The 461,373-nt window shown below is 70.4% G+C and carries 343 protein-coding genes, 12 tRNA genes and 2 pseudogenes (2 of these 357 running past the window's edge); 190 read left to right on the top strand and 167 right to left on the bottom strand.

Annotated features, from left to right (window positions below; genetic code table 11):
* Positions 1-156: the end of a (2Fe-2S)-binding protein gene (locus OWM54_RS10570; protein ID WP_223752053.1), read on the top strand. Its footprint begins 324 nt before the window's first position; the window shows 156 of its 480 coding nt (coding positions 325-480); its start codon lies off the left edge, out of view; the stop codon is at positions 154-156.
* A gap of 40 nt (positions 157-196) precedes the next feature.
* Here the strand turns inward: OWM54_RS10570 and OWM54_RS10575 are convergent, their stop codons facing one another.
* On the bottom strand, positions 197-622 hold the full coding sequence (locus OWM54_RS10575; RefSeq protein WP_267697406.1) for a DoxX family protein: 426 nt from the start codon (positions 620-622) through the stop codon (positions 197-199).
* Between the two features lie 217 nt (positions 623-839).
* Between OWM54_RS10575 and OWM54_RS10580 the strand changes: the two genes are divergently transcribed.
* Positions 840-4,079: a serine/threonine-protein kinase gene (locus tag OWM54_RS10580; RefSeq protein WP_267697407.1), complete on the top strand. Its 3,240-nt coding sequence runs from the start codon at positions 840-842 to the stop codon at positions 4,077-4,079.
* Positions 4,080-4,181: 102 nt separating this feature from the next.
* The gene (locus OWM54_RS10585; protein ID WP_248544176.1) at positions 4,182-4,793 is read left to right on the top strand and encodes an SMI1/KNR4 family protein; all 612 of its coding nucleotides are present in this window, start codon (positions 4,182-4,184) and stop codon (positions 4,791-4,793) included.
* 40 nt (positions 4,794-4,833) lie between these two features.
* Here OWM54_RS10585 and OWM54_RS10590 read toward each other — a convergent pair whose 3' ends face one another.
* The gene (locus tag OWM54_RS10590; protein WP_267697408.1) at positions 4,834-6,969 is read right to left on the bottom strand and encodes a M28 family peptidase; all 2,136 of its coding nucleotides are present in this window, start codon (positions 6,967-6,969) and stop codon (positions 4,834-4,836) included.
* A gap of 126 nt (positions 6,970-7,095) precedes the next feature.
* Between OWM54_RS10590 and OWM54_RS10595 the strand changes: the two genes are divergently transcribed.
* Together OWM54_RS10595 and OWM54_RS10600 are read left to right on the top strand one after the other, a co-directional pair.
* Complete coding sequence (locus OWM54_RS10595) at positions 7,096-8,553, top strand: cytochrome-c peroxidase (RefSeq protein ID WP_267697409.1); 1,458 nt, start codon at positions 7,096-7,098, stop codon at positions 8,551-8,553.
* Positions 8,554-8,751: 198 nt separating this feature from the next.
* Positions 8,752-10,380 (top strand): LVIVD repeat-containing protein, encoded by a 1,629-nt coding sequence (locus tag OWM54_RS10600; protein ID WP_267697410.1) that lies wholly within the window; start codon positions 8,752-8,754, stop codon positions 10,378-10,380.
* 1 nt (position 10,381) lies between these two features.
* On the opposite strand, the gene OWM54_RS10605 is transcribed toward OWM54_RS10600, so the two are convergent.
* Positions 10,382-10,759, bottom strand: coding sequence for a type II toxin-antitoxin system PemK/MazF family toxin (locus OWM54_RS10605; protein ID WP_141331646.1), 378 nt, complete (start codon positions 10,757-10,759; stop codon positions 10,382-10,384).
* Between the two features lie 130 nt (positions 10,760-10,889).
* Between OWM54_RS10605 and OWM54_RS10610 the strand changes: the two genes are divergently transcribed.
* Positions 10,890-11,660, top strand: coding sequence for a hypothetical protein (locus tag OWM54_RS10610; RefSeq protein WP_267697411.1), 771 nt, complete (start codon positions 10,890-10,892; stop codon positions 11,658-11,660).
* A 55-nt stretch (positions 11,661-11,715) separates the two neighbouring features.
* Here the strand turns inward: OWM54_RS10610 and OWM54_RS10615 are convergent, their stop codons facing one another.
* Positions 11,716-12,204 carry a hypothetical protein gene (locus tag OWM54_RS10615; RefSeq protein ID WP_267697412.1) on the bottom strand — a complete coding sequence of 163 codons (489 nt, stop codon included), beginning with the start codon at positions 12,202-12,204 and terminating at the stop codon, positions 11,716-11,718.
* Positions 12,205-12,282: 78 nt separating this feature from the next.
* Here OWM54_RS10615 and hrpA point away from each other — a divergent pair, with 78 nt between their 5' ends.
* From hrpA to OWM54_RS10635, 4 genes are all read left to right on the top strand, one after another.
* Positions 12,283-15,993, top strand: coding sequence for an ATP-dependent RNA helicase HrpA (gene hrpA / locus OWM54_RS10620; RefSeq protein ID WP_267697413.1), 3,711 nt, complete (start codon positions 12,283-12,285; stop codon positions 15,991-15,993).
* Between the two features lie 55 nt (positions 15,994-16,048).
* Positions 16,049-17,302, top strand: a complete 1,254-nt coding sequence (locus OWM54_RS10625; protein WP_267697414.1) for a hypothetical protein — start codon at positions 16,049-16,051, stop codon at positions 17,300-17,302.
* A 197-nt stretch (positions 17,303-17,499) separates the two neighbouring features.
* The gene (locus OWM54_RS10630; protein ID WP_267697415.1) at positions 17,500-18,306 is read left to right on the top strand and encodes an enoyl-CoA hydratase/isomerase family protein; all 807 of its coding nucleotides are present in this window, start codon (positions 17,500-17,502) and stop codon (positions 18,304-18,306) included.
* Positions 18,307-18,327: 21 nt separating this feature from the next.
* The gene (locus OWM54_RS10635; RefSeq protein ID WP_267697416.1) at positions 18,328-20,166 is read left to right on the top strand and encodes an AMP-binding protein; all 1,839 of its coding nucleotides are present in this window, start codon (positions 18,328-18,330) and stop codon (positions 20,164-20,166) included.
* A 54-nt stretch (positions 20,167-20,220) separates the two neighbouring features.
* On the opposite strand, the gene OWM54_RS10640 is transcribed toward OWM54_RS10635, so the two are convergent.
* From OWM54_RS10640 to OWM54_RS10670, 7 genes are all read right to left on the bottom strand, one after another.
* The gene (locus OWM54_RS10640) at positions 20,221-21,189 is read right to left on the bottom strand and encodes an alpha/beta fold hydrolase (protein ID WP_267697417.1); all 969 of its coding nucleotides are present in this window, start codon (positions 21,187-21,189) and stop codon (positions 20,221-20,223) included.
* On the bottom strand, positions 21,186-21,875 hold the full coding sequence (locus tag OWM54_RS10645) for a DUF2071 domain-containing protein (RefSeq protein ID WP_141332189.1): 690 nt from the start codon (positions 21,873-21,875) through the stop codon (positions 21,186-21,188). Before OWM54_RS10645 ends, OWM54_RS10640 begins: the two co-directional genes overlap by 4 nt.
* Positions 21,876-21,911: 36 nt before the next feature.
* On the bottom strand, positions 21,912-26,135 hold the full coding sequence (locus tag OWM54_RS10650; protein WP_267697418.1) for a type I polyketide synthase: 4,224 nt from the start codon (positions 26,133-26,135) through the stop codon (positions 21,912-21,914).
* Positions 26,136-26,146: 11 nt separating this feature from the next.
* Entirely contained in the window at positions 26,147-36,193 is a 10,047-nt protein-coding gene (locus tag OWM54_RS10655) for a type I polyketide synthase (protein WP_267697419.1), read from the bottom strand.
* Positions 36,190-44,211, bottom strand: a complete 8,022-nt coding sequence (locus tag OWM54_RS10660; protein ID WP_267697420.1) for a type I polyketide synthase — start codon at positions 44,209-44,211, stop codon at positions 36,190-36,192. The genes OWM54_RS10655 and OWM54_RS10660 overlap by 4 nt, the downstream gene beginning before the upstream one ends.
* 75 nt (positions 44,212-44,286) lie before the next feature.
* The gene (locus OWM54_RS10665; protein WP_267697421.1) at positions 44,287-47,613 is read right to left on the bottom strand and encodes a non-ribosomal peptide synthetase; all 3,327 of its coding nucleotides are present in this window, start codon (positions 47,611-47,613) and stop codon (positions 44,287-44,289) included.
* Between the two features lie 53 nt (positions 47,614-47,666).
* Positions 47,667-53,789, bottom strand: coding sequence for a type I polyketide synthase (locus OWM54_RS10670; RefSeq protein WP_267697422.1), 6,123 nt, complete (start codon positions 53,787-53,789; stop codon positions 47,667-47,669).
* A gap of 890 nt (positions 53,790-54,679) precedes the next feature.
* On the opposite strand from OWM54_RS10670, the gene OWM54_RS10675 reads away from it, so the two are divergent.
* Entirely contained in the window at positions 54,680-55,672 is a 993-nt protein-coding gene (locus tag OWM54_RS10675; protein WP_267697423.1) for a phosphotransferase enzyme family protein, read from the top strand.
* 1 nt (position 55,673) lies between these two features.
* Here OWM54_RS10675 and OWM54_RS10680 read toward each other — a convergent pair whose 3' ends face one another.
* Both OWM54_RS10680 and OWM54_RS10685 read right to left on the bottom strand, forming a co-directional pair.
* Positions 55,674-56,174, bottom strand: a complete 501-nt coding sequence (locus tag OWM54_RS10680) for a hypothetical protein (RefSeq protein WP_223784630.1) — start codon at positions 56,172-56,174, stop codon at positions 55,674-55,676.
* A gap of 22 nt (positions 56,175-56,196) precedes the next feature.
* Positions 56,197-57,009, bottom strand: a complete 813-nt coding sequence (locus OWM54_RS10685; RefSeq protein WP_267697424.1) for an aminoglycoside phosphotransferase family protein — start codon at positions 57,007-57,009, stop codon at positions 56,197-56,199.
* Between the two features lie 89 nt (positions 57,010-57,098).
* Here OWM54_RS10685 and OWM54_RS10690 point away from each other — a divergent pair, with 89 nt between their 5' ends.
* Positions 57,099-57,524, top strand: a complete 426-nt coding sequence (locus tag OWM54_RS10690; protein WP_223748021.1) for a PaaI family thioesterase — start codon at positions 57,099-57,101, stop codon at positions 57,522-57,524.
* On the opposite strand, the gene OWM54_RS10695 is transcribed toward OWM54_RS10690, so the two are convergent.
* Entirely contained in the window at positions 57,513-58,049 is a 537-nt protein-coding gene (locus OWM54_RS10695) for a GNAT family N-acetyltransferase (RefSeq protein WP_223748020.1), read from the bottom strand. The two genes, OWM54_RS10690 and OWM54_RS10695, sit on opposite strands and share 12 nt — an antisense overlap.
* 74 nt (positions 58,050-58,123) lie before the next feature.
* Between OWM54_RS10695 and OWM54_RS10700 the strand changes: the two genes are divergently transcribed.
* The gene (locus OWM54_RS10700) at positions 58,124-58,549 is read left to right on the top strand and encodes an ester cyclase (RefSeq protein WP_267697425.1); all 426 of its coding nucleotides are present in this window, start codon (positions 58,124-58,126) and stop codon (positions 58,547-58,549) included.
* 149 nt (positions 58,550-58,698) lie between these two features.
* Here OWM54_RS10700 and OWM54_RS10705 read toward each other — a convergent pair whose 3' ends face one another.
* The 3 genes from OWM54_RS10705 to OWM54_RS10715 form a co-directional block, all read right to left on the bottom strand.
* Positions 58,699-60,552, bottom strand: a complete 1,854-nt coding sequence (locus OWM54_RS10705) for a M48 family metallopeptidase (RefSeq protein ID WP_267697426.1) — start codon at positions 60,550-60,552, stop codon at positions 58,699-58,701.
* 110 nt (positions 60,553-60,662) lie between these two features.
* Positions 60,663-61,013 carry a nuclear transport factor 2 family protein gene (locus OWM54_RS10710; RefSeq protein WP_267697427.1) on the bottom strand — a complete coding sequence of 117 codons (351 nt, stop codon included), beginning with the start codon at positions 61,011-61,013 and terminating at the stop codon, positions 60,663-60,665.
* Positions 61,014-61,127: 114 nt separating this feature from the next.
* Positions 61,128-62,957 (bottom strand): S1C family serine protease, encoded by a 1,830-nt coding sequence (locus OWM54_RS10715; RefSeq protein WP_267697428.1) that lies wholly within the window; start codon positions 62,955-62,957, stop codon positions 61,128-61,130.
* Between the two features lie 323 nt (positions 62,958-63,280).
* Between OWM54_RS10715 and OWM54_RS10720 the strand changes: the two genes are divergently transcribed.
* On the top strand, positions 63,281-63,538 hold the full coding sequence (locus tag OWM54_RS10720) for a glyoxalase (protein ID WP_305070927.1): 258 nt from the start codon (positions 63,281-63,283) through the stop codon (positions 63,536-63,538).
* A gap of 13 nt (positions 63,539-63,551) precedes the next feature.
* On the opposite strand, the gene OWM54_RS10725 is transcribed toward OWM54_RS10720, so the two are convergent.
* Positions 63,552-63,857, bottom strand: coding sequence for a hypothetical protein (locus OWM54_RS10725; protein ID WP_223748013.1), 306 nt, complete (start codon positions 63,855-63,857; stop codon positions 63,552-63,554).
* A gap of 75 nt (positions 63,858-63,932) precedes the next feature.
* Between OWM54_RS10725 and OWM54_RS10730 the strand changes: the two genes are divergently transcribed.
* The 3 genes from OWM54_RS10730 (at position 63,933) to nhaA (ending at position 67,753) form a co-directional block, all read left to right on the top strand.
* A complete protein-coding gene (locus OWM54_RS10730) occupies positions 63,933-64,823 on the top strand; it encodes a sigma-70 family RNA polymerase sigma factor (protein ID WP_267697429.1) in 891 nt (296 codons plus the stop codon).
* Between the two features lie 640 nt (positions 64,824-65,463).
* Positions 65,464-66,192 carry a hypothetical protein gene (locus tag OWM54_RS10735; protein ID WP_267697430.1) on the top strand — a complete coding sequence of 243 codons (729 nt, stop codon included), beginning with the start codon at positions 65,464-65,466 and terminating at the stop codon, positions 66,190-66,192.
* Positions 66,193-66,343: 151 nt separating this feature from the next.
* On the top strand, positions 66,344-67,753 hold the full coding sequence (nhaA, locus tag OWM54_RS10740; RefSeq protein ID WP_267697431.1) for a Na+/H+ antiporter NhaA: 1,410 nt from the start codon (positions 66,344-66,346) through the stop codon (positions 67,751-67,753).
* 3 nt (positions 67,754-67,756) lie between these two features.
* Here the strand turns inward: nhaA and OWM54_RS10745 are convergent, their stop codons facing one another.
* From OWM54_RS10745 to OWM54_RS10765, 5 genes are all read right to left on the bottom strand, one after another.
* Positions 67,757-69,475, bottom strand: a complete 1,719-nt coding sequence (locus OWM54_RS10745; RefSeq protein ID WP_267697432.1) for a B12-binding domain-containing radical SAM protein — start codon at positions 69,473-69,475, stop codon at positions 67,757-67,759.
* 92 nt (positions 69,476-69,567) lie between these two features.
* Positions 69,568-70,026, bottom strand: coding sequence for a lipocalin-like domain-containing protein (locus OWM54_RS10750; RefSeq protein ID WP_223748008.1), 459 nt, complete (start codon positions 70,024-70,026; stop codon positions 69,568-69,570).
* A 43-nt stretch (positions 70,027-70,069) separates the two neighbouring features.
* Positions 70,070-70,903, bottom strand: coding sequence for a hypothetical protein (locus OWM54_RS10755; RefSeq protein WP_267697433.1), 834 nt, complete (start codon positions 70,901-70,903; stop codon positions 70,070-70,072).
* 517 nt (positions 70,904-71,420) lie between these two features.
* Positions 71,421-72,443, bottom strand: a complete 1,023-nt coding sequence (locus OWM54_RS10760; RefSeq protein WP_046711849.1) for a deoxyhypusine synthase family protein — start codon at positions 72,441-72,443, stop codon at positions 71,421-71,423.
* Between the two features lie 204 nt (positions 72,444-72,647).
* Positions 72,648-73,175 (bottom strand): TetR/AcrR family transcriptional regulator, encoded by a 528-nt coding sequence (locus tag OWM54_RS10765; protein WP_223748006.1) that lies wholly within the window; start codon positions 73,173-73,175, stop codon positions 72,648-72,650.
* A 171-nt stretch (positions 73,176-73,346) separates the two neighbouring features.
* On the opposite strand from OWM54_RS10765, the gene OWM54_RS10770 reads away from it, so the two are divergent.
* From OWM54_RS10770 to OWM54_RS10780, 3 genes are read left to right on the top strand one after another with little or no spacing between them, the layout of a single operon-like run.
* Positions 73,347-75,242, top strand: coding sequence for an FAD-binding oxidoreductase (locus tag OWM54_RS10770; RefSeq protein ID WP_223748005.1), 1,896 nt, complete (start codon positions 73,347-73,349; stop codon positions 75,240-75,242).
* A complete protein-coding gene (locus OWM54_RS10775) occupies positions 75,242-77,851 on the top strand; it encodes an SDR family oxidoreductase (RefSeq protein WP_267697434.1) in 2,610 nt (869 codons plus the stop codon). The genes OWM54_RS10770 and OWM54_RS10775 overlap by 1 nt, the downstream gene beginning before the upstream one ends.
* Positions 77,848-78,798, top strand: coding sequence for an NAD-dependent epimerase/dehydratase family protein (locus OWM54_RS10780; protein WP_267697435.1), 951 nt, complete (start codon positions 77,848-77,850; stop codon positions 78,796-78,798). The genes OWM54_RS10775 and OWM54_RS10780 overlap by 4 nt, the downstream gene beginning before the upstream one ends.
* 39 nt (positions 78,799-78,837) lie before the next feature.
* Here OWM54_RS10780 and OWM54_RS10785 read toward each other — a convergent pair whose 3' ends face one another.
* Positions 78,838-79,722 (bottom strand): FAM151A/B family protein, encoded by an 885-nt coding sequence (locus tag OWM54_RS10785; protein ID WP_267697436.1) that lies wholly within the window; start codon positions 79,720-79,722, stop codon positions 78,838-78,840.
* Between the two features lie 242 nt (positions 79,723-79,964).
* Here OWM54_RS10785 and OWM54_RS10790 point away from each other — a divergent pair, with 242 nt between their 5' ends.
* The 3 genes from OWM54_RS10790 (at position 79,965) to OWM54_RS10800 (ending at position 82,979) form a co-directional block, all read left to right on the top strand.
* Entirely contained in the window at positions 79,965-81,089 is a 1,125-nt protein-coding gene (locus OWM54_RS10790) for a pyridoxal phosphate-dependent aminotransferase (RefSeq protein ID WP_267697437.1), read from the top strand.
* A gap of 62 nt (positions 81,090-81,151) precedes the next feature.
* Positions 81,152-82,270, top strand: coding sequence for a sensor histidine kinase (locus OWM54_RS10795; RefSeq protein ID WP_267697438.1), 1,119 nt, complete (start codon positions 81,152-81,154; stop codon positions 82,268-82,270).
* Positions 82,236-82,979 (top strand): LytR/AlgR family response regulator transcription factor, encoded by a 744-nt coding sequence (locus tag OWM54_RS10800; protein ID WP_267697439.1) that lies wholly within the window; start codon positions 82,236-82,238, stop codon positions 82,977-82,979. Before OWM54_RS10795 ends, OWM54_RS10800 begins: the two co-directional genes overlap by 35 nt.
* A gap of 66 nt (positions 82,980-83,045) precedes the next feature.
* Here OWM54_RS10800 and OWM54_RS10805 read toward each other — a convergent pair whose 3' ends face one another.
* Both OWM54_RS10805 and OWM54_RS10810 read right to left on the bottom strand, forming a co-directional pair.
* The gene (locus tag OWM54_RS10805; RefSeq protein ID WP_267697440.1) at positions 83,046-84,464 is read right to left on the bottom strand and encodes an alpha/beta hydrolase; all 1,419 of its coding nucleotides are present in this window, start codon (positions 84,462-84,464) and stop codon (positions 83,046-83,048) included.
* A gap of 196 nt (positions 84,465-84,660) precedes the next feature.
* A complete protein-coding gene (locus OWM54_RS10810) occupies positions 84,661-85,731 on the bottom strand; it encodes a hypothetical protein (protein WP_267697441.1) in 1,071 nt (356 codons plus the stop codon).
* Between the two features lie 188 nt (positions 85,732-85,919).
* Between OWM54_RS10810 and OWM54_RS10815 the strand changes: the two genes are divergently transcribed.
* The 3 genes from OWM54_RS10815 (at position 85,920) to OWM54_RS10825 (ending at position 90,291) form a co-directional block, all read left to right on the top strand.
* Positions 85,920-87,953: a radical SAM protein gene (locus OWM54_RS10815; protein ID WP_267697442.1), complete on the top strand. Its 2,034-nt coding sequence runs from the start codon at positions 85,920-85,922 to the stop codon at positions 87,951-87,953.
* Between the two features lie 52 nt (positions 87,954-88,005).
* Positions 88,006-88,752, top strand: a complete 747-nt coding sequence (locus OWM54_RS10820) for a DUF2652 domain-containing protein (protein ID WP_223784610.1) — start codon at positions 88,006-88,008, stop codon at positions 88,750-88,752.
* Between the two features lie 252 nt (positions 88,753-89,004).
* Positions 89,005-90,291 carry a hypothetical protein gene (locus OWM54_RS10825; protein ID WP_267697443.1) on the top strand — a complete coding sequence of 429 codons (1,287 nt, stop codon included), beginning with the start codon at positions 89,005-89,007 and terminating at the stop codon, positions 90,289-90,291.
* Between the two features lie 12 nt (positions 90,292-90,303).
* Here the strand turns inward: OWM54_RS10825 and OWM54_RS10830 are convergent, their stop codons facing one another.
* Entirely contained in the window at positions 90,304-91,188 is an 885-nt protein-coding gene (locus OWM54_RS10830) for a sigma-70 family RNA polymerase sigma factor (RefSeq protein WP_267697444.1), read from the bottom strand.
* 130 nt (positions 91,189-91,318) lie between these two features.
* Here OWM54_RS10830 and OWM54_RS10835 point away from each other — a divergent pair, with 130 nt between their 5' ends.
* Together OWM54_RS10835 and OWM54_RS10840 are read left to right on the top strand one after the other, a co-directional pair.
* On the top strand, positions 91,319-91,780 hold the full coding sequence (locus OWM54_RS10835; protein ID WP_141323994.1) for a carboxymuconolactone decarboxylase family protein: 462 nt from the start codon (positions 91,319-91,321) through the stop codon (positions 91,778-91,780).
* A gap of 253 nt (positions 91,781-92,033) precedes the next feature.
* On the top strand, positions 92,034-93,383 hold the full coding sequence (locus tag OWM54_RS10840; RefSeq protein ID WP_267697445.1) for a hypothetical protein: 1,350 nt from the start codon (positions 92,034-92,036) through the stop codon (positions 93,381-93,383).
* Here the strand turns inward: OWM54_RS10840 and gcvA are convergent.
* Positions 93,373-94,275, bottom strand: a complete 903-nt coding sequence (gcvA, locus tag OWM54_RS10845; RefSeq protein WP_223784607.1) for a transcriptional regulator GcvA — start codon at positions 94,273-94,275, stop codon at positions 93,373-93,375. The two genes, OWM54_RS10840 and gcvA, sit on opposite strands and share 11 nt — an antisense overlap.
* Before the next feature lie 121 nt (positions 94,276-94,396).
* On the opposite strand from gcvA, the gene OWM54_RS10850 reads away from it, so the two are divergent.
* Positions 94,397-95,002, top strand: coding sequence for a LysE family translocator (locus OWM54_RS10850; RefSeq protein WP_267697446.1), 606 nt, complete (start codon positions 94,397-94,399; stop codon positions 95,000-95,002).
* 56 nt (positions 95,003-95,058) lie between these two features.
* On the opposite strand, the gene OWM54_RS10855 is transcribed toward OWM54_RS10850, so the two are convergent.
* Both OWM54_RS10855 and OWM54_RS10860 read right to left on the bottom strand, forming a co-directional pair.
* Positions 95,059-96,897 (bottom strand): OmpA family protein, encoded by a 1,839-nt coding sequence (locus OWM54_RS10855; protein WP_267697447.1) that lies wholly within the window; start codon positions 96,895-96,897, stop codon positions 95,059-95,061.
* A 47-nt stretch (positions 96,898-96,944) separates the two neighbouring features.
* Complete coding sequence (locus OWM54_RS10860) at positions 96,945-100,829, bottom strand: kelch repeat-containing protein (protein ID WP_267697448.1); 3,885 nt, start codon at positions 100,827-100,829, stop codon at positions 96,945-96,947.
* A 193-nt stretch (positions 100,830-101,022) separates the two neighbouring features.
* Between OWM54_RS10860 and OWM54_RS10865 the strand changes: the two genes are divergently transcribed.
* Both OWM54_RS10865 and OWM54_RS10870 read left to right on the top strand, forming a co-directional pair.
* The gene (locus OWM54_RS10865) at positions 101,023-101,415 is read left to right on the top strand and encodes a RidA family protein (RefSeq protein WP_074958353.1); all 393 of its coding nucleotides are present in this window, start codon (positions 101,023-101,025) and stop codon (positions 101,413-101,415) included.
* A 172-nt stretch (positions 101,416-101,587) separates the two neighbouring features.
* Positions 101,588-102,331: an NIPSNAP family protein gene (locus OWM54_RS10870; RefSeq protein WP_267697449.1), complete on the top strand. Its 744-nt coding sequence runs from the start codon at positions 101,588-101,590 to the stop codon at positions 102,329-102,331.
* Between the two features lie 24 nt (positions 102,332-102,355).
* Here the strand turns inward: OWM54_RS10870 and OWM54_RS10875 are convergent, their stop codons facing one another.
* The 6 genes from OWM54_RS10875 to OWM54_RS10900 form a co-directional block, all read right to left on the bottom strand.
* Entirely contained in the window at positions 102,356-103,102 is a 747-nt protein-coding gene (locus OWM54_RS10875; RefSeq protein WP_267697450.1) for a hypothetical protein, read from the bottom strand.
* A 94-nt stretch (positions 103,103-103,196) separates the two neighbouring features.
* Entirely contained in the window at positions 103,197-103,919 is a 723-nt protein-coding gene (locus OWM54_RS10880) for a hypothetical protein (protein ID WP_267697451.1), read from the bottom strand.
* Positions 103,920-104,249: 330 nt separating this feature from the next.
* On the bottom strand, positions 104,250-105,053 hold the full coding sequence (locus OWM54_RS10885) for a hypothetical protein (RefSeq protein WP_267697452.1): 804 nt from the start codon (positions 105,051-105,053) through the stop codon (positions 104,250-104,252).
* 4 nt (positions 105,054-105,057) lie between these two features.
* Complete coding sequence (locus OWM54_RS10890) at positions 105,058-105,558, bottom strand: hypothetical protein (protein ID WP_267697453.1); 501 nt, start codon at positions 105,556-105,558, stop codon at positions 105,058-105,060.
* Positions 105,559-105,606: 48 nt separating this feature from the next.
* On the bottom strand, positions 105,607-107,010 hold the full coding sequence (locus tag OWM54_RS10895) for a sigma-54-dependent Fis family transcriptional regulator (protein ID WP_267697454.1): 1,404 nt from the start codon (positions 107,008-107,010) through the stop codon (positions 105,607-105,609).
* 281 nt (positions 107,011-107,291) lie between these two features.
* Positions 107,292-110,585, bottom strand: coding sequence for a bifunctional serine/threonine-protein kinase/formylglycine-generating enzyme family protein (locus OWM54_RS10900; RefSeq protein ID WP_267697455.1), 3,294 nt, complete (start codon positions 110,583-110,585; stop codon positions 107,292-107,294).
* 402 nt (positions 110,586-110,987) lie between these two features.
* On the opposite strand from OWM54_RS10900, the gene OWM54_RS10905 reads away from it, so the two are divergent.
* The 8 genes from OWM54_RS10905 (at position 110,988) to OWM54_RS10940 (ending at position 120,991) form a co-directional block, all read left to right on the top strand.
* A complete protein-coding gene (locus OWM54_RS10905; RefSeq protein ID WP_223784600.1) occupies positions 110,988-112,856 on the top strand; it encodes a glycosyl hydrolase family 18 protein in 1,869 nt (622 codons plus the stop codon).
* Positions 112,857-113,153: 297 nt separating this feature from the next.
* Positions 113,154-113,681: a fruiting body spore coat protein U gene (gene pru, locus OWM54_RS10910; protein WP_223747979.1), complete on the top strand. Its 528-nt coding sequence runs from the start codon at positions 113,154-113,156 to the stop codon at positions 113,679-113,681.
* 15 nt (positions 113,682-113,696) lie between these two features.
* Complete coding sequence (locus tag OWM54_RS10915; RefSeq protein ID WP_223747978.1) at positions 113,697-114,476, top strand: molecular chaperone; 780 nt, start codon at positions 113,697-113,699, stop codon at positions 114,474-114,476.
* On the top strand, positions 114,473-116,782 hold the full coding sequence (locus OWM54_RS10920) for a fimbria/pilus outer membrane usher protein (protein ID WP_267697456.1): 2,310 nt from the start codon (positions 114,473-114,475) through the stop codon (positions 116,780-116,782). Before OWM54_RS10915 ends, OWM54_RS10920 begins: the two co-directional genes overlap by 4 nt.
* A complete protein-coding gene (locus OWM54_RS10925) occupies positions 116,766-117,239 on the top strand; it encodes a spore coat U domain-containing protein (RefSeq protein WP_267697457.1) in 474 nt (157 codons plus the stop codon). Before OWM54_RS10920 ends, OWM54_RS10925 begins: the two co-directional genes overlap by 17 nt.
* A gap of 112 nt (positions 117,240-117,351) precedes the next feature.
* Positions 117,352-117,831 (top strand): spore coat U domain-containing protein, encoded by a 480-nt coding sequence (locus tag OWM54_RS10930; protein ID WP_267697459.1) that lies wholly within the window; start codon positions 117,352-117,354, stop codon positions 117,829-117,831.
* 89 nt (positions 117,832-117,920) lie between these two features.
* Complete coding sequence (locus OWM54_RS10935) at positions 117,921-119,597, top strand: isovaleryl-CoA dehydrogenase (protein WP_223747974.1); 1,677 nt, start codon at positions 117,921-117,923, stop codon at positions 119,595-119,597.
* A gap of 179 nt (positions 119,598-119,776) precedes the next feature.
* Positions 119,777-120,991: a PAS domain-containing sensor histidine kinase gene (locus OWM54_RS10940; RefSeq protein WP_267697461.1), complete on the top strand. Its 1,215-nt coding sequence runs from the start codon at positions 119,777-119,779 to the stop codon at positions 120,989-120,991.
* 7 nt (positions 120,992-120,998) lie between these two features.
* Here OWM54_RS10940 and OWM54_RS10945 read toward each other — a convergent pair whose 3' ends face one another.
* The 5 genes from OWM54_RS10945 to OWM54_RS10965 all read right to left on the bottom strand — a co-directional run bounded on the left by OWM54_RS10945 (position 120,999) and on the right by OWM54_RS10965 (position 127,578).
* Positions 120,999-122,591 carry a M56 family metallopeptidase gene (locus OWM54_RS10945; RefSeq protein ID WP_267697462.1) on the bottom strand — a complete coding sequence of 531 codons (1,593 nt, stop codon included), beginning with the start codon at positions 122,589-122,591 and terminating at the stop codon, positions 120,999-121,001.
* Positions 122,588-122,977, bottom strand: coding sequence for a BlaI/MecI/CopY family transcriptional regulator (locus OWM54_RS10950; protein ID WP_267697463.1), 390 nt, complete (start codon positions 122,975-122,977; stop codon positions 122,588-122,590). Before OWM54_RS10950 ends, OWM54_RS10945 begins: the two co-directional genes overlap by 4 nt.
* A 63-nt stretch (positions 122,978-123,040) precedes the next feature.
* Positions 123,041-124,627: a fibronectin type III domain-containing protein gene (locus tag OWM54_RS10955; RefSeq protein ID WP_267697464.1), complete on the bottom strand. Its 1,587-nt coding sequence runs from the start codon at positions 124,625-124,627 to the stop codon at positions 123,041-123,043.
* 117 nt (positions 124,628-124,744) lie between these two features.
* Positions 124,745-126,817, bottom strand: a complete 2,073-nt coding sequence (locus OWM54_RS10960) for an alpha-amylase family glycosyl hydrolase (protein WP_267697465.1) — start codon at positions 126,815-126,817, stop codon at positions 124,745-124,747.
* 125 nt (positions 126,818-126,942) lie between these two features.
* Positions 126,943-127,578: an SRPBCC family protein gene (locus tag OWM54_RS10965; RefSeq protein ID WP_267697466.1), complete on the bottom strand. Its 636-nt coding sequence runs from the start codon at positions 127,576-127,578 to the stop codon at positions 126,943-126,945.
* Positions 127,579-127,807: 229 nt separating this feature from the next.
* Between OWM54_RS10965 and OWM54_RS10970 the strand changes: the two genes are divergently transcribed.
* The 3 genes from OWM54_RS10970 (at position 127,808) to OWM54_RS10980 (ending at position 132,244) form a co-directional block, all read left to right on the top strand.
* On the top strand, positions 127,808-129,280 hold the full coding sequence (locus tag OWM54_RS10970) for an MDR family MFS transporter (RefSeq protein WP_267697467.1): 1,473 nt from the start codon (positions 127,808-127,810) through the stop codon (positions 129,278-129,280).
* Positions 129,281-129,319: 39 nt separating this feature from the next.
* On the top strand, positions 129,320-131,332 hold the full coding sequence (locus OWM54_RS10975) for a hypothetical protein (protein ID WP_267697468.1): 2,013 nt from the start codon (positions 129,320-129,322) through the stop codon (positions 131,330-131,332).
* A gap of 72 nt (positions 131,333-131,404) precedes the next feature.
* Positions 131,405-132,244, top strand: a complete 840-nt coding sequence (locus tag OWM54_RS10980; protein WP_267697469.1) for an alpha/beta fold hydrolase — start codon at positions 131,405-131,407, stop codon at positions 132,242-132,244.
* Positions 132,245-132,307: 63 nt separating this feature from the next.
* On the opposite strand, the gene OWM54_RS10985 is transcribed toward OWM54_RS10980, so the two are convergent.
* Both OWM54_RS10985 and OWM54_RS10990 read right to left on the bottom strand, forming a co-directional pair.
* Entirely contained in the window at positions 132,308-133,699 is a 1,392-nt protein-coding gene (locus OWM54_RS10985) for a glutamate decarboxylase (protein ID WP_223747964.1), read from the bottom strand.
* Between the two features lie 231 nt (positions 133,700-133,930).
* Positions 133,931-135,772: a M4 family metallopeptidase gene (locus OWM54_RS10990; protein ID WP_267697470.1), complete on the bottom strand. Its 1,842-nt coding sequence runs from the start codon at positions 135,770-135,772 to the stop codon at positions 133,931-133,933.
* Positions 135,773-135,971: 199 nt separating this feature from the next.
* Here OWM54_RS10990 and OWM54_RS10995 point away from each other — a divergent pair, with 199 nt between their 5' ends.
* A complete protein-coding gene (locus OWM54_RS10995) occupies positions 135,972-136,601 on the top strand; it encodes a TetR/AcrR family transcriptional regulator (RefSeq protein WP_223747962.1) in 630 nt (209 codons plus the stop codon).
* A gap of 22 nt (positions 136,602-136,623) precedes the next feature.
* On the opposite strand, the gene OWM54_RS11000 is transcribed toward OWM54_RS10995, so the two are convergent.
* The 3 genes from OWM54_RS11000 to OWM54_RS11010 form a co-directional block, all read right to left on the bottom strand.
* Complete coding sequence (locus OWM54_RS11000) at positions 136,624-137,061, bottom strand: GFA family protein (RefSeq protein ID WP_223747961.1); 438 nt, start codon at positions 137,059-137,061, stop codon at positions 136,624-136,626.
* 66 nt (positions 137,062-137,127) lie between these two features.
* Positions 137,128-137,697 carry a hypothetical protein gene (locus OWM54_RS11005; RefSeq protein ID WP_267697471.1) on the bottom strand — a complete coding sequence of 190 codons (570 nt, stop codon included), beginning with the start codon at positions 137,695-137,697 and terminating at the stop codon, positions 137,128-137,130.
* A 44-nt stretch (positions 137,698-137,741) separates the two neighbouring features.
* Positions 137,742-138,551, bottom strand: coding sequence for an AraC family transcriptional regulator (locus OWM54_RS11010; protein WP_223784587.1), 810 nt, complete (start codon positions 138,549-138,551; stop codon positions 137,742-137,744).
* 169 nt (positions 138,552-138,720) lie between these two features.
* On the opposite strand from OWM54_RS11010, the gene OWM54_RS11015 reads away from it, so the two are divergent.
* The 4 genes from OWM54_RS11015 to OWM54_RS11030 all read left to right on the top strand — a co-directional run bounded on the left by OWM54_RS11015 (position 138,721) and on the right by OWM54_RS11030 (position 141,967).
* On the top strand, positions 138,721-139,467 hold the full coding sequence (locus OWM54_RS11015; protein ID WP_223784586.1) for an SDR family oxidoreductase: 747 nt from the start codon (positions 138,721-138,723) through the stop codon (positions 139,465-139,467).
* 30 nt (positions 139,468-139,497) lie between these two features.
* Positions 139,498-140,373: an NAD(P)-dependent oxidoreductase gene (locus tag OWM54_RS11020; RefSeq protein ID WP_141327527.1), complete on the top strand. Its 876-nt coding sequence runs from the start codon at positions 139,498-139,500 to the stop codon at positions 140,371-140,373.
* A gap of 139 nt (positions 140,374-140,512) precedes the next feature.
* Positions 140,513-140,752: a hypothetical protein gene (locus OWM54_RS11025; protein ID WP_223784584.1), complete on the top strand. Its 240-nt coding sequence runs from the start codon at positions 140,513-140,515 to the stop codon at positions 140,750-140,752.
* A gap of 72 nt (positions 140,753-140,824) precedes the next feature.
* A complete protein-coding gene (locus tag OWM54_RS11030; RefSeq protein WP_267697473.1) occupies positions 140,825-141,967 on the top strand; it encodes a leucine-rich repeat domain-containing protein in 1,143 nt (380 codons plus the stop codon).
* A 9-nt stretch (positions 141,968-141,976) separates the two neighbouring features.
* Here the strand turns inward: OWM54_RS11030 and OWM54_RS11035 are convergent, their stop codons facing one another.
* Both OWM54_RS11035 and OWM54_RS11040 read right to left on the bottom strand, forming a co-directional pair.
* Positions 141,977-142,639 (bottom strand): hypothetical protein, encoded by a 663-nt coding sequence (locus tag OWM54_RS11035; RefSeq protein WP_223784582.1) that lies wholly within the window; start codon positions 142,637-142,639, stop codon positions 141,977-141,979.
* Between the two features lie 62 nt (positions 142,640-142,701).
* Positions 142,702-143,220 (bottom strand): DUF3224 domain-containing protein, encoded by a 519-nt coding sequence (locus OWM54_RS11040; RefSeq protein WP_267697474.1) that lies wholly within the window; start codon positions 143,218-143,220, stop codon positions 142,702-142,704.
* 89 nt (positions 143,221-143,309) lie between these two features.
* Between OWM54_RS11040 and OWM54_RS11045 the strand changes: the two genes are divergently transcribed.
* A complete protein-coding gene (locus tag OWM54_RS11045) occupies positions 143,310-144,137 on the top strand; it encodes a helix-turn-helix transcriptional regulator (protein ID WP_267697475.1) in 828 nt (275 codons plus the stop codon).
* Between the two features lie 12 nt (positions 144,138-144,149).
* Here the strand turns inward: OWM54_RS11045 and OWM54_RS11050 are convergent, their stop codons facing one another.
* On the bottom strand, positions 144,150-144,620 hold the full coding sequence (locus OWM54_RS11050; protein WP_223784580.1) for an NUDIX hydrolase: 471 nt from the start codon (positions 144,618-144,620) through the stop codon (positions 144,150-144,152).
* Entirely contained in the window at positions 144,617-145,732 is a 1,116-nt protein-coding gene (locus OWM54_RS11055) for a DUF2380 domain-containing protein (RefSeq protein ID WP_324289064.1), read from the bottom strand. The genes OWM54_RS11050 and OWM54_RS11055 overlap by 4 nt, the downstream gene beginning before the upstream one ends.
* A 641-nt stretch (positions 145,733-146,373) precedes the next feature.
* Here OWM54_RS11055 and OWM54_RS11060 point away from each other — a divergent pair.
* Positions 146,374-147,168 carry a dioxygenase gene (locus tag OWM54_RS11060; RefSeq protein ID WP_267697477.1) on the top strand — a complete coding sequence of 265 codons (795 nt, stop codon included), beginning with the start codon at positions 146,374-146,376 and terminating at the stop codon, positions 147,166-147,168.
* 337 nt (positions 147,169-147,505) lie between these two features.
* Here the strand turns inward: OWM54_RS11060 and OWM54_RS11065 are convergent, their stop codons facing one another.
* From OWM54_RS11065 to OWM54_RS11075, 3 genes are all read right to left on the bottom strand, one after another.
* On the bottom strand, positions 147,506-148,480 hold the full coding sequence (locus OWM54_RS11065) for a TolB family protein (protein WP_267697478.1): 975 nt from the start codon (positions 148,478-148,480) through the stop codon (positions 147,506-147,508).
* 113 nt (positions 148,481-148,593) lie between these two features.
* On the bottom strand, positions 148,594-149,379 hold the full coding sequence (locus OWM54_RS11070; RefSeq protein ID WP_141327534.1) for a LytR/AlgR family response regulator transcription factor: 786 nt from the start codon (positions 149,377-149,379) through the stop codon (positions 148,594-148,596).
* On the bottom strand, positions 149,376-150,422 hold the full coding sequence (locus OWM54_RS11075; RefSeq protein WP_267697479.1) for a sensor histidine kinase: 1,047 nt from the start codon (positions 150,420-150,422) through the stop codon (positions 149,376-149,378). The genes OWM54_RS11070 and OWM54_RS11075 overlap by 4 nt, the downstream gene beginning before the upstream one ends.
* A gap of 129 nt (positions 150,423-150,551) precedes the next feature.
* Here OWM54_RS11075 and OWM54_RS11080 point away from each other — a divergent pair, with 129 nt between their 5' ends.
* The gene (locus OWM54_RS11080) at positions 150,552-151,997 is read left to right on the top strand and encodes an RCC1 domain-containing protein (protein WP_267697480.1); all 1,446 of its coding nucleotides are present in this window, start codon (positions 150,552-150,554) and stop codon (positions 151,995-151,997) included.
* A 7-nt stretch (positions 151,998-152,004) separates the two neighbouring features.
* Here the strand turns inward: OWM54_RS11080 and OWM54_RS11085 are convergent, their stop codons facing one another.
* From OWM54_RS11085 to OWM54_RS11095, 3 genes are all read right to left on the bottom strand, one after another.
* Positions 152,005-152,226, bottom strand: coding sequence for a WG repeat-containing protein (locus tag OWM54_RS11085; RefSeq protein WP_267697481.1), 222 nt, complete (start codon positions 152,224-152,226; stop codon positions 152,005-152,007).
* A gap of 39 nt (positions 152,227-152,265) precedes the next feature.
* A complete protein-coding gene (locus OWM54_RS11090; RefSeq protein WP_267697482.1) occupies positions 152,266-154,380 on the bottom strand; it encodes an endo-1,3-alpha-glucanase family glycosylhydrolase in 2,115 nt (704 codons plus the stop codon).
* A 139-nt stretch (positions 154,381-154,519) separates the two neighbouring features.
* Positions 154,520-155,128, bottom strand: coding sequence for a hypothetical protein (locus tag OWM54_RS11095; protein WP_267697483.1), 609 nt, complete (start codon positions 155,126-155,128; stop codon positions 154,520-154,522).
* A 135-nt stretch (positions 155,129-155,263) separates the two neighbouring features.
* Between OWM54_RS11095 and OWM54_RS11100 the strand changes: the two genes are divergently transcribed.
* Positions 155,264-156,283 carry a DUF6268 family outer membrane beta-barrel protein gene (locus tag OWM54_RS11100; RefSeq protein WP_267697484.1) on the top strand — a complete coding sequence of 340 codons (1,020 nt, stop codon included), beginning with the start codon at positions 155,264-155,266 and terminating at the stop codon, positions 156,281-156,283.
* On the opposite strand, the gene OWM54_RS11105 is transcribed toward OWM54_RS11100, so the two are convergent.
* From OWM54_RS11105 to OWM54_RS11125, 5 genes are all read right to left on the bottom strand, one after another.
* Complete coding sequence (locus tag OWM54_RS11105; protein ID WP_267697485.1) at positions 156,273-157,970, bottom strand: dihydroxyacetone kinase family protein; 1,698 nt, start codon at positions 157,968-157,970, stop codon at positions 156,273-156,275. The genes OWM54_RS11100 and OWM54_RS11105 overlap by 11 nt on opposite strands.
* 397 nt (positions 157,971-158,367) lie before the next feature.
* The gene (locus OWM54_RS11110; protein WP_267697486.1) at positions 158,368-158,769 is read right to left on the bottom strand and encodes a tetratricopeptide repeat protein; all 402 of its coding nucleotides are present in this window, start codon (positions 158,767-158,769) and stop codon (positions 158,368-158,370) included.
* 46 nt (positions 158,770-158,815) lie between these two features.
* The gene (locus tag OWM54_RS11115) at positions 158,816-159,310 is read right to left on the bottom strand and encodes a nuclear transport factor 2 family protein (protein ID WP_267697487.1); all 495 of its coding nucleotides are present in this window, start codon (positions 159,308-159,310) and stop codon (positions 158,816-158,818) included.
* A 63-nt stretch (positions 159,311-159,373) separates the two neighbouring features.
* Entirely contained in the window at positions 159,374-159,994 is a 621-nt protein-coding gene (locus OWM54_RS11120; protein ID WP_141327543.1) for a trimeric intracellular cation channel family protein, read from the bottom strand.
* Positions 159,995-160,134: 140 nt separating this feature from the next.
* On the bottom strand, positions 160,135-162,573 hold the full coding sequence (locus OWM54_RS11125) for a DNA polymerase domain-containing protein (protein ID WP_223747938.1): 2,439 nt from the start codon (positions 162,571-162,573) through the stop codon (positions 160,135-160,137).
* A 53-nt stretch (positions 162,574-162,626) separates the two neighbouring features.
* Between OWM54_RS11125 and OWM54_RS11130 the strand changes: the two genes are divergently transcribed.
* Together OWM54_RS11130 and OWM54_RS11135 are read left to right on the top strand one after the other, a co-directional pair.
* Positions 162,627-163,271 carry a helix-turn-helix transcriptional regulator gene (locus tag OWM54_RS11130; RefSeq protein ID WP_141332990.1) on the top strand — a complete coding sequence of 215 codons (645 nt, stop codon included), beginning with the start codon at positions 162,627-162,629 and terminating at the stop codon, positions 163,269-163,271.
* A gap of 146 nt (positions 163,272-163,417) precedes the next feature.
* Complete coding sequence (locus OWM54_RS11135) at positions 163,418-165,094, top strand: long-chain fatty acid--CoA ligase (RefSeq protein WP_267697488.1); 1,677 nt, start codon at positions 163,418-163,420, stop codon at positions 165,092-165,094.
* A gap of 68 nt (positions 165,095-165,162) precedes the next feature.
* On the opposite strand, the gene OWM54_RS11140 is transcribed toward OWM54_RS11135, so the two are convergent.
* The 6 genes from OWM54_RS11140 to OWM54_RS11165 all read right to left on the bottom strand — a co-directional run bounded on the left by OWM54_RS11140 (position 165,163) and on the right by OWM54_RS11165 (position 171,209).
* The gene (locus OWM54_RS11140) at positions 165,163-168,756 is read right to left on the bottom strand and encodes an ABC transporter permease/M1 family aminopeptidase (protein ID WP_267697489.1); all 3,594 of its coding nucleotides are present in this window, start codon (positions 168,754-168,756) and stop codon (positions 165,163-165,165) included.
* Positions 168,757-168,767: 11 nt separating this feature from the next.
* A complete protein-coding gene (locus OWM54_RS11145; RefSeq protein WP_324289065.1) occupies positions 168,768-169,679 on the bottom strand; it encodes an ABC transporter ATP-binding protein in 912 nt (303 codons plus the stop codon).
* Between the two features lie 54 nt (positions 169,680-169,733).
* Complete coding sequence (locus OWM54_RS11150) at positions 169,734-169,940, bottom strand: cold-shock protein (RefSeq protein ID WP_141332413.1); 207 nt, start codon at positions 169,938-169,940, stop codon at positions 169,734-169,736.
* 212 nt (positions 169,941-170,152) lie between these two features.
* Entirely contained in the window at positions 170,153-170,335 is a 183-nt protein-coding gene (locus OWM54_RS11155; protein WP_141332412.1) for a hypothetical protein, read from the bottom strand.
* A 73-nt stretch (positions 170,336-170,408) separates the two neighbouring features.
* Positions 170,409-170,612: a cold-shock protein gene (locus OWM54_RS11160; RefSeq protein WP_141332411.1), complete on the bottom strand. Its 204-nt coding sequence runs from the start codon at positions 170,610-170,612 to the stop codon at positions 170,409-170,411.
* A 324-nt stretch (positions 170,613-170,936) separates the two neighbouring features.
* Entirely contained in the window at positions 170,937-171,209 is a 273-nt protein-coding gene (locus OWM54_RS11165) for a helix-turn-helix domain-containing protein (protein WP_223747934.1), read from the bottom strand.
* A 159-nt stretch (positions 171,210-171,368) separates the two neighbouring features.
* Here OWM54_RS11165 and OWM54_RS11170 point away from each other — a divergent pair, with 159 nt between their 5' ends.
* From OWM54_RS11170 to OWM54_RS11185, 4 genes are all read left to right on the top strand, one after another.
* Positions 171,369-172,910: a PLP-dependent aminotransferase family protein gene (locus tag OWM54_RS11170; protein WP_267697490.1), complete on the top strand. Its 1,542-nt coding sequence runs from the start codon at positions 171,369-171,371 to the stop codon at positions 172,908-172,910.
* A 112-nt stretch (positions 172,911-173,022) separates the two neighbouring features.
* Positions 173,023-173,499, top strand: coding sequence for a carboxymuconolactone decarboxylase family protein (locus tag OWM54_RS11175; RefSeq protein WP_267697491.1), 477 nt, complete (start codon positions 173,023-173,025; stop codon positions 173,497-173,499).
* Between the two features lie 70 nt (positions 173,500-173,569).
* Positions 173,570-173,998 carry a 2TM domain-containing protein gene (locus OWM54_RS11180; RefSeq protein WP_141332409.1) on the top strand — a complete coding sequence of 143 codons (429 nt, stop codon included), beginning with the start codon at positions 173,570-173,572 and terminating at the stop codon, positions 173,996-173,998.
* 87 nt (positions 173,999-174,085) lie between these two features.
* Positions 174,086-175,303: a 50S ribosomal protein L11 methyltransferase gene (locus tag OWM54_RS11185; protein WP_267697492.1), complete on the top strand. Its 1,218-nt coding sequence runs from the start codon at positions 174,086-174,088 to the stop codon at positions 175,301-175,303.
* Positions 175,304-175,325: 22 nt separating this feature from the next.
* Here the strand turns inward: OWM54_RS11185 and OWM54_RS11190 are convergent, their stop codons facing one another.
* Entirely contained in the window at positions 175,326-175,970 is a 645-nt protein-coding gene (locus OWM54_RS11190) for a hypothetical protein (protein WP_141332407.1), read from the bottom strand.
* Between the two features lie 90 nt (positions 175,971-176,060).
* Positions 176,061-176,945 (bottom strand): pirin family protein, encoded by an 885-nt coding sequence (locus OWM54_RS11195; RefSeq protein ID WP_267697493.1) that lies wholly within the window; start codon positions 176,943-176,945, stop codon positions 176,061-176,063.
* 94 nt (positions 176,946-177,039) lie between these two features.
* On the opposite strand from OWM54_RS11195, the gene OWM54_RS11200 reads away from it, so the two are divergent.
* Complete coding sequence (locus OWM54_RS11200; RefSeq protein WP_267697494.1) at positions 177,040-178,407, top strand: cupin-like domain-containing protein; 1,368 nt, start codon at positions 177,040-177,042, stop codon at positions 178,405-178,407.
* A gap of 4 nt (positions 178,408-178,411) precedes the next feature.
* Here OWM54_RS11200 and OWM54_RS11205 read toward each other — a convergent pair whose 3' ends face one another.
* Positions 178,412-179,776, bottom strand: coding sequence for a metallopeptidase TldD-related protein (locus tag OWM54_RS11205; RefSeq protein ID WP_267697495.1), 1,365 nt, complete (start codon positions 179,774-179,776; stop codon positions 178,412-178,414).
* A 734-nt stretch (positions 179,777-180,510) separates the two neighbouring features.
* Between OWM54_RS11205 and OWM54_RS11210 the strand changes: the two genes are divergently transcribed.
* The gene (locus OWM54_RS11210; RefSeq protein ID WP_267697496.1) at positions 180,511-181,791 is read left to right on the top strand and encodes a TldD/PmbA family protein; all 1,281 of its coding nucleotides are present in this window, start codon (positions 180,511-180,513) and stop codon (positions 181,789-181,791) included.
* A 301-nt stretch (positions 181,792-182,092) separates the two neighbouring features.
* On the opposite strand, the gene OWM54_RS11215 is transcribed toward OWM54_RS11210, so the two are convergent.
* The 5 genes from OWM54_RS11215 to OWM54_RS11235 all read right to left on the bottom strand — a co-directional run bounded on the left by OWM54_RS11215 (position 182,093) and on the right by OWM54_RS11235 (position 187,472).
* Positions 182,093-183,238: a hypothetical protein gene (locus OWM54_RS11215; RefSeq protein ID WP_223747926.1), complete on the bottom strand. Its 1,146-nt coding sequence runs from the start codon at positions 183,236-183,238 to the stop codon at positions 182,093-182,095.
* Positions 183,239-183,255: 17 nt separating this feature from the next.
* Positions 183,256-185,169, bottom strand: a complete 1,914-nt coding sequence (locus OWM54_RS11220; RefSeq protein WP_267697497.1) for a hypothetical protein — start codon at positions 185,167-185,169, stop codon at positions 183,256-183,258.
* A gap of 98 nt (positions 185,170-185,267) precedes the next feature.
* A complete protein-coding gene (locus OWM54_RS11225) occupies positions 185,268-186,224 on the bottom strand; it encodes a c-type cytochrome (RefSeq protein ID WP_267697498.1) in 957 nt (318 codons plus the stop codon).
* 52 nt (positions 186,225-186,276) lie between these two features.
* The gene (locus OWM54_RS11230) at positions 186,277-187,293 is read right to left on the bottom strand and encodes an aromatic ring-hydroxylating oxygenase subunit alpha (protein WP_267697499.1); all 1,017 of its coding nucleotides are present in this window, start codon (positions 187,291-187,293) and stop codon (positions 186,277-186,279) included.
* Positions 187,290-187,472 carry a Xan family putative trans-acting RiPP leader peptide gene (locus OWM54_RS11235; RefSeq protein WP_046711779.1) on the bottom strand — a complete coding sequence of 61 codons (183 nt, stop codon included), beginning with the start codon at positions 187,470-187,472 and terminating at the stop codon, positions 187,290-187,292. Before OWM54_RS11235 ends, OWM54_RS11230 begins: the two co-directional genes overlap by 4 nt.
* A gap of 113 nt (positions 187,473-187,585) precedes the next feature.
* Between OWM54_RS11235 and OWM54_RS11240 the strand changes: the two genes are divergently transcribed.
* Together OWM54_RS11240 and OWM54_RS11245 are read left to right on the top strand one after the other, a co-directional pair.
* A complete protein-coding gene (locus OWM54_RS11240) occupies positions 187,586-189,622 on the top strand; it encodes a hypothetical protein (protein ID WP_223784551.1) in 2,037 nt (678 codons plus the stop codon).
* A gap of 127 nt (positions 189,623-189,749) precedes the next feature.
* A complete protein-coding gene (locus tag OWM54_RS11245; RefSeq protein WP_267697500.1) occupies positions 189,750-208,301 on the top strand; it encodes a non-ribosomal peptide synthetase in 18,552 nt (6,183 codons plus the stop codon).
* Positions 208,302-208,314: 13 nt separating this feature from the next.
* On the opposite strand, the gene OWM54_RS11250 is transcribed toward OWM54_RS11245, so the two are convergent.
* From OWM54_RS11250 to OWM54_RS11260, 3 genes are read right to left on the bottom strand one after another with little or no spacing between them, the layout of a single operon-like run.
* Positions 208,315-209,133, bottom strand: coding sequence for an outer membrane lipoprotein-sorting protein (locus OWM54_RS11250; protein ID WP_141324300.1), 819 nt, complete (start codon positions 209,131-209,133; stop codon positions 208,315-208,317).
* A complete protein-coding gene (locus OWM54_RS11255) occupies positions 209,133-210,437 on the bottom strand; it encodes an ABC transporter permease (protein ID WP_141324301.1) in 1,305 nt (434 codons plus the stop codon). Before OWM54_RS11255 ends, OWM54_RS11250 begins: the two co-directional genes overlap by 1 nt.
* Before the next feature lie 4 nt (positions 210,438-210,441).
* Positions 210,442-212,487, bottom strand: coding sequence for an FtsX-like permease family protein (locus OWM54_RS11260; protein ID WP_267697501.1), 2,046 nt, complete (start codon positions 212,485-212,487; stop codon positions 210,442-210,444).
* 166 nt (positions 212,488-212,653) lie between these two features.
* Here OWM54_RS11260 and OWM54_RS11265 point away from each other — a divergent pair, with 166 nt between their 5' ends.
* Together OWM54_RS11265 and OWM54_RS11270 are read left to right on the top strand one after the other, a co-directional pair.
* Positions 212,654-214,147, top strand: coding sequence for a class I SAM-dependent methyltransferase (locus OWM54_RS11265; RefSeq protein WP_267697502.1), 1,494 nt, complete (start codon positions 212,654-212,656; stop codon positions 214,145-214,147).
* Between the two features lie 114 nt (positions 214,148-214,261).
* Positions 214,262-215,230 carry a fatty acid desaturase gene (locus OWM54_RS11270; RefSeq protein ID WP_223747917.1) on the top strand — a complete coding sequence of 323 codons (969 nt, stop codon included), beginning with the start codon at positions 214,262-214,264 and terminating at the stop codon, positions 215,228-215,230.
* A gap of 137 nt (positions 215,231-215,367) precedes the next feature.
* Here the strand turns inward: OWM54_RS11270 and OWM54_RS11275 are convergent, their stop codons facing one another.
* The 5 genes from OWM54_RS11275 to OWM54_RS11295 form a co-directional block, all read right to left on the bottom strand.
* Complete coding sequence (locus OWM54_RS11275; protein ID WP_141324305.1) at positions 215,368-216,051, bottom strand: LysM peptidoglycan-binding domain-containing protein; 684 nt, start codon at positions 216,049-216,051, stop codon at positions 215,368-215,370.
* A 177-nt stretch (positions 216,052-216,228) separates the two neighbouring features.
* Positions 216,229-217,395, bottom strand: a complete 1,167-nt coding sequence (locus OWM54_RS11280; protein ID WP_267697503.1) for a pyridoxal phosphate-dependent aminotransferase — start codon at positions 217,393-217,395, stop codon at positions 216,229-216,231.
* A gap of 21 nt (positions 217,396-217,416) precedes the next feature.
* Entirely contained in the window at positions 217,417-218,904 is a 1,488-nt protein-coding gene (locus OWM54_RS11285; RefSeq protein ID WP_267697504.1) for a class I SAM-dependent methyltransferase, read from the bottom strand.
* A gap of 10 nt (positions 218,905-218,914) precedes the next feature.
* Positions 218,915-219,943, bottom strand: coding sequence for an ABC transporter permease (locus OWM54_RS11290; RefSeq protein WP_267701115.1), 1,029 nt, complete (start codon positions 219,941-219,943; stop codon positions 218,915-218,917).
* The gene (locus OWM54_RS11295) at positions 219,943-220,893 is read right to left on the bottom strand and encodes an ABC transporter ATP-binding protein (RefSeq protein ID WP_267697505.1); all 951 of its coding nucleotides are present in this window, start codon (positions 220,891-220,893) and stop codon (positions 219,943-219,945) included. Before OWM54_RS11295 ends, OWM54_RS11290 begins: the two co-directional genes overlap by 1 nt.
* A gap of 100 nt (positions 220,894-220,993) precedes the next feature.
* Between OWM54_RS11295 and OWM54_RS11300 the strand changes: the two genes are divergently transcribed.
* The 10 genes from OWM54_RS11300 to OWM54_RS11345 all read left to right on the top strand — a co-directional run bounded on the left by OWM54_RS11300 (position 220,994) and on the right by OWM54_RS11345 (position 233,678).
* Positions 220,994-221,815 (top strand): lysophospholipid acyltransferase family protein, encoded by an 822-nt coding sequence (locus OWM54_RS11300; RefSeq protein WP_141324309.1) that lies wholly within the window; start codon positions 220,994-220,996, stop codon positions 221,813-221,815.
* Positions 221,812-222,756, top strand: coding sequence for an SDR family oxidoreductase (locus tag OWM54_RS11305; RefSeq protein WP_223784543.1), 945 nt, complete (start codon positions 221,812-221,814; stop codon positions 222,754-222,756). The genes OWM54_RS11300 and OWM54_RS11305 overlap by 4 nt, the downstream gene beginning before the upstream one ends.
* A 63-nt stretch (positions 222,757-222,819) precedes the next feature.
* Positions 222,820-224,016 carry a cupin-like domain-containing protein gene (locus OWM54_RS11310; protein ID WP_267697506.1) on the top strand — a complete coding sequence of 399 codons (1,197 nt, stop codon included), beginning with the start codon at positions 222,820-222,822 and terminating at the stop codon, positions 224,014-224,016.
* Between the two features lie 207 nt (positions 224,017-224,223).
* The gene (locus OWM54_RS11315) at positions 224,224-225,474 is read left to right on the top strand and encodes an endonuclease domain-containing protein (protein WP_420715323.1); all 1,251 of its coding nucleotides are present in this window, start codon (positions 224,224-224,226) and stop codon (positions 225,472-225,474) included.
* Positions 225,461-226,579, top strand: coding sequence for a hypothetical protein (locus tag OWM54_RS11320; RefSeq protein WP_267697508.1), 1,119 nt, complete (start codon positions 225,461-225,463; stop codon positions 226,577-226,579). Before OWM54_RS11315 ends, OWM54_RS11320 begins: the two co-directional genes overlap by 14 nt.
* A gap of 21 nt (positions 226,580-226,600) precedes the next feature.
* Positions 226,601-230,179 (top strand): AAA family ATPase, encoded by a 3,579-nt coding sequence (locus OWM54_RS11325; protein ID WP_267697509.1) that lies wholly within the window; start codon positions 226,601-226,603, stop codon positions 230,177-230,179.
* Between the two features lie 49 nt (positions 230,180-230,228).
* Positions 230,229-231,680, top strand: coding sequence for an anthranilate synthase component I family protein (locus tag OWM54_RS11330; protein WP_267697510.1), 1,452 nt, complete (start codon positions 230,229-230,231; stop codon positions 231,678-231,680).
* A complete protein-coding gene (locus OWM54_RS11335; protein WP_223747907.1) occupies positions 231,677-232,246 on the top strand; it encodes an anthranilate synthase component II in 570 nt (189 codons plus the stop codon). Before OWM54_RS11330 ends, OWM54_RS11335 begins: the two co-directional genes overlap by 4 nt.
* 12 nt (positions 232,247-232,258) lie before the next feature.
* The gene (locus tag OWM54_RS11340; protein WP_267697511.1) at positions 232,259-233,083 is read left to right on the top strand and encodes an aminotransferase class IV; all 825 of its coding nucleotides are present in this window, start codon (positions 232,259-232,261) and stop codon (positions 233,081-233,083) included.
* A gap of 16 nt (positions 233,084-233,099) precedes the next feature.
* Positions 233,100-233,678, top strand: a complete 579-nt coding sequence (locus OWM54_RS11345) for an RBBP9/YdeN family alpha/beta hydrolase (RefSeq protein ID WP_223784539.1) — start codon at positions 233,100-233,102, stop codon at positions 233,676-233,678.
* Between the two features lie 12 nt (positions 233,679-233,690).
* On the opposite strand, the gene OWM54_RS11350 is transcribed toward OWM54_RS11345, so the two are convergent.
* Positions 233,691-234,542, bottom strand: coding sequence for a pseudouridine synthase (locus OWM54_RS11350; RefSeq protein ID WP_267697512.1), 852 nt, complete (start codon positions 234,540-234,542; stop codon positions 233,691-233,693).
* Between the two features lie 137 nt (positions 234,543-234,679).
* On the opposite strand from OWM54_RS11350, the gene OWM54_RS11355 reads away from it, so the two are divergent.
* Positions 234,680-235,939 (top strand): threonine/serine ThrE exporter family protein, encoded by a 1,260-nt coding sequence (locus OWM54_RS11355; RefSeq protein WP_144426625.1) that lies wholly within the window; start codon positions 234,680-234,682, stop codon positions 235,937-235,939.
* A gap of 10 nt (positions 235,940-235,949) precedes the next feature.
* On the opposite strand, the gene OWM54_RS11360 is transcribed toward OWM54_RS11355, so the two are convergent.
* Complete coding sequence (locus OWM54_RS11360) at positions 235,950-236,366, bottom strand: DoxX family protein (protein ID WP_267697513.1); 417 nt, start codon at positions 236,364-236,366, stop codon at positions 235,950-235,952.
* Between the two features lie 120 nt (positions 236,367-236,486).
* On the opposite strand from OWM54_RS11360, the gene OWM54_RS11365 reads away from it, so the two are divergent.
* The 4 genes from OWM54_RS11365 to OWM54_RS11380 all read left to right on the top strand — a co-directional run bounded on the left by OWM54_RS11365 (position 236,487) and on the right by OWM54_RS11380 (position 240,645).
* Positions 236,487-237,650 carry an AI-2E family transporter gene (locus OWM54_RS11365; protein WP_267697514.1) on the top strand — a complete coding sequence of 388 codons (1,164 nt, stop codon included), beginning with the start codon at positions 236,487-236,489 and terminating at the stop codon, positions 237,648-237,650.
* Between the two features lie 107 nt (positions 237,651-237,757).
* Positions 237,758-239,053 (top strand): sigma-70 family RNA polymerase sigma factor, encoded by a 1,296-nt coding sequence (locus tag OWM54_RS11370; protein ID WP_267697515.1) that lies wholly within the window; start codon positions 237,758-237,760, stop codon positions 239,051-239,053.
* 99 nt (positions 239,054-239,152) lie between these two features.
* Positions 239,153-240,079: a viperin family antiviral radical SAM protein gene (locus tag OWM54_RS11375; RefSeq protein ID WP_267701116.1), complete on the top strand. Its 927-nt coding sequence runs from the start codon at positions 239,153-239,155 to the stop codon at positions 240,077-240,079.
* Entirely contained in the window at positions 240,076-240,645 is a 570-nt protein-coding gene (locus tag OWM54_RS11380) for a hypothetical protein (protein WP_267697516.1), read from the top strand. The genes OWM54_RS11375 and OWM54_RS11380 overlap by 4 nt, the downstream gene beginning before the upstream one ends.
* A 77-nt stretch (positions 240,646-240,722) precedes the next feature.
* Here the strand turns inward: OWM54_RS11380 and OWM54_RS11385 are convergent, their stop codons facing one another.
* Positions 240,723-242,381 carry a lamin tail domain-containing protein gene (locus OWM54_RS11385; RefSeq protein ID WP_267701117.1) on the bottom strand — a complete coding sequence of 553 codons (1,659 nt, stop codon included), beginning with the start codon at positions 242,379-242,381 and terminating at the stop codon, positions 240,723-240,725.
* A gap of 219 nt (positions 242,382-242,600) precedes the next feature.
* Positions 242,601-243,071: a YqaA family protein gene (locus tag OWM54_RS11390; protein ID WP_223784534.1), complete on the bottom strand. Its 471-nt coding sequence runs from the start codon at positions 243,069-243,071 to the stop codon at positions 242,601-242,603.
* A 250-nt stretch (positions 243,072-243,321) separates the two neighbouring features.
* On the opposite strand from OWM54_RS11390, the gene OWM54_RS11395 reads away from it, so the two are divergent.
* Positions 243,322-244,473, top strand: coding sequence for a hypothetical protein (locus tag OWM54_RS11395; protein WP_223747897.1), 1,152 nt, complete (start codon positions 243,322-243,324; stop codon positions 244,471-244,473).
* 37 nt (positions 244,474-244,510) lie between these two features.
* Positions 244,511-245,593 (top strand): serine/threonine-protein kinase, encoded by a 1,083-nt coding sequence (locus OWM54_RS11400; RefSeq protein WP_267697517.1) that lies wholly within the window; start codon positions 244,511-244,513, stop codon positions 245,591-245,593.
* A gap of 3 nt (positions 245,594-245,596) precedes the next feature.
* Here OWM54_RS11400 and OWM54_RS11405 read toward each other — a convergent pair whose 3' ends face one another.
* Positions 245,597-246,961, bottom strand: a complete 1,365-nt coding sequence (locus tag OWM54_RS11405) for an MFS transporter (RefSeq protein WP_267697518.1) — start codon at positions 246,959-246,961, stop codon at positions 245,597-245,599.
* Between the two features lie 70 nt (positions 246,962-247,031).
* Between OWM54_RS11405 and OWM54_RS11410 the strand changes: the two genes are divergently transcribed.
* Genes OWM54_RS11410 through OWM54_RS11420 form a run of 3 tightly spaced genes read left to right on the top strand, consistent with a single transcriptional unit; the run spans position 247,032 to position 249,365 of the window.
* Positions 247,032-247,976, top strand: coding sequence for a LysR family transcriptional regulator (locus OWM54_RS11410; protein WP_267697519.1), 945 nt, complete (start codon positions 247,032-247,034; stop codon positions 247,974-247,976).
* 45 nt (positions 247,977-248,021) lie between these two features.
* Positions 248,022-248,810: an endonuclease/exonuclease/phosphatase family protein gene (locus OWM54_RS11415; RefSeq protein WP_223747893.1), complete on the top strand. Its 789-nt coding sequence runs from the start codon at positions 248,022-248,024 to the stop codon at positions 248,808-248,810.
* Positions 248,811-248,849: 39 nt separating this feature from the next.
* Positions 248,850-249,365 (top strand): TfoX/Sxy family protein, encoded by a 516-nt coding sequence (locus OWM54_RS11420; RefSeq protein WP_267701118.1) that lies wholly within the window; start codon positions 248,850-248,852, stop codon positions 249,363-249,365.
* A 13-nt stretch (positions 249,366-249,378) separates the two neighbouring features.
* Here the strand turns inward: OWM54_RS11420 and OWM54_RS11425 are convergent, their stop codons facing one another.
* Both OWM54_RS11425 and OWM54_RS11430 read right to left on the bottom strand, forming a co-directional pair.
* Positions 249,379-251,025: an AMP-binding protein gene (locus OWM54_RS11425; protein WP_267697520.1), complete on the bottom strand. Its 1,647-nt coding sequence runs from the start codon at positions 251,023-251,025 to the stop codon at positions 249,379-249,381.
* 123 nt (positions 251,026-251,148) lie between these two features.
* Positions 251,149-252,018: an Fpg/Nei family DNA glycosylase gene (locus OWM54_RS11430; protein ID WP_267697521.1), complete on the bottom strand. Its 870-nt coding sequence runs from the start codon at positions 252,016-252,018 to the stop codon at positions 251,149-251,151.
* Positions 252,019-252,181: 163 nt separating this feature from the next.
* On the opposite strand from OWM54_RS11430, the gene OWM54_RS11435 reads away from it, so the two are divergent.
* Positions 252,182-253,027: a serine O-acetyltransferase gene (locus tag OWM54_RS11435; protein WP_223747890.1), complete on the top strand. Its 846-nt coding sequence runs from the start codon at positions 252,182-252,184 to the stop codon at positions 253,025-253,027.
* 44 nt (positions 253,028-253,071) lie between these two features.
* Complete coding sequence (gene cysK / locus OWM54_RS11440; protein ID WP_223747889.1) at positions 253,072-253,995, top strand: cysteine synthase A; 924 nt, start codon at positions 253,072-253,074, stop codon at positions 253,993-253,995.
* Between the two features lie 8 nt (positions 253,996-254,003).
* Here the strand turns inward: cysK and OWM54_RS11445 are convergent, their stop codons facing one another.
* Positions 254,004-255,140, bottom strand: coding sequence for an aminotransferase class V-fold PLP-dependent enzyme (locus OWM54_RS11445; RefSeq protein WP_267697522.1), 1,137 nt, complete (start codon positions 255,138-255,140; stop codon positions 254,004-254,006).
* 153 nt (positions 255,141-255,293) lie between these two features.
* Here OWM54_RS11445 and OWM54_RS11450 point away from each other — a divergent pair, with 153 nt between their 5' ends.
* From OWM54_RS11450 to OWM54_RS11465, 4 genes are all read left to right on the top strand, one after another.
* Positions 255,294-256,829 (top strand): cytochrome c, encoded by a 1,536-nt coding sequence (locus OWM54_RS11450; RefSeq protein WP_267697523.1) that lies wholly within the window; start codon positions 255,294-255,296, stop codon positions 256,827-256,829.
* Positions 256,830-257,092: 263 nt separating this feature from the next.
* Complete coding sequence (locus tag OWM54_RS11455; protein ID WP_267697524.1) at positions 257,093-258,379, top strand: LamB/YcsF family protein; 1,287 nt, start codon at positions 257,093-257,095, stop codon at positions 258,377-258,379.
* Positions 258,379-259,251: a biotin-dependent carboxyltransferase family protein gene (locus OWM54_RS11460; RefSeq protein WP_267697525.1), complete on the top strand. Its 873-nt coding sequence runs from the start codon at positions 258,379-258,381 to the stop codon at positions 259,249-259,251. Before OWM54_RS11455 ends, OWM54_RS11460 begins: the two co-directional genes overlap by 1 nt.
* Position 259,252: 1 nt before the next feature.
* Positions 259,253-259,729, top strand: a complete 477-nt coding sequence (locus OWM54_RS11465; protein ID WP_223747884.1) for a GNAT family N-acetyltransferase — start codon at positions 259,253-259,255, stop codon at positions 259,727-259,729.
* On the opposite strand, the gene OWM54_RS11470 is transcribed toward OWM54_RS11465, so the two are convergent.
* The gene (locus OWM54_RS11470) at positions 259,708-260,961 is read right to left on the bottom strand and encodes a GAF domain-containing sensor histidine kinase (RefSeq protein ID WP_267697526.1); all 1,254 of its coding nucleotides are present in this window, start codon (positions 260,959-260,961) and stop codon (positions 259,708-259,710) included. The genes OWM54_RS11465 and OWM54_RS11470 overlap by 22 nt on opposite strands.
* Before the next feature lie 498 nt (positions 260,962-261,459).
* Here OWM54_RS11470 and OWM54_RS11475 point away from each other — a divergent pair, with 498 nt between their 5' ends.
* Genes OWM54_RS11475 through OWM54_RS11490 form a run of 4 tightly spaced genes read left to right on the top strand, consistent with a single transcriptional unit; the run spans position 261,460 to position 266,233 of the window.
* Positions 261,460-262,020, top strand: a complete 561-nt coding sequence (locus OWM54_RS11475) for an RNA polymerase sigma factor (RefSeq protein ID WP_267701119.1) — start codon at positions 261,460-261,462, stop codon at positions 262,018-262,020.
* Complete coding sequence (locus OWM54_RS11480) at positions 262,017-262,754, top strand: hypothetical protein (protein ID WP_223747882.1); 738 nt, start codon at positions 262,017-262,019, stop codon at positions 262,752-262,754. Before OWM54_RS11475 ends, OWM54_RS11480 begins: the two co-directional genes overlap by 4 nt.
* A gap of 34 nt (positions 262,755-262,788) precedes the next feature.
* Positions 262,789-263,331, top strand: coding sequence for a hypothetical protein (locus OWM54_RS11485; protein ID WP_223747881.1), 543 nt, complete (start codon positions 262,789-262,791; stop codon positions 263,329-263,331).
* A gap of 7 nt (positions 263,332-263,338) precedes the next feature.
* Positions 263,339-266,233, top strand: a complete 2,895-nt coding sequence (locus OWM54_RS11490) for a CHAT domain-containing protein (protein WP_267697527.1) — start codon at positions 263,339-263,341, stop codon at positions 266,231-266,233.
* Here OWM54_RS11490 and OWM54_RS11495 read toward each other — a convergent pair.
* Both OWM54_RS11495 and OWM54_RS11500 read right to left on the bottom strand, forming a co-directional pair.
* A complete protein-coding gene (locus OWM54_RS11495) occupies positions 266,224-266,958 on the bottom strand; it encodes an amino acid ABC transporter ATP-binding protein (protein WP_223747879.1) in 735 nt (244 codons plus the stop codon). The two genes, OWM54_RS11490 and OWM54_RS11495, sit on opposite strands and share 10 nt — an antisense overlap.
* A gap of 8 nt (positions 266,959-266,966) precedes the next feature.
* Positions 266,967-268,442, bottom strand: a complete 1,476-nt coding sequence (locus OWM54_RS11500) for an ABC transporter permease subunit (RefSeq protein WP_223784522.1) — start codon at positions 268,440-268,442, stop codon at positions 266,967-266,969.
* 119 nt (positions 268,443-268,561) lie between these two features.
* Here OWM54_RS11500 and OWM54_RS11505 point away from each other — a divergent pair, with 119 nt between their 5' ends.
* Positions 268,562-269,917 (top strand): hypothetical protein, encoded by a 1,356-nt coding sequence (locus OWM54_RS11505; protein WP_223747877.1) that lies wholly within the window; start codon positions 268,562-268,564, stop codon positions 269,915-269,917.
* Between the two features lie 4 nt (positions 269,918-269,921).
* Here the strand turns inward: OWM54_RS11505 and OWM54_RS11510 are convergent, their stop codons facing one another.
* Entirely contained in the window at positions 269,922-271,529 is a 1,608-nt protein-coding gene (locus OWM54_RS11510) for a sigma 54-interacting transcriptional regulator (protein WP_267697528.1), read from the bottom strand.
* A 214-nt stretch (positions 271,530-271,743) separates the two neighbouring features.
* Here OWM54_RS11510 and OWM54_RS11515 point away from each other — a divergent pair, with 214 nt between their 5' ends.
* From OWM54_RS11515 to OWM54_RS11525, 3 genes are all read left to right on the top strand, one after another.
* Positions 271,744-273,783, top strand: a complete 2,040-nt coding sequence (locus OWM54_RS11515) for a serine hydrolase (protein ID WP_267697529.1) — start codon at positions 271,744-271,746, stop codon at positions 273,781-273,783.
* Between the two features lie 129 nt (positions 273,784-273,912).
* Positions 273,913-275,661, top strand: a complete 1,749-nt coding sequence (locus OWM54_RS11520) for an eCIS core domain-containing protein (protein ID WP_267697530.1) — start codon at positions 273,913-273,915, stop codon at positions 275,659-275,661.
* Positions 275,658-276,368: a HEAT repeat domain-containing protein gene (locus tag OWM54_RS11525; protein WP_223747873.1), complete on the top strand. Its 711-nt coding sequence runs from the start codon at positions 275,658-275,660 to the stop codon at positions 276,366-276,368. The genes OWM54_RS11520 and OWM54_RS11525 overlap by 4 nt, the downstream gene beginning before the upstream one ends.
* Positions 276,369-276,374: 6 nt before the next feature.
* Here the strand turns inward: OWM54_RS11525 and OWM54_RS11530 are convergent, their stop codons facing one another.
* The 4 genes from OWM54_RS11530 to OWM54_RS11545 are packed head-to-tail and all read right to left on the bottom strand — an operon-like array spanning position 276,375 to position 279,436.
* Positions 276,375-276,920: a hypothetical protein gene (locus OWM54_RS11530; protein ID WP_267697531.1), complete on the bottom strand. Its 546-nt coding sequence runs from the start codon at positions 276,918-276,920 to the stop codon at positions 276,375-276,377.
* The gene (locus tag OWM54_RS11535) at positions 276,917-277,870 is read right to left on the bottom strand and encodes a FecR domain-containing protein (RefSeq protein ID WP_267697532.1); all 954 of its coding nucleotides are present in this window, start codon (positions 277,868-277,870) and stop codon (positions 276,917-276,919) included. The genes OWM54_RS11530 and OWM54_RS11535 overlap by 4 nt, the downstream gene beginning before the upstream one ends.
* Before the next feature lie 49 nt (positions 277,871-277,919).
* Positions 277,920-278,471, bottom strand: coding sequence for an RNA polymerase sigma factor (locus OWM54_RS11540; RefSeq protein ID WP_267697533.1), 552 nt, complete (start codon positions 278,469-278,471; stop codon positions 277,920-277,922).
* A 50-nt stretch (positions 278,472-278,521) separates the two neighbouring features.
* Positions 278,522-279,436 carry a hypothetical protein gene (locus OWM54_RS11545; protein WP_267697534.1) on the bottom strand — a complete coding sequence of 305 codons (915 nt, stop codon included), beginning with the start codon at positions 279,434-279,436 and terminating at the stop codon, positions 278,522-278,524.
* Positions 279,437-279,513: 77 nt separating this feature from the next.
* Between OWM54_RS11545 and OWM54_RS11550 the strand changes: the two genes are divergently transcribed.
* Positions 279,514-281,307, top strand: a complete 1,794-nt coding sequence (locus OWM54_RS11550; RefSeq protein WP_267697535.1) for a DUF1592 domain-containing protein — start codon at positions 279,514-279,516, stop codon at positions 281,305-281,307.
* Complete coding sequence (locus tag OWM54_RS11555) at positions 281,304-282,911, top strand: DUF1552 domain-containing protein (RefSeq protein WP_267697536.1); 1,608 nt, start codon at positions 281,304-281,306, stop codon at positions 282,909-282,911. Before OWM54_RS11550 ends, OWM54_RS11555 begins: the two co-directional genes overlap by 4 nt.
* Position 282,912: 1 nt before the next feature.
* On the opposite strand, the gene OWM54_RS11560 is transcribed toward OWM54_RS11555, so the two are convergent.
* The gene (locus tag OWM54_RS11560; RefSeq protein ID WP_267697537.1) at positions 282,913-285,168 is read right to left on the bottom strand and encodes a di-heme oxidoredictase family protein; all 2,256 of its coding nucleotides are present in this window, start codon (positions 285,166-285,168) and stop codon (positions 282,913-282,915) included.
* Positions 285,169-285,268: 100 nt separating this feature from the next.
* Entirely contained in the window at positions 285,269-285,559 is a 291-nt protein-coding gene (locus OWM54_RS11565) for an amidohydrolase family protein (protein WP_267697538.1), read from the bottom strand.
* A gap of 124 nt (positions 285,560-285,683) precedes the next feature.
* Here OWM54_RS11565 and OWM54_RS11570 point away from each other — a divergent pair, with 124 nt between their 5' ends.
* Positions 285,684-285,974 carry a hypothetical protein gene (locus OWM54_RS11570; RefSeq protein WP_267697539.1) on the top strand — a complete coding sequence of 97 codons (291 nt, stop codon included), beginning with the start codon at positions 285,684-285,686 and terminating at the stop codon, positions 285,972-285,974.
* Here OWM54_RS11570 and OWM54_RS11575 read toward each other — a convergent pair.
* Positions 285,950-286,570, bottom strand: coding sequence for a hypothetical protein (locus OWM54_RS11575; RefSeq protein WP_223784511.1), 621 nt, complete (start codon positions 286,568-286,570; stop codon positions 285,950-285,952). The genes OWM54_RS11570 and OWM54_RS11575 overlap by 25 nt on opposite strands.
* 247 nt (positions 286,571-286,817) lie before the next feature.
* On the opposite strand from OWM54_RS11575, the gene OWM54_RS11580 reads away from it, so the two are divergent.
* The 6 genes from OWM54_RS11580 (at position 286,818) to OWM54_RS11605 (ending at position 297,645) form a co-directional block, all read left to right on the top strand.
* On the top strand, positions 286,818-287,918 hold the full coding sequence (locus OWM54_RS11580; protein ID WP_267697540.1) for a M23 family metallopeptidase: 1,101 nt from the start codon (positions 286,818-286,820) through the stop codon (positions 287,916-287,918).
* Positions 287,919-288,286: 368 nt separating this feature from the next.
* Entirely contained in the window at positions 288,287-290,524 is a 2,238-nt protein-coding gene (locus tag OWM54_RS11585; RefSeq protein ID WP_267697541.1) for a glycoside hydrolase family 88 protein, read from the top strand.
* 128 nt (positions 290,525-290,652) lie between these two features.
* Complete coding sequence (locus OWM54_RS11590) at positions 290,653-291,708, top strand: zinc-binding dehydrogenase (protein ID WP_223747860.1); 1,056 nt, start codon at positions 290,653-290,655, stop codon at positions 291,706-291,708.
* 33 nt (positions 291,709-291,741) lie between these two features.
* Positions 291,742-293,175 (top strand): glycosyltransferase, encoded by a 1,434-nt coding sequence (locus tag OWM54_RS11595; RefSeq protein ID WP_223784509.1) that lies wholly within the window; start codon positions 291,742-291,744, stop codon positions 293,173-293,175.
* A 16-nt stretch (positions 293,176-293,191) separates the two neighbouring features.
* Positions 293,192-295,534 (top strand): phosphoenolpyruvate synthase, encoded by a 2,343-nt coding sequence (gene ppsA, locus OWM54_RS11600; RefSeq protein ID WP_267697542.1) that lies wholly within the window; start codon positions 293,192-293,194, stop codon positions 295,532-295,534.
* 8 nt (positions 295,535-295,542) lie between these two features.
* Positions 295,543-297,645 carry a PAS domain S-box protein gene (locus OWM54_RS11605; RefSeq protein WP_267697543.1) on the top strand — a complete coding sequence of 701 codons (2,103 nt, stop codon included), beginning with the start codon at positions 295,543-295,545 and terminating at the stop codon, positions 297,643-297,645.
* A 52-nt stretch (positions 297,646-297,697) separates the two neighbouring features.
* On the opposite strand, the gene OWM54_RS11610 is transcribed toward OWM54_RS11605, so the two are convergent.
* The 4 genes from OWM54_RS11610 to OWM54_RS11625 form a co-directional block, all read right to left on the bottom strand.
* Positions 297,698-300,217 (bottom strand): cation-translocating P-type ATPase, encoded by a 2,520-nt coding sequence (locus OWM54_RS11610; protein ID WP_267697544.1) that lies wholly within the window; start codon positions 300,215-300,217, stop codon positions 297,698-297,700.
* Positions 300,218-300,681: 464 nt separating this feature from the next.
* On the bottom strand, positions 300,682-300,867 hold the full coding sequence (locus OWM54_RS11615; protein WP_223784504.1) for a suppressor of fused domain protein: 186 nt from the start codon (positions 300,865-300,867) through the stop codon (positions 300,682-300,684).
* A gap of 210 nt (positions 300,868-301,077) precedes the next feature.
* A complete protein-coding gene (locus OWM54_RS11620) occupies positions 301,078-302,496 on the bottom strand; it encodes a hypothetical protein (RefSeq protein ID WP_267697545.1) in 1,419 nt (472 codons plus the stop codon).
* Positions 302,497-302,652: 156 nt separating this feature from the next.
* Positions 302,653-303,720 carry an alkene reductase gene (locus tag OWM54_RS11625; protein WP_267697546.1) on the bottom strand — a complete coding sequence of 356 codons (1,068 nt, stop codon included), beginning with the start codon at positions 303,718-303,720 and terminating at the stop codon, positions 302,653-302,655.
* 65 nt (positions 303,721-303,785) lie between these two features.
* On the opposite strand from OWM54_RS11625, the gene OWM54_RS11630 reads away from it, so the two are divergent.
* The gene (locus OWM54_RS11630) at positions 303,786-304,688 is read left to right on the top strand and encodes a LysR family transcriptional regulator (RefSeq protein WP_267697547.1); all 903 of its coding nucleotides are present in this window, start codon (positions 303,786-303,788) and stop codon (positions 304,686-304,688) included.
* Between the two features lie 59 nt (positions 304,689-304,747).
* Here the strand turns inward: OWM54_RS11630 and OWM54_RS11635 are convergent, their stop codons facing one another.
* Complete coding sequence (locus OWM54_RS11635) at positions 304,748-305,455, bottom strand: hypothetical protein (RefSeq protein WP_267697548.1); 708 nt, start codon at positions 305,453-305,455, stop codon at positions 304,748-304,750.
* A 39-nt stretch (positions 305,456-305,494) separates the two neighbouring features.
* Positions 305,495-306,424: a pirin family protein gene (locus OWM54_RS11640; RefSeq protein ID WP_267697549.1), complete on the bottom strand. Its 930-nt coding sequence runs from the start codon at positions 306,422-306,424 to the stop codon at positions 305,495-305,497.
* Here OWM54_RS11640 and OWM54_RS11645 point away from each other — a divergent pair.
* From OWM54_RS11645 to OWM54_RS11705, 13 genes are all read left to right on the top strand, one after another.
* Positions 306,423-307,253 (top strand): LysR family transcriptional regulator, encoded by an 831-nt coding sequence (locus tag OWM54_RS11645; RefSeq protein ID WP_267697550.1) that lies wholly within the window; start codon positions 306,423-306,425, stop codon positions 307,251-307,253. The two genes, OWM54_RS11640 and OWM54_RS11645, sit on opposite strands and share 2 nt — an antisense overlap.
* Positions 307,254-307,424: 171 nt before the next feature.
* Positions 307,425-308,189 (top strand): hypothetical protein, encoded by a 765-nt coding sequence (locus OWM54_RS11650; RefSeq protein WP_223747847.1) that lies wholly within the window; start codon positions 307,425-307,427, stop codon positions 308,187-308,189.
* A gap of 388 nt (positions 308,190-308,577) precedes the next feature.
* The gene (locus tag OWM54_RS11655; RefSeq protein ID WP_223747846.1) at positions 308,578-309,732 is read left to right on the top strand and encodes an EGF domain-containing protein; all 1,155 of its coding nucleotides are present in this window, start codon (positions 308,578-308,580) and stop codon (positions 309,730-309,732) included.
* Positions 309,733-309,792: 60 nt separating this feature from the next.
* Positions 309,793-310,431, top strand: coding sequence for a glutathione S-transferase family protein (locus tag OWM54_RS11660; protein WP_223747845.1), 639 nt, complete (start codon positions 309,793-309,795; stop codon positions 310,429-310,431).
* Positions 310,432-310,521: 90 nt separating this feature from the next.
* Entirely contained in the window at positions 310,522-311,625 is a 1,104-nt protein-coding gene (locus OWM54_RS11665) for an alpha/beta hydrolase family protein (RefSeq protein ID WP_267697551.1), read from the top strand.
* A 241-nt stretch (positions 311,626-311,866) separates the two neighbouring features.
* Positions 311,867-313,234, top strand: a complete 1,368-nt coding sequence (locus OWM54_RS11670; RefSeq protein WP_267697552.1) for a TolC family protein — start codon at positions 311,867-311,869, stop codon at positions 313,232-313,234.
* Between the two features lie 28 nt (positions 313,235-313,262).
* Positions 313,263-314,354, top strand: a complete 1,092-nt coding sequence (locus OWM54_RS11675; protein ID WP_267697553.1) for an efflux RND transporter periplasmic adaptor subunit — start codon at positions 313,263-313,265, stop codon at positions 314,352-314,354.
* Between the two features lies 1 nt (position 314,355).
* Positions 314,356-317,496 (top strand): efflux RND transporter permease subunit, encoded by a 3,141-nt coding sequence (locus tag OWM54_RS11680; RefSeq protein WP_267697554.1) that lies wholly within the window; start codon positions 314,356-314,358, stop codon positions 317,494-317,496.
* A gap of 379 nt (positions 317,497-317,875) precedes the next feature.
* Positions 317,876-318,430 (top strand): peroxiredoxin, encoded by a 555-nt coding sequence (locus tag OWM54_RS11685; RefSeq protein ID WP_141324803.1) that lies wholly within the window; start codon positions 317,876-317,878, stop codon positions 318,428-318,430.
* 6 nt (positions 318,431-318,436) lie between these two features.
* Positions 318,437-318,961 (top strand): carboxymuconolactone decarboxylase family protein, encoded by a 525-nt coding sequence (locus tag OWM54_RS11690; protein ID WP_223747840.1) that lies wholly within the window; start codon positions 318,437-318,439, stop codon positions 318,959-318,961.
* 129 nt (positions 318,962-319,090) lie between these two features.
* A complete protein-coding gene (gene dps, locus OWM54_RS11695) occupies positions 319,091-319,567 on the top strand; it encodes a DNA starvation/stationary phase protection protein Dps (protein ID WP_046711706.1) in 477 nt (158 codons plus the stop codon).
* Between the two features lie 179 nt (positions 319,568-319,746).
* The gene (locus OWM54_RS11700; RefSeq protein WP_267697555.1) at positions 319,747-320,553 is read left to right on the top strand and encodes a hypothetical protein; all 807 of its coding nucleotides are present in this window, start codon (positions 319,747-319,749) and stop codon (positions 320,551-320,553) included.
* A 47-nt stretch (positions 320,554-320,600) separates the two neighbouring features.
* The gene (locus tag OWM54_RS11705; RefSeq protein WP_223747838.1) at positions 320,601-321,863 is read left to right on the top strand and encodes a pyridoxal phosphate-dependent aminotransferase; all 1,263 of its coding nucleotides are present in this window, start codon (positions 320,601-320,603) and stop codon (positions 321,861-321,863) included.
* Between the two features lie 71 nt (positions 321,864-321,934).
* On the opposite strand, the gene OWM54_RS11710 is transcribed toward OWM54_RS11705, so the two are convergent.
* Entirely contained in the window at positions 321,935-322,339 is a 405-nt protein-coding gene (locus OWM54_RS11710) for a hypothetical protein (protein WP_267697556.1), read from the bottom strand.
* Positions 322,340-322,634: 295 nt separating this feature from the next.
* Between OWM54_RS11710 and OWM54_RS11715 the strand changes: the two genes are divergently transcribed.
* From OWM54_RS11715 to OWM54_RS11725, 3 genes are all read left to right on the top strand, one after another.
* Positions 322,635-323,951, top strand: a complete 1,317-nt coding sequence (locus OWM54_RS11715; RefSeq protein ID WP_267697557.1) for an MFS transporter — start codon at positions 322,635-322,637, stop codon at positions 323,949-323,951.
* 93 nt (positions 323,952-324,044) lie between these two features.
* On the top strand, positions 324,045-324,821 hold the full coding sequence (locus OWM54_RS11720; protein WP_267697558.1) for a hypothetical protein: 777 nt from the start codon (positions 324,045-324,047) through the stop codon (positions 324,819-324,821).
* Positions 324,822-324,976: 155 nt separating this feature from the next.
* Positions 324,977-325,756 carry a hypothetical protein gene (locus OWM54_RS11725; RefSeq protein ID WP_267697559.1) on the top strand — a complete coding sequence of 260 codons (780 nt, stop codon included), beginning with the start codon at positions 324,977-324,979 and terminating at the stop codon, positions 325,754-325,756.
* A gap of 3 nt (positions 325,757-325,759) precedes the next feature.
* Here OWM54_RS11725 and OWM54_RS11730 read toward each other — a convergent pair whose 3' ends face one another.
* The 6 genes from OWM54_RS11730 to OWM54_RS11755 all read right to left on the bottom strand — a co-directional run bounded on the left by OWM54_RS11730 (position 325,760) and on the right by OWM54_RS11755 (position 332,523).
* Entirely contained in the window at positions 325,760-327,964 is a 2,205-nt protein-coding gene (locus tag OWM54_RS11730; RefSeq protein WP_267697560.1) for a hypothetical protein, read from the bottom strand.
* A 94-nt stretch (positions 327,965-328,058) separates the two neighbouring features.
* Positions 328,059-328,451 carry a hypothetical protein gene (locus tag OWM54_RS11735; protein ID WP_267697561.1) on the bottom strand — a complete coding sequence of 131 codons (393 nt, stop codon included), beginning with the start codon at positions 328,449-328,451 and terminating at the stop codon, positions 328,059-328,061.
* 17 nt (positions 328,452-328,468) lie between these two features.
* Entirely contained in the window at positions 328,469-329,617 is a 1,149-nt protein-coding gene (locus tag OWM54_RS11740) for a zinc-dependent alcohol dehydrogenase (protein ID WP_046711697.1), read from the bottom strand.
* A gap of 113 nt (positions 329,618-329,730) precedes the next feature.
* On the bottom strand, positions 329,731-330,402 hold the full coding sequence (locus OWM54_RS11745; RefSeq protein ID WP_223747830.1) for a DNA-3-methyladenine glycosylase family protein: 672 nt from the start codon (positions 330,400-330,402) through the stop codon (positions 329,731-329,733).
* Between the two features lie 54 nt (positions 330,403-330,456).
* Positions 330,457-330,945, bottom strand: a complete 489-nt coding sequence (locus OWM54_RS11750; RefSeq protein ID WP_267697562.1) for a hemerythrin domain-containing protein — start codon at positions 330,943-330,945, stop codon at positions 330,457-330,459.
* A gap of 66 nt (positions 330,946-331,011) precedes the next feature.
* Positions 331,012-332,523 carry an FAD-dependent oxidoreductase gene (locus tag OWM54_RS11755; RefSeq protein WP_267697563.1) on the bottom strand — a complete coding sequence of 504 codons (1,512 nt, stop codon included), beginning with the start codon at positions 332,521-332,523 and terminating at the stop codon, positions 331,012-331,014.
* A 442-nt stretch (positions 332,524-332,965) separates the two neighbouring features.
* Here OWM54_RS11755 and OWM54_RS11760 point away from each other — a divergent pair, with 442 nt between their 5' ends.
* From OWM54_RS11760 to OWM54_RS11770, 3 genes are all read left to right on the top strand, one after another.
* Positions 332,966-335,080 (top strand): PAS domain-containing sensor histidine kinase, encoded by a 2,115-nt coding sequence (locus tag OWM54_RS11760; protein ID WP_370640353.1) that lies wholly within the window; start codon positions 332,966-332,968, stop codon positions 335,078-335,080.
* Positions 335,077-335,487: a response regulator gene (locus tag OWM54_RS11765; RefSeq protein WP_046711692.1), complete on the top strand. Its 411-nt coding sequence runs from the start codon at positions 335,077-335,079 to the stop codon at positions 335,485-335,487. The genes OWM54_RS11760 and OWM54_RS11765 overlap by 4 nt, the downstream gene beginning before the upstream one ends.
* 611 nt (positions 335,488-336,098) lie before the next feature.
* Complete coding sequence (locus tag OWM54_RS11770) at positions 336,099-336,911, top strand: GvpL/GvpF family gas vesicle protein (RefSeq protein WP_267697564.1); 813 nt, start codon at positions 336,099-336,101, stop codon at positions 336,909-336,911.
* Here the strand turns inward: OWM54_RS11770 and OWM54_RS11775 are convergent.
* Genes OWM54_RS11775 through OWM54_RS11795 form a run of 5 tightly spaced genes read right to left on the bottom strand, consistent with a single transcriptional unit; the run spans position 336,894 to position 342,972 of the window.
* Positions 336,894-337,988, bottom strand: coding sequence for a hypothetical protein (locus tag OWM54_RS11775; RefSeq protein ID WP_267697566.1), 1,095 nt, complete (start codon positions 337,986-337,988; stop codon positions 336,894-336,896). The genes OWM54_RS11770 and OWM54_RS11775 overlap by 18 nt on opposite strands.
* Positions 337,985-339,856: a Gldg family protein gene (locus OWM54_RS11780; protein WP_267697568.1), complete on the bottom strand. Its 1,872-nt coding sequence runs from the start codon at positions 339,854-339,856 to the stop codon at positions 337,985-337,987. The genes OWM54_RS11775 and OWM54_RS11780 overlap by 4 nt, the downstream gene beginning before the upstream one ends.
* A complete protein-coding gene (locus tag OWM54_RS11785; protein ID WP_141329342.1) occupies positions 339,853-340,575 on the bottom strand; it encodes an ABC transporter permease in 723 nt (240 codons plus the stop codon). Before OWM54_RS11785 ends, OWM54_RS11780 begins: the two co-directional genes overlap by 4 nt.
* Positions 340,572-341,501, bottom strand: a complete 930-nt coding sequence (locus OWM54_RS11790; protein WP_141329344.1) for an ABC transporter ATP-binding protein — start codon at positions 341,499-341,501, stop codon at positions 340,572-340,574. The genes OWM54_RS11785 and OWM54_RS11790 overlap by 4 nt, the downstream gene beginning before the upstream one ends.
* Before the next feature lie 52 nt (positions 341,502-341,553).
* Positions 341,554-342,972: a TIGR01777 family oxidoreductase gene (locus OWM54_RS11795; RefSeq protein WP_267697569.1), complete on the bottom strand. Its 1,419-nt coding sequence runs from the start codon at positions 342,970-342,972 to the stop codon at positions 341,554-341,556.
* Positions 342,973-343,003: 31 nt separating this feature from the next.
* Between OWM54_RS11795 and OWM54_RS11800 the strand changes: the two genes are divergently transcribed.
* From OWM54_RS11800 to OWM54_RS11810, 3 genes are all read left to right on the top strand, one after another.
* Positions 343,004-343,975, top strand: a complete 972-nt coding sequence (locus tag OWM54_RS11800; protein WP_267697570.1) for an L-threonylcarbamoyladenylate synthase — start codon at positions 343,004-343,006, stop codon at positions 343,973-343,975.
* 588 nt (positions 343,976-344,563) lie between these two features.
* A complete protein-coding gene (locus tag OWM54_RS11805) occupies positions 344,564-345,151 on the top strand; it encodes a hypothetical protein (protein WP_223784488.1) in 588 nt (195 codons plus the stop codon).
* Between the two features lie 182 nt (positions 345,152-345,333).
* Positions 345,334-346,356 (top strand): hypothetical protein, encoded by a 1,023-nt coding sequence (locus OWM54_RS11810; RefSeq protein WP_267697571.1) that lies wholly within the window; start codon positions 345,334-345,336, stop codon positions 346,354-346,356.
* Here the strand turns inward: OWM54_RS11810 and hemH are convergent.
* From hemH to OWM54_RS11840, 6 genes are all read right to left on the bottom strand, one after another.
* Entirely contained in the window at positions 346,304-347,395 is a 1,092-nt protein-coding gene (hemH, locus tag OWM54_RS11815; RefSeq protein ID WP_267697573.1) for a ferrochelatase, read from the bottom strand. The two genes, OWM54_RS11810 and hemH, sit on opposite strands and share 53 nt — an antisense overlap.
* Positions 347,395-347,781 (bottom strand): Co2+/Mg2+ efflux protein ApaG, encoded by a 387-nt coding sequence (apaG, locus tag OWM54_RS11820; protein WP_223747819.1) that lies wholly within the window; start codon positions 347,779-347,781, stop codon positions 347,395-347,397. Before apaG ends, hemH begins: the two co-directional genes overlap by 1 nt.
* A 67-nt stretch (positions 347,782-347,848) precedes the next feature.
* Positions 347,849-348,799, bottom strand: coding sequence for a TerC family protein (locus OWM54_RS11825; RefSeq protein ID WP_223747818.1), 951 nt, complete (start codon positions 348,797-348,799; stop codon positions 347,849-347,851).
* Between the two features lie 123 nt (positions 348,800-348,922).
* Positions 348,923-351,061, bottom strand: a complete 2,139-nt coding sequence (gene glgX / locus OWM54_RS11830) for a glycogen debranching protein GlgX (protein ID WP_223747817.1) — start codon at positions 351,059-351,061, stop codon at positions 348,923-348,925.
* Complete coding sequence (gene treY / locus OWM54_RS11835; protein WP_223747816.1) at positions 351,058-354,159, bottom strand: malto-oligosyltrehalose synthase; 3,102 nt, start codon at positions 354,157-354,159, stop codon at positions 351,058-351,060. The genes glgX and treY overlap by 4 nt, the downstream gene beginning before the upstream one ends.
* A gap of 178 nt (positions 354,160-354,337) precedes the next feature.
* Entirely contained in the window at positions 354,338-354,655 is a 318-nt protein-coding gene (locus OWM54_RS11840; protein ID WP_223747815.1) for an SWIB/MDM2 domain-containing protein, read from the bottom strand.
* 397 nt (positions 354,656-355,052) lie between these two features.
* Here OWM54_RS11840 and OWM54_RS11845 point away from each other — a divergent pair, with 397 nt between their 5' ends.
* The 5 genes from OWM54_RS11845 to OWM54_RS11865 all read left to right on the top strand — a co-directional run bounded on the left by OWM54_RS11845 (position 355,053) and on the right by OWM54_RS11865 (position 363,863).
* Positions 355,053-356,033, top strand: coding sequence for an NAD-dependent epimerase/dehydratase family protein (locus OWM54_RS11845; RefSeq protein ID WP_267701120.1), 981 nt, complete (start codon positions 355,053-355,055; stop codon positions 356,031-356,033).
* Between the two features lie 91 nt (positions 356,034-356,124).
* A complete protein-coding gene (locus OWM54_RS11850; protein WP_046711679.1) occupies positions 356,125-356,790 on the top strand; it encodes an HAD family hydrolase in 666 nt (221 codons plus the stop codon).
* Positions 356,791-356,803: 13 nt separating this feature from the next.
* A complete protein-coding gene (locus OWM54_RS11855; RefSeq protein ID WP_223747814.1) occupies positions 356,804-358,414 on the top strand; it encodes a lactate racemase domain-containing protein in 1,611 nt (536 codons plus the stop codon).
* Positions 358,415-358,422: 8 nt separating this feature from the next.
* Complete coding sequence (locus tag OWM54_RS11860; protein WP_267697574.1) at positions 358,423-362,838, top strand: AMP-binding protein; 4,416 nt, start codon at positions 358,423-358,425, stop codon at positions 362,836-362,838.
* Positions 362,835-363,863 carry an NAD-dependent epimerase/dehydratase family protein gene (locus OWM54_RS11865; protein WP_141326231.1) on the top strand — a complete coding sequence of 343 codons (1,029 nt, stop codon included), beginning with the start codon at positions 362,835-362,837 and terminating at the stop codon, positions 363,861-363,863. Before OWM54_RS11860 ends, OWM54_RS11865 begins: the two co-directional genes overlap by 4 nt.
* Positions 363,864-364,344: 481 nt before the next feature.
* On the opposite strand, the gene OWM54_RS11870 is transcribed toward OWM54_RS11865, so the two are convergent.
* The 3 genes from OWM54_RS11870 to OWM54_RS11880 all read right to left on the bottom strand — a co-directional run bounded on the left by OWM54_RS11870 (position 364,345) and on the right by OWM54_RS11880 (position 367,135).
* Positions 364,345-365,889, bottom strand: coding sequence for an MFS transporter (locus OWM54_RS11870; protein ID WP_267697575.1), 1,545 nt, complete (start codon positions 365,887-365,889; stop codon positions 364,345-364,347).
* Between the two features lie 206 nt (positions 365,890-366,095).
* Complete coding sequence (locus tag OWM54_RS11875; protein WP_267697576.1) at positions 366,096-366,251, bottom strand: hypothetical protein; 156 nt, start codon at positions 366,249-366,251, stop codon at positions 366,096-366,098.
* Between the two features lie 2 nt (positions 366,252-366,253).
* Positions 366,254-367,135: a GGDEF domain-containing protein gene (locus OWM54_RS11880; RefSeq protein WP_046711675.1), complete on the bottom strand. Its 882-nt coding sequence runs from the start codon at positions 367,133-367,135 to the stop codon at positions 366,254-366,256.
* Positions 367,136-367,361: 226 nt separating this feature from the next.
* On the opposite strand from OWM54_RS11880, the gene glgC reads away from it, so the two are divergent.
* Both glgC and OWM54_RS11890 read left to right on the top strand, forming a co-directional pair.
* On the top strand, positions 367,362-368,591 hold the full coding sequence (gene glgC, locus OWM54_RS11885) for a glucose-1-phosphate adenylyltransferase (RefSeq protein WP_141326230.1): 1,230 nt from the start codon (positions 367,362-367,364) through the stop codon (positions 368,589-368,591).
* A 7-nt stretch (positions 368,592-368,598) separates the two neighbouring features.
* A complete protein-coding gene (locus OWM54_RS11890; RefSeq protein ID WP_267697577.1) occupies positions 368,599-369,132 on the top strand; it encodes a GNAT family N-acetyltransferase in 534 nt (177 codons plus the stop codon).
* On the opposite strand, the gene OWM54_RS11895 is transcribed toward OWM54_RS11890, so the two are convergent.
* From OWM54_RS11895 to add, 4 genes are all read right to left on the bottom strand, one after another.
* Positions 369,125-369,592, bottom strand: coding sequence for a hypothetical protein (locus OWM54_RS11895; protein ID WP_223747808.1), 468 nt, complete (start codon positions 369,590-369,592; stop codon positions 369,125-369,127). The two genes, OWM54_RS11890 and OWM54_RS11895, sit on opposite strands and share 8 nt — an antisense overlap.
* 128 nt (positions 369,593-369,720) lie before the next feature.
* Positions 369,721-371,145, bottom strand: a complete 1,425-nt coding sequence (locus tag OWM54_RS11900) for an RtcB family protein (protein ID WP_267697578.1) — start codon at positions 371,143-371,145, stop codon at positions 369,721-369,723.
* A gap of 175 nt (positions 371,146-371,320) precedes the next feature.
* Complete coding sequence (locus OWM54_RS11905) at positions 371,321-372,100, bottom strand: SDR family NAD(P)-dependent oxidoreductase (protein ID WP_267697579.1); 780 nt, start codon at positions 372,098-372,100, stop codon at positions 371,321-371,323.
* A gap of 106 nt (positions 372,101-372,206) precedes the next feature.
* Positions 372,207-373,370 (bottom strand): adenosine deaminase, encoded by a 1,164-nt coding sequence (add, locus tag OWM54_RS11910; RefSeq protein WP_046711669.1) that lies wholly within the window; start codon positions 373,368-373,370, stop codon positions 372,207-372,209.
* A 92-nt stretch (positions 373,371-373,462) separates the two neighbouring features.
* Between add and OWM54_RS11915 the strand changes: the two genes are divergently transcribed.
* Positions 373,463-374,509 carry a PQQ-binding-like beta-propeller repeat protein gene (locus tag OWM54_RS11915; protein WP_324289066.1) on the top strand — a complete coding sequence of 349 codons (1,047 nt, stop codon included), beginning with the start codon at positions 373,463-373,465 and terminating at the stop codon, positions 374,507-374,509.
* Positions 374,510-374,723: 214 nt separating this feature from the next.
* Here OWM54_RS11915 and OWM54_RS11920 read toward each other — a convergent pair whose 3' ends face one another.
* Positions 374,724-377,036 (bottom strand): ATP-dependent helicase, encoded by a 2,313-nt coding sequence (locus OWM54_RS11920; protein WP_267697581.1) that lies wholly within the window; start codon positions 377,034-377,036, stop codon positions 374,724-374,726.
* A gap of 125 nt (positions 377,037-377,161) precedes the next feature.
* On the opposite strand from OWM54_RS11920, the gene OWM54_RS11925 reads away from it, so the two are divergent.
* The 4 genes from OWM54_RS11925 to OWM54_RS11940 all read left to right on the top strand — a co-directional run bounded on the left by OWM54_RS11925 (position 377,162) and on the right by OWM54_RS11940 (position 380,134).
* The gene (locus OWM54_RS11925; protein ID WP_141326223.1) at positions 377,162-377,647 is read left to right on the top strand and encodes a PaaI family thioesterase; all 486 of its coding nucleotides are present in this window, start codon (positions 377,162-377,164) and stop codon (positions 377,645-377,647) included.
* Between the two features lie 123 nt (positions 377,648-377,770).
* Entirely contained in the window at positions 377,771-378,415 is a 645-nt protein-coding gene (locus tag OWM54_RS11930; RefSeq protein ID WP_267697582.1) for an RNA polymerase sigma factor, read from the top strand.
* The gene (locus OWM54_RS11935) at positions 378,408-378,956 is read left to right on the top strand and encodes a zf-HC2 domain-containing protein (protein ID WP_223747802.1); all 549 of its coding nucleotides are present in this window, start codon (positions 378,408-378,410) and stop codon (positions 378,954-378,956) included. The genes OWM54_RS11930 and OWM54_RS11935 overlap by 8 nt, the downstream gene beginning before the upstream one ends.
* An 11-nt stretch (positions 378,957-378,967) precedes the next feature.
* Positions 378,968-380,134, top strand: a complete 1,167-nt coding sequence (locus OWM54_RS11940) for an AraC family transcriptional regulator (protein ID WP_267697583.1) — start codon at positions 378,968-378,970, stop codon at positions 380,132-380,134.
* 68 nt (positions 380,135-380,202) lie between these two features.
* Here OWM54_RS11940 and OWM54_RS11945 read toward each other — a convergent pair whose 3' ends face one another.
* Together OWM54_RS11945 and OWM54_RS11950 are read right to left on the bottom strand one after the other, a co-directional pair.
* Entirely contained in the window at positions 380,203-381,390 is a 1,188-nt protein-coding gene (locus OWM54_RS11945) for a hypothetical protein (RefSeq protein WP_223784479.1), read from the bottom strand.
* 46 nt (positions 381,391-381,436) lie between these two features.
* A complete protein-coding gene (locus OWM54_RS11950) occupies positions 381,437-382,108 on the bottom strand; it encodes an RNA polymerase sigma factor (protein ID WP_046711661.1) in 672 nt (223 codons plus the stop codon).
* Positions 382,109-382,427: 319 nt separating this feature from the next.
* On the opposite strand from OWM54_RS11950, the gene OWM54_RS11955 reads away from it, so the two are divergent.
* From OWM54_RS11955 to OWM54_RS11970, 4 genes are all read left to right on the top strand, one after another.
* The gene (locus OWM54_RS11955; protein WP_223747799.1) at positions 382,428-383,135 is read left to right on the top strand and encodes a metallophosphoesterase; all 708 of its coding nucleotides are present in this window, start codon (positions 382,428-382,430) and stop codon (positions 383,133-383,135) included.
* A gap of 332 nt (positions 383,136-383,467) precedes the next feature.
* Positions 383,468-385,231: a vWA domain-containing protein gene (locus OWM54_RS11960; RefSeq protein ID WP_223747798.1), complete on the top strand. Its 1,764-nt coding sequence runs from the start codon at positions 383,468-383,470 to the stop codon at positions 385,229-385,231.
* A 32-nt stretch (positions 385,232-385,263) separates the two neighbouring features.
* Positions 385,264-386,271 carry a hypothetical protein gene (locus OWM54_RS11965; RefSeq protein ID WP_267697584.1) on the top strand — a complete coding sequence of 336 codons (1,008 nt, stop codon included), beginning with the start codon at positions 385,264-385,266 and terminating at the stop codon, positions 386,269-386,271.
* 21 nt (positions 386,272-386,292) lie between these two features.
* A complete protein-coding gene (locus OWM54_RS11970; protein ID WP_223747796.1) occupies positions 386,293-386,664 on the top strand; it encodes a Mov34/MPN/PAD-1 family protein in 372 nt (123 codons plus the stop codon).
* A 2-nt stretch (positions 386,665-386,666) separates the two neighbouring features.
* Here OWM54_RS11970 and OWM54_RS11975 read toward each other — a convergent pair whose 3' ends face one another.
* From OWM54_RS11975 to nfi, 3 genes are all read right to left on the bottom strand, one after another.
* On the bottom strand, positions 386,667-387,173 hold the full coding sequence (locus OWM54_RS11975) for a DUF2267 domain-containing protein (RefSeq protein ID WP_267697585.1): 507 nt from the start codon (positions 387,171-387,173) through the stop codon (positions 386,667-386,669).
* A gap of 104 nt (positions 387,174-387,277) precedes the next feature.
* Positions 387,278-389,620 carry a GMC family oxidoreductase N-terminal domain-containing protein gene (locus OWM54_RS11980; RefSeq protein WP_267697586.1) on the bottom strand — a complete coding sequence of 781 codons (2,343 nt, stop codon included), beginning with the start codon at positions 389,618-389,620 and terminating at the stop codon, positions 387,278-387,280.
* A gap of 184 nt (positions 389,621-389,804) precedes the next feature.
* On the bottom strand, positions 389,805-390,506 hold the full coding sequence (nfi, locus tag OWM54_RS11985) for a deoxyribonuclease V (protein WP_267697587.1): 702 nt from the start codon (positions 390,504-390,506) through the stop codon (positions 389,805-389,807).
* Between the two features lie 299 nt (positions 390,507-390,805).
* Between nfi and OWM54_RS11990 the strand changes: the two genes are divergently transcribed.
* The 9 genes from OWM54_RS11990 to OWM54_RS12030 all read left to right on the top strand — a co-directional run bounded on the left by OWM54_RS11990 (position 390,806) and on the right by OWM54_RS12030 (position 398,110).
* Complete coding sequence (locus tag OWM54_RS11990; protein ID WP_223747793.1) at positions 390,806-391,837, top strand: hypothetical protein; 1,032 nt, start codon at positions 390,806-390,808, stop codon at positions 391,835-391,837.
* A gap of 37 nt (positions 391,838-391,874) precedes the next feature.
* Complete coding sequence (locus OWM54_RS11995; protein WP_267697588.1) at positions 391,875-393,230, top strand: hypothetical protein; 1,356 nt, start codon at positions 391,875-391,877, stop codon at positions 393,228-393,230.
* 105 nt (positions 393,231-393,335) lie between these two features.
* Complete coding sequence (locus OWM54_RS12000) at positions 393,336-394,421, top strand: hypothetical protein (protein ID WP_223784474.1); 1,086 nt, start codon at positions 393,336-393,338, stop codon at positions 394,419-394,421.
* Between the two features lie 139 nt (positions 394,422-394,560).
* Positions 394,561-395,862, top strand: a complete 1,302-nt coding sequence (locus tag OWM54_RS12005) for a S8 family peptidase (RefSeq protein WP_267697589.1) — start codon at positions 394,561-394,563, stop codon at positions 395,860-395,862.
* A gap of 190 nt (positions 395,863-396,052) precedes the next feature.
* Positions 396,053-396,301 (top strand): hypothetical protein, encoded by a 249-nt coding sequence (locus OWM54_RS12010; protein ID WP_046711652.1) that lies wholly within the window; start codon positions 396,053-396,055, stop codon positions 396,299-396,301.
* Between the two features lie 9 nt (positions 396,302-396,310).
* A complete protein-coding gene (locus OWM54_RS12015; protein ID WP_248545695.1) occupies positions 396,311-396,892 on the top strand; it encodes a ThiF family adenylyltransferase in 582 nt (193 codons plus the stop codon).
* Between the two features lie 84 nt (positions 396,893-396,976).
* A tRNA-Gly gene (locus tag OWM54_RS12020) sits at positions 396,977-397,047 on the top strand.
* A gap of 21 nt (positions 397,048-397,068) precedes the next feature.
* Positions 397,069-397,141 (top strand) — tRNA-Gln (locus OWM54_RS12025).
* A gap of 72 nt (positions 397,142-397,213) precedes the next feature.
* On the top strand, positions 397,214-398,110 hold the full coding sequence (locus tag OWM54_RS12030; RefSeq protein WP_141326621.1) for a LysR family transcriptional regulator: 897 nt from the start codon (positions 397,214-397,216) through the stop codon (positions 398,108-398,110).
* Between the two features lie 12 nt (positions 398,111-398,122).
* On the opposite strand, the gene OWM54_RS12035 is transcribed toward OWM54_RS12030, so the two are convergent.
* The 3 genes from OWM54_RS12035 to OWM54_RS12045 form a co-directional block, all read right to left on the bottom strand.
* Positions 398,123-398,446 (bottom strand): putative quinol monooxygenase, encoded by a 324-nt coding sequence (locus tag OWM54_RS12035; RefSeq protein WP_141326619.1) that lies wholly within the window; start codon positions 398,444-398,446, stop codon positions 398,123-398,125.
* Between the two features lie 205 nt (positions 398,447-398,651).
* Positions 398,652-399,668 carry a hypothetical protein gene (locus OWM54_RS12040; RefSeq protein WP_267697590.1) on the bottom strand — a complete coding sequence of 339 codons (1,017 nt, stop codon included), beginning with the start codon at positions 399,666-399,668 and terminating at the stop codon, positions 398,652-398,654.
* Between the two features lie 88 nt (positions 399,669-399,756).
* The gene (locus OWM54_RS12045; protein ID WP_141326615.1) at positions 399,757-400,419 is read right to left on the bottom strand and encodes a glutathione S-transferase family protein; all 663 of its coding nucleotides are present in this window, start codon (positions 400,417-400,419) and stop codon (positions 399,757-399,759) included.
* 104 nt (positions 400,420-400,523) lie between these two features.
* On the opposite strand from OWM54_RS12045, the gene OWM54_RS12050 reads away from it, so the two are divergent.
* From OWM54_RS12050 to OWM54_RS12070, 5 genes are all read left to right on the top strand, one after another.
* Positions 400,524-401,048 carry an RNA polymerase sigma factor gene (locus tag OWM54_RS12050; protein WP_267701121.1) on the top strand — a complete coding sequence of 175 codons (525 nt, stop codon included), beginning with the start codon at positions 400,524-400,526 and terminating at the stop codon, positions 401,046-401,048.
* A gap of 338 nt (positions 401,049-401,386) precedes the next feature.
* The gene (locus OWM54_RS12055; RefSeq protein ID WP_267697591.1) at positions 401,387-401,812 is read left to right on the top strand and encodes a hypothetical protein; all 426 of its coding nucleotides are present in this window, start codon (positions 401,387-401,389) and stop codon (positions 401,810-401,812) included.
* Positions 401,809-403,341 carry a caspase family protein gene (locus OWM54_RS12060; protein WP_267697592.1) on the top strand — a complete coding sequence of 511 codons (1,533 nt, stop codon included), beginning with the start codon at positions 401,809-401,811 and terminating at the stop codon, positions 403,339-403,341. The genes OWM54_RS12055 and OWM54_RS12060 overlap by 4 nt, the downstream gene beginning before the upstream one ends.
* Positions 403,342-403,406: 65 nt before the next feature.
* Positions 403,407-405,203 carry an Ig-like domain-containing protein gene (locus OWM54_RS12065; protein ID WP_267697593.1) on the top strand — a complete coding sequence of 599 codons (1,797 nt, stop codon included), beginning with the start codon at positions 403,407-403,409 and terminating at the stop codon, positions 405,201-405,203.
* A 52-nt stretch (positions 405,204-405,255) separates the two neighbouring features.
* Entirely contained in the window at positions 405,256-406,272 is a 1,017-nt protein-coding gene (locus OWM54_RS12070) for a hypothetical protein (RefSeq protein ID WP_267697594.1), read from the top strand.
* An 11-nt stretch (positions 406,273-406,283) separates the two neighbouring features.
* Here the strand turns inward: OWM54_RS12070 and OWM54_RS12075 are convergent, their stop codons facing one another.
* Positions 406,284-407,351, bottom strand: a complete 1,068-nt coding sequence (locus OWM54_RS12075; protein ID WP_267697595.1) for a serine/threonine protein kinase — start codon at positions 407,349-407,351, stop codon at positions 406,284-406,286.
* 108 nt (positions 407,352-407,459) lie between these two features.
* Positions 407,460-408,875, bottom strand: a complete 1,416-nt coding sequence (locus tag OWM54_RS12080; RefSeq protein ID WP_267697596.1) for an alpha/beta fold hydrolase — start codon at positions 408,873-408,875, stop codon at positions 407,460-407,462.
* Positions 408,876-409,009: 134 nt separating this feature from the next.
* Here OWM54_RS12080 and OWM54_RS12085 point away from each other — a divergent pair, with 134 nt between their 5' ends.
* The 3 genes from OWM54_RS12085 to OWM54_RS12095 all read left to right on the top strand — a co-directional run bounded on the left by OWM54_RS12085 (position 409,010) and on the right by OWM54_RS12095 (position 411,720).
* The gene (locus OWM54_RS12085) at positions 409,010-410,704 is read left to right on the top strand and encodes a histidine kinase (RefSeq protein ID WP_267697597.1); all 1,695 of its coding nucleotides are present in this window, start codon (positions 409,010-409,012) and stop codon (positions 410,702-410,704) included.
* On the top strand, positions 410,701-411,393 hold the full coding sequence (locus tag OWM54_RS12090; protein WP_267697598.1) for a LytR/AlgR family response regulator transcription factor: 693 nt from the start codon (positions 410,701-410,703) through the stop codon (positions 411,391-411,393). The genes OWM54_RS12085 and OWM54_RS12090 overlap by 4 nt, the downstream gene beginning before the upstream one ends.
* A gap of 69 nt (positions 411,394-411,462) precedes the next feature.
* Positions 411,463-411,720 carry a hypothetical protein gene (locus OWM54_RS12095; RefSeq protein WP_267697599.1) on the top strand — a complete coding sequence of 86 codons (258 nt, stop codon included), beginning with the start codon at positions 411,463-411,465 and terminating at the stop codon, positions 411,718-411,720.
* 94 nt (positions 411,721-411,814) lie between these two features.
* On the opposite strand, the gene OWM54_RS12100 is transcribed toward OWM54_RS12095, so the two are convergent.
* The gene (locus tag OWM54_RS12100; protein WP_267697600.1) at positions 411,815-412,102 is read right to left on the bottom strand and encodes a hypothetical protein; all 288 of its coding nucleotides are present in this window, start codon (positions 412,100-412,102) and stop codon (positions 411,815-411,817) included.
* 304 nt (positions 412,103-412,406) lie between these two features.
* On the opposite strand from OWM54_RS12100, the gene OWM54_RS12105 reads away from it, so the two are divergent.
* From OWM54_RS12105 to OWM54_RS12150, 10 genes are all read left to right on the top strand, one after another.
* On the top strand, positions 412,407-412,739 hold the full coding sequence (locus tag OWM54_RS12105) for a hypothetical protein (protein WP_267697601.1): 333 nt from the start codon (positions 412,407-412,409) through the stop codon (positions 412,737-412,739).
* A gap of 28 nt (positions 412,740-412,767) precedes the next feature.
* Positions 412,768-413,274, top strand: a complete 507-nt coding sequence (locus OWM54_RS12110; protein ID WP_324289183.1) for an amidohydrolase family protein — start codon at positions 412,768-412,770, stop codon at positions 413,272-413,274.
* Between the two features lie 103 nt (positions 413,275-413,377).
* On the top strand, positions 413,378-413,536 hold the full coding sequence (locus OWM54_RS12115) for a hypothetical protein (RefSeq protein ID WP_267697602.1): 159 nt from the start codon (positions 413,378-413,380) through the stop codon (positions 413,534-413,536).
* A gap of 93 nt (positions 413,537-413,629) precedes the next feature.
* Positions 413,630-413,715, top strand: a tRNA-Tyr gene (locus OWM54_RS12120).
* Between the two features lie 52 nt (positions 413,716-413,767).
* A tRNA-Ile gene (locus OWM54_RS12125) sits at positions 413,768-413,838 on the top strand.
* A 7-nt stretch (positions 413,839-413,845) separates the two neighbouring features.
* Positions 413,846-413,916: transfer RNA gene (locus OWM54_RS12130), tRNA-His, on the top strand.
* Between the two features lie 618 nt (positions 413,917-414,534).
* A complete protein-coding gene (locus tag OWM54_RS12135) occupies positions 414,535-415,266 on the top strand; it encodes a hypothetical protein (protein ID WP_267697603.1) in 732 nt (243 codons plus the stop codon).
* Positions 415,266-415,952: a carboxypeptidase regulatory-like domain-containing protein gene (locus tag OWM54_RS12140; protein WP_267697604.1), complete on the top strand. Its 687-nt coding sequence runs from the start codon at positions 415,266-415,268 to the stop codon at positions 415,950-415,952. The genes OWM54_RS12135 and OWM54_RS12140 overlap by 1 nt, the downstream gene beginning before the upstream one ends.
* Before the next feature lie 4 nt (positions 415,953-415,956).
* Positions 415,957-417,975 carry an adenylate/guanylate cyclase domain-containing protein gene (locus OWM54_RS12145; RefSeq protein ID WP_267697605.1) on the top strand — a complete coding sequence of 673 codons (2,019 nt, stop codon included), beginning with the start codon at positions 415,957-415,959 and terminating at the stop codon, positions 417,973-417,975.
* Between the two features lie 198 nt (positions 417,976-418,173).
* Entirely contained in the window at positions 418,174-419,799 is a 1,626-nt protein-coding gene (locus tag OWM54_RS12150; RefSeq protein ID WP_267697606.1) for a phospholipase D-like domain-containing protein, read from the top strand.
* Between the two features lie 127 nt (positions 419,800-419,926).
* On the opposite strand, the gene OWM54_RS12155 is transcribed toward OWM54_RS12150, so the two are convergent.
* The 3 genes from OWM54_RS12155 to OWM54_RS12165 are packed head-to-tail and all read right to left on the bottom strand — an operon-like array spanning position 419,927 to position 425,069.
* Positions 419,927-421,057 (bottom strand): M43 family zinc metalloprotease, encoded by a 1,131-nt coding sequence (locus tag OWM54_RS12155; RefSeq protein WP_267697607.1) that lies wholly within the window; start codon positions 421,055-421,057, stop codon positions 419,927-419,929.
* Positions 421,054-422,934, bottom strand: coding sequence for a HEAT repeat domain-containing protein (locus OWM54_RS12160; protein ID WP_267697608.1), 1,881 nt, complete (start codon positions 422,932-422,934; stop codon positions 421,054-421,056). Before OWM54_RS12160 ends, OWM54_RS12155 begins: the two co-directional genes overlap by 4 nt.
* Positions 422,931-425,069: a hypothetical protein gene (locus OWM54_RS12165; protein WP_267697609.1), complete on the bottom strand. Its 2,139-nt coding sequence runs from the start codon at positions 425,067-425,069 to the stop codon at positions 422,931-422,933. Before OWM54_RS12165 ends, OWM54_RS12160 begins: the two co-directional genes overlap by 4 nt.
* A 172-nt stretch (positions 425,070-425,241) precedes the next feature.
* On the opposite strand from OWM54_RS12165, the gene OWM54_RS12170 reads away from it, so the two are divergent.
* Entirely contained in the window at positions 425,242-426,570 is a 1,329-nt protein-coding gene (locus tag OWM54_RS12170) for a sigma 54-interacting transcriptional regulator (protein WP_267697610.1), read from the top strand.
* A 3-nt stretch (positions 426,571-426,573) separates the two neighbouring features.
* On the opposite strand, the gene OWM54_RS12175 is transcribed toward OWM54_RS12170, so the two are convergent.
* Together OWM54_RS12175 and OWM54_RS12180 are read right to left on the bottom strand one after the other, a co-directional pair.
* Entirely contained in the window at positions 426,574-427,218 is a 645-nt protein-coding gene (locus OWM54_RS12175) for a hypothetical protein (RefSeq protein ID WP_267697611.1), read from the bottom strand.
* The gene (locus tag OWM54_RS12180) at positions 427,215-428,348 is read right to left on the bottom strand and encodes a PEGA domain-containing protein (RefSeq protein WP_267697612.1); all 1,134 of its coding nucleotides are present in this window, start codon (positions 428,346-428,348) and stop codon (positions 427,215-427,217) included. The genes OWM54_RS12175 and OWM54_RS12180 overlap by 4 nt, the downstream gene beginning before the upstream one ends.
* 103 nt (positions 428,349-428,451) lie before the next feature.
* Between OWM54_RS12180 and OWM54_RS12185 the strand changes: the two genes are divergently transcribed.
* From OWM54_RS12185 to OWM54_RS12205, 5 genes are all read left to right on the top strand, one after another.
* Positions 428,452-430,008 (top strand): serine/threonine-protein kinase, encoded by a 1,557-nt coding sequence (locus tag OWM54_RS12185; protein WP_248545686.1) that lies wholly within the window; start codon positions 428,452-428,454, stop codon positions 430,006-430,008.
* 71 nt (positions 430,009-430,079) lie between these two features.
* Entirely contained in the window at positions 430,080-431,486 is a 1,407-nt protein-coding gene (locus tag OWM54_RS12190; RefSeq protein WP_223747776.1) for a TrkH family potassium uptake protein, read from the top strand.
* 9 nt (positions 431,487-431,495) lie between these two features.
* Positions 431,496-432,152: a potassium channel family protein gene (locus OWM54_RS12195; RefSeq protein ID WP_267697613.1), complete on the top strand. Its 657-nt coding sequence runs from the start codon at positions 431,496-431,498 to the stop codon at positions 432,150-432,152.
* A 58-nt stretch (positions 432,153-432,210) separates the two neighbouring features.
* Positions 432,211-433,224 (top strand): calcium/sodium antiporter, encoded by a 1,014-nt coding sequence (locus tag OWM54_RS12200; RefSeq protein WP_267697614.1) that lies wholly within the window; start codon positions 432,211-432,213, stop codon positions 433,222-433,224.
* A 178-nt stretch (positions 433,225-433,402) separates the two neighbouring features.
* Entirely contained in the window at positions 433,403-434,668 is a 1,266-nt protein-coding gene (locus tag OWM54_RS12205; protein WP_267697615.1) for a glycosyltransferase, read from the top strand.
* 101 nt (positions 434,669-434,769) lie between these two features.
* Here OWM54_RS12205 and OWM54_RS12210 read toward each other — a convergent pair.
* Positions 434,770-434,946 (bottom strand): annotated as a pseudogene (locus OWM54_RS12210) (IS3 family transposase); the annotation flags it as partial.
* A 229-nt stretch (positions 434,947-435,175) separates the two neighbouring features.
* Between OWM54_RS12210 and OWM54_RS12215 the strand changes: the two are divergent.
* The gene (locus OWM54_RS12215; RefSeq protein ID WP_267697616.1) at positions 435,176-435,625 is read left to right on the top strand and encodes a hypothetical protein; all 450 of its coding nucleotides are present in this window, start codon (positions 435,176-435,178) and stop codon (positions 435,623-435,625) included.
* Between the two features lie 212 nt (positions 435,626-435,837).
* Here the strand turns inward: OWM54_RS12215 and OWM54_RS12220 are convergent, their stop codons facing one another.
* The 5 genes from OWM54_RS12220 to OWM54_RS12240 form a co-directional block, all read right to left on the bottom strand.
* Complete coding sequence (locus tag OWM54_RS12220) at positions 435,838-435,978, bottom strand: hypothetical protein (protein WP_267697617.1); 141 nt, start codon at positions 435,976-435,978, stop codon at positions 435,838-435,840.
* Positions 435,979-436,242: 264 nt separating this feature from the next.
* Entirely contained in the window at positions 436,243-437,409 is a 1,167-nt protein-coding gene (locus tag OWM54_RS12225; RefSeq protein ID WP_267697618.1) for a metallophosphoesterase, read from the bottom strand.
* Between the two features lie 91 nt (positions 437,410-437,500).
* Positions 437,501-438,058: an HAAS signaling domain-containing protein gene (locus tag OWM54_RS12230; RefSeq protein ID WP_267697619.1), complete on the bottom strand. Its 558-nt coding sequence runs from the start codon at positions 438,056-438,058 to the stop codon at positions 437,501-437,503.
* A gap of 1 nt (position 438,059) precedes the next feature.
* Entirely contained in the window at positions 438,060-438,434 is a 375-nt protein-coding gene (locus tag OWM54_RS12235; RefSeq protein WP_267697620.1) for a PadR family transcriptional regulator, read from the bottom strand.
* 696 nt (positions 438,435-439,130) lie between these two features.
* Positions 439,131-440,492, bottom strand: coding sequence for a GON domain-containing protein (locus OWM54_RS12240; RefSeq protein WP_267697621.1), 1,362 nt, complete (start codon positions 440,490-440,492; stop codon positions 439,131-439,133).
* 283 nt (positions 440,493-440,775) lie between these two features.
* Between OWM54_RS12240 and OWM54_RS12245 the strand changes: the two genes are divergently transcribed.
* Both OWM54_RS12245 and OWM54_RS12250 read left to right on the top strand, forming a co-directional pair.
* Complete coding sequence (locus OWM54_RS12245; protein ID WP_267697622.1) at positions 440,776-442,371, top strand: sigma 54-interacting transcriptional regulator; 1,596 nt, start codon at positions 440,776-440,778, stop codon at positions 442,369-442,371.
* 54 nt (positions 442,372-442,425) lie between these two features.
* Positions 442,426-443,004 carry a hypothetical protein gene (locus tag OWM54_RS12250; RefSeq protein WP_267697623.1) on the top strand — a complete coding sequence of 193 codons (579 nt, stop codon included), beginning with the start codon at positions 442,426-442,428 and terminating at the stop codon, positions 443,002-443,004.
* Positions 443,005-443,009: 5 nt separating this feature from the next.
* Here OWM54_RS12250 and OWM54_RS12255 read toward each other — a convergent pair whose 3' ends face one another.
* On the bottom strand, positions 443,010-446,618 hold the full coding sequence (locus tag OWM54_RS12255; protein WP_267697624.1) for a serine/threonine-protein kinase: 3,609 nt from the start codon (positions 446,616-446,618) through the stop codon (positions 443,010-443,012).
* Positions 446,619-446,940: 322 nt separating this feature from the next.
* Between OWM54_RS12255 and OWM54_RS12260 the strand changes: the two genes are divergently transcribed.
* Positions 446,941-448,527: an IS1182 family transposase gene (locus OWM54_RS12260; protein ID WP_267697625.1), complete on the top strand. Its 1,587-nt coding sequence runs from the start codon at positions 446,941-446,943 to the stop codon at positions 448,525-448,527.
* A gap of 513 nt (positions 448,528-449,040) precedes the next feature.
* Here the strand turns inward: OWM54_RS12260 and OWM54_RS12265 are convergent.
* From OWM54_RS12265 to OWM54_RS12275, 4 genes and pseudogenes are all read right to left on the bottom strand, one after another.
* The gene (locus OWM54_RS12265; protein WP_267697626.1) at positions 449,041-450,288 is read right to left on the bottom strand and encodes a hypothetical protein; all 1,248 of its coding nucleotides are present in this window, start codon (positions 450,286-450,288) and stop codon (positions 449,041-449,043) included.
* A gap of 240 nt (positions 450,289-450,528) precedes the next feature.
* Positions 450,529-450,750 (bottom strand): transposase, encoded by a 222-nt coding sequence (locus OWM54_RS43370; protein ID WP_420715324.1) that lies wholly within the window; start codon positions 450,748-450,750, stop codon positions 450,529-450,531.
* Entirely contained in the window at positions 450,751-451,431 is a 681-nt protein-coding gene (locus OWM54_RS12270) for a hypothetical protein (protein WP_267697627.1), read from the bottom strand.
* 553 nt (positions 451,432-451,984) lie between these two features.
* Positions 451,985-453,102, bottom strand: a pseudogene (locus OWM54_RS12275) (IS256 family transposase).
* Between the two features lie 676 nt (positions 453,103-453,778).
* Here OWM54_RS12275 and OWM54_RS12280 point away from each other — a divergent pair.
* From OWM54_RS12280 to OWM54_RS12310, 7 genes are all read left to right on the top strand, one after another.
* Positions 453,779-453,849, top strand: a tRNA-Lys gene (locus OWM54_RS12280).
* Between the two features lie 272 nt (positions 453,850-454,121).
* Positions 454,122-454,194, top strand: a tRNA-Phe gene (locus OWM54_RS12285).
* A 101-nt stretch (positions 454,195-454,295) separates the two neighbouring features.
* Positions 454,296-454,369: transfer RNA gene (locus OWM54_RS12290), tRNA-Thr, on the top strand.
* Positions 454,370-454,390: 21 nt separating this feature from the next.
* Positions 454,391-454,461, top strand: a tRNA-Ala gene (locus OWM54_RS12295).
* A gap of 6 nt (positions 454,462-454,467) precedes the next feature.
* A tRNA-Arg gene (locus tag OWM54_RS12300) sits at positions 454,468-454,541 on the top strand.
* A 16-nt stretch (positions 454,542-454,557) separates the two neighbouring features.
* Positions 454,558-454,632, top strand: a tRNA-Arg gene (locus tag OWM54_RS12305).
* Positions 454,633-454,734: 102 nt separating this feature from the next.
* Positions 454,735-454,807 (top strand) — tRNA-Val (locus OWM54_RS12310).
* A gap of 16 nt (positions 454,808-454,823) precedes the next feature.
* On the opposite strand, the gene OWM54_RS12315 is transcribed toward OWM54_RS12310, so the two are convergent.
* From OWM54_RS12315 to OWM54_RS12335, 5 genes are all read right to left on the bottom strand, one after another.
* On the bottom strand, positions 454,824-456,044 hold the full coding sequence (locus tag OWM54_RS12315; RefSeq protein WP_267697628.1) for a tyrosine-type recombinase/integrase: 1,221 nt from the start codon (positions 456,042-456,044) through the stop codon (positions 454,824-454,826).
* A complete protein-coding gene (locus OWM54_RS12320) occupies positions 456,041-456,241 on the bottom strand; it encodes a helix-turn-helix domain-containing protein (protein ID WP_267697629.1) in 201 nt (66 codons plus the stop codon). The genes OWM54_RS12315 and OWM54_RS12320 overlap by 4 nt, the downstream gene beginning before the upstream one ends.
* 5 nt (positions 456,242-456,246) lie before the next feature.
* Positions 456,247-456,816, bottom strand: a complete 570-nt coding sequence (locus OWM54_RS12325) for a hypothetical protein (protein ID WP_267697630.1) — start codon at positions 456,814-456,816, stop codon at positions 456,247-456,249.
* Between the two features lie 60 nt (positions 456,817-456,876).
* Positions 456,877-458,886, bottom strand: coding sequence for a DNA polymerase (locus tag OWM54_RS12330; RefSeq protein ID WP_267697631.1), 2,010 nt, complete (start codon positions 458,884-458,886; stop codon positions 456,877-456,879).
* An 83-nt stretch (positions 458,887-458,969) separates the two neighbouring features.
* Positions 458,970-459,500 carry a hypothetical protein gene (locus OWM54_RS12335; protein ID WP_267697632.1) on the bottom strand — a complete coding sequence of 177 codons (531 nt, stop codon included), beginning with the start codon at positions 459,498-459,500 and terminating at the stop codon, positions 458,970-458,972.
* A 341-nt stretch (positions 459,501-459,841) separates the two neighbouring features.
* Here OWM54_RS12335 and OWM54_RS12340 point away from each other — a divergent pair, with 341 nt between their 5' ends.
* A complete protein-coding gene (locus tag OWM54_RS12340; protein ID WP_267697633.1) occupies positions 459,842-461,176 on the top strand; it encodes a PIN domain-containing protein in 1,335 nt (444 codons plus the stop codon).
* Positions 461,177-461,257: 81 nt separating this feature from the next.
* Here OWM54_RS12340 and OWM54_RS12345 read toward each other — a convergent pair whose 3' ends face one another.
* Positions 461,258-461,373, bottom strand: the 3' end of a protein-coding gene (locus OWM54_RS12345; protein ID WP_324289083.1) for a helicase. It continues 1,798 nt past the right edge of the window; the window shows 116 of its 1,914 coding nt (coding positions 1,799-1,914); the start codon falls outside the window, past its right edge; it ends in the stop codon at positions 461,258-461,260.

Here is a 461,373-nt window from a genome sequence, read left to right on the forward strand (position 1 = left end):
GCCGTCGCGCTGCTGAAGAAGAACGCCCACCCGTCCGACGCGGACATCGACGCGGCGATGAGCGACAACGTCTGCCGGTGCGGCACCTATGTCCGCATCCGCGCCGCCATCAAGCGCGCCGCCCTGCTGCTGCGAAGCGGCGCGGGGGGCGGTTGAGGGGCGCCTGGCATGCGGGCGCCCCGAGCCTTGCCCGGACTCAGCCGAGCTTCTTGCGCAGCCAGGTGTCCAGGGCGAAGCGACCGGGACCCACGGTCATCAGCACCACCGCGATGACCAGGTAGAGCAGGGGCAGCTCATAGCTGCCGGCGTGGCCGACGAACGGGTCACCCTTCACCACGGCGTGCACGTGAGTCGCGACGGCCATGGTGAAGAAGAGGCCCAGGGACGCCAGGGGGACGAGCAGGCCCAGCACCCAGGCGAGCCCGCCGCCGAACTCGGAGAGCGCGGCGAGCGCCTGGAGGATGCCCGGCACGGGGGCCTCGGCGCCCATCCAGCCGAACGGGTTCTGGATCTTCGACCAGCCGTGGAACATGAACGCGATGCCAGCGACGAGGCGAAGCAGCAGCAGCCCGACGCTGGGCGCCGTCGGCAGGGGAGCAGGGAACAAGGAGGCGAGCTTCATGGCGAATCCTTCGAGGAGTCCGGGCTCTTCAGCTCGGGCGGGAGCGACGGGTGCGCTCCGGGTTTGACCTGACGCGAGACATAATCCAGGTCTTCCTCTGGTGGGAGGTCTCGCCAAGCGATTGGAATCATGTCCAGGCGATATCTCGTGGTGAAACCCGCGGGGCTGTCTTCACCACGGCTTGCGAGGTCCTCGCCCCATGCCCCATAAGGAACACATGCGGCCAGTGGACGGCGAGCGGACGTACCAGGAATGGGCCCTGTCCGCCGACTCGCGGCATCCTGGATGGACCGCCGTCGAGCGGTTCTTGACGAGCACCCTGCCCTCGTTGCGGCCCGCGGCGCTCGCCATCTTCGACTTCGACCCGCGCACGGGCACCTATCAACAGACCCGGGCTCCCGTCGTCGCGACAAGCGATGACCTCCAGCCTTCCGACATCCTGGCCGGCCTCCGGCGCGACGCGTACGTGGTGCTCCTCCTCCACGCCCCAGTGGAGATGAAGGACGTGTTCCCTGAATACGTGCTGAGCGCCGAGGGTGTCCTCGCGCCCCCCCGGAGCGAGCGCGTCTTCTACGCGCCTGTCACGGGGCTCGAAGAGACGCTGAAGCTGGGACGGCATGCCCTGGTGATGTCACACGATGGTGACCCGCTGTACTGGATTGCATCGCCTCCACCTCCCGGTGAGAGGCATCCCGACTCCGCCCTCACGCCTTCCGAGGATTGGGCTCCCGCGAAGGGCGCCACGGTCGGCCGCTATCTGCTGGTCGAGGTGTTGTCCGCCAGCGCCGTGAGCGTCGTGTACGACGCCTACGACCCGGAGCTGGAGCGCCGCGTCGCGCTGGAGCTCTTGCGCACCAGCAGCGCGCCAGGCACCGACGCCGAGCACGAGGAGCGCGCCCTCCTGCTGCGTGAGGCCCAGGCGCGGGCCCGCGTCTCCCATCCCAATGTCGTGGCCATCTACGACGTGGGCACGTTCGGGCCCCATGTCTTCCTCGCCATGGAGCGGGTGGAGCCCCAGACCCTCGCCGGCTGGCTGGCGGCTTCGCCGCGCACGTCGCGACAGGTGCTCGACGTCTTCATCGACGCGGGGCGAGGGCTCGCGGCGGCGCACGCGGTGGGCATCGCGCACGGAGGCTTCGGACCCGACCAACTGCGCGTCAGCGCGGAGGGACGCGTCCACGTGACCGGCTTCGGCCTGTCGAAGCGCAAGGCGCCGCTCCGGTGCTCGTACGCCGCGCCGGAGGTGCTCCAGGACGCCTCACTCACGAGTCCGGCGGCCGACCAGTTCTCCTTCTGCGTCGCGCTCCACGAGGCCCTCTACGGCGTCCAGCCCTTCACGGGCGGAGCGCCGCCCGGCGCCAGACAGCTCGCGCCCCTCCCTTCGGGCTCGCGCGTCCCCACATGGCCGCGCCGCGTGCTGTCGCGCGGGCTCGCCGACACGCCCTCGGAGCGCTTCCCCACCCTCACCGCGCTGCTGGACGCCCTGGGGCAGGACCCCACCGCGCGTCGACGACGCGGACTGTGGGTCGCGGGGGGCGGGGCGCTGCTGGCCCTGGCCGTGGGCCTCACCCATGTCCTCCACTCCCGCCGGGCCTGCGACGGCGCGAAGGAGGAGCTCACCCACGTCTGGGGCCCGGCGCAGCAGGCCAGCATCCAGGCCGCCTTCACGGCCACCGGCAGGCCCTACGCCCAGGTGGCCTGGGAGCGCGTCCGCCGCGAGCTGGACGCCTATACCTCCGCCTGGGAGCGGATGCGCACCGACACCTGTCGGGCCTCCCAGGTCCGCGAGGCGCCGACCGAGGCGGTGCTGGGGTGGCGCATGCGCTGCCTCGACAACCGGCTCGCGGAGGTCTCCGCGCTCACCACGCTCCTGTCCCAGGCGAACGCGAGGACGGTGGACGAGGCCCACCGCGCGGCGACGGGACTGGCGCCTGTCACGGCCTGCGCCGGACAACACGCCCCAGGCGCACCCCACGAGACGGCGGACGAGGGAGCCCCGGCGCACCGGTCGGCCCTGGCCCGGGGCCGAGCGCTCCTCGCCACCGGTCGCTACGAGGAGGGCCTCACGCTCGTGGAGCCGGCGGCGCGCGTCGCGAAGGAGGCCGGGCATCGACCCGCGCTCGCGGAGCTCTCGCTGCTCCTCGGCGAGCTGCGCGAGGGCGCCGGCCACTGGCGAGGCGCCGAGCGCGCGCTCTTCGAGGCCCTGGACGCCGCGGAGGCCACGCGCCAGGACGCCGTGGCGACCCGCGCATGGATACTCCTGGTCCGTGTGTCCTGCATCGGCCTGGACGAGTACGAGCTGGCCGCGCGATGGAAGGACCGCGCCGCCGCGGCGCTGGAGCGCCTGGGGGACGGACACCTCCTGGCGCGCATCCAGCTCCTCACCTACTCGGGGACCCTGCTGCGCATGCAGCGGCACTACCCCGAGGCCGCGGCCCAACAGGAGCAGGCCCTGCTGCTGGCGGAGCAGGCCTTCGGCGCCAACGGCCTCGAGGTGGCGGACGTCCTCCTGGAGCTCGGCGTCAGCCAGTGGCGCGACGCCCGGCTGGCCCAGGCCCGGGTGACACTGGAGCGCGCGGTGGACATCACCCGACGGACCCTCGGCGACGAGCACCCCGAGGTGGCTCGCGTGCGGCTGGCGCTCGTCCCCGTGCTGCGGGACGGCGCCTTCGTGCCCCAGCGCGCGAACGCGGAGCAGGACGCGCGCGACTTGGACCTGGCGGAGCAGACGGTCCGCGAGGCCCTGGCCATCCTGGAGCGCACGCTGGGCCCGGAGCACCCCCGCGTCTACGACGCGCTCAACGACCTGGGCTCGACGCTCGTGGTGCGGGAGCGCTTCCGGGACGCGCTCCCCATCTACGCGCGCGCCCTGGCCATCGCCGAGAAGACGGACGGCCCCAAGAGCCACGGCGCGGCCGTCATCCACGGCAACCTCGGGGTGCTCCGCCTCCAGCAAGGCGACTACCGGCTGTCCGAGGAGCACTTCCGCCAGCTGCTCGCCATCCGCGAGGAGCTCTTCGGGCCCCAGCACCCCATCCTCATCTCCACCCTGCGGCTGCTCGGGCGCGCGCTCATGCGACAGCAGCGCCATGAGGAGGTGCTGCCCTTCTTCCAACGGGCCGTCGACCTCCAGCTGGCGTTGCCGGACGACGCCGACGAGCGGTGGACCGCGTCCCTCCTGGACCTGGGGAGCGTCTACCTGTTGCTCCATCGCCCCGCGGAGGCCATCGCGCCCCTGGAGCGCGCCGTCGCGGGCTGGGAGCATGCGCGCCCTCTGCCGGGTCAGCGCACGGATGCGCGCTTCATGCTCGCGCGGGCCCTCTGGGAGTCGGGCAGGGACCGCGCTCGCGCGGCGCGGCTCGCCACCGAGGCGAAGCAGCTGGCCATCTTGGATGGCGCCCCACAGCCCTTGCGTGAACGCATCGACACGTGGCTCGCACAGCCGGCGAAGCGATGATTCACGCGCGCCTGGAGCCGTGATGTCCCGCGCCCGACGTCACGCGGCGCCCAGGCCGGACGTCGTTGGTTTCGCGCGGGTCGCGGGCTAGCGTCCGCGCACATGAAACAAGTCTCCCAGTCCATCGAGGCGTTGAAGCAGTCGAAGCTGCTGGAGCTGACCCTCTCCGAGCCCATCTCGGCCGACGCGCTGGTGAAGGCCGTGAAGCCGCACTTCGGCACCCTGCGCTGGACGCCGCCCCCCAGCTATCGCGAGGCGCTCGCACTGGGACTGTGCATCGCGGAGCGCAACCTCCAGGCGGACGGCCTGGACGTGGGCTTCTGGCTCTACGACGCGGAGGACATCGCCAGCGCGAACGAGGACCTGGTCCACCTGCCGGAGGGCGTCTCCATCGAGGAGGGCGTGGACCTCTCCACCAACCACCTGGTCGGCTTCGCGGAGGCGGGCGGCGAGGCCGTGTGGTGCTTCGACGTGAGCAAGCCGGGTCCGAATGGTGAGTACCCCATCTACTACCACCACCAGGACCAGCCGCGCGCCCGCGTGCTCGCGACCGGTGCGTGGCACAACCCCGAGGATGCCACGCCGGACTTCGAGTCCTTCCCGCAGTGGCTCGAGACGATGACCGCGGCCCTCACCGCCCCCAAGCCGCCGAGCTGGTTCAAGGACGTGGGCGCTCCCGGGATGACCTTCGCCGACAAGCGCCTGTCGCTGTAGTCCGGCGCCACGGCCCCCGAGTCGCGGGGGCCCTCGTGCCTCAGCGCGTGCTCGTCATGATGCCGCCCTGCTGGAGCAGCGCGAAGAGGTCCACGAGCGCCTCCACCGGGAAGACGTACCCGTACTCCGCGTAGGCCGCGTCGCGGATGTCCGCCACGGAGCGACGGCCGTCCGCGTAGCTCACGATGGCATCCGGCAGTTGGTAGAAGCGCAGCTCGCCCTCCCCCTGCGCCCGCAGCGCCGACGCGGCATCCCGGAACGCGGCCCGCACCGCGTCCACCCGGGGCTGGTCCGCTGGAGCCACCTTGCCCGCCAGCTCATCGAAGGAGGCCAGCTCCTTGCCCTTCACCCGTCGCGGGACGAAGGCACGGGCGCGGCGCTCCGCCTCCGTCACAGCGGGCTCCTTGAGCGAGACACCTCGCGCCTTGCCATCCGCCTCCACGCGCTCCAGGGCCTGCTCCTCGGCGCGGTCCAGTTGCTTCGTCAGCGTCTTCACCGACGCGGCCGGCGCGCCCAACGGCTGGCACGAGCGCAAGGCCTCGCGCTCCCGCGCGTAGGCGGCGCGCACCACCGCGCGCGCGAGCCGGTAGGTGCCCGCGACCTGCTCGGCGGGCGCCGCGGCCAGGTCCTTGCGCGCCCGGAACTCGTCCTCCGCCACGCGCCGGGCGCCGTGCACCGACACCAGCCGCGCCAGCTCCAGGGCCCCCGGGCCCTCCGCCCAGGCGGCCACGGTGATGGAGGCCAGCCCCGCGAACGCCGCGCGGTGCAGCTGCGTGGGGTCCACGTTCTCCGGCCGGTCCCCGCTCGTGTGATACGCGTCGTCCGGCCAGGTGGAGAACGCCACGCCGGGTATGCCGTGGTCATTGAAGAGCTGGTGGTCCGAGCCCCGGCCATAGCGCTCCAGGTGCATGTCCATCGGCTCGCGCGAGCCGGTGACGGAGCCGATGCGGAAGTCCTTGCGGGACGGATACGTCACCGCGTTGAAGCGGTTCATGAACGCCACCGTGGACTCCGTCACCGCGTTCACGAAGCTGCCCAGCCAGTCCGGCGTGTACGACGCGGAGAAGCGCGAGTGCACCTTCGTCAGGCTCGCGCCGAGCATGTCGAAGTTGTAGTGCGCCACCCGCCGCACCGGCTCGGCGCCGTGGCGCTCGAACCACTCGCGCGTCCCCTCGAACTCCGGCAGCCACAGCACCCGCACGGTGCGCACCGGAGGCGGCAGCACGCCGTCCCGGATGAGCGTGGTGTACGTGCGCACCATCTCCAGCACCGTGGCCGCGCCCGAGGCGTTGTCATTGGCCCCCGGCTTGTAATGGTCCAGGTGCGCGGTGAGGACAATCTCCTCGTCCGAGCGCTGGCCGGGGATGACGCCGCTGACGACGGAGTAGTGCCCCGGCTTCGTCTCGGTGGCGATGCTCACGTCCACCTTCATCGGGCCCGTCAGGAGCTGCGCTCGCAGCTCGCGCGCCTGGCGGTCGGTGAGCATGAACAGGAAGGGCGCCGGCTGCCCCTCCGGCCGAATCCCCGGCGGCACCACCGCCCAGCCAATCTGGTCGGGGAAGTCCCCATCCATGCGATGCGGCTGGTTCCAGGGCGGCGTCGAGTACGAGGAGAGCACGCCCACCGCGCCGAGTTTCCCGACCGCCCGGCGCAGGACCGCGACGGGGTGCCCCCGCGTGAGCACCACCTTGCCCTGGAAGTCCTTGCCCGCGTAGTCCGAGTCCTGGTTGCCCTGCCCCACGTCGACCAACTCCAGCGCCTTGCCCTCGAAGCTGCCGCTGCGCAGCGCCAGCGCCATGGGCTGGTCCGCGTGAGACGTCACCTTGTAGCGGTGCGGCCCGGACACCCACAGCTCGCCCCGGGTGGCGCGCCACTGGGGCTCCTCCTTCATCGGCTCCACGCGCACGTCCTGCAGCCCCGCGGCCTTCGCGCTCGCGGCGACCCACTCCGCCGCCTGCCCGTAGCCCTCCGCGTTGTCCCGGGCCAGCAGCGACAGTCGCTGCACACCGTCATGGATGCGGTCCCCGGAGCTCTCCGAGATGAGGGCGCGCACCACGTCGTCCCTCAGCACCAGGCCCGTCGTGGGCGACACCGGCCCCACGGGAGACACCGGAAGCTGGGCGAAGGCGGGGAGCGACACGAGCACGGCGACGGACAGGAGCAGGCGATGGCGCATGGAGGTCTCGGTGCAGGCAACTCAGCATCCCCCTTCGCTCGAGTCCAACATCCATTGCCTGCGGACCGACAGGTGACAGTTCGGGATGAACCCGGTGTTCCAGGGAGTCCACACCCTGGAGACTCCATGATTCCCACGCGCATCTTCCTGCGCATCGCCGGCGTGCTCGCGCTGGGCGGACTGACGCATTGCACCCCCGCCGAGCCGGAGCGGGACGTCCCCGAGGTCACCGCGGCGGAGCCCACCGCGACCGCCGAGGCGGCGCTGAGCAGCTCCGCTCCCGGCAAGCGACTGTTCACCCACGCCTTTCCGAACACGAACGGACGCTCGTGCGCGACCTGTCACGTGCTCGACGACAGCACCGCGCTCAAGCCCGCGCACGTCCAGGCGCTGCATGCCTCCAACCCGCGGGACGTGCTCTTCCATCCCATCGACGCGGACGACCCGAACGCGGCGGTGCCCACGTACGAGCACCTGAAGAAGGGACTGGTCCGCGTCGTCCTGCCCCTTCCCGACAACATGGATGTCATCGACGCCCAGGGGCAGGTCATCACCCCCGCGGACAGGAAGGTCTTCGTCTGGCGAGGCGTGCCGAGCATCCAGGACGTGGCCCTCACCGGCCCCTTCTTCCAGCTCGACGGGCGTGAATCCAACCTGGAGGACCAGGCCCAGGCCGCCATCACCAGCCACAGCCAGGGTGGCGCCGTCCCCCGCTCACAGCTGCGCCAGCTGGCGAGCTTCCAGCGCGATGCGTTCACCTCGTCCCGCCCGCGCTTCGTCGCGAGCCTGCTCGACGCGGGCGTCCCGCTCTCGCGCATCCCGTCGCCCGAGGACTTCCTCTGGCTCACGCCCGCCGAGACGCGCGGACGCGAGGTCTTCAAGGTCGGCTGCGAGCCGTGCCACGGCAGCCCCACGCTGAGCCACATCTCCCAGCCGGCGATGCTGGAGCTCGCCTCCGGCTTCCCGGTGACGAAGCCCGACGGCAACGTCGTCTTCACGAACGTCCCGGGCACGGGCCCCGTCCCCGTGCAGGGCCAACGCCAGACACCCGACATCCTGAACATCGCCGTCGGAGGCTTCACGTACCTGGGACAGATTGGCCAGTTCCCCACGCTGTACAACGCCTCGCTGGAGCTGCCGCGCTACCGGTTCCGCTTCTACACGGACGGCACCCGGACGCGGCAGGTGACGGACCTGCCCCCCATCCCCGTCACCGCGAGCGGAGACCCGTACGACCCGAACCCCGCCGTGGACGAGAACGGAGCGCCCATCGTCGGCCCCAACCTCTTTCCCCAGGCCTTCACCACGGACCCCGGTCGCGCGCTCGTCACCGGCAACCCGCTGGACTTCGAGGCCTTCGACATCCCCACGCTCCGAGGGGCCGCGCGGACGGCGCCGTACTTCCACGACAACAGCATCGAGACGCTGAAGGGCGTGGTCGACCTCTACAGCCAGTTCGTCATCCCCTTCACGTCCGCGCTCGAGCTGCCTCCCGTGCATCCCCCGGAGCTCCCCGGCGCACCGCCCGAGTCGCTCAGCCCCGCCCAGAAGCAGGACCTGCTGCGCTTCCTCGAGCGGCTCTGAAGACAGACGTGAAGGAGACCAACCCGCCAGCGTAGTCCGGCGGGCCTCGTCGACCAACCTGTCGTTGCCCCGTGGAGGATGCTCCTCGGGGCATGGTCGTTCTTCGCTTCGCGTGGCTTGTAATCCCGCCCGCGCCCGCTTCCCCACGGGCGCGGGCGTCCACCCCGGACGTCGCCTCTCGACAGGAGCCTCACCCTCATGGCCCTCGAGTCACCCGCCGTCCGCGCCATCTTCGTTGGACTCATGCTGCTGGGCTTCGCCTGCTCGGACGACAAACCCAGACAGCCCGAGCCACCTCCTCCGCCTCCGCCGGTGGACCCGTGGGACGGCACCTATACGCCGCTGGTGGACCCCACGGACTGGGAGGACCCGGGCGAGTACGCGCCCTGCACCGCCACCGTCGCCCGCGGCACGACGTTCGACTGTGATTCGCCCGCGCTGTTCGACGTGTCGAAGTGCGACACGGCCTCGCTCGCCACCCTGGACCCGCAGGGCATCTACATGGTGGACCTGCGCAACCAGGACGCGTACCCGGACTTCGTCAGCGTGAGGGTGCCCCGGGGCGGTGGGGCGGGGACGATGGACGAGCGGCCCCTCACCCGACAGGAGCTGACGGGCCGCTTCCACTTCACCAGCCGCTTCGAGCTCGCGAACGCCCAGCGGCAGGTGGCGCTCCTGGGCTGTCAGGTCTCCCGCCCCGGCTATGTGACGGGCTGCTATGCCCGCTGCACCAACGGCAAGGTGGGCGGCACCGGGACCTTCGAGGCCGCGCGGATGACGTGGGGGCGGGGTGAGGCCGAGTCCTCGGGCGGGCTGCGGCTGCTCTCCGAGACCTTCGTGACGCCCGGACAGCCGGTGGATGTCTACGTCGACGGGCACCACGCCTATGTCGTGTCCGTCCCCTGGGGCTCCCGGACGCCGGGGGGCCTCACCGTCTTCGACATCCGCGACCGCGCCCGCCCCGTGCTGACGAAGAAGATATCCCTCCCCGGAGACTCCTACTGGAACGCGGCCTGGACGCGCGGTGACGCGCTCTACGTCGCGAGCAAGGACACGGGCGTCCTCGTCTTCGACATCACCGAGCGCGCCAACCCCACCTTCGTGCGCAACGTGCCCGGCGGCCCGCCCCTCAACGTCCACACGCTCTTCGTCGAGGGAGACCGGCTGTACGCGGTGTCACCCGGTCCCTCGGCCCACGGGGAGACGCTGCTGTTCGACATCTCCCGGCCGCTCGAGCCGACCCTGCTCAACCGCATCGTCGTGTCCGACACGACGTCCTACCTGCCCTCGGCGCACGACAGCTTCGCCTATCAGGACCGGCTCTACGTCAACCACTTCAGCTCGGGCTATGTCGTCTTCGACGTGAAGGACGCGATGAACCCGAAGGAGCTGGGCGCGTACACCTTCGCGTCGGACAACAGCACGTCGATGAGCCACGCGGGCGCGGTGGGGACGTTCGGCGGGAGGACCATCGCGTTCGAGGGCGGCGAATACCAGGGCACCCACCTGCGCGTGCTGGACGTCACCGACCCCACGAACATCCCGCTCATCGGCCGGTACAAGCTGCGCAACCAGACGTCCATCCACAACATGGTCCTCAAGGACAAGCGTCTGTACATCGCCTACTACCACGAGGGCCTGCGCGTGCTGGACGTCTCCATTCCTCCCCAGCCGAAGCAGATCGCCCACTTCAACACCTTCCGCGAGGACGACCCGGAGCGCACCGACAACCTGCTCGAGGGCGCCATCGGCATCCGCGTGCCGGGCGACGGCCACGTCTACGTGGTGGACACCGCGCGCGGCCTGCTCATCTTCAACGAGCCCTGAGCTAGCGCCGGAAGAACGACGCCTGCTGGAAGCGCAGGCCGGCGAGGACCTGCTCCACCCTCGCCTCGGACAGCGCGCCGATGCGCGCTCCGAGGCGGGACTTCTCCACCGACTCGATCTGCGACACCACGACGACGCTCTGGCGGGGGAGGCCGCCCTCGCCGGGCTCCAGCAGGACGTTGCCGGGCTCGGCGGCGCGGTGCAGGTTGGAGGTGAGCGCGCAGACCACCACCGTGGTGATTCGCGAGTGGTTGAAGACGTCCTCCTGCACCACCACGTACGGATGCGAGTAGGCCGGCGCGGGGCCTCGCGAGTCATCGGGCGCGAGCCAGTACAGGTCGCCCCGGTCGATTCGCGACGTGTCGGGGATGGTCGTCATGGCGCAAGTATCTCCCGCGAAGCCCGGAGGCATGACCAGACAGGAGGGCCGCCTTCGTAGTCCCCCTGCCGCGCCGAGTGGGCGCGGCGGAACCCATCAGAAGGTCCCCCTCATGTCAGGAGAAAAATCCGTGCGTGTCACATCCTCCCTCGCCTGCATCACCCGCTGGCTCGTGTTGAGCCTGAGCCTCTTCGGAGCGAAGGCCTTCGCCGGCTACGTGGCCGCTCCGGATGGCACCGTCCTGCTCGGAATCGAGACCTCGAACCGCTACTACGTGGCGGGCGGGGCGCGCTTCTTCATCCCGCCGGCGCAGCACAGCCTCTACTCGGGCCGCTCGTTGGTGCCCCTGCCCCAGGCCACCATCGACTCGTACACCGAGCTCCCCATGGACGGCACCCTCTTCCGTCAGATTGGGACCGCACCCATCTACGTCGTCGTGGGTCAGCATTTCTGGTGGATTCCCAACCCCACGGAGCTGGACGTCTGGGATGACTGGAAGGAGGTCCACAACATCCCGAACAGCAACTGGAACGACCGCTTCATCGACTACACCTACGTCAAGAGCCTCCTGGTGCAGGAGCGCACGACGAGTCAGATCTACCTGTTCGTCGCCGGTGCCAAGTACCTGCTCACCGACCCCGCGGACATCGCGTACTTCGGTGGCTACGGCAGCGTGAAGACGGTTCCGCTCGGCACGCTGGCGAGCGTCTCGAACGAGCCGTTCTGCGGCGCCGTGCTGCGTGAGCGCTCCAGCAGCACCCTCTACGCGGTGGGCTACATCAACAGCAGCACCCCCGGCCTGCGCAAGCACGCCACCTCCCATCCGACGCACGGCGTGGTCCCGGATGGGGCCCTCTCCGCGTTCCCCACCATGTCCTCCGGGCTCTCCTGCATCTGGTAGGTGAAGACTCTCGCGGGAGGGCCTGTTGCACGGGCCCTCTCGCGGTCTGAGGTGTTCACCCTGGACCCGAAGCGGCGGGCCCGTCGAGCGTGTACGGGTCCGGGAACGCGGCGCGGATCGCCGCGACGAGCTTGGGCTCGAGGTCTGACCGCGTCGTTTCCTCCATCCACCGGAAGGAGCTGTTCAGCCGCTGGAAGAGCCGCATGAAATAGAACGGGGACTGACCGTTCGTCGGCACGGCGCCGCTGCTCCAGCGACGAATCACGTGTGCCAGCTCCCGCATGGGTTCGAAGAACGACAGCGCGGTCGCCAGCTCGAGGCACTTCTCTTTTTCGCGTTGGGGGTGCAGCGCGACGAGCAGGTGCAGCATCGCCACCGGGTCGTCGCTGGCCCGCCATGCGGCCATGACCGTCTCCGGCGCGACGCCAAGCTCCTGCACCGAGCCCCAATCGCGGGCTCGGCTGGACACCTCGGCCATCAGGTCGGTGAGGGTTCGCCCCGGGGTCATCCGACGACGATACGGGATGGCGCGGGCGGGATGCATCCTGGAGCGCCGGCCGAGCAGGCTCCCACACGATTCGTCAGGGGCACGGCGGGCGCTTCAGTGCTAGTCCATGGGGCCATGTCCGGCGAATCACCCGTTCCGCCCCCTGGCGGCCAGCCCACCCTGCGCTTCCCCCCCGAGCTCCCCATCTCGAGCCGGGTGGAGGACATCACGAAGGCCATCTCCGCCCATCAGGTGGTCATCGTCGCGGGGGCCACCGGCTCGGGGAAGACGACGCAGCTGCCGAAGATACTGCTCGCCATGGGGCGTGGCCGCCCTCGGCAGATCGCCGTCACCCAGCCCCGGCGCATCGCCGCGACCAGCGTGGCGGCGCGCGTGGCGCGCGAGCTCGGCACGGAGCTGGGCACGGACGTCGGCTACCAGATCCGCTTCGAGGACCGCTCGTCCCGGAGCACGGCCGTGAAGTTCATGACCGACGGCGTCCTGCTCGCGCAGATCCACAGCGACCCGCTCCTGCGCCGCTACGACACCATCGTGCTCGACGAGGCCCACGAGCGCAGCCTCACCATCGACTTCCTGCTCGGGTGGCTCAAGCGCCTCCTGCCCCGGCGCCCCGACCTCAAGGTGGTGGTGAGCTCGGCCACCATCGAGACCGAGCGCTTCTCGCAGTTCTTCGGCGGCGCTCCGGTCATCCAGGTGGAGGGCCGCACCTTCCCGGTGGACGTGCTCTACGAGCCGCCCCCCGAGGACGACGAGCTGGCGGACGCCGTCGCCGACTCGGTGGCGAACGTCCTCTCGCTCGACCCGGACGGGGACGTGCTCGTGTTCCTCCCGGGTGAGCGGGAGATTCGCGAGGCCGAGAGCGCGCTGAACGCGCGCAACCTCCGCGGCACGGTGGTGCAGCCCCTGTACTCGCGCCTGTCCGCCTCCGAGCAGTCGCGGGTCTTCGCCTCCATCCCCGAGCGCCGCGTCATCCTCGCCACCAACGTCGCGGAGACGTCCATCACCATCCCGGGAATCGTGTACGTCGTGGACACGGGGGTGGCGCGCCTGTCGCGCTACGACTCGCGCTCGGGCGTCACGCGGCTGCACATCGAGCCGGTCTCCCAGGCCAGCGCCGACCAGCGCAAGGGGCGCTGTGGCCGCGTGCGCGAGGGCATCTGCGTGCGCCTCTACGACGAGGCGAGCTTCACGTCGCGGCCCGCCTTCACCGACCCCGAAATCAAACGCACGGGACTGGCGGGGGTCATCCTGCGGATGAAGTCCCTGGGCCTGGGTGACGTCGAGGACTACCCCTTCCTCGACCCGCCCCAGCCGAAGGCCATCGCCGAGGGCTGGCGGGTGCTGGAGGAGCTCGGGGCCATCGAGGGCAAGGAGCGCGCGCTGACGCCCCTGGGGCACCAGCTCGCGCGCTTCCCGGTGGACCCGCGCATCGCGCGGATGATTCTCGCCGGCGCCGAGTACGGATGTCAGGACGAGGTGCTCATCGTCGCCGCGGCGCTCAACCTGCAGGACCCGCGTGAGCGGCCTCGGGAGCTGGCGCAGAAGGCGGACGCGCTGCACGCGCGCTTCCGTGACGAGCACTCGGACTTCACGGGGCTGCTCAAGCTGTGGGCCTTCATCCGCGAGGCGGACAGCCGCGGGACGTCCCATCTGCGGCGCGTGTGCCGGGACAACTTCCTGTCCTTCCTGCGGGTGCGCGAGTGGCGGGACGTCCAGCGTCAGCTGGAGGAGACGGTCCGCGACCTGCGCCTGCCGAAGAAGGGCAAGGGCGCGCCGGTGCGCGGGGACGTGCTGCACCAGGCGCTCCTCACCGGGCTCCTGTCGCGCATCGGCCAGTGGAATCCGGAGCAGCGACACTACACGGGCGCGAAGCAGACGCGCTTCATGGTGCACCCCTCGTCGGCGCTCGCGAAGAAGCCCCCGGCCTGGGTGATGGCGTTCGAGCTGGTGGAGACGTCCCAGCTGTTCGCGCGCACGGCGGCGAAGTTGGACCCGGAGTGGCTCTCGGAGGCGGCGCCGCACCTGCTCAAGCGCAGCTACTCCGAACCGCACTGGTCGGAGAAGTCCGCGCGCGCCGTCGTGAAGGAGAGCGCGACGCTGTTCGGGCTCCCGGTCTTCAAGGAGCGGCCCGTGGCCCTGGCGGGCATGGACCCCGAGCGGGCGCGCCTGATGTTCATCGAGCACGCCCTGGTGCGGGGCGAGTACCGCTCGCGAGGGGCGTTCCAGGAGAAGAACCGCCGGGTGCTCGAGCGCGTGGCGAGCCTGCGGGACAAGGCGCGCAAGAGCGAGCTGCTCGACAACGAGGCGCTGCTGACGTTCTTCGACAAGCGCCTGCCGGAGGATGTGACGGACGGCGCCGCCTTCGAGGTCTGGCGTCGCAAGGCAGAGGCGGCCGACCCTGACGTGCTCGTGCTCACGATGGAGGATGCACTCGCGTACGACCCGGGGCTGTCTCCGGCGAACTACCCGGATGCCATCAGTCTGCACGGCGCGTCCGTGCCGGTGACGTACACCTTCGACCCCTCGGCCGAGGACGATGGCATCACATTGAGTGTGCCGTTGCTGCTGCTCGCCCAGATGGTCCCGGGTGAACTGGACTGGACCATCCCTGGATGGCATCGGGAGAAGCTGACCGCCCTGCTCGAGCAGCTCCCCCGCGCCCAGCGCAAGCAGCTGGGGTCGTTGCCGGACCTGGTGGAACTGCTCGCGAAGGAGCTGGTGCCCTTCCGCGGGCCGTTGATTCCAGCGCTCTCTCGCGCGGTGTCCCGGCTGAGCGGCATGGACGTGCCCGAGGAGTCCTTCCGGGCGGAGGCCGTGTTGCCGTATCTGCGCCTGACGCTCCGGGTGATTGACGAGAAGGGGAAGGAACTCGCGCGGGGACGCGATGTCGACGCGCTGCTCAAGCAGTACGGAGGTCAAGCCCGGGCGGTGCTGCGCAGCACGGCGCCGACCTCGGATTGGGAGAAGAAGGGGCTGACGGCGTGGACGTTCGGGGAGCTGCCCTCCGTGGTCACCCGGCGGGTCGGTGGGCTCGAGGTCCGCAGCTATCCCGCGCTCGTCGACCGGGGGGCCACGGTGGACCTGGTGCTGCTGGAGACGTCCGCGGCCGCCGATGCGGCTTCGCGCACGGGGGTCCGGCGGCTCCTGATGCTCGCCGCGCGTGGGCACGTGGCCGTCAGCGCCTCGCGCATGCCGCAGCCCTTCCCGTCGCTGGACGGAGCACCGCCCGCGCGGGGCCAGGCCGAGGCGTTCAAGGCGCTCGTCCTCGCACGCGCAGTCGATGATGCGTTCAAGCTCGCGCCGGGCGCGCCGCTGCCTCGCACGAAGGCGGCGTTCGACACGCTGCTCCGGGAGGGCTCACCGCGCATCGAGCAGGAGGCACGGGACTGGGCGAACGCGGTCATCGTCACGTCTGGGGAGCTCGCGCAGACGCTCGCGGCGCTCAAGACGGCGTCCAAGGGGCCGAGCGGCGCGGCGGCCGTGCGGGACATCCGCTCGCAGCTCGCGCAGCTGTTCCCCGCGAAGCTCATCGAGTGGATCCCCTTCTCACGCTTGATGCACTACCCGCGCTATCTGCGCGCGGTGCAGGCGCGGCTGTCGCGTGCGGTGGCGAACCCGGGCAAGGACGCGGGGAAAGCCGCGCCGTTCACGCCCCTGTGGGAGACCTTCCTCACCAAGAGCGCCACCGTGCGCGACCAGGAGGCGGCGCAGGAGCTGCGGTGGGCGTTCGAGGAGCTCCGCGTGGCCATCTTCGCGCCGGAGGTGACGACGCCCGTGTCAGTGACAGTGGCGAAGGTCAGCGCGGCGCTCGCGGCGCTTCGATAGAACTGTTATAGGCCGCTCCGCTCGGCTGTATTCACCCGAGGGGGAAAACACCAAGATGTCGGAGCGGCATATTGAGATGTTCTGGCGTTGTTCGAGTTGCAACCACCGCAACCTCGGCCGCCACATGGTGTGCCAGCGCTGCAAGAACGCCAAGGACGGCAGCGAGCAGTACGAGATGCCGGAGGACACCGCCTCCGCCGTCACCGTGACGGACGAAGCGCTGCTCAGGATGGCCACCTCCGGCCCCAACTGGCGCTGCGCCTACTGCGAGAGCGACCAGCGCGCCCTCGACGGTGGCTGCAAGAACTGCGGCGCCTCCGCCGTCGATGGCACGAGCACCGCCGACTCCGTGCCGCCTCCTCCCGAGCTGCCCACCGGGAAGAGCAAGCCCCGCCGCATCGGCTGCTACATCCTCCTGGGCCTCGCGCTCTTCTGCTGCTGCCCCGCGATGATCGCCGGACAGAGCGGCTCGTCGTCCACGACGAAGGAAGCCGCCGCCGCCACCACCGCCGCCAAGGGCCCCGAGTGGACTCGCGCGCTCCAGGTCCAGGACGTCGCCTGGGAGCACACCGTGAGCGTGGAGCGCTACCGCCTGGTGGACGAGGAGGGCTTCGAGGAGGACCGACCGGAGGACGCCCTCCAGGTGAAGGCCCAGGGCAAGCGCCACCACCACGACGACCAGGTGCTCGACGGCTACCAGACCGTCTCCTACACGGAGCGCGTCCAGAAGGGCTTCACCACCGAGACCTACCGCGACAGGGAGGCCTGCGGCGAGGACTGCACCACCACGCCCGAGAAGTGCAAGGAGACCTGCACCAGCAACAAGAACGGCTTCGCCACCTGCAAGACGACCTGCACCGGCGGCGAGAAGCGCTGCAAGACGCGCTACTGCTCGGTGACGAAGACGCGCAAGGAGCCGCGCTACGTCGACGAGCGCCGCACGCGCAAGGAGCCGCGCTACCGCGGCGTGCCGCGCGACGCCACCTGGTTCACCTGGAAGGCGTGGCGTTGGACGCACGAGCGGGACGTGAAGGCCCAGGGCACCACCGTGCAGACGCGCTGGCCTACCGCCGCCGAGCTCAAGCCCGCCAAGGCCCTGTACTCTGGCGAGAAGGAGCGCGACACCCGCGAGGCGAAGTACACCGTGCGCTTCCACGGCGACGCCGGGCCCGCCATCACCTACGTCCCGGCCACGCTGGAGGAGTTCAAGCGCTACACACCGGGCAGCACGCACACCCTCCAGCAGGATGAGGGCAAGGTCTCCGTCGTCGCCCCGCCGACCCCCGCACCCGACGCCTCCACGAAGTAGCGATGCGGGGCTGCCCGGCACACCCCGGGCAGCCCTCGCCGCGAGGCCCTCGTCGGGGTCATCACCACCTCATGGCCCAATGCCTGTCACCGCACGCGCCTTGCCACGGCGCGCCATGAATTCGTGCGCTCATGCCGCACGACTTCACTGCGAGAGAAGCTAGTCTTCGGGACTCATCCTCGTGCAAGGAATCCCGAATGGCGACAGTCCGCTTCGACGTGCAAGGCCATGTGGCGCTCATCACCCTGGACAGGCCGGAGGCGCGCAACGCCATCGACGCGCAGATGGCCTATGAGCTGGCAGAGGCCTGGGAGCGGCTGCGTCGGGATGAACACCTGCGCGTGGGCATCGTCACCGGCGCGGGCGAGAAGGCCTTCAGCGCCGGCGCGGACCTGGTGAAGACCATTCCGCTGCTCTCCGGCGCGCGCAAGCCGCAGGACCGCTTCGAGGAGGCGCTCGTCGCAGACCGCAGCTTCGGGTGGAAGGCCATCCTGCGCGACTTCGACTGCGAGAAGCCCGTCATCGCAGCCATCAACGGCCACGCCGTGGCCGGCGGCATGGAGCTGGCCCAGGCCACCGACCTGCGCGTGGCCTGTCACGAGGCCTCGTTCGGCCTCCAGGAGGTGAAGTGGGGCCTGTTCCCCGCGGGCGGCTCCACGGTGCGGCTGCCCCGGCAGCTCCCCCAGGCCCACGCGATGGAGATGCTCCTCACCGGCGCGCTCATCCCCGCCTCCCGCGCCTTCGAGCTCGGCTTCCTCAACCGCGTCGTGTCGCGCGCGGAGCTGCTCCCCACCGCCTTCCAGCTCGCCGAGCAGATCGCCGCCAACGGCCCCGTCGCCGTGCGCCTCATCCGCCGCTCCGTGCGCGAGTGCCTGGGCCTGCCGCTCGAGGACGCCCTGCGCCGGGAGCTCGAAATCGCCGAGCCCATCTACCAGACGGAGGACGCCGTCGAGGGTCCCCGCGCCTTCCTGGAGAAGCGCCCCGCGCGCTTCGTCGGTCGCTGAGAGCCCCTGGAGCCCACACCCATGACAACGAACACTCCCTACCGTCCCCTCGCCATGCGCGGCCCCAGCGTGCGCGTCCAGTCCCGCCCGGATGGCTCGCTGCTGCTCGAGAGCGGCTACTCGTACACGGACGTCGAGCGCAGCATCGTCCACGTCCTCGCCCGACAGGCCCGCGCCATCCCCGACCGCGTCTTCCTGGCGCAGCGCGCGCCGGATGGCTCGTGGCGACAGCACACGTACGCGGACGTCCACCGGCAGGCGCGCGCCTTCGCCCAGGGCCTGCTCTCGCGCGCGCTGCCCGAGGGCCGCTCGGTGATGCTCCTCTCCGGCAGCTCCATCGAGTTCGCCGTGGTGATGCTCGGGGCCATGATGGCCCGCGTCCCCGTGGCCCCCATCAGCGTGCCCTTCTCGCTCTGGAGCGCGGACCACGGCAAGCTGCGCCACGCCTTCGCCGTGTGCCGGCCCGCAATCGTCTACACCGATGACGCGGACCGCTTCGCCAAGGCCCTCCAGTCCCTGGACCTCACCGATGTGGAGGTCGTCACCGCCACGGGCACTCCCACTGCGCCCCGTCACTCGCGGCTGTCCTCGTGGCTGGACACACAGCCCACGTCCGCCGTGGACGACTCCATCGAGCGCATCCACCACGACACCGTGGCCAAGTGGATGTTCACCTCCGGCTCCACCGCGCAGCCCCGCTGTGTGGCGCAGACTCAAGGGATGATGTGTCACCAGCTCGCGAGCTGGGCGGCGCTGGAGATGCCCGCCTCGGACCGCCCCGCGCCCGTCATCCTCGACTGGATGCCCTGGAGCCACGTGGGCGGCGGCAACATCGGCTTCAACCACAACCTCCTGCGCGGAGCCACCGTCTACCTCGACGAGGGCCGGCCCATGCCCGGCCTCTTCGAGAAGACCATCGCCAACATCAAGAGCGTGTCCCCCACGGAGTTCTCCTCCGTCCCCGTGGCGTTCCGCATGCTCGTGGACGCGCTGCGCACCGACGCCGAGCTGTGCCAGGCCTTCTTCCGCCGACTGGAGACGATGGCCTACGGCGGCGCCGCCCTGCCCACCCCCGTCGCCAACGAGCTGCAGGCGCTCGCGGTGAGGACGGTGGGCCACCGCATCCCCTTCACCACCATCTACGGCGCCACCGAGACCCAGTGCATCACCCAGGTGCACTGGACCACCGACGAGACGGGCCTGGTGGGCCTGCCCCTGCCCGGCGTGCAGCTCAAGCTGGTGCCCACCGATGACCGCCACGCCCTGCGCGTGAAGGGCCCCACGGTGACGCCGGGACACGACGCCGAGCCCACGGGACGACAGGGCTTCGACGAGGAGGGCTTCTACGAGCTGGGCGACGCGGTGCGCTTCCTGGACCCGGCGCGGCCCGAAGCGGGGCTCGTCTTCGCGGGCCGGCTGGCCGAGGACTTCAAGCTCAACACCGGCACCCGCGTGGCCGCGAGCGCCCTGAGGCAGCAGGTGCTGACCACCGCCGCGCCGCTGCTCTCCGACTGCGTCATCTGCGGGCTCGGGGAAGAGGCCGTCGGCGTCATGGCCTGGCTCAACCCCAACGCCATCACCGCCCTGCTCGGCCCCGCGCCGGCTGACACGCCGCCGCACGCGCGCGAGGACGTGCTGAACCGGCTGCGCGAGTCGCTCGAGGGCCACAACCGCGCCTTCCCGGGCTCGTCCCACGCCATCCGCCGGCTGCTGCTGGTGGCCGAGCCTCCGTCCTTCGACACGCACGAGCTGACGGACAAGGGCTCCATCAACCAGCGCGTCGTCCGGGAGAACCGCGCGGGCCTGGTGCGGGAGCTGTTCGCCTCCGAGCCCGGCGCTCGCGTGCTCGTCCTGGCGTGAGACACCGAGCCGGGGCCGGGTGCATACTCCCCCGGCCTCGGCCTCTCGCGGGCGTCAGCTGCCCACGGCCCTCGCGCCCAGGGGCAGGCCCTGGAGGAAGGTATCGAGCGGGGCGATGAGCGCCTTCATCCCCTCGGGCGACGTGGGCCAGTGGCCCTGCCCCGCCAGCTCCACGTACGCCTTGGGGATGTCCCCGAGCTGCTCGTACGTCTTGCGGCTGTACTTCATGGGGAACATCCGGTCCTGCCGGTCATGCATGACCAGGAACGGGAACCGCGCGGCGCCGAAGGGAACGCTCTTCCGGTAGTCGGACATCACGCTGACCATCGCCCTCAGCGTGCAGCTTCCCCCCACCAGTGGGTCCTTGCCGTACGCGTCGTTGAAGTCGGCCGAGTCCGACAGCCGCGAGTACTGGAGGAACGCCTTCACCGGCACGCGCACCTTCGGCATCAGCTTCGCGAGCCCCCGGAAGAGGCTCACCACCAGCGGCATGGCCTTGCCGGGGCTGAACTCCGTCTGGATGAACTCGCGGTCGCTCGGGTCCACGCAGGCGTACCAGGCCATGACGTCCACCGGCGTGCGCTCGGCGGCGAGATACGACGTCATGCCGCCGAAGCTCAGGCCGAAGGTGACGACGGGTCCCTTGAACTCCTGGCGCGCGCGCTGGATGACGTCCACCAGGTTCTTCACGTGCGCCTCGAGCGTGTAGTCGCCCAGGCCCTGACGGTCCAGGCCACAGCCCTCGAAGTCGAAGGTGATGACGTTGTAGCCCAGCTCGCGCAGCAGCAGCGCCGGGTAGGCGAAGAGCCGCCCGTAGGACACCGAGCCCGGCACCAGGATGATGACGGGCCGCTCGGGACTGGCTCCCGGGTAGATGTCCAGCGCGTGCGTGCGGTGCTGTCCGCGGTACGTGCTCTCGCGCACGTGCCGCGTCCACTGCCGCAGCGTCTCCTCGCCGCCGTACCAGCGCAGCAGGTAGTTCTTCCAGTACTCGGCCCCCGAATAGGGCAACGGGCCGCTCACGCCCGGGGCCTCGCGATGACCTCGAAGGGCTTCCAGATGTAGTCGATGACCTCCGTCACCTTGTAGCAAGCGCGCGGCTCGGCGGACTTGAAGAAGTTGGTCGCGAAGTCCTTGCAGGCCACCTGCTTGAGCGGCCAGCGGTAGCGCTCGATGACCACGCGGCGCACCACGCCGTCCGCGTTGACGGTGTAGGCGCGGTCCAGCGTGTTGGCGATGTCCTCGATTTCGGGGTCCACCGTCACCGGGGCGTGGTCATCCAGCTCGTAGCGCACGAAGCGGTCGCCGGTGCGCAGGTCCACGCGGTTGCCGGTGCGCGTGGTGACGCAGGACTCGATGACGATGTCGGTGAAGAGCTTCAGGCCCGTGCGCGCCATGAAGCTGGGCGAGCGCACCGCGGTGAAGTACAGGCCCTTGTCCTTCTTCTCCTCGTTGTACTCGGCGTCCTCCAGCAGCGTGCGGAAGAGGAACGCCTGATACGTGGGGCGCATGACGGGAGGCAGGAACTGGGGCCCCATGCGGTGCGGCGTCACGTTCACCAGGGACACGACGGACTTGCCGCCCACCGAGCGCACCTTCAACTGAGAGGGGATGTGCTGCTTCATCTCCTCCAGGTCCACGGTGAAGTGGACGATTTCGATGTCGTGCAGCTTGCCGGCGAGGGTGATGGGGAGGTCTTTGAGGCTCATGGTTTTTCCTTGGAGAGAGTGGAAGCGGGATGACGACTAGGACTTGAGCAGGGCCTGGAGCCGGGCATTGACCTCGTCCTCGGACATGGCGTCCACGTCCAGGGTGGGCTCGGCCGCGGTGGGCGAAGACTCGGCGGCGGGCGCGGCGCGCTTCACGCTCGCGAGCATCCGGTCCACGTGCGCGTCCAGGCTGAGGTCCTCGAAGAGCTGGGACATGGGCAGCGACACGCCCAGCTCCTTCTCGAGCACGTTCTTGAGCTGCAGGCCCGTGAAGGAGTCGAAGCCCAGCGAGATGAACGTCGAGTCGAACGCCACGGTGTCCTCCTTCGCGAGCTGGAGGACCTTGCGGATGCGCTCCTCGAGGAACGACTTGAGCTGCCCCCGGGCCTGCGCCGGGTCCGCGGACAGCGACAGGCCGCCCGTCGACTGCGTGGAGCGCACGGCGGCGGCGGTGCTGGCCGAGCGCGGCGCCTCGAGCGGGAAGCGGCCTTCCGCGTCCGCGTGGGCCACGATGTCCGCGTAGGCCTGCGGCGCGTCCAGGTAGCGCTGGTTCATGGAGAGCAGGACGTCGCGGCTGAGGAAGGGCTCCTTCTGGAGCGTGAGCACCAGGTACTGCGCGAGCCCCGTGCCCAGCAGCTTGCCCAGCATGTGCGGGCCCACGATGAAGGCGCTCTCGGCGGCGGTGATGTTCTGCTTGAGCCGCGCCATGGACGCGTCGTACTCGCGGTCATCGAAGAAGTTGCTGATTTCGCGGCTCAGGTCCACGCAGCCGATGATGCGCAGCCCCGCCTCGGCGAAGAGCTGCGCCCACTCCTTGCGCGGCAGCAGGTGCGCCTCGGACTCCTCGTGGCGCAGCGTCTCGTCCACCGTGGAGACGATGTCCGACGCGACCAACAGGCCTCCGTTGGCCAGGTGCCGCTGGATGTTGGCCAGCACGCCGCGCTTGTCCTCGATGTGATGGATGACCTGGAACGCCTGGATGAGCTCGTACTGGTCCGGGAACTCGTCCTTCGAGCTGTCGCGGTTGAACAGGCGCACGCGGTCCTGGAGGCCGCGCTCCTTCACCTTTTTGCCGCCCGCCTCCACCTGCGCGAGCGTGATGTTGTAGCCGTCCAGCTTGAGGTGGGCGTGGTTCTTCGCCAGGTCGATGAGGTCCGACGCGTAGCCGCACCCGATGTCGAGCACCCGCCGGATGGAGGAGAAGTCCACCGCGCGGTACGTGACGGAGCGCAGCTCGCGCAGCGCCTCGCCGTAGACGTGCTCGAAGTGGACGTGGTCGTCCTCGGGGAAGAGGTCGGGGTAGAAGACCTTGAGCCACGAGAAGCCCTTGGGCACCTCACGCAGCGGAGCCCAGTGCAGGTACAGCTCCTGGCCTCGCGTGTTGAAGCGCTCGAAGGAGCGGCCGAAGTCGGAGTACACGTCCGCCACGCCCACGCTGCCCAGCTCGCTCGAGGCCTGGAGCTGCGAGGCCACGCGGACCACGGACGACGAGGTGGACGGCGACGACACGCGCGGCTGGGGCACGGGCTCGGCGTGCCAGTGGCGACGCCGCTGGAACGGGTAGGTGGGCAGGGACACGGTGCGGCGCGCGTACGGCTTCTCGTACTCGCTCCACGCCACCTCCACCCCCTTCACGTACAGCGCCCCCAGCGCCTCCAGCGCCGTCTCCCACTCCCCCTTCCCCTTCCTCAAACTCGCCACCCACTCCAGCCCCTCCTCCTCCAGCGTCTGCCTCCCCATCCCCACCAACACCGGCGCAGGGCCCACCTCCAGGAAGATTCCCACCCCCTCCTTCCTCAGCGACTCCATCCCCTCCGCGAATCGCACCGCCTCCCTCACGTGCGTGCGCCAGTACTTCGCGCTCGCCACCTCTCCTCCCGCCTTCTTCCCGCTCACATTCGAAATCAGCACCCGCTTCGGCGCTTCCAGCTTCACCGCCCCCACCCGCGCCTCGAAGGCCTCCAGCATCGGCTCCATCTGCGGCGAGTGGAACGCGTGCGACACCTTCAGCTTCTTCGTCTTCGCGCCCTTCTCCCCCAGCCGACGCTCCGCCTCCTTCACTCCCTCCTTCAACCCCGCCACCACCCACTGCTTCGGCCCGTTTCGCGCCGCAATCGAGACGCTCTCCTCCAGCCCCTTCACCGCCTCCGCAATCCACTCCTCCGGTGCCTCCACCGCCACCATCTCCCCCTCCCCCCCCAGCGCCTGCATCAGCCGGCCTCGCTCCGCCACCAGCTTCAGCGCGTCCTCCATCCCCATCACTCCCGCCACCACCGCCGCCACGTACTCCCCCACGCTGTGCCCCAGCACCGCGTCCGCCTCCACTCCCCAACTCCTCCACATCCTCCACAGCGCGTACTCCACCGCGAACAGCGCCGGCTGCGTGTACCTCGTCTCGTCCAGCTCGCTGCCCTGGCCGAACATCACCTCCAGCAGCGGCTTCTCCAGCACCCCCTCCAGCACCTTCGCGCACTCCTCCAGCGCTTCCTTGAAGGCCGGCTGCGTCCGGTACAGCTCCTCTCCCATCCCCGCGTACTGGCTTCCCTGCCCCGTGAAGAGGAAGGCCACCTTCCTCTTCTCCTTCCCCACCGCCTGCCCCTTCACCACTCCGGCCACCGACTCTCCCGCCACGGTGCGTTCCAGCTTCGACTTCAGCTCCTCTGCTGAAGCGCCCACCACCGCGAGCCGCTGCTCCAGGTGCGTCCTTCCCACCGACGCCGTGAAGCACACGTCTCCCACCGCAGCCCCATCCAGCGCTCCCGCGTACTGCTTCGCCTGCTCCTCCAGCGCGCTCGGGCTTCGCGCGCTCAGCACCAACACGTGCTTCGGGCGCTCGACCACGTCCTGCTTCTGGACGGGCTCCGCCCTCGGGGGCGCCTCTTCCAGAATGACGTGCGCGTTCGTCCCGCTCAGACCGAAGGAGCTGACACCGGCGAGCCGGCGCGTCTGCTTGGGCTCCCACTGCGTCAGCTTCGTCGGTACCTCCACCGCCATCTGGTCCCAGCCGATGTGCGGGTTCGGCGTCTTGAAGTGCAGGTGCGGCGGCAACTGCTTGTTCTTCAGCGACAGCACCACCTTCATCACCGCCGCCACTCCCGCCGCCGACTCCAGGTGTCCCAGGTTCGTCTTCGCCGAGCCCAGCCACAGCGACTCTCCGCTCCGCCCCTCACCCAGCGCTCCCCACATCGCGTCCACTTCAATCGGGTCTCCCAGCGACGTCCCCGTCCCGTGCGCCTCCAGGTAGCTGACCTCCGTCGCCTTCACCCCTCCGTTCTCCAGCGCCTGGCGTATCACCGCCTGCTGCGCCATCCCGTTCGGCACCGTCAGCCCGCTGCTCGGACCGTCGTGGTTCACCGCCGTCCCGCGAATCACCGCCAGCACTTCGTTCCCGTCCGCAATCGCGTCCGACAGCCGCTTCAGCACCAGCACGCCGCAGCCCTCGCCGCGCGCATAACCATCCGCCGAGGCATCGAACGTCTTGCAGCGGCCCTCGGGAGACAGTGCGCCGCTGCTCGCCAGGTAGACGCTCACCTCCGGGGAGAGGATGAGGTTCACTCCGCCCGCGAGCGCCACGGGGCACTCGCCCAGGCGCAGGCTCTGGATGGCCAGGTGCATCGCCACCAGTGACGACGAGCACGCCGTGTCCACCGCCATGCTCGGGCCCTGGAAGCCCAGCGCGTACGACAGGCGGCCCGCGCTGAAGCACGCACCCTTCGCCGTGCCGAAGTACGGGTCCAGCTGCGACAGGTCCGCGTTCGCGAGCATGCGCTGGCTGTAGTCCGTGTTCATCACGCCCACGAAGACGCCCACGCGCTGCCGGCCCCGGCGCTCCACCGGATACCCCGCTCGCTCCAGCGCCTCCCAGCCGACCTCCAGCAACAGCCGCTGCTGCGGGTCCATCGCCGCCGCCTCGCGCGGGGAGATGCCGAAGAACTGGGCGTCGAACTGGTCCACGTCCTTCAGGAAGCCACCCCGGCGGGTGTTGATCTTCCCCGGCACCTGCGGCTTCGGGTCATAGAGCGCGTCCACGTCCCAGCGATTCGCCGGCACCTCCATCGTGGCGTCCACGCCGTCTCGCAACAGCTCCCAGTACGCCTCCGGCGTAGTGACGCCACCCGGGAAGCGGCACGCCATTCCGACGATGGCGATGGGCTCCGCTCGGGGCGTCGACTCGGCCTTCTCCAGCCGGGCCTCCAGCTTGCGAATCTTCACGAGCTGCTGCTGCACGATCTGCCGGTAGTTGATGTCCTCGGTCGTCATCTCGATATTCCTCAGGAATCCGTTGCCAGGTCCGCGAGCGCCAGACGGGCCAGCTCCGCGTCGGAGAGTGCGTCGAGGCTCACCTCGAGCTCGCCCTCGCCCGGCACCTCACGCGCCGGGGCGGGCTTCCTCTCGTCGTTGAACTTCAAGACAGCCTCGATGAGGTGGTCGGCGAGGAAGTCCACATTGGGGTGGTTCATCGCGATGGTCGAAGGCAGCGAGTGCCCCAGCCCGTCCTGCAGGGCGTTGCGCAGCTCGATGGCCATCAGCGAGTCCATGCCCAGGTCCGTGAAGCCCTGGCCCCAATCGACTCCTCCCGCCACGTCCAGGCGGAGCACGCGCCCCACCGCCTCCTGGAGCCTGCGGACGAGCACCTCCCGCCGCTCGTGTGGCAGCGCGCCCTGCAGCTCCGCCAACCACTGCTTCTTCGTCGTCGCCACGGCCGCGCGAGACTCTTCCTTCCGCGCCGGCGCCACCGCCGCGTAGAAGCCCGAGCGCCCCAGTCGTCCGAGGCCCTCCAGGTACGCCGGCCACCGGATGTGCATGAGCCCGAGCTGCGCCTGCGAGTGCCCCAGCGCCTTGCCCAACAGCTCCAGGCCCTGCGCCGTCGGCAGCGCGCGGATGCCCCGGCGCTCCAACGCCTTGGCCACCTGCGCGTCCGTGGCCATGCCCACCTCGGCCCACGGGCCCCAGTCCAGCGACAGCGCGGGCAACCCGCGGGAACGACGGACGTGCGCCAGCGCATCGAGGAAGGCGTTCGCCGCCGCGTAGCCACTCTGTCCCGGAGAGCCGAGCAGCGCCGCGGCCGACGAGAAGAGGACGAAGTGCTCCAGCGGCCGGGTCTCCGTGAGGCGGTGGAGGTTCCACGCACCCGCCACCTTGGGCGCCATCACCCGCTCGAAGCGCTGGGCGTCCTGCTGCACCAGTGCTCCGTCCTCGACGATGCCCGCCGCGTGGAAGATGCCGAGCAGCGGCACCGCCCCCGCGTCGATGCGCGCCAGCAGCGCCGCGACGTCCGCCTCACGCGCCACATCCGCCGAGGCCACCGTGACGCTCGCCCCCGCCTGCTCCAGCTCCGCGAGCACCGTGCGAGCCTCCGCCGTGGGCTCACGTCGTCCCACGAGGACCAGGTGACGCGCGCCGTGCTCCACCAGCCACCGCGCCATCGACAGACCGAGCGCGCCCAGTCCACCCGTAATCAGGTACGTGCCGTCCGCGCGGAAGGAGGTGACCTCCGCGCCACCCTTCGCCCGTTGGAGCTGGGGACGCAGGCGCCGCTCCCGACGGAGGGCCACCTCGACTCCCGGCGTGTCGCTGGAGCGCAGCAGCTCGGTGAGCAGCGAGGACACGCTGCCCTTCACGTCCCGAGGGTCCAGGTCGATGCGGCCGCAGCGCAGCTCACCGTGCTCCAGGTCGATGACCCGGCCCAGGCCCCACAGGGACGCCTGCACGGGCGAGGACACCGCCACGCCATCGGCGGGCTGCGCGCCCTGCGTGACGAGCCACAGCGGCGACTGCGTGCCGCTGGCCACGAGCGCCTGCGTCAGGTGCAGCGCTCCCGCCGTGGCCTGGAGCGTCGCCTGATGCAGGGCCTCGGCGGACCGAGTCTCCTCGGAGGAGGTCTGGTCCAGGCCCCACAGGTAGACAGCGCCCGCGCACGAGGCTCCATTCAGGGCCTCGCGCAGCAGTCGGGTGAAGTCGGCCGGAGCGCTCGCGTCGACCTCGAAGCGCTTCGGGGCCGTGTTCCGGAATCCAGCGCCAGGACGCACGCGGATGACGGAGGCTCCGCGCTCCTCCAGCCGCGTGGCCAGCTGCTCGCCGACGCCTTGCGCGTCCAGCAACAGCAGCCACGGGTGGGACTCGGCCTGGGGCAGCGGCGCGGGCGGCAGGGGCTCGGGGGTCCACGCCACCTCGTAGATGCGCTCCTCGGACTTCTTGTGCGTGCTGGCCTGGAGGACCTCACGGCTGGCGCGACGCGCGTGGAAGCCGAGAATCTCCGCCACCGGGCCGTGCTCGTCGAAGAGCTGCACGTCGCCGCTGAGGATTTCTTCCGTGATGGCCCGCTCGCCCGCGGTGGACTTCGCGTAGCACCACAGCGCGCCCTGCGGACGGCGGAAGAAGTTGAGCCTCGAGACACTGAACGGAATCGCCAGCGCGTCGGCCAGGCTCGTCGCGTCGCTCACCATCCAGTTGGCGAGCATCTGGAAGCACGAGTCGATGAGGCCCGGATACAGCTGGTAGTTGTCCGGGGAGTCCGGCAGCTCCGGCTGCTGCATCTGGCCGAACGCCTCGTCCTGGCTGCGCTGGAAGGGACCAATCCAGCGGAAGCTCGGGCCCAGCGTGTAGCCCATGGCTCGGAAGAACTTGTAGAAGTCGTCTCCCGAGCGCGACTCGGTGCAGCGCGCCAGCACGGCGTCACGCGCGGGCAGCGTCCTCGGCGTGGACACCTGGGACGGGTCCACTCGCAGCTCACCGGTGCCGTGCAGCACCCAGTCACCAGACTCGCCCTGGGTCATCAGCTTGAGGGAGTAGCCCTCCGCGTGCGGCGAGAAGATGAGCTGGAGCGGGCGCAGCTCGTCGTCCGCGAGCACCAGCGCCTGGTGGAAGGTGAGGTTCTCCAGCGTGCAGGCCTGGGGACCGAAGGTCTCCACGACGGCCGAGAGGACCATCGAGAGGTGAGAGGCCGCCGGCGTGACGACCGTGCCGTAGAGACGGTGGTCATCGAGGTACGCCGGACGGAACGCCCCGAGCGTCGTGCTGTAGATGATGTCGTCGAACGCGGGTGAGTACAGCCGGGTCCCGAGGTGCGGCTTGATGGTTCGAGCCTCACGCGGCGCGAGCAGCGCGCTCTGTCCCCGCGGCTCGCGGGTCCACCAGTAGCGCTGACGTTGGAACGGGTAGGTGGGCAGGGACACGGTGCGGCGCGCGTACGGCTTCTCGTACTCGCTCCACGCCACCTCCACTCCCTTCACGTACAGCGCCCCCAGCGCCTCCAGCGCCGTCTCCCACTCCCCCTTCCCCTTCCTCAGACTCGCCACCCACTCCAGCCCCTCCTCCTCCAGCGTCTGCCTCCCCATCCCCACCAACACCGGCGCGGGGCCTACCTCCAGGAAGATTCCCACCCCCTCCTTCCTCAGCGCCTCCATCCCCTCCGCGAAGCGCACCGCCTCCCTCACGTGCGTGCGCCAGTACTTCGCGCTCGCCACCTCCGCCCCCGCCTTCTTCCCGCTCACATTCGAAATCAGCACCCGCTTCGGTGCTTCCAGCTTCACCGCACCCACCCGCGCCTCGAAGGCGTCCAGCATCGGCTCCATCTGCGGCGAGTGGAACGCGTGCGACACCTTCAGCTTCTTCGTCTTCGCGCCCTTCTCCCCCAGCCGACGCTCCGCCTCCTTCACTCCCTCCTTCAACCCCGCCACCACCCACTGCTTCGGCCCGTTTCGCGCCGCAATCGAGACGCTCGCCTCCAGCCCCTTCACCGCCTCCGCAATCCACTCCTCCGGTGCCTCCACCGCCACCATCTCCCCTTCCCCGCCCAGCGCCTGCATCAGCCGGCCTCGCTCCGCCACCAGCTTCAGCGCGTCCTCCATCCCCATCACTCCCGCCACCACCGCCGCCACGTACTCACCCACGCTGTGCCCCAGCACCGCGTCCGCCTCCACTCCCCAACTCCTCCACATCCTCCACAGCGCGTACTCCACCGCGAACAGCGCCGGCTGCGTGTACCTCGTCTCGTCCAGCTCGCTGCCCTGGCCGAACATCACCTCCAGCAGCGGCTTCTCCAGCACCCCCTCCAGCACCTTCGCGCACTCTTCCAGCGCTTCCTTGAAGGCCGGCTGCGTCCGGTACAGCTCCTCTCCCATCCCCACGTACTGGCTTCCCTGGCCCGTGAAGAGGAAGGCCACCTTCCTCTTCTCCTTCCCCACCGCCTGGCCCTTCACCACTCCGGCCACGGCTTCGCCCGCCACCGTGCGTTCCAGCTTCGTCTTCAGCTCCTCCGCTGAAGCACCCACCACCGCGAGCCTCTGCTCCAGGTGCGTCCTTCCCACCGACGCCGTGAAGCACACGTCTCCCACCGCGGCCTCGCCCAGCGCTCCCGCGTACTGCTTCGCCTGCTCCTCCAGCGCGCTCGCGCTCCTCGCACTCAGCACCAGCACGTGCTTCGGGCGTTCCTGGAACGCGGGCAGCTCACGCGGAGCCGGAGCCTCCTCGAGGACCACGTGCGCGTTGGTTCCGCTGAAGCCGAACGAGCTGACACCGGCCAGACGGCGTCCCTGCTTCGGGTCCCACTGCGTCAGCTTCGTCGGCACCTCCACCGCCATCTGGTCCCAGCCGATGTGCGGGTTCGGCGTCTTGAAGTGCAGGTGCGGCGGCAACTGCTTGTTCTTCAGCGACAGCACCACCTTCATCACCGCCGCCACTCCCGCCGCCGACTCCAGGTGCCCCAGGTTCGTCTTCGCCGAGCCCAGCCACAGCGACTCCCCGCTCCGTCCCTCCCCCAGCGCTCCCCACATCGCGTCCACTTCAATCGGGTCTCCCAGCGACGTCCCTGTCCCGTGCGCCTCCAGGTAGCTGACCTCCGTCGCCTTCACCCCTCCGTTCTCCAGCGCCTGCCGAATCACCGCCTGCTGCGCCATCCCGTTCGGCACCGTCAGCCCGCTGCTCGGACCGTCGTGGTTCACCGCCGTCCCGCGAATCACCGCCAGCACTTCGTTCCCGTCCGCAATCGCGTCCGACAGCCGCTTCAGCACCAGCACGCCGCAGCCCTCGCCGCGCGCGAACCCGTCGGCCGAGGCGTCGAACGTCTTGCACCGACCCTCCGGCGAGAGCATGTGCGCCTTGCAGATGGACAGCGTGGCCTCGGGCGTGAGGATGAGGTTCACGCCGCCCGACAGCGCGAGCGTGGACTCACCGTTGCGCAGGCTCTGGCAGGCCAGGTGCAGCGCCACCAACGACGACGAGCACGCCGTGTCCACCGCCATGCTCGGACCGTGCAGCCCGAGCGCGAACGACAGGCGACCGGCGACCACGTTCAGCGAGGTGCCCGAGGCGAAGTACGCATCCACCGCCGCCGCATCCTGGTTGAGGATGACGCGCGAGTAGTCCGACGCGGTGACGCCCACGAAGACGCCCGTGTTCGTCTCTCGCAGAGAGTCCGCGTTGATGCCCGAGCGCTCCAGCGCCTCCCAGCCGACCTCCAGCAACAGTCGCTGCTGCGGGTCCATGCTCTCGGCCTCGCGCGGGGAGATGCCGAAGAACTGCGGCTCGAAGCCCGCCACGTCGCGCAGGAAGCCGCCCTTGCGCATGTACATCTTCCCCGGCGCCTCCGGGTCCAAGTCGAACAGCGCATCCACATCCCAGCGGTCCGCCGGCACCTCCATCGTCGCGTCCACGCCGTCGCGCAGCAGGCGCCAGTACGCCTCCGGCGTGTTCGCGTCCCCCGGGAAGCGGCAAGCCATGCCGATGATGGCGATGGGCTCGTCCGTGCGAGCGACGGCCTTGGGGGCCTCCGCGCGAGGCTTCTTCTCCTCCACGAGGCTCAGCAGGTGCTCGGTGAGCGCCTGCACATTGGGATGATTGAAGGCCAGCGTCGCCGGCAACGACTGCCCCACCACGCGCTGGAGCCGCTCCTTCAGCTCCACCGCCATCAGCGAGTCCATCCCCAGGTCCGCGAAGCCGCGTCCCGCGGGAATCGGCCGCTTCGGGTCCAGCCCGAGTACCCCCGCGACCTGCTGGCGCACCGCCGCCTCCAGCTCGTCCCGCCCCAGCATGGGCGCGGTGGGCGCCATCGGCGCGGCGGCGGTCTCCACGGCCTTCGTCCCCAGCGCCGCCAGGAACGGCCGAGGACCACGGGCTTCATAGATGGGCTTGAAGCGCTCCCACCGCACGCGCGCCACCGTGGCCTGCGTGACGTCCGCGCCGAGCAGCCGCTCGAACCACGCGACCCCCTCCTCGGTCTCCAGGGAGTCCACGCCCATGTTCGCGAGCCACCGCTGCGCATCCGGCGACGCCATGCCCCGGCCCGCCCACGGGCCCCAGTTGATGCTCGTCGCGACAAGCCCCTGTGCGCGCCGGTGCTGCGCGAGCGCATCCAGGAACGCGTTGCCCGCCGCGTAGTGTCCGGAGCCCACCGAGCCCCAGACCGCGGAGATGGACGAGAAGAGGACGAAGAAGTCCAGCGAGTCCCCTTGCGTCAGCACATGCAGATGCCACGCGCCCTCGACCTTCGGCGCCAGCACGGCATCGAGCGCGGAGGCATCCAGCTCCCGCAGCCGCGCGTGCGTGGAGACACCCGCCGCGTGGACCACGCCCTTGAGCGCGGGCATCGTCGCGCGCACGTTCTCCAGCAGCGCCACCATCTGCTCACGACGGGAGACGTCCGCGCGCGCGAGCACCACCGTCGCTCCCGCGGCCTCCATCTCCCTCACCGCCGCGATGCGCACGGCCACGTCACCACCACGAGCCTCCAGGGCCTCCCACTCGGAGCGCTCGGGGAAGGCGCTGCGCGCCGTGAGCACCAGGTGCCGCGCACCCTGCTTCACCATCCAGCGCGCCACCTGCAGGCCGAGCTCTCCCTGGCCGCCCGTGACGAGGTACGTCGCCGCCGAGGCCAGCGTCGTGGCCTTCGCCGCGGGGAGCGGCTTCGACTCCAGCCGGGGGACGAACCGACGCCCGTTCCGGAGCGCGACCTGCTCCTCGCCCTCACCCGCACCGCGCATGAGGACGTCCGCCAGCGGCTCGCCCTCCGCCTTCTCCACGTCCACCAGCCCGCCCCAGCGCTCCGGATGCTCCAGCGCCGCCACGCGGCCCAGGCCCCACAAGAGCGCCTGCGACGGGTCGACCTCCGAGGACTCCACCGCGCAGGCCCCGCGCGTCACCACCCACAGTCGGCCAGTCAGCTCCGACGAGGACTCGAGCGCCCGCAGCGCGGAGACCACGCTGATGCAGCGCTCCCGGGTGCTGGTCCTCAGCGCGCCCGGCGACTCCACGCCCGACGCATCCAGGCCCCACAAGTGCACCACGCCCGCGCGCGGCAGGTTCGCCGGGAAGGCCTCCTTCCACAGCTTCGCCAGCGCCACGCCGTCCGCGGGGTCCACGGCCAGGGCCCCCGGAGCGGAGGCGGCCCCCGCGTAGACCTTCACGTGCGGAACGCCCTGCTGCTCGAAGCGCGCGGCCAGCGCCTCACCCACGCCGCCCTGGTCGCACAGCAGCATCCAGGCACCCGGGACGCCCTGCCCGCTCGCCGTCGACTCCTCCCAACGCACCTGGAAGAGCGAGCCCGCGTCCAGCTCCGTCACCGCGCCGTGCACCGGGGCGCTTTCGGAGCGCCCCGTCGCGAGGCGAGGCGCCTCCGACGGCCAGTGACGCAGACGGCGCCACGGGTAGGTGGGCAGGGCCACCTTCTGTCGCGAGGGCTCCGCGTCCACCGCGCGCCAGTTCACATCCTGGCCCCGGAGGAACAGCCGTCCCAGCGCGCCGAGCAGCTGCTCCGCGTCGGGACGCCCCTTGCGCAGCGAGGCAATCCAAGCCGGCTGCTCTCCCAGACACGCGCGGCCCAGGCCCAGCAGCGTGGCCGTGGGCCCCACCTCGACGAACACGTCGATGCCCAGCTCGCGCAGCGACTCCATGCCCTCCTGGAAGCGCACGGCCTCACGCGCATGACGACGCCAGTACCCCGGCGCCCCCAGCTCGCCAGCGCCCACGGGCCGGCCCGTCACGTTCGACACGAGGGGAATCGTCCCCGGCAGCACCTTGACGCGAGCCGCCTGGGACTCCAGCGCCTCCAGCATCGGGTCCATCAGCGGCGAGTGGAACGCGTGCGAGACGACGAGCGCCTTGGTGCGCACGCCCTTCGCCTGGAGCTCCTGGTCCAGCCGCGCAATCACCTCTCCCGCGCCGGACAACACCACCTGGCCAGGAGCGTTCAGGCAGGCCAGCGACACCTGGCCCCGGTGCGGCTCCAGCAGCGGCTGCACCTGGGCCTCGGTGGCGAAGACGCTGAGCATCGCGCCTCCCGAGGGCAGCGCCTGCATCAGCCGGCCGCGCTCCGCGATGAGCGCGAGGCCATCCTCCAGGGACAGGTGGCCCGCGACGACGGCGGCGGCGAACTCGCCCACGCTGTGGCCCATCACCGCGTGCGGCACCACGCCCCAGCTCTTCCACACCTGCGCCAGCGCGTACTCCAGCGCGAACAGCGCCGGCTGGCTGTACTCCGTCTGGTCGATGGGCGACGTCGCGCCCTCCGCCGGGGAGAGCACCGACAGCAGCTCCATGCGGGGCTTCAGCAGCGCGGCGCACCGGTCCAGCGCCTCACGGAACACGGGCGACGTCGCGTACAGCTCGCGGCCCATGCCCACGTACTGGCTGCCCTGCCCCGTGAACAGGAAGGCCACCCGCGGGGCCTGGGGCGCGGCCTCCGCCGAGGCCACGGCGTCCGAGACGTCCCCCTTCGCGAAGCCCTGCAGCGCCTCCGCCAGCGCCTGCGTCGAGCCGCCCACCACCGCCAGACGGTGAGCAAAGCGTGCTCGCGTGGTGTTCGCGGTGAAGCACACGTCCGCCGCGTCCAGCTCCGGGTGCGCGGACAGGTGGCTCGCGTACTGACGGACCTGCTCGGCGAGCGCGTCCTCCGACTTCGCCGTCAGGAGCAGCAGGTTCGAGGGGGGCCGGCTCGGCGCCGCCGAAGGCACCGCGCGCACGGGCGCCTCCTCCAGCACGACGTGCGCGTTGGTCCCGCTCATGCCGAACGAGCTGACGCCCGCGAGCCTCGGCTTCTGCGAGCGGGCCCACGGCAGCGCGCTCTCCGCCGGGATGACGAAGGCCGTGCCGTCCATGCGGATGCGCGGGTTGAGCCGGGTGAAGTTCAGGTGCTTGGGGATGCGCTCGTTGCGCATCGACAGCACCACCTTCATCAGGCCCGCGATGCCCGCCGCGGACTCCAGGTGGCCCATGTTCGTCTTCACGGACGCCAGCGCGCACTGGCTCCCATCCGCCCTCGGCGCGCCCACCACGTCGGCCAGGGCCTCCACCTCGATGGGGTCACCCAGCGACGTGCCCGTGCCGTGCGCCTCGATGTAGCCGATGGCCGAGGGCTCCACGCGCGCGTTCGCCAGCGCCTGGCGCAGGAGCGCCTGCTGCGCGAGCACGTTCGGCGCCGTCAGCCCCGTCGAGCGGCCATCCTGGTTGATGGCCGAGCCCCGCACCACGGCGAGGATGGTGTCCCCGTCCGCCTGCGCGTCCGACAGGCGCTTGAGCACGATGACGCCGCAGCCCTCACCGCGCACGAAGCCGTTGGCCCACGCATCGAAGGTGCTGCACCGCCCGTTCGGAGACAGCGACTGCGTGCGGGCAATCATCTCCGTGCTGAGCGAGTCCAGGATGAGGTTGACGCCGCCCGCGAGCGCCAGGTTGCACTCGCCCAGCCGCAGGCTCTGACAGGCCAGATGCACCGCGACGAGCGACGACGAGCACGCCGTGTCCACCGCGAGGCTCGGCCCCTGGAGGCCCAGCACGTAGGAGATGCGACCGGGCGGGAAGCAGTGCCCGTTGCCCGTGATGTAGTACGCGTCGAGCTGGTCCGCGCCCATGGGCAGCACGCGCTCGTAGTCGTTGCCGGTGATGCCCACGAAGACGCCCGTGGACGAGCCCAGGAGCTTCTCCGGGTTCTGCCCCGCGTCCTCCAGCGCCTCCCAGCTCACCTCCAGCAGGAGCCGCTGCTGCGGGTCCAGGCTCGCCGCCTCGCGCGGGGAGATGCCGAAGAAGTCCGCGTCGAAGCCGTCCACCTCGTCCAGGTACCCGCCCCAGCGCGGCGTTCCCGTGTCGGCGCCCGTGCGGCGCGACGCCGGCTCACGGCGCACGGCGTCCCGGCCCTCATCGAGCAGCTTCCAGTAGGCCTCGGGCGAGTCCGCGCCCCCCGGGAAGCGGCACCCCATGCCGACGATGGCGATGGGCTCGGTGCGCGCCTTCTCGAGCGTGTCGAGCTTCGCCTGCACCTTCTGCATCGCGAGCACGGCGCGAGCCATGCGCTGCTTCAGTTCGTTCTCCTTGGTCGCGTCACTCACGATTCGTTCTCCAGCGCGGTCAGCGCATCGTCGAAGAGGTCCAGCAGGTGCTCATCCGAGAGGGCCGCGAGCTCCGCGGCGGACTCGTCGGGTGGACGCTCCTGGTTCGCCTTCGACGGCGAAGGGGTTGAGGGCTCGCGCACCGGCGCGAGCTCGAGTCTTTCGAGCAGGTGGACGCTCAGCGCGCCGAGCGTGGAGTGCGTCCACAGGAGCGTCGCGGAGAGCTTGAGCCCCAGGGACGCCTCGACACGGTTGCGAAGCTCCAGGCTCATCAGCGAGTCCAGGCCCAGCGCCCGGAACGGGTCCGCCCGGCCCACGCGCGAGGGCTCCAGCCGCAGCACCTGGGCAATCCGCTCGCGCAGGTGTGATTCCAACAGCTCCAGGCGCGCGCCCGGCTCCGCCTGCTTCAGCGTGCCCAGGAAGTCCGAGCCGGGACGGGCCACCTCACCGCGTCCCTCCGCGCTCAGCTCGGACCAGACGCGCAGCGGCGCCACGGACGGGAAGAACTCCAGCCACTGGCGCACGTCCAGGCGCACCGCGGCGGCCTGCGTGGCGCCCTCGTCGAGCAGCCGCTGGAGCAGCTCCTCTCCTTCACGTGCGACGAAGCTCGCCATGCCCTGGTACGCCAGGCGCTCGCCACGGTTGGACTGCGCGGCGGCCAGGCCCACGTCGGAGAACGGACCCCAGTTGACGCTCGTCGCGGGCAGCCCCACCGCGCGCCGGTGATGCGCCAGCGAGTCCATCGCCGCGTTCGCCGCCGCGTAGTTGCCCTGGCCCGGCAGGCCCAGCAGCGACGCCACGGACGAATAGAGGACGAAGAAGTCCAGGACCTCGCCTCGCGTCAGCTCGTGCAGGTTCCACGCGCCACGCACCTTGGGCGCCATCACCGTGCGCAGGTGCGACGGCGTCAGTCGCGCCAGGGTGGCGTCCTCCAGCACGCCCGCGCAGTGCAGCACGCCGCGCAGGGGCGGCAGCGCTCCGTCACGCGTCCTGGCCAGCGCGTCGCGCAGCTGCTCCGCGTCCGCGACGTCGGCCTGGGCCACGACGACTCGCGCGCCCTGCGTCTCCAGCTCCGTCAGCGTCTTGCGCGCGGTCTCCGACGGAGACGAGCGGCCCATCAGGAGCAGGTTCCGCGCGCCGTGCTCCACCAGCCACTTCGCCGCGGAGAGGCCCAGTCCGCCCAGACCACCCGTCACCAGATACGTGCCGTCCGCTCGCACGCGGAAGCCCGAGCGCGCGGGGGCCACCTTCAGCGCGGGGTCCTCCATGCCGATGACGAGCTTGCCAGTGTGCCGACCCTGCGCCATCTCGCGGAAGGCGTCCGCCACCCGCGAGACAGGGAAGCGCTGGTACGGCAGCGGCCGCAGCGCGCCCGACTCCACCTGCTCCATCACCTCCCGGAGCAGCCGCGCGAACAACACGGGCTTGCGCTCCTGGAGTCCCGCCAGGTCGATGGCCGTGTACGAGATGCTCTTGCGGAACGGCGTGAGCTCCAGCGCCCGGCCGTCGTAGATGTCGCGCTTGCCGACCTCCAGGAAGCGCCCCTCCGGACCGAGCAGCTCCAGGCCGCGCGGAATCGCGTCACCGGAGAGCGAGTTGAGCACCACGTCCACGCCCTCGCCGTTCGTCAGGCGCTTCACCTCGTCGGCGAAGGCCAGCGTGCGCGAGTCCATGACATGGGCGATGCCGAGGGTGCGCAGGAACTCGCGCTTCTCGGGCGTGCCCGCGGTGGCGAAGATTTCAGCGCCCCGGGCCTGGGCCACCTGCACCGCCGCGAGTCCCAGTCCGCCCGCCGCGGAGTGGATGAGGACTCGCTCCCCCTTCTGGAGCCGCCCCAGGTGCTCCAGCGCGTACCACGCCGTCATGAAGACGAGCGGCACGGTGGACACGTCCTCGGCGCTCATGCCCTCGGGGCACGGGCGCACGAAGCGCGCGTCCGCGATGACGTGCGAGCCCAGGCTGCCTCCGGCCACCGCCACCACGCGCTGTCCGACAGAGAGCCCCGTGACGCCCTCACCCACGGACACCACGCGGCCCGCGCACTCACCGCCCAGCGAGACGGGCCCGGGAGGCAGGCCCGGGTAGATGCCCATCGCCTTCATCACGTCGATGAAGTTGAGGGCCGCCGCCTCCACCTGGACCTCGACCTCGCCCTGGCCAGGACGACGTCGCTCGGCCACCCGCGCCACCAGCCGGTCCAGCACACCGGGCGTGGGAATCTCCACCCGGAAGGCCCGCCCCTCGACGGGGAGCCTCGGCTCGGCGGACTCACGCGACGCATCCACCGGGAGACGCCGCGCCAGTCGCGCCGCGTGCCGTCCCTGGGTACGCAGCGCGACCTGCTCGTCCTTCGCGCCCGCGAGCACCTCCTCCGCCAGCAGCGAGGCCGCCGCGTCCGGGGACAGCGCCTCGACATCGACACAGGTGCACCGCAGCTCCGGGTGCTCGTGCGACACCACGCGGCCCAGGCCCCACAGCGAGCCCTGCACCGCGTTCACCCGGGGCTCTCCGCCCACGGCCTGCGCGCCCTTCGTCACGAGCCACAGCCGGGGCGCGGTCCGCCACCCCGCGCGGGTCAACTCCTGCACCAGATGCAGCGCGCCGCCGCACAGCCGCTCGGCCTCGTCGCTCGCGCGGGCTCCGGACACCTCCACCTCGGAGGCCTCGAGCGCCCACAGGTACACCACGCCTCCGCACGACTCGCCCTCGGAGAAGGCCTCGGTCAGCAGTCGTTGGAAGTGCTCGCGCGAACCGGGGGCCACCGCGAAGTGCCGGGCGCCGAGCTTGCGGAACTCCGCCCCCGCCTCGACCTTCACGCACGTGCCGCCCCGCGCTTCGAGCTGGCTCACGAGCGCGGCGCCATGCCCCTGGCCATCCATCAGCACGAGCCACGGCGCCTCGGCGGACGGCGACGTCGCGGGCGCGTCCACGCGGTGCCACGCCATCTCGAACAGCGCCCGGTCCTGGGCCACCAGACGCGCGTCCCGCTGTCCCGCCAGGGGCGCCAGCACCATGCCGCGCACCTCGGCGACCGGCAGGCCCTCCGCATCGAGGAGCCACACGTCTCCCTGCCGAATCGTCTCCCCTGCCGCGGGCTCCGACAGGCGAGCGTGTGCCCAACGCACCGGCGTGCCCGCGCGACTCACCGCGAAGCGGCGCACGCGCACCGGGACGTGGGTGCCACCGCCCGACGGGAACGCCTCCAGGAGCACCTGCAGGCTCGCGTCGAGCATCGCCGGGTGCAGCCCTCGCACGGCGCCCAGCGCCTCGGGCACCTCCAGCCGCCCCAGCGCCTCACCGTCGCGACGCCACACCTCGCGCAGCCCCTGGAACGTCGGGCCGTAGCTCAGACCGCGCTCCTCCATCTCGCCGTAGTGCGCGGAGCCCTCGCGGACCTGCGTGCACCGACGTCGCACCTCGTCCAGCGACACAGCGGATGGCGTGGCCTCCATGGCCAGCGGTCTCACGGTGCCGGACGCGTGCACCGTCCACACCTCCGCGCTCTCGCCCGACACGGGCACGAAGCTGGAGACCTTGAACGACGCGCCCTGCGCCGACTCCGACGTCAGCACGAGCTGGGTCGGCCGCGAGCCCTCCTCGGGCAGCGCCAGCGCCTCGTCGATGCGCACGTCCTCCAGGGCCCACGTCCCCTCGCCCAGTCCCTCGCGCGCCGCGGCCAGCGCCCAGTCCAGATAGGCCGCCGCCGGGAGCACCACGGTGCCCTGCACGCGGTGGTCCTTCAGGTACGGCAGCTTCTCCACCGCCACATCCACGTCCCAGAACCGCGCCCCGGGCCGGAGCGAGGAGCGGCGCGACACCCCGAGCACCGCGTGTCCCTGTCCCGCGCTCCTCGAAGCCCCCGCCGCGCCCGGCTGGAACCAGTACCGGTCCCGCTGCCACGGGTACGTGGGCAGCGACACCTGACGGCCCTCCGCGGGTGTCACCGCGCGCCAGGAGACCTCGCGCCCCTCGGTGTAGAGGCGGCCGAGCGACTCCAGCATCACCACCCGCTCGGGCTGCTCGCGCCGCAAGGACGGCAGCACCGTGCCCGGCTTGCCCAGGTGCGCGAGCGTCTGCTCGATGGAGGGCAGCAGCACCGGGTGCGCGCTCACCTCGACGAACAGCCCGTGGCCCGCGGCCACCAGGGACTCCACCACCTGCGACAGCAGCACCGGCTCTCTCAGGTTGCGCACCCAGTACGCGGGCGTCAGCTCCGTCCCCTCCGCCACGCGCCCGAGCACCGTCGAGTGCAGCGCCACCTCGCTCGCGCGCGGGGAGAGCCCGTCGAGCAGCGCCAACAGCTCCGCGCGCAGCGGCTCCATCTGCGGGCTGTGCGAGGCCACGTTGACCTTCACCGGCCGGCAGAAGACCTGACGCTGCGTCAGCGTCTCCAACACCTGCTGGAGCGCCTGGGGGTCTCCGGAGAGCACCGTGGAGCGAGGGCTGTTGCTCGCGGCCACCGAGAGCCGGTCCTCCACGCCGCGCAGCACCTCGCGCGCCTCGTCGAGCGACAGCTCCGTCACCGCCATGGCGCCCTGGCCGCTGGTGCGAAGGAGCAGCCGGCTGCGGCGGCAGATGATGCGCGCCGCGTCCTCCAGCGTCAGGGCGCCGGCCACGTGCGCCGCGGCCACCTCGCCCATGCTGTGCCCCACCACCGCGTCCGGGGTGATGCCCCACGAGCGCCACAGCCGCGCGAGCCCCACCTGCATGGAGAAGAGCGCTGGCTGCACCACGTCGATGCGCTCCAGCCAGCCCGCATCGCTCGACGCCAGCACCTCGAGCAGCGACCAGTCCACGAAGGCCTTCAGCGCCGCGTCGCAGTCCTCCATCGCCGCGCGGAAGACGGGCTCGCTCCGGAGCAGCTCACGCCCCATGCCCACCCACTGGGAGCCCTGGCCGGGGAACACGAACACCACGGGCGTCCGCGAGGACGCGGGCCCCTGTCCCACCACGAGCCCCGGACGCGGCTCCTGCCGCAGGAAGGCCTCCAGTCCCTCGCGCGCGCCCGCCAGGTCCCTCGCCACGAGCGCCAGTCGCTGGTCCAGCGGGGAGCGGTGCAGCGCCAGCGTCGCGGCGATATCCGCGAGCGACGTCGACGACGCGGGGTCGCAATGCGGCACCAGCGAGCGCGCCAGGTCCGTCAGCGCCCGCGGCGTCCGGGCGGACAACGGCAGCAGCACCGCGCCGTCCACCGTCGGCGTCCCCGGCCAGCAGACCGACACGCCCCAGGCGTACAGCGCGCCCAGCGCATCCAGCAGGCCCCCGCGCGCGTCGTCGCGCCGCATCGAGGCCACCGTCAGCGCCTTCCGCTCCGTCCGGGCCAGCGCCTGCTCGAGCGAGCGACGCATCACCGGGTGCGCGCTCAGCTCCACGAAGGTGTCGATGCCCTCCGCCGCCAGCTTCTCCACCGCCTGCGTGAAGCGCACCGGCTGACGGAGGTTGCGGCTCCAGTAGGACGCCTCCAGCGACGCGCCCTCCAGGTCCTCTCCCGTCACCGTGGACACCCAGCGCGGAGCGCTCATCCGGGGCTTCATCCGCGCGAAGGCCGCGTCCAGGTCCTCTCGGATGGCGTCCATCTCCGGGCTGTGCGCGGCCACGTTGACGGGGATGCGCGAGCAGAACACGCCGTGCGAGGACAGGTCCGCGAGCAGCGCGTCGAGCGCCCCCGCCTCACCGGACACCACCGTCGTCGACGGGTCGTTGAAGCCCGCCACCACCACCCGCCCCTCCAGGGGCGTCAGCAGCACCTCCACCTCGACGCCCGGCAGGCCCACCAGCGCCATGCCGCTGCGGCCCGCGGTGCGCTGCTGCAACCGGCTGTAGTGGTGCACCAGCCAGACGGAGTCCTCGGTGCCGAGCGCGCCGGTGATGCAGGCGGCCACCACCTCGCCCAGGCTGTGGCCCACCACCACCTCCGGCTCCACGCCCCACGAGCGCCACAAGGCCGCGAGCCCCACCTGCACCGCGAAGAGCAGCGGCTGCACCACGTCCGCGTCCTCGGCGCGCGGATGCGGCGTCACCAGCGCCTCCACCAGCGACCAGCCCGCCAGGGGCCGGAAGGCCGCGTCCAGCGCCTCCACCTTCGCGCGGAACACCGGCTCGCGGTGCAGCAGCTCGCGTCCCATGCCGTCCCACTGGGAGCCCTGGGGCGTGCACACGAAGGCGATGCGCGGCGAAGGCCGCTCCCCCCTGCCCACCACCAGCCCGACGCGCTCCTGTCCCGCCAGGAAGGCCCGGGCCTCTTCCACGAGCTCGGCGCGCGAGCGGGCCGTGAAGGCCACCCGGTGCGAGCCCTCGCCCACGTCGCGCGCCCACGGCTGGCACAGCTCCGCCAGCGTCTCGAGGGACGCGGCGTCAGACGCGCGGGCCGCCACCTGCTCGACCTCGGCGCGCAGGCTCGCCGCATCCGACGCCGCCAGCGGCAGGAGCTCCGCGCGCGAGCCCGGGGCCTCCTCCAGCACCAGGTGACAGTTCGTCCCGCCCCACCCGAAGGCGCTCACGCCCGCGAGCGCCTTCTCGTCCTCCGCGGGCCAGGGCGACAGCCGCTCGGGGACCTTCAGGCGCAGCGTCCCGAAGTCGATGAGCGGATTGGGCGCGTCGAAGTGCAGGTTGGGCGGCACGCGGCGGTGCGACAGCGCCAGCACCACCTTGAGCAGACCGGCGATGCCCGCCGCGCCCTCCAGGTGACCGATGTTCGTCTTCACCGAGCCGATGAGCAGCGCGCGCTCCGCGTCCCGCCCCTCGCCCAGCACCGTGCCCAGGGCCCCCGCCTCGATGGGGTCGCCCAGGGCCGTGCCGGGGCCGTGCGTCTCCACGTAGTGCACGCGGCTGGGCGTCACCCCGGCGCGCGCGTACGCGTCACGCAGCAGCGACTCCTGGGCCGCCGCGCTGGGCGCCGTCAGGCCGTTGCCGAAGCCGTTGTTGTTCACCGCGCCACCGCGGATGACGCAGTAGATGGGAACACCGGCCGCCTGCGCCGTCGACAGCGGCATCAGCGCCACCATGCCCGCGCCCTCGCCGCGCGCGAAGCCGTTGGCGTCCGCGGCGAAGGCCTTGCTCGCGCCATCCGGCGACAGCCCACCGAACTTGGTGAGCGCCACGCTGGTCTCCGGCGCGAGCAGCAGGTTGACGCCGCCCACCAGCGCCAGCCGGCACTCCCCCGCACGCAGGCTCTGACAGGCCAGGTGCGCGGCCACCAGCGACGACGAGCACGCCGTGTCCAGCGTGACGCTCGGCCCGCGCAGGCCCAGCGCGTAGGAGATGCGGTTGGCCACGATGTTGAGCGCCTGTCCCGTCGCGGTGTGCGGCGTGACGGCCGCGCACGCGTTCTGGTGCAGCACCGCGTAGTCGTGCCAGATGGCGCCCACGAAGACGCCGGTGCTCGAGTCACGCAGCCCCGTCGCCGGCACGCCCGCGTCCTCCAGCACCTCCCACGCCAGCTCCAGCATCAGCCGCTGCTGCGGGTCCATCTCCGCCGCCTCGCGCGGGGAGATGCCGAAGAAGAGCGGGTCGAAGCCCTGCACGCCGTCCACGAAGGACGCCCGGCGCGCCACCATCTTCCCCGGGGCCTGGAGCTCGGTGTCGTGGTACGCGTCGATGTCCCAGCGCTCCGCCGGCACCTCGCGCATGGCGTCGTAGCCCTCGCACAGCCGTCGCCAGAACGAGGCCACGTCCGGCGCACCCGGCATGCGGCACGCAAGGCCCACCACCGCGATGGGCTCATCCACCGGACGCGAGGCCGACGTCGTCGCCACCGGCCGGGCCTCCGGCTCCGCGCGGCCCGACAGCGCCGCCGCCAGCGCGTGAATCGACGGGTGCCGCCAGAACAGCAGGGGCGACACGGGGCGGCCCAGCACGCCGGACAGCTCCGTCATCAAGGCCACGACCTTCACGGAGTCCAGCCCGTAGCGGCTCAGCCGCTCCTGGGGGTCCAGCGTCTCCAGGCCCAGCAGCGCGGTGATTCGCGCGACGAGCCACGCCTGGATGGCCTGCTCCGACATCGAACTTTCAGCCGTCATCTCCACGCCTCTTCCGCCCACGCCGGGGCCATGAACCTTCACGTCGGGCCTCGTCGGCCCGTGCCTCGGGGTGACTCAGCTCCGACGCGCCTTGCGCGCCCGGAAGAACTGCTCCTGCTTGCGCAGGCGCTCGGCCCGCTCGTCGTTCGACGGCTCGGCCTGCTTCTCGGGACCCCGGTCCAGGTACTCGGCCAGCGCGCGGATGGTCGGAAAGCGGTACAGCTCCGTCATCGGCATCTTCCGGCCCAGCCGCCGCTGCAACGACATGTGGATCTGCGTCAGGTGCAGCGAGCTGCCGCCCACGTCGAAGAAGTTGTCGTCGATGCCGAAGTGCGCGCCGCGCAGCGCGTGACCCCACAGCTCGTGCAGCGCGCGCTCCAGCTCGCTGCGAGGCGCGACGGGAGGCATCGCGCTCCGGGAGGCCGCGGCCACCGGCGCCGCCAGCGCCTTCTTGTCGATCTTCCCGTTCGGCGTGAGCGGGAACGCGTCCAGGAACACGAAGTGCCCCGGCACCATGAAGCGCGGCAGGCGCTGCTCCAGGAACGCCCGCAGCTCGCGCGGCTCCACCTTCTCGGAGCACACCAGCCAGGCCACCAGCTCCATGTCCCGCGAGGGCCCGGGCCTGGCCAGCACCAGCACCTCGCGCGTGGCGGGGTGCTTCGACAGCGCCACCTCGATTTCACCCAGCTCGATGCGGTAGCCGTTGAGCTTCACCTGGTCATCGCGCCGGCCCAGGTAGTCGAGGTTCCCATCCGCGCGCCACTGCGCGACGTCACCCGTGCGGTACATGCGCCGACCGGGCATGAACGGGTCCGGCACGAAGCGCTCGGCCGTCAGGTCCGGCCGGTCCAGGTACCCACGCGCCAGGCCGTCCCCCGACAGGCACAGCTCGCCGGGCACGCCCCGGGGCACCAGCCGCAGGTCCTTGTCGAGGATGTAGACGCGCGTGTTCGCCAGCGGCTTGCCGATGAGCACCTTCGGGTCGTCGCCCGGGAAGCGGTAGCAGGTGCTGTACGTCGTGTCCTCGCTGGGGCCGTACAGGTTGCGCACCTGGATGGGCAGGCCCTCCAGCTGGGACATCACGCTCTGCGGGATGGGCTCGCCCGCCATGTTCAGCACGGTGACGTTGCCCAGGTCCGCGCCCGCCGCGAGCAGCTCCTTCACCACGGAGGGCACCGTGTTCACGAGGATGCGCGACTCGCTGTCCAGGTACTCGGAGATCTGCAGGCTGTTGCGCAGCAGGCGGACCCGCCGCCCCACCGACAGCGTGTAGAACATCTCGAAGATGGACAGGTCGAAGCAGTACGACGTGCCGAAGAAGGTGACGTCGAAGTCCGTCGCGCGGAACTCCGTCTGGCACCAGCGCAGGAAGGACACCGCGCTGTGGTGCTCGATGAGCGTCCCCTTGGGCCGGCCCGTGGAGCCGGACGTGTAGATGACGTACGCCAGGTCCTCGCAGCCGGGACGGTGCGCCACGTCCTCGTCCGAGTCCCCCCGCGCGGTGGTGATGTCCACGCACCCCGCGGGCGAGCCCTGGCGCGCCGTCTCCAGGAGCTGCGGCTCGGTGAGCAGGACGCGGCTGCTGCTGTCCTGCAGCAGGTAGCGCACGCGCTCGGCCGGGTACGCCGGGTCGATGGGCACGTAGGCCGCGCCGGACTTGAGGATGCCGAGCGTGCCGATGAGCAGCCACTCGGTGCGGTCCACCATCAGCCCCACCAGCACGTCCGGGCCGGCCCCATGGTGCGCGCGCAGGTAGTGCGCCAGGCGGTTGGCCCGCGCGTTCAGCTCGCGGTACGTCAGGTGCGTGTCCCCCACCGACAGCGCCACGGCGTCCGGCGTGCGGCGCACCTGCTCCTCCACCAGGTCCACCATGGAAGGCCCGTCCACCCAGTCCATCGGCCGGGGGTTCAAGCCCAGCAGCAGCTCCTCGCGCTCGGACGCGGACACCACCTCCAGCGCGTCACACGTGGCCGACGGGCGCTCCACCGCGTCCGCCAGCAGGCACTCGAAGCGCTCCAGCAGCCGGCGCGCGGTCCGCGCCAGGAAGAGGTCCGCGTTGTAGTGCAGCGCCAGCACCAGCCGCTCGCCCAGCTTCAGGCACTCCATGCCCACGTCGAACTGGGCCTCCTGCTGCGGCAGCACGTACGGCGACACCGTCAGCCCGTGCACCTGGAACGTGCGGCCCTCGTCCACGGACAGGCCGAGCATCGCCAGCGGGTCGCGGTCGCTGACCGGCAGGTAGTTGAACATCACCTGGAAGACCGGCGGGCGCGACGCGTCCCGGGGCCCGCCCAGCTTCGCCACCAGCTGCGGGAACGGGTACGCCTGGTGCTCCAGCGCCTCCAGCACCCGCTTCTGCAGCTCGCGCGCGAAGGCGCCGAAGCCCAGCCCCTCGTCCACCGAGGAGCGCACCACCACGGGGTTGACGGCGTAGCCGACGACCTCCTGCAGCGCCGCGTCCTCCGCGGACATGAGCGTGTTGGTGGGCGTCCCCACCAGCACGTCGCGTTGGCCGGTGTGCCGCGACAGCAGCACGTGGAAGCACGCGAGCAGGAAGGTGTACAGCGTCACGCCCTGCTCTCGCGCCCGGGCCTCCGCGCGGCGCACCAGCCCCCGGTCCAGCTCGTGGATGACGGTGTCACCGTGGCAGCCCTGCTCCGCGGGCCGGGGCTTGTCCGTGGGCAGCTCCAGCGCGGGAGGCGCGCCCGCGAGGCGCTCCGTCCAGTAGCGCTCCAGCACCTCGCCCCGAGGACCGCCGAGCAGCGCCTGCTCCCACTCCACGAACTTGCGGTACTGCGCGCGAGGCGCCGGCAGGCTCGCCGTGCCCCCGGTGACGAGCTGACCGTAGAGCTCGAGCAGCTCCCGCTGGAGCACCTGCAGCGCCCGCGCGTCGTTGGAGACGTGGTGCTGGGTGAAGACCACCAGGTGCTCGCCGCCGTCCACGCGGGTGACGCTCAGCCGGGCCACCGGCCCCGTCGTCAAGTCGAAGGGCTTGCGCACCTCCTCGATGAGGCGGCGGCGCACCTCCGCCGGGGACACGCCGCGCGAGTCATTCAGGGTGAAGGGGAGCGTGCCCTTCTCCTGGACGCGCTGGAGCAGCCGCCCGTCATCGCTGACGCCGTAGGTGGTGCGCAGCACCTCGTGCCGCTCCACCAGCGCCTCGGCCGCGCGGCGCAGGGCCTCCACGTCCAGCGGGCCGTGCACGCGGAAGGAGAACAGCGTGTGGTACGCGTGGTTGTCCGGGTCGGACTGGTGCAGGTGGAACAGCGCGGCCTGGCCATAGGAGAGGGCGAAGGGCTCCTGCACCGCCGCCACCCGCGGGGCCGCGTCCTGTCGCGCCAAGAGGCGCTTCAGCAGCTGCTTCTTCTCCTCCAGGGACATCGATTCGGTGTCTCGAGACATGACTCGGCTCTCCTCGCCGACGGCGAGCAATGGATTCGGGAGGCTGTGGACGCTCAGGACGCGAGGCGCTCGCGAAGCAGCGAGGCGAGTCTCGCGACGTGAGGCTCCAGACTCATGGTGAGGTGATTGCCTTCCACCTCGTGGATTTCGATGCCGCCTCGGGCCTTCCCAATCCAGCCGTACTCCGGATGGTGGGGGATGAGGTGGTCCCGGACACTGGCCCGGAAGTAGAGGATGCGGGTGTCGACCGGCTGGGCCGCGTAGCGCAGCAGGGCCTCGTTGTGCGCGCGCCACAGGCGCAGGAAGCTGCCGCCGTTCTCCTGGTTCATCCGGACGAAGGCGTCGGACATCTCCGGCGAGAGCTTCTTCACGTAGTCGAGGACGAAGTCGTCCGTCACCGGCTCCGAGTGGCGCACCGTGCCCCCGTCATCCGAGGGCGTGTCGAGCATCGCCAGGAGGTCCACGCGCTGGCCCAGCGCCGTCAGCCTGCGGGCCATGTCGAAGGCCACGGTGCCGCCCATGGAGGAGCCGCAGAACAGGTAGGGGCCCTCGGGCTGGAGGCCCCGCACCAGCTCCAGGTAGTGCAGCGCCATGTCCTCGATGCGGGTGTCGGGCGGCACCTCGCCCTCCACGCCGCGCGCCTGGATGCCGTACACCGGCTGCTCCTTGTCCAGGTGCCGCACCAGGGGCAGGAAGCCGAACACCGAGCCGCCCGCGGGGTGGATGCAGAACAGCGGCGTGCGTCCGGGCACGCCCCGCTGCAAGCGCACCACGCCAGCGGGCAGCGCGGGCTCGCTCGGCGCCGCCGGAGCGGAGGTCGACGAGGGCCGGGTGGCGGACACCTGCGCGCCAATCTGCGCCGCGGAGGAGTGCTCCAACAGCGCGTTGAGCGACAGCTGCACGTCGAGCCGCTCCCGCAGCCGCGCGCTCAGCTGCACCATCAGGAGCGAGTTGAGGCCCAGGTCGTAGAAGTTGTCGTGGATGCCCACGGCCTCCACGCCCAACAGCTCCGCCAGCGCCTCGCACACCTGCGTCTCCACCTCGTCGCGCGGCGCCACGTAGGCCGTGCGCTGCGCGGGACGCGGCGCCTTCGCGCCCTGCTTCCGGGAGGCGGTGCTCTCGGGGCGCTGGGCGGCGCGGGCCTGGAGGGGCGCGCGGGACACGTAGACGTGCGCGCCCTCGAAGCCCGCGAGGATGCGCGTGAGGGCCTCCACGCCCTCCTGGTTGCTCAGCGCGCCGGGCAGCGTGAGGCGCCCGGGCGTGGCGCCCCCCGGAGTCCCCTCCGCCGTCGGCGCGGAGAACGTCTGGTGCATGTCGTCGAGCCGCTTGAGGGTGAAGCCCTCCACGTCCACCACCACCCCGCCCTGCTCGTCCATCAGGGTGATGTCGAACACGCGCAGCGACGCCGCGTCCTCGGTGTCATGCCGCCACCGCGTGTGCACCCGCACGCGCGCGGGGACGGGCCCGTGCACGGTCAGCCGACGGTAGGTCAGCGGCAGGAAGAGCCCCTGGGCCGCCGCGCCCGCCGTGCCCTTCTCGCGCAGCTCCAGGAGCCGCGAGTACCCCGTCACCACGTCGAGCAGCGCGGGGTGGAACCGGTAGACGCCCAGCTCCTCCCGGTACGCCTCCGACAGGGAGAAGGTCGCCAGCAGCTCCCGCCCGCCGAAGAACAGCCGCGAGTCCACCGTCGTCCAGCGCGGGCCGAAGAAGATGTGGTGCTCGTCGGCGTCCCCCATCAGCGACTGCGCGGACTCCAGGGCATCGGTGCACCGAGACTCCGCCTGCGCCAGCGGGTGGGCCCGAGCGGCGCCCTCCGTCCAGCGCGCGGTGCCCAGCACGTGCTCCTGCCACACGTCCTCGCGCGAAGAGGCGGGGCGGCTCTGGACGCGGAAGCGAAGGCGCTCGCCCGAAGGACTCAGCACCAGCCGCACCTCGCGGCGCTCTCCCGGCATCACCGTGAGCGGCGTCACGAAGACGACGTCGCTCAGCTCCACCGCCATGCCCGGCCGCTCCGCCGTCAGCGCGGAGACGACCATCTCCAGGTAGCCCGTGCCGGGCATCAACGGCTGACCGAGCACCCGGTGCTCATCGAGCACCCACTGCAGCTCGGGCGCCATCACCTGCGTGTAGACGAGGTCCTCACCCTCCACGCGGCGCATGCCCAGCAGCGGGTGCCCCGGCAGCAGGCCCCGCGTCGAACGGGCGCCCGCGCCACGCAGCGCCGCCACGGCCATGCCCGCCTCGCCCCACGTGTCCCAGCCGACGGACACGGCGCGCAGCCCCGTCGAGCGCAGCAGGTGGGCGTAGCCATCCAGGAAGGCGTTCGCGGCCGCGTAGGCCACCTGCCCCGGCTCGCCCCGCAGGCTCGTCACGGAGGAGCACAGGACGAAGGTGTCCGGAGGGTCCGCCGCCAACAGCCGCCCCAGGTGCAGCGCCCCAAGCACCTTCGGCCGGAACACGGCCTCCACCTGCTCGCGCGTCTGGAGCTGGAGCGCGCCACCTCCCGGCACGCCCGCCGCGTGGAGGACGCCCTCGATGCGACCGAAGCACTCCCGGGCCCTCGCCAGCGCCGAGGCGAGCTGGGCCTCGTCGCCCACGTCCACCGCCAGGGGCAGCACCTCGGCCCCCAGCCGCTCCAGGGCCTCGAGCTTCTCCAGCCGCTCCCGGTCCTCACCGTGGAGCTCCCCCGAGTCCCGCCGGGGCACCGAGCGCCCCAGCAGCACCAACCGGGCCTGCCGCGTGCGCGCCAGGTGCTCCGCGAAGACGAGCCCCATGCCGCCGAGCCCACCGGTGATGAGCCACGTGCGCCCGGGGAGCGGCGACTCCGCTCCGGAGGCCTCCGTCGCCGGCAACGCCACGGGCGAGACGCGCGGCCCCCAGCGCTGCGCTCCACGCAGGGCCACCACGCCCGCCGTCTCCTCGGCGGAGAGCTCGTCCACGAGCGCCCGCGCCAGGCCCTCCGAGGGCGTCGCGGCCACATCCACCAGCCGGCACGTCAGCCCCGGCACCTCCAGCGAGATGCCCCGGCACGCGCCCAGCAGCGTCGCCTTCTCCGGCCGCTCGCGCTCACCCTCCACCACCGCGTGGACACCGTCGGCCACGGCCACCAGCGCCACGGGCCGTCCACCGCCACGCTCACCGAGCGCCTGCGCCAGCCACAACAGGCTGTAGAGCCCCCGCTCCTGCGCGGGTCCCAGCGTCGAGGGCGTGAGGGAGACCTCCGAGGGCCCCGTCACGCTCCAGGCATGCACCACGCGGTCCGGGAGCCGGCCTTCCTTCGCCAGCGCCTCCACCAATCGCTGGTGGTCCTCGCGGCTGCCGGGGCGCAGGCGATAGAGCCCGTCCTCCCGCCGCTCGAACACGTCCCCCGACTCCACGCGCGTGACGAGGGCCGCCGCGACGCCCAGCTTCGCGAGCGCCTCCCGCGCCAGCTCCGAGTCGTCCAGGAACCAGAGCCACCGCTCCCCCTCGACGCGAGCGCGCGGCGACGGACGCGGCAGCGGGGCCCACGTGGTGACGTGGAACAGGCCCTCGTGCGCATCGCGCGCGGCGGCGACGGGCGCCTCCGTGGGAGCCTCCACCCAGTGGCGCTGACGCTCGAAGGGATAGGTCGGCAGGTGGACGCGGCGACGAGGCGCCTCGCGCCACAGGGCCGCGAGGTCCAGCGCGCCACCGGCCTCCCACAGCCGCCCCAGCGTCTCCAGCAGCACCCGGCCGTCATGGGCCGCGGCCTTCGGGTGGCGCATCGTCGACAGGATGGTGGCCGTGGCGCCCTTCTCGGGGAGCATCCGCGCCAGCGCGCCGAGCCCGTTGCCCGGCCCCACCTCCAGCAACACGCGCTCCTCGCGCAAGAGCGTGCCCACGCCCCGGGCGAACTCCACCGCCTCGCGCATGTGGCGCACCCAGTAGTCGGGTGACGTGGCCTCCGCGGGGGTGATGAAGCGCCCGGTGAGGTTGGAGACGAACGGGATGCGCGGCGCGGACAGCGTCACCTGCTCCACCACCCGGCGGAACGCCGCCAGCGCGTCATCCACCATGTACGAGTGGAACGCGTGCGAGGTGCGCAGCGCGCGCGCCTGGACACCCCGGCCCGACAGCGTCGCCGCCAGCGCGTCCACCGCCTCGGGATGACCCGCCACCACGCAGGAGGCCGGGCCGTTCACCGCGGCCAGCGACAGCCGCTCGTTCAGCAGGCTCCGCACCTCCTCGCGAGGCAGCGGCACCGAGAGCATCTTCCCCGGCGGCAACGCCTGCATCAGCTTGCCGCGCAGCGCGATGAGCCGCAGCCCGTCCTCCAGCGGGAAGACGCCCGCGAGGCACGCGGCCACCCACTCCCCCACGCTGTGGCCGAGCATCGCCGAGGGCTCCACGCCCCGGGACATGAGCAGCCGCGCCAGCGCGTACTCGACGACGAAGAGCGAGGGCTGCGTCAGCTCCGTGCGCGCCAGCCGCTCCGTCGCCGCGTCGCTGGCCTCCGCGTGGAGCACCTCGCGCAGATCCAGCCCCAGGTGCGGCCGGAGCAGCGCCGCGCAACGGTCCACCGTGTCGCGGTACTCCGGCTCCGTCTCGTACAACCCGCGCCCCATGGACGCGTACTGCGAGCCCTGCCCCGGGAACAGGAACGCCACCGGCGTCTGTCGGGCCGCCACCGGCTCCACCGGGAGCCTCGCCTCCAGCGCCCCGGCCGCCTGGGCCACGTCCGCCGCGACCAGCGAGGCGCGGTATGGCAGGAGCTTGCGCCCCATCGCCAGCGTGAAGGCCACGTCCCCCAGGTCCACCGAGGGCTCCCGGCGCAGGTGCTCGGCCAGCCGCAGCCGGGCGCGCTCCAGCGCCTCGGGCGTCCGCGCGGACAACACCAGCAACTGCTCGCCCTGGCTCGCCGGCATGGACTCCTGGGCCGGAGCCTCCTCCAGCACCACGTGGGCGTTGGTGCCGCCGATGCCGAACGCGCTCACGCCGGCGCGCCGGGGCGCGCCCAGCTCGGGCCAGGGCGTGGGCTGGGTGACGACGCGGAAGTTGCCCGACTCCAGGTCCAGGTGCGGGTTGGGCTTCTCGAAGTGCAGCGACGGAGGGATGGCGCCGTGGCGCAGCGAGAGCGCCACCTTCATCAACCCGGCGACCCCCGCCGCCGCGTCGGTGTGGCCCAGGTTCGACTTCACCGAGCCCAACAGGAACGGCGTCTCTCGGGGCCCCTCCGAGGCGAAGGCCCGCGTCAGCGCGGCGACCTCGATGGGGTCTCCCATGGGCGTGGCGGTGCCGTGCGCCTCCACGTACGCCACGCTCGCGGGGTCCACGTCCGCCAGCGTGTACGCGGTGCGAATCACCTCCGCCTGCGAGTCCACGCTCGGCGCGGTGTAGCCCACCTTCGAGGCGCCATCGTTGTTGACGGCGCTGCCCTTGATGACCGCGTAGATGGCGTCGCCGTCCCGCACGGCGTCCTCCAGCCGCTTGAGCACCACACAGCCCACGCCATGGCTGAAGACGGTGCCGCCCGCCCGCGCGTCGAACGTCCGCGTGGCGCCGTCCTTGGACAGGATGAAGTTCGGGTTGTGCAGGTAGCCGGTGCGCAAGGGCAGCGTGACGGCCGCCCCGCCCGCGAGCGCCATGTCCGACTCGAAGCTCAACAGGCTCTGACACGCCAGGTGCACGGCCACCAGCGACGTGGAGCACGCCGTCTGCACCGTGAGGCTCGGACCCCGCAGGTTCAACTTGTAGGAGACCCGCGTGGACAGGAAGTCCTTGTCGTTGGAGATGAAGGCCGCGAAGAACTCCTCGAGCGGCACCGGCACGCCAGGACGCGCCAGGTGCGTATAGAGGTAGCTGTTGAGCCCCACCCCACCGAAGACGCCCACCGGCATCCCCGTCAGACGGGTCGGGTCATAGCCCGCGTCCTCGAACGCGGCCCACGCACTCTCCAGGAACACCCGCTGCTGCGGGTCCAGCAGCTGCGCCTCCCTCGGGCTGAAGTCGAAGAAGCCCGCGTCGAAGCAGTCCGCGTCCGCGATGACGCCCTTGGCGCGCACGTAGGCCGGATTGCGCAACACCTCCGCCGGCACGCCCGCGGCCAACAACTCCTCATCGCGAAACCGCGAGATGGAGTCGACACCACCGATGAGATTCTCCCACAGTTGAAGAGCGCTCTCTGCCCCCGGAAAGCGCCCTGCCATGCCAATCAAGGCAATGCCTTGCAACTCCTGGCCCCCTGTATCCATCGACTTCAGCCCCTGATGAAGCGCGTGTTCCCCAAACACACAGTAGCATGTCCTATTCGGATTCAAATCATGCTTTCAGATCTTCCAGTGACAGCGGATTGGGCGAATCTTCCGAAGGAATCAGGGAGTCCTCGTTGCGAGAAATTCACGCATGAATTCCGCGCCACCCTGAACGCACGAGGGCCCTTTTCTTCCTCAGGACCCCCTGAGATTTCCCGCGAGCACCCGGTCGCCACCCTCGAGGGCGACACCATGCAACGCCCCTCTGACAAGCCCCCGTGGACGGGACTCTCCAGGTGGGTCCGGCGAGCCATCCCGGAGGGCTCGAACCGAGCCATTCTGGAGCAGTTCCAGCGCTGTAGCCTCGCAAGCTACAACTGACTCTCGACCTCCGATTGGATGTGATTGCGCATGAGCAGTATTTGGCGGGCAGGCAACAAGGCGCCGCGAAAGGCCACGCGTGTTCCTGACCTGGAGTCATGACTCGGGCCGAGCGAGGTCGGGCTCGAGGCCCGGTGACCTGAACGCCACGTCAAATCAGTCGTGCTGCCCGAGCTCGCGGGCCAGCGCATCGGCAGCTCGCGGGTGCCCTCATTGAAGACGCGCGCGGCGTTGGCGGGGTACATGCGCTCGAGGGGGGAAGCTCTTGTGGACGACGGGCGTGTTCATCTCTTCCTCCGGGGTGGGGTGGGGGCTTCGGTCTCTTCGGGCCCTTCCAACAGTGCTCCCAGGGCGTCCAGGCGGGCTGGAAAAGTCCGCGCGCGGGCGGTCCCCTCCCCTGTCCACGGGCGTGCTGATGAACACTGGTTGCGATGAGGCCACGGCGGCTCGCGGGGCTTTGCGACACTCATCCGATGACCGCCTGGCCCGACGAGGAACGCTGCGCCCGGGTGCTCCACGAGCACCACGGCCTGGAAATCTCGGCGCTCGAGCCGCTCACGGCGGGCCTGGATTCGGACGCGCGGGTGCTGAAGGTCACCACCCGGCGGGGCGCGCCCTGGCTCCTCAAGCTGCGGCGGAGGTGGTCGGACGCGCGGCTCCGACTGGCGTGGCATCTCCACCATCGGGAAGGCGTGCGGGAGGTGTCCGCCCCGATGTCCTCGCTGAGCGGGGAGCTCGCGCCGCGCGCCGAGGACGTGGGCTGGACGCTCTACCCCTTCATCGACGCGCCGAGCGGCTTCGAGCGGCCGCCCACCACCGAGCACTGGCAGCGCCTGGGCCAGGCCCTGCGGCGCGTCCACGAGGCGCGCCTGCCGCCGGAGCTGCACGCGGCGCTCCCGGAGCCGGACGCCCCGCCGCTCGAGGCCGCGCGGGCCCGGCACGAGGCGATGCTCCGCGGTGCGCTCACCACGGCGGCCACGGCGCCGCTGGTCGACGCGTGGACCCGAAACGCGGGCCGCATCGCGACGGTGCTCCAGCGCGCGGCCGTGCTCGCGGGGAGCGTCCGCGGCTCCGCGGAGCAGGCCGTGCCGTGCCACGCGGACCTGCACGCGGGGAACCTGCTCGTGGGCGATGACGCGCTCACCGTCGTCGACTGGGACTCCGCGACGCGAGGGCCCCGGGAGGTGGACCTCATGTTCATCGGCGCGGGTGTGGGAGGGATTGGCACCCGCGACGAGGAGGTGGCCGCGTTCATGGCCGGCTACGGGGACGTCCCGGTGGACCGGCGGCGGCTGTGCGCCTGTCGCCACGAGCGAATCGTCGTCGACCTGCTGGAGCTGAGCGACCTGCTCCTGGGCGAAGGCGGCGACGCGTCCGAGCGGGCGCGCTGGCTGGGGTACTTCACCGCGCAGTTCGACGAGGACAACGTCGTCGCCAGGGCCGAGCGGTCCTGGGCGGCGCTGTGAATCAGAGCGGCGCGGCGGCGCCCGCGGTGTCCGCGGCGGGGCTCGAGTCCTCGGTCACCGCCGAGTTCAACACCCAGTTGACGCCGTATGTCCTTCCCAGGGCCCTGTAGGTGGCGCGCTTGCCACAGCCCGTGACGCCCGCGGTGGCGTCGTCGATTCTCGTGGCGCTCAGCTGCGAGCGCGGACAGCCCAGGTCGAACTCCGCGCGGGCCCGCACGTCGGGAACCCAGCCGCACTGCCCGACGCGGCAGCGCAGCTCGTAGACGCCCTCCGCGTTGCAGCCGGACATCTGGTACTGGTTCTCCCCGAGGTAGGTGGGCGTCAGCTCCTCGGCGCACTTGAGGTCCTTCGCCGCGAGCTTCTCCAGGTTCGCGTAGCGCTTCGCGTTCAGGGACGGCCCCATCTGGGCGAAGTCCACCTTGGGGTGGCTGCGACGCCCGCCGCAGCCGGACGCCAGGACCGCCATGCCCATGCCCGCCAACAACCACCGTGAGAGGTTCATGGCGCAATGACATACCACGCCGTCAACGCCCCAGCGCGGCCGCCGCCAGCGCCGCGACGCGCAGGTCCACGGTCGCGTCCGCTCCCTCCTCCACCAGCCAGGCCGCGGACAGCCCCGTCCACGCGAGCACCCAGCGCAGCAACAGCCCGCGCTCCATCCCCGAGGCCTCGGACACCCCCTGGACGCGGCGCTGGAAGACCTCCGGGAGGACCGCCAGGGGCAGCTCGGGGTTGGCCATGTCCGGGTTGGTGAAGATGTTGGCGAAGTCGAAGCCTCGCGCACCCAGCAGCCGCTTCGGGTCGACGGCCAGCCAGCCTCGTGCGCCGAAGTCCAGGACGTTGTCGTGGTGCAGGTCGCCATGCAGCACGACGGATGGCGCCGGCGTCGCGAGCACCTCGCGCGCGGCCTGGGCCGAGCGGGTGAACACACCCCCGTGCGTGGCAGCGGCGAGCGCCAGGGGTTCGAACCAGCGCGGCAGCGGAACCAGGTCCTCCGGAGGCGGCGTCGAACGAGGCGCATGCAGCCTGTCCGCGACCGCGCAGAGGATGCGGCACGCCTCGTCATCCTCGCCACCCCGCGCCATCTGGGTGAGTGAACGGGCGCCCTCCGCGCGCTCCAGCAGCAGCGCGTGGCCCTCCGCCGCGAACACGCGCGCGGCGCCGTCTCCCGCCCACCACGTCATCACCCGGGCGCCGTGTTGCTCCTCCGCGTCCAGCGCGAGCTTGAGCATCGCGGGCGTTTGCCGCCAGCGCACCGGGAGCAGCCGCGCACCCGGGGTGACGATGGGCTCGCCCTCCGGTGTCAGGGACCAGCGGCGCAGGAATTCGTCGAACATGGGCCAAGCATAAGGCCCCGTGCGCCACGCGCCGTGCGGCCACGTCAGCACCGCTACTCACGCGCGCGGGTTTCGCTCACACTCGCGACATGGCGACCCTGCGTGAGCTGTCGGACTTCATCACCGCCGAATTCCCCCAGACGCGCGTGCGAATCCTGGAGGTGGGCCACCGGAGCGCCACCGTCGCGCACGAGGTGGGCCCCGGTGAGCTTCGGCCCGGCGGCACGGTGTCCGGCCCGGTGCTGATGGCCACCGCGGACGTGGCGCTCTACGTGGCCCTGCTGGGCGAGATTGGCCTCGTCCCGCTCGCCGTGACGACGAGCCTGAGCTTCAACTTCATGCGCAAGCCCTCCGCGGACCGCCGCATCATCGGCGTGTGCACGTTGCTCAAGGTGGGGCGGAGCCTCGCGGTGGGCGAGGTGTCGCTGTACTCGGAGGGCCTGCCGGAGCCCGTGGCCCACGCGGTGGGGACGTATGCCATTCCCCCTGCCTCGCACGGTGGCTCAAGGCCCTGAGGGACGCAGGCGTGCATAGAGCGCCTGGTCGTGCACGACGCCGTCCTTGACGGCGCTGCGCCGCAGCACGCCCTCGCGCTGGAAGCCCGCCTTCTCCAGCACCCGACAGGACGCCGCGTTGTCGGCGAAGGGCAGCGCGAAGAGCCGAAGGAGGTCCGTGTTCGCGAAGGTCCAGCCGCAGAAGGCGTCGAGGCCCGCGCTGACGATGCCCCGCCCCCACAGCGAGCGGCCGAGCCAGTACCCCACCTCCGCGGAATGGCGCTCGATGTCGGTGCCGGGAATCATCCCCATGGAGCCCACGGCCTCGCCGGCCACCTCGATGGCGAAGTCACGAGGCGGGGACACCGCGCCCGCGTAGCCCACCCAGCCCGCCGCGTCCTGGGCGGTGTAGGGGTGGGGAAACCGGTCGCGGAGGTTGCGCCACACCTCGCGGTCGTTGGCGTGATGGACCAGGGAGGCCTCGTCCCCGCGCCGCCAGGGGCGCAGGACACAGGGGCCACACTCGATGCGGAATGGAGGGGTCATCGGACGGAGCATGCCACGCGGCCGATGTCCGATTCGTTCAAGGCGCGCGGCGGAGACGTGCCCATCCTCAGCCCATGACCCTCTCCACCAAGGACGCCGCGCGCAGGCTCTATCGCCGACTCGAAGAGGCCATCCACTCCGGCGACTTCGACGTCGTCGATGACGTCATCCAGCAGGACGCCGTCGACCACCATCCGGACCCGGACATGATGCCGGGGCGCGAGGGCATCAAGCAGGGCTTCGCCGGCCTGCGGGCCGCGTTCCCGGACATCCGCTTCGAGCTCGAGGACCTGGTCGCCGAGGGGGACAAGGTCGCCTGTCGAATCACCGCCCGGGCCACCCACCGGGGGCCTTTCATGGGCTTCGCCGCGACAGGGCTGCCGGTGAGCTACACGCTGCTGGACCTGCTGCGCTTCTCCCCCGAGGGGAGGTTGGTCGAGCGCTGGGGGCTGGTGGAGGAGGGGCACCTGCGCCAGCAGCTCGGCCGTCCTCCGCGCTGAAGTCGCCGCGATGCGAAGGTGGAGGAGCCCCCAGGTTCACGAGCTTCGAGCCCCCGCATCGCGGCCTGCGGACATCGAGGCCGCGATGGGACGAAAATCCCTCTCCGGAACTGACACCCTGGCGCCGCGACGGCGGGCGCCCTGGGACCTCACGCCGCGTCGCGCTCGGCGCTCTGTTGGTGGTCCTTGCTGGCGCGGTGGCGGCCCAGGTAGTGACCGAACGCGGCGAGCAGGGCCTCCGAGTCCTTCAGCTTGTTCAAGCAGATGGACACCTTGCCCTGCGTGGCCCCCGTCCCGTTCAGGAGCAGGTCCAGGTACTTCTTGAACATGCGGTCCTCGGTGGTCGCCGTTGTCACCTCGTCCAGGTGCACCGGCGCCGCCCACTCCTCGCAGTACACCTCCGCGAAGCTCAGCCGGACCTCGTGGCCCTCCTCCTTCGCCTCGAACGTCATCGGCGGGAAGTACCGCTCCACGTGCTCCCGCTCCTCGTCGTTGGACGGCGCGTACCGGTACGCCAGCGCCACGTCATGCGCCTTCGAGAAGCGCGACTCGTACGCGCGCCACAGCCGCGCCTCGATGCCGTCCGCGTCCTCGAACGCCTCCGCCCACGAGGACGTCACCGGCTCCACCAGCATCTGCCCCATGTCCTCCGGCGACAGCTTCACGCCCACGTTCTCCAGCCGCGCCGACAGCGGCGGGTGCGAATCGAACGGGTGCGGCGTCACCGAGCCATTCAAATCGCCCTGCAGCGCCTCCGACTGCGCGTACTCCGCGAAGCCATGCGCCACCCGCTGCGCGATGGCCACGCTCTGGTGCTGCTCGTCACGGTTGAACAGCGCCGCCTCCACGCGGTCCCGGAAGTTGGCGTACGCGACCACCTTCACCAGCGAGTGCGCCACGTCCCGCCCCGAGGTGACGCTCGCCGCGAGCCGGTCCGCCGCGAACTCACTGGCGCGCCGGCTGCGCCCCAACGACAGCTCGAACAGCCCCCGATAGGACAGCATGAAGTAGTAGACCGGCCGGGTCAGCCCACCCTCGTGGAGCGCCTCCAGGTACTGGCCGAACCGCGCCAGCATCGGCGCCAACCGCTTGCCATGTCCCGTGTCGCCGCCCAGCAGGTGCCCCATCTCGTGCGCCAGCACCGCCTCCGCCTCGCGCCGCTCCAGCTGCCGCAGCAGCGACAGGCTCACGAACAGCGTGCGCCCCCGCAGCGTCCGCTCTCCCACGCGGATGTCGCCCTCGGTGACGAAGAAGTTCGCGTCGATTCCCGCCAGCAGGTGGTCCGGCGGCGGCGTCTGCAGCCGCTGACACAGCTTGCGCACGTGCGCCCAGAGCTCCGGCGCCTTCGACTCCTCGACGACCTCCGCCTCCACCTCGAAGTCCATCGGCGGACGCTTGAAGATGGCCACCACCACCAGGAACGCCGCACCCGCCGCCATCAGCCCCACCGCCAGGATGAGCTTCACCGAGTAGCGCTGCGTCAGCACCGCCGTCACCCAGTACGACAGCCACACCGCCAGCGCCCCCTGGCCGATGACCTGGAGCGCGGTCGCGATGCGCAGCAGGTTCCAGCCCACCACGAAGCTCAGGTACTGGATGGGCCGGGAGATGAACGCCGCCAGCCCGCACATCAGCGCAATCAACGCGGAGGCGAGCCCCAACAACACCAACCCCAACGCCCCGCGGTACGCCCAGCCGAACTGCATCGCGTCCGTGCACCCGTCACCAAAGCTCGCGCGAAACCCCGCCCGCTCCTCGTCCGTGCTCATGCACGCCTCCACCGCGGAGAAGGTGCTGTACGCCTCCAACACCTCCTTGCGCTGGACCTCGTCGAGCTCCCGGTCCTGCATCACCTGCTGCGAGATGGCGGAGCGGATGCGCTCGTCGAACCAGTTGCTGGCGTAGCCCGTGAACCAGAGCCCGAACACGGGAAGGGCGAACAGCAGGAGCGCGGGCAAGACATAACCGCGCAGGACACCGGAGACGGAAGAGGTCGTGGCCATGGTCTGTGGGAAGCAGGGCCCTTATCCCATGGATGGGTTCCCGCAGACCATGGCCTCCCAGGGCCCCGGAAGACAGCCACCGGGAATTCCCATCCCGCCAGACCTTCGCGTCAACGCTTCTCGAGAATCGAGCGTGGATCGAACGTGACGCGGATGTGGGTGATGCGTCCCTCCTCCACGTGGCACCAGTTGGCCACGGGCGTGGGCGCTCCGTCGTACGGATGAATCTCGAACCAGGTCAGCACCTCCGGGCCGTCCACGAAGCGGTGCAGCACGCGCATGCGGGGGGACACCTTCCACATGCCGTTGACGAGCCCCTTCACACAGGCCTCGGCACCCTGCGCCGTGCCGAGCGCGCCGACGAAGCGCACCTCGGAGGCGAGCGTCCCACGCAGCTTCGCCTCGTCCTTCGTCGTCCAGGCCTCGAAGTACGCCTCCACCACCTCCACGGGACTCTCCACGCTCCACCTCCTGGAATGGCCGACACGTCGATGTGTCGGAGTCACCGTATTCATGGTCCTCGGCGCCGACAGCCCTGTGTCAGGTTTCCGCGGCCCCCCGCGCGGAGCGGCGCGCTACCGCCGCCATTCCGCGGGCACGTTCTTCTCGGTGGCGTAGCGCTCCAGCTCGGAGAGCTGCTGGCTCGCCAGCTTCAGCTCCGCCTCCACCTCCTGCTGGCGCCGGGCCACGGGCTTGCCCGAGGCCTCGTCCTGCCGCAGGCGCGTGCGCTCCTCCTCGAAGCGGGCGACGCGCGCCCGGGCCTTGCCGAAGGACGTGCGCCACCGCTCCTCCTCCTCGCGCGACTGCGTCCCCACCAGTCGCTGCTTGAAGCGCTCGCGCTCCCAGCGCTGGATGCCCGTGGGGTTGCGGTTCCACGTGTCGCGGGCGTCCCGCACGTCCTTGAGCGACACCTCGATGCGCTCCAGGTTCTCACCGCTGCCCTGCCCCGCCTTCAGTGACGCCGTGCCCGTCGCGGGCAGCGCGCACGTCTCCACGGGCAGCCGCGCGCCTCCGACGTGGATGCCCCGGGTGAGCCCCTTCGAGAGGAACCAGCGCAGCCGCCGCGAGTCCTCCTGCGCCGCCAGGGACTGGCTCAGCGGCCGCCAGTCCTCGAACTCCAGGTCCAACGTGCACGTCTTCCCCTCCGCCTCCAGCTCCATGCGGCGCTTGAGCGACGTGGGCGGCGAGTCGAACCGCTCGAGCACCAGCACCACGAGCCCCAGCCCGTCGACCCGCTGCACGGAGAGGAGCACCTGCTGCTCGGTGTCCATCTGGAAGCGTTGCGCCTCGCGCGCCTCGTCGCGAGCCACGCGCTCGAGCAGCGCCTTCCAGCGCTCCGTGGACTCGGGCGTGGTGGGCACCGGGACGAGCTTGCTCGCGTAGGCGATGGGCAGCGCCAGCCCCAGGCCATCCGAGTTCTCGATCTTCATCGAGACGACGCCCACCACCTCGCCCTGTCCGTTCAGCAGCGGCCCACCGCTGTTGCCCGGGTTCACCGAGGCGTTGAACTGCACGTAGCCCGTCCCCAGGTAATGGCGGCCCACGTAGCCCACCTTCCCCTCGTGCACGGTGAAGTCCAGCCCCTGGGGGCTGCCGATGAAGACGAGCGGGTCTCCCGGCTCCAGGCGCGTGACGTCGCCCAGCGGCAGCGGCGCGGCCTTCGCGCCCACGACCCGGACGGTGGCGAGGTCCAGGTCCACGTCGCTGGCCACCGTCTCGCCGAGCAGCTCGCGCCCATCCGCGAGCACCGCCGTCATCATCTTGCCCGGCGGGCACACCACGTGCTCGTTGGTCAGCACCAGCTCCGGCTCCACGAAGAAGCCGGAGCCCGTCTTGCTCCCACACCGCAGGGTCAGGGTGCTCGGCCCCGCGCGGCGGGAGATCTCCGCGGTGGAGAGGGCCACGGGCCCAGGGGCCTTGTCGCCCGGAGGCGCTTCACCCGAGGCGAGGGACAGGACCTCCGAGCGCGCCTGCGCGAAGCGTGGGGAGCGGGCCACCCACACGCCCACCGCGACGGCGACCAGGAGCAGCACGCCGAGGAGCGCGCGGCGACCGCCCCTCGCGGGCTCCTCGGAGAGGACCGCCACCTCCACGAAGGGGCGCAGCTCCGCGCGGGCGCCCTGGGCGCGAAGCACCGTCAGGAGCTTCTCCGCGAAGGCGCGGAAGACACCGTGGGCCATGGGCGCGCCCGCCCTGGCGAGCAGGCTTCGAGCCTCGGAGAACGAGGGAGCAGGCGGGCCCAGCTGCGAGATGGACCGGGCGAGCGCGAAGCGCGCCCGTTCGTCCACCACCGCGTCCCGCAACACCACATCGACCCGGAGGCTGGCGCCGCACACACATCGCGCCACGTTCCCCGCATCCGGCGCACCACACCGGAGGCACCTCAGCTCGACCGACTCCGACATTCCCGCGCTCCCCCAGCCACCGCCCGTGGCTCCTGGCGCGCGTGCGTCCTCCGCGAGGTCGACGGCGCTCGTCCATCATGCCTCCGAACGCGCGCGCCGTCGCGTCCGTGCGTGCCCCCGCCGGAGGCCCCTCGCATGCTCGAGAAACCCGGGCTCGTGTGGGGACAGGGCTTCAGGAAGCTTCCGTTCGTGGCGAGCCTCCCGCCCGCTCGAACCCTGGAGGGACACAGCGTGATTGACCCCACGGGAATGGGCGTCGCGGATGTCGCGCGCTCGGCCTGCGGCGGGCCGAACAGCTCGCGGAGGACGGGCAGACCGTCGGCGTGGGCTACGGCATCACGTATCCCATCTTCTGGATCGACCGCCTCCACCCGCACGGCGTGCGACAGCACACCGCCTTCGCGGCGCGCAGTCGCGCGGAGGTGGACGCCTTCCATGCGGCGGCCGTGCAAGCGGGCGGCATCGACAACGGCCCGCCGGGGCTGCGCGACACCGCCCAGGGCTATCCCTCGGGCTACGACGCGGCCTTCGTCTTGGACCCCGATGGCAACAACATGGAAGCCCTCTATCGGGAACGCTGAGCGCGCCTCGGCCTCAGCGCGCGAAGCCGTGGGAGCCGAGCTTCACCCAGGGCTGAGGCGTCGGGGCGCCTCCGAGGGCATGTCGCGCCACGGTGGCCTGCAGGGCACGGGCTTCGGGGATGCCGAGCAGGGGGTTCTCGGCGCCCTCCTCCAGTTCCAGCAGCCCGAAGAACTCGTGGCCCTCGGGCTGGTGGAAGTACTCGAACCGCAGGCCCGGCGGTCGCTTCGCCTCGATGGCCGCGAAGGCTGCCTGGACCGCGGCCAGCACCTCGGGAACACCTTCCTCCTTCACCTTGTATCGGACCATCAGCGTCGGCATATTCGGCTCCTCGTCGCGTTCGTGTCGTTCATCGCTTCCACCGTGTTGATGAACCACGACCTCGAAAGGTGACCGGTGGGAATTTCCGCTGAATTTTCCGCGACCTTCGAGCGCGCCCGGAGTCGTCTGCGCGCGGTGGCCTTCCGCATGCTCGGCACCGCGGAGGAGGCGGATGACGCCGTGCAGGAGTGCTGGCTGCGCGCCAGCCGGGCCGACACGCGCGCCATCGCCAATCCCGATGGATGGTGGACCACGGTCCTCAGTCGCGTCTGTCTGGAGATGTTGCGCGCTCGCCAGCACCGAGGCGAGACACCGGCAGACACGGAGCTGCTCGAGGAGTCCTTCGCCCAGGGCGAGACGCCGAGCCTGGAGGACGAGGCGGTGCGAGCCGAGTCCGTGGGGCTCGCGCTCCTGGTGGTGCTCGAGACGTTGGGCCCCGCCGAGCGCATCGCCTTCGTGCTGCATGACCTGTTCAGCCTGCCCTTCGAGGACATCGCCACCATCGTGGAGCGCTCGCCCGTCGCCGCGAAGAAGCTGGCGAGCCGTGCCCGGCACCGCGTGCGAGGCAGACCGCTGGGCTCCCCAGCGGAGCTCGACCATCACCGTCAGGTCATCGAGGCGTTCCTCGCCGCCTCGCGCGCCGGTGACCTGGACGCGCTCCTCGCGGTGCTGGCCCCCGACGTCGTCCGGCGTGCGGACGCGGGAGCGCTGCGGCCCACGACACCAGCCGAGGTACGCGGTGCCCGCCGCGTGGCCGAGGAGACCCTCACCAACACGGGCCGGGCGCGCTTCGCCCGGGTCGCGCTCATCGACGGCAAGCCCGGCATCGTCGTCGCTCCACGGGGGCGGCTGCGGCTGGTCCTCGAAGTCGACATCGCGGGAGACCGCGTCGCCGCGTTCAACGTCATCAGCGAGCATGCGCACCTGCGCAGGTTGCACATCACCCTGCTCGCGCCTGGGTCCTGAGCTGCCGCGATGGAGGTCGGATGGAGCTGCGCACGCCAGGGTCGCACATGCGGCCCGGCTCCTCGCGCCGGCTCCCTTACGATGGGGTCGCGAGGGCGCCTCACTCACGCCGAAGCCCAACATGACTCGCCGGCTCCTCGCGCCGCCCTCTTCACGAGGAGGTCGCGAGGGCGCCTCACTCATGCCGGAGCCCTCACGGGCCCAGGCGCCTTTCGCCGACCCCTCCACGATGAGGCAGCGCGGGAGCGTCACACACGCCGGAGCCCACATGCCTCGCCGGCTCCTCGCGCCGCCCTCTTCACGATGAGGTCGCGGGCGCGCCTCACTCACGCCGAAGCCCGACATGACTCGCAGGCTCCTCGCACCGGCTCCCTTACGATGAGGTCGCGCGGGAGCATCACACACGCCCGGGCCCGACATGACTCGCTGGCTCCTCGCGCCGCCCTCTTCACGATGAGGCCACGCGAAAGCCTCACTCACGCCGGAGCCCCTCACGGGCCCAGGCGCCTCGCGCCAACGCCCACGGCGCGTCCTCGCGGAAGCCACGCGCACCAGCGCTCGCGAGGTCCTCGGCCCCTCGCTGAACACTCACACGCGGGCCCGTGCCTCAAACACACACGTCTGGCATAGACTGCGCGCCGTGCTCGAGCCCTCGCAGTCCGACCTCACCGCGATGGAAGTGGCGACGATGCGCGGCCTCGCCGAGCAGGCCGCGCTCGCCCAGCAGGGCGAGACCACGCTCGACGTGGAGACCCTGAGCGCCCGCCTGCGCGACGTGGCCCAACGAGGCGGGCCGCCCGAGCTGGGCGCTGTCCTATGGGAACTGCTGAGCTCCGGCACCCTGACGACCGTGCGCGACCGGAAGGGACGCTCCTGCCGGATGCTCGCGGTGAAGGCGCTGCTCAAGCTCGATGGCCCCGAGGCACGGCGCCTGGCACCCGAGGACCTCACCTTCGGGCGCACCCCCACCCTCGCACCGCCGCGATGGGTCCTCGTCATCTCGGCCGCGCTCACCACACTGGGGGGCCTGGGCACCGTGGTCGTGAGCCTGGTCGGCCACACCATGATGAGCCTCGCCTTCCACGGCTCCCCCATCCCCCCCTTCTCCCAGTTCGTGGCAGCACTCACCGGGGGCCTGACAGCCTGGCGAGCCCTCAAGCTGGTCATCGCCCCAGAAGCGCGCCCCTCGGACCTCCGGGCGCTGCTGCTGCTCGCCGCCGCGGGCGGGCTCCTCGTCACCCTGGAGATACCCGCCAGGATGAATGGCGGGCCCAACGGCCTGCTCTCCCCCCTGCTCGCCGCGCTCCCAGCGGCCCTGACGGCCGTCTTCTTCCGCGCCTCGGGCATCCCCTTCCGAGGCAACACGTGAGCCCTCCACGCGCCGGTATTCGTCGACCCACGAAGCCGCCTGTGAGAAGGTGCCCGGGCTTCACACAACGCAAGGGTGCAGCACACCGCTGCAGGACAGTGGATGGTCGGGCCGCCATCCGAGCCGGCTGAGTCGCCGGCGAGGATGCGCCATGTCGACCCCTGTTCCTCCCCGTCCCACATCTCCGCCGGAGGCCTGGGAGCCCCTGCTCCGCCTCGTGCGCCTGGCAAGCCGTCCCCTCGAGCGCTTCCTCCACATCCAGGCCGCGAGCGGAATCCTCCTGCTGGTGGCCGCGGCCGTCGCGCTCGCCTGGGCCAACTCCCCGTGGGCGGAGAGCTACACCCGCCTCTGGCACACCCCCGTCGGCTTCCGGCTCGGCGCGTTCAGCTTCGAGCGCTCGCTGGAGTGGGTCGTCAACGACGGGTTGATGGTCATCTTCTTCTTCGTCGTCGGCATGGAGATCCGCCGCGAGGTCCACCACGGCGAGCTGTCCGAGTGGCGCCGGGCGGCGCTCCCCATCGCGGCGGCGCTCGGCGGGATGCTCGCGCCGGCCCTGCTCTACCTCGCCTTCGCGGGAGCCCCCGAGACGAAGAGCGGCTGGGGCGTCCCGATGGCGACCGACATCGCCTTCGCGCTCGGCATCCTGACGCTGCTCGGCCAGCGCGTGCCGCCCGCCCTGCGCGTGCTGCTGCTGGCCCTGGCCGTCATCGACGACCTGGGCGCCATCGTCGTCATCGCGCTCTTCTACTCCTCGGGTGTCTCGCTCGTCGGGCTGCAGACGGCCGCGCTCGGCTTCGTCGGCGTGCTCGCGATGCAGTGGGTGGGCGTGCGCTCGAAGTGGGCCTACGTCGTCCCCGCGCTCGTCGCGTGGGCGGGCATCTACGCCGCGGGCATCCACCCGACCATCGCCGGCGTCATCGTGGGACTCATGACGCCCGTGCGCGCGTGGCTCGGCCCCCAGGGGCTCCTCGTCGACGTGCGCCAGAAGCTCGAGACGCTCGGGCAACAGGCCACGGACGCGCACTCGCCCGAGGACCTCTCGCGGGTGCTCCGGCACGTGGACGTCGCGCGGCGCGAGGCCCTGTCCCCCGCCGAGAGCCTCATCGAGTCCCTCCACCCCTGGGTGGCCTACGGCATCATGCCGGTGTTCGCGCTCGCCAACGCGGGCGTCCAGCTCTCGGGCGGGACGCTCGGCGCCTCCGCCTGGAGCGTGGCGACGGCCGTGGCCGTGGGCCTCGTCGTGGGCAAGCCCGTGGGTGTGCTGCTCGCCATCGGCGCGACGCTGCGGCTGCGCATCGGCACGCTGCCGGCGGGGCTCACCGTGCGCCACCTCGTGGTGCTCGGCCTGGTCGCCGGCGTGGGCTTCACCATGGCGCTGTTCATCGCGCAGCTTGCCTTCTCGGACCCAGGCCTGCTCGCGGGCGCGAAGCTGGGCGTGCTGGCCGCGAGCGCCTGCGCGGCGGTGCTCGCGCTGGTGCTCGGCCGGCTCCTGCTCTCGCCCGTCACCCCCGGCAACGCGGCGAGGAGCGCGGACGAGGCGGAGAGCTCCACCGAGCTGTGAGGCTCAGCCCGGCTGGAGGAAGCGCCCCTCCACCAGGTGGTCGATGACCTCCCGCGCGGAGTGGGGGTCCAGCCGGGCCTTGCTGCCCAGATGGGACACCGCGCTGGACACCGTGGTGGGGCGCTCGAACGCGGCGAGGGCCGCCAGCAGGATGGCCCCGTCGTCGCCCTGGACCAGCGTGGGGTCGGAGAACCTGCGCGGGTTGACGGTGGGCGCGCAGCTCAAGGTGATGCCGTCGACGGAGCGCAGGACGGTCACCTCCTCCCGCGCGACCTTCACCGGAGCCCGGTGGCTGCCCAGCCAGTCCCCCAGCGAGAAGCGCCGGGGCGAGGACGCGGTGTTGACCAGGCGCGTGCGCCCGTTGACGTCGAGGTTGCGTCGGGCGTCGCGGTGCTTCCACGCCAGCGCGTCCACCTGCTCGGAGGTGCGCTGCACCGCCGCCTCCAGCTTCGCGTCGCGGAAGCGAATCATCGGGACGGACACGTCCCCCGGCTCGCGGCGCTCGAAGAAGTCGAGGAACTCGTTGAACGTGCGCGCCTCGCTCACCATGTCGAACCGCGCGGGGTGCTCGGTGACGAGCGCTCCGGGCTGCGACTCCAGCCGCTGGTAGCCCACCACGCAGTCCTGGTCGATGATGCGTCTGACGAGCGCGAGCTCCTCGACGAGCGTGGCCTCGCTGGCGAACGGCAGCCCGCCGATGCCGGAGATTTCGACGCCCAGATTCTTGTAGCGGCGGCAGCCCTCGATGAGCTCGAGCAGCTCCCGGTCCTTCGCGCACGGCTTGAGCAGCCCGCGGCCCATCTGCTCCAGGCGCTGCTTCTCGGAGAAGCAGCCGATGTCCACCACCATGTAGACACGCTCGAAGGTGTTCGACAGCGCCTCGACCAGCTCCAGGCGCGGCACGCCCCACAGGAAGTACGTGCAGCAGTGGCGCGACAGGTCCACGCCCGCCCAGGTGCTGCCCAGGAACTCCGCCGAGCTCCCCGCGAAGTCGTAGCGCATCTGCCACGTCTTGCCGGCGATCTCCTGGTGGTCCCTCCGGACGCTCTCCTCGGAGCGCAGGAAGGGCTTTGCCCGACCGAAGGCGGCCTTCTGGTTGCCGCGCGCGCCGCCGCAGTACAGGCAGTTCTCGCCGCACCCCTTGCCCGGCGCCACCCAGCCGGAGAACGAGTTCAGGTCGAGCTGGCTCAGGAACATCTCGTCGAAGTGCGAGTAGAAGACGTCCTCGGTGTTGGTGGCGCCCTGCACGTACTCGAGCGGCAGCCGGCGCGCACGGCCATCCGGGTCCCGCCTCACGCAGTTGGGCGGAGCGTCCTCCCCCTGGCACAGGGCCAGCAGCGGCCGCTCACCGTCCCCCAGCACCACGTGGTCGATGCAGTCGAACGCGTGCAGCTCCCGCCACCAGAAGGAGGCGGAGTTGCCGCCCACGACGACGCGGATGGACGGGTCGATCTTCCGCAGCGTCCGCGCGATGAGCAGCGCGCGGTCCACGTGGTGGAACCACTTGAGGCTGATGCCCACCAGCTTGGGGCGCACGCGTCGCACCAGGGCCTCGAACGAGCGGATGACCTCGGCCTCCGTCTCGTCGCCGTCGTACAGCCGCACGAAGGCCTCGATGCCGCCGCGTCGCAGGTAGCTCGCCAGGTAGAGGATGCCGCACGTGGCCTCCCCCATCCCGGCACCGACGAGGAGCACTGGCGAGAGCACACGACCACCACCCATGGGACACGCACCGACCTTTCCGACGAAGGCCGCCCAGCGTAGTCCATCCGGGGCGGTGGACGCGCTCCAGGTTCGAGCCTCGGAGCGGGCCCTCAGTGGCTCGGCGTGCCCGCCCGGCCGCTCAGCCTGCGCCAGGTCAGCACCATCACCCCGCTGCCCCCCGCGAAGGGCATGGGGTCGGTCCGGAGCGAGAGCTTCTCGCCCTCCACGAGAACATGCCGCCGTTGCACCACCCCCACCCAGTTCGGGAAGAGGCTCCCCTCGATGGCGTGGGACACGACGCGCGCGTCCTCGTCGACGGAGTAGGTGCCGAAGTAGAAGGCGGCCCCATCCATCGCCGCCTTCGCCTCCTGGGGCTTGCTGGCCAGCGGGTCCGGGGACTCGAAGAAGGCCCTGTCTCCGCGCATGAGCTGGACGGACATGTTCGCGTGCGCGTCGTACATCAGGCAGCCCAGCAGGTGGATTCCGAAGGGGTGGCTGCGCCGGCCATCCGGCTGCACGTACTCCATGGACACGAGCTTCCAGGTTCCCACCAGTTCATCCTTGAGCATCACGTCACCTCCATGTGGAACATCGGGAATCACGTCGCGGGTCTCAGGCGGGCACGACCTCGAGCTTGAAACGGCCCAGCCGCTGGCCCGCGTCGCTCTCCACGGTGATGACGAACCGGCCCGCCCCGTCGGAGACACAGACGATCCGCTGCGCCTGGCCCGGGTCCACCACGTCCTTGCAGGCGATGGCACAGCGGCTGATCCAGAACCTCCCGTACCCGGGGAAGTGCCCCACCAACGAGCACGCATTCGCCAGGGTCAGGGTCAGGGGACAGAGCGGACGGAGGTCGAAGTGGCCCGCGAAGTCCTCGCGAGCCAACCCCGGCAGTGACGCCCGGAGCATCCTCCCGGGCTCCATCCACTCCAGCGTCATGGGCCGAATGGGGTCCGCATACGGGCTCGGCTGCCCGGGGGACCACGAGGGCCGCGCCGACGCATCAGCGCCCTTGAGCCCCACGAACTCCTCCTCCGTCAGGACCAGCAAGGCTCCGTCCAGCTCCGCGTAGCGCTCGCCCTTGTCCGTCAGACACATCCCGCTCACCCGATAGATGGGGAACAGGTTCGAGCGGTCGATGCCCTCCAGGCGTCCCACGCACTGGAAGACCTCCGATTCGGTGGCCTCCACCGGGAACACCCGGAGTTCGGCGCGGCTGCCCAGGTAGTAGTGACGGGCCTTCACCGGGTTCGCCGCGGCGCCAATCAGGGCGCCGTGGAGGGCCATGGAGCGCAGCGTCTCGGAGAGGCTCAACAACGTCGTCTCGGCGTGACGCCGCTGCTCGGGCTTGAACCAGCCGAGCACGACATCATCCTTGACCGTCACGTCGAACGCCCTGGCATACGGCGCGGTCTCTCCAATGAGTTCGAGCAGAGGCTTCATTGCACGCGTCCCTTCCTGTCCACGCCTGACGACAGCGCGGAGCGAGCCACTCGGGCAGGTGATGAATCACGCCCGGTCGGAAACCCGATGTCTCCCTGGATGAGCACGGCACGATTCACGACCGGGCGGCTCATACATCACCACGCCCGTCCCTGACGTCAACCCGAAACACAGACGTACTCCAGGGCAACAATCACAGACAATGCGGGCGCCGACACACCCCGCATCACGCGCCCCGCCTGTGTTTCACCCGCGCCCCGCACCCGCGCCCGGGGCTCGCCCGCCAGGGCCAGTGCCCACCGGTCGACACCGGGCCTCACCGGGCCTCCAGGCGCGTCAGCACGGCTCGCGGGAATGCGCGAGCACCCGAGCACGTCGACCCTCGAGGAGCGTCACCTCGGCGCCGGAGCGGCCAGGCCTCGTGGGAGCATTCCACGAGGCGGCCACGTCACGGCGAATCCGGCGCGGGGCGGAGATACGGACCGCCCCGGCAAGCCGTCACAGCCCTGCGAACGTCTCAGCCGCGGTGCTTCGCGATGAGGGCGCCCGCCGCCTTGGGGTTGCCCTGGCACTCGAGCAGCGCGCGCAGCATCAGCGGGACGACGATGGTGGCGTCCGACTCGATGACGAACATCGGCGTCGTCTCCGTCAGCTTGTCCCAGGTGATCTTCTCGTTGGGCGTGGCGCCCGAGTACGAGCCGTAGGACGTCGTCGAGTCGCTGATCTGGCAGAAGTACGCCCACGGCTTCACGGGCTTCTGCAGGTCGTACTTGATGGAGGGGACGACGCAGATGGGGAAGTCACCGGCGATGCCGCCGCCAATCTGGAAGAAGCCCACGCCCTGGCCCGCGGACAGCTCCTCGTAGCGGTCATAGAAGTCCGCCATGTACTCGATGCCGGACTTGACGATGCTCGCGCTGCACTCGCCCGACTTCACGTAGGACGCGAAGATGTTGCCGAACGTCGAGTCCTCATAGCCGGGGACCACGATGGGCAGCTTGCGCCGCGCCGCCTCGAGCAGCCAGCAGGCCTCCGGGTCTCCCTCGTACGCCGAGGGGTCCAGCATCTGGATGACCTCGTAGAAGTACTCGTGCCAGAAGCGGCGCTGGCCCTTCTCCGTCGCCGTCTTCCACATCGGGACGATGAACTTCTCCACCGCGCGGAACGCCTCGTCCTCCGGGATGCTCGTGTCCGTCACCCGGCGCATCCGCTGCTCGAGGATCTTCGTGTCGTCCTGCTTGGTGAAGTAGCGGTACTCCGGGAAGTCCTTGTACGCCGCGTGCGCGACGAGCCGGAAGAGCGACTCCTCCAGGTTGGCGCCCGTGACGGACAGGCCGTGAATCAGGCCCGAGCGGATGGCCGGCGCCAGGGTGATGCCCAGCTGCGCCGACGACATCGCGCCCGCGACGCTCCAGAACATCCGCCCCCCCGTGGAGACGTGGTCCCAGTAGGACAAGAGCGAGTCGCGCGTCGCCCGCGCGTTGAAGTTCTTGTAGTTCGCGAGGATGAACTCGAGGACGGGCAGTTCGGACGTCGACATGTAGGCCTCCAGCAACAACGGGGTCGATGCTCGGGAGGCGCCAGCCGAAGAAATGCCACCCGAGGACACCCTACGGTCGCGACGAGATGCCGCGCCGCCATCGGAGCGTCGAGTGGCTGGGCGCTAGCTAGCACAGCGGGAGCGGGCCGGCCAACTTCGTTCAACCCCGCCCCCAGGCGGGGCCCGCCCGGCCGCCTGCCCCCTTCAGATGCGCTCCACCACCCTCAGGGCGAAGCGCACGAAGCGCGCGTCGAGCGGCTCGTTGAGCATCAGCCGCTGCCACACCAGCCCGGAGAGCACGTTGACCACCAGCTCCCGGTCCGCCGGCCGCCGGTCGACGAGGCAGGCCCGGAGCTCGTCGCCGCGCGGCCGCACCAGCTGGGCGACCAGCCGCCGGTGGAGGTCCTCGTCGAACTGCGCCTCCGCCATCAGCGCGCGCAGCACCGGCGCCGCCTCCGAAGCGCCCCGGCACAGCTCCACCAGCGTGGAGGACAGGGACGGCCTGCGCGGGCCGCGCAGCCTGGGCGCCTGGCTCACCCACTCCGAGAACGCGTCCAGCACCAGCGCCCCCTTGCCGGGCCACCAGCGGTAGAGGGTCTGCTTCCCCGCACCGGCCCGCTTCGCCACATCCCCCATGGTGACGGCCGCATAGCCCCGCTCCAGCACCAGCTCCTGCGCCGCCACCAGGATGGCCCGGCGCACGCCCTCGTCCCTCGGTCGGCCTGCACGCATGACTTCTCTTTACGAGACTTCCTGTCTCGGAAGAAGCCGGATTACGAGACCCGGAGTCTCGTCAGGGCACTTACGAGACGATGCGTTCCGAAAGTGCGTAACGCGGTGCGCACCTGCGCAAAGCGCGCGCGTTGACGCAGCGAGCAACCCTATGTACCACTGCGCGCGACCATGGCTGACAAATCAGGATTGCTGCACCGTCTGGGTAATGCGGTGCAGAGCGGAACCGGCGAGCGCCTCGACGGCAAGTCGTCCACCGTGTCGTCTGGAGACACGCGCTTCACGCCCCCCGTCTCCCCCGCGTCCCAGGACGTCGAATCCCTCGAGGGCTGGGGCTTCGAGGACACGCGCTTCGTGGTGCAACCCGATGGCAGCACGCTGCTGACGGGCACCCGCTACAACATCAGCAACGTGGCGCTGCCGGAGCTGATGCCGTGGTTCGCCGCCAAGCTGGCCTCGCCGCTGGGCTACGACAACCGCAACGAGCCCCACTACCCGCCCCAGATTCCCGAGGCGAAGAAGGACGAGGCGCTGCTCACCGCGCTGCGCGCCTTCCTGAAGGAGGACCAGCTCACCGACGACCCGAAGCAGCGGCTGCGCCGGGGCCACGGGCACACGGGCGGGGAGATCTGGGCCATCCGCTACACGAAGCTGGACCGCGTCCCGGACCTGGTGGTCTTCCCGCGCGGCCACGACGAGGTCGTGAAGCTGGTGGAGACCGCCTCGAAGCACGGCGCGTGTGTCATCCCCTTCGGCGGCGGCACCAACGTCACCGAGGCCCTGCGCATCCCGCTGTCGGAGGCGCGCCTGGTCATCGCCGTGGACATGCGGCAGATGAACCGCGTCCTGTGGATCGACACCGTCAACCGCATGGCCTGCATCGAGGCGGGGGCCACCGGCCGCCACCTGATGAGCGAGCTGGCGAAGTTCGGCTTCACCATGGGCCACGAGCCCGACAGCCTGGAGTTCTCCACGCTGGGCGGCTGGATTGCGACCAACGCCAGCGGCATGAAGAAGAACCGCTACGGCAACATCGAGGACCTGGTGCTGGACATGCGGGTCGTCACCGCCCAGGGCATCGTGGAGCGCCCGCGCCAGGCGCCGCGTGAGAGCGTGGGCGTCAACCCGCGCCAGTACATGTTCGGCAGCGAGGGCAACTTCGGCATCATCACCACGGCGGTGGTGAAGCTCTTCCCGCTGCCCGAGGTCCAGCGCTACGGCTCGGTCATCTTCCCGGACCTCGCCGAGGGCCTGGCGTTCCTCTACGAGCTGCAGCAGTCCGGCGCGGTGCCCGCCAGCGTGCGGGTGATGGACAACACCCAGTTCCACTTCGGCCAGGCGCTCAAGCCCGCCAAGCACGGGCTGGCCGCGAAGCTGAAGAGCGAGCTGGAGAAGGTCGTCGTCACCAAGCTCAAGGGCTTCGACCCGTACAAGCTCGCGGTGGCGACCATCGTGTTCGAGGGCTCGCGCGAGGAGGTCGACTTCCAGGAGAAGACGCTCTACCGCATCGCCGCGGCGCACGGCGGCATGAAGGGCGGCGGCGCCAACGGCGAGCGCGGCTACCAGCTCACCTTCGGCATCGCCTACATCCGCGACCTCACCTTCGAGCACTGGGCCATCGCGGAGAGCTTCGAGACGAGCGTGCCGTGGAGCCGCGCGCTGGAGCTCTACGAGCGCGTGCAGCGTCGGGTGGAGAAGGAGCACGCCCTGCTGAAGCTGCCCGGCAAGGTGTTCTTCACCGGCCGCCTCACCCAGGTCTACCAGACGGGCGTGGTCATCTACTTCTACCTGGGCTTCTACGCGAAGGGCGTGGAGGACCCGGTGGGCGCCTACGCGGCGCTCGAGCACGCGGCGCGCGAGGAGATCCTCGCCGCGGGCGGCTCACTGTCGCACCACCATGGCGTCGGAAAGATCCGCCGCGACTTCCTGCCGGAGGTCTACTCCGAGGGCGCGCTGGCGCTGAACCGCAAGGTGAAGGCGGCCATCGACCCGCAGAACGTCTTCGGCGCGTCGAACAGCGGCATCAACGGCCCGGTGGCGCTCACCCCGAACGAGGAGCCTCACTGATGTCCCGCCATGTCTTTCTCACCGGCGTCACCGGCTTCGTCGGCAAGGTGGTGCTGGAGGCGCTGCTGCACCAGGGCGTCGAGCGCGTCACCGTGCTGGTCCGCGAGTCCAAGGACCGTCAGGGCCGCGTGCAGTCGGCCGCGGAGCGCTTCGCCAAGGTGGCCCAGGCCGCGTGCTTCTCACGCCTGCCGGCCGGCTGGACTCAGCAGGTCGACGTGGTGAGCGGTGATCTGGAGCAGCCCGCCTGCGGCCTGTCCGCCGCGGACCGGGACGCCGTGCGCGGCGGCGTCACGCACGTGGTGCACTGCGCGGCGAGCGTGGAGTTCGACCTGCCGCTCGCGCAGGCGACGTCCGCCAACATCCGCAGCGCGCTGTCCGTGCTGGAGCTGGCGCGCGAGTGCCCCAAGGTGGTGGGCATGGTCGACGTGTCGACCGCGTACGTCAGCGTCTGGCGCCCCGGCCCCGTCGAGGAGAAGCTGGCGCACCTGCCCAAGCCCGCCTCGGAGCTCTACGAGGCGTTCCAGGTGGCGCAAGGCGACGGCCGCGAGTGGCTGACGCTCACCGGCCACCCCAACACCTATACGCTCACCAAGAGCGTCGCCGAGCACCTCATCTGCGAGCGGCGCGGCCACGTGCCCGTGGTCATCGTGCGCCCCAGCATCGTGTCGGCCGCGCACCGCGCGCCCTTCCCCGGCTGGCTCGACAGCCCGGCGGCGCTCGCCGGGTGCCTGCTGTACAGCGGCCTGGGCGTGGTGCGGGCCTTCAACGCGGACCCGTCGGTGCGCCTGGACGTGGTGCCGGTGGACGTGGTGGCCAGTGAAGTGGTGCGCGCGGTGTTCGGCCCCATGCCGGCCGAGGGTCAGCCGGTGCCCATCGTCCACGCCACCATGGGCGTGCAGCGGGCGCTGCGCATCGACATGGCGGCGGCGGCCACCATCGAGTGGTTCAAGCACCGCCCCGGCGTGGTGAAGGCGCCCGACATGTTCGTCGGCCGCAAGGACCACGGCTTCGACGCCGCGGACCTGGTGCGGCGCGAGCTGCCCGTGCAGTTGCAGAAGGCCGCCCTGACGGTGCTCGGGCAGAGCAAGGCCCTGCGCAAGCTGGTGCGCGCGGACCAGAAGGTCCAGTACCTCAACGAGGGCTTCTCGTACTTCACGCACCACACCTTCGACTTCGTGCGCGCCGCGCCGCTGGAGGTCCCCGGCTTCGAGCCTCGCGAGTACGTGCGCGTGGTGAACGAGGGCATGTACCGCCACCTGCTGTCGCGCGACGAGTCCCAGGTGTCCTTCGCCGGGCCCAAGCACGATGACGGGCGGGCGGACAGCACGTGGCTCAAGGAGCGCCCGGCCTCCAACACCACGCTCAAGGTGTTCGGCTATGCGCTGCGCAAGACGTTCCGCCACTGCACCAGCGACGTGACGTTCGACCGGCCCTCGTTCGAGCGCGCGATGGCGCAGGTGCCCCCGGGCGCGCTGGTGGTGCTGGCGCCCACGCACCGCAGCTACTTCGACTTCCTGCTCACCAGCTACCTGTGCTTCCAGCACCCGGAGCTGGGCATCTCCATGCCGCACATCGCCGCGGCGGAGGAGTTCGGCCGCATCCCGGTGGTGGGCCCCATCCTCAAGGACTCGCAGGCCTTCTTCATCAAGCGCGGCGTGGGCCGCGAGGTGCCGGAGCTGGGCGAGGAGCTGCGCCGGCTCACCGAGAAGAACGCGTCGCTCATGTTCTTCATCGAGGGCCAGCGCAGCCGCGCGCGGCTGATGCTGCCGCCCAAGCGGGGCCTCTTGCGCGCCCTGCAGAACACGGGGCGCCAGTTCGTCGTCCTGCCGGTGGCCATCTCCTACGACCGGCTCCCGGAGGAGGCGTCGCTGTGCGAGGAGCTGTCGGGCAAGCCGCGCCCGAAGATGACGCTCACGGGCGTCATGTCGTGGCTGGGCCGGCTCGCGCGTGGGCAGGTGCAGCTGGGCCGCGTCCACGTGGCGTGCGGCCAGCCCCAGGCGATGGGCCCGGACACGGACGTGCGCGCGCTGAGCCACACGGTGATGGCCGAGCTGCAGCGCCACACCACGGTGAGCAGCTTCCACCTGCGCGCGTTCCTCGCCGAGCACCCGATTCCGGGCGTCGACGAGGCCTGGCTGAAGGACGCCATCGAGCGGCGGGGCGGGCGCGTCATCGCCAGCGAGCTGCCGGTGCCCTCGCCCCTGACCCCGACGCTGGCGCACTCGCTGCGCAACCAGTGGCAGAACTGGTTCGCGGGCGACGTGCTGGCGCGCCAGCCGGGCAACCCCGCGCTGGAGACGCACCTGTTGCGCTACCGCTGGTGCGCCACGCCACTGGCGGAGATGGGCGACGCGCGCGTCGACGCGGTGGTGAAGGCGCTCTTCGAGCCCGTGGTGCGCGACTACCTGGAAGCGACGAAGGTGAGCGCGCCGTGCGAGCTGAAGGCCGTGCCGGTGGCGCACCGTCCGCACCTGGACGGCGTGGTGCAGGCGCTCTTGTCGCTCGACATCGTGAAGCCCTCGGGTGACGACCTCGAGTGGGGCCCGAACGCGGCCCAGCTCGCCCAGTTCCAGCAGGCCTGCGCGTGGCGGGGCGAGGTGCAGTCGTGAAGACGCTCGTCACGGGTGCCAGCGGCTTTCTGGGGCGAAACCTGCTCGAGGTCCTGGGCGACGACGCCATTGCCCTGGTGCGCTCGCCGCTCGACGCGAAGGTTCAGCAAGTGTCGGGCACGCCGATGGAGCCCGACGCGTGGCTGTCCCAGGCGAAGGGCACGCGCGTGGTGATTCACGCGGCGGGCATGGTGCACCACAGCCGGCACCACGCCGAGGAGATGGTGCGCTTCAACATCGACAGCTCCCTGGCGATGGTGCGCGCGGCAAAGGCGCTCGATGCGCGGATGGTGCTGGTGTCGACGTCCGGCACGGTGGGCTGCTTCCCCCACGCCACCATCGAGGCGGACGAGCACTCGCTCTACGCAGAGGGCGTCGTCGGCCGCTGGCCCTACTACCTGTCGAAGATTCGCGCCGAGGAGCAGTCGCGGAAGCTCGCGAAGCAGCTGGGCGTGGAGCTGACGGTGGTGCGGCCTCCGGTGCTGCTCGGGCCGGGCGACACGCTGGGCCGCTCGACGACCAACGTCGCGCGCGTGCTCAACGGTCGGCTGCCGTTCATCCCCGCGGGCGGCATCGCCTTCACCGACGTGCGCGACGTGGCGCACGCGCTCGCGCGGCTGGCGAAGCGCGACACCTGGCGCGACACGTACCACCTGCCCGGGACGTCCCTGCCCTTGCGCACCTTCTTCGAGCGCGTGGGCGAGGTCGCCGGCATCAAGGTGGACAAGCCCGACGTGCCCACGCTCGTCGTGCAGGGCCTGGCGAAGCTGGGCTCGAAGGTGCCGCTCAAGAAGCTGCCGGACCCCGTCGTGCTCGAGATGTCCACGTGCCACTGGGGCTTCAAGACCCTGTGGAGCCACGAGGAGCTCGACTACCAGCCGCGCGCCCACCGCCAGACGCTGAGCGACACGGTGGCGTGGCTGCGGCAGTCCCAGCCCCGCGCCTAGAAGGCCTGGCGGTGGCGTCCCGTCCACCGCCAGCCTGACTCAGCCGCCGAAGGCCTTGTCCCACTGCGTGCGGAACCAGTTCTTCGCGGCGTCCACCTTGCCGCCCCAGTTGTTCCCGTGGGGCCCGGCGATGTCGACGACGCCGTTGACGCCCCGCTCGCGCAGCGCTTCGGCGGCCTTCACCGGGTCGTCGGCCTCGCCCCACACGGACACGGTGCCCGCGGGCAGGAAGGTCTCGATGGCCTCGTCCGACAGCTTGTCGTGGCGCACCACGAAGGTGACGGGGCCGCCCAACTTCTCGGCCTGCTCGACCATCTTCCGGGCGTCGGCGGCCTTCACCTCGCCTTCGGTGGGCGGGTTGATGGCGAGGATGGCATTGGGGAAGCGCTCGCGAATCTCCGGCCCCCACTTCTCCATGGCCTCGAAGCCCAGGTTGAGCATCAGCCTGTCCTGGGGAATGCCCACCTTCTCGATTTCATCGAGGACGGCCGGCACCTGGTCGCTCTCCTTGATGTCGAGCTTGAGCCCGCGCCCCGACTCCTTCCCCATCGTCAGCCATTCATTGAGGGTGAGGTTGTCGCCGTCCTCGTGCGCCTTGTCGTGACGCATCTCCGGCGTGTCGTTGTTGATCTCCTTGCGGACATCCCCCTCGAACCAGTTGGCGTCGCTGTCGAGCGCGGCCTGGAACTCCTCCTTGGTGTTGGTGCGGTGCGCGTTGCGGGCCTCCGACAACGGCAGGTCTCCGGACCAGGTATTGCCCGCGGGTGCCGAGGACTCGGCGGCGGGCTTCGCCTCGAAGGTGTCCGCCTGGGAGTAGCCCGTGGGCTTCGTGGCGGGCTTCGCCTCGGCGGGCGGAGGTGGAGGCGGACGTCTGGGCAGCTCCACCACCGGACGACGGATACGGCCGACGGAATCGAAAGACATGGCTCGAAGCCTCCCCATCACATTCTCGGGAATCAGCGCTCGAAAGGTGCTGCGTCCATCCGCGCGGGAAAAAGCGCCCCGCGGCTGTACGCCCGAGAAATGCCGCGGCTCGTCGACGCGGCTCGCCACTCACCGACGCCAGGCGCGCCTCACAGATGCGCCCCCTCCGGAAGCACGCGGGAACGTCTAACCTCCCCCTGGCGCGAACCCACACCCCGCCCACTCGCGCAGGGAGAACCCTCGTGCCCCACCCCCTTCCCACCCGCCGAGCGCTCCTCGCCGGCGCCGCCGCCGCGCTCGTGGTCCGCCCCGAGCTGTCGATGGCCGCGCCCGCCCCTCGCAAGAACTGGAGCCAGGACCCCGTCCGCCTCTTCTTCAACGAGAACCGCTACGGCCCCTGCGAGGGCGCCCTGCGGGTGATGCGCGAGTCGCTCCACCTCTCCAGCCGCTATGCGTCACAGGACCGCGTCGACGCGCTCAAGCGCCTCATCGCCGAGCAGGAAGGACTGACGCCCGAGCACGTCCTGCTCACCGCGGGCGCCTTCGAGGCGCTGGTCCTCATCGCCAACGAGTTCGCGTCCGGAGGCGGCGGCGTCATCTGTCCCGACCCGTCCTTCCCCATCGTGGCCAACTACGCCGAGCGGGCCGGAGGCAAGGTCCAGCGAGTGCCCCTGGACGCCACGATGACGCACGACCTGGACGCGCTCGCGGCGCGCGTGGACGCGGGCACGAAGCTCGTCTCGGTCTGCAATCCCAACAACCCCACCGGCACCATCGTCGATTCGGGCCGGCTGCGCGCCTTCTGCGAGGCCGTGGCCCCCCGCGCCACCGTGCTGGTGGACGAGGTCTACATCCAATACCTGGAGCCCGCGCCCGGCCTCTCCATGGTCGACCAGGTGCGCGCGGGGAAGGACGTCATCATCACCCGCTCCTTCTCCAAGATTCACGGCCTCGCCGGCATGCGCGTGGGCTACGCGCTGGCCCAGCCCGCGCTCGTGAAGAAGCTCTCCGAGCGGCAGATGACGCTGCCCAACGCCCTCTCCATCGAGGCCGCGCTCGCCAGCCTCCAGGACAAGGCCTTCGTGCCGCGCATCCGCAAGCTCATCACCGACGCGCGCCGCATCACCACCAAGGCCCTGGACACCGTGGGGATGAAGTACGTGCCGGGCCACGCCAACTTCGTCTGGATGCCCCTGCCCCCGGAGCTGCTGGATTTGCCCGTGCGCTTCGCGCCCCACGGCTTCCACCTGACGACCCAGCCCACCGTGTCCATCGCGGCGGAGGCCGCGCGCCTGCGGCTGACGGTAGGCACGGTGGAGGAGATGACCGCCTTCGCCGCGCTGCTGCGCTCAATGCTCGGGCGATGAGGCAGCCAGGCGAACATGTCGGTCCGTCGTCGGGCCCGGAGCCCTCTGGTACCCTGCCGCGCATGGACTCCCGCGCGGCGTCGAGGCCCTCCTTCTGGCCGATGCAGTTCGGCGGCTGGGGGCTCTACGCGCTCCTGCTCATCGTCACCTTCCTGCCCGCGGCCGCGGCCGATGGGCGGACCGTGTCACTGCTCATGGCCAAGGGCAGCCGGGCGATGTTCGGCCTGGTGCTCACCTCGTTGATGCGGCTGGGCTACCAGCGCATGTTCCCCGGGAGCTTCACCCGGCAGGCCGCCTGGGCCATGGTCACCAGCGCGGTGTTCGGCGTGGTGTGGATGGGCCTCGCCGAGGTGTGGGCCACGTGGCTGTATGACACGTACGACTGGCGCACCAACCGCATGATGTTCGGCAGGGCCGCGCTCGACTACGCGGTGACGCTCTTGGGCTGGAGCGGGCTGTACTTCGGAATCAAGCACGCCCAGGCGTGGCAGGACGAGCGCGAGCGGGCGCTGAAGGCGGCCACCCTGGCGCAGGAGGCGCGGCTGGCGTCCCTGCGGCACCAGGTGCGTCCGCACTTCCTGTTCAACGCGCTGACGTCGGTGCGCGCGCTGATTGGCGAGGACCCGGCGCGCGCCAGGCGCATGGTGACGGAGATGGCGGACTTCCTGCGCTTCTCGCTCCAGAAGGGGGACAGCCCGCATGTGCCCCTGGAGGAGGAGCTCGCCATGGTGCGCAGCTACCTGAGCATCGAATCGGTGCGCTTCGAGGAGAAGCTGGACGTGCGGGTGTCGGTGATGCCGGGCACCGAGCGGCTCTCCGTGCCCGCCTTCCTCATCCAGCCGCTGGTGGACAACGCGGTGAAGCACGGGCTGGCGTCGGGGAAGCTGCCGGTGCGGGTGCGGCTGGGAATCACGCGGGAGCACGACGTGCTGCGCATCCTGGTGGAGAACACCGGCGTGTGGGCGCCGCCCGCGCGGGAGATGGGCCCCGAGGGCACGGGCACGGGGCTTCGCAACGTGCGCGAGCGGCTGGCCCAGCTCTACGCGGAGCGCGCGCGGCTGGAGACCTCCGAGGAGGAGGGCTGGGTGCGCGTCCGCGTGGAGCTGCCCGCCCTGGAGTGGACCCCGATTCTCGCCGAGGAGTCACATGACGCCCCCGCTGCGCGCGTTGCTGGTGGATGACGAACGGCTGGCGCGCGCCGAGCTGCGCGAGATGCTGACGCCCTTCCCCCACGTGAAGGTGGTGGGCGAGGCGGACAGCGTGGCCAGCGCGCTCGCGCGAATCGACGAGCTGAAGCCGGAGCTGCTGTTCCTGGACGTGCAGATGCCGGGAGAGAGCGGGTTCGATTTGCTCGCCCGGCTGCCCGAGCCTCGTCTGGAGGTCATCTTCGTGACGGCCTTCGACGCGCACGCGCTCCGGGCGTTCGAGGTCAACGCGCTCGACTACCTGCTCAAGCCCGTGCACCCGGAGCGGCTGGCCCGGACGCTGGCGCGACTGGGGGACGCGGAGAAGGACAAGCCCGCTCCCTCGCAAGCGCCCTCGCGCCACAAGCTGACCGAGACGGACATGCTGTTCCTGGAGAACGGCGCGAAGTCGCGCTTCGTGCGGGTGGACCAGCTGGTCTGCCTGCGCGGCGCGGGCGACTACGTGGAGCTGGTGACGGTGGACGGGACGTGCACGCTCTCGCCTCGGCCCCTGAAGGAGTGGGAGGCCCGGCTGCCGGAGCGGACCTTCGCGCGCATCCACCGCTCCGCCCTGGTCAACCTGACGCTCGTCGAGCGCGTGGACCGGGGGCTCGGCGGTGGTGGCGACGTGTACCTGCGCGGCGTGGAGTCACCGCTGCCGCTCAGCCGCAGCTACGCGGCCGTGCTCAAGGAGCGCTTCGGCTGACGCCCCTGGCGCGTACGGCAGGAACTCGATGACACGCTGGACCTGCGTTGAGTCACACAGGCCGCATCACGACACGGGGCGCTGCGTCTCCGGGTCGATGACACGGTTGCCCTTGAACCAGTCGTGCTCGCCGTAGCGGTGCTTCGCCGAGTCCACGCCGCCGTAGTTGCCGGTGACGATGTCGGCCAGGTTGCCCAGGGACTCGGAGCCCGCGCGGTAGTACTTGGAGTGGTCCTCGAAGTTGCTCTTGTCCCCGCGGTCCGTCGCCTCGGCGGTGAAGCGCTTCGCGCCGAACAGGTCCTCGGTCGGGTCCTGGCCCAGCGGGTCTCCCGGCAGGTTGCTGCCGTTGAGCCAGGAGACGAAGTCCCGGCTGGCCGAGCCGGACCAGACGTGCCCGTTGGCGAGCGGCCCGTCGTAGTCCTTCACCGACTTCGCGCTGCCGGCGCCCGGGCTGCCGATGAGCACCAGGTCATCCGCCCGCAGGCCGTTCTTGTCCGCGGCGATGGAGGCCGTGGTGCTGCCGTAGCTGTGGCCAATCACCGTCAGGTGGGGCTGGTTGCCCTCGCGGCTGGCGCGGATGCCGGCCACGTCCGCGGCGAGCAGCTTCGCGCCATTCTCCGCGGCGTTGTCGGACGCCACGTTCTGGAAGCCCGGCGCGTCGTAGCCCATCCACGCCACCGTCGCGACCTCGCCGTGCTCCTTGCCCGCGGCCTTGTGCAGGTTCAGCGCGTCGCTGGTGATGTTGTCCATGTAGTCGCGCACGTCCGAGTTGAGTCCGGGCACGCTCACCGACACGTGCTTCGCCGTGTCCAGGTTGCCAGCGACGATGGCCGCGCGCCCCTCGCCCTTGACGAAGGCGGAGTCGTAGACGAGCAGCTGCGCGGAGCCGACCTCCTTCTCCGTCCGCTCCAATTGCTTCTGCACCGCCCGCGCGTTCTCCAGCTGGTGCTGCTTCTCCTTCGGGAGGAACTTCTCCGCGGGCTCGTCCGCGGCGCTGCCCGGACGGAGCGCGTCGCGCAGCTTGTCTCCCAGCGAGCGGTTGTCCAGGTAGTCCTTCTTGGCCTTGTCGGCCTCGGCGGTGAGCTGGGTCAGCTCGTTCTTGAGCTGCTGGCGGTTCGCGGTGTCGCGCACGGAGGCGGGCAGGCCATCCAGGGAGCCGACCTTCTTCGGGTCCGAGCTGACCGCCTGCATCTGCTCCGTGGGGGACAGCTGCTTCCACCAGCCCGCGCGAGCCTTGGGGTCCGCGGGCGCGGCGTCGAGCGGGCCCTTGGCCACGGGCGAGGCCTTCTCCCCTGTCAGCCGCTCCGCGCCCACCTTCCGAGGCCCCTCGAACGCGGTGAGCGTCTGCTGGGGCTGGGGCTTCCGAGCGGCCTCCTCCTTCACCTTGGCGGCGGCTGCCTGGGCCTGGGCGGCGATTCGCGCCGCCTCCGCGCGCCTGCGGGCTGCCTCGGCTGCTCCACGGTCGACAGATGAGATGGGGGCCATGACATCGCCTCGAATGGCTGGGGGATGCCTTTATCATCGCGACGGGTAGGAATTAGTTTCCCGATGTGCGCGAAAATCAGCTGACGCACAAAGACAAACACTCCAGGACGTGGGCTCTGTCACGCAAAGACAGAAGGCCCGGGGCCGCATCGACGCGGGCCACCGGGCCTTCATGGATACAGCGGGAGGACGTGCGCTACTTGTTGGGATTGTCCACGCCGTTGCTCGTCCAGACGAAGTCCTGGATGAAGCTGCCGCCGACGCCCAGGCCCCGCTCGCGCTCGACGTCGCCCACGAGCGCGTCCGGCAGGCCCTTGTCCTGGAAGGACTGGGGCACGCGCGTGCCCGACTCCAGGTGGGAGTTGTTCGTCACCTTGTATTCGAGGTTCGGCTTGCCCGTCTTCGGGTCGATGCCGGTGCACTCGATCTGCGTCCTGTACGAGCCCATGAACCACTCGAGCGCGGTGTACGGCGCGTCCTTGTTCTCCTCCGAGGTGCCGGGGCCGGTGAATCGATACAGGGCCTTGTCGTTCGCCTCGGCGATGGCCTTCGGGTCCCCGCTGGTCGGCGGGAAGACGTCGCCCGGCTGGGGGTTGGGGTACATCTTGAAGAACTCCTCGGTCAGCTGCTGCTGGTGCGGACGGCCCGCGAGGTCCTGGGTGTACTTGTCATCGGTGATGGTGACGCGGTCGACGGTGCGGCCCTCGCCGTCCGTCGTCTTGTCCCACGTGCCCAGGTCCGCCGGCTTCTCCTCCAGCAGCCACGTGCCCCACAGCTTCGTCCAGTCGGCCTCGAGCTTCTGGCCCGTCACCGGGTCCGTGGTGCGGTTGATGGCCTCCAGGTCGACCTCGCCCAGCTTCTTGAGGCTGTCGGTGAGCGAGGCGTCCTTGCCCAGCACGACCTCGGACGTCTTGGCGAGCGCGTCCACGCCCAGCTCCGTGCCCTTGAGCAGCACGTTCGTCGCGCCGTCCGGGAGCAGCGCGTTGGCGCCGTGGTAGGCGGTCCGCAGGCCCGTCTGGAACACGTCCCGCGCCAGGTCCTTGGGGTCGGTGATGGCCTTCTTGAAGGCGTCCGCGACGGGGTTGCGCTTCACGTCCTCGAAGACGTCGCGCGAGGTGTCGACGACGGCCTTCTTCGCGTCCTGGGCCTTGTCGACGACGGTGTCCTTCACGCCCTGGGCCTTGTCGACGACGGTGTCCTTCACGTCGTCCACCGTGCGGGTCACCGTCTTCTTCACGTCGTTGAAGCTGGGGAGCCGGATGCCCATGACTGGAACCTCGGGGGGTGGGGATGAGCGGGGCGTCTGTCCGGTTATCGGCCCGGTCCCCGCAAAGGTTTCTTGTGGTGTGAGAGCACGGACTACCAGGAGCTGAGCGAGCGTTCGACCGGGCGCGCCATCGAGTCAGGGCTGTGCGAAGGTGGACGTATGGGGGCCGCTCTCCCCACGAGGTCCCCATGCAGCCGCAGCCCGACTGGCGCCCCCATGCTCTCGACGGTGCCCTCCTCTGGTTCCATCGGAAGACGGGGACGAACCTCCGGCTCGATGCCCCCGGGACACGGCACCTGCGACGCCGCGCGCCCCGGCTGGTGCTCTTCGGCATCACCAACGCGTGCAACCTGGCGTGTGGTTTCTGTTCGCGGGAGCGCGAGGCGCGCAGCGACTGGACGGTGGACTCGGCGTTCGAGGTGCTCTCGGGGCTGGCGCGCGCGGGGACGCTGGAGGTGGCCTTCGGTGGCGGGGAGCCGCTCGCGTTCCGGGGCTTCGATGCGCTCGTCGAGCGGCTGGCGACGCACACGCCGCTGGCCATCCACTTCACCACGAACGGGGTGCTGCTCTCGGAGGAGCGGCTCGCGCGACTGCAACCCCACCTGGGTGAGGTGCGGGTGTCCCTGTACGAGGACAACGACTGGGAGGCCAGCGTGGCGCGGCTGGCCCGCGCGGGGCAGACCTTCGGGGTGAACCTGCTCGCCACGCCGGAGCAGGTGTCGGGCCTCCCGGAGCGGCTGCGGAGGCTGGAGGCGCTGGGGTGCCGCGATGTCGCGCTCCTGCGCTACGTGGGGCGGGATGCGGCGCTGCGGCTCGGCGCGGACGACGAGGCGCGGCTCACGGACATCGTGGCGGCGAGCCCGGTGCGCACGCGGCTGTCGGTCTGCTTCGGGGACATGCTGCTGGAGGTGCCCCGGCTCTTCGGCGGTGACTGCGGCGCGGGACGCGACTTCGTCACGCTGACGTCGGACCGGAAGCTGAAGTCCTGCTCGTTCCATGGCGCGGGCCTGCCCGTCGGCTCGGCGGAGGACGTGCTCCGGGCGTGGGAGGAGAATCAGGCGACGCTGTCCACGCCGTCGCCCCTGCCGGGCTGCGCGCGCGTGAGCTCGCCACGCGCGGATGCGCTCGAAGAGGGCGTCCGGGTGTGGCGCGGGTTCTCCGGCAACAACAGCGGCGACTGCGTGCTCGTGGGCCGCTTCGATACACCCGAGGAGGCGACGGCTTATCTGGAGACGCTCGTTCCGGATTGGAAGCCAGGGGGTGAATACCCCGAGCGGTGGAAGGCGTTGCTGGCGGCCGAGGGCATCCGCGTCGCGGCGGATGAGTACGCGCCCCAGGTGATGCTCGCGGTGGGGCGCGCGGTGCTGATGCACACCGACATGACGCTGGGAGACGACTTCCGCGCGCTGCGGTCGCGGGTGTGGAAGCGCAAGGGCCGCCTGGTCCACACGGGCATCCATGTCCACGCGCAGGTCCTGCTGGCCACGGTGTTCGGCGTGAAGGACGCGGCGTCGCTCCCGGCGCTCGCGCGCGCGTTGGACGCGGCGGAGTTCGGCCCCTTCGTGCGCCATGCGAACCAGCTCCACGGGCTGGTGGATTTCTGGGGCGAGGCCGGAGACGAGGATGCGCTCGATACGCGCGCGGCCCGCCTCTCCGCGGTGGCGCAGGAACATGGCGCGGTGCTCGCGGCGGAGCTGGTGGAGATGCCACGGGAAGCCAACCTGAAGCAGGCCCTCGCGTCGAGGCATCCGAGGGCCACTCGGACGCGGCTGTGGGCCCTGTTCGATTCGGCGGAGGCCGCGGCGCGCTACGCGCGGGATTTGGAGGGCGCCGTCACCGTGGCGGGCGCGCACGTGCTGCTCGAGGAGGGCCACTTCGGTCCTCGGCTGGGGTACCTGGCCCATCGACAGGGAGGACGGGCGCTCATGCTCACGGGCCAGCGCGTCATCGTCACCGGGTACTTCGCGAAGAAGAGCCCCGGGGCCGCTGACATGGTGCCACGCCTGCGGCCGTACCTGTCCGCGGATGACCGGCTGGAGACCGTGTCCTGGGAGAAGTCCCTGATGATTCAGGTCGACACCCAGGCGCCGGGGCCGGTGTTGAAGGGGTTCACGGAGCTGGAGGTGCTGCTCGGGATGCCCATCCAGGTGAGGCTCCATCCCGACAATCCGCTCGCGGAGGCCCTGCACCGCCTTCGTGAGGAGGTGGAGTCGGAGCGCTGAGCCCGGGTGGGCGGCTTGCCTCTCCGGGGCGCTGGGCTACGCTGCTGGCCGAATGGCGACAGAGAAGGCGCTGCTGCTCATCGCGGACATCGGCGGCTACACCCGCTTCATGAAGCACCACCGCTTCAGTCTTGCGCACGCGCAGGACTCGGTGGCGCAACTGCTCGAGGCGGTCATCGACGCGTCGGGGAAGCTCAAGCTCGCCAAGCTGGAAGGCGACGCGGCGTTCTTCTACGCGGTGGGAGAGGACCACGGCTCGCTCGCCCAGCGCATCGCCGACATCCGGCGTGCGTTCCTCGCGCGGCGGACGCTGTTGGACGTGGACCGGATGTGCAAGTGCGACGGGTGCACGCAGGTGGGCTCGCTGACGCTCAAGTTCGTGGCCCACTCCGGAGAAGTCGCGTTCCAGCGCGTGAAGCACCTCACGGAGCTGGCGGGCGTCGACGTCATCCTCGTGCATCGGATGCTGAAGAACGACGTGCCGGTGTCCGAGTACGTCCTGATGACCGACGCGGTGCACCAGCGGCTGGAGCCGGAGCTGCGAGGCAAGGCCCAAGGGCTGGAGCACGAGTTCGAGGGCCTGGGGCGCACGACCTGCCACTACCTGGACCTCAACGACAGCGCGCTGACGCTGCCCGTCTCCGTGAAGCCGAGCCTGCCGCGCAGGCTTTGGAACAAGCTGCTGCTGGAGCTGCGCACGCTGAAGTACGTGCTCGGCTTCGCCAAGCCCTGTGAGGACTTCCGCAACGTGGAGGTCGTCGACGCGAGTGACGCGTCCAAGGCGGACCACCGCGCCTGACCGGACGCGCGGCGGAATCTTCCAGGCTGGCCCAAGGCTCGATGCGTCGGCGCTCAGGTAGGCCACCCGCTCACCGGCGCACGCACTCGAGCGCCCAGGTGAAGCGCGGACGGAGTTTCTCGACACAAGCGGACCCGGACGCCAACGCACGGCCACCACGCACGCCATGGCGCGCCTCCGCGACCCGCGTCGGATGCGACGACAACGCGGCTCGGGTACCTTGCCGACCTCACCTTCACCTCGAGGTCCGCCGTGGAGACACTCGCCTGTGGCCATGCCGCGCCCGTCGCGGGTCTGTGCTGCGTCCACCTGCTCGAGAACGAGGACGCGGGTTACTACGTCCGCTTCACCGGCAGGGGCGCCTGGATGGACCTGCTCTGTGAGGACTGCGGCCGCGTCAGCCACCCCGGACAGGCCCACCGCGCCGTCTGCACCGACTGTCAGCAGGCCACCGTCGCCCGTGGCTTCGACCTCATCGGCGTCATCGGCCGCCCCGAGTCCCGCTCCCGCGCCACGGACCTGCGCTTCGAGCATCGCGAGCACAGCCGCTCCGCGCTCACCGGACGTACACCGCTCGCCGTCGCCGCCCTCGGCGCGTCGAGCTGGCTCGCGGTGGACCCGGAGGGCGCCCTGCTCCGCCTGGACCTCGACGAGGCCACCCCCGCCCGTCTGGGCTCGGTGAGCGACACCGCGCTCGACCTCGCCGCGCCCCTCGCGCTGCACGTCTCCGCCTGCGCCCGCTTCGCCGCCGTGGTCAACCTGCGCGGCAGCCACGGCGTCGTCGTCGACCTCACCACCGGCGCGGTGACGATGCGGCTCGACCGGGGCTCGTACCACACGAAGCACTGCGACTACTCCGTCGCCTTCTTCCGCGATGGCGAGCGCACGCTGCTCGTACACGCCACCGGGTGGAACCGGCTGGACCTGTCGGACCCCGCCAGCGGCGCGCTGCTGAGCGCCCGCGAGCCGCCGTCCCGAGGCGAGCCCAATCAACCCATCCGCGCGCACGAGCTCGACTACTTCCACTGCGGCCTCACCGTGTCCCCCAACGACGAGTGGCTCGTGGACGACGGCTGGGTCTGGCACCCGGTGGGCATCCTCACCAGCCTCTCGCTGCGGCGCTGGGTGCGGGAGAACGTCTGGGAGTCCGAGGACGGCCCCTCGCAGCGACGGCTCCGCGAGGTCCCCTATTACTGGGACGGCCCGCGCTGCTTCGTCGGCCCCCGCATCCTCGCGACGTGGGGCTTCGGTGGAGACGTCGACAAGCTCATCGACGCCGCGCTCTTCCACGACGTCTCCACCGGCAAGCTCCTGCGCTGGTTCCCAGGTCCCCGAGGCGCCTTCGAGTGCGACGGCAACCTGCTGCTCGCCAGCGCGGCGGACACCGGCACGGCCGTCTGGGACATCGAGACCGGTGAGAAGCTGCACGAGGACGCCACCCTCAAGCCCACCGCGTGGCACCCGGTGTCGCGCCGCTTCCTCACCGTGCTCCCCCAAGGCGGCCTGCGAGAGAGCAGCCTGAGCGGCACCGCCTGGTGAGCCGCGACGGACTCAGGCGGGGAACACCGCCACCTCGAGCTGGCTCAGCCGCTCGGGGTCGAAGATGGACTCGATGGCCACCACGCGCCCTGCCTCCACGGTGAAGCGCAGCACGGAGACCAGCCGGCCTCCCGGCGCGATGACCAGCCCCACCTGCCCATCGATGAGCGCCAGCTGCGTGAAGCGCGCACGCGCCGACGCGAGGGTGGCCTGACGCGCGACGAACGCCGCGCCCCGGACCTCCCGCGACGCCCCGGGTGGCAACACCCGCGCATCCGTGCGCGCCACCACGTCCGGGTCCAATATCGCGAGCAACGCGTCCAGGTCCCCGCCCCGCGCCGCCGCATGGAAGGCCGCGACCAGCTCCCGCTGCCGGCCCAGGTCCGCGTCTGGAGAGAGCGCGGCCCCATGCACCCGGCGCCGCGCCCGGCTGGCCAGTTGCCGGGCCGCCGTCGCCGTGCGCCCCACGATGGGCCCGATGTCGTCGAACGACAGCGAGAACAGGTCGTGCAGCACGAAGGCGATGCGCTCCGGAGGACTGAGCGCGTCCAGCACCACCAGCAGCGCCACGCCCACCGAGTCCGCCATCAGCGACGCCTGCTCGGGGTCGCCCGCGGCGGGCACATGCTCCAACCGGGAGACGCCCTGCAGGTCCGCGGACTCCTCGCGGCGGGAGCTGCGGGTGCGCAGGAAGTCCAGGCACACCCGCGCCACCACCGTCGTCAGCCAGCCCCGGGGATTCACCACATCATGGGTGTCCGCCCGACTCACGTGGAGCCAGGCCTCCTGCACCGCGTCCTCCGCCTCGCTCACCGAGCCCAGCATCCGGTACGCCACGGCCCGAAGGTGCATCCGGTGGGACTCGAACTCCCTGGCTCGCCGAATTTCTTCGTCCATCGGTCACATTCTTTCGCGGGGCTCCGTCATCGCGGCGCCGGACGCAGCACGGCGTCGATGTGACACGCAGACAGCGGTTCAGCAACTCCCTTCCACCGGAGCCCTTCGAGGCTCCCGGAGCACTCCTGTCATGAACTCCCGCATGAAGAACCCCGCGATGGTCGTCCCCGAGGCCATGCACGCGCTGATGGCGCTCTCCAAGGCCACGAGCCAGGGCGGCGTGCCGCAGAAGACGCTGGACCTGGTCCACCTGCGCGCCAGTCAAATCAACGGCTGCTCGGTCTGCGTGGACATGCACCCGCGCACGGCCAGGAAGGCCGGTGAGAGCGAGGAGCGGCTGTTCGCCGTCGCCGCCTGGCGCGACACGCCCTACTTCACCGACGCCGAGCGCGCCGCGCTGGCGCTCACCGAATGCGTCACCCGCTTGAGCGACCGTTCGGACGCGGTGCCCGACGACGTCTGGCAGGAGGCCGCCCGGCACTACGACGAGCCGGCGCTGGGCGCGCTCGTGATGTCCATCGGCCTGGTCAACCTCTGGAACCGCCTCAACGCGGCGACGCGCCAGCGGGTGGACCCGAACGCCCGCTGGTAGGTGACATGCGACGTGTCCTGAACGGGAACCCCTCCCCACGGAGCACGTTGGAAGTCCGGGCCTCCCACCCCACCGTCCGTTGCTTTTTTGGACCCGGAAAGGAACGGACATGCGGGCAAGACTCTGGTGCACCTTGTTGGGACTCGGACTGGCGGGGTGCGGAGTTTCCACGAGCCCCGAAGCGACACAGGCTGTCGACACGGGCGCAAGCGCAGCCCGTGCCCAGGCCTGTCCCCAGGGCACGGCCTCCCGGTTGAAGGTCATCACGCCACCGGGCTCGGGCCCCGTCCTCATCGCCGGCAAGCAGCGCGGGACGGACCTGCTCGTCGACATGGGCGGGATGCTCTACTTCGGCACCAACTTCCAGGATGGCGGCGCCACCCTCTGGCGCACGGATGGAACCCCCGGGGGCACCGTGGAGGTGAACCGCTTCGCCCCCGCCCCGCGGCGCGCCCCTCGACTGGGGAGCCTGGTGGCCATGGGCCGCAAGGTCTTCTTCGAGGTCGACGACCCCGACACCGGCAACGAGCTGTGGGTCAGCGACGGCACCCAGGCGGGGAGCCGGCTGCTCAAGGACATGACGCCCGGCGCGGAGGGCTCGTCGTTGATGCATCACACCGCGCTCGAGGACGTGCTCGTCTTCGTCCGGGCGACGTTCGACTCCCAGCCGCCCTACGTGCATCACGAGCTGTGGCGCTCGGATGGAACGCCCGACGGCACCGTCCGCGTGGCCCTCATCCCCGACGACGTCATCGTCCAGTCCACCTCGTTGAAGGTGGGCAATTCGCTGCTCTTCTTCCTGTCCTCGGAGCGCGGCGGCACCACGCTGTGGCGCACCGACGGCACGCCCTCCGGGACGCTCGCCGTCAAGAAGGTCGACTCGCGTGACGCGTACGTCCACCACGTGGACCCGACGGGCGACGTGGGTCTGTTCGTGATGAACGACGGCTCGCACGACGAGGTGTGGAAGACCGACGGCACCGCCCAGGGCACGGTGCGCCTGGACTCCTTCGGCAGGTCCACGCGGCTGCTCGGCGTGCTGGGCGACTGGGTCTACCTGGGCACGCTGTCGTCGAACATGCGCGCGCTCCACGTGGAGCGCCTCTCGCTGGAGGGCGGCGGCAAGGCGCGCATCACCACCCTGGACAACCCCTACGCGAATCGCCCGGATGCCATGCCCTATCTGCAGCGCACGCTGCGCTCCGGAGGGAAGCTCTACTTCTCCATGGCCATCGGCGGCACGGGGCCCGGCCACCAGGACGTGTCGCTGTGGGTGACGGATGGCAGCGCCGCGGGCACCCGGTTCATCCATCGTCCGTTGGACCTGAGCCTCGACTCCAGCTCCCCGCTGTTCGACACGGGCCACGGCGCGCTGCTCTTCAGCGGGTCCGAGTACGGGGCCACCGAGCCCTGGTTCACGCGGGGCACGTCGGCCACCACGGGGCAGCTCGCGGACATCACCCCGGGCCCATGGGGCTCCTCGCCCGCGGGCTTCCGCCGCCTGGGCGAGCACGTCTTCTTCTTCGCCAAGGACGACACGGGCGACCAGCAGCTGTGGAGCACGCCGGCCGACTTCTCGTGCGCGGCCAGGGCTACCCCGTAACGGCGAGCCCCACAAAACGCGCGGTGGCGCGCGCCTCGGAGCGCAACCAGGCGCGCAGCGTCGCCACGTCGGAGCGGCCCGACAGCGGCCGCGGGTGGACGAGCCAGTAGCCGTAGTCGTTGGGGAGCACCGTCTCGAAGGGCCGGACGAGCCGTCCGGTCCGCAGGTCCTCGGCGGCGAGCATCAGCCGGCCCAGCGCCACGCCCTCCCCCTGACGCGCGGCCTGGAGCACAAGCCCCGCGTCGTTGAACGCGAAGCCCTTCGTGGTGTCCACGCCCTCCACCCCGGCCGCGTCCAACCAGCGCCGCCAGCCGTCCTTCGGCGTGTCGTGGAGGAGCCGGAGCTTGCGCAGGTCCGAGGGCGAGCGCAGGCGCCTCGCGAGCGCGGGCGTACACACGGGCGTGAGCCCCTCCGGCGCCAGCAGCTCGGCCTTGAGCCCCGTCCACTTCCCCAGCCCGGAGCGCAGGCCGACATCGAAGCGGTCGTCCAGGAAGTCCCACAGCTCGCCGGCGCTCGAAATCTGGAGCTCCAGCGCCTCGTGTCGCTCACGCAGGGACGCGAGCCGGGGCACCAGCCAACACGCGGCGAGCGAGGGCAGCACGGTGAGCCGCAGCGGCCCCGGCTGGGCCTCGTACAGGCGCGTGGTCGCCTCGGCCAGATGCTCGAAGGCGGGGGTGAGCTCGCGCAGGTAGGCCTGTCCCTTCTGCGTCAGCGTCAGCGCGTGGCCCCGGCGCTCGAACAGCGACACGCCGAGCCAGTCCTCCAGCTGACGCACCTGATGGCTGATGGCGGCCTGCGTGACGCGCAGCTCGGTGGCGGCGCGGGTGAAGCTCAGGTGCCGTGCTCCCGCCTCGAAGGCCCGCAGGGCTCCGAGCGGTGGAATGCGTCGCATGCTCGATGAGCTCCCTTTATCGAGGGCCCGAGGATAGCTCGCTGGGGAGCGGGCTCGAAATGGAGTTTGTCCCAGCGTGTGCCCGACGCGATGGACGCGCCGGGGGCTTGGGGCTTGCGCCATGATTCCCGTCGAAGTCTGGGTGATGTTCCTCGGTTACACGGTGCCGATGGTGTTCAGTCCGGGCCCCGGCAACACGGTGCTCGCCACCGCCGGAGGCCGCTTCGGCCTTCGCGGCACACTGCCATTCTGGCTCGGCTTCGAGGTGGCCAACGTCGCCCTGTGCCTCGTCTACGGGTTGGGGCTGGGCCGTGCGCTGCAAGGCATGCCCGCGCTGCTGCACGTCCTGCGCTGGTGCAGCGTGGCGTACCTGCTCCATCTCGCGTGGAGCTTCGTGCGCGGCACGCGCGCGCCCACCGCGGAGGACGCGGAGCCGGAGCGGCTCGGGTTCGTCGAGGGCGTGCTCGCCGTCGCGCTCAACCCGAAGATCCACTCGATGGTCCTGGTGATGTTCTCGCAGTTCCTGAGGCCGGAGCTCGGGATGCTCGCGCAGACGGCGCAGCTCACCGGGGCCTTCCTGGTCGTCTGCGTGGCGTGCCACTTCCCGTGGATCTACGGCGGGAAGCTCATCCTGGGACGCTTCCGCTCCGAGCGGGCCCTGCGCATCCAGGGCTGGACGTTCGGCGCGTGCATGGTGGCGGTGGCCGCCTACGTCGCCGTGGCGTGAACCGCCCCCGAAGGCCCGCGGAGCCTCGTGGCTCCGCGGGCCTCCAGGTCCTGCCGTTACCGCTTGATGATGAACTCCACGCGGCGGTTCTCGCCGCGGCCTTCCGGGGTGTCGTTCGTCGCGATGGGACGCGACGGACCGTAGCCCCTGGCCTCCAGGCGCTTGCCGTCGATGCCGCGCTTGATGAGGTAGGCGCGCACCGACTCCGCGCGCTCCTGGCTCAGCGTGCGGTTGAGTTCCTCCGGACCGGTGTTGTCCGTGTGGCCCTCGATGCGGATGGCGACGTCCGGACGCGCCTTCAGCTGCGCGGCCACGTCATCCAGCACCCTGGTGCCCTCGCCCTCGATTTCGGCGCGGCCCACCGTGAAGGTGACGCGACGGTCCGCCAGCGACAGCTTCTCCTCCACCGGCGCCGGCTCCGGGCAGCCCTGACGACCCGCCACGCCCGCTTCGTTCGGGCACTGGTCCTGGTCATCCGGGATGCTGTCACCGTCCGTGTCCTTCGCGGCCGGGCAGCCCTGGTTCTCCGCCGTGCCCTTCTGGTCGGGGCACTTGTCCTCGCCGTCCGGCACGCCGTCGCCGTCCGTGTCCTTCGCCGCGGGGCAGCCCTGGTTCTCCGCCGTGCCCTTCTCGTCCGGGCACTTGTCCTGGTCATCCGGGACGCCGTCGCCATCCGTGTCCTTCGTGGCGGGGCAGCCCTGGTTCTCCGCCGTGCCCTTCTCGTCCGGGCACTGGTCCTTCGCGTCCGGCACGCCGTCGCCGTCCTTGTCCGGGCAGCCACCCGCGTCCTTGCTGCCGGCCTCGTTCGGGCACGCGTCGTTCCGGTCCGGCACGCCGTCGCCATCCGAGTCCGGGTCCGGGCAGCCCTCGTTGTCCGCCGAGCCCGCCTCGTTCGGGCAGCGGTCGGACTTGTTGAGCACACCGTCGTTGTCGTCGTCGTTGTCCGGGCACTGCTCGGGCGTGTGCTTGCGTCCGCCCTGGCAGACGTCCTCGCGGGCGGGGTTGTGCGCCCAGGCGATTCCCGCGCCCAGCCGCCACGCGGGCGTGCCGGGGATGTTCGTGAAGCCCTTCCCGGCGAGCGCGTTCACCTCGAAGCCGTGACCGATGGGAAGCCGCACGCCGCCGAGCAGCTCCACCGCCACGTCGGGCTGCACCAGCGACTCGGCCACCTGCAGCGCCAGCTCGCCGCGCAGCCCCTCGCCGCGCGTGGCCACCACCACGGACTGCTCCAGCTCCGTGCCCACGTCGCGGCCCGGGTTCACCTCCGTGGACCGGATGCGCGCGCCCGCGCTGGCGCCCAGCGCGAACATGCCCACCTCGCGGCCGAGCGAGACTCGGGGCGAGAACTGCAGGCCCGCCCAGTGCTCCTGTCGACCGAAGGCGCTCGCGCGTCCACCCGGGAGCCCCACGTCGAGCCCCACCGCGAGCGACAAGGGCGCGCCCTCGTCGCGACGCAAGAGCGAGTAGCGCGCGCCCACTTCCGGCGTGCCCAGGCCCGAGGACGACGGCGTGGAGATGCCGACGTACATGCCCTCGCCATGGCCGCCCTGGTGGATGATGACGGGCAGCCGCGCGGACAGCTCCAACCGGTCCACCGGCGACCACGCGCCCTGCACCCAGGCCGACGTGCGGTAGTGGAGGATGGAGCGCTCGCTGCCGTCGCTGCCCTCCAGCACCAGGATGCCGCGCTCGTACCCCACGAGCAGGCTGAGCCGGTAGCCGCCCTCGTTGAGCAGCCGCCCGGTGTCCACCGTCAGCGAGTCGACCGCCGACGCGTTCAGCCGCAGCCGCTCCGCGTCGAAGGGGCTCAGGGGAGTGGAGGTCGTCTGCGCCGAGGCTCCGCCCGCCGAGGCCAGCGCCGCGGCGAGCACACACATCCGTGCCGATTTACGCAAGGGAAGGTCCTTCGAGCTGAAGAGTCGGAGGAGAGGATTCGAGGCGCTCATCGACCCGCCTCCTCGCGGCCACGACGACGATTCGCCCACACGGCGAGCACCGCCAGCACCACCAACGCCAGGTTCGCTCCACCGCCCGCCGCCTGGCAGCTGCCGCCGGCGATGCGCACCACGAAGGTCTGCACGGTGACGTCGAACTCGCACCGGGAGGCGTTCCCCGAGGCGTCCGTCGCGGTGACGGTGACGCGCGTGCGGCCCGTCGGGAAGCGCGAGCCGGACGGGTGCGACGTCGTCACGGTGACGGCGCCAGCGGTGTCCGTCGGAGGCGGCACGCTGTAGGTCACCTCCGCGCCGCCCTGCGCGTCGGACTGGACCTGGATGTCGGCGGGGCACGTCAGCGTGGGCGCCGTCGTGTCGCGCACCGTCACCAGGAAGGTGCAGGTGACCTGCTGGCCGCCCGCGTCCTCCGCCGTCACCGTCACCGTCGTGTCGCCCAAAGGCAGCGTGCTGCCCGAGGGGTGCGAGTAAGTCACCGTGGGCGCGGGCCCGCCGTTGTCGGACGCCGTGGCCGGGGGATAGGTCACCACCGCGCCGGCCGCGCTCGTGGCGTCCACCACCAGGTCCGCCGGACAGGTGAGCGTCGGCGGGTCATCGGTCACGTCGACCGTCACCGTGGCCTCGTTGCTGTCGAGCCCGCAGTCGCGCGCCCGGTACGTGAAGCTGTCCGGTCCGATGTAACCCGGGTTCGGCGTGTACGTGAGGTCGGGCGGCGTGCCCGTGAGCGTGCCGTGCGCCGGCGGCGTGACGATGATGAACGTGAGCGCGGAGCCCTCCGCGTCCGTGCCCGTCAGCGTCACCTCCGCGGGCGCCCCGTTGCTCGACAGGGCCGTCAGGCCCTGCACGGTGGGCGCCGTGTTCGTCACCGCGCGCACCACGCGTCCACCGCCCACGCCGTTGGCGAAGACGGAGAGCACATACGCGCCCGGCGTCACGCTCGCGGGGATGGTGGCCGTCACGCCCGTGGCGGACATGTCGCTGCCCGGCAGGCTCCACAGCCGCCGGCCCTCGTTGGCCTGCAGGCGCACCTGCGGGAAGGCCGCAGAGGAGTCGCGGTAGTCACCCGAGCTGGCCCCGGAGATGCCCTGGAACCCCGTGCCGGTGATGCTCACCGGACAGCCGATGGGGACCTGGTCCGGCGTGGCCACCGTCGGCCGCCAGGCGGGCTGCGCGCCCGTGTCCTCGTAGCGCGAGGCGCTCGCCAGCCAGGCACCGCCCGCGTCCTGCCCGCCGAAGGTCAGCGCTTCGCCGGTGGACAACACGATGAGCTTCGAGAGCGTCCGGCCCTCGGGCAGGTTCGCTGCGGGCTGCCAGGTGTTCGTCACCGGGTCGTACAGCTCCGCGCTGTTCAGCACGCTCCCCCCGCCCTCGCCACCCGCGACGAGCACGCGCCCGGAGGGCAGCAGCGCGGCGGAGTGATGGGCCCGCGCCGTCGTGAGCGTCCCCGCCGGAGACCAGGTGTTGGTCGTCGGGTCGTACAGCTCCGCGGTCGCCGTCTCGGCCGTGGGGGAAAGGCCACCCGCGGCCAGCACCCGCCCGGATGGCAGCAGGGTCAGCGAGAAGTGGGCCCGGCCCTCCGCGAGCGACGCGGCGGGGGACCACGTGTCCAGGGCCGGGTCATACAGCTCCACCGAGTTGACCGACGTCGAGCTGAAGCGCCCGCCCGCCACCAGCACCCGACCGTCCGGCAGCAGCACCGCGGCGTGGTTCGTGCGAGTCTCCGGAGTCGTGGCCACCGGACGCCAGGTGTTGGCGGCCACGTCGTAGATCTCCGTCACGCCCGCGAGCCGTCCACCCGTCACCAGCACGTCGCCTGTCGCGAGCAGCGTCGCGGTGTGGCCATCGCGCGCGCCCGCCATGTTCCCCGCCGGAGTCCAGGTGTCCGTCGTCGGGTCGTACCGCTCCGCCGAGGACAGGCGCGCACCGCCGTTGTTGGCGCCACCGACGGCGAGCACCTGTCCCGAGCGCAGCAGCGTCAACGTGGCGCGCTCGCGCGTCGTGCTCATCGGGGCCGCGGCGGACCACGCGTCACTCGCGGGCGTGTAGCGCTCCACGTCGCCGAGCACGCCCGTGTCCGCGCGGCCTCCGGCGACCAGCACCTGCCCCGAGGGCAAGAGCACCGCCGACAGACCCTCACGCCCCGTCGCCAGCGCGCCGGCCGGCGTCCAGCGGGAGCTGGAGGCCTCGTAGCGGTCCGTCTCCGCGGTGAAGACCGTGGCTCCACCCGACTGGTTGAAGCCGCCGGCGACCAGCACCTGCCCGGTGACGAGCAGCGTGGCGGTCGCGTTCTCGCGGCCCGTGGCCAACGTGCCCGCGTCGCTCCAGGTCCCCGTCGCCGGGTCATAGATTTCCGAGACGGCCTGTCCCACCCTCGCGTCATCCGAGCCGCCCATCACCACGACCTTCCCATCCGGGAGCAGCGTGGCCGTGTGGCCGTTGCGGGGAAGCCGCAGCGCGCCCGTCGCGGTCCAGGTGTTGGCCACCGGGTCGTAGAGCTCCGCGTGCGTGACGACATTCGCGCCCGAGCGGCCGCCCGCGAGCAGCACGCGCCCATCGGGCAGCTGCGTCCCTGTCGCGTAATGACGCGGCACCAGGGGCGGAGCCGCGAGCGTCCAGGTCCCGGAGGTGGGGTCGTAGAGCTCCGCGCTGGGGACGTTCCCACCCCCAGGGTTGAAGCCGCTGACCACCAGCACCCGACCATCCCTCAGCCGCGCGGCGACGTGGGCGCGGCGGGCGGTGGACATGGAGGCCGTGGCCGTGAAGGTGTTCGTCGTCGGGTCGTACAGCTCCGCCGTCGCCAGGCTGGAGCCACCCGCCACCAGCACCTGCCCCGAGGACAGCAGCGTGGCGGTCGGCAGCGAGCGGCTCGCGGCCATCGCGCCCGTGGCGGTCCAGGTGTTCGTCGTCGCGTCGAACAGGCGCCCCGTCAGGCTGCCGTCCATGAAGGCGACGGCCCTGCCCGTCGGCAGCATCACGCCGACCGACGTATTGCCGGTGATGCCCGGGGCCGCGACGGCGGACCAGGCGCCCCGCGCGGGGTCGAACCGCTCCGCGCTGGTGACGAAGCCCAGGCTGTTGACGCCGCCCACCGCCAGGACGGAGCCATCCGTCAGCGGGATGGCGGCATGCTGGGCCCGCGCGGTCGCCATCACCGCCGTCGAGGACCAGCCGGGGTCAACCACCAGCGGCGCCTGGAGCCCCGCGAGCGCGACCTCCGAGACGATTCCCACCTGAGGCGCCACGACGTCGAACACCTTCGCGACGGCGCTCGCGCGCACGCCCGACAGCCGCGCCGTCCCGCGACGGGAGGTGCCTTCCGCGTCACGGACCTCGGACGGGTGGAAGCGCAGCACCGGCGCGCCGTCCTCGTCGAGGAACTCGAGGACCTCGCCCGTGTCCCGCAGCCGCGTCACCGTGGCCGGGAGCGTGACACGGTACTCGGCGCGGTGGGTGGGCTCGGAGGCGTCCACCACCCAGGCCTCCTCGATGCGCGAGCCGCGCCAGCCCTGGCTCAGCGCCGCGAAGCCGCCCACCGGGAAGAAGAAGTGCCGCTCGCCCACGTACGACACGGCGCCCTCGTGGCGCGGCGTCCCGTGGTCGGCCTCACCCGGCGACGACTCGACCCGGAAGGACAGCCCCCGGGTGGAAATCTCCAGCGTCCCGCTCCCGGTGAGCCGGGCCGTCAGCGCCCGCGCGTCCGTACTGGAGGCCGGTGTGTCCGACGAGGAGAAGCGCCTGGGGGCGGCCTCGTCCGTGGCGAGCTCCGGGAAGTAGCTCCGGGCCAGGGCGAGCGCATCCTCCGCCGCGGGCAGGTCGCGCTGTTGCTCGCACGACCACACCACGGCACAGCACAGCATCAAGACCAGGCGTTGCAAGACGCATCTCGACTGCATCTGTCACCCTCCCAGGACCCGAGCGTGAATCACGGGCCTACGCGCCGGGGCGCGTGCCACGCGGAAGGACCCGCGCGTGTCGACGCACGCTGTATCACGCTTTTCCTTGAACCGGACCCACTTGACTCGCCCTGGGAGGTCATGTGGGGTCCCTGGCTCCAGGAGGCATCCACCCATGACGTCGACGAAACACGAAGTCGTGAGCGCGCCGGGGCTGCCCAAGCCCGTGGGGCCCTACTCGCCCGCGATGAAGCTGGAGTCGCTGCTCTTCGTCTCCGGACAGGCCGCCACGGACCCGGCCACCGGGAAGCAGGCGGAGGGAATCGAGGCGCAGACGGAGCAGGTGCTGCGAAACCTCGAGCGCATCCTCGTGGCGGGCGGCTCCAGCCTCCAGCACGTCCTGCGCTGCGGCGTCTTCCTGACGGACATGAAGGACTTCCGCCGGATGAACGCCGTCTACGAGCGCGTCTTCGCCGGACACCGCCCCGCGCGCACCACCGTGCAGGTGTCGGCGCTTCCCGACGAGGGGCTGATGGTGGAGATCGACTGCGTCGCCTACGTGCCCTGAGCCGCGCGGCGCGGGCCGTCCGAATGAGGACCGGAACTGTCCTAGTTCGTCCGTACCGTGGGGCCTTCTTCTTCCGGAAGGCCCGATGCGACTGCCCCTCCTCGTTCTCTGCGGGTCCCTGACGTGGACGGCCCACGCGCTCCCGCCGGCCTCCGGTGCTGGAGCCACGCCCGTGAAACCGTCGTCGGATGAATGCTGCGCCGTGCTGGAGTTGAGGCAGTACACGCTGCGCGAGGGGCAGCGGGACGTGCTCGTCTCGCTGTTCGAGCGGGAGTTCATCGAGAGCCAGGAGGAGCGAGGCGCCCGGCTCGTCGGTCAGTTCCGGGACGCGGCGAGGCCCGAGCGCTTCGTGTGGCTGCGCGGCTTCCCGGACATGGTGGCGCGCGAGGCGGCGCTGAGGTCCTTCTATGGCGGCCCGGTGTGGAAGGCGCACCGGGAGGCCGCGAACGCGACGATGCTGGACTCGTCGAACGTGCTCCTGCTGAAGCCGCTCCCGGGCCGACGGGGGTTCCCCGCGTCGTCCCAGGCACGCCCGGGCGTGGAGGCGCGCGAGGTGCCCGGCTCACTCATCGTGGCGACGATTCTCCACCGCGACGCGCCCGTGGACGCGGCGTTCCTGGAGTACGTCGAGGGGAAGCTGGTGCCGGAGCTGACGATGGCGGGGGCCACGCCCCTGGCGGTGTTCCAGAGCGAGCACGCGACGAACACCTTCCCCGCGCTGCCCGTGCGCGAGGGGGAGCACGTGGTCGTCTACTTCACGCGGTTCGCGAGTCGGGAGGCGTACCGCGCGCACGTGGAGCGGCTGGAGGGCTCACGCGGCTGGAAGGAGACGGTGCGCCCCGGGCTGCGCGCGAAGCTGAAGGCGGAGCCGGAGACGTTGCAGTTGGAGCCCACGGCCCGCTCACGGCTCAGGTGAGCGGACCGGAGGGCGGTGCGGCGACTACTGCGCGCAGTAGACGGCGCGCTCGAACTTGCCCGTCACGTCGACGATGGAGCCGGAGCGGACCACGTACTCGCTGGCGCCGACGTGCGTGTCGGCGTTGCACCAGTCATACGTGTAGCCCAGGCCGGTCCACGGGTACTGCGTGCGCTGCCAGAAGCCGTAGCTGGAGGCGAAGTACGCGTTCATCCAGTTCTTGTGCTCGTTGGTGGCGGACTCGGGGAACTGCAGGCCGCAGCTGCCGTCGTCGATCTCCGAGTCCGGGCAGGGGCGGAACATGTCCGAGGGCTTCACCCACAGCTCGACGATGTAGCGCCCGTTGTCGCTCTCGCCCGCGGGGGGCAGGCCCAGGTACTGGTTGACGCGCGCCACCAGCTTGTCCTGGGGCACCGTCTTGCAGAACGTCTGCAGCTGCGGCGCGGGGGTGACCCACACCTCGCGGGTCAGCGTGTTCTGGCCCACCGTGTAACCCTGGAACGTGGTCCAGATGGCCATGCGCACGGCCGTCTTGTCCTCGTTCCAGACGAGCTTCGTGTTGGACGGGCTGATGGCCCACAGGTCCGTGGAGATGTCGGCGCTCGTGGGCTCCGCCGCGTTGCGCACGGCCTCGGCGTAGGTGGAGGCGTCACACGCCAGGGGCCCGGGCGGCTCGGGAGTGTCGTCGTCGTCGTCGCCACAGGCGGTCAGGGACAGGAGGGCCGCCATGGCGGCGAGGCTTCGCAGGGTGCGCGGAAAGACACTGAACATCATTCGTCTCCAACTGGGAGTCACAGGTTTCCTGGAAGTGTAGTGGAACCTGGGATTCAGAGCACCCCCGCAAACCACCTGAGTCGCGTGTGCCTCATGGCGCAAAGGGGGCCACCGCCACGGAGAGGATCCAGGGCCACCGCATCTTCTCGGGGCCCATGATGACCTTATTGAGGTTGAGCCGGAACCGCCTGAACAGGAGCAGTCCGACGGTCGCCTTGCCGTAGAGGGCCACGCGGCGGCCGGGCTGGCCGATGGACGAGAAGAAGTCGGCGGTGCCCCACAAGCCGCCCATGTTCGCCTCGGCGAACGCCGCGACGTTTCCATCGTCGATGGCGGCCTTCTGTCCATAGAAGCGCAGGCCGAGCTGGCTCACCCGAACCCCATTGTCCGAGGAGACGCCGAGCGGCTCGACGTCCGCGTTGATGAGCCCCATGACACTCATGGAGGCAATGCTGCGCAGTCCCGCGCCGGCCGCGGGCGACGGAGGGATGATCGCCATCAGGGGGAGCTCTGCCGTAAGGGTCAGGTTCCCTACCGACTCGATGAAGTTCTCGAGATTGCTCTCCTTGGCGGTCTCATCCGGTGAGTCGTCATTGCGGACAGTGGTCTTGTCATCAGTGATGGCGGTGTAGATGCCCAATTGGAGGTTGTCGAAGATGCGGAAGCCGATCAGCTTCGCCCCAATGCTCTTGCCGTCGCTCAGCATCCCGTTGAACGAGAAGTATTCCAGCAAGCTCAGACTCTTTTCACCGAAGTAGGCCTTCGAGACCTCGGGCGAATTCGTGGACCAGGTACAGATGGTCGCCTGCAGCACGAGCCACGGGAGCACCTGGAGCCACGGGAGCCACTGCAGGCACAGACAAAGACCCCACCCCCGGTGGTGCCAGGGATTGCGCGGACACAATGCTCGGGAAAAGGGCAAACCCTCCAGACACGACAAGAGCCAAGACAGTTTTCATGACATCCTCCGCATGGAACAACAGGGAGAGGCGCGCCGCCGTCGTCCGGCGGCCACGCTCTCGAACAGACTTCACACGGCCCCTGCACCTCGAGGAGACACATCCCCCTCTTCGCGACGGAAGAACTCCGTCACGCCCCGAGGCAGCCTCCTGAAACAGATTCGACGTCGCGAGACGCCGACGGCTCAGCGGTTCTTCAAATGCGACTCCAACTGCTCACGGCTCGGCGCATCTCCCTCACCGGCCCAGCGGAAGAGCGACCATTCCCCCGCCGGTCGTTGTCGAATCCCGACGATGCGTTGGGACACGAAAGCCAGCACCTCGATGTCTTCCACCGAGAACTGCTCGTCCCCCACGACGTCCGGCAGCTTCCGCACCCCCGCGGGGAGATAGCCCCAGGGGAGGAAGCCCTTCGATGCCTCCTGCCCCGAATAGGAGAAGAACAAACCGCTGCTGTCGCGATAGAGGGAGATGAGCGGGTTCTTCACCATCCCGCCCGATATCAAGAACTGCCGGGCAACCTCCGGACTGAATCCTTCGGGACCGAAGTCAGGATAATCGAGCGCCGCGATGGCTCCCCAGACCGTTCGCCGTTTCGTGCCTGTCGACAGCTTCTCCTGCAGCCCCCTCAGGACCCGGCGCCCCGCGGCGAGCGTTCCCGTCTCGCATCCGAGCAACCGCACCTCAGCCGTGTCATCGAGCAGGTCGGACAGCCCCAGGATGTTCTCCCAGGTCTTCTCGTCCGGTGTTACCACCTCCTGCCCCTCATCTCCCAATGTCAGTGAACCGGCGGAGCCATGACCGTAGATGTCCAGCCGCGACAGCGGACCCGCCCGGTACACCACCTCTTCGACAAGGGGCTTGAGCGCTTCCACCGTCTGGCAGCGAGCGAACCTCCGCCGGGGATTGCTGAAGCCATCCACCCGGAAGATGACTGGCTCGATCTCTCGGTCCTGGATGGCCGAATACCCGATAATGGTCAGATGCATGCGCTCACCGCAGCTCGTTCTTCTTCGCCTTGAGCGCATTCACGAGCACCCTGCCGGCTTGCGCGGCATCGGGCCCCAACACGGCGCCATTGCGTCGCATCAGATTCTCGATGAGCCCCGCCCAGAGGTCCGCCCCGAACGGCCACTTCCCCTTCCCGTCGGAGAAGTCCAGCGGGTTGGTGACCTTCGCGAACTCCAGGTACGCCTTCGACAGAAGCAAATAGCCACACTCCCCAGGGTTGGCATAGATGGCGCTCGAGTGCCCGGCCCATACATGTGCGAGATCGGCGAGATCAACCTTAAGATTTTTACTCTCCCTATCCCCCTCAGGTGACAACAGATTGAACTCGAAATCCGAAATGCTCGTGTTCACCACCCGAACCTTGAACCCACCGTATCCCCCAACGGCGACTTGATTGGTATCCGGCGCCCACCAGTTCTTCAGCAACTTGGCCGAGGACTGCGGCTTGAACGTGGACAGGTTGAAGAATTGCGTATCAGGCATGGAACGCTCCTCCCTTGAAACAACGTATTGAGACTTCACGACCGACAGCTATGAATCCCGACTGAGACCGAAGGCCTTCATCAGGTTGTAGATATGCTGACGCGTGAGGTCGAGCCGCCGAGCGACCTCCGTCACGCTCCAATCCGAGGCCTCCAGCTCCCGGCGCAGCAAATCCCGCTGGAAGCGGCGCGTCGCCTCGTGGAAGGACACAGGCATCGCGCCCTGGGATTCCATGCCCTCGAACAAATGGCGTGGCTCCAGACTCACCGCCGCCTCGGCGCTCGCGCGGATGAGGGCCGCCTCCAGGCGGTGACGCAGCTGTCTGACATTGCCGGGCCACTCCGCCGTCTCACAGGTGGCGTAGCAGGCCGGGGACGGTCTCAGGCACGGCAGACCGTTCTCCTCCGACAGCCTCTCCACCAACCCATCCACCAGCGGGACGATGTCCTCCCGTCGCTCCGACAGCGAGGGCATGCGCACCGTCAGGACATTGAGCCGGTAGAACAGGTCCTCCCGGAAGCGCCGCTCGCGGACGAGCTGCTCCAGGTCCGCGTTGCTCGCCGCCACCAGGCGGATGTTCGCCTTGAAGGGCTTCGGACTGGCCAGCGGGAAATACTGCCGCGACTGCAACAACTGGAGCAGCTTGGCCTGCGAGGCCAGGGGAATCTCCGCGATTTCATCGAGGAAGAGCGTCCCTCCCTCCGCGGCCTCCACCTTCCCCATCGTCCTCCGAGCCCCTGGGAAGGCCCCGGGAAAGGCCCCGAAGAACTCGCTCTCGAACAGCCCCTCGGGCACCGCCGCGCAGTTGAGCTCCACGAAGGGCCCCAGCCTGCGCTTGCTGTTGAGGTGGAGCGCCTGCGCCAGCTGCGTCTTCCCCGTGCCCGACGCCCCTCCAATCATCACCGTGACATCCAGCGGCGCGGCGACAGCGAGCTGCCCGAACACCCGCGCCAGCGCGGGGCTCCGACCGATGATGCCCTCGAGCTGCAGCCGCTCCCGGAACGTTCGCGTCGGGTCGTCCCGGTCCGCCCCCCGTCGAAGCAAGGCCCGCTCGGCCGCCGCCCCCAGGAAGCGCGCCACCGACTCCACCAGCGTCACCAGTCCCTCCTCGAATGGCCCCGCCCCTCGCTTCCCCTCCAGATAGAGCACCCCTGGCAGCCGGCCCGTCAATGGCACACAGAGCACCGCCTCCAGGCGCTGGGACTTGACGCTGGCGGAGCCCGAGAAGCGCGCGTCCAGGAGCGCATGCGCCGTATGCACCGTCCTGCCGGCGGCAATCGCCGAGGCGACGATGCCTCGCGACGTCAACGCGCGAATCTCCTCGCGCTCCAGTTCCGAGCAGCCATGGAACAGCGCCCACTCCCGCTGCGCCGCCTCGCCGTCATCGTAGAGCTCCAATCCGGCACGCTGCGCGCCCGACAGCTCGACCAGGCCCGCCAGGACATCCTGCAAGAGTGGAAGGGGCTCAGCAGCGTCCAGGACTCGAAGTACCGCGAGATACAAATCCCTCTCACGGGTCAAACGAACCTCAGGGGTGGACATGTCAGCCAACATACCACCCGGCCGAAGCACCACAACACTGAGGAGCCAGAGGTAGTACATGACTCCTGTCTGTATTGCAGGAGACACGCCAGTCACTGGCCCAGAGTGAGAATGGGCATCCGTGCCGAGGAAGGTGTCAACGCGCTTTGACGCGCCTCCCCTGCCTTGTCAATTCGAGTGGACAGGCGCGCTCATGGGCGCCGCTCCACGCAGCGCACGCCGATGCCGAACTCGAAGCGTCGGGGTGACTGGTAATTGGCCCAGACCAGCCGGTGGTGCAGCACCTCCGGGGGCGCGTCCCAACGCCCCCCCGCCACCATGCGGTGGCCCGGGAAGTCCCCTTCCGTCGCATCGGTCGCGGTCCACTCCGCCACGTTGCCCGCGAGGTCGACCATGCCGTAGGGGCCCAAGTCCTCTGGGAACGACTCCACGGGCGCGAGCGTCGGAAACACATCCTCGCCATTCAGGTTGGCCGGCGGCACACGCCTGTCATCACCCCACACCGTCTGTCGCCGGGGCATGGGATTGGGCACACGCCCGTCCGCGTCCAGGAACTCACCGCCGCGCCCTGCCTTCGACCACTCCTCATACGTGGGCAACGCCTTGCCCAGGAAATGGCAGAACGCCTCGGCCACCTCCGCGTCGATGGCCGAGACGGGGCGGGACGCCTCCGCCGCATGGGCATACTTCGGATGCTTCGGGGGCACCTCCCGCTGGCCGCCCACTCGGGGAAGGATGTGCTCCTCGAAGAGCTGGAACTGCGCGTTCGTCACCTCCGTCCGGTCCATCGAGAACGCGTCGACGTGGACCCGGACCTCCTGCTCGGGCCTCACCTCCGGACGCCAGTACCACCCCGCCGGAACGGGCACCTGCCCGGCCCGCGACGCGGCGCACGTGGGCACCGGCAGCCTCAGCGCCTCGCGCCGAGCCCGCTGCGCATACCCCGGCAATCGCAGCAGCCGCACCCGAGAGGGCGGACATGCCCCACGCCACACCGTGAGCCACGCCGCCCTCGAGGGCGCCTGCACCCGCTCCCGCCAGGCCCCCTCCCCATCCACCTGTCCCGGATGGCGCGTCAGCCGCGTGTCGTCATACGCGGGCCCCTCGCCTCCAGCCTCCGCGGGCGCGAGGCTCCACCGGAGCGGCTCGGTGACGGGCACCCGCGTCCACGCGAGCGCGCCCGCGTCGTAGTCGAAGAGCTCCAGCACGAGGTCGAAGTCCCCCTGGTCCAGGGACATCAGCTCCATCTCCCGCTGCCGCCGCGTCGCCTCCCGCTGGCTCTGCTGGAACGCGAGCACCACCGCCGTCCCGATGCCCGTCGCGAGCACCAGCAACAACCCTCCCGCGACGAACCCCAGCCGCCGTCTGCGCAGCCGCCCCTGCTCGCGCCGCCTCCCCGCCTCCAAGAACGCCCGGGAGCGACTCACCAACGGCACCTGCCCCTCCGACAGACGACGCAACGCCTGGTCCAGCGCGCTCCCGCCCCACGTCTCCTCGTCCCTGCGCCCCCGCCGGTCCCACAGCTCCGAGGCCTGGTCGATTTCGCTGACCAGCTGATGCTCGTCCCGCGACTCCTGCCGCCAGCGCGCCAGCTCCGGCCACGCCGTGGCCAGCGCCTCGTGCGCCAGCTCCACCAGCGCCCCGTCCGTCTTCACGTCCCGCGAGGCCACCAGCCGGTGCGTCAGCAGCGCGTCCAACACCGGCTTCGCCCCCGCCCCCAGCGTCTCCAACAGCTCCTCGCGCAGCCGGGGCCTCCGGGTCCCCTCGGGCGTGAGCAGCTCCAGCAGCAACAGCCGCGCCGTGTGGATGTCCCGCGCCGACAGCTGCCCGAGCAGCTGCCGCCCCTGCGCCGCCAGCGCCCCCGCCACGCCGCCCAGCTCCTCGTAGACGCTCGTCCGCAGCAACCGGGGCCCCCGCGCCCTGCGCTCCCAGAGCGCCGCGCACGTGGCCTGCAGGAGCGGCAGCCCCACCGGCTGGGCCCGGACATCCGCGACGATGCGCTCGACCAGCCCGTCCTCCAGCGCATACCCCACGCGCCGCAGCGGCCCGGTGACGGCCTCCGTCAACGCCCCGGGCGACAACGGCCCCACCACGAAGGCATGGCCGAGGAAGCCCCCCAGGTGCTCCACGCGCGCGAAGTGCCCCAGGTAGTCGTCGCGGAGCACCACCAGCACCCGCCAACCGATGCCCGCCGAGGCCACCGCGGCGAGACACCGCGCCAGCGCCACCGCGTCCTCCGGCGCCCCCAGCGTGAAGACCTCCTCGAACGCATCCACCGCCAGGAGCGCGGGCCCCGGGGCGCGTGCCTGCAGCAGCCCCACGAGCGCCCCCGGAGTCACGGACAACGTCTCGGCCAGCTCCCGCTCCAGCCCGAGCACCTCCACCAGCCTCGCGAGCGGACGCGCGCCCGGGCGCAGCGACACCACCTCCCAGCGCGCCATCTGCCGCAGCCGGGGCACCACGCCCGCGTGCAACAGCGAGCTCTTGCCGATGCCGGACGGCCCCACCAGCACCACGGGCGCGTCCTGACGCAGCCGCTCGACGAGCGCCCCCACCTCCACCTCCCGTCCCGAGAAGTCCTCCGCCTCGTCCTCGGCGAACGAGCGCAGCCCATGGAACGGCGCCCTCGCGCCCTCCTCCCCTTCCCCCGGCGCGGCGCGCACCGGCTCCAGCCATTGCGTGAGGGCCTGCTCCAGGGCCCGCGCCGTGGGCCGCGCCTCGGGCACGAGCGCCAGGCAGTCCTTGAAGAGCGAGGCCCCGTGCAGATGCGGCGCCGGCCCCGGGAGCGGACGTGGCTGGAACGCGAACGACGCCAGGTGCGCGTCCTCCACCGGCCGCTTCCCCTCCAGCAGCTCGTGCAGAATCACCCCCAGCGACCACACATCCATCGCCGGCGACGGAGGCGCGCCCCGCCAGCGCTCGGGGGACATGTACGCGGGCGTCCCCGACGCGGCCTGCGCGGTGGTGCCCGCGTGCCGGGCGAGCCCGAAGTCCACCACGCGCAGGCGCCCATCCCTCGGCAGGAAGACGTTCTCCGGCTTGAGGTCCGCGTGGATGATGTCGTGGCGATGCGCCTCCGCGAGCGCGTCCGCGATGGCCCGCCCGATTCGCAGCACCTCCCCGGGCGACAGCCGCTCGCGCGACATCCGCTCCCGCAGCGTCTGCCCCTCCAGGTACTCCAGCGCGAGGTAGGGCTGCCCCTTGAACACGCCCGCGGCGTGCACCGTGACGATGTGGGGGTGGTTGAAGCGGGCCGTGGTGCGCGCCTCCTCCAACATCCGCTCCGCGCCAGGAGGACCGAGCAGCTCCGGCCGCAGGAGCTTGAGCGCGACGTGGCGCCCCAAGGACAGGTCCTGCGCCAGGTAGACACGCCCCGACGCGCCCTCGCCGAGCAGCCGCAGCACCCGGAAGCCCTCCACGAGACAACCCGTGGAGAGCAAATCATCGGTCGCCTCCGGCGACGCGCCCAAGCCCCACTTGCTCATGTGCGCCCCACCCCCAGCGATTCCTCGTGTGTCCCGGTCGCGGCTCGCCCGAGGATGCTAGGGCCAACCGGCCGACAGGCGCCATGACCACCCGGCCCCACCCACGTCGGGGCGCCGTGGGCAAGCCGGGTCCGAATCACCACCCCTGGAGCCGACAGAGCGCGGCTGAAATCCCAGACGAGGGGCGCCTGCTGTAAGGGATTGACGCCATTCATTGTCCCAGTCGCCGCGTGAATGTCGTCTCACGGCCGCCGTCTGGGACTGGGGGCGGGGTTTGCTGCCGGGGGCTCTTCACCCAGCTTGCCTCCCGTGGCCCGTCCATCTCGGACCGCCACCGGGGCCCATGGCCCGTGCGACGCCGCGGCTGAGCGCGGTGCCCGACATGCCCCGAGAGGAGAATACATGAAACGCTGGGTGGGATGGATGGCCATGGCCGTGGTGCTGCTGTCGGCCTGGGAGACACACGCGCAGGAGCCGAGGGCGGAGGTCCCCCAGGAGCAGGGGCTGGCCATCACGAGCTGGATATACCTGGATGGCATGGTGGCGCCGTGGCAGGACTTCTCCTGGGCGCCACACTCGCTGACGAACACCTCGCCCGTCTCCGGAGGACGACACTCCATCTCCGTGACGATGCGAGCGAATGAAGGCCTGTTCTTCCAGACGGAGCCCCGGGTGGTGGCGGCCACCGACACCCTGGTCCTGCGCGTGCACGGCGGCACGGGCGGAGAGTCCGCGGCGGTGCAGGTGCGCGCCTTCCAGGAGAACGTGCTCACGCCGGGCACGCCCCTGGGCGCCCGCTGCACCGGGGGCCGCATCCGCGCCAACACCTGGGTGACGTGCCGGGTGCCGCTGTCGGCCCTGCTCTCCGTCGGCTCGCGCATGAAGGGCCTGGTGCTCCAGGAGACGCGCGGGGTGGCGCTGCCCACGCTCTACTTCGACGAGGTGCGCCTGGAGGACTCGGACGGGCCCGCGCCCGTGCAGGTCAGCGTCTCGCCGCCCGCCGTCACCCTGCCCCCAGGCGGCACCAGCACCTTCGTCGCCACGGTGACGGGCACCACCAACACCCAGGTGCTCTGGAGCGTGCGCGAGGGCAGCGCCGGCGGCGCCGTCACCCAGGCGGGCGTCTACACCGCGCCCGCCACGCCCGGGACGTACCACGTGGTGGCCCAGAGCCTCGCGGACCCCAGCCGGTCCGCCGAGGCCACCGTCACCGTCAGCGCCGCGCCCGGCGGCGGGCTGTGGGTGTCCGGCTATTACACCGGCTGGAACGCGGACCTGTACCCCCCGGAGAAGGTGGACTTCAGCGCCCTGACGCACATCCTGGTCGGCCGCGTCACGCCCAACCCCGACGGCACGGTGAACACCCAGTTCGACAACGACAACGGGCCGGCCATCGCCCGCACGCTGTCCACGCGGGCGCACGCCGCGGGCCGCAAGGCGCTCATCATGGTGGGCGGCTCCGGAGAGCACGACGGCTGGGTGGGCGCCGCCTCCAATGCCAACCGCGCCCGCTTCGTCAGCAACCTCCTCGCCGCCATGGACAGCTTCGGCTACGACGGCCTGGACATCGACTGGGAGCCCATCGAGCCGGAGGACAAGCCCAACCTGCTGGCACTGGTGCGGGAGCTGCGCGCGGCGCGGCCCAACATGCTGATGACCATCCCCATCAACTGGGTGAACGCCAACTTCCCCGAGGACGCGGACCCGTGGTTCACCAACCTGGTGCCCTACATGGACCAGATGAATGTCATGACGTACGAGATGACCGGCCCGTGGGGCGGTTGGGATTCGTGGTACAGCTCCGCGCTGACGGGCGAGTCCGGCACGCATCCGACGTCGGTGTCCTCCAGCCTCAACGCCTGGGTGGCGGCGGGGCTGCCCAAGGCGAAGCTGGGCATGGGCATGCCCTTCTACGGCATGGCCTGGCGCAACATCACCGGCCCCTACCAGCCCTACACCGACTGGTCCGACTACGTGGGCAGCGACAACGACTTCACCTACGCGCGCATCCTCCAGCTGTCCGCCAGCGGCACCTACCGCTGGGACGCGGCGGCCCAGTCCAGCTACGTCACCTTCACCCGCCCCGTCGTGGACGGCACCGTGCGGTGGATTTCGTATGACTCGCCGCAGGCCATCGCCGCCAAGGGAGCGTGGGCCCGCGCCAACGGCTTCGGCGGCACCATCATCTGGACCCTCAACCAGGGCTGCACCAATCCCTCCACCGGCGCCAATCCTCCCCTGGATGCCGTGAAGGAAGCCTTCCAGCCCTGAGTCCCCGTGGGGCCCGGGAGGGAAAGCGGCGGGCCCGAGAGGGAAACCCGCCCACCCTCCGGGCCCGCACACCCGGGCGACCCGAGGCGCGCCCGGGGTTCCCTCGCCCCGGCGGACGACAGGCGGTGGAAAGTCCGCGGCCCCGCGGGGCCGGCAGTGCCATGCACTCCACGCCGCGAGCGTGAAGTGCGAGGCGCCCCACGCCTGGCCGCCTTGGCGCCACGGGCGTTGGCGCCCAGTCTGCAATGGCCAGACGCCACGGAAGGGATTCCCCCGTCCGCCGCTGGAGCCATTCACATGAAAGCCATTCAAGGCACCCTCGCCGCCGCCACCGCCGCCGCCGCCCTCTTCACCGCCACGAGCGCCGACGCCGCCACGGCCACCGCCAACCTCACCGTGACGGCCACCGTCGCGTCCGCGTGCACCATCAACTCCGGCACGCTCAACTTCGGCAACTACGACCCGGTGGTCATCAACTCCGCGGGCGGCATCGACCTCTTGGGCACCGGCACCTTGACGGTGCAGTGCACCCTGCTGGGCACCGCCGTGGTGACGCTGGGCCAGGGCACCCACGCCGCCACGGGCTCGACGGACGCGGTGCCGCGCCGTCGCATGCGCAACACCAACTCCAATGACTACCTGGCCTACGACCTCTACCAGGACCTGGCGCGCCTGGTGGTGTGGGGCAACACCGCGGGCACGGGCCTGCCGTACATCGGCACGGGCCTGTCCACGCCGGTGATTGTCTACGGCACGGTGGCGCGCGGGCAGGTCGTCCCGTCCGGCACCTACAGCGACACCGTCGTCGCCACCATCACCTTCTGAGCCACCCGAGGCACCATGCATCCGCGTCTGTCTTCCTGGGCCCGCCACCTGCGCTGGTGGGCGTTGTGGCTCCTCGCGCTGCCCGTCCCGGGGCTCGCCGCCTCCGTCGAGGTCAACCCCGTGCGCCTGGAGCTCGTCGGTGGCGCCCGAGGAGTGGTGGTGACGGTGAAGAACCTGGGCGACGAGACCACGCGCTTCCAGGCGTCCATGCACACGTGGACCCAGGACGAGACCGGGCGCATGAGCCTCGAGCCGACGCAGGAGGTGTTCTTCTTCCCGTCGATGTTGACGTTGGAGCCGGGGGAGTCCCGCCCCATCCGGGTGGGCATCTCCTCGGCTCCCCGGGACACCGAGCGCACCTTCCGGCTCATCGTGGAGGAATTGCCACCCTTCGGCCCGGTGCCACCGAGCATGGGCCTGAAGATCCTCACCCGCGTCTCGGTGCCGGTGTTCGTCGCGCCCCAGCACAAGGACCTCCAGGCCCGCGTGGAGGAGGTGGACCTGCGCCAGTCGCGGTTCCACTTCCGGGTGAAGAACCCGGGCACCGTCAGCTTCTTCATCCGCCAGGCGCGCGTGCGCGGGCTGGATGAGAAGGGCCAGCGGCTGGTGGAGAAGGAGGAGCCCGGCTGGTACGTGCTGTCGGGCGGCTCGCGCGTCTTCGCCCTGGAGACGCCGGCGGAGCAGTGCCAGCGCATCCGCTCGCTGGAAGTGGAGGTGGAGACGGACCAGGGCGTGTTCCGCCAGTCCTCGCCGGTGAAGGCCTCCGTCCCCTGCGTGGCGCCCACCGTCCCATGAGCCGTGCGACAGCGAGGTGTTCGTGGGCGGCGCTGGCGCTGATGCTGGCGCTGCACGGGGGACGTGCGCGCGCGGTGGAGCCCGCCACCGTCCAGGCGCCCATCGTCGTCGGGCTGACGCTCAACGGTGTCCCCCGGGGTGATGTCTTCCCCAGGCCGCGGGGCGAGGACGTGCTGATGCCCGTCGTGGCGCTGGAGGCCGCGGGCGTCGACGTGGGGAGGCTGGGCGCGGGCGTGGAGCGCATCGAGGGACAGGACTACGTCTCGCTCCAGTCGCTGGGCGCGCGCTTCCACCTGGACGAGCGCACCACGGAGCTGGTGTGCGAGCTGCCCGCCTGGACCTTCGCCACCACGCGGGTGAACCTGAGCCCCGCGGCGCCGCCCGGCTACGCGCTGACGGGCAGCCCCAGCGCGTTCGTCAACTACGCGGCCCATGCCCGCAACGCGCGCGTGTCGCTGTTCGGCGAGACGGGCGCGTCGCTGGGCCGCGTGCTCCTCACCACCCAGGCGCGCTGGAACCCGGGCGCCACGCCCCTGCGGGGGCTGAGCCAGCTCACCGTGGACTTCCCCGAGCACATGCTGCGAGCCATCGCCGGCGAGGCCACGGGCTACGGGGGCGTGCTGGGAGGCGGCGCGGTGGTGGCGGGCGCGCACGTGCTGCGCTCGTTCGAGCTCAACCCCTACTTCGTGCGCAACCCGGTGCAGGACCTGGCCGGAGACGTCACCACGCCGTCGACGCTGGAGGTGTACGTCAACAACCGCCTGGTGAGCCGCAGCGAGCTGCCGCCGGGCCCCTACCGGCTGGAGAACCTGGCCGTGCCGCGCGGCGAGGGCACCGCGCGCTACGTGGTGCGCGACGCCTTCGGCCGCACGCGCGAGGTCAGCGCCGCGTACTCGCTGGGCGCGCAGCTGCTCGCGCCGGGGGTGGCCGACTACCAGCTGTCGCTCGGCGTCGAGCGCGAGTCGCTGGCCACGGAGAGCTTCGACTACGGCCGGCCGCTGATGCTGGGCCACTTCCGGATGGGCGCCACGTCGTGGCTGACGCCGGGCGTGCGGCTGGAGCTGTCGCCGGACCTGGTCAGCACGGGCGCGGTGCAGTGGCTGCAGCTGCCGCTGGGGGAGCTGGAGGTGTCGCAGGCGCTGAGCGTCAGCGAGCGGCGCACGGGGCTCGCGGCCGGCCTGGGCTACTCGCTCCAGGGCCGGTGGGCGGGGGGCTCGCTCTTCACGCGGGCGCTCAGCCCCCACTACGCCAACGCGAGCCGGGCGCCGGGGGCGCACCCGAGGCTGGAGGCGGGGGGCTCGCTCTTCGTGGCGCTGGGCAGCCGCGTGAGCCTGGGGGGACAGGCCGCGGTGACGCGCTGGAAGGGCCGCGGGTGGACGACGTGGCTGGGCGCGTCCACGTCCGCCCAGGTGATGGACCGGGCCATGCTCTCCTTCTCGGCCAGCCGCAACCAGGAGTCCCGCGGCCCCTCGGCGCTGGAGGGCATGGTGCACCTGACGGCCATCCTGGATGCGAGGACCTCGGGCACGGTGGGTCACACGCAGGGACAGCGCGGCGGCGACACGGCGGTGGACCTGTCGCGGGGAATCCCGCTCGAGGGCGGCCTGGGCTTCCAGGTCCAGGCGCAGGCGGGGCGGCAGGACCGGGCGCTCGCGCGCGTCGAGTACGAGACGGACGTGGGCCGCTATGCGGGCGGCGCGGAGTGGCGCCAGGGCGTGCTGGTGGGCGCCGCCGAGGTGTCCGGCGGCCTGGTGGCCCTGGGCGGGCGCATCCACGCCACGCGCGCGGTGGACCAGGGCTACGCGCTGGTGCGCGTGGAGGGCGTGGAGGGCGTGGGCGTGCGGTTGGACAACCACCTCATCGGCCATACGGACTCGCGCGGTGAGCTGATGGTGACGCGGCTGCAGGCGTACGGCGCCAACCGGCTGTCGCTCACCGACGGGGACCTCCCCCTGGAGGTGTACGTGCGCACCACGGAGAAGCTGGTGGCGCCGTGGCGACGGGGCGGCGTGGTGCTCGACTTCCAGGTGGACTCGGTGCGCGCCTTCCGGGGCACGTTGGTGCTCGAGGGTGGACGCGCCGCGCCCGCGCACGGCGAGCTCGAGCTCGTGGTGGACGGCCAGCGCTACAGCTCGCCCATCGGCTGGCATGGTGAGTTCGAACTGGTGGGAATCCCACCCGGACGCCACGTGGCACACGTCACCCACCCCGGTGGACGATGCGCCGCGACACTGGAGGTCCCATCCCTCGCGGGCCAGGTCATCGACCTGGGAACCGTGGGGTGTGTGGATGAGTCGTCGAAGTGATGCCCTGGGGTCGTGGGGGCTCGCGCTGACGGGGCTGTGTTGGCTCGCACCCGGGCAGGCATGGGCGGCGTGTCAGATTCGGAGCGCGGTGGGACTGAACTTCGCCAACTACAACCCCACGTCCCCGCTCCCGCTGGACACCGTGGGGAGCATCACCTACCTGTGCCTGCTGCAGCTCACGCCGATGACCATCGACCTGGGCCCGGGGCACTCGGGCAACCTCACGAACCGGCGCATGAGAGGCCCCACCTCCAATACGCTCGAGTACAACCTCTACGTGGACGCGACCCGGCAGCTCGTCTGGGGCAACGGCGTGTCGGGGACCTCGCGCTACGGGCCGGTCATCCCCGTGCTCGCCATCGACGTCACGGTGCCCATCTACGGGCGCATCCCCGCGCAGCAGACCGTCCCGGCGGGCGCCTACTCCGACACGCTCGTGATGACGATGACCTTCTGACGCGGCGGCTTTCGCGCCCGAGCGCCGGAGTCCCTCGCGGACGTTGCGGCGCGCCCCTCCACGTCCCACTCATGCCCGGGCGACCGCGTCGTTCGCGGGGACGGGAGGAGGGATGAGGGGTTCGTACACGAAGGCGCGCGGGGTCGCGCTCCTCGTCGCGGCGGTGGGAGGGCTGGGGCCCGTGGACGCCGGCGCCGTCTGTCAGATCCGCTCCGCGACAGCCCCCAACTTCGGCGTGTACACACCCACGGCCACGCTCCCCCGGGATGCCACGGGCGCCATCGTCTACCGCTGCGACGGCCAGCCGCAGTTCCAGCCCGTCACCATCGATCTGAGCACCGGGAGCGGCAGCGACTTCCTCAACCGCCGGCTCCAGGGCCCCTCGGGCAACAGGCTCAACTACAACCTCTACCTGGACGCCACCCGCCTGCTCGTCTGGGGCAACGGCACGCTCGGCACCTCGCGCTACGGGCCGGTGTTCCCCGTGAACGCCGTGGAGGTCACCCTCACCCTCTACGGGCGGATTCCCGCCGGCCAGGCCGCGGTCGCGGGGGCCTACTCGGACACGGTGGTGATGACGCTGACCTACTGAGCGTCCCGGGCCCCGGCCTCCACTTCGGGTGGGGGGTCGCCCTGGAGGTTGCGCTCGCCCGACCTGGGGCGCTCGCCTATCCTTCCCCCATGAGTTCTTCAGCCCCCCTCGCGCCCACCTTCGCCACCCATGAAGTCACCAATCAGGCGCCGCCCCTGGTGTACGACGCCTGGAAGACCGACCTGCCCCTGCGGGAGGCCATCCACCGCGAGGGTGGCGGCTGGGCGGAGGCGGACATCGCGAAGTACGGCCCGCTGGTGGGCGGCGAATTGATGCAGCAGGGCTTCCTCGCCAACGAGAACAAGCCGAAGTTCAAGCCCTTCGACCGCTATGGCCACCGGCTGGACGAGGTGGAGTTCCATCCCGCCTACCACCGCATCATGGAGGCGGCCATCACCCACGGCATCCCCAACTTCGCCTGGCGTCACGAGCAGACGCCCGGGGCGCACGTGGCGCGCATGGCGCTGTCCTATCTGCACAACCAGGCGGACCAGGGCACCAGCTGTCCGCTGACGATGACGTACGCGTGTGTGCCCACCTTCCGCCACCACGCGGGCCTCTCCCAGAAGTGGCTGCCGCTCGTCACCGCGCCGTCGTACGACCCGCGCTTCATCCCGTCCGAGAAGAAGACGGGCGTCACCATCGGCATGGGCATGACGGAGAAGCAGGGCGGCTCCGACGTGCGCAGCAACACCACGCGCGCCCACCGCCTGGGCGAGAAGGGGCCCGGCAATCCGTACTCGCTGGTGGGGCACAAGTTCTTCTTCTCCGCGCCCATGAGCGACGCCTTCTTCGTTCTCGCCCAGGCCGAGGGCGGCCTGTCGTGCTTCCTCCTGCCGCGCTTCACGCCGGACGGCGAGCGCAACGCCATCCGCATCCAGCGGCTCAAGGACAAGCTGGGCGACTGGAGCAACGCCAGCTCGGAGGTGGAGTTCCAGGGCGCGGTGGCGTGGATGGTGGGCGAGGAGGGCCGCGGCGTGGCGACCATCCTGGAGATGGTGGCCCTCACCCGGCAGGACTGCATGATTGGCTCCAGCAGCCTGATGCGACAGGCGCTGGTGCAGGCCATCCACCACACGCGCCACCGCAAGGCGTTCGGCCGCAGGCTCGTCGACCAGCCGCTGATGCTCAACGTGCTGGCGGACCTGGCGCTCGAGTCGGAGGCGCACACGGTGCTGACGGCGCGCGTGGCCCGGGCCGTGGACGCAGGGCCCCGCGACGAGCGCGAGGCGGCCTTCGCCCGCATGGCCACCGCGGTGGGCAAGTACTGGGTGTGCAAGCGCGCGCCCATCTTCGTCAACGAGGCCCAGGAGTGCCTGGGCGGCGCCGGCTACGTCGAGGAGTCCAACCTGCCCCGGCTCTACCGCCAGGCGCCCCTCAACTCCATCTGGGAGGGCAGCGGCAACATCCAGTGCCTGGACGTGCTGCGCGCGGCCACCCGTGAGCCGGCCAGCCGCGAGGCCCTGTTCCAGGAGCTGATGGCGGCGCAGGGAGGTCACCCCGCGTTCGACGCGGAGCTGGCCCGCATCTCCAAGGACTTCGCGGACACGGCCACGCTGGAGGGCCGCTCGCGCTTCGTCGTGGAGCGGCTGGCCCTGGCGCTCCAGGCCTCGCTGCTGCTGCGGGCCGGCAACAGTCAGGTCGCCGACACCTTCTGCGAGACGCGGCTGGGCGGCGCCCACGGCGCCTGCTTCGGGACGCTGCCCGCCCACGCGCCGTTGAAGGCCCTGGTCGAGCGGGCTTTCGGCGAGGACGCCTCGGCCTGAAGGGGGCCGCTTCGCTCCGGGTGCTTCCTCGCCTGCTCGCGCGGGGCGGGCGAGGGGGCCTCCGGTCCATCCACCGCCCTGCCAGGAGGGGGACGCCTTCGTCTACTGGACGAAAGGATGGGCTGGACGCTTGCGTGTCGACACTGACGTGTTCTCCTAGGCGGCTGGAAGAGGGCACCTTGGGCGACAACCACGACCACCTTCTGAACTCGAACGACGGGGTCATCACCTATTCGCGGAGGGACCGCGCCGGGCGGGACACGGAGGACCAGCTCCGGCTGCTCATCGCGAGCGTGTCCGACTACGCCATCCTCACGCTGGACGTGGAGGGCCACATCGCGAGCTGGAACCTGGGCGCCGAGCGCATCAAGGGCTACCGGGCCGACGAAATCCTGGGCCAGCACTTCAGCCGCTTCTATCCCCCCGAGGACATCGCCTGGGGCAAGCCCGCCTGGGAGCTGGAGTCCGCCATCCGGCTGGGCCGCTTCGAGGACGAGGGCTGGCGCGTGCGCAAGGACGGCACCCGGTTCTGGGCCAACGTGGTCATCACCGCCCTGTTCGACGAGAGCGGGGAGCTGCGGGGCTTCGGCAAGGTGACGCGGGACTTCACCCAGCGCAAGCACGCCGAGGAGACGCGGGAGCTGGAGCGGCTGCGCGAGGCCCTGCGGGCGCGCGACGAGTTCCTCTCCGTGGCCTCGCATGAGCTGAAGACGCCGCTGACGCCGCTGCAGCTGAAGCTCACCGCCATGCGGCGCATCGCGGAGACGAATCCCCAGGCGCTCCTGGCGGACGGCAGGCTGTCGCGCGAGCTGGCGTCGGCGAGCGGCCAGGTGCGCAAGCTGGCGGACCTCATCGATGACCTGCTGGATGTCTCGCGCATCAACGTGGGCCGGCTCACGGTGGAGCCCGAGCGCATGGACCTGTCCGCGCTCCTGCGGGACATCGCCGTCCGCTACGCGCCCCAGGCCCACGTCGCGGGCTGCCGGCTGGACGTGGACGTCGCCGGGCCCATCGAGGGCACGTGGGACCGGCGGCGGCTGGAGCAGGCCGTGACGAACCTGGTCACCAACGCCATCAAGTACGGCGCGGGCAAGCCCATCCACGTGAGCGCGAGGGTGGCGGACACGGACGCCGTCATCACCGTGCGGGACGAGGGCATCGGCATCGCCCCCACCCATCAGCGCCGCATCTTCGAGCGCTTCGTGCGCGCGGTGTCCGAGCGCAACTACGGCGGCATGGGCCTGGGGCTCTTCATCACCCACCAGATCGTCGAGGCGCACGCGGGAACCATCGACGTGGAGAGCGAGCTGGGGCGCGGCTCCACCTTCACGCTGAGGATTCCCCGCGAGGCGCTGCTCGCCAAGGTGGGCCCCACCGCGAAGCCCGCGCCCTGAGGCGCCGCTACGGCGCTGGCTCCGCCCGGTAGTCGCTCGGGAGGGTGAAGAGCGCGGCGCCGTGCTCCACCAGCCGGATGTCCGACAGCGTCAGGGTGCCGAACAGCTCGGACTCCTCGCGGATGGGGTAGCCCAGCTCCAGGTCCAGCCACCGCGTCACGGTGTCATGGGCCGAGTGCACGCGATGCCAACGCTGGGCGCGACGTCCCGCCACCGCCTCCTCCGCCTGACGCTCGCAGCCGGGGCCCCGTGACGAGCAGCCCCCGGGCAGGTGCAGCGGGAGGCCCGGCTCCTGCGCGTCCCAGTGCGTCTCGTAGGTGTGCTCGCGGGCATTCAGCATCGCGCTCTCGCCCGTGCCCACGTCGAAGAGGAGCGTGTACACGGACGCGCCCGTGGCGTCCTCCAGCCGGATGCGACCGCAGCGCGAGACGAAGAGCCGGTGGCGCAGCGTGCGGTCCCCATTCACGTGGGTGGCGATGGCGGTGAAGTCCTTCGGGTACACAGGGCGCGAGCACATCCCCGCCGCGAGCATGCCCTTGCCGTCACGGGGCGGGCTCGCCGGAGCCTCCCACGCCCAGGCCGCGCAGGAGACGGCCAGCACCCCCAGGGCGCTGCCCACGCGCCGGGCCCAGCCCCCGCCGCGCGACGGCTCCACGGGCGCGCGCCCCAGCAGCCGACGCACCCGCGCCGCCAGCGGATGGCTGCCCGCGCCGAGCACCAGCGCCGGCCCCGACTGCCGCAGCTCCTCCAGCCCCAGCAGCGCGCCCGAGTACAGCCGCACGTTGCCGCAGAAGCCCACCGCCACGTCGTCACAGCAGTGCTCGCGCTCCAGCCGCACCTGCGCGGACAGCCACCGCGCCGCCGGGTGGAAGAAGAACAGCGTCTCCACCAGGCACTGCAGGAGGTTGACGGCGGTGTCGTGACGACGCACGTGGGCCAGCTCATGCGCCAGCACCGACTCCAGCTGCGCGGACGACAGGCGCTCCCCCACCCCCTGCGGCAGCACCAGCACCGGACGCACCACGCCCACCACCAGCGGGGACGGCGCGAGCGGGGACTCGAGCGTGCGCACCGCGCGCCGCAGCCCCAGCCGCTCCGAGACGCGCGACACCGTCTGGCTCAGCGCCGAGGACACGGGCGTCGCCGGCCGCACCAGCCGCCGCGACGTGCGCCAGCCGCCCACCAGCAGCCGCGCCAGCCCCACGCACGCGCCCAGGACCCAGAGCCCGCCGAGCACCCGGGGCCACGGTCCGAGGACGTCACCGGATGCCGCCGCCTGGGGAACGAACACGCGCTCACCCGCGGGCGGAGCCTCCGTCCGCGCCCCCTCGAGCCCGGACGGGGCCACCTCGACGGCGCGCGAGGCCGACTCCCCCCGCGCGGCCTCCGGGGACGACAGCAGCAGCGAGCCCACCGGCGCGAGCACCAGGGCCGCCAACGCCAGACACCCCACCGCGTAGCGGGCCCGCGCCGAGCGCCCGCGCAAGAGCCACAGCGCCGCCGCCGCGAGCAGCGCGACGAGGCTCGCCTGCCACACACCCTGGGCCAGCCACACCGTGAGCGCCCGGGCCCCCTCCTCCATCAGCCAGGTCGGGCTCATCGCTTGCCCCCCTTGCCCTCGTCCAGCAGCTGGCGCAGGTCCTCGAGCTCCTCCTTCGACGCGGGCTTGAGCGACAGCGCCTGCACCGCGAGCTCGCCCGACGCGCCACCGAAGACGCGCTCCAGCAGGTCCTTCACCAGTTGGCGCTTGGTGCGCGCCTCACCGATGCTCGCCGCGTACACGTGGCTGCGGGCGCTCTCGTCACGGCTCACCAGCCCCTTGGCCGCCATCACCTGCAGCTGCTTGAGCGTGGTGGTGTAGCCGGCGCTCTTGCCGTCCTCGCGCCCCAGCGCCTCGTGCACGTCCCGCACGGTGCAGGGCCCGCGCTTCCAGAGCACGCCCAGGATGGCGAGCTCCACTTCCGTGGGAATGGCTTCTGTCGTCATGTCCCCAAAGTACGACTCGAATCGTATGTTGTCAACGACGCGCGTCGTACTTCGAGGAGGGGCTCACGAGGTGAGCGCGGGTGTGGCGGTCGCGCCCGGCAGGTAGGTGGCGATGCACCGTGAGAAGGACAGGCCCGTGTCCCGGGCACCCGCGCGGCCGGAGAGGCAGCCCAGGCGCAGCGCGTGGGCGAGCGCCACCAGCCTGCGCTGATGCTCCAGGGTGAAGTCGCGGCCGTTGGGGTGTCCGCCGAACAGGGGGCTGGCGCCCAGGCGTCGCCAGACCTTGTCCGTGTCCCAGCGCGGGAAGGCGGCGGACAGGTGCGCGTGCATGCCGTGGAGCGCCTGGGCACAGCACTCGAAGGTGTCCACGGGCGCCGTCGGTCCGAGCTCCAGCAGGAGGCCGTTGACGAGCGACGGCTCGATTCCCGCCAAGGACAGCCGCTGGAGCAGGCGCACTCCGGCGTCGTTGAAGCCCGCGAGCGCCCCCGGCGCGCCATCCGCCGGCAGCGAGTACGACAGCTTCAGCGACGGACACACCAGCAGGAGCTGCGACATGGCCGCGACGTGGCGCTCCAGGCCCACGTCATCGTGGAGGAACGCGCTGTCGAAGGCGAAGTCGAGGTGACGGACCTGGTAGTTGCGGAGGATGGCCGCGTAGGTGGCGACGAGGCGGGCCACATCCGTCTCCTCGACCTCCAGTGGCATCAGCCCGGCGCCGCCGCCGAAGGACAGCACCACCCTGCCCCCGCTTCGTCGGAACGCCTCCAGGTCCTCCTTGCCGTAGTCGGAGACGGAGGCCTCCGCCTCGTGGGAGCGCCCGTCCACCGCGTCCACCAGCCGCAGGTGTCCGCCCCACGTCACCTTCCGCGCGCCGCCCGCGCGCACGCCCAGCCCGCCGAGCATGACGCCATCCAGCCCGCACGCCCGCGCCAGCTCCGACACGACGGGCCGGGGCGCGGACACCAGGTCCAGGAAGGGCGCGCGGGGCACGTCCCAATCTCCCGCGTCCGGCGACGGCGCCGCCGTGCGCACCATCACCGGAGGCGTGAGCTTCGACAGGTTGTCGGACAAGTCATACGCCGCCACCGACACCAGGTACTCGGTGCGAGGCGTCAGGCCGGTGAGGGTGATGGAAGGCCTCGTGCACGTGAGCGTCCGAGACTCCTCCCGGTCCACGCTCGAGTACGTCACCTGGTAGCCCGCGACGGCCACGTTGTCGGTGGACGCGTCCCAGCCCAGCGTGAGCAGCCGCGAGCCCACGAGCGTCGCGCGCACGCGCCGGGGAGACGAGGGCGGCTCGACATCCCGCGGCGGGTCCGCGGGCTCGCCGTCCACGGTGAAGCAGGAGGGGAGCGCGCCCCGGTGCACCCCTTCCGTCCGGATGGACAGGCGGAACTCCTGGGACGCGCGCGGAGCAATGGTCTGGCGCTCGGCCACCAGCGTGCCCGTCAGCGTGTCGCCGTGACGCCGCCACACGAGGCCGTAGTTGTTCTGCACCACCTGGTCGGGCGCCACCCGGAAGCCGATGGCGGGGTTGACCACCGCCTCGTCCGACAGGTTGAGCAGCGTCACCTTGAAGGTCGACCACCAGGGACTGCCGCCCGCAACCCACTCCGGGCGCGCCACCACCACCATCGTGTTTCTGGCCATGCCGGCCGTTGTGCCGGATGGCCGCCGCACACGACATTGTCCACGGGGGGCGAGCCCCTGTCCTTCAAGCGACAGGGGCCCGGGTCAGTCCCCACCGCGTCCGAAGCGGGGCGGGGGCTACTTGTCCTTCGACAGGATGACGACGCTGTAGGGCCCCAGGTTGTTGAGGCTGCCGCTGGCGGGCAGGCCGTCCTTGCCAGTCCAGCGGCCGCCCACGTCGAAGCTCTGCGCGTTGCCGAAGTTGTCGGAGTAGCCCTTCCAGTCGCTGTTGTAGCGCACCTTCCACGTGCCGTCGGAGGGCAGGCCCAGCTCGTAGTCGGACAGGTGTTTGCCGCCGAAGTTGACGATGACGATGGTGTCGTCGCCCGCGCCGCCCTTGTCCCAGCGGTGGAAGGCCACGACCTTGTCGTGGTTGTTCACGTGGTGGACGTTGACGTGCTCACCGCGCAGCCCCGCCGTGTTGTCGTTCCAGTTGCGGCGCAGCTTGATGAGGTCCGTGTACGCCTGGTTGATGCCGGCGTACGTCTCCTTCTTCTTCCAGTCGAGCGGATCTCCGTCCTGGAAGTGGCCGTCCTCGAGGAACTCCTGGCCCTGGAAGAGCATCGGGATGCCGGGGCTCGTCATGGTGAGCGCGGCGCCGAGGATGGAGCTCTTCTTGGCGTGGTAGCCGCCCGCGTCCCAGCCGCCCACCTCGCTGGGCAGCCGCTGCTTGCCGTTGGCCACCTCGTCGTGGCTCTCCGTGTAGATGACGCGCTGGTTGGCGCTGCCGTTGTACTTGAAGCGGATGGCGTCGGCGACGGCGTTCATGTCCCGGGCCGCATCGGACGGGGCCGTCAGCGCCGCGCGGATGGGGTGCACGAAGTTGGAATCCCACTGCGTGTCGAAGTTGGCGCCGTCCGGGTGCGTGAGGCCCGCCTCGTTGCCCAGGTCCTCCGCGATGATGATCTTCTGCGGGAACTCGCGGTTGACCGCCTCGTTGATGTCGCGCAGCAGCTGCCAGCCCTCGGGGTTGTTCGCGCCGCTGGCCTGGCGGATCTCCTTGGTGGCGTCCAGGCGCAACCCGTCCATGTGGTAGTCGCGCAGCCACATCATCGCGTTGTCGCGCAGGTAGTCGCGCACCTCGTGGCGGCCGTAGTCCGGGCGCGTGTCGCCCCAGGGCGTCTTGGCGCGCCAGTCCGTGTAGAAGTAGCTGCCGCCCTTGCCGTACGTCTCGCCGTCGAAGTCCCAGTGGGGCAAATCACTGGGCCCCAGGTGGTTGTAGACGACGTCCATCACCACGCCGATGCCGCGCTTGTGCGCCTCGTCGACGAAGCGCTTCAGGTCATCCGGCGTGCCGTACGCGCTCTCCGGCGCGTTGGGGAAGGCCGGGTTGTAGCCCCAGGAGAAGTCCGCGGCGAACTCGGCCGACGGCATCAGCTCCACCACGTTGATGCCCAGCTCCTTCAGGTGGTCCAGCTTGTCGATGGCGCTCTGCCAGTTGCCGGGGCCCCAGCCGGGCTCGTCGTTGAACGTGCCCACGTGCATCTCGTAGATGACCGCCTCGTTCCAGGGCGGCATCTTGAACTCCCAGTCGTGCTTCCACTCGTAGGCCTTGTGGTCCACGACGACGGAGTTGCCCGTGGAGTTCGTCACGTCGTTGGCGCGCGGGTCTCCCTTCCAGCGCCAGTCGCCGTACTTGCCCTGCACCACGTACTGGTACTGGTCGCCCGCCTTCGCGCCGGGCACGTCGAGCGAGAAGTTGCCGCTGGGCTCGCGCTGCAGCTCCACCGACTGCCAGTTGCTGAAGTCGCCGGCCACCTGCACCCGCTGCGCGTTGGGCGCCCACACGCGGAACGTCGTGCCGCCGTCGTAGGGGATGGCGCCCATGCCCGGACGGCTGGAGGCCTGGGTGGGCACCGTCGCCGCGCTGGGCACCAGCGGCGTCGCCAGCAGGCTGCCGTCCTTGCGCGAGAAGGCCCGGGCCACCGGCCCGTGGTCCACCTGCGAGGCCTGGGTGGGCGCGCGCTTCGCCTCCGCGTTGCGCTTCTGGCGGGCGTCGTCGAAGAAGTCCTTCACCCCAGGTCCGCGCGCACCCGCGCCACCAGGGCGGGCCGCGGCCTGGGGCGGCTGTGCCTCGGACTCCGAGGAGCGGGCCTGCGAGGACGTGGAGGAGGCAGCGGGACGGCTCGGTGGGGGAATCCGGGGTGACATGTCTCGGCCGTTGTCTGGAGAAATCCAGATTCAGTATCGGCCAGGAGCCCCCAAGGTTGCGTGTCCCATGTGTCACGGCGCCGCGGCCGTCCTCGGAGCCGTCTCCGCCTGATAACAAATACACGTTATTCGTGGTTCTGACGCTGCCGGGTGACGACGACGTCGAGCGCGGCGTCCCGCGAGTCGCTGTCGCCGCGGAAGCCCGCGTCGCCCACGGAGGGCCTCGCGGCGCCCCGGAGGGACTCGGCCACGAGCTTGATGTCGGCCAGGCCCCGCTCGAAGTCGCGCCCCATCACCTCGTCCATGCTGGAGAAGAGCTGGAGCGCCTTGCCCGCGAAGGTGTTCTCACCGGCCATCACCCAGGTGAGCGCCACCCCGCCCGGCGCGGGCGTCAGCGTGTACTCGGTGGTGTTGGTGGCGCGCATGGGCTCCAGGAAGTCGACCCGGATGCGGACGTATTCGTGCGGGCGGCTCTCCACGATTTCCATCCGCCCGGAGCCGGTGCGCTGGCCCCGCCACTCGTAGACGGCCCCCACGCCCCAGGCAGCGCCCGTCAGGGAGACCTGCTGCGTGGGCTCCAGCTTCCACCACGGCGACCACTGCTCCCAGGAGCGGAAGTCGTTGACCAGCGTGAAGACGAGCTCGGCGGGAGCCTGGATGTGGGCCGTGCGCTCGACGCGGAAGGTGTCCGGCCTGCGACTGATGGCCACGAACAAGCCCAGGACGATGACCGCCAACAGGACTCCGGGTGTCTTCTTCATAAAGCTCCTCGAAGGAGTGGCGCGCGCTCGGTCCGACCTCTCCTGAAGGCCCCCCCGGGCCATGGACCGAGCGCGCCACTCGCCACTCTTTTTTCGCGACGAACGAGCAAGGCTCGGATCGACACGCTCCCCGGGCTTTTCCACGATTTCCCAAGTACCCGAAAAGATTGACGCTGGCGTCTGTGGGAGGTGGCCATTAGAAGTGGGCGACCCCACCCCGCCCGACATCATGCGAAAGACTCACCGTCCCCTGACGACCCTGGCGCTCGCGACGAGCCTCTTCATGGCGGCGCTGGAGGTCACCGTCGTCTCCACCGCGATGCCCACGGTGGTGGGCGAGCTGGGTGGCATCCAGCGCTACGCGTGGGTCTTCACCGCGTACATGCTGGCGTCCACCATCACCGTCCCCATCTACGGGAAGCTGGCGGACCTGTACGGTCGCAAGCCGGTGCTGCTGTTCGGAATCGGCCTGTTCCTGGTGGGCTCCATCGCCAGCGGGCTGGCGACGTCGATGGGGCTGCTCATCGCCTTCCGGACGTTGCAGGGCCTGGGGGCGGGCGCCATCCAGCCGGTGGCGCTGACCATCATCGGGGATTTGTACACGATGCAGGAGCGCGCGCGGGTGCAGGGCGCGTTCAGCGCGGTGTGGGGCGTGGCGGGGCTGGTGGGGCCTGTCACGGGCGGGCTCATCGTGAAGTACCTGAGCTGGCATTGGATCTTCTTCATCAACGTGCCGGTGGGCGTGCTGACGTTCGCGCTGGTGGTGGCGTTCTTCCACGAGCAGGTGGAGCGAAAGCCGCAGCAGTTGGACTACGCGGGCGCGGCGCTCTTGTGCGCGGGCGTGGTGGCGCTGCTCGTCGGGGTGCAGGGCCTGGGGATGAACCTGTGGGCGCTGCCGGTGGCGCTGGGGCTGTTGTGGGCGTTCGTCGCGGTGGAGCGCCGTGCGCCCGCGCCGGTCATCCCGATGAGCATCTTCCAGTCGCCCGCCATCGCCATCTCCTCGGTGGCCGGGGCGCTGTTCTCCGCGGCGATGTTCGGGGCCACCACGTACGTGCCGCTGTACGTGCAGGCGGTGCTGGGCAGCTCGCCCACGGTGGCGGGCGGGATGATTACTCCGATGATTGTCGGCTGGCCGCTGGCCTCGGTGTTCGCGGGCAAGCTGCTTCTGCGCACGGGCTTCCGGCCGCTCATCGTCGGGGGGCTGGGGCTGACGATGGTGGGCACGGTGCTGATGACGCTGCTGCTCGTCCAGGGCGCGTCGCTCATCGCGCTCCAGGTGGCCATGGCGCTGTTCGGGGTGGGGCTGGGCTTCGCGTCCACCGCGCTGCTCATCGCGGTGCAGACCAGCGTGGGCTGGGAGCTGCGGGGCGTGGCCACGGCGAGCAACATGTTCTTCCGCACCATCGGCGGCGTGCTGGGCGTGGGGTTGATGGGCGGGGTGATGGTGTCGCAGTTGATGAAGGACCCGTCGGTGCCGCTGTCGGCCGCCAACGCGCTGCTGGGGCCCGAGCGGGGGCACGCGGCCATCCCGGAGGCGATGCTCAAGTCGCTGAGCGGGGCGCTCACCGCGGGGTTGAACATCAACTTCTGGCTCATCTGCGCCTTCTCGGTGGCGGCGTTCGTGTCGGGGCTGTTCTTCCCCCGCGTGAGCCGGAACACGAGCGCGCCAGTCCCCAGCGACAGCGCCGCCGCGCCGCACTGAGGAGCGCGGACGTGCCGGGAGGGTGCTATGCACGCCCCCATGCCCAAGCTCCGTGCCTCCGACGTCGACTCGCTCTTCGCCCGCGCCGACAAGCTGCTCGACCAGTACCCCCGGAGCTTCGGCACGGCGAAGGCGCTGCTCCAGCAGGTCCTCACCGCGCAGCCCGACCACCTGGAGGCCCTGCATGCGCTGAACTGGGCCTACGAGCGAGACCGGGACCATTCGCCTGGTGAGTGGCAGAGCAGGCTCCAGGAGCCGCAGCGCGCGGTGCGTGGGCGCATCCTCGAGCTGACGAAGAAGGTGAAGGCGGATGGAGGCGACACGGTGGCGCACCGTGCTCGCGCGCTCGCGCTGGCGCAGCAGGCGGAGAACATCCTTCGCACGGACCCCACGCCCGCGCGGCTGAAGCAGGCGGAGGAGTTGCTGGCCGAGAGCCAGTCGCTGGATGCGGACCGCCCCGAGCAGCGGCGGGCCGAGCGCGGCGTGATGGCGTGGAAGGCCATCCACCGCGCGCGCAAGGGCAAGCCGGATGCCTATCAGGTGCTGCTGGACTGGGTGGCCGAGAACCCGCGCCCCTCACCCTTCCATCCGGATGACCATGCCTCCGCGTTCCGGGGGCTGGAGGGCGCCTTCGCGGACGAGGGATTCCTCGAGTGGCTCCGCGCTCGCAAGCCGCGGACGGCCAAGGGACAGCGCGCGAAGGACCTCGCGCAGGGGATGCTTCATGTCGGCGACTGGGATGTGTCCGCCGAGCTGAAGGGTCCCGTCACCACGCCCTGCCGCGTGGGTCGACTGCTAGCGCTCCGCGCGCTCGGCGCCAACCTGGACGTGAAGGTCGGCGGCAAGTCGCTCCTGGAGCGCGCCAAGAAGCTGGGTGACAAGGCGCTGGTGCGGGAGCTGGAAGTGCTGTCGGGCGCGAAGCCGGACGCCAAGGGCAAGGCGCCCACCGAGAAGAAGACCTCGAACGCGAAGGGGGCCTCGAACGCGAAGCAGGCCTCGAAGGCGAAGGAGTCCTCTGCCACCAAGCAGGCCACGCCGGACGTGTACACGACGGCCCAGGTGTTCGCGGACGTGCACGTCACCTCGGACGGGACGGTGATGGTGCTCGCGGGCACGCCGCACCCGGACTCCGACCACGGCGACACCGCGGGCGACGACCTGTGGGACTTCGACAAGAGCATCAAATGGAACCAGCCGTGGGATGACCGCGTGTGGCTGGAGCAGATCCACATGGACATCGACGAGGACGAGCTCGAGGCGAACGGGCTCTCCTACGACGTCGACTTCAACCGCCTGCTCATCCACGACGGCAAGACCTGGACCCGCGCGAAGCTGCCCAAGGCCCTGCCCTACGGCTACGTGGCGCCCGTCCTGCGGGACCTCGGCGCCCCCTGGGGCCTGTCCGCCTTCGGCGTCTCCGCGCTCGCATTCGACGGCGGCGGCAAGGGCTGGAAGGTGAAGGAGGTCAGCGGCCCCGGCGGTCTCAACCTCGTGGACGCGGCGGTCCATGACGGCGTCCTCTACGGACTCTGCGAGAAGACCGGCCTGGGACGGCTGGTGCCCGAGGGAAAGAACCTGAGCCTGGAGCTGCTCGGCGACGAGCAGTCCGGTCTCCACCGCCTCTTCTCCCACGACGGCACGCTCTACGCCTTCGGCGACGATGGCGTGTTCGTACTCGAGGACGGCGCGCTGGCCCAGCTCCAGCCCACCCGAGCCCCCGTCCGAGCCCTGTGCGCGGCCCCCGAGCAGGGCGTCTACCTGCACACCGACGAGCACGCCTGGTACCTGCCCCGGAAGGGCAAGGCCCGGAAGCTCGCGCTGCCCAAGGATGGCATCCACTCCATCGCCTTCTTCAAGAACCGCCTGTTCGTCAGCGTCGGGCAGCAGGTGCTCCGGCTGGAGAAGGACCGGGCCGTCGCCGTGAAGCTCCCCTCCCCCGCCCCCGGCGTCCCCCGGCTCGTCGTCGCCGGGGACAGGCTCTGGACGGTGTTCCCCCATCACCTGACGTCCTCGCGCGATGGGAAGCAGTTCGAGCCCATCGCGTTTCGCTGAAACAGCAGTAACAGATTCACAAGTGCGCGGTGTTTCCCGGGGACCACGGCATCTCTCCGGGAGACACACCGCATGCTGAAGTCGTACGTGGCCCTGTTGCCCCTCGCCCTCCTCGCGCTGGTGGGCTGCTCGGATGACCCCGAGTCCGCGTCAGAGCCGAAGGACCGCTGGTTCACCAACCGGGACGGGCTGAAGCTCCACTATCTGGAGGTCGAGGGGCGCGGCTCGCCCGTGGTCATGCTCCACGGGCTGCTGGGCAGCGCGCATCCGTCCTGGGTGGCGCCGGGCATCGCCGGAGCGCTGGCGAAGCAGGGCCACCGCCTCATCATCCTGGACCAGCGAGGCCACGGGCAGAGCGACGTCCCCTACACGGCCTCCGCCTACGGCGAGCCCATGGTGCGGGATGTCCTCGAGCTGATGGACACGCTCGGAATCCAGCGGGCCCACCTCGTGGGCTACTCCATGGGCGCGGCGATGACGCGCGTGTTGATGACCCGCGCACCCGAGCGGGTCATCAGCGCGAGCCTGGGCGGCGCGGGCGTGGAGGAGCTGGACCCGGTCCTCCGCGCGGAGGCCGAGGCCCGGGACCCGAAGGGCACGGACCCCGACGAGCAGCGCATCCTCGACGAAATCGCCGGAGCGCCGCCGCTGGACCCGCGCTTCGTCGCCGCCATCACCGAGGCGTGGACCGCGTGGTGGCCGCCCTCCATCGACCTGTCCTCCCTGCGCGTGCCGGTGCAGGCGGTGAACGGCGAGTTCGACGCGCCCTACTCCAAGACGGTGCGCCTGGAGCGCGAGCTCGCGGGGTTCGAGAACGTCATCATCCCCGGCCGCACGCACCTGACGACGCTCATCGACTCGCGCTACGTGGACAGCCTGGTGGACTTCCTCCAGCGCAACGACGAGCGCTGACCCGAAAAAACGGGAGCGCGTCCGCACCCGACGCGCTCCCGCACCCTCCCCGACAGCCCCACCTCAGTGGTGGTAGCCGGAGGCCTCTTCCCGCGTCATCGGCGCGCTGACCGGATGCCGGCGGAAGTGCTCGATGCACGCGAGCAGGTCCGTCACCAGCAGCGTGGCCAAATCACGACTCACGCCGTGGCGCACCAGCACGCGCTGCACCACCAGGTCCTGGATGTTCGCGGGCATGGGATAGGCGGGCACCAGCCAGCCCCGCTCACGCAGGCGGTCCGCCAGGTCGTAGAGGGTGAAGCCCGGGTCCGTCCCCTCCTTCAGCTTCCAGCACACGCCCGGCACGCCGCCCCGGCCGTCGTAGACGATGTCGAACAGGCCGATCTGCTCGATGGCCTTCGCGATGTAGTTCGCGGTGTCCGAGCACGCCTGCTGCAACCGCCGGTAGCCCTCCCGCCCGAGCCGCAGGAAGTTGTAGTACTGGATGACAATCTGGCCGCCCGGCCGCGAGAAGTTCAGCGCGAAGGTCGGCATGTCGCCGCCCAGGTAGTCCACGCGGAAGATGAGCTCCTCGGGCAGGTCCTCCTTGTCGCGCCACACCACCCAGCCGCAGCCCAGCGGCGTGAGGCCGAACTTGTGGCCGGAGGCGTTGATGGACTTCACGCGCGGCAGCTTGAAGTCCCAGACGACGTCCGGGTGGATGAAGGGCGCCAGGAAGCCGCCGCTGGCCGCGTCCACGTGGATGGGGATGTCCAGCCCCGTGCGCACCTCCAGCTCGTCCAGCGCCGCGGCGATGTCCGCCACCGGCTCGTAGAGCAGGTTGAAGGTGATGCCCAGCGTGGGCACGACGCCGATGGTGTTCTCGTCGCAGTGCTTGAGCACCTCCTCGGGCGTCATCACCATGCGCCCGGGCGCGAGCGGCACCTGGCGCAGCTCCACGTCGAAGTAGCGCGCGAACTTGTGCCAGCAGATCTGCACCGGGCCGCAGATGAGGTTCGGCTTGTCGGTGGGCTTGCCCTCGGCCTCGCGCCGCTTGCGCCAGCGCCACTTGAGCGCCAGGCCCCCCAGCATGGCCGCCTCGCTGGAGCCCGTGGTGGAGCAGCCCATGGCGCTGGACGCGTGGGGCGCGTGCCAGAGGTCGGCGAGCATGTTCACGCAGCGCGTCTCGATTTCGGCGGTCTGCGGATACTCGTCCTTGTCGATCATGTTCTTGTCGAGGCACTCGTCCATCAGCTTGTGCACCTGGGGCTCGGACCAGGTCTGACAGAAGGTGGCCAGGTTCTGCCGCGAGTTGCCGTCCAGCAGCAGCTCGTCGTGCACCACGGCGTAGGCATGGTCCGGGCTGTGCTCGTCCTCGGGGATGCGGTACTTCGGCATCGGCACGGACAAATCCGGCGAGGCGTAGACGTCATCGTTGAGGCGGTCCCGGACTTCGTCTTTTCCATGCAGGGGCATGTTCTCTCCAGGCGGTGAAGGCACTCTGGAAGAGGAGATGGTGTTGCCCCCAGGTGGGAGCCTCGTTCCCCGGAGAGGGACGAGCCTGCGGGCAGCCGTCCGCTCCGCCCGGGAGCCCCCGGTTGTCAGGTGCACGCGGCGCCGACGACGCGCGGGGAGGCCCGGCAATGCGCCCCGCCGCGCGAGCCGGGTGACTCGAGCGCGGCGGGGATGAAGCAGCAGGGACCGCGACTACTTCACGCCGACCGCGCCCCAGCTCTCCAGCACCTTCTGGGCCTCCACGGAGTCCTTGCCGTAGAGGTCCTGCGCCGCCTTGTACGTGGCCTCCTTCGCCTGGGCGAAGTTGGTGGTCGGCGTCATGTAGAAGTTCAGCGCGCGGGAGTAGATCTTCAGGCCCTTCTCGATGCCGATGCCGTCCTTCACCTCCACGCCGGAGGTGCGGTTCTTGCCACCCTCGGACAGCAGGTAGAAGGCGTTGTTCGGGATGCCCGAGTTGATGTGCACGCCGCCGTTGTCCTGCCAGCCGGTGTAGCGCTTCGAGTAGTGGTCCGGCGACATGCCGTCGCTGGAGGGGTTGCTCAAGTCACGCAGGCCGTCGGTGTCGTCGCCGTTGTTGGGCGTGAACGTGTCCTCGCCCACCGTCCAGTCGAACTTCACCGCGTCGTTGCGCTGGCTGGCGTACCACTCCACGCCCACGCCCATGATGTCGCTCATCGCCTCGTTGAGGGCGCCCGACTCGTTGCGGTACTGCAGGCCCGCGGTGCGCTCGGTGAGGCCGTGGGTGATTTCGTGGCCCGCGATGTCCAGCGTGGTGAGCGAGCCGAACTGGTCGCCGTCACCGTCGCCGTAGTTCATCTTCTCGCCGTCCCAGAAGGCGTTGGCGAAGTCCTTGCCCACGTGCACGTCGGAGATGAGCTTCTCGCCCTTGCCGTCGATGGAGTCGCGGCCCAGCACGTCCTTGTAGAAGTCGTACGTGGCCTGGGCGCCGTACTGCGCGTCCACCGCGTCCTTGTTGCGCGCGGAGTCGGTGCCCTCGCCCCAGATGTCGTTGTCGTCGGTGACGGCCGCGTGCGTGGTGTTGTCGGTGTTCGGGTCGCGGTTGAGCGCGTCGCGCGTCACCACGCCGCCGCCGCGCGAGGTGTCCTCGAGCGAGTACGTGCCGTCCGCGTTCTTCGTGCTGCCGATCTCCACCTTGCCGCTGTACTGGGTGGTGTCGTCCGCCTTGCTCGAGGGCGCGGGCGTGCCGGGCTCCTCGGTCGTCGGCGTCTCGGCCGTCAGCGAGGGCTTCACCCCGTGCGAGTGGCCCGCGTGGTCCGCGCCGTGCGCGTGGCTGCCCACGCCGCCCATCTGGTTGTACTGCTCCAGCACCTTGCCGGTGTTCGCGTCGACCAGGTACTGCATGCGGCGCGGGTCCTTGCCCGGGCCCACGTCCGTCGTGTTGCTCAGCTCCACGTGGTACGCGGCCTTGTACTCGCCGTTGGCGTCCTTGAAGATGACGCGCTCGGAGACGGGCTTGCGGTCCGTGGGGCCGTTGAACTCCTTCTGGGCCACGGCCAGCGCGTCCTCGGCGGACAGCTTCGTCTCCTTCTTGCCCAGGCCCGCGGGGATGGTGCCCACGTCACCCGTCAGGCTCTCCAGCTTGCCCTCGCGGTCCAGGTGACCCACCACCTGCTCGCCGAAGACGGGCACCCCCTCGTGCTTGCGGTCCATGCGCACGTGCGTGAAGCCCAGGTCGTCCTTCTCCACCGCGCGCGGCGCGAAGTCCGCGGCGTTGACGCCCTGCTTGCCGGCCAGCAGCTGCGACACCGTGGGCGCCGCCTGCTTCTGCAGGAAGTCCACCGTCGTCTGGATGGCCGCCTTGCTGGTGTCGCTGTCCAGGGCCACCGGGCCGGACTTCACCGTCGGCGCCGTCAGCGGCGTGGCCGACTTCGGCTGCGCGGGCTTCGTCGCCGCCTCGAAGGTGGAGCCCTCGGTGAAGCCCAGGGCCTTGTTCTTCACCTCGGGCGCAGTCGCGGGCCGGGTGTCCGTGGAACGCGTGACGGGAAGCTTCGGGAGGTCGGCGCGAATCTTCATGGTGGGGGGGCCCAGAGGTGACAGGTTCGTGAAGATTCTCGGACTCTGGGCACCCGAGGTTGTGTCGCGATAGGAGGAAAAAGCACACACGCCCTGTCGGAGCAGGCAACCTGCCGGAATCATGGAGGCCCCCGCTTCCGCTCGAGATGAGTCGTAACGGCCCCACCCTGGGCGTACGCTGTACGCCAGCCCCGCGCCCATGCCACGTCCCCGCTCGCTCACCCTGCCCGGCATCGCCGACGCCGCCCTCACCGTCATCGAGCGGGAGGGGCTGGCCGCGCTGTCCATGCGCTCGGTGGCGAGCGCGCTCGGCATGGGGACCATGTCCCTGTACCGCTACGTGGAGGGGCGGGAGGCGCTGGAGTCGCTGGTCGTCGACGCGGTGATGCGGGACGTGCGCCTGCCCGGCCCGGGCGGGGACACGCCCTGGACCGAGCGGGTGAAGACGCTGCTGGGACAGGTGCGAGGGGCGGTGGCGCGCCACCCTTGCGTCGCGCCGCTGGTGCTCACCCGGCGCCACTGCACCGAGGGCACGCTGGCGTGGGCCGAGGCGCTGCTCGCGCTCCTGACGGAGGGCGGCTTCGAGGGCCTGGCGCGGCTCGTCGCCCTGCGCACGCTGGTGAGCCACGTCTTCGGCTCCGTCCAGCTCATGCACCTGGGCGCCCTGTCCGGAGAGGGCACCGCCGCCCTCACACAGCTGGACGCCGGCCGCCATCCCCTGTTGCGTCAGACGGCCGGGGACGCGCGGCGGCTCCCCCCTGACGAGGAGTTCCGCCGCGGCCTGGACGTCGTGCTGCTCGGCCTGGAGGCCACGCTGGCCCGCCGCTGAGGACGGGCCCGCTCGAGGCGCCTCAGGCGGCGCGCAGGGGCCACGGCTCGGAGCGCGGGCCCGCCTCCCAGTTGTCGTGACGGCCGTCCCAGTACTGGACCGTGAGCTTGGAGAGGTCCACGCCGTCCAGGCAGCCCACGTTGATGGAGCGGAAGTCCCCGCCCAGCTCCTCGACGAAGCCACCGCCGTAGGCCTGGACGCCGCAGTGCTTGCAGAAGCGCCGGTAGTTGGGGCTCTTGCCCACGCGGTACTCGCCCGTCTCGCCCTCGCCCTGGAGGACGCGGAACGAGCTGGGGGCCACCTGCGTCGTCGTGCCGCCCATCTTCGTGCAGACGGTGCAGTTGCAGCGGTTCACCGCCTCGGCGAGGTCCACCTCGGCCTCGAAGCGCACGGCGCCGCAGTGACAGCCGCCGACGTACTTCTTCAGGGTGGGGGACTTCTGGGCAGGGGTCAGGCTCATGGCGGGTTCTCCTCGGTGAGTCGCTGTGATGAGGGAGTTATGGACCCTGCCCGTGACAGGAGTATGTCAGGTTTGTTCGAGGGCCTTCGCGGCCCGGGCCTCCCGCAGCAGGTCGGTCAGCGCCTCGCGGGCCTGGACCCGGGCCTCCTTGTCCTGGTCTCCCCGCCCCTGGTTCAGCACCCAGGCCGTCACCAGGGCCTTGGAGGCCTCCTGGGAGCGCGCCCACGCGTCGGTCTCCGCGTCCTCCTCCCCTGAGGTCCTGGCCGCCCAGACCTCCGCGAGGTGGCTGGCGGCATCGGCGAAGGCGGCGGCCGCGGGCTTCCCGCCCAGCACCCACGCATTGCGCAGGTCTCCCAGCCCGCTGGCGACGAGGTGCGCCTGGCGTGGAGGCGTCTTCGCGCGAGCCTGGGCGAACAGCTCCGCCGCCGGCCGCGCGTCCTGGATGCGCTCGGCCACCCGGCTCAACCAGTCCGCGCAGACCTGGTGGGCGCGCTCCTCCGGGAAGCGGTCGACCACGGAAGGCAGCAGCGGGTACAGGTGCCGGGCGCGGGCCCAGGCCTCCTCGGCGGAGGCGAAGTGGAAGCCATTCGCCTCGAAGATGGCGAGCATGCGGACATCGGGCGTCTCCTCGGACATGAGGAAGGCTCTACGCCTGCATCGACCCCACCGGCAACGCGGAATCAGGCGCGCGAGCGGAGGATGTCACCCGGCGTCACGCCCAGCACGCGGCGCATCCAGCGGGCCATGTGGCTCTGGTGGGAGAAGCCCGCCTCCAGGGCCACCTGTCCCGTGGGCAGTTCGCCGCGCAGGAGCAGCGTGCGGGCCCGCTCCACGCGGCGCTGAATCACGTACTCGTGGACGGGCAGCCCGGTGGAGCGCTTGAAGAGCGTCTTGAGGTGCGACGCGCTGACGGCCGCCACGCGGGCCAGCGTCGCGAGCGAGAGGTCCTCGTCCAGGTGCGTCTCCACGTAGTCCGTGACGCGCTGGAGCTGGTCCGCGGACAGGCCCCCACGCACCTCGACCTCCGCGCGGTAGTGGGACAGCAGCCGGGCCGCGAGCGCGAGGCCCAGGCTCTCCCGGTACAGCAGTCCGTTGGGGAAGTCCGCGCGGGCCTCCGCCTCCAGCGCCCAGGCGATGTGTTCGAGCTGCGCGTCGCGGAAGTGGTGCCGCAGCGCCACGCCCACGCGGTCCGGGTCCAACCCCATGTCCTCGGCCGCCCGCTGGAGCAGGGAGTGCGGCAGGCGCAGGTCCAGGCCCACGCTGTCATCGTCCTCCACCCAGGTGTCGGTATGGCCCGCCGGCAGGAGGAACAGCTCTCCTCGCGTGCGCACCGAATAGTGCTGGCTGGCGAGACAGGACACCCGCACGGGCTCACCGGCGTGGATGTTGAGGACATGGTCCGAGCTCGCCAGGTGGACCCGGTCTCCGGCGCGCGTGGTGCGCAGGTCGACCCCCAGGCCGACTCGAGGTCGTCGCGCGTGCTCGCTCATGGCCCCTGAATATAGGGGGCGGCGTCCTTTCGTGCTCCCGAAACATCCGTGCGTGCGCGACCCCCGAGGGGGCCGTCGGTATTCCTCTCCCACACGCGATGAAGCCGCCGCGCCCGACGCGCTCGGCGTGCGGCCATGCATCCAGGCAGGACCTCAGGGGAGAGACGACATGGGACGGTATTCCGGGAAGAAAGTGGTGGTGACGGGAGGAACGGCGGGCATCGGGCTCGCCGCGGTGAAGGCGCTGCTCGCCGAGGGCGCGGAGGTGCTGCTCACCGGCCGCGGCGAGCAGGGACTTGAGGCGGCGCGCAAGGAGCTGGGGCCGCGTGCCCATGTGGTGCGCTCCGACACGGCGAGCCTGCGGGACATCGACGCCCTGGCCACGCACGTGAAGCAGACGCTGGGCGCGGTGGACTTCGTCCTCGTCAACGCGGGGTTCGCGAAGCTGGTGCCCTTCGAGCAGGTGACAGAGGCGGTGTACGACGAGACCTTCGGCATCAACACGAAGGGGGCGTTCTTCACGGCGCAGCGGCTGGCACCCCTCGTGCGGGATGGCGGCGCGTTCGTCTTCACCACGTCGGTGGCGGACGAGACGGGCGCGCCGGGCATGAGCGTCTACTCGGGCTCGAAGGCGGCGGTCCGCTCGTTCGTGCGGGTGCTCGGCGCGGAGCTGGTGGCGCGGGGCATCCGGGTGAACGCGGTGAGCCCGGGCTTCACGCGCACGCCCACGCTGGGCGTCACCGGCGCCACGCCCCAGGAGGTGGAGGCCTTCGAGCAGGAGGGCCTGCACCTGACGCCCATGAAGCGCATCGCGGACGCCGAGGAGGTGGCCCGGGCGGCGCTGTTCCTCGGCCTCGAGGCCACCTTCACCACCGGCGCGGAGCTGCCCGTCGACGGCGGCCTGTCGCAGTTCTGAGTTCCACTTCCACCTCGAAGGACACACGACATGAAGCCACACATCAGCGTCATCGGCGCGGGCCGCATGGGCTCCGCCTTGGTCAAGGCCTTCCTCCAGAGCGGATACACGACGACGGTCTGGAATCGCACCCGGGCACGGTGCGAGCCGCTGGCCACGGCGGGCGCGCGCATCGCCGACTCCGTGCGGGACGCGGTACACGCCGCCAGCGTCGTCATCGTGAACGTGAACGACTACGACACCAGCGACGCGCTGCTGCGCCAGGACGAGGTGACGCGGGAGCTTCGCGGCAAGGTGCTGGTGCAGCTCACGTCCGGCTCGCCGAAGCTGGCGCGCGAGCAGGCGACGTGGGCACGTCGGCACGGCATCGACTACCTGGACGGCGCCATCATGGCCACGCCAGACCTCATCGGTCAGCCCCACTGCACGCTCCTGTACGCGGGCCCGAAGGCCCTGTACGACAAGCACCAGGCCGTGCTGGCGGCGCTCGGTGGAAACACGCAGCACGTGAGCGAGGACGAGGGCCACGCCTCCGCGCTCGACAGCGCGATGCTGTTCCACATGTGGGGCTCGCTGTTCAGCGGGCTGCAGGCCGCGGCCATCTGCCGGGCGGAGGGGATTGCGCTCGACAGGCTCGGCCCGCATCTGGACTCCGTCGTGCCCATGATTCAATTCGGCGTGGCCGACCTGCTCCAGCGCATCCAGCAGGAGCGGTACGGCGCGGACACGGAGAGCCCCGCCACGCTCGACACGCACAACGTGGCGTTCCAGCACCTGCTTCACCTGTGCGAGGAGCGGAACATCCACCACGCCCTCCCCAAGGCCATGGATGCACTCATCCAGACCGCCCGGAAGGCGGGACATGGACAGGACGACTTCTCGGTCCTCGCGCGCTTCCTGCGCTGAGCGCGCGAAAGGATAGAGCGGTGCGTCAGAGAGCATGGCTGATTGTCATTTGACGCTCTCACTGCAGCGTTCGCGCTCCTGGATTGCTTGCCTTTAGACTCCGGGTGCGCACTCCCGCGCGTCCCACCAGGAAGACAGGATGAAGAGAGCAAGCATGTGGCTGGCCACGGTGACGGCCCTCGGCCTGATGTTCGGATGTGGCGCACCGCTGCCCGAGGAGACTCAAGAACCCGTGAGCGAGCAGCCGGCGGATACCGGCTCGGACGTGAGCGCGCAGGCGTGTGAAGACAACCCGACCTGCCTGTGCAACCGCATCTGTCGTCAGCGGTGCGGCACCAACACGACGTGCATGACGCAGTGTCTCGCCGAAGAGTGTTAGACGGGATTCGTCACGAGGCGCACCGCGGGCACCCCGCGCGCGGTGCGCCTCGACCCGAACCCGTGGTGTTGCATGGCGCAGAAGAAGACCTCCTCGTCCCCCCAGAGCAAGTCCACGCCCCGCGCCTCCGCCGGGAAGCCGGAGCCTGTCGCTCCCGAGGTGGCGTGGACCGGGCTGGAGCAGCAGGTGCTCGCCGTGCTGGGGGAGAAGGCCGTGGGCCAGTACCCCGCGGACCTGGAGCCCATGAGCCGGGTGTTCGAGCAGGTCCCCGACGAGACGGGACTCCTGCCCGAGTCCTACCAGCGCTTCGTCGAGGCGCTGGGGTACCGCTGGCTCAACACGGGCAAGAAGGCCCTGGCGTTCCTGCCGCCCCGCTGGCGCGCGAGCGCGTCCCAGGGCATGGGCGAGCCGAACCGTCAGTGGACCGAGGTGCGTGAGGAGCGGGAGGCGGGCCGTCACGTGTACCGCTTCGTGATGTTCGCCTCCGCGGACTTGAACGACGTCAACGGCTTCGCCTTCGGGCTCGGTGCGAAGGGCGGCGCCCCTGTCGTGTTCCAGGTGGAGGACAGCCTGCCCCTGCGCGAGCTGGGAAGCTTCGAGGCGTGGCTCGGCAAGGCCCTCGCCCCCCTGCGCAAGGCCATCGCGAAGCCGGCGAAGAAGCCCGAGCTGGGAGACCCGCTCGCGCTCCTCCAGGAGTCCCTCGGCGAAGTGGCGGCGAAGGCGAGGCAGGCGGGCGCGGCGGCCCTCTTCGACACCTTCCCTCGCGACACCCGCGCCATCTCGCTGCTCCACCGCAAGCTGGGCGTGGTGCCGGACATGGTGGCCGAGTTCTCCCAGCTGGAGACCCTGACGGTGAAGGGGGCGGGGCTCAAGGCGCTGCCCTCCGTGCTGGGCCAGCTCACGAAGCTCAAGCAGCTCGACTGCTCCTGGAACGCGGAGCTGGCCACGCTGCCCGCCGAGCTGGGGCGCCTTCAGGACCTCGAATCACTCAACCTGGACCACACCGCGGTCGCCACGCTCCCGGAGGCGCTCGGGAAGCTTCCGCGCCTGCGCTCGCTCAGCCTCAAGAACACGCGCCTCACCGCACTGCCGGCGTGGCTGAGCCAACTGCCCGCGCTCAAGTTCCTGGACCTGTCGCGCACGGACGTCCCACCAGGGGAGCTCGAGGCCTTCAGGCAGGCCCGTCCCGAGTGCTCGATGTATCCGCGACCGTGACGGGGGGACTCACTCCTGGATGGAGTCGCCCACCTGCCGGAGGTCCTCGGGGTCCACGTCCTCGCGACGCAGCACCTTGCACAGCGCGCGGAACCAGTGCTCGAAGCTCTCGAAGCCGAACATCATCGGGTCGTTCTCGTCCAACCACGTGCCGTCGTCCACGTAGTGGCCAGCGAGCGCCTCGTAGTCGTTGTCCTCGAAGTAGACGGGCAGCTCTCCGTCCTTCGGTGTGGTGCGCGTGTAGAAGCACCACCGCGACGCCTCCACGCCCATGTACGCATCCGCGAAGGAGATGAGGTCCGTCGTCGTGATCTCCCGGCCATCCACCGTGGTGCCCGCGGGCGTCCAGGCCGCCGTGAGGGAAGCCATCGTGGGCGCCCAGACGTGGAACGGGCGATACGTCTCCCACTCCTCGGTGTCCGGCTGGTACTCGAGCCGGACCTCGCGGTGCAGCATCAGGAACTCGCGGTAGCTGTCCGGGATGACGAAGGCCTCCTCGCGATAGGGCGTCGGAAGCTCGTACTCGAACCCGGTCAGCATGCGGGGCAGCGCGTCCACCTCCTCGCGCGTCAGGGGTGCCTCGCGGATGAGCCGCCAGCCCCGCGCCTGGGCCCAGGCGTCCATCTCGTCCAGCAGGGCCTTCAAGTCCTCTCGCCACGTCGCGCTCGCCATGCGTGGCCTCTACCCCGCCCCGGGCGGAAACGGAAGTCGCTCGGGGCTTTCGGGGCGTGTGCTCAGGGCTGGCTCGCGAGGGTGTAGTCGAGCACGTACATGTGGACGCCCTTCTCGTCGATTTGAATCTCGTACGTGCCGGAGATGCCCTGGAGCTCGTCCGTTCCGGACTCGGGCACGACGGAGCCGACAACCTTGAATGCTCCGCGCGTCATGGAGCCCGAATGCATGAGGGTGAAGCTTCCCTTGCGTCCCTCGAGGGTGCCGGTGACGCGCTCCAGCGCGACGTAGCCACCGGACTGGCCATCGTCGAGCGTGGCGAGCATCTGGCCCACGCCCGTGCCCTCCAGTGCGCCGTGGTAGCGCTTGTCGATGGACAGCCGGCCGATGGGGGACTGCTCCGCGCCAGCGTCCGGGGCCAGGGGGGTCGCCTTGGCGTTGAAGATGCCCTTCACGTGCTTCGTCATGTTCGTCTCGCTTCCGGTCCGGGTGGGTGTCGCCGCCGCAGGGGTGCTCGCGCAGCCCTGGCAGAGCACGGCGCCGAGCACCCACGCCAACACATTCGTTCCCGTCTTCGTCATGGGAGCTCCTCGTGGTTGTGGGCCGTCAGATACGTGGCGGCGCGCCGGGCGGATTGCAAAAACGCGACACGCCGACAGAATGCGTGCCGGTGAGTCGCCCTCGCATCGACGCCGTGCGTGGCGTCCTCCAACGTCCCGCGCCCGCGGACAGCATCGTGCATGAGCGCTTCGCGCCCGCCGCGGAGCTGGAGGAGTTCATCCAGCACTTCTGGACGGTGCGGTGGGACTTGCGAGGCGAGCCGCCGCTCCTGGCGGAGACGCTCCCCCATCCCTGTGTGCATGTGGTGTTCGACCGGGGACAGGGCCGCGTCACGGGGGTGCAGTCGCGCCGGTTCCGCCGGAGGATTCAGGGACAGTCGCGGGTGTTCGGCATCAAGTTCCGGCCCGCGGCGTTCCAGCCGGTGTTGGGGGCGCCCTTGTCCCAGCTCACCGACCGGACGGTGAGCGTGCGTTCGGTGTTCGGGAGGGAGGGCATCGCGCTGAAGGACGCCATCCTGGCGGAGCCGGACGTGCGCCGGTGCGTGACGCTGGCGCAGGACTTCCTGCGGCGACGGCTGCCGCCCATGCCCGAGCCCATCGCGAGGATGCGGGACCTGGTGGAGCGGCTCGCGGCGGACGCGTCGGTGACACGGATGGAGCAGGTGGCCGCGCTGGCGAAGCTGGAGCCGCGCAACCTCCAGCGGAGGTTCAGCGCGGCGGTGGGAGTGAGTCCCAAGTGGGTCCTCAAGCGCTACCGGCTCCACGAAGCCGCCGAGCAGCTCGCGCGCGCCCAGGTGCCCGACATGGCGAGCCTGGCGCTCCAGCTGGGCTACTTCGACCAGTCCCACTTCATCCGCGACTTCAAGGCCCTGGTCGGCTGCTCTCCGGGACAGTACGCCGAGCGCGCCGCCGCGAGCCGGCGGGCCGCGGGCAAGTAGAGCCGTTCAGGGTCATGCCTCCTCGTCGGGGAGGAGTGTCCGGAGCAATTCGTCATCAGGCCCGAGCGGGCGCCAGCCCACAGGGGGAGGATTCGCCCGGAGCGCGGCAATCACCTGCCGAGTCCGCTCCGAATATGTTTCTGGAGTGGACCCAGACCACATGCCAAGTGCCTTCGCGACCTGGAAGCGAGTCACGTCATCAAGTGTCGCTGGCCACCCGTTGGGAAGCCCTGCCGCCAACTCACGCACGAGCAGGTCACGGACGAGTCGCGTGACTTGATTCCGCCGTTCCGCTTCAGCACGCAATCCGACCAACACCTGCGCCCCGGCGATGTCGTCCTTTCCAAGCTCTTCTGCCAGCGCGTACAGCGGCACGGCAGGGCGTGCCTCCGCAAAGGCCGTCAACGAGTCGAAGCCGCGCTCGCGGACCCGCTCGTAGAGCCGGACACGCCAGTTCCCCTGCCACGAGCGCCCATCGGTCATCGGCTCCGACCCTTGGTGAACTTCATTGGGATGTCGTAGAGCTTCATGTTCTCCGCGACGATGCTCAGTACCTCATTCCGCGTCAACGGCTGCCCTGCCGCCAACTCCGCATCGTTCAGGGTGCGCATGATCCTCCTATTCCATTCGTCGGGCCACATGCGTCCCAGCTTCCAGTTGCCCCCACCATGAATCGCCTCATGGTGGGAGCGCTCCAGCCTGACGCAGAAGCTGTCGATGTCCAGGTCGCCCTTGAAGCCACGCTGTTCGAACCACTCGCGGTGCTCCTTCGGCAGGACGTGGTGCTTCGGCGCCTCGGACATGCCGGCCCCTGCACGTCCCGTCACGTGCATGCCACGCACCTCGGGGCCATCCCCCAGCGCCTCTCGCACGCCCTCGGGCAGGTCCTGGTGCGCCTGCGCCATCATCACCTGCCCGCCGTGGATGCGGACGGCCGCGCCCACCACCGGAGCCGAGATGACGCCCGCCTGGACCAGCCTGCGCATCATCTCCACCCATTCGGCGGAGACTACGATTCGTGAGCCCACCATGACGCCGCCCGAGCCCATCGCGAGCCGCGCACCAAGCGTCACGGGCACAGCCGGCGGCGGACGCGGCAGCGACATCTTCAAGGTCGAAATCAGGGTGAGCATCTCCAACACCTGCACCGCCACCATCACCTTGCCACCCAGCTCCATGGCCGAGCGCGCGTCTCGGCGAATCGCATCGAACTCTCGGGACAACGTCCCCATCAGCGCGGGCATGGCGACCGCCGCGGCGGCGACACGCTCGGGGTCTCGTGACGCGAGTTCCTTCAACGAAGGCTCCATCAAGCCCTGGACACGGTGCAGCTCCGCGAAGAGCCGCTCTCTTCCGTACATGGGGCAGTCTCGAAGGACCGCGTCAGCGAGCTGGAGGAAGTCCACCCACGTGGACGCCAGCAGGGCACCGAACATCGCGGCCTGGAGACGAGGTCCGGCCATGCCGAGGATGCCCACCTCCATCCCCGCATCCCCCACTTCTGATGCCACGCCCACGAGCGCCGTGGCGCTCCTGGACTCTCCACGCAGCCACGCCAGCTGACGGGCGCCGTGCTCACGGTATCGGGTGAACACACCCTCGAGTCCACTCACACTGGATGAGGACGTTCGCTCCTCGAGTTGGGAGAGCACGGCTGAGACACCACCGAGGGAGCCCCGCACCTCCTCGATGGCTTCGAGGACGGCCTGACGCGTGAGCGTGACACTTCGTTCCCCGGCCTCGACAGCTCCGCTCCCACCCCGGACACGGGTTGCAGCATCTCGCTGCGCCACGTTGCGCCAGAGCCGTTGCCGCCCCGTGGGTGTCTCGGACGGCGTGTAGTTCCACACCTCGCCATGGCTGGACGCCTGCGGCACGGATGCACAACCCGTCGTGGTCAAGGCGACCACCAGGAGCAGGGACAGTGGACCAGACCAGCGGCATCGCCTCCTGGACATGCAGGACTCCTGGGCACGCCTCGGTATGGGCGTGGGACGAGTCCCGAGTCTCGCGGAGTCACTCGAGCCGTAGAAGCACCTCCAGCATCCTTCCCGTATCCGGCCTGAACCCAGCAACGGGGGTCCTCCCACCCACGAGTACGCAGGAAGCCCGCGCTCCGGCGCGACACGAACCTCCAGTCGCCAACACCTGTCGGGACAGGCGTTGAGTGGACCACGCCCGCGCGGACTTCCTTCAGACCGGGTTCCTACCTTGGCACGACCCAAGGGGAGGACACATGAGCGACGAGGATCCGCGTCACCATCAAGGGCTCCAGCAGGACCTGCGCGTCCTGATGGCACGCGCGGGACGCAGACAGGTGCTGCGCTGGATGGCCGGCGCCAGCCTCATTCCATGGCTCGGCTGCGGCGACGATGACGACCCGACACCGGACCCGTCCGGCTGCTCGCGCATCCCCGAGGAGACCGCCGGCCCCTACCCCGCCGACGGCTCGAACGGCCCCAATGTCCTCCAGCAGTCGGGCATCGTCCGCTCGGACATCCGCGCGAGCTTCGGCAACACCCGCACCGTCGCCGAGGGAGTCCTCACGACGGTGACACTCACCCTCGTCGACGTCAACGATGCCTGCGCCCCGCTCGCCGGCCGCGCCGTCTATCTGTGGCACTGCGACAACTCGGGGGAGTACTCCCTCTACGGCGCGGGCATCACGAACGAGAACTACCTGCGCGGCGTGCAGGAGACCAACAGCCAGGGCCAGGTCACCTTCACCAGCATCTTCCCCGCCTGCTACAGCGGCCGCTGGCCCCACATCCACTTCGAGGTGTACCCGGACCTGGCCTCGGCCACCTCGTCCACGAACAAGCAGGTCACCTCCCAGCTCGCCCTGCCCAAGGCCGCCTGCGACGAGGTCTACGCCACGTCCGGCTACTCGCAGAGCGTCGCCAACTTCCAGCGCGTCAGCCTCGCGACGGACAACGTCTTCAGCGATGGCTCCTCCACCCAGGTCGCCACCGTGACGGGCAGCGTCGCGGACGGCTACGTCGTCACGCTCGTCGTGGGCATCCCGGGCTGAAGCCGAGGCGCCCCAGGGGCACCACTCCACGCCCCGTCTCGCCGCCCGACGACGAAGCCATCCCCCGGCCAACATGCGCGTCGCAGGCACGCTGGCGCTGCGCGCGCCGAAGCCACACAGCGAAGGCGGACGAGGAGTGGCCCTGCTCCACTCCTCGCCCACCCCGCCTTGCCACCCGACGAGAACGCCGCCCCCGGGCGGAGGGCGCCCCCATCGTCAAACCCACCTCACGGCCACGGCGAGGACGGACGAGACGTGGCGCGGCTCCACCACGCCTCGCCCGCCGCGCCTTGCTGCGTGGCGAGGGCGCCGCCCCCGGGCGGAGGGCGCCTCGCCGTCACTGGAACAGCAGGCAGAGGGTGTCGAGCGTGTAGAAGTCCGACGGCACGAACGGGGCCCACGTCTGGCGCACGAAGTAGAGGTGACGGCCGTCCACGCTCAGCGACGGGTGGAACTCGTCCTTCTCCGTGTTCACCGCCGGCCCCAGGTTGATGGCCTTCGTCCACTTCCCGCCGAGGTTGACGCTCGCGTACAAGTCACCGAGCCCGTAACCCTCCGGCCGGTTGAGCGACGCGAAGATGAGCACCCGCCCATCCGCGGAGATGTGCGAGTTGTACTCCCAATAATCCGGGCTGTTGATGGCCGCGCTCAGCTTCTCCGCCGGCGCGTACCCCGGCCCCCGCCGCTCCGCGCGATACACGTTGAAGTCCGAGTCGAACGTCCCGCTCGCGAAGTACAACGTCCCATCCCGCGTGGCGCTCACGTACAGCTCCTGCCGGTCCGAGTTCACGTTCGGCCCCAGGTGCAGCGGCTCACCCCAGCTCCCATCCGCCTGCCTGTGCACCACCCACAGGTCCGAGTCCGCGCGCTCCTCGGTCCCCGTCACCGGCCGCGTGGACGAGAAGAAGAGCGACTGGCCGTCGACCGACAGGAACGGGTCCGTGTCCAGCCACGTCCCCGAGAAGGACACCAACTGGCCCGGCGTGAAGTGGCCGTTCACCTTGCGCGTCTCGTAGATGGCCTGGAACGGCGCCTCCGCCGAGTCCACGTGGTAGTACGCCGTGTTGCCGTCCGCGGAGAAGGTAAGCCGGTACTCGGAGCGGTCCGGCAGCGAGACCTCTCCAGGCGCGAACAGGCTGCCGCCCGGAGCGCAGTTCAGGAAGCGCAGGGCCTCGCTGGACACCTCGCTCGCCCCGAGCGCCTCGGCCACCGGTGCCGTCTCGGGCGCCTGCGAGGCGCACGCCATCGACAGGGAGGACAGGGCGGCGATGAATCCCACGGACCACGACTTGCTCGGCGTGAAGCGCTGCATGCGGCGTCTCCTTTGTTGGAGACACCATCGCCTCCCTGCTCGACGGCCGCATTGACGATGGGATGAACGGTGGAGCTTCCGGGACGAACCGTGGAGCCCGCCCCGACCAACGCTCAGGAGGGCAGGTCCAGGGCCCGCTGCAGCCGGGCACGGTAGCTGCGTCCGGAGGTCAGCTTCGTGCCGTCCCGCAGGGTGAGCACCATCTCCCCGGGCGCCAGCGGCTCCACCTCCTCCACCCGGTCCAGCCGGACGATGAGCGAGCGGTGGATGCGCACGAAGTCCCTCGGGTCCAGCTTCTCCTCCACCGCGTTCATCGTCTCGCGCGTCAGGAAGGACTGCTTGCCCTGGTGGACGCAGACATAGTTGCCCTCCGCCTCCAGGTAGTCGATGTCCTCCACGCGCAAGAAGCGCATGCGCCAGCCCACCTTGGCCACCAGCCGCGTCGCATACCGCTCCGGGGCGGGGGACAGTCTCGAGGACAGCGACTCCAGCCGCTCGACCAGCTCCGCGTCCAGCTCCGTCGCCCCCGTGCGCCTGCGCTCACGCACGCGCGAGAGGCTCCGCCGGAAGCGCTCCTGGTCGAAGGGCTTGAGCAGGTAGTCGAGCGCGTTCGCCTCGAACGCCTGCACCGCGAAGTCCCGGTGCGCCGTCACGAAGATGACCGCCGGCGGGTGCTCGCGCGACACCGCCCGCAGCACCCCGAAGCCATCCGGCTCCGGCATCTGCACGTCCAGCAGCACCAGGTCCGGGCGCTGCCTGCCGATGGCGTCGATGGCCTCGTTGCCGTCCCGACACTCACCGATGACGGCCATGTCCGGCTCCTCCGAGAGCAGCTCCTTGAGCCGCGCCCGGGCGAGCGGTTCGTCGTCGACGATGAGCACGCGGATGGGCTGCGTCACGCCGCACGCTCCGTCCGGAAGGGAATGGCCAGCGACACCCGCGCCCCACCCTCCTCGCGAGCCTCCAGCTTCAGCCGATGCGCGGGGCCGTAGAGCTGCACCAGGCGCTCGCGGGTGATCCACAGCCCCTTGCCGCCCCGCTCGGACTTCGCCGCCGCGCCCTCGCGCAGCCCCACGCCGTCGTCGCGGACCTCCAGCAGCAGCTCCGGCCCCTCGCGCCTGGCCGTCACCGTCACCGTGCCCGGCGCCGAGCGCGGCGCGATGCCGTGCTGGATGGCGTTCTCCACCAGGGGCTGCAGCACCAGGTGCGGCACCCGCGCGCCCAGCGCCTCCCGCGAGATGTCCTGCTCCACCCGGAGCCGGTCGTTGAAGCGCACGCCCTGGATGTCCAGGTAGAGCTGGAGCGTGCGCAGCTCGTCGCGCAGGGGCACCTCCTCGCGCCCCGCCGCCTGGAGCGTCTCCCGCAGCAGGTCACTGAGGCGCGCAATCATCCGCTCGCTGCCCAGCGGGTCCCTGCGCACCAGCGCGCAGATGGAGTTTAGCGTGTTGAAGAGGAAGTGCGGATGCAGCTGCGCCTCCAGCGCGTGGAGCTGCGCGCGGGCGAGCTGGGTGTCACGCAGCCGCAGCTGCTCCGCGTAGTAGATGGCGTGGGCCACGCCCAGGAGCGTCAGGTAGATGAACGGGTTGTAGAGCAGCGCATGCTCGAGCACCGCCGTGTACGCGGGCGGCGCGTCGTACCAGTGGAAGTACGGGTCCAGCGAGTAGATGACCGTCGCCCGGAAGAACGAGACCGCGAGCGCGCCCCCCACATGCAGCGCGAGCCGCGAGCGCCACAGGCGCCGGTCGAACGGAAAGCGTAGGCCGAAGTGCACCACCGCGATGGTGACGGGCGCCCACAGCGCCGTGGCGAAGCCATCCGTGAGCAGCGCATGCGTCCAGGACACGCCCCGCACGGAGTGCGCCTCACTGGAGGCCGCCAGTCCCTGCAAGGTCCAATAGGAGAAGGCCCCCACCCACAACAGCCAGCCGCGTCCGCGTGACATGGCAGCAAGGTACACAAACTCACATCGACATTCCCACCCGCGCGCATTCCTCCTCGGAGGCACGAACCCTGGCGAGCCCCTCCAGGACCTGACTTTCCTTCATTATGGCAATCGAGTGACAATAGAAACATGCCACTCCTTCGCGCCCTCTTCGCCTCGCTCGCCGTGGTCCTCGTTGGCTGCTCCGGGTCGCCCGCTCAACCAGAGGGGGAGGGCCCGCTGGACGAGGCGCTCGGCCAGGAAGCCCTGGGCGACGCGGGGACTCCCGACGCGGGAGACAGCCTCGCGGGGCTGACACACATCGCCACCGCGGAGTATCAGCTGTTCTACCTGGTGGACGGACGCGTGCTGGGGCTCGGCTCCAACCGCGCGGGGCAGCTCGGCGTGGGGCACTCCAACCCGTACAACCAGGTCCCGCCGGTGGACATCGCCCTGCCCCAGGGACTGCGCTTCAAGGACGTGGCGGGCGGCGGCTTCCAGAGCGTGGCGCTCGACACCCTGGGCCGCGTGTGGACCTTCGGGCAGAACCTCTACGGCCAACGCGGGGATGGCACCACGAACGACCAACCCAACCGCGCCACCACGCCGAACAACGGACAGCCGTACCTGGTCCTCACGGACTCCACCGGCGAGACGTTCGACAACGTCATCAAGGTGCGCAGCGCGCTGCTCTTCAACATGGCGCTCAAGGCGGACGGCTCCTTCTGGGTCTGGGGCATGAGCGGCACCGCGATTGGCAACACGCTGGGCATCGCCGGGGACGGGAATACGGCGCCGCGCAACATCACCCGGCCCACGAAGGTCCCCCTGCCCCAGGGTGTGCGAATCACGAGCTTCACCACCAACGACACCTCCATCTTCGCGCTGGATGACACGGGCAAGGCATGGGCCTGGGGCGGGAGCGCCGCGGCGGAGACGCTGGGCACGGGCAGGTTCAACGACTACGCGCGCCCCAACCCGCTGAGCATCCCGACGCGCGTGAAGGAGCTCGCCGCGGGTGGCAGCCGCTGGGCGGTGGCGCTCGATGAAGCAGGTGACCTCTGGGGCTGGGGCCTGCAGGGCACCTTCCTGGGACTCGGCCCGCCGGCGGGCGGCTGGTACCCCGTGGCCACGCCGCGCAAGCTGTCGTTCCCGGAGTTCGGCTCGCGCAGAATCGTGCACGTCACGGCGAACGGCCACGCCACGCACGTCATCCTGGACGACGGCTCGCTGTGGGGTTGGGGCGACAGCGCGATGGGCGAGGTGGGCAACGGCGTGATGCTGGACTTCGCCACCTACCACACGCCCTACCAGTGGGACTGGTCCAACTACCAGAAGATGGTCTTCCGTCCCGTGCAGGTCGCCCCGGGCGTGACGTTCAAGGCGCTGCACAACACCGCGCAGTCCTTCTACGGCTACGCCACCGCCACGGACGGCACCCTCTACTCCTGGGGCCGCAACAAGACGGGCGTGCTGGGCAACGGGGTGCTGCCCACCGGAGACGTGGCGGGCCGCCCGGACAGCTGGAACGTGGCCACCGCCACGCCCGTGCCCGCGCACAGGCTCACCGTCGGCATCCCCACGCCGTCGAAGTAACCAGCGCTCAACCGGCGTTCAGCACGACGGCCCGTCCGTGGGTGAAGGGCTGGGCCGACGCGAAGCGGGGCGTCAGCGCCCAGCTCCCATCCGGGTGGATGTAGCCGAACAGGCCGCCCTCCTTCGCGGCGGCCAGCCCTTCCGAGAACCCGCCGTTCACCGCCTCGAAGCGGGGCTCGATGACCTGGGCCCCCTTCGTGTCGATGAAGCCGTAGCGCGTGGCGGACATGACGCGGACCCTAGACACCAGGTCCGCGCCCGTCCACGCTCAGGGCCGCGTGCAGGAGCGTCCACCGCCCGCGTGATACATGAAGTCTTGGTAGACGGTTTGCGCGACGACGGGTGTGGCGCTCTGGAGCCGTTGCACCGTGACGCCGTTGCGCTGGAGCTCGAACACGGGCGTGGTGCCGGGAACGAGCGGCGCCTGGAAGGCCGTCACGCCGGCGCTCGTCACGTCCAGAGTGCGCACGTCCGTGCCTTGTATGATGACCAGCCGGCCCGGCTCCTTGAGGAACGCGAGCAGCTCCACCTGGTTGGACGCGGCCACGCCGCCGCGCAGCTTCATGGCGCGCGCGGTCTGCTTCGTGGCATCGAACGGCGCGTCGGTGCGGTGTCGGCGGTGCGTGTAGTAGAGCGTGTCGCGGACGATGGTGGGCCGCTGCCCCGTCTTGAACCAGGTGGTGTAGTACGCAATCCAATCCATGATGACGTAGCCGCGCTCCTGCGACGCCGTCATCCACGACTCGCCGTAGTCCGTCAGCGTCAGCAGCGTCACCCAGTCCGCGTCGCCCTCCATCGCCTTCTCGAACTGCGTGCGGAACGCCAGGCTGTTCTGCGCCTCCCAGTACACGCGGCTGCTGTTCTCGCTGTCGGTGAGCTTGTGGCGCACGTCCTCGAACGCCACGGGAGACATCCACCGCTTGCCGCGCCGGTGCGACTCCACGCTCCAGCGGCGCATCGCCTCCCCGGACTGCGCGGTGCGCTCACCCCAGGTGGAGAAGCCCGTCACCAGGTCGTTCCACTCCGCGTACTTCGTCACGTCTCCCGTGTACGAGAGCAGCGGCCAGTAGGTGACCTGGATGCCCTGGGACGCAAGCCGCGTCTTCACCTCCGTCCACCAGGCCACCGACTTGCGCTCCGGGTTGAAACTGGCCAGCACGACAGCGCCGTCGAGCCTGTGCACGGACGGGTGGTTGGCGACGGAGGCAATCATCGACACCAGGCCGTCCGTGGTGCCCGTGGCCTCGGTGGGGAAGTCGGGGCTGAGGACGATGCGGAACTCCGGGTCCACGGCCGCCGCGGCGGCGAGCATCGTGGTCAGCTGGTTGTTCCGCGTGTCGGACGAGACGCGGTATGGGTGCTCGTAGAGGAAACCGTCCATGCCGGCGGCGATGGCGCGGCGCACCTCCACCTCGAAGTCACGCTGTCGCCACGCGCTGTCGGCCCAGGGCGCTCGCGGCAGCGGCCGGTCACGCATCAGCCCGCCGATGTTCGCGTACTCCCCGCCGCGCGCCTCGGGCGTCAGCCAGCTGGTCCAGTGGTCCTCGGCGGGGGCCTTGTTGTCGATGGAGATGGGGAAGATGGGGTAATAGAAGCCGAAGACCTTCTTCGGCGCCGCGCGCAGCACGCTCGTCGCGGGCATGTCGAACGGGTAGCACTGCGAGATGGGCGAGGGCGCGGGTGCCACCGTCGCGCTCAGCTCCAGGTCGAAGCGCGCATCCGACGTGTTGGCCGCGGACTGGTGCAGCTCCACCGCGAGCACGTTCGTGCCCGTGCGCAGCGCCGCCGTGTCGAGGGCCTGCGCGTGCCACGTCTGCTCCTCCACGGGCAGGGAGATGGTGGCGGGCGCCAGCGTGCGATAGCCCACCGTGCCCGAAGGCAGGTTGCTGCGGAGCACCTCCACACCATTCAGGTAGACGATGGCGCCGTCGTCGCGCTGCAAGCGCAGGCGCAGTTCGCGCACCGACGCCGCGTCCGTCACCGTGAAGGCGCGCCGGAAGTACGTGGTGATGTGCTTGCTTGCCGTGTTGCTCCCGAAGGAGACCGTCGTGGACAGGTCCGTCTCCGCGTAGCCCAGCGGTGACGCGCCCGAGGCCCACGCGCCATCCGCGTAGCCCGGCGCCGTCCAGCCCGTGCCCAGGTCCACGCCCGTGTCCAGGTAGCGCCACGTCGCGCCCGACGCGACGAGCACCGTCTCCAGCGCGTCAGCGGCCGTCCCTAGGGAGCTCGCCTCCCCTGGCGTCGAGGGAGCCTCGTCCTGGGGAGTGCCGCCAGAGGAGACGTCCTGCTCCTCCGGTGCTCCACCCGCGCAGGACCACGAGAGCAACGGCACCAGCAAGGACACGGCGAGCCGTGCCCGGGGGAACGCCCAGGGTGTGTGCATGGATTGGACCTCGGAGGGCTCTTCGCCTTGGAGGACGAAGAGTGGGGGGTTGCTCCTCGGACACACGCACGCTCCGGATGGCGCGAACAATCCGGAGGTTTCCTGGTTTATCGACAGCGCACCGTGCGGGGTACCCGCCTCACGCCAGCAGCGCTTCCTTCTTCAGCAGCTTCTTGGCGAGCGTGGTGTAGGACCACTCGCCCTCCTCGTCGACGAGCCCCTTCTGGAGCAGCTTGCTCAGCCTGGGACCGATTTCGCTCGAGTGACCGACGAGGTGGTGCTCCGCGCTCACCTTGCCGATGGCGTCCTCGCGGTCATCCGCCACGACGAGCCGGGCCGTCAGCGTGTCGGCGTAGGTCGAGTAGTCGCTGTAGTAGGTCCACGCGACGCCCTGGACCTTGAAGGCGCCGAGGACGACGACCTCGCCGTGCACGAGCAGGTTGCCCGCCTGGAGCGCGCCGCCGACGAAGAGCAGCGAGTAGTCGAAGCCCTCGTGGATGATGCTGCCTTCGACGACCAGGTTGCCCGCGACGAGCAGCCGCCCCTGGTCCTCGAGCACCAGGTTGCCCTTCACCACGAGGCCGCCGCCCACGCGCCGGTCCTCGCCCTCGCAGATGCGCAGGTCGCCCGACACCTGCTCGACGGTGTCGGTGGGTGTCAGCTTCGCCTTGAGCGCCGCCCGCTTGGAGGCCGAGCCGGCCTTGTCATGCAACGAGGCTTCCTGCAGCAACGTATCGAAGAGCTTCATGGAGCCAGGGTAGAAGTCCGCGGCCCGGGTGACGAGGACAATGTCTTCGGCGGACTCCCTGGACGGACGTGGGGGCGCCGACTCCCTGTATAGTGGGGGCTCGGCCGGGAAAACCGTGGTGAGGTCCATGTGTCAGTGACCAGGGCTGTGCGCTGGGCGCCCCTCCAACAGGTGCTGCTCGCCTGCGTGCTCGTCTTCGCGGGAACGGGTTCGGCGCAGACGACGGAGGACCGGGCCTATGTCGGCATCACCGTCGCGCGGGGGACCCGCATCGGCTCGCAGGGCGGGCGACTGGACGAACGACATCAGCTGGATTTGCGCCTGCCGCTTCCTCCCCTCTTCCTGGGGAAGACGGTGCTGGTGCCCTCGTTCGGGTACGAGACGCGCTTCATGGGGCTCGAGCGACGCGGCCCGCTCGCGGACGTGTCCGAGGAGGACCTGAGCCGGCGCTTCCATCGCTTCAGCCTGGGGCTCACGGTGATTCGCCCGCTGGCGCCCCGGTGGATGCTCATCTCGGGCGTGTCCGCGAATCCGCGCACGGACTTCAAGAGCTCGTTCGACGTGGGGCTGGACACGTCGTGGGCGGGCTTCGCCATGGCGAACTACCTGATTGGCGGAGACCCGGACGTGCGGCTCACCTTCGGGCTCGTCGCCCTCTATCCGTTCGACGCCACGCCCATCATCCCCATGGCGGCCTTCACCTACCGCAAGGGCGCGTACATCCTGGAGCTGGGCCTGCCCCGGCTCACCGCGATGCTCAAGGTGGGCGACGGTCTGGAGCTGGGCCTCAGCGCCATGTTCGACCAGCAGGTGTTCCGCACGCGCCTGCCCGAGGGCAGCCAGGACCTGGCGGCCCGCTACGTGCGGGAGACGGCGCTGCGCGCGGGCCCCACGGTGAACACGCGATTGGGTGGCAGCAGCCTGTGGTTGAGCACTTCGCTGGGGCTCGACTTCCTGAACGACTACGCGCTGCTCGACAGGAACCGGGACCGGGTGGAGCTGGGGATGCTCCAGTCCACGGGCCCGGCGCCCTACCTGCGGGTGTCGCTCGGGTGGCGGCCCCCGAAGCGGGTCTCGGCCACCTCGCGTCCGGCCGCGAACAGCCTGTCGGGGGTGCCGCCGTCGAAGGGCAGCACGCCTCCGCTCATCCGATGAAGGGCGTGAGCGCCTTCACCCAGACGACGACGGCGGCGGCGCCCGCATCCGGGACACCGAGCGCGCGGCTCCCCAGGTAGCTGGCGCGCCCCAGGCGGGGCTGCATGCGCGAGGTGGCGTCGGCGCCCTGCTCCGCCTCGCGCACGCACGCGGCCCAGGCCTCGGCGGGTGGCTGTCCCGCCTTCAGCGCCTGGGCGAAGGTGTCCGCCGCGGGACGGAGCGCATCCAGCATGGTGCGGTCTCCGGGCCTGGCGCCGCCGAGGTTCGCCACGGCGTCGACGGCGAGGACGAACGCCTCCGCCCAGGCCGGCGCATCCACGGGCCCTTCCGACAAGCGGCGTGCGGCGCGCAGCAGCGCCGTGGCATAGAACGGCCCGGAGCTTCCGCCGATGGCGCGGCGCAGGGCCTCACCGATGGAGGTGAGGGCTCGCGAGGGACTCGTCCACGAGGACTCGGGGAGCGCGCGGATGGCCGCGGCGCCGCGCGACAGGCTGATGCCCAGGTCGCCATCGCCCGCCGCGCTGTCGAGCTCCGTCAGGCGCGACTCGCTCGCCTCGAAAGCGGACGCCACCGCGAGCGCCGCCGCGTGGACCTTCTCCATCCCCGCTGGCTTCGCGGCGGGGGCTGAGGACACGGAGGGCGCGGCGGTGACGGGCCTGGGCGCACGCTCCGGAGCGAGCCGCCCTTCCCCGCCCCATGCGGGCGCGGACGTCTTCGCGTCCAGCCGGGTCAGCAGGTTGTCGTCGACCTTCAACAGAGACAACGAGCAGCCGGGCATCTCCAGCGCGGAGAGGAACGTCCCGCTCCAGGCCCGCTCGACGCGAAGGCCTCGTTCGCGCAGGACGGCCAGCGCACGGCGCGTGACGATGGCGAGCTCCATCGGCGGCGTGCCACCGAGTCCATTGACGAGCAACGCCACGCGCGCGCCCGAGGTCAGACGGCGGTCCTCGACGATGGCGGCGAGCAGCGTCTCCACCAGCGCGTCCGCGGACTGGAGCTCAGCGCGCAGAACGCCCTGCTCACCGTGGATGCCCAGGCCCAGTTCGATCTCCTCGTCGCCGAGGGTGAAGCCGGGGCGCCCCGCCGCGGGCACTGTGCAGGGCCCGAGCGCGACGCCCATGGTGCCCAGCTCCGCCGATGCGGCCTGGGCCTCGCGGAGCACGTCCGACAGAGAAAGTCCGGCGGCGGCCGCGGCGCCCGCGACCTTGTGCACGAGCACGGTGCCGGCGATGCCGCGACGGCGCGACGGCTCCACGGTGTCGCGCAGGGCGACATCATCGGCCACCACCACGACCTCCACGGGAATGCCCTCGGCGCGGGCCAGCTCCGCGGCGAGGCCGAAGTTGAGCCGGTCTCCGGTGTAGTTCTTCACCACGAGCAACGAGCCCGCGGGGCCGGACACCGCGCGGATGGCGGTGAGCACGGCGTCGGTGCTGGGCGAGGTGAACACGTCACCGGCCACGGCCGCGTCCAGCATGCCCGCGCCCACGTAGCCGGCGTGAGCGGGCTCATGGCCACTGCCGCCGCCGGAGATGATGGACACCTTGCGCTGTCGGGGGTCCTCGGGCGTGTCGCTCCGGATGACCACCGTCTCGTCATCGAGCAACACCTGTCCTGGAGCGAGCGCGACGAATCCCTCCAGCATCTGCCTCACGACGGCCTTGGGCTCATTGACGAGCTTCTTCACCGGTTCCCGCTCCTTGGCGACCTGTGCTGTCCAGGGGCGGGAGTAAACCACGCGCGTGGCGCGCGGGTGCCGGGGACCCGCGGGCGACGGACCGGAATCGTCCGTCAGCGGGCACGTCACCCTCGTGCGTGAAGCGCTCGTGCCAGGGACACACAGGCGACGGACCGGGCTCGTCCGTCAGCGGGAACGTCACCCTCGCGCGTGACGCGCACTGAGGACACGCGAGCCAAGGACCGGAGTCGTCCATTACCGGGCGCGTCACTCACGCATAGGACCCACACATGTGCCGAGGACTCGCGGGCCCCGGACCGGAGTCATCCGTCGGAGGTCACCTCACGAGCATCTCGCCACCGGCGAGGTACTGCTTCAACCGGAACCACTCGCCTCGAGACCTCGCTCAACGCTCATCGCGCGCCCATGCTTCGCGGAGCTGGGCAACCCTCCTCGCGACGTCGACCTCCGCGGAGCTGCGAGCCAGTGCCTCGGCCTCGTCCAGGCAGACCTGGGCTCGGGCGACCTGCCCCGAGCGCCGATGCACCTCCGCCAGGGCAAGCAACAGGAGCGGCTCGCGCTCCGCCGCAACGGCAAGGGCCTCCTCGTAGTAGCGCACCGCGTGTGGCAGCCTCCCAGCCTCCTCACAGAGCAGCCCCGCCGTCCTCGCCAGGAGCGAGGTGTTGGCGGGGCGCTCCGCCATGGAGCGGGTGCGCCCCAACGCTGCTTCCAGGCACGAGATGGCCTGGTCAATCCTGCCCGCTCGCGCGAGCTCGGACGCGATGCGCAGGGGATGTTCATCACCCATGATGCGCTCCCTCCCAGGTGCGAGAGCAGACACCCGGAGGTGTCGCTCACGCCAGTCTCTTGCCCTGCACGAACTCCAGGCCCAGGGGATTGCCGCGGTAGTGGACGGGGTCCAGGAGCACCTTCTCGATGCGCCAGCCCTCGGCCGTCTTCACCACGTCATGCGTGTAGCGCGCGACGATGGTCCACTCCTGCTGCACGCCACCGAGCATGAAGTAGTGGGCCACCTCCGCGTAGGCCATCACCTGGGCCTGCGTCTCGTTCTTGAAGTGGATGCGGATGGTCGTCGCCGTGGCGTGCTGGACGCGGCGGAAGGCGCTCACCGCCACCCGGCCGTACTCGGCGGCCTGCTCGCGGGTGATGTGGATGGGCTCGCCGCCCATGAAGCGGCTGTAGTCCGCGGTGAGCTGGGGCGTGAAGACGTTCGCCCACCGACTCCAGTCCCCGGTGTCCTTGCCGAAGTCGATGGCCTGCCCGTACTCCGCCACCAGCTCCTGGATGGCAATCCAATCCAATACATACTGCGTGTCTTTTTCGCGCATGGACGGGAACTCTAGGCTCAGCCCGTCAGCCTGGGAATGCACGCTGAATTGCCAACAAGCGGCTCAGGGCGGAGGGAGGATTCCCGGAAGCTTCCAGTGGAGCAGGATGGCGAGCGTCCTCAATCCGAAACAGACGGCCGCGCCCACGCTCGCGGCAAGCACGGCGGAGGCGCCCAGCCTGCGCGCCAGGAGCAACGCGCCCGCGCCCGACAGCGCCGCCACCGCGTAGACATCCGCGCGCAGCACCAGGGGGACGCGCGCGAGCAGCACGTCCCGAATCGTCCCCCCGCCCGCGCCGGTGATGGCGCCCAGGAGCATGGCCGCCAGCGCGGTGGCCTTCAGCGAGAGGGCCTTGCCCGCGCCCGTCACCGTGAAGAGCGCGAGCCCCGCCGCATCCAGGATGAGCAGCGGCGTCACGGGCACGTGTCCCAAAGGGCCGCTCAGCAGCATCACCAGCGCGCCGCCGCCGAAGGCCGTCGTCGCGTAGCGCCAATCCTGGAGGGCCAGCGGCGGCACCGCGCCGAGCAGCACGTCCCGCACCATGCCTCCGCCCAGCGCGGTGGCGAAGGCGAGCACCAGGATGCCGAGCACGTCCAGGCCCGCGCGCGCCGCCGTCAGCCCTCCCTCGACGGCGAAGACGAAGGTGCCCGCGAGGTCTCCCGCTGTCAGCAGCGCACGCGACATCCCACGCGTGGGCGACCTCTCCATCGATGCTGGCCGCATCCCATCCCCCTGGAGCTCCTGGTCTGACGCAGCGCCCGCATCGATTCAACGCGACACGGGTGACGGAGGACATCTTCTGAACAGCACGGCACCGCGGGCTGTCAGCCGCCGAGCGACTCCTGTTGCGTCTCGTCCTCCGGCGGCGCCTGCACCACCGTGAGGATGGGACGCGAGTCCACGAGTGACGGCGTGAAGAGCGAGGGCTGCCCCGGGTCGTCGAACACGGTGGAGAAGTCCAGCGGCGTCAGGCCCCGCTCCAGGCGCGCGGCGAAGGTGTCCTTCAAGAGCCGCACGTAGTACTCGACGTCGTAGTCCCGCGGGTCCTCGGCGCCCTGCGCGGACACCTCCTCCACGTCATCCGGCTCCGGCTCGGGCAGCAGGCCCGCGCGCCCGCCCACCGCGCGGTAGATGCGCACGCGCTCACCCGCCGCCCACGACGTCCTGCCCGCGGTGAGCATCGCCTCGTACGCCAGCTCGCGCCTGCGCTCACGCACCGCCGCGTACTGCGCGGAGTCCTTCGTCAGCCGCACGTGCGCCGCCACCTCCGTCGTCGGCACCCGCCGCCTGCGCAGCGCCATCACCGTGTCCACGTACACGTCCCGCACGCCCGCCACGTCTCCCGCCAACAGACACCGCAAGGCCTTGCGCAGAAACGCCTCGCCGAACGGCTCCGCGCGGCTGGAGCGGAAGGCCACACCCTTGAGGTGGAGCGTCCCGTCATGCGACTGCAGCGCGTAGTTCTTCGGTTCGTGCGACAACATCGCCGCATAGCGCCCGTCGAACTCCAGCTGCACCCGGCGAGGCAACAGCGCGGCCACCTCCGCCACCACCCGCCGCTCGTCCTCCTCGCGCCAGTCCTCCGGCACCGCGAAGTACACGCCGTCCGTGTCCGCCTCCAACAACGTCACGCCCCGCCGCGCGAGCTCCCGACACAGGAGCGCCAGCACCGCGCGCCCGCGCCGCGTCACCTCGTTCGCCGCGTGCACGTCCGAGAAGCGCGTCAACCCCACCGCGCCCATGTACCCATAGGCCGAGTTGACGATGATCTTCATCGCCGACGACAGCGCGTCGTTCTCGTGCCGCTCCGTGGATCCCGCGGGCGCCGCCCGGGCCCGCTTCTTCGCCGCCAGCCGCTGGTCCACCAGCCGGTCCACCATCGACAACAACGCCCCCAACCTGTCCCGCTTCGGCCCGATACGGTACTCGCGCATCAACGACGGATACAGGCTGGCCACGTCCGCCTTCACCACCCGCCGCGCCACCCCCGTGGCGAACAGGTGCAGCGCCGCGCCGCTGTGCGCCGTGCCATCCCCGCCCTCGTGCGCCGGAATCGCCGCCCCCGAGCGCAGGTACGCCCGCACCAGCAACGGGTCCAACACCCCCGTGGCCGGCCCCGCGTCCGCCAGGCGCTCGTACCGGCGCGGCGCCATGCGCGCCAGGGCGAACGCCGCCCCGCCCAACAGCCGCGCCACGCCCTCCGCCTCCGCCACGTCGTCCCGCGCGTAGCGCCGCACCCGCTCCGGGTCCGTCTTGAAGACCTCGTGCACCCGCGCCCCGGGGATGTACTCACGCGCCGGGCCCGCGATGCCGAAGTGCCGCGCCACCACCTTGAGCCCATGCCCCGGCAAATCCCGCGCCGAGAAGTCGTGCCGCAGCACCGCGTCCAACGTGTCGATGAACTCGCGCCCCGGCACCGTGTACCGCGCGCGCCGCATCGAATCCGCGTTGCGCTCCGCCCCCCGCCCCAACGCCGAGCCCCGCGCGGACGGACGGTGCCGCAGGCCCGGTGAGCCCGCGCGCCCCAACGCCAGCGGCACATCCAGCCGCCGCGCGCGCCGCGCGACGAAGGGCAGGTCGAACCCATGCAGGTTGTGGTTCTCGATGACGTCCGGGTCCCACTGGCGCACCCGCTCCACGAACCGACGCAGCAGGTCCGCCTCCGCCGCGTCACCGTCCCCGTGCGCCTCCAGCACGTCCGTGTCCCCGCGCGGCCCCCGCATCGCGATGAGGAAGATGCGGTCCTTGCCCGGGTCCAGCCCCGTCGTCTCCAAGTCGAACTGGAGCCGGTGCAGCGACTCGAAGGAGAGCCCCCGGAAGTACGTCCGCCCGGACGCCGTGAGGTACTGCTCCTCCGGCGGCAGCGACAGCACCGTCTCCGCGCTCAGGTCCCGCAGGTTCGCGAACGGCCGCCCCAGCCGCCGCGACGCGCCCTGCAACACGTCCGATGCGAGCGCGCGCCCGTCCTCCGCGCGAATCAGGAAGCGCAGCGCCCCCGGCCCCGACAGCTCCTGGTACGTCACCCGACGCGGCGCGGGCCCCTCACGCTCCGGTCGCAGCCGCGGCCCCAGGTGCTCCAGGTCCTCCAGGTTCGACAGCACCAACCACGGCCGGAAGCGCACGTCCTCGCGCACCAGCGCCCCCGACTCCGGGAGCCTGCGCCATACGAAGGCGCGGCCGTCGGGCTCCGCCCACACCGAGACGATGCCCGGCGTCGCGTCCCAGCCCCACAGCCATTCGTCCTCCACCATGCCCGCCATCATGCCCCACACCTTGCCGCTCCCGGGTGTCAGCGGTATGTCAGGAAACCCACGCCATGCAACGCACCGAGCGACTCTTCGCACTCGCCGAGTACCTCCGGGGCCGCCGCACCGGCGTCACCGCCGAGACGCTCGCCGAGCGCTTCGGCGTCACCATCCGCACCATCTACCGCGACCTCGACACGTTGCGCGCCGCGTCAATGCCGGTGGCGGCGGAGCGGGGACGGGGCGGCGGCTACGCGCTGGACCGCAGCTACAGCCTGCCGCCGGTGAACTTCACCGCGCGCGAGGCGGCGCTGCTGGTGGCGCTGGGACGCTTCGCCATCGACATGCGGCTGATGCCCTTCGCGGGCACGCTCGAGTCGGCGTTGGACAAGGTGCGCGCCGCGCTCTCCACGTCCGCGCAGCGCGAGCTGCTCGACCGGCTCAAGGAGCTGAGCTTCCTGGGCGTGCCATCGCTGCCGAGCAAGCCCGCCGTCCGAGCGGCCATCGAGCGCGCCTGGTTCGAGCAGCAGCCGTTGCGGCTGACGTACGTGGACGGCAACTTCCTGGAGACCACGCGCGAGGTGCGCATCCTCTCCGTCGTGATGGACCGACACGAGACACGCCTGGATACCCAGGACATGCAGAGCGGCGCGCGGCGCCCCTTCCGGTTGGACCGCATTGTCCACGCCGAGGTGCTGCGCGCCTTCGAGCCCTGAATTCCCCGCGCGCCGGCTGGCATGCCGCACCGCATCAAAGGCAGACAACGAACATCGGTGACGTGAAGGGTCGAACAGGAGCGCAATCGGGATACCATCCGCGTCCCCCAACCCAACCCCACGACACGCGCCTTGGAGGCGAGCCGATGGAGAAGCCCTGGTTGAAGCACTATCCGCCTGGAGTCCCGGCGGAGATCGATGACCGTCAGTACCCGACGCTGACGCACCTGCTGGAGGAGTCCTTCACGAAGTACGCGGACCGGCCCGCCTTCAAATGCATGGGCAAGATCATCACGTACCGTGAGCTGGACGCGCTGTCGCGCCGGGTCGGCGCGTGGCTGCAGTCGCGCGGGCTGGAGCGTGGGGCGACCATCGCCATCATGATGCCCAACGTGTTGCAGTACCCGGTGTGTATCGCCGCCATCCTGCGCGCGGGCTACATCGTGGTGAACGTCAACCCGCTCTACACGCCGCGCGAGCTGGAGTACCAGCTCAAGGACAGCGGAGCCCAGGCCATCTTCATCCTGGAGAACTTCGCCACCACGCTGCAGCAGGTGCTGGACAAGACGCCGGTGCGCCACGTCGTGGTCGCGACGATGGGTGATTTGCTCGGCGGCCTGAAGGGCACGCTGGTCAACTTCGTGGTGCGCAAGGTCAAGAAGATGGTGCCCGCGTACGAGCTGCCGCGGGCGGTCAGCTTCAAGCAGGTGCTGTCGGAGGGGGGCTCGCGCACGCTGACGCCGGCCACCACGACGCGCGACGACATCGCCTTCCTCCAGTACACGGGCGGAACGACGGGCGTGTCGAAGGGCGCCATGCTGCTGCACCGCAACGTCATCGCCAACCTGCTGCAGGTGGAGGCGTGGCTGGCGCCGGCGCAGAAGGGTCGCAACATCGACCAGGTGAACATCGTCTGCGCGCTGCCGATGTATCACATCTTCGCGCTCACCGTGTGCGGGCTGATGGGCATCCGCATGGGCGCGATGAACATCCTCATCCCCAACCCGCGCGACATCCCGGCGTTCATCAAGACGCTGTCGGAGCAGCCCTTCCACATCCTGCCCGCCGTCAACACGCTCTACAACGCGCTGGTCAACCACCCCGAGTTCGCCAAGCTGGACTTCTCCCACCTGATGGTCTCCAACGGTGGCGGCATGGCGGTGCAGAAGGCGGTGGCGGACAAGTGGTTCGCGCTCACGCGCGTGCCGCTCATCGAGGGCTACGGCCTGTCGGAGACCTCCCCGGTCGCCACGAGCAACACGCCCGTCGCCACCGAGTACTCGGGCACCATCGGCCTGCCCGTGCCGGGCACGGAGATCGCCATCCGCGACGAGGACGGCAAGGACGTCCCGATGGGCGAGTCGGGCGAAATCTGCATCCGCGGTCCGCAGGTGATGGCGGGCTACTGGAACCGTCCGGACGAGACGGCGAAGGTGATGTTCCCGGACGGCTTCTTCCGCTCGGGCGACATCGGCATCATGGATGAGCGCGGCCACACCCGCATCGTCGACCGCAAGAAGGACATGATTCTCGTGTCCGGCTTCAACGTGTACCCCAACGAGGTCGAGGGTGTGGTGGCCATGCACCCCGGCGTGCTGGAGGTGGCCGCGGTGGGCATCCCGGACGAGCACTCGGGCGAGGTGGTGAAGCTCTTCATCGTGAAGAAGGACCCGTCGCTCACCGAGGCGCAGATCATGGACTTCTGCCGCGAGCAGCTCACCGGCTACAAGCGGCCCAAGTCCATCGAGTTCCGCACGGAGCTGCCGAAGACGAACGTCGGCAAGATCCTCCGCCGCGAGCTGCGCGAGAAGAAGGTCGCCTGATTCAGGCGGCGCGCCGCTCGTCACGGCGGCCCGGGGCATGCTGGCCCTGGGCCACCGGAAGAGGCGCGCTAACGGGACGCTGACGCCTCTACCCGGGGCGTCAGCCTCCGGAAGTTGTCCCCGCGCTCCCGCTCGATTCGCAGGAAGCCCGGGTCCACGCCCACGTACGCGGGGCGCTCCTCCACGATGAAGGCCACCTCCGTGGACGGGCCCTGGAAGCGGTGGCGCTCCACGCGCAGCGGGACGTCCTCCACGACGCCGTCGCGCGGCGAGCCACGGTAGACGGCGAGCTCGAGCACCTCGTCCATGGGCAAGGGCACATCCTCGCTCCCGCGCCGCGCGTGCTTGGCCGTGGCCACGCGCGCCGTCACCCGGAAGCGCCCGTCCTCCAGCGCCTCCACGGTGGCCGACTCCACCTTCAAGTCGTAGAGGACGACCTCCTTCATCCACTGGTCGATGAGGACGCGCTGCTCGGCGGACGCCTGGGCGTGCAGCGCGGCCAGCAAGTCCAACGTCGTCAGCGTGTTCTCACGCGTCTGCGAGGCCAGCAGGTGGCGCAGCGCCGCGTCCAGCCGCGATTCGCCCAGCAGGTCGCGCAGCGCGTTCATCACCAGCGCGCCCTTGCCGTAGTAGAGGTAGGACTGGCCCGCGCCCTTGTAGAGCGGCGGCTCGGCCTCCGCCTCCTCGCCCCGGCCGGAGAGATAGCGGTCCCTGTCGAACGCGAGCACGGGCAGGAGCGAGCGCTCACCGTCCTGTCCCGCCAGCACCCGCTGCTCGGCGTACTTCGTCAGGGACTCCACCAGCATCGTCGCGCCCTCGACGGGAGCCGGGTCCAGCAGGTGGCCGAACCACTGGTGGGCGACCTCGTGCGCCGTGCGCCGCGTCACCAGGTCCACCGCGTCGTCCTCGCGCCCCATGTCCGTGAGGAAGCCCCGGTCCTCCACGAAGTAGATGACCTGTCGCATGGCCAGCGCGCCGAAGTCCCAGTACGAAGGAATCTCCACCACGCGCAGCTGCGCGTCCGGGTAGCGCTGGAAGCGCGCGCCGAAGTCGTCCAGCGAGCGTGTCATCGCCGCCTGGATGGCCTTCACGTTGTAGGGGTGCGACGGGTGGTAGTACACCTCCACATCCACGCCCTGGTGCCGCGTCCGCTCCACCGCGTAGCGCGCGGAGACGATGGCGAACATCGGCGTCATCGGCCGCGCCTCCACGAAGTGGAAGTGGCGCCGGCCCGCCTCGGTCCACTCGCGTCGCAGCGCACCCGGCGCGACCGCCGTCTGGTCCCCGTCCGTGGACACGGTGAGGTCCAGCGTGTGCCAGCCCTGCTCCACCGGCGCGGGCACGGCGCCGCGCTCGTCCAGCCTCGGCAGCCTCGGCTGCTCCGGCAGGCCCCGCGCGCGCCGCTCGGCCGCGTTGCCCAGCTCATACGTGCGGCGGTAGCCCAGCGAGGGGAACACCTCCGTGTTGCGCAGGAAGGTGCCGTTCTCCACCAGCGACAGCTCGAAGTCCGTCGCCCTCACGCCCCGCTCCTCCCGGGTGACGTCGAACGACAGCTCGGACACGCCGCCCGGTGGCAGCGCGGGCGACAGCGCGAAGCGGACCATGCCGAAGCGCTCGTCGTGGGACACCTGCTCCGCGCCGCGCAGCGCCAGCGACACGGGCCGCGCGGACCGGGGCACCGCGACCCACAGCGTGTCGATGGGCTCCCGGGTGCGGTTCTCCAGCCGGTAGCTGCCCGTGACGCGGTAGCGCGCCTCCTGGGGGAAGAGGTCCACATTCGCCGTCACCGCGGTGATGCTCGGCACCGGGAGCGCCTCGTGCACCTTGTACGTGCGCTCGTACGCCTCCTTCCAGTCGCGTGAGGCCTCGCGCGACTCGTACGTCCCCTGGAGCACCGTGTCCCGCAGGATGACGCCGCCCATCAGCACCAGCACGCCCCCCGCGACGCCCGCCGCGAGCCACCCGCCCCTGCCCCACCGCGCCGGAACACTCCGCAGGCGCGCGAGCAGGCAGAAGCCCAGGCCGCGCCGCCACAGGCCCCAGGTGACGAGCGCCAGCACCACGGCGAAGGCGCTCCAGTACACCATGAAGGCGGTGAACGAGCCCGCCATGGGCCCCAGCCCGTTGAGGTCCGTGTGCACCACGCCCGGCGCCGCCGCGAAGCGCGTCAGCGGATGCTCCAGGCCCCAGCCCGCGCCCTGGCTCGAGACGATGGCCAGGGCCAGGCTCAGCACCATGCCGACATACCGATGCGGGCTCACCGCCTGCAGGAACAGCACCGCCACCGCGAAGAGCACCAGCGGCAGCCCCGCGAAGTAGAACGAGGACAGGTACAGCCCCGGCTCCAGCGCCGTCACGCCCCGCGACAGCTGGAACGCCATGCCCAGCAGGATGGGCGCCCCCGTCAACACGCCCACCAGCGCCACCAACGCCAGCAGCTTGGAGGCGACGAACACCGCGCTCGACACGGGCGTCGCGTCGAGCAGCGCGTCGAAGCGCGCCATGCGCTCGCGCCACGCCAGCTCCGCGCCGAAGTAGATGAGCACCAACGTGCCCAGCTGCGACAGGGGCGTCCAGAGGTGCTCCACCACCCGGCCCGTGGTGGGGATGCGAAGGGTGCCGTACTCGCCCCGGCCCGCGCCCGTCACGACCTCCATGCCGACGATGAAGAGCCACAGCACCAGCAGCGCCAGGAACGGCCAGCTTCCGAGCACGTGCCGCAGCTCCAGCCGCGTCGCGGAGACGAGCGCCGCCCACCAGGAAGCCTCACGCACCTCGACGGGCCGGTACGTGGACGGCGCCCCACGGGAAAGCTCATCCGCGCTCGCGTCGGGCCGGCGCTTCACCGCGGACTTGCGGAAGGAGAAGCGCGCGTGCACCCAGCCCAGCACACACGCCGCGACGCCCAGCCACAGCAGCCGGTTCCACAGCAGGTGGCCCTCCAGCGCGAAGAGGCGGGTGTTGCGCTCGGCCTCCGTCCAGTAGCGCGTCTGCTCAAAGAAGGCGGACAGGCCAAACGGGTCCAGCAGCGCGGCGCGCGCCAGGGCCTCCGGCGTCTGGGGCGACGTCCCCGCCATCAGCGGCGAGTCCGCCCACATGGAGCCCACCACGTACACCGCGTAGACGAGGATGCCGCCCACGTACGTCGCCAGGGTGCTGCGCGACAGCGCGGAGACGGCGAACAGCAGCGACGCGGCGAAGACGATGTTGGGCAGCACCAGCACGACGAGCGGCCACAGGTAGCGGCCCACGCCCACCGGCCCCACCCGCTCGGGCGCGAGCGTCACCAGGAAGGGCGCCGCCATCAGCGCGAGCGTCGCCACGCCGAACACCGCGAGCGTCGCCAGCGTCGCGCCCAGGAACCGGCCCAGCAGGTAGTCCCGCTTGCGCACGGACGTGGTGTAGAGGAGCTCCGTCATGCCGTGCTCGGCGTCGCGCTGCACGGTGTTCGCGCAGAAGATGCCCAGCACGAAGAGCGACGTCAGCGACAACAGCCCCAGGGACTGCGCCACGCTGTGCGGCGAATTGACGTGGAGGTTGTCCCCCCCGTAGCCGGTGGAGACGAAGAGGAACGCGAGCGCGACGAAGGCCGCCGCCGCCGCGAAGAAGACGGCCTGGCGCGTCTGGTGGCGCCACTCGAAGTGGAGGATTCCGCCGAGCATGCCCGCCTCCCTCACGCCGCGCGCCGGGCGGACAGCGTGGAGAAGTAGACGTCCTCGAGGTCCGGAGCCACCGGCTCGAAGCCCTCCTCCGGTCGCGCGTCCGCCAGCACGTGCACGTGCGTGCGCCCCGCCCTCAGCTGCGTGGACAGCACCGGGAAGTCCGCGCGGTAGCGCTCCACCGCCGCCTTCTCCACCGTCTTGCGCCACACCCGCCCCTCCAGGGACGCCACCAGCGCCTCGGGCGCGCCCTCGCACAGCACCCGCCCCTCCGACAGGATGGCCATGCGCGGGCACAGCTGGCGCACGTCCTCGACGATGTGCGTGGAGAGCAGCACGACGACGTTCTCCCCCACCTCGCCCAGCAGGTTGTGGAAGCGCTGGCGCTCCTCCGGGTCCAGGCCCGCGGTGGGCTCGTCCACGATGAGCAGCCGGGGGTCGCCCAGCAGCGCCTGGGCGATGCCGAAGCGCTGCCGCATGCCGCCGGAGAAGCCGCTGACGGCCTTCTTGCGGTGGGCGTACAGGTTCGTCAGGTGCAGCAGCGCGTCCACCTGCTCACGGCGCGCCTTCGCGTGCGACAGGCCCTTGAGCAGGCCCAGGTGGTCCAACAGCTCCACCGCGCTCACGCCCGGGTACACGCCGAAGTCCTGGGGCAGGTAGCCCAGGTGACGGCGGTGCGCCTCCGGGTGGGCGAGCACATCCAGCCCGTCGAACGTCACCTGCCCCGCGTCCGGCGCCTGCAGCGTCGCGAGGATGCGCATCAGCGAGGACTTGCCGGCGCCGTTGGGCCCGAGCAGGCCGAACAGCCCCCGCTCGATGTCCAGGTCGATGCCGCGCAGGGCCTGGACGCCGTTGGGGTAGGACTTGGAGACAGCGGAGATTCGCAGCATGGGGCGCCGGAGGAAGCGTTGGGGAGGACCTCCCACCTACGCTCCCACCCCACGTGCGATTGCACGGCCGCGCGGGCGAGCGGCGCGCTTTCAGTCCAGCGCGCGGACGTTGGCGGCCTGCAGCCCCTTGGGGCCCTTGGTGACGTCGAACTCCACCTTCTGCCCGTCCCGCAGGGTGCGGTGCCCCTCCGACTGGATGGCGGTGTGGTGGCAGAACACGTCGGCGCCCCCATCGTCCTGCGCGATGAAGCCAAAGCCCTTCGAGTCGTTGAACCACTTCACGGTACCCGTCGCCATACTCGGCATCCTCCCTGTCGCGACGTCGGACGTCGCCGCGTGCCCGGAACGTGGCACGGGAGTGGACGCGTAGCCCACACCCGGAGGGCGTGTCGACGGGGCGAGGGGGCGATCATCCACCAGTGAGCGATTGCCCCCAGGACACTTCAGCTCCGGACACGACAAGGCCCACCACGAAGACGCGTGGTGGGCCTCGATGGGGAGACCACGACTCAGTACTCCACTTGCGGCTGCGGCCCCGGAACGATGTCCGCGATGTCGGGGTCCACGTCGCCAGGCTGGCGGGGTCCCTTCTCGGCCTTCAGGCGCTTGCGCTCCTCGCGCTTGACGTCCTTCTCCTGCTGATGCTGCTTGCGCGCCTGCTCCTTCTGGCGCTTCGTCGACCTTCCTTGCATGCCGCCTCCCTCCTGAAAGTAAAGGCCCGGCCCCTCGCGAGGAGACCGGGCCACGGGTTACCAGGCGACGCGCTCAGATGGGACGAACGTTGGACGCCTGCAGCCCCTTGGGGCCCTTCGTAACCTCGAACTCCACCTTCTGACCCTCGGCCAGGGTCCGGAACCCGTCCGCCTGGATGGCGGTGTGGTGGCAGAACACGTCAGGGCCGCCATTGTCCTGCGCGATGAAGCCAAAGCCCTTCGCGTCGTTGAACCACTTCACGGAACCAGTCGCCATATGCGTCTTCTTTCTTCTCGCGGCATCCAAGGCCGCCCTGCCCCCCGAACCTGGGGAGCGGAACTGCCCTTAGCCTGATAGGAGGCCCCTGTCATCTCCCGGGTGACCTCGAAAAAACCCACCGACCCCAACCCCGCGCGGAAGAACGCACGGGCACCCCGAACAATTCTCGTTTCAGCTTAATGGTCGCCCCTCCGGTCCGCCGCATCTCGGAAGGTAAGGCGCGCGCGCGGACGGGACATGTGGGACGCTTGGACGAAGCATCCAGGCAGACAGGCGAAACGCCGGGTCCGCCCTCGAAGTGACGAGGGGCCGACAGCGTCTTCAACGCACAGTGTGGGGCACTCGACGTCGTCCCTGGACGCGGGGGTGTTGACGGGCGGCCAACGCCTCCAGGAGCCCCTGTCGCCCGCCGAAGTGGTAGCGCGGGGCACCCCGGCCCGCGTGGGCGCGTCGGGCCACGGCCTCCAGCGTCAACGCCTGGGGGCCCTCCTCGCGCAGCAGGGATTCGGCGGCGCGCAAGAGGCGCTCACGCATTCCCTCGATTCTCGCGCGCGGTGGCGCGACGATGAAGTGGAACCAGGGCACCCCGAACATGACGCTCCCCCTTCCCTCGTTGGATGGGCGCTACGCCCCCCACCTAGCCCGCTTGCGCGCGTTTCCAACAGTGATGGCTCGTGATTCAGGACATCACCCCGGTGAATTCCCCTGGACCCGGCCCGGCCCGGGTTCCAGCGCCGGGTGGGAGCGGGCGCGATGACGTCCGCGAAGCCCGCGCCTCGCGGCGGCAAGCCCGCTCGGCGTCGCGCGCGCAAGCGGCCTCCGGTGATGGCGGCCACGTCGGTGGTGCTGGACGGCTCCACGGGCGCTTCGCTGCAGACGCAGCTGGTGGAGGCGCTGCGCTCGGCCATCGTCTCGGGGCGGCTGGGGCCGGGCACGCGGCTGCTCTCCACGCGGGCGCTGGCGGAGCAGGTGGACGTGTCGCGCAACACGGTGCTCAACGCGTACTCGCGGCTCCTGTCGGAGGGCTATCTGCGCGGTCACCTGGGCTCGGGCACGTACGTGGCCAGCGAGCTGCCGGAGCGGCTGCAGTCCTCGCGGCGCGCCCGGCAGGAGGCGCCCGGGGCCCGGCACACGCCGGGAATCTCTCGCCGGGGCAGCGCGGTGGCGGGCCTTCCGGACGTGCGGCTCAGCGCGCCGGGCATCCCCGAGAGCCGCCTGGCCTTCCGCATGGGCACGCCCGCGGTGGACGCCTTCCCGAGCGACCTGTGGGGCCGGCTGCTGCACACGCGCTGGCGGCGCTCGTGGGGGGACCTGCTCAAGCGCGCGGACCCCGGAGGGCACCCGCCGCTGCGCCGCGCCGTCGCGGACTACCTGGCCACCTCGCGCGGGGTGCGGTGCGTGCCGGAGCAGGTCATCATCGTCAACGGAGCGCAGCAGGCGATGAGCCTGGCGGCGCAGGTGCTGCTGGACCCCGGTGACGCCGCGTGGGTGGAGGACCCGGGCTACTTCGCCAGCCGGGGCGCGCTCGTGGCCGCGGGCGCCACGCTGGTGCCCGTGCCGGTGGACGACGAGGGGCTGGACGTGGAGGCGGGCGCGCGGCTTGCGCCGGACGCGCGGCTGGCCATCGTCACGCCCGCGCACCAGTTCCCCCTGGGCGTGGCGATGAGCCCGGCGCGGCGGCGGGCGCTGCTGGCGTGGGCGGCGCGCTCGGATGCGTGGATTGTCGAGGACGACTACGACAGCGAGTTCCGCTACGAGGGCCGGCCGCTGCCCGCGCTCCAGGGGCTGTCGCCGGACGCGCGCGTCATCTACATCGGCACGTTCAGCAAGGTGGTGTCCCCGGCGCTGCGGGTGGGCTACCTCGTCGTCCCGGAGTCGCTGGTGCGGGCCTTCTGCGCGGCGCGGCGGTTCATCGACACCCACACGCCCGTGGTGGAGCAGGCGGTGCTCGCGGACTTCCTCCACGAGGGCCACTTCAGCCGCCACGTGCGGCGCATGCGCGTGCTGTACGGGCGCAGGCAGCAGGCGCTGCTGGAGGCGGCCCGACGCGAGCTCTCCGGACGGCTGCGGCTTGAGCCCCTGCACACGGGCATGCACCTGGTGGGCTGGCTGCCAGCGGGCGTGGACGACGGGGTGGCCGCGGCGCGGGGCATCGAGGCCGGGGTGATGACGCAGCCCCTGTCCGCCTTCCGCGTCGCGTCGCGGGGGCCCGGGGCGCTGCTGCTCGGCTATTCCTGCGTGCCCGAGGACCAGATTGAAGAAGGGGTCCGCCTGCTCGCGCGGGCCCTGCGCTGAAGTGGCTCCATCGACGGGTGCGCGAGTGGCCCTCGCGCCGTGGGCGCCGCCCGGTTACTTCACGCCCATCGACGAACGGACACGACGTCCCGCTCGCCACGGAGGAATCACCATGGAAGCGCAGCGTTTCGAAATCGCGAAGCTCGCCCCGGGCATCTACAGCGCGATGATGGGGCTGGAGAAGTACCTGCACCAGTGTGGCCTGGAGGCGGGCCTGCTGCACCTCATCAAGCTGCGCGCCTCGCAGCTCAACGGGTGCGCCTACTGCATCGACATGCACTGGAAGGACTTGCGCGCCCTCGGCGAGTCGGAGCAGCGGCTGTACGGGCTGGACGCCTGGGAGGAGAGCCCCTACTACACCGAGCGTGAGCGCGCGGCGCTGGCCTGGACGGAGGCGGTGACGAACCTGAAGGAGGGCCACGTGTCCCACGCCGTCTTCCAGGCGGTGAAGCCGCACTTCACGGACAAGGAGCTGGCGGACCTCACCGGCGCGGTGGCCACCATCAACGCCTGGAACCGCCTGGCCATCTCCGCCCGCACGCTGCCCGGCACGTACCAGGCGCCGAAGGCCGCGCAGAAGGCGGGCTGAGCCGGAGGCCGTCGGGCGTGGGCGCCTCGTATCGACGCGGGCCTGGGTGACGCACTAACGTCCCCGGTCCATGGCCGAGACCCGAACCCAGTCGCCGCCCACCCACTTCACCGAAGCGGAGGCCGCGGACCTCATCCGCGAGGCGAGCACCCACGCCCTCAAGAGCCGCGCCCACGAGCGGAAGCTCACGCGCGAGGAGGTGCTCGCCATGGCGCGCGAGATGGGCTTGAGCGAGGCGTCCGTGGAGGCCGCGCTGGCGACCCGCGGGAAGAAGAACGAGGACCGCCTGAAGCTGCGCAAGGACCTGCTGGGGCTCGCCACGCACGGCCTCAGCTACACCATCGTCATCGGCGCGCTCACCCTCATCGACATCCTCTCCGGCCCCACCTGGTTCGTGGTCTGGCCCGCGATTGGCTGGGGCATCGGCCTGGCGTTCCACACCATGGGCGTGACGATGGGCATGGCCCGACGCGCACTGAACGTCCCGGAGGATGAGTAGCGCGCGAATGCGCGTGGGATGGACCTCGAGATAAGGCAGACTCAGCCTCGCTTTCCCAGAATTGGGTTGAAACCGAGCGAGGCCACCGTGTCGACCGAGCAGCTCCGGGTATCTCAGTCCATCTTGTTGATGATGAACGCGCAGGGACAGATGACCGCCATCGGGTCCATGTCCCAGCCACCCTTGACGCTCACCCCCGCGCAGTGGTGGTTGGTGGGCTCGCTGCAGGCGGCGCTCCCGAAGGAGGCGCTGCTGTCGAAGCCGAGCACCTTCTCGCGCGAGCAGCTCACCGAGGCGCTCGACACGCTCGTCGAGCACTCGCTGGTGGTGCCGGTGGAGGGCGCGGCGGTGGACAGCTCTCGCTACCTGATGGGGCCCGGGGGCTTCGCGGACATCACCGAGCACCACCGGATGCTCTACGACACGGTCCGCGTGCACGCGTACCGCTCGGCGCTGTTCCGGCACGCCAGGGACCAGGTCGTCCTGGACATCGGAACGGGGACGGGCGTGCTCGCGATTCTCGCCGCGAAGGCAGGGGCGCGGCATGTCTATGCCATCGACGAGTCCGCCATCGCGGAGGTGGCGCTGGAGATGTACGCCGAGAATGGCGTCGCGGACCGCATCACCCTGTTCCACGGCAACAGCCGGGACGTGGAGCTGCCCGAGCGCGCGAATGTGATTGTCCATGAGCTGCTCAACGTGGACCCGTTCGGGGAGAACCTGCTGCCCGCGATGCAGGACGCGACGCGGCGGTTCCTCGCGCCCGGAGGCCGGCTGATTCCGCATCGCATCGAGGCGATGTGCGTCGGCGTCCAGATGACCGAGCCGGTGAGCTCCGGTCAGCGCATGCTGCGCGAGGCGGAGAACCTCGACGACTTCTACGGCCTGTCCTTCCGCCCCGTGCTCCAGCGCCTGCGCGAGGCGTACGACGTGGCCGGACCGAACTTCGACCTGGGCGGGATGAACGTGCCGCCAGGCCCGCCGCAGACGCTGCTCACCAGGCCCTGCGTGCTGCGGGACGTGAGGCTCGACCAGGACTTGACGGAGGCGATGGACGAGGCGCCCGTCGAATCCGTGCTCGAGGCGGACGCGCCCGGCACCCTGGGCGGCGTGGCCCTCTACTTCCGCGCGCACATGGACGAGCACACCGTGCTGTCGACCTCCCCCACCGCGCCCGCGACGTGCTGGGGCTTCCTGGTGAAGGAGTTCCGGGAGCGGGTGCAGGTGAAGCCCGGGGACAAGGTGCGCATCCGCTCCAGCCTCCAGCGCTCACACGGACACCGCTTCAAGGTCGAGCTGGCCTGAGCGACCTCCAGGCCCTCGGGGCTCAAATCCCCGGGGGCGTGCGCGGCAGCTCCGTGCCGAACACCGCCTGGAGCAGGTCGACCAGGCCGGGCCACGCCTCCGCGCCCAGCCACAGGCCCTCCTCGACGTGCTCGACGCTCATGGCGAGTGACGCGTTCTCGAAGAGCTTCGCGGACAGCACGCCCTCCGGAGGCAGGCGGCCCTCCACCTGGAGCACCTGACCATCCCAGCGGAACCCCGGTGGCAACAGGCGCTCCGCCATGGCGCGCAGCGCGGAGCGGCCGGCCCCCGCGCGCAGCAGGCCCATCACCAGCGACGAGGCGCCGCGCGACTCCTCCAGCTCGACGCGGCCGGGCGTGCGCAGCCACAGCCGGTAGCGCCCCGAGGCGAACTCCACGCGCTCCAGCGTCGTCTCCACGCGCACCTTCCAGCCCTTCACGGACAGGCGGATGTCATAGAGCTCCGGGCGGGCCTCCCAGTGGCGCAGCTCCACGTTCTTCGCCTTGACCAGCAGCTGGCGCACCACCGTCTCCACGCGCACGTGGGACAGCCGCAGCCGCTTGCCGCCCACGTCCACCGCGACGTCTCCGGAGAGCGGGGACGGCAGGCGCTTCGCCCACTCCCGAGCGCCCTCCAAGAGCTTCATCGCCAACGACTGACCCGACATCCATGTCCTCCCGAGTGCGCGCGCAGCATGCACCGGATTCGCGTCGTGCGAAGGAAGCCCTCGGGGGCGAGGGCCTGTCACCCCGGAGGCTCAGGGGGCGAGCGGCGGGAAGCGTCCGGCCTCCCAGTCCGCCAGCCGCGCGCGGCCCTCGGCCACGCTGTCCACCACGAAGTTCCACCAGATGACCAGCGGGTCCGGCAGCGGCTCACCGCCCAGCACCACCGCCCGGCCGCCCCGCACCGAGTGCAGCGCCAGCGTGGCGCCGCCGTCCTCCAGGTGCGCGAGCACGCCCCGATCCACCGTCGTCCCACCCACGGCCACCTCGCCGTCCGCCACATAGAGCGCGAGCGCGTGCGTGGGCTCCACGGGCAGCGACACCGAGGCGCCCGCCTCCAGCTCCACGTCCAGGTACGTCAGGGGATGGAAGGTGGGGACGGGGGACACGGCGTCTCCCAGGCGGCCGGCGAGCACGCGCACCCGGGCGCACTCGTGCTCGACGAGGGGCAGCTTCGAGGCGGGGACATGCTCGAAGGACGGGGTCGTGTGGCGGTGCTCGCGCGGCAGGGCGACCCAGGTCTGCAGGCCGTGCAGCGGGGCGGCGCCGGGCCCTGAATCCACGTCCTCGGCGTGGACGATGCCGCGCCCGGCGGTCATCCAGTTCACGTCCCCCGGGTGGATGTCCTGCACCGAGCCCACCGAGTCGCGGTGACGGATGGCGCCGGAGAACAGGTACGTCACCGTCTGGAGGCCCACGTGGGGATGGGGCGGCACGGACATGGTGCCCGGCACGGCGGGCGAGGGGCCGAAGTGGTCACAGAAGACGAAGGGACCCACGCGCCGCAGCTCCACCCTGGGCAGGGCGCGCAGCACCCGCGACTCGCCCACCAGCTCCGTCGGCTTCGCGGTCCACAGGGCCGCGACGCCGCGCTCCACCGAAGTGTCCACGCGCGCCGCCACTGCTGACTCCTTCCCCATGCTCGATTCTCCTGGCCGGGCGCCCCGTGTCGTGGAGCCCGGATGCCGGATGCTAGTATCACCTGGCCTTCTCCTCGCGCATCCCCCCGGACCCATGGCACGAGCCTCCACCGCACTCCCGGTCGAACCGTCCCTCGCCCTGCCCAAGGCCTTCTGGAAGCGCTTCGCCCGCGAGCACTGGGACGTGGGGCCCACCCTCTTCCCCAGCCTGTTCCCCCGCCACTTTCCATCGCCCGCCGAAGTCTTCGAGGCGCTGGTGGACGTGGGCACGCGCTACCGCCAGGGCGAGGTGATGCTGCCGGTGCGCTTCTACGTGGAGCACGAGGCCACGGCGGAGGGACCGCCGGAGGTCTTCGCGGCCGTGGCGATGTCGCGCTACCTGCCCCTGGCGGAAGACGGCGACGTCGACGGGTACGCGCGGCGGATGGAGCACCTGCTCCACGGACGCAGGTTCGGGCTGGTGCTGAGCAACACGCAGAGCCACCACTGGAGTCACTGGCTCCAGATGCGCACCTTCCTTTCCGGCGTCCACGGCGCGCTCGGTGTGCCGCTGGGGGGCGCGGACTCCGCGCTGTTCCTGGGCAACTACCGACACACGCCCTTCGGCATCCACAAGGACGACCTGCACGTCTTCTACTTCGTCATCCGGGGGCGTCGACGGATGAGCTTCTGGCCGCTGGAGGCGATGCGCTCCAGACCGGAGGTGGCGCCGCACGCGGACCCGGGGCTGAAGGACCGGCCACACGGCGTGGTGCTGCGCGACGCGGAGGACACGCGTCAGGTGATGGCGCAGGCGAGCTTCCTGGAGGCCGGCGCGGGCGACATCATGTACTGGCCCTCGTCGTACTGGCATCGCTCGGAGCCGAGCGAGGGCCTCACCATCGCCGCCTCGCTGGGCTTCAACTTCCGCGCGCCCATGTTCCTGGACCGCGCGCCCGAGCAGCCGTGGCCGCAGCGGCTGTCCCATGGAGAGCTGCCCCGGGTCGAGGGTTGGGCGCTGCCGAGGTCGGTGCGCGACGCGCTCGGCAAGCAGGGGCGCGGACAGGGCTTGCGCACGACGCGCAACACGCTCACCGAGGGCTGGGTGCGCTTCCTCACCAACGGCGCGCTGGATGGGCCGCCTCCGGAGGCGCGGGGGCTCTCGCCGCTCACGCCCGAGGACACGGTGGTGGGCAGCCCCGCGCGGCCCATCGTCACCGTGCCGCTGGAGGGCGGGCAGGTGGTGGTGGCGGCCAATGGGTTTTCGCGGACGCTGCGCCCTTCGCCGGTGGCGCTGCGGCGGCTCGAGGCGCTGACGGAGACGCTGAGCTCCGGCAGGCCGGTGTCGGTGGGGACGTTGGAGGAGGACTTCTTCCGGCGACTGCCGCCGCGTGCGTTTCCTCGCGCGGGGGTGCGCTCGCTGCTGGATGAGCTGGCGCGGTGGCGCGCGGTGTGGCGCCACGAGCCCGTGGCTCGGCGCTGACGGCTCAGCCTCCCGGCGGAGGGAGGACCAGGGTGGGCGTGCCGCAGCCCTCCGCCGAGGGGAAGAAGGCCAGGTCCGAGCCCACGCCGCGCAGGGAGCGGAACGTCTCGAGCACGGGCAGCTCCAGCTCCAGCGGCTCCACGCGGTGCACGCGGCGGCCGTCGCGGACCTCCCAGCCTCCCGCGATGAGCGACACGATGCCGGGCGTGGGCATGGTGGAGAAGTTCTCCACGCGCGCCACCAGCTCCGTGTAGTCGGCGGGCAGGGTGTCCTCGCGCGGCAGGACGCAGAAGTTGAGGGCCGTGGGCGTCGCCGGATGCACGAGGTCGCGGAGCCCTCGGCCTCCAGGTTCGACGCCGAGGCGCGCGGCCGTCTCCTCCGAGTGGAGGAAGCCCACGAGGCGCCCCTCGTCGACGAGGCGCAGGACGCGGGTGGGCCGGCCTTCGTCATCGAGCTGACGGCGCTGGAGGCCGCGCGGGTCCAGCGGGTCGTCCTCCACGGTCAGGATGGAGGGGAAGAGCTTGCGGCCCACGGCGCGCACGAGCGCGGGCGTCGCGGTGGCGATGTCTCCTCGCAACAGCCACGTGAGCCCCGCGACGAGCGGCGCCGCGACCAGGGGCCGCAGCACGAGCGGGAGCGCGCGGTCCGCTTGCTTCGCGGGTCCTTCGAGCGCGGCCACGGCGTCGGCCAGCCGGGCGCGGATGGGCTCGAGGTCGCCCTTCCCCTTCGAGGCCTCCCAAGAAAGGGGCACGGCGTCCACCACCGCGCCGCGAGAGGTCTCGCAGCGCAGGAAGGCGACCTCCTGATGGGTCCGACGGAACGCCTCGAAGCCGTCGCTTCGCACGGACAAGGCGCCCGTGCATTCCTGCTTCACCACCAGGGCCTGCACGACGACGCCGGGGGGCAGCACGTCCTTCACCATGCGCTCGGCGCACAGGTGGGCGCGAGAGAAGTCTGTCGCCCCGCGCCATGCGTCCGTGGGCAGCGGGGTTCCTGGCGACGGTGTCGTGGGGAAGGCTCCGGTCGAACCCGTGCGAGCCTTCTCCTCCGCGGACAGCAACACCTGCTCCAGGGTCGCCCGGTCATGCACGCACTCGATGGCGGTGCCCACGGCCTCCCCGAGCCAGACCCGGGCCGAGACGGTGAGCGCACCACCGGAGCTGCTGGAGAAGGTCTTCGAGGCGACGTCGTAGTCCAGCGACAGGTTGTCGTACGACAGCAGGTAGAGCTCCACGCCCCGCCAGCCACGCTCGCGGCCCAGACGGTCCATCACCTCCCGCGCCAGGACACTCCAGTCCTGGGGCGACAGGCCGCCCGTGGAGACCAGGCTGGCGTCTTCCAACCTCACGTCCTCGTCATGCTCCGACATGCAGACTCCCGACTCGCATCGCTCGGCACATCCGAAACCTGACGACCTGCCCACCGTCATCACGGGATGAAGCCCATCATGAATCAACCAACGAGACCGAGACAGATGCATCACGGAAGTCCGCCACGGCCCTCGACCGGAGGCCCCGCGCACCACGAAGCACGCTCTCCGTGGAGATCGGCTCCCATCGGAGCCCACGGGACTGACCGAGCCAGTCTCATCGCGGGAACCTGGCTGGAGTCCATCGCCGTTCTCGACCCGACACCTTGCTCGCCACGAAGCGCGCGAGCGGCGGAGGCCGGCTCCTATCGGAGCCCGAGGGCCAGACCGAGACAGGCTCGTCGCAGAGACCTGTCCGAAGTCCGTCGCGGCATCAACCCGATGAACTGCTCACCGCGAAGCGCCCCGGCCTCAGGGGCTCGCAGGCTCCCATCAGAATCAGTCGGCGCGCGCCATCGCGTATGACCGAGGGCCCTCTCCCTGGGGCCGTCATGCCCTTCGGACTGATGCCCGCCCACTGCGAAGCACCCTGTCGACACGGGCTGGCGGGCCTCATCGGAATCAATCGGTGCACCCAGACAGGCTCGAGGCCGAAGCCGCCCGGAGGTCATGCTCGACATCTTCGCGGCGCGTGCGCGCGGGTGGGGTCTCGGTCCAGCAGCGCGCAGCGTGATACAACCCGGAGGGACGCGTTCCCTCGCGCGCCCCCGACGCTGACACAAGGAGCCCTCGTCTTGGATTGGTTCGTGGAGCGGCGCGAAGTCTCCGACGTGCTCCACCTCCGCTCCGGCACACGGATTCTGCCCGCGACCTTCGAGCGTGGCGCCTGTGTCCGCAAAGGTCCCCCGAGCCACGGTGAATACACGTGGACGGAGTTGTCTCGTGGAACACCCGCTCCGGGGCTCCTCCCGTCCGAAGTGCTCGAACGGGCACGTGCGCCGCTCGCCGAGTCCTCCAGGCTCTCGGAGGGCGCCGCGCTCCGTGAGGACGTGGTGCGCCGGCTCGTGGACGTCGCCCGCTCAGCCGGGGCGCTCCACCTCGAGGTGACGCTGCGTGAGGTGGACCGCTGGACGCTCCACGCTCAGCCCGAGCGGATGGTGGAGGACCGCACGCGCCATGCCTTGCTGGAGGTGAAGGCGTTCCATGGCGAGGCCGGCGGTCCCCGGTTCGACGCGTGGCGCTGCGTCACGCATCCCGACGCCACGCGCCTCCATGCCGCCCTGCCCTCGCTGGAAGCGTGGGTGGACACGCTGGTGCGTGAGCTCCGGGAGACGACTCCCGCCGTGCCGTGCCCCGACGAAGCGCTGCCCGTGCTCTTCCCCCCGGGCGCGGCGTCCGCGTGCTTCTTCCATGAGGTCTGCGGCCATCCCCTGGAGGGCGATGTCGTCGCGCGCGGCGGCTCCTTCCTCGCGCGCAGACTGGGACAGCGCGTGGCCGAGCCCTTCGTCCACGTGTCCGACGACCCCACGGATGCGCAGGGTGCGCTCGGCTTCACGTGGGATGACGAGGGGCACGCCGCGCGCGCGGTGCCCCTGCTGCGTGGAGGCATCGTCACCTCGCCCATGCTGGATGCGCGCAGCGCCCGCGCGCTCGGCCTGGAGCCCAACGGTCATGGCCGGCGCGTGGACTTCCGTCACCCGCCCCTGCCACGCATGGCGCACACCCGCGTGGAGCCGCATGAAGGCGACCTGGCGTCCCTCCTCGCGGACGTGGGCCACGGGCTGCTCGTGCAGCACCTCACGCCGCGGCACATGAACCTCCTGTCGGGGGACTTCAGCTTCCACATCGTCGAGGCGCGCCTGGTGCGCGACGGGCGCGCGGGCCCTCGCGTGGGCCCAGGCGTCCTCTCCGGCAACGGGCTGACGGCGCTGGCCCACATCGATGCGGTGGGCGCCGACGCGCGCAACCTCTTCGCCACGCGAGGGTGCCGCAAGCTGGACCATGGCCCGCTGCCCGTGTCCTTCGGGCAGCCCTCGGTCCGCTTCCGCGAGCTGCGCGTGCGGCCCGGGACCTGAGCGGAGGCCCGAGGCGGGCACCTGCCGCCACGAGCTCGCTCCTCCAGCCGAGGACGCGAAACCTCGGGGCGAAGGCTCGCGTGGCCTACCGCCATCCGGGCGCGCGCCTCATGGCCGCGGCATCCGAGCTAACCAGGCGGAGACCGGGTGCATCGAAGTCGGAGCGCGTGCTCACGTGGCGTACCGCCCCTACACACGAACCCTCACGACCGAAGCATCCCCACGAAACGAACCGAGGACGGCTCCTCGACATCGGAGCGCGTCCTCGTGTCACGACCCAAAGGCCTCGGGGCCCTCGTCGCTACTCCGCCGGCGGACCCTCGGGGTCGACAGGCTCCTCGGGCAGCTCCACGGGCGGAGGCGGGATGTAGCAGGTCCACGTGGGCTCCGGCTCCGGCGGCGGCGGGTCCTCGAGCCCACCACCGGGAGGCGGCTCCTCGCCCGGCGGCATCGGAATCTGCCCGAAGGCCCGGTACACGCTCACCTCACCCGGACGCGGCTCCACGATGACCGGCGGAATCAGGTACGGCCGGGGCGGCGCCTCGGGGTCCGGCTCCGGCTCCGGCACGAAGGTGTCCACCAGGTTCACCGTCACCGGCTCCGTGGCGTTGGGCGGCAGCACGAGCGCGAAGTAGCCCAGGAAGCTCTCCGAGCCGGGCAGCACCATGAAGCCCATCGGCGACTGCCCCGGCAGCGGAGCCTCCTCCACCGGCGCCCAGTCGAGCGGGAAGAGCCGCCCCGCGGACGCCTCCGCGATGCTGGACACCGGCGTCTGGAACAGGTCCGCCAGGAAGCTCATGTCGTGCACGAACAGGAGTGCGACACCGCCCGTCTTCGTCGGGTCCAACAGGTCCGCGGGCGTCGTCGGCGTGCCCGCCTCCGTCATCGCCTGCGCCACCGCGTCCAGCGCGCCCGTGTTGCCCACGAGCACCGCGGCCTGGCCGTAGCACTGCGTGACGCTCGCCAGGATGGGCCGCACGTACGTCGTGGGGAAGTACGTCGTCGTCGGCATCGGGACGGGGAAGTCGGGGTTCGGCTCCACCGGCTCCTCGGGAGGCGTCGCGGACGCGAGATAGGCCGTCGTCTCACCCGACGGAGCCCCCACCACCGACCAGGTCCCTCCGAAGTCCGACGGCGCCGACACCAGCGCGCCGCCGCCCTCCGGTGACGACAGCGACACCTGCCCCCCCATGATGGCGGACAGGAAGGTGTACGGCCCCTCGAAGAGGCCGGGCAGCGCGTTGCCGGCCTCCTCCTCGGGCACCGTCATGAAGGCGACGAGGAACGCCTCCGGGTCGTAGAGCACGCCGGAGACGTTCGTCGTGCGCGCCGGCAGGTCGACGACGGGCGCGGTGTCCGGCGGGATGTTGACGGGCGCGTCGGAGCTGGAACACCCACCGGCGGCGGCGAAGAGCAGGAAGCTGGAGGCTAGGGAGCGGAGCTTCATCGCGGTCCTCGAAGGGCTCAGCGCGCCGGCAGCACGTGCTCGGCGGGAACCGTCGTCACGTGGCAGGCGTTGGCGCAGTTGCCAAAGGCGTTGGGGGGAGAGTTGAGCTCCTGGAACTGCAGGTCGAAGTACTCGGTGCCGTGCGTGCCCGGGTGGCAGCCCGCGCACGCGTTCATGCTCGGACGCAGCGTGCTCTCGCGCGTCAGGTGGCACAGGGTGCAGTCACCCTTGTTCTGCGCGTACTTCGGCGACGAGATGTGCAGCCGGTGGATGAAGTCCGACACGTGCCCCACCACGTCGTCGTGGTGACACACCTTGCACGTCTCCACGTGGTCCACCGAGACGCCGTGGTGCACGTTGCTCAGCGAGCCCACGCCGTTGTGGCACACCTGGCAGTTGCCGATGCGGCCCGGGTACGAGGTCGGCGCGGCCTGGCCCACCTGGAAGAAGAACGGGTCCAACCGGTTGAGCCGCTCACCCTCGTAGTTGCGGTGCCCCTTGAGCAGGATGGCGTAGGTGCCGGGCTTCGCGTCCGGAGGCAGCGGCACCGCGTAGCGCGTCGTCGGACGCACCGCCATGCCGCCCGCGACGGCCATGATGTCCGGCGGCACGTAGAACTGCGGCTCGCTCGCGGCCGGATAGGCGAAGTAGTCCTTGGGCACGTAGTCCCCGTTGACCACCTTCAGGTTCTGCAGCGGACCCACGACCTTGAAGCCGGACTCGGACGCGCTGCTGTCACGCCACGTCAGCAGCATCTGCTCGTTGAAGTAGGCCAGGCCGTTGGAGCCCTCCCCCAGGTAGTCGAAGTAAGACGGCATGGAGTCGCGCGGGTGCAGGCCGTGGCCGTCGCCGTCCTGCAGCGACACCACGAAGTCCACCGTCTCACCGGCGTTGAAGAAGGTGCCGTTGGCGGGGCGCGACACCTGCACCTGCTGCTTGAGGCCGAAGCCGCACGGCGTGGGCACGTCCGTGGCCAGCCCGTCCGGCCCCAGCTGGTAGCACGTCGCGAGCCGCTCCGAGGAGGGCTGGAAGGTGACGGGGAAGAGGAACGGCTTGAGCGGCAGCTGGCTCCAGGTGAGGCGGATGACGCCCTCGCCCCGCAGGTCCGGCATGGTGAAGGACTTGAACGGGTTGGTGGAGTTGGCGAGCGACACCTTCACCGCCGTGGCGAACTCGAGCGCGTCGTAGCCCTCCGCCCGGCGCGGCGTCGGGTCTCCGGGGAACAGCGGGCGCTGCAGGCCCGTCACCGTGAAGCTGGCGCGGGTGCGGCCCGTGACGGCGCTCTCCGCGAGGAAGTCCCGGCGCGAGTACGTGATGCTGGTGCGCACGTTGCCGTCCGCGTCCAGCACCTCCAGGAGGAACGTGTCGTCCGTGGCCAGCATCCACGCGGCGTTCTCGTAGAAGGTCTCGCGCAGGAACGTCTTCGGCTCCAGGCGCTTCCACGCGTCGCGCCCCGAGGACAGGCCGGACCAGTCCAGGTCCTTGAAGAGCGACTCCATCCGCATCCACGCGGCCGGCGTGCGCCTGTCGTTGGGGTCCTCGAAGCGCGCCAGCTCCACGTCCATCGCGGAGAACTCGCGCAGGAAGTACAGCTCCCCCGGCGTGACGATCATCCGGGCGAAGGGCTCCACCGGCTCGAAGGGCTTCGTCTCCGAGGGGTAGCCGTTGTTCAGGTTGTAGCAGGTGGCGCCATAGTCCGGCAGGTTCAGGTCGCCCTTCGTCACGGGCTCACCCGTGGGAAGCATGGCGCAGCCCTTGTACCAGAGCAGGGACAGCGAGATGGCCCCGGAGGCGGAGCTCGAGTACGGGTCGAACGCTCGCGCACCACGGCCACGCGTACCTTCCACGTCGGACGTGTCGAGCAGGTTGCAGCCCGAGGCAACCGCCAGCACCGGGAGCATCAGGACGCACTTCTTGAAGGACAGGGTCATGAGATTCGAGTCCAGCGCGGCTCACCAGCGCAGGGCACGGTGACGTTCAGCGGAGGGCTAGGCGTGTATCCTACTTTCTCAGAAAGCGCCGCGCCAATTCATGGGCCCGTGGCGCGCTGCGTTGCCGTGCCCTGGGTCTTGAGGAAGCGGTACACGGCGCGAAGGTCCTCCTCCTTCATGGAGGAGAAGGCGCGCCAGGGCATGGACAGCTTGTTGACCTGGCCCTTCTTGCTGGGGGCGGGGGCCAGGTCCTTGAAGGCGGTGAAGCGGGCGACGAAGGCGTCCTCGCTCAGGTCCTTCAGGATGGGCCCCTCCGGGAGCAGGGACGGCACGGGCTCCTCGCCCAGGGGCGTGGGGGCGGCGCGGCCTCTGGCGAAGGGCCTCGGCTCCTCGTCCGCGCTGGCGTGGCAGAAGGCGCACTGGGCGATGGTGGCCAGGTAGCGGCCCCGGGAGACGTCGTCCTGGGCGGGCTCGGCCACGGGTCCGGGCAGGGGGCCGGCCAGGTCCTTGATGTCCGCGAGCACCTCGGGCGCGAGCTGGGAGGGAGGCGTGGGGAGGGCCACGGCGGGCACGGTGCGCAGCCACGCGACGACGGCCTTCGCGTCACCGTCGGACAGGGTGGCGCGCCACTCCATGTACGGCATCATCGGGAAGAGCGTGCGGTCGCCCTGGCCGTAGCCCTCGCGCAGGGTGCGCAGCAGCTGGGCGTCGGTCCACCTGCCCACGCCGTGCACCGGGTCGGAGGTGATGTTGGGCGCGCACAGCGTGCCGGGGAGGTCCCACTCCGGGCCGAAGCACGCGCCGGCGAGCGGAGGACCCGACAGGGGTCCACCGAAGCGGCCCGTGTCGCGCCGCGTGTGACAGTCCACGCAGCCGAGCACCGACTCGCCCAGGTAGCGGCCCCGCTCCACGAGCGCGGCCTGGGCGGACACGGGCTTGGGGGCGGGAGGCGCGGCGGGCTTCGCCTCGACGACGGCGGGCGGCGGCGGCGGCTTGGGGGCCGCGTCCTTCTCCCGACAGCCGCTCACGGCGACCAGCAGCGCCACCACGGACACGCACCTCTCCCAGCTTCGGCCCCCGGCATTCACGTTCGAGCGACTCCTGTGGCTAGTCCAATGCGGGCGCGTCCGGAGGACGGCCCAGGCGCAGGGCCGCGAGGGCCCGGCGGTATTCGATGGGGAGCCGGTCCGCCTTCACGGGGACCTCTCCGGAGAAGTCCAGCGGGTGCGCGCGCGGGCGCTGCCCCTCCGCGACGCGGCGGTCCTGCTCCAGGATGGCCGACTCCGACTTCACGAACAGCTCCGCGAAGTTGCGGATCCTCGGGTGGTACGAGGCGAAGTAGAAGCACTGCATCTTCTCCTCCGACCAGGGCGAGGCCACCGCGTAGACGGTGTGCGGATAGAAGAGCGTGGGCTTGAAGGTGAGCCGCGCGGTGAAGGGGAACGTCACCTCGTACGTGAGCGTGGTGCGGTCCACCCGGGGTGGAGCGCTCCCCACCGCGGGCGCCAGCGCCGGGTAGACAATCTGCGCGCGCAGCCCGTCCGGCAGCTTCTCCACGTCATACGCCGGCACCTCGGGCTGCTCCGGATTGCCGAACGTGCCCTCATGAACGAACGATAGGTGAGCCACGTCCAGGACGATTTCCACCATGCGTCCGGCGGACGTGTCCCAGTCCAGGCGGGGCAGCGGCACCGTGGCCACCGTCGCGCTGTCGGCCAGCTCCGGCCACTCGGGCAGCGGCGCCGCGGGCTCGGGCGAAAGACAGACCCAGATGAGCCCATGCCGCTCCGCGGCAAGGTAGCTGCTCACCCGGGCCCGCTCGGGGACGGGCGTCTGGGGTTGAGAGGGAATGCGGACACACGAGCCGCTCTGGGCGTATGTCCATCCATGGAACGCGCAGCGAAGTCCCTGGGGTGTGACAGTCCCGGCGGAGAGGTCTGCTCCGCGGTGCGCGCAGTAGCGTTGGGTGGCCGCGACACCGGAGGCGGTGCGCCAGAGGACCAGCTCCGACTCCAGGAGCCGGGCGGCCAGGGGGCCTTCCCGAAGCTCATGGGCGTACGCCACCGGATGCCAGTACGGGACGAAGGTGTCCCGGTACGAGCGGACCTCGCCAGCCGTGCTCATGCCAGGGCGAGCGGGGCGATCTTGCTTTCAATCTCCTCGAGGAGGAAGTCGATCTCCTCTATCTCATCGAGCTTCTCGGGAGCAGCTGACACCGCCTCGGGAGCCTCGGAGGGATTCGGAGTGGATACCGCGTTCGCCGCTGTTTCGGATGGGGACTGAACCGCCTCTTCCGACGCCATGTGGGTGGCCTCCACTACGCAGGGGGAGGTGGATGCTCGGAGGAAGAGCGGGGGAATGTCAACCCACCGTGGGTTTCCACGCGTGTCACAACACCACTAGACTGCGGCCCTCCATGCCCCCTGCCCCCTCTGTCGTGCGCATCGTGGCCATGTTGTGTCTGATTCATGGCACGGCTCACGCGGAGCCCTGGAAGAAAGCCAGACCGGGCGTCACGACCGAGGCGCAGCTGCGCATCCTGTTCGGCGAGCCCGACGCGAGACGCCGCGAGGACGGCGCGCTGGTGCTCGACTATCAGGGGCAGTCCTCGCCAGCGGGGACGCAGCGCGCGCGCTTCACCGTCGATACACGCACGCGCAAGCTGCGGCGCATCGATGTCTTCCCCACCCGCGCGCCCACGCGCGCCGCGGTGGAGAAACAATTCGGCCCCGCGTGTCCCAAGACGGGCTGGAGCAAGAAGCCCTGCTACGTGGTGAAGGCCACGGCGGACACCTCGCTGTATTTCCATTATCCGTCGCGGGGCCTCGCGGTGTTCTTCGCCGGTGGCGACGTGCGCGCGCTGACGTATCAGAAGCCCGTGCGAGGCAAGCTCGCGCTCACCGCGAGCGTGGAGCCGCCGCCGGAGCTGTCCTCCGCCGGCACCGTGGCCCCGGAGGAGGCAGGCGACACGGTGTCCGCCTCCGGCACCGCGTCCGAGGACGATACGGAGACCGCGGACGGCAACACGGTGGAGGCCTTCGCGGAGCCCGCCACCGCCACGCAGCCCGCCGTGGCGAGCCTGGAGCTGGCGGTGCCCACCATCGAGGGCGAGACGGAGGCCCCGCGCCCCGCGCCGCCCATGGACGTGGACACGTCGCTGCGGCCGGTGGTGGTGGATGACGTGGCCGCGTCGGGCACGAGCGTCGCCTCCGCGGCGGGAGGTCCCACCGCGGGGCCCCAGCCGGTGACGGAGGACGCCGTCGAGGAGGACCCGCTGCACCCCTCCGCGTTCCTCAAGGTGCCCGAGCTGCTCACGGTGGGCGGCTTCTATCTGCAGCGCGCGGAGGTGGCCGGGGCCAGGCGCGCGAGCACGTCGGCCACGGGAGTGGACCCGTTCTTCCCGGCGCTCCTGGACGTGTACCTGGACTTCAAGCCGTTCGACGGGCTGCGCAGCTTCGCGGTGGGCCGCATGGCGTACGACCCGCTGGACCCGGTGCTCTCCACGCCCGCGACGAGCCTGGACCGGCTGTGGATCTACTTCGGCCTGTTCGACCACGTCTTCATCACCGCGGGGCGGCAGCACATCAAGTGGGGCAGCTCCAAAATCTGGAACACCACCGACTTCCTGCGCGCGCGCAACCCGGACCCGCTGTTCCTCTATGACTTGAGGCCGGGCGTGGACATGGTGAAGGTCAACGTGCCGTGGGAGGAGATGGCGGCCAACCTGTGGCTCATCGGCACGGCGGACCTGTTGGACGAGGTGACGGCGGACGGGGACCGCGTGCGCTACGGCGGCGCGGTGCGCGCGGAGATGGCGCTGGGCACCAGCGAGCTGGCGGTCTCGGGCTCGTTCATGGAGGGCCGGCGGCCCCGCTACGGCGTGGACTACTCGATTGGCCTGGGGCGGCTGGACTTCAACACCGAGATTGCGCTGGTGCACGGCGCGGACGTGGCCACGTGGGAGCGCTCGCGGGCGGGGGGCTTCCAGGTGCGGGCGCTCGACGGGCTCCAGGTGCAGGCCAGCGGCGGCGCGCAGGTGGAGCTGCGCGTGGCGGACACGTTCAAGACGGTGGTGCGGCTGGAGGGGTTCTACAACCAGCTGGGCAGCGACGACCGCGAGCTGCTGACGTGGGTGCAGGCGGTGGGTGACTTCCAGCCGCTCTACTTCGGCCGCTTCTACGGCATGGCGCAGGTGGCCGTCACCGCGCGCAACATCTACGAGCCCACGACGACGCTCACGGTGATGGGCAACGTGGGAGACCCGTCCTACGTGGCGCGCCTGGACATCAATGCCTCCCGGCTGCGCGACGTGACGGTCGCCGCCTACGTGGAAGTTCCTTTTGGAGAGCGCGGCGGCGAGTTCCGCTTCCAGCCCGACGCCAGCATCGCCCCCAGCGCGCCGGTGGACATGGGCCTGTTCCGCGCCGGCATCAACGTTCGACTCCGGCTCTGAGAGCACAGACTTCACGATGACCGCTCACGACGATTCCGCCCCGACCTCCCCCGGTCCGCACGGACGGAAGGCTCCCCCTGTCGACTCCGCCGCCGCGCCCGACGCCGCCCCCGTGGCCGAGCGCGCGATGGCCCCACGTCCCGTCCTCACCGAGGCGCTGCGGCACCGGGTGCTCGTCACCTTCAATGCCTCCGAGCAGCACCTGGAGGGCGGCGACACGGTGGTGGCCTGCTTCGAGCAGCAGGTGGACCGCGCGCCGGACGCGACGGCGCTCGACTTCGAGGGCACCCGGCTGACGTACCGGCAGCTCGACGAGCGCGCCAACCAGCTCGCGCGCTATCTGCGCTCGCTGAGCGTGGGGCCGGAGACGCGCGTCGCGCTGTGCGCGGAGCGCTCGGTGGAGCAGGTGGTGGGGATGCTGGGCATCCTCAAGGCGGGAGGCGCGTTCGTTCCGCTGGACCCGGCGCATCCCGCGGAGCGGCAGGGCTTCGTGCTCTCCGACAGCGGCGCGCCCGTGGTGCTCGCGCGGCAGCAGATGCTGGACGAGCTGCCGCTGCGAGGCGAGCTGACCGTGGAGCTGGACGGGCTGCTGCCGCCGTTCGCCCGGCACTCCGTGGAGCGGCTGGAGGCAGTCGCCTCGGCGGACCATCTGGCGTACGTCATCTACACGTCCGGCTCCACGGGGCGGCCCAAGGGCGTGCTGGTGGCGCACGCGGGTCTGCGCAACACGGCCCTGGCCGCGGTGCGGGCGCATGGGTTCCGGTCCGAGGACCGGGTGCTCCAGTTCGCGTCGATGAGCTTCGACGCGTCCGTGTGCGAGGTGTTCGCCACGCTGCTCGCGGGCGCGACGCTGGTGCTCGCGCCCCGACAGCGGCTGCTCCCGGATGCCCCCCTGCGGACGCTGCTGCGTGAGAGCGCCGTCACCGCGGTGACGTTGACGCCGTCGGTGCTCGCGCAGTTGGAGACGGACGGGCTGGAGGGCCTGCGCACCGTCATCTCCGCGGGCGAGGCCCTTCCCATCGCGGTGGCCGAGCGCTGGGGCCAGGGCCGGCGGCTGCTCAACGCGTATGGACCGACGGAGGCCACGGTCTGCGCGGCAATCACGCCGTACGCGGTGGTGCCGGGCGCCATCACCCTGGGCACGCCGTGGCCCAACACGCGACTGTACGTGCTCGATGAGGCGCTGGAGCCGCTGCCTCCTGGCGTCGCCGGAGAGCTGTTCATCGGCGGCGTGGGCGTGGCCCGTGGCTATCTGGGGCGACCGGACCTGACGGCGGAGCGGTTCCTGCCGCATCCGTTCGGCTCGACGCCGGGTGAGCGGCTCTACCGCACGGGAGACCTGGCGCGGTGGACGGTGGACGGCGAGCTCGAGTACCTGGGCCGCGTCGACTCGCAGGTGAAGCTGCGCGGCATGCGCGTGGAGCCGGGCGAGGTGGAGGCCGTCCTCTCGCGCCATCCGGAGGTCCGCGAGGTCGCGGTGGTGGCTCGCGAAGTCGCGGAGGGCGAGCTGGCCCTGGTGGCCTTCCTCGTCCCCGCCGAGGGACAGGATGAGACCCGGGTGAGCGCGGTGCTGCGCCCGTGGTTGAAGCAGCAGCTCCCCGAGCACCTGGTGCCCTCCGCGCTCGTGACGCTCACCGCGCTTCCGCTGACGTCCTCCGGGAAGGTGGACCGGAAGGCGCTGGGCTCGTTGTCGCTCGGCCGCGTCGACGCCGCGAGCGCGTCCGCGGGCAGCGCGCCGCGTGGAGAGCTGGAGGTGCTGCTGGCGGGGTTGTTCCAGCAGGTGTTGGGCGTGGAGCGGGTGGGCCGGGACAGCGACTTCTTCGAGCTGGGCGGGCACTCGCTGAGCGCCACGCGACTGCTGGCGCGCGTGCGGCACGCGGTGGGTGTGGACTTGCCGCTGACAACGCTGTTCTCGCACGCGACGGTGGCTCGTCTGGCCCGGGCGCTGGGTCCCATCTCCGAGTCGCTCTCTGCGTCACTCGCCGGCCCCACGCCGCTCCCCGCGGACGTCGCGCCGATGCCGTCCCTGGCGCAGGAGCGGCTGTGGTTCCTCCAGCAGCTCCAGCCGGATTCGGCGGCGTACCTCGTCGTCGATGCGCTGGAGCTTCGGGGCACGCTGAACAGGGCCGCGCTGGAGGACACGCTGCGGCGACTGGTGGAGCGGCACGCCGCGCTCCGCGTCACCTTCACGCCCGTGGAGGGGAGCCCGCGACTGCGCGTCCACCCGGTCCGCGAGCCGCTGCTCACGGTGGAGGACGTGTCACGCCCGCCGAATGAGAGTGGGACCGCGGAGGCGTTGCTCCAGCGCAGGCTGCGCGAGGAGGCCTCGCGACCGCTCTCGGTGGAGGAGGGGCCGCTGTATCGGTTCCACCTGTTCACGAGCGGCCCCGAGCACCAGGCGCTGCTGCTGGTGCTGCATCACCTGGTGGTGGATGGCCTCTCGATGGGCATCCTCCTCAACGAGCTGGCGACGACGTACTCCGCGCTCCAGGAAGGCCGCGTCCCGCCTCCCGCGCCCGCCACCCTGGACTACGTGGACCTGTCCGCCTGGCAGCGCACGCCCGAGGTCCGCGCTCGCGAGGACATCCACCTCGACTACTGGAAGCGACAGCTCGCCGACGCGCCGTCGCTGCTCGCGCTGCCCACGGACAAGCCTCGTCCGCCGGTGTTGTCCGACCGCGGCGCGTACTCGCGTCGCCACGTGTTGCCTCGCGAGGTCCGGCTGCGGCTGGAGGCGCTCTGCCGAGAGCACCAGGTGACGCCGTTCATGGCGCTCTACGCCGTGTTCGCCACGCTGCTCCAGCGCTACTCGGGCGAGCGCGAGCTGTGCATCGGCACGCCGGTATCCGGACGCACGCACGCGGCCTCCGAGGACATCGTCGGGCTGTTCATCAACACGCTCGTCCTGCGGACACATCTGCTGCCTTCCGCGCCGTTCTCCATGTTGCTGGCGCACGTGTGGGCGACCGCGCTGGAGGCCTTCAGTCACCAGGATGCGCCGTTCGAGCGGGTCGTCGATGCGCTCCACGTCGAGCGCAGCCTCAATCGCGCGCCCCTCTTCCAGGTGATGTTCGACCTGCGCCGCGTCGACTCGCCCCTCTCCTTCTCCGGCCTCTCCTCACAGCACGTCTTCGTCGACAACGGCACCAGCCAGCTCGACCTCGCCCTCACCGCCACCGAGCTGCCCGACTCCTCCCTCCAGCTCTTCTTCCAGTTCCGCACCGACCTCTTCGAGCACGCCTCCGTCGAGCGCATGCTCTCCCACTTCGTCATCCTCCTCGAACAGGTCCTCGCCTCGCCCCAGGCGCCCCTCTCCAGCCTCTCGCTGCTCTCCGTCGAAGAGCGCCAGCGCGTCCTCTTCGACTTCAACGATTCTCACCGTCCCTTCGACTCCGACGGCACCGTCGCGTCCCTGCTGCTTGCTTCCTTCGCGAGGACTCCGGACGCCGTTGCTCTCGTCGCTCCCGACGCCACCCTCACCTTCTCCCAGCTCCACTCTCGCGCCTCGCGGCTCGCCGCGCATCTGGCGGCTCTTGGTGCGCGTCCGGAAGCGGTGGTGGGCGTCTGCGTCGAGCGCTCGTCCGAGGCTGTCGTCTCCCTCCTCGCCGTCCACCTCTCCGGCGCCGCGTGCCTCCCTCTGGAGCCTTCGCACCCGCCAGCCCGGCGCGCACAACTGCTTCAGCAATCCCGTGCCTGCCTCGTCGTCTCTTCGCCTGCTCTCTTCGAGGGCGTGGCGCTCGACGCGGTGCTGGTGCAGCCAGGAGATGCGCAGCGTGCTGACGCGGCGCTGGCGGAGCCTCTGCGCGCCCTGCCCGACAACCTCGCCTACATCCTCTACACCTCCGGCTCCACCGGCACTCCCAAGGGCGTCCTCTCCACCCAGCAGAACGTCGTCCACTGCTTCGACGCCTTCGACGCCCTCTACTCCACCTCCACGGGCCACACCTGGGCCGCCTCCGGCAGCCTCTCCTTCGACATCCACCAGGAGGAAATCCTCTTCAGCCTCTCCCGCGGCGCTCGCGTCATCCTCCGCGACGTCGGCCCTCTTGGCCTCGCCAACGACATCCGCCGCCACTGCGTCTCCCACGTCGTCATCACCCCCTCCTCCCTCGCCACCGCCCTCGAGGAGCCCGGTGCCCTCGACGCCTTCCGCTCCCTCTCCGTCCTCGTCACAGGCGGCGAAGTCCTCCCAGACTCTCTCGTCCACTCCCTCGCGCTGACTTCCACCCGCCTCGTCAACACCTACGGGCCCACTGAAGCCAGCATCAACGTCGCCGCTGAAATCTCCCTCCCTCACCGGCCCGTCCGTCTCGGCAGCCCTCTTCCCCGCTGCCGCCTCTACGTCCTCGACGACTCCCTCCAGCCCCTCCCTCCTGGCGTCCCCGGCAACCTCTTCATCGGCGGCATCTGCCTGGCTCGCGGCTACCACTCACTCCCCCACCTCACCGCCGAGCGCTTCATCCCTGACGCCTTCAGCACCTCTCCCGGCTCTCGCCTCTACGACACCGGCGACAGGGCCCGCTGGAATGACGACGGCTCCCTCTCCTTCCTCGGCCGCTCCGACTTCCAGCTCAAACTCCGCGGCGTCCGCGTCGAAGTCGAAGAAATCGAAGCCGCTCTGCTTCGCCTCTCCGGCGTCCGCCAGGCCGCCGTCCTCCCCTTCCGCCCCTCTCGCGACACCTTCCTCGTCGCCTTCCTCGTCCTCGACGACGGCGCTCCTCCGCTGGCTTCCCTCCGCGATGCGCTGGCTTCCTCCCTCCCTGAAGCCCTCGTCCCCTCTCGCTTCCTCTCCCTCCCCTCTCTCCCCTTCACCACCAGCGGCAAAGTCGACAGGACGGCCCTCTCCTCCTTCGACATCTCCGCCGCGGAAGTCCCCTCCTCCGACGCTTCTCCTCGTGGACAGGCCGAGGCACTCCTCTCCCAGCTCTTCGCTGACGTCCTCTCCCTCTCTCACGTCCCTCGCGACGCGGACTTCTTCTCCCTCGGTGGCCACTCCCTCTCCGCCACCCGCCTCGTCTCCCGCATCCGCCTCGCCTTCGGCGTCGAGCTTCCTCTCGCCGCCCTCTTCTCCTCCCCCACTGTCGCAGGGCTCGCTCTCCTCCTCTCCCAGCACCACGACTCCCTTCCGCTTCCCGCTCCTGCTCCCTCCTCTCTTCCTCCCCAGCCCTCCTTCGCACAGGAGCGCCTCTGGTTCCTCCATCAGCTCCTGCCTGACTCCGCCGCGTATGTGATTCCGGAGGCGATCGAGCTGACGGGAGTCCTGGATACAGCCGCGCTGGAGGCCGCGCTGCGACTGCTGCCGGAGCGGCACTCATCGTTGCGCGCGGTCTTCGGTTCGTCGGAGGGGATGCCTCGGTTGGCGTTCCAGCCCGTCCCCGAGCAATTGCTCGACGTGGAGGACCTCCGGCCTCGCGTCCGTGGCGAGGAGGCACTGCGCGCACTGCTCCAGCAACGTCTGGAGGAGGAGAGCTCGCGCCCGTTCTCACTGGAGAAGGGGCCCCTGTATCGCTTCCGTTTGTTCAGGGTCGCGGTCGATCGCCATGTCCTGCTGATGGTCATCCACCACATCGTCGTGGATGGCCTGTCCATGGACCGGCTCCTGAGCGAGTTGGCGCAGTCGTACTCAGAGCTGAGCCGGCAACGAGCGCCGCTGCTCCCCACGCCGCCCCTCACCTACTCGGATATCTCCGCGTGGCAGCGGACCCCCGAGTTCCGCGCGCGTGAGGATGTCCACCTCGACTACTGGAAGCGGCAGCTCGCCGATGCCCCCGCGCTGCTCGCGTTCCCCACCGACAAGCCGCGTCCGCCGGTCCTCACGGATCGAGGCGCCTTCTCGCGTCACCAGGTCCTGCCTCGTGAAGTCCGCCTCCGGCTGGAGGCGCTCTGCCGACAGCATCAGGTGACGCCGTTCATGGCGCTCTATGCCGTGTTCGCCACCTTGCTTCACCGTTACTCGGGTGAGCGCGAGCTGTGCGTCGGCACTCCCGTCTCCGGCCGCACGCACGCCGCCACCGAGGACATCGTCGGCCTCTTCCTCAACACGCTGGTCCTTCGCACGCAGCTTCCAGCAGGGATGACCTTCGCCTCGCTGCTGGCGCAGGTCCGGAGCACTTCGCTCGACGCCTTCAGCCACCAGGATGCGCCGTTCGAGCGGGTCGTCGATGCGCTCCACGTCGAGCGCAGCCTCAGTCACGCGCCCCTCTTCCAGGTGATGTTCGACCTGCGCCGCGTCGACTCGCCCCTCTCCTTCTCCGGCCTCTCCTCTCAGCACGTCTTCGTCGACAATGGCACCAGCCAGCTCGACCTCGCCCTCACCGCCACCGAGCTGCCCGACTCCTCCCTCCAGCTCTTCTTCCAGTTCCGCACCGACCTCTTCGAGCACGCCTCCGTCGAGCGCATGCTCTCCCACTTCGTCATCCTCCTCGAACAGGTCCTCGCCTCGCCCCAGGCGCCCCTCTCCAGCCTCTCGCTGCTCTCCGTCGAAGAGCGCCAGCGCGTCCTCTTCGACTTCAACGACTCCCACCGTCCCTTCGACTCCGACGGCACCGTCGCGTCCCTGCTGCTTGCCTCCTTCGCGAGGACTCCGGACGCCGTTGCTCTCGTCGCTCCCGACGCCACCCTCACCTTCTCCCAGCTCCACTCTCGCGCCTCGCGGCTCGCCGCGCATCTGGCGGCTCTTGGTGCGCGTCCGGAAGCTGTCGTCGGTGTCTGTGTCGAGCGCTCGTCCGAGGCTGTCGTCTCCCTCCTCGCCGTCCACCTCTCCGGCGCCGCGTGCCTCCCTCTGGAGCCTTCGCACCCGCCGGCCCGGCGCGCACAACTGCTTCAGCAGTCCCGTGCCTGCCTCGTCGTCTCTTCGCCTGCTCTCTTCGAGGGCGTGGCGCTCGACGTGGTGCTGGTGCAGCCAGGAGATGCGCAGCGTGCTGACGCGGCGCTGGCGGAGCCTCTGCGCGCCCTGCCCGACAACCTCGCCTACGTCCTCTACACCTCCGGCTCCACCGGCACTCCCAAGGGCGTCCTCTCCACCCAGCAGAACGTCGTCCACTGCTTCGACGCCTTCGACGCCCTCTACTCCACCTCCACGGGCCACACCTGGGCCGCCTCCGGCAGCCTCTCCTTCGACATCCACCAGGAGGAAATCCTCTTCAGCCTCTCCCGCGGCGCTCGCGTCATCCTCCGCGACGTCGGCCCTCTTGGCCTCGCCAACGACATCCGCCGCCACTGCGTCTCCCACGTCGTCATCACCCCCTCCTCCCTCGCCACCGCCCTCGAGGAGCCCGGTGCCCTCGACGCCTTCCGCTCCCTCTCCGTCCTCGTCACCGGCGGCGAAGTCCTCCCAGACTCTCTCGTCCAATCCCTCGCGCTGACTTCCACCCGCCTCGTCAACACCTACGGGCCCACTGAAGCCAGCATCAACGTCGCCGCTGAAATCTCCCTCCCTCACCGGCCCGTCCGTCTCGGCAGCCCTCTTCCCCGCTGCCGCCTCTACGTCCTCGACGACTCCCTCCAGCCCCTCCCTCCTGGCGTCCCCGGCAACCTCTTCATCGGCGGCATCTGCCTGGCTCGCGGCTACCACTCACTCCCCCACCTCACCGCCGAGCGCTTCATCCCTGACGCCTTCAGCACCTCTCCCGGCTCTCGCCTCTACGACACCGGCGACAGGGCCCGCTGGAATGACGACGGCTCCCTCTCCTTCCTCGGCCGCTCCGACTTCCAGCTCAAACTCCGCGGCGTCCGCGTCGAAGTCGAAGAAATCGAAGCCGCTCTGCTTCGCCTCTCCGGCGTCCGCCAGGCCGCCGTCCTCCCCTTCCGCCCCTCTCGCGACACCTTCCTCGTCGCCTTCCTCGTCCTCGACGACGGCGCTCCTCCGCTGGCTTCCCTCCGCGATGCGCTGGCTTCCTCCCTCCCTGAAGCCCTCGTCCCCTCTCGCTTCCTCTCCCTCCCCTCTCTCCCCTTCACCACCAGCGGCAAAGTCGACAGGACGGCCCTCTCCTCCTTCGACATCTCCGCCGCGGAAGTCCCCTCCTCCGACGCTTCTCCTCGTGGACAGGCCGAGGCACTCCTCTCCCAGCTCTTCGCTGACGTCCTCTCCCTCTCTCACGTCCCTCGCGACGCGGACTTCTTCTCCCTCGGTGGCCACTCCCTCTCCGCCACCCGCCTCGTCTCCCGCATCCGCCTCGCCTTCGGCGTCGAGCTTCCTCTCGCCGCCCTCTTCTCCTCCCCCTCCGTCGCAGGACTCGCCCTCCTCCTCTCCCAGCACCACGACGCGCTCCCGCTCCCTTCTCCTGCTCCCTCCTCTCTTCCTCCTCAGCCCTCCTTCGCGCAGGAGCGCCTCTGGTTCCTCCATCAACTCCAACCCGAGCTGCGCGCCTACAACATCCCCGAGGCCGTGGAGCTTCGCGGCGCACTGGACATCCCGGCGCTCGATGGCGCGCTGCGGTTGCTGCTCGATCGTCACCCGGTCCTGAGAACGACCTTCATCGCGGAGGACGGGCGGCCGGTTCCACGACACAACCCGCTTCCCGTGGAGGTGCTCCACGTCGAGGAGCTCTCCGCGACCAACGCTGACAGTCCCGCGCTGCACCTCCGGCTGCGCGAGGAGAGCACTCGCGTCCTGTCACTGGAGCAGGGGCCGCTCTACCGCTTCCACCTGTTCCGCCTCGCCCCGGAGCACCATGTCCTCCTGCTCGTGCTGCACCACGTGGTGGTCGATGGCCTGAGCATCGACCTGCTGTTGAGCGAGCTGTCCCTGGCCTACGCGTCCCTGAGCCAGCACCAGACGCCCTCCCTGCCGACGCCTTCGCTCACCTACGCCGACGTCGCCGCGTGGCAACGCTCCGCTCCCGTCCGGGCCCGTGAGGACCACCACGTCGAGTACTGGAAGCGCCAGCTCGCCGGCGCTCCCGCGTTCCTCGCCCTGCCCACTGACAAGCCGCGTCCCTCCGTCCTCGGTGACGCGGGCGCGCTGAGCCGCTTCCATCGACTGTCTCCCGCGCTGGAACAGGCACTCACCCAGATCTGCCGGGAACACCACGTCACACCCTTCATGGTGCTGAGCGCGGCGCTCGCGGCGCTGCTGCATCGACACTCCGGGCAGGACGACGTGTCCGTGGGCACGCCCGTCTCCGGACGTCCGCACCCCGCGATGGAGTCCATCGTCGGCCTCTTCACCAACACGGTCGTCCTCCGCACCCGCTTCGACCCGGGGACCACCTTCGCCGAGCTGCTCGCGAGCACACGGACCACGGCGCTCGAGGCCTTCACGCATCAGGATGCCCCCTTCGAGCGGGTCGTCGAGGCCCTCCAGGTCGAGCGCAGCCTCGCTCACGCCCCCCTGTTCCAGGTGGGCCTCTTCTGGGAGCGCGCGGAGAACACGCTCGCCGGGACCTTCCCCGGCCTCCAGGCCCGGCCCCTCGTCGTCGACGGCCTGAACACCCAGACCGAGCTGGCCCTCACCGTCACCGAGAATCCCCAGGGCCACGAGCTGTCCTTCCAGTACAGCACCGACCTCTTCGAGGCGCCCACCATCGAGCGCCTGCTGTCCCACTACGTCCACCTGCTCGAGGACGCACTGCGCACCCCGAGTCGGCAGGTCGCGCACCTGTCCCTCCTCGATGTCGACGCGCGCCGCCAGGTGCTCCGCGACTTCAACGACACCGGGCGGGAGTACGACGCGGACACGACGCTCGTCTCGCTCATCGAGGCCCAGGCGGAGCGCACGCCCGGGCACCGTGCGCTCACCTTCGAGGGACACCACCTCACCTACGGAGAGCTGGAGGCCCGGGCCAATCAGCTCGCACGGCATCTCCAGTCCCTCGGGGCGGGGCCCGAAGTCCTCGTGGGCGTGTTCCTGGAGCGCTCCCTGGAGCTCGTCATCGCGCTGGTGGGCATCCTCAAGGCCGGCGCGGCCTACCTGCCGCTGGACCCGGAGCTGCCTCGCGAGCGACTGGCCGGGATGCTCGAGGACGCAGGGGCCGCCGTCGTCCTCACGCGCCAGGAGCTCGCGAGCCACCTGCCTTCGCACCCGGGCCACACGGTCCTCCTCGACGCGGAGGCCACGCGGCTCGCGAGCCTGCCGAGCACCCGCGTCTCGGGCAGGCCGCACCCCGACTCGCTCGCGTACGTCATCTTCACCTCCGGGAGCACGGGGCGCCCCAAGGGCGCGATGAACGGGCACCGCGCGGTCGTCAATCGACTGACGTGGATGCGCCAGGTCCACCCGCTGGTCGCGGGTGACAGCGTGCTCCAGAAGACGCCGACCAGCTTCGACGTCTCGGTGTGGGAGCTGTTCTGGCCGCTCACCGTGGGCGCGCGGTTGGTGCTGGCACGGCCGGGCGGGCACCGCGAGCCCGCCTACCTCGCGCGAGTCCTGGCCGACGAGCACATCACCGTCACCCACTTCGTCCCCTCCATGCTCGCGGCCTTCCTCGAGGAGCCCTGGCAGGAGTCCTTCGCGGACCTGCGCGCGCTCGTGTGCAGCGGCGAGGCGATCTCCGCCGACCTCGTCCAGCGAGCCCACGAGCGGCTGCCCACGACGGAGCTCCACAACCTCTATGGCCCCACCGAGGCCGCGGTGGACGTGACCCACTGGCGCTGCCCTCGGGGCGACCCGCGCACGAGTGTGCCCATCGGTCGCCCGGTGGCGAACACGCACCTGCTCGTCCTCGACACCGCGGGGCACCCCGTCCCGGTGGGCGTGCAGGGGGAGCTCTTCATCGGCGGCCTCCAGGTCGGGCGCGGGTACTGGCGTCGCCCCGAGCTCACCGCCGAGCGCTTCCTCCCGGACGCCTTCAGCGACACGCCCGGCGCGAGCCTCTACCGCACCGGAGACCTCGCACGCTGGCGTGGCGACGGCACGCTGGAGTACCTGGGCCGCACCGACTTCCAGGTGAAGGTGCGCGGCCAGCGCATCGAGCTGGAGGAGATTGAGGTCGCGCTGAGGCGACTGCCCGCCGTGCGCGACGCGGTCGTCGTGGCTCGAACGAGCCCCCGGAGTGATACGCGCCTCATCGCCTACGTCGTCCCGCGAGAGGGGCGCGCGGAGGAGGCCGCGGCGTCACGCGCGGCGCTCAAGCCCGTGCTCCCCGAGGCCATGGTCCCCTCGACCGTGGTCGTGCTGGACGCGCTGCCGCTCACGCCCTCCGGGAAGACGGACCGCCGAGCCCTCACTTCGCTCCCTCTGCCGGAGCCGGAGGTCGCGCGAGGCGCTGGCGATGCGCCGCCGCGCGGACCGCTGGAGCAGTTGCTCGCGAGCTTCTTCCGCCAGGTCCTCGGACTGGAGAGCGTCTCCCGCGACGCGGACTTCTTCGCGCTGGGTGGCCACTCGCTGAGCGCCACGCGGCTGGTGTCGCGCATCCGCCGGGCGCTGGGGCAGGAGCTGCCGCTCAAGACCCTCTTCCTCGCGCCCACGGTGGCGGGCATCGCGCGAGCCCTGACCGAGCTGGCGCCAGGACAGGCCCTCCCGCTCCCCGAGCCCGTGCCCCGGCCCGGTGACGCGCCCACCGTGCCGTCGTTCTCGCAGGAGCGCATGTGGTTCCTCCAGCAGCTCCAGCCTGACTCCGCGTCGCTCGCCATTCCGGAGGCCACGGAGCTGCGCGGGCCGTTGGACGTCGAGGCGCTGGAGTCCGCGTTGTTGTTCCTGCTGGAGCGACACACCGCGCTGCGCGCCATCTTCACGCCCGCCGAAGGGGGCCCGCGGTTGGGGCTCGAGCCCGTGCCGATGCGCGTGCTCGACCGCGAGGACCTGTCGGCCGAGGCCGCGATTCGCGACGTCCTGATGCGGCGGCTGACGGAGGAGTCTGAGCGTCCCTTCCGCCTGGACACGGGGCCGCTCTACCGCTTCCACCTGTTCCTCCTCGCGCCCGAGCACCATGTCCTGCTGCTCGTGTTCCACCACATCGTGGTGGATGGCCTGTCGATGGACCTCCTCCTGCGCGAGCTGGCGGAAGCGTATGCGGCCTGCCGCGAGAACCGCTCGCCGACGGCGCCGCCCCTGACTCTCGACTTCGCGGACGTCGCCGCCTGGCAGCGCACGCCGGCCGTACTCGCTCGACAGGATGCCCACCTCGAGTACTGGCGGCGCAAGCTGGACGGCGCGCCCACCGTGCTGGAGCTGCCCACGGACGTCCCCCGGCATCCGGGGCGCGGACACGCGGGCGCCTTCACACGGCACCACCCGCTGCCGGTGCACCTGGTCGAAGCGCTGCGGGAGCTGTGCCGCGAACACCAGGTCACGCCCTTCATCGCGCTGTACGCGGCATTCACCGCGCTGCTCCATCGCTACACGGGACAGTCGGACCTGAGCATCGGCACGCCGGTGTCGGGGCGGGTCCATCCGTCCCTGGAGCCCCTGGTCGGCCTGTTCATCAACACCGTCGCGCTGCGCACGCAGGTCGACCCCGAGGCCTCCTTCGCTTCACTCCTGGGTCAGGCACGGACCACGGCGCTGGAGGCGTTCGCGCATCAGGAGGTCCCCTTCGAGCGGGTGGTCGAGGCCCTCCAGGTGGAGCGCAGCCTCTCCCACGCGCCGCTCGTGCAGGCGATGTTCGAGCTGAGCCCCAGCCCGCGGACGCTGTCGGATGGGTTCCCCGGCCTGGAGGCGCGCCCGGTGCAGCTCGGCTCGGCCGCCAGCCTCTATGACGTGATGCTCACCGCCGAGGAGGACGAAGACCAGTTCGGCTTCTACCTCGAGTACCCCACCGCGCTGTTCGAGGCCGCGAGCGCGGAGCGGATGGTCTCGCACTACGTGCGCCTGCTCGAATCCGCGCTGCTCGCGCCCACGACGCCCGTGCGCCGGCTGTCCCTGCTCACGGAGGCGGAGCATCGACAGGTGCTCGTCGACTTCAACGCCTCCGAACGCGCCCGCGACGCCCACGACACCGTCGTCTCCCGCTTCGCCGCGCAGGTCGCTCGCACGCCCGACGCGGAGGCCCTGGCCTTCGAGGGACAGACGCTCACCTACCGGGAGTTGCACACGCGCGCCAATCAGCTCGCGCACTTCCTGCGGGAGCTCGGCGCGGGGCCCGAGGAGCGCGTCGCCCTCTGCCTGGAGCGCGGCCCCGAGCTCATCGTGTCCATGCTCGCCGTGCTGAAGGCCGGCGGGGCCTACGTGCCGCTGGACCCCGCGCATCCTCCGGAGCGACTCGCCCAGCTCCTCATCGACGCCGGCGCGCGGGTCCTCGTGACGCGGGAGGGCCTGGGAGACCTGTTCTCGTCCGTCGCCATCATGTCCGCGTACGTCGACACCGACGCCGCGGAGATTTCACGCAAGCCGGTGGAGGACCTGCCCGAGTCCGCGCAAGGCGCGCAGCTCGCGTACGTCATCTTCACCTCGGGCTCCACGGGCCAGCCCAAGGGCGTGCTGCTGACGCACCAGGGCCTGTGCAACACGGCCCTCGCGGCGATGGAGGCCCATGGGCTCCAGCCGGGCCGGCGGGTCCTCCAGTTCGCCTCGGCGACCTTCGATGGCTCGGTCTGGGAGATCTTCTCCACGCTGCTCTCCGGCGCCACGCTGGTGATGGCGCCCAAGGAGCGGCTGCTCCCCGACCTGCCGCTGCGCACGCTGCTGCGAGAGCAGCGCATCACCGACTGCGCGCTCACGCCGACGGTCCTCACCCTGCTCGAGCCCGAGGGACTGGAGTCGCTCCAGGTGATCGTCTCCGGCGGCGAGCCCCTTTCGGCCGAGCTGGTCCGACGCTGGGCCCCGGGCCGCGCGCTGCTCAACTCCTACGGCCCGACCGAGGTCACGGTGGCCGCCACCGTCACGCCCTTCCCGGGGCTCGGACGTCCGTCGGGCGGCGGGTCCACGGAAGTGTCCCGCGTCACGGTGGGAACGCCCTGGCCCAACACCCGCCTCTACGTGCTCGATGAGCGCCTGGAGCCGAGCCCCATCGGCGTGCCCGGTGAGCTGTACGTCGGCGGCACCGGCCTCGCGCGGGGCTATCTGGAGCACCCGGAGCTGACGGCGGAGCGCTTCATCCCTCATCCCCTGGCGACCACGCCGGGCGAGCGGCTCTACCGCACCGGAGACCGGGTGCGCTGGCTCGCGGACGGGCAGCTCGAGTACCTGGGTCGACTGGACACGCAGCTCAAGGTGCGTGGCATCCGCGTGGAGCCCGGTGAAATCGAGGCCGTGCTCACCCGCCACGAGTCCGTGCGCGAAGTCGCCGTGGTGCCTCGCGAGGACGTGGACGGAGGCGCGCGGCTGGTGGCGTTCCTGGTCCCCACGCATCCCGGGGCCCTCGTCGTCGACGCGGTGCGCGCGTGGATGCGTCAGCGCCTTCCCGAGCACCTGGTCCCCTCGGCCTTCGTGCTCCTCGACGCGCTGCCGCTCACGTCGTCGCGCAAGGTGGACCGCAAGGCGTTGGAGCGCCAGGAGCTGCCTCGGCAGGAGCTGCCCTCGCTCGGTGACGACGCGCCCCACGGCACCACGGAAGAGCGGGTGGCCACCCTGTTCCAGGCCGCGCTGGGACTGGCGCGGCTCTCCCGTCAGGCGAACTTCTTCGAGCACGGCGGCCACTCCCTCTCGGCCACCCGGCTCGTGGCGCGGCTGCGTCAGGCCTTCGGCGTCGAGCTGCCCCTGGCGGTGTTCTTCGCGAACCCCACCATCGCCTCGGTGGCGGCGTTCATCGACGCGGCGCCTCGCGCGGTGCTCGAGGTCCCCACCGTCGTCGCCCGCCCGGAGGTGCTGCCCCCGTCCCTGGTCCAGGAGCGGCTCTGGTACGCGCTGCAACTTCCCCAGGCGCCGCCGTATGTCCTCACGCTCGGCCTGCTGCTCGAAGGCGCGCTGGACGCGGACCGGTTGGAGGAGGCCCTGGCCGCCGTGGTCGAGCGCAACGAGACGCTGCGCACCACGTTCTTCCAGCAGGGTGAGGCGCTCCGTGTCCGCGTCCATCCTCCACGCGCCTCGGTCCTCACGCGCGTGGACCTGTCCCGCCTGTCCGCGACGCACGCGCTCGAGGTCGCCCGCGACGCCGTGGTGCGGCTGGACCGGGAGCACTTCGACCTCGCGCAGGGCCCGCTGTATCGCTTCGAGTTGTTGAAGCTGGATGAGCGCGGCTCACGCCATGCGCTCGTCCTAGCCTTCAGCCACACCGTGAACGACGGCGTGGGTCTGGCCACCTTCGCGGAGGAGCTGGCGACGGCCTGGAACTCGGCGGTGGAGGGTCGCCCCGCGCGACTGCCCCCGCTGGCGCTCCAGTACACCGACTACGCCGTCTGGCAGCGACAGCCCGAGCAGCTGCGCAGGCTCGAGGAGGGCCTCGCGTCGTGGAAGCAGGCGCTGGCGCATGCACCGCCGCTGCTGGACCTGCCGCTCGACTTCCCGCGCCGCGCGCCCGCGCTCAACGACAACATGCGCGCCGTGACGGTGTCGCTCTCGGCGGAGCACTCGGACACCATCCGCGCGCTCGCCCGGAGCGAGGGCGTGTCGTCCTTCAGCGTCCTGCTGGCGCTGACGCAGGCGTGGCTGCACCGCCTCAGCGGCCAGTCCCACGTCGTCGTCGCCACGCCCTTCTCGGGCCGCTCCACGCCCCAGGTGGAGTCGCTCCTGGGCTACTTCGCCAACGTGCTGCCGCTGTGCACGGAGGTGTCCGGCGCTCCCAGCCTGCGCGGCCTGTTGCGCCGCGTGCGCGATGTCGTGGCCCACGCCACCACGCACCAGGAGGTGCCGTTCAAGCGCATCGCGGACACGGTGCAGCCGGATGGAGACCGCACCGCGCCCCGACTCGCGCAGGCGCTGCTCCAGGCGGAGCGTCCCGGGCTGCCCGACCTGGACGGACTGTCCGTCACGGAGCTGGACGTCGACGGCGTCATCCCCGCGTATGACGTGGTGGTGAGCGTCACGCTCGGAGACGCGGGCCCGCTGTCCGGCTTCATCGCCCTGGATGGAGCCCTCTTCACGCCCGAGACCGGCGAGCGCTTCGCACGCGCCTTCGAGCAGCTCGCCGCCTCCGCGCTGAGCGCGCCGGAGGTCTCGCTGCCCCAGCTGTCCATGTTGTCTCCCACCCAGCGCAGGGAGGTGCTCGCCGCGCTGGCCGGCCCCGCGCAGGACATCGCGCCGGACACGTGCATCCACACGCTGTTCGAGGCCCAGGTGCGTCGCACGCCGCACGCGGCCGCCGTCGCGCATGGAGACGTCACCTGGAGCTACGCGGAGCTCAACGCACGCGCGAACCTCCTGGCCTCGCGCCTGCTCGAGCGAGGGCTGAAGCCCGAGGAGCGGGTGGGCGTGGTGATGGAGCCGTCCACCCAGGCCATGGCCGTGCTGCTCGGCATCCTCAAGGCGGGCGGCACCTACGTCCCGCTGGACGCGGACTGGCCCGAGCCACGCAAGCGCGACGTGCTCGTGCGCGCCGAGGTGCGCAGGCTGTGGGTGGACGCGAACGTGCTGGAGCCGCACCTGTCACTCGTCGAGGACGTGGAGGTGCCGCCCCTGCCCGCGTCCGTCTCGGACGATTTGGAGCCCGGGCCGCGCCGCGTCCTCGACGCGCAGACGGCGTACATCGTCTTCACCTCCGGCTCCACGGGCGAGCCCAAGGGCGTGATGGTGGAGCACCGCTCGGTGGTGAACCACAACGTGGGCATCGCGAAGCGCTTCGGGCTGGTGGAGGGGGACCGGATGCTCAACTTCGCGCCGCTCACCTTCGACGCCGCCGCCGAGGACCTGTACCCGCCGCTCCTCGTGGGCGGCACGGTGGTGATGCGCAGCGGCCTGGTGCCCGCGCACGCGATGACGCCGTACCTGGAGGAGACGGGCATCACGATCATCAGCCTGCCTCCCACGTACATCGAGGAGTGGATTCGTCAGATGGAGGCGCTGGGCCAGCGTGTGCCCGCGCGCCTCAAGCTGCTCGCCCCCGGTGGCGATGTCCTCAAGAAGGAGACCTTCGAGGCCTGGGTGCGCGTGGGCGGTGGACACGCGCCGTGGGTCAACGTCTACGGCCCCACCGAGTGCACGATTACGTCCGCCACCTGTGACATCCCCGGGGTGGAGGGACTGGGCACCGCCGCCACGTTCCCCATCGGCCGGCCCATGCCGCGCGTGTGCTTCTACCTGCTGGACGAACACCTGGAGCCGGTGCCTCCCGGGTTGCCGGGCCGCGTGTACATCGGCGGAGCGGCGCTCTCACGCGGCTACCTGCGCGCGCCACACCTCACCTCCGAGCGCTTCCTGCCGGATCCGTTCTCCGCCACGCCCGGCGCGCGCATGTACCACACGGGCGACCTGGCCCGGCTGCTGCCCGACGGACGCCTGCGCTTCCTCGGCCGCGCCGACCACCAGGTGAAGGTCCGTGGCTTCCGCATCGAGCTGTCGGAGATTGAGACGTGCCTGCGCCGCCACCCGCTGGTCCAGGAGGCCGTCGTCATCGCGCGCGTGTCTCCCTCCGGCGTGACGTCGCTGTACGCCTACGTGCAGGCTCCGGGCGTCGCGCGCTCCGAGCCGTTCCGCGAGCACGTCGCCTCACAGCTCCCCGGCTACATGGTGCCGGCGACGTTCGTGGTGATGGACGCGCTGCCCATCAACGCCAACGGCAAGGTGGACCGCAAGGCGCTGCCGGACCCGGACGCCGTGGTCGCGCCCGAACCCGCGTCCGCGCCCGCGTCCGACTCGAAGCTGGAGACGCCCTTCCGCACCACGCTGGAGATGGTGCTCCAGCGCCTGTGGACGGAGGTGCTCGGCCGACCGGGCGTCCAGGCTGGCGACGACTTCTTCGCGCTGGGCGGTGACTCCATCCTGGCGATGCGACTGCTCGCGCGACTGGAGGAGGAGCTGGGCCTGCCGCTGCCCCTGGCCACGCTCTTCCAGAGCCCCACGCTGGGCGAGTCCTCCGAGGCCATCCTCGCGCTGCTGCGAGAAGGCCCCCGCCGCACCAGCGCGGTGCGCCTGTCGAGCCCCCGGCTCCCCGAGGACACGCCCCCGCTGTTCCTCTTCCACGCGGGCGACGGCGAGGTGCACCACTACCGCGACCTGGTCCCCCGCCTGGAGCCGCACTTCCGCTGCCATGGCATCCAGGCGCCGGAGACGCTGGCCACGGGCCACGGACACGCGACGCTGGAGGCTCGCGTGGAGGCGTACGCGCGCGACATCCGCGCCATCCAGCCCCACGGTCCCTACCGGCTCGCGGGCTTCTCGTACGGCGGCTATCCCGCGCTCGGCGTGGCCGCGCTGCTGGAGGCCCAGGGCGAGACGGTGGAGCTGCTCGCCATGATGGACACCGCCACGTGGGAGGCCATCCGCGCCGTCGCGCCGTCGTCCGATGAGGACGCCGTGCTGGTGCTCGCCAGCGAGTTCGGCGTGCGCGACGCTGCGATGGAGCAGGAGCTGGCCGCGCTCTCCCGCGAGCAGCAGTGGGAGCACGTGGCGAAGCGGGCCCGCGAGCGGGGAACGGCCGCGCCGCACTTCCGGGGCAGCGACTTCGCGCGCATCTGGCGGGTGCTGGGTGAGGTGCTCACGCCGCAGGCCCGCGCGTGGACCATCCCCCTGACGCGCGTGCGCCCGACGCTCATCACCAGCCGCGCGCTGCGTGAGCAGGTGGGTGACGCGCGCCTGGGCTGGACGCACCACCTGCCCGCCGAGCACCTGGAGGTGCTGGAGATGGAGGGGGAGCACGCCACCGTGCTCCACCCGCCCGAGGTCGACACCCTGGCCGCGCTGCTGCTCGCGGCGCTGGGCAAGGCGTGAGGCGGGGGCCGCGTTAGCGGAAGCGGCCCTCCAGCCACGTCTTGGTGAAGATGTTGGGGCTGAGCGGCGCCAGCTCCACCTCGTCGTAGCGCACGGTGAGCTGCGTGCCCTCGGCCTCCTCCACCTCGAGCACCTCGCGCATCAGGTACACCGGCCGGTTGTCCGCGGCCGGGTCGAGAATCTTCTGGTAGCCGCGGATGACGTCGGTGCGAAGCGTCCGGCCCGAGGGCGCGTAGCCCACGCGCTTGACGATGTTGTAGTCGGGGTCCACCCAGACACGCAGCTGCGGGAAGGACGCCTCCATGCCCGGGCGCACCTTGAGGAACAGCTTGCGGAACTTCGTGCCCGCCGCCGTCTCCTCACCCTCGTCCTGCACCTCGTAGGTCTCCAAGAGGTGCGAGCGGTCGAAGTCCTCCTCGCAGGAGATGGTGTTGACGATGTTGCCGCGCGAGGTGGTGCGCTGCCAGTGCCCCACGGACGGGTCGTACTCCCACAGGTTGCGGCCGATGCGCAGGTAGCCGCCACCCGCCATGTTGCGCGGCTTGGTGATGTAGATGAGCAGGTCCTTCGACGAGTCCCGGCGGAACACCAGCATCTCCAGCAGCGCCTCGGTGCCGTCCTTGCGCTTCTCGCGCAGGCGCACCGTGCTCTTGAAGTCGCTCTTGAGCGCCATGCGCGCATCCACCCGCCGGATGACCTCCTCGGCGGACACGGCGGCCTTGGACTCCGCGGCCTTCGGCTCTGCGGGCTTCTCTTCCTTCTGCGCCGCCGGGGCCAGGGGCGCGAGCGACAGGGCGAACATCACGGCGAGACGGCGGATGGATGTCTGCATCACAGGGACTCCATGGCGGACCGAGGTGTCAGCGAGGCGGCACGCGCCGCCGGAATGAAGGTGGCAATCCCCGCGCCCACGGTGACGAGCACCACGGCGAGGACGCACAGGCCCACGTTGGGCGTCAGGGGCAAGGTGCCACTGAAGAACAGGTTGGCGATCTCTTCGTGCAAGGGCACCGCGCCGCGCAAGGTCACGCACAGCACCGAGGACACCACCACCCCCAGCGCGGAGCCCACGAAGCCCAGGAGCAGCCCCTCCGTCATGAAGAGGGCCACCACGCTCCGGCGCTGCATGCCCATGGCGCGCAGGGTGCCAATCTCCCGCGTGCGCTCCCGCACCGCGACGCTGAGCGCGACGAAGAGGCCAATCACCACCAGCACCAGCACCACCAGGCTCACCAGCACCGCCAGCGCCGTGAGGCCCAGCGTGACGAAGGACATGAACGAGGACTCGTCCTCCCACGTGCTGACGTCCAGCTTCTGGCCCCGCCAGCCCTCGCGAAGGAGCAGCATCTGCTTCTCCGCGTAGGACTGGTTCGCGGCGGGCAGCACGTCGAAGCCCGCGCCGCGCAGGGAGTCGCGCAGCGACGTGCCCAGCGCGTCCACGTCCACCGGCGTGTCACCGCACACCACCTGGAGCACACCCGCCGAGCCCGGCTTGAAGCCGTCCAGCTCCCGCAGCGTCTCGTTGGAGACGAGCAGGCCGGCGGACTCACCCAGCAGACCCGCCTTCTCGGTGATGGCCACCACCTCCACGTCCAGCGCGTTGCGACGGCCTCCGCCCACCGGCTGCGCGAAGAGCGTGGCCAGATCTCCCGTCTTCACCTGGAGCCGCTCGGCCAGCGTGGTGGACACGGCCAGGGTGCGCGGCCGCGCGAGGTCCTCCAGCCGGCCGGACGCCACGCGGAAGCGGGCCAGCGAGTCCTTCTCGCTCGCGACGTCCATGCCCACCAGGAAGGAGCCCGTGCGACGGCGCCCCGCGCCCGCGAGCGCGAAGCTGCGGCCCCGCTCCCGCAGGTAGCAGCCTTGCGGCACCTGGGGCTCCAGCACGCCGCGCACCTTGCCGGCGTCACCCACCACCGGCGCAATCGAGTCCGGGTGGACCTTGAAGAAGCCGCCCACGTTGAGGTCGCCCGTGAGGAACGTGGTGACGGCCTCGCGCTGGGCCGTGGCCACCCCGGCCGCCAGCGACGACACGGCGACGATGACGCCGCTGGCCGCGGCGGTGATGCCCAGCAGCAGGAGCACCCGCTCCCGGTGGGCGAAGAGGTTTCGCAGCGCCAGATGCAGAAGGGAGAACATGGCCTCAGTCCTCCCTCTTTCGCATCGCCACCGCGGGCGGCACCGCGCTGCCCCGCCACGCGGGCACCAGCGACGCCACCACCACCACGCCCACCACGCCCAGCCACACCCCCAGGCCCTGTCCCCACGACAGCCGGGGCATCAACACGGGGCCGCCCATGAAGAACTGGAGCGCCTCGTCGGTGACCAAGATGCCATCCCCCATGGACCCGAACAGCAGCAGCGCCGAGAGCGCCATGCCCACGCCCGCGCCCAGGCCTCCCAGCAGGAGCCCCTCCATCAAGAGCGAGCCGAACACGTCCCGCCGCTGCATGCCCACCGCGCGCATCGTCCCCACCTCGCCCACGCGCTCCTGCGCGAGCAGCAGCAGCGTGCCCGCGGAGACCAGCACCACGAACAGGCACAGCATCACCGAGAAGGCCAGCAGCACCACCCGCGTCATGCCCACCACGCCGCTGATGAAGCCGCCCGCGGCCTCCCAGTCCACCGTGGCCAGCGGCGCCGAGGCGCTCGTGCCCTCTTGCACCACGACCTCGGCCACCCGCGCGGGGTCCGCATCCGGCGCCACCACCACCGCGGCCTGGAGCACGCTGCCTCCGCGCAGCTCCGTCGCGGAGAAGGTGTCCGGCCAGGCGCGGGCGCGCGGGAAGTCGGGGATGTCCGTCGCGCGCGTGGGCACCGTCTCCACCTCCACCACCGTGGCCGGCTTGAGCTGGTCCACCTCCGCCTCCGACAGGAAGTCGAGCCCCAGCGACTGGGCGTCTCGCTTCGCCTCCTCCACCATGTCCGGCGACAGACGCCCGGACAGGTAGCGCGCGCTGACCAGGTCCATCAGGCTCAGCGTGTTGACGCGGCTGGTGTCCCCGCCGAGTCCCCGGAAGCGATACGTGCCCCACACCTTGAGCGGCACGCCGTTGACGAGCGAGTCCAACCCCTTGAGCACCACCGTGTCCCCGGGCTTCACGCGGTACAGCGGCAACAGGGGTGCCAGCTCCGCGTAGAAGACCTGGTGACGGGCGGCGAAGTTTTCGTCATCCAGCTGCAGGAACTCGCGCCACAGGGCCTCCGGCTCCCCCGCGTGCCCCAGGACACGCTGGAGCACCGCGCGCGCGGCGTCGGAGCGCTCCGCGTCCACGCGGGCCAGCAGGTCCGGCAGCTCCGCCGAGGCGCGCTCCACCAGCGTGCGCAGGCGCTCGTCCTCCGCGAGCAGCGCGCCCCGGTCCAGCTCCCGCTTCAGCTCATCCAGCCGCGCCGCCACCGGCAGCTTGAAGCGCTGCTCGTAGAGGCCGTGGCCCAGGAGCAGCCCCCGGTGTCCCTCGGGCGGCAGTGTGCCCGTCACCATCTCGAAGCGCGGGAAGGCACGGGCGAACTGGGACAGGTCGCTGCCCAGGTACTCGATGTCGATGGACTCGCCCTCGCCCACCTGCCGGGCGACGTGGTTCTCCAGGTACTCGAGCGCCACCAGCGGCTCGGCGCGGAAGCGCTCCCAGAACGCGGGCTTCGACGTCTCCTCCAGCGCCGCGCGGTCCATGCGCGCCTCGTCGGCGGTGAGGAAGGCCTCCGTCTGACGGTCCGCGTCGCGCGCCACGTCGCGCAGCGTGCGCTCCAAATCGGTGGCCAGCCGCGAGAGCCGCGCGTCGCGCTCGGGCGAGGGAGGCTGACGGGCCACGGCGCGCGCGGTGGAGAGCTTGTCGTCCAGGTAGTTGCCGCGGAACGTCGCGGCCATGCCCACCTCGAGCGGCACGACGTCCTGGACACCCGGTGTCTGTCGCAACCGGGTCTCGAGTGACGGGTAGTCGGGCAGCGGCATCAGCACCGGCGCGCCCGTGGGGCCGGTCACCACCACGGCCTTCTCGGCGGACTGGGAGTTGTAGACGAGGAAGTGCCCCGCGCCGCTCTCGATAACGCTGCGCTGGGTGCCCTCGGAGATGCCGGCCACCATCGCGAGCCCCAACGCGAGCAGCAGCGCGGAGCCGAGCGCCAGCAATGCGACCACCCAGCTCCGAGGCCGGGCCACGACGCTCTGAAGCGCGAAGGACAGCAACGTCAATGGAGACTCCTCGCGATGCGGACCCAGCACCCTCGCCCCAGCGGGGCGGGCGGGCGTCCTCGACCGGACGTGGAGCCCCCGACGATAGAGAACCCACCCGGGCGATACAAGCGATGCGCCCCGCCGGGTTGCGCGACGCGAGACGACCGGACCAAGCTGCGAGTGCATGTCGGCCACCCCCAGCCCCTCCCTCGCGCAGTCGGTCCACTTCTGGGCACGCAACGCCGCGAACGAGTCCGCGCTCCTGCGCGCCTCGCTCCGCCTGGGCCTCTTCGACGCACTGCCGGTGGAGGGCACCACCACCGCGTGTTCGCTCGATGCCCTGGCCACCGCGACGAAGTCCTCGCCCCGCGGATTGCGCGCCCTGCTCGAGCTGCTCGTCTGCCTGGGCTACGCCTCCCTGGATGACACGCGACACTTCGCCCTGGCGCGTCATGCCGCGACGTTCCTGCGCGACGCCACCTTCCTCGAGCGGCTGCGCGCCGAGCTGCCCTGGTGGGCCCCCCTGTCCCTGCTCGACGAGGCGGTGAAGCGGGGCGAGCCCGTGGAGCACGAGGGCCAGCGCTGGGACGTGCTCGGGCACTACCGCGCGCTGTTCCTGGAGGACACGCGCGCCAAGGCAACCGTCGGTGGGAGCGCGGAGGACTTCTTCGACCGCTTCGCCCGGAGCGGCGCGCGCACGCAGGTGCTCATCACTGCGGGGAGGCTGGGCCTCCTGGAGCTGCTCGCGTCCGCGCCGCGCACGATGCCGGAGCTGGGCGCGGCCACGTACCTGAGCACGACGGGGCTGCGCGTCGTGGTGGAGGTGCTGGAGGCGCTGGGGCTGGTGACGCGCGAGGGCGAGACCTTCGGGCTGAGCACGGAGGCGAAGCGGCTCCTCGACGGCAAGGCGCTGGCGTACCTGGTGCGCTCGCTCAGCGTGTCCGCGCAGTACACCGAGGCGCTGGGCCGGCTGGACGAGACGGTGCGCGAGGAGCGCTTCATCCTGGACCTGAAGGACCCGGAGGTGAGCCGGCGCTTCTACGCGGACAACTCCAATCAGATCACCGCGGTGTTCGCGTCGCACTTCCAGCTCAGCCGCAAGGCGGCCACCACGCTCTCGAAGGCGCACCCGCTGGAGGGCGCGGCGGTGCTGGACATCGGCACGGGCTCGGGCGTGTGGGGCGCGGCCTTCGCTCGCGCGACGCCCACCACCCACGTCACCTATTTCGACCAGGGCGTGGTGCTGGAGCAGGTGAAGACGAACCTGGCGCGGCTCCAGGTGGCGGACCGCGCGCGCTTCTGGCCTGGGGATTTGTTCACCCACGACTTCGGCGAGGCGGCCTTCGACGTCATCATCCTTCCCCAGGTCTTGAACGTGCTCAGGCCGGAGAGCCTGCCCGGCCTGTTCGCGCGCGTGGCCCGGGCGCTCAAGCCGGACGGGGTGCTGCTCATCGCCGAGTATGTCTTGAACGAGCGGCGCGACGGTCCGCTGGACCACCTGTACTTCGGCCTGCGGCGGTTCATGACCAACGAGGGGGATTTGCTGTCCGCCTCCGAGTACGGACAGCTCCTGCAGGCGGTGGGGCTGTCCTCGTCCGTGTGCATCCCCCTGCCCACACAGGAGATGATTCTGGCGGCCCGGCCCGGGGTGGAACTGCCCTCCCGACTGGCGGACTGAGCACGCGCCGCGTCAGAGCCAGGGATTTCACGGCCCCTTGCTTGCTCGTGGCGCGGCACCCCGACTACCGTCCCGATTCCCCCCGCGTTCGAGCAAGACCCCTGAAAGGTCCTGATGCGCGCAGCGCCGCAGCTCGACAGCCCTGACACCCAGACCTCACCCGAGACGGGCGAGCGGGGCGGGTCCATCGCCGCGAAGCTCCGTGGACGGTTCGCCCGACGGGTGGCCTCGCTGGGCTATCACTCGCATTCCCTGCCGGGCGGCGTGGGACATCTGCTGTTTCACATCGGTCTCGGCGCGGGCGCGGCGCTCGGGTGCGCGAGCCTGCTGGCGATACATCCCTGGGCGGGCTGGGTGCTCTACCCGCTGGTGGCCTTCTTCATCGGCACCCGCTTCCGCGCGCTGGGCAACATGCTGCACGAGGCCTGTCACGGCATGTTCGTGCGCGGCAAGCGTCGCAACCGCGCGCTCGGCCATGTGCTGGCCATCATCGACTGGACGGCGCTGGAGCCGTACACGCGCGAGCACTTCACGCACCACCTGCACCTGGGGGATGCGCAGAAGGACTTGGACTTCGCGCCCCGCCGCCGCTTCGGCTTCGCTGAAGCCGACCGGCCGTTCGTGAAGGACCATCTGCTGCGGCCGCTGACGCTGATGCACCTGCCCGCGTTCCTCAAGCCGGTGCTCTTCCACCGCGCGGACCCGTGGATGGTGACGCTCGCGCGGTGGGGCTTCATCGCGGGGCTGGCGGCGCTGGCGCAGTGGGGCATCGGCTGGAAGGCGTTCGCCCTCTTCTACGTGGTGCCGTACGTGGTGCCGTACCAGGTGATTCGCTACTGGTCGGATGCGGTGGACCACGCGGGGGTCATCGGCTCGGCGGATGAGTTCCACCGCTCGCGCAATCACATCTTCGCGTGGGGCTGGCTCAACCGGGTGCTCTTCCCCCGTCATGACCAGTACCACCTGACGCACCACCTGTTCCCCGCCGTCCCCACCGCGTTCCAGGGCCGCGTGCACCAGCTGCTGCTCGAGGACGCGGACTACTCGGCCAGGGACCACTCCTTCTCCGCGCTGCTGCGGTAGCGAAGCCGAGGGCGCAGCGAGCCCCGAGGGCCTCACCGCTCCAGGGCCTCTGTTTCAGGCGGCGCGCCGGAACGCAAAAGCCCCGGCCCCCTGAAGGGACCGAGGCTTTCTGGAGCATCGCCGGTGTGGGCCGGACGTTACTCGATGGGCATGAACACCTTGAAGCCGGTGCGGCCGCTGTTCGTCGTGTTGCGTTCGATGAAGTCGCTCGCGGACGAGTGGCCGTCACCCAGGGTGATGGCGGTGTGGCCGTAGATGCTGCCGAGGCGCGTGGAGGTGCTCTCCCACGTGAGGACGAGGCCCGGAATCTTCAGCGCCTCCTCCAGCGACATGTTGACCTGCTTGAACTTGTCGCGCGGCAGGTTGTTGTCGATCTGGTTGCCGTTGCCGGACACGCCGATGCCGTACGCATCGCGGATGGCGCGGCTGACGCCCGTGGCGCACAGGCCCTGGCTGTTGTAGCCGCCCATGCCCATCGCGGCGCGGCGCGCGGCATCCGCCAGCCGGGACATCCCCGACGACGCGCTGCTGGGACCCACGCCCGTGGGACCGCCCACGTCCTGGCCGCCCGTCGGACGACCACCGCCGCGAAGGCCCTGACGCGAGCCGCTCGGCTCGAAGGTGTCCTTGCCGGAGTAGCCCACCTTCAGGGACGCGCCCGTGAAGATGAGGTCCTTGTTCGCGATGTTGTTGTCGCGCGCCAGCTTGTCGACGGTGGTGCCGAACCGAGCCGCCAGCTTCGTGAGCGTGTCGCCACGCTGAATCACGTAGTCCTTGGGGGTCGTACGGCGCTCACGAGGATTGATCCGGTAGTTGGCCATAAAAGCTCCTGCCCTATTCTCGGGGTTCCCCTGGCTGAGTTGCTGCCCGCCCCGCAATTCTCTGCCTGTTTACAAAATTGTGAGATTTCTACCCGGGCTGTAGAGCAGCCCCCGTCTCCGTGGGAGATTTCCAGACGGAGAGTGACAAATCCCCGCGCGTATTCACTCCAAGAGGACTCACGGCGCGGTGGCGCGCTCAATCACTGAGAGGGCCTCCGCGAAATGGGCGGGCTCGGCCCCCAGTCCCAGCCGGAAGCCGTGGCCCCGCTCCAGCGGGTGGCTGCCGTTTGGATCTCCCACCTCCATGGCGCTCAGCGGCAGGACGAAGACGCCCTCCGCCGCCAGGGCCTCCAGCCGGGCGGTGAAGGCCGCCGGCTCCAGGGCCCCCTTCACGCCGATGCAGGTGACGAGGCCCCCCTGGGGCGCGGTGCCGTACACGCCCCGCGAGCGCTCCAGGAACGCAGCCAGGGTGCGCCGGTTCTGGAGCCAGTCCTCGCGCGCCCGCTTCAGCGCGGGGCTGTGCAGGTCCTTGAGCACCTCGTACGAAATCCACTCCGTCACCGGGTTCACCGTGTGCGTCGTGTAGTTCTTCTCGTTCTGCATCCGCGCCAGCATCGCCGTGTCGCCCACGCACCAGCCGATGCGCAGCCCCGGACAGCCCAGGCACTTGATGAACGAGCCCGTCACGAACGAGCGCGTGCCCGGCCGATACACCGTGGCCCCCAGCACCGCGTCCTCGGAGGACAGAAAGCGGTAGTGCTCGTCCCCCACCACCGTGGCCCCGTTCGCGTCCGCCCACTTCGCCACCATGTCCAAGAGGCCCGCGTCCAGCACGAGGCCGCTCGGATTGTGGGGCGTGTTGAGGATGACCACGTCGGGGCGCTCGCGCTCCAGCCGCGCCACCCAGTCGCCCGCGTCGATGGACGGTCGGCCTCGCTCGTCCCAGCGCACGGGCAGCTGCACCACCTGCGCGCCCTGCTGCATGGGCAGCTCATAGAGGAGCTGGAACGCGGGCCACGCCAGCGCCACCTTGCGCGGACGCAGCTGCCGGAACAGCAGCAGCAGCGCCTCGCTGGTGCCCGTGGTGATGAGTACGTTCTCGCGCGTGGCGCCCGGGTGCATCGCGGCGACCAGGTCGCGCAGGTCCGCGCGTCCCCAGTTGGGGCTGTCGCGCAGCAACGTGGACAGGAAGACGGCCGAGGCCTCGTCGGGGCTCACCCCCGAGCCCGTCAAGAGCTCGCCCACGGTGACGGGACGGCCTCCGGACTCACCCAGGTTGTAGCGCGCGGTGAACCGCGAGCCCTCCAGGTAGTCCTCCATGAAGAATGAGCGCAGCGGTTCCATCTCGACTCCAGATGTGAGGACTCAGGCGGCCGGCACGGCGGCGACTTCGGGCCAGGCGACATCCCCGCGGTGCGCCACCACCACCTGCTGGATGGGCATGTCGAACGCTCGCGCCGCGGTGAGGCCCACCGGCGAGAGCAGCGCCTGGAACTCCGGCAGGGACAGCACGTCCCCTTCATTGGACACGTAGCGCCGCAGCGCGAAGTAGAGCGCGTCGAGCGGCCCGTCGCGGCGGTCCGTCAAGAGATAGCCGGAGATGAGGAGCAGTCCGCCGGGCTTGAGCGCCCGCGCGAGCTTCGCGAAGAAGCCCGGCAGCGCATCGGGCGGCAGCGCGGGGATGATCTGCGGCAGGAGGATGACGTCGTACTCCGCCTCGCCGTAGTCCACCGAGAGGCAGTCCCCCTCCCACAGCCGCGAGCGCGCCTCCAGCTTCAGCTTAGTCAGGTGCGGGCGCACCGCGTCAAGCACGTGCACCGAGTCCAGGTACGTCACGTGCGTCGTGGGCGCCGCGAGCCCGAAGGCCGCGCCCCACACGCCCGAGCCCGTGCCCACGTCCAGCACCCGCGCGCCAGCGAGCGAGCGCATCTGCCCCACCAGCTCCGCCGCCTTGCGGCTCAGCCGGAGGTGCGAGCCGAAGATGCCGGAGATGCGCGAGGCGTTCTCCTGATAGATGCGGCGCGCCGTCTCCGGGTCCCTCAGGTCCAGGCGGAAGCGCTGCTCGCGCACGGCCTCCCCCAGATGCCCGAAGGCCTCCCAGTAGGCCATGGTCGCCGGCAGCGCGCGCTGGAAGTACGGCAGGCTCGTGGCGTCGAGCATCCGCGCCGCCGCCTCCGTGAAGGACCAGCGCCCCGCCTCCTCCCGCGCCACGCCCAGCGAGGCGAGCACGCCCAGGAGCACGCCCAATCCCTCCGGATGCACCTTCAACCCGGCGGCGAGCTCGTCGCGAGGCGTCGCGGTCTCCACCAGCCGCGCGAGCAACCCCAGCTCCGCGGCGGTCACCAGCGCCTGCGTGCGCGCGAAGTTGCGCGCGTACCGGTCGAAGAACTCCTCGGCCCGCGCGTTGGGCGCGGCAGGCGACGGCTCCAGGAACAGGGCGCGGAACCACCCCAGCAAATCCCGCCCGTCCACCGCGGCGCCGGTGCGCACCGCCTCGGGCATCTTCGCCACCACGTGCCACCAGTCCGGCACCGCCCGCAGCCGCGCACGGAACGACGCATCCGCGAGGAACGCGGCCGTGTCCTCCGCGAGCAGATACCCCTGGCCCTCCTGGAACAACACGAAGCCCAGGCCCACCAGCGGCTCGAGGATGGCGCGGACCCCGCGGCGATTCGCGCCCAGGTGCTCGGCCAGCGAGTCCAGGGACAGGGGCCACGCGCCCGGCCCCGCGGAGAGCTGTCCGAACACCCCGAGCGAGAACGCGGCCTGGAGCGCCGCCGACTCGTTGCTCGCGTCACGGCCGAGGAAGTTGAGCTGCTGCACGAAGGCGGGCGACGCGGGAGGCTTCGACATGGACTCTCCTTCAGACCCAGCGGAACCAGCGCAGCGCGACCACCAGGGGGAGCACCGTCCAGGCCGCGAGCACCCACATGGCCGGGCCCAGCGCCAGCAACGACGTCCCCTCCAGCATGATGGCGCGCAGCGAGTCGTTGAGCGCCGTCAGCGGCAGCGCGTGGATGACCGGCTGCAACCAGCCCGGGAAGTTGTCCGACGCGAAGAAGACGCCGGACAGGAACAGCATCGGCATGGACACCAGGTTGACCAGCCCGCCCACCGCTTCCTCGTTGTGCGCGCGGATGGACACCAGCAGCGCCAGCGAGGCGAAGCACATGGCGCCCATCAACCCCATGCCCAGCAGCGCGACGTAGCTGCCGAACATCGGCACCCCGAAGAGCCAGCGCGCGAAGGCACAGAAGAAGGCGACCTCCAGCACCGCGAAGGCCGTGCGCCCCAGCAAGAAGGCCAGGAAGAAGTGCGTGCGCGACATCGGCGTGCCCGCCAGTCGCTTGAGCAGCTTGCCGCCGCGCATGGACACCAGCGGCACCGCCAGCGCCCACAGGCTGGAGGACATCAACGACATCCCCAGGAGGCCCGGGATGAGGAAGTCGATGTAGCGATTGCCCGGCTCCGACACCGGCGTCGTCCGCACCGCCTCCAGCCGAGGCGCATCCGGCGCGCGCGACAGGGCCTGCATGACGAGCAGTCGCGCCGTCCTCCCCTCCGCCTGGCTGGGGTCCACCAGCGCCTCGGGCTCCGGCGTGCCGGGCACCAGCACCAGCATCACGCGCCCCCGGGCGAGCTGCCGGCGCGCCTCGAGGAGCTCCAGCGTCTCCACCTCCAGCTCCGGCGTGCCCGCGAGCCGGGCGGAGAGCTCGGTGGCCCCTTCGCCCTGCGCGATGGCGACGCGCACGGGCCCGAGCGACTCGTTGCGGAAGGCCAGCCCCAGCACCAGCGTGGTGACGATGGGGAAGACGAACGTCCAGAACAGCACCTCGGGCTGCCGCCACAGCACCCGCAGGCGCATCAACACCAGCTCACCCAGCGAGCCCATCACGCCGCCTTCTCCTCGTTGCCCTCGCGCAGCGAGCGCCCCGTCAATCCGATGAACACGTCATCCAACGTGGGCCGCCGCGTGGACAGGTGCTTGAGCTTCGCGCCGGACGCCTCCACCTCGCGCAGCACCCACGGCAGCGCCTCGTGCAGCGCCCTCACCCGCAGGGACAGCCGGTCCGCGTGACGCTGCGCGGAGACCACCGCGGGCAGGGGCGACAGCCGCTCCAGGTCGAGCGACGGCTCCGCCTCCAGCTCGATGACCTGCTCGGCCCCCAGCGACGCGACGATGTCCCCGGGCGTGCCCCGGCTGATGACGCGCCCCCGGTCGATGATGACCAGCCGGTCGCAGAGCACCTCCGCCTCGTCCATGTAGTGCGTCGTCAACACCACGGTGCGCCCCTTGGCCTTGAGCGTCGCCACCACGTCCCACAGGGCCCGGCGCGACTGCGGGTCCAGGCCCGTGGTCGGCTCGTCCAGGAAGAGCAGGTCCGGGTCTCCCGCCAGCCCCAGCGCCAGGGCCAGCCGCTGCCGCTGGCCGCCCGACAGCTTGCCCACCCGGGCGTGCCGCTTCTCGCCCAGCTGCACCATGCCAATCAGCTCCTCGAGCGGCAGCGGGCGCGGATAGAAGGACGCGAACAGCCGTACCGTCTCCTCCACCGTGAGCTGCTCCACCAGCTTCGTCTCCTGGAGCGTCAGCCCGATGCGCTGGCGAAGCCTCGTCGCGTCGCGCTTCCAGTCCAGCCCGAGCAGCCGTACATGACCGGAGGTCGGCTCCTGGAGGCCCTCGAGAATCTCGACGGTGGTCGTCTTGCCGGCGCCGTTGGGGCCGAGCAGGCCCACGCACTCGCCGCGTCGGATGTCCAGGTCGATGCCGTCCACGGCGGTGACGTCGCCGAAGCGCTTGACCAGTCCCTTCACCTCGATGGCGAGCTCGTCTGGGGATGTCATGGGGGGAGTGGGCGGCAGTATGGCCCAAGGCGGGCCTGGGCCCAACGGCGCGCGCGTGGAATGCGGCGGGCCGCGTCCGGGGGTGCTACGGTCCGCCGCCGTGGCCCTGAGCGACGGATTGGATGCGCGGGTTGACCGGCTGGAGTTGCCGTTCAACGAGTACGGCGTGGACCCGTACGGAATCTCCCGGAAGCACGTGAGGGATGCGCTGCGCGTCTTCGCGCTCATCTACCGGTACTACTTCCGGGTGCGCTGCCACGGCATCGAGCACATCCCCGCCCGGGGCCGGGGCATGCTCGTGGGCAACCACTCCGGCGGCGTGGCCGTGGACGGCGCCATGGTGCTGACGTCCACCCTGCTGGAGATGGACCCGCCCCGGCTCGCCCAGGGCATGGTGGAGCGCTTCCTCCACAAGTTCCCCGTCTCCTCGCTGTGGGCCAGCCGCACCGGCCAGTTCACCGGCCTGCCCGAGCACGCGCGGCGGCTGCTCGAGGACGACCGGCTGCTCATGATTTTTCCCGAGGGCGCGCGCGGCACGGCGAAGCTGTTCCCGGACCGCTACTCGCTGGTGGACTTCGGCACGGGCTTCGTGCGGCTGGCGCTCCAGACGCGCTCGCCCATCATCCCGTTCGCGTTCCTGGGGGGCGGCTCGGCCATCCCCACGGTGTTCAACGCGTACACGCTGGGCAGGCTGCTGGGGGTGCCGTACGTGCCGCTGACGCCGTACCTGCTGCCGGTGCCGCTGCCGGTGCGGCTGGAGATCCACTATGGCGAGCCGCTCGTCTTCCGGGGCACCGGGGACGAGGAGGACCACGTCATCGAGGGGTATGTGGCGAAGGTGAAGGAGCGCATCGCGGGTCTCATCGAGCGCGGCCGGGCGGGGCGACAGCACCGCGGGCTGGCCAGAAAGCTGCTGCCATGAGGGTGCTCATCCCGGGTATCTCCGGAGGAATCGCGCGCAAGCTGGCGCTGCGGTTGAAGCGGGCGGGCCACGAGGTGGCGGGGGTGGACATCCGTCCGTGGGACACCGCCCAGGAGGCGGACATCCAGGTGTTCCGCGGCGACGTGCGCAAGCGCGTGGCCGAGGACGTCTTCCGCCGCTGGCGTCCGGACGCGGTGGTGCACATGGCCACCGTCACGGCCTTCACGGTGCCGGGCGCGGAGCGCGGGCGCATCAACCTGGACGGCACCAAGGCGGTGTTCGACCACTGCGCGACACACGGCGTGAAGCAGCTGCTCTTCGTCGGGCGGCACACCTTCTATGGCGCGGCGCCGGACTCGCCGCTGTACCACTCCGAGGACGAGCCGCCGCGCGCGCTGGAGGCCATCCCGGAGCTGGCGGACCTGGTGGCCGCGGACCTGTACGCCGCGACGGCGCTGTGGCGCCTGCCCGAGGTGACGACGGCGGTGCTGCGGCTGCCGTACACGCTGGGCGCGCCGGGCACGGGGACGCTGGCCTCGTTCCTCAAGGGGCGACGGGTGCCGATGGTGCTCGGCTATGACCCGCTGTTCCACGTGCTCCAGGAGGAGGACGTGGTGACGGCGCTGCAGCTGGCGCTGGAGAAGAAGATCCGGGGCATCTTCAACGTGGCGGGGCCTCCGCCGATTCCGCTGTCGGTCATCGTGCGCGAGACGCGGCGCACGGCGGTGCCGCTGCCGGCGCAGGTGCTGTCGTTCCTGTTGGGACGGGCGGGCTTCCCGCGCCTGTCGGTGGGGGCGCTGGACCACCTGCGCTATCCCATCGTGGTGGACAACCGGCGCTTCCTGGAGGCGACGGGGTTCGAGTACCGGCACAGCGTGGCGGACACGCTGCGCATCTACCGTGAAGCGGCGCCGCCGCCCGTGTCCGGGGGGCTCATCTAGGGCCCCCGCGTGGACGTGGTAGCGTGAGGGCCCCCTCGTGCCGCGAGTTGGAGCCCCATGCCGATGAAGCCCCTGCCCTTTTCCGCCAGGCCGGTCCGCAGGTTGGAGCGCCCGTCGCTCGAGGAGCTGCGGGAGTGGCACTACCGTGAGCCGGTCATCGTCCGGGGGCTCCTGGACGCCTCGGGGGCGCTGGACGCGTTCCGCGCGCAGGGGACGTTGGACGGGAAGCTCGCGGTGCTGGAGGCGCAGCTGGGGGAGCGGCCGCAGCATTACTTCTGCGTGTTGCCTCCGGAGTCGGGCGGGCACTACCGGCCCAAGCTGGTGGTGAGCGACGCGGAGGGGGGCGTGGCGGTGATGCCCGAGCAGGGCAGCTTCGCGGACTTCGCGGACCGGCTGAAGGCGGCGGTGCGCACGGGCGAGTACGTGTACATGCAGAACGGGATGCTCGAGCAGTCCCACGTGCGCGAGAAGCTGCGGTTCGACTTCCTGTCGTTCAGCGACCCGCTGGGGGTGGAGAGCAAGTTCTGGGTGGGCTCGGACGGGCAGGTGGTGAACCTGCACTACGACGACTGCATCAACTTCATCTGCATGTTCGAGGGCACCAAGCGGGTGACGATGTTCCCGCCGGAGCAGCTGGAGAACCTGTACCACGCGCCGCTGGACGTGCTGGGCGGCGGGGCGCCCACGACGCCCGTGCACCTGTTGAACCTGGACCTGGAGCGCTTCCCCCGGTTTCGCACGGCGATGGAGCACGCGTGCGTGGCGGTGGTGGAGCCCGGGGAGGCGCTGCTGATTCCGCCCTTCTGGTGGCACCATGTGGAGTCCTTCGGGGCGATGCATGTCATGGTGAACAGCTTCATCACCACGATTCCGTCCACGGCGACGCTGGAGCTGTGGAAGGACCTGTCGGCGGGCATCCGCGCGCTGGCGAAGGCGACGCCCGAGGAGCGGAACCGGGAGCGGGAGTTGTTCCGCCGTCGGGTGTTCGCGGGGGAGGAGGTCTCGGAGTCCTCGGCGCTGGCGGAGCAGGCGCGGGTGACGTTCCAGAAGCTGCCGGGTTCATGGCGTGAGCATGTGGCGCGGCTGTGGGAGGCGTTCGCCTTCCAGACGCACGGGGCGCCGTTCGAGGAGACAGCCGGCGGGCTCGCGGGGCTCCTCGAGCGACAAGCGGGACAGCTCACGCTCTATCCCAACGCCAACATGCTGGCGGAGATGCCGGATGTGATGGAGCTGCCCGCGGGGGACCCGGCGCCGCGGTAGGGATTGCGCCCCTGACGAAGACAGTCACTCCAGTCCATACCACCACGGGGTGAGTCACTCCTCGCATCGATGTCGTGACAGACCCGGCGGGCGGTGTGAGACATTGGATGCACCGGGTCCCGCCGCTTGCAAGGAATGACATGAAGGGCGCAGGCTCTACCCGGTGTGACGGGTCCATCTCCGGGGACCCGTGGGGGCATGGGCTTGGTGACAACCGCAGACACCGCTCTCCTGGACTCGCTGGACCGGCATGCCCGGCGCCGTGCGGAAGGGATTCCCACCCTGAGCGCCCTGGTGGGCGACCCGGAGCGCGCGCTCCGGCTCTGGACGGAATGGCTCCACCGCAGCGGCTTGAAGGCGGCCTTCGCCCAGAGCGAGGACCTGCGCTCCACCGTCGCCGCCTGGGCCACCCAGCTCGCCCGTGAGCGCAATCTCTTCCGAGACGCGGAGAGCTACGTCGTCTTCTCCCAGCGCGCCATCTCCTCCCGCGAGCTGCACTTCGAGGGCAAGACGCAGCACGACCGCCGCGTCCTCTTCGAGCGACTGGAGCCGCCCCACGCCGAGCCCGTGACGTGGGCCCTGTGCCGACAGCTGCTCGAAGCCCCGGAGCCCGCGCCCCCAGGCACGCTCCCCAACGAGGTCCGTGAGGCCATCTCCCACGACCCGCTCCGCGTCCTCCACGCGCTGCTGCTCATCATCCCCGAAGGCCGCGCCCCCGCCCTCCACCTGGCGCTCTCCCCTTCCGACCCGCGCAGCCTCCGCACCGCGACCGCCATCTGCTCCGCGGCCCCGCTGCTTCACGTCGCCTGCGTGCTGCCACCCGATGCGCTCGAAGGCACCCGTGGACGCAAGGACTCCCACGCGCTCGCGATGATGCGGGAAGGGTTGCTCGAGCTCCCGGACCCTGTCGCCGTCACCTCCGAGCAGGGAGCGCCCGTCGGCGAGCCCGCGTCCCCTCGACGTGCATCCTCGAAGAAGAAGGCTCCGGCCTCACAGCCGGAGCCCCACGTCGCGCCGCCGTTGCTGGAGCGCTTCCGTGAGAACGCGGAGGCCATGGTCGCCGAGCGCGAGAAGTCCGAGGCCCGCGCCCGCAGCAAGATGGAGCACTTCTTCTACCACGACATCCTGCAGGTCCATCCGGCCACCAAGGACGTCTTCACCCTCAACGCCAAGGTGGAGCTCGGCGAGGGCAAGCGCCCGCTGGAGGTCGACCTGCTGAGCCGCGAGCTGCGGCTCGCCGTCGAAATCGACGGCCAACACCACTTCCTCGACCCCGAGCGGTTCCGTCGGGACCGACGCAAGGACCTGGCGCTCCAGCGCATCGGCTACTGGGTGGCCCGCTTCCTCTACGAGGACCTGCACCCTCACTGTGAAGACATCTTGAAGACCCTCGAATCGCTCATGGAGGCCCGGCGGCGAGAAGCCACCGCGCAAAGGACAACGCATGGACAGCCCTGACAACCGGTTGGCGGGACTCGCACTCACCTGGCTCGCGCCGCGTCCACAACGCAGCGGCACCCGCACGGAGCTCGGCAATGCCCTGCGCCCCTTCGTGGAGCACCGCCTCTCGCGCCCCGAGTGGAAGGCCCGACTCGACGCCGTGCTGGAGCAGCTCCTGCGCGATGAGCTCGTGGCCGCGAAGAAGAAGGCGGGCCTGACGCTCACCAGCGCGGGGATGGAGCGCGTCCTCCAGTTCCTGCGCCTGGAGCAGCTCCCCAAGGGGCTCACCTGGAAGAAGCTCAAGGCCACCTACCTCCTCGCGAACAGCCTGGACGTCGCACCTTCCAAGGCCACGCTCACCCGCCTGAACGACGCGGATGGCGTCCGCGCGGTGGTGCTCGCCCGGCACCATCCCGAGGTCGGAGAGGGAGAGCCGTCCCTGTCGCAGATTCGGGACAGGCTCCTGTGGCGCCAGCTGGGTGTGGAGACGGAGCGGCCGTTCTCCCTGGGTGCCGTGCAGGCCCACCTGCTCGGCAAGATGCTCGACACCGAGGTGAAGAATCCGCGCAAGGCCGTGGAGCAGCTCGCGGCCCGCGCCGCTGGGGCGACTCGCGCCGACGCGGAGATTCTCCGCCTGACGCTGCTGCGGCAATGGTTCCTCCCTGAGCAGGGTTCCGCGCCCGCGAGCGACACCCGGTCTGTGCCCCAGCGAAACACCGCGTCCACGCGCGAGGCTGGGGCAACGCCCCAGCGAACCCCAGCGCCCACGCGAAACACCGTGCCCTCACGCGACACCGGGTCCGCGCCCAATCAAGCCCCCGCGCCCGCCGCGCCGCCCCCCACGGTCCTCGTGGAGTCCTTCGCCGAGCATGTGCTCTCGGTGGCGCGGGCCCTGCCCACGGGTCGCTTCGGGCGCGACAAGGTGTTCATCTCCCACGTGTGGCGAGCCCTCCAGCCCGAGTGGAGCAATCGCGAGGCGTTTGACGCCGCGCTCCTGGAGGCCAACCGCACCCAGCATCTGTCGCTGACGCGTGCGGACCTCGTCTCGGCCATGGACCCCAAGGACGTCGCCGAGTCCGAGGTGCGCTCCTACGGCGCCAGTTTCCATTTCGTCGTCGTCTGATTCGTCCTTCCAGGAGCGCCCATGTCCCGCGACCCTCGACTCGAGGTCTTCCTCTCCGACGGCGGCGAGGTCTTCAGCAGCGTCCAACAGGGCCAGTACCTCTGGCAGCCCGACCCGTTCGACGTGGAGACCCTCAACCCCGCCGCGCGCCGCGCCTTCAAACGCCTGTTGGACCGGGCAACGGCGTCACCTGCTCCCGACACGGGAAAAATCCTTCTCCTGCTCGGAGAGTCCGGCAGCGGCAAGACGCACCTGGTGCGCGCCTTCCGCAACGCGGCGCACGAGCAGAAGCGCGGCTTCACCGGCTACATGCCCATGACGGTGGATGCGGCGCACTACGACCGGTACATCCTGTCCAACCTCATCGACTCCATCGATCATCATCCGTACGACGTGGCGCAGGATGACGACAGCGGGATGATGTACCTGTCGAACCTGCTGATGGCTCAGTGCACCAGCCTCTTCGCGCCGCTCATCGAGCCCGAGGAGAAGGTCCTGGAGGACGACGAACTCCACGGCACCGTCCGCGCGGTGGCGGACGATCTCCTCTCCGACCCGCGCTTCCGCGGCGTCGAGGTGGACCTGCTGCGCGCGCTCATCTACTTCCAGCGCCGGGACCCGCGCATCAACCGCCGCATCTTCAACTGGCTGCGCTGCGAGGACATCACCCCCGAGGACCGGAAGGTCATCGGCGAGTTGGTCCCACGCACCTCCGACGACGCGCCGGCTCGCATGGTCGAGCAATTGGGCCGCGTCATGAGCGCGCTGGGACACGCGCTCGTGCTGTGCATCGACCAGATCGAAGACATCAGCGACTTCGAGCAGCGCCCCCAGGCTGAGAATGCCTTCCGCCGGGCGATAAATACCCTGGCATCCATCGCCGGCAAGGTGCCCAACGCCATCGTGGTCATCTGCTGCCTCTCCGATTATTGGGAGAAGATGCGCCCGCTCCTCACGCGGGCCATGGTCGACCGCGTCGAGAACGACCCGGACCCCGTGACGCTGGAGCGCACTGTCAGCGCGGCCACCGCTCGCGACATGGTCGCTCGGCGCCTGCGCTTCCTCTACGAGCAGCGCGGCGTGCAGTACCGCCCCGAGGAGCCCACCTACCCCATTCCTCCCGAAGGCTTCGAGAAGCTCGCCGGCCAGCGTGCCCGCGACGTGCTGAACGAGTGTCGTCGCTACCGTGAGAAGGCCATCGAGCTGCAGCGCCTGCCGGACACCTTCCCGCTGCCGAGTCGAGACGCGCGTCCACCGGCCCCTCAACCTCCCGCTGGCGTCGACATGGACCGGATGTGGACGGACTTCCGCACCGCCTACAAGGAGAAGCTCCCCGAGGACGCGTCCGACATCACCGCCCTGCTCGCGTGGGCCGTCGAGATGGGGAGCGAGGAGATGGGAGGCTCGCCTCGCTTCGCTGTGAAGACGCGCAACGGAGACGACCTGCTGGACGTGGCCGTGCACCCCTCCGGCAAGAAGCTCGTCCTCGCGCTCTGCGAGCGCCGTCCGCACGGAGGCGGGTTGGGCCGGCAGATGAGCGAGGCCCTCACCGCCGCGAGGGGGAAGACTCCGGTGCTCATCCGGACCTCCGACTTCCCATCGTCCACGGGGACCCTCGTCTCGGACGCCTTGAGCAAGCTCATCCGGCAAGGTGGACGACGCGTCGTGCTGGGCGACAGTGACCTCCGCGAGCTGGTCGCCCTGCGTGACTTCCGTGCCCTGCACGTCGGACAGGCGGCGCTCGCGGAGTGGAGCCGCGCCGCGCGTCCCGTCACCCGACTGAAGTCCATGGGTGACATCCTTGGACTGGAGCCGCTCGGCCCTTCGCTCCCGCCTCCGGGCCCCGCGAAGGACCCGGTCGCGCGGGAGTCCGAGAAGCGAGAGACCAAGGCAGCCGAGGTGACGCCTCCGCCCGTGTCACCTCCCGCCCCCGTCCACGTGAAGAACGAGAACAACTTCGTTCCCCGGCAGTCGGGCCTGTTCTCGGACGCCATGGTGACGACGGCTGCGACGCCGACACCTCGCAACGCATCGAGCCCTTCTCCCGCGCCGACGACTCCCGCGCAGTCCTCGAAGCGTCCTTCCGGGAAGGTCGCCACCGTCACGCCGCAAGCGAGCACCCCACCCGCCGCGGGTCCGAAGACGGCTGCCACCGAAGATGACGACACGGACCTGTCGACGATGAAGCCCGTGAGCAATCTGCTGCCCGACCCGGACCCCACGCCGGTCCAGAAGCCCGAGGCCCCCGTCAATCTGGTGCGCAAGCCCCGCCCGACACCCGCGACAGGCACCCCCGCCGTCCCGAACGTGGTCCTCACCGGCCCCCTGCGCCTGGGCGTCTCCGAGGGGCTGCTCCCCCAGAACGTCATGCTCGACACCGCCGAGCTGACGAAGCACAGCGCCTTCCTCGGTGGCTCGGGCAGCGGCAAGACGACGCTCGCGCTCAATACGCTGGAGCAGCTCCTGCTCCGAGGCATCCCCGTCATCCTCGTGGACCGGAAGGGCGACCTCGCCGCCTACGCCCGCCCCGAGGCCTGGGAGGAGCCCATCGAGGACGCCACGCTGCGCGAGCGGCGCCGACTCCTGCGTGAGCGCGTCGACGTCGCGCTCTACACGCCGGGACGCTCGGATGGCAGACCGCTCGCGATTCCCATTGTCCCCCAGGGCCTGGAGACACTCCCCGCCGAGGAGCGCGAGCAGGGCGTCCAGCAGGCCGCGGACGCCATCGCCGGCATGCTCGACTACCGGACCAGCCCCAACGACAAGGCCGCGAAGGCCGTGCTCGCCCAAGCCCTCCGGCTGCTGATGAGCCAGTCCTTCGGGAAGGAGGTCACCCTCGAACTCATCCAGCAGTTCGTCATGTCGCAGGACCCCGCGCTGCTGGAGGCCACGGACGGAATCCCCACGAAGACCCACGCCAAGCTGGCCCAGGACCTCAGCGTGCTGCGCATCAACCTGCGCACGCTGTTGGCCGTGAGCGGTGAACGGCTCGACCTGGATGAACTGCTCGGGCGCGGCGTCCACGGTGTGCCCGGTCGCACGCGCTTGAGCATCATCAGCACCAAGTTCCTCGGGGACAACTCGCGCATCCTCTTCTGGGTGTCGCAGCTGCTCCTGGAGACCCACCGCTGGGCCAGCCAGCACCCGTCACCCAAGCTCCAGGCCGTGATTCTCTTCGACGAGGCGGACATGTACCTGCCCGCGACGAGCAAGCCCGCGACCAAGGAGCCGATGGAGAGCCTCCTCAAGCGCGCGCGCTCCGCGGGCCTCGGCATCATGCTCGCCACGCAGAGCCCGGGGGACTTCGACTACAAGTGCCGGGAGAACGTGCGCATGTGGTGCGTGGGCCGGGTGAAGGAGGACAACGCCCTCCGGAAGCTCCAGCCCATGTTCACCGAGGCGCGCGTCGACGCCGACGCCAAGCTCCCCGGGCAGAAGGCCGGCCAGTTCCACGTCCTGCGCGAGGGCAAGGTCCAGCAGCTCAAGGCGGACCGCTCGGCCATCAGCACGAACCAGCTCTCCGAGGACGAAATCCTCCTGTACGCGCGCAAGTCACGCGAGGTCCAGGCGGGCGGCCCCCAGAGCACGGGCACGTCCTGAACCACCGCCGGATGCCCGTTCCGGGACTTCCTGCTAGGAAGCCCCCGGAATGAGCACCCGGCCGCTTCCGCCACCGTTGGACCGCGAGCGCTTCGATGCGCTCGTGGCCCAGGGCTTCAACCAGGTCCCCGTGTATCGACGGTGGGACACCGGTGCGCCGCGGCCCGTGGACCTGCTGCGCGCCCTCCCTGCGCAGCACCGCTTCCTCCTCGAGAGCACCCGCATCAGTGACGAGGGGCGCTACTCGTTCCTCGGCGCGAGCCCCTTCCTGCGCTTCGTCGCCAAGGGCCCCAAGTGCTTCATCGACGACGTGCCCCAACAGGGTGCGCCCCTGGACACGCTGCGAGCCCTGTTCCGTCGGTGGCGCGGCCCTCGCATCGATGGGCTCCCGCTCTTCCTCGGCGGCGCCGTCGGCTTCTTCGCCTACGAGGCCAACCACTACTTCGAGAAGCTCCCCGTCCACCCGCGCGATGACCTGGCACTGCCGGACATCGCCCTGTCCTTCGTGGACACCTTCCTCGCGGTGGACCATCTCGAAGGGCACCTGCTCGCCATCGCCACCGGCTCGGACTGGGAGGACTGTCAGCGCCGCCTGGACACCCTCGCGTCCATCGTGCGCCAGGCCACGCCCACCTCGCCTCCCGCCCCCCCCGCCGCCGATGCCCCCCTCGCGGAGCCGCGCTCCAACTTCACGCAGCAGGGCTACCTGGACGCGGTGGAGCGCGTGCGCGAGTACATCCGCGCCGGAGACACGTATCAGGTCAACCTCTCGCAGCGCCTCGAGGTCGACTTCCCGGGCGAACCCCTCGCGCTCTACGAGACCCTGTCCGCCACCAACCCCGTCCACTTCGCCAGCTACCTCGAAGGCGACGGCTTCCACGTCGTCAGCGCCTCCCCCGAGCGGCTGGTCCGCGTCGAGCACGGACGCGCCATCACCCGCCCCATCGCGGGCACCCGCCGCCGGGGCACGCCCGAGGAAGAAGCCCGCTTCGTCCAGGAGCTGCGCACCAGCGAGAAGGAGCGCGCCGAGCACGCCATGCTCGTGGACCTGGAGCGCAATGACCTCGGCCGCGTCTGCGCCTACGGCACCGTCGAGGTGACGAAGCTGATGGAGATCGTCGAGTACGCCCACGTCCTCCACATCGAGTCCGAGGTGACCGGGCAGCTCACGCCCGACACCGAGCCGCTCGACGTGGTGGGCGCGCTCTTCCCCGGCGGGACCATCACCGGCGTCCCCAAGATTCGCACCATGCAGCTCATCACCGAGCTGGAGCCGCACGCTCGCGGTCTCTACACGGGCTCGCTCGGCTACGTGTCCTTCAGCGGCGACCTGGACCTGAACATCGTCATCCGCACCCTGCTCGTGAAGAACGGCCGCGCCTATGCACAGGTCGGCGGAGGCATCGTCCACGACTCGCAGCCTCGCCAGGAGTTCAAGGAGACGCTGAACAAGGCGCGCTCCCAGCTCCTCGCCCTGCGCGCGAGCGGAGCCACGCGATGATCCTCCTCATCGACAACTTCGACTCGTTCACCTTCAACCTCGTCCAGGCGCTCGGCGCGCAGGGCGCGAAGCTGAAAGTGGTGCGCAACGACGCCGTCACCGTGCGCGACATCGAGGCCCTCCAGCCCGAGCGCATCGTCATCTCCCCCGGCCCCGGGACGCCCGAGGATGCCGGCGTGTCACTCGAGGTCATCCGCGCCTTCGGCGGACGTGTCCCCCTGCTCGGCGTGTGTCTGGGCCACCAGTGTCTGGGACAGGTCTTCGGCGCGAAGGTGGTCCGCGCTCCCGTCCCCGTGCATGGGAAGACGGCCGAGGTCCAGCACGAGAACCAGGGGGTGTTCCAGGGACTCCCACGGCCCTTCGTCGCCGCGCGCTATCACTCGCTCGTCGTGGAGCGGGAGGGCCTGCCCGAGTGTCTCGAAGTGACGGCCTGGCACGAGGGGCTCATCATGGGCATGCGGCACAAGGCGCTGCCCGCGCTGGAGGGCGTCCAGTTCCATCCCGAGTCCTTCCTCACCACCCACGGGCCTCGACTGCTCGCCAACTTCCTGGCGGCTCGGCGCTGACGGAGCCACACCATGCTCTCCACCGTGGCGGTGAACGGCGAGGTGAAGCGCTGGGAGGACCTGCGCCTGCACGACTTCGCGCAGGGCTTCTTCTTCGGCGCGGGCTTCTTCACCACCTTCCGCATCGAGGACGGCGCCCCCCTCTTCCTGTCCCGTCATCTGCGCCGACTCACGGCGAGCCTCGCGGCTCACACGGACACCGTCCGCGCGCCCTCGCCCGAGCTGCTGGAGCCCGCCTCCGTTCGTGACACCCTGCGACGCTGCCTCGCCGCCGACCCGCTGCTCGGTCCCCGCTTCCAGGGCATCGGCAAGCTGTCCGCGAGCGATGGGCAGCTCCTGCTCACCCTCCGGCCCCACGCTCCCGACGCCGAGCGACTCCAGCACGAGGGACGCGCCATCCTCACGGTGGAGCACGGCGCCTATCGTCACGGGGAGACGTCTCCGAACCACAAGGGCTTGTCGTACTTCCGGCAGTTCTCGCGGATGCAACAGCTCCCCGTGCTGGCCAACGAGCTGGCTCACGCGTGCGAGCTGCCCACCGCGAACCTCTTCGTCCTCCTGGACGGCGCGCTCGTCACTCCGCCGCTCGATGCGCCGTGCCTCCCCGGTGTCATCCGCGCGGTGCTCCTCGATTCGGGCTCCATCGATGGAGTCCCCATCATGGAGCAGGCGCTTCCCCTCGCGCGGCTCGCCGAGGCGCGTGCAGGCGTCTTCACCAACGCCGCGGTGCTGGCCACCGGAGTCCCGCGCCTCCTCGGCCACACGTTGCCCGAGAGCCTGTCACTCGCGGCGAGGCTCCGGGAGCACATCCTGGCGATGGCATCACGCGAGGACTGAGGCAGACTGCGGCCCCATGAGCCGCACCCTCGTCGTCGTGCACCGCTGGGCCGGACGTCCGAACACCGACTTCTATCCCTGGCTCGAGGAGAAGCTGCGCGAGCCTCCCGCGCCCTTCGACGACATCCTCACGCTGGACATGCCCGAGCCCGCCACGCCGACCATCGACGGCTGGGTGTCCACGCTCACGCGCACGCTCGGCCCGGTGCCTCCACCGTCCACCGTGTTCCTGGGCCACAGCGTGGGTTGTCAGACCCTCCTCCGCTACCTCGCCGCGATGCCCGAGGGACACCGCGTGGAGGGCGCCGTGTTCGTCTCCGGCTGGTTCGAGGTGGACAAGCCGTGGGACGCGCTGCGCCCCTGGCTCGACACGCCCATCGACTTCGCCCGCGTGCGCGCCGCGCTGGGCCGCGCCGTCGTCGTGCTCTCCGACAGCGACCCGTTCACCTCCGACTGGCGTCGCAATCAAGGACTCTGGGAGGAGCACCTGGGCGCCGAGGTCATCGTCGTCCCCGGGGGACGCCACTTCAACAACCCGCGCGAGCCCGCCGTGCTCGAAGCGGTGCAATCACATTTCGGCGCACGCCCTCGATAGGACATGGAAAGCTCACGCCATGGGCGCTGTGCCTCCCCCTTCATCTGACGGCGCCTCGTCGGACTCCCCCTGAGCGCCGAACCCCAGCGCCTCGGAGACCTCCGCCGCACGCAGCTCCCGCCATCCCCCCTCGGGCACGTCGAGCACCACCGCGCCCACGGCCTCGCGATGGAGCGTGAGCACCGGGTGCCCCACCGCCGCCAGCATCCGCTTCACCTGGTGGTGCCGGCCCTCCGTCAGCGTCAGCTCCACCACCTCCGGAGCCCGTGACTCGGCCCGGGATGGACGCGTGAGCCCGTCCTCCAGCTCCACGCCGTCCCGCAGTCGCTGGAGCGCGGACTCGACAGGCTGGCCCTCCACCCGCGCCACGTAGCGCTTGGGCAGATGGGTCTCCGGCGCCGTGCCGTGGCGCACGAAGCGCTCGTCATTGCTGAAGAGCAACAGCCCCGTGGTGTCCCGGTCCAGGCGGCCCACGGCGAGCCACTCGTAGCCCCGCAGGGACTCGGGCAGCACCGCGCGCAGGCGCTCGAACACCGTGCCCACGCCCTCCGGGTCCGTGCCATGCACCACCGGCCCCGCGGGCTTGTGGAACATCAACACCCGCGTCACGGACGTCAGCGTGTGTCCCTGCCCATCGACTCGCACCGTCTGCTCCGGCCCCACCGGCGCGAAGGGCTCCGTCACCACCCGTCCGTCCACCTCCACCCGGCCCGCGCGAATCGCCGCCTCCGCCTCCGCCCGAGGCATCACCCCGGCGCGCCCCAGCGCCCGCGCCAGCCAGTCCGAGCGCCCCGCCGCCACCGCCACCGCGTCCCGCTTCCGCGCCGCCTCCAGCCACCTGGGCGTCCTGCTCTTGCGCGCCATGCTCTCGTCTCCTTCCTGCACCACCCCGACATCCCTTGTCTTCTTTGGAGACCCCATCAGCCGTGCTTCCCGAGCGCGCATGGCGGACAGGCGGACGTCACCGTGCCGCCATTTGACTCCACCCGGGCGGCTCTGCCATTGCGCCGCGTGTGGCCGTCCCTCCTGAAATCGCCGCCTCGCTCCAACACCACCCGGCACCGCCAGGGCCGTCCGTCGCCTTTACCCTGAGACTGGCCGAGGCGCTGCACCGCTACGGCACTCCCTCCCACCGGCTGGAGGGGCTGATGAAGCGCGTGTCCGAGCGCCTGGGCCTGGAGGGCCGCTTCTTCTCCACCCCCACGTCCCTGTTCGCGTCCTTCGGCCCGCCCGAGGCGCTGCGCACCAGCCTCATCCGCGTGGAGCCCGGGGACATGGACCTGGAGCGCCTCACGCAGCTCGACGTCCTGGCCGACGACGTCATCCACTCGCGCCTCACGCCCGCCGAGGGCGCGCTGCGCGTGGAGGACATCCTCGCCCGCCCCCCGCGCTTCGGGCCCGTGCTCCAGATTCTCTGCTGGGCGCTCGCCGGAGGAGCGGGCGCCCGTCTGTTCGGCGGAGGACTGAAGGAGATGGCGGTGGCCACGGTGAGCAGCCTGCTCATCGGAATCCTCAGTGAGGTGACGCAGCGCCAGCCCACCACCGCCCGCGTGCTCGAGCCCGTGGGCGCCATCCTCTCCTCCGCGCTCGCCGTGCTGGCCGCGAGCGTCATCGGCCCGCTGTCCATCCAGGTCGCCACCCTGGCGGGCCTCATCGTCCTGCTGCCCGGCCTGACGCTGACGGTGGCCCTCAACGAGCTGGCCACGCGCCACCTCATCTCCGGCACCTCGCGCCTCACGGGCGCCGCGGTGGTGTTCCTCCAGCTGGGCTTCGGCGTCGCGCTGGGCAGCAAGCTGTCCGTGCTGCTGCCGCCGCCCGTCGCCCCGCCGCCGCCCTCGCTGCCCTCGTGGACCCAGGCCGTGGCGCTGCTGGTGGCGGGCGTCGCCATCGGCGTGCTGTTCCGCGCGCGGCCTCGGGACTGGGGCTGGATTGCGGCCGCGGGCACGTTCGCGTTCTTCGGGGCCCGCCTGGGCTCGGAGTTGCTCGGGCCGCAGCTGGGCGCCTTCGTGGGGGCGCTCGCGCTGGGCATCGTGGGCAACGTGCTGGCGCGGCTTCGCAACAAGCCCTCCGTCACCGTCGTCGTGCCCGGGCTGATGCTGCTGGTGCCCGGCAGCGTGGGCTTCCGCAGCCTGTCCTCGCTGCTCGAGCGCGACGTGGTGGCGGGCGTCGACACCGCCTTCAACATGCTGATGGTGGCGGTGGCCCTGGTGGCCGGACTGTTGTCCGCCAACGCCCTGGTGCCCACGCGCAAGGTGATGTGACGCGGGGCCTTCAGCGCATGCGCGTGAAGTAGATGGCCGCGAGCGACAGCAGGAAGTACGGCACCAGCCCGCCCGCGCCCGCGTAGTCCTTGGCCATGCGCTGGCCGAAGAAGAGGCACACCAGCGACACCGCGGACAAGAGCGCGCCGAAGAAGGCCAGCGCCGGGCTGCCCGTGGCGATGAGCGAGACGAGCCCCGCGCCGCTGAGGGCGCCGGCCGCCAGCTCCAGCAGCGTGACGACGCCGAGCATCAACGGCACCATGCCCTTCAGGGGGCTCTTGGCGAAGTGCCCGGTGAGCCAGCCCAGGTTGCCCTTCCAGTCGATGACCTTGTCCAGTCCGGACTGGAGGAAGAGGATGGCGAGGAAGGCGGCGCACAGCGCCTGGAGCAGCCACGGGGTGAACTGACTCGATTCGAATGCCGGCATGGCGGGGCACTCTAGCCGCCCGGGGCCCGGGCCCAAGTCTTCTTGCTCGTGGAGCAGGCAGCCGGCCTGGGGGGCCGCCTCCCCCTTCCCTCCCGCGCAACCCGCCCTAGCTTCACGGGCATGGCTTCCGAGCAGACCGCCCGGCGTGTGTTCACCGGCCTCATCCTGCTGTCGCTGTTCCTGCTGGCCCTGGTCATCAAGCCCTTCGCCAAGGGCATCTTCCTGGCGGCGGTGCTCGCGGGCGTCTTCTATGGGCTGCACGTCCGGCTGACGCGCAAGCTCAGGGGGCGCAAGAACATCTCGGCGGGCATCCTCTGCACGGCCGTCATCCTGGCGCTGCTGTTGCCCCTGGGTGGGCTCACCGCGTTCGTGGTGGCGGAGGTGTCCTCCGGCGCGCAGTTCATCACCAAGACGGTGCAGCAGGAGGGCGTGGAGGGGCTGGTGCAGAAGCTGCCGAGCCCCGTGCGCAAGGGCGCCGAGAGCCTGATGCAGCGGATGCCCCTGGAGGAGCAGGAGTTGGACCAGACCATCCAGGAGCAGGTGAGCAACCAGGGAGGGACGGCGGCGCGCGCGGTGACGGGGGCGGTGGCGGCCACGGGCTCCATCGCCTTCCAGACGGTGATGATGCTCATCGCCCTGTTCTTCTTCCTCACGGACGGGCGGGAGCTGGTGCACTGGATTGAGAGCGTGTCGCCGCTCAGGCGCGGTGAGACCTTGGAGATCATGCGCGAGTTCCGCAGCGTGTCCGGCGCGGTGCTGCTGTCGTCGGTGGTGACGGCGGGCGTGCAGGCCTTCGCCGCGCTCGTGGGGTTCCTCATCGTCCAGGTGCCCGCGCCGCTGTTCTTCGGCGGCGTGGCGTTCTTCATGGCGCTGATTCCCGCGGTGGGCGCGGCCATCGTCGTGCTGGTCGCCGCGGCGCTGATGTTCTTCAGCGGTCACCCCTGGGCGGCGCTGTTCCTGGCCGTCTGGGGCACGGTGGTGGTGGGGCTGGTGGACAACATCGTCAAGCCGCTGCTCGCCAAGCGCGGCATGCACCAGCACGGCGCCATCGTCTTCTTCTCGCTGCTCGGCGGCCTGGCCGCGTTCGGCACGGTGGGCCTCTTGCTGGGCCCGCTCATCGTCGCCTTCTTCCTGGCCCTGGTGCGCATCCACGAGCGCGACTACGGCCGCAACCACCCGACGCCCGCGAGCCCGCCGACGCCCGGCCCCCAGGATGGAGGCGCACACACCGCGCGGGCCCCGGAGCGCGAGGGAGCGCTCACGTCTCCGGGCGAGAGTCACTGAGGCACCAGCGACCCGACTCAAGGTCAACCTGGACTCTCGTACCGGTCGATTCCCTCACTCCGCGTTAGCCCGTACGATGGGCATGGCAGTCTTTGAGGGAAGACCACATGACACGAACGGGGGAGTCGGGTCCGCCGCCGCGGGGGACCGCGGGCTGGCAATTGGTGCTGGTAGCCCTGGCACTCGCCATCTTCGTCATCAACGTCGTGTTCCCTGGGCTCGTCGTCGGGATTGGCTTCACGGGACTGATGGGCTTCATCTGCGCGGGCTTCGTCCTGGAGACGCTGGGCGCGCTCGCGACCGGCGTCTTCGAAGGCACCGCGCAACTGTCCATCATCTTCCTGGGGATGACCCTGATTGCCTTTGTCGCCGCCACCAGTTGGAACGGCTTCCAAAGGCTCGCGGGCAGGACCGCACCTCCGCCCCTGCTGCTTCGCTGGCCCTGGCTCCTGCTGGGGCTGTTGCTGTTCATCGCCTGCGCTCTGACGCTTCCAGCGCGCGTCGGGCGCAGCGCCCTCCCCGTGCTTCCCGGGGCCTTCGTCATCGCCTTCACGGTCTGGAGCGTCATCTCCGTCAGCGTGTTCCTCGTACGGATGAGCCTGGGTGTGCTCCAACACTCATGGCGTCTGGCGAAGAGGTCACCGTTCGGTGCGGGCATCCTGACGCTCGGTGCCATCGCGGCTTCGCTGGCGGTCGTTCCCCTCGCCAAGTCGCTCGTCTCAGGCCTCCCTCGCGCTCCCGCTCCACAGGCCAGCCGTTGCGACGACCTGTCGTGGGAATGCACCCGACAGGCCATCCTCGCTTCAAGGCAGGCGTATCCCGGGCCCGCATGGGCGTCGAAGGAGGGCCCGTCCTCGAACGCAGTGGCTTTTGCCTCGTATGGCGCAACGCAAGCCGAGGTCGAACTCAACGCCCTGGCCTGCCTCGAACAGCAATTCAACCTGCACGACATGATGCCGAAGGCCCGGCGCATCGCGCAGGGCATCATCCAAAGTGACGCGGAGGCGGAGGACCTCATCCACGCGGTCCTCATGAACATCTGCCTGCGAAAGAAGGCGCCCCCACGGGACTTCGAGCCCTACTTCCTCAAGGCCGTCAGGAACAGCGCGACCAAGCGCTTCGTGCGACTCAGCCGCGCATGCCCCCTGGACTCACAACCCGAGCCGGAGTGTCACCTCCGACCCGAGGACGAGTTCATCTCGATGGAATCCCATGAGGCGCTCCGGAACGCGTTCTGCACCCTCTCGAAGGAGCATCAAGAGGTGCTGCGCCTGCGCTATTTCGAGGAGCTGGATGAAGCCGAAATCGCGCTCCAACTGAAAATCACCCATGCCGCGGCGCGCAAGCGGGTACAGCGGGCCCGGGACAATTTAAGGACCGAATTCCTCCTGCGATGTCAGTGACTTACGATTCGGAGTCACACTTTTTGCGCCGAAGGAAGTGGTGCTCGGAGCGCCCCGATGACCGGGACCTCCACTGGAGGCACCATGGACCCCTGCGCAATGCAGCCCGCGACCTCGACGTCGGTCGCACACCCCGCCACACCGCCGTCCGTCAATTTCCACCTCTGGGAGCCGTGCAACATGCGTTGCCGGTTCTGCTTCGCCACGTTCCAGGACGTCCGCCGGGACGTCCTCCCCAAGGGACACCTCCCTGAGCAGGAAGCGCTCCAGGTGGTGTCGGTGCTGGCGTCACGGTTCCAGAAGATCACCTTCGCGGGAGGCGAACCCCTGCTGTGCCCCTGGCTCCCGCGACTGGCCGCGATGGCCAAGGCCCACCACGCCACCACCATGTTGGTGACGAACGGAAGCCGGCTCGACTCCGCCATGCTCGAACGCCTGCGCGGTGTCATCGACTGGGTGACCCTGAGCATCGACAGCATCTCGCCCGACACACACGCCCGCTTGGGTCGAGCGGTCCATGGGAAGGCCTTGACGCCCCAGCAATACCTGGACATCGCCGAGCGCGTCCGTGCGGCGGGGATTCGCCTGAAGGTGAACACCGTCGTCACACGGCTGAACGTGGACGAGGACCAGACCGCCTTCATCCGCCTGCTGAAGCCGGAGCGCTGGAAGCTGCTGCGGGTCCTCCGCGTCGAAGGCCAGAACACCGACCCGGGCGAGGGCCAGGAGCCCCGGAATGTGGAGGACCTGCTCTGCGCGCCCGAGGACTTCCACCGCTTCGTCGAGCGCCACCGCAGGCTCGAGGCCGACGGCATCGTCCTGGTGCCCGAGGACAACGAAGACATGCGCGGCAGCTACGCGATGGTCGACCCGGCGGGACGGTTCTTCGACAACGTGGAGGGAGGACACCACTACAGCGACCCCATCCTGCGCCGAGGCCTGGACGCCGCGTGGTCCCAGGTCCGGTTCCATCCCGAGCGATTCCTGGGCCGCGATGGCTTCTACGATTTCGGAGGTGAGTCATGAGCCGGCCCTTCAGCCTCATCTGCCTCGCGGGCGTCTCCGGGGCGGGCAAGGACACGCTGGGCCAGTTCATGGCGGAGCGGTACGACTTCGAGCGCGTGGCCCTCGCGGACCCCATCAAGGCCGCGTTGATGGGACTGCTGCAACTCGACCCCGAGCAACTGTGGGGTGAGCGCCGCAACAAGGTGGACGCGAGGCTCGGCCGGACGCCCCGGGAGCTCTATCAACGCTTCGGGCAGGCGTGCGTGGAGCTGGACCCGGACGTCTGGCTGCGCCCCTTCCGACTCCGGGTCGACGCCATCCGTCGCGGGGGAGGACGCGTCATCTGCACGGACCTGCGGACCCGAGCCGAATGGCAGGCCGCGCGCGAGCTGGGGGCGTCCATCTGGCTCATCGAACGCCCTGGCGCGGGAGCACCCGGTGACCTGGCCAGGCACGCGACAGAGACCCAACTCACGCAGCAAGGGCACGATGCGTTCGACGTGGTCCTGAGAAACGACGCGACGCCGCAGGCCCTCTACGACACGGTCTCCCGCATCCTCACAACTGGCGGCGCATCGCGAGGATAGCGCTCGTCGGGTGGGGACCCGCGACCCGCGTCCCCACCCGACAGTCCCTCTTCACACCGAGGGGGCGCGGGCCCGCATCAGAACGCCGCGCCGCTCACGCGCCGGCCCGGCGAGGACGTCAGGCTGGACAGGCTGGTGTGCAGCACGAAGGTGGCGGCCGAGCCCAAATCCGGGCTGCGGTTCGCGGACACCCCGTCCGTGCCCGACATCGCCGAGGACAGCACCGCCGTGTCCACCACGGTGCCGGAGGCGTTCTTCACCGTCACGGTGTCACCGCTGTTCGACAGGCCCAGCGTGCCCGTGGACGCACCCACCGCGTTGGGCGTGCCCGAGGGGATGCCCGCCGCGCCGCCGAACACCACGATGACGCCGCCCGCCGGCACCGTCGTCCCGCTGGGGAACGTGTGCCGCACGCTCGCCGCGTCCGACACCGTCCACCCCGCGATGCTCAGCGACGCCGTGCCCGTGTTCACCAGTTCCACGAACTCGCCGCTCACGTCCGAGCCCGCCTCGTTCACCAGCACCTCGTTGATGAGGAGCGTCCCGGTGCCGCCGCCGCCCGTGGAGATGGAGAAGGCCGCGTCGCTGGTGTCCGTGATGCTCGCGTCGGACGTGTCCGTCACCCGCACGCGCGCCGTGGTGCTCGCCGTGGTGGGCAGCGTCCAGGCGAGGCTCCCCGCCGAGGCCGACGTGCTCGACGACAGCGTGGTCCACGTGCTGCCGTTCAGCGTGTACTCCACCCGCACGCTCGACACGCCCGAGGACGTCCAGGAGATGGAGCGGGCGCTGCCCGTGGTCCAGCTCTCACCGCCGTTGGGCGACGTCACCGTCAGGCTGGAGGACACCGCATCCCCCGGGATGAGGAAGTCCTTGATGACGCCCATGTGCTGCATGCCGGACGCGCCGCTGTCGCCCGAGAGCGCCGGGGCAATCTCGCCGATGGGCGAGTACACGCGCGTGTCCACCACCAGCCCGCTGGAGAACGTGCTGCCCCCAATGACCACCGCCGTCTGGTACGGCCGCAGGTCGCTGTCCACCAGCACGTGGTCATACGGGCTGTTGCGGCCCGCGTTGGTGTTGGTGTTGCCGTTGCGGTCCGCCGGATACGGGCTCGCGGTGGTGACCACCTGCGACAGGGTGCCGAAGCACGACTCGGAGCGGCTGCCCGTGTTCAGGTCGCCGCCAATCACCAGGTAGTCCCCCGCGGGGATGTTCGCCTGGATGCGGCTGACCAGGCTCTGCGCCTCCGTGTTGCGCGTGCTGGCGTTCGCCGTCAGCAGGTGCACGCTCACCGCCCACAGGTCCTTGGGCCCGGGGATGTCGATGCGCGCCCAGGCGAAGTCGCGGTTGCTGACCTGCGGGTCGTCCCACTCTCCCGAGGCGATGATGGGGTAGCGGCTGATGATGCCGTTGGGAATCTGCGCGCCGGACTCGCGGTAGTACGAGAAGCCCGGCCCGAAGGCGGTGTCCACGAAGCCGCGGAGGTCGGCGGCGGAGTCCGTCTTGTAGTTGAACTCCTGAATCATCACGATGTCCGCGTCCGTGCCCTGGAAGATACGGATGCCGTGGCCCGGGTCGTAGTCCTGCCCGTTGCCACTGGAGAGGTTCGCCGCCATCAGCCGCAGGCGCACGTTGGCCAGCGCGTCACCGCGCTCACCGAGCGACGTCTCCTCCGAGGGCGCGTCCGACACGGGCGCCTCGCCACCGCAGGCGGCGAGTCCCAGGAAGAACACCATGAGCCAGTGGCGCCATGACGACAGCGCGCGCGTCGAGACTGCGAGGGTGTTTCGCACGAGGTCCAGTCCTGCTCCCGCCAGTGGGAGCGGTTGAGGGTCGGCAACGAATGCTGAACGGGTGGGCCAGACAGGCTTCGCCTGGAACCACGGCCTCAACTTACCTTCCGGGACTGACGGAAATACTGGCGAAACACGATTGAAACATGACGAGACGTCGCCCTACAGGGCAGCGGCGGTGGACAGGGCGACGAACGCGTAACGCAGGCCCTTGCCCAGCGTGACGAAGACGACGAACGGCAGGGGCCTGACGCCCACCATGCCGCCGGCGATGACGAACGCGTCGCCGACGATGGGCATCCACGACATCATGAGCGCGGGCGCGCCCCAGGTGCGCAGCCGCGCCTCGACGCGCTCCATGCGCGGGCCCTCCTTCTCACGGCGGCGCGCATACCAGCGTCCCAGCGCTCCGCCTCCGCCGCGCGCCACCCACAGCCCCAACAGGTAGAGCGACACCGCGCCCAGCACGTTGCCCACCGTGGCCACGCCCGTGGCGAGCATCGGCGGAGCGCCGCCATAGATGAGCGCGGCGAGCAGCGCCTCGGAGGGCACCGGCACCACCGAGCCCGCGAGCATCGCGACGAAGAAGAGGCCTGGGAGCCCCCAGGCGGAGAGGAATGAGGCGTCTGGCATGGAGAGGTGGGTGCGAAGGACCCCGGCAGTGTGCCATGTGCACACGCAGGCTCGCAGCCTCCGCGTCCAGCCCGCCTGCCCCCACCGGGGGTGAGCCCGGGCCCGCAGGAACTGCGTGCCTGCTCCCGGGCGCGCAGGAAATGCACGGCGCGCAGGTGGCTGGCGCCTGGGTCCCCGAGGGAGGACAGGCCTCGGCGCACGCCTTGCTACGGGGAGGGGACATCACCTCACCGTGAAGGAACCCCGTCTCATGAGCAGCAGCGACCATCCCGCATCGGGCTTGAGCAACGACCTGAGAATCGTCCCCGTGGAGATTGCTCCCGAGACGTTCTGGGTGGGCAAGCGGGAGCCGGGCAACATCTTCTACGCCAACCCCTATCTGAGACGCTTCCGGGGAACGGACGTGAAGACGCAGCGGGCCTCGGAGTTCAACCTCCTCATCGACCCGGGCTCGAGCAGCGACTTCTCCACCATCCACACCAAGGTGACGTCGCTCATCGGAGGGATGGAGCGGCTGTCGGCCGTGTTCATCAACCACCAGGACCCGGACGTGGGCTCGTCGGCGAGCATCATCTCCGCGCGCTATGCGCCTCGCGCCGGCATCCTCTGCTCGGAGGACACCTGGCGGCTCATCGTCCACCAGAACCTGCCGCGCAACCGCTTCATCGCCACCGAGAAGTTCTCGCAAGGGCTGAGCGTCCCCACCGGGCACAAGCTGCTGCCGGTGCCCTCGCCCTTCTGTCACTTCCGGGGCGCGGTGATGCTCTACGACCCGCAGACGCGCGTGCTCTTCACGGGGGATTTGTTCGGCGGGCTCACGGACGCCAACGCGAAGGGGCTGTACGCGGACGAGTCCGACTGGGCGGGCATCCGCGCGTTCCATCAAATCTACATGCCGGTGAACGCGGCGCTGGCGCGCACGGTGGCCACCATCCGCAAGCTGACGCCGGCGGTGGAGATCATCGCGCCGCAGCACGGGCGCGTCATCCGGGGGCCGCTGGTGCAGCAGTTCCTGGAGCGGATGGAGCGGCTGCAGGTGGGCCTGGACATCATGGACGAGGCCCAGGACAGGACGCACATCCAGGCCTGGAACGCGGTGGTGGACCGGGTGCTGGCGCTCGCGCGGGGCTACCTGGGCGAGTCGGTGGACGTGAAGCTGGGGGCCAGTGACGAGCTGTCGGACACGTCGACGTTCGAGGGCAACCGGCTGGTGGTGAACCGCCTGGGCAAGTGGACGGTGGAGCACGTGGTGGACGTGCTGTGCAAGGGTGAGCCGCCGGAGATCGCCGGCCCCATCATGGTGGAGGCCACCAGCGCGGCGGCGGAGTACAACCTGCCCACGCCGCACCTGGACATCGAGGGCGCGGGAGCCCCCTCGCACATCTCGCTGCTGGACCCCTGAGCCGCGGCACGGGCCAACGGACACCGAGGGAGGAGCGGTGGGCTCGACGGAAGATGACGCCGGGGGTGTGGTGTACCTCGGCGGCGTGCAGGAGACGAAGGTGACGGGCGGCGTGACGCCGCCTCCCGCGCCCGAGCTGTCGTGGGGTCCCGCGCCGACAACGCCTCCGCCCCCGGTGTCCCTGGGCGAGACGCTGCGCGCTTCGACGCCCGTGTCCCCGCACGGGACGCTGCTCCAGGGAATCCCCACGCCCGCGCCGCTCCCCGCGGCGCTGGTGCGAGGGCTGATGCCGGGGCAGGTGGTGGCCCAGCGCTACCGCGTGGAGCGCTGGCTGGGCGCGGGTGGGAGCTCCACGGTGTACGAGGCGCACGACCTGCTCGAGCGGCATCGCGTGGCGCTCAAGGTGCTGGCGACGCCGCACGCGGACGCGGCGACGGTGGCGAGGTTCCGACAGGAGGTGGAGCACGCCCGGGCGCTGGAGCACGTGAACATCCTGCGCGTCTTCGACGTGGGGATGGATGGGGAGCGGCACTTCCTCACGGTGGAGTTGTTGGACGGGATGGACTTGCGCCAGCGGATGCTGGAGCGGCGCCCCACGCTCTCGGAGGCGCTGCGGTGGCTCACGCACGCGGCCGTGGCGCTGGAGCACGCGCATGGACGGGGGGTGCTGCATCGGGACGTGAAGCCGGCGAACCTGTTCATCACGCGCGGTGGGGTGTTGAAGCTGATGGACTTCGGCCTGGCGAAGAGCGCGCATGTGGCCGGGACGACGGCGCAGGGGACGGTGCTGGGGACGCCCGAGTACATGGCGCCCGAGCAGGTGATGGGCAGTCCCCCCGTGTCGTCCGCGACGGATCTGTATGCGCTGGGCATCGTGGCGTACGAGCTGCTCACGGGGCAGTTGCCGTTCCGCCATTCGGACCCGGTGCCGCTGATGTTCCTGCACGTGCAGCAGGCGCCGGTGCCGCTGACGACGCTGCGGCCGAACCTGCCGGGGGCGTTCGAGCGGGTGGTGCTGAAGCTGCTGGAGAAGCGCCCCGAGGACCGCTACGCCAGCGCGACGGAGTTACGCTCGGCGCTCGCCAAGCTGTGGCCGTTCGCGCTCAAGGAGTCGCACTGAGGCTCAGGCCTCGCTCGTGGATTTGCCGGGAGCGGCCACGGCGAGCCCCAGGGCGACGACACCGGCCAGCCCGCCCGCGATGGCGAACTGCAAGGCGAAGTGGCCTCGTGCCAGAGCCAGCGCGGCCACCGTGAGCGAGCCTCCCAACAGACGCGTCGCGTAGAGGCTGCTCGTGACGATGCCCCGGTGGTGCCAGGGCGCACGCGACTGCGGGCCGATGAGCGACGTGCTCGCCGCGGGGCCCAGCCCCATGCCCAGCACCGCGAGCGAGGCGAGCGCCGAATACGTGCCCCACCCGTACGCGGCCGTCAGCGCGAGCAGCCCGGCGCCCGTCGCCGCCACGGCGAAGCCCACGCCCGCGCTGAGCCGCATACCGCCTCGCACCAGCAGCTTCACGCCGAACGTCGACCCCACGGACCATCCCAGCAACATGGGCAGCAGCGTCAGTCCGGCGACGATGGGCGTCTGTCCGCCCTGCTCCGTCATCCACAGCGGCACCCACGCGGCCATGCTGTAGAGCAGCGCGCCACCGGCGATGCCTCCCGCGACACCGCTGAGCACCGTGCGGTCCTTCACCAGCTCCATCGGCAGGAGGGGCGCGTGGGACTTGCGCTGCTGGAGCACCAGCCCCGCGCCCAGCACCACCGCACCCAAGAGGCACAGCCACCTGAGCTCCGCGTGCCCGGGCTCCAGTGAGAACAGGAGCATCGCGGCGGAGGTGCCCGCGAGCACGGGCCCCCAGCGGTCCAGCTTCACGTCCGTGCGGCGCGGCGGGTCTCGGTACGAGAGATACAGGAGCAGCGCGGCGAACAGGCCCACGGGGACGTTGACCAGGAACACCCACCGCCACGACGCGTGCATCACCAGCCAGCCGCCGATGAGGGGGCCCACCGCGTTGCCCGCGCCCCACGCGCCGGTGAACAGGCCCTGCACGGCGGCGCGCTCGCGCAGCGTGTAGAGGTCCGCGCTGATGGTGAGCGTGGTGGGCTGGAGCGCGCCGGCTCCGAGCCCTTGCAGCACCCGGAAGGCGATGAGCGCGTGCACGGAGTCGGCGAGCCCGCACAGCGCGGAGCCGACGAGGAACAACCCCATGCCCGCGAAGAAGACGGGCTTGCGGCCGAGCCGGTCCGCCAGCTTGCCGGAGATGAGCACGCCGACGGTGGAGGCGAAGAGGAACGCGGAGAAGACCCACGAGTAGAGGTGCTGGCCGCCCAGCTCGCGGGTGATGGTGGGCATGGCGCTGGTCACCACCGTGCCCTCGAAGGCGCTGACCACCAGGGCCAGCAGCACCGCCCCGGTGGCCGTCCGCCTCGCCACCCCGGGCCGAGCGGAGGGCACCGGCTCTACCGACACACCGCTTCCATCCATTCCGAACGTGTAACCGGGGGCTGGTCATGCGGAAATCGCAACTTCCGCATAGAGTTCTTGCCGAATCCGCATGACTCGAGACCAGCTCCAGGCCTTTCTCCGAGTGGCACAAGAGGGGCGCCTCTCTCCGGCGGCCAAGGGACTGGGACTGTCCCAGTCCGGACTGTCCCGGCAGCTCCAGGCGCTCGAGGCGGAGCTGGGCACCCGGCTGCTCGTCCGCACGCCCGCTGGCGCGGTGCTCACCGACGCGGGTGAACGCTTCCTGCCCCATGCACGACGTGCACTGGACGCACTGGCCGCGGGCACGTCCGAGCTGGAGCGATTGTCGGGGACGCCTCGCGGCCCCGTGTCACTGGGGACGCTGCACACGGTGGGGGCGTACCTGCTGCCGGACATCATCCCGACGTTCGCGCGGAGATTCCCGGAGGTGCGCCCCCGACTCAGCGAGGGCATGAGCACGGCCCTCGAGGACAACGTGGTCCGAGGCGTCCTGGACCTGGCCATCGTGTCGTTGCCGGTGCGGCACACGGACCTGGTGGCGCAGAAGCTGTGGGAGGAGGTGCTGGTGCTGGCGGTGCCGCGTGGGCATCGCCTCACGAAGGTCACCCGGCCGCTGTCCTTGGCGGACGTGGTGGAGGAGACGTGGGTGGTCATCCCCAGCATGAGCGGGACGCGGGCGCTGGAGGCCGAGTGCGAGGCGCGCGGGGTGACGCCCAGGCTCGCGCTGGAGACGGACAACGCGGAGGCGATGCGGCGCATGGTCGAGCGTGGTTTGGGCGTGGCGCTCATCCCGGAGTTGATGGCGCGGGACCACCAGTCGCGCGGCTTCGACGTGGTGCCGCTCGCGAAGAGCGGGCTGAAGCGCCAGGTGGCGCTCGTGCATCGGGGCGAGGGCTACCTCACCGCGGCGGCGCGCGAGCTCAAGTCGTTCATCGTGGAGAGCGTGCGAGCGATGCCCGAGCCATGGGGGGCGGGCAGGCGCGCGGGAGCGGCCTCGGGCTCGCGGGTGCGGTAGCTTGGCGAGCCCACAGAAGCGTCCTTGAGGCGAGAGAGGAGATTCATGCCGCTGAAGGTGATGACGTTCAACGTGTTGCAGGGAGGCGAGGAGCGGTTCGACGACATCGTCACCTTCCTCGCCCGGAACGCACCGGACGTGCTGGTGCTCCAGGAGTGCCTGGGCTGGGACGACGGCGGGAGGCTGCGCCGGGTGGCCGAGGCGCTGGACGTGCCGCAGGACGAGGCGCACCTGGTGCTGGGACAGTCCCGCTCGCGGCCCAGCGGGCGGTGCTACCACGTCGCGGTGGTGAGTCGCCCTCCCCTGCGCTCGCTGCGCATCCACAATGACCGGCACTTCCTGGGCCACTGCATCGTCGAGTGCGAGCTGGAGGCCAGCGGCCCGGTGACGCTGTTCGGCACACACTTCGACGCGCACCACGAGAAGCTGCGCTACGTGGAGGCGCGCTACCTGCGCTCCCTGCTGGACGCGTCCCGGTTCCGCGAGGGGCAATATCTGCTGGTCGGCGACCTCAACTCGCTGTCGCGCAGGGACCCATATCCGGTGGACCTGGAGGACCGGCTGCGGCGGGCGGGCACGGACAAGTATGGACATCCACCGCGCTTCGACGTCATCGACGACATCGAGGACTACGGCTGGGTGGACACGCTGCCGACGCGGGCGGCTTCGACGCGTTGGGTGACGGCGCGGCGCAACCGGGGCGGCGTCACCATCGACTACCGCACGGACTATGTCTTCGCCTCGCCGCGCATGGCGGAGCGACTGGTCTCCGCGGAGGTCATGGACGTGGGCGACACGTCGGACCACAACCCGCTGGTGGCGACCTTCCGCTAAGAAGCGGCGCCAGGGAAACGGAGGAACACGGTGGCTCGAATGGACAGCTTCGTGGAGTACACGGTCGAGTTGTTGGAGAAGCTTGGCCCGGTGCAGGCCCGGCGGATGTTCGGCGGCTGGGGGCTGTACTTCGGCGGGCGGATGTTCGGCCTCATCGGCGACGGCCAGCTCTACTTGAAGACGGACGAAATCTCCCGACCGGAGTTCCAGGCCGCGGGCTGCCGTCCCTTCGTCTGGGAAGGCGGGGGCCAGCGCATCGAGATGAGCTACTGGACGCCGCCCGCCGACGCCAGCGATGACGCCTACGCGCTGCTGCCCTGGGCCCGTCGCGGCGTCGACGCGGCGACCCGGGCCGCGCTGAAGAAGGCACCGAAGAAGAAGGCTGCCGCGAAGAAGACTCCTGCGGAGCCCGCGAAGAAGGCCGCCGCTCCACGCAAGGCCACCAAGACCCCGGCGAAGAAGGCTCCCGCCAAAAAGCCCTCGGCGAAGAAGAAGCCCGCCGCGAAGAAGGCCTCCACCGCGCGCAAGGCGAAGCCTTCGTCACGCCGTCGGTGAGCCCGCGCGCCGCTCAGGCGGTCTTGATGTCCGCCGCCGTCTGCAACCCCAGCTCGGCGACGGAGACCTCGCGCATCCGGAACTTCTGCACCTTGCCCGTCACCGTCATCGGGAACGCATCCACGAGCTTCCAGTAGCGCGGAATCTTGAAGCTCGCGATGCGCCCGGTGCAGTGCTTCGTCAGCTCCTCCGTCGTGAGCGCCACGCCCGGCTTCGCCTTCACCCAGGCCATCACCTCCTCGCCGTACTTCACGCTCGGCACGCCGATGACCTGCGCCTCGCTCACGCCCGGGTGCGTGTGCAGGAACTCCTCCACCTCGCGCGGCGAGATGTTCTCCCCGCCCCGGATGATGAGGTCCTTGATGCGGCCCACGATGCGCACGTAGCCGTCCGCGTCCATCGTCGCCAGGTCACCCGTGTGCATCCACCCCGCGCGGTCCACCGCCTTCGCCGTGGCCTCCTCGTTCGCCCAGTACCCCAGCATCACGCTGTACCCCCGAGTGCACAGCTCCCCCGCCGTCCCGCGCGGCACCACCTCGCCCGTCTCCGCGTGGACGACCTTCACCTCCAGGTGCGGATGCACGCGCCCCACCGTCGACACGCGCTTGTCCAGCGGGTCATCCAGCGAGCTCTGCGTCGACACCGGTGACGTCTCCGTCATCCCGTAGCAGATGGTCACCTCGCGCATGTTCATCTTCGACTGCACCTGCTTCATCACCTCCACCGGACACGGCGAGCCCGCCATGACCCCCGTGCGCAGCGTGGAGAAGTCGAACTCGCCGAAGCGCGGATGGTCCAGCTCCGCGATGAACATCGTCGGCACGCCGTACAGCGACGTGCACTTCTCCGCCTGCACCGCCTGCATCACCGCCAGCGGCTCGAAGGCCTCCCCCGGAATCACCATCGTGGAGCCGTGTGACGTGCAGGCCAGGTTGCCAATCACCATCCCGAAGCAGTGGTAGAACGGCACGGGGATGCACACCCTGTCAGCGGGGCCGTACTTCAGCGCCTCCCCGATGAAGTACCCGTTGTTGAGCACGTTGTGGTGCGACAGCGTGGCCCCCTTGGGGAAGCCCGTCGTCCCGGACGTGTACTGGATGTTGATGGGGTCATCGAACTGGAGCGACGCCTCGCGCGCCTCCAGCGTGTGCCCGCTCACGTGCTTCGCGTTGGACAGGAGCAGCTCCCAGTCCTCGTCCAGCACCAGCGCCACGCGCAGCTCGGGACAGCGCGGACGCACCTGCTCCAGCATCGACTTGTAGTCCGTCTGCCGGAAGCCCTTGGACAGCAGGAGCACGCTGGTGCCCGACTGGTTGAGCGAGTACTCCAGCTCCGCCGTGCGATAGGCCGGGTTCAGGTTGACCAGGATGGCCCCGATGCGCGCCGTCGCGTACTGCGTCACCACCCACTCGAAGCGATTGGGAGACCAGAGCCCCACCCGGTCCCCCTTCTCCACGCCCATGGCCAGCAGCCCCTTCGCCACCTGCGTCGTGGTGTCCCACAGCTCACGGTACGTCGCCCGGTAGCCCTGGGAGACGACCACGAGCGCCTCGCCGTCCGGGTACCGCTCCACCGTCCGCCGCAGGTTCTGCCCGATAGTCTCTCCAAGCAGCGGAGTGGAACTGGTGCCATGCACGTACGAGGGAGGCAGTGGGCTCATGCCGGCATCGTCACGCCGTCCATCGCGGTGGGCAAGCCTCACCGACCTCGCCTGCACACTCCCCATCGTCGCGCAGGAATTGCGCGGCACCTCACCGGGCCGTCGAGCGGGCGGTCCGCTTCTTCACCTCGCGCCGCGTCGCTTCTCCTGGACCGCGCGAGCCTTCTTCTTCGCGACCCGAGGTCGAGGCACCGCGTCGACGCCCTGGCACTCCGCGCAGAAGAACAACCCGCGCGCCGCCAACTCGCGCCTCCGCACCTTCGCGCCACAGCGCGGACAGGGCTGTCCCTCGCGGCCATACACGCAGAAGCGCTCCGCGCGCTTGCGCCCCGCCACACACTCCGGCACCCGCGGCGCGCCCGGCGTGACGATGTGTCCGTCCCGAGACGCATCCGACAAGAGCCGCTGGAGCACATCCCACAGCCTCGCGAAGTCCGCCTCGCTCAACGCGCCCGCCGGCAACAACGGAGGAAGCCTCGCCAGGAACAGCGCCTCCGCCCGGAGGATGTTGCCCACGCCGGACAGCCGCTCCTGGTCCAACAGCGCGAGCGCCAGCGGCATCCGCCCCCGACACAGCTTCTCGCGCGCCCGCTCGGGCGACGACTCCGCGCGCAGCGGGTCCTCTCCGAGCCTCGCGCGGAGCTTCGCCTCGTCCTCCGCCGTCAACAGCTCACAGGCCTGCGGCCCGGACAGGTGCAGCGTCGCGTGGGGCGAGGACAGCCGCAGCCGACAGGCCGGGGACGGCGCGGGCGCCTCGCTCCGGAAGTGGCGGATGTTCCCGAACAACCCCAGGTGCACATGCAGCCGCACCTCGCCCTCGAAGCGATAGAAGAGGTGCTTGCCGTGCGCCTCCACCGCCTGGAGCACCCGCCCGGACACCACCCGCGCCCCGTCTCCGAAGCGCCCCTGCGGCGAGTCCGCCGTGAAGCGCCGGCCCGACAGCCAGCGGCCATGGACCCGCGCCACCCGGTGGATGATGTTCCCTTCTGGCATCCCCCTGGGTAACCCCCGGCCCTTCCAGGCGCCAAGGCTCCCCTGCCCCCCGCCCGGGGACCGGCCGGGGCGGCGCCCCTGTCCACTGGGCTCCTCCCCACCACCGAATCGGGCGTTCCCCTGATGCGCGCTCACCACGCACCGCATTAAAAGGGGGAGGTTCATGGAAGACTCAAACGCCAGGCTGGTCGCCGCGCTGCTGGAGGCCCGACAGCGCCACTGCTTCCCCCCGGATGTGCGGCGGGCGGCTCCCGAGTTCGTCGGACAGGTGCTCGGACTGCTGTTCCCCCACTTCGCCGAGCGCCTGGAGTGTACCGCCGCCGCCGTGCGCCGGGACGTCACCACCGTGGAGGCCAGCCTCCACCGCCTGCGCGAGACGCTCGCCCCGCTCTACCCCGACATCAACGCCAGCATCCCCACGCGCTTCATGGAGCGGCTGCCGGAGCTCTACGACTGGCTGCGACAGGACTCGCAGGCCATCTTCGAGGCCGACCCCGCCGCGCGCTCCGTGGACGAGGTCATCCTCACGTACCCGGGCTTCCTCGCCATCGCCATCTTCCGCGTGGCCAACGCGCTGCACACGCTCGGCTTCCCGCTGCTGCCGCGCCTGCTCACCGAGCACGCGCACCAGCGCACCGGCGTGGACATCCACCCGGGCGCCACCATCGGCCGCAGGTTCGTCATCGACCACGGCACCGGCGTGGTCATCGGCGAGACGACGCTCATCGGCAACAACGTCACCGTCTACCAGGGCGTCACGCTGGGCGCGCTCATGGTGGAGAAGGCCCTGGCCGACAAGAAGCGCCACCCCACGCTCGAGGACGACGTGGTGGTGTACGCCAACGCCACCATCCTCGGCGGGGAGACGGTGGTGGGGCGCGGAAGCATCGTCGCGGGCAACGCCTGGCTCACCCAGAGCATCCCCCCCAACTCGGTCGTCACCCGCCGCAGCGAGATTCGCCCCCGAGGGGCCGACGGCGCCATGGACGCCATCGAGTTCCACATCTGAACGCTCCCGAAGCACCCACCGCGCAGCCCCCGACGAGGCCCGACATGAAGGCGAACAACATCCTGGAGACCATCGGCAACACGCCGCACGTGCGTATCAACCGGCTGTTTCCGTCTCGCGTCACGGTCCACATGAAGCTCGAGCGCGCCAACCCCGGCGGCAGCATCAAGGACCGCATCGCGCTCTCCATGATTGAGGACGCGGAGAAGCGCGGCATCCTCAAGAAGAACAGCATCATCATCGAGCCCACCAGCGGCAACACCGGCATCGGCCTGGCCATGGTGGCCGCGGTGAAGGGCTACAAGCTGGTGCTCGTGATGCCGGACTCGATGAGCATCGAGCGCCGCCGCCTGATGTCCGCCTACGGCGCCACGTTCGAGCTCACCCCGCGCGCCCAGGGCATGAAGGGCGCCATCGCCCGCGCCAAGGAGCTGGTGGAGCAGGTGCCCGACGCGTGGATGCCCCAGCAGTTCGAGAACGAGGCCAACATCGAGGTGCACAAGCGCACCACCGCGCAGGAAATCCTGAAGGACTTCCCGGACGGGCTCGACTACCTGATTACGGGCGTGGGCACGGGCGGCCACATCACCGGCTGCGCCGAGGTGCTCAAGCAGCACTGGCCCAAGCTGAAGGTGTTCGCGGTGGAGCCCACCAAGTCGCCCGTCATCAGCGGCGGCCAGCCCGGCCCCCACCCCATCCAGGGCATCGGCGCGGGCTTCATCCCGGCGAACCTGCACACCAACGTCCTCGACGGCACCATCCAGGTGAACGAGGAGGACGCCGCCGAGTTCGCCCGCCGCTCCGCGCGCGAGGAGGGCATCTTCGTGGGCATCTCCTCCGGCGCCGCGCTGGCCGCGGTGAACCAGAAGCTGGGCGAGATGCCCGACGGCAGCCGCGTGCTGTGCTTCTGCTACGACACCGGCGAGCGCTACCTCTCCATCGAGACGCTCTTCCCCGCGCAGCAGTAGACGCGGGTTCAGCCGCCGAAGCCCCTCACCAGCTCCACCAGCCGGTCCATCTCCGACGGCAGGTTGTAGAAGTGGGGGGACAGGCGGATGCGGCCCCGGCGCACGGAGTGGGAGACGTGGTGCTCGGACAGGTACGCGCTGAGCGCCCGAACGTTGGCCCCGGGCGGCAGGAAGGTGAGGATGCCCGCGCGAAGCCCGGGCGTGGGCCCCACCTCGCAGCCCAGCTCGACGAGGCCCTTCTCCAGGCGCGCGAGCAGCTCCTGGATGCGCGCCTCGATGTTCTCCACGCCCACCTCCTGGAGCAGCTCCAGCGCGGCGCCCAGCGCGTAGAGGCCAGGGTAGGCGGCGCTGCCCTCCTCGAACTTGCCCGCGTCCGGACGCAGCTCGAAGTGGGTGCGGTTGAAGTTCCAGGCGTCCGTGGTGCTGCGCCAGCCCACGAGCACGGGGCGCACGCGCGGCAGCACCTCCTTCGCCACGTACAGCACGCCGATGCCGGAGATGCCGAGCATCCACTTGTGGCTGTCCGCGCTGAGGAAGTGGATGCGACACTTCTTCACGTCCACGGGCACACAGCCGACGCTCTGGATGGCGTCCACGCAGAACAGGACGCCGGCCTTCTCACACAGCGCGCCCACCGCCTCCAGGTCCGTGCGCACGCCGGTGGCGAACTGCACGGAGGACACCGCCACCAGCTTCGTGCGCGGGGTGAGCGCCCGGGCCACCGCCTCCACCGTGACACCGCCGGACGGTGCCTCGATTTCGCGCACCACCACGCCCCGGTCCGCCAGGTGCTGCCAGGGATAGACGTTGGAGGGGTACTCCAGCGACGTGGCCACGGCCACCTCGTCCCCGGGCTTCCAGTCGAGCCCCTCCGCGACGAGCCCCAGGCCATGGCTGGTGTTGCGCACGAAGGCCATCTCGCCCGGCTCCGCGTTCAGCAGGCGGGCCGCCAGGGCGCGGATGCGCTCGCAGTGGGCCTCCCAGCCCCGCTCGTGCTGGATGCCATGGTGGACCAGGTCCTCCATCCACCCGCGCACGGCCTCGGCGGCGCGCAGGCTGGTGGGGGCCACTCCCGCGTGGTTGAAATAGAGCTGCTCCTGCAGCACGGGGAACAGGGCACGGTAGGACTCGAGAGGGCGCGTCATCCGCGCGAGTCTAGCCAGGAGCCCGGCCAGCCGGGCGGGTGACGTTGACACTCCAAGGAGCTGCCCGTTCACCCGAGAGCAGGAGCCCCCCTCCCGGGACGGTGGGTGGATGGGATAAACATCGGGCCCCGGTTCCAGGAGAGAGGGCAGCACATGCGACGCGAGGTCCGCGGTGTCGTGAGGAGCATGGTGTTGGCGAGCGTGTTGCTGGCCGGATGTGCCGGCACCGTCAAGGCGCCCTATCCCAAGCTCCAGGCGGACACCTCGCCCGCGGCCATCGCGCGCGGCGCCGCCATCTTCCACGCGAGCTGCGAGTCGTGTCACCGCGGCGGTGACAACGAGACGGCCTCCGGCGCGCCCCTGCACGAGCTGCCGTCGTACATGGGGAAGTTCCACGCCTCCAACCTGACGTCCCATCCCACGGCGGGCATCGGCTCCGCGACGGACGAGGAGCTGGCGCGCGTCATCCGGTACGCGGTGAGCCGGGATGGCCGGCTGATGGTGATGCCCAGCTACGGGATGGGGGACAAGGACCTGGCGGCGGTGCTCGGGTTCCTTCGCTCGGGGCATCCGCTCTTCACGCCGGACCCGACGCCCGCGCCCCGCTCCGAGTTCAGCTTCATCGGCGGGCTGGGCTTCCGCATCATCACCGGCAACGAGCCCATTCCCCGTCCGCCGCTGGGAATCCCCGTGCCGGAGAAGGCGGCCACGCTGGAGTACGGCCGCTACATGGCGCATGACGTCTATGATTGCGCGTCCTGTCATACGCCGGGCTTCAGCCCGCGCAAGACCGAGGGCGACGAGGTCTTCTCCGGCGGCATGTCCTTCAAGGACCCCGAGGGACAGGACGTCGAGTCGAGCAACATCACCTTCCACGGGACGGGGCTCGCGCACTGGACGCTGGAGGACTTCACCCGCGCGGTGAGGGACGGCATCGCGCCGGACGGGTCCGCGCTGCGCTCGCCCATGCCCCGCTTCCGTGGGATGGACGCGGTGGAGGCGCAGGCGCTCTATGACTATCTGCGCTCGGTGCCGCCCAAGAAGAACCACGTGGATGGCGCCCGCCCGCGCCTCACCGCCACGTCCGTGCGCCCCACCTGGGTGACGAAGCTCCATGGCGCCGATGACGGTGCGGAGGGCGATGAGGGCGCCGAGTCGACGACCGTGGCGGAGGCGGCGTCTGCCACCACGACCGGTACGGGCACGGCATCTGCTGCGTCGACGACTGGCTCCGTCGCGGGCACGACGCCGCAGGGCCCGGCCACCACCGCGGCGGGCACGGCGACTCAAGGCTCGGCCACCGCGGTGGCCTCGAACACCGTGGCGGGTACGACGTCGCAGGGCCCGGAGACAACGCGCCCCGTCGCAGGCACGCAGGCTCCCGCCACCACGCCCCCCGCGCCCCGCAGGCCCCGGCCCGCGGCTCCGAAGGTGGACGCGCCCAAGCTCTTCACGCAGCTGGGCTGCGCGGGCTGCCATGCCCCCGGCGCCCGCTACCACGAGCAGATTGCCCGCGCGTCCCGCCGCTCGGACACCGAGCTGGTGCGCTGGGTGCGCAACCCGGAGCAGTTCCAGCCCGGCACCCCCATGCCCACGTACGCGGACCTGCTCGACGAGCGCACGGCGCTGGCCCTGGTCCGCTGGGTGAAGTCCGGTGGCCCCGCGACGCTGGCCCCTGTCGCCCACTGAGCCCACCGCGACGCACGGCGAAGCCACCTCGCGCCCCGCGTGCCAGCCGCGCGGCATAATTCGCGCGAAATGACCCGAGAAAGCACGCCCCCACGTATCTGGGTTGGAAGTTCCTCGGGGTGTCTTTCGACAACACCGGGGCACGCGCCACCCCGGTGCCATCCGGCCCCTGCCCCGGGGTGGCGTGTGTAATCTTCCGAGTCCTCGCTGCGCTTCCCGGACAGAGGGCTGCGTCCGGGACGCGGCTCGCATAGCGTGGACGCATGACGGAGTGCCTCCTCAACATCGACCTGGGTGAGCTGCCCGACGAGGATGAGCGGCTCTACGCGCTCGCCCACGTGGCCAACATCGCCTGCGGCGCCCACGCGGGCGACGATGCGTCCATGCGCCGCGCGCTCGCCCTGTGCGCACGGCATGGCACCCGCGCCGGCGCGCATCCGTCCTACGAGGACCGGGAAGGCTTCGGACGCCGCGCGCTCGACGTGCCCCCCGAGGCGCTCCGTCGACAAGTCGCCCACCAGTGCGCCCGCCTGGCCCGCCTGGCCCGCGAGGAGCGCCTCCCCGTCAGCCATGCCAAGCCCCACGGCGCGCTCTACCACGCGGCCAATGCCTCACCCGCGCTCGCCCGCGCCGTGGTGGAGGGCATCGTCGAAGCGCTGGGCACCGGCGTCACCCTCATCGGCCCGCCCACGGGCGCGCTCGCCGACGCGGCGACCGACGCGGGCCTGTGCCTCGCGCGCGAGGGCTTCGCCGACCGAGGCACCCTCCCGGACGGCTCCCTGATTCCGCGCGGCCAGCCCGGCGCCGTGCTCACCGACCTGGCCAGGGTCCGCGAGAACACCGTGCGGCTGGTGACGGGCGGAGGCGTCGACACCGTCTGCGTCCACGGCGACACGCCCGGCGCGGTGGAGCTGGCCCGAGAGGTGCGCACGACGCTGGAGGCCCTCGCCCTGCCCCTGGAGCCCCTCGGCGACGGCGCGCTGCGCGTCGTGCTCCCCGCCGGAATCGAGCGACGCGCCGCGCGCGACGTGCTGCATGCGCTCGAGGGCGTGGTGGACGCCGTCGTCACCGAGGAGCACGCGTGCGTGTACTTCGACCCCGACAGGCCGCCCGCGGAGCCTCGACTGGCCCTCGCCCGGCTGCTGAGGGAGCCCGTGGCCACGCAAGCCGCCGCGCTCGTCACGCTGCGCGTGCGCTACGACGGCCCCGACCTGGAGAAGGTCTCCGAGCGGACGGGCCTCTGCGTCGACGACGTGGCCCGGCTGCACACCGCGCGCGAGTACACGGTGCGCTGCGTGGGCTTCCTGCCCGGCTTCGCGTACCTGGGCGAGCTGGACCCGAGAATCGTCGTGCCCCGACTGCCCACGCCGCGCACGCGCGTGCCGGCGCTCGCGGTGGGCATCGCCGGAGGCCGCACCGGCGTGTACCCGTTCGCGTCCCCCGGCGGCTGGAACCTGATTGGCACGGCGCTGGACTTCACGGCCTTCCACCCGGACCGGGGCGCGGTACTGCAGCTCGGTGACAGGGTGCGCTTCGAGCGGGTGGACTGATGGCGGGCTGGTTGGACATCACGGCGATGCGGGCCCCCGCCACCGTGCAGGACGGCGGCAGGCCCGGACAGATGCACCATGGCGTCCCTCCCGGCGGAGCGGTGGTGCCGGAGCTCTTGGCGCGCGCCAACCGCGCGGTGGGCAACCGCTGGGACGCCGCCGCGCTGGAGTGCCTGGGCGCGCTGGAGCTGCGCGCGCGTGGCGCGCCCCTGCGCGTCTCGGTGGATGGCCATGAGCCCCACGCGCTCGATGAAGGCGAGGTCCTCCGCGTCCCCGCCTCCGAGCGCGCCAGCGTCAGCTACGTCGCGGTGGCCGGCGGCGTGGACGTGCCGGTGGTGCTCGGAGGCCGGGGCACGCTGCTGGTGGCGCGGCTGGGAGGACATGAGGGGCGGATGCTGCGCCCGGGAGATTCGCTGCCTGTCGCGGACGCGCTCTCGCTCGCGATGCCCGTGGAGGGACCATGGGAGGCGGCGGGCCCCATCCGCCTGACGCTGGGCCCCGACACGCGCCACTTCGACTCGCTGATGGCGGCCTCGCTGCTGGGCGGCACCTTCACGGTGTCCAGCGCGAGCGACCGCGTGGGCATGCGGCTGCAGGGGCCCGCGCTCGCGCACGGCGACGAGGGCGCGAGGACCTCACGCCCCATGGTGCGCGGCGCCATCCAGGTGACGCTGTCGGGCGAGCCCATCATCCTCGGACCGGACCACCCCACCACGGGCGGATATCCCGTCATCGCCACCGTCATCCGCGCGGACTGGGGACGGCTGGGAGCCCGGCGCGCGGGCACGTCCGTCGAGTTCCAGGCGGTGAGCCCGCGCGAGGCCCGCGAGGCCTGGCGCGAGCACGCGCGGCGCTTCCACGCGGAGAGCTGACATGGAGCTGCGCACCGAGCGGCTCGTCCTCCGGGACTTCCGGCGCGAGGACACCCCGAGCGTCCTCGCGTATCAATCCAAGCCCGCCTACCTGGAGCACTACGGCCACCCGCCGCCCACAGCGGACGACGTGCGCGCCTTCGTGGAGCTGCTGACCCGGTGGGCCCACGAGGTCCCCCGCGCGAAGTACCAGCTCGCCATCACCCTGGAGGGCCGCGTCATCGGCACCTGCGGCGTGCGCAAGGCGTCCGCCGGGGACACCGTCGCGGAGTACGGCTGCGAGCTGGACCCGGCGTTCTGGGGCCACGGCTACGCGCACGAGGCCTCACGGGCGCTCATCACCTTCGGCTTCACCACGCTCGGCCTGAGGCGGCTCTTCGCGCTCACCCGGCCCCAGAACCGCGCCGCCATCCGGCTGGCGCAGGCCCTGGGCTTCCACGGCGTGAGCGACGAGCGCTACGAGCGCGGCCCGGACTGACCCGGCGCGCCCGTGGGGAGCGAGAAGGTGAACGTCGTCCCCAGCCCCAGCTGACTGCGCACGCTGACCGTGCCGCCGTGGGCCTCCACGATGCCCCGGGTGATGGAGAGCCCCAGGCCCACGCCGCTGCCCGGCGCGCGCGTCGTGGGGCGCTGGAACCGGTCGAACAGGACGGGCAGCAGCTCCGGGGAGATGCCCGCGCCGGTGTCCTCGACGCTCACCTCGACGACGTTCTCGCGCACCTGCGCCATCACCGTGATTCGTCCGCCCGCGGGCGTGAAGCGCACGGCGTTGCCCACCAGGTTGGAGAACACCTGGTGGATGCGGTCCGGATCACACCACACGTCGACGTCATGGGTGTGGTGGCGCAGCTCCAGGCCGATGCCCCGCTCCTGCGCCAGGGGCCCCAGCTCCGAGGCCTGCTCCATCAGCCGCGACAGCGCCATCGACTCCTGGCTCACGCGGAAGCCGCCGCCCTCGATGGCCGCGAAGTCCAGCAGGTCATGGATGAGCCGCTCCATGCGCAGCGCGGAGCGGTTGAGCGTGTCCAGGTGATGGCGCGCGCGCCCGTTGAGCGGGGCCAGGAGCGGCGCGAGCAATGACGTCGTCATCGTGATGACGCCCAGCGGGTTGCGCAAGTCGTGGGACACCATCGCCAGGAGCTCACCGCGCAGGCGCGTCTCCGACTCCGCCGCCTTGCGCGCGCGCCGCTCCGCGTCGTACAGCCGCCCGTTGTCCACCGCGACGGCGGCGGAGTCCGCGAGCGCCTGGAGCAACGCCACCTCGCGCGCGCCCGGCATGCGCCGCTCCGCCCAGTACGCGCCGATGGCGCCCACCGGGTCCGCGCGGCGCACGGGCACCATGACCAGGCTCTTCACGAAGGTGGAGCGGTAGACGTCGTGCGGGATGCGCTCGTCCGCGTAGATGTCCTCGATGACCGCCGCCTCGCCATGGAGGATGGCCCAGCCGGAGATGCACGCGTGGATGGGGAAGCGCCGCCCCTTCCACAAGGGCGCGATGGCCTCCTCGTCCGCGTAGTGGACCATGTCCCCTTCGCGCAGCACGAACGTGACGCCGTCCGCGCCACTGAGCTGTCGGGCCGCGCGGCGCACCAGCGCCATCACGTCCTCCAGCTCCCTCAGATGGGACAGCTCCTGCACCACTTCCAACAACACCAGCGCGTCATCGAATGTCAGCGCCTCGAGTGGCAAACGTTCCTGAAACCTTCTCAAGGACGACCTCCCTGGGAGCAAGACTCAGCCAACACCTCCGAAAGGAAGGACGTTCACTCGCTCGCCGCGCCCGCCAGGGAAGCGGCCTGGCGACCTGCCTCCATCCGTCCTGTCTCCACACCCTTCCACACCCCTCGTTCCCGCAGGAACGGAAAAAGTTGCAACCGCGCGCGCCCCTGGAAGGTTCCGCTGCGCCCGTTCAGAAAAGCGAGCACCCGGGTGAGGGGAAAAAAGCGGGGGTTTCGTTCAGGGGACAGGTGCGCATCCCGGCCCGTCATGACGACGACCGGGTGCCCCTTCCGAGAGGCTCCCCGTGTCATCGCATCAGGACGTCGCCCTTCGCCTCCGCCGCTCGGACAGCCCCCATCCCCGCGGTGACGCCCGCACGCGCTGCCGCCGGCACCCCGTGGCGCGGCGCCGCGAGCACCGCCGTGCGCGAGTCTCCGTCACGCTTGCCGCGGGAGGAGCCTTTCGATGACCATGAGCTTTCCCCGGAGGATGGTCCACGTGGAGCCACGACCGAGACCGACCCAGGCCGCGGGCGCCCTGCTCGATGACGAGCTGGAGAAGCTCCGAAGGGATTTGACCCACGCCGTCGCGCGGGTCTGCCCTCCCCGCCTGGCCGAGCGGCGCGACGACCTAGTGCAGACGGCGATGATGCGTGTCATGGAGCTGCAGCGGCGCGAGCCCGAGCGCTCCAAGCTGGCCCCCGCGTACCTGTACCGCGTCGCGTACACCGCGCTGGTGGACGAACTGCGCGGAGTGCAGCGGCGCAAGGAGGTGGCGCTGGAGGAGGTGGAGTCACTGCCCGAGTCGCCGGTGGCCTCGGGTGACCCGGAGCGCTCCGCGGGCTCCTCGCAGATTGCCCGCGCGGTGCGCGCCTGCCTCAAGCGACTGGTCCAGGACCGACGGCTGGCGGTGACGCTGTACCTGCAGGGCCACACCGTCCCGGAGGCCGCGGAGCTGTTGGGTTGGGATGGGAAGCGTACCGAGAACCTCGTCTACCGCGGACTGGGCGGCCTGCGCGCCTGCCTCTCCGCGAAGGGATTCGAGCCGTGAGCGAGCACCGACGCGACGACACCGTGGTTCCCGAGGAGGCCACCGTCGAGCGCCTGCGCGCCGTGGTGCGCGGCGAGGACGCCCCCGAGGACGCAAGCTCGCCGGTGGACCCGGACCTCATCTGGCGCGCGGTGAGTGGAGAGCTGCCGGCCGAGGAGCGCCGGGCCGTGGTGGAGCGCGTGGCGGCCGACCCCGCCTGGGCCGCGGCGTGGCGGCTGGCGCACGAGCTGAACCGCGCCTCCCGCCGGTCCACCTCCGACGAGCGCGACGACGGCCAGGGCTTTCGGGCCCGGAGGAGCCGTGGCAGGGCGCGCGACGAGCGGCGGTTCCGCTTCGCGTGGAGCCGGCCCATGTGGGGCGCGGTGGCCACCGCGGCGCTGGTGCTGGTGGTGGTGGCCGTCAGGCTCCCGGAGGACGCCGACGCGCCGAACCTGCGGGGCAGGGACACCGCGGGGCTGGTCTCGCGCGTGCCCGAGGACGCGCCGCTGCGAAGGAATGACTGTGTCCTGCGTTGGAGCGGTGGAGTCGAGGGGACGCGCTGGTCGGTGCGGCTGTCCACCGAGGACCTGGGCTGGGTGCACCGCGCGGACTCGCTGGAGCAGAGCGAGTACCGCGTGCCGGAGTCGGTGCTCGCGCCGCTGAAGTCGGGCACGAAGCTGCTGTGGCAGGTGGAGGCGCGGCTGCCGGAGGGTCAGGTGCTCAGGAGCGCCACCTTCGTCAACCGCGTGGAGTGAACTCATGGTGGGGAATCACGAAGGGGGACGCCTCATGAAGACGAAGCATGCGATGACGATGCGAGGATGGATTCGCGGGGGACTGCTGACGCTGGCGCTGGGCCTCTCCGCGCAGGCCTGGGGACAGGCGACGACGTACACGAGCGGGAGGACCCCCTCCATCGCCGGCGAAAGCGGCGACACGGTGGTGTTCTCCGTGGTGGAGAACGCGGTGCGCACCGGGGCGACCCAGTCCGTGGTGCTCCAGGTCGTCGATGCGAGCACGGGGGCGGTGCTCGCGCAGACGCAGGGGACGGTGGGGCCGGACGCGCCGATGCGGCTGTTCTATCGGCCCTCGGTGAGTGGCCCCGTGTATGGACGAGCCTTCGCGCCCACCACCGGGCCACAGCTCTCCGTGCCCGTCCTCACCGTGGAGCGCTGGGACCCACGCTCCCCGACGGGGTGGAGCTACCCGCAGACCTGCCACTGGGAGCTGGTCCCCATCATGCCGGAGCCGGACCGCCCCGACGGCCCCACCACGGTTCGCGTCTGCGTTCCCGATGACCCGCCCCCCACCCAGGTCCGCGCGGCCCCGTAGGGATGAGATGAGTCCGACGCGACGGCTCCGGCGCGGCACCGAGCACCTCCTCACCCTCGTGGTGGGGATGCTGCTCGTCGTGTGTCCGGCCGTCGCGTCCGCCGCGGAGGACGCGCGGGCCCCCGCGCCCACCCTCGTCGACTGCCAGGAGCGCTTCGCGGCCCGTCCCGATGAGCAGGCGGCGGTGATGTGCTTCTACGAATGCGCGCAGGTCCCCCAGGCGCGGGACACCGTCCGACGGGCGTTGATCTCGCTGGGGGAGAAGCACCCGTCGAACGGGTGGCTCGCCCTGGTGCTCGGCCACGTGGAGTTCCTGTCGGACCGCAAGGCCGCCGAGGCGGCCTATCTGCGCGCGGCGGACCTCTTCCACGAGCGACAGGACGCGGAGGGCGAGGTGCTGGCGTCCATCAACCTGCGCTCCATCCTGCTCAAGCAGCGGCGCACGGAGGAGGCCCTGTCCTGGACGCACCGCGTGGGAGAGGTGGCGCGCGCCTCGGGCAAGCCCGACCTGCTCGCCCGCGCGCTCATCGTCGAGGCCAGCCACCTGCACGACGTGGAGCATGACCTGGGCCGCGCCGTCCGCGTGCTCAAGCGCGCCGAGCCGCTCACATTCCCCGACGGCGCTCCAGGCTTGCAGAAGCAGTACCTGACGCTGCTCCACTCCATCAGCGAGCGGCTGGGGTGGCTGGAGGAGGCCACCGAGGCCTCGATGCGGCTGGCGGAGGTGGCGCGCGGCTCACGCGACCTCTTCTCGGAGGCGCGCGCGCGGCACTCCCTCGCCAACCTCATGACGCGCCGGCACCTGCGCGACAGGGCGCCCGAGACGCGCGCCCAGGCGCTGCGCATGGCCCGGGATGCGCTGGTCGCCGCGCGCAACGCGGGTGTCCAGCAGCTGGAGGCGAAGGCGCTGCGGCTCATCGCCGACCTGCTCGGCGACAGCCCGGAGGAGCAGCGCGAGGCGGAGGAGCTGCTGCGGCAGTGCATGCGCATCGCGGAGGAGCTGGCCTCGGACGAGCGGAAGATTTCGTGCCTGTGGACTCGCGCGGAGCGCAGGGCCCACGACGACCCGGTCGGCGCCATCCAGGACTCGGAGGAGTCCATCCAGCTGGCGCTCGGTGTCCCGGACCCGCTGATTCTCGCCCTGGCCCTGCGGGGGCGCGCGCAGGTGGCGTACCTGACGCAGGCGCTCCCCATGGCGCTGGAGCACGCCGAGCGCGCCCTCGACGCGGTGGAGTCCCTGCGGGCCTCGCAGAGCGACGCCCTCATCCAGGCGGAGCTGTTCGCCAGCTGGGCGAGCGACTACCACCGGCTCGCGGGGTGGACGCTGGAGGCGGGCGGCGCCACGGGGAAGAGCGTGCTGATCAACCCGCGCGAGGCCCTGAGCCGGGCCTTCGCCCTGAGCGAGCGCATGCGGGCCCGCAGCCTGCTGGACGCGCTCGTGGCCTCACACGCGCTCGCGGCCGTGGAGGAGACCCCGAAGCACAAGGCCCAGCGCGACGAGGTGCGCGGGCGGCTGACGGCGGTGCAGCGCAAGCTGCTGGAGCCGACGCGCACCGCGGAGCAGCGGGAGGCGGCGCTGCGCGAGCTCCAGGAGCTGGAGCGCATCGAGCGGGATTTGCGTCCCGCGCCGCGACAGGGCGCCCGGGAGTTCGCTTCACTGGAGAGCATCGAGCAGGGGCTCGGCGAGGACGAGGCCCTGCTGGCGTTCCTGGTGGGCGACGACACGGACACGCGCGGCGGCTTCGCGGGCGGCGCGTGGGTGCTGGCGGTGACGAGGAGCGGGACGCGCGCGCACCGCATCCCGGAGCGGGCGCTCCTGACGCCGGCCATCGCGCTGTTCTCGGGACTGCTGGAGCGGCGCGACGGCTCCGAGGCGGGCGCGGCGGCGGCCCTGTACGCCCAGCTGCTCGGCCCCGCGCTCGCGCAGCTGCCCGCCGGGGTGCGTCGCCTGATGGTGGTGCCGGACGGTCCGCTGCATGACCTGCCCTTCGCCACGCTGAGACCCAGCGCGGACGGGCCGCCGCTCGTCTCGCGCTACGAGCTGTCCCTGGTGCCCTCCGCGAGCCTGTGGCGTCACTGGCGCCAGGCCGCCGTGCGCCCCCCGGGAGGCCAGGCCCTGGTGCTGGCGGACCCGGACCGCAGCGTGCGCGTGTCGGACGCGCGCGTGGTCGCCAGGGAGCGCATGACGGTGTTCGCCGAGGCCGCGCGCGTCGGAGCGCTGCCCGAGGCCCGGCGCGAGGGCCGCGCGGTGGTGGAGGCCCTGCAAGGCACGCAGGTGACCCCGGACCTGCGCACGGGCACCGCGGCCTCCGAGCGCGCGCTCAAGCGCGCGCACCTGGAACGGGTGAGGGTGCTGCACGTGGCGGCGCACGCCGTCGTCGACGCCGAGGCCCCCGAGCGCTCGGCGCTGGTGCTCGCCCCGGGCAGCGAGCAGGAGGACGGCATCCTCCAGCCGCGTGAAATCGCGGAGCTGGGCCTCCAGGGCGCGCTGGTGGTGCTGTCGGCATGTCGCAGCGCCTCTGGCGCGGTGCTGCCGGGCGAAGGCGTGCTCAGCCTGTCACGCGCCTTCTTCGAGGCGGGCTCGCGCGCGGTGGTGGCCAGCCTGTGGCCCCTGCGCGACGACGAGGCCGCGGACCTGGTGGCGCGCTTCTACCAATACCTGGCTCAGGGCCTTAGCAGCTCCGCGGCCCTGAGGCGCGCGCAGCTCGACGCCATCGACGACGGCCTGCCCGCGGCGGCCTGGGCTGGGCTCGTGGTGCTGGGGGACGCGTCGCTCACGGTGACGCCGCCGCGCGAGGGCCCCCTGCCCTCCCTCCTCCTGCTGGGAGTCGCTGCGCTCGCCGGGGTGCTCCTGCTGGGCCTCGTCGGGTGGCGGTGGCGCTCCCGCCTGACTCACCGCTGAAGCAGGCGCGCGAGGAACTCACGGGTGCGCGGGTGCTGGGGCTCGCGCAGCACCTGCTGGGGGCTGCCCTCCTCCACCACCTTGCCCGCGTCCATGAACAGCACGCGGTGGGCGACGTCCGCCGCGAAGCCCATCTCGTGCGTCACCACGCACATCGTCATCCCCTCTCGCGCGAGCGTGCGCATGACCTCCAGCACCTCGCCCACCAGCTCCGGGTCCAGCGCGCTCGTCGGCTCGTCGAAGAGCATCAGCTCCGGCTTCATCGCCAGCGCCCGCGCAATTGCCACCCGCTGCTGCTGTCCACCGGAGAGCTGCGCCGGATAGGCCTCCGCGCGCGCGTCCAGGTGCACCATCCCCAGCATGCGGCGGCCGAGCGCCTCGGCGTCCGCGTCCGACAGCCCCAGCACCCTGCGCGGCGCGAGCGTCACGTTGTCCAGCGCGCTCAGGTGGGGAAACAGGTGGAAGCGCTGGAACACCATGCCCACCCGGCGGTGCAGCGCCTGGAGCGAGCGCGGGTCATCGCGCACGGGCGTTCCGCCCACCACCACCTCCCCCTCCGACGGCACCTCCAGTCCACACAGGCAGCGCAGGAGCGTGGACTTGCCACAGCCGGAGGGGCCGACGAAGACGACCACCTCTCCGGGCTGCACCGTGAGGTCCACGCCCTTGAGGACCTCCAGCGCGCCGAAGCGCTTGTGCAGATTGCGAACCTCGACGAGCGCCATGGCCTTCCTCACGCCTGACGGTGGAGGCGCTTCTCCAGCGCCGAGGCCAGCCGCGTCAGCGGCAGCGTGGCCATGAGATAGAAAAGCGCCACCAGCGGCCAGACGGCGAGCGGTGCGGCCAGCTGGCTCGCCAGCTCCTGCCCCGCCCGCGTCAGCTCCGCCATGCCGATGATGGACACCAGCGAGGAGTCCTTGAGCAGGGCGATGCCCTCGTTGGTCAGCGGCGGCAGCACGTTGCGCACCGCCTGCGGCAGGATGACGTGGCGCATGACCTGCGCGCGGCTCAGGCCCAGCGCCCGCGCCGCCTCCTCCTGCCCCGGGTCCACCGAGGCGATGCCCGCCCGGAAGATTTCGGCGACATAGGCCGCGCTGTTGAGCGTCAGCGCCAACACCGCCGCCAGCATCGGCGCCAGGTCCACGCCGAGCAGCTGCGGCAGCGCGTAGTAGATGAAGATGATTTGCACCAGCAGCGGCGTTCCACGAAGCCCCTCGACGTAGGCCGCGCACAGCCACGACAGCGGCTTGAAGCGCACACGCCGCCCCAGCGCCACCGCCAGCCCCAGGGGCAGCCCGGACACGAGCGCCAGCAGCGTGAGCCCCAGCGTCAGCCCCAGCCCCCGCGCCAGCCGCCACGCCACCTTGCCCCAGGGCACCTCCGCTCGCGCGGCCTGGGCCTTCTGCGCCGCCTCGCCGAAGTAGCGCTCCTCCAGCGCGGCGAACCTCCCGTTGTCGCGCAGTCGCTGGAGCGCGCCGTCCACCGCCTCGCGCAGCGCGGTGTCATCCGGTCGCAGCGCGATGCCGTAGTGCTCCTCGGTGAGCAGCCCGCCCGCGGCGCGGAGGCCCTCGAAGCCGTGGGCGAGGAAGTAGCGCAGCGTCGGCCCGTCCCCCACCACGCCCGCGAGGTTGCCGTTGCGCAGGTCCTGGAGCGCCAGGTCGATGCTCGGATACTGCCGCACCTGGATGTCCGGGTACTTCTCCAGCACCAGCGAGGCGCTCGTGTTGATTTGGATGCCCGCCGTCTTGCCTCGCAGCGTCTCGATGCCGGTGACGGACGTGTCGCCCTGGCGCACCACCACCAGTTGGCCCGCCGTGTAGTACGGCGTGGAGAAGCCCAGCCGCTGCTGGCGCTCGGGCGTGATGGTCACCGCCGAAATCACCAGGTCGAACTTGCCGGCCATCAGCGCGGGGAACACGCCGTCAAAGGACGTGTTCGTCCACGCCACCTTCGCGCCGAGCTCCTCGGCGACGAGCGCGCCCAGCTCGATGTCGAAGCCCACCAGCTCGCCGTCCTTCACGGACTCGAACGGCGGGTAGGTCGCGTCCGTGCCGATGCGCAGCGTCTTCCCCGTCCAGTTGCTCCGGTCGGCGGGAGCGTCCTGGCGGCCACAGCCGAGCCCCACGAGCACCAGCAATCCCCAGGCGAGGCAGGACAGGACGCGCCCACGAAGGGGGGCCCAGAGGGAACAGAGGCGGTGGCGCGGCATGGGACGAACCGCTCACATGCACAACATTCCCTGTCCTTTCAAGGACTTCCGCAGGGGCCGGGCCAGCCCTGACAGCCGCGCAACTTCCGCCCTCCTCGGAGCGATACTTCCTCCACATCATGAAGACCCCCATCTCCGGCCCCCGCGTCCAGCCCCGTCCGCTCGAGACCCCCGCAGCGCCCCCGCCTCGCAACGAGGTGAAGCCGCAGGCTCCGGTGGCGCGCGGTGACTCCCGCGACGTGTCCCGCTTCGACGTGGGCACGCCCCAGAAGCCGGTGGTGGCGCTGACCCCGCCCGTCGCGCCCCAGGGCACGCAGGTGGCCCCGGGCAGCTACCCCAGCGTGGCGGACGTGAAGGCCATCTCCTCCATCCAGGACCCGGTGGCGCGCAACTACGCCATCACCCAGGGCTACTCGGACCTGTCCAACGCGCTGGGGCAGATGCTGGGCAAGGAGAACGCCAACTGGTCCACCTTCGCGACCTGGGCCTCGAAGCAGGCGGGCGTGAGCATCCGCAACGAGGACATGCCCAGGTTCCTCACGGACGCGCTGCAGAAGGCCGGGGACTTGGCCGGTCCGCTGAAGAAGGTGGACGACGTGCTGCGCAAGGTGGGCCTGCCCGCGCTGCCGCTGGGTGACATCGCCGCGGCGGGCAAGGAGGCGCTCGACAACGTCAGCGGCTCCATCGCCGAGGGCAACCAGTTCGTCTTCAACGAGGTGGGCCAGGAGTTCGCCCGCTTCATCGAGACCTTCCAGGGCGACACGTCGTACGACGCGGCGAAGGCGCAGAAGTACCTGGACGGCTTCGCGAAGGACAAGCCGGTGCTGAAGGAGGCCTTCGCGCACTACACGAAGGCCATGTTCGAGAAGGACCCGAACAAGAAGGCGGAGCTGATGCTGCTGGCCAACGACAAGATTGGCCTGCACGAGCAGACGCAGCTGCAGGGCTTCGTGGAGAAGGCGCTCAACTCGCCGGTGCACGACACCTTCCGCAACGTGCTCAAGCAGAGCATCGAGTCGGGCATCAACGGGCTGCCCTTCCCGGCGCGGCTCGCGGGTCAGGCCGCGCTGAAGACGGGCCTGGTGGACGCGGCGCTCGGCCCCGTGGTGGACGCGACGGCGACCGTGTTCCGCAGGCTGGCCACCGAGCACATGATGAAGCTGGCAGTGCCGGGTGGCGCGCTGAAGCTGGGCAACGATCTGCCGCCGCCCGCGGGCATGGAGTCGACGCTCTTCCCGCCGCACCTGCGCTCCATCGAGAACCCGGAGCTGCGCGCGCTGCTGGGCAAGCTGGACTCCAGCCCCGACAGCCTCAAGGGCACCGCGGCCAAGGACTGGAGCAAGCTGGACCAGCGGATGGACTACATCATCGACCTGTTCCGCACGCGCCAGTCGGACCCGCACCTGTTCGACGCGCCGTTCGGCAAGACGGGCACCACGTACCCGCTGCCGGCCACGCAGCCGCGCGGCGGCTGAGCCGTCAGACCTCGTCCACCACGAACTGCTCCTGCCGGGCGATGCCGAGCTTCTTCATCCGGCTCTGGAGCGTGGAGGGCTTGAGGCCGAGCAGCGCCGCGGCGCCACCGACACCATAGACGCGGCCCCGGGTGAGGGAGAGCACGTGCAGGATGTGCTCGCGCTGGACCGCCGCCAGCGTCAGCACGGAGCCGGGCTTCATCGTCGCGTCCACCCCACCGGGGACCGCGGAGGCCTCGAGCTGCGGCGCGCTGCTGGTGGCGCCCGCGTGCGAGGTGATGTCGAAGGACGAGGGCCCCAGCTCCGTGCCGGTCGCGAGGATGGTGGCGCGCTCCAGGGCGTTCGCCAGCTCGCGCAGGTTGCCGGGCCACTCGTAGGACGCGAGCCGGGCGAGCCCCGCGGGGGACACGCGCATGCCGCGACGTCCGGTGCGCCGGGCCTGCTCCTCGAGGAGGAACGCGCACAGCTGCGGCAGGTCCTCGCGCCGCTCACGCAAGGGCGGCAGGCGCAGGGGAAAGACGCTCAGGCGGTAGTAGAGGTCCTCGCGGAAGCGCTTCTCGGCGATGGCGCGCTGCAGGTCCACGTGGGTGGCGGCGAGGATGCGCACGTCCGCGCGCACGGTCTTGTCGCTGCCCACGGGCTCGAAGGCCTTCTCCTGGAGGGCGCGCAGGAGCTTGGCCTGGAGCTCGACGGGCAGCTCGCCCACCTCGTCGAGCAGGAGCGTGCCGCCGTGGGCCATCTGGAAGCGGCCCGCGCGGTCCTTGGTGGCGCCGGTGAAGGCGCCCTTCACGTGGCCGAAGAGCTCGCTCTCCAGCAGGCCCGCGGGGATGGCGGCGCAGTTGAGGGTGACGAAGGGCTCGTCCGCGCGGGAGCTCCAGCGGTGGATGGCGCGCGCGAGGCGCTCCTTGCCGGTGCCCGTCTCGCCGGTGATGAGGACGGGGGTGTCCGTCTCGGCCACCTGCCGGGCGCGCCGGGCGAGGTCGCGCATCACGGTGCTGAGGGAGGTCTCCAGGATGCCCTCGGACTCGCCGCCGAGCTGGGCCTCCAGGAGCTTGGCGTGCTCGTGGTCCTGTCGGTGGAGGCGCTCGAAGGTGGCGCGCTGCTCGGCGGCCTGGAGGGCGGTGGCGAGCATCTGACCGTAGACCTCGACCAGGTCCACCACGGGCTGCGGGTAGGTCTCACACTCGGCGCGGTCGAGCGTGAGGACGCCGTAGGAGCGCTCGCCCGCACAGAGGGGGACGACCATGCAGGCGTGGCCCGGAGGCAGGTCGAGGACGCCGTCGAACGGGTCTCCGTCGCCGTGGGAGTGGTCCTCCTCGGTGAAGGCGCGCGCGCGGCGGGTCTCCAGGGCCTGGCGCAGGGAGGGGAACTCCGAGAGCGGCAGGGCGTGGTGGCGCACCTTGGCGTTGGCGAGCGGGCCGCGCGCGGCCACGGAGACGAGCTTGCCGTCCCGCAGGAGGAACAGGGTCGCCAGGTCGAAGCGCACCACGCGCGTCAGCCAGTCGAGCCCGCGACGCAGCAGCTCCTCCACCGAGTCCTCGGTGGTCGCCAGCTCCACCAGGTCCCGCGCGTCCTTCACGCCCTCGACTCGGCCCGACAGTTCATCCGCCATGAGGCGATGGATAATAGCGTTCCACCGAAATTGCAGTGCCCGAGGCACCGAGATTTCGTGGCGCGGGCACGGGATGTAGGCCCATCTGCCGAAACGCTTGCAAACCCAACACTCGGCGCGAGGGAGGCGGCTTCGACCTTCCGCACCTGAGGTGAATCGGGCGCGGGCTTCGTTCCTGGCTGGCAGCCACACCGTCAAGCAGGAGTCCACGCACATGAAAGCCTTTGGAATGAAGCCGCTGCTGACAGCCCTGTCAGTGCTGATGGCATCCCTGGTGGGATGCGGGGTCCCCGAGCAGGAGGCCCCCGCCGCTCCGGAGTCCTCGCCGGAGTCCACGACCCAGCAGGCCCTGGTTGGTCCCTATGACCCCTGGGTCGCCCGCCACAACCTCACCGCCGCGCAATATCAGACGGAGTTCAACACCTGGACGGGGCAAGGCTATCGCCTCTCCTATGTCAGCGGTTACGAGGACGGGGGCAGTGCCCGCTATGCCGCCATCTTCGAGGACACGAGCGGGCCCGCCTGGCGGGCCTCACACGGGCTGACCTCCGCGCAGTACCAGACGGCCGTCGTCAACCAGAACGCGCAGGGCTACCGCCCGGTGATGGTCAACGGCTACAGCGTCGGAGGCGTCGCCTACTTCGCGGTCATCTTCCACGCGGACAATGGCGCCCCGTGGGTGGCCCGCCATGACATGACCGCGGCCCAGTACCAGACGGAGTTCAACACCTGGACCGGCCAGGGCTACCGTCCCGTGCACGTCAGTGGCTACACGTCCGGTGGCGCGGAGCGCTACGCGGCCATCTGGGAGCAGTCGGCCGGGCCGGCCTGGCGAGCCCACCACGGGATGACCGCGGCCCAGTACCAGTCCACCTTCAATACCAATGCGTCCCAGGGCTACCAGCTCGCGAAGGTCAGCAGCTACAACGTGGGCGGCACGGACCGGTACGCGGCCATCTTCCACGCGTCCTCGGGGATTCCGATGGCCGCGCGCCACGGGCTCACCTCGGCCGCGTATCAGCAGGCCGCGACGGACCTCAAGAACCAGGGGTACCGCCCCGTCCTGGTGGCGGCGCACAACAACGGGAGCGCGCCCGAGTTCTCGCTGCTCTGGCAGAACCTGACGTTCAGCGCCGCGGACCTGCAGCACATCGACACCACCGTCCAGCAGGCGATGAACGCCACGAACACCGTCGGCCTGTCGCTGGCCATCACCCGCCGCGGGCGCCTGGTGTTCGCCAAGGGCTATGGCCTGGCCGACCGGAGCAACAACACCCCGGTCCACAGCTCCCACCGCTTCCGCGTCGCCAGCGTCTCCAAGCCGATGACGGCCATCGGCATCATGCGGCTCATCGAGAGCGGCCAGATTCAACTGACGGACCGCGTCTTCGGCCGGGGCGCACTGCTCGGTGAGCTCTACGGCGCGCAGGGCACCTACGCCGACAGCCGCGTCCTGAACATCACGGTCCAGCACCTGCTGGAGCACACCGCGGGCGCCTGGGACAACGACGGCGGCGACGGCACGGGCGACCCGATGTTCATGAACACGGCCATGAACCACGCGCAGCTCATCCAGTGGGTCCTGCAGAACGTGCCGCTCGAGTTCGCGCCGGGGACGCGGTACCAGTATTCGAACTTCGGCTACAGCGTCCTGGGTCGCATCATCGAGCGCGTCACGGGGATGACCTACGACGCCTACATGCAGAGCCGCGTGTTCACGCCCAGCGGCGCCACCAGCTTCGCGGTGGGCGGCGACACCCTGGCCGCGCGGCTGTCCAACGAGGTCGCCTACTACCAGCTCGGCGCGGGGGCGGCCAACCCGTACGGCATGCCGGTGCGGCGCATGGACGCGCACGGCGGCTGGGTCGTCACGCCCATCGACCTGCTGCGCGTCTCCGTGCGCGCGGATGGGTTCTCCACCGTGCCGGACCTGCTGAGCGCGGGTTCGACCACCACGATGACCACGCGCACGACGGCGCCGGACACCGCGGGCAACGCCGTCAACTACGCCAAGGGCTGGTCGGTGAACAGCATCCCCAACTGGTGGCACGGCGGCTACGTCCCGGGCACCCAGGCCTTGTTGGTGCGGACCGATGACCGCTACGGCCCCAGCCGCACCGAGGAGTTCACCTGGTCGGTCATGACCAACTCCGACAACAGCACCAGCTCGGGCGTGCCCGACATCAACCTCGACAGCCTCATGTGGAGCGTGGTGAACGGCGTCAACGCCTGGCCCGCACACGACCTGTTCTAATCCGGCACATGGGACCGGCGGGACGCGCCAGCGCCTCCGCCGGTCCCTTGCCCTCTCGTCGAATCTCGCTCAACCTTTCGGCCTGACGGCGTTGTTCCATCGGAGGCACCCGAGCTCGGGAGGCACGCGATGCGAATGCACACCAGGCAGGCCCAGGACCCGGTCCGGTCCAGTGCCCCTCGGCCCATGGCGAGGGTCGGCAAGGGCCTCGTGGGGAATGACGCCGAGCACGTGGCCGGCGCGCCCCTGGGGTCGTGGAGCATCGGCGACATCCCGCTCTTCCCACCCACCGCGCCCCAAACGAAGCTCTCCATCGGAGAGGCACAGGGCCCGCTGGAGCGCGAGGCGGACCGCGTCGCCGACCAGGTGCTGCGCATGCCCGAGCAGGTCGGCCCTGTCGGCACCTCCCCGCTGCAGGTCAGCCGCAAATGCACCTCCTGCGAGGAGGAGGACACAATCCAGACAATGGCCGCCGGGTCCCGGCCCGCGAGCTGGTCACGTGACACGGTGAGCGACGTGCTGCGCTCGCCAGGTCAGCCGCTCGATGCGCAGACCCGGGCCTTCTTCGAGCCGCGCTTCGGGTACGACTTCTCCTCCGTGCGCCTGCACACGGACACCCGGGCCGCGCAGTCCGCCCGGAGCCTGAATGCCCATGCCTATACCGTCGGCCACGACGTGGTCTTCGGCCGGGGGCAGTTCGCGCCGGGAACCCACGAAGGGCGGCGCCTGCTTGCCCATGAGCTGACGCATGTGGTGCAGCAGTCCGGCGCGAGGGGACTGCGCTCCGGCAGCCACCAGGACACGCCTCGGGTCTCCGCCGGGGGCGCCTCCACCACGCTCATGAAGAAGGGCTTCGAGAGCACGGTGCAGGTGTGTCACCGGGTCCTCGAATCGAGGAAGTTCGAGGTCACGAACGGCGGCCTGCGCGTCGTGCTGCTCCCTCAGGCCGTGGACCGGGACGTCCCCAACTGCCGGGACTTCGATTACCACGTCACGTTGACCCGCTCGGTGGACTGGGGGTTCGACCAGGAGATTGGCACCTGCGAGGCCACCACGGGGGGCCCCAGGACCTTCACCTTCGGCAACCTCTCGTCCGGAACGTATTACCTGACGGTCTGGCGCAACTTCGACCATCCCCACTGCTGCCTCGAAGGGGACCTGATGGTCTTCGACGAAGCAGTCTCGGAGGACTCTTCCGGCTGCACACGCCACAAGTCGCTGTCGGCCATGGACATCGTGCATGGCGCATTGGACCTCGCGGGGTTCATTCCAGTCCTGGGAGCCATTCCCGATGGGGTGAACGCTGGCATCTATGCGTTGGAGGGCGACTGGGCCAACGCGGGCCTCTCGGCGGTGGCCATGGTGCCCGCCTGGGGAGATGGCGTGAAGCTCGGGGCCATCGCGGGCAAGGGGGCCATCAAGGTCTCCGAGAAGGCGGCCTTCCGGCTCGGCGAGGAAGGCATCGCCAAGGGCCTGAAGGAGGTCAAGGCCGCGAGCCAGGCGGAGAAGGCCGCCGTGGAGGCCTCGCAAGGCGCGGCCAAGACGGAGAAGGCCGTCGGCAAGGAGGCCGCCGCCCAGGCCGAGAAGAAGGAGGCCAAGGAGGCCGCCCAGGCGGAACAGGCAGGCAAGGACTCCAAGAAGAAGAAGGACAAGGGCTCGGGAGGGAAATGGACCTGCTACGGCCACAGCGCCGTCTTGCAGATCCCCAGCGCACTGCCTGAGCACAAGTGTCCCTACGATGGCACCTACGTCGACGGCCCTCCCGTGAGCGCCGCCAGCGAGGATGCAGCGTGCCTCGCCGCCAAGCATGCCTTCAATGCGATGATGCCGCGTGGCTGCCGCCCCAAGCACCTTGCTTGCAGGTGTTCGAAGCGATGAAACCCGACCGCAAGCTCGCGAAGAAGTTGGACGCCATCGTCCAGGGAACCCTCGTCGATGGACGGGCCCAGACCGAGGCGCTCGTGGCCTCCGTCGTCAGCGCGGGAGGGACATCGGAGCAGCAGCTCGTCAGGATGCTGGGGGACCCGAGCCTCGACCCCGAGCTTCGCGCGGACATCTGTTGGTTGATTCCGCGGCTGGAGCTCGACGGGGCGCAGACACTGCTCGAACCGCTCATGTCCGAGTCCTCGGACAAGCTCCGGGAGGAGGCGGCGGTGGGACTGGGGCTCGTCGCGCACGACGCCTCCATCGAGGTCCTGCTCAAGGCGATGGAGCAGGATGCCTCCCCATCCGTCCGGCGGGCCGCGCTCCACGCGTTGGGCATCTTCAGTCCACCGCGGGCCGCGCCACACGTGATGAAGCTCCTGCTCGACCCGAGCGAAGATGAAGAGATGAGGGCGGACGCCGCGGAGGCCCTGGCCCACTTCAGACATGAGGGCATCGTGGAGGTCCTCATCGACCAGCTCCGGGACGCGTCCGCGAAGGTGCGCTACTCGGCGGCCTATTCGCTCGGACAACAGGGTGATGCAAAGGCCATCGAGCCGCTGCGAGAGGTCTCGCTGAGAGACCATGCCGCCACGCCGTGGGGCAGCGTCTCATCCAGCGCACGGAACGCCCTCGATGAGCTGGAGGGCCGCGACGCCTGAGGCACGTCAGGGGGCGCTCGATGCCTGGACGACCAGGGCATCCAGCTCGATGACATCGCCCACGGTCCCTTCGTCGCCCGTCACCTCCACGGACACCCGCGCCGTTCCCTCCGGAGCCGTCAGCTCGAGCGCGGTCCGCCCCCACTGCCCGGAGAGCACCGGGCTGGTGAGCGTCTGCGCCTGCAGCTCCTCGCCGTCCGAGTCACGCCAGCTGACCTTCAGCTGCGCGACGACCGAGCGTGCCGTGGTCCCTCGTGCCCAGAAGGAAGCACGGTGTGCCCCCGGCGCCGCGGCGAACCCCGGCCAGTTGTCCAGGTGAACACCCCAGCCATACGGCTCCGTCACCTCCACGCGCAGGACCGCCTCACCTTCTCTCGCGTCGGTGGATGCTCTCGAAGCGGTGACGCCGTACCACGCGGTCCACACGCCGAGCCCTGTCTCCAGGGAAGCGGTCTCGGCGTCGAGCAGGTTGGAGGTCGGAGCATGGTCGATGACGACCTCCCCGCAGGCGGTCAGCGCGATGGCCAGACACAGCAGGCTCCGGCGACTCATCGCTCCCGCCCTTCGCAGGACAGCGTCCCACGCGCACGTTGGACGGCCTCCGCGTAGCGTCCGCGCCGGAACTGCTCTTCATGCCGGGCCCAGTGAGCACAGGCCCGCTGCGCGTCCTTCAGCTGGTACGTCAACAACGAGCCCAGCTCGAAGCTGAGGCGCTCGCGCGTCGCCACCGGCTGCTTGCGCATCGACTCCTCGAGGTACCGCGCCGCTTGCTCGAACTCGTGGCGACCGCGAAGGACCTCCAGCTCTCGCAGGACCTCGTCCACGCTCGGAGCACGCACCGACGTCGCGGGAGGACGAGAGGGAACGACCTTCGGCGCCGGCGGCGGCGCCAGCGTGGGAGGTGGCCTCGTCTCGGGAGGGAGGGATGGCTTGTTCGGGTCGACCACCGGCCACGCCAACGTCTGCCCTGGCTTCACGGGGACCACCTCGCCACCGAGCCGTCGGAAGGCGATGGACCCTTCATGCAAGGTCACGGTGCCGCTCCCCCCTCGCTCATCCACCGTGAAGCGCGTCCCCATGACCTCGATGGCGCCGCCCGACACGAGCACGACCGCTGGGAGCGCATCGGTCGGCCGATGATTCACCGAGAACTCCGCACGCCCCCGGACCAGCCGCACCCCGGTGGACTCCCGACGAACGACGAGCGCCCCCTGGTTCCGGAGCGTGATGCCGCGGGACACGTCCAGCAGCGCGGCCTGGCCCCTTTGAATCACCACACCCTCGAAGTCCTCCCGCACCAACAGGTCGGTGCTCGCCTGCGCAACCTCGAGCCCGCCCACGGAGCGCGGCGCAGGAGCCCGCGTGAAGAACACCACGAGGGCCACCGCGACCGTCGACACAACGAGCCCCCAGGACACCGGACGCCTGTGCCACGCGGTGGGCCTGGGCTCGCGTGCGTCCCGCAGCCGCGCGCCCACCCGGGCACGGACAGCGGGCGGCATCCCTTGCTCGCGGCGAAGGGCTTCTTCACGCCGCAGCTCTGCGCGGAGGTCACGGGGCGCCATCGTCCACCTTCCATCCCCAGGCCGTCAGGCGGCCCTGGGCGCGGCTGATCAACTTCGACACGTAGCCCTCTGACAGCGAGAGGAGCTGGGCAATCTCGCGCTGGCTCAAGTCGTCCAGGAGCTTCAAGGTCATCACCACCCGCTCCTGCCCCGGCAGGCGGTCCAACGTCGCCGTGGCGCTGCTCACCGCTTCCCTGCGCTCAAGGGCCGCATCCGGCGTGGACTCCGGCGGTGTGGAGGACTCCGGAAACAAGAAGCTGGCGATGCGCTGTCGGAACGTCTTCTCGCGACGCAGGGCCGAGAACGCCACGTTCTGCGTGACGCGAAAGAGCCAGCCCCGCACATCCTCCTCGCGCAGCCAGGTCTGGTGCTCCCAGGCCTTCAGGAACACGTCATGCGTGACGTCTTCGGCCCACCCCGTACGGCCCGCCGCGTACCGCATCGCCCACACGTAGACGTCCTCGACGTGCGCCTCGTAGAGCGCGTCGAAGGACACGGGCCGGGCAGGCAGGGCCTTGAAGTGGACAGCACGCGACATCCATCACCTGCGAACCTACGAATGAGGCGGAAGGAACTTTCCTCCGGAAGCTACAGCCCCCATGAGAGCTGCACGCCGGTTTCGAACCTCGCCCCTCCTCGTGACCACAGTGTCTCGCCCTCGCGCACATGCGTCACGGGCCGCAGCAGCCCCAGGGCCACGCGCACCTCCGCGGCGAGACGCTCGGTGAACCGCCAGCCGAGCTTCAGCCGGGCCCAGCCCGCGGGAGAGACCTGGGTACCGCGCGGCTCCGACACCCAGGTGTCCTCGAGCCGGAAGGCATGGACGACGAGGCCCGCGCCCACCGCCGGCTCCAGTCGCAGGCGCTCCGTCACGGCGTGGCGATAGCTGAAGAACGCACCACCCTGCACCTCGACCACGTTCAGCGCCGGCTCGCGGGACACACCGAGCCCCGTCTCCACATCCAGTCCCAGGTCCCCCAGCCCCCACCTGGCCGAGAGCAGGAGGTGTGGAGCCACTCCGGGTCCGCCCCAGAGCGTCCCCAGCCCCAAGCCCAGGTCCACCCCGGATGCGTGCACCGGCGGGGCAGCGGCCACCTCCACGGGAGGCTGAAGCACCGGCTCGGGCGGGGACGGCTCAGGCTCCGGCGCGGGCTGCACCGCGCGTGTCATCTCGGCGAGCTTCTGCGCGACCTCCAGATGGAGCTCCGCGATGGAGCCCCGGCCCACGCGCACACGTTGTTCCACGCGTTGCCGCGGTCCGACGGCCTCCAGCAACAGTCCATCGGGAGTCCGGCTCGCGCGCAGTCGGAGCTGGGCCGGGCCGCGTGGGGAGACGACCGCGAAGCCCTCCTGAATCAGCCGCAGGGCCACCTTCCGCTCCAGCTCCACGCCGTCCCAGCGCCGATAGTCCTGCTCCGGGAGCGCGCGAAGGTCGAAGGAAACAGACACCACCGGGGACTGGGTCAGGACGACGAGGGAGAGCGCGCAGAGCAAGGCGGTCATGCGGTGTCGGCGAGAGTACCGTCGGCCGTGTCCCTTCGGGCAGGAAAGTATTTTCGGCCTCGGGAGTAGCCAGGGACATGACGCTCCTTCGCTCCGTGAGCATCCTTCTTCTTTGCGCTGGCGTGGCCGCCTGTGAGGGCTCCGCGAAGAACAACCACCATGTCGGCGGAGGTGGAGGCGGAGGTGGCGAACCCGAGCCTCCGTCCCCGTCCGACGTCATCCGTCCGGCACCCGCGAAGTTCTCCTGCGACACGAGCGCCGTCCCCACGGAGCTTCCGTTGCCCCGGCTGTCCCGGAAGCAGCTGATGAACTCGCTGCGCTCCGCCGTCGACCGCGCGCTGCCGGAAGAAGCCGATGCCATCTGGACGAAGCTCACCCCCATCCTCGCCCGCTACCCCACGGACCAGCGCACCCCCGCGCCCGGCGACGTGAAGGGCGGCTTCAGCCGGCTGGACCAGTCCATCCAGCAGACCCAGGTCGACGTCATGTACGACCTGGGCAAGGCCGTGGCCCAGGAGCTCACCAGCACCGACGCGCGCCGCGACGCGCTGCTGGGCCACTGCGCCAGCGACAGCCAGACCTCCAACGACCGGGCCTGCCTGGAGTCCTTCCTCCGAGGCTGGGGCGCCCGCGTCCTGCGCCATCCCTTGTCCACCGCGGAGGTCACCGTCTTCGCGGACATCGCGGGCACCACGCCCGTGGACAGGGCCGCGGTGGCGGACGTCATCACCACCCTGCTGAACTCGCCCGGGTTCCTCTACCGGATCGAGCACGGCACCACCGCCGGCCAGCCCGCGAGTCCCCTCTCCGCGTTCGAGCTGGCCGCGAAGCTGTCCTACCAGTTCTGGCAGGCGCCTCCGGACGACGCGCTCTGGGCCTCGGCGGAGGATGGCTCGCTCCTGACGGAGAGCGGCTTCGAGGCCCACCTCGACCGGATGCTCCAGAGCCCCCGACTGCGCGGCTCGCTGGACGAGTTCGTCAGCGAGTGGCTGCGCCTGGATGAGCTGCCGTCCCTGGTGGCGCTCCGGAACGACCCCATCTACCGCTCCTTCGTCGGCGCGCAGATGCCCACGGATGCCACGCGCACCGCGATGTTCGAGGACGTCCAGCTCTCCGCGTGGAGCACCCTCGTGTCGGGCGGCTCGGTGAGCGACTTCCTGAACGACCGGCGGTCCTACACGGCCGACCCCTTCCTGGCCGGCATCTACGGTGTCCCCGTCTGGGATGGCTCGGGTCCAGCGCCCGTCATCCCCTCCCAGAATCGCAGCGGCCTGCTCACCCGCGCGGCGCTGCTGGCCACGGGCACCGCGTCGACGCGTCCCATCCACAAGGGCTACCTGGTGCGCAACGCGCTGCTCTGCCAGCAGGTCGGCGCCCCACCGCCCAACGCCAGCGACAGGCCCCCCGCGCCGACGGACCGCATGACGACGCGGCAGGTGGTGACCCAGCTCACCTCCGGAGGCAGCTGCGGGGGATGCCACAACAACTCCATCAATCCCCCGGGCTTCGTGCTGGAGGGGTTCGATGCGCTGGGACGCGAGCGCGGCGTGGAGCGGCTGTTCAACCCGCAGGGCCAGGAGACGGCCGCGCCCGCCGTGGACACCTCCGCGGACGTGTGGCTCTACGACTCCGAGCAGCGGGTCATCTCCAACGCCGCGGAGCTGTCGCGGATGGTCGATGAGAGCCAGCTCTTCGAGTCCTGCGTCGCGCAGCACTACTTCCGCTTCGCGCACGCTCGCGTGGAGTCCACCTCTCGCGATGGCTGCCTGCTCTCGGAGCTGGAGTCCGTCGCGCGCAGCGGCGCGCCGATGGCCGACCTGCTGAAGACCATCGCCCGACACCCCACCTTCAAGCAGAGGAGCTTCCAGTGAGCAACACACCTGTCATCCGATGGGACCGCCGCATGTTCCTGCGCGGCGCGGGCGGCGCCGTGCTGGCGTTGCCGCTGCTCCCCTCGCTCTTGAGTCCCCGCGAGGCGAAGGCCCAGGCCGCTCAGCGCCCGAAGTGCTTCGTGCACTTCCGCACCCCTCACGGCGCCATCTTCGGCGCGAGCATGTGGCCGACGGACGGCGCGCTGACACAGAGCCTGTTCTACGCGGACCACGACGTCCGACGCGGAGACCTGGTCGCGACGGCCAACGCGAGCGGTGACGCGGCCATCAGCCGGGTGCTCACCGCGAGGTCGTCCGTGCTCACGCCCACGCTCGTCTCGAAGATGAACATCCTGCGGGGGCTCGATTACCCCCTGTACATGGGTCACAACTTCGGCGCCCCGCTGGGCTACTACGACTTCGACAAGCAGCGGCCCGGCTCCCCCCGAGCGACCATCGACCAGGTGATGGCCTACTCCCCGGCGTTCTATCCAAGCGTCGCCTCCGTCCGGAAGCGGAGCGTCGCCATCGCCGGCTCGGGCACGTCGACGGGCAGCTGGGGATACAGCACGCCCGGGGTCCGCTCCTCCGGCGTCGCCACGAGCGCCATCGGCGGCACGGAGAGCTCACTCGCCCTCTTCGACACCCTGCTGGCCGGGACGAGCAGCCCCGGCACCACCCGGCCCTCCGTGGTGGACAAGGTCCTGGAGAGCTACCGGCGGCTGCGCAACGGCAACGGTCGGCTCTCGGCCGAGGACAAGCGGCGACTCGACCAGCACATCGACGCCGTCGCCGAGCTGCAGCGCCGCCTGGAGACCACCAGCGCCGGTTGCCAGGTGCCGGCCCGCCCCACCACCGACAACCTGTCGCTGCGAAACTCCAGCGCCTTCGCGGGCGACCCCGCGATGAACGTCGAGTACTTCCGGCTCATCAACGAGGTGCTCGCGGTGGCGATGAACTGCGGCGTCTGCCGCGTCGCCACCCTGAGCATCGACGAGAACAACCAGAACCTGACCTTCACCCCACGCGCGCCGCAGGGCGAGGACTGGCACAACAACGTCGTGCACCCCTCGACGGTGCCCGGGGCCAACCAGGACCTGGTGGTCCAGTTCAACCAGGTCTTCTTCTCGCAGGTGTTCCTCGACCTCGTCTCCCGCTTCGAGCGGTTCTCGAACGGCGCGGGAGGGACGCTGCTGGATGACGCGCTCATCGCGTGGGGCCAGGAGAACGGCAACACGCCGCACTTCTCCTTCTCCGTCCCGGTCGTCACCGCCGGCAGCGCGGGGGGCGCCCTGAAGACAGGCAGCTACTGCGACTACCGGAACATCACGCGCAAGGTGAGCGGCGACTCGAGCACGGGCAGCGAGGGCAGCTTCCTGTGGGCGGGGCTGCTCTACAACCAGTGGCTCGGCACCGCGCTCCAGGCGATGGGCATCCCGAAGTCGGAGTGGAGCGAGACGGACCACCCCGGCTACGGCTGGAAGGCGTCATACCAGTCCACCTACGAGTACCTCTTCACGAACAAGGGCTTCAGCTCGGCGCAGGCCTACCCGGCGTCGATGTGGCAGAAGACCGGAGAGCTCCTGCCGTTCCTCTCGCCCTGAATCAGAGCGACTGGAGGAACCTGAGGAGCGCCGCGCGTTGGGCGGCGCTCGCGGTGCGGAAGGCCTCCTTGGAGGACTCGGCTTCGCCTCCGTGCCACAGGATGGCCTCGGAGAGGCTGCGCGCGCGGCCATCGTGCAGATAGGCCTCGCCGCCGCTGACGCCCGCCGTCAGGCCGATGCCCCAGAGGGGCGGCGTGCGCCACTCCGCGCCCGACGCCCCCTCCTCCGGGAGGTTGTCCGCCAGCCCCGCGCCCAGGTCATGCAACAGCAGGTCCGTGTAGGGGCGAATCACCTGGCTCCGCAGCTCGGCGTAGGGGTGGTACGGGCTGGTCGTCAACGTCGAGACGTGGCACCGCGCGCAGCCCATGCCCCCGAAGAGGCTCTCCCCCTGGAGCGCCTGGGCGTCACCGAGATTGCGGCGCGCGGGGACTCCGAGCAGCGCGATGTAGCGCACCATCTTCTCCAGGTCCGCGTCCGCCAGCTCGGTGCTCGCGCCCGCGCAGGTCTGCTGCGAGCCACAATCCGGCATGGGGAAGACAGACGTGGTGACGCCCATGTCGACATTGAGCGCGTTCGCGACCTGATGTCGGAGCCTCGCCTTGCCCGCCTTCCAGCCGAAGCGCCCCGCGCGCGTCTGCCCCGTCTGCGGGTCCACCACCGTCTGCACGCGGCCGGAGATGCCATCGCCGTTGGCGTCATTCGGGTCAGCGAGGCTGGCCAGCGTGTTCTCATCGATGGCCTCCAACAAACCCAGGCCGACGAGGGGCGGCGTGATGCGAGCCGAGTGGTGCGTGGGAACAGGCCCGGTGAAGGCGTAGACCGGGCGCCGCAGCTGATAGCCCGTGCCGTCGCCATACGTGCCGTTCGTCACCGTCCAGCCCGAGATGCTCACGCTGCCCTCGGGGGTCCCCTGGGTGCTCTGCGGCTGGAGGACCCATCCCAACGCCGGATGCGCCGTCACCGTGGTGCCCACCACCCCCACCCTGACGGTGTGGCGCAGGGGCGGCGCGACGACGACGTGGCCATGGGGGCTGGCTCCAGTGGAGTCCGCGCCGTTCACCGTGATGCTCACCGGGGACGTGGTGCTCAGCCCTCCCGAGGAATTGCCGATGGTGAAGTGGTACTGCACGACCGAGCCCGCCGGGACGTTGGTGAGCACCTGGGTGTTCGTACCGGAGCTGTCACGCGCCATCCGGAAGCTCTGCTGCGAGCCCCCGTTGAGCCGGTAGTGCACGTCCGCCCAGGGCGCTGCGTTCACATAGAACCGCACGGTGTACAGCGACGTCGCCGGGTCCGGCGGGAGCGCGCGGCCATTGTTGATGTGACAGGCCACGCAGCTGCGAGCGATGTAGGAGGGTCCCAGCTTGTTCTGCTGCGCGGTGAAGCTCGGGTTGCCAGCCTCCGAGTGGGAGCCGTCCGCGAAGTCGGTGTGATGCAGGCGCCGGCCCTCGACGAACGGCTGGGCATTCACCGGCGCCAGGTTGGTCGCCATCTGCTTGAACAGGTGCGCCGGCTCGTTCGAGTAGTTGTAGCCCAGCGTCGTGCGCCCACCCAGCCACGCCGTCTCCGCGAGGGGGAACGAGTCCAGGTTCGCCCCCCTTCCCTCCCAGGGCACCATGCCGCCCTGGCCCACGATGTAGAGGAACGCCGTGCCGTAGTAGTTGGCGCGCCCCACCACGGGAGGCAGCATGAAGGGGCTGATTTCAATCTCCATGCGGTCGCCCACCTGCAGCCGCCGGTTCTCCTTCGCGTTGTAATTGATGGTGGCCGTGTAGCGCAGGGGGTCCACCTGCGCCATGTCCACGTTGAACCAGTATTGAGAGAGCACCGCCTGGCCTTGGTAGAACGCGCGGAAGTCCGGCGTGTCCAGGGGCCAGAGCGAGGTGATGTTGACGGTGATGTCGTTGCCGCCCTTGGCCACCCTGTCGATGACCTCGATGCTGTACGTGCGGTACTCGAAGTACAGCGGCAGGTAGTGCTCGTAGCTCTGGAACTGTGACTCCCGCGCGTGGCGATCTCTCGACCGGTCCGCGAGCCGGGTGATGAGCGCCGTGGGTGTATCCACCACCAGCGCGGGCTCCAGCGGAGTGCTGGCGTCGAAGAGCGGGACCACCGGGGCCAGGGCCGCCACGGTGGAGGAGGCTTCCGGCGGCGCTTCCTCCGGATGCGCCTGGGGCGCGTTCCCACAGGCGCCCATGAACAACCCCAGGATGGCCAGACTCCAAGCCGCCGCGCGTGTGCTGGAAGGCTCTCTCATGCCAGGGATTATATCCCGGCCAAATCAGCAATTCGAGAACTCACGGATGGACGTTTCGCATCCCTCCCATGTCTGTTTGAAATCAGATATCGGCGGGGCCTCACCGGGTCGCGGCATCCCCCCGTCTGCGTGGAGCTCCGGCGTCCAGGACCACCTGTCCGTCCTTCATCACGAAGCGCACCTGCCTCAGCGCGTGGATGTCCTTCAGCGGGTCGCCCTCTACCGCGACCAGGTCCGCGAGCTTGTTCGGCTCCACCGAGCCGAGCTGGTCCTGCAGGCGCAGCAGCTCCGCCGCGTTCAGGGTCGCGGCGCGCAGGGCGAGGCGCGTGGGCACCTCGGGCTCCAGGCCCCATGCCGGAAGAGGAAGGCTCCACCAGAGGAGCGTGCCCATGACAGTCGTCCACTGCCGCCGGGAACGATGGAACAAGGTGTGACGCCCCCGGTGCGCGGTGTCCAGTCACTGTGAGCGCCCGGACCTGTCTGCTGAAGACGGTCACCTCGCGACGCCCCTGGCCATGTATCTTCGCCAGCGCGATACGGCCAGGCCTCCTCGCGCGTCCTCACCCGTCGGGCTCTTCACCGCCGCCGCGCTGGCGTCCAGCGGAGGGGCGCTCGCGGACAATCCGCCGCTGACGGGCTCCGTGCTGTTCAGCGGCGCGGTGTCGAACGCCATCGGCTTCGACTCGTTCCTGTCACAGCGACTGGAGCGCTCGGGGCGGCGGCTGTCGGGAAGGCCTTCGCGCGCGGCATGGGTTCGCTCCGCGCCGGCGCGACCGGAGGCCTACAGGACGATGGCGGGGATGTAGATGACGCCGCTCGGCAGCCAGATGCGGAACACCATCCCACGAATGAGGTCCTCCAGCGTGGCGGCGCCGGGGGGCTTGCCTCCAATGAGGACCCGCGCCGCAGGGACAGGCCCACCCTCGGGCCTCGTCAGCGAGGTGGTCTCGAACGTCGCGACGACCCGAGCGACCTCCTGCCCCGCCAGGTCGAAGAACCCGACGCTCCCCGAGTACGTGCCCACCTGGATGTCACCCGCCTTCGCCGTGGCCCTCAGCCGGTAGTAGCCCACCGGGATGTTCGAGGAGGGCGAATCCAGGTAGACGAAGGCCACGTCCACGCCCTGGGCGTATTGCAGGGCGGAGACGTTCTCGAGCCCGACGACAGCCCCCGCCGAGGCGACATACAGGTCCGAGGTCGCCGTCGAAATCCGCCCGACATGGATGGGGACTCCCGCCTCCTGCGCCGCCACCGAGAGGGCTCCCGGCAGGTCCGCGCAGGACAGGGATGACTCCGCGAGAGGCGACCCGGAGGCTTGTCCAGGCGCGGCGGCCCAGACGGGATTCGAAGCAAGGAACAGCGTCGCGACAAGCGCCGCGCACTCGAACGTGAGGCTCTTCATGGACATCTCCAATGGAGAACGACTGTGATTGAAACAGCCTCGGGGCACACAACGGCAGTCGCCCCCCACTCGCGAAGCCACCCGGATGCGCCGGACAGCCCTCGCGGTGTGGAGCCCCACCTCGAGTCATCCCCTGGAGGTCGAAATCAACGTACGATTCAAATCGTACTTTGTCAACGCGGCGCTCCTCCTCATCCGTCAAGCATCCACGTGGATGAGCCTGGGTGCCGACCATAATGTCGGCACCATGCGCCCCCCTCCATCGACGCTTCGCCTCCCGACAGTGTTCCTCGCGCTGGCCCTCCAGGCCTGCGCGGGAGACCCGAGGCCGCTCCCGGAGCCACCCCAGGAGGAGGTGAGCCCGGTGCTGGCCGTCCCGGCAGGGATGGGGCACTACTGCAGCATGCGCTGGCCGGAGCAGGGCTGGGCCTTCGCCTGGGAGCCCACCACGGACTCGGCCCCCTGCGAGCAGCTTCGCGCACAGTCCGCGGGCGGCAGCGTCGTCCGGGCCGGTCTCTACTCCGCCCAGGGACGCAACAACGTCATCTCACGGTGCGCGGACGGAACGGTGGGGCTGTGGAGCGGCCTGGGCGCCTCCCCGCTCCAGTCCGCCCATGCAGACGCCACGAACCACCGGCGCCATGGCTGCGTGTTCACCGCGGCGCCCGACGCGCTGCCCATCTTTGATGCTCCCTTCTCGTTGCTGACGCGCGTGTTCCACGCGACGGGCTTCGACTTCGCGCAGGACGTCCCCCTGGACGTCGCCGACTTCGGCCAGACGGGCTCGGCGAGCGCGCACATCGTGGACCACCTGGGGCGGGACCAGTCGAATGCCAACTTCGTCAACAACCACGATGGCCATGACTGGGGGATGGTGACCGGCACGCCCATCCTCGCCGTGGCCAACGGCACGGTCCTCCTCGCCAGGGACCGGGAGGTCCCCTGCGCCTCTCCCATCCAGAAGGAGGTCTACGTCCAGCACGACGTCGGTGCGGGTGAATACCTGGAGCGGTTCGTGAGCTACTACGCCCACTTCAAGTCCTACGTCGTCACGGACGGGCAGGTCGTCAAGAAGGGCCAGGTGCTCGGCTACGCGGGCACCACGGGGTGCTCGTCCGGCCCCCACCTGCACCTGGCCGTGGCGCGCCTGACGAACACCGCGTCGGAGTACCGTCGGGACTACTCGATTCCGAGCACGGACCACCCACCCATGACGAGCAACATCGAAATCTATGGGTGGGCCGCGCCCAGCGGCTTCGACCCGTGGGCGTGGCGCAATCATCCCAGCGGCGCCCTCAGCATCCACCTGTGGAACGAGGGACAGGCGCCCGTGAACCCCAACTTCTGACGGGCGCCCCCGTGCTCACAACGCGATGGTGCGAATACCCCGCGACCTCCCAACCTCGCGGCCCCTTGGACAGGCACAGCGTCGGAACATTCGCCGCTCAGCCCTTCTCCTTCCGGGTGGCGAAGAGCCCGTAGCGCACGAGCGTGAAGAGGAGGAAGTAGCCGAGCGCCATCAGTCAGCAGGGCCCGCGTGAGCCACATTGCGTACTCCACCCGATACGCAATGCCACTGCTGGACCAGGTGTCCACCCCTCCCATCGAAATCACCCTCCATGCTCGAGAGGAGGGGTGGAAATGAATCTTCGTGCGAGAACATGGACGTTTCTCTGGGGGCTCGGTTGCCTGCTCTTCGCGAGCAGCAGCCCTGCCATGGACGAGGCGACAGCGAATCGTGCCCTGCAATTCGCCCAGCAGCAGGCGACCAGGACGGACGCGCTGGTACCCGCGGGCCGCTATCCCCAGGCCACCACGAACGGTGGGTGGACCACCTTCGATGGCGCCGCGCCCATTGAATGGACCCAGGGATTCTTCCCCGGCGAGCTCTGGTATCTCTTCGAGGACTCGGGCATCGCCACCTTCAAATCCCTGGCGGCCGCCCGGACGGCGCCGCTGAAGGTCCAGCAGACCAACTCGACGACACACGACACGGGCTTCAAGCTCATCACCAGCTTCGGCAACGCGTACCGCCTCACGGGCGACGAGACCCAGCGGCAGGTGCTGCTCACGGGCGCCGCGTCGCTGGCCAAGCGCTACAACGCCAGGCTGGGCGTCATCGTGTGTTGCGATTGGAACCGGCCCGTGTGGCTGGCGCCCATCTTCGTGGACACGATGATGGACCTCGAGCTGCTCCTCTGGGGCGCCGCGCACGGGGGGCAGGCCGCCTGGCGGGACATGGCCGTCAACCACGCGCTCAAGACGCTCAGCGTGCTCGTCCGCTCGGACGGCAGCTCCTTCCACATGGCGGACTTCGACCCGAACACGGGCGCCATGCGCCTGCGCGGCACGTTCCAGGGCGCCTCGAACTCCTCCACCTGGGCCCGAGGGCAGACCTGGCTCATGTATGGCTACACCATGGTGTACCGCTACACGCGCGACACGCGCATGCTGGCCGCGGCCCAGAAGACCACCGACTGGTACCTGAGCCACCTGCCCGCGGACATGGTTCCCATCTGGGACTTCAATGCTCCGGCGAGCCAGCAGTACAAGGACACCTCCGCGGCCGCCGTCGCCGCCTCGGCCCTGTTGGAATTGAGCAACTACGTCACGGACACGGCCACCCGGCAGCGCTACCGGGACGCGGCCCTCCGCATGCTCGATGCGCTCAGCGCCGCGCCCTACCTCGCCAGCGGGACGAGCAAGGCCAGCGTCCTCCAGCACGCCGTGGGAAACCTGCCCGCGGGCAAGGAGATTGACGTGGGCCTCATCTACGGGGACTACTATTTCGTCGAGGCCCTCCAGCGCTTCAAGCAACAGGACCGCCTGCTGGCGGGCTGGGGCGCGCGCACCAGCTTCCCGGCGGGGGTCCATGACCTGGGGACCCAGAACACCGGCGTCGTCACGGTGGAGTTCGACGTGACGCCACGGCGCTACCCCATCGATGGCGTCATCGGCTACGCCGACACGTCCACCACCGTCACGGGCTTCTCCAGCATGGCCATGGGCATCCGGATGAACACGGACGGCCGCTTCGACGTGCGCAATGGAGGGGGCTACGCCGCGCTCACCCCGGTGCCCTACGCGTTCGACACCACGTACCACGTACGCATGGTGACGAACCTCGACACCAGGCGCTACAGCGTCTGGGTACGTCCGCCGGGCGGCGCCGAAGTCCAGCTCGCCAGCAACTACGCCTTCCGCTCGGACGCGCCCGCCACGGATGACCTCGGCAAGGTGGTGCTCAACAGCACCACCGCGAACGACGCGTACACGGTGACCCGTCACACGGTGTCAGGTGCCTCTTCGATGGCCTGGCCCTCGCGGGTCGATTTCTCGGCGGCCGTGCATGGGTTGGGGACGAGCAACACCGGCACGGTGACGACCGAGTTCGACGTGACGCCGGCCCTCAGCCCCATGGATGGCGTCATCGGCTACGCGGACACCTCCACCACCATCACGTCGTTCTCCAGCTCCGCCATGCTCATCCGGATGAGCACGGACGGCCGCTTCGACGCGCGCGACGGAGACCGCTACGCCGCGCTCACCACCGTCCCCTACACCGCCAACGCGACGTACCACGTGCGGATGGTGACGGACCTCGACGCCAGACGTTACAGCGTCTGGGTGCGCCCGCCGGGCGGCGCCGAAATCCAGATCGCGAACAACTACGCCTTCCGCTCGAACGCCCCTTCGACGAATGACCTGGGGAAGGTGACGCTCAATGGCACGACGGGCAATGACACCTATGTCGTGAGGAACCACGTCGTCAGGAGCGGGGCGGCCGCCGAGCCCACGCCCGACGCCGAGGCCCTCGGTGAGGTGCTCCCGCCCGAGGACTCACCGCAGGCACAAGGGGGCTGCGCCGCCAGCCCCGGCCCCGGGGCGCTGGCCCTCTGCGGCGTGGTGCTATGGCTGACGCGTCGGCGCGGGCGCTCACGCATCGCGGCCTGAGGGCACCCCGCCAGGTTGACGCCCGCCTCGGGCCACGGCCCGAGGCGGGCGTCGCCGTTGCACGTCGATGGCATGCGCCTGAGGTTTGTCGTGAGGTGGACCCGAGGCACATCCCGCCGGGGGGAATCATGCGAGCAACCGTCTTTCGAGGCGTCGGGGACTTCGGTCTCGAGGAAGTCGAGCAACCCCGGGCTGGAGCGGGCGAAGCCGTGGTCCGCGTGACGTCGACGACCATCTGCGGCACGGACCTGCACATCGTCCGAGGCGAGTACGCCGTGAAGCCGGGCCTCACGCTCGGCCACGAAATGGTGGGGGTCATCGAGGAGCTGGGCTCCGGAGTGCATGGCTTCCAACCGGGCGAGCGCGTCCTCGTCGGCGCCATCACGCCGTGCGGGCAATGCAACGCCTGCCTGTCCGGACACCTGTCCCAGTGCGGACATGGGACGGGATACGAGGCGATGGGCGGCTGGAGGCTGGGCAACACCCTGGATGGGGCCCAGGCCGAGTACGTCCGGATTCCCTCCGCGCAGGCCAACCTGGCGCCGGTGCCCGCGGGGCTCTCGGACGAACAGGTGCTCTTGCTGGCGGACATCGCCTCCACGGGATTCAGCGGCGCCGAGTCGGGCGGCGTGCGCATCGGCGACACCGTGGTCGTCCTCGCCCAGGGCCCCATCGGACTGTGTGCCTCCCTGGGCGCCCGGTTGATGGGCGCCGCGCGGGTCATCGGGGTCGACGGGGACGAGTCCCGGCGGGCCTTCGCCCGGCGGATGGGCGTGGACGTGGTGCTGGACCCTCGAAGCCAGGACGTCGTGGCGGAGGTCAAGCGGCTGACGGGGAGCGGCGCGGACGTGGCCATCGAGGCCCTGGGCGCCCAGGAGACGTTCGAGACGGCCCTGCGCTCGCTGCGTCCGGGCGGCACCCTCTCCAGCCTGGGGGTCTATTCGGGCAAGCTGCAGCTGCCCTACGACGCGTTCGCCGCGGGGCTGGGGGACCACCGCGTCGTCACCACCCTGTGCCCGGGTGGCAAGGAGCGCATGCGCCGGCTGATGGCCGTCGTCCAGTCGGGACGGGTCGACCTGACGCCCCTGCTCACCCACCACTTCGCGCTGAAGGACATCCGGGACGCGTACGAGCTCTTCGGCCAGCGCCGCGACGGCGTCATCAAGGTCGTCATCCACCCGTGAGTGACGCCCCCCTCCGCCTGAACCGGAGCCCCCATGCTCAAGCCCTTCGAGGTGCACGTCCCGGCGGAACCCCTCACCCGCTTCGAGCACGAGCTGGACGAGCAGGGATGGAACGCACTGCGGACGCTCGCACAGCAGACGCAGGCCCGAATGGCCGGTCGCACGTTCTGGAACATCAGCTCCACGGCGAGGGGCGGCGGCGTGGCGGAGATGCTCCCACGCCTCATCGCCTACGCGCGCGGCACGGGCGTGGACGCGCGCTGGCTCGTGCTCACCGGCACCCCGGAGTTCTTCCACATCACCAAGCGGCTGCACCATGCACTGCATGGCTCCCCCGGTGACGGCTCCGGGCTGGGGACGTCCGAGCACGACTGCTACGACGAGGTCCTCCGCGACAACGCGGAGGAGATCCTCGTCCTGGTGAAGCCCGGGGACGTGGTCCTGCTGCACGACCCGCAGACCGTGGGGCTCGGCCCCGCCCTGTCCTCCGCGGGCGCCCACGTGGCCTGGCGCTGCCATATCGGCCGGGACACGCCGAACGCGGAGGTGGAGCGGGCGTGGGAGTTCCTCGCGCCGGGCCTGGCCGCCGCCCGGCTCACGGTCTTCAGCCGGGCCGCGTATGCGCCCCCCCAGTGCGCGGGCCGGGCGCTCGTCATCCAGCCCTCCATCGACATCTTCGCGGTGAAGAACCAGCCCATGGCGCCCGAGGTCGCGCGCGCCATCCTCGCGACCACCGGTCTGCTGCGCGAGACGCCGGACACGGCGGCGCCCGTCTTCACGCGCGCCGACGGCGTGACGGGGCGCGTGTCGCGGGGCGTGGACGTCATCCGGCTGGGCGCGGGGCCCACCGCCGAAGTTCCCCTCGTGGTGCAGGTGTCCCGGTGGGATCCGCTGAAGGACCCGGCGGGCGTGCTGCTCGGGTTCGCGAGGATGCTGCGCAAGGCGCCCCACGTGCACGCGGAGCTGGTGCTCGCGGGGCCCGCCGTCACGTCCGTGGCCGATGACCCCGACGCGGCGGCGACCCTCGAGGACGTCCACGCGCTGTGGCGACAGCAATCGCGCTTCGTCCGCCAGCATGTCCATCTGGCGTGCCTGCCCATGGCCGACAGCGAGGAGAACGCCGCCATCGTCAACGCGCTGCAACGCCACGCGAGCGTGGTGACGCAGAAGAGCCTCCAGGAGGGCTTCGGGCTCACCCTCACCGAGGCCATGTGGAAGCAGCGCGCCGTGGTGGCGAGCGCGGTGGGCGGACTCCAGGACCAGGTCGTCACCGGGGAGAACGGCCTGCTCATCCGGGAGGCCGGGGACACGGAGGCGTTCGCGGGCGCGGTGCGCTCGCTCCTGGAGGACCCGGCGCGGGCCGCCGCGCTGGGGCGCCGTGCCCGTGAGACGGTCCGCGCCCGCTTCACCGCCCCTCGTCACCTCACGGACCTCGCGCGCCTCATCGAACGACTGGACGCGCGCTGACACAGGAGATGGAAGCATGGACCCTTCCCATGAGAGCCAGCAGCCCGTCCGGCCCGACGCGCCCGGCGCCACCTCAGACCTCATCCGCTGGTTCGACTCGCTGTCGCGAGATGACGTCAGCGTGGCGGGAGGCAAGGGCGCCAATCTCGGGGAGCTGACCCACGCCAGCCTCCCCGTACCGCCGGGGTTCGTGGTCACCGCCGCCGCCTTCCAGGAGGCCATGGCGCCCGTGCGCCCCCGGCTCCGCGAGCTCTGGCAGCGCGTCGACCCGGAGGACCCGCAGTCCCTGGCGGAGGTCACCGAGGCGCTGCGAGCCACGGTGCGCCAGGTCCCCGTGCCCGAGCGCCTGCGCTCCGCCCTGCTCGGCGCCTATCACCAGTTGGGCGAGCAGGGGGCCGTGGCCGTCCGCTCCTCGGCGACCTCCGAGGACACCGGCGCCACGTCCTTCGCGGGCATGCACGAGACGTACACCAACGTCGTGGGTGACGAGGCGCTGCTCGACAAGCTGCGCGCGTGCTGGGCCTCGGCCTATGGACAGCGCGTGGTGGCCTACCGGAAGGCCCAGGGCCTCACCGAGGAGCCGGCCATCGCCGTCGTCGTGCAGCGCATGGTGGACTCGACTCGCGCGGGGGTCATGTTCACCGCGGACCCGGCCACCGGGGACCTCCACCGCGTCATCATCGAGGCCGCCTACGGCCTGGGCGAGGTGGTGGTGAGCGGCCAGGTGGAGCCGGACACGTACGTGGTGGCCAAGCAGGGTCCGCGTCTGCTGGAGGTGCGCGTCGGGGAGAAGTCCTTCCAGCGGGTGCGCGATGGCGTGGGCCAGGAGCGGCGCGAAGCGCTCTCCCCCGAGCAGGCCCACCAGCGCGTGCTCCAGGACGTGGAGGTGTTGGAGCTGGCGCGCCTGGGCCTGCGCGTGGAGCGCCACTATGGCGCGCCGCAGGACATCGAATGGGCACAGGCCGGTGGCAGGCTCTATCTCGTCCAGTCGCGTCCGGTGACGACGCTGGGCGGGGCGACGAAGGAGGAGCGCCAGGACGCGCGGCCCAAAAGCCCCCGGGTGTCCGGGCTGGGCGCCTCTCCGGGGGTCGCGACGGGGCGCGTGCGCGTGCTGCGAAGCCCCGAGGAGGGCCGGCGGCTCCAGACAGGCGAGGTCCTGGTGGCGCCGATGACCTCTCCGGACTGGGTGCCGACGCTCCGGCGCGCGGCCGCGGTGGTGACCGACAGCGGCGGGATGACCTGCCATGCCGCCATCGTCAGCCGGGAGCTGCGCAAGCCCTGCGTGGTGGGCACGCGCACGGCGACCCGGCGGCTCCAGGACGGCGAGGAGGTGACGGTGGATGGCTCCGCGGGCACGGTCCTGGAAGGCCGGGTGGAGCAGCAAGCCCCAGGGGTCGTCTCGTCCGAGCCGCGGAGGCAGAGCGGCCTGGCCTCCGCTGGAACCGTCACGCCCGAAGTGCTCGCCACGCGCCTCTACGTCAACCTGGCCCTCCCCCAGCAGGCCCGCGACGCGGCGGCGCTCCCCGTGGACGGCGTGGGGTTGCTGCGCGCCGAGTTCATGCTCACCGAGGCGCTGGGCGGAGTCCACCCACGCAAGCTCATCGCCGAGGGGCGCGGCCGTGAGTTCGTCGAGCGGATGTCCGACGCGCTGCTCCAGGTCACCCGCGCCTTCGGGAGGCGGCCGGTGGTGTACCGCACCACGGACTTCCGGACGAACGAGTTCCGGGGCCTGGAGGGCGGCGCCGAGTTCGAGCCCGCCGAGTCCAACCCCATGATGGGCTTTCGTGGCTGCTACCGGTACATCCGCGAGCCGGAGGTGTTCAGGCTCGAGCTGGAGGCGGTCGCCCGCGTGCGGGAGCAGACCCCCAACCTGCACGTGATGATTCCCTTCGTGCGCACCACGTGGGAGCTGGCCGCCTGCCTCGATGCCCTGGACGCAAGCCCCCTGGGCCGCCACCGCGGGCTGGAGCGCTGGGTGATGGCGGAGGTGCCCTCGGTCGTCTACCGCCTCCCCGAGTACGCGCGGCTGGGCATCAGCGGCGTGTCCATCGGCTCCAACGACCTCACGCAGCTCATGCTCGGGGTCGACCGGGACTCCGAATCGTGCGCGGAGCTGTTCGATGAAGCGGACGCGGCGGTGCTGGACGCCATCGTCCGCATCATCCGGGCCAGCCGTGAAGCCGGCATCACCTGCTCCCTCTGCGGTCAGGCCCCCTCCAACCGCCCCGAGTTCGCCGAGCACCTGGTGCGCGCGGGAATCACGTCCATCTCCGTGGACCCCGCGGCGGCCTGGGCCACACGCGAGGTCATCGCGGCGGCGGAGCGACGGCTGTTGCTCGAGGCCGCGCGAGCGCGGTGATGCGTCGCATGCGACGGACAGCGCCACGAGCACCCTCCTTCTGGGCCCGCCTGCGCCTGCCGCGGCTGCGCCAGGCGAGGCGCTCCCGAGCCGCGCTGGAGAAGTCGCTCCGGCTGGCGGAGGCGCGCCTGTCTGGGCTCATCGCCACCACGGTCGACGCCATCATCTCCGTCGACACGCAGCAGCGAATCACCCTCTTCAACGAGGGGGCGGAGCACATCTTCGGGTACTCCGCACGGGACGCGGTGGGTCAGCCCCTGGACCTCCTGCTCCCGGAGCGCTACCGAGCGGCCCACCAGCACCACGTCCAGCGATTCGCGGCGGGCTCCCGGCTCTCCCGACAGATGGGCGAGCGGAGCACCATCATCGGTCGGCGCAGCAATGGCGAGGAGTTCCCCGCGGAGGCCAGCATCTCCAAGGTGGAGCAGGAGGGCACGCTCGTGCTCACCGTCATCCTGCGCGACATCTCGACCCGCAGGCAGGCGGAGGAGGTGCTCCGGACCAGCGAGGAGCGCTTCCGCACGGCGTTCGCGAACGCGCCGACCGGCATGGCCCTGGTCGGGCTGGATGACCGGTTCCTGAGCGTGAACTCCGCCATGTGCGACATCGTTGGCTACACGCCGGAGGAGCTCCTCGCCCGGACCTTCCGGGACATCACCTGGCCCGGGGACCTGGAGGTGACGCTCCAGAACAGACAGCGACTGCTGCGGGGGGAGGTCCACACCTGTCAGCTGGAGAAGCGCTACCTGCACAAGCAGGGGCACACCGTGAGCATCCTGCTCACCGCCTCGTTGGTCCGTGACTCCCGGGGGCAGCCGCTCCACTTCATCGCGCAGGTGCAGGACATCTCCGAGCGCCAGGAACTGGAGCGGGCCCAACATTTCCTGGCGGAAGCGGGGCCACGACTGGCGGGCTCGCTGGACTCCCGGACGACGATGGCCGCCGTCACGGGGCTCGCGGTCCCCGCGCTGGCCGACGGGTGCATCGTCGGCCTGGTGGACGAGCACGGGCAGGTCCGGGCGGTGCAAGCCGCGGCGGTCTCCCCCGAGAAGTCCAGGCGCCTGGACGCGCTGCTCGCCCACCACCCGTGCCTCCCCTCCCTCCAGGGGGAGCTCGTCGCGGGTGTGCTCCGAACGGGGCGCTCCGTGGTCCTGCCGGAGTCCTCCGGAGCGGAGACACCGCGGGAGGATGGCTGCCCGCTGGACCTGCTGCGCGGCCTCGGGTCCGTCTCGGGACTCATCGTGCCGCTGCGGGCCCGGGAGCAGACCCTGGGCGCGGTCATGCTGTGGACGTCCGAGTCCGGGCGCCGCTACGGCGAGCAGGACCTGGCGCTGGCGGAGGCCCTGGCCAACCGCGCGGCGCTCGCCATCGACAACGCCCGCCTCCACGAGCGGTCCGAGCAGGCGACCCGCTTGCGGGACGAAGTCCTGCGCGTCGTCGCCCACGACCTCCGCACGCCCCTGAACGTCGTCGCGCTGTGCACGGAGTCCCTCGGCAGGAGGCCCCCTGGCCAGCGGCCTCCCACCCAGACGCTCGAGACCCTCCGCAAGGCGGTGGAGCGGGCCCAACGGCTCATCCAGGACCTGCTGGATGTCGCCCGGATGGAGTCCGGGCACCTGCTCGTCGAGCGTGCGCGGGTGGATGGCGCGTCTCTCGTCCAGGAGGCGCTCGACCTGCACCGCGCGCTCGCCGAGGAGAAATCCATCCAGCTCTCCAGTGACGTCCCCCTGCACGCCCCGGCGCTCCTCGCCGACCATGCCCGGGTGGTCCAAATCCTCTCCAACCTGCTCGGCAACGCCATCAAGTTCACGCCCGCCGGCGGACACGTCCACCTCCAGGCCGTCCCCGAGGGAGCCATGATGAGGTTCTCCGTCCGGGACTCAGGGCCCGGGATTGCACCGGAACACCTCTCGCATGTCTTCGAGCCCTTCTGGCAGGCGCAGGCGGGGAGGAAGGAGGGCGCGGGACTCGGGCTCGCCATCGTGAAGGGGCTCGTCGACGCGCATGGCGGCAAGCTCTGGGTGGACAGCCGCCCCGGACAGGGAAGCACCTTCTGCTTCACCCTCCCCACGCAAGCGTCGGCCGACCAGCCACACCCACCTCACGCGTGAGTCCTCGGCTTCGCGCGCCCTCCCCTCCTGCGGCTCGTGGCGGTGACCACCATCACCCTGCTGTATGTCGTCGCAGCGGAGCAGGCCAAGGGGCCCTTCTTCCGGAGACAGGACCCAGCCCACGTCCGATGAGCAGCGGCACCAGCGCCACCAGCACCCCCAGCGCGACGCGCGCCCAGTCATCGACATGCAAGGGGTGCAGCCCCAGCACCGCCGCGAAGGGCCGCACCTGGATGAGCAGGACGGACACGCCCAGGGACAAAGCGCAGATCCACCGGGCCGTGCGGGTGCGCAGCCCCGTGAGCACGGCCGCGAAGCAGGCGCTCGCGAGCGTGAGCGAGGCCAGCGCCACCGCGCGACCGTGCTCCACGTCGCGCGTGGGGCCGAGGCTCCGGTCGTAGCCCCAGACCAGTCCCGCGGTCAGCAACCCGCCCGCCACCACGAGGGTGACCCAGTCCCGCGAGGAGAAGACGCGCGTGGCGCTCCGTCCCCGGGAGGGCCCCAGCCGGCCCGGCCGCGCCGCCTCCTGGAAGGCCAGCATCGCCGTGGGGTGGATGATGAGCTCCAACCACACGATGTGGATGGGCAGGTACAGCAGCGGATAGCCCGCCAGCGGGAGCAGCGCGGCCGTGAACACGAGCGGGATGTGGACGAGCAGCAGGTACTGGAAGCAGCGCTGGAGGTTGTCGAAGAGCTGTCGGCCCTCCGCGATGGCGCGCACCAGCGTGCCGAAGTCGTCGTCGAGCAACACGATGGACGAGGCCTCGCGCGCGCCGCGCGTCCCGCGCTCCCCCATGCAGATGCCCACGTCGGCGGCCTGGAGCGCGGGGATGTCGTTCACCCCGTCCCCCGTCGCCGCCACCACCTCGCCGTGCTCTTGCAGCGCCCGCACCAGCGCGTGCTTCTGGGCCGGCAGCGCCCGGGCCACCACGTCCACCGCCGGGGGCGCGCCCGCGTCCTGAAGGCGCGCCTCCAGCACCTCGCCCGTCATGACCACGGGCCGTGCGCCGCCGAGCCCCAGCTCCCGCGCCACCGTCAACGCCGTCTCCGGATGGTCCCCTGTCACCATCACGGTGCGCAGCCCCGCCTCCCTGCACTCGCGCACCGCCTCCCGGACCCCGACGCGAATCGGGTCCTCGCAGGCGATGACCCCCAGGAAGTGGAAGCCCTGGTCGGGCTCGCCCCCACGCCACGAGGCGGGGTCCAGCGGCTGACTCGCGCACGCGATGACCTTGCGCCCCTCGCGCGCGAGCGCCGAGACGCGCTGGGCCCACGCCGCCCGGGCGTCGGGCGCGAGCGCAGCGCGGGCCATCACCTGTTCGGGGGCTCCCTTCACGGCGGCGAGCAGCCCAGCGCCCTCCTCCACCACCGCGGTCTCCCGCTGGCGCTCCTCCGTGAAGGGGAACGTGGCCCGGACCCGCCCTCCGCGCACGGGGACCGAGGCCCGCGCGGCCTCTTCGAGCAGCGCGGTGTCGAGCGGGTCCTGCCCTTCCTCGCGCGACGCCAGCGCCGCGACGCGCAGCAGCTCCTCCCGGGTGACGTCCGACGAGGGGAGCACCCTGGCCACGCCCAGCCGACCCTCCGTCAGCGTGCCCGTCTTGTCGGAGCAGATGCACGTGACCCGGCCGATGTTCTCCACGGAGACGGCGCGCCGCACCAGGGCCTGCCTGCGCGCGAGCCGGTAGACGCCCGCGCCCAGGAAGAAGGTGAGCGCCAGGGGGAACTCCTCGGGGAGCGCGGCCACGCCGAGCGTGGCGGCGCTCAAGAGCGCATCCGCCCATCCGAAGCCCTGGCGCCAGCGGACGAAGGCGAGGACACCACACAGCCCGGCGGCCACCATCACCAGGACGGAGACCAGTTGCGCCACGGCCTGCTGGAGCGGTGTACGGGCTCGCGCGCCCCGCTCGGCGGAGCGCACGATGCTCCCATAGAGCGTGTCGGCGCCCGTGTAGACGACGCGCACCCAGGCCGTCCCCGTCAGCAGGCGCGTCCCGGCGAGGCCCCAGTATCGCCCCTCCACGGGTGGCGCCTCTCCGGGCGGCAGTTGCCCCAGGGGCCGCTTGCCCACCGGCAGGGACTCGCCCGTCAGCGAGGACTCCTCGGCCTGGAGTGCCTCGCCCCGCACGACCAGGCCATCGGCGGGGAAGTAGGCACCGGCGTCCACGCGGGCCAGGTCCCCCACCACCACCTCCGCGGCGGGGACCTCCGCCTCGCGCCCATCCCGGAGCACGACGGCCCGCGCCGCCAACCGGCTCTGCAGGCCCTCGGTGGAGACGCGCGTGCGATGGTGAAGGAAGGCATCCATGCCGAGCAGTGGAGCAATGGCTCCCAGCAGCACCAGCCCCTCCGACACCTTGCCCAGCACGAGGTAGAGCGTGCTCATCCCCACGAGGAACCAGAGCATCGGGTCGCCCGCCGCCTCGCGAAGGCTCGCCAGGGTGGAGCGGCGGGGCCTCACCACCACGTCATTGCGGCCATACTGCCCGCGTCGCGCCAGCACTTCGTCGGATGCGAGCCCCGTGGCCTCTTCCAGGGGACAGGGCAGGCGGCGGGTGGGGACGGGGATGCGCATGAGCGCTCACGGTGCCGCTTCGTCGCGAGGCTGGCGGGTCGCCAGGGCGTCCACGGAGACGGGTCTGGCGGCGACGCCCGACTCCGGATGGGCTCGAGGGAAACGTGCGGCGGGAGCACGCGTCGCACATTCACCGCCCCCACGCAGGGTCGCTGCGTCGGCTCCGTTCGGGCGCTCGGCGCGCTGTCCCCCGCCGGGTCCCGCCAGGACGCCCCCGACCCGCCAAGACCGCGCCGACGGGATGGGCTCATCCCCTGGCGGGCATCAAGGTCGAGCAATGGCTCCAGGTAGAAGAGGTCCACTACCGCCAGCGACAGGAACAGGGTCAACAAGCGGCGCCCGCCGGCCACCCCCACTGCGCCATCCCGGAGGAAGTGCTGCCCTGGGCCCGTGGTGCGTGGGGCCCGCGTGCGCGCTCCCTGGCGCGCGGACGGCTGGCGCGTGCCCGGACAGCCCGCTTGAGCTCAGACGAGCGAAGGGCGATGGACGTCCGCAGGGCTCACGTCGCTGGCCTCCAGGAGCTCGCTGAAGGCGTCGAACCCTTCCTTCTGGATGAACGCGTACTCCGCTTCATGCAGCGGCACGAGCCAGCACAGCTCGAGGTGCTGGGGGCCCAGGTGGAGTCCGCCGAACTCCTCGTCCTCCCCCACGGCCTCGTCCACGGGCGGTGGCGAAGCGCGCGACGGGAGACTCCGCGGAGGCCGGGAAGAAGTAGACCTCGACGACGTCGGTCTGCCGGGAGAAGCGCTGCCGGTCGCGCGGCATGCCCCAGTGCCGCAGGTAGGCCCCCAGCACGACGGTCCGCCGGAGGTCCTGTTGGAACAGCTCGGGTGAGTCCATCTGGCCAGTCTACCGTCACGTCACTTCGTGGCGGGCGCCGGCGTCTTGACGGGCTCGGGCCGCGGCGGTGCCTGGAGCGGAGGCAGTGACGCGGTCAACGCGCCCACGTAGAGCCGGCCGGAGAAACCATCCGGCTGTCGGGCGGGGTAGAGCTTCAGCCCCGCGTCCTGCGCGGTGGCCTGCCGCGCCTCCAGCGACGGGCTGATGCCGAAGACGTTGCACTCCACGTCCTCCTCCCAGACGCTGTAGCGACACACGTACTGGGTGCCGCGCCGGAAGCCCACGTCCAGCGCTCGCACCGAGGGCAGCACCTTCGCCACCCGCGAGCCCATGGGCTCCAGGTCCCCATCCCAGCTCACCTGCGTGGTGCGAGCGTGGACGCTCCCCGTGAGCACCAGCGTCCAGGCCTGGGGGCGCCTGGCCTGCGCCTTCAGCAGCCCCTGGGCCATCCGCTCCTCGCGCTCGTTGCCGTGCGCCTTGTCGGAGTCGATGGCGACCACGGCCACGTCCTTGCCGGAGACGCGCAGGCGGCGCGCCTGCTCGACGAGCCAGAGCATGGCGCGGCTGCTGCGCCCGTCCTGGTACACCCGGCGCCAGAAGGCGCTCCCCGAGAGGAGCTCCTGCAACGCGGAGGAGTCACCGGAGCTGCCCAGATAGCGCTCGAGCAGCGGCTGCTCCACGTCGGGGATGGACAGCGCCAGCGTCACCGGCAACTCCCGGGACGTGGCCTCACACAACATCCGCAGCGCCACGGACGGCACCTCCTGCGTGCCCAGCGGGTCCGCCACCAGCAGGACGCCGCCCGCGGAGAACAGCGACGAAGCGCCCTCCACGGGAGCGCCACAGGCGGGCGGAGCGACGGGGGCGCGCTCCTCCTCGTTGCCTCCCTCCATCACCACCGAGCGCATGGGCAGGGGAGGATTGCCACCCACCAGCTCCAGCGCGGGAGCCATCTCCAGCGCCGCGAGGAGCCGCTGCTCCACGCCCATGTCGCGAAGGCCCTGCGCCGGCCGGTAGCCCTCCAGGCCAGGGAGGCCCTTGAAGTCGGCGATGATATCCACCTGCCTGCTCGGGGTGCCGCGGACCTCGGAGGCGAACGCCGGGTCATGCACGTAGCGAAGGCGGAAGATGCGGACGACGGACTGTCGGGGGCCGTGCCGCTCACCCTGGATGTAGAAGCGCTCCGGCGGGGAGATGTCCGGGATGAAGGAGGAGAACATCTCCAGGCCGCCCTCCTTCTCCAGCACGTCGAAGCGGCCCGTCTCCAGGATGTGCCGGGCCGTCATCATCGCGTCCTCGACGGGCACCTGGTAGACGAGCTCCTCCGCCGGAACCTCGTATTGGCCCGTCTCCGGGTTGTACTGGGTCGCGATACCTCGCGTGGGGCCGGCACATCCCACGAACCCCAACAGCCCCAGCATCACTCCGGACCATCGCATCGAAGCCTCCATGGCCAACCCGCGGCCCTCGATGAACGACTGGCGCGCGCCGGACATATTCCTCCACCGTCGGATTCGTGGGAACCCGGGCCCGTGCGAGCACCGGCTCCGGTGCGGACCTGGCAGCTTGCCCCCGCCTCGGGTGCGCTTCGCGCTTCACCTCGCGGAGGGCGTGCCGCGCGGGTAGTCCGTGTACCCCTCCGCGCCACTCGCATGGAGCAGCTCCTTGCGAATCTCCGCCAGGGGGAGCCCCTCTCGTGCGCGCGTGACGAAGTCGGGGTTCGCGATGAATGGCGAACCGAAGGCCACCAGGTCCGCCTGCCCGGCGGCGAGGGCGGCCTGGGCGCTCTGCGTCGTGAAGCCCCTGTTGGCGATGAGCGTCCCCCCGAAGGCGGCGCGGAGCGCCTTCACCGTCGTCGGCAACGCCTCGTGCGAGTTGCCCACCACGTGGACATAGACCAGACCGCGCAGCCGGCCCGCGACGTAGGTGTAGAGCGCGTGGATGTCGTCGTAGAGGGGCATGTCCACGTGGGTGTTGTAGGGCGACAGCCGCACGCCCACCCGGTCCGCGCCAATCGCCTCGGCGCAGTCGTGCGCCACCTCCACCAGGAGCCGCGCGCGGTTCTCCAGGCTGCCGCCATGGGCATCCGTGCGCGAGTTCAGGTGCGGGTTGAAGAACTGCTCGAACAGGAAGCCATTGGCCCCGTGCAGCTCGATGCCGTCGAAGCCGGCGTCGATGGCGTTGCTCGCGGCCTGGACGAACTCGCGTCGGACCTGGGCCACGTCCCGCGAGGTCATCGCCTCGGGCGTCGAGATGGGCCTGGGCCCCTGGGCGTCGGTGAAGATGTCTCCTTGGGCCGGCACCACGCCCGGCGCCAGCAGTCGCGCCCCCGGCGGCAGGTTGAGCACGTGGCCGACACGGCCGCAGTGCATCACCTGGACGAAGATGTGGCCGCCCGCGTCGTGCACGGCGTCCGTCACCTCGCGCCAGCCGGCCACCTGCTCGCGGCTGTAGATGCCCGCCTCACGGGCGAAGCCGAGGCCGTTGGGCGAGGGGCTCGTCCCTTCGGTGATGATCAACCCCGCCTCCGCCCGCTGCCGGTAGTAGTCGCGCATCAGCGCGTTGGGCGTCCCACCGATGGCGCGACTGCGCGACATGGGCGCCATGACGACGCGGTTCGACAGCGTGATGCGACCCAATCCGTAGGGAGTGAACAGTGCCATGCGCGGAACATGCGCTGGCGAGGGTCTCCGGACAATCGAACCTGTCTGGGATACACTGTCCGGATATGCGGACAGTCGACCCCAATGGCATCATCGCGTTCCTGGAGGTGGTCGAGCGCGGCAGCTTCCGGGGCGCCGCGCGGGCGCTGGCCCTGCCCAAGTCGACGGTGAGCCAGCGTGTGGCGGTGCTCGAGGAGCAGCTCGGCGTCCAGCTGCTCCTGCGCACCACCCGCACCGTCATGCTCACCGACATCGGCGCCAGCTACCAACGTGAGGTCGCGCCGGCCATGGCCGCGCTGCGTGACGCCGAGGCGTTGGTGAACGAGCTGCAAGCGCACCCGAGCGGACGGCTCCGCATGAGCGCGCCGGTCGAGCTCGGACAGCGGTTGATGGGCGGGGTGCTCGCGGCCTTCGCGCAGCGGTATCCGCAGGTGAAGCTGGAGCTGGAGCTCTCCGACAGGGAGGTGAACATGGTCGAGGAGGGACATGACCTGTGCATCCGCGTCGGACCGCTCCGGGACTCGCAGCTCATCGCCCGCAAGCTCGGCGCGCCCTCGCACGTGGGCATCTTCGGGAGCGCCGCCTATCTCAAGAAGGCGGGCAGACCCAAGCACCCTCGCGAGCTGCCGGCGCACCGGTGCTTGAGCATGGGCAGCTCCACCTCACCGATGACCTGGGCGTTCAGCGGGACGCGGCCCGTGAGCATCCGGCCGGCCATCGCGGTGAACAGCTTCCAGGTGCTGTGCGCGCTGGCGGCCGCGGGGGCGGGACTGGCGCGCCTGCCCCGCGCGCAGGCGAACACGCGCGCCCTGGTGGAGGTCCTCGAACCGTTCGCGCCAGCCCCGCACCAGGCCTTCGCCGTCTACCCGGCGGCGCGGCACCCGAGCGCGGCGCTGCGCGCGATGCTCACGGTGCTGGGAGAGACGTTCGGCTCCTGTGAGGCCGCGGTTCGCGGGGGTGAGCCGTGATGGCCTCGCGGCGGCGGGAGGCGGTGCCCGTCCGGCTCAGCCTCGCCCCACGGCGCCTCTCACCGGGGCTTGAGCCGGGCCTCGGCCTCGACGTGCCGGGCGCGGAGCTTCTCCCATGCGCCGGGCAGGAACGGGTCCTTCCCATCCGCCATCAACTCCCACACCGACTCCTCGTGGTAGCCGTCCTCATCCAGCGCCTCGGGGACGAAGAACTCCGCGGCCACGTCCTTCGAGGTGAAGTGGAGCGGCAGGCCCCAGCCCTCGCCAGCGAACACCACGGCGTCGAGTTCGGTGGCGTTCACCCCCGTGTGGCCATCGAGCATCACCACGCGGGCCCTCAAGCGCGCCGTGTGCAACTCGGCCGACTCGTCCCCGTGGTCTCCGAAACAGCCGCCCGTGAGCTCCACTGACTTCGTCACGTAGCAGCACGCGCTGCCGCTGAAGCGCAGGTTCCTGGCGCGAACCTCGCCGAACACCACGAACAGGCTGATGTCGTAGGGGCTCGTCGACAGGTCGATGTCACCGGCCACCTCGAGGTCGCCATCCACCACGAGAATCCACGGAGACTCGGGGACGAGCTTCTCGAGCCGCACGGGCCCGGTCGCCAGGTGAATCTCGGGCACGGGCTTGTGGTGCTGCCCGGCCCGCTCCTGGATGTGCTCGAGGTTCTGGACGAACCAGCCGAAGGTCTCCGCTTCGTTCGCGGCCTCGAAGCGGGCCTTGATTTCGTCGAGCGGGACGACGCGCGTTGCCAGGTCGGGGAACATCGGGCCGTCATATCAAACGCGGCCCGCGCCCAGCGTGCGTCAGGCCACGTCGATCCAGAGGGCGGCGCTCCCGGTGGTCGCGCTCAGTTGGACCTCGCCCTCCCCCAGCTGCGCGCCCTCGCCGAGCGCCAGGTCCACGCCCGAGCCACCTCCCACCGCCTCCACCCGGACGGGCCCCGTCGTCGCGAGCAGGTAGCCACGACGGGCACGGCCGATGGTGAGCCGCTCCGACCGACCCGCGGCGAGCGGGAGCCACCAGACCTTCACATCCGCGCGCAGTGACATGCCCTCGTCGCCCGCGATGAGCTGGCGCCCTCCTCCCGAGAAGTCGCGCGACGCGTAGACCGGCGGCCCCCCATGGGTGTTCGGCCGGAACCACAACTGGAGCATCCGCGTGGGGCTGTCCGTGTCGTTCCCCTCCGCGTGCACCATCCCATCCCGCGCGGAGATCAACTGCGCGGTCCTGGCACCCATCGTGGCGCCGTGCGCCTGGTCTCCGTGGTGGGACAGCGTCCCCTCCACGACGATGCTGAGGATCTCCATCTCCTCGTGCGGATGGAGCGGGAAGCGCGACTTCGGCGCGAACGTCGCGTCCGCGAGGACGAGCAGCGGCCCCAGCGGCTTGCCCCGACCGGCGTGTGGCCCCACCGTCGCCACGAAGTGGTCACGGAGCGAGAGCCACGAGAGCGTGGTTCGGGGCAGGGAGGCGAGCGGACGGTGTTCGAGGTGCGGCATGGGCGTGCTCTTTTCGGTGCGACAGCCGGAGAGGGCGCCGGCGCTCCCGGCGACGAACGCTCGACGGGAGAGCGTCACGACGTGCGCCTGGGAGGCGTCGCCGGGCGACCCGGTGCCCGAGCGGCGGAAGGTGGGGTGGCGGGCCATCAGCGCGTCCTCCTGCGTGGTGGGATTGATAGCCGGGCACGCCTCGTTTGACATCTGCGCGTGGGCGCACAGAGGATGTGTGCCCATGCACATCTCCTGGGATGAGATTCAGACCCTCGAGGCGCTCGTCCGCACCGGCGGCATCGAGGCCGCGGGGCGCGAGCTGTCACTGCGCCACTCCTCCGTCTCCAGACGCATCGCCGCGCTGGAGGCGCGCCTGGGAACGGCGCTCTTCGCGCGGGGTGCGCGCCTGGTGCCTGGCACGCTGACGCTGCGAATCGCCGAGCGGGCCGCGCCCATGCGCGATGCGGCCCGGGACATCGAGGGCTTCCTGGGGTCCGAGCGGCGGGGTCGGGAGCGGACCGTGGTCGTCACGACCAGCGACGTGCTGGCGCCGCTCCTGTTCCGCGCGCTCGCGAAGGCACGCCCCGCGCAGGCGGTGGAGGTCCTCGTGAGCGACGACGAGCTGGAGCTCTTGCCCGGCCAGGTCGACCTGGCGCTGCGCCCCGGCCAGAACCCGAGCGGCTCGCTGCGCGGTCGGCGGCTCGGGCGGCTGAAGGTCGGCGTCTACCGCGCGAAGGGCGGAAATGCGGACTGGCTCCAGCCGAGCGCCGAGCTGCGCGCCAAGTCCTCGATGCGCTGGTGGCGCGAGGTGCCCGGGGATTCGCCGGGCGCGGTGACGTGCAATTCACTCCTGGCCATGCGGGACGCGTGCTGCGTGGGGCTTGGGAGGGCCGCGCTCCCGTCCTTCCTCGCGCATGGAGATGCCCGGCTGCAGTTGGAGCGGGAGCTCGACGGTGGGCCACCGCTCTGGCTCCTCGCGCCGATGGCTCGCGGCGTCCCCAAGGCGCTTCGAGAGACCCAGAGCGACATCTTCACCGCGCTGCGCTCGACGGAGGACGCCTTCGCCGAGTAGCGCGGAGGTCACGCGAGCATCAGGGACGAAGCTCCCCGAGCAGACGCAACGTGACCTCTGTCCATGGCGGCGCCATCATCGATTTCGGCATCCAGCCCCTCGACGACGCGGTCCTCGAGCGTCCGCCATGTTATGCGGTTTCGCCCAAGCATCTCCGCCACGGAGCAAGCCATGCGCAGCCTCATCCTCTGGACCCTGTTGTTGTTCGCCACGGAGAGCCTGGCCGTCGAGACCCGGCTCGTCGTCCGGGCGCGCGCCCGGGACGGCAAGTTCGTCGGGACGTCCATGGGCGGCGTGCAGGTGGTGCTCCGCGATGCACGGACGGGTCAGGTGCTGACCCAGGGCGTCACCGCCGGCTCGACGGGCAACACCCAGACGCTGATGAAGCAGCCCCAGGTGCGCGGCGCGCCGCTCGCGGACGAGGCCTCCGCGAAGTACACGGCCACGGTGGACCTCACCGAGCCGACCCTGGTGACGGTGGAGGTCTCGGGGCCCCTCGCGCAGCGGCAGGCGCTCGCCACCAGCACGACGCAACTGTGGCTCCTGCCCGGCAAGCACGTCGAGGGCGATGGCCTCATCCTGGAGCTGCCCGGCTTCGTCGTCGACGTGGTGACGCCGTCCGCGCAGGAGTTCATCAAGCTGCCGGCCGACAAGAAGCTCACCGTGCCACTCCGCGCCAACCTGGTGCTCATGTGTGGCTGCTCCACCGAGCCCAACGGCATCTGGGACTCCAATCGGTACGAGCTGCGGGCCTCCGTGAAGCACAACGGCAAGCCCCTCTCCCAGGTCCCCCTGAAGTTCGCCGGGAAGACCAGCACCTACGAGGCCGCGCTGTCCGTGCAGCAGCCGGGCATCTACGAAGTCACCGTGACGGCGTTCGACCCCGCCACCGGAAACTCCGGCGTCGACTCCACCACGTTCGTCGTCGAGCAGTAGCGCGGCGCCTGTCCGCCCCTGAACGAGCGGACGCCGCCTCCGAGTCGGAGTCAGCGTCCGCAAGTCACCAGGAGGCCGACACCGCCGCGGCTCCGTGCGCCCGAAATGGAAGACTCGCGCTCGGGGTGGATTCGACTTCCCCGAGGGGAAGGCTCATGCCCGGGCGCCATCTCCTGACAGCGGGCCATCGGAGCGTGACATGCAAACCGAGACAAAGACTCTCTTCGCGAAGGGGTGGGGCACGGCGTGTGTCCTGACACTGATGGGAGCCTGTAGCGGTGGACTCGAGCCCGCCACTGACGAAGCGGCGCTCACCCGCCTCGTCCCAGAGGAGCGCGCCGGCCCGGTCCCGACACCGCTGGCGTCACAGCCATCGTATGCCCAAGCCGTGGACTCGACCTCCACGGCGGGCGTGCTCCAACCCGCGCAAGCGCTGGGTCCGCCCGATGGACAGGCGGCGCTGGTGCTGAGCCTCCCTGGCGCGGCGCTGGTGCTGGACATGGGAGAGGGCACCGAGGGGACGGGAGACCTGGAGGTCTCCTATCGGAACGCGACGGTGGAGGTCCTCACGTGGGTGGAGTTCCTGCGCGCGGACAAGAGCGTCATCAGCACCGGCCCGCTGCGGCTGGCGAACCTGGAGCTGGGCACGCACACCACCACAGTGCCGTACCAGGACAAGCCCGTCCCCTATCGCTATGTGCGGATGACAGGCGTGCTCGCGCTCTACGGGGTGGACGCGGTGCGGAACATGGGCTCCGACGGCATCACCTGTGGCGACGGCCAGCCGAACGAAGGCGAGACGTGCGACGACGCGAACCGGACCTCCGGGGACGGCTGCAGTCGCGACTGCCAGAAGGAGGCGGGGTTCAGGTGCGAAAGCACCCCCAGCGTCTGCACGGACATCGACGAGTGCGCGGAACGGCTCGACAACTGCGCCGCGGGCTTCTCCTGCATCAACAGGCCGGGAAGCTTCTTCTGCTGGGAGGGCGTCTGCCGGCCGCCCCACTCCGTCTGCGGCAATCAGTGCTTCAACCTGTATACGGACAAGGAGAACTGCGGCCGCTGCGGCAATCGCTGTGGCTGGCGGGATGTCTGTGCTCGTGGCGTGTGCAAGACCATCGGCAAGCTGGCCTTCACCCTGTCCTGGAGCCGGCCGGGGAACGGAGACCTCATCGTGAGGGCCCCCGGCGGCATCCATTACAGCGCCCAGAACCCAGGACCGGAGGGACAGGAGCTGTTCGTCTTCGATGACCAGGATGGGAAGGGGCCGGAGGTCGTCTACTGGGCGCCGGGCGTCGAGCCAGACCTCGGCGACTACAACATCTGCTTCGAAGCCAGGTCCTTCGACCCGGCCCCCAGCTTCAACAATCCGGTCAGCGCCTCCGCGACGTACCTGGGCCCCTGGAATGGAACCACCCACCTGGGCAGCACCACCGTCACCGCCCACTCCACGGGAGAACCGGAGTGCGGACGGCCCACCCGTGGATTCGTGGGGCGGATGACCTACTGGGGCCGCTTCGCTCCGGAGCCTTCCGCTCCGTAGGCCCCCACGCGAAGTATCCTGACATCCCCCTGTCACTCCGGGTGGGTAGAGCTTCCGCTCATGAAACTCTACTTCCATCCGATGTCCGGCAACTCGCGCCGCGTGCTGCTCGTCGCCACCCACCTCGACGTGCCCCTCGAGCGCGTCATGGTGGACCTGCCCAAGGGCGAGCAGCGCGCGGCGTCGCACCTGGGTCGCAACCCCAACGGGCTCGTCCCCGTCCTCGACGACGACGGCTTCCTGCTCTGGGAGTCTCGCGCCATCATGCAGTACCTGGTCGAGCTGACACCGGGACAGACGCTGCTCCCCACGGAGGCGCGCGGGCGCGCGGATGTGAGCCGCTGGCTCTTCTGGTGCTCGGCGCACATGGCGCCGGCGTGCACCATCCTGGTCCAGGAGAACTTCGTGAAGGCGATGACGGGCCGTGGACCGCCGGACCCCGCCGAGGTCGCGCGAGGGGAAGCGCTCTTCGCGAAGTACGCACGCCTCCTGGACGAGCACCTCGCGGGCAAGACGTGGGTCTCGCAGGAGCGCCTGACGCTCGCGGACTTCTCCCTGGCCGCGGGGTTCGCGCTCGCCGGACCGGCGCGCCTGCCGCTCGGGGATTTTCCGAACGTCCGGACGTGGCTCGGCCGCGTGCAGGAGCTCGAGGCGTGGAAGCGCACCGCTCCGACCCTGCCGCTGCCGGCTCGCGGCTGAGTCGAGCGGAGACGGCCTTGGGGTGAAATCGGGGACGGGCGAGAAGGCGAGGTTGCAATCGGGGCACCCCTGGAGCGTTCCTTGAGCGCCATGGCCCCTCGTCCACTTCAAGCCCCCCGTCCCCACTTCGCCCACCTTCGCTCGGGAGTCCTCGGGCTCGCGCTCCTGATGGGTGGATGTGCCACCTCCCGCCCCGCCCCCGGCGTGGCGGCCGCGTCACCGGACGGTGCCGACGCGGCCCATGCGGTGGGCTTCACATCGCTCAGCTACACGGATGGGGCGCGCCAGCGCACGTTGAAGACGGTGGTCTGGTATCCGGCGGCCGAGGGCACGCGGATGGAGGAGCACCCGACGTCGCCCATCTTCGTGCCCTTCGTCGCCGCGAAGGACGCGCCGGTGGCCACGGCCCACGCGCGCTGGCCGCTCGTCGTCCTGTCCCACGGCAACGGCGGCGCGGCCATCAACATGTCGTGGTTCGGCGCGCACCTGGCGGCCCATGGGTTCATCGTCATGTCGGTGGACCACCCCGGCAACACCTACGGCGACACGAGCCCAGAGGGCTATGTGCGCGGCTGGGAGCGACCCCGGGACTTCACGGCCCTGTTGGATGCGGTGTCGAAGGACGCGGTCTGGGGACCTCGGGTGGATGCCGGGCGCATCGGCGCGGCGGGTCACTCCATGGGGGGCTACACGGCGCTCGCGCTGGCGGGGGCGCGGCTCAACCTGTCACCCATCATGCAGGGGTGCACCGCGCCGGAGACGCGCGAGCACCCGGGCTGCGATGAGCTGCGCGATGTGGACTACAGCCGCATCGACTTCGCGGTGGCGCGGGCGTCGTACAAGGACGCGCGGGTGAGGGCGGCCTTCTCCATGGCCCCCGGCATGGCGGGGAGCTACGAGGCACGGGACGTCGCGGACATCGACGTACCGGTGGCGCTGGTGCTGGCCCAGGGGGACGAGCTGATGCCCCACGAGCAGAACGGCATGCATCTGGCGAAGCTGTTGCCCTCGGCGAAGACGGTGGTGCTGGAGGACGCGGCGCACTTCACCTTCCTGCCCCGGTGCACGGAGCTCGGATTCAAGGTGGCGGAGATGCTGTGTCGGGACGCCACGCCCGGGACGCGAGGGGCCTCGCAAGCTCGGACGCTCGCGGAGGCCGTGGCGTTCTTCCGGCGGACGCTCGGCGGCGACTGAGCGGGACTCGCCGGTCCCGTTCGCCGACGGATGGACCCCGTTCGCCGCTCGCGCGGGCCCGCTGACAGAACACTCCACCCGCGTGCTGCTCGCGCGGGCACCGTGCCTCCACGACCTGTTGCCTGGAGGCATGTCCCATGTCGTGCAAGCGGCGCGCTGTCCTTCTCTTCGCTGTCGGTCCGGCGTCATGTGCGACCGAGGATGACGGCGACACCCAGACGGCCGTGGGCGGCACGCCATCGTGAGTCACCACTCACGGGGCGTTCGTCGACTGGCGCTCGCCCTCGTCCTCGTCGCCGTTCCGACACACGCCGAGCCGCTGCCTCCTCTCAAGGTCGAGGACGCGATGCTCAGCCCCGTCCCTCCCGCACCCCGACTCGTGAGGAGCTGGGGTGAGGCGCTCGCGCTCGTCCGGGAACGGTCCACGGATTTGCGCGGCGCCGAAGCGGGCGTGGAGCGCGCGAGCGGCCGCTGGCGACAGGCGCTCTCGGCGCTGCTGCCCCAGGCACGCACCCAGGTGGCGGTGGCCCAGGACCTCCTCAATCCCTCCCAGGCCCCAGGTGTTCTTCCCGGGGCGGCAGGGGACGACCGCACCGCCACCCAGCCCGCGCTCACGCTCACGACCACGCTGACCCAGTCGCTCGTCGACCTGGGCGCGTGGCGAGGCCTGTCCTCCGCGCGAGAAGCCGAGGCCGGCGCGGTGGCCACGCTCCAGGACCTCCGCCGTCGCCTCGTCCTCGGGCTCGCGCAGGCCCTCGTGGCCACGGTCGCCGCCGAACGCGCGGCCGAGATGAACCGTGTCGGCCTGCTGCGCGCCCTGGAGCGCGCCGCCCTCACGCAGCGCGCCTTCGAGCTGGGCGCGGGCAACCAACTGGACGTGGTGCGCGTCCAGCAGGACGTGGCGGTGGCGCGCGGCGCGCTCGTCGCGGGGGATGAGCAACTGCGACGGACGCGTGAGGCGCTGGGACTCGCGCTCGGCTTCGGAGAGTCGATAGGCGTCGACCCGTCCTTCGACCTGCACGGGCTGGTGGATGACACCCGGCGGGACTGCGTCGCGCTGGAGAGCCTGGACGCCCGGGCGGACCTCGTGGCGGCGCGGACGCAGGTGGCCGCGGCTCGTGACAGCCGGAGACAAGCTGTCGCGGGATATCTCCCCACCCTCGGTGTCAGCAGCACGCTCCTCGGCCTCACCACGGAGCCGGGCTTCGGTCGCTTCGCGACGTGGAGCGTCTCCGCCGTGCTCTCCCTTCCGCTCTGGGAGGGTGGCCTGCGTGAGGGGCTCGTGCGCGAGCGCACGGGGCTGGAGAAGCAAGCCGAGGCTCAACTGGAGGACACCCGCCGCGACGTCGCGGTGGAGATGGCACGCGCACGTCGGAGCGCGGAGGTGGCCGAGGCCCTGGTGACGACAGCGGTGGAGTCACGCGACCTCGCCGAGCGCACCGACCAGCTCACCCGCCGTGCGTTCGAGGTGGGACGGGGCAGCAGCCTGGAGCTGGTGCAGAGCGGCGCGGCCCTGCGAGAGGCCGAGCTGAACCTGGTGCTGCGTGAGTTCCAGCGCGTCCAGGCCCACCTGGATGCCTTCCTCGCGGAGGCCCGATGCAACGGATGAAGCGGCTGGTGCGCCCCTGGAGACTCGGATGAAGCGGCTGTGGAGTGTGGCGTTGTGGGTGGTGTTGGGGTGCTCGGGGAAGAAGGCGGCTCCGGCCGCGCCCGAGCCTCGGGAAATCGACGTGGTCACCGTGGCCCCTCGCGAAGTGCGAGACACAGGGGAGTACCTGGGCAGCCTGCTGTCGCGACAGAGCGTCACGGTGCTCCCCCGGGTGGACGGCTACGTGCGCCGCATCCACGTGCGCCCGGGCCAGCACGTGGAGTCAGGTGCACCGCTCCTCGAGGTCGACTCCCGCGTGGAGACCGCCGCGCTCGACGGTGCGCAGGCGCAGCTCAGCTCCGCGAGGGTCGAGCTGGAGCTGGCTCGCCGCACGCTGACCCGCACCCAGGCGCTGCGTCAGGAGGGGCTCGCCAGCGCGCAGGAACTGGAGAGCACCCAGGCCCGCGTCGAGGCCGCCCAGGCCACCGAGCGCGCGGCCTCGGCCCAGGTCGCCCAGCGCCAGGTGCAGCTCCAGTTCCACGTCATCCGCGCGCCCTTCGCCGGCACCGTCGACGACGTGCTCGCCCGTGAAGGCGACTTCGTCACCGCCTCCACCCCGCTCACCCGCGTCGCCCAGGCCGAAATCCTCGAGGTGAGCGTGTCCGTGCCATCTCATCGCGCCCGCTCGCTGAAGCCCGACACGGTGATGGAGGTGCTCGACGCGAAAGGCGAGGTGCTGCTCACCAGCCCCCTCTTCTTCGTCGCGCCCCAGGCCGACCCTCGCACCCAGCTGGTCGAGGTGAAGGCCGCGTTCCAGAACACCCAGGGCCTGCGCCCCAGTGAGCTGGTGCGAGCGCGCCTCGTCTATTCCGTGCGCGACGCGCTCCAGATTCCCGCGCTCGCGGTGGTGCGTCAGAGCGGCCAGCCCTTCGCCCTCGTGGTGCGCGAGAAGGACGGCGCCACCGTGGTGGAGCGTCGGCCCATCACCCTCGGCGCGCTCGGCGAGCGCAGCTACGTCGTGGAGCAGGGCCTGGAGACAGGCGAGCGGGTCGCCATCTCGTTCCTGCAGGCCCTGCGCGACGGTGCGCCCGTGAAGGTGAAGGCCCCGCTGCACACCGCCGCGCGGATGAACGGACGCTGACATGTTCATCGACTTCTTCATCCGCCGGCCCGTCTTCGCCATCGTCTGCTCCATCCTGCTGACGCTGGTGGGCCTCATCGCCATCCCCACCCTGCCCGTCGCGCAGTACCCGGACCTGGCGCCGCCCCAGGTCACCGTGTCAGCCACCTACGTGGGCGCCAGCGCCGAGGTGGTGGAGAGCGCCGTCACCATCCCCCTGGAGCAGGAGCTCAACGGGGTGGAGGGCATGCGCTACATCTCCTCCACCAGCGGCAACGACGGCACCAGCAACGTCACCATCACCTTCGAGGCCACGCGCGACATCGAGGTCGCCGCCGTGGACGTGCAGAACCGCGTCAGCCGCGCCGCCGCGCGACTGCCCGCCCAGGTGAACCAGACGGGCATCGTGGTCAACAAGGCCTCCAGCCAGATCCTCCTCTCCGTCGCGCTCTACAGCCCGGATGACCGCTACGACGCGAAGTTCCTCTCCAACTACGCGGATGTGAATCTCAAGGACGCCATCAAGCGCGTGCGCGGCGTGGGCGACGTGCGCATCTTCGGCGAGCGCAAGTTCTCCATGCGCGTGTGGCTGGACCCCACCGAGCTCGCCCGCCGCAAGCTCACGCCCCTGGACGTGACGCGCGCCCTCCAGGAGCAGAACCTCCAGGTGGCCGCGGGACAGGTGGGCCAACCCCCGTCCGAGGAGGACCAGCCCTACCAGCTCGCGGTGCGCGCCCGCGGCCGCCTCATCGAGCCGGAGGAGTTCGGCGACATCGTCCTCATGCGGGACGAAAGCGGCAGGGCCGTGCGCATGAAGGACGTGGCCCGCGTGGAGCTGGGCGCGGAGAACTACGGCACCCTCTTGCGCTTCAGCGGCAAGCAGGCCGTGGGCATCGCCACCTTCCAGCTCCCCACCGCCAACGCGCTCGAGGTGCGTGACGCCGTCCTCGCCGAGCTGCAACGCCTGTCCGCCCAGTTCCCTCCGGGCATGGAGTACCAGACGGGCACCGACACCACGCTCGCGGTGCGCGCCACCCTGCGCGAGGTGGTCCGCACGCTGGTGGAGGCCATCGTCCTGGTCGTCCTGGTCATCTTCCTGTTCCTCCACGGCTGGCGCAGCGTCCTCATCACCGCGCTCACCCTCCCCGTCTCCCTCGTCGGCACCTTCGCCTTCGTGAAGCTGCTCGACTTCTCCATCAACACGCTCACCCTCTTCGGCCTCACCCTGGCCACGGGCCTCGTCGTGGACGACGCCATCGTCGTCATCGAGAACATCGAGCGGCTGATGCTGGAGCGGAAGCTGACCGCCGCCGAGGCCGCGCGCGAGGGCATGAAGGAGGTGTCCGGCGCCGTCATCGCCATCTCCATCGTGCTGGTGGCGGTGTTCCTCCCCGTGGCCCTCTTCCCCGGCACCACCGGCGCCATCTACCGCCAGTTCGCGCTCACCATCGCCGCGTCCGTGGCCCTCTCCACCTTCTGCGCCCTCACCCTCACCCCCGCGCTCGCCGCGCGCATGCTGTCCCACCACACCGGGGACAAGTGGGTCTTCTTCCGTCAGGTGGACCGCGTGCTCGACCGGACACGCCACCTGTACGGCCGAGGACTGCGCCGGCTCCTGACGCATCCGGCCCTCGTGCTCGGCGCCTTCCTCCTGTGCGTCGTCGCCACGGCCGCGCTGGTCGTCGTCACGCCCACGGGCTTCATCCCCGACGAGGACCAGGGCTACCTGCTGGTCACCGTGCAGGGCCCCGAGGGCACGTCCCTCTCCCAGACGCAGAAGGTCATGGCCGAGGTGGAGCAGGTGCTGCTCGCCCAGCCGGAGGTGCGCGCCCTCTTCGCCAACGGCGGCATGTCCCCGCAGGGCACCGGCTCCAACCTGGCCAACATCTTCGTCCCCCTGAAGCCCTGGGACGAGCGGACCGGAGAGGACCAGAGCGTGGCCGCGCTCGTCGAGCGGCTGCGCGCCCCCTTGAGCCGCATCGGCGGCGCGCGCGTGGTGCCCTTCCAGCCGCCCGCCATCCGGGGCGTCGGTGCCGTGGGCGGCTTCCAGTTCGTCGTCGAGGACACCGCGGGCGTAAGCTCCCTGGACCAGCTCGCCTCCGCCGCGCGGCAGCTCATGGCCCAGGGCAACGAGGACGGCCGGCTGCGCGGCGTCTTCACCGGCTTCAACGCGGACACGCCGCTGCTCGACGTGGAGGTGGACCGCCAGCTGGCCAAGGCCGTGGGCGTGCCCATCGACCAGATCTTCAGCACGCTCCAGGTCTACATGGGCAGCCAGTACATCAACGACTTCAACTACGCGAACCGCGCGTACCGCGTCTACGTGCAGGCCGAGCAGCAGTTCCGCGACAGCCCCGCGGACATCGCCGCCTTCTACGTGCGCAGCGACACCGCCGACATGATTCCGCTCGAGTCCCTGGTGAAGGTCCAGCCCACCATCTCCGCGCAGCTCATCCGCCACCACAACCTGTTCCGCGCCGTGGAGCTGAGCGGCCAGGCCGCGCCCGGCGTCTCCTCGGGCCAGGCCATGGAGGCCATGGAGGAGCTCGCCGCCCGGCACCTGCCCCAGGGCATGAGCGCCGAATGGACAGGCATCAGCCTGGAGCAGAAAGAGAGCGGCGGCCAATCCCTGCTCATCTTCGGCCTGGGCCTGCTCTTCGTCTTCCTGGTCCTCGCCGCCCAGTACGAGAGCTTCAGCCTGCCCCTCGTCATCATCCTCTCGGTGCCGCTCGCCATCCTCGGCGCGCTGGGCCTGCAGCTCTTGCGCGGCCAGGCCAACGACGTGTTCTGCCAGCTGGGGCTGGTGATGCTCGTGGGGCTCGCCAGCAAGAACGCCATCCTCATCGTCGAGTTCGCCGAGCAGCTGCGCGCCCAGGGCCGGAGCATCACCGACGCCGTGGTGGAGGCCGCCGAGGTCCGCCTGCGCCCCATCCTCATGACGTCCACCGCCTTCCTGCTCGGCGTGGTGCCCATGATGACCGCGTCGGGCGCGGGCGCGGGCTCACGCAACTCGCTGGGGACGGCCGTGTTCGGCGGCATGCTCGTCTCCACGGTGGTGAACCTCGTGTTCATCCCCGGCCTCTACGTGCTGGTGCAGAAGCTGCGCGGCGAGGCCAAGCTGGCCGCCCCCGACGCACGCGTTGTCGCCACGCCCTCGCACTGAGGAACGAAGGCCCTGTCACCGGCCCGGGCACCCACATGTCGGGGCCCGGGCCTTTTCAGTTGGCGGCCCATCAATCGGGCGTCTGCCCGCCTGTACCGCGTGCAACCTCGCGAGAGTTCTCGTATTTTCCGCCGGCTCTCCAGCCGTGATGGAGGGCACTCCACCGGCCCGGCTGTTCATCCACCGAAATTGCAGTGGCGAGTGCCACCGACATTTCGTTATTCACCGCCCCGGCGGCAGTGACTCGCAGGGGATGGAAGCCAAGTCCCCGGAATCATTGCAGTGGATGGGCTGGCACGAAGACTGCTGTAGCAGTGCGCAAGAAGACACCTTCCCAGGGGCCATCCCCGGCCCCCCAAACCCAAGGAGCAGTAACGACATGCTGACCGTTGGCGACAAGATCCCGAGCTTCAAGGTCAAGGCCACCGTGAGCCTGGAGAAGGGCAAGGAGTTCCAGGAGATCACGAACGAGACGTACAAGGGCAAGTGGCTGGTGCTGTTTGCCTGGCCGAAGGACTTCACGTTCATCTGCCCCACGGAGATCGCGGAGTTCGGCAAGAAGAACAAGGACTTCCAGGACCGTGACGCGCAGGTGCTGGGCCTGAGCACCGACAGCGAGTTCGTGCACCACGCGTGGCGCACGCACCACCCGGACCTGAAGAACCTGCCCTTCCCGATGCTGGCGGACCTGAAGCACGAGCTGTGCAACGCGCTGGGCATCCTCCACAAGGAGGAGGGCGTGGCGCTGCGCGCGACGTTCATCGCGGACCCCGAGGGCATCATCCGCCACGTGACGGTGAACGACCTGTCCGTGGGCCGCAACGTCTCCGAGACCGTGCGCACGCTGGACGCGCTCCAGACGGACGAGCTGTGCCCCTGCAACTGGAGCAAGGGCGAGGAGACCCTCACCCAGAAGCTGGCGAAGGCGGGGTAAAGCATCATGGCCTCACTCGAAGTCGTCCGCGCGGAACTCACGGACGCCCACAAGGACACCCGCCTCAACCTCCAGGCCGTCCTGGAAGGCGGCAGCCTCACCCCGGAGCAGCGCTGGGGCGTGGCCGTCGCGTGCGCCTTCGCCGCTCGGAATGAGCGGCTGAAGGAGGCGATGTTGAACGAGGCGCGGAAGGCACTCACGAACGCCGAGCCCGTCATCGAGGATGCGCGCGCCGCCGCCTCGCTGATGGCGATGAACAACGTCTACTACCGCTTCCGGCACATGATCGGGAAGGAGTCCTACTCGACCAAGCGGGCCGGTTTGCGGATGAACAGGCTGGCGCAGGTGCTGACCAACAAGGTGGACTTCGAGCTGGTCTGCCTCGCGGTGAGCGCCATCAACGGCTGCGAGATGTGCATGCAGTCCCACGAGAAGGTCGTCCTCGAGGGCGGCCTGTCGGAGGACCAGGTGCACGACGCGGTCCGCGTCGCGTCGGTCATCCACGCCGCGGCGGTGGGTCTGGAGTCGTAAGGCTCCCAGCCGCGAGTCACTGACGTGATGTGAGGCGCCCTCCGGTGGAGACACCGGGGGGCGCTTCCTTTTCCGGCGCCGCGCATCCAACGGGCGTCCAGAACGAACGAGCACGAAAGGAAAGCCATCATGTACCGCAGCCCCAGCCCCCTTCCCGAGAAGACCCGCGCCTCCGTCGTCGAATCCCTCAACGCCCGACTGGCGGACGGCCTGGACCTGCATTCGCAGATCAAGGTGGCCCACTGGAACATCAAGGGCCCGCAGTTCGCGGCGCTGCACCCGCTGTTCGAGACCTTCGCGGTGAGCCTGGCCAATCACAACGACTCCATCGCGGAGCGCGCGGTGACGCTGGGTGGCAAGGCCTACGGCACCACCCGCCACGTGGGCAAGGCGAGCCGCCTGCCGGAGTACCCGCAGGAGACCACCAAGGATTTGGAGCACGTGAAGCTCCTGGCCGAGCGCATCGAGGTGTACCTGGACGGCCTGCGTGAGAGCCGCAAGCTGTTCGTCGAGGTGGACGACGCGGACTCCGAGGACCTGGCCACCGGCATCATCGTGGAGTTCGAGAAGCACGCCTGGTTCCTGCGCGCGTCGCTGGAGAGCTGAGACAGCCCTGTCACGTGCGGCGCGTGTGCCCGGAGTGTGCACCGCGCTTCACGCCCCTCGCGGGGGGAGGATTCGGCCTTCCCCTGTCCTTCCGCGAGGTTGCCTCCAGGCACAGCGGTTGCTCTCCCAGGGTGCACCCCGCCCGCGAAGGCGCGGATGGGATACCTTGGAGCAGCGCCATGCGAAGCCTCCTCTCTTTGTCCGTCGTCGTCGCCCTGCTGTCCGGCTGTGGTGGTGAGCCTCCGGAGGAGCTGGTCCAATCCGCGAAGGCGAAGGTGGAGCGCGCCGCCGCGGTGGGGCACCTGACGCGCGGGGCGCTCGAGGTGCTGGGGCTGATGCCGGTGTACACGTGCGGCGAGCCGCGCCGCGGCTTCCTCGACGTCGCCACGGTGGACCTGTCCCAGCGGCTCGCGTGCGCCACCACCACGGTGGAGTCGCTCGACGCGGTGACGGACGGCGTGGTGGTGACGTTCAGCGGCCCCGACTGTCAGGTCCACGGCCTGGGCCTCTCCGGGCGCGTGTTCTTCAAGTACCGCGGCGGCGAGGACCGGATGGAGGTGGAGGCGGACCTGCGCCAGTTGCGCGTGGAGGGCGTGGTGCTGCCCGCCGAGGTGGGCTACGGCACCTGTGGCGATTTGACGAGCGTCTGGGTGAAGGCCGAGGGCGACATCCCCGGGCGCGAGGGCCACACCCTGCGGATGGACGCGAAGGTGACGAAGCGTCCGGGCATGCCGATTCTGGGCGGCTCGTCGCTGCTGCTCGACGGCACGGGCGAGCTGAGCGGCCCCGACGGCGTGGACAAGCTCACCCTCACCACCCTGCATTACGAGGTGGGTGAGTATCTGCCCAAGGAAGGCATGGCTGTCCTGGAGACGGCGGATGGCCACCACGTGGAGGCGAGCTTCAAGCCGGTGCTGTGGCGGGTGGGCAAGGTGGAGCTGACGGTGGATGACCACTCGCCGGTGACGGTGCCCATCGTCCGGTAGCGCCGGGCCACGCGCGCGGCGCCGGTTTTCCGCTAGGGTGTGGCGCCGTGAGCGACGACGTCACGATTCCCGCCTTCCGCTCCGTGCCGCGCACGGGCGTCATCTACGTCACCGCCGAGGCCACGCGCCGAGGCTACCGTTCCAGCGACCCTGACTGGTGCAACCTGGGCCAGGGGCAGCCGGAGACGGGGGATTTGCCCGGGGCCCCCGCGCGGCTGGGCTCGGTGAACATCGACGTGGCGGACATGGAGTACGCGCCCGTCGCGGGGCTGTGGGACGTGAGGGAGGCCATCGCCGGCCTCTACAACCGCCTCTACCGCAAGGGCATGCCCGGCCAGTACAGCGCGGAGAACGTCTGTCTTTCGGGTGGCGGGCGCGCGGCGCTGACGCGGGCGGCGGCGAGCCTGGGTTCCATCAACCTGGGCCACTTCCTGCCGGACTACACGGCGTACGAAGAGCTGCTGGACGTCTTCAAGGCCTTCACCGCCATCCCCATCCTGCTGGAGGGCGAGCGCGGCTACGCCTTCACGCACGAGGACCTGCGGCGAGAGGTGCAGGGGCGCGGCCTGTCCGCCCTGCTCTTCTCCAACCCGTGCAACCCCACCGGCAAGCTGGTGCAGGGGGACGAGCTGGCCCGGTGGGTGGGCGTGGCGCGCGAGCTGGAGTGCACGCTGCTCATCGACGAGTTCTACTCGCACTACGTCTGGACGGGCCGCCCCGGGCACCTGCCGGTGGAGAGCGCCGCGCGCTACGTGGAGGACGTGAACCGGGACCCCATCGTCCTGTTCGACGGCTTCACCAAGAACTGGCGCTACCCGGGCTGGCGCATGACGTGGACGGTGGGGCCCAAGCAGGTGATTGAAGCCGTCTCCAGCGCGGGCAGCTTCCTGGACGGCGGTGGCAGCCGGCCCCTGCAGCGCGCCGCGATTCCGCTCCTCCAGGAGGAGCCGGTCGTCGCGGAGACGATGGCCATCCACAACACGTTCCGGGAGAAGCGAGACAGGTTCCACTCGCGCCTGGAGCGGCTGGGCATCCGCACGGACCGAGCGCCGGACGGGACGTTCTATGTCTGGGGCAACGTGTCCGGCCTGCCCGCGCCGCTCAACGACGGCATGGGCTTCTTCCGCGCCGCGCTGGAGGAGAAGATCATCACCGTGCCCGGTGAGTTCTTCGACGTGAACCCCGGCAAGCGCCGCGCGCGCCCCTCGCGCTTCCGCAGCTACGTGCGCCTGTCCTTCGGCCCGTCGATGGAGGTCCTGGAGAAGGCCCTCACGCGGCTGGAGGCGATGGTGCTCAAGCACAGCCGCTGAAGACAGACGGCCACCTTCCGGAGCGCGCTTTTCCGCGGCGACTCCGGAAGGCAATCCCAGACGAAGACGGCCTAGAGGGCCTTCTCCAGCAGGTTCACGATGCGCTGACGGCGCTCGTGCGTGTAGTTCTCGATGTTGCTGAAGTTGTGCCGGTACGACAGCGTCTTGTTCTCGAAGCGGTAGAAGATGCGGTCGTCCGGCTCGATGCCGCTGATGAAGTACTTCTTGAAGCCGTCCCGGATGGCCTGCTTGGAGAAGTCATCCACGCCGATGTCCTGGAGCGCCAGCACCAGCGGCTCGAAGTAGATGGCGTCGATGCCCTTCTCGAAGAGGTGCGCCAGGCCCTCGGCGCCGAGCGTGTCCCACTCGACCTCGATTTCGACGGGCGCGCCCACCAGGTCGTTCAGCGTCTGCTGCCACTTCGGGAAGATGTTCTGCTTGTACTGCGCGATGGCTCTTCGCTCGGGCAAACCCATGACTGCCCCCTCTGAGGTGGAATCCCAGTGTGCTGATGGGAGGCGCGTCACGATTCTATGGAGGCCCTAACCTGTCAAACACCCCGGGTCCCGAGAAAACGAGACACGTGGTTGTTGGCACTCAGCGCGAGGCGGGCGGCTCGGCGCCGGGTTCCGGGACGACCCGGCGAGCCGGGGCGGGTGCCGGGTTTCCAGGAGACCGTCCAGCGATTGAGGGGGGGCCCCCGCGCGCACGCCAGGCGCCCAAGCGAGCCCGCGCGGCGCGTTTCAGGAGGCCCTATGCTCGGCGGTGTCCATGAGACTCCCCGCCTCCCGGCTCGCACTGCTCGGCATCCTCTACTTCGTGCAGGGCCTGCCCTTCGGCTTCCAGGCCACCGCGCTGCCCGTCTATCTGCGCGGGCAGGGGGTGTCGCTCACCGCGCTGGGCTTCGCGGGGGTGCTCGCGCTGCCCTGGGGACTCAAGGTGCTCTGGGCGCCGCTGGTGGACCGCTACTCCTCGGCGCGCATCGGACGACGCAAGTCGTGGATCCTCCCCATGCAGGCGGGCCTGACGCTCACGTGCGTGGCGGCGGGGATGCTGGTGTCGGAAGGCGGCTCGCTGAAGGTGCTGCTCGGGCTCATCCTGGTGATGAACCTCTTCGCCGCGACCCAGGACATCGCCGTGGACGGGCTCGCGGTGGACCTGCTGCGCCCCGAGGAGCTGGGCCTGGGCAACACCGTACAGGTCGTGGGCTACAAGCTGGGAATGCTCACCGGCGGCGGGCTGCTCGTCTGGGCCAGCAAGTACCTGGGCTGGCCGGGCCTGTTCCACGGCATGGCCCTGCTGTGCGCCATCGCGCTCGGGGTGACGCTCCTGTCTCGCGAGGCGCCTCCGCGTGAGCGCGACGCCGAGCCCACCGCGCCGAAGACCGAGAGCTGGCGACAGTGGTTCGCGGTGTTCCTCACGACGGTGCGTCAGCCGGGCATCGGCTGGGTGCTGCTCTTCATCGGCACGTACAAGTTCGGCGAGACGATGGCGGACGTGCTCTACAAGCCCTTCCTCGTCGACGCGGGCATCCCCGCCTGGCAGATAGGCCAGTGGGTGGGGACGTGGGGCAACGCCGCGTCCATCCTCGGCTCCGTGACAGGTGGCGTGCTCGCCACGCGCATGCCCATCCTCGGAGCCCTGTCGCTCACCGCGTCGCTGCGCGTGCTCCCGCTCATGGGGCGCTGGTGGCTGGCCACCCACGGCGTCAGCGAAGCGGGCGTCATCGGCGTGACGCTCGCGGAGGAGCTCGTCGGCGGCGCGCTCACCACCGTGATGTTCGCGTTCATGATGTCGCGCGTGGACCGGCGCATCGGCGCGTCGCACTACACGCTGATGGCCAGCATCGAGGTCTGGGGCAAGGCCCCCGCCGCGCCTCTCGCGGGCTGGTTGGCGGACCCCCTGCACGGGCTCGCGTTGGGTTATGGCCCCGTGTTCCTGCTCGGCGCCGGACTGTCCGTCGCGTTCCTCGCGCTGCTGATTCCCATCCGTCATCTCCAGGCGCGTTCCGTCACGGATGTGTCACACGAAAACAGCGCCCCACAGCCTCGAGACGAGAGCCCTCCCGTGGAAACAGGCACACGCTGAGCACATCGCGAGACGTGTCAGTCGCGGGTGCTAAGTGCGTACGCGCTGTCCCCCATTCATCGTGGGCGCGCTCGCTCACGAGAGGTGCAACACATGCTCTCTTCTTCGATGAAGTCCCTGTTGGGTGGTGTCGTCCTGGCCGCCACCCCTGCCCTCGCTGACAGCACCACGACGATTCCCGCGTTCGCGGCCGACATCGCCGCCGCCCGCCTCGCCACGAGCCCGGGTGGCACCACCGTCATCCGCTCCGAGATGCGCGGTGCCGTCGACCGTTTCCTCCACGACGACAGCAAGGTCGACGCCGTCGAGCGTGCGTACCTGGCCGACCGCATCGCCGACCTGACGTTCAAGCAGGGCGTGACGGCCACCGCGATGAAGTACCTCATCGACACCCACGAGCTGAATGACGGCCTGACCTGGTACTCGCCGCTGTGGCTCGACGTCCTCCCGCAGACGCCGGCCGACTACTTCGGCGCCACCGGGCCCCTCACCACCTCCACGGACATCAAGGAGGGCAACATCCCCGCCGGGATGGGCGTCGCCAACCAGCGGACGCTCACCTACAAGGCCAACGCGGCCTGGGGGCTCCAGGGCGTGTCATACTTCAAGCCCATCACCGTGCAGGAGCTGCTCGCCATGCTGAAGGAGCAGGTCATCAACGGCACGCCCAACTCCGATGAGGTGGACGGCGCGCTGGCGTTCATCACGCAGGTCTCCCGCAACAGCAACCGGCTCTACACCACGGGCTGGTCCTGCCAGACGTACTGCGGCGGTGGCGGCCCCGGCGACGCGGGCGGCTTCTTCATCGCCGCGGTGAGCACGGAGCGCAACTTCGTGCGCATGGTGCGCGTGACGACCTGGTCCGACTAGTTCTCCATCGGCGCACCTGCGCCACGGAGAGACACGCGGGAGGGACGCTGCCTCCCGCGTGGGTCCATCGGAGTCACACTCCTCGTGTGCGTGTTGAATACGCGCGCGTCGTCCCCTTGCATCGTGGACGTGAGAGTCCGCGAGAGGAGCAACGCGTGTTCTCTTCGTCACTGAAGTCGCTGCTGGGTGGTGCCGCGCTGCTGGCCGCCGCTCCCGCGTTCGCGGACAGCACCACCACGATTCCCCTCTTCGAGGCGGACATCGCCGCCGCCCGTCTCGCCACGAGCCCGGGAGGTGTCACCGTCATCCGCACCGAGATGCGCGGCGCCGTCAGCCGCTTCTTCCAGGATGACAGCAAGATTGACGCGGCCGAGCGCACCTACCTGGCCGACCGCATCGCCGACCCGCCCTTCAACGTGGGCGTGACGGCCACCGCGATGAAGTACCTCATCGACACCCACGAGCTGAACGACGGCGCGACCACGCATGCGCCGCTGTGGCTCGACGTCCTCCCGCAGACCCCGGCGGACTACTTCGGCGCCACCGGGCCGCTGACGGTCTCCACGGAGATCATGGAGGGCTACATCCCCAACGGCCAGGGCGTCGCCAACCAGGCCACGCTCAACTACAAGGCCGGCGCGGCCTTCCGCCATGGGTATCCGCGCAACTTCCACCCCATCACCGTCCAGGAGCTGCTCGCCGAGCTGACGTCGCAGACGGACAACGGCCTGCCCAACTCCGACGAGGTGGATGGCGCGCTGGCGTTCATCACGCAGAGCTCCCGCAACAGCAACCGGCGCTACTCCGCGAGCTGGTACTGCCGGACGTACTGCGGCGGTGGCGGTCCTGGCGACACGGCGGGCTACTACATCGCCGCGGTGAGCACGGACCGCCGCTTCGTGCGCATGGTGCGAGTGACGACCTGGTCGGAGTAGTCCTCAGCCGGCGCGCATGCGCCACTCGAGGCCCGCGGGAGGAAAGGTGCCTCCCGCGTGGGTCCACTCGAGTCGGACTTCACGCCGGCCCTCGGGCGGCAGCTCGAAGCACGCGAGCACCCGCCCCTCGCCCCGCTGGTTGACGCGAGCGTCCAGGCGCTCACCGTCGACGTTCATGGCGAGGGTGAGCACGCCGGCCTGCGGGAAGAACTGTTCCGAGGGATGACGGCGCGGGGAGGTGAGCAGCAGCTCCACCTCGCGCGGCTCGGCGTCGGCGTTCTCCAGGGTGTACGTCAGCGCGTACGAGATGCCTCGGGCTCCCTCGTGGGTCCGGGGCGTTCTCGGCTCGGGCTCGCGCGCGGTCGGCGTCAGGGGCGCGGCATCGGGCCAGACGCCACCGTGTCTGCCGGGCATGGACATGACGAGGTCTCCGGCGCGCTGGCCCGCGGACAGGCGCACCGTGCGGCCGCCGACGAAGACACTGCCGGCCTCGAGCACACCTTGATGGGGAGGAAACGCTGGGGCGCTCGTCTCGGGTGCGTCCGTTCCCGCGCTGGCCATGGGGTGCTCTCCGCGGGAGATGGCGGTGAGCTCGTCCGCAGTGAGGGGCAGCGGGCTGGACACGGTGGCCAGCCGGAACCTCGCGCCCACGTCGAGCTGCCCCTTCGCATCCACGGCCGTGAAGTCCAGGAGCGCCTGGAGCGTGCCGCCCTTTTCATGGCGCGCGGCGAGGACGAGCACGGCGTCACCGGGCTGCACGGTGAGGGCGGCCTCGATGCGTCCGCGTGTGCCCAGACGCACGTCGTCGAGGTGAGCCAGGTCGAGGTCCTCGCGGAGCAGCGGCTCGGCTTCGCGCTCGTCCTGGGGGCGCGGGTCGACGCGCGCATCGAGGAAGCCCGAGGCGAGCACGGCGTGAGGACCACGGAAGAAGAGCCCCTCCGGGTCGGGGACCTTTCCTGACGCCGAGTCGACGAGTCCGGTGAGGTCCTCGGCGAGCGCGTCCTGCTCATCTGGATTGAAGGGCTCGCCGCGCGCGTTCGCGGGGAACTGGGGCGTGAGGTACCTGGAGAAGACGACGCCCGCGAGCCGCAGGTGGATGGGGCGGCCCGAGGTGTTTCGCAGCACGATGGAGCAGCGCTGCGTGCCCGTCGGGGGCAGGGTCTGCGTCACCTGTCCCTGTTCAGCTCGCGCGAAGGTCTCGCCGACGCGATTGACGGCGCGAAGGAACAGGCGGGCCTGGCCGGCGAACGTGAAGCCGCCCTCGCTCTTGCCAGGCACGATGCGCCCCATCGTCGTGCCGAGGACTCCGGAGGTCCGAATCGGCTCGGGGCTCGCGTGGAGGAGCAGCGGCGCGCCCGTGAACGCGCCATCGAGGGGTTCGAGCGCCGCGATGGGGAGCACGTCCGCGTCGAGCGCTCCGACGGGCAGCGGGGGCCGCTCATGCGGATGCGCGGAGACACGAGGCGCGGGGACCTCCTCCTCGCGGGTGGCGTCGACTTCGAGGGCCCTCGCCAGCTCACGCACGTCATGCGCGGCCTCTGTCTTCTCGCCCGAGGCAGGCAGCACGTTGTCTGCGTCGCCGCTCTCTTCCGAAGACTCCGGCGCGCGCCGCGGGACACCCGCCTTCGCCCCATCCTTCGTCGCGCCGGCGCCCTCTTCCGCGGACACCATGACGAGTCGCCGGACAACCTTCACCGCATCCGTCGTCTTCTCAGCGACGTTCTCGTCTGGAGGCGCCGCGACGAGCTGTGGCGCCCCCTTCATGGCGGCCTCCTCCAACAACAGCCCCCCGGGCTCCGCCGTCTTCGTGGTGGCCTTCCCGTTGGAAGGGACCAAGACGGGCGCCGCAAGCGTCTCAGCGACCTGCGCTCCGGCAATCGCTGTCTTCTTGACGCCCCTCCCTTCCGAGGGCGGCGCCGCGGACGTCACGGCGGCCTTCGCCCCCACCGTCTTCGCGACCGCCTTCCCCTCGGAAGGAGACACACCAGCCTTCGCGACAGTCTTCTGACCCGAGGCATTCGGCGCCGTCTTCGCGGCCTTCGCCGTCTTCGCGACGGGCTTCGCCTGTCCTCGCTGGGTCGCCACGCCCGGCGTCGCGGCCCCACCCGCCTCGGGCTTCCGCGCGGTCTTCTTCGCGGCCTCCGCAGGGGGCTTCGCCCCCGAGGGTTTCGCGGCGGGACGTCGAGGTGGCGGCTTCGAGGGAGGCATTCCCGGGAATCCTCACAGAGAACAGGCCTGGATGTCGCCTCCCCTTGGCGCCGGGTCTCCCCCACCCCGGCGCCACACCGGGCCCCACCTCACCTCACGCGCGCGCCCACTTGCGCCACACGGTGTGGGTGAGCGCCAGCACCCCCGCGGTGGGCAGCGCCCACGGCAGCACCTTCGCCAGGCGGTGCTCCCAGACATCCACCCGGTCCGCCAGCAACAACACCATCCAGTGGCGGGCCTTGTGGTCCGGGAACCCATAGGCCACGCGGCGCAACACCCCACTCAGCCCCTTCGGCGGCTGCGCCGTTCCATACACCGGCGGCAGCTGCGCCCGTCCCGGGTGCTTGAACACTCGCACCGGCGAGTGCTGGAACCGGATGGGCATCCGAGCCCCCGGCAAGGGATGCGGCAGTGTCTCCATCGGGACGCCGGGGCGGCTGGAGAAATCCAGGTCCGCGGCGGCGCCAGGTACAGGTCTATCCGGCATGGCTTCACTCCCTCTCGTCACGCATGGCCCGGCGTGAGGACGCACTTGACGCAGCCGTCACGCTTCTGGGCGAACAGGTGGTAGGCCTCCGGCGCATCCTCCAACCCGAACCGGTGGGTGATGATGGCCTTCGCATCGATGCGCCCCTCCCGGATGTGCTTCAGGAGGTGCGGCATGTAGCGGCGCACGTTGCACTGGTTCATCCGCAGCGTGAGCCCCTTGTTCATCGCGGTGCCAATCGGCATCACGTTCCACGGCGGTCCATACACGCCGACGATGGAGACATTGCCGCCCTTGCGCACGGCATCGATGCACCACGAGAGCACCGTGGGAGCACCCGCCTCCAGCTTCATCCCCAGGCCCATCACCCGGTGCGTCGTGGAGCCCTCGGCCTCCATGCCCACCGCGTCGATGCACACGTCCGGGCCCCGGCCCTCGAACATCTCCTTGAGGTAGGCGACGACGTCCCCCACCTCCTGGAAGTTCACCGTCTCCACCTTCGCGAACCGCTCCGCGAAGTCGAGCCGGTACTGCACGCAGTCCACCGCCACCACGCGGCCCGCGCCCATCAGCCACGCCGAGCGCATGGCGAACAACCCCACCGGGCCCGCGCCGAAGACGACCACCGTCTCGCCGCCCTTGATTTCGCCCATCTCCGCGCCCATGTAGCCCGTCGGCAGGATGTCACCGAGGAACAACACCTCCTCGTCCTCCATGTCGTCCGGAATCTTCAGGGGCCCCACGTCCGCGTACGGCACGCGCACGTACTCGGCCTGGCCACCGTCGTAGCCGCCCGTCGTGTGCGAATAGCCATACACGCCGCACGCCACGTCGCTGGAGGGGTTGCTGTTCTCACACAGCGCCGTGAGCCCCCGCTCACAATAGAAACAGCCGCCGCACGAGATGTTGAAGGGCACCACCACGCGGTCGCCCTTGCGCAGCTGGGAGACCTCCGTGCCCGTCTCCTCCACCACGCCGGTGAACTCGTGCCCGAAGGTGTGGCCCACCCGGGTGTCCGGGACCAGCCCGTGCAGCAGGTGCAGGTCCGAGCCACAGATGGCGCTCTTGGTCACCCGCAGGATGACGTCTTGGGGGTGCTCCAGCCGGGGGTCCGGCTTGTTCTCCACTCGGACCCTGAAGGGTCCCTGGTAGGTCAATGCTCGCATGAGGGCGTCTCTCCCGTTTCATCTACGGGTGAGGACGCCAGCGCCGTGCGGCAAGGCGCGTCATCAGCGAGCCCCCCGCTCGCTCACTCGCCATGAAGCGCGAGGGGCGCCGCTCAGCCCTCGGACGGCTCCCAGCTCAGCTCCGTGGCGCGCCACATGTACCAGCTCGCCACCGAGCGCCAGGGCCGCCAGCGCTCGCCGTATTCCAGGAGCGCCTTCGGCCTGGGCATCTCCTCCAGGCCGTACGCGAGCATGAAGCCCTTGCGCACGCCGAAGTCGTCCACCGGCAGCACGTCCGGGCGGCCGAGCCGGAACATCAGCAGCATCTCCACCGTCCACTGGCCGATGCCCCGCACCTGGGTGAAGTGCTCGATGAGGGCCTCGTCGCTCATCCGGCGCACCCGCGCGAGCGGCGGCACCGTGCCATCCAGCGTCTTGCGCGCCAGGTCCTGGAGCGCGGCCATCTTGTTGGCGGACAGCCCCGCCTCGCGCAGCGCCTTCTCCGGCGTCGCGAGCAGGGCCTCCGGAGTGAAGTCACGGCCCGTGCCCACCTGAGCGCTGACGCGCTCGAAGATGGTCGCCGCGGCCTTGCCGTGCAGCTGTTGGAAGACGATGGAGCGCGCCAGCGCCGCGAACGGGCTGTGCAGCGGGCTCAACTCCATGCGGAAGGCGCCCACGCGCTTCATCAGGGCGCCCAGCGTCGGGTCGGCGCGCGCGAGGGCACGGCGGGCGCTCGGGGTGAAGGCTTCGGGCAGGCGCGGAGCGGAGGAGGCGGGGCGGGGCATGGACAAACCCCATGCTGCCGCTCCGGCCGCTCCGCGCAACCCGAATCTTGCGGCCTACAGCGGCGCCGCGTGGTCCGTCTCGGCGGGGACGTTGTTGCGGGGCTCGTCCTCCATCAACTCCTCGAACTGCTGCTCCATCAGGATGCCCAGGTCCTCGAGCTGCTCCTTGGACAAGAGCTTGCGGACCTTCTTGAAGAGCTCGCCCTCCTCCTCCTCGACGTGGTGTTCGATCTGCTCCTGGAGCACCTTCATCTTCGGGTCGAACTCCTCGTCGTCCGGAGACATCTCCAGCAGGTCCGCGATGATGCGCTTGGCGGACAGGTGCTCCTCCACCGCCTCACGCAGCTCGTCCTCGGTCCGCTCCGACTTGGTGGCCGGATAGAAGTACAGCTCCTCGATGGTGGCGTGCGCGGCGAGCCGGTCGGCGATCATCTTGAACAGCTCGCCCCTGCGCACGTCCGCGTGGTCCGGGAGCTTGCCGTACTGGGCAAAGAGCTTCTTCACCTCGTCATGCTGCTGCTTCAGCAACTCAATCGCGTTCATGTCATGTCTCCATGTCGGCGGGGTTCAAGGCTCGTCTGACTTCGGGAGACGCGCGGGTGGCGGGCGTCAGGTGGGCAGCTTGCGGGAGGGCAGGTCCTTCACCGCGGGTCCGTTGAGCACCTTGCCCGTGGGGCTGAAGCGCGCGCCGTGACAGGGGCAGTCCCACGAGCGCTCCGCGCCGTTCCAATGCACATGGCAGCCCAGGTGCGTGCACACCGGAGAGACGGCGTGCGAGGTGCCGTCCTGCTCTCGGTAGACGGCCACCTTCTGCCCGTCCACCTCCAGGACCTTGGCCTCACCAGGAGCCACCTCGGACAGGTGCTTGCCATCGGGCTTCGCCAGCCGGTCCGCGACGAAGCGGAAGGCCACCTCCGCGTTCTCCTGGATGAAGTCCTTCACGCCCGCCATCGGCTTGACGCGCGTGGCGTCGTACAGCGCGGCGAAGGGGTTCTCCCGCCCGAGGATGAGGTCGGTGAGGAGCATCCCCGCCAGCGTGCCGAACGTCATCCCCGTGCCGGAGAAGCCGGTGGCCACGTAGACGTGCTTGCGGGCGCTGTCGCGGCCGATGTAGGCCAGCCCGTCGGCCGGCTCGATGACCTGACCGGACCAGCGGTGGGTGATGGACTCCACCGGGAAGCGCTCGCGCGCGAAGTCCTCCAGCGCCGCGTAGCAGCGCGCCGTGTCCTCCTCGGCGCCCACCTTGTGGTCCTCGCCGCCGACGATGACGTAGGTGCGCCCGTCCACCGGCTGCGTGCGGATGTAGTGATAGGGCTCCTTGCAGTCGTAGTACTGCGCGGGCTCCAACGCTCCGTCCAGCGGACCGGCCACCGCGTAGGTGCGGTACGGGAAGAGCTTGGTGTGCATGAAGACGCGGTTGAGCGGCGTCGTGGTCGCCTCCACCACGTCGGTGGCGGTGACGACGCCCCGGTCCGTGACGACGCGGCAGGGCTTGCCGTCCCGCACCTCCAGCACCCGCGTGTTCTCGAACAGGTGACAGCCCTCGCCGGGGATGCGGTCCGCCAGCCCGAGCAGGTACTTGCGCGGATGGAACAGGGCCTGGTCCTCCACGCGCAGCGCGCCCTTCACCGCGAAGGGCAGCGGCACGCGCTGCGTGAGCGTGGCGAGCAGCCCCGCATCGCGCGCGGCGGACACCTCGTCCTCCAGCGACTGCAGCTCGCGCGCCGTCTCCGCGTACTGGAACATGGGCACGCGCTGGAAGTCGCAGTCCAGGCGCAGCTCCTCCACCAGCGACGCAATCTGCTCCATCGCGGCGCGGCTGGAGGACGCCGCCAGCCGGGCGCCCTTCTCCCCGAAGTCGCGGCGCAGCGTGGCGTAGGGCGTGTCGAGCAGCTCCGTGAGGTGCGCCGTCGTCTGCCCCGTCTGCCCGGACAGGATGCGGTTCATCTCCAGCACCACCACCCGCTTGCCGGCGCACTTGAGCAGCCACGCCGTGGTGAGGCCCGCCATCCCTCCGCCGATGACGGCCACGTCCACCGTCAGGTCCCCGGGCAGCGTGGGGAAGTCTCGCGTGGGCGTGGTCAGCGTCCAGAGCGAGCGATGCGTCCGCGTCTCATCCATGTCCCAAGACTAGGGATGCGCCTCAGGTGCGATAACCCGACGCGGCCGGCGCCCATGCCTGGCCGCCTGCTCGGCGTCGGGGCCACCCCGGATGTGAACGGGCAAACAGAGCGGGCCGCCGGGTGTTGGCAAGTCACGCGGGATTCCAAGCGGTTCTGGGGTGGTGGAGCGGCCCGCGATACATAGAGGCAGGGACGGCCCCCCGACCCCTGCCTCGTACCCAGGGAGCCACGAAGGATGCCGGTGGAAAGATTGGCTGGGAGCACCAGCCTCGTCGATGTGATGGACCGGGTCCTGGACCGCGGCCTGCGCTGGGACGGCACCGTCCCACCGGACGCCCCCGAGCCCTGCGCGCCCGTCGTGGTGACCTCCCTGGAGCTTCGCGTCGAAGACACCCCTCCTGCTGACGACACACCTCGACTTCCTCCTGGAGCCTGACGCATTGGTCTCGTACGCCCCGCTCGCCCCAGCCCCCGCCTCCTCCGTCGACGCGCGCCTCGCCCTGGCCGAGCAGCTGCTCGCCTGCGAGTCCGCGAGAGGGTGTGCCCGGGCCGTGGTGGAGTGGCTGCCCGCGCATGCCCAGGCGCTCGCCGCGGCCTGCGTGGCCCGCGAGGAGCCCGGAGCCCGGATGACCTGCCTGGCCGCGCAGGGGCTCTGCGAGGCCCAGCAGGCGGCGCTCGCCGCGTGGTCCGACGCCGACTCCACGCACCCGCTGGCGGACGTGCTCACCCAGGCCGTGCCGCGCTTCTTCCCGAAGGAGCGCGCGCCCCTGCCCTCCCCTGGCGCGCAGGGCCTGTTCGCCGTGCCGCTGGGACGCGCGGGCGCATCCCCCGTGGGCCTGCTGCTGGTCTGGGCGAGCACCCCCGAGCTGCCCGCCGAGGTCGCCTGGGTCGCCGGGCACGCGGGGCCCTTCCTCGCGCGCCAGGCCACGTCCGGTCCGCTCGCCGCGGGGGGCTCGGAGCTGTTCCGCCGCATCATCGACGCGGTGACGGACCCGGTGCTGCTGACGGACCTGGAGGGACGCGCGCGCCTGGCCAACGCGCGCGCGGAGGCGCTGCTGATGGCGGGCCCCGACGCGAGCCACGGCCGCCGCCGCGCCGTGCACCTCAACCAGCGCGTGTTCTCCGCCGCGGTGGCGAGCAGCGCCAGCGGCGGCCAGCCCGGGGTGAGCTGGCGCGAGGTGCCGCTGGTGGACCCCGTGGAGGGGCTGGACCTGCTCTTCGAGATGGTCAGCACGCGGGTGTACGAGCCGGACGGCCGCGAGGCCATGGTCAGCGTGCTGCGCAACGTGACGGACCTGGGCCGCGCGACGCAGGCGTTGGGTGAGAGCTACCGGCGCCTTCGCGCCACCGAGCGCGAGGCGCGCAGCGAGCGCCACCGGCTGGACCGGGTGCTGGACTCCGTGGCGGACCCCATCATCCTGTCGGACCCGTCCGGCGTCACGGTGATGATGAACGAGCCGGCCGAGCGGCTCTTCTCGCTGCCGCCCGAGGGAGGCCGCGCAGCGCAGCGCCGCGTGCGCTCCAACCACGCGACGTTCGTGTCGTTCCTCGCCAACGTGCTGGACACGGGCGGCAGTCCCCGCTGGCGCGGGCACCTGAGCCTGGTGGACCCGACGAGCGGCGCCACCCTGCCGGTGGAGGCGGTGGCGAGCAAGGTGCTGGGCGAAGGCGGGGAGCTGACGGGCATCGTCACGCTCTTCCAGGACCGGGGCGAGGCGCTGGAGAAGGCGCGGCTGCTCGAGCGGCTCAAGGAGGTCTCCACGCTGCTGGAGGCGCGCGTGCAGGTGGCCACCGCGGAGCTGGCGGAGCAGAACGAGAAGCTGCGCCGTCAGGCCATCCAACTGGAGCAGGCCAGCGCGGCCAAGTCCCAGTTCCTGGCCAACATGTCCCACGAGTTCAGGACGCCGCTCAACGCCATCCTCGGCTACACGAACATGCTGCTGCAGGGCGTGTCCGGGGAGCTGACCGCGCCGCAGAAGCGCAACCTCACGCGCATCGACTCCAATGGCCGGCACCTGCTGGAGGTCATCAACGAAATCCTGGACATCACCCGCATCGAGGCGGGGCGGATGCCGCTGCACCTGTCGGACTTCGTCATCCCGGAGCTGCTCCAGGAGGTGATGGCGGAGATGGACCCCATCATCGCGCGCAGCAAGCTGACGGTGACGACGCACCTGGGCGCGCGGCTGCCGCCGGTGCACAGCGACCGTCAGAAGGTGAAGCAGGTGGTGCTCAACCTGCTGTCCAATGCCCTGAAGTTCACGCACGAGGGCACGGTGAAGGTGGTGGCGGAGTACCAGCCGTCATCTTCCATGCTCACCATCTGCGTGGAGGACACGGGGATTGGCATCGCCCCGGCGGACCAGGAGAAGATCTTCGAGGACTTCCAACAGGTGGACAGCTCGCCCACCCGCGCCTATGGAGGCACGGGCCTGGGGTTGTCCATCTGCAGACGTCTGGCCGACATGCTGGGGGGGCGCGTCACCCTCCAGAGCACCCAGGGGCAGGGGTCGGCCTTCACGCTGCACTTCCCACGACGCCCGAGGCGGACATGACGAATCCCTCCCCGAATCTCAAGCCGCTCGTGCTCGTCGTGGACGACTACGATGACGCGCGTGAGATGTACGCGGAGTACCTGGAGTTCTCCGGGTTCCGCGTGGCGCAGGCGAGGAACGGGCAGGAGGCGCTGGACCAGGCCTTCGCGCTCACGCCGGACATCATCCTGATGGATTTGTCGTTGCCCATCATCGATGGGTGGGAGGCGACGCGGCGGCTGAAGAACGACGCGCGCACGCGCACCATCCCCGTGGTCGCGCTCACGGGGCATGCGATGACGGGCCAGTCCGATGAAGCGAAGGGCGCGGGGTGCGACTCCTTCGTCACCAAGCCGTGCCTGCCCGACGAGCTCGTGGCGGAGGTGCGGACCATCCTCGCCCGGCGCGGAGGCGCCGCGATTCGCTGAGGCGTGCCGTGTCCCGGTCCCCCCGTCCTCCCAGCAAGGCCTCTTCCCGACGAGGCGCCGCCTCGCCCAAGCCCTCCCGCGTCCGACGCGCGGCGCCCACCGCCGAGGCGAAGCGCCCGGGGGGCTCCGCGTCCCGCGCCGCGCCTCCGCGGACCTCCGTTGCTCCCGACACGCCCGCGCGTGGCGGCAAGGCGGAGCGGCCCGAGCCGCGAGCGACGACGCTGTCCCGTGGGAGCAAGGCCGCTGTCACGCGAGAGGTGACGCCCACGTCCGATGTCTCTCCGGAGCTGGTGCCCTCACGCGGGAGCAAGGCTGCGTCCACACGGAGGCTGACACCCGCGAGTCGCGGCGCGGATGACAATACGGCCTTGGGGGAGGCAGCGCTCGCTCGCGGGAGCAGGACTGCCCACACCAGCTCGGACACGCTGACGCCCGACGTCCCGCCCCAGGTGATGCCCGAGAGCCACATCGTCGGTGTGACACCCGACGGTTCGCGGGACGTAGCGCTGCTCGAGAGCACCGGGGGGGCCGTCATCCTAAGTGAGGCCGCTCCCGCGCGAGGCGGCGACAGCCCTCGCCCCATGCGGTCCGCAGCCCCAAGCACTCGGGAGGTGCGGGCCGACCCTCAGGGCAAGAGCGCTCGCCCCCAGCCGGACGCCCCCACGGCCGAGGAGCTCGCGGGGCCCCAGTATCTCTACGGCGTGGTGCGCGCCGACGGCCCGCTGGACTTCGGTCCCATCGGCCTGGGCATGCCGCCCTGCCACGTGCGCGCCGTGCGCGAGGGGGGGCTGGCCGCGCTGGTGTCCTCCACGCCTTCGCGCAGGGTGGACCCGACGCGGGCCCATCTGCTGGCGCACCAGCGCGCCGCCGAGGTGGTGCTGCGCGAGCACACGCTGCTGCCCGTGGCCTTCGGCACCGTGCTGGGCTCGGAGGCCGACGTGCGCGCCATGCTGCGCTCCACGCAGGAGGCGCTCACCTCCGTGCTCACCGCGCTGGAGGGCAAGGTGGAGCTGGGGCTCAAGGTGCTCTACCACCGCGAGCACCTGAACCGACGCATGGAGCTGGAGGACGAGGCGCTGCGTCGGCGCGGGGACGAGTCGGAGGTCGAGCACGAGCAGCGACTGGGGCGCGCGGTGGAGCTGCGCGCCGCGCTGGACATGGCGGCCATGCTGGAGGGCCTGCGCCCGCTGGCGGCGGCGTCTCGCACCGACGCGCCCGTGGGCGAGCGCATGCTGCTCAACGCGGCCTTCCTCGTCGCCCGCCGCGACGGCCCCGCCTTCGAGGCGAAGGTCCGGATGCTCGCGGCGCGCTCGGACCTCTACACCTTCCGCTTCACCGGCCCCTGGGCGCCGTACAGCTTCGTCGACGTGCGACTGGGCCGCGCCGACGCCCTGGAGCCCCGGGTGTCACGGACCGCCGGCTGAGGACACCGGCGTCGTCACCCGCGCGGCCTCGGCGGCCAGCGGGTCCACGCCCGCGTGCAGCCGGACCCACCCTGGCGTGTGCTCGGTGCGCGCGTAGAAGCCATCCGTCGCGCGCGCCACCGTCAGCTCGCCCACCGGCTTGCCACCGCGCCGGTACTCCACGCGGAAGGACTCCTTCGGCTCGCCCCCCGGAGGCTGCTCGTCGCGGCCCAGCAGGTCCAACGGCACCAGCCGCCACACGCGGTCATGCCAGTTGCGGGTGAACTCGTCCGGCTTGTCCGGCGACTCCTCCGGCGAAAGCGTCACCGGGTTGGGCGCCTTGCCGCTCGCCACGAACGCGCGCGACGAGCCGCCCGACGAGATGACCACCGAGTCGAACTCGCCCAAATCGAAGACATGCAGCCGCCGGTCGACCAGGCGCGTCGTCGCGTTCTCCAGGTCCGGCAGCAACGCGGGGCCGAGCAGGAACACCTGTCCGTCCGAGTCACGGCGCAGGTAGGGCGTCCCCCACCCGCCCGTCATCGACGCGAGCGTGAACGACTCCGTCCTGCCACCCAACGTCAGCGTCAGCTTGCGCTGCGAGCCCGTCAGCCCCACCTCCGCCAGCTTCTTCTCGTCGAGCACGCCCAACGAGCGCGTGGCACGCAGCGGAGCGAAGCGCGGATAGAGCTTCTGGGCGACCTCGTTGGCCCGCATGTCGCGAGGAGGCGGAGGCGGCTGCGCCGAGGGCTGCGTCCCCGCGTCGGCCGCACCCTGCGCCAACGCCGCGCCGGAGCCGCCATCCGTGGCCGGGCCACCGTCGGCGGACGCGTCGGCGACACCCTCCACCGGGGGCAGCGGCTTCGCGGGCTTGAAGCCCAGGCGGACCCAGAGCGCGTCCCGGTCCTGCGAGTCGCGGTACAGCTCCACGTAGCGCGCCTCATCCTCGTAGCGCACCTTGTCCAGCGCGCGCGCCGGCAGCTCCACGACCGTCACGTCACCAGGGGCGCCCGCCGGAGCGCGCTGCCACACCAGGTAGGCGGCCACCAGCGCCACCACCGCGAGGGCGCCCTGCAGGGCCAGGTCCCGGGCCTTCATCGCTCACCTCCCGCCGCCACGCTGGCGCGCGGAGCACGGCGGCCCCGCCGCCGCGTCGTCACGAAGCCCACGGCCAGCACCAGCGCCGGCGCCAGGAACACGGTGGCGTAGAACCACGCCACGTCCTGCTCGCGGGTGTGCTGGATGGGCACGTCCTCCTCCGACGACACCGCGCCGGCGACGGCCTCTTCGCCCGTCAGCCACCGCAGGGTGTCCACCGCGAGGTACGCGTTGCCCATGTTGGGCAGCACCACGTCGCTCACCACGTCCGCGTCCGCCATCACCACCGCGCGCATCGGCTCCTTGCCCTTGGCGGCGGGCTCCTCCACCGCCACCACCAGCGGCCAGGTGCGGCGCATCTCGCCCGGGTCCGGGCTGAAGTTGCCGTTGGCGTCCGCGAAGGTGGCCCCATGCGCGCGCACGGAGATGTCGTGCATGACGCCGTTGGGCAGCGGCTGGAGCTGGTCCAGCGCGCCCGCGCCCAGGAAGGCCACGGGGGACTGGCCCGCCATCGCGGACAGCGACGTGACGGACGGGTGCGAGCTGAAGCTCGCCGTGCCCAGGTTGCCGCGGTCGCTCTGCTGACGGGCGGTGCGGAAGTACACTTGGTCGTTCGCCAGCGGCGTGCCGAGGTACTTCAGCCCCATGGGCGCGAGCAGCGCCTCGAAGCTGGGGCCCTCCGGCTCCAGCGCCATCCACAGCCGCCCGCCCCGTGACAGGTACTCGCGCACCGCGGTGAGCTCCTCGGGGAGGAAGTCGCGCGTGGCGCCCATCACCACCAGCGCCGCCGCGTCCCCAGGCACCTCGCGGCCCAGTCCCTCCGCGACGCCCAGCGGACGCACGTCCACGTTCTGCGCGCGCAGCAACTCCTTGAGCTGCGCCACGGACGGCTTCGGCATCTCCCCGGGCACCGGCCGCGTCTCCGCGCGCTCGCCATGGCCCGCGGTGAAGTAGACGACGCGGCGGGGCCTGGCCACCGTCAAGAGGCGCCGCTGCACCTCCTGGTCCAGCCGCTGCAACTGTCCCCGCGCGCGGTCCAGCTCCAGGCCCACCGTGAAGGGCTCCTTGCGCTCACCGCGCGCCAGGACGATGGTGCCGTTGTTGTGCACGCCGAGCGTCTTCGCGCGCGCGGGCTCCACCGCCTGGTCCAGCCGCTCCACGCTGAGCAGCCCCGGGCTCTCCACCGACAGGTCGCGGAAGTACTGCCCCACCGCCTCGCCCACCTCGTTCGCGGGCGGGAAGAAGAGCATGACCTGGAGCGGCTCGTTGAGCCCGCGCACCACCTTGCGCGTGGAGTCACCGGGCTTCGCCGTGCGGAAGTACGACAGGTCCCAGGTCGTGTTCGCCTGCGTGACGACGTACATGGTGGCGAACGCGAACACGAGCACGAAGGACAGCCCCAGCCCCGAGTACAGCGCGCTGCGGGCCCGGCCCGTCTCCATCACCGGCGCGCGCGCCATGGCCTGCGTCGCGACCTCCACCAGCGCCAGCGGCACCAGGCAGCACGCGAGCAGCGCGGGGAACAGCGCCGCCAGCATCACCGCCAGCTTCGGCGCCTTCTGCGACAGGGGGGCGTCGAACAGGGACAGGCCCAGGTCCGACTGGAGGAAGTAGAGCCCCAGCGCCAGAAGCCCCAGCCCGTACAGGCCCAGCACCCAGCCATCCACGCGGCGACGGTCGAGGCTCGCGCCGCGCGAGCCCACGAACCGCCACGCCGTCGCGCCCACCGCCAGCGCCACGCCGAGCCCGGAGAAGAGCCCGCGGCCCGTCCCCACGCCCAGGATGCGCTCGCCGATGAAGACGGCCAGCAGGCCCGCCACGAAGGCCAGCGTCGCCATGAGCCCGCTCCCCGAAGTGCGCGCGCTCATCGCCACCTCCGCGCCTCGAGCACCCGCGTGGCCGCGAACAGCGCCACGTAGGTGACCACCAGGTAGTAGACGACGTCACGCACGTGCACGAGCCCCGATTGGAACGGCGGGAAGTGCTGGTTCCACAGCGACATCGCGCTGAACACGTCCGCCAGCGGCTGCTCCGTGATTCGCGCGAGCAACCAGCAGAGGATGAGCGCCACCAGCATCACCGCGGAGGTAATCGCCGCGAGCAGCTGGTTCTTCGCCAGCGCCGAGCCGAACGTGCCCACCGCCAGGGACGCGCTGCCCAGCAGCAACAGCCCCAGGTAGCCGGCGCCCACGTGGCCCCAGGACACCTTGCCGTTCACCAGCACCAACACCGGCATGTACAGCGTGCACAGCACGTACAGCGCCAGGAACGCGAAGCCCGCCAGGAACTTGCCCAGCACGATGTCCCTGTCGCGCAGCGGCGAGGAGTACAGCAGGGGCAGCGTGCCCGTCTGTCGCTCCTCGGCGAGCAGGCGCATGGAGATGAACACCGAGGCGACGATGGTGAAGCCGCTCGAGTAGTAGAAGAACTGCGAGAGCACCTCGGCGGAGCGCTTGCTCGCGCCGCCCAGGGCGTACGCGTTGAAGAACAGGCCGTTCAACGCGAGGATGACCGCGATGACGACGTAGCCGCTGAGCGTGCGCAGGTAGCCGGACAGCTCGCGGCGGGCGATGAGCAGCGCCTTCACGCGCGCACCTCCTGACCATGCGTCAGCTTGAGGAAGATGGACTCCAGGTGTCCCGCGCCCACGTCCAGTCGCAGCAGCTCCAACCCCGCCCCCACCACCGCCTGCGCCACGCGCGGCCGCACGTCCGGCGACGCGCGCAGCGTCAGCGCCACCAGCCCGTCGCGGGCGCTGCCCACCTCCACCTCGCCGAAGGGCCGCAGCACCTCGACGGCGCGCGCGGAGTCGCCCCGCACCTCCACCTCGACGGAGCCTCCGCCGCCCATCTTCCGGCCCAGCTCCTCCTCCGTCCCCTGCGCCACCAGCGTGCCCTTGTGGATGATGAGCAGCCGGTCACACGTCTGGGAGATCTCCGGGAGGATGTGGCTGGAGACCAGCACCGTGTGCGTGCCCTTGAGGCCGCGGATGACGTCGCGCATCTCCACGATCTGCCGCGGGTCCAGGCCGCTCGTCGGCTCGTCGAGGATGAGCAGCGCGGGCTTGTGCACCAGCGCCTGTGCCACGCCCACGCGCTGACGGTAGCCGTGGCTGAGCGTGGAGATGAGCTCGCCGTCCACCTCGCGAAGCCCTGTCTTCTCCTCGGCCTCGCCCACGCGCGCGGGGGTGTCCCTGGCCGTCACGCCGCGCAGCTGCGCGACGTAGGCCAGGTACTCGCCCACCGTCATCTCCTCGTAGAGCGGCGGCACGTCCGGGAGGTAGCCGATGCGCTGGCGCACCTCGTGGGCGTTGCTCACCACGTCATGGCCGTCGATGACGACGCGGCCGGCGGTTGGCAACAGCACGCACCCCAGGACCTTCAGCGTCGTCGACTTGCCCGCGCCATTGAGGCCGAGGAAGCCGATGACCTCTCCCTGGCCGATGGTGAAGGCCAGGTCCCGGATGGCCGCGTGCTCACCGTAGTACTTGGTCAGCCCTTCGACCTGAATCATAGGGGGCCATTCCATCAGTCCCCCCAGGGGGGATTGTCAAGCCTCGAACCGCTCAGCCATGGCGGAACTCCGGGCCCGCCGTGGTGCGGCCGAGCGTGAAGCGCAGCGCCCCCTCCAGCTCCGGGAAGAGGAACGCGTAGCCGAGCCGCTCGGCGGCGTTGGGGAGCACCCGGGCACCCGACAGCAGGGCCTCCTGCCCCATCTGTCCGAAGAGCGTCCTGATGACGGCCGCGGGCATGGGCAGGAAGGCGGGCCGCCGCAGCACCCGGCCGAGCGTCCGGGCGAAGTCCGCCTGCCGCACCGCGCCCGGCGCCACGGCGTTGATGGGCCCCCGGGCCGCCGGGGTGAAGAGGCTGAAGTGGATGAGCCCCAGGATGTCCTCCATCGACACCCAGCCCATCCACTGGCGCCCCGAGCCGATGGGCCCACCGCCGCCCGCGAGGAACGCGGGCAGCATCTTCGCCAGCGCGCCATCCCGCGCGTCCAGCACCGGGCCGATGCGCAGGTGCACCACGCGGATGCCCGCGGCCTCGGCGGGCGCGGTGGCGGCCTCCCAGACGCGGCACACGTCCGCGAGGAAGCCCGTGCCCGGCGCGCTCTCCTCGGTGAGCGGCTCGTCACCCCGGTCGCCGTAGATGCCGCTGCCGGCCGCGCACACCAGCACGCGGGGCTTCTTCTTCATCTTCGCCAGCGCCTCGGCCAGCGTGAGCGTGCCCTCGGAGCGGCTCTTGAGGATGGCGTCCTTGTACTCGGGGGACCAGCGCTTGCCGGCGACATTGGCTCCCGCCAGGTGCACCACCGCGTCCACGCCCTCCAGCGCGTCGGTGTCCACCTGTCCCTTGTCCGGCGCCCACGCCACCTCGTGCCGCGAGGCGTCCGCCCGCCCTCGCACCAGTCGCTGGACCTGGTGGCCTCCGGTGGTGAGCAGCGGCAGGAGCGCCGAGCCGATGAGCCCCGACGCGCCGGTGACGGCCACGCGCAGCGGGCCCTGGTCCGCGAACGCGGCGTGGCGTCGCGCGTCCGTGAGCGTCACCCGGTGGCGATAGGCGAACATCCGCTCCAGGGTGTGGCGCGCGAAGCCGCCTCCGAGGAGCCGGCCTGGCGGGCCCATGGGCAGGACGTACTCGATTTCGTCCTCGAGGATGGAGGAGTGGGTAGCGGGCTCGGGCCACATGCGATGGGTGTGGACCCACTTCGAGAAGGGGCCGGACACCTGCGTGTCCTGGAAGAGGGAGCCCTCGACGTACGCGGTGTGCTCGGCCACCCAGCGTCGGGGGATGGGGCCCATGCGCATCCGCATGACGACGCGGGCGCCGGTGTGGATGCCGTCGCCGGTGCGCTCGAGCAGTTCCATCCGCTCCCATGGGGGCGTCAGCCGTGCGAGCGCCCCTTCCCGGGCATGCCAGGCGAACAGCTCCGTCGCGGGGATGGGCGCCCGACTGCGCGCCTCGAAGACGAGTGACTTGCTCATGACGCCTCCTGGCGCGACAGTGCGGCATCGCATGGTAAAGCCGGAGCTCGTCGAACGCGCGGTGGAAGTGCTGCGCAGTGGTGGTGTCATCGCCCTGCCAACGGAGACGGTGTATGGCCTGGCGGCCAACGCCGAGGACGAGCTGGCCGTGCGTCGTGTCTTCGCCATCAAGGGTCGCCCCGCCACCCATCCGCTCATCGTCCACCTGGCGGGTGTCGAGCACCTGACCTCGTGGGCCCGGGAGGTCCCCGAGGCCGCGCGTCGCCTCGCGGACGCCTTCTGGCCGGGGCCCCTCACGCTGGTACTCCCGCGCACGTCGCGCGCCACGGACGCCATCACCGGAGGCCAGGACACGGTGGCCCTGCGCGTGCCCGGACACCCCGTGGCGCTCGCGGTGCTCAAGGCCCTGGGCGGCGGCGTGGCGGCGCCGAGCGCGAACCGCTTCGGACGGGTGAGCCCCACCACCGCGGAGCACGTGCGCGTGGACCTGGGGAGCGACGTGGACCTCGTGTTGGATGGCGGACCGTGCGACGTGGGCGTCGAGTCCACCATCGTCGATTTGAGCTCCGGCTCGCCCGCCATCCTGCGGCCAGGCGGACTGTCGGCCGAGGCCATCGAGCGGGTGCTGGGGCATCCGGTGCCTGTGCGCGTGGCCTCCAAGGTCCGCGTGTCGGGCTCGCTGGAGTCGCACTACGCGCCCCGCGCGGGCGTGGTGCTCGCGGAGCCCACAGAGGCCGCGGCCCGCGTGCGTGCATTGAGGGAGCAGGGGTTGAGCGTCGGCGTGCTCGGGCCGCGAGGGCTGGAGCTGCCGGGGGATGTGCCGCGCTTCGACGTGCCGGAGGACCCGGCGGGCGCGGCGCGCGTGTTGTACGCGAGGCTGCGCGAGGCGGACGAGAAGGGACACGACGTGCTCGTGGCCTGTCTGCCCTCGGCCAGCGGCCTGGGCATCGCGGTGCGCGACAGGCTCGCGCGCGCCGCCGCGCCTCGCACGCCCCATCACTGAGCGCTTCGGCCACCTCGGCCGGCACGCGCGTCCGGCACGTGAGCGTGGCACAGACCTGCGGGCCCTCGAGCATGCCGGCGCAGGTGCATGCACTGACGTCACTCACGAGGCAGGGCGCACGCCCGAACCGTGGCACCACCCGAGCCGTGCGGTCCCTGGCACATCCGAGGCTTGGCGCACGCTCGAACCGTGGCACCACCCGAGCCGTGCGGTCCCTGGCACATCCGAGGCTTGGCGCACGCTCGAATCGTGGCACCACCCGAGCCGCGCGGTCCCTGACACATCCGAGGCAGGGCGTCTGAATCGACCTCGCGCCGCCTGCGCCGCGCGGCCCCTGGCACATCCGAGGCTTGGCGCCTGACGACCTCGCGCCACCTGCGCCGCGCCTGGCACATCCGAGGATTGGCCCCTGACAACCTCGCGCCGCCTGCGCCGCGCAGCCCCTGGCACATCCGAGGATTGGCGCCTGACGACCTCGCACCGCCTGCGCCGCGCGATATGCCGCGCGCGCGTCCGCGTTGTTCAGGACGTCCCGCGTGTGAGGCGAGTCACCCTCCGCACGCGGCCACACCCGGGAACGAGGCGACGATGACGATGACGAGACGGTGGCTCGCCGTATGCGCGGGCCTGGCGGCGGTCGTGTGCGCATCCGGCTGCGCCAGCAGTCCTCAGAAGGCGCTGCTCGGTCGGACCAGCGGGCTCGTCGTCTACGACCTGCCCGCCATGCAGGTGATGAAGGCCGCGGAGGCGGAGCTCGGTGAGCGCGGCTACGCGCTGCTGCCCAGCACCGACCCCTACTTCCTCCAGACGCCGTGGAAGGTGAGCGGCAACTACGACATGGGCTCCAGCTGGTCGCGCCTCTACGTCGAGGGCCGCGTCCGCGCGGACGGGCGCTTCGTCGTGCGCGCCTACGAGATGGCCGCCACCACCTTCGCCAGGACACAGGCACTGCCCTTCGGCCTGCGCCAGACGACGAGCGCCACCATCGACGACAAACCCAACGCCACCCCCGCCGAGCTCATCGCCTCCGAACCCGAACTCCAGACGCGCTCCGCTCGCGCCAACATCCGCCGCAACCTGGACCTGGAGTGGGCCATCCTGGAGCGCCTCAACCCCGACTTCGCCAACAAGGTGAAGGAGCAGGTCGACCTCTACGTCGCCCACGAGCCCCGATGACGCATCCGGACAACCCTCGCGGCCCCTAGCAGCGCCGCGAGGGCACGTCCCCAGGGCCAGAGGCCCGCTCGGACCGTGACTCCACCCGGGCGCGCCGGGGGACACGCGGCCGGGTGACGGACTTGAATGAGGGGTGGGGCTCCGATATCCCGCGTGTACTCCCAGAGGAGCGTCCCCGCGTGATGCGAAGCCTGTTCGGACTGGTCGTCGCCCTGTCGTTGTCCGCCTGCAAGGAAGAACCCCGAGGCCAGCTCGAGCCCATTCCTCGTCCTCCGGGCCTGAAGGACGCCCCCGCCCCGGGAGCCGCGCCCACCGCCGCCGCCCAGCCTCCGGTGGACCCGTCCAAGGTCACCCTCCGCTGGAAGCTCGCCGCGAGCGCCCCCGTCACCTACCACCTGGACCTGGAGCGCTCCGGCGCCGCCCCCGCGCCGCAGGAGGCCGCCGAGGAGACGCCCGCCAAGGGCAAGAAGGGCAAGGGCAAGGAGGAGCCTGCTCCCCCGCGCGCCGCCGCCCCCGCCGCGTCCTTCCCCACCGGCTTCACCTACGTGCTGGAGCGCACCAACTCCGGCGACTACCGCCTGCGCGTGCTCCCCGAGGGCAAGGACACCACCGAGGACACGGGCGCGCTGAGCGAGCGCGGCTTCGTGCTCGACGGCCTCCAGGGCATCAACCGCAACATCGCCGCGCTGGTGCTGGAGCTGCCGCTCGCGCCCGTGGGCCCCAACGACACCTGGGCGCTGGGCACGGAGCTGCTCACGCACGACGCGCTGGGTCCCCTGTTCACCACCACCAAGACGGAGCGCCGCAACCGCGTGAAGCTCACCGCGCTCACCCAGGAGGGCGACGACCAGGTGGCCACGCTGGAGTACGACCTGCTCGAGCAGCTCTCCGGCAAGGTGACCAGCCGCCGCGCCCCGCCCGCGGTGCCCGCGCGCGCGGACGACCCGGCCGAGGAGGACGCCGAGCCCGCCGACGAGTCCGCCGGCCCGCCCACCACGGACGCCAGCGCCGAGGTGCGCATCACCGGCAAGGGTGAGTTCCTGGTGAAGGCCGGCCGGTGGCGCACGTGGGAGGGCACCATCGCGTCGTCCTCGCGCGGGCCCTTTCCCACCAACGCCCTGCAGGTGCCGCCCGGCACGGTGAAGCTCAAGCTCACCGCGCGGGAGTCGGCGCCCCCCGCGGCCACGGCGAAGCCCCAGCAGTAGCCGCGCCGTCGGACTCGCGCACCATCCGCACCACCGCGTCCACCCACGTCGGGTGGGCGTTGAGCGAGGGGACGAGCGTCAACGACTCGCCCCCCGCCTCGACGAACTGCTCGCGGGCGCGCATGCCCACCTCCTCCAGCGTCTCCAGGCAGTCGGCGACGAAGGACGGGCACATCACCGCCAGCCGCTTCACGCCCTGCTTCGCCAGCTCCGGCAGCACCAGGTCCGTGTAGGGCTTCACCCACGGCGTGCGCCCCAGCCGAGACTGGAAGGACACGCTGAAGCCGCCCTGGGGAAGTCCCAGCCGCTCGACGATGCCCCGCGTGGTGGAGAAGCACTGGGCGCGGTAGCAGTGCCGGTTGGCGTCCGTGAGCGCGTCACAGCACCCCGCGGACGCGAAGCAGTGCTGGCCTGACGTGTCCGTCTTGCGCACGTGCCGCTCCGGCACGCCGTGGTAGCTGAAGAGCACGTGGTCCGCGCGGGCCTCGGCAATCACCGGTCGCGCCACCTCCGCGAAGGCGTCCAGGAACGACGGGTGCCCGTGGAAGGCAGGCACCGCGCGCACGTTGGGCACGTCCCAGCCGCTGGAGAGCACCTCGTACACGCGCGCCAGCGACGACGCCGACGAGGACGTGGCCTCCTGCGGGTACAGCGGCAGCACCGTGAAGTCCGACACGCCGCGCGCGCGCATGGCCGCCACGGTGTCGGGGATGGACGGGCTGCCGTAGCGCATGGCCAGCGCCACGTCGTACTCGTGGCCCAGCTTCTCGCGCACCGCCACCTCCAGCGCCCGGCTGTACACCAGGAGCGGCGAGCCCTCCGGCATCCACACCTTGCGGTACGCCTCCGCGCTCTTGGCCGGGCGCGTGGGCAGGATGATGAGGTTGAGCAGCATCCAGCGCCCCACCGGGTGGATGTCCACCACGCGCGGGTCGCTCAGGAACTCGCGCAGGTAGCGCCGCACCGGCCCGCTGTGGGGCGCGTCCGGCGTGCCCAGGTTGACGAGCAGCAACCCTCGCTTGTTCGCGGGCGTGTTCATCAGTGCAGGGCGTTGGGCAGCGTGAGGGCGAACTCGGCGATGCGCGCATCGAAGTGCGAGCCGTCCGGGCGCTCCATGTCGTAGCTGCCGCGCATCGTCCCGAAGGGCGTGCGCAGCATCGCCCAGCTCGTGTACTCGAAGCGCTCGCCCGGGGCCACGCGGGGCTGGCGGCCCACCACGCCCTCCCCCTTCACCTCCTCCACCTTCCCGGAGGCATCCGTGATGACCCAGTGCCGCGCCTTGAGCTGCGCGGGCGCCTCCCCCTCGTTGACGATTTCCACCGTGTACATGAACGCGTACTGCCCCGACTCGGGCGAGCTGCGCTCGGGCCAGTAGGCCGGCTTCACGGTGATTTTGATGCCATCAGTGGTGGCGCTGGAAGACATGCCTCCACATTTGAAGGCAAGGCCCCCGGGTTGCAAGCAAAACCCCGGCGCCCCCCCGCCCCCGGGCTCAGGTCTTGGCGCTCTCCCGGTCCTGACCGGGCTCCGGGCTCTTGGGCCAGATGAGCGAGGCGATGATGGCCAGCAGGAGGATGCCGCCAATCACGCCCAGCGACAGGCCGATGTGGATGTGGATGTCGAAGAACGTGATGAGCATCTTCACGCCCACGAAGGCCAGGATGGCGCTCAGCCCCAGCTTCAGCAGGTGGAACTTCTCCATCAGGCTGGCCACGACGAAGAACAGCGAGCGCAGGCCGAGAATCGCGCACACGTTGGACGTGTAGACGATGAACGCGTCCTGGCTGATGCCCAGCACCGCGGGGATGGAGTCCAGGGCGAAGAGCAAGTCCGTGGCCTCCACCACCAGCAGCACGATGAACAGCGGCGTCACCTTGCGCCGGCCGTCCTCGGTGACGAAGAAGCGGCTGCCTTCGCCCATGCGGGCCACCGGCAGCACCCGGCGCGCGAGCTTGACGATGCCCTGCTGTTCCGGGTCGATCTCCTCGTCCTTGGAGAAGAGCATCTTCAGCGCGGTGAAGACCAGGAAGGCGCCGAACAGGTAGATGAGCCAGTGGAAGCGCGACACCAGCGCCGTGCCGGCGATGATGAGCACCGCGCGCATGACGAACGCGCCCAGGATTCCCCAGAACAGCACCCGGTGCTGGTGCTCGGGCGCCACCCGGAAGTAGCTGAACACCAGCAGGAAGACGAACAGGTTGTCGACGGAGAGCGAGTACTCCACGACATACGCCGTCACCCACTGGAGCGCGGGCGTGCTGCCGGAGAAGTACCAGATGCCTCCGCAGAACGTCAGGCTGATGGTGATCCACACCAGCGTCCAGATGCCCGCTTCCTTGGGCGTCACCGCGTGGTCCTTGCGGTGGAACAGCCCGAGGTCCACGGCGAGCATCGCCAGGACGAAGAGGTTGAAGCCCACCCAGAGCGCGACTTGCGTATTCACGTATGAATCCTGTTTCAGGAACGGCGGGCGCACCCTAGCGGCGGCGCGTCCGGGCGTCGACACTTCCGTGTAACCGCCCAGGCCCCCACCTGGAGGCCCGGCCCATCGTCCCCGCCCGCGGCGCTACTCCGTCGACGGCCGGCGCAGCACCATCAACGAACGCCCCGCGACCTGCACCTTGCCACCCGCCGGTGTGTGGGCGTGCTGGGACTCCTCCGACGTGGACGTGTCCACCACCTGCTCCCAGTCCGCGCCCCACTCGAGCGCCGGCAGCAGGAAGCTGATGGGCTCGTGGTGGGCGTTCATCAGCACCAACAGCGTGTCACCGACAATCCGGTTGCCCTCGTCGTCCGGCGCGGCGATGGCGTCCCCGCCCAGGAGGATGGCGAGCGAGCGCACATAGGGCTTCTCCCAGTCGTCCTTGCGCATCTCCTTGCCGTCCGGCCGGAACCACGCCAGGTCCTTCAGCTCGCTGTCCCACATGTGGGCGCCGCGGAAGAAGCGGCGCTTGCGCAGCACGGGCTGCTCGCGGCGCAGGCGCGTCAGCCGGCAGGTGAAGTCCAAGAGCGCGCGCTGGGTGTCGTCGAGCTCCCAGTTCACCCAGGACAGGGCGTTGTCCTGGCAGTAGGCGTTGTTGTTGCCCTTCTGGGTGCGGCCCATCTCGTCGCCGGCCACCAGCATGGGCACGCCCTGGGACAGGAAGAGCGTGGCCAGGAAGTTGCGCTTCTGCTGCTCGCGCAGGGCGTTGATTTTGACGTCGCCCGTCTCGCCCTCCACGCCGCAGTTCCAGGAGTGGTTGTCGTTGCCGCCGTCGCGGTTGTCCTCGCCGTTGGCCTCGTTGTGCTTGTCGTTGTAGGTGACCAGGTCGTGCAGCGTGAAGCCGTCGTGCGCGGTGACGAAGTTGACGCTCGCGGAGGGCTTGCGGCCCGACAGCGCGTACAGGTCCGAGCTGCCCGTGAGCCGGTAGCCGATCTCCGCCGCCTGCCGGTCATCGCCCTTCCAGTACCGTCGGATGGTGTCGCGGTACTTGCCGTTCCACTCGCTCCACAAGACGGGGAAGTTGCCCACCTGGTAGCCGAAGTCGCCCACGTCCCACGGCTCGGAGATGAGCTTCACCCGGCTGAGCACCGGGTCCTGGTGGACGATCTGGAAGAAGGCCGCGCGGGTGTCGTAGCCGTGCCGGTCGCGCCCCAGCGTGGTGGCCAGGTCGAAGCGGAACCCGTCCACGTGCATCTCTTCCACCCAGTAGCGCAGGCTGTCGGCGACCAGCTTCAGCGCGTACGGATGCGTGGCGTTCCACGAGTTGCCCGTACCGGTGACGTCCAGGTAGTAGCGCGGGTCCTTCTCCGTCAGCCGGTAGTACGCGCCGTTGTCCAGGCCCTTGAAGGACAGCGTGGGCCCCAGCTGGTTGCCCTCGCAGGTGTGGTTGTAGACGACGTCGAGGATGACCTCGATGCCCGCCTTGTGCAGCGCCTTCACCATCCCCTTGAACTCGTCCACCTGGGAGCCCGGGCCTCCCGGGGCGCTGTAGCGCGCGTCCGGCGCGAAGTAGCCCAGCGTGCTGTAGCCCCAGTAGTTGGTGAGTCCGCGCTCGACGAGGAACGGCTCGTCGACGATGTGGTGGATGGGCAGGAGCTCCACCGCGGTGACGCCCACCTTCTTCAGGTGCTCAAGGGTGGCCGGGTGTCCCAGGCCCGCGTAGGTGCCGCGCAGGGCCTCCGGCACGCGGGGGTTGAGCTTCGTGAAGCCCTTGACGTGCAGCTCGTACAGGACGGTCTGGTGCCACGGCACGCGCGGGTGGGTGTCCCCCTCCCAGTCGAACGTGTCCTCGAGCACCACGGCCTTGGGCACGCCCGCGGCGTCGTCCTGCTTGTCCTGGACCAGGTCCTCGTCCTTGCCGCCCTGGACGTGGCCATAGATGGGCGCGCGGTAGTCCACCTGCCCGTGGATGGCGCGGGCATAGGGGTCCACCAGCAGCTTGTGCGGATTGAAGCGGAAGCCCTTCTTGGGCTCGAACGGCCCGTGCACGCGCAGGCCGTACAGCGTGCCCGGCTTCAGGTCGGGCACGTACCCGTGGAACACCTGGTGCGTGGTCTCCAGGAGCGGGAAGCGGCGCGTCTCGCGCGTGGGCTCCTGTGCGTCGTAGAGGCAGACCTCCACCTTCTTCGCGTGCTCGCTGAACACCGCGAAGTTGACCCCGTGCCCGTCATACGTGGCGCCCAGGGGGAACGGCTTCCCTGGAAGCACCTCGGCCCTCCTCATCCCGTGCTCCTCTCCAGCAGCACCACCGGGAACCGCTCCAGGAGCGGCGCGAGGGGCAGCACCACGCCACCCGCACCACGCTCGGGCCGCACCTGTCGCCCGGTGAAGACATCGCGGAACATCATGCCCGCATATGCCTCGGGAAGGTCCAGGAACGTGTCGGCATAGGCGCCGGAGAGCCCCTGGGGCGACTCCAGGGCCTCCAGCACGTAACGCGGCGCGCACACCACCACGCCCGCGTCGTCCAGCTCGCGCGCGAAGGCCACCGCCGCCTGGGCGCGGGGCCCGGACAGCTCCAGCGCCCGGTAGCCGCCCCGCCGGAACAGGTCCTGCTGACGCTGGCGCAGCCGCAGCCCGTGGGCCAGGAGGAAGAGCTTGGCCCGCCCGTCATCCAGGCCCGCCACCAGCCGCGAGCACAGCCCGGGCGCGTCCTCTCGCGCCTGCGCGTCCAGCTCCTCCAGGAGCCGTGAGCGCAAGGTGAAGTCCACCGGCCGCCGGTTGTCCGGGTCCACCAGGGACAAATCCCACAGCTCGCAGCCCTGGTACGTGTCCACCACGCCGGGCGACGCGAGCTTGAGGACCAGTTGCCCCAGGGCGTTGTGCTGCCCCGCGCGCTCGATGCGGCGCTTGAAGACGCGCACCTCCTGCAGGAAGTCCGCGCCCTTCTCCTCGTCGAAGCACGCGTCCACGAAGGCCGCCACCGCGTCGTCATAGGCGCCGTCCGGGTTGGTCCACGAGGTGCGGACCTTGGCCTCCTTGATGGCCTTGGACATGTACTCGCGCATCCGGCGGTGGAAGTCGGCCCGGGCCTCGGGCGACAGCGCCTCCCCCATGGGCCAGGCGCCCACGAGCGTCTGCAGGAACAGGTACACGTCGTTGGCGCTGGGTGCCGCGCCGGACGGCAGGGCCTGCGCGAACTTCTCCGTCAGCCGCAGCCAGCGGCGCGCGAGCTTGCGCCACTCCTCGGGCAGCTCCGTCAGCACGTTGATGCGCGCGCGCACGTCCTCGCTGCGCTTGGTGTCGTGGGTGCTGGTGGTGAGCTGGCTCGCGGGCCAGTGCTCGGCGCGCTCCTGGTTGCGCAGGTGGAAGGTGGTGGTGCGCGTGCCGAAGCGCTCGGGCTCCCCGCCCACCTCGTTGAGGCTCACCAGCCGGTTGTAGATGTAGAAGACGGTGTCCTCCAGGCCCTTGGCCATGACGGGGCCCGTCACCTGCTGCAGCTTCATGGCGAAGCGCAGCATGACGGCGCGCTCGCGCTCGTCGGACTGGGGCGGGTACTGGCGCAGGAGGATGTCGCGCAGGAAGTCGAAGATGGACGCGTTGGTGGTGGCGTTGCGCTCCTTGGCGCGCTGGATGGTCCACTCCACGTACTGCACGTCGCGCGCGTCCAGCCCCGGCCGCCAGCCGTCCACGTACGTGCGGTACACGGGGAACAGCGCGATGAACTCCACCAGCGCGCGCCTGAGCGAGTTGAGCGTGAAGTCGCGCGTCCTGCGGCTCATCTCCGAGATGCGGTTGAGCTCGTGCGCCAGCACGTTGATCTCACTCGCCATGGACACGCGCATGATGAGCAGCTTCTTCTGGTAGACCAGCTCGGCGAAGTCGCCCTTCTCCCCGGTGAGCCGCTCGTACGTCTCCGTCAGGTGCGGCTCGGCCGCGGGGTGCACGAACACGCCGCTCACCGCGTTGGCGAAGCGGTAGCCGGTGGTGCCGTGCACCGCCCACGCCTCCGGAATGCGCTCGCGGCCGCCCTGAATCTTCTCCACCACCACGTACAGCGCCTTGCGCAGGACGCTGTCCGGAGACTGCGTCACCTCCGCGCGCCAGCGCTCCCTGAGCGCCGCCTCCACGCCCGGCCAGCGCGTGTCGTCCCCGGCCAGGTCCTGGAGGAACACCGCGTGCGCGCGCTCCACGAAGTAGCGCTCCTGCAGGTCCAGGAAGTACGCCGTCGGGTCGAACAGGCCGTCCGGATGGTCGATGCGCAGCCCGGTGACGCAGCCGTCGCGCAGCCAGCGGAACACCAGCGCGTGCGCCTCCTGGAACACCTCCGGGTCCTCCACGCGGATGGCCGCCAGCCCGTTGATGTCGAAGAAGCGCCGGTAGTTGATCTCCTCCCCCGCCACCCGCCAGTGCGCCAGCCGGTAGCTGCACGAGGCCAGCACCCGGTCCAACAGGTCGAACGAGCGCGGGTTGCCCGGCTCGCCGTTGAAGACGCGGATGTTGTCCTCGATGTACGCGGCGACCTCCGGGCTCTTCTCCACCACCGCGGCGAGCCGGCGCTTGATGACCTCCTTCTCGCGGTGGCGCTCCACGACGCGGGGGCGCTCCACCTCCGTGCGCAGCGGCAGGTGCTCGATGGCGGTGAGGATGGAGAGCAGCTCCACCATGGGCTCGGACTCCGCGCCCAGCTTCGCCTCCAGCCGCTCCAGCCCGTGGCGCAGCACGCGCCCGTATTGCCGGGGCGCCAGCGGCAGCAGGTGGTCGTAGTAGTTCACGAAGAAGGCGCCGTCGCGGAAGGACAGCTTCAGCTCGCCCTTCTCCAGCACCACGCCGTACTGGTCGCCGAGTATCGGCAGCAGCACCTTGTCGCGCAGCTCCTCCTTCACCGGCGACCAGTCGATGTCGAAGTACTTGGCGTAGACGGAGGACGGGCCGTTCTCCAGCACGTCGAACCAGAGCGGGTTGCCGCGCTCGATGCCCATGTGGTTGGGCACCACGTCCAGCACCTGCCCCAGGCCGTGCTCCTGCAGCGTGGCGCACAGGGCCTGGTGGTCCTCGGTGGAGCCCACCTCCGGGTTGAGGTGCTGGTGGTCCACGCAGTCGTAGCCGTGGGTGCTGCCCGGCGTCGCCTTGAGGTAGGGGGACGCGTACAAGTCACTGATGCCCAGGCGGCGCAGGAACGGCACCACGTCGCGCGCCTGCTGGAAGGTGAAGCCCTGATGCAGCTGCACCCGGTAGGTGGACAGCGGCGTCCGGGGGCGCTCGACCAGCGCGTCCTTCACCCGCTTGAACAGGCCCTCGGCCAGGGCCTCGGCGCTCAAGGTGGCACCCGACGAGCCCGTGGGAGCCGTCCCCTCTTCTTCCAATCCGTCGCGGAGCATGGGGCCCAGAGGTAGGGCGCCGTCGCGCGCCGCGCCAGCACCCAGAGCGGCTTCCGACCTCCAGCCAACGCTCCAAGGGCCCGGATTCCCACGAGCCTCGCGCCACAAAAGCAGAGGGCTCACCGGAATCCACCGGAGAGCCCTCGAGATGCAGCCGCCGGGCGGGCCGGCGTCGGGTTCAGCTCAGCTGCTTGTTCACCAGCGAGGTCATCTCGAACATGGTGACGTTCTTCTTGCCGCCGAAGATGGGCTTGAGCTTGTCGTCGGCGTTGATCTGCCGCTTGTTCTTCGCGTCCTGGAGGTTGTTCTTCTTGATGTACGCCCAGAGCTTCTTGACGACCTCGGTGCGCGGCAGCGGCTTGTTGCCGACGATCTCGGCCAGGGCGGCGGAAGGAGTCATCTCCTTCATGAACGACGCGTTCGGCTTACGCTTCGGGGCAGCAGCAGCCTTCTTGGCGGCGGGAGCCTTCTTCGCAGCAGCTTTCTTGGCAGCCATTCGTCTTGAGTCTCCTCCCCTCCGAAGGGGACGTTGTGCGGCCTCGCTTGATTTTAAGCCAGTGCCGGTGGGGCGTAGGTAGCACGCCCAAGCCCGAAAAACAGCCCTCTCCTGCGTTTTTCCCTCGGGAAACGCCCTACGCAACGCGTTTCATGCCCGAGAAACCGGCTCCGCAGCACGTTTTCCCTCGGGGGCGAACCTCACGGACGCGAAAAATGCGCCCGGACGGCCACCGCGCCAGGGTGCATTCTCGCTCGGGAGCGGCCCCCTTCGTCGCCGCCAGGGCCCGACCATCCGGCCTCCGCGCGATTCGTCGTCCCCCGGGCGCTCGAACGGGCCCGGATGGGAAAACCCCTTGCGGACGAGGTGTACTTTTTCGGATGAAACGCCCATGCCCATGCGTGCCCTCATCACCGGAGCTGGTGGCTTCCTCGGAATCTGGCTGACCCGCGCCCTCGCCGCGCGGGGTGACAAGGTGACGTGCCTCCTCAGGCGGGGCTCGGATGCCTCGGGCCTGGAGGGCATCCCCCACACCCGCGTGGAGGGGGACGTGACACAGGGGGCCTCGCTCGGCCCGGCGGTGGAGGGACAGGACGTCGTCTTCCATCTGGCCGGTGTCCGCCGCGGCGCGACCCGCGAGGACTTCATGCGCGTCAACGCCGAGGGCACCCGCCTGTTGTGCGAGGCCATGGTGGCCTCCGGGAGCCGCCCCCGGCTGGTGCTCGTGGGCTCGCTGGCCGCCATGGGCCCCTCCTCCCCCACCCGTCCCCATGTGGAGGAGGACCCCTTCCGGCCCTACGAGTGGTACGGCGAGAGCAAGGCGGAGGCGGAGCGCATCGCCTTCTCCTATGGAGACCGGCTGCCGGTGACGGCGTCCCGGCCGCCGCGCATCCTGGGGCCGTGGGACCGCGAGAACCTGGCCTTCTTCCGGCTGGCGACGAAGGGCATCCGGCTGGAGCTGGCCGGAGGGCCCCGCCCCCTCACCATGGTGGACGTGGAGGACGTGGTCGACGCGCTCATCCTCCAGGCCGAGCACCCGCGCGCGGTGGGCGAGGCCTTCTTCTGCGCGGGTCCCGGCGAACCCCTCTCCCTGGAGTCGGTGCAGGACCTGGGGGCCCGGGCGCTGGGGCTGTCACCCCGCACGGTGCGCGTGAGCCCCTGGCTGCTCACCACCCTCGCGTCGGCGGCGGACGGCGTGTCGCGCGTGACGGGCCGCAAGCTGCCCCTGAGCCGGAAGATGGCGCGGCAGCTGCTCGCCCCGGCCTGGACCTGCTCGGGCGCGAAGGCCGAGCGGCTGCTGGGCTTCCGTCCCCAAAGGGGGGTGGAGGACGCGGTGCGCCGCAGCGCCGAGTGGTACCGCGAGCATGGCTGGCTCTAGCCGTGCTAGCAGGGTCGGGGCTTGCCGCCCCCCGGCCCCCTCGTTTCGTTGACCTACCCCCCCTTGGAGTGTCAGGAAGCTGCGCTGCCACATGCCCTCGAAAGCCGCATTTTTCGATGTCGACGGGACGCTCGTGAAGACGAACGTCGTCCACGTCTACGCGTACTACGCGATGAACCGGGGCTCCGTGCTCGGCATCGCCGGCAGGACGCTGAGCACCGCGATGAGCGTGCCGCTCTTCGGCGTCATGGACGCGCTGGACCGCAAGACGTTCAACGAGTTCTTCTACCGGTACTACGCGGGGTTGAGCGAGGACCGGCTCGTCACCATCGCGGAGGACATGTTCGAGGACGTGCTCAAGCCGGCGCTCTTCGAGCAGACCCAGGACCTCATCGACCAGGCGCGCCGCAGCGGCTGCAAGGTCGTGCTCGTCACCGGGGCGCTGGACTTCACCATGCGTCCGCTCGCCCGGCACCTGGGCGCCGATGACCTGATCGCCAACAAGATGCAGTTCGTGGGCGGCAAGGCCACCGGCAAGGTGATTCCGCCCATCATCGAGGGCGCCAACAAGGCGAACTCCATCCGCGCCTACTGCACCAAGGAGGGCCTGACCCTGGACAAGTGCCACGGCTACTCCGACAGCGCCTCTGACTACGCGATGCTCGCGGTGGTGGGACGTCCCACCGCGGTGAACCCGGACCTGCGGCTGCGCTCCATCGCGCGCGCCTACAACTGGCCCATCCTCGACCTCAAGTAGCCCCCTGCCCGCCATGCGCCCGTTCAAGACGCTCCAGAAGCTGTACGACGAGGAAAGCCAGGTCGTCATCACCGAGAAGGGCAGCCCCCCACGCGCCCTGTTCTACGGTGAGGGTTTCCTCCAGGAAGACCTGCCCGTGGGCACCCGGGTCATCTTCCCCCGTCCGCCCATGGCGGGCGTGCCCAACGTGAAGGCCGCCATCCGCTGGGCCATCAACCACCCGGAGGGCATGGAGCCGCTGCACGCGCTGCTCAAGCCGGGCATGCGCCTGACGTGCGTCATCGACGACATCAGCGTGCCCCTGCCGCCCATGGTGACCCCGGACGTGCGCCAGTCCATCCTGGAGATCGTCCTGGAATTGGCCGCGGACAGCGGCGTGGACGACGTGCACCTGGTCATCGCCAACGCGCTCCACCGCCGCATGACGGAGGGGGAGATGAAGCGGATGGTGGGCGAGAAGATCTTCGACGCCTACTACCCGGACCGCTACTACAACCACGACGCGGAGGACCCGGACGGCATCGTGGCGCTCGAGCGCACGGCGCACGGCGAGGAGGTCTCCGTCAACCGCCGCGTCGCGGAGAGCGACCTCATCGTCTACGTGAACGTGAACTTCGTGCCCATGAACGGCGGGCACAAGTCCATGGGCACCGGCGTGTCCAACTACGCGTCGCTCAGGCACCACCACAACCCGAAGACCATCCGGGCGTCGGACAGCTACATGGAGCCGAAGACCAGCGCGCTCTATCGCAGCAACGAGCGCATCGGGCGCAACATCGACAAGCACCTGAAGGTCTTCCACATCGAGACCACGCTGAACAACCGCATGTTCGGCGCGCCCGTGGACTTCCTGGCCAAGCGCGAGGAGGACTACACCGAGGGCGACCGGCTGAAGTTCCAGGCCATGCGCTACGCGCTGTCCAAGATGCCGCGCGCGGCGGCGCGCAAGGTGCTCAACGCCATCCCCGCGCCCTATGACGTCACGGGTGTGTACGCCGGGGCGACGGAGCCCGCGCACCAGAAGACGCTGGAGACCAGCTGGAAGCAGTACTCGGTGCCGGTGGAGGGGCAGAGCGACATCGTCATCTTCCCCATCCCGTTCATCTCCCCGTACAGCGTCAACTCCATCCTCAACCCGCTGCTCGTGCAGGTGATGGGGCTGGGCTACTTCTTCAACCTCAACCGCGGCGTGCCGCTGGTGAAGAAGGGCGGCGTGCTCATCCTGCTGCACCCGGCCTACGACGAGTTCGACCCCGAGCACCACCCCAGCTACATCGAGTTCTTCCACCGGCTTTTGCCGGAGACGCGCGACTCGATGAAGCTGGAGCACAAGTACGAGAAGGAGTTCGCGGAGAACCCCAGCTACGTGCACCTGTACCGCAAGAACAACGCCTACCACGGCGTGCACCCGTTCTACATGTGGTACTGGGGCGAGAACGGCCGCCAGCACGTGGGCAAGGTCATCGTCGCGGGCGCGGAGAACAACCACGTCCCGGCGCTGCTCGGCTGGGACCGCACCGACACGCTCACCGAGGCCATTGAAGAGGCGCGCGGCTTCATGGGCCGCTCGGCCACCATCAGCCTGCTTCGCATCGCCCCCACGGTGATGGTGGACGTGAAGTGAGGACGGCCATGTCACCGCTTCCCGAGCTGAACGTCTCCCAGGTCTTCACCGGCAAGCGCCTGCTCTTCGCCGGTGCCACGGGCTTCGTGGGCAAGGTGACGCTGTCCATGCTGCTGCACCGCTACGGGCAGGAGCTGGAGCGGGTGTACGTGCTCGTCCGCAAGGGCAGCGCGGCCTCCGCCGAGCGGCGCTTCTTCGACAAGGTGGCGACGAGCGAGCCCTTCCAGCCGCTGCGCGACACCTACGGCGAGGAGGGCGCGCTCGAGTTCCTGCGCAAGAAGTGCGAGGTCATCGACGGCGACATCACCGACCCCTGGGTGGGGATGGAGGAGTCGCGGGTGGCGGAGCTGACGGGCCAGGTGCACGCCTTCGTCAACTGCGCGGGCCTGGTGTCCTTCAACCCGTCGCTGGAGGTCGGCCTCAACGTCAACACCCACGGCGTGAAGTACGCGGTGGAGCTGGCGCTGCGCTGGGGCGTGCCGCTCATCCACATGTCCACCTCCTTCGTGGCGGGCAACCGCAACGGGCTCGTCTTCGAGGACGAGGAGGTGCGCGGCTACTTCCCGAAGAAGGACGAGCTGGACGGGCGCGACTTCAGCCTGGAGCAGGAGCTGAAGGACGCGGAGCGAATCGTCGCGCGGCTGCGCGAGCAGGCCGATGACCGCGCGCTGACGTCCACCTTCCGCAAGAAGGCGCTGGACCGGCTCGCCGAGGAGGGCCGCGACGTCAACGACGAGAAGACGCTGCGCCTGGCCGTGGGCCGCGAGCGCAAGCTGTGGCTGAGCGGCGAGCTGGTGCGCGCGGGCATGGAGCGCGCGGCGCACTGGGGCTGGCCCAACACGTACACGTACACGAAGTCCCTGGGCGAGCAGGTCATCGCCGCCACGCCGGGCCTGCGCTACGCGATTGTCCGGCCCTCCATCGTGGAGAGCGCGCGGCACTTCCCCTTCCCCGGCTGGAACGAGGGCTTCACCACGTCCGCGCCGCTCGCCTTCGCCGGCATCAAGGGCCCGGGCGGCATCCCCGCCGGTGAGAACACCATCCTGGACATCATCCCGGTGGACCAGGTGGCGGGGGCGACGCTCGGCATCACCGCGCACTCCATCCAGGTGGAGGAGCGGCGCGTGTACCAGCTCGCGTCCGGCGACGTGAATCCGTTCTACGCCAGCCGCTCGGTGGAGCTGGTGGGCCTGTACCGTCGGCGCTACTACCGCAACCGCGAGTCGGGCAACGCGGTGCTCAACTCGCTGCGCTCCAGGCTGGAGCCGCAGCCGGTGAGCAAGCTGGAGTTCGAGCTGTTCAGCGCGCCCATGCTGGTGCGCGGCGCGAAGTTCCTGAAGAAGGCCATCGACGAGGTGCGGCCCGCCTGGGGCGCGCCCGCCGTGCAGGCCATGCTGGACAAGGCGAAGGTGTCGCTCGACGGGGTGGTGGACGGCAACGCGAGCCTCATCGCGATGACGGAGCTGTTCCTCCCCTTCCTCTACGAGAACCGCTACGTCTTCCGCTGCGACAACACGCGCTCCGTCTATGAGCGCATGGCGCACGCGGACCGGCTGAAGATTCCCTGGGACCCGGAGCACATCGACTGGCGCGCGTACTTCATGGAGACGCACCTGCCGGGCCTGGAGAAGTGGGTGTTCCCGGGCCTGGAGGAGGAGCGCGAGAAGCGCACCGTCATCCCCGCGCACCGTGACTTGCTGGAGATGTTCGAGGCGACGGTGCACGCGTACCGTCACCGGGTGGCCTTCCGCATGGTGTCGGGCGAGAAGGAGGAGCGCTTCACCTTCGGGGAGGTGCACCGCTACGCGGCGCGCGTGGGCAGCTTCCTGCTCAGCTCGGGCGTGAAGGCGGGAGACCGGGTGCTGCTGGTGTCGGAGAACCGGCCCGAGTGGGGCACGTGCTTCTTCGGCATCCTGCGCGCGGGCGCCACCATGGTGCCGGTGGACCCGGGCCTGAGCGAGGCGGAGGTCATCAACATCGCGAAGCGGGCGGAGGCGAAGGTGTGCCTCATGTCCGAGGACGCGGCGCGAGACTTCCCCGGCCTGTTCGGCGCGCTGGGGGACTCGGTCCTCATCGCGAGCCTCGCGCAGGCGATGACGGGCGACCCGGCGGCCAAGGACGACCGCATCGGCACGGTGCGCAAGTCGGCCTCGGCGGATGACCTGGCGAGCCTCATCTTCACGTCCGGCACGACGGGCACGCCCAAGGGCGTGATGCTCACGCACCGCAACTTCGCCTCGCTGGTGGCGAAGCTCGCGGGCGTGTTCGACGTGGGCGTGGGCGACGGCGTGCTGTCGGTGCTGCCCCTGCACCACACCTTCGAGTTCTCCGCGGGCTTCCTCACCCCGTTCTCGCGCGGCGCGGAAATCACGTACATCGACGAGCTGACGTCGGACCGGCTGGGCGAGGTCTTCGAGACGGGCCGCATCAGCGCGATGATTGGCGTGCCCGCCCTGTGGCAGCTCCTGCACCGCAAGATGACGCAGGAGTTCGCCAGCCGTCCGCCCATCGTCGAGCAGGCCATCAAGGCGATGATGGCCACGCACGGCGAGCTGCGGAACCGGGCGGACATCAACCTGGGCAAGCTCCTGTTCTGGCCGGTGCACCGCAAGTTCGGCGGTCGCATCAAGGTGCTGGTGTCCGGTGGCTCGGCGCTGCCCGAGGAGGTCCACAAGGCCTTCCACGAGCTGGGCTTCAACATCACGGAGGGCTACGGCCTGACGGAGGCGGCGCCGGTGCTCGCGGTGGCGAACCCGGGCAACAAGCGCACGCCGGGCTCGGTGGGCAAGCCGCTCACGGGCGTCGAGGTGAGAATCCTCAACCCGGACAACGACGGCATCGGCGAGGTGCTGGCCAAGGGCCCCAACGTGATGGCGGGCTACTTCGGGGACCGCGAGGCGACGGAGGCCGTCCTCAAGGAGGGCTGGCTGCACACCGGAGACCTGGGCCGGCTGGACGCCGAGGGGCGGCTGTACCTGGTGGGCCGCGCCAAGGACGTCATCATCGACCACAACGGGAAGAACATCTACCCGGACGAGCTCGAGGAGCTGTACCAGGAGCACCCGCACATCAAGGAGCTGTCCGTCGTCGGTCTGCCCGACGAGGCGGGCGGCGAGAAGGTGGCGTGTCTGTGCGTGCCGGACTACGGCGAGCGTCCCCGCGAGGAGGTGCGCCGCGAGCTGGAGGAGCACTTCCGCAAGACGGGCGCGGGCATGCCCTTCTACCGTCGCGCGAAGGTGCTGCGCTTCTGGGACGGCGAGCTGCCGCGCACCTCCACGCGCAAGGTGAAGCGCAAGCTGGTGGTGGAGGAGCTGCAGCGGCTGGAGCGCATGGCGGCCTCGGCCACCAAGGCGCGCGAGAAGGTGTCCGCCGCGACGACGACGACGGGCGGCGTGGCCGACTGGCTCTTCCCGCTCATCGCCGAGGTGAGCCACAAGCCGGTGGCGAGCGTGCGGCCGGAGACGCAGCTGACGGGCGAGCTGGGCTTCGACTCGCTGATGCTCACGGAGCTGTCCAGCGCGCTGGAGGCGGCGGGTGTGCCGCTGCCGGCCATCGATGACCTGACGCAGGTGCAGACGGTGGAGGACCTGCGCAAGCTGGTGGTGGCGTCCGGGAAGCGGCCGTCGGCGGAGACGCGGGCGAAGGACATCTCCAAGCAGAACGCGAAGGCGGAGGAGGTGGAGATTCCGGTGCCGGACGTCGTCGCGGACGTGGGCCGGCAGCTGCTCTCCTTCGGGCAGAAGGTCCTCTACGGCGGCGTGTTCGACGTGAAGGTGACGGGCCGTCCCTTCATCCCGATGAACCGCAACTTCCTGGTCATCGCCAACCACGCCAGCCACCTGGACGCGGGCCTGGTGCGGGTGGTGCTGGAGGAGCAGGGAGACCGGCTGGTGTCGCTGGCCGCGCGCGACTACTTCTTCGACACGCCGCTCAAGCGCGCCTGGTTCGAGAACTTCACCAACCTGGTGCCGATTGAACGCCATGGCTCGCTGCGCGAGTCGCTGCGTCAGGCCGGCGAGGCGCTGCGCCAGGGCTTCAACGTCCTCATCTTCCCGGAGGGCACGCGCTCGCCCACCGGCGAGCTGCAGGAGTTCAAGTCCACGCTGGGCTACCTGGCGCTGACGTACCGGGTGGACGTGCTGCCGCTGTACATCCACGGGGCGTTCGACGCGCTGCCCAAGGGCAGCGTGTTCCCCAAGTCGAAGGACCTGAAGGTGAGCATCGGTCCGGCGCTGGGCCACGAGGCGCTGCGCGCGCGCACGCAGGGCATGGCGCGCTCGGAGAGCTACCGCTACGCCACGCGCATCGCCGAGGACGCGGTGCGGGAGCTGCGCGACGGACGGGTGCTGCACCTGGACGCGCCTCCTTCGGTGGACGTGCAGGTCATGCCCGCGCATGACGCGCCGGGAGGGAAGAACTCGTGAAGCTGCTGGTGACGGGAGGCACGGGGTTTCTCGGCGCGCATCTGGTGCCGAAGCTGGTGGCGGCCGGGCACACGGTGCGCCTCATCGGGCGCTCGCGTCCGACGGGGCCGGCCTACGAGGGCACCGAGTACGTCGCAGGGGACCTGAAGGACCGGGACGCGGTGCGCCGCGCGCTCGACGGCGTGGAGGGCCTGTACCACCTGGCCGGGCTCGTCTCCTTCCAGCCGAAGGACGCGCGCAAGATGTTCGAGCTGCACGTGGACAGCACGCGGGAGCTCCTGCGTGACGTGCGCGAGGCGGGCGTGAAGCGCGTAGTGCTCGCGTCCACCTCCGGCACCACGGCGGTGTCGAAGGAGGAGGCGGTGCTCGACGAGTCCGCCGACTACCCGCTCACGGTGGTGGCGCGCTGGCCGTACTACCTGTCCAAGATTTACGAGGAGAAGCTGTCGCTGGAGTACTGCCGCAAGCACTCGATTCCGCTCGTGGTGCTCAACCCCAGCCTGCTGATGGGGCCGGGGGATGACCGGCTGTCGTCCACGTGGACGGTGGTGAAGTTCCTCAACCGGGAGATTCCGGCGATGCCGGGTGGCGGCATGTCCTTCGTGGACGTGCGCGACGCGGCGGACGCGTTCCTCCAGGCGCTCACGCGGGGTGAGGTGTACGGCCGCCACCTGATGGGCGTGAACATGACGATGACGGAGTTCTTCCACCGTCTCGAGCGCCTCACGGGTGTCGCGGCGCCCCGGCTCAAGCTGCCCAAGCAGGTGAACATCCTGGGTGGCCACCTGCTGGAGCGCTGGGCGAAGGTGCGCGGCACGCCCGCGCCGCTGGACCCGCAGGAAGTGGAGATTGGCGAGCACTACTTCTGGCTGGACGCCGCCAAGGCGGAGGCCGAGCTGGGCTTCCGCGCGCGGGATGCGCAGGAGACGCTCGCGGACACGGTGAAGCACATCTACGCGAAGCTGCCTCCTGGAAGCCTGCCCGGCACCAAGGGTCGCCTCGGCGAGCTGCGCGACGGGACCTGAGCAACACTCGATATGGGCCGGGACACGGGGCCCGTATCGAGACCCGGGGCCGTGCACGGCTCAAGCACCGTCCCCCAGGGTGAGCCGCACCGACGCGCGCGAGTGATGCCGCCCCGAGAGCGCACCTCGTGGGTACGCCCGCCTCGCGCATCCATCCGGGTCCTTGCGCGAGCCTCTCGCACCATCGGGATGAGCGCGCCCCACCTCACGCATCCATCCGGGTCCTTGCGCGAGCAGCTCGCACCATCGGGATGAGCGCGCCCCACCTCGCGCATCCATCCGGGTCCTTGCGCGAGCAGCTCGCGCCATCGAGATGAGCGCGCCCCACCTCGCGCATCCATCCGGGTCCTTGCGCGAGCAGCTCGCGCCATCGAGATGAGCGCGCCCCACCTCGCGCATCCATCCGGGTCCTTGCGCGAGCAGCTCGCGCCATCGAGATGAGACGCGCTCCCCTGGAATGGTCCCGGAGCCCCCTGCCCTCTCAGTGCTGTCCCGCGCGCACGTGCTTGAGCGTCACCGCCGCGAGCACCGCGAGCGACGCGAAGACGACCACACCCAGCCCCGCCGCGATGTTGATGCCTTGCGTGAAGGACTCCCGCGCGGGTGCGAGCACCGCGTCGCGCAGCCCCGCTGGTAGCGCGGAGGTCGACGTCACGGCACCGATGATGCTCTCTCGCACGCTGTCGGCCACGCCGTCCGGAACTCCCGCCGGCACCGCGTCCGCCATGTTCCGCCGGTAGATGGCGGTGGCGAAGCTGCCCAGGATGGCCACGCCCAGCGCCACACCGAGCTCGTTCGCCGTCTCCGACGTGGACGCGGCCGAGCCCGCCTTCTCTGGTGGCACCGAGCCCACCACCAGGTCCGTCCCCAGCACCGCCATGGGCGCAAGCCCCATCGTCACGATGACCGAGCCGATGACCAGCACGACGGGCCCACCCACGCTGTCCACCTGGGACATCACCAGGTAGCCCACGCTGGAGAGCGCCAGTCCCGCCGCCATGACGTAGCCCGGCCGCATGCGGCGCACGACGAAGGGCCCCAGCGACGAGCCCACCATCATCCCCAGCATCTGCGGCACCATCCACATCCCCGCCTCCAGCGGCGTGCGCCCCGCCACCATCTGGAGATAGAGCGGCACCAGCAACCCCATGCCGCCGGTGACGATGGCCACCAGCAGCAGGATGAGCAGCGTGGCGCTGAACGCGCGATTGGCGAACAGCCTCGGGTCCAGCAGCGGGTGCTCCAGCGTCAGCTGCCGCCGCACGAACACCACGCCCATCCCAAGCCCCACCACCAACGCGACGAAGGCCTCCACCTGCCAGCCGTGCCGCGCCAGCTCCTTGATGCCGTAGATGGTCGGCAGGACGGCCGCGAGCGACAGCACCACGCTCGTCAGCTCCAGCCTCCCCGCCGAGGCATCCCGGTACTCGGGCAGCAGCACGGGCGCCGTCAGGAGCAGCACCCCCATCACCGGCACGCCCAACAGCAGCGCCGCGCCCCACCAGAATTGCTCCAGCATCCAGCCCCCGAGCAACGGCGCGATGACCATGCCGATGAGGAAGCAGTTGAGCCATACGGCGATGGCCACCGAGCGCTGGCCCGGCGCCTGGAACATGTTGCTGATGAGCGCCAGCGTGGAGGGCATCAGCGTGGCCCCCGCGATGCCCAGCGCCGCGCGCGCCGCGATGAGCATCTCCGGGCTTCGCGAGTACGCCGCCACCACCGACGCCACGCAGAACCCCGCGGCGCCCACCAAGAGCAGCTTGCGCCGGCCGATGCGGTCCCCCAGCGTGCCCATCGTCACGAGCAGCCCGGAGAGCATGAAGCCGTAGATGTCCATGATCCACAGCTGCTGCGTGCTGCTCGCGCCCAATTGGGAGCTGAGCTGCGGCAGGGCCAGGTACAGCACCGTCACATCCACCGAGATGAGCAGCGTGGGAAGCACGAGCACCGCCAGCCCCGTCCACTCCCGCCGTCCCGCCCGCGCGGGCACCGGGCTCGCCAGGTCCTGCTCTGTCGTCAGCATCGTGGGTCCCCCCGCTCTCGCGGCGAAGCGCTGCCTCGGGATGCCCCAGGTCGGCGCCGAGCCCGCCGACGGCCACGTCGCCCACTCCTGACAACACACCCCTGGCGGCCCGGACACGAGCGCGCCTCTTCCATGTCCTGTCGATTCAGTCGGGACCGCGCCGTCACGGAGGGGGCCTCGGGAGAGGAGGCCGTCCGCTCCGGAGGCTAGCGGCCCACCGTCTGGCGGGCGCGCTCCACCATCCGCCCCGCCCAGGGCTCCGAGCGATGGCTCCACACCCAGGCCGCGCCAAGGAAGCCCAAGCCGAGCAGCACGAGCACCAGCCGCGCGAGCACCGAGGGCCCCGCCTCAGCCTGCGCCATGCTCAGCCCACCACCTTGTTACGGCCGGTCTTCTTCGCCTTGTACAGGTTGGCGTCCGCGACCTTGATGAAGTGCGTGGGCTCCGTCATGTCGCCGGTCATCTCCGCCACGCCGATGGAGATGGTCACCGGAATCTCCTTCTCGTCGTAGACGAACGCCTTCTCCGCGATGAGCTTGCGAATCTTCTCCGCGAACAGGCGCGCCTTGTCCGGCCCGTCCTCGGGGATGACCACGGCGAACTCCTCGCCGCCGTAGCGCGCGAAGCACTGCTCGCGGCGCACCAGCCGCTTGACGGACTGGGCCAGCTCCCGCAGCACGTAGTCCCCGGCCAGGTGCCCGTGGACATCGTTGATCTGCTTGAAGTGGTCGATGTCGAACATCATCAGCGACAACGTGCCCTTGTACCGGCTGGAGCGCCCCATCTCCCGCTCGAGGTACTCGAGGAAGAAGCGCTTGTTGTTCACGCCGGTGAGGCCGTCCGCGATGGTCAGCGTGTAGATGGTCTCGTGGTACTGGGTCTCGATGTTGTCGCCATCGAGGAACTTGAAGATGGAGCCGCCGACCTTGATGAGGTCGCCGCTGCGCAAGGGCTGCGCCTGGAGCACTTCCTGGTCGTTCAGGTAGGTGCCGTTGGTGGAGCCCAGATCCTCCACCAGCATCTTCCCGCCCCGCCCCAGCACGCGGGCGTGCCGGCGGGAGACGTTGTCCAGGTCCACCACGATGTGGTTGTGCTGGTCCCGGCCAATGGTCAGCTCGGAGTCGTCGACAAGGTACTTCTTGCCGAGCTCCGGGCCGTGGATCTGCACGAGGCAGCACTCGGTGCTGCGCTCCGGGCGCAGATCCAGGGAGGAAATCTTGGTGACGCGCGTTTCGTCGCCTGACATCGCCGCCAAGGCTAGCACGACCCCGTTTTCGGAAGCCAAGCAACCCAGGTGGGAACCGTGCTTCCCGGCGTCCTGCCGGAGCCCCGGGGGCGCCGATGTCCCACATCTGGCGAGTCCGGCCCGGTGAAGAGGACGTGGGCGGGCGGTTGGGCACTCAACGAAGGCAGCCGAGCAGGCCTCGGCGCCCTTGTCGCCCGAGGGGGGCGGACTAACGTCCGGCCCACCTATGTCCAAAGTCCTGGCGATGATTCTTGCGGGCGGCGCTGGCACGCGCCTGGAGCCCCTCACCCGTGAGCGGGCCAAGCCCGCCGTCCCCTTCGGGGGGCGCTACCGCATCATCGATTTCGCCCTGTCGAACTTCACCAACTCCGGCGTCTACCGCGTCAAGGTCCTGACCCAGTACAAGAGCGACTCGCTCAACAACCACCTGTCCCGCGCCTGGCGGATGTCGGCCTTCCTGGGCCACTACGTGGAAGCCGTGCCCGCGCAGATGCGGACCGGCGTGGACTGGTACAAGGGCAGCGCGGACGCCATCTACCAGAACCTCAACATCATCACCGACGAGGAGCCCGACTTCATCTTCGTCTTCGGCGCGGACCACGTGTACCGGATGGACACGCGGCAGATGCTCGACTTCCACGTGTCCAAGCGCGCCGCGTGCACGGTGGCCGCCATCCCCGTGCCCATCGAGCAGGGCCGCGAGTTCGGCATCATCGACGTGGGCCCCGACGGGCGCATGCGCCAGTTCCTGGAGAAGCCCAAGGACCCGCCGCCCATGCCGGGCAACCCGAAGATGTGCCTGGCCTCCATGGGCAACTACCTCTTCACCACGGAGGTGCTGGTGCAGGAGGTGGTGCGTGACGCCGCCAACGAGGCGAGCGCGCACGACTTCGGCAAGTCCATCATCAGCGAGCTCTACAAGTACGCGCCGGTGTACGTGTACGACTTCGCCACCAACGAGATTGCCGGGCAGGAGGGCAAGGAGCGCGGCTACTGGCGGGACGTGGGGAACATCGACGTGTACTACCAGTCCAACATGGAGCTGGTGGAGGTGGACCCCATCTTCAACCTCTACAACGACCGCTGGCCCATCCACACGCAGGCCAACAACTACCCGCCGGCCAAGTTCGTGTTCGCGGACCAGGACAACCAGCGGGTCGGCCACGCCACGGACTCGCTCATCGCCGAGGGCTGCATCATCTCCGGCGGCAAGGTGAACCGCTCCGTGCTGTCCCCGAAGGTGCGCGTCAACTCCTACTCGGAGGTGGAGGCGTCCATCCTCTTCGAGAACGTCACCATCGGCCGCAGGAGCCGCATCCGCAAGGCCATCATCGACAAGAACGTGGAGATTCCGCCGGGCACGACGATTGGCTACGACCCGGTGGAGGACAAGCGGCGCTTCCACGTCACGCCGGATGGCGTGGTGGTGATTCCCAAGGGCATGAAGGTGACGTGAGGCGGCCATGGGCGCGTCGGGCGGGCTCCACCTTCGGCCAGCACGGGACTCGGACCGGCGCGCCCTGTGGCGCGTCCACACCGAGGCGGTGGGGACGTTGTGTCAGGGCGTCTATGCGCCCGACGAGCTGAGCACCTGGGTGCGGCTGTTGCGGCCGGAGGGCTATCTGCGCCCGGACCGGCCGCGCACCGTGCTGGTGGCGGAGCGGGACCGGCGGCTGGTGGGCTTCGGCCAGCTGGACTCGCTCAACGGGGAGCTGGAGGCGCTGTATGTGCTTCCGGACCAGGTGGGCCACGGCGTGGGCACCCGCCTGCTCGCCGCGCTGGAGTCGGTGGCCTGGGGCGGAGGAAGTCCCCAGGTGGGCCTGGACGCGAGCCTCAACGCGGAGGACTTCTACCGTCACCGGGGCTACGTGTCGCTGCACGAGGCGCGGCGGCCCCTGACGGCGCGGGTGCAGCTGGCCTGCGTGCGGATGCAGAAGCGCAGGCCCGTGCTCCCGACGCGCCGTGGGGCCACCACGGCAGCGCCCGCGCCTATCTGAAGGCGGCCTTCACCTCGGGCTTGAAGAGCACCACCAGGGCCCAGATGCTGATGGGGAGCGCCAGGCAGCCACAGGTGCCACAGCATGGCACCAGTGACGCGAAGCAGCCGGCCACCGCGAGCCCCCAGTTCTGGAGCTTCTTCATCATCAGCGCGCCGAAGAAGGCGAGCGCGTTGAGGAGGATGACGGGGCCGTACCACATGAGCCGGCCCGCGAAGGAGCTGGTGGAGGTGAGCAGGGCGCGGTTCTGCTCCAAGGCGTCCTGATAGGGCGCGAGCGCCGGGTTGTTGAAGAGCTGCTCCAGGTCGTCCGGATTCACCGGCGACAGCAGGCTCACGATGGCCCACAGCAGGCTCACGCCGGCCAGCACCATGAGCAGGATGGCCGGAACCGACACGGCGTCCTTGGGGTTGGAGCGAGGAAAGCCGTCTCCCGCGGGAGCTCCGTAGGTGTTCTCCATGTCCTTGTCTCTCCCTTGAAGCGTGAAGGGTGGGCCCGGGCCCACGCGCGTGGGGCGCATTCCAGCCAGGGGACGGGGCGTGGACCAAGGAAAATGGCACGCCGTCGTCCCCGGGCTGTCGTTGTAGCTCAGGCCTTGATGGTGAGCAGCGGGGCCAGCCGGGCCACTTCGCGGACGATGCCGGCCTCCACCTGGGAGTCCACCACCGGACGGATGGGCTTGTAGGCGGCGGGGGCCTCCTCCACGCGGCGCTCGGCGCGCAGGGAGATGCAGTCCACGCCGGACAGGCCCAGCGCGGCCTCGCTGTGGTCCGCTCCGCCGCGCGACATGGAGAAGCGCGAGCGGGCGCGGCCCGCCCCGTGCGACGCGGACTCGAGCGAGCGCGCGTCGCCGCACCCCACCATGAGGAAGGACGTGGCGCCCATGGAGCCGGGGATGATGACGGGCTGTCCGTCGCCCGCGGGGCAGGCCCCCTTGCGCGCCAGCCACCCGCCCTCGTACGGGAGCGTGAGGTTGTGGGGCACGTCGTAGACGAGCGGCGCCTCCACGTCCCCGAACAGCTCGCGCAGCGTCTGGCGCAACAGCTCCGCGAGCAGCAGCCGGTTGAGGAAGGCGTAGTTGGCGGCGGTGGCCTCGGCCTCCAGGTAGCCGGCGACGAGCGCCTCGTCGGCGAGCGGGAGGATGCCGCTCTCCGGGAAGGGCGCGCCCTGGGGCCAGGCCTTGCGCGTGCGCTCCCTCCAGGCCACGCCCACGTGCTTGCCCACGTCCCGGCTGCCCGAGTGAATCATGAACGCGAGCTGGCCTTCGCGCACGCCCCACGCCCAGGCCCGCGCGCGGTCCTCGACGGCCTCCACGCGCTGCACCTCGACGAAGTGGTTGCCTCCGCCGATGGTGGCCAGGCCCGCGTCGCGCACCACGCCCTCGCGGGTGAGCGCGTCCGGTGCCCAGGTCGGGTCGCCGTGCAGCGCGCCGCCCAGGTGGATGCGGTCCACCTCCGCGTCGAGCTGCGCCAGGTCCGCGGTGCGAGCGCAGCCCAGCGGCGTGTCCAGCGTCTCCAGCAGCCAGCCGGGGAGGCCGTCACGCAGGAGCGCGGTGGAGGCGCGCGAGGACATGGCGACGTCCCGCGTGCCGAAGAAGTAGTGGCCCTTCATGCGCTCGACGAAGTCGTCCCGGCGGGAGAGGAAGTCCTCCACCGACAGGTCGGCGACGTGCAGGCGCATGCCGCAGTTGATGTCGGTGCCCACGGCGCCGGGGACGACGAGCCCCCGCGTGTGCAGCACCGAGCCGATGGCCACGCCGGAGTCACCCGGGTGGAAGTCGGGGGTGGCGCGCACGCGGAGGACCTCTCCGCCGCCCGGGTGCTTCAGGGCCGCGAGGTGCGCGAGTTGTTGGAAGGCCTTGCCCTCGACGGGCAGGTCCGGGGGGAGGAGCACCTCGGCGGGCGGCGCGTTCGCGTCACCCAGGAGGCGCACGGAGTAGAGGCGACCGTCATAGGTCACCTCGAGCCCCTCGCGGGCAAGCGCCCGCAGGAGCCGATTCAGTTTCGGCTGCATGACCAACTCGGGAATGCCCCGAGGGCTCGCGTACGAGCGCCCCGGGGGGACGTGGCGGAGGAGATGGTGGACCTTGGGTCAGCAGCCGCGGTCGCCGGACGGCCCGAAGGCCATCCTCAGCGCGCAGGGACGCCGTGGGTCCACGAACCTGACAACGTCCTTCGCCCGTGCGCCACTACGTCGCGCCGGACAGGCCCCCATCCACGTTGATGGCCGCGCCGCTGATGTAGCCACCGCGCGGCGACAGCAGGAAGGCCACCACGTCGGCGAACTCGTCCGCGCGGCCCACGCGCCCCAGGGGGATGCCCGCGTTGCGCGCCATCTCCGCCTGGAACGTCTCCACCGGCTTGCCCAGCTCCTGCGCCCGGCGCACCCACTGACCGCTCTCGATGATGCCCACCAGCACCGCGTTGACGCGGATGTTGCGCGGCCCCAGCTCCTTCGACAGCGCCTTGGTGAGCGCCAGACCCGCCGCGCGCGACACCGACGACGGCGTGGACTGCGCGCCCGGCGTCTTCGCCCCAATCGCCAGCACGTTGACGATGGCGCCACCACCCGCCTCGCTCAGCAGTGGCAACACATGGCGCGACGCTCGCACGGCCGCGAACAGCTTGAGCTGGAGGTCCGCTTCCCACTCCGCGTCCGACACCGACGCGAAGGGCCGGGCCGCCGCGGTGCCGGCGTTGTTCACCAGCGCGTCCACCCGGCCCCACCGCGCATGCGCGGCGTCGACGAAGTGCTCCACCTCCCACGCCCTGGACACGTCCGCCTGCACCGCGAGCACGTCCCCGCCCTCGGCCCTGAGCGCCTCGGCCGTGGCCGCCAGCCGCTCCGCGCCCCGGGCACAGAGGGCCACCTTCGCCCCCTCGCGCACGAGCCGCCGGGCCACCGCCGCCCCCAGCCCGTCCGAGCCCCCCGTCACCAGCACCACCTTGCCACCCAGCTCCAGGTCCACGTGCGCCTCCGTCCCGGGCCATGACACCAGGGGCCCGGGAGGGAGCCGCCTGCCTGGCCACCGACGCGCGACCGATGACGCCGCGCGCACGGTGGAGGCTACGCCATCACGCCGGCTGCTTCACCGGAACATGCCGCTTCTTGTCGAAGGCCACCAACGTGTTGGCGATCTCCTCGTTCACCAGCCGCAGCATGTCCTGCTTCTCCCGGAACGGGAGGAAGGCGCTCTTGAAGCCGGAGACGATGATGGTCGCCAGGTCGTCCAGCGACAGCCCCAGCTCCTTGTGCGCCACCCACAGCTCCTTCGTCACCGTGGTGTCGGTGATGAGGCGGTTGTCGGTGTTGATGGTCACCCGCAGGCCGTAGTCGAAGTAGAACTTCAGCGGGTGCGCCTGGAGGCTGGACACCGCGCCCGTCTGCACGTTGGACGTGGGGCAGACCTCCAGCGGAATCCGGTGGTCGTTGACGTAGTTGAGCAGGTCCCCGTCCTCGCGCAGCCGCGTGCCGTGGCCGATGCGGTGCGAGCCCAGGTTGTGGATGGCCTGGGAGATGGACTCGGGGCCGTACGCCTCACCGGCGTGCGCGGTGCAGTTGACGTTGTTCTTGAGGATGAGCTGGAAGGCGTCCTTGTGGTCCTTGGCGGGGAAGCTCGCCTCGGCGCCGGCCAGGTCGAAGCCGATGACGCCCCGGTTCTTGTAGGCCACCGACAGCTCCGCCAGCCGCATGGACGTCTGCGGGTTGATGTGGCGGATGCCGCAGACGATGACGCCGCACTTGATGCCCGTCTCGCGCTTGGCCACGCGCAGGCCCTCGAGCACCGAGTCGATGACCGTGGTCATCTTCAGGCCCTTCTGCAGGTGCAGCGCGGGCGAGTAGCGCACCTCCAGCCAGCGCACGTTCTCCGCCGCCGCGTCCACCGCCAGCTCGTACGCCGCGCGGTAGAGCGCGTCCGCCGTCTGGAGCACCGAGAGCGTCACGTCGAACGCGACCAGGTACTCCTCCAGGCTCTTGCACACCTCACCCATGTGGATGGCGCGCGCCAGGCCGTCCTCGGTGTCCGCGGGCAGCTTCACCTTCTGCTGCTCGGCCAGCTCGAGGATGGTCTTCACCCGCATGGAGCCATCCAGGTGGCAATGCAGGTCCGTCTTGGGGAGCGCGTGCAGCAGCTCCTCCGTCACCGCCAGCGTGGGGGGCGGGACGAAGTCCGTCCGCCGGGCTCCAGAAGGGATGCCGGTGGCGCTGGGAATCTCGTCGTCACGAATCGTAGGCATGGTCGAATTTCCTTCCTTACGCCATCCTCCAAACCATGTCGCCCCGCGCGTGTCCATGCAGGCACACCCTCCTCGCCCTGGCCCTGACATTGGTGTCGGCCGCGGGGTGTCGAGAACCCGCGCAGACGGCTTTCCGGTACTCCACGGATGCATCCTCCCGCGCGGGCCTGACGCCGCTGTCCGACGGGGTCCTCACCGGCAACGAGGCCGGCGCCGTGGTGCGCCTGGACCGGACGGGCACCCTGCAATGGCGGGTGGCCCTGGGCCGCGAGGTGGCCACGCGCCCCGTCGTCGCGGGTGACAGCGTCATCGCCGGGACGGTCGCCGGAGACCTGGTGTCCCTCTCCCTGGCGGACGGCTCGGAGCGCTGGCGGCTCACCGGTGAGCCCCCCGTCCTGACGCCCCTCGTCGTGGCTCCGGACGGGCAGTCCCTCTTCGTGGTGGCCCCGGATGGCGCGGTGCGTTCGCTGGCGGTGGACACCGGGAAGGTCCGCTGGAGGACCCCCGCGCCCAAGTCCGCCGAGCCTCCACCAGAGTCGAGCCGGGGCCTCCCCGCGCCAGTGCTGGCCGACGGACGGCTCGTCGTCGCGCTCGTCGGCGCGGGCCTCGTGGCCCTGTCCGTGGCGGACGGCGCCACGCTCTGGCGGCAGGCCACGGAGGACGTGCTCGGCCTGGAGGCGGAGGGTGACGTCCTGTTCCTCGGCACGAAGGCGTCCCAGGTCCGGGCCCTCCGCGCGAAGGACGGCGGGATGCTCTGGGAGAAGACCGTGGCGGACTCGCTCACGGGCCCGCCGTCCCTGGCGCTGGGCATGTTGTGGGTGGGGGCTCGGACGCAGGACGCGCCGGTGCTGGTGGGACTGTCTCCGTCGGACGGGAAGGAGCTGGCGCGCATGGGGCTGCCCGACCCGCTCACCACGCGCGTGGCCGAGGCCATCGGGGAGCTGCTCCTGGTGCCCACGCAGGGACGGCAGGGGCGACTGGTGGCGCTCAAGCGTCCGACGTGGGAGCGCGCGTTCTCCCTGCGCACCGACACGGCGCTGCGCTCGCCGCCGGTGGTCCAGGGGGACCAGGTGTTCGTGCTCGGACAGGACGGGCGGGTGCTGTCCTGGAAGCTGCGCCCGCTCGAGAACAGTCCCTGAGGCGAACCCTGTCTGTCAGACGCCTTCGTGCCAGCGCGTCCCTGCCGGAATCCGCGCCCGTCCGACGAGGCCTTACACGCTCAGGACTCTGCTGGTTCGAATCCAGCCCCCTCCATTCACGTGGAGGGGTAGCCAAATGGTAAAGGCACCAGATTAAAAACCTGGCAGTCGACCCTCATGGCTTCCTCACTCGGGCGCGGACTGCCCCACCCCGCTACCCTGGCATCAGGAAGCGGGCGATGACGCGCTTGAGGCCCACGGCGCCGCCGAACTCCACCGTCACCTTCGCGTTGGGCCCCGTGCCGTCCGCGGCGACGATGCGGCCCACGCCGAACTGCTCGTGCCGCACGCGCATGCCGCGCACGTCGCCGCTCACCCCGTCCATGTCCGACGTCTGCGAATAGGAGCGGTCGATGCGCGGGCCGTCGTCCTCGTCCCAGGTCCGCTTGCGCGGCGCCGCCATGGGAGCGGGCCGGGGCGGCTCCGGGATGTCCTGCTCGCTGATGCCGAACAGCTTGGGAGGCACGTCGCGCAGGAAGCGGCTGGGCGGGTTGTAGCGCAGCTCACCGAACAGCGAGCGGCACTGCGCCAGGCTCACGAAGAGCCGCTGGCGCGCGCGAGTGAAGCCCACGTAGCAGAGCCGCCGCTCCTCGGCCATCTCCTCGCCGTTGTCCGGGTCCTCGCCCTTGAGCGCGCGCGAGTGCGGGAAGACGCCGTCCTCCAGGCCCGTGAGGAACACCGCGTCGAACTCCAGGCCCTTCGCCGCGTGCAGCGTCATCAGCGCCACCCGACCCTCGCCCACCTCCGCGTCCGCGTCGCCCACCAGCGAAATCTGCTCGAGGAACGCCTGCAGCGGGGGCGTGTCCGCCGACAGGGGCGCCGCGTCCACCTCCGGAGGCACCTCGACCTGAGGCCCGGACGCCGCGGCCACCGCCGCCGCCGCGCGGTTCAGGTCGAACTCCTGCGCGGCGCCCAGGAACTCGCGGAGGTTCTCCGCCCGCGTCGTCGACTCGTCGCTGCCCTCGGCGACCAGCGTCTCCACCAGCTTCGTCTCGCGCAGCATCTCGTCCACCGCGCTCGCCGCGTCCGTCGTCCCCTGCGCGTAGCGGTGCAGGGACTCCAACAGCCCGTGGAAGGTGCGCAGCCGCTTCACCGCGGTGGTGTTGAGCGCGGGGATGAGCCCGGGCTCGGCGAGCACCTCGTAGAGGCTCTGGTTGCGGGTGTTCGCGTGGTCCACCACCCGCTCCACCGTGGTGTCGCCGATGCCGCGCGCCGGCGTGTTGATGATGCGCAAGAGGTCCGCGTCCGAGCGTGGGTTCACCATCAACCGCAGGTACGCGGAGGCGTCCCGCACCTCGGCCCGGTCATAGAAGCTGCGCCCGCTCACCAGCGTGTACGGCACGCGCGCCAGCCGCAGCGCCTCCTCCAGCACGCGGCTCTGCGCGTTGACGCGGTAGAACACCGCCATGCTGGAGAACTTGATGAAGCCCTCCCGCTGGAGCGCCAGAATCTGCCGCGCGACCTCCTGCGCCTCCATCCGCTCGTCGCGGTTGAGCATCAGCTGGAGCGTCTGGCCCGCGGGCCGGTCCGACCACAGCTTCTTCTCCATCCGGCGCGTGTTCTTCCGGATGACCTCGTAGGCCGCGTCCAGGATGTTGCGGTCCGAGCGGTAGTTCTGCTCGAGCTTCACCACCTTGGCGCCGGGGTACTCGCGCGGGAAGTTGAGGATGTTGTCCACGTCCGCGCCGCGCCAGCGGTAGATGGACTGGTCGTCGTCACCCACGACGACCAGGTTCGCCGAGGGCGGCGGCGCCAGCTGCTTGAGCAGCGCGTACTGCACGGGGTTGGTGTCCTGGAACTCGTCCACCAGCACGTGGTGGAAGCGCCGGCGGTAGTTCTCCAGCACCTCCGGTCGCTTGCGGAAGAGCGTCACCAGCAGGAGCAGCAGGTCCCCGAAGTCCACCGCGTTGGCCGCGCGCAGGCGCTCCTGGTACGCGTGGTAGACGCGCTGGACGAGCAGCCCGCGCTCGTCCCCGGGCTCCACCTCCATGTCCTCGGGCAGCCGGGCCTGGTTCTTCTCCTGGTCGATGCGGCTCAGGATTTCGCGCGGCTGCATGGACTGCTCCAGCCCCGCCTCGCGCATGGCGCGCTTGACCACGTTGAGCTGGTCGCCGTCGTCGTAGATGACGAACGAGCGGGTGAGCCCCACGTGCTCCGCCTCCCGGCGCAGAATCATCGCGGCCGAGGAGTGGAAGGTGCTCACCACCAGGTCGTTCGCCTGACGCCCCAACAGTTGCACCAGGCGCTCGCGCATCTCGCGCGCCGCCTTGTTGGTGAAGGTGACGGCGAGGATGCGCCAGGGGAACACCTCGTGGACCTTCACCAGGTACGCCACCCGGCGGGTGATGACGCGCGTCTTGCCGCTGCCCGCGCCCGACAGGACGAGGAGCGGGCCGCCGTGGTGCAGCACGGCCTCGCGCTGGGGGTCATTCAGGTCTTCGAGGAGGGCGGATTCGTGGACGTTCACGGGCGACTCGGGGGGAGCCCCTGCTTCTAACGTCTTTCACCGTCCGGTGGGCGTCCTTCCGCACCCCCTGGCACGCCCGGCCGGTCCCTCGGGCGCCGAGGCTCGGGTATATAGGGCCAGACATCATGTCCGACGCCCCCTCCGTCCCCCCGGCGAAGCCCTCCCAGGCCGCGCTGGACCGCTACGCCGAGCTGTTCAACCAGAGCCTCACCCTGCGCCACTTCGGCGCCCAGGTCGCCTTCCCGGAGGGTCGCAAGGTGGTGGTCACCATCCCCGAGCTCAAGCCCGAACACCGCGGCGGCGTGGGCAGCGCCGCGGCCGTCAACGGCGGCATCCTCGCCGCCCTCTTCGACTACGCCATCGGCACCAGCGGCGCGCTGGTGGACCCGTCCCGGAGATGCGCCACCGTGCAGCTCTCCATGAGCTTCCAGCGCCCCGTCACCGGCGACCACCTGCGCGTGGAGGCCGAAATCGACAGCCAGGGCCTCACCCTGCTGTTCGCCACCGCCCGCGTCTACGACAGCGAGAACCGCGTCTGCGGCCAGTGCCAGGGCGTCGTCCGCCTCTCCAACCTCCCCTGGCCCTCGGGGGAAAGCCCCGCCGCGAACTGACCTTTGGCCACCCCTCCGCACATCCTGCTGGCGCCCGGCGATATGTCCGCCACGGACGTACGTTCCCCGGAGACCGGGGAGCGGCCAGAGCCCCCAGACGCAGCAGAGCGACGGGAAGACGGCATGAGTGCAGCCGTGCAGGGCCTGCGGATGACGACGGTTCGACTAGCGAGGGAAACCGAGGAGCCGATGGAGGCGGCGCGCGGGGCGGACGAGGAGGTCCTGGCGCGCAAGGCGCTCGCCGGCGACCGGTCTGCCTGGGACGCGTTGGTTGCGCGCCACCACCGCCGCGTCGTGGTATCGCTCCTGGCCCGGGGCGTCCGGGTGGACCGGGCCCACGAGCTCGCCCAGGAGACGTGGGCGAGGCTCATCCAACAACAGCAGCGTGGGCTGCTGACGGAGCTGCGCCTGCCCAACCTCGCCCTCACCCAGGCGGCCTTCCTGGCCGCGGACGATGCCCGCCGGGCCCGGCGAGAGTCCATCTCCGGGGCGGTGGAGGAACTGCCCGAGCGTCAGCATCCGGTGGACCCGGCCGTGTCCGCCGAGCGTCGCCTGCTGTCCGAGGAACAACTGTCCCGCGCCCATGCCGCGCTCGCCCAGGTGTCGCCGAGCGCGCGGAGCGTCTTCCTCCTGGCCTGTGACGGCCAGGAGCTACCCCATGCCGAAGTCGCCGCGAAAGTCGGACTCTCCGTCCAGCGCGTGCGGCAGATCCTGTGCGAGGTGCGCAAGAAGCTGCGCTCCGCGCTCGAGGAGGAGACCCATGCTTAAGCCCCACCTGACCCGCGACTCCGCGGAGCAGTACATCCTGGGCGCGCTCGCCCCGGAGAAGGCGGCGGCGTTGGAGGCCCACACGCTGGAGTGTGAGCCTTGCGCCCTGCTGCTGCAGGAAGAGGCGCTCCTGTCCGAACAGCTCAACGAGGTCGCCCAGGACTGGAGCGTCCGCGAGGAGCGCGTGGCGCGTCCCGCGCGCTGGCACGCGCGCCGCGCGGCCGCGGGCGTCGCCATCGCGGCCCTGGCGGCCTCGCTGGCCCTGGTGCTGCTGCCCGGGGGCAAGGCCACGCAGTCGCGGGAGCTGGAACCCGGGGAGGCGCTGCCGCCCACACTGGCGCTCGGACTGGAGGAGGACCTTCCGGCGACGAACGTGGTGGCCTGCCCGGACCTGGCCACGCAGGCGTTCTGCACGCGCAAGGCGGCGGAGCGGGGCCTGCTGGTCATGACCCCCTCGGGCATCGCCGAGGTCCCCCGCTATGAGGCCCGGACGGGTCTCCCCGAGGGCGCGCTGAGCGCGCGCCAGCCCGTGTCGCTGTGAGGACGCCCGCCATGGACTTCCGGAAGAATCTCGCCGCCCTGCTGCTCGCCCTGGCCGCGCCCGCGGCCCTGGCCGAGCCGTCGGGCAGCACGCCGAAGCTGCCGGTGGGCTGGTACGTCACCGAGAGCGCCCCCAAGCGCTACGAGGCGGGCGTGGACACCAGCGCCCCGTGCGAGGGCAGCCGCAGCGCGTACCTGCGCTCGCTGAGCCACGACGAGGCGGGCTACGGCACCTTCATGCAGGCCTTCGGCGCGCAGGACTTCCGCGGCAAGCGGCTGCGCTTCTCCGCCGCCACACGCGTGAAGGACGTGGATGGCTGGGCGGGGCTGTGGATGCGCGTGGAGGGGCCGGACCCCAAGCAGCCGCTCGCCTTCGACAACATGCAGTCGCGCGCGCTCGTGGGCACCCGCGGCTGCAAGCGCCACGAGGTGGTGCTGGACGTGCCCAAGGAGGCCACCACCATCATGGCGGGCCTCATCATGAGCGGCACGGGCCAGGCGTGGCTGGACGGCGTGCGCTTCGAGGTGGTGGACGAGTCGGTCGCCGTGACGGACCTGCTCGCCTCGCGCCAGCTGGTGGCCTCCACCGGCCCCGCCGGCCTGGACGAGCCCACGCCGGTCGCGAAGAACGACCAACTGCCCGTGGGCCGCGTGGGTGACATCTGGTTCAACAATGGCCGCATCGCGGCGGCCAAGCCGTACACGCGGCGCCAGGACGGCGTCTGGGTCAGCATCCTCTCCGAGGAGATCTACGAGCACGGCATCGCCGTGACGGGCACCTTCGGCCAGCGGCAGGTGGACCTCCGCGTGAAGGCCGGCACGTCGCTCACGCACATCGAGGGCAGTTGGGGCGAGGAGCCCGTCAGCATCCAGCTCAGCCCGGACGCGCTCACCATGAAGTGGGGACGGCTGGCGCGGCAGCTGACGCGGGACAAGGACGCGCCGGTGGACAGCACCTGCAACCGCTATGTGACGACCGAGGGTCCGCGCGTCCTGGACCTCGTCGACGTGTGCGGCGCCGCGCTGAGCACCCGCCCGCCCACCGCGCAGCTCGTGCTGAGCTTCCTCGACAACGGCTTCCGCCGCGTCGTCCCCCCGCGCAACTTCCCCATCCCGCAGCCGCCCGTCCGCAGCCGCGAGGCGCTCAACACACCGAGCGTCACCGCTCCGCCGCAGTAGTCGTGACGGTGGGCCCTTGGAGTCCCGAGGCCGCTCGCGCGGCCCCTGGGACGGCCGGGGCCTTCCTCTCAGAAGGCGAAGTCCCGCTCCAGCGTGTCATTGCCCGCCTGCACCGAGAGGTGCGCGGTGCGAGCGCCGGTGGCGGAGGCCGAGGACAAATCGAACGACAAACCCTCGGGCCCGTTCGTGGGCCTGAGCGAGGGCCGGCCGGGGCTCAGGAACACCGCCGCCGTCACCGTCCTGCCCGCCAGGGGCTGCACCAGGAGCCGCACGCGCTGACGCTCGCGCACCAGCACCACGCGGAAGTCGCGCCGCTCCTCCAGCACCTCGCGCTGCTCCGGGTGGCGCGCCGAGGACGGGCGCTGCGACACCGGGGCGCGGGACGAGCGCGCGGCCCGGGCCACGCCCGCGTCGCCCTCGTCCATCTCCAGGGCCTCTTCAATCGCGTCGTCACCCTCGCCCAGCGCCAGCACCGCCTGGGCGCACTCGCCACAGCGCGCGGTGTGCGCGTCCACGCGCTCGCGCTCGTCGGCCGTCATCAGGCCCATGTCGAAGCGCCACAAATCATCCCGTGTGAGGTGACGACGGGGAGGCGCATCCACCGGCGCGGCGTCCGCGATGTCCGCGCGGCACTCGGCGCAACCCTGGATGTGGGGGGTCGGACTCTGGGGGCCGGAGGTCCACGTCGCCACCAGGTCATCGCAGCCGGCCCGGGCACCAAACCACCAGGCCTTGTCCTGCTCCGCGGGCTCGAGGAGCGCTTGCTCCTGGCGACGCTCGGGGTTGAGGGGAATGAACCAACGGGCCCTGGGAAGCAGCAGCGCGTCCAGGTTCCCGAGCGACTCGAGGAAGCGGTCTCGATTTCGCGCCGCATCCCCCTGCAAGTCGCCATGCAGGCCCTCCCAGGCGGCGAGGGCAGATGCCTGCGAGGCGGCCCTGTCACGAGCGGCAAGGCCCTCCAGCGCCGAGGCGCGCCACACCTCGGCCTCCTCCCCCCCGTCCAGCGCCACCTCCATCGCCTCTTCCGCGGCCCTCAACAGCACGGGCTGGAGCGCCTGCGGTTTCTGCGCCTGAAGCCAGGTCTCCACTTCCGGTCGACCGAGGCCCCGCAGGGCCGCCTCCACACCTTCGGTCCCCCATTGGGTCGCCCGCCTCAACAAATCTCCGGCGGCTTCGAGGACGACTCCTGGGGGGACACTCGCGGCGGTGAGCTGGGAGCGACGGGCGGCAGAGCGGGACATGGCTTCGGTCTTCATGACTTCATTCCTCCTGAATACCCCGGGGTGTGGCCGGGAAGGAGGCTCACGCTTCCTCCCCTCGTGGCGACTCGCGCTGGAGATCCAGCAGGTAGAGCTTCAAGTAGGCCTGCGCGCGACTGACGCGCTTGTAGGAATTGACCACGGTGATGTTCAGCCGACGCGCGCATTCCTCGTGATCCTCCACGTCCTCGTGGTGATACAGCTCCCATGCCGAGGCCTCCTTGGGGTGCTCCTGCTGGAGCCGTGCGAACGCGGCCCAGTACAGCTCCTGGGCGTCCGCGCGCTCCTCCGTCCTCCTGCCCATCTCGACAGCGCGAGCCCGCTCGGAAGGCGGCTCTTCCATGACGTCATCGGGGTCCGACGAGGGCGCCGCGAGCTCCTCGCGGTGCCGCCGGTAGAAGTCGATGGCCACGTGCTTGACGATGCGCAGGAAGAACGTCTTGGGAGACGCACTCCGGCCCGGCATCTGCTGGGAGATGCCACGGAACTGGTCCAGCCCGCGGTCGAGGAACTTGCCGACCGCGTCCTGATAGAGCTCGTCGCCGTCCGCTGGGGAACCGCGACCGTAGCTCGCCTGAATCTTGCTGATGACGTACCGGGCAGGCCGGCTCCACCGCTGAACCAACGCTCCGAGCGGGCCCCCAATGGGCTCGTTCGTGGCGCGGCGGCGGACCACCTCCGCGAACAATTCGTCATCCGTGAGCTGCTCGAACACCGGAAGGACCTGGGAGCTGTGCCCGGAGACCCGCCCCGGGAGATGGGATTACAGGGATGTCGCGCGGCAAGGTACCACGTTGGCATCCGCAGGCAGCCTCCGAGTGGAGCAGGGGTGCCCAGGCCACCCGGACGACCGGACAGTCGTGGCACCCACGAAGCCCGACGCCCGGGTCGCCGACTTCCTGACAGGATGATCCCCGGGGCCGTCCGGGAGGGGGAACGGGAATCTCCCGGTCAGGAACGTGGGGGCCCCCCGTCCCTGGCCGCATTGCTTCCGGGCGCCTGCCCACCCTCCCGCTTCCAAGGAACCCTCAGTCATGTCCCCCCGCACCATCGTCATCGGAGACCTCCACGGCTGCCACGACGAGGCCCTGGAGCTGCTCGCCAAGGTGGGGGCCACCTCCAGCGACCGCGTCATCTTCGCGGGGGACCTGGTGGACCGGGGGCCCAAGCGCCGGGAGTGCGTGGAGCTGGCCATGCGGCACGAGGCCATCCTGGGCAACCACGAGGAGACGACGCTGCAGCAGCGCCACCGCGCCGCCGAGCGGCTGAATCCCGACCACCTGGAGACCCGGCAGGTGCTCGAGCCCGAGCACTACGAGTGGATGGCCCGGCTGCCCCACTACCTGAGGCTGCCCGAGCACAACGCCGTCGTCGTCCACGCCGGGATGATGCCCGGCCTGCCCGTGGAGGCGCAGGACCCGTACCACCTGCTCCACGCGCAGTGCATCCAGCCGCCCGCGAAGAAGAGCTACTGGCCCTCCAAGGCACCGGCGGGGTGGACGTTCTGGACCCACCACTGGAAGGGCCCGGAGCGGGTCATCTTCGGACACACCGTGTTCGACCAGCCGCTCGTCACCGAGCACGCGGTGGGCATCGACACGGGGTGCGTCTACGGACGCTCCCTGACGGCGGTGGTGCTGCCGACGTGGGAGCTCGTCTCGGTGCCGGCCCGGAAGACATACCGGGGCGGCAAGGACGTGGCGAAGTTCCCGGTGCATGGCGACGTGTGCGTCTACTCGTGAGCACCCGTCACCGACGCGTCGACTCCGACTGAAAAGCCTCGCGCCCGGCCGACAGGGCCAGACACGCAATGAGAGGTGCGGGTTCGAATCCCGCCGGGGCCGTCAGGCTCCGTAGTTCAACGGTAGAACACTGGACATTCAATCCAGCATCACCGGCCTCGTCACTCGGGCGCACCTTCCTTCCTCCTCACTCCCAGCTTCGCGCGGGTGGCCGTGCCTCGTGCACCTGACGCCCCCCGTGCGCTCCACGCGCGGTGCACTCCCAGGGCCCTGTCGGGCTCGAGGTCCGCCCCGCGCCTGACCCGCCGCACGTCCCGAAAGGGGGACTCCCCATGTCGACGAACCCGAACACGCAGCTGTTGCCCGAGTCCCAGCGAGGCCCCGCCGAGAAGCTCCTGGACCTGGTGCTCAGCGGCTCGGCCCACCTGTGGCACAACCGTCCGGGGCTGGACGTGGGCGGCACGTGGGTGGCCGCGGCGCACGCCACGCCGGCGCAGCGCGCGGTGGGCAAGCCCGTCAAGCCGGGCCTCTTCGTGCCCGCGGCGGTGAAGCTCTACCGGCAGCTGCTCGACATCCACCAGCTCAACTCGGAGCTGATGGCGCACTTCGCGTCGTACGCGCTGACGCAGACGGACTGGCGTGACCTGAAGGTGGCCACGTGCGCGCTCATGCTGGTGCAGCAGCACGCGGGCCAGCCGGTGCGCGGTGACGACGGCCAGGTGGCGTTCCACGACGACGACTACCGCTCCATCGGCGAGGCCATGGTGCTGCACTACGAGCGCAAGTCCACGCGCATGCTCACGCCCAAGGCGGTGCTGCGGGTGGCGGAGCTGCTCGAGCTGCCGGACATCGCCAGCCTCAACCGGCAGGCGGGCTTCGGGGACCCGGCGTCGCGCAAGCCGCCCATGGGCCGCTGGAAGCGCGTGGCGTCCAGGTGGCTGGCCGCGCGGGAGTCCAACCTGTCGATGCTCCAGGGCCTGATGAAGGCCGGCTACAAGGAGACGTTGAAGAAGCTTGCGCGCAAGGCGGGCTACAAGCCGCTCACGCAGGGCTTCTTCGAGGTGCTCGGCTGGAAGCAGAAGCAGGCCGAGGGCGGGCACCGCACGGTGGGCCTGAGCGGGCTGACGCTGGTCAAGCGCGAGCGCTTCGACGGGCTGTCCGAGGCGGAGATCTGCGAGTGGATCGACTCCGAGCGGCTCTCCTACAAGGAGGTCGTGGGTCGGCTGCCGAAGGACGTGGGGATGACGCCGGCCATCATGGCGGCGCTGTTGCCCTCGTTGTCGGACCGCGACCTGCGGCTGATGACGCCCACGTTGGAGGAGCTGGGGTTGCTCGCGGAGCCCACGGTGCGCGCGCGCTGGGAGAAGGCCGTGCAGACGGCGACGGACCAGCGGGCGCTCAACATCGCGAAGAACGTGCGCAGCGAGGTGCTGCGCCAGAAGCTGGAGGAGGCGAGCGACAACGCGGCACGACAGGCGGTGGCGGAGGCGACGGCGGAGACCGACGTGCGGGTGATGTTCCTCATCGACAAGTCGGGCTCCATGGACGGGGCCATCGAGAACTCGAAGGAGGCGCTCGCGCGCATCCTCGCGGGCTTCCCGATGGAGAAGCTGCACATCGCGGCGTTCGACACGATGGGCACCGTGCTCCGGCCCAAGGCCTCCAACCGCACGGCGGTGCAGCACATGCTCGCGGGGCTGAAGGCCTCGGGTGGCACGACGCACGCGGCCGGCGTGCACGCGCTGCACCGGGACGGCATGAGGGTGCCGGAGGGGGCGAAGCTGGTGGTCATCGTGGTGGGCGACGAGGCGGGCGAGGCGGGCGACCAGTTCGCCCGGGCGTTCCGCGACGTCGGCTTCCCGGTGGCGGCGATGGCGCTGTTGGTGAGCGTGGCGGGTGGCCGTGGCAACACGGTGCGCACGTGCGCGAGCCAGCTGCGGGTGCCCTTCAGCGAGGTGAACGTGGACCAGTTCGCGGACCCCTACCAGGTCCCCCGGGTGCTCAAGGCGCTGCTGGACGCGCCGACGCTGCCCGGTGCCAGCCAGTCCGGCTGGGTCGAGCGGGTGATGCGTACGCCGCTGTTGAAGGTGGCGTGAGCTCGAAGTCGCGGTGAAGGCAAGGAGGCGTCGTGGACTACCGGAAGTTGCTCGGGAAGGTGGAGTCGGCGGTGCTGCCGTATCTGGGCGGCGGCACCGTGGACACCGCCACGCGACGCCTCCGTGTCACCACCCCCGTGGCCCCGGGGTGGTGGCGCTTCGAGTTGAAGGGGCGCGAGGCCACCGCCCGTGAGCCCGCCGGGCCCGAGGGTCTGGAGGCGCTGCCTCGGGTGCGCGGTCATGTCTGGGGAGCGCGCCTGGTGCTCGAGGGCGCGGTGGCACGGCCCTTGGAACTGCTGCCGGAGGATGAGCCGTCACCGCTCGCGCCGGTGAGCGCGCGGCGCTGGCACGACGGCGCGCTGCTGTTCGACGGCGTGGAGTTCGAGGGCGAGGCGGAGGACGCCGCGCGTCGGGCCTTGGAGGAGGGACGGCCGCTCGCGTCCGTGAAGGGCGTGAGCGCTCCGCTGCGCGCGGCGTTCGGCTATGCGCTGCTGGAGGCCGCGTCGAGGACATTGGACATCCGCTTCGCCCCCGCGGAGACGCGAGGGCGGGTGCTGAGGGTGGCTGAGCTGGGCCGTCCGGAGGCGGAGTCGTGCCTGCGCGCCCTGGCGGAGGAGCGGCGGGTCCACCAGCGGGCGCTCGAGGCGCGGCGCGTGGCCGAGCAGCAGCGAGCGTGGCTCGACGCGCAGACGGTCCGCGCCTCCGAGCTGGCCCAGGAGGCCCGTCGACGGGTGCTGTCGGGCGACATGTCACGGGGCCGGGGCGCGCCAGTGGGAGACCACTCCCGCGCGGAGGTGGCGCTGCGGGGCGCGGGAGCGCGGCTGCTTCATCATCGTCGCATGGCGGGGAACCAGTTGGAGGTGACGTTCAGCTTCATGGGGGAGCGGTTCGTCTCCATCGTGGACGCGCGCACGCTCCAGGTGCTGGACGCGGGCGTGTGCCTGGCGGGCGCGGACAGCGAGGTGACGCTGGAGAGCCTGCCCTCGGTCATCCGCGAGGCCATCGACACGGACGTGCTGGTCATCACCCGGCACGCGTGACACGCGAAGAGAGGAGGAACCATGTCGTCGCATGAGGTGTGTCTGCTCATCGGACGGGACGAGGAGGTGCTGTGGTGCGAGGCCTCCGACAGCCCCGTGCTGCTGCCTGACTCCCGCGCGCGCTGGGAGGCCATCTGGTACTGGCGTGAGGAGCTGGTGGAGGTGACGCACAGCCACCCCGAGGGTCCACTCGGCTTCTCCGAGGAGGACGAGACGACGATGGCCGCGTTGACCGAGGCGCTCGGACGCGCCCCCCGCTTCTCCGTCGTGGCCCCCGGCGGCATGGTGGCCCGCGAGGACGGCCGCGACGTCTGGGTGTCCGAGGAGCCCTGGTGGACGGGCCCCCTGCGCGAAATCTCCGGCATGCGTTACACGCCGATGGCGCGGGCCTGACGTCAGCTCGGACGGCGCCACAGCTCCCTGAGGTCCTCGGGGAGCTGGTCCATGACGTCCTCGGCCTCGCCCTCGGAAATCTGCGCCCGCACGGAGTTGAGCACCGCGCGGACCACGGGCTCCACGGCCTCCGGGTTGAGAGCCAGGTCCTCGCCCACGCGCGCGAGCAGCTCCTCGCGGCCGAAGCCCTTGGGCAGCTCGTCCTCGTGGCGCTCGCAGCGGTGCAGCAGCAGCGTCAGCTTGTTGGGGAGCTGGGCCTCCAGGTCCTGCGTCTCCCCCTGGGTGATGCGCTGCTCCACCGCGCAGAGCACGGACACCGCGGCCTTCTCGGCCACCGAGGGCGACATGCCGCCCCGCTCGCACAGGTGCTTCAGGAAGGCCGCGTAGTGCTGGCTCGCGTGCGCCTCCTTCCGACGGGCGCGGCGGGCCTCGATGGGCAGACCGCCTCGCTCGTTCGAGCCGTCCGTCGAAGAAGACTCCTGCCCTTCGCGCTCCCGCTTGTCCGCCATGGCCGTGTCCTCCCAGAGTGCCTTCGTGGGGTCAGGTTGCCCACGGCGCACGGGAGGAGCACCACCCGCTGGCACGGCGGAACAGGCCGCCGGCTCCCCGCCCGCTACGCGGCCTTCTTCACATAGGTGTCGTAGAGCGCGCCGAAGAAGAAGCGGCCGAAGCGCAGCAGCGTCTGCCACTGGCCCACCGCGTCCCGTGCGCCGAGCACGCGCAACGTGGAGAGCTGCTTCGCGAAGTCCGCCGGGTCCAGTGACAGCACGCCGCGCGCGACGCAGGGGCCCGAGATGTCCATGCCCCGGTACACGGACACGAGCAGCCGCGTGGTGTCGGCCCACAGGTCGAAGCCCGCATCGTCGTGGACGTCCTTGTACCCATCCAGGAAGAAGCGCTCACCCGACTCGGCGACGAGCGGCAGCAGGTAGCGCATCCGCCGCCCGCCAGGACGTGCGCCCTCCTGGGTCATCAGGTGCAGCTCGCCCCCCTCCACGACGAGCGGCCGGGGCGACAACGCCAGGGCCTCCACCATGCCGGAGAGCGCCAGCGGGTGCAGCCGGTCCTCGAGCGTGCGCTCCAGGTCTCGCGTCTCCACCGTGACGACGAAGCGCAGACGCGTGGCGCCCTCGCGCTTCGGGTCTCCCGCGACGAGCTCATGCTCATGCACCGCGCCGGACACGTGGCCGTACATCGTCTCGGAAAAGCGCACGCCCACCGGCGTCCGCGCGTCGGCCGCGGGTGCCTCCAGCGCGGGCGTGTAGTCGATGTGCCAGCCTCGCCGACGCGCCAGCAGCGCGACGGAGCGCTCGGCCACCGCGGAGATGGTGAACAGCGGGTTGGTCCCCAGGGGCCTCGGAATCACCGAGCCGTCGCTGACGTAGAGCCCCTCGTGGACCTCGCTCCCCTCATGACGGGAGAAGACGCGCCCCTCGTGGTCCACCACGCCCGCGCCCGCGTGCTCCGCCATGACGCAGCCTCCGAGCGGATGGGTGCACAGGACCTCGTGTCCGGTGAGCCGGTTCCACAGCGGGTTGCGCACGAAGGTGCCGCCCAGGGCCGCGGTGGCCTCGCGCAGCCGCTGGTCCACGCGCGCGAGCTCCGGCTGCGTGCCCACGTCCGGCCAGTGCACCCGCACCCGGTCCCCTTCCATGCGCAGCTCGCCCACGCCCGCGTCGTGGGACATCACGAGGAAGGTCTGCGTGTTGCGCATGGCCCCGTGGTACGGGCCGCGCACCGCGCTGTCCGCCACCCGGGCCAGCTCCTCCAGCTTGTCCTTCAGCCCCGAGTCCATGTCCTCGCCGCCCACCGCGGCCGCGGCGGACAGCAGCGCCAGCATCGGCTTGCCGAACGCGCCCGGCATGGCCCCGTTCTCGATGACCATGCCGTCCTCCTGCCGGGCCGTCGCGCGCTCGTCGATGATGCCGCTGATGGTGGGGCCCACCGGCTCGCGGCCCTCCGGCGGATTCACGCCGTGGCCCACGCCGTTGACGGGCACGTCCGTGTTGTAGCCGAAGGCCATCACGTCCCCGTTGGCGCTGAAGCGCTGGCCCAGCTGCTTCGACAGCGACAGCCCCAGCGCGCGCGAGCGCATCAGGATCTCCGCCGTACCCATGGTGCCCGCCGCGAGCACCACCAGGTCCGCCGTCAGCCACAGGTCCGGCGCCTCGAAGCGCTCGCGACCGGTGTTCATCGGCCGGTAGTAGATGCGCCAGCGATTCCCGTCGCGCGCCAGGTAGCGCACGGACACCTCGGTGAAGACCTTCGCGCCGTGGCGATGCGCGTCCGGCAGGTAGTTCATCAGCACGGAGTTCTTCGCGCCCTGGTTGCAGCCGGTGAGGCAGTCCCCGCACAGCGTGCACGCGCCCTGCTTCACGCCGGCGTCGTTCACCTGCTCCTCGAAGGAGACCGCCAGCGGGGGGCGCTTGAAGGTGCCGCCCATGCGACGGGCCGCGCGCTCCATGGCCGCCAGCGAGGCCAGGCGCGGCGAGGACTCCGGATAGGGCGTGGGCCGCAGCATGCGCTCGGCCCACGTGAAGCCATCCTCCAGGAGCCCGGGCACGTCCTCACGGAACGCCTCCGGCCAGCGTGAATCCTGGAGCACGCGAGGGTCCGGCCGCAGCGTCACGCCCGCGTTGATGAGCGACGTGCCGCCCAGCCCACACCCCGACACCACCGCCACGTCGCCGCCCCGGTGCAGTTCGAACAGGGCGGTGGCGCGGCCCAGGTCGACGTTGCTCTCCGCCTCCATGTGGACCTGGAGTTCCTGGGCGAAGTCCGCCTCCGTGCGCGGGTAGTCCCCCGGCTGCAGCTCGCGGCCCCGCTCCAGCACGCACACCTGGCGCCCCGCCCTGGCGAGCCGGCTGGCGGTGATGGCGCCGCCATACCCCGACCCCACCACGACGACGGGGTAATGCGACGCCAGCTCACTCCACCGGGATGACAACCTCCGCATCGACGCTCCCACGGGCGACCCCCACCTTCGCTGCGCCACCCTCACGAGAGCGCCCACGCCCTCTTCGCGCCAGGTGGCCGGGGACACGTCCGCCCGGGCCGTGCTCGCGCCCGGAACCGTCCCCATCTCGAGGACTCTGGACATAGAGGTCGTCGGGCCGTCGGTCAAATCCAGGGAGGTCGTCTCACTCCAGCTCCGCGGCCTCGCCGTCCGCGCGGCGCAGCGCGTTCACCATCCGGTGCGCGTGACGCGTCGTCTCCGGCTCGCGGTACTTCGGGCTCGCCCGCAGGACCAGCTCCACCGCCGTGGGCAGGTCCATCAGGTGCCCCGGCGAGACGTACACGGGCTGCACCGACTTGCGCGTGCGGACCGCCATTCCCACCACCTCGCCCTTGTGGATGATGGGCGACGTGGAGCCACGCGCGTCCGCGAGCTTGCCGTGCGTGCCGACGAGCAGGGACTTGGCGCACCCGATGGAGGGGATGCCGAACAGGAGCCCACCGTGGCTCGCGATGCCCAGCCGTCGCGGATGGGCGATGCCGTGCCCGTCGAAGATGAGGACGTCGGGCCGCATCGAGAGCCGCTCCCACGCGACGGCGACCACCGGCAGCTCCCGGAACGAGAGCAGCCCCGGCACATACGGAAACCCGAGGGTCACCGCCGAACCCGCCTGGGCCACGGGCACGAGCGTGCCGGCGTCCAGCACCACGACTCCGCCGAAGCCCGTGTCCCGCCCCTTCTCCGTGGACACGTCCGCGCCCGCGACACGCTCCACCCTCAGGCCCGGCGGGGGCTCGAGCACCACCCGCTCCCGGAGCTCGCGCTGGAGCGCCACGGCCTCCGTCGGCGTGACGTCCCAGCGATGCATCCGAGCTGACAGTTCCATGTGTGACACTCCTCCTCTCGCCTGCCCCGAGGATGCGTCCCCGCACCGCGACCGCAACCCGGGAGGTCACCCGAGGACGTCCTGGGCGTGGACCAACCAACGCTCCCACCGACTCCTGGGGCAAGCCCCTGTCCCCCGTCGCACTGCCCTCCAGGTCCAGCCTGGAATGCACGGCCGCCGTGCCTACCGTGCAGCCTCCCAGGCATCGGTGAAGCCGCTCCCACGGACCTCTGCTTCGCGCCGCGCCTGGGACACCAGAGGGCCGGCCCACGGGAGCGTCGCATGTCCGGGAGTATCTGATGCGTCGAGTCCTCGCAGGCTGTCTCGCGGTATCCGCGCTGGGAGCATCGCTTCCCGCCGCCGCTTCGGAGTGTGGCTACACCGCCGCCGGGTGGAACGCCCCCAACGGCGCGGTGGTGTTCAGCCGCAGCAACGACGGGCCCATCCGCAACGTCATTGATGCGATTGGCGAGTTCCGTACGCACTCCATGCTCTCCCACGGCCCCACCGGCGGCGTCACCCACGCCACCATGAAGGACCCGGCCCAGAACAACTGGCCCACCGTCTGTGGAACACCGCTCGTCGCGTCGCAGCTCCAGTACGGCTACCCGGGCCTGGAGCAGGTGAACCAGGGCGGCATCTACCACTACCTCTACGATGCGAACGGCCACGGGCCGGACTGGACGGCGTGGCAGCTGGGCGACCCCGCGGGCGCGGCCCGCATCGCGAACAGCCTCTGGTTCAACCACCCATACGTCAGCGACGTCTCGCGCGTCGATGGAAGCCAGCGCATCGACCGGCCGCTGTGGAACGGCTCACGCGTGCCCTACTCGCTGTTCCAGTACCGGGACCTGGAGGCGGCGCACGAGATTCCGGGCAACGCGGCCAACAACGGCATGGTGTGCTCCACCTTCCTCGCCTACGCGCACGTCTACGCGGGCAAGGGCGCCGTCTCCCCGTACACGTACCCGCACGAGGTCACCGCCAACGCGGCCAACTCCGTCCACTGGGGCGTGCATGGCCAGTGCAAGGAGTCGCTGGGCTGGTTCGAGAACGTCGCGCTGAGCGTCATCTGCCCCGTCTTCTGGAACGTGTGCACCAACGCCGGCAACCAGGTGGCCAACTGCATGTCCGCCAACCGCTGCGACACCAGCACCAGCGTCATCTGGCGGCAGGTGCGCGACGACCCCAACGCCACCGCCACTTCCATCAGCCCGGACCGCATCGGTGGATGGGGCGTACACCCGTCCAACGTCACACTGTGGGCCAGCGACTACTCCCATCAGCTCCAGTGGAACTCCGGCGGCAACGTCTACGGCTGCTGGCAGTGAGCCCTCACGCGTCGCTCGAATCCACAAGGAGCCCTGGATGACTCCCACGCAACCCTCACGGTGGCGCAGACGCAGGACGTTCATGCTCGGACTGGGAATCGCGGCGCTGATGGCGGGTGTGCTGCTGCGCTCGAACGAGCCGGACACACCTCCCGGCCCCGAGCCCTCTCCCGCCCTCGACGGCACGCCCACGCGCGCCGAGGTGCGGACCACCGCGGTGTTGCCCTCGCGAACCGAGCACGCGCGGAGGCCCACCGCTCCGCCTCGCGTCCCCGCGCCCATCATCGACGAGGTGACGGTGGAGAAGCGGGAGGTCTGCTCCGGCGAGGACAACCTCATCAGCGTCCGCGCCCACTCGCCGGACGGAGACGATACCCACCTGCACGCCACCATCGGCGCGGGCAGCGGCATGCGCGTGCCCCTGCGGGTCTGGCGGATGGCGGATGGGACGTACGAGCTGCCCACCGTGACGGTGTTCGGCAAGGACAACGTCGCCACCCAGGCGCGCGTGCCCCGGTACACGGTGAAGGACTGTGAGCCGGAGCGACAGGTGGACATCTTCTCCCGACGCGCGCCCAACACGGAGGAGGAGTTCGAGTTCCTCGCGCGCATCCTGGAGCGTCCCCGGGCCGGCGGCGCGCCCACGCCTTTCGCCCCCGTGAAGTTCGTCTGGACCTTCGACGACCGCCACACTGTGACGACGAGCGCGCCCCGGGTGACGCACTCGCTGCGCCCCGACCCGATGCGGCCCGCGGCGCTGTACTCGCAGCACCTGGTGAAGGTGGAGGCGTTCGATGCGTCCGGGAAGAAGGCGGCGGGACGCTCCTCGCTCCAGCTCCTCGATACGACGTTCGAGAACTTCGCCAAGAAAGGCATCGTCACGGTGCTCGCGGTGGGCTCGCCGCGCTTCCCCGTCGAGGACGCGCAGGGCGTGGTCCGTCAGACCTTCCAGCTGTCCCACCGCTGGAAGCGTCCGGTGCGGCTGGAGCGGGTGACGGCGCTGCGCTCGCTCGTCCCGGAGGCCGATGCACCGCCGCTTCCCGAGGACACCGCCGAGGTGAGCCTGGGCGTGGACCTGCTCCCCGTGGGCCAGGACGTGGGAGTCCCCGTGGCGCTCGACACCCGCGCCGAGGCTTCGGTGACACACGTCACCTATCTGCTCGAGGGAACCACCGAGGATGGACATCCCGCGCGGGGGACCTTCTCCATCATGCGACCGCCTCCCCGCCCCACGCGCGAGAACAGCACGCCCGTGTTGGACCCGGTGCTGCTCGCGAAGGTCAAGCGCGCGCGCGAGCTGCTCGGCCAACCCTTCGTCACCGATGAGGACCTCTGGCGGCTGGAGCGTGAGGGTCGCTTCAGTGACTTGAAGGTCCAGCGCGAAGGCCCCTGAGGCCACGCCGTCCAGCCGGTGGGAGCGACCACTCCCACCGGCTCGGCGACCGGTGAGGACCCCGTCGCCCACGGCCCGGCGCCACCATGCTCCCCTGTGGGACGCATGCCCTCCCCGCTCCTGCCACTGCTCCTGCTCGCGCTCGGTACGAGCGAGGCCGGCCTCACGGACACCCCACCGACGGAGGCCCCGTCGGCCCCGTCCCTGGCGCAACTGGAGCGGAGAATCCTCGGACGAGGCTGCGAGCCCCGACTCCTGGGCGACGCGAGCCGCCGCTTCGTGGAGGCGCAGCTCCTGTGTGACGGACACCTGTCCTTCATCCTCGTCCAGAGGTCCCTCGCGGGGAGCCCCCTGCCCGAGACTCCCAGGCGACTGAAGGCGCTCCTCGACGACGCCCTCACACGGGCCCGCGCGCCCTTCCTGCGGGACGGCGTCACCGTCGTCCAGGGACACTCGCTTCCGCGCAGCGTGCTGTACCGGGGCTACGTCCTGTTGATGCTCGCGGGCATGGAGCGCGCGGGCGTGTCCGACGCGCAAAGCACCGCCCTGTTCGACGCGCTGGCCGACCAGCTGGTCGAGGCACTGGAGCGACAGCTCCTGCTGCCCTCCTTCGGCAAGTCCATCTGGCCGTGTGACAGCGCGCCCGCCGCCGCGGGGCTGCTCCTCCACGGACGGCTGCGCGGCGACGCGGCCTCGCTCGCGATGGGTGAGCGCCTCACCGCCCGACTGGTGGAGCTCGCGGCCCTGCCCTCGGGCTTTCCCACGAAGGTCGATGCGCGGGGCAAGCCCGTGGAGCCCTTGCCTCGCGGCACCACCCTGGCGTGGACGGGCGCCTTCCTGGCCATGGGCGCGCACCCTTCCGCCGCCACCTTCACCTCCGCGCTGGTGAAGGGACACTGTGACCACCCAGCAGGTGCCCTGCTCCCCTTCGCGGCCTGTCGGGAATGGCCTCGCGGCGTGAAGGGCAAGGAGGACTCCGCCAGTGGTCCCCTGCTCCAGGGCGGCTACTCCGTGGGCGCCAGCGCCCTGGCCATCGCCGCCACGCGACTGTCCCCGGAGCATCAGGACTGGCACGCGGACCTGCGCAACACCGCGCGGGAGATGGGCATCCGTCCGATGCTCGAAAAACCACATCAGCATCCGCTGGAGGCCTCCCTCTACTGGTGGGGAACCACCGCGCGCGCCTGGTAGGCAATACGCCCCCATGTCGGCATTCCGCGCTTCGTTCAATGACAGACGACTGTCTCATCCCTCGGGACACAATCAGGATTAAGCCGATTTATAAGTCCATCCGTATCATTCGGGGAGACCCAGTGCAGGGGGATGAGCCATGAATCGACGCACGACAGCGATGACGCTGGCCATGGGTGGACTGGCATTGTTGGGGGGCTGCTCGAGCAGCCGGCCCACCTGCAGGGACGCGACGGCCACCGCCGCGCTCCTCGCGCCGCCTCGGGAGAAGTTCGTCGAGGTGAGCAAGAAGGTGCCGGGCGAGTACGTGGTGGTGCTCAAGGAGCCCGAGGCCAGCCTGGAGCCGCTCGCCGTGGCCCAGCTCACCCAGGGCCTCACCACGAAGTACGGAGGCACCGCGTTCTCCGTGTACGAGCACGCGGTGCGCGGCTTCGCCACGCGGATGACGGAGGAGCAGGCTCGCGCGCTGTCGCAGGACTCCGCCGTGGCCTTCGTCCAGGAGAACGGCGTGGTGTCCATCCGCGAGAGCCAGCCCAAGCCCACGTGGGGCATCGACCGGGTGGACCAGCGGCAGCTGCCGCTCGACAAGCTCTACATGTACAACGCCACCGGGCTGGGGGTGCACGTGTACATCCTGGACACCGGCGTGCGCTTCTCCCACAAGGAGTTCGGCGGCCGGGCCTCCGTCGGCTTCGACGCCATCGGCGACAGCATGAAGGGCAATGACTGCCATGGCCACGGCACGCACGTGGCGGGCACCGCCGCGGGCAGCTCCTACGGGCTGGCGAGGAACGCCACGGTGCACTCCGTCCGGGTGCTCGGCTGTGATGGCAGCGGCACCACGGCCGGTGTCATCGCGGGCGTGGACTGGGTGACGAAGAACCACAAGTCGCCCGCCGTGGCCAACATGAGCCTGGGCACCGACACGGACCCGGCGCTCGACGAGGCGGTGCGCCGCTCCATCGCGTCGGGCGTCGTCTACGTGCTCGCCGCCGGCAACGAGTCGGGAGATGCGTGCAAGCACTCGCCCGCCCGCGCGCCGGAGGCCATCACCGTGGCCGCCACGGACACGAGCGACAAGCGCGCCCACTTCTCCAACTACGGCGACTGCGTGGACGTCTTCGCGCCCGGCAACAAGATCACCTCCGCCTGGCACTACGGCGACTTCCAGACGCGCATCCTGAGCGGCACCTCCATGGCCGCGCCGCACGTGACGGGCGTGGCCGCGCTCTGGCTGGAGCTCAACCCCCAGGCCACCCCCGACGCCGTCGCCAGCGCGCTGTTCGAGAACGCCACCGAGGGCGAGGTGCGCAGCGCGGGTGAGTGCACGCCCAACCGCATGGCGTACTCGGGCTTCATCGGCGCCTTGCCGCTCAACCCCACGGTGAGCACCCCGCCCGGGCCCTCGCCGACGACGGTGAGCGGCGAAGGCGCGAAGTAGGAATCCGGCCGCGAGGACCCTCCCCCTCGCGGCCCCCGAGGGCCGGGCTCCGTCTCCACGGCGGAGTCCGGCCCTCGTCTTTCCAGCGCACGGGCGCGCCCGGTCAGGAAGCCGCGCCCACCCGCGTCCCGCGAGCCACCCCGTCGGCCGCGCTCCCGCGTCCCACGAGGGCCCCGCGAGGAGCCCCACCATGGCCACGCTGAACATCACCTACGACGGCATGTCCGCGGACGTGCCGGTGGAGCTGGACCGCCCCGTCTCCGACGCCGACGTGCGCCGCATCGCCACGGAGATGGTGCGCTCGGGCGGCGTGCCCGGCCTGCACCTGGCCCACCTGCGCGAGGACGCGTTCCAGCACTTCATGGTGGACCGCTTCCGCGGCGCCCGCGGCGACGAGCGCATCTACCTGCGCCCCAAGGTCCCCTTCGGCGCGCGGTGAGGTGACGTCATGCGCATCGTCTTCTGTGGCGTGGGGGCCGTCGGCTCGCAGGCGGCCGTGCTGTGCCGCAACCTGGAGGCCACGCTGGTGTTCATCGACTTCGACCGCGTGGAGTCCAAGAACCTGCTCGCGCAGGCCCACGTGAAGCCCTCCGTGGGGAAGAACAAGGCCGAGGCGCTCAAGCTCCAGTTCCTCAACCTGCACGGCGTGAAGGCGGAGTCCTTCGGCGTGCGCGTCACCCGCGACAACGTGGCGGCGCTGTGCGGCGGCGCGGACCTGCTGGTGGATTGCTTCGACAACCAGGAGAGCCGCCTGCTGCTCTCCGCATTCGCCCGGGAGGCGGGCAAGCCGCTGGTGCACGGTGCGGTGAGCGCGGATGGCACCTTCGGTCTGGTGCGCTGGGACGAGCGCTTCACGCCGGACGCCGAGGACACCGCCGGACAGGCCACCTGCGAGGGTGGCGCGCACCTGCCGCTGTTGGGGTTGCTGGCCGCGACGCTGGCTCGCTGCCTCCAGGACTTCGTCAAGCACGGCACGAGGCGCGACGCCCTGGTGAACCTGTCGGCCGTCATCCCCACCGCGGGGACGTGACGAGGCGCGGGGAAGACAGGGCGGAGTCAGGGATGGAAATCCTCCGCCGTCAATCCCTCGCAAGTTCGTTGGAAGCGCAGCAACGCGGGTGTCGTCCAGCGGCAGGATGACGGTTTCCCATACCGTCGACACGGGTTCGAATCCCGTCGCCCGCTTCGCCTCACGCAACAAACCCTACCGGGGTCGTCCAACCAGCAAAGATGGCGGACTCTGACTCCGCAGATGCAGGTGCAAAGCCTGCCCCCGGTTCTTTTTCTCACGGCACGCTCCATCGCAGCTGACGGCTTGCCCGCGCGCGACTGGAGAGCGAGCCTGCGCCGCATGGAGATGCATCAGGTCCGGTACTTCCTGGCGGTGTCGGAGACCCACAGCTTCACGCGCGCGGCGGAGCGTTGCCGTGTGTCCCAACCCACGCTGACCGCCGCCATCAAGAAGCTGGAGGGCGAGCTGGGCGGGCCCCTGCTCCTGAGAGACAGGAGCGGCGCGAAGCTCACGCCCCTGGGCCGGCGCGTGCTCCCCCGGCTCCAGCGCATCGAGGATGAGAACCGGAGCGTGGCACTCATCGCGGAGAACCACCGTCGGTTGAAGCAGGTGCCCCTCCGCGTGGGCGTGCTGAACACCATCGGCCCCGCGCGGTTGGCCCGCGACCTGGCGGCGTTTCGCGCCGTCGCGCCCGGCGTGGAGGTCGAGCTCCGCATCGGCACGCGCGACACGGTGGTGCAGCAGTTGGAGGAGGCCGAGGTGGACCTCGTCATCACCCACGCCGCCGCGCCCACGCCCGACTGGTGTGTCGTCGCGCCCCTCTATGAAGAGCGCTACCTGGTCGTGCTCCCACCCGGACATCGCCTCGCCGCGCAGGACACCGTTCCCCTGGCGGCGTTGGCCGATGAACCCTACATCGACCGGCTCTCCTGCGAGATGCGCGAACAGGTCGGCGCGCTGTGCACGTCCCGCAAGGTGGCGCTGTACGCCAGCTATCGCACGGAGCGCGAGGAGTGGGTTCAGAGCCTGGTCGCCGCGGGCGTGGGCTTCGCATTCATGCCCGAGCACTCCATCCTGCACGCCCAGGGCTCCGCCACCGCGCGGCCGCTCGTCGACCCGGCGCTCCAGCGCACCGTGTCCCTGATGCGCTCGGGAGACCGGACCGCGCCTCCCGCGGCGAAGCTCTTCTGGCGCACGCTGCTGGACAGCGCGGGACGCGGGCGCCCAGGTGCCTGAAGGCGCTGTCGGTCAGAGCTTCACCGCGAGCACATCCACCTTCTCGATGGACGGGGGCTGGGCGAGCAGCTCCGGGGCCTGGGCCATCAAGGCCGCGGCGACCTTGCCCGCGAGGTGCGCCTGCCGGCCCGCTTCGTCCGCGAAGGTATCGAAGATGCCGAAGGTGGTGGGACCGAGGCGAAGCGCGAACCACTGCGCCGTCGCCGGCTCCGCCTGGACCACGGGCAGACCGCCCTCCAGGAACCGCTGCACATCGGCCTCCTTGCCCGCCTTCGCCTCCAGGCGGACCAGCAGCCCCACGTGAACGTTCCCGGCCTTCTGTGATTGCGTCGTCATGGATTCACCCTCGTGCAAGTGGACATGGCTCGGCCCCGTCCCAGCAGGGACGTGGACCGCGCGCTGAAGGTCCAGTGGTCACGAAGCGCGGTGAGAGCAGACGGCGTTCAGCGCGTTCGTGATGGGTCTACGTATAGACCTCGCCGCCGCTCACCGTGAATCCCGCGTCGTCAATGGATGGATAGTCATCATCTATGGACGAGCACTACAGGAACTCGTCCCCGCCCGTCGTCTCCGGCTCCTGCGCGGAGAGGAGGACCTTCCCAGGCTCCTGCTCCACGCGCAGGCCCAGCCCCATCGCCGTCAACTCCTCGACCGCGGTGAGGGCCTCCATCACGGGCTCGACGTCCGCGACCTTGGCGGGCACGGCGATGCGCTCGAGACGCGAGCCCACCTGTTCCATCAACGCATGAGCCGGGAGCGCCTCGACGTAGCGACCGTACAGATAGGCGGGCGCGCACAGCTGGGAGACCTTCGAGGGAGTCACGGACGCCACGAGCGCATCGAAGCGCGCCCTCACCTCCTCCGTCGACGTCTCCTTCCTCCAGAGGCCGAGCAGGGAGCGCAGGAAGTCCGACAGCGGTTGCCCCAGTTTACCTTCGGCGACCTCCAGTGCCCGTTCAGCACGGCTGGCGTCGGGCTCCACGAAGTACAGCGGCAACACCTCTTCGATGCCCGGCGTGTAGAGAGGCTCGGCGAGCTGCTCCGGTGCGCCCGCGAACGCGCGCAGTGTCCCGGGTTCGAGCGGCTCCCCTCCGAGCCAACGGCACCACAGCGCCTCCAGAGAGCCCGCCGCGAGCGCCGCGCGGCGCAGCAGATGGGCGCGTGCCTGCTCCACGCCTCCGAACAACACGGCGGTCACCAGGTCGCCGAAGGCAGGCCCCTCGGGGAACTCGAGCGCATCCACTCCCGCCCAGTGCGCGTAACGTTTGCGCTTCAAGTCACGCTGGACCTCACTCGCCACCTCGCTCCACGCGGACCAGGGCACGCCGAGCGCCGCGTAGTCCTTCCGCAGGCCCTCGTCCGCGGGAGCCGAGACTTCGTTGGGGCGCTTCTTGAAGTCGGCCCGTACGCGCTTGAGCTCCTTCGCGAGCGCGGGCAGCTCCTCCGCCGGACAGCCCCCCGTCAGCAGCCGGAGACGGGAGACAGGAACGCCGGTCAACTTGAGCAGCCAGGACTTGAACGCCGACCAGGCGGGTGCGGAGAGGTGTCGTGACTCCAAGGGCTGTCCTCGCTCAGTCGGCAGGTCCGCTCCCTCGCGAGGGAGCATCGCGCCAGGGTGCTCACGTCATGATAGCCGCGGCGAGAAGCTAACGCGCGCTGCCCGCCGGGACGCCCAGCCGCTGCTCATAGGCATCCAGCGTCCGCTGCCAGGCGGGCCGTTGCTCACAGCGCTCGCGATAGGCGGAGACCCTCGGAAAGCGCTCCAACACGCCCGCGTTGCGGACCTCACGCAGGGCGGTGACCATCAGGATGTCCGCCACGGTGAACGCCTCGCCGGCGAGATACGGACGGTCACCCAACCAGACCTCCACCGCGCCCAGCACGCGCTCGGCATACTGGACCACCCCGGGACGCCGCTGCGCGCCCGTGGGGTCCGCGGCGCCGAGCAGGTCGATCATCACCAACTGGAACAGCGGAGGCTCGACGCTGTTGAGCGCGGCGAAGCACCACCGCGTCACCTGGGCGCGGCCCTGGAAGTCCGCGGGAATCAACCGGCCCGTCTTCTCCGCGAGATACAGCAGGATGGCACCCGACTCGGTGAGCACGAAGCCCTCGTCGTCGAGCACTGGCACCTGGGCAAAGGGGTTCATCCGCCGGAACTCCTCGCTCCCGAGCTCCCCCGCGGGATGGTCCACCCCGTGGACCCGATAGGGCACACCGAGCTCCTCGAGCGCCCACAACGCCCGCAGATCCCTCGTGAGTCCCACCACCTTCGAGTTGACGCGGCCAAAACCATAAAGCGTGAGCATTTCCACAGTATTGGCACCCAGCCTCCCTCCGTCGAGGGCCACGAGGCACCGCCCCGACACTCTTTCGCGAAATAAATGTCCCAGGTGTCCCAGCCCGCGTGTCCATGGGTGTGAAGATGCCGCCAGGGTTGAGCGCCAGGGAGGTCCAGGACCTGTACGACCGGTACGCCCCTGGCATGTACCGGAGGGCCTTCGCATTGCTTCAGCGGGAGGCGGATGCCTGGGACGCGGTGCAGGAGTCCTGCATCCGCGTCCTCCAATCCGCCGCCGAGTTCCGCCGTGAGGCCCGGCCGATGACGTTCATCTACCGGGTGACGACGAATGTGAGCCTCAACATGCTCCGCGCCCGCGCCCTGCGTGACGTCGCGCCAGCCCCGGTCGAACACGAGGGCACCGTCGACCCGCTCGCCACCACCGAGTGCCGGGACTTCCTGCTGAAGCTGGCGCGCGAGCTGGACGAGCGCGCCCTCACGGTGGCGACGCTTCACTACCTGGACGGAATGACCCAGGAGGAGATTGCCCAGATCCTGGGACTGTCTCGGAAGACCATCGTCCGTGACGTCCAGCGCATCAGCGCCCTGGCCCGCTCACTGGGCGAGCCGGAGCGGAATCGAAGAGGTGCCGGATGAGTGAACACCTGTCGGACCTCGTCATGGACGAGGTGGTCGCTGGCGGTGTGAGGCCGCCACACCTGGAGACCTGTGCCGCCTGCCGTGAGCGGCTGGCACTGATGGAAGCGCACGCCGAGCAGGTCCGTGCCGGACCCCACTTCGCCCGGACACGGGCGCGCGTCCTGTCGGAATCGGAGACCACGCCACACAGGCCCGGCTTCCCATGGCTCACCCATTGGCTGCTCGTCCCCGTCCTCGCAACCCTGGCCTCCGTGGTCGTGGTCCGCGGAACCCGCGCGGAGGACCCGGCGACCGCGCCAGCTGTCCTCCCGGGGGCCGTGGAGCCGCTGGTGGGCATGCGAGTGAAGGGACCTCCCCAGGTGGAACTGCTCCGGCTGAAGGACGGTGAAGTCAACCCCCGGCTCCAGGAAGGGGACGAGGTGGCGCTCCGGCTGAGGAGCGCGGGGCACCGCTACGCGCTGGTCGTCGCCATGGACAGCGGAAAGCAGGTGGAGGCCCTGTGGCCACCTCGAGGACATCAGAGCGGCGAGCTGGCCGCCGCACAGCCCGCCCCCCTGTTCCAGGTCACCCAGGGGGACTTCGTGGTGCACGCGCTGTACTCGGAGACGCCGCTGCGGCTCGACACCGTTCAGGAGTGGTTGGGCACGCTGAAGCCCGAGTGCCACGCCACGCCGATGTCGGCCTCGTGCCTGTCGCTCGCCAATGTCCCACCGGGCGTGGCGCACGCGGCCGTGGCGCTCCAGGTCGAGGCCCGGCCATGACGCTCGCCCTGCTCCTGGCGGCGGTGGTGGCGACGCAGCCGGCGACGGCCGTCGCGGAGGCGGGCCCGCGCCGGTTCGCCCTCGCGGTGGGAAACAACCAGGGCTCCCGCGAGGACGCGGTGCTGCGCTTCGCGGAGCGCGATGCACGCAACCTGATGGACGTGCTGCACGAAGTGGGTGACGTGCGCCGCGAGGACGCCGTGCTCGTCCTGGGCCATGACGCGGACACGGTGCGGCAAGCGGTCTCCCGCTTCGAGCGCCATCTGCTGGCGCAGGCACGCCCGGGAGACCAGCTCTTCGTCTACGTCTCCAGCCACGCGGACGCGGGCGAGCTGCACCTGTCCGGCACGAACCTCCCCTTGCAGGAGCTGGTGCGGTTCATCGAGCGCGCGCCCGTGAGCGTCGCGCTGCTGGTGGTGGACTCGTGCCAGTCCGGTGAGGCGGTGCGGCTCAAGGGGCTCAAGCCCATCCCCGGCGTCCTGGTGAGCGTGGAGCGGCCCCAGCTGGCCGGACGGGTCATCATCACCGCCTCCGCCGCGGATGAAGCCGCGCAGGAGTCGGACGCGCTCGGAGGCTCCGTCTTCACGCACCACCTGGTCGCCGCGCTGCGCGGGGCGGCGGACGTGTCCGGGGACGGCCGCGTCACGCTCGCGGAGGCCTACACCTATTCCTATGCGCGGACGGTGGAGTCCTCGCTGCTGTCCCGCGCGGGCACGCAGCACCCCAGCTTCCACTTCGACCTCCAGGGGAAGGGGGACCTCGTCCTCTCCTCTCCCGCGCGGGCCTCGTCGCTGCTGACGCTCGCCATCGACGAGCCCGGGGACTGGACCGTGTTCACGCTGGCCGGGGAGCCCTTCCTCGGCAACCTGCGCAAGGGCGCGGGCACCGCCACGCTCGCCCTCCCCGCGGGTGGATACATCGTCACCACGCGCGGCGAGCACACCGCGCTGACCGCGCGCGTGCAGGTACCCGACGCCGGACGTGCGCAGCTCACGCGCGCCCAGCTCCGCCCCCAGCGACTGGAGGCCACCGCGCTCAAGGGCCCACCGGCTCCCGTGTTGCGTCTCCACGTGGGGCCCAGTGTCGGCCGGCCGCTCGTCCCGTCCTTCGGAGCGATGCTGGGTGGCAGCGCCATGCTCCAGTACACGTGGGCGGCGGCATGGGTGAACGTCCTCACCGCGGGCGTGGACGTGCGGCATGGACGACATCCCTCCGGGAACCTCCGACAGAATGACCACACGCTGCGGCTGGGCGCGGGCAAAGACATACCCCTCTGGCGAAGCCTGCGGCTGCACGGTGGAGTGGAGGTGGGCGCCACGCTGTCGCGGCAATGGCAGCCCAGCAACGGGGAGAAGACGCTCGCCCTGCATCCCACCCTGGGCGCGGCGGCGGGAGCATGGATGCCGGTTCGTGGGCCCTTCGCGGTGTCGCTGCTCGTGAACGCGGGACACACGTGGGTGCGCGCGGAGACAGGCACCGCGTCGACGGTGTCGCTGGGGGCAAGCCTCGGAGTGGGCTTCACGCACTGAGTCCCAGTCCGACGGCTTCGCGTGTCCAAGGCCTGACTCGCGAAACTCCATCCGAGAGGTCATCCATGCACCCCACCCGCCCTGCCTGGGTCCTCCCGCTGCTCTTCATGGCACTGGGAACGACCGCTTGTGGCACCCTGAAGTCCGAGCCGACGCCGCCCGCCGTTCGCGAAGAAGAGCCACCTCCCGAGTCCGAGCTGCGCGTCACCGTTCAGACCGAGGGCCCCTCGCTCTGCGGGGAGGGACCGTGGAGGCTCTCCGTCCTCGTCGAAGGTGGCACCCCCGAGCGCGTGGAGCTCCTCATGGATGCGCGGGAGCCCCTGGTGCTGGAGCCGCCGTATCAGCACGTCGTCGACTGCGCCACGCACGCCGAGGGCTCGTTCACGTTCGTGGCCCGAGCCGTGGGCGGGGAGCGGAACTTCGAGTCGGAGAGCGTCTCCGTCACGGTGGACCGCACGCCCCCCTCGATTGTCGCCTGGTACCCGAGACAGAGCCATCCATCGGTGACCTCGCCCATCACGGTGGTCTTCTCGGAGCCGCTGCTACCGGGTTCTCTCCAAGCCTCTTCCACCCGGCTGCGCGACGAGAATGGCTTCTCCGTCGCCCATCAAGCGGTCCTCAGCGAGGATGGAACCACCCTCGCGCTGGTCCCGAAGTCTCCGCTCCTGCCCCCTGTCACGCTCCATGCGGAGCTGCTCCAGCGGACCTTGACCGACCGGGCCGGCAACCCGCTCGACCCGAGCCAGGCAACCGTCTCTCACACCTACGAGTCCACCTACTGGCCCTTCACCGACGGCACCGAGCCCCTCTCCTCGAACTTTGCCCGCTTCCCCACGTCGCTCGCGCTGACGCAGGAGCGCCATGGGACGAGCCCCGTCGTCGGCTACATCGACCTCGCCTCGACGACCCAGGAGCCAAGCGTCGCGCGGTGGGATGGCCAGGCGTGGCAGCTGCTCCCTCCGCTCCGAGCGGAGAACGCCCGCTCGCGGCCCGCCAGGAACCTCACGGTGGCGGCGAAGCAGGGCGAGCTTGTCGCCGCGTGGGATGAACGGGATGAAAAAACCGGCATCTACCAGCTCCATGTCGCGAGCCATGAAGAGACAGGGTGGAGACACCTGGGAGAGCCCTACGACACGCAAGCCAGATATGTGCGTTTCACGATGGCGGTGGACCCATCGGGCAGACATGTCATCGCCTGGGAGGGGATGCCCACCGAGACGGACAAGGAGGTGCGAGTCATTCGCTGGAATGGCACGCAGTGGCTGCCCCTGGGGGAGGCGCTCAGCGCGAACCCAGCCCCTGGCTCCTGGTCGCATGAGCCCGCCATCGCGTTGGATGATGAGGTGCTCGTGAGCTGGCTGGAGGCGTCCGCCGATACCGGCGCCACCCACCTCCATGTCCGCACGTACCTGGCCGGGGGATGGACTCCCGTCGGGGCGTCCATCCCCATTCCCGAGGGCGCCGTCGCCGAACGTACCGGGATTGCGTTCGAGCGATACGGAGGCGCCGTCCTCGCCTGGGCCGAGCACCGCCCTTCGACCAGTGTCAGCACCCTCCGGCTCTCATCCATCGACAACGTGAACAGAGGGTCCGATTGGTCCACCCCCGAAGCCGTCGAAGTCCTGTCCACGACCACCACGTTCGAGTCGTTCAGACTCGTCATCGACCGCCACGACGAGCCCTGGTTGGCCTGGACCGAGTATCCTTCGGGCGAGGGACCCCAGAGCTACTATCGCAGGCGTCGCGCCAAGGTCTGGGAGCCCAAGCAGCTCATCTCGCCTGCCGAGCTGTCGGCATTCCTCGTCGACGAAAACGCGTTCCCCTGGGCCTTGGCTGGCATGACCGTGGTTCGTCCGCAGTAAGGCGGGTGGACGAAGGCAGCGGGAGCGCGCTCGCACGATATGCTGCGGGGCCATGCACCCGACGCGTCGTCTCCTGTCCCGTGGGCCGTGGTTGTTCGACATCAATCCGCATCGACTCATCATCATCCACGGAGCCGAGGGTGTTCGCCGGGAGCTGGGAGGGGGCTCGCCGGGCCACCCCTCAGCCCCCGTGGTGCTCGCCGCGCTCGCCGAGGCGAAGGACGTCTGGGTGGGGAGCGGAGACGGGCGTGTCTTCTCCGTGGGGACCGATGCGAGCACTCCCGCCCAATCCTTTCCGAGGGAGTGCTTCGATCTCATCACCGATGGGGACCGGCTCATCGGAGCGCAGGTGGACGACACCCTCTCGCTGACCACCCTCTTCACGACCGATGGGTCCGGGCAGACGTGGGAGCCCATGCCCCTGCCCGAACCCGTGTCCGCCACGCACGGGTACGGATACTCCGAGGGGCTCCCGCTTCCGGAGTCGCCTGACGGGGCGTTCCTCGACCGCAGCCCCTTCGGCATCACCGTCGTGGAGAAGGGCCGGGGCCGCGTCCATGTGCTCCGCTCGGGAGCGACGCAGCCGGAGGGAGCGCTGCAACTGGAGCCAGGCCATGAACAGGACTTCTGGAGGGCCCTGGCCACGCCGCATGGCGTCCTCCTCCTGCTCATCGTCAACTACAAGCTGACGGGGCTCCTCCACTTCGCGCTCGATGGGACCCTGCTCGGCTCCCTGCCGCGGAGCGACAGCGATGAGGACGAGGATGAGCTGACCTGGGGTGGTGCCGGGATATGTGTCCTCGATGCGGACCGGGCGGCCCTCTTCGTCCAGGACAAGCTCCTCCTGGTGTCCCTGCCCGGGCTCGAGGTGCTCGAGACGCTCGAAGGGGAATGGCCTCGACCCGTGTCCGTGACGTCCGCCGGACGCGACCGGTGGTGGGTGGGCCGCGAGGACAATGACGCGCTCTTCCTGCTCACCGCCGAGCCCGGCCATCCCCTGCGCATCCGCGCCACGACCCCTCCGGTGAGCCCGGGCGCTCCGCTCGAGCTTCGTGAACGTGTGGGGTGAGGACGCCGGCGCTACGGAGTCGAAGCGGGGGCCCGCGGGGGCTCAGGTGCGGCCCCCCTCCGCCAGAGCAGGAGGCCGCCTCCCAGCAGCAACACGAGCCCCACGGCCGCCGCGAGCACCCGGCCTCGCTTCTTGAAGGGCCGTGGCTGGGTCTCCAGGCGGTCCGAGGCCGGGCTCACCTGCTGGGCGAGCTGGGCCACGTGCTTCGGTTTCACGGACTCGCCCGTGGAGCGGATGAATTCCTCCAGGTCCGCCTTGAACGCGTGGCAGTCCGGATAACGCTCATCCCGCTCCTTGGCGAGCGCGCGGGCGAGGATGGCGCGCAGGGCGTCGGGCAGGTCCGGTCGGTGCCGCTCCGCGGGGATCATGGGCTCGGTCAGGATGGCCTGCATCACGCTCTTTTCGGGCGTGGCTTCGAACGGCTTGCGCTGGGTGAGCAGCTCGTAGAGCACCACGCCGAGCGAATAGACATCCATCCGACGGTCCATCGGTGCGCGGCTCATCACATCGGGCCCGGTGTAGACCTCCTCGTGAAGGAGGGGAATCAGGCGCGGGGTGAACCGGGACCGCAGTTCGTCGACGCCGAAGTCCACCATCATGGCCTGCCCCTGGTGTGACAGGAGGATGTTGTAAGGCCTGACGCAGCGGTGGATGAGCCTCAGCGGCGCGCCCGTCTCGGAGTCCGCGAGGTCATGGGCGAAGGCGAGCCCCGCGCAGACTTGCGAGATGATGCGCGCGCACAGGGTCGCCGGCAGCGTCATCCGTTGGGCCGCCATGTGATTGAGCACCTTGCGCAGGGTGGGGCCCTCGATGTGCTCCCTGGCGAGGAAGTACGTGCCGTCCGTCACCCCGAAGTCGAAGACCTTCACGATGTTCGGGTGGTCGAGCAGGGTGGCATGCCTCGCCGTGTCGAGGAACATCTCCGCGAACCCGACATCCTCGGCCATGTCCGACCGGAGGCACTGGAGCACCAACGTCTTCTCGCGCCCGCGCGGGCTGGTGACTTGCGCGAGGTGGTCCTCGATGATGCCACCGAAGAGCAGACGGCTGCGTGTGTATGGACCGAGCTGGGATGTCACGAGACGGATGAATAGCAGAGGTGCCGCCCCCGATTGCGCGACCGGGGGCGAGAATCGGGCCGCCGCTTCGAACACCGCGACCCAACTCCCGCTCGAGCGCCGGGTGGGTCAAGGACCGCCGGGCTTCGTCTTGAGCTCCAATCTTTCATCCCGGAGCGCCTCGCCCTTCAGGAAGGACTTCATCCGCTCGAGGATGCGCGGGTCCGACTGGAAGAGCCCGTCATGCCCCGCGCCCTCCAGCACCAGGTGCACGGCCTTGGAGAGCCCCGGGCGAAGGGCCTCGGCGTTGTCCGGGCTCGTGCGCCCGTCCAGGGTGCCACTGATGAGGAGCACGGGCACCGAGGCTTTCAGCGGGCCACGGAAGGCCGCACCGAGGTCGCTCACGCCGGGCACATCCGCCGCCACCAGTGCGCCAGGATTGGCGCTGCCCCCGAGCAGTGACTTCGACGCCTCCTTCCGGATGAGGGCCTGTCTCGCCGGGCTCACACCAGAGGCCGCATCCATGGCGAGCGACATCGGTCGCAGCGACCCTTCGCGCAGCAGGCCCGCGAAGGGCGCCATCGGCGCGAAGTCTCCGGCCTCCAGCGCCGGGAGCAGCGCGAGGAAGCGACGGAAGGTGGCGGGGTCCCTCATGGACTCGAAGAGGGTGCGCTGAAGGTCGAAGGGGCTGACCTTCCAGGTGCCGCGCTCCCCTGTCTCCGGGTTCGTGACCTCCACGGTGCGAGGCTCCCGACGCAGCGACTTCAACAGCTTCGCCAGCCGCGCCCTCAGGCCCGGACCCCGCTCGCCCTCGGCGCGCAGCGCGGCCTCCCAACGGTCGAGCAGTGCCTCCGCGTGGGCGGGCCGCTTCCAGGTGTCGTCCGGTCCCTCGACGCCGGCGAGGAGGATGTGGTCCACATGCTGTGGGTAGCGCCGCAGGTAGGCGAGGCCCAGGTGGGTGCCGTAGCTGATGCCCCAGAGGTTGAGCTTCGGGGCGCCCAGCGCCTTGCGCAGCGCCTCCAGGTCGTCGGCGTTCTCCACCGTGGTGTACGCGCCCAGGTCCACACCCGCCGCCGTCCAGGCCCGGCTCGCCTCGGCCGCGGCCCTCTTCATCGTGGTGTCGAGCAGCGCCTCGTCCACGCGCTGGTCGAGCGGAATGGCCCAGGGATGTGACAGCTCGGCATGAGGATTCGACTCACCGGTGCCCCGCTGGTCCAGGGCGATGACATCGGCCACCTCACGCAGCGCGAGGAACAGGTCGAAGCGACCATGGCGCGCGGCATCGATGCCGGAGCCCCCCGGGCCACCCGCCAGGTACACGATGGGCGCACCCGGGGACGGATTCGTGCTCTTGAAGCGCACGAAGCGCAGGGACATGCCCGGGCCCTCGGGACGAGCGTGACGCAGGGGCACGGTGAAGGTGCCCAGCTCCGCCTGGACGCTCCGACCGTCGCGAGCCTGGAAGGAATGGGGTTGCAGCTCCAAACCCCGAGCATGGGCAACACACACGGGAAGAATGAGGGTCATCAGGAGCACGGCGCGCATCGGGTTCCTCCGCGAAGGACTTCGACGAGGAGGATGCGGTGGCCAGCACGGCGCGTGGGGTGCCCGTCGCCCAACGTCTCGCGGGGTCGCCGGAGTGCACGAGGGCCGTCCCGGGGCTGCGTATGCTGGGCGCCATGATGTCCTCCATCGTCATCGCGGGATGCCTCGCGCTCTCGCTCACCGTCTCGGCCGCGATGCCCTCCGTGAGGCAGGGACAGGTCCAGGTGAACACGGAGGCGCTCACCCCCGAGGTCGCGCTCTCCGCGGACGAACGGGGCTGGCGCACGGTGCCGGTCGACGAGGTGAACGAGGGGGCGGACCCGTATTGGCTGCGCACCCAGGTGGACGTGCCCCCGCGTGAAGCTGGAGCCCCGACGCCGGCCCTCATCCTCTCGGTGCTCGGCGCATGGGAGGCCTGGTGGGATGGCAGGCCCCTGGGTAGCAATGGACAGGTGGGGCGGACCGCCACGGAAGAGGTCCCAGGACGCGTCGATGTCCTGCTCCCGCTTCCGCCCGAGCTCAGCACGCCGGGCCCTCACGTGCTGACGATGCACATCTCGGCGCACCGGCTCGGCTTCCAGCCCGTGGGCACCATCCACCACGTGCACGTCGGCGAGGCTGCGTCCCTCGCCCAGGCGCGGATGCTCGGCCTGGTGCCGTCCCTCTGCATGCTGGGCGCGCTGGTGCTGATGGGGCTCTACCACCTCGTGCGCGTGCGGCTCTCGCAGGGAGGGCTCGCCACGCTCCTGCTCGGACTGCTGTGCTTCGCCGCCTCGGCGCTCATCCTGCTGGAGGCCTGGCGCGGGCTCGCCAACTATCCCTATCCCCAGCACGCACTGCGGCTGCGGCTGCTGGCGGCGGCCATGCTGGCGGTGGCGGCGCTGCTGCCGGCGACCGTGCACGCGGCCTTCAGCGAGCCACGCCGCTGGATGCGGTGGCTGGGACTCGGGCTGGGGCTGCTCTCGCTCGCCTTCGTTCCAGGGTTCGATGGCAAGAACACCCTCGCGCTCGGGGCCTCGCTCGTCGTCTCCACGGTGCTCTGCGTACGGGCGTGGCGTCGAGGAGAGGTCGGGGCGCCCCTGGGCACGCTCGCGGGGCTCGGCTTCGCCGGGACGCTCTTCCTGTTGGAGCCGTGGGGCTTCTCCGAGCGAGGCTTCTTCCTCGCCTTCGGAGGGCTGCTGCTCTGCCTCACGGTGGTCCATGCCCGGCAGCAGCGCCGGCAGCAAGAGCGGCTCGAGAGCGCGACGCGCGCCGCGGAGCGCCTGCAGTTGGAGTTGCTCAAGCGCAGCCTGCAGCCGCACTTCCTGATGAACACGCTGGGCGCGTTGAGTGAGTGGGTGGAGACGGAGCCCGCGCAGGCCGTGCGCTTCATCGAGGCCCTGGGCGCCGCGTACCGGCACCTGCTCGCCGTCTCCGGTGAGCGCACCATCCCGCTCGCTCGCGAGCTGGAGCTGTGTCGCGCCCACCTGGAGGTCATGGGCTGTCGCCAGGGCACATCCTTCCACCTGGAGACCGAGGGCGTGGACCTGAAGGCCCCCGTCCCCCCTGCCCTGCTGCACACGCTGCTGGAGAACGCCTTCAGTCACAACCGCTACGTCTCGCCCCACACCTTCCGGCTCGAGAGCAGCGTCGTCGCCCAGGGCACGGGGCCACGTCGGCGCTATGTCTTCCTCGCGCCGGTGGGCACGGGTCCGGGCCGGGGTGGCGGTGATGGCACTGGGGCGCGCTATCTGCGTGCGCGATTGGAAGAAGCCTTCCCCGGGGCGTGGAGGCTCGAGGATGGGCCCACCGCCGCGGGATGGCTGACGCGGGTGGAGGTGCCGGCGTGAGGCTGCTCATCGTGGAGGACGAACCGCTGGCCGCGCGGCGTCTCACCCGGCTGTGCGAGCAGCACCTGGGGCCCGGCCAGCCATCCCCGCGCGTCTGCGCGAGTCTGGCCGAGGCGCGCGCGCTGTTGGCGGAGCGCACCGTGGACGTGCTGCTGTTGGACTTGAACCTCTCGGGCGAGGACGGCTTCACGCTGCTCACGGAAGCAGTCTCCGGCGCATTCCAGACGGTGGTGGTCTCCGCGAACACCGACCAGGCGCTGCGCGCCTTCGAGCTGGGCGTGCTGGACTTCGTGCCCAAGCCCTACACGCCGGAGCGGCTCGCCCTCGCGCTCGACCGTGTCGGAAGCCGCGCGGCCACGCCCTTGCGCACCCTCGCGGTGAGGAAGGGCGGAGGCGTGGTCCTCGTCCCCCTGGACTCCGTCGCGTACATCCAGGGCGCTGGCGACTACGCCGAGCTGGTCCTCCGCGGAGGTGGCACCGAGCTGAGCGAGAAGAGCCTGGAGCGCCTCGAGCAGCTGCTCCCCACCGACTTCTTCCGCATCCACCGCTCCTATCTCGTCCGGGTGACGGACGTCCGCGAGCTGGTCGCCTCCGAGGGCTCACGCACCGCGGTGGAGCTGCGGGACGGCACCCGACTGCCGGTGGGTCGCAGCCGACTGGCGGTGCTGCGCAAGCGGTTGGAGGTGTAACCAACGACTTGCGTCAAACGCAGTCACGGGCCGCGCATGGTAGGGTGCTCCCCCCTTCGAGGAGGACACATGCGGTCATTCATTCTTGGTGCGCTGCTGGCGACGTTGCTGGGCTGTGGCGGTCCCATGACGCAGGAGGGCGAGCCGGACCTGGCCTCGCAGGAAGCGCCGCTGCCGGACTGCTCCAGCGAGCCGAACGCGAACCTCTACAGGTACTACAGCGACGCCACCTACACCGAGCTCATCGGTGAATGGGGTTGCTACTGCGGCGGGCTCTACGTCTGGGGTGGCCGGTCGGTCTATTCGGAGTACATCCAGGAGTGCTGAGCCGACGTGTCTGGCGAAGACGGCATCCCCACTCAGGGGCTGCCGTCTGCCCGGACACCCGCATCCTGGCGGAGGAGCCCGAGCGCGTCCTGCCTCAGGGCAGGATGACGCAGTTGGGGCGGCTCTGCTTGACGTAGAAGTCCGACATGCTCCCCTCGACCTCGAGTGAGCTGCCACAGAGGCAGTAGCCCGTGCCCACCACCGTGGTGCGTGTGGCGTCCGAGTAGAACGTCACGTCATAGTTCTGGAAACCGCACACCCGGCTCAAGGCGGCACTTTCGACCTGCCCGAGCGTTTCGGGCTCTTCGGCGATGGCCGCGGCTCCACCACAGCCCATTGACAGCACCGCCGCAAACACCGCTCCGATGATGCCTTCTCGCATCTGGACCTCCTGGATGTGGCTTGCTTGGGTACGGCATCCCCAGGATAGCACGGATGAGGTTGGGATTGCGCCCGGATGGGAATGGACATGAACAGACTCAACGCCGAGCCCCTTCACCTCGAAGTCCGACTCAAGGAGTCGGTCGAGAGCCGCGGCGCACAGGTCACGCTGCCATCCGGAGCGATTGTGCATACATCGGAGCGCGACGAGACCCGAGCGAGGCGGTCTATTGCCATCAACGAGAGAAGCCTCGGGGATCTGGCAGGTTCAACGAGTGCCAAACAAAGCCCGAGGGAGCATTCCCATGAACACCCGCCTGCCGAAGATTGCCTTGGAGGAAGCCTACCTCCCCCCCACGGAGGTCGCCCGGGTGCTCGGCGACGAGGCGGCCCTCGTCCAGCTCTCCGATGGCGGTGGCGTCACGACCGACGATTACCGGCCCATCCTGCACCGCCTCGGCGACTTCGATGAGGCACGCCTGCGCGGCATGGACGAGGCGGGCATCGCCCATGCCATCCTGTCCCTGACCGCGCCGGGCATCCAGCGCATCGTCGACCCAAGGAAAGCCGCCGCGCAGGCCCGGCTCGAGAACGACTTCCCGCACCGAGGACCCGAACGTCGGCCTCTACCTCGATGAGCCTGCGCTCCATGGGGTCTGGGAAACCATCTGTGAGCTCGACGTCCCGCACCCTCGCCCGGCGCTTCCGGGAGGGCTCGCGGCCTACGCGGGTCACCCCGAGATGAAGGGCGCCACCTGGGGCTTCGGCACGGAGACCGCTTCACACACCGTCCGGCTCCTCCTGTGCGGGCACTTCGACCGCTTCCCGAGCTGCAAGCTCATCCTCGGGCACATGGGAGAAGGCCTCCCCGCCCTGCCGTGGCGAACCCAGAACATGTTCGACCTGAACCACTTCGACAAACGGCACCAGAAGACGTTGCCGGAGTACTTCGCCGACAACATCTGGCCCACCGCGAGCGGCAGCCTCTCCGACAGCGCGCTCACGAACGCCGTCCTCACCGTCGGAGCCGACCACATCATGTTCTCGGTCGACGACCCCTGCTCGGAGAGCGCTCCGGCGGCGGCATGGCTCGACCACGCCCCCATCAGCGAGCTCGACCGACGGAATACCACCCACGGCAACGCCAGGGATTTGTTCCAGCTCCGGCCGTGAGCGGGCCTTCGGGGTTCCCATCGGTGAAATCCCAAAGCCAACCGCTGTCGTGTCAGGGGCGAAAATCTCCCGCCGTAGAGTTCCCATGAAAGGAGCGGTGACCATGACGACGGTGATGAAGCGGACGAGCCCGGTGAAGTTCAGCTATCGCAACCACCTCTGGACCCAGCGCGACGCCGCCTCCCGTTCGCACGTGAGCGCCGGCTCGATTTCCATTTTCGGTTTCGGCCTCCATCACGGCCATCCGCCCGTCCCCTGCTGACGCTCGCGCTCCGTCTTCCAAGCGCCAAGCCATGCAGAGGCCGGGCTCCCATCCAGGGACCCGGCCTCTCGGCTTTCAGGGCCCTCTTCTCCCGGGGACGTAGAGCGTTAGGGGAGACGCGCGGGCCTGTAGAGCCCGAGCCCGACAGGGCCCGCTGGGTTCAACTCCCAGCGTCCCCATGCAACACCCATGTGGCCACTGGCCGCGCACCGCAATCACAGACTTTCTTCACGGGGTATGGCTCTAAGGAAGAGTGCTCGTCTGATAAGCGAGCGGTCCCGGTTCGATTCCGGGTACCCCGACATCATGTTGACCGAAGGCGAATGGTGAGCCACCGGGATGTGACCCCGGCGAAGAGGGTTCGATTCCCTCCGGTCAACCTCGAGAGTGCGCAGGCCTCCGTCGACGATGAAGCAGCCGGAGGACGCCTCCCGTGCCACGGGCCCCCTCCAGCCCGCGGGTGCCCATGGCACGCGCCTCCTGCACATCAAGAGGCTCGAGTTCACGCCCCCTGCCGCTGCAAGCACCATCGTTCACGGACACGGTGGCCCCCCGACGGCCCGGAGGGTCGCAGGAGCGTGTCTCCCGTACCTTGGGGCGCCCGTCATGCCTCCACGTGCCGACGGTCAGGGGCTGGCCCGCCGTGAGCGTGACGCCGCGGGTGACGGTGTTCAGCGAGGCATCCGCCGTACTGCTCGCGCTGAAACGCAGGATGGGGCGCCCTCCAGGATCTGGTGCGGCGCTGACGGTGATGCTCCGGGAGCTCGACACAGGGCCAGACACCGCATCGTCACCAGGGTCCATGGCGTCTTCAAGCAACGCCGCCTCATGTTCGTCGGCGTCGCGGTGGCGATGGCCGGGTACGACAGGGTGGGGCAGTCCCGTGCATGAACCCAGGCGGCCTCATCGTGTGATACTGAACGCTCGGAGCACCCCGGGCAGGAGCGGGGTGGGGAGAGGGAATGCGAGCAACCCGCTGGGCAGCACTGGTGACATGCGTGCTTGGACTGGCCTGGGCCCCCCCGGCGCACGCGGGGCGCCGGCCCTTCATCTGGACCTTCGATACCGACATCGTTCCCAAGGGGGACGTTGAGCTGGAGCAGTGGCTGTGGGCTCGCAGCCGCTCCCCTGACGTCCCGGAGCGTCCGTCTGTCTACTGGATATGGTGGGGCCCCGTGCTCGGGCTGAGCCAGCACCTCGAGCTCGCCATCCCCTTCCAGGTCCGCTCCACCCGGGACGGCACTCAGTTGGAGTCCTTCGAGGCGGACTTCCGCTACCGGCTCTTCCCCAGGGGAGATGACCGCGCGTTCCAGCCGCTCATCCGGGGCGTCTGGCACCAGGCCATCGACACGGGGACAGCCTCGCGCGTGGACGTGGACCTCGTCGGCTCGTACCAGTGGGAGAGCGGGCTGCGTGTCGCGCTGGACCTCGGCACCCAGGTGAGCATCCCCGGGCTGCGTGGAAGCGATGCTCCCGTGCGCATCCTCGGGACATGGTCCGCGGGCGTGTCCCACTCCCTGGTCGCGGACGAGCTGCGCCTGTCGCTGGAGACCTTCGGCGAGGTCGGCTTGAAGTCGGCGGGCCGGGAGGTCCACTTCTTTGTCGGCCCGAGCGTGGCGTGGACGTTCGGGCGGGTGTGGGTGACCGCCGGGACGCTCGTCGGCGTGACGGCGGTCGCCCCCGAAACCCCACGCTTCATGCCGAGGCTCATATGGGCGGTCGCGCTCTGATGAACCCGTTGCTCCTGGCGCTCCTGGTCGCTGCCCCTGTCGCGCACGCGCAGTCGGGCCGCGTCCAGGGAGAGGTCGTCATCACCGTCGTCGGGCCGGATGGCAAGGCCATCGCGAAGGAGGACCGCTCCGGCGTGGTCGTCTACCTCACCGGCTACACGGACCCGCCGCCCACCGAGGTGGCGCGCATGAGCCAGCGGGACAAGACCTTCTTCCCGTCGGTGCTGCCCATCGTCGCGGGGCAGTCGGTGGAGTTCTCCAACAAGGACGTGGTGCTGCACAACGTCTTCTCGCGCTCGGTGGCGCGCCGCTTCGACGCGGGCAAGAACCGACCGGGGGAGACCTACGTCGTGACCTTCAACAAGACGGGCATCATCGACGTCTACTGCGACATCCACGAGCAGATGGTGGCGACCCTCGTCGTGGTCCCCAACCGCGCCTACGCCGTGACGGACAAGGCCGGGCGCTTCGAGCTGAAGGGCGTTCCCCCCGGGCGCCACCCCCTCTTCGCGGTGCACCGCCGGGACGAAAAGAGCGACATCGCCCGCGCGGAGGTCGTGGTCGAGCCAGGCGGGGCGGCGCGGGCCACGCTCCAGCTCACGGAGACGCGCGCGGACGACACCCACCTCGACAAGCACGGCAAGAAGTACACGCCTCGCGCCGACTACGCCGGCAAGGAGCGCTAGCGCCGTGACGCTGACGCGCAAGCTCATCCTCGCGTTCATGGCGCTCGCCGGAGCCTCCGTCGTCGCCGCGCTCCAGCTCACCACGCTCGCGGTGGAGTCCTCCGCCCAGCAGAAGATCTCCACCGACCTGGAGCGCACGCTGGACGCCTTCCAGCAACTCGCGCGCGCCAGCCAGGAGCGCATCCGCGACGTGGCGGAGGCCCACACGCGCGACCGCTCGTTCAAGGACATGTCCCTGTTGGTGAACTCCCAGGATGCCGCGGCGGGGCTGGGGGACGAGGGCACAGAGGGCGACGGGTTGCGCCTGGCCCGCGAGGTCATCACCTCCGCGGACACGGACGTCTTCGGCTCGGAGGACGACGCCCCCACGCCCTGGGCCTTCTTCAACGCGAGCGGGCGGCTGGTCTACACCCACGCCGCGCCGGAGCGCTTCGGAGACGAAGCGCCGAGCCTGCCCCTGCTGGCCACCGCGCTGCGGGGTGTCCCCACGTCGGCGCTCTGGTCGCCCGCGCGGCTGCGCCAGCTCCCCTTCGCCTTCGTCGCGCCGGAGCAACTGCGCGAGACGGACCTGCTGCTCGTCCACGCCCAACCCGCGTTCGCGTCCGGCCGGGAGCTGGTGGGCGTGGTCCTCTCTGGACAGTGGGTGGGGGACGTGCTGCTCGCAGACCCCTGGGCCCCGCGCGCGCCCAGCGCGCGGATGGGGGACACCCGGGCCCGCTTCGCCGTGCGGGCGGAGGACGGTGCCGTGGTCTCCCAGCTCCCCCTGGGAGCGCTGCTCCAGCAGCGCGCGCCCCGTCCAGGGCAGGCCCAGGACGTGGACGTCGGGGGTGTGCACTACCTCATGCGCGAGGCGACGCTGAGCGGCGTGGACGGCTCGACCATCGGGCAGGTGTTCGTGCTGCGGGACTTCGACGCGGAGATCAACCCCATCCTCGAGCGGTTCCGGCGGTGGCTGGTCCCCGCGGCGCTGGGCATCGCGCTGTTCGCGCTGACGGCGGCCATCTTCATGGCGCGAGGGTTGGCCGCGCCGCTCGTCGAGTTGGAGGCCGCGGCGGGCCGGGTGAGGCTGGGAGACCTCTCCGTGGAGGTCCCTGTCCGTGGCTCCGACGAGGCGGGCCGCGTGGCGCAGGCGTTCAATGAGATGGTCGGCGGCATGCGCCAGCGGGACCACATCAAGGGCCTCTTCAAGCGCTACCTGGCGCCCCAGGTGGTGGACGAGCTGCTGAAGCACCCGGAGAAGGCCGCGCCTGGCGGCGAACGGAAGATGCTCACCGTGCTGTTCAGCGACCTGGTGGGCTTCACGTCGATGAGCGAGAGGCTGAGCCCCGAGGAGCTCGTCACCCTGCTCAACACCTACTTCGAGCAGGCCACCGACGTATTGACCCGGCATGGCGCCACGCTCGACAAGTTCATCGGCGACGCCATCATGTGCTTCTGGAACGCGCCGCTCCCGCAAGAGGACCACGCGGCGCGGGCGTGCCTCACGGCGCTGGAGCTGGTGGCGGTGGTGGAGCGGCTGGCGCCCTTGTTCGAGGCCCGAGGCCTGCCACGGCTCGACTGCCGCATCGGCATCAACACCGGCCAGGGCGTGGCGGGCAACCTCGGCTCGAGCGCGGCGCAGGACTACACCGTCATCGGCGACACGGTGAACCTCGCCTCGCGCCTGGAGGGCTCCGCGAAGGTGTTCGGCACCCGCACGCTCGTGGCCGAGGACACGGTGCGCGCCGCCGGAGGCGTCGTCCTGACGCGAGAGCTGGACCTGCTGCGCGTCAAGGGCAAGCAGCAGCCCGTCCGCGTCTTCGAGCTCGTCGGCCCCGCCACGATGACCCCACCGCTCCACCTCTCGCGCTATGCGGAGGGACTCGCGCTCTACCGTGCCCGCCGCTTCGCCGAGGCCCGCGACGTCCTCGAGGCCTCGCCGCTGGACGCGCCCTCCGCCCGCCTCGCGGACCGCTGCGCGGCCCTCCTGCGGGCGCCCCCCGCGGACGACTGGGACGCCGTCCTCACGCTCGACAGCAAGTAGCGCCCGGGACGCAACCTCCCGGCAGGGCCGCCCATCGGCGGGTCACGGTCCTCCCGCCACGGCGGACACGTTGCATCCTCTCCCGAGCGTCGAATCCGCGGCGCCCGCCAGGACGCGGCTTGCGACGCACACGTGAAGGGAACTGGTACGGGCCTTGCTCATCCGGTGCGCACTCCATCCCCAGGAGCAGCGCACCGCATGAAGAAACAGACCCAGGCAGCAACGACCGAGCTCATCCTCGACGGCGAGAACTTCTTCGGAACCCTCTTCGATGCGATGGACGCCGTCGAGCGCTCCGAGCCCGCCCCCAACACCTACGTGCGGTTGGCCTTCTGGGAGGTGGAGCACGACCTGCTGCTCATCCGACACCCCGAGGAAGTCACCCTCGAGGAGAAGCTCAAGGCGGTCGCGGACGCGGGCCACCACGTCCAGCTCATCATGTGGTGCCCGGCCCAGTTGGACATCCACTTCCAGAAGAAGGGCTTGAGCGAGCACATCTACAACACCAACCTGGCGACGGCGAACGCGCTGGGCGGCTACCGCGGGCGGGACGACAGCGGCGGGTCCATCGAGGTCTTGATGGAGATCTACAACGGGTGGAACGGCTCGTCGGTCCACCAGAAGCTCGTCCTGTGGTCCATCGAGGGCCAGCTGACCGCGATGGTGGGCGGCATGAATCTGGCTAGCTTCTACTGGGATACCGAGAACCATGAAGGGCGTCACAACGGAGGCATGGGCGGAGCCCCCTTGGGTCGCACGGTCCATGACTCCGCCCTCCGACTGGACGGCCCCGCGGCCGTCGTCGTCGAGGAGGAATGGCTCCGGCGCTGGAGGAAGCGCTACTACAAGACGCAGCTCCTCAACAACCGAGGCACGGGAACGACGCCCGTCGCCGACCCCAAGGACTACGAAAGCCAACCCAAGGCACGGCGGGAGGATCAGCCCCCCGGATACGAGGACGTGGTCATCGCGACGACCAGCTCCGAGAGCTACGGCGGCCGCGCCGCCGACATCCAGTCACTGCTCGTCGAGCGGATCCGCGCCGCGAGGCGCTACATCTATTTCGAGAACTACATCTTCAGCGACCCGACGCTCGTCGAGGCGCTGGCCACGCGCCTGCGGGGCCCCAGGCCCCCCATCGTCATCATCATGGTGCCGATGCCCTACGAGGAGAATCCCTACCCCTTCGACTACCTGAACTACATCTCCTTCGCCAAGCTGGCATTGGCGAGCTGCGACGCGGTCACCGCGAAGGGCCGTACCGTGGAAAGAGAGCGCTGCTCCAACTGGAAGGTGAGTGAGAGCATGAACGCCTGGAGCACGCTCCGGAGCATGACGTCCACCGTCACCAATCGTTGGCTGGAGACCGACGCCTTCTCGTGCCAGCCCCAGAACGGCGCGGAGCTCACCTGCCCGCTGCTCCAGCTCCAGGGGTTTCGTGGAGGCATCCGGTTCTACGCCCCCGTCCGACGCCCGAGCATGAACAGCGCGCGGACGGCCATCTACATCCACTCCAAGCTGGCGCTCTTCGACGACAGCGTGGCCGTGGTGGGCTCCGCGAACTTCTCCTATCGGAGCATGGTCTACGACGGAGAGCTGAGCGCCTTCGTCCATGGGGATGGCGCCAGGAGGATTCGGGAAACGCTCTTCCGTCACTACAACATGAACACGCCCGAGGACTGGGACGACGACGCCGTCGGCGACCTCACGGACCTCCCGCTGTGGGAGACGGGCGTCCTCCGCCTGGAACTGGAGGACTTCGACCGACGGGTCCCCTCGGACAAGAGCCCCGAGTACAAGTGGGGCAACCACACCTTCTTCTGACCGGCGCCCTGTCGACATCCAGACGCCCACCTCGGACAGCACGCCGAGGTGGCACGTCGCCAGGCGCCGGGCAGGGGCCGTTCGGCCTCCAGGACGGGCGCGGCGAATGCCTCACCCCCCGAGGCGGCTACTCGGGGTCGGAGACCCGCGACACCCACGGATGGCTCAGCATCTGTCGCCGCTGTGAGGGACTCCAGCCACGAGCGCCAGCCCGGCTCGGGTGGGGGTTCATGATGTTCTGCTCCCCCGTGTCGTCCAGGAGGTCCGGCGTGCCGTCCGTCTCGACGGAGTGGTAGAGGCCCAGGAAATGCCCCAGCTCGTGCGCGAGCACCCGCGCGGAGGTTTCCATGGGCGCGTTCGTGGGGTCCGCGCCGAAGCCGTCGCAGCGCAGGCCGGGCATGAAGACCGCCGACGCCGGACCCGCGCCACCTCCCACGCGAGGGGTGAAGCCCTCGACCGACACGGGCGGCCCGAAGAAGGGGTCGTCATACCGGAGGCACCCGGCGAAGACGACGTCGACCGTCGCGTCCAACGCGGGCGGCGCGTGCGCCACCAGGGCCGAGAGCGCGGAGAGCTCGGTCACCCAGAAGCGCGCCTCCGGAGCGGCGTCCGGAAGCTCGACGCTCGCCGCCAGCGTCACCCCCAGGCCCGCCTCCGCGAGCTCGTCATTCAAGCGCTCCAGCAGCTCGCGCTGTCGCCCGGGCTGTCGAAAGAGCAGGGAGTGTCGCGACACCAGGAAGCGCAGCCGGAGGAGCCCGCGCGTCATCGGCGCCTCCGGGCGCGGCCGCCATTCCAGGCGGAGCCGGGGCGCGGCCCCACGGCTCGACGGGGTGAGCGTCTCACACGCCATGAGCCCGAAGCGCACCGTGAAGCCCTCGTGCGGCGCGAAGCCCCCGCCGCCGGAGAGCACGAACAGCGCCTCCTCCTGCGCCAGGGAGGTCCGCACCCCGCAGTCGATGCAGTAGGGCCCCGGCTCCCGCTTGTCCACCCAGCGACGGCCCTGAAAGTCCACGAGCGAGGCGAGCGAGAAGCAGACCCCCGGCTCGGCCGTGGCCCACAGCGCGACCGACGCTCCCGCGAACGGCGGGATGGACAGCGGCGGCGTGAGCCCGTCCGCGCCGAAGACCACGGGCCCCGCCGTGAGCAGGGGCGCATCTTCCTCGAGCGCGGCGCGGGGAGCCACGGCCTCCCCGCCACACGCCACCAGCCCCACGGACGCGAGGAGGACGACGAGGGCTCGCGTCCGTGAGGAGGTCATCGCATGAACTCGCGCAGCTCGCCGGGCGTCACGAAGGCCCCGATGCGCTGCTGGAGACGGACGTTCGGCTCCCGGGGGAAGTGGGCGGCCAGGACGCGGCGGGCCTCGCGCTGCCCCCGGGCGCGGCCCACCCATTCGATGACGCCGGCCCGCTCCTCCACGCTCGCGGAGCCGGCGAGCTTCCGTCCGGCCAGGGCGAGCTCAGCCCCCGTCAGGTCGAGCTCGGTGCCAGGCGCCAGGTGGCTCAGGCTCCGCAGGATGACGGCGCTCACCCCCGGGCTCTCTTCGCGCTCGAGCTGCGACACGAGGAGCGGACGGGTGACCTCGTGCGACAGCCGCCCGAGCGCCTCGGCCGCGCGCCCCCGCAGGGCCGGAGCCTCCGACTTCAGCCGCGCCTCCAGCGCGTCCCGGAACCCGTCGTCCCGGCTGTTCCCGATGGCGTCCAGAACGGCCAGCTCGTCGTGGGTGCCCGCGGCGCGCGCCAGCTCTTCGCGCAGCGTCGCGCGCAGCGCCTCGTGCAAGGGGGCGCCAGGCGGGGTGCGCCCCGCCATGCTCCCCAGCCCGAGCAGGCTCACGTTCGCGACCATGGGCGAGTCCGACTCCCGGACCTGGGCAAGCAGCGCGTCCGCCGCGGCCCGCGACGGCGCGCCGTGGTCGGCCAGCGCGGACGCCGCCCGACTGCGGTCGAGCGCCGACAGGTCCCGGCTCACCAGCGCGTCCGCGAGCGCCTGCCGGGACTGCTCGGTGCCCGCCAGCTCGAAGGCCAGGAAGAAGGCGGCGCGCGCCACCTCGTCGATCTCGCCGCGCCGGAGGTCGGCGAGCAGCAGGGCGCTCTGCTCCGGGTGCGCGCGCAGCCACCCCGCCAGCAAGCGCGCCGCGGGGAACACGGCCCCCTTCGCGCCCCCGTCGAAGAAGGCGAGGAAGCGGGCACGCGCCGCGCCCCTGTCGAGCGCCACGAGCGCCGCATCCACCGGCGCGGGCCCCACGTCCGCCCCGGACACCACCGCGAAGTCCGCCGCTTCGGGGGCCACCGAGTCCCGTACGGAGACGAAGACCCCGTCCTCACGCGCCAGGTGGAACCGGTGCGTGAAGCCTTGGGGGACCTGCCCCGGGAGGTGGATGCGAATCGTCTCCTGCCCCTTCACCCGCAACATCCAACCGCCACGCGCGGCGTCGAAGTCCGCCTCGGCCCTGGCGCCGAGCACCTGCAGGCGCAGCCCCAGGCTCCGGACGGTGTCGTCGAGGCTGTAGCGCGGCTTGGTGCGGGTGATGCGCGTCTCGCCGTCCCGCGCCTCGTCACGGCGGTACTCCGCGGTGTAGGCGCCCACCCCGTCACGCTGCTCGACGCGCCAGCGCGTGGAGTCGTCGCCCGGCAGCACGAACTCGAAGCTCTCCAGCAGCGTGCGCACCAGGCGGCGACTGTCGCCGCTCCAGTGGGGAGCGAAGCCGATGCCGACGAAGCGGCACCGCGTGTCGACCCGGACGTAGAAGGGGCTGTCCTCGAGCTCCACGGCGCTCACCCGCTCCTGGGAGAGCGCTTGCGCGAGGACCACGGAGCTCAGGCCCGCTCTGAGGAGCGCGGGGTGTCCCGGCCGCGCGGGCTCGACGACGACCCAGCTCAGGTGCCCCTGGAAGTGGTCCTCGGCGCCCGGAGCGGGGGTGGCATCGAGGGTGGCGGAGGACCCGAAGGAGAAGGCGGCGCGCGCGTGTCGCTCGAAGCGGCACGCCAGGACCTCCGGCGCGGCCTGCTGGGGCCGCGCCACGGCGCCCGTCACGGCAGCCCCGCCCGCCTCCCCCAGGTGCGCCCAGGCCCCGACCCCGAGCCCCACGGCCGCGAGCCCGAGCCCGGCCGCGACGACCCAGCTCCGCCCGCTCACTCGAGCACCTCGGCGATGTCCATCGAGCGGTCGAGCAGCGTCTGGGAGAAGCGCCGCGAGCTGAAGCTGAAGAGGTGGACGCGGAGCGTCCGGCTGAAGCGGCGAATCCCGACGCGGCCCACGATGGACACGTCGCCTCGGATGAGCTGCATGCCGAGCTCCCAGTTGACGCTGCCGAGCACCACCAGGTTCCCATTGTCGCGCTGACCGAAGGCGAGCGAGGCGGTGAGCGGGAAGTCGGTGTTGACGAGGTCGAGGTCGGCCACCACGGCGGCCTTGACGATGCGCACGTCGATGCCTCCCTCGATGGAAGCGGTGAAGTTGAACCCCGGGGTGATGGCGCGAGCCATCTCCCCGCACAGGCCGAGCGCGTCCTCGCTCCGGAGCAGCTCCCCGCACCGCGCCGGCTCCGTCGAGAGCGAGAGGCTGTCGTTCGTCGTCAGACCGACCTCACCGCCGAGGCTGAGCTTGAAGCCGACGCGCACGGGGCCGAAGCCGAAGCCGAGGTTGGGGAACGCGAACGACTTCGCCGCCGAGAACGCCTCCTCGTGCTCGAGGCTGGGGGCGCTGCGGGAGAAGCTGTGGATGCGCTGGTCGAACGCGTCGACCGTGAGCTCGTAGCCCGTGTCGCCCGGATTGACCGCGAGCGTGGCCTGGCCCACCGCGCGCGCGATGGTGACCGAGTACGAGCGCCCGAGCTTGCCTTCGAGCTCGACCGCGCCCTCGATGCGGCTGGAGGCGCCGGTGCGGTCGAGCTGGTTCTGGGTCGTCAGCGTCACCGCGATGCTCATGCGGTCCGGGTTCCCGAGCTTCCGGCTGAACTCCTGATTGAACCCCAGCGACGTCGCGGAGGTGGCGTCCGGCGTCTCCCGCACCAGCACGACCGGGAGGACGCGGCAGTCGCTCGTGTCTGCCTCCCCTTCGTTCCCCTCCTGGGCGAAGTCCGCCACGAAGCACCCCCGCACCTGGAAGTCACTGACGTCGGCCCACTCGCCGCCCTCGCTCAACGCGGCGCGGGTCTCCCCCTCGGCGAAGAGCTCGTGGGCGAACAGGTTGGAGGTGCCCGGCAGCAGGTTCTCGATGACGACCTCGGCGACGCGGCCGGACTCCGGGTCCGGGGCGCCCACGGTGAGCGGGCGCCAACCGTTGCTGGCGCCCTCGGGCACGAGCTCGTACCGGAGCGTGGCGCGGCCGGGCATGGCCGTGAGGGCTCCCAGTTCACCCGGAGCCTGTCCGAACTGGAGGTCCCCGGTGATGCCCGGCGCGAGGGCCTCGAGCTCCGGAGGCACATCCTGCGGCGCCAGCCCGGAGATGTAGGGGTCGCGGCCATTGACGACGAGCGTCGACTGCACGACCAGGCTCGGCGCGAGCGCCTGCCCGGTGGCGTCGGGGGCGACATAGGGGAGGAGGGCCACCGACGAGGCGGGCTCCATCGCCTCGAAGCGGACGTCGATGAGGCTTGCGCGTCCGTCGCTCGGGGTCGGCTCGAGGTCGATGTCGTAGACGCAGCCTCGGCGGGAGTCCGGCGCGGCCGCGCCCCGGCAGGACTGGTTGGGCTCGTCGCCGCGGGCCGCGTCGCTGAAGGTGACCGCCGGGTAGTCGATGCCGGTGTCCGGCTCGTCACCATCGAAGGTGACGCGCAGGTTCACCTCCTTGTCCACCAGCGCCGCGCACAGCGAGGTCGGCCAGATGAAGCCCTTGAAGCGCTGCTCCTGGCCGTCGCCCACGAGCGCCACGTCGATGGCGCTGGAGGCGCACTCGATGGGCTCCGCGGGGTTGGCGGGGTGGGCCTCGACGAAGCTGAAGCTGACGGCGACTTCGCGGGTCGCCGGAGCCGTCGCGTCGAGGCTCGTCGACGTGATGCCGAACTGGATGGGCACGCGGTTGTTCACGTAGACGGGCTTGCTCAGGTCGTAGCCCACGTCGAGGTAGGTCAGCCGCACCTTCGTGAGGCAGACGCCGTTGTCGGCGCTGTTGGGGCACACGGCCACCTGCGGAACGCCCGAGTCCGGCTCGCCCGTGTCCGCCCCGCCGCAAGCGCTCGCGAGCAGGAGGAAGAGCGCGCCGAGGACGCCGGTGCGCCTCCTCGGGCCATGGTTCAGGACGGGCAGCGACGATTGGGCAAGGTGTTTCATGCGGGACCTCCGGGTGGTTGCGACGTGGATGGGTGCCGGAGGCCTAGGCAATCGACGTACCAGGACGTCGAGCGGGCGGGCGCGCCCGGATTGTGGGGCGCGGCCTGTAGGGAGTCGCCAACACCCCCTGGGGACGCAACCGACAGGGGGCCGCGTGGTAGCGTCCGGGACCATGTCCAGCGGAACGACGCGCCCCGAGCGCCCCATGGGGCTGCCCATCCGCACGCTGACCATCGAGGTCGTGGGCGGCCCCGACCAGGGCCACACCCACACGGCGGAGGGCGAGACCGTGACGGTGGGGACGGCCGAGAGCAACGAGCTGCGCCTGACGGACCCCACCGTGTCCCGCTACCACCTGGAGCTGTCGCGCAAGGGAGACCGCGTCGCGGTGGCGGACCTCGGCTCCACCAACGGCACGGCGGTGGGTCCCGCGCTCCTCGAGCGTGGAACCGTGGCGCCCGGGAGCGTCCTCACGCTCGGGCGGACCTCGCTGCGGGTGGGCGATGGGCCCACGCGCACCCTCTCACTCCACGAGTCCGGAGCCCTGGGCCCCCTGCGGGGCCAGAGCGCGTCGATGCGCAGGCTGATGGCGCAGATACTCCGGGCGGCCCGCACGGACGCCTCGGTGCTGCTCCAGGGCGAGTCCGGCACGGGCAAGGAGCTCATCGCCCGGGCCCTCCATGACGAAAGCGCCCGCGCCAAGAAGCCCTTCGTGACGCTGGACTGTGGCGTCATCTCCCCCGGGCTCGTCGCCAGCGAGCTGTTCGGCCACGAGCGCGGCGCCTTCACGGGGGCGGACCAGCGCCACATCGGTGTCTTCGAGCGGTCGCACGGCGGCACTCTCTTCCTGGACGAGATTGGCGAGCTGTCCGCCAGCCTCCAGACGGCGCTGCTCGGCGTGCTGGAGCGGCGACGCTTCCGGCGGCTCGGGGGCAGAGAGGAGCTGTCCGTGGACGTGCGCGTCATCAGCGCCACCCATCGGGACCTGCGCGCCGAGGTCAACGCCAACAGCTTCCGCCTGGACCTCTACTACCGGCTCGCGGTGGTGCGGCTGGAGGTACCCCCGCTCCACCAGCGCGTGGACGACATCCCCCTGCTGGTGGAGCACTTCCTGAACGAAGCCGGCTACACCCACCCGGTGTCCACGTTGGTGCCTCCGCCGCTCATGCGCACGCTGCTGACGCACCGCTGGCCGGGCAACGTGCGGGAGCTGCGCAACTACGTGGAGGCCATTCTCGCCATGGGAGAGCCCCCCGCCCTGGAGCAGGCCGCGCCGGGCGCCAACGCGCCCCCCGCGGCGGCCCCCCCGGCCCCTCACGTGGCCGTCCCCCTGGAGCAGGGCTACCGGGAGGCACGCCAGAAGGTGCTCGAGGACTTCGAGCTGCAGTTCCTCAAGGCCCTGCTGGAGCGCGCGGGAACCAACATCTCCCTCGCCGCGCGGCTGGCGAGGATGGACAGGAGCTACCTCATCGACCTGCTCCACCGGCACCACCTGCGCTGAGGCTCAGGGCCTCCAGTGCAAGTCCCCCGAGGCGCAGACCCGCACGCCCTGGGCGCACTGCTCGGTGAGCGTGTCGAAGCCCAGGTACACGTCCCCCTCGATGGCGTTGAGCGCCACGGGGCAGCTGTAGGCGCACCCCACGAGCGCCTCCTCGCGCAGGGCCGCCCCACCGCCGCTGGCCGCCAGCTCCTCGCAGGACTGGAGGGTCGCGGTGGCGCGGACGATGACGAACTCCTCCGGGGCCTCGCTGGAGACGGAGGCCCCCGAGAGGCTGCCCAGCGCCTGGCCAATCACCTGTCGCGCCTCGGGACGCGGCAGGTCGGTGATGTCGGGCAGCGGGGCGGGGATGCACACGCGGTGCCCGGGTATCACCGCGCAGTCATGCTCCGCGCACCAGCTGACGAGCTGCCCCGAACGACACCCCGGCAGGCCCCCCAGGCGGATGAAGTCGATGACGAGCGAGGACGGGACGGCCCCACCTCCGGCGGGAAGTGCCCGCGAGAGGAGGTAGGCGCCGTCGTCCTCCCGGCACAGGAAGCCGTCGAGTCCCTCGCCCTCCGCGCCGAACGTGAGCCGCACCTGCCGCACCTCGTTGCAGCCGGTGAAGAGCCCCCAGGCCAGCAGCCCCGCGAGGATGTGTCGTCTCAAAATCCCACCTCCGTGCGGACAGGCTGCCGCCAGAGCAGGGCCGTGGTGGTGGCGCCGGCGATGAGCGCGGCCACCCCCACCGCTATCCAGAAGTCCCTGCGCTGGTAGAGGGCCGGAGCGGGCTCGACGACGCGGCCCTGGACGAGCAGGTCGCGCAGGACGCCCTCCGCCGTCGCGTCGAGGGCCCGCGCGTCCCCCCGGCGCTCGGTCCGCGCCGCCGCGCGCCCATCCAGGGCCAGCGCGCCCCGCAACCGGACGCCCTCCTGCTCGGCCTCGGCGGTGAGCAGCACGAGCCGCGGCGCCCGGAGCGCGGTGGAGAGCAGACTCAGCGAGCCCGCGGAGTCCAGGTTCGCGGAGGAGTCACCATAGTGCGTGGACCACTGGCCGGCGGCCAGCTCGGGCGAGGCGGGCACCGTGGTGAAGGCGACGGGGAGCTCGGGGCCCCTGGCCGACACGACCTGGACCGCGAAATGTCGCCCCTCTGCATCGACGCGGAGCACGTGCCGCCCTTCCAGGACCTCGAGTGAGCACGGCGCCGTGCATACCCCGAGCCGTCCATCCAGGGAGATGCGCGCGGGGCCGGAGTCGGCGGAGATGCGCAGCGTCGTTCGCCCCCGCGCGGCCCCCTGCTCCGCCCCGGCGACGAGCACGCGCCCCACCTCGGGAGGCAGCACGCCGAGGTCCGCGGGCGGCTCCAGCCCGAGGACGCCCAGCTCGGAGGCCGCCTGGAGGGCCGTCTCCTCGCGCCCCAGGCCCAGATGACACGCCACCTGCCAGAGCAGCCACCGGGCGGCGACCTCGCGCCGCCCCTGGCTCAGGGCCCGGGGGAGCCCGCCCTCATCGCCGACGTCCTGGAGACAGTCCGCGAACTCGGCGTTGATATAGTGCCGCCGTGCTTGCTGCAGGCGCCGCTCGGCCTCCAGGAGCTGGGCCTCCCCTCCAGGTCGGGCGGTGGCCGCGGGGAGCTCGGCGAGGCGCAGCGTCACGGGCACGCCCGGGGCCCCCTGCCGCGCCCAGGCCTGGACGGAGGCGCGCGCCTCGGGGTCCCCGACGACGAAGAGGGTGACCGCGGGGCGCGCGGCGGCGGGCTCGAGCGCGGACGCGCCGCTCCCCCAGAGAACCAGGAGCACCCATCCAAGAGAGAATCTCGGGCCGGAGGCCCCCACGCGGCGGAGGTATAACGAAGGTTCGAACGGACTCACCGGAGCGAGCCTCCAGAGGTGGAGAGACAGCGTGGAGTGGGGTGGTCGCTATCGGTTGGTGCGCCAGCTCGCGCAGGGCGGGATGGGCGAGGTCTGGGAGGCGAGCGCGACAGGTGAAGGCGGGTTCGCGCGGCGGGTGGCCATCAAGCGGCTGGTGGCCGAGCATGAGCGGGATGCGTCCCACGCGCGGATGTTCCTCGACGAGGCGCGCATCGCGAGCCGTCTGCACCACGCCAACATCCTGTCCATCCTCGACTATGGCGTGACGGACGGCCTCCCCTATCAGGTCCTCGAGTATGTGGACGGACTCGACGCGGAGCGGTTGCGCCAGCGGGGGCTCGCGGTGGACGAGTCCTTTCCGGTGGAGCTCGTGCTTCACGTCTGCGCCGAGGTTGCCCATGCGCTGCAGTATGCCCATGCGGCGAAGGATGAGGCGGGGCAGTTGCTGCAAATCGTACATCGGGACGTGAGCCCCTCGAACATCCTCGTGTCTTGGACCGGGGACGTGAAGCTGGCGGACTTCGGCATCGCGCTGGCCAGGGACCGGCAGGAGCGGACGCTCGCGGGGCAGACGAAGGGCAAGCTGGCGTACATGCCACCGGAGCAACTGACGCGGGGGGAGATGGATGGGCGCTCGGACCTCTTCGCGCTCGGGTGCGTGCTGCACGCCCTGCTGACGGGGTATAGCCCGCTGGCGCACGAGGACCGGATGGCGGACCTGCTCGCGGGCAAGGAGCTGGAGCTGTCGGACACGCTCCCCGAGGACGTTCGCGCGCTCGTCGCGCGAGCCGTCAAGAGGTCCCGACATCAGCGATTCCAGAGCGCGGCGGAGTTCGCCGAGGCGCTCGGCGAGGCGCTCACGGAGCGGACCGGGCGCGCCGGGCGCGTGCTGCTGGGCGATTGGCTGGCGCGACTCCAGGAGAAGGAAGCCGCCCGGGAACGCCCCGCTTCGGGATGGGCAGGCTCGCTCCTGGAAGTGGAGCAACTGCTCGACGGGGTCGTCGCTCCGACCGACAGGAGCATCACGGCCGTCCCTGTCCCGCCCTCCCCTCAAGTCGAGCAGCGCGCGCGGCCCCGGTGGTGGCCCTGGCTCGCGGTCCTCACGCTGGGGGGGCTGGCGGTCGCCGTGCGCCCCTGGAGCGCCCCGCCCCCCGTGCCCGCGGCGGCACGGCCTGACGCCTCCCCGCCCCTGGAGCGGCTCCCTCCGGAGAAGCGTGAAGTCGCCGCGGGAGTCGCCGAACGCGCACCGCCCGCCCCGGCGCCCGCGCCCGGCGAGACTCCGCGAGCACAGCAGACGCCCCCGAAACGGCAGCCCCGTGTGCAGGCGCCCTCGTCACAGGGCGGCTCGGGGACGCTGACCGTCGGCGGTGAAGGGGCCCTGCGCGCGGTGGTCATCATCGATGGCGAGCGCCGGGGCCACGCACCGCTGCGCATCGAGCTCCCCCTGGGCGAGCATGTCCTGGAGCTCGAGACCTTCGATGGCCGCCACCTGGGCCCGGAGCGGCTCTGGCTCACCGAGTTCCACACACCCGCCTCGCCGTTGCGGTGGGTCGCCCCGGCTTCCCGGAGCGCCCCCCAGACGCCGTAGGGCCCGCTGCACACTTCTCACTCGAAAAACTGGTGGGCCGCCCTTGGGTGATGGATGGTTGCCCCCACTCAGTGACACCCCTCCTTCGCTCGCCCATACAGTGGCTCTGGCTGCGCTGGTCCTCCATCTCCCCGGCCATGCTGCTGGCCCTCTCCTTCGGGGTCCTCATCGCATTCGGGACGCTCGGACTGCTCTGGCTGCCGGGTTTGTACACCGGGCCGCGACTGGGGCTCCTCGACGCGCTCTTCACGATGACCAGCGCGGTGTGCGTGACGGGACTCACCGTCGTGGACACCGCCACGACCTTTACCCGCTGGGGCCAGCTGTGGCTCCTCGTCTTCATCCAGTTGGGTGGGCTGGGACTCATCACCCTGGCCACCCTTGTCATTGGCGCGCTCGGCCGGAAGCTGTCCCTTCGCAGCGAGGTCATTGTCGGTGCCCCCATCGACTACACGCACCGACAGAACGTCGTGTCGCTGACCCTGCGGGTCGCGCGCTTCACCCTCTGGGTGGAGGCATTGGGGGCGCTGCTCCTGTGGCTGCTATGGCTGCCACGGTTCGGATGGAAGGAGGCGGCGTGGCATGCCGTCTTCCACTCCGTGAGCGCATTCTGTAACGCGGGCTTCTCGACATTCAGTGACTCACTGGTGGGCTTCGCGAGCGCCCCACTCACCCTCTTCATCGTCTCGAGCCTCATCATTCTCGGGGGATTGGGCTACCTTTCAGGAGAGGAGGCGCTGCGCTGGTGGCGCGGTCGGAACCAACGCTCGCGGCGCATGAGTGTCCATACCTTCGCGGCACTGCTCGTCACGAGTGTCCTCCTCGTTGGTGGCGCCGTGCTCTTCACGCTCTTCGAGTGGAACGGGGTGCTGCGGTCCATGGGCTACGTGGACCGGGTCGCCAACGCCTGGTTCATGTCCGCCACGGCGCGCACCGCGGGATTCAACAGCGTGAGCTACTCCGAGGTGAGCAACGCGAGTGGCTTCTTCACCATCCTGCTGATGGTGGTGGGGGGCAGTCCTGGCTCCACCGCGGGAGGCCTGAAGACGACGACGCTGGCGGTGCTCGCGGCGCTCGCCTTCACTCGAATCCGGGGCCGCCGGCATGCCGAGTTGCACGGTCGCGCCATTCCGGAGGGCACCATCGAGCGGACCGTATCGCTCGCCCTCATCGCCTTTGGGGTGATGACCGCCGCTGTCTTCGCGCTCAGCTTCACGGAGGGACACGGCGAGGAATCGGTGCAGGCGGCTCGCGCCAGCTTCCTGCCCCTCTTCTTCGAGGTCGTCAGCGCCTTCTGCACGGTGGGGCTGACCATGGACGTGTCCCCTTCCCTGAGCGTCGCGGGCAAGCTTCAAGTCATCGGGCTGATGTTCGTGGGAAGGCTGGGCCCCCTTGCCTTCTTCGCCGCCCTCAGCCTGCGTGCCCGGACGCACCTGAGACATGTGCGCCCCGCGCAAGAGGACCTCATCGTTGGTTAAGGAGCAGGGATGAAGCGCATCATCGTGGTGGGCCTGGGCAACTTCGGCTCGGTCATCGCCGCGCGCCTGCACGAGCAGGGACATGACGTCATCGCCATCGACCCACGGCCAGCGGTCGTGGATGCCCTGGGCTCGCGCGTCTCCAAGGCCATGGTGGGAGACGCCACACAGCGCCAGGTGCTACAGGAGGTGGGCGCGCGCGGCGCGGACGCGGCCATCGTCTCCACGGGCGAGGACCTCTCGGCCAGCATCCTCGCGTTGCTCGCCCTGCGGGACACAGGCATCCAGGACATCTATGTGAAGGTCCGCTCGGACGACCATGCGCGCATCGTCAACGCGCTGGGGGCCTCGGAGAGCATCTTTCCCGAGCGGGAGAGCGCGCTCGGGCTCGCCAACCGCATCACCAGCGGCCGGCTCCTCCAGTACGTCCAGTTGGGGCAGGACTTCGGCTTGCAAGAGATGCCGGTGCCGGAGGCCTGGTATGGAAAAAGCCTGCGCGAGTTGGCGCTGCCGCAGCGCTACCGCGTGCATGTGGTGGCCGTGCACGACGTGCTCCAGGACCGCATGCTGCCAGTACCGGATCCGGACCGGCCGCTCACTCCTTCCGACGCGCTGCTCGTCGCCGGAGAGCCCTCGGCGCTCGAGGCCGTGGCCGTGCTGAGATGAGGCCCACCTCCCTCGCCAAAGTCTCTGCCGTGCCCGCTCACCGTACCCTGGGGAACCCATGTCATCGGAACTGCTCACCGCATTGGGACTCTTTGCTGGAGGCGTCGTGCTGCTGTTGCTGGGTGGCGACCTGCTCGTCAAGGGCGCGGTCGCCCTGGCCGAGCGACATGGTGTCCCCGCCCTCACCATCGGCCTGACGCTCGTCGCCTTTGGAACCTCGGCCCCGGAGCTCGCGCTCAACGTCGCGGCCGCGCTCGGCGGCTCGACAGCCCTGACGTTCGGCAACATGACGGGCTCGTCGCTCACCAACATCGGCCTCGTGCTCGGCCTGGCAGCGGTGGTCCGCCCCGTGAAGGTCCAATCCTCGCTGCTCCGGCGGGAGCTGCCCGTGCTGCTGGGCACCGTGGTGCTCCTCCTGACGCTCTCCTGGCTTCCCAACCACCTCGATTCCAGGCGACAGCTCGGCCTGTCGCGGCTCGACGGGGTGCTCCTGGTGGGGTGCTTCCTCGGCTTCCTGATGATGCTCCTCCGCGCGGCGAAGCAGCCCTCGAAGGTGGGCGCCGCGCTTGCGAGCGACGCCACCGAGGTCGTGCGACGCGAACCCCTGCTGTCCTGGCGGCTCGCAGTGGTCATGGTGCTCGGAGGGCTTGCGCTGCTCGGGCTCGGAGGGAAGCTCGGTGAGGTGGGCGCCACCGGGGCGGCGCAGGCACTGGGTTTGTCCGAGCAGCTCATCGGGCTCACCGTGGTCTCGATAGCCACCACCTTGCCGGAGCTCATCACCAGCCTGATGGCGGTGCGGAGGGGGCAGTCCGACATGGCCATGGGGAACGTGGTCGGCTCCAACATCTTCAACCTGCTCTTCATCCTGGGCACGACGTCCATCATTGCCACGGTCCCCTTGCCCGGGGGTGGCCCCCTCATCCTGATGGCCGTTCTCGGGTTTACCCTGGTGCTCTTCCCACTCTCCATCACCTTCGACTGGACCATCACCCGCCCAGAAGGACTGCTGCTCGTCGCGCTCTACCTGGCATTCATGGGCTGGCAGCTCTGGGTGGGGCTCACCAGCACATAGGCAAGAGGCCTGGCAGGGCCACATGGTTTCCGTGGCTTGGAGCCCCCTGTTCTGAGACACTGGCCACACATCTCGAAGGGTGTGCGTCGCGCGCTCCTGGCACGCACAGGTTCCTCGGTGGTCGGGCCGCCACCCGCCCGCGGTTGTTGCCGCGGACAAGCTCCTGAATGGGGTTCTCATGCGCGTGCTCATCTCCACCTACGGAACCCGAGGTGATGTCCAACCCTTCGTCGCGCTCGCCAAGGCACTGAAGGCGCATGGACACGTCGTGGCACTCTGCACGCCCACCGGCTTCCGAGGCATGGCGGAGCGCCACGGCATTCCCTACGCGCACATGGACAATGCGGTGCTGGAGCTGACGGAGGCGGTTCTACGCGCCCCGACACGTGCCGAGCAGCGGCGGCTGTTCAAGGGGTTCGGCGCCATCATCCGGGCGGGCCTGGAGGACGAGTGGAAGGCGGCGCGGGAGCTGGAGCCGGACGTGCTCGTGTACCACTCCAAGGCGCTCGGCAGTCATCACATCGCGGAGAAGCTCGGGGCCGTCGAGTTGCTGGCGATGCCGCTGCCGCTGACTCCGACACGCGAGTTCCCGGTGCCGATAGTCCCGAGTTTCCGACTCGGCGGTTGGCTCAACGCGCTCAGCTATCGAGTCCTGACGCTGGCCAACGCGGTTTGGGCCGGAGCAACCAACGACTTCCGGGTGAAGACACTGGGCCTCCCGCCGCTCTCTCGCTTCGCGGACCCGATGAAGAAGGCCGATGGCTCCGCGGTGCCGGCGCTGTACGCATACAGCGAGCAGCTGCTACCACGTCCCTCCGACTGGCCTCCCCAGGCCCAGGTGACGGGCTGCTGGTTCCTCGACGAGGCTGACCAATGGACTCCGCCCGCCGAGTTGCACGCGTTCCTCGAGGAGGGGCCTCCGCCCGTCTACGTGGGCTTCGGCAGCATGGGCGCGGCGCATGCAGATTCTCGTGCCGCCACCGTCCTGAAGGCCATCGCGTTGACCGGCGAGCGCGCGGTGCTGGCCACAGGCTGGGGAGGCATGAAAGCGCGCGAGCTCCCGTCCAATGTCTTCATGCTGGAGTCCGCGCCGCATGACTGGCTGTTTCCTCGAATGAGCGCGGTGGTCCATCACGGCGGGGCCGGCTCCACGATGGCGGGACTGCGCGCGGGCAAGCCCACTGTCATCTGCCCCTTTCTCGGCGACCAGCCCTTCTGGGGGCACGTGGTTCTCCGCGCGGGGGTCGGGCCACAGCCGGTACCGCAGAAGTCGCTCACAGCCGAACGGCTCGCGAATGCCATCCGCACAGCACTGTCTCCGACGGTACGGGCGCAGGCCGCAGCGGTGGGTGAACGCATCCGAGCAGAGGACGGGGCCGCGCGCGCCGTACGCCTCATCGAACAGGCACATTTGGAGGGGAGTTACCGGCGGGCATCAACCTAATGCATGCCCCTCGCCAATCGGCCGCTCAGCCCGCTTTGGATTTGCCTCTCAATTCGGCCGCGGCGTCATTGGGGCGTGGCCCGACTCCGTAGACAGGTGGGTCAAGCTGCCAGCCTGCTCGTTGCGGCCACCCGCTCGAACTCGACCGGGCTGATGTAGCCCAGGGATGAGTGGCGACGCCTCCGGTCGTAGAACACCTCCATGGACTCGAACAACGCTCGCTTCACTTCCTCACGCGTCTTGAAGCAGGTGGCGTAGACGAGTTCCAGCTTCAGCGTGGGTGGCACGGCTCGACGAACACATCTCCTCACGTATCATCCATCGATGAGCGATAATCCGGTCTCGGACCGATACCATGCTTGCATCGCGCCCCTCGCGGCTTCCTCGGTGGCGAAAGCGGGTCGGTGCGTTCTGTCGTCTGGCCACAATGGCGCCGAGCTCGCCCGCGTTCGACAGACTCTGACACTGCCCGCGGCACTCGAGCGCTTCTACGAGCAGGCTGATTCCATGCAGATCCGATGGCGCTTGCAACCAGGCGCCGCAATCGAGTACCTCGACCGCGAGATCGACATCGTTGGGGGAGAGGCGAACATCCTCCCTGTTTCCACATGTGTCGACGGCATCGACGGCCGACGTGGAGCGGAACTCCTCGATCCGTACGGAGCCTTTCCGGAGGCGCGTGAGTTGCTCGACCGCCTCGCGCCCTTCGATTACTGCGAGGGCGAGTTCGCGGTCTGCCTCGAAATGGAATCGGGCCGGGTCCTCGACCGGCTGCATTTCGTGCCACGCGACGGAGCCGGAGAGCTCCGTCCGCTACCCGTGGGCGTCGAGGACTATCTGCAGCGCGGCTTTGCCATGCGTTTCATACACCACTGGGTCGAGGCAGCACTCTTCGACAGTCCTGACTGGATGGCGTTCTCGAAGCACTATCTCTCGCAGGTCTTCGGTTCGGAGTAGGAGACCGGCGACTCGCGCTACACCGGAAATCGGGACCTGATATCTCATGAGATTTCGGTGTGTTGCTGCCGATGGTTCGACAGTCTGTCCCATCGACACCAGCGCATCCGGCTGCTCTCTTTCGGACGTGCAAACGAACCGGGAGCAATCTGGTTTCTTCCCTTACATGCTTTGCAGGCTTCCGAAGGGGCGTCGCGATGCGGGCAAGGCCCCTACGGGGGGCCGGCCTGCGCGCTCCTACCCTGCGTCCCCGGCGGCCCCAACTCCCGCAGCACCTTCATCTCGCGCCGCAGCCTCGCCAGCTCCTGCAGCTCGTTCGTCGTCAGCCCGTCCTGAAGTGTGCCCTCGTCCACCTCGCCCTGACGCCCCCATTGAGCACCGTCGTGTCGGTGACCTGGAACTCCTCGGCCAGGCTGCTGGTCGTTCTCCCTGACTTGGCCAGTTCGACAATCCAGGCCCGGAACTCCGGAGGATATGGAGGCTTCGGTTGAACGGACTCAACGAAACTGACGCAAACCCAGTGACGGCTGTATCACAATGGCCCAGCGTCGCTGTGATTTCCTGCCCCTGGCGGCGGACATATGACATTTCCCGTGCCTGGGGCACAACGCGAGCCCCTACAGCTCCACGCGGCTGCCGTCCTCCAACACACGCCACGCGGCGTCGCCCTCCAGCAGCAGGCCCTCCGAGTGTCTTGGTGGAAGGCTTTCGCGGTGGTCCAACGGGTGTTTGACGTCGATGGCGAACACCTTCTTGTCGAACAACGTCGTGACGCGCCAGTTCAGCGTGTGGCCGACGACGACCGCCTTCGCATCGAACCGGGACAGGGTTTGCTCCACCTGCTCCTGCGTCAGGTCGTCCTTGAAGTAGCCGCGATACCATGACGGCCCTGTCTTGGTGTCTAGCAGCAGTTCCTCCTCGCCAGCTCCGCGACGGGGGTACCACCGCTGGCGATAGTGCTCGCGCACGATTCGGTTGAGGTCGTCGAGGGAATGGTCGCGCTCGGCGAGCGCCGGATGCAACCCGCCATGCACGAACAGGACGCCGTTGATCTCCTCTATGGTGTTCTTGCTCATCAGCCAGCGCCCCAGGAAGGAATCGTCTCCGAAGAGCTCCGACTGCTGTCGACCGAGGATTGTGGCGACATTGAAGTACTTCTGATGCGACGAATGAAGGTCGCCTTGCAGGCTTTTGATTTCGTGATTGCCCAGGATGTAGTGCACGCGTCCGCCCGCTTGTCGGGCGCTGTGCTCCAGCTTGTAGATCAACCACAGCACCTGCGTGACCGAGGGGCCGCGGTCGACGAAGTCACCGAGCAGCACCAGATGTCCTTCCCCGAACGTCCAGTTGAGCTGGGCATCCATCACCCGCGCGTGGACCAGGAAGTCGCGCAGCGCCTTGTAGTTGCCCTCGATGTCGGAGAGGGCCAACACCGGTCCACTATCTTGATAGCGGGATGGCGGGGTGGCGAACTCCGGGGTAGCCTGGACGCTGAACCGGCTCCGGTCCAACGGGAAGGACACCTCGAGTTGGAACGTGTCCGTCAGCGCGTGGCGTTTCTCTTCGACCCAGAACCCCTCCTCACGCGTACCCCGCAGGGTCTGTGATACCCATTGCCCCCCCTGCTGGAACACATGCGGTCCTTCGTCGCCCGTCTTGAAGGCTTCCGTGTTTTCTCCATAGTAGACGTCGACCCCCTCGTGGAGTCCGATGCCGGCGGCGACCACCACCAGAATCGAGAGCACGGAGAGGAAATGCCAGACGAAGGTCCAGACGATTCTCACGGCAGATGCTCCTTCTCTTGAGACAAAAGAAGGCCCGCAGCCGCGCGGGCCGCAACACAATGCTTCCTATGGAGAGGGGGCTTGGGTTTGCTCAGACCAGCCCACGTCGCAAGACGCGCAGCACACGACGGGTCAGCTCCGCGCACCACGCCGAAGCCAGCAGGGCAAGTGGTATCAACCCCAACCCCAACAGCTCCGTGGCCTCCGGAGACGGCGAGCCCGACCAGCCCACCGTGACGGATTCGCCGCTCCGGGTCGACCACACGCCAACAGACGAAGGCTCGAATACCTTCGCCAGCGCCAGAAGCAGGAGCGCCGCGGCGACCGAGAAGCCGAATGCGCCCATCGAGTAATACAAACCGTGCGTGACAGTCTGTCTGACCCGCTGGATGACGCGAAAGCCGGTCGGAGGGGGCGCACCCGTCTGGATGTGCGCCACATACTGCTCGGCCAGCACATCCGGAGCACCGAAGCCTTCCAGCAACGCGGCGACGTCAGGTGTTTCACCTCGGGATTCGGCTTGCTCCACCACCTCGTGGAGATGGCTTTCGATTTCGCGGATGACCTCTTCGGCCTCGGCCGGGTCCAACTTGCCAAGCCGCAAGCGGAGCGCGTGCATGTACGCATGGATGAGTTGACGCGAGTCCATGTCAGCTTCCTTTGTCGGAGAGTTCGGTGCTGGCCGATGCGGTCAGCAGGGCGTCGATATCAGCGACGGACTGCCGCCATGCCTGCACGAGCGCGGTGAGCTTCTGCTCGCCCTTCACGGTGAGTTGGTAGTACTTGCGAGGCCGGCTATCGCCTTCCTGCAACCAATCGGCGCTCACCAGTTCGTCGCGCTTGAGCCGATCCATCAGCGGATACAGCGTGCCTTCCGTGATGGCCGTCGTGGGAAAGCGCTGCAGATGGCGCAGCAACGCCAGGCCGTACACGGACCGCCCTCGTAACGCCGCCAGAATCACCAACTCCAGCGCCCCCTTGCGCAGTTGTACCTGCCACTTCTCCTGCGGATCTTGGTCTGCCACTCCAGCACCTTGCCATGCCGCATACCTTGTTATGCAAGGCATACTGCTGGGCAGGGGGCCCCCTGTCAACCCCTTCGAGAAGAGCGCCCCTGGGTCAGCGGCGATGACCTCGACACCTCGGCTCCTCACCGCATGTGCGCAACGAAGGAGGGGCGCGGTCACATTGTTGCGTCAGTGGGCGCGGACCGAGCATCAAGGAGGGGGGCCACTGCCGCGACCCTCTCGCGGCCTTCTTCCTTCACACGGGCTCGTGCCTTGCCGGACATCCCTGAAGCTGGTTAGCCGCCCCGACCTGCCTCACCGAAACCAGCGCGCCAGCCGACACTCTCTGGCGCGCAGGGCAGGCCCATCTACATGGGACTCGTCCATCGCTGCTGCGGAACTGGGCTCCCTCCCAGCGACATCCCGCCCTGCGTGGACGACACCGACGATGCTCACAGTGCCCTGGCGGCATCCCTGAGCTTGAGTGGAGGCGTTGTCGAGGACGAGGTGAATGCGGCGGGCCCGCCGGTGGACACTCGCCAGACGCGAGAGCCGTTGGATGAAGAGGGAGCTCACCTTGGACTCACCCTCCACCCATGCCAGTTTCCCGTCCGGACATGGAGCGCTCCGGCCAGGTAGCACTTGCGGTTGTCGCCGGGAGCCACCACCACGCCCGCTTGGCCTCCGACCCGTTCGAGAATCACGAACCTCGGTTTAGGGGGTGTAGACCAGGGACAGATGCTCGTTGGTGCCGTTGAGGGGGTCGGTGAAACCGTAGACCGAGTTCCAACCGCAGTAGCCGCCCCCTGTCAGGTTGAACACCTGGGCGTTGATGACCTGGGTCGCGCCGACCGGTTCATAACCGTTGCGGGCGAAGGGGTTGCTCGACACGCTGAAGGAGGTGCCGCGCAGGTCGAGGTTGGCCATGCCCGAGGCGGTCCAATCACACGACATGGCCGTGGCGTACGGCATCGAACTCACCGGGGTGCTGTTGCCGTGAAGGAGCCCCCCCGTGGAAGAGGTGAAGGTCCGGTCCGTGATGACCACGTACAGGTTGATTGGGTCGATGCGCAACCTGGAGTAGGACGTGCGCACGCTGATTCCTGGAGAGGCCCCCCCAGCGGTGTACTGGGAGTAGTTGGAGGCGCCCACATTCTTCAACACCAGGTAATCGAGGGGCGAGCCAGCCATGTTCCGGCACCACACCTGCCAGGGCTTGTTGGGGTTGCCATTGACGTACACCGTGTATTCGTTATCCACCGAGTCGCCATAGGCGGCCTTGAGCTCCTCGCAGGACCTGGGCTTGTTGTGCGTGAGCTTGAGTTGCAGCTGGCCGCCGTTCTGGTTGGAGGGGTTGCTGATTCCGGTGAGCGAGTTCCAGCCGCACCAGCCGCCTCCCAGCATGTCGACGACCTGGTCCGACTGGCTGTAGAGACTTGAGCCGAATGGAAGATACCCTCCGAGGGAGAATTGGTTGGCCGCCACGCTGAAGGGGGTGTCGCGCAGGTCCAGGTTGGCTGCTCCCGCGGCGCTCCTGTTACAGGACATGGCCGACGCGTACGGCATCGAGCTCACCCGGGAGCCCATGAAGTAGAGCCCTCCCGTGGAGGAGGCGAAGCGCTGGTCCGAGGTGTTCACGCGCAGGGTGAGGGGGTCGATGCGCAGCTTGAAATAGGTCGTGCGCACGGTCTCGCCAGTCGTTTCCCCGCCGACGGTGTACTGGGAGTAGTTGGCGGTGGTGCCCGTCTGTTTCAGCGTCAGGTACTCGGTGGGCGTGCCGGCCATGTCATGGCACCAGGCCGTCCAGGGCTGGAAGCGATAGCCGTTGAAGTACAGCGTGTATTCACCATCCCCCGCCGAGGGGTTGGCGCTCTTGACCTGCTGGCAGGTGGCTGGAGTGCCCTGCAGGTCCTGCCGCGCGAGGGCGGAGAAGGTCTCTTCGTCGCCCGACTCCCCTGCGTCGCCGCAACCCGTGCTCAACGCGACCAGGCCCATGAAGAGGGCCCCGAGCCCGGTGCCAAGACGAGGACGCCATGCGACGGCGGCGGAGAGGAGCGGCTTCTTCCAGGTACTCATGATGGGACTCCTTGGAGAGACGACAGACCGCGGAATGCAGTCGGGCGGCGCTTGAGCAACACGGATGCCACGCCGTGGAAACGGGGCTCGCGAGGAGCGCCCCGCCAGCGCCCCTTTCAAGAGGCGCTTCCACGCGTCGAGCCCACGCCGCCACGCGTGGACGTTCGTCCCGCTCGATTCACTCCGACGGGCCGGGTCGGCAGTCACCCTGCTTCGTGAGAGGAAAGAGCGAAGCAGGGTGACGTAGAGTCACCGCTCCCGCGGCGGTCCCCTCTGGAGTTTCATGCGCGAGCCCCCCATGGAGGACTTCTCCACGGCGAACGTTCCCGAGTCTGGTGACGAGCGGCACCCTCTCGGCGCACCGCTCCTCACGGCGCTGACCGTCGTCTCGCATCCCCAGCCCCACCGCGTGGGGGACCGCGTGCTGCTCGAGGCGCTCGCCGTGGGCCGCGAGGTGGAGCTGTCGCGCAATGCTCCGGCCTTCGTCCCTCCTGGCTCGGCCCTGGGCTCGCACCTGGCCGACCCGTTCATCAGCCGCAAGCCGCTGGTCCTCTCCCCCGGCCCGCACGGAGCCCTCTGGCTGTCACCGGCCGAGGGAACCAAGGTCTCGCTCGGCGGTGAGCCGCTCCAGGGGCCCTGGGAGCTGTCCTCGGCGGAGGTCGCCGCCGGAGTGCCGCTGGTGTTGGCGGGCCGCGTGGTGCTGCTGCTGCACCTGGCGGAGCCCCCGTCCCCCAGGGGCCATGACATGCTGGGCATGGTGGGAGCCAGCGCCGGCATCCAGCGGGTGCGCCACTACATCGAGCAGGTGGCGGACCTGGGAGTGCCCGTGCTCATCCGGGGCGAGACGGGCTCCGGCAAGGAGCTCATCGCCCGCGCCATCCACCAACGCAGCCCCCGGCGGGAGCGGCCCTTCGTCAGCATCAACCTGGGTGCCATCCCCCGGGAGCTCGCGGCCTCGGAGCTGTTCGGCGCACGCAAGGGGTCCTTCACCGGCGCGGTGAAGGACCAGGACGGCTTCTTCCAGGCGGCCCAGGGCGGCACGCTGTTCCTGGATGAGGTGGGCGAGGCGCCCCCAGAGGTCCAGGTCATGCTGCTGCGCGTGCTGGAGACTGGGGAGCTCTATCCCGTCGGCTCACGCACGCCCATCTGCGTGGACGTGCGGCTGGTGGCCGCCACGGACGCGCATCTGGAGGAGCAGATTCGCGACGGCCGCTTCAAGGCGCCGCTGCTGCACCGGCTGGCCGGCTACTCCATCCGCGTGCCCTCCCTGCGCGAGCGGCCCGAGGATGTGGGGCCGCTCTTCCATCACTTCGCCCGCGAGGAACTGGAAGCGCTGGGCGAGGCGCACCGGCTGAGTCCCGGAGACCCCTTCCGCGAGCCCTGGCTCCCAGCCCCGCTCGCGGTCCGCCTGGTGCGGCACGGCTGGCCAGGCAACCTCCGACAGCTGCGCAACGTGGCAAGGCAGCTCGTCATCGGCAGCCGCGGCCAGTCACGCCTGAGGCTCGACGCCCGACTCGAAGAGGAGCTGTTCCCCGTCGCGGCTCCCCCCGCGGGCCGCCCCATCAGCGCCCCCTCCACCCCGGCGCCCTCCGCCTCCCGCCGCAAGCCCGCGGACATCTCCTCGCGGGAGCTGCTCACCGCGCTGCGCGAGGGAGGCTGGGACTTCCAGGCCGCCGCGGACCGGCTCGGCATCCACCGCACCTCCATCTATGACCTCATCGAGCGCCATCCCGACCTGCGCACCGCCGGAGACCTGAGCGTGGAGGAGCTCACCCGGTGCTTCCACGCCTGCAAGGGGGACCTGGACGCCATGGTGCGCCAGCTCGAGGTCTCCCGGCGCGCGCTGTGCCGCAGGCTCAAGGAACTGGGCCTGGGCTGAAGGTCACGCTGGTCCGAGCGTTGCAATTGAATCCTCCAGGAGGATTGGACAGACATGAGCAGGAACGAGTCGAGGGCTTGGGTTCATCGTTGGGTGCTGGCGGGGCTGCTGCTGGGGACGCTGGGATGCGCCGGGAGGAAGGTCAGAGCTGGGGACAGGGCCGACGCGGCCGACCAGGGGCCGGTCCAGCACTATTTCTGCCCTGTCCTCAAGGCCTACGGCGAGCTCGCGGTCGAGGTGGATGAGCTCGGCGACAGCAGAGGCTGCGTCGACCCCGGCGGGACCATCACGTTCGATTCGAAACGCCAGGCCGTCACCTACGTCCTCTTCGCTGGAGAAAAGACGCTCGACCACTCCCAGCCGCAGCCGACATGCTTCACCCGCGCCGATGAGTGTCAACAGGAGCTGGGAATCATTGGGACCATCACCCTCGCGAAAGGTCAGAGCTGTCAGCTGACCCTCTCTCGAGGAGTTTCCTCCGGACAGATCACAGCCGTGGGAAACACGAGCGACCCTGCCCGCGCCCCCCAGGGGAACGCGGTGACGCGCATCCCCCCCATGGACGTCATCATCGGCAAGCTGGAGGTAGCGACCTCCACGACTGGAGAGGAGGACGCCCGCGCGCCAAGGTGACCCCCTCAGGGAACGACCCGGGACACCGATGGGGCCTGCCTCGCCCAGAGGTGCCCCAGGTGGGGGTTTCGCGCGAGCGCCGCGTCAGCCGCCTCCCGCATGCCGCCCCCCGCCCGCTGTTCACCGGGGGCGGTCAGCCTCGACTCCTCCACCCGCAGCAGGCTCGCGCGCAGCAGCAGCGCTTCCGCCCACTCCGGACGCGCGATGAGCAGCGTGTCCGCCACGCCCAGGCCCCGCGCCAGCCACGGACCCGGAGCCTGTCCCAAGGCCTCCGCCCAGAGGGCGCGCGACCGGCAGAATTGACCGAAGGCGACCTGGTGGTCCTGTCGCCCGGGCTTGAGCTGGAGCGCCTTCTCGAAGGCCCGTGCCGCCTCGTCGAAGGCCTGCTTCGCGGCCTCCCGCTGGCCGCGCGAGGACAGCCAGCTCGCACGCACCTCGTGGACCCGCCCCTGGTACAGCCAGGCCTGGGCCTCCTCGGGGTTGCGCGCGAAGGCCTCGCGGAGGGCCTCCAGGGCCTTTGCCAGCGCCGGGGACGGGTCGCGTCCGTGCTCCAGCGCGAACACAGCGCGCAGGTGGTGCGGCTTCGCCAGGTTGGCCCAGGGATGAGCCAGGCCGGGCAGCAGCGCGAGCGCCTCGCGATAGGCCGCCTCGGCCTCGCGAGCATCTGCCTCCGGGTCCTCGCCCAGCAGCCACCGATACAGGGCGCGCGCGGCGTGAACCTCGCCCAGGTTGTTCTGTCCATAGCCTTGCCGGGGGGCCACGGCGATGGCCCGTGCGCAGGCGCTCCCAGCACGCTCCAGCAGGGGGAACGGGTCCCCTCCCCGGTCCCAGGCCTCACGCGCCAGCTCCAGCAACACCCCGCTCTCCCCGAGGTGGAACTGGGGGATGCGCGCGTTGATGGCGATGCCACGCTGGTAGAGGTCCAGCGCCGTCTCCAGGTCCGGTCGGGCGTCACCACCCTGGCGCGAGCGCCGGCCCGCCAGCTCCTGGTGGAGCTGGCCTCCCAGGAAGTACGTGACGAAGTTTCCAGGGTTGAGCGCCCGGGCCTTCTCCAGCGCGACGCGGGCCCCTTCCAGGTCTTCTTCCGCGCCGGGCGAACTCGGGAGGGTGGCCCGCGACAGGAGGTTCGTTCCCAGGTTGAGCCAGGCATCTGGGAGCTGTTCGTTCAGGCGGATGGCCTCGCGATAGGCCTGGATGGCCCGCGCGCGGGCGGGCAGCGGATCCTTGCCCGTGGCCTCCGCGCGGTCGGCCTGGATGCTGAAGACCAGGCCGAGCGTGGCATGCAGCTCATAGTCCCGCGCCTTCTCGGGGACACCCTCCAACGCCTCGATGGCCTGGCGCAGCGGCTCGCTGGGGTCCAGCCCCCGGGCCTCCAGCGCGCGGGCCTGGCGCCGCAGGCTCTGCCCCAGCTCCATGCGCGCCTTGAGAGGCTCGGGGCGGAAGGCCAGCGCCTCTCGCGCGGAGGCCATCGCCTTCTCGAGGAGCGGCTCCACCGGCTCCCCCCGCATCATCCCATGCTCCGCCATGCGGTTGTGGAAGCGCGCCTCCAACACCTTCGCCCGCGCGAAGCCCGCATCGGCGGCGAGCGCCCGCGCCACCGCCTCCAGCCCGCGGGTGTACGGGGGCTGGACGTCGCCCTTGCCGTACAGCTCCATCACCAACGCGGTGTACTCCAGCCGCGCCAGCGTGAAGTGGACGTCAGGCACGCTCTCCGCGGTGGCGGCCGCGGCCGCGCAGGCCCTGCGTCCCGCCTCCAGGTCCGCGCGCGCGCCGTCCCGGTCCCCCGAGTTCCAGCGCCGCGCGGCCCGCGTCTGGAGGATGTCGCCGCGCAGCAGCTGCGCCTCGTGGAACCACGCCCTGCGCCGCCCCGCTGTCTCCAGCCGTGCCAGCGCCTCGTCCAGCCGGTCCTCGTAGAAGGCGAGCAGCGCCGCCACGTAGTCCGTGGAGGGCACCTCCGCGCCCTCGCTCGAGCGCAGCCAGGTCAGGACCGGCTCGCGGTAGTCGCGGGCCAGGGCCTCGCGGCGCGCCTGGCGCTCAACGGCGTCCGGCAGACGCTCCACGTCCAGCAGCGCCTCCTGGTACAGGTGTCCCAGCACCACCGCCAGCGCCCAGGCGACGCGGGGCTCGCGGTAGCCTTGACGCCACGCGGCCTCCAGGTGCCCGCGCGCCGTGGCCTCCTCTCCCAGCGCCAGGAAGCCGCGCCCCAGGGCGTACTGGCCCGGTCCGGCGGCCAGCGCACCCGCGTCGCGCACCTCCGCCGCCAGCGCCTCCAGGTGCCCACGAAGCTCCTCGCGGTCCTCGCGCGTGTCGTGCAGCCGCGACAGGCCGGAGTAGCGGGCCAGCGCCTCCACGCGCTCCACCTGCTCGGTGAAGCGCTGGGCCAGGCGCTCGCGGCGGGCGGCCTCCTGGCGGGTGTACGCGGCCTGTCCCAGCGCGGCGCCCGTCAGCACCAGCGCCAGGCCGACGACGGTGGCGAGCACGCGGTGCTTGCGCAGCCGCTTGCGCAGGCGGTAGCCGGGCCCGACAGGGCGCGCGCGCACGGGCTCTCCCGCGAGGAAGCGCTCCAGCTCCTCCGCCAGCTCGCGCGCGGAGCCGTAGCGGGCGCCCCGCTCCTTCTCCAGACACTTGAGGACGATGGCCTCCAGGTCCTCCGGGATGGCCGCCTCCAGCGCGCGGGGCGGGCGGGGCTCCACGGTGGCCACGTTCGCGAGCACCTCCAGGGCATTGTCTCCGGGGATGGGGGCCTGACCTGTCAACAGGTGGTACAGCGTGGCGCCCAGGCTGTAGACGTCCGCGCGTCGGTCCAGCCGGGACACCTCTCCCCGGGCCTGCTCGGGGGCCATGTAGTGCGGCGTGCCCAGCACGGAGCCGGTGGCGGTGACGCCCTCTTTCCAGTCGCGCGCCAGGCCGAAGTCCATGACGTAGGGCCGGAGACGGCCGTCCTCGGCGCGCTCCACCAGGATGTTGGAGGGCTTGAGGTCCCGATGGATGAGCCCGGCACGATGGGCGGCATGGACGCCCTCGGTGATGTCGCGAAGGACGAGCACCTTCTGCTCCACGGTCAGCTCGGAGGCGAGCTGGTGGAGGGGCTGTCCTTGCACGTACTGCATGCAGATGTACGGGTGTCCCTGGACCTCGCCCACCTCGTACACCTTGCACACGCGCTCATGCTCGACGCGAGCCTGCGCGGACGCCTCGGACAGCAGGCGGCGCACCAGGTCGGGGGCGCCACCGAGCACGAACTTCAGGGCGACCTGGCGGCGCAGCCGTGGGTCATGCGCCAGGAAGACCTGCCCCATGCCACCCTTGCCCAGGAAGCGCACCGGCTGATAGCGCTCCCAGCCGGGCACCGGAAAGGCGGGCTCCGAGACCGAGCGCTTCCCGAGGTGGGCGTCCTTGCCGTCCGACACTGTCGCATCGGCGTCCCCAACAGGAGCGCGCGCGGCATGGACGTGCGGCGAGGGGAGCTCCGCCGCCGAGAGCCGACCCTTCTCCGCGAGCAAGGCCAGGAGCCCGACCCCTCGACGTCGTGCCTCCTCCAGCAACGCGTCCGCCTCGTCGCACGAGACAAAGCCCTCCGCCAGGGCGATACGGAGTTCGGCTTGCAGGTCCATGAGGACGCAAACCCTATCATGTCCGCTTGAATTCGCTGGCCCCGACCGCGACGACGCGGAGTGTCGCCTTTGACTCCGCGCCCCGTGGAGCTGAACTCGACAAGGTCTTGACGCTCACGGGATATCCTCTCCGCATGCGACTTCGACTGCGCGGAGTTGCTTCCCAGGTGCGTACCCGCGCGGCGTCCACGCCCCTGGCGAAAGACACCATTCCCTTGTGCCTAGAGCGCCGATCAAGGTTACGGCGAGGGAGCAGGCAAGCGGTAGGGGATCGACTCGGGCTGTGGTCGCGTGTTCAGGTCGCCACCTTCGGAGGTGGCGCATGGAACGCTGGAAGCCGGCTGTGGAGCAGAGCGCACGGGAGCAGCGCCTGCTGAAGCTGGCGGGGAAGAGCAGGAAGCTTTTCGTCTTCCTGCGCGAGCATCGGCACGAGTTGTTCGACGAGGCCTTTCAGGACGAGCTCGAAGCGATGTACCGACAGACGGGCCAGGGACAAGAGCCGCAGCCGCCCGCGATGATGTGCATGGCGCTGTTGGTGCAGGCCTACACGCAGGCATCGGACGCCGAAGCCGTGTGCCTGTCGGGCACTGACAGCCGGTGGCGGATGGTGTTGGACCGACTCGGCGCGGACGAGGACGAGCCCGCCTTCTCCCAGGGCGGGCTGCAGCAATTCAGGGAGCGACTCATCGCGACCGAGATGGACCGCCGGCTGCTGGAGCGCACCGTTGAGGTGGCGAAGCGGACGAAGGGCTTCGACCCGAAGAAGACGCCGAAGACGCTGCGCGTGGGGGCGGACAGCCGCCCTCTGGAAGGGGCCGGGCGGGTTGAGGACACCATCAACCTGCTCGGCCACGCAGGCCGCAAGGTGGCCGAGGGCATGGCGCTCGCGCTCGGCACCGACGTCGAGGAGGTGTGTCAGCAGGCGAATGCGCCGTTGCTGATGGCCAGCAGCATCAAGGCCGGCCTCGACATCGATTGGAGCGCGCCCGACGCGAAGCTCGGCGCACTCAATCGCCTGTGCCGACAGCTCGACCGTCTCATGGCCTGGGTGGCGAAGCAGTCGAAGTCGTGCGTCGCGGCTCCACTGACGCGCTACATCGAAGCGCTCGCGCAGGTGAAGGCGCAGGACCTTGAGCCGCGTCCCGAGGGCGGAGTGCAGATTCGGCAGGGCGTGGCGGCCGACCGTCGCATCTCAATCGAGGACCCGGACATGCGCCACGGGCGCAAGAGCAAGAGCAAGCGCTTCAATGGCTACAAGCAGCACGTCGGCACCGACCTCGACACGGAGTTCGTGGTGGCCTGCGCCGTGACGCCGGCCAACCGACCCGAAGAGGAGGCGACGGGGGCCCTGCAGGAAGACATGGCCCACCAGGAGCTCTTCCCCGACGTCCTGCTCATCGACAGGGCGTACCTCAACAGCCCCATGAGCGAAGACGTGCTGGCCAGCGGCGGCGACGTCGTCTGCCGGCCGTGGCGTGGAGCCAGCGCGAAGCCCGGACTCTTCGGCAAGCGCGACTTCAAAGTGAACATCCGCGACGGCACCATTACGTGTCCTGCTGGCGAGGTGGAGCCCTTCGAGCCCGGCGCCGTCGTGCACTTCGACCCGGAAGCCTGCGGACCATGCAAGCTGCGCCCGAGTTGTACCCAGGCGGCGTCCGGCAAGGGGCGCAGCGTCACGATGGGCGACGACGAGCGGCTCCAGAAGCGCCTTCGCTCACGTCTGCAGTCGCGCGCAGGCCGTGCACAACTCCGCGAGCGTGTCGGTGTCGAGCATCGCCTGGCACATCTCGCCAACCGCCAGGGCCCGAAGGCCCGTTATCGAGGCACGCGCCGCAACCTCTTTGACCTGAGGCGACTCGCGGCCGTCCAAAACCTTGAGGTCGCCGCTCGCTACCAGCGCGCGGCGTGACCTAACCTGTTCGGCGCTCTAGGAACTGCCGCTTCCAACAGGGGCTCTGCGACTCCAGCGTCCCACGGCCGAGCCTCGCAGGCCTTGCGGGGTCTCCACCTCCGGGAGGCCGCGTGCCAGGCATCCCACGTGGGGAGTCTTACGCGGGTATCCACGGCTCGATCATGGATGAGGCGCGGACCGCCCAGGTCCGACGGCCGACGCAACCGGTGGTACCGCCGAAGAAGCGTGAGCGACCACACCGGGCAGATCTCTTCGTCAAGAAGCTTCTCGGAGACCAGCCCAGGCCAATCCCTGCTCCACAGCAGGCCCGGCCCGCCAACGGTCGGTGTACGGGGTCTCAAGGCCCCTCCCCTTGAAGAGTTCGGCCCGTCGACAGCGCGCCAATAACCACGAGGACTCGGGAAATTTTCCAACCCGAGATGCGAATGATGGGTTTCAATTCCTTGCACACCCACCATTCGCTTCCGTTTGGAACGCCACCCTGGGCGGGGACACCGTTGGAGACGGTAATTACCGGGCGCTGAACTCATCCCAGGGGAGGCAGGGCTTCATCTCTTCGGGAGGGATGAGGTATCGCTCCTCCCGGCCCAGGTTCTGGACCAGCCCCGGCGCGGCGAAGCCAATCTCGCCCCCTCCATCAAACCGCAAGGCCATCCAGTCATTCTGCGCTGCACGAAACACCTTGTCAGCGGTGCCAGAGCCGTCGAAATCCATGGCGTAGCGCCTGAAGTCGAGATTCCCATTACCATTAAAATCAGCGTGATTCCCGTTTCCATAGATCACCCTGCCATTGACACGCAGCGCCGTGAAGCTGCCGAGGTCATTCACGGTGGTCGGAGGAATGGGCGTCAGCGCCACCAGTTCAAAGACATTCGCTTCGTCGAAGGCGGCGACCTGGACACGCGAGTAGTCGAACACAAGCGCATTGTTGAACCTGAACCCATAGAAACCATACTCGTAGTTCATGACACTCAGATAGTTGGGCTTGAAGTTGTCATTATCATCGCCGCCGTGGAGCAGGCCAAGGTTGTGCCCCAGTTCGTGCATAAAGATACCGGCTTGCTCCAGCTCCGATCCTCCCCCCATGAAGCCCATAGTCACCAGGAAGTCGTGCGCAGGGGCACCGAACGAGTAGCCAGTGGAGTTTCCCCCGTCATACTGATGCGCGAACACCATGTAGTGGAAGTATGGCGCGCGGGCCGCGGCGAAGTATTTGTTCTTGAGGATGCCGAACTCCCACCACGCGGGGGATAGATCTAGGTCCGCGTCCGCAGCGGCAATCTCCTGGTCCACCACCACGTGCAGCGTGATGCCACTGGTGCCATCGGGGTTCGTCACCGGGGCGTTAGCGAAGGAGGTGATGACCCGGTTCAGTGCGGCCTGAGAGGGCCTGAGACCCGGGTAGTAATCCGCCTCGACGAAGACGTCCTTTTTGCGCGGGTTCGCGCCGAGCGTCGGCAGGTCTAGGATGCCGCCGAAGCCGAACGCCTCAGCGTAGTCACCAAGGCGGTCGCCGTCCGTGTCGGTGCTATTGGGATTGGTTCCCAACACGGCCTCGACGAGGTCGCAGATGCCGTCGCTGTCCGTGTCCAAGGCGGCGAGCGGGCATCCTGGGACAGGAAGAAGCATCTGCGCCGCCATGGCCAGGTCCTGATGGGGGACTGCCTTCTTCATCTCTTCGGGGGCGGCGACGTCACATCCGGCCAAGACCACGAATGCCACCGAAGCCGCCAGTTGGAACTTTTGAAACAGGGACATAAGGCACCCAGAGCAGACCAGTACACCGCCGGTCTGTAATTCTTGAATAACACCACGCATGACAGCCCATTGCTTCCCCGTGCCAGACTAAGGGCAAACGGTGAAGCGTGGGGTTGTTCATACTCCGCTTACCAGCCCATGGATAGTGGCCTTAGTGCCTACGCCTTCAAGGCGTGCCCAAGGCCTTGACAACTAGGGCATCCAGGTCGATGACATCGCCTGGGATGGCCTCGGCCCCCGTCACTTCCACCGGCTTCGCTTCTCCATAACGGAAGCGTGAGCGCGCGGCCCGCTCATTCCTGCGGGCTTCGGGAGAATGGGTGGAGGCTCGAATCCGGGAGGCCAGACCACCGAGTCTCCTCGAATGCCGACGATGTATGGCAGCCCCCGTCGCGTGAGTTCCTTCAGGAGCTTGACGTCGTTTCCATATCCGCAGTCTGCGAGGAACAAGCGCTGCTTCACTCAGAAGCGCCAATAGAGAATGGGCACGGGGATGTCATGGACCGATACCACCTTCAGGACGAGCTGCAGGGTGGGCAGCGGCACGAGGCGCCCCACGGCCCCCGTGCTCAGGAGCCCGAGGACAACCGCCAACGCAAAGGGGCCTCCTCGCGCCGCGTGCAACGCCTTCAACGCCCGCATCGCGAAGACAAGAAAGAGGGTCGCAGGTCCCATCATCAACAGCACTACGGACAACCCCACCCACTCCGGAGCCTGTTCGACGAGAAATCGCTTCTCCCCCCGAACAAGGACGCCCAGACTCCAGGCCACCGCGCCGAGCGCATGGACCAACAACATGCCGAGCGTGGCGAAGGTGCCACCCGCGTAGAGCACCATGGCCACGGAGCTGGACCAGCGCCGCTGACTCCCGAAGTGCCGCAGCACGACATGCATCACCAGCCCGAGCTGCGCGTAGTACAGATGCGGCGCGAGCGACATCAGGAACTCCGAGAACAGGGACCGCGGTGGCGGCTCCCCCGTCAGCGTCAACAAGGCGCGGGTGCCGAAAGTCACCAACGTCGCCCCCACACTCACGAAGGCCAGCGGATTCATAACCTCGTCCCACCCTCCGCGGGCCCAGCGCTGGGCGAAGCGTCCGGGGCCTCGCGCGAACTCCCAGGCGGTGACCAGCACCTTCAGCACTGGGGCTAGGACATCCTTGTCCCAGCGCGGCTCTTCGACGGGCACTGCCGTCTCGGACTTGGGGCTTCCCCCTGCGGGCACAACTTCGGAGGGCGGCGGCACTGAAGCAGGAGCGGCCATGAACCTCGACTCTAGACAGTGGCGAAGAGCATGAGCCGAACCGGCGCGCCACCGCGCCAGGCGCTCCGTTGGCCAATGAACATCCCTCGTACGCCGCACAGAGGAGAGGCCAGCGCGGTCGAGCGGGGATTGAGCCTGAAGCTCAGACTCGAATTTCGCCCTGATAGGCCGCGCAGAGGCCATCGCCTCAGTCGAGGAAGAACTCTGACGGGCGCGCGTCGATGTAGCGCAGGAAGAAAGCTTCCAGCTTCCCTTCGTCGTAGAGGCGCTCGCTCAGCGGGTCGATGTGCTCGTTGAGCCAAGGGGCAAGTCCCGAATCGTGTGTAGTTGGTTCGGAGGGGGTTCGGGGGAGGAATGCTCCTTGGCGGGGTCAAGCAGCGGCAGTGTCTGGGGTTGAGTTGAGCAGGGCCATGTCGAGGTAGCGGCGGTCATCTCAGATACCAGTCACTTCGAGGGCGACGGCGGTGATGAGACGCAGCGCGCTGGCACGGTCCGGGAAGGCGCCCACGGAGCGGATGCGGCGCTTCACTTCGCCGTGCAGACGCTCCAGGCCGTTGGTGCTGCGCAGGCGCTTCCAGTGGACCTTGGGGAAGAAGCAGCAGCAGGTGGCTGCGGCGAAGCCCTCGCGCAGGCACTCCATGGCCTCGGGGACCTGGCGGCCCAGTCCGGACTGGAGCGCCTCCAGACGCTTCCTGGCGTCCAGGAGAGAGGGGGCCTCGAAGACGGCCGAGGTCTGCTTGCCGAGGCGTCCTCGCAGGCGCCAGGGCGCCTTGGCGAGGACGTTCCGGGTGAGGTGCACCGTGCAGCGCTGGAGCTGGGGGCCTCGGGCAGTGCCTGCCGGGCCGCGGCGGCCAGCCCCGCGTGCCCGTCGGCGATGACGAGCCTCACACCCCTCAACCCTCGCTCGAGCAGTTGGCGCAGCAACTCCAGCCAGGAGTCCTGCGACTCGCTGCCTCCCAGAGTCACGGCCAACAGGTGCCGGTGCCCATCCTCTCCCACGCCGTAGGCCACCAGGGCCGAGACGTTCTGCACCGTGCGCGCCCACCGGGCGTCCAGGAAGGTGGCATCCAGGTACAGGTAGGGGAAGGCCTGGGTGAGAGGCTGGGTGCGAAGGCCCTCCACCTTCTCTTCCAGGGACTTCGTCACTCGGCTCACCGTCGAACGCGAAACCTCCTCGCCCATGAGCGCTCGCGTCACCCGACCCATCTTCCGCGTGGAGACGCCCTGCACGTACGCGCTGGTAATCGCCTCGTCGAGCTCTTCGCTGCGCCGCTTGTAGCGACCCAGGACGGCCTGTGCCGAGCCGCTGGCCCGCGTCCGGGGCACGGCCACCTCCAGGTGCCCCATGGACGTCAGCAGGCCGCGCAGGTAGCTGCCGTTGCGCTGGTCTTTCCGCCCCGCCACCTGCTGCCAGCGCCCGGCCCCCACCAGCCCCCGAATCTCCTCCTCCAGCAGCATCTCCAGCGTCATGCGGATGGCTCCCAGGAACAGGCCTCGCACGTCGGTGCGCACCTCCTCGTGCGAGGGCGCGGCAAACTCGGTATCGTCCACTTCAGGGAACTCCTCGGCTCCCCTGCCAGGGGGAGACCGTCTCGGTTGGTTTCACCGAGGAGCTTCCCTCTTTCCCGCTCGTCCCTGCTCGCCGACTACACACTTATAGGGACACGACCCTCAGGCCCGATAATGGCGGCCTCCTACTGACACTCGGGCCGCAGAAAGCCCCTCAATTCATCGAGCCGTGTCAGGAACGAAAATCCCCCGCCGTAGAGTCTCCCTGAAAGGAGCGGTGACCATGACGATGTTGACGATGCGGACGAACCCGATGAAGCGCAGCAATCGCAACAGCCTCTGGCCCCAGTTCGACGCCGCCTCCTCGGCCCTCGTGAGCTCCGGCTCGAATTCCACCGTGGGATTTGGCCGCCTTCACGGTCTTCCGCCCGTACCCTTCTGCTGAAGCTCGCGCTCCGTAACCCAAGCGCCAAGCCACGCAGAGGCCGGGCTCCCATCCAGGGGACCCGGCCTCTCGGCTTTCAGGGCTCCCCCCTTCCGAAACATCGAGCATCCGGGAAGACGCGCGGGCCTGTAGCGCCCGCGCCCGACAGGGCACGCGGTCGCACGTGAGAAGTCCAGGCTCGAGCCCGCACCCGACAGCATCAAGGTCTCTGACCACTGAATCGTCGTGGTGAATGTCATGCCGCCCGCCAGTAGGAGGGGCGGCGAGCAATCTGCCTCCGTAGCTCATCGGAAGAGCATCCGCCTCTTAAGCGGACGGCGAGGGTTCGAATCCCTCCGGAGGTACTCATACCGGGGTCGTCTAACCAGCAAGGATGGCGGACTCTGACTCTGCAGGTGCAAAGCCTGCCTCCGGTTCTCTCCATGCCCCTCTTCTGAGGGCCAGCTCCCTGCCGAAGTTCGCAGCACCAATCGGACCCCGATTGAAGGACAACCGCAGGCTCCAGTCTCAAACCCCTGAATATTACTTGCCTTTCCACAGCCCAGAGAGTTCGAGTTCTCTAGAGAAAAACAGAGAACGAGTTCGCACAGAGTTTCGTTCGGGGAGCTTCACACTTGCCGACCTGGCGTAGGTGGTCCGCGCGCCCGTCTGAAGAGCGGGAGGACTCGGTTCGATTCCGAGGGTCGGCACTCGCAGCACCTCTTCACCTTCATAGGCCGCGCTCCGGGAGCAGCTTGGACTCCAAATCCGAGCGGGCGGGGTTCAACTCCTCGGCGGCCTGCTTCGTCTCGCCCCTGTAGCTCAGCTGGTAGCAGCACCGGTTTCGTAAACCGGGGGTCGTCGGTTCGAACCCGACCGGGGGCACTGTTTCACGCGAGTCATCATGGGTCCGTAGCTCAATGGGAGAGCACTCGGTTTGCACCCGAGCGGTCCGGGTTCGAGTCCCGGCGGTTCCACTTCTCGCCCCTGTAGCTCAGTGGATGAGAGCGCACGGTTCCGAACCGTGAGGCCGCAGGTTCAATCCCTGCCAGGGGCACACTGTTTCTCTTCACGCTCCCGTAGCTCAGCGGAACCAGAGCACGCGCGTCCTAAGCGCAAGGTCGCAGGTTCGAATCCTGCCGGGGGCTTCACAAGCTTTCACCTCTTTCTGCGGTGTGGGGTCGGTGCCCCACTGGGCCTCATAAGCCCGGCCTCCAGGGTTCGACTCCCTGCTCCGCAACTCGTCTTTCGCACGCCGAGCCAGCTGGAGACGGCGACGGTCCCACACACCGTTCCCGCCGGGTTCGATTCCCGGTTCGTGCACTGTTTTTGCGAGTCGTTACAGGTGGTTAGCGGTGGCGTCCCCGCGTGTTGCACGTATGTCGCACGCCAGCGCGAGGGGGCCGTCCAAGACCGTGACAGCCTTCCTCCGAGAGTCGGGGCTCAGGTGGGCGTAGCGCATCGTCATCTCGACGGTCGCGTGGCCCATCAGCTCCTGAATGACCTTGAGCGGCACGCCGTGCATCGCGAGGTGGCTGCCGTATGTGTGTCGCAGGTCATGCCAACCGACAGCCCCTTCCTCTCGGGAGATGCTCGCCGCTCGGAGGGCACGACTCAGCGGTGCCGCCATCTTTCCTCGGGTGAGTGGGCGCCCATCCTCCTGGCAGAAGACGAAGCGCCCCCGAAGGTGCCGGTGGGCCTTGAGCGCATCCACCACGGACTCAGGCAGTTCGACTGTCCGCTCACGCCCGCCCTTGGGCAAACCCTCAATGCCTCGCCAGATGCTTCGTCGGACGTGAAGCGTGCTGCGTGGCAAGTCCAGGTCGTTCCACTGGAGCCCAATCAGCTCTCCCTGTCGAAGCCCTGCCTTGACGGCCACGAGCAGCACGGCCCGCCATTGCGGCTCGGCCGCGGCGAGGAGCTGTTCGGCTTCCTCGAAGGATAGGAAGTCGAAGGGAGGCTTCGGGAGCTTCTTGAAGACCTTGACGCGTGTCGCCTGCGCAATGACCTTTTGCTCTTCTGCGAGTGCGAGCAACTTCTGGAGCACTGTCAGTACGTTGTTGATGGTCTTCAAGCTCAGCGGCTTGAGGTCCCTCTTCAGTCGCTTGCGGACCGCCCGCTTTGACGCAGACTCTTTCAGCTTGTGAGCCGCCGACTTCTTCTTGCGCATGAGCGCCTTGAAATCCTCGACCTTGACCGTGTCGATGCTCGCAAGAGTCATCATCCCGAAGAACGGGAGGATGTGGTCCCTGAGAATCTGCCGTTTGCTATCCACGCTTGAGTGTTTGTTGTTGTTCTCGCTGTAGGTGAGGAATCGCTCGGTGAAATCCGCCAGTGTCAGCGGCTCTTCCTCGCGTACACGCTCCCTTCCGAAAGTCCCATTGAGCAGGGCGTTGCGCAGCTCACGTTCGTATTGCTCAGCACCCCGACGGGTCTGAACGGGCGAGACCTTCACGACTCGCTGTTTCCGTCCGTCCGAGTGCTGAAAAACGAAGTCCACTTGCCACGCCTCCTCTGACTTCCCGTCCTTCGTCGTCCACTGCCGCAACCTGGCGCTCATCGTCGACTCCCAAGCGCAGAATCACGGCCCTTACCCGAGGGCGACGTTACGATGGCTTCCCGTCGAATGCGCAGCGCTTTTCCGACGCGGACCACGCCCGGCATCTGTCCCAGGCGAATCGCCTCGTAGAGCGTCTTCCGGTTCACCCGGAGGAGCGCTGCGGCTTCGTCGACCGTCAGGAACTCGGGAGGATGCATGGCGCTCACCTCGGGAAGACCTTCCGGGGCGCGAGTCGGCCGACGACGTGCAGACCGATGCCGATGGCGTCCCAAACGTTGTGGTGCTTGTCCTGGGCGCGCGGGAGCTGGACTCGCAGGTACTCGTGCGGTCGCTCGCAGAGGCGTGCCTTGATGCGCTCGACCATCACGTCGGCATCGAGCGTCCCCTTCCACTCGCGCGGCAGGTAGCTCCGCTCCGACGTGGCCTTCAGGGAGCCCGCGACGCGTCCCACGACTCCCGCCAGTTCGATGAGGTCGTTCGGGTCGCCCTTGCTCTTCCCGGCCGTGTAGACCTGGGGGCACTCGCTCGCGACGGTGACGGCGACGACCTCACCTGCGGCCCTGAACGGCTCCAGGAACGGCGAAACGAACGCGGACACCCCATCGGCCATCCGCGCCCATGCCGGAAGCCCTCGGGCCCGTCGCTCGGCATTGGTGGGCATGCCCGCCGCGAGCAGCTCGCCCGAGCCCAAGTCGAAGAGCGCGACGCCACATTCGCGAAGCCCGGGGTCGAGCGCCACGAGGAGCTGTCGCGCGGTGGAAGTTGAGTTCATCCGTTGCACCATCCAGAGAGCGCGTGTGCTTCCTAAATGGGTGCGGATGCCGGGCGTGGTTCAGGCCGCGCGCTTCGCGGGTGGCTCCCAGACGAGCAGCCGCCCGGAGCTGTCGCGCACGGTGGCGACGTCCTTCGACATGATGCGGGACAGTGCGGGCTCGGCTTCGATGGCGGGTGCCAGGTCGGGCGTCACCTCTCGCATTGCCTGCCGCATGAGTTCCGCCTTGCGCTCGGCCGCGTCGTGCAACTGCTGCGGGTCATCGGCGCGCAGCTCGCTAATCAGCTCGTCGTGGACCATGAGCACGAGCCGCGAGCCGTACAGGGGCGAGCTGCGGTCGACGTACATCTCGCGACTGACGCGCCACATCGCGCGCTTGCACCCGACGGCGCCGAGTCCCTGGAACGGCGTGTTCAGAATCTGGGTGTAGCCGCATGCGCCCCGCAGGATGTTGGCGCCCGGAATCATCACATCGGCGAACCCGCCCCCGTAGGTGCGCGACTTCGCCCGGTGCTGTAGCTCGCGCTGCTCGGGCCACGCGTTGAGCCACTTCGTGTCCAGTTCCTTCGCGACCTCGACGCACGCCCGGCAGACCATCTTCGGCTTGCGCTGGACGTGCACGACGACGCGCTCGACACCGCAGACGTCCGCGCGCTTCGCCAGCAGGCAGAAAGAGACGCGGTCCTTCGCGCGTGCGTTGTAGACGAGCGAGCCGCCCGTCATCCCGCCGCCCTTGCCGAAGTTGAGAATCTTCGCGAGCTGGCGGAAGGCGACCGCGACGGGCTCTTTCGCCTTCACCTTCGCGAGCAGCTCGTCGTAGCTCGTCCCCAGGAACTCAGCCGCGGCAAGGGTGTGGACGTCGAGCCCACTGTTAAGCGCGTCCGCCATCTTCGAGAAGCCCAGTTCCCAGATGGCCCGCTGAGCCATGGTGCGCAGCTCCAGCCCGCCGTAGTCGACCGAGCAGTAGACGAAGCCGGGGCGGGCCTCGTGGACCTCGCGAATGCCGCCCTTCTGCGGGAGCTGCTGGTAGTCGCTGGAGACGCGCGTCGTTGACACCAGCACGTTGAAGCGCGGGTTGATGGGATGCCCCGTGCCGGCCTCGACGACGTCCAGGTAGGTGGACTTGTACTTGTCGACGCGCCCGCTCTTCCCCAAGTCTTCGAGGAGTGCGTCACCCGAACCCAGCAGCGTGTCGCGGTCGGTCGCGACCTGGCCGTCGGGGAACCTGTCGCTGGGCGCGGTGATGGGAGGTTGCCCGTCGTAGGCGGCAGTGACGAGCGCCGCGAGGCACTTGGAGTCCTTCGTGCCGTCTTCGCGGTAGATGCCCGCCGCCTGGAACTTCGCCCGGTTTTCGCTCCACTCCCGCTCGACGCGCTCACGGAGCTGGGCCACCGACGCGCCGTTCGTCCGTATGCCCCAGATGGAGGCGAGATGGAGCGCGAAGGCGGCGCGCATCTGGTCGGCTTCGGCATGCAGGTTGCCGCCGTTGGGCGCCTCGCGCGCGATGGCCTCCTGCCGGTAGAAGACGTCGAGCGTGTAGCGAGCGTCGCGCTTCGGGTACTCAGCCGCTTCCTGGGGCCAGCGCTCGACAGGGACGCCGTCGAGTTCTGCGTAGCGAAGCCGCCAAGCCTTCGGGTTCTTCTTCTCCTCGCTGATGTCGAGCCCCAGGTGGCGCTGGACGAGGAGCGCGAGCGGGTAGCGTGCGCCCTCGTCATCGTCGAGCTTCCGGCCGGTGGACGGGTCGACGCCGTACAGGCCCCGGGCAATGTCGATGAGGGCTTCACGGACCTGGACGCAATGCAGGCGGCCGGCATCGAGCGCTGCGAAGATAGGGGCAACAAGGCGCGGGTCATCCGCCGCCATCACCCCCAGGTCATAGACGAGGTTCGCCCCAACGAGGTGCGTGTCGAGGGCGTTGATTGCCTCGTGGAAGAAGGCGCGGGCCTGAGCCTTGTCGAGTAGCCGTTCGGTGCCCGGGGCCTGAGCCGCGACGCTCCCGCAGACGAGAGGGGGCGCAAGCAAGCCGGGCTGAATCAGCCACGTCTCCGTGTCGAACGACCAGACGTTCACGGGATGCCTTGTGTGGAAGGGAGAGCGGCCCGTGTCGTGGGCCATCCGCCGACGGAACACGCGCCGTCAGTCGCAGCCCGGAATCAGGCCAGGGCGTCGGCGAGCGCGGGGAGCTTGCTGCCCTTGCGGGCCTGCTCGACCTGGGAGAGCTGCTCGTCGTTCAGCTCGACGTGGGACCAGCGGAAGCCGGTGATGACCTTGCCGGCGTGACCGTCCTTCGCGGGGAGCTGCTTGGGGAAGACCTCGCAGCGAATCAGGACATGGGTGCCCGCCTGCCGCTCGTCGAAGAACTTCTTCAGGACGGCGGGGTTCGCGAACTCGTGCTCGTCGGCCCCCACCAGCGTCATGAGGAAGGACTTGAAGCGTCCGCCGCCGCCCTTCTTCTGGTCACTGAGGTTCTCGACGTAGTCGACCGTCTCGCCCACGCGGCTGGGGAACTCGCTACCCGGGAGGGGTTCGGACTCGCGGACCTTCAGCTCGGCGATGGCCGAGTCGCCCTTGAAGCCCTCCTTCATGCGGATGACCGCGACTTCGAGCAGGTAGCGCCCGGCGCGAGGGTAGCGGCCTCCGGTGGCGGCCTGGGCGGTGGCAATCTTCGTCAGTGCGTTGTTCATGGTTACGTGGGCCCTTGGGCTTGGGTTGCGTCAGCAGCGAAGTGCGCTGACCCCACGTAAATGCGTGCGGATTCTGGGAATGGTTCAGTGTGCAGATGCCCGTATGGGGCGCTTTGCAGAAGTCGAGAAAAGGGTCGATATGCTTGGCAAGGACCGACTATGAGATTCTGTCTGAGTGGCTGCGCATTTCCGCCCCACTCTGCAAGCGTTTCGCGCTTGGCATTCGGGGGCTGCATCCATCGGGGCTCCCCTTGGTTCTGGAGAATCAAGCCGACCGGGTGCTCATCGACCCGGGGCGTTCAGTCTATGCGACTAGCACAGCAGGTGGCAGAATGGCCACCATGGCCAGCGACAAGAGTGATGGTTCCCCCGGCAGTGAAATGCTGATTCTGAATTCAGTATACCGGCATCCGGAGTCGATTTTTTCGTTTCGGCCGAGGCCGTTGCAGGAGATTAAGCCGAGTGCGATTGTTGTATTGGATACAAATGTCTTACTTGTTCCATTCAAGACGGGAAAGGACAGTCTTGTTCAGATTAGAAAGGTATATGAGGCGCTGATTTCCGAGAAAAGACTTGTTATTCCAGGGCAGGTTGCGCGTGAGTTTGCGAGAAATAGATCGGATAGGCTTAAGGAGCTTTATCAGCAAATCAATAGAAGGCGCCTTGTGTTGCCCGAAGCGGCGTATCCGCTGCTCGAGAACTCACCGCAATATCGGGAGATGAAGAGGCTGGAGGTAGATCTTCTGGTGAAGCTAAGAGAGCACGCTCAGGCTGTTGATCTCCTGTTGGAGGAAATCAAAGGGTGGCACTGGAATGACCCCGTGAGTGCGCTTTATCAAGATCTTTTTGGCGCAGGGGTAGTGCTTGAGTCGAGTAATCGCAGCGAGCGCGAGGTGGCTGTTGAGGTGGAGCGCCGCTATGCGCATGATTTGCCGCCTGGATATAAGGATAAGAACAAGGCCGACAGAGGGGTCGGAGACTATCTGATTTGGAGCACAATCTTGGAGGTTGGAAGGGCGCGGGGGGTAGATACGATTTTCGTTTCTGCGGACCGAAAATCTGATTGGTGGATTCAAAGTGAAGGGAGTCCTCTCTACCCTCGTTTTGAGTTAATTGAGGAGTATCGCCACGCTACGGATGGTAAGAATATACACATCATTGATTTTGCTACGTTGCTGAGAATGTTTGGGGCAACGAAAGAGGTTGTTGCTGAGGTTCAAAGCAAGGAGGTTCCGCTCACGCCGGTTGCCTCGGCCGTGCAGAGGATCCGACGCCTTTCGCTCAATATGGAGGTGAAGGCGAGAAGAACTCGGGCCGTAATGAAGTGGCTTCGCGGCTGGCAGGGGGTCGATGATGTAGAGCTGATTAGTGAGACATCTAATCGACAGTCGTATCGCATGATTTGGGATGTGCGGATGCCTCCGGGGAATGCGCGCACGGTGTTTGTGGGATATCCGGATAATGTCGTCGAGTGGGAAGACATTCGGGATTTGGCAGAGGCAGCCGAGTCAGAGGAGGTTTTTGGAACTGGTGGGCAGGTTGTGCTTGTTTTTGATGATCCGTTTTATGCGGAGATTAGCTCCGTTGCTATTGATAGATTGGCGTCATCTTCTGTCCCATTGAAGGTGCATGTGGGGACGATTGTGAATGATGTGTTTGAGTTGGTTTCGTATTAGGCCCGAGCGCGTGTGTGTGGCAACACGTTTTCTGGTTTGCAGGAGAGAGCCGGAGTAGTAGCCAGCCCGTTTATGAGATGGTCAGTCCTTTCTTGTGACTAGGACCTTCTGCGGTGTCCCCTCAGTCTCTTCAATGAATCGGGCGAAGTCGCGGGCCTTCTGGAAGGCCCCGACTAGCTCGTCGGTGTGTTGGTACA

This window comes from Myxococcus sp. MISCRS1, assembly GCF_026626605.1.
GTDB lineage: Bacteria > Myxococcota > Myxococcia > Myxococcales > Myxococcaceae > Myxococcus > Myxococcus fulvus.

Coding starts and splice junctions, on each gene's coding strand:
- OWM54_RS11120 (WP_141327543.1), bottom strand. CDS start 159,994: ATGTCGCGTGCGCTGCTGACAGCGGGAGACCTCGCGGGCACCTTCGTC.
- OWM54_RS11060 (WP_267697477.1), top strand. CDS start 146,374: ATGAGCGACGAGGATCCGCGTCACCATCAAGGGCTCCAGCAGGACCTG.
- OWM54_RS10750 (WP_223748008.1), bottom strand. CDS start 70,026: ATGCTCAAGGATGAACTGGTGGGAACCTGGAAGCTCGTGTCCATGGAG.
- OWM54_RS11455 (WP_267697524.1), top strand. CDS start 257,093: ATGACGGAGTGCCTCCTCAACATCGACCTGGGTGAGCTGCCCGACGAG.
- OWM54_RS11250 (WP_141324300.1), bottom strand. CDS start 209,133: ATGCAGACATCCATCCGCCGTCTCGCCGTGATGTTCGCCCTGTCGCTC.
- OWM54_RS11580 (WP_267697540.1), top strand. CDS start 286,818: ATGCGCCCCCCTCCATCGACGCTTCGCCTCCCGACAGTGTTCCTCGCG.
- hrpA (WP_267697413.1), top strand. CDS start 12,283: ATGTCCGGCGAATCACCCGTTCCGCCCCCTGGCGGCCAGCCCACCCTG.
- OWM54_RS11975 (WP_267697585.1), bottom strand. CDS start 387,173: ATGGCGGACAAGCGGGAGCGCGAAGGGCAGGAGTCTTCTTCGACGGAC.
- OWM54_RS11000 (WP_223747961.1), bottom strand. CDS start 137,061: ATGAGCCTGACCCCTGCCCAGAAGTCCCCCACCCTGAAGAAGTACGTC.
- OWM54_RS12250 (WP_267697623.1), top strand. CDS start 442,426: ATGAGCAGGAACGAGTCGAGGGCTTGGGTTCATCGTTGGGTGCTGGCG.
- OWM54_RS10755 (WP_267697433.1), bottom strand. CDS start 70,903: ATGAAGCCTCTGCTCGAACTCATTGGAGAGACCGCGCCGTATGCCAGG.
- OWM54_RS11585 (WP_267697541.1), top strand. CDS start 288,287: ATGGACGAGGCGACAGCGAATCGTGCCCTGCAATTCGCCCAGCAGCAG.
- OWM54_RS10705 (WP_267697426.1), bottom strand. CDS start 60,552: ATGGCCACGACCTCTTCCGTCTCCGGTGTCCTGCGCGGTTATGTCTTG.
- OWM54_RS11650 (WP_223747847.1), top strand. CDS start 307,425: ATGCGCAGCCTCATCCTCTGGACCCTGTTGTTGTTCGCCACGGAGAGC.
- OWM54_RS10615 (WP_267697412.1), bottom strand. CDS start 12,204: ATGCATCCCGCCCGCGCCATCCCGTATCGTCGTCGGATGACCCCGGGG.
- OWM54_RS10945 (WP_267697462.1), bottom strand. CDS start 122,591: ATGAGCCCGACCTGGCTGATGGAGGAGGGGGCCCGGGCGCTCACGGTG.
- OWM54_RS11890 (WP_267697577.1), top strand. CDS start 368,599: ATGGGCGCGTCGGGCGGGCTCCACCTTCGGCCAGCACGGGACTCGGAC.
- OWM54_RS11205 (WP_267697495.1), bottom strand. CDS start 179,776: ATGTCGGAGCATGACGAGGACGTGAGGTTGGAAGACGCCAGCCTGGTC.
- OWM54_RS11995 (WP_267697588.1), top strand. CDS start 391,875: ATGACTCCCACGCAACCCTCACGGTGGCGCAGACGCAGGACGTTCATG.
- OWM54_RS11520 (WP_267697530.1), top strand. CDS start 273,913: ATGCGAATGCACACCAGGCAGGCCCAGGACCCGGTCCGGTCCAGTGCC.
- OWM54_RS11275 (WP_141324305.1), bottom strand. CDS start 216,051: ATGGCCAACTACCGGATCAATCCTCGTGAGCGCCGTACGACCCCCAAG.
- OWM54_RS11445 (WP_267697522.1), bottom strand. CDS start 255,140: ATGACGCGCCCTCTCGAGTCCTACCGTGCCCTGTTCCCCGTGCTGCAG.
- OWM54_RS11420 (WP_267701118.1), top strand. CDS start 248,850: ATGGACAGCTTCGTGGAGTACACGGTCGAGTTGTTGGAGAAGCTTGGC.
- OWM54_RS12115 (WP_267697602.1), top strand. CDS start 413,378: ATGACGACGGTGATGAAGCGGACGAGCCCGGTGAAGTTCAGCTATCGC.
- OWM54_RS11610 (WP_267697544.1), bottom strand. CDS start 300,217: ATGCGCATCCCCGTCCCCACCCGCCGCCTGCCCTGTCCCCTGGAAGAG.
- OWM54_RS10700 (WP_267697425.1), top strand. CDS start 58,124: ATGACCCTCTCCACCAAGGACGCCGCGCGCAGGCTCTATCGCCGACTC.
- OWM54_RS10955 (WP_267697464.1), bottom strand. CDS start 124,627: ATGGCCAGAAACACGATGGTGGTGGTGGCGCGCCCGGAGTGGGTTGCG.
- OWM54_RS11860 (WP_267697574.1), top strand. CDS start 358,423: ATGTCACCGCTTCCCGAGCTGAACGTCTCCCAGGTCTTCACCGGCAAG.
- OWM54_RS12170 (WP_267697610.1), top strand. CDS start 425,242: ATGTCCAGCGGAACGACGCGCCCCGAGCGCCCCATGGGGCTGCCCATC.
- OWM54_RS11720 (WP_267697558.1), top strand. CDS start 324,045: ATGCTCTCTTCTTCGATGAAGTCCCTGTTGGGTGGTGTCGTCCTGGCC.
- OWM54_RS11020 (WP_141327527.1), top strand. CDS start 139,498: ATGAAGCCACACATCAGCGTCATCGGCGCGGGCCGCATGGGCTCCGCC.
- OWM54_RS11490 (WP_267697527.1), top strand. CDS start 263,339: ATGAGTCCGACGCGACGGCTCCGGCGCGGCACCGAGCACCTCCTCACC.
- OWM54_RS11140 (WP_267697489.1), bottom strand. CDS start 168,756: ATGCTCGGCGGAATCCTCCACTTCGAGTGGCGCCACCAGACGCGCCAG.
- OWM54_RS10785 (WP_267697436.1), bottom strand. CDS start 79,722: ATGTCTTTCGATTCCGTCGGCCGTATCCGTCGTCCGGTGGTGGAGCTG.
- OWM54_RS10665 (WP_267697421.1), bottom strand. CDS start 47,613: ATGTCTCGAGACACCGAATCGATGTCCCTGGAGGAGAAGAAGCAGCTG.
- OWM54_RS11855 (WP_223747814.1), top strand. CDS start 356,804: ATGCGCCCGTTCAAGACGCTCCAGAAGCTGTACGACGAGGAAAGCCAG.
- OWM54_RS11970 (WP_223747796.1), top strand. CDS start 386,293: ATGTCGTCGCATGAGGTGTGTCTGCTCATCGGACGGGACGAGGAGGTG.
- OWM54_RS11040 (WP_267697474.1), bottom strand. CDS start 143,220: ATGACGAAGACGGGAACGAATGTGTTGGCGTGGGTGCTCGGCGCCGTG.
- OWM54_RS11130 (WP_141332990.1), top strand. CDS start 162,627: ATGCAACGCACCGAGCGACTCTTCGCACTCGCCGAGTACCTCCGGGGC.
- OWM54_RS11385 (WP_267701117.1), bottom strand. CDS start 242,381: ATGGTGTTCTTCCTGGGACTCGCCGCCTGCGGTGGCGAGGCGCCCGTG.
- OWM54_RS11450 (WP_267697523.1), top strand. CDS start 255,294: ATGCGACGCGAGGTCCGCGGTGTCGTGAGGAGCATGGTGTTGGCGAGC.
- treY (WP_223747816.1), bottom strand. CDS start 354,159: ATGCTCCGCGACGGATTGGAAGAAGAGGGGACGGCTCCCACGGGCTCG.
- OWM54_RS11115 (WP_267697487.1), bottom strand. CDS start 159,310: ATGCGCGAAAAAGACACGCAGTATGTATTGGATTGGATTGCCATCCAG.
- OWM54_RS11570 (WP_267697539.1), top strand. CDS start 285,684: ATGTATCTTCGCCAGCGCGATACGGCCAGGCCTCCTCGCGCGTCCTCA.
- OWM54_RS11030 (WP_267697473.1), top strand. CDS start 140,825: ATGGCGCAGAAGAAGACCTCCTCGTCCCCCCAGAGCAAGTCCACGCCC.
- OWM54_RS11365 (WP_267697514.1), top strand. CDS start 236,487: ATGGCTTCCGAGCAGACCGCCCGGCGTGTGTTCACCGGCCTCATCCTG.
- OWM54_RS11715 (WP_267697557.1), top strand. CDS start 322,635: ATGAGACTCCCCGCCTCCCGGCTCGCACTGCTCGGCATCCTCTACTTC.
- OWM54_RS11500 (WP_223784522.1), bottom strand. CDS start 268,442: ATGCCGCGCCACCGCCTCTGTTCCCTCTGGGCCCCCCTTCGTGGGCGC.
- OWM54_RS10650 (WP_267697418.1), bottom strand. CDS start 26,135: ATGACGACCGAGGACATCAACTACCGGCAGATCGTGCAGCAGCAGCTC.
- OWM54_RS11195 (WP_267697493.1), bottom strand. CDS start 176,945: ATGGGGAAGGAGTCAGCAGTGGCGGCGCGCGTGGACACTTCGGTGGAG.
- OWM54_RS10775 (WP_267697434.1), top strand. CDS start 75,242: ATGTCCCGCCATGTCTTTCTCACCGGCGTCACCGGCTTCGTCGGCAAG.
- OWM54_RS12255 (WP_267697624.1), bottom strand. CDS start 446,618: ATGGACCTGCAAGCCGAACTCCGTATCGCCCTGGCGGAGGGCTTTGTC.
- OWM54_RS12000 (WP_223784474.1), top strand. CDS start 393,336: ATGCCCTCCCCGCTCCTGCCACTGCTCCTGCTCGCGCTCGGTACGAGC.
- OWM54_RS11065 (WP_267697478.1), bottom strand. CDS start 148,480: ATGCAGCGCTTCACGCCGAGCAAGTCGTGGTCCGTGGGATTCATCGCC.
- OWM54_RS10815 (WP_267697442.1), top strand. CDS start 85,920: ATGCAGCCGCAGCCCGACTGGCGCCCCCATGCTCTCGACGGTGCCCTC.
- OWM54_RS11900 (WP_267697578.1), bottom strand. CDS start 371,145: ATGCAGCCGAAACTGAATCGGCTCCTGCGGGCGCTTGCCCGCGAGGGG.
- OWM54_RS11015 (WP_223784586.1), top strand. CDS start 138,721: ATGGGACGGTATTCCGGGAAGAAAGTGGTGGTGACGGGAGGAACGGCG.
- OWM54_RS11635 (WP_267697548.1), bottom strand. CDS start 305,455: ATGTTCCCCGACCTGGCAACGCGCGTCGTCCCGCTCGACGAAATCAAG.
- OWM54_RS11845 (WP_267701120.1), top strand. CDS start 355,053: ATGCGTGCCCTCATCACCGGAGCTGGTGGCTTCCTCGGAATCTGGCTG.
- OWM54_RS11305 (WP_223784543.1), top strand. CDS start 221,812: ATGAGGGTGCTCATCCCGGGTATCTCCGGAGGAATCGCGCGCAAGCTG.
- OWM54_RS11110 (WP_267697486.1), bottom strand. CDS start 158,769: ATGGGTGATGAACATCCCCTGCGCATCGCGTCCGAGCTCGCGCGAGCG.
- OWM54_RS11575 (WP_223784511.1), bottom strand. CDS start 286,570: ATGAAGAGCCTCACGTTCGAGTGCGCGGCGCTTGTCGCGACGCTGTTC.
- OWM54_RS11295 (WP_267697505.1), bottom strand. CDS start 220,893: ATGACATCCCCAGACGAGCTCGCCATCGAGGTGAAGGGACTGGTCAAG.
- OWM54_RS11290 (WP_267701115.1), bottom strand. CDS start 219,943: ATGGGCTCGCTGGGTGAGCTGGTGTTGATGCGCCTGCGGGTGCTGTGG.
- OWM54_RS12085 (WP_267697597.1), top strand. CDS start 409,010: ATGATGTCCTCCATCGTCATCGCGGGATGCCTCGCGCTCTCGCTCACC.
- OWM54_RS11005 (WP_267697471.1), bottom strand. CDS start 137,697: ATGTCCGAGGAGACGCCCGATGTCCGCATGCTCGCCATCTTCGAGGCG.
- OWM54_RS11245 (WP_267697500.1), top strand. CDS start 189,750: ATGGCCCCACGTCCCGTCCTCACCGAGGCGCTGCGGCACCGGGTGCTC.
- OWM54_RS12200 (WP_267697614.1), top strand. CDS start 432,211: ATGTCATCGGAACTGCTCACCGCATTGGGACTCTTTGCTGGAGGCGTC.
- gcvA (WP_223784607.1), bottom strand. CDS start 94,275: ATGCGACGCATTCCACCGCTCGGAGCCCTGCGGGCCTTCGAGGCGGGA.
- OWM54_RS11535 (WP_267697532.1), bottom strand. CDS start 277,870: ATGCCGCCCGCTGTCCGTGCCCGGGTGGGCGCGCGGCTGCGGGACGCA.
- OWM54_RS11035 (WP_223784582.1), bottom strand. CDS start 142,639: ATGGCGAGCGCGACGTGGCGAGAGGACTTGAAGGCCCTGCTGGACGAG.
- OWM54_RS11410 (WP_267697519.1), top strand. CDS start 247,032: ATGACTCGAGACCAGCTCCAGGCCTTTCTCCGAGTGGCACAAGAGGGG.
- OWM54_RS11660 (WP_223747845.1), top strand. CDS start 309,793: ATGAAACTCTACTTCCATCCGATGTCCGGCAACTCGCGCCGCGTGCTG.
- OWM54_RS11230 (WP_267697499.1), bottom strand. CDS start 187,293: ATGAGCACGGCTGGCGAGGTCCGCTCGTACCGGGACACCTTCGTCCCG.
- OWM54_RS11255 (WP_141324301.1), bottom strand. CDS start 210,437: ATGTTCTCCCTTCTGCATCTGGCGCTGCGAAACCTCTTCGCCCACCGG.
- OWM54_RS12155 (WP_267697607.1), bottom strand. CDS start 421,057: ATGACCTCCTCACGGACGCGAGCCCTCGTCGTCCTCCTCGCGTCCGTG.
- OWM54_RS12030 (WP_141326621.1), top strand. CDS start 397,214: ATGGAGATGCATCAGGTCCGGTACTTCCTGGCGGTGTCGGAGACCCAC.
- add (WP_046711669.1), bottom strand. CDS start 373,370: ATGCCTACGATTCGTGACGACGAGATTCCCAGCGCCACCGGCATCCCT.
- OWM54_RS12325 (WP_267697630.1), bottom strand. CDS start 456,816: ATGAACTCAACTTCCACCGCGCGACAGCTCCTCGTGGCGCTCGACCCC.
- OWM54_RS11390 (WP_223784534.1), bottom strand. CDS start 243,071: ATGCCAGACGCCTCATTCCTCTCCGCCTGGGGGCTCCCAGGCCTCTTC.
- OWM54_RS11270 (WP_223747917.1), top strand. CDS start 214,262: ATGCGCGCAGCGCCGCAGCTCGACAGCCCTGACACCCAGACCTCACCC.
- OWM54_RS10820 (WP_223784610.1), top strand. CDS start 88,006: ATGGCGACAGAGAAGGCGCTGCTGCTCATCGCGGACATCGGCGGCTAC.
- OWM54_RS11685 (WP_141324803.1), top strand. CDS start 317,876: ATGCTGACCGTTGGCGACAAGATCCCGAGCTTCAAGGTCAAGGCCACC.
- OWM54_RS11370 (WP_267697515.1), top strand. CDS start 237,758: ATGACACGAACGGGGGAGTCGGGTCCGCCGCCGCGGGGGACCGCGGGC.
- OWM54_RS10725 (WP_223748013.1), bottom strand. CDS start 63,857: ATGCCGACGCTGATGGTCCGATACAAGGTGAAGGAGGAAGGTGTTCCC.
- OWM54_RS11280 (WP_267697503.1), bottom strand. CDS start 217,395: ATGGAACCGCTGCGCTCATTCTTCATGGAGGACTACCTGGAGGGCTCG.
- OWM54_RS10715 (WP_267697428.1), bottom strand. CDS start 62,957: ATGTCGGAGTCGGTCGAGCTGAGGTGCCTCCGGTGTGGTGCGCCGGAT.
- OWM54_RS10645 (WP_141332189.1), bottom strand. CDS start 21,875: ATGAGCCTCAAAGACCTCCCCATCACCCTCGCCGGCAAGCTGCACGAC.
- OWM54_RS10770 (WP_223748005.1), top strand. CDS start 73,347: ATGGCTGACAAATCAGGATTGCTGCACCGTCTGGGTAATGCGGTGCAG.
- OWM54_RS12165 (WP_267697609.1), bottom strand. CDS start 425,069: ATGAAACACCTTGCCCAATCGTCGCTGCCCGTCCTGAACCATGGCCCG.
- OWM54_RS10905 (WP_223784600.1), top strand. CDS start 110,988: ATGAAACGCTGGGTGGGATGGATGGCCATGGCCGTGGTGCTGCTGTCG.
- OWM54_RS10675 (WP_267697423.1), top strand. CDS start 54,680: ATGACCGCCTGGCCCGACGAGGAACGCTGCGCCCGGGTGCTCCACGAG.
- OWM54_RS11320 (WP_267697508.1), top strand. CDS start 225,461: ATGGACAGCCCTGACAACCGGTTGGCGGGACTCGCACTCACCTGGCTC.
- OWM54_RS11880 (WP_046711675.1), bottom strand. CDS start 367,135: ATGTCAGGCGACGAAACGCGCGTCACCAAGATTTCCTCCCTGGATCTG.
- OWM54_RS11050 (WP_223784580.1), bottom strand. CDS start 144,620: ATGACCGATGGGCGCTCGTGGCAGGGGAACTGGCGTGTCCGGCTCTAC.
- OWM54_RS11525 (WP_223747873.1), top strand. CDS start 275,658: ATGAAACCCGACCGCAAGCTCGCGAAGAAGTTGGACGCCATCGTCCAG.
- OWM54_RS12260 (WP_267697625.1), top strand. CDS start 446,941: ATGGAACGCTGGAAGCCGGCTGTGGAGCAGAGCGCACGGGAGCAGCGC.
- OWM54_RS10600 (WP_267697410.1), top strand. CDS start 8,752: ATGGCCCTCGAGTCACCCGCCGTCCGCGCCATCTTCGTTGGACTCATG.
- OWM54_RS11425 (WP_267697520.1), bottom strand. CDS start 251,025: ATGAGCCCACTGCCTCCCTCGTACGTGCATGGCACCAGTTCCACTCCG.
- OWM54_RS11590 (WP_223747860.1), top strand. CDS start 290,653: ATGCGAGCAACCGTCTTTCGAGGCGTCGGGGACTTCGGTCTCGAGGAA.
- OWM54_RS11150 (WP_141332413.1), bottom strand. CDS start 169,940: ATGGCGACGGGTACCGTGAAGTGGTTCAACGACTCGAAGGGCTTTGGC.
- OWM54_RS10605 (WP_141331646.1), bottom strand. CDS start 10,759: ATGACGACCATCCCCGACACGTCGCGAATCGACCGGGGCGACCTGTAC.
- OWM54_RS11190 (WP_141332407.1), bottom strand. CDS start 175,970: ATGTCGGGTCAGTCGTTGGCGATGAAGCTCTTGGAGGGCGCTCGGGAG.
- OWM54_RS11625 (WP_267697546.1), bottom strand. CDS start 303,720: ATGGCACTGTTCACTCCCTACGGATTGGGTCGCATCACGCTGTCGAAC.
- OWM54_RS10760 (WP_046711849.1), bottom strand. CDS start 72,443: ATGTCGACGTCCGAACTGCCCGTCCTCGAGTTCATCCTCGCGAACTAC.
- OWM54_RS11680 (WP_267697554.1), top strand. CDS start 314,356: ATGTTCATCGACTTCTTCATCCGCCGGCCCGTCTTCGCCATCGTCTGC.
- OWM54_RS11170 (WP_267697490.1), top strand. CDS start 171,369: ATGACGTCCGCGAAGCCCGCGCCTCGCGGCGGCAAGCCCGCTCGGCGT.
- pru (WP_223747979.1), top strand. CDS start 113,154: ATGAAAGCCATTCAAGGCACCCTCGCCGCCGCCACCGCCGCCGCCGCC.
- OWM54_RS12050 (WP_267701121.1), top strand. CDS start 400,524: ATGGGTGTGAAGATGCCGCCAGGGTTGAGCGCCAGGGAGGTCCAGGAC.
- OWM54_RS11605 (WP_267697543.1), top strand. CDS start 295,543: ATGCGACGGACAGCGCCACGAGCACCCTCCTTCTGGGCCCGCCTGCGC.
- OWM54_RS11595 (WP_223784509.1), top strand. CDS start 291,742: ATGCTCAAGCCCTTCGAGGTGCACGTCCCGGCGGAACCCCTCACCCGC.
- OWM54_RS10850 (WP_267697446.1), top strand. CDS start 94,397: ATGATTCCCGTCGAAGTCTGGGTGATGTTCCTCGGTTACACGGTGCCG.
- OWM54_RS11160 (WP_141332411.1), bottom strand. CDS start 170,612: ATGGCGACTGGTTCCGTGAAGTGGTTCAACGACGCGAAGGGCTTTGGC.
- OWM54_RS10950 (WP_267697463.1), bottom strand. CDS start 122,977: ATGACGACAGAAGCCATTCCCACGGAAGTGGAGCTCGCCATCCTGGGC.
- OWM54_RS11765 (WP_046711692.1), top strand. CDS start 335,077: ATGACGAATCCCTCCCCGAATCTCAAGCCGCTCGTGCTCGTCGTGGAC.
- OWM54_RS12140 (WP_267697604.1), top strand. CDS start 415,266: ATGAACCCGTTGCTCCTGGCGCTCCTGGTCGCTGCCCCTGTCGCGCAC.
- OWM54_RS11310 (WP_267697506.1), top strand. CDS start 222,820: ATGAAGCCCCTGCCCTTTTCCGCCAGGCCGGTCCGCAGGTTGGAGCGC.
- OWM54_RS10980 (WP_267697469.1), top strand. CDS start 131,405: ATGCTGAAGTCGTACGTGGCCCTGTTGCCCCTCGCCCTCCTCGCGCTG.
- OWM54_RS11930 (WP_267697582.1), top strand. CDS start 377,771: ATGAGTGCAGCCGTGCAGGGCCTGCGGATGACGACGGTTCGACTAGCG.
- OWM54_RS11750 (WP_267697562.1), bottom strand. CDS start 330,945: ATGAACGCGATTGAGTTGCTGAAGCAGCAGCATGACGAGGTGAAGAAG.
- OWM54_RS12055 (WP_267697591.1), top strand. CDS start 401,387: ATGCGAGTGAAGGGACCTCCCCAGGTGGAACTGCTCCGGCTGAAGGAC.
- OWM54_RS11200 (WP_267697494.1), top strand. CDS start 177,040: ATGGCACGAGCCTCCACCGCACTCCCGGTCGAACCGTCCCTCGCCCTG.
- OWM54_RS10690 (WP_223748021.1), top strand. CDS start 57,099: ATGGCGACCCTGCGTGAGCTGTCGGACTTCATCACCGCCGAATTCCCC.
- OWM54_RS11165 (WP_223747934.1), bottom strand. CDS start 171,209: ATGTTCGGGGTGCCCTGGTTCCACTTCATCGTCGCGCCACCGCGCGCG.
- hemH (WP_267697573.1), bottom strand. CDS start 347,395: ATGAACACGCCCGCGAACAAGCGAGGGTTGCTGCTCGTCAACCTGGGC.
- OWM54_RS11430 (WP_267697521.1), bottom strand. CDS start 252,018: ATGCCAGAAGGGAACATCATCCACCGGGTGGCGCGGGTCCATGGCCGC.
- OWM54_RS11940 (WP_267697583.1), top strand. CDS start 378,968: ATGGACTTCCGGAAGAATCTCGCCGCCCTGCTGCTCGCCCTGGCCGCG.
- OWM54_RS11090 (WP_267697482.1), bottom strand. CDS start 154,380: ATGCACACACCCTGGGCGTTCCCCCGGGCACGGCTCGCCGTGTCCTTG.
- OWM54_RS12060 (WP_267697592.1), top strand. CDS start 401,809: ATGACGCTCGCCCTGCTCCTGGCGGCGGTGGTGGCGACGCAGCCGGCG.
- OWM54_RS10960 (WP_267697465.1), bottom strand. CDS start 126,817: ATGTCACCCCGGATTCCCCCACCGAGCCGTCCCGCTGCCTCCTCCACG.
- OWM54_RS10970 (WP_267697467.1), top strand. CDS start 127,808: ATGCGAAAGACTCACCGTCCCCTGACGACCCTGGCGCTCGCGACGAGC.
- OWM54_RS12205 (WP_267697615.1), top strand. CDS start 433,403: ATGCGCGTGCTCATCTCCACCTACGGAACCCGAGGTGATGTCCAACCC.
- OWM54_RS11485 (WP_223747881.1), top strand. CDS start 262,789: ATGAAGACGAAGCATGCGATGACGATGCGAGGATGGATTCGCGGGGGA.
- OWM54_RS12315 (WP_267697628.1), bottom strand. CDS start 456,044: ATGAGCGCCAGGTTGCGGCAGTGGACGACGAAGGACGGGAAGTCAGAG.
- OWM54_RS10885 (WP_267697452.1), bottom strand. CDS start 105,053: ATGCATCTGACCATTATCGGGTATTCGGCCATCCAGGACCGAGAGATC.
- OWM54_RS12005 (WP_267697589.1), top strand. CDS start 394,561: ATGAATCGACGCACGACAGCGATGACGCTGGCCATGGGTGGACTGGCA.
- OWM54_RS10920 (WP_267697456.1), top strand. CDS start 114,473: ATGAGCCGTGCGACAGCGAGGTGTTCGTGGGCGGCGCTGGCGCTGATG.
- OWM54_RS11690 (WP_223747840.1), top strand. CDS start 318,437: ATGGCCTCACTCGAAGTCGTCCGCGCGGAACTCACGGACGCCCACAAG.
- OWM54_RS11075 (WP_267697479.1), bottom strand. CDS start 150,422: ATGTCACGCGGACGCGGCTGGCTGTTGTGGGTGGGGGCCTTCTCCTAT.
- OWM54_RS11125 (WP_223747938.1), bottom strand. CDS start 162,573: ATGATGGCGGGCATGGTGGAGGACGAATGGCTGTGGGGCTGGGACGCG.
- OWM54_RS11330 (WP_267697510.1), top strand. CDS start 230,229: ATGAGCACCCGGCCGCTTCCGCCACCGTTGGACCGCGAGCGCTTCGAT.
- OWM54_RS11080 (WP_267697480.1), top strand. CDS start 150,552: ATGCCACTCCTTCGCGCCCTCTTCGCCTCGCTCGCCGTGGTCCTCGTT.
- OWM54_RS10995 (WP_223747962.1), top strand. CDS start 135,972: ATGCCACGTCCCCGCTCGCTCACCCTGCCCGGCATCGCCGACGCCGCC.
- OWM54_RS11395 (WP_223747897.1), top strand. CDS start 243,322: ATGAGCAGCAGCGACCATCCCGCATCGGGCTTGAGCAACGACCTGAGA.
- OWM54_RS10635 (WP_267697416.1), top strand. CDS start 18,328: ATGACAACGAACACTCCCTACCGTCCCCTCGCCATGCGCGGCCCCAGC.
- OWM54_RS11870 (WP_267697575.1), bottom strand. CDS start 365,889: ATGCTGACGACAGAGCAGGACCTGGCGAGCCCGGTGCCCGCGCGGGCG.
- OWM54_RS10800 (WP_267697439.1), top strand. CDS start 82,236: ATGACGCCCCCGCTGCGCGCGTTGCTGGTGGATGACGAACGGCTGGCG.
- OWM54_RS11505 (WP_223747877.1), top strand. CDS start 268,562: ATGAAGACCCCCATCTCCGGCCCCCGCGTCCAGCCCCGTCCGCTCGAG.
- OWM54_RS11335 (WP_223747907.1), top strand. CDS start 231,677: ATGATCCTCCTCATCGACAACTTCGACTCGTTCACCTTCAACCTCGTC.
- OWM54_RS11675 (WP_267697553.1), top strand. CDS start 313,263: ATGAAGCGGCTGTGGAGTGTGGCGTTGTGGGTGGTGTTGGGGTGCTCG.
- OWM54_RS12240 (WP_267697621.1), bottom strand. CDS start 440,492: ATGAGTACCTGGAAGAAGCCGCTCCTCTCCGCCGCCGTCGCATGGCGT.
- glgC (WP_141326230.1), top strand. CDS start 367,362: ATGTCCAAAGTCCTGGCGATGATTCTTGCGGGCGGCGCTGGCACGCGC.
- OWM54_RS11805 (WP_223784488.1), top strand. CDS start 344,564: ATGACGATGACGAGACGGTGGCTCGCCGTATGCGCGGGCCTGGCGGCG.
- OWM54_RS10795 (WP_267697438.1), top strand. CDS start 81,152: ATGGACTCCCGCGCGGCGTCGAGGCCCTCCTTCTGGCCGATGCAGTTC.
- OWM54_RS11840 (WP_223747815.1), bottom strand. CDS start 354,655: ATGGCTGCCAAGAAAGCTGCTGCGAAGAAGGCTCCCGCCGCCAAGAAG.
- OWM54_RS10595 (WP_267697409.1), top strand. CDS start 7,096: ATGATTCCCACGCGCATCTTCCTGCGCATCGCCGGCGTGCTCGCGCTG.
- OWM54_RS11155 (WP_141332412.1), bottom strand. CDS start 170,335: ATGCAAGGAAGGTCGACGAAGCGCCAGAAGGAGCAGGCGCGCAAGCAG.
- OWM54_RS10575 (WP_267697406.1), bottom strand. CDS start 622: ATGAAGCTCGCCTCCTTGTTCCCTGCTCCCCTGCCGACGGCGCCCAGC.
- OWM54_RS11810 (WP_267697571.1), top strand. CDS start 345,334: ATGCGAAGCCTGTTCGGACTGGTCGTCGCCCTGTCGTTGTCCGCCTGC.
- OWM54_RS11085 (WP_267697481.1), bottom strand. CDS start 152,226: ATGTCCGCCACGCGCTACGGCTTCATCGACACGAAGGGGGCCCAGGTC.
- OWM54_RS11565 (WP_267697538.1), bottom strand. CDS start 285,559: ATGGGCACGCTCCTCTGGTGGAGCCTTCCTCTTCCGGCATGGGGCCTG.
- OWM54_RS11135 (WP_267697488.1), top strand. CDS start 163,418: ATGGAGAAGCCCTGGTTGAAGCACTATCCGCCTGGAGTCCCGGCGGAG.
- OWM54_RS11405 (WP_267697518.1), bottom strand. CDS start 246,961: ATGGATGGAAGCGGTGTGTCGGTAGAGCCGGTGCCCTCCGCTCGGCCC.
- OWM54_RS10745 (WP_267697432.1), bottom strand. CDS start 69,475: ATGGGTGGTGGTCGTGTGCTCTCGCCAGTGCTCCTCGTCGGTGCCGGG.
- OWM54_RS11945 (WP_223784479.1), bottom strand. CDS start 381,390: ATGAAGACCGAAGCCATGTCCCGCTCTGCCGCCCGTCGCTCCCAGCTC.
- cysK (WP_223747889.1), top strand. CDS start 253,072: ATGAAGGCGAACAACATCCTGGAGACCATCGGCAACACGCCGCACGTG.
- OWM54_RS11380 (WP_267697516.1), top strand. CDS start 240,076: ATGAGCCGGCCCTTCAGCCTCATCTGCCTCGCGGGCGTCTCCGGGGCG.
- OWM54_RS12230 (WP_267697619.1), bottom strand. CDS start 438,058: ATGGACTCGCGTCAACTCATCCATGCGTACATGCACGCGCTCCGCTTG.
- OWM54_RS11790 (WP_141329344.1), bottom strand. CDS start 341,501: ATGATTCAGGTCGAAGGGCTGACCAAGTACTACGGTGAGCACGCGGCC.
- OWM54_RS11730 (WP_267697560.1), bottom strand. CDS start 327,964: ATGCCTCCCTCGAAGCCGCCACCTCGACGTCCCGCCGCGAAACCCTCG.
- OWM54_RS11345 (WP_223784539.1), top strand. CDS start 233,100: ATGAGCCGCACCCTCGTCGTCGTGCACCGCTGGGCCGGACGTCCGAAC.
- OWM54_RS11740 (WP_046711697.1), bottom strand. CDS start 329,617: ATGCGAGCATTGACCTACCAGGGACCCTTCAGGGTCCGAGTGGAGAAC.
- OWM54_RS12100 (WP_267697600.1), bottom strand. CDS start 412,102: ATGCGAGAAGGCATCATCGGAGCGGTGTTTGCGGCGGTGCTGTCAATG.
- OWM54_RS10590 (WP_267697408.1), bottom strand. CDS start 6,969: ATGCGCCATCGCCTGCTCCTGTCCGTCGCCGTGCTCGTGTCGCTCCCC.
- OWM54_RS10890 (WP_267697453.1), bottom strand. CDS start 105,558: ATGCCTGATACGCAATTCTTCAACCTGTCCACGTTCAAGCCGCAGTCC.
- nhaA (WP_267697431.1), top strand. CDS start 66,344: ATGTCGACCCCTGTTCCTCCCCGTCCCACATCTCCGCCGGAGGCCTGG.
- OWM54_RS11980 (WP_267697586.1), bottom strand. CDS start 389,620: ATGCGGAGGTTGTCATCCCGGTGGAGTGAGCTGGCGTCGCATTACCCC.
- OWM54_RS12010 (WP_046711652.1), top strand. CDS start 396,053: ATGGCCACGCTGAACATCACCTACGACGGCATGTCCGCGGACGTGCCG.
- OWM54_RS10685 (WP_267697424.1), bottom strand. CDS start 57,009: ATGTTCGACGAATTCCTGCGCCGCTGGTCCCTGACACCGGAGGGCGAG.
- OWM54_RS10765 (WP_223748006.1), bottom strand. CDS start 73,175: ATGCGTGCAGGCCGACCGAGGGACGAGGGCGTGCGCCGGGCCATCCTG.
- OWM54_RS12245 (WP_267697622.1), top strand. CDS start 440,776: ATGCGCGAGCCCCCCATGGAGGACTTCTCCACGGCGAACGTTCCCGAG.
- OWM54_RS12340 (WP_267697633.1), top strand. CDS start 459,842: ATGGCCAGCGACAAGAGTGATGGTTCCCCCGGCAGTGAAATGCTGATT.
- OWM54_RS11795 (WP_267697569.1), bottom strand. CDS start 342,972: ATGAGCAAGTCACTCGTCTTCGAGGCGCGCAGTCGGGCGCCCATCCCC.
- OWM54_RS12215 (WP_267697616.1), top strand. CDS start 435,176: ATGCAGATCCGATGGCGCTTGCAACCAGGCGCCGCAATCGAGTACCTC.
- nfi (WP_267697587.1), bottom strand. CDS start 390,506: ATGGAACTGTCAGCTCGGATGCATCGCTGGGACGTCACGCCGACGGAG.
- OWM54_RS11465 (WP_223747884.1), top strand. CDS start 259,253: ATGGAGCTGCGCACCGAGCGGCTCGTCCTCCGGGACTTCCGGCGCGAG.
- OWM54_RS11215 (WP_223747926.1), bottom strand. CDS start 183,238: ATGAAGCTCCGCTCCCTAGCCTCCAGCTTCCTGCTCTTCGCCGCCGCC.
- OWM54_RS12320 (WP_267697629.1), bottom strand. CDS start 456,241: ATGCATCCTCCCGAGTTCCTGACGGTCGACGAAGCCGCAGCGCTCCTC.
- OWM54_RS11875 (WP_267697576.1), bottom strand. CDS start 366,251: ATGGCGCAGGCTGAGGCGGGGCCCTCGGTGCTCGCGCGGCTGGTGCTC.
- OWM54_RS10965 (WP_267697466.1), bottom strand. CDS start 127,578: ATGAAGAAGACACCCGGAGTCCTGTTGGCGGTCATCGTCCTGGGCTTG.
- OWM54_RS10680 (WP_223784630.1), bottom strand. CDS start 56,174: ATGAACCTCTCACGGTGGTTGTTGGCGGGCATGGGCATGGCGGTCCTG.
- OWM54_RS11010 (WP_223784587.1), bottom strand. CDS start 138,551: ATGAGCGAGCACGCGCGACGACCTCGAGTCGGCCTGGGGGTCGACCTG.
- OWM54_RS12080 (WP_267697596.1), bottom strand. CDS start 408,875: ATGCGCGCCGTGCTCCTGATGACCCTCATTCTTCCCGTGTGTGTTGCC.
- OWM54_RS11265 (WP_267697502.1), top strand. CDS start 212,654: ATGTCGGCCACCCCCAGCCCCTCCCTCGCGCAGTCGGTCCACTTCTGG.
- apaG (WP_223747819.1), bottom strand. CDS start 347,781: ATGTCTTCCAGCGCCACCACTGATGGCATCAAAATCACCGTGAAGCCG.
- OWM54_RS11550 (WP_267697535.1), top strand. CDS start 279,514: ATGACGCTCCTTCGCTCCGTGAGCATCCTTCTTCTTTGCGCTGGCGTG.
- OWM54_RS10975 (WP_267697468.1), top strand. CDS start 129,320: ATGCCCAAGCTCCGTGCCTCCGACGTCGACTCGCTCTTCGCCCGCGCC.
- OWM54_RS11285 (WP_267697504.1), bottom strand. CDS start 218,904: ATGTCGAAGCCTCCCGCGTCGCCCGCCTTCGTGCAGCAGCTCAACTTC.
- OWM54_RS11235 (WP_046711779.1), bottom strand. CDS start 187,472: ATGGCGTCGGAAGAGGCGGTTCAGTCCCCATCCGAAACAGCGGCGAAC.
- OWM54_RS12150 (WP_267697606.1), top strand. CDS start 418,174: ATGAAGAAACAGACCCAGGCAGCAACGACCGAGCTCATCCTCGACGGC.
- OWM54_RS11800 (WP_267697570.1), top strand. CDS start 343,004: ATGGTAAAGCCGGAGCTCGTCGAACGCGCGGTGGAAGTGCTGCGCAGT.
- OWM54_RS11415 (WP_223747893.1), top strand. CDS start 248,022: ATGCCGCTGAAGGTGATGACGTTCAACGTGTTGCAGGGAGGCGAGGAG.
- OWM54_RS10625 (WP_267697414.1), top strand. CDS start 16,049: ATGTCGGAGCGGCATATTGAGATGTTCTGGCGTTGTTCGAGTTGCAAC.
- OWM54_RS10835 (WP_141323994.1), top strand. CDS start 91,319: ATGAACTCCCGCATGAAGAACCCCGCGATGGTCGTCCCCGAGGCCATG.
- OWM54_RS11475 (WP_267701119.1), top strand. CDS start 261,460: ATGGTCCACGTGGAGCCACGACCGAGACCGACCCAGGCCGCGGGCGCC.
- OWM54_RS12335 (WP_267697632.1), bottom strand. CDS start 459,500: ATGAACAACGCACTGACGAAGATTGCCACCGCCCAGGCCGCCACCGGA.
- OWM54_RS10695 (WP_223748020.1), bottom strand. CDS start 58,049: ATGACCCCTCCATTCCGCATCGAGTGTGGCCCCTGTGTCCTGCGCCCC.
- OWM54_RS11540 (WP_267697533.1), bottom strand. CDS start 278,471: ATGTCGCGTGCTGTCCACTTCAAGGCCCTGCCTGCCCGGCCCGTGTCC.
- OWM54_RS11665 (WP_267697551.1), top strand. CDS start 310,522: ATGGCCCCTCGTCCACTTCAAGCCCCCCGTCCCCACTTCGCCCACCTT.
- OWM54_RS11620 (WP_267697545.1), bottom strand. CDS start 302,496: ATGCGATGGTCCGGAGTGATGCTGGGGCTGTTGGGGTTCGTGGGATGT.
- glgX (WP_223747817.1), bottom strand. CDS start 351,061: ATGAGGAGGGCCGAGGTGCTTCCAGGGAAGCCGTTCCCCCTGGGCGCC.
- dps (WP_046711706.1), top strand. CDS start 319,091: ATGTACCGCAGCCCCAGCCCCCTTCCCGAGAAGACCCGCGCCTCCGTC.
- OWM54_RS11435 (WP_223747890.1), top strand. CDS start 252,182: ATGGAAGACTCAAACGCCAGGCTGGTCGCCGCGCTGCTGGAGGCCCGA.
- OWM54_RS11780 (WP_267697568.1), bottom strand. CDS start 339,856: ATGAGCGCGCGCACTTCGGGGAGCGGGCTCATGGCGACGCTGGCCTTC.
- OWM54_RS11955 (WP_223747799.1), top strand. CDS start 382,428: ATGTCCCCCCGCACCATCGTCATCGGAGACCTCCACGGCTGCCACGAC.
- OWM54_RS11510 (WP_267697528.1), bottom strand. CDS start 271,529: ATGGCGGATGAACTGTCGGGCCGAGTCGAGGGCGTGAAGGACGCGCGG.
- OWM54_RS10875 (WP_267697450.1), bottom strand. CDS start 103,102: ATGTTCAGTGTCTTTCCGCGCACCCTGCGAAGCCTCGCCGCCATGGCG.
- OWM54_RS10865 (WP_074958353.1), top strand. CDS start 101,023: ATGACGTCGACGAAACACGAAGTCGTGAGCGCGCCGGGGCTGCCCAAG.
- OWM54_RS11350 (WP_267697512.1), bottom strand. CDS start 234,542: ATGGCGCGCAAGAGCAGGACGCCCAGGTGGCTGGAGGCGGCGCGGAAG.
- OWM54_RS12035 (WP_141326619.1), bottom strand. CDS start 398,446: ATGACGACGCAATCACAGAAGGCCGGGAACGTTCACGTGGGGCTGCTG.
- OWM54_RS12265 (WP_267697626.1), bottom strand. CDS start 450,288: ATGTCCCTGTTTCAAAAGTTCCAACTGGCGGCTTCGGTGGCATTCGTG.
- OWM54_RS11630 (WP_267697547.1), top strand. CDS start 303,786: ATGCGGACAGTCGACCCCAATGGCATCATCGCGTTCCTGGAGGTGGTC.
- OWM54_RS11645 (WP_267697550.1), top strand. CDS start 306,423: ATGCACATCTCCTGGGATGAGATTCAGACCCTCGAGGCGCTCGTCCGC.
- OWM54_RS11640 (WP_267697549.1), bottom strand. CDS start 306,424: ATGGGCACACATCCTCTGTGCGCCCACGCGCAGATGTCAAACGAGGCG.
- OWM54_RS12105 (WP_267697601.1), top strand. CDS start 412,407: ATGAACACCCGCCTGCCGAAGATTGCCTTGGAGGAAGCCTACCTCCCC.
- OWM54_RS11960 (WP_223747798.1), top strand. CDS start 383,468: ATGTCGACGAACCCGAACACGCAGCTGTTGCCCGAGTCCCAGCGAGGC.
- OWM54_RS11460 (WP_267697525.1), top strand. CDS start 258,379: ATGGCGGGCTGGTTGGACATCACGGCGATGCGGGCCCCCGCCACCGTG.
- OWM54_RS10985 (WP_223747964.1), bottom strand. CDS start 133,699: ATGCCCCTGCATGGAAAAGACGAAGTCCGGGACCGCCTCAACGATGAC.
- OWM54_RS11925 (WP_141326223.1), top strand. CDS start 377,162: ATGTCCGACGCCCCCTCCGTCCCCCCGGCGAAGCCCTCCCAGGCCGCG.
- OWM54_RS11180 (WP_141332409.1), top strand. CDS start 173,570: ATGGCCGAGACCCGAACCCAGTCGCCGCCCACCCACTTCACCGAAGCG.
- OWM54_RS11775 (WP_267697566.1), bottom strand. CDS start 337,988: ATGAAGGCCCGGGACCTGGCCCTGCAGGGCGCCCTCGCGGTGGTGGCG.
- OWM54_RS11375 (WP_267701116.1), top strand. CDS start 239,153: ATGCAGCCCGCGACCTCGACGTCGGTCGCACACCCCGCCACACCGCCG.
- OWM54_RS10805 (WP_267697440.1), bottom strand. CDS start 84,464: ATGGCCCCCATCTCATCTGTCGACCGTGGAGCAGCCGAGGCAGCCCGC.
- OWM54_RS11495 (WP_223747879.1), bottom strand. CDS start 266,958: ATGGCGCTCGTCGAGGTTCGCAATCTGCACAAGCGCTTCGGCGCGCTG.
- OWM54_RS12015 (WP_248545695.1), top strand. CDS start 396,311: ATGCGCATCGTCTTCTGTGGCGTGGGGGCCGTCGGCTCGCAGGCGGCC.
- OWM54_RS10925 (WP_267697457.1), top strand. CDS start 116,766: ATGAGTCGTCGAAGTGATGCCCTGGGGTCGTGGGGGCTCGCGCTGACG.
- OWM54_RS10830 (WP_267697444.1), bottom strand. CDS start 91,188: ATGGACGAAGAAATTCGGCGAGCCAGGGAGTTCGAGTCCCACCGGATG.
- OWM54_RS11735 (WP_267697561.1), bottom strand. CDS start 328,451: ATGCCGGATAGACCTGTACCTGGCGCCGCCGCGGACCTGGATTTCTCC.
- OWM54_RS11990 (WP_223747793.1), top strand. CDS start 390,806: ATGCGTCGAGTCCTCGCAGGCTGTCTCGCGGTATCCGCGCTGGGAGCA.
- OWM54_RS12045 (WP_141326615.1), bottom strand. CDS start 400,419: ATGCTCACGCTTTATGGTTTTGGCCGCGTCAACTCGAAGGTGGTGGGA.
- OWM54_RS11935 (WP_223747802.1), top strand. CDS start 378,408: ATGCTTAAGCCCCACCTGACCCGCGACTCCGCGGAGCAGTACATCCTG.
- OWM54_RS11745 (WP_223747830.1), bottom strand. CDS start 330,402: ATGCCCCGCCCCGCCTCCTCCGCTCCGCGCCTGCCCGAAGCCTTCACC.
- OWM54_RS11095 (WP_267697483.1), bottom strand. CDS start 155,128: ATGAAGCTCTTCGATACGTTGCTGCAGGAAGCCTCGTTGCATGACAAG.
- OWM54_RS11325 (WP_267697509.1), top strand. CDS start 226,601: ATGTCCCGCGACCCTCGACTCGAGGTCTTCCTCTCCGACGGCGGCGAG.
- OWM54_RS12070 (WP_267697594.1), top strand. CDS start 405,256: ATGCACCCGACGCGTCGTCTCCTGTCCCGTGGGCCGTGGTTGTTCGAC.
- OWM54_RS11175 (WP_267697491.1), top strand. CDS start 173,023: ATGGAAGCGCAGCGTTTCGAAATCGCGAAGCTCGCCCCGGGCATCTAC.
- OWM54_RS11700 (WP_267697555.1), top strand. CDS start 319,747: ATGCGAAGCCTCCTCTCTTTGTCCGTCGTCGTCGCCCTGCTGTCCGGC.
- OWM54_RS10935 (WP_223747974.1), top strand. CDS start 117,921: ATGAGTTCTTCAGCCCCCCTCGCGCCCACCTTCGCCACCCATGAAGTC.
- OWM54_RS10585 (WP_248544176.1), top strand. CDS start 4,182: ATGAAACAAGTCTCCCAGTCCATCGAGGCGTTGAAGCAGTCGAAGCTG.
- OWM54_RS10630 (WP_267697415.1), top strand. CDS start 17,500: ATGGCGACAGTCCGCTTCGACGTGCAAGGCCATGTGGCGCTCATCACC.
- OWM54_RS11025 (WP_223784584.1), top strand. CDS start 140,513: ATGAAGAGAGCAAGCATGTGGCTGGCCACGGTGACGGCCCTCGGCCTG.
- OWM54_RS10900 (WP_267697455.1), bottom strand. CDS start 110,585: ATGAGCAAGTGGGGCTTGGGCGCGTCGCCGGAGGCGACCGATGATTTG.
- OWM54_RS11515 (WP_267697529.1), top strand. CDS start 271,744: ATGAAAGCCTTTGGAATGAAGCCGCTGCTGACAGCCCTGTCAGTGCTG.
- OWM54_RS12195 (WP_267697613.1), top strand. CDS start 431,496: ATGAAGCGCATCATCGTGGTGGGCCTGGGCAACTTCGGCTCGGTCATC.
- ppsA (WP_267697542.1), top strand. CDS start 293,192: ATGGACCCTTCCCATGAGAGCCAGCAGCCCGTCCGGCCCGACGCGCCC.
- OWM54_RS11340 (WP_267697511.1), top strand. CDS start 232,259: ATGCTCTCCACCGTGGCGGTGAACGGCGAGGTGAAGCGCTGGGAGGAC.
- OWM54_RS11850 (WP_046711679.1), top strand. CDS start 356,125: ATGCCCTCGAAAGCCGCATTTTTCGATGTCGACGGGACGCTCGTGAAG.
- OWM54_RS11895 (WP_223747808.1), bottom strand. CDS start 369,592: ATGGAGAACACCTACGGAGCTCCCGCGGGAGACGGCTTTCCTCGCTCC.
- OWM54_RS12065 (WP_267697593.1), top strand. CDS start 403,407: ATGCACCCCACCCGCCCTGCCTGGGTCCTCCCGCTGCTCTTCATGGCA.
- OWM54_RS10660 (WP_267697420.1), bottom strand. CDS start 44,211: ATGACGGCTGAAAGTTCGATGTCGGAGCAGGCCATCCAGGCGTGGCTC.
- OWM54_RS11220 (WP_267697497.1), bottom strand. CDS start 185,169: ATGACCCTGTCCTTCAAGAAGTGCGTCCTGATGCTCCCGGTGCTGGCG.
- OWM54_RS10930 (WP_267697459.1), top strand. CDS start 117,352: ATGAGGGGTTCGTACACGAAGGCGCGCGGGGTCGCGCTCCTCGTCGCG.
- OWM54_RS11560 (WP_267697537.1), bottom strand. CDS start 285,168: ATGAGAGAGCCTTCCAGCACACGCGCGGCGGCTTGGAGTCTGGCCATC.
- OWM54_RS11360 (WP_267697513.1), bottom strand. CDS start 236,366: ATGCCGGCATTCGAATCGAGTCAGTTCACCCCGTGGCTGCTCCAGGCG.
- OWM54_RS12095 (WP_267697599.1), top strand. CDS start 411,463: ATGCGGTCATTCATTCTTGGTGCGCTGCTGGCGACGTTGCTGGGCTGT.
- OWM54_RS11545 (WP_267697534.1), bottom strand. CDS start 279,436: ATGACCGCCTTGCTCTGCGCGCTCTCCCTCGTCGTCCTGACCCAGTCC.
- OWM54_RS11530 (WP_267697531.1), bottom strand. CDS start 276,920: ATGAGTCGCCGGAGCCTGCTGTGTCTGGCCATCGCGCTGACCGCCTGC.
- OWM54_RS10810 (WP_267697441.1), bottom strand. CDS start 85,731: ATGGGCATCCGGCTCCCCAGCTTCAACGACGTGAAGAAGACGGTGACC.
- OWM54_RS11240 (WP_223784551.1), top strand. CDS start 187,586: ATGCCCCCTGCCCCCTCTGTCGTGCGCATCGTGGCCATGTTGTGTCTG.
- OWM54_RS11710 (WP_267697556.1), bottom strand. CDS start 322,339: ATGGGTTTGCCCGAGCGAAGAGCCATCGCGCAGTACAAGCAGAACATC.
- OWM54_RS10990 (WP_267697470.1), bottom strand. CDS start 135,772: ATGAAGATTCGCGCCGACCTCCCGAAGCTTCCCGTCACGCGTTCCACG.
- OWM54_RS11755 (WP_267697563.1), bottom strand. CDS start 332,523: ATGGATGAGACGCGGACGCATCGCTCGCTCTGGACGCTGACCACGCCC.
- OWM54_RS10580 (WP_267697407.1), top strand. CDS start 840: ATGCGGCCAGTGGACGGCGAGCGGACGTACCAGGAATGGGCCCTGTCC.
- OWM54_RS10915 (WP_223747978.1), top strand. CDS start 113,697: ATGCATCCGCGTCTGTCTTCCTGGGCCCGCCACCTGCGCTGGTGGGCG.